The organism is Paenibacillus woosongensis (assembly GCF_009725165.1).
GTDB lineage: Bacteria > Bacillota > Bacilli > Paenibacillales > Paenibacillaceae > Fontibacillus > Fontibacillus woosongensis.
Window position 1 is genome coordinate 518,331 of the sequence record NZ_WNZW01000002.1, and the last position, 461,373, is coordinate 979,703.

Genomic DNA, 461,373 nt, shown 5'->3' on the forward strand with positions numbered 1-461,373 from the left:
CCTTACTGCGTGATAAAATATTTTAAGTTGTGAATCATCTGGGATGATATTTGCTTTACAGGAGGTGAATGCAATGCCAAACATTAAATCCGCTATCAAACGCGTAAAAACTAACGACAAACGCCGTGCTCTGAACGCTTCGCAAAAGTCCGCTTTGCGTACTGCTGTTAAAGCTGCCGACACTGCGCTGGTCAACAATGAAGTAGAAGTAGCTAAAACAGCTTTCGCTGCAGCTGCTAAGAAATTGGACAAAGCCGTTACTAAAGGCTTGATCCACAAGAACGCTGCTGCCCGCAAGAAATCCCGCTTGGCTAAAAAATTGAACGCCCTTACGTCCCAAGCGTAAGCGCCGTTATTTATAAACTTAAGCTCAAGAAGACCTGAACATCACTGTTCAGGTCTTTTTGGTATGCTTTATAAGATAAGATGGTTCCCGACATTTGCTTCATTATGCACCCAGACGCAGCAAAAACAGCTCAATCCCGAGCACCTTGTCGATCCCCCCGCTCTTCATTTGGTGATCCAGCTGCGCTAGCTCGGACAACACCTGGCGCAGCTTGGCCGTCTCAAACCTCCGGGCCTGCTCGCCGGCGATTTTCACCGCATAAGGATGGAGCCCCAGCTGCGAAGCCATTTGCTGCTGGGAATAACTCTGCCGCCCGAGTTCTTTTACCTGCAGCATAATCCGAAATTGACGGGCAATGAGCGCCGCGATTTTGATCGGTTCCTCGCGCTGCTTCAGCAGCTCATAAAAGATGTCCAGCGCCTGCTCGAGCTTAAGGCCCGCAATGCATTCCACCATGGCGAATACGTTTTGCTCCGTCGTACGCGCTACCAGCTGCGCTATGGCGGACTCATCGATAACGCCGCCATTCCCCGCATACAGACACAGCTTGTCCAGCTCTACGGCCAATGCAGCCATTTGCACGCCGCTGGCGGCGATTAGCGCATCAGCCGCCTCCCGGCTCATGGTGCAGCCTCGTTTCTCCGCCTGCTTGACCGCCCATGCCGCCAGTTCTCCGCTGCCCATTGGCATAAACGAGAGCACCGTACCCGCCGTCTTGATCGCCTTGACGATCTTCTTGCGCTCATCGAGCTTCTCGCCTTGAACGACGAAGACAAGTACGCTGTGCTCGGCTGGATTCGCCATGTATGCCGTTAAAGAATCCAGCCTGTGCTCCACCTTGCCCCCGTCCTTACCCGCCGTGAACACAGAAGCGTCCTTGACCACGATCAGCTTCCTCGGTACCAGAAACGGCAAAGTCTCCGCCTCCTCAATGACCGCTTCAATCGGCGTTTCGCTCAAATCAAAAGCAGCCATAGCAAAATCGCGCTGCTCCTTATCGACGACATGCTTCTCAAGCAAAGCGATGAATTCGTTGATTTGGTATTTTTCCGTCCCATAACATACATATAAAGGGGAGACTCGCCCCTGTTTTATATCCTTGATCGCCGTTTTGATATCCACTCGGCTTCCCCTCTCATCTCACCAATAGTCCCTGGCAGGCAGTACTTCTATATTCGCTCCTGCCATTTATGCACCGTAATACTATGATACTGTGAAATCCAGGTTTCGTCCAAACGCATTTGCCGAACCCCGGACATACAGCGGCGCTTCCGCCGGCACAGACAAACAAAGGGACCTCCGCCGCAGGCGAACAGGTCCCTTTGTCCCGAAGCATCTATATAAACGCGGGCTGAAAAGCTCTAGAAACTTTCCCGCCGGCGGTCATACGACGTTCAGGCTGATTCTCTTTATGTCTCTTATATTTATAACCTATTCCATATCTCTTCAAATCGTGCTGCTCTTATTTATTTTGAGAAGAATTTTCCGCATCCGCCGCCGCTTTAACCTGTACGGTATGCTTTACAACGCTGCCGTCCACATCCGTCTCATAGGTAAACTTCGTGCCATCGCTGGACCATTGGCCTTTAAGCCATGTACCGCTAACCTGTTCTTCCTTAACGAGAACGTACTCCTCAGCATTAACCTGGTAAATGGACAGATGATTCCCCATTAGGACAGCCTGGTATGCTCCATCCGGAGAACCCCATTCTTCCGGAATAGCAGCAATGCCGTATGGAATAGCCGGAGCTTCTGGCGAAGATCCCTGCATGTCAGGTGCCATTGGAGTCATTTCCATGCGCTGATCAGCCACATCCCCATGGTTCGCAGGACTGCCCGCAGCCGGCGCTCCTTCGTCCGGATTCTCCTCGGCTGCTCCGTTATGTTGTACTGAGCGACTGTCAGCGCCACCCGAATAATCAGCTGTCGGAAGACCCGCCCCTCCCCCGAATCCCATATTTGCATCTGCGTTGCTTCCGGAGGATGCATCCTTATTTTCCCCATCGTGCTTCAAATTGGCTCTCTTCTCTGGAGCAGAAGCTCCTGGCGAAGGGGACTGACCGTTGCCGGTAAGAGAGTCCGCGTCTCCTGCACTGTCCGGGCTTGCTTTTTGAGCTGCATCTGGATTCTCGGTCTTTTCTGGAGAAGCTTGGTTCTCGGCTTCCTCCGAGCTCTGCGCCGCAAACGGATCGCCTGAAAACAGTTGATTCAAAGATTCCGCGCTATCGTTAGCCGTCGATAATTCCGCGTTGGGAATCGTCCGCGGCTCATATTGCGTAATGAAAATACCCAATATGACCGCCGCTGCAACCGTGCCGAAAATTCCCGTCCGGAATCTGCGGCTGCGCTGCGCCGCCTTGCTATCGCTTCTGCTGCGCAAGCTGCTCGGACTGGCCGCTGCCGACGCGGCTACCGATCCCAGGATGCCATCGTCCTCCACTGCACTCCCCTCTTCAAGGCGGGCCCGGTCAATCTCATCCAATTGCGGCATGATCCGGTCAACAAGGCTAAAGCGCGGGGCTACATCCGGAAGCTCGCTGAGTTTTGCCGACAACTCGTTCAGAAGCTCAAATTCCTTGGCACAATCACTGCATTCACGAATATGCTCGAATAGCAAAGAGGTTTCCTCGTCATTTAAATCATGGTCGATATACCGGTGCATCCATTCCACCACCTCCGCGCACTTCATCCTGATACACCACCTTTCTGATAATCTTGGAGTAAATGCTGAAGCTGCTGCCTTGCCCTGAATAAATACGATTTCACCGTATTCAATGGCAAATTCAAACTATCAGCGATTTCGTTATACGAAAAGTCCTGCAAATACCGCAGCACCACAACGGAGCGATGATGTTCGGGAAGCTGATCGATCGCTTTGCGGATATCCTGCGCAATATAACCGGACATCACTTCACGCTCGACATTATCCTTGCCTTCGAACACGATCTCGTGCTCTTCAATCGATACCGTTGGTTTTTTTCTGCGAAACTTGTCGATGCAGATATTTGTCACAATCCGCTGCACCCAGGTTTTGAATTGGGCCTTTTCCTCATAAGTGTCGATTTTCGTATAAATCCGGATCAGCGCTTCCTGGGCTGCGTCATGCGCATCCTGTTCATCATTTAAAATATAATAGGCCGTGCGATATACTTGATTTTCTATTTCTCGCAATAGGGTGATTAGAGCGTCGCGATCGCCCGTTTGAGCGGCTCTGATGAGTTCCTGCTCCACCACAAAGGCTCCCCCTTCCTTGCAACCTTACAGACGATATCGACAGGCGATATGTTGCAATGTTGTTACTATTTTTTGTTAGAAATTTTTAGTAGTAAAGTCTTACGTTATCCTATAAAGCCTGAATCTCACCTAAGAATACCAGAAAAAGCGAAGCCCGTCACCACGGGGAAATCAACTTGTACCGCACGCGAATACGGCCGTTTTCCACTTCCATTTGCACCTCGCCCTGTTGATCCGTGCGGTAAATCCGGCTGCCCGAAGAGGAGATCCGTTCTACGACGGACGGATGCGGGTGGCCGTAGCTGTTGGAGGCTCCAGCGGAGATAACGACCGAGGCAGGACGCCAGTATTCGAGCCATTCTGCGGATGTCGATGTTTTACTGCCGTGATGGGCGATTTTCATTACATCTATAAATGTGGAAGGTATACTGTTTGCTAGAATGCTAGTTCGGGTCTCCCCGGCAAGCTCCTCCAGAACCCGATACTCCGCCGCTTCGTCCATGTCTCCCGTAAACAGAAACGTCGCGCCAGTCATCTGCAGTACAAAGACGATCGATTCGTGATTCTGCTTCTTACTGTAAAGAATCTGCCCCTGAGGCGATGCATCCGGTTCGGGTGACAAAATCCGCAGCTCGGTCGCTGCATCAAGCTTTAGGCCCATTCCTTGCCTGGCGGCATAAATCGGTATTCCCTTATGAAGCGCCGTATCCATCAGCTTGGCGATCGTGCTTGAATCGCTAAGCGATCCATTGATCAGCAGCGCATCCACCGGAAACTGTTCGAGCACCGCCTGCAAGCCTCCAGCATGATCCTGATCGCCATGCGTTAGAATGACCGCATCCAGCCGGTTGATCCCGCGTTTTTTCAACAAAGGAACAACGGTCTTGGTCCCTACTTCAAAGGGCTCGCGACGATTTCGCCAAGCCTCCTCTGGTTTGCGGAACGAAACGGTGCCTCCTCCGTCCACAAGAATATTCCGGCCTTCCGGCGTAGTAATCAAAGCGCAATCCCCTTGTCCCACATCGATAAACTGGACATGTCCTTTGCCCTTCATATTCATAGGCTGATATCCTAAATATAATTGGACGAGCAGCAAGCCAGCAAGCCCTCCTTGCAGCAGCTGTTCAGGGCGGAGCTTGGCCACGTTTAGCCACTTACCGCCGCGGCGGCCTTTCCAAGCCCGCTGCTTCGCTAGTGGATCGAGCGGCTGCGTGTCATCGCTTCCTTCCAAGTCAGCCTGACGAACAATGCGGCTTCGGTGCCTAAAGTACAGCAGCAAATAACAAGCGGCATAGAATATGGCAATCCACATTAACGAAGGAGATTTCCAGTAAGTCATGAATCCGCTGCGCGCATTCAGCCATTCTGTCACGATGAACGTTGCCGTGTTCAGGAGTCTGACCGGATAAGCGATCCATTCCCCAAGAGGCAGCCACAATGCGCTTAACAGCAGGGCCGCCGTGCCGCCGGGCAGAGCGATCATCCCGATGATCGGGACAAGCAGCATATTAGCTGCCAAAGATAGAAGCGAAAATTGGTTGAAATAATAAATAGTCAGCGGAAAGGAAACGATTTGCGCAGCGACCGTTATCGCGGCGGCTCCGGCGGCCTTGGCGGGCAGCCACCGCAGATAGGGCATGAGCATGGGAACGAATGCGATCAACCCCGCCGTCACGATAAAAGAGAGCTGAAAGCTCACGTTCAGCATGTAGTAAGGTTCCCATAGCAGCATCAATAGGGCGGCCGCGGACAGGACGTTCAGTCCGTCCTTCAGGAAGCCGCGCCGCAATAAATAGATCCCGATCATCGTCATTAATCCCGAGCGGATCACGGAGGGGGAAAACCCCGTAATCAGCACATACACGGGGATGAATAAGAACACGATACGGTAGGCACTTTCTCTGGTTACCCGGCACAGGCGGAGCACTCCGAAAATCAAGCTTACATTAATCGCGACATGACTGCCGGATATAGCCAGAATGTGCGTCAGGCCAAGCTGGGAGAACTGCGCGTATTTCTCGGGCTCCAGCTCGCTGGCCAGGCCGATCAATAGTCCTTTCATATAACCCGCCTGCCAGTCCGGGAACAGTCGCTCGATGCGTTCGCCAAGCATCCCTCGGGCAGCGTCAACCTTCCCGAGCAGCATAGGCGGGCTGATCTTGGCGTCCGCTTCTACCTTCACGGAGGAAATGCCAGCCGCTTTGAGAAGCCAATGGACCCTTTGCGTCCGCAAATACTCGCGATAGTCGAAACCGCCAAAATTACGGGCCTCATTCGGCCTCTCCAATGTGCCTTCCAGCTCAAGCCGCTGGCCTCTTCGCCACCCGCTTGCGGCCGCAGCTTCCTCTATGGATGCCAGGCGCAGCTGCACGATCAGCTTCTCTCCGCCCGCCTCCTCAGGTCTCTCGCCTGATTGCTGACCCGTAAAGGATACCGAATCCATGCGAAGCGTAAAATCCGCGCGATCGCCATCCACTTCCACCGGAGTCAGAAGCACTCCCTGAACCAGCACCTGTGTTTGTCCTGATTCAGAGACAGCAGCCGTACCCAAGCTGCTCGCGGCCAACCATTCGGACAGCCTGCTCACATTTCTCCCGTCATGGTACGACCAATAAGCAGCCCCAAGCGAGAACATCAGTCCGTAAATAAGCAGCTTCTTCCACGGGCAGCGGAAAATCAAGCCCAGCAAGGGCAAGACAAGCCATGTCCCCAACCAAAACAGCCAAAAGGCAGAACCTTCGTGCAAATAAGCCAGAGCGCTGCCGGCAATCCAACTGCATACCGCCATTACTAAAGGCCTGTGGCGCATCAACCGAACTCCTCTCTAAAGAAGATTTAATCCGAGCTTTGCAGCTTCCTCAGCACAAAAAAAGAACCCCATCTGCCGCAGCAGACGAGGTTCTTCCTTCATCTCTTATGCTCTTATGCCCTTATGCTCTTATATCCTAATCCTCAACCCGTCCATCCGTTTCCTTCGGAGGCTGATACGATTCCAAGCGCCGGAAGATAATCCCCTTCTGGGCCATCATCGCCGAAACCTTGCCCGTGTCCTTCGGATAAGGACGGTGATAAATAATTTCCGTGATCCCGCTGTTCGCCAGCATGTTGGCGCACGTCCAGCACGGCTCGTCGGTCACATAGACGCTGGAGCCCTCCCGGTCGATCCGGTCCGTGAACAGCAGCAAGTTCTGTTCCGCATGGATCGTGCGGACGCAGCGCTGCTTCTTGACCATCTGTTCCTGACCGTCCACCGTCACCATTTCGTATTCCTCGGCGATCATGCAGCCCGCTTCCGAGCAGTCAGGCACTCCCGATGGGGCGCCGTTATAGGCCGTTCCGAGCAGCTTCTTCCCCTGGACAAGCACGGCGCCCACATGCCGCCGGTTGCAGCGCGATCTCGTGGATACCATATATGCGATATCCATAAAGTACGTATCCCAATCTTTGCGTGTATCTGGACTCATCCTTTAATTCTCCTCTTACAGTTTGATATAAGGCTTCAATTTCTGGAACACTTTCTCCCCGATGCCCTTCACCTTCTTCAAATCACTCAAGGAATTAAAAGAGCCGTGTTGATTCCGGTAGTCTATGATCGCCTGCGCCTTCTTCTCGCCAATGCCCGGAACGGTTTGAAGCTGCGAACTGTTCGCCGTATTTATGCTCACCAGCCCGTCCTGCGGCGAAGGCTCGGCAGACGGCTGCAGCGGCACCGCCCCTGCCGTGCTGCTGCCAGATGCTAGCGGTACGGCAGGGGCGGTGCTTTGCTCCAGCACGCCCGCCTGCCCGGCTCCATCCAGGCCAGGATTCAGGCTATCCGCCGAATCCCGCACGGCAACACTTCTGCCCGCAGCCAGGTTGCCCTGGACTGCTGCGGCCTGAGCCGGGGCTGCTTCTGCTTGTGCCGCAGCCGCCGAAGCTCCCCCTTGCCCGCTATCGCCGGCCATTGCGGCAGCAACCTCGCGGTTTACCGGTGCCCAGCCTTCAATGCCGGCAGGACGGCTCCCGCCAACGGCAAACAGCATCAGACCAGCCCCGAGCACAGCTGATACAACCGCTGTCATTACGTACTCCCGTTTCAATTTCATCGCTCCAATCTCAAAAGAATCTGTCCAAAATGTCATGAAGATCCCATCAAGATGCATACATATATAAACGACGAATATTTTTGTGCTTAAGCACGAAAGGGGGAAACAGGATGAAAGTCGCTTTCATCGGAACGGGATCGATGGGAAGCCTGCTCATTGAGGCTTTCCTTCGTTCCGGTGCACTGTACCCGCATAACCTGCATGTCAGCAACCGCAGCAAGACCAAAGCGGAAATGCTGGCTTTGCGGCATCCCGGCCTTAACGTCGCGGCCAGCAATGCCGAGGCTGCCCTAGGAAGCGATATCGTATTTATTTGCGTAAAGCCCCATCACTTCCCGGAGGTTATCGCGGAAATTCGCAGTGTACTTCTCGAGACGCAACTGCTCATCTCCATTACAAGCCCTGTGCTTATCTCCATGCTGGAAGAGCAGGTCCCTGCCAAAATCGCCAAAATCATCCCCAGCATAACTCATTCCGTACATAGCGGCGCCTCGCTCTGCATTTATGGGGAGCGGGTTCAGCCGGAAGATCGGCTGCTGCTGGAGCAGCTCATGTCCTCGATTAGCAGGCCGACCCCAATTAAAGAGTCGGAGACGAGAATCGCCTCCGACATATCAAGCTGCGGTCCTGCCTTCGTAAGCTTCATCGTACAGCAATGGGCCAAAGCCGCAGCGCAAATGACCGGTATCAACATGCCGGAAGCGCTAAGGCTCAGCGCGGAAATGCTGCTCGGTACAGGCCGGCTCTTAACGGAAGGCGGCCTGACGGCAGAGCAACTGCAGCGCCGCGTTGCCGTTCCCGGCGGCGTGACGGCCGAAGGACTGGCTATATTGGAGGAGCGCCTTCAGGGCGTATTCCTAAGTCTGATTGAGGCGACGCAGCGGAAGCACGAGGCCGATCTGGCCAAGCTGGCCGCTCTTTTCGACGCCGTCAAACCTGCTGCAAACAGTTCTGTCAGCCCTGACCATGGCGATTTAGAGTCAGACAGACCTGAAATACTCTAGCCGACAACGATATTGACGAGCTTGCCCGGAACTGCGATAACTTTGCGAACAGCCTTTCCTTCAATAGCCTGTTTCACGTTCGGCAAAGCCATGCTGTGTTCCTGCATCGCTGCCTGATCAAGATCCTTGGCTACTTTGGTGCGGTCCACGATTTTGCCGTTCACCTGCACGACGATTTCCACTTGGGAATCGACCGTCCAAGCCTCGTCATATACCGGCCAAGGCTCATAAGTGACGCTCTCGTTATGGCCAAGGCGCTCCCACAGCTCTTCCGCCAAATGCGGAGCCAGCGGGGACAGCATTTGCACGAAATTCGCCGCGGCGACTTTCGGAATAACATCGGTTTTATAGGCCTCATTTACGAAGATCATCAGCTGGCTGATCGCCGTATTGAAGCGCAGTGCCTCGAAATCTTCAGTCACTTTCTTGATCGTCTTATGCCAAGTGCGTTTGAAATCATCCGTGCCTTCGCCATCGTTGATTTTCGCGTTCAGGCTGCCATCCTCGGCGACGAACAGGCGCCAGATCCGGGACAGGAACCGATGCGTTCCTTCTACTCCGCTTGTATTCCATGGCTTGGTCGCCTCCAGCGGACCCATGAACATCTCATAGACGCGCAGCGTATCGGCACCGTATTCGTTCACGATCACGTCCGGGTTGATGACGTTGCCGCGGGACTTACTCATCTTCTCGTTGTTCGTACCGAGGATCATTCCTTGGTTAACCAGCTTGTGGAACGGCTCTTTCGTAGACACAACACCCAGGTCATATAAAACCTTGTGCCAGAAACGGGCGTAGAGCAAATGAAGCACCGCGTGCTCGGCTCCCCCGATGTACAGATCAACTGGCAGCCACTCTTCCTGCTTCTCCTTGGAGCACAGCTCCTTATCATTGTGCGGATCAATGTACCGCAAATAATACCAGCAGCTACCTGCCCATTGCGGCATCGTATTTGTCTCGCGGCGCGCCGGAAGGCCCGTCTCTGGATCTGTTGTATTTACCCACTCTGTCACGTTAGCAAGCGGTGACTCTCCCGTACCGGAAGGCTCAATATGATCAACCTCCGGCAGAAGCACCGGCAGTTGATCTTCCGGCACCGGCTTCATCGTGCCGTCCTCGAGATGCAGGATCGGGATCGGCTCCCCCCAATAACGCTGGCGGCTGAACAGCCAATCGCGCAGGCGGTAGCTTACTTTCCCGCGGCCTTTACCGTTCTCCTCCAGCCAAGCGATCATCTTCTTAATCGCTTCTTCGTTGCGCAGACCGTTCAGGAAATCGGAATTGACATGCGCGCCATCCCCTGTATAGGCTCCTTCCGCAATATTTCCGCCCTCCACAACCTCGATAATCGGCAGACCGAACTGCTTTGCGAATTCATAGTCGCGCTCGTCGTGTCCAGGAACGGCCATAATCGCGCCTGTTCCATAACCGGCCAGCACATAATCCGCAATCCATACCGGCAGTTTCTCGCCGCTCACCGGATTGATCGCATAGGCTCCGGTAAAGACGCCGGTTTTTTCTTTCGCCAAATCCGTACGCTCCAGATCGCTCTTGCGGGCAGCCTGCTCCCGGTAGTCATTCACTGCAGCACGCTGGGCTTCTGTCGTAATTTTCTCCACCAGCTCATGCTCTGGCGCTAGCACGGCATAGCTCGCTCCAAACAAAGTGTCTGGACGTGTCGTGAACACCGTCAGCGTCTCTTCGCTTCCCTCGATTTGGAATACGACCTCAGCCCCTTCGGACTTGCCGATCCAGTTGCGCTGCATATCCTTGATGCTCTCCGACCAATCGAGCTCCTCCAGATCTTCTAGCAGGCGCTCGGCGTATTCGGTAATCTTCAGTACCCATTGCCGCATCGGCTTGCGGATAACAGGGTGCCCCCCGCGTTCGCTCTTGCCGTCGATAACCTCTTCATTAGCCAGGACGGTTCCGAGCGCCGGACACCAGTTAACAGGCACCTCAGCCACGTAGGCGAGACCTTTCTTATAGAGCTGGATAAAAATCCATTGCGTCCATTTATAATATTCCGGATCCGTCGTACTGATCTCCCGATCCCAGTCGTAGGAAAAGCCAAGCGACTTAATCTGGCGCCGGAAGTTGTTGATGTTCTTGACCGTAATGTCGCGCGGATGCTCGCCCGTATCAAGGGCATGCTGCTCCGCAGGCAGACCGAATGCGTCCCAGCCCATCGGGTGAAGCACGTTATATCCGCGCATCCGCTTGTACCGCGAGACGATATCCGTCGCCGTATATCCCTCAGGATGGCCTACGTGAAGGCCTGCCCCTGATGGATAGGGAAACATATCCAGCGCATAAAATTTCGGTTTGCCCGGCTCCTCTGTTGTTTTGAATGTTTGGTGCTCATCCCAGTATGCCTGCCATTTCGGCTCAATCGCCTGGGCACGGTATACATCGTGAGATTGATTGTTATTGCTCATGATCTTAAACTCCCTTCAGTGAATAAAAAACGCCGATTGACGTATTTTCCAATAGCAGATAGGCCATCAAAAGAAAAACCTCCCGACCCATAGCGTATCATCGCTAGGGACGAGAGGAGTATTCCCGTGGTACCACCCTAGTTAGCTTCCGGCATGCTTTGCCATCCGCTCCCTTTGCACCCTTAACGCGGGCAAGACGATGATGTTTCCGGAATAGCAAGCACCAGCCAAACGAGGCGCAGAATCCCATTGCATCATAACTCCGAGGCGAGTTCATTTGCATTCTCCAACCGGCTTGCACCATGCACCGGCTCTCTGGGTGGCAGAATTTCAAACTATTATTCCTCTTCAAAGTTCTTGAATATCCATTTTGATTACCAATCATTATATAAAAATGAAACAGCCTCGTCAATGATAATTGAGGCGCGTCCTTCTGTTTACAGCGCACTGTATTGATAATGATCGTAACAGACAGGCTGGCCGTCAATCAACGCTTCGTAACCTGCTCCTTCCTTTATATATAAACTCAGCCCTTTGCCGCAGATCATCCCCGTGTATTCGACCTGGAAATCTCTATCCATCTTAAATCGGGGTTGAATCTGAGACATCACGCTGGCGAATTTCCCAAGATCAAAGATTCCGCGTTCATTTGCCGCCGCAGCGCCCACCGCTTCAACCACGACTCCGCTCCTGCGTCCGCGGCATACGACAAGCTGATAACCGTCCTGCCGGCGTATTTCATACGGCCCGCTCAAGTATACGGCGAAATAAGTGTCTTCCACTTGACCATACAATGCATCTGGCTCCTGCAGCCACTCCCCTTCGGGAATAACGCCGATCACTTCGTCGCGAACCGATTCCGGCAGCGGATATAGCGCCATAACCACATTTTGATAATAGAGCACCTCCGTCCACTCGCTTTGATGGCGGGGATCGCGGCCGGATTCATCATATCCTTCCCCAGGATGGAAAAAGTACAGCTGATTGCCTAAGCCGCCGAGGCGCACCGGCAAACTAAACAGCCAGCGCAGCTGCTCGTTGTCGAATTCCTTGACCCTCTCCCATAACCCTCCTGCCGCGAACTGTTCAGTAATATAAGCATAAGAATGCAGCACTCGCCTCTGACCCTCGACCGTTTTTATGATCGAACGGCACACTTCGGAAGGCTGCTTGCGATTCAGCGCAATACGCAGGGCGCTCTCCGGAGCCGCACGGAACAGAAGACCGGCATATTCCGTTCGCGGCATCTTTTCCGGGAGCGTGAAATTGCCGAACTGCACATAATCATGCAGAACGTTCGCATCCTTTGGCGCGTCATGCGGCCAGCCGCGGGAATGTGCGCCGACCCAGGCGCCTTTTAAATATAAACTCGCCCTTACTTCCCATAGATGATCCAGCATTTCTGCCAGCTCCGCCTTAATTTCCTCATCCTCCATTAGCTCGAAAGCACATGTGAACGCCTGTACCCAATGCCAAAACCACGGCAGCGAGCCGTATTCTGCCATCCCTTCTCGCTGTATAAGCTCAAAAGTACGCTGCAGACAGTTTCTCCCGTCTTCAACTAAAGCCTGATCATTGTACCTTTGGCCAAAAATCAGCTTGGCCGCAGTGAATTTCGCTTCATGATGACCGTAATGTTCAAGCGGCTTACGATAAAAATTGCTCTCATATACATTTCTTAATGCTGCTTCAAAGCTCTCCGCCAGCTTGCTGCTCATATGCCGGGCGTAGTTATGATAGAAATAAACCATCAGGCTTCCCATCAATTCAACGGGCAGCTCGTGAGGCGCAGCTTGCTCGGGAACCGGATGCAGATTAAGCGGCCAATGCCCGTACATCGGGCTGTCCGGATCATTCTGCTGCAGTTCGAGCACCCGGTGCAGCACTTTTTCAGCCAGCTGCTTGCCCTCCGAACGATCGAACCCCGGCTCCTCCTTCGGGCTAACGGCAGCCGCGAATAGATAAGATGCGTAATAATAATTATCCCGAATATCGCCATGAAACCATAAACCGCTACTTAATAGCGGCTGGTTCCACGCTTTGGCCGCCGCCTTCCGTACGATTTCGTTCATTCTTTGTTCATGCTGATTCATAAGTTGACTTCCTCCTGATCACTAGTTTACCTGAATTACTTTGTTTCTTCTCTTTAGGCAAATGATCCAAACAGCTTGCAAATTAAACACAAACGGATTAATATGAACCTATATGAACATTTTAAACTAAAGTGAACCAAAAGAGGAGGCTTTTTTAAAATGGAAAGACGTTATGCATCTCATCCCAATGAAGTAAAGCAGTTCGACACGGATCGGCTTCGGGAGGAATTCCACATCCCGACCCTATTTACGGCCGACAAGCTGGAGCTTGTCCTGACTCATGAGGATCGCCTGATTATCGGCGGCGCTTATCCTGTGAAACAAGATGTGAAGCTGGAGACCGACCTGAAGGAGCTGGGCGTGTCCTTCTTCCTGGAACGCCGCGAGCTTGGCGCCATCAACGTAGGCGGCCCTGGGACAATTATCGTCGACGGCACAGAGTATGATCTCAATACAAAAGACTGCTTATATGTTGGAATGGGCTCGAAAGAAGTTATTTTCCGCAGTAAAGATGCCAGCAAACCGGCCAAATTCTATTTGAATTCAGCGCCTGCGCATAAAGAGTTCCCAACCGCGAAGACGACGCTCGGCGAAGCCGACTCCAGCGCGCTTGGCTCAATTCAGAACTCCAACGACCGGACGATCCATCGTTTTATCCATGCGGACGGTATTCAAAGCTCCCAGCTGGTTATGGGTATGACGCAGCTTAAAACAGGGAATATGTGGAACACAATGCCAGCGCACGTTCACCCGCGCCGGATGGAAGCTTATATGTACTTCGATCTTCCTGAAGATGCGGTCGTCATCCATCTGATGGGCGAACCGACAGAAACCCGTCATATCGTGATGAGAAACGAAGAGGCAGTTATCTCTCCTAGCTGGTCCATTCATAGCGGTGTGGGAACGAGCAATTATACGTTCATCTGGGGCATGGCCGGCGACAACAAAATCTACAGTGATATGGACGCCGTAGCCATGAAGGATTTAAGATAGAGAGATAAATATTTACGGAAGAGTTGAGATAGTATGAGTCCGATTAGACGGCATGAGAGAATCATGGAAGTTCTGCTGACGAACAAAGAGGTGACGGTTGCGGAGTTAAGCGACAAGCTGGGGGTAACTGGCAAGACGATTCGCGAGGATTTGACCCGGCTCGAGGAGCAGGGTTTGATCGTTCGCGTTCATGGCGGCGCCATTCTGGCGCAAAGCGATCAATTCGGCATCCTCCCTTCCAAGGAACCGCTCGCGAAGCATGCGGATGAGAAGGCCGATATTGCCCTTAGAGCGTTGCAGCACATCAAGCCTAACGACATCATTGCGCTGGACGGGGGGAGCACGACACTGGAGATTGCCCGCCGTCTTAGCAATGAGCCGTTAACCGTCATTACGAATGATGTCTATATCATCAGCGAACTGGCCGCGAAGGACAATATACGTCTCGTCGTCCCCGGCGGCTACCGGGTTCGCAACATGCTGGCCGGGCCGGAAGCGACTTCGTATATTCAGCAGTTGAACATTCAAAAAGCTTTTATTTCGGCGACAGGCATTCACCCGGAACATGGGTTATCGATTTATACCGGAGATCTGATCGGCTTCAAACGGGCTTTAATCGAAACCGCCCGCGAAGTCATCGCCGTCATTAACCATCATAAATTCGGGCAAACCGCGCTGCGGACGTTCGCCTCCATCAATGAGCTGACCTGCATCATTACCGACAGCGGACTGCCGGCCGAGGTTGCCCGCCAGTATAGCAGCGCGGGAGTATCGATCGAGTGCGGAAACAATAAGAACTTCTAATCATTTATGAAGGAGAGTCCAACCCATGAAATTGTTCGATTTAACAGGCAAAACCGCTCTGGTAACAGGTACTACCGGCGGATTGGGACAGGGTATCGCCATCGGGCTTGCCGAAGCTGGAGCGGATGTCGTCTGTGTATCCCTTGGCCGCAGTGAAGAGACCGTGTATCAAATTAAAGGCCTTGGAAAAAAAGCGACCGTTGTTCAAGTCGATTTAAGCGATCACAGCAAATTGGAAGCAACCTTTAACGAGGCGCTCAAGCTGACGGGCCAGATCGATATCCTGGTGAACAACGCCGGTATTATACGCCGTACACCGGCCAAAGACCATAGCGCTAAGGATTGGTCCGATGTCCTTGACCTGAACCTCAGTACGGTATTCCTGTTGTCCCAGCTTGCAGGGCGCCATATGCTCGAGAGAGGCAGCGGCAAAATCATCAACATCTGCTCGATGCTCTCCTATCAAGGCGGCATCAACGTTCCAGGGTATACAGCCAGCAAGCATGCCGTTGCCGGCCTGACCAAAGCCTTTGCCAATGAATGGGCAAGCGGCGGCGTGCAGGTTAACGGCATCGCTCCGGGTTATATGGTTACGGATAATACCGCGCAAATTCGCGCGGATGAGAACCGCTACGCTTCGATTACGGACCGGATTCCTGCCGGACGCTGGGGAACGCCGGAAGACCTTAAAGGTTCGGCGGTATTCCTCGCCTCCTCGGCATCCGACTATTTGAACGGCCATATTCTCTGCGTAGACGGAGGCTGGATGGCCAGATAATTCATTTCGGCCCAACAGGCTTTACTAAAAAAAGAGACATAAAGACGTTTATCCAAGTCTTTATGTCTCTTTTTTTCCATCTCATTGTTCAGCCAAAAACTTAATGTTGCGGGCATGCTCATTGATATGAAAATGCCCCTCTTCCGCCTGAAGTATCGTCCGCCCGTTGATTTGTAATCGAATGAATGTGACTCCATCGACAACTCTGTCTTGATCGAATCCGTAAATCCGGTTCGGCTTGACGTTATCCCCTGTATAGCTGACATTGCGAAATGTAATATTCTCAATGCGTGTGCCAGGCTCAGGGTTATAATCGGGATTATGCACCACGCGAATATCCATCAATTGTCCCAATTCAAAAGGCTCCACGCGAATATCATCATATCGAACATTGCGGACAGTATTCTTATCGCCCGCATTGATCGCCATCGCTCCCCAATAGTTCTCTTGAGGCTCGTGGTGTTCAAGAATATCCAAATTTTCGAACACGATATCTTCGATCGTATCCCCGTCCTTATTGTAATCGCCATGTGTGCCAATCATTAACGGGTGCGCGACATCAGCCCATAATACTGAATTGCGGACCTTTACGCGGCTTGTGCCTCCACGATAATCCCAGCGGGTTCCGTAGATGGCAATACAATCATCCGAGGTACGAAGGAACACATCATCGATCTCAATATCCGAACTGGCCATCATGTCGATGCCATCCGACCAGCCTCTTGTGCTGAATGATTTAAAATTTCGGATCCGGATCTGGCTCGACTTCCCGATATAAATACTGTAGTGAGGAGGGTCTATGAGAATTAATCCCTCAACCTCGATATTGTGCGAGAACCCGATGCGGATGCCGCGGAAGGCAGAGTATCTATGATACTCGGATAAATACAGAACGCCTCTTCCTTTAATAGTTACATCCTGTACATGTTCGCAAACCAGCGAGCCCACAACGATAGCACCGCCTGCAATATAGACCGTTTTCCCGGACGGAATCCGTAGTATCGTCTCTTCGATATAATGCAGCCCTGGAGCAAAATATAGGGTATCCGGCTCCTGCCCCGAGCTGTCTAGCGGCGTCTTAAGCAATCTCAAAATATCCGCGGCACGATGAATGGCCGTTTTTCCCGGCCGCTCTAATACGACTACGCCGGGATCGTCCGGCTGGGGAGCGTCCTGTTCCGGTTCTCCAGCAAACAGATGCAGGTTGCGGAACCGCTCGCCATTGATTTCCACCGATAATTTCACGGGCCGATCGATCACAAAACGGAGGATCCCGCCCTCATGGCCTGCCCTTATTTGCGTAGAGAGCGGACGAATGACCACGGAATTGATTTTGGCAAACAAACATTCAATCTCGACTTCAACGATGCCTTCGCGATCAAAATAAGCCATCGATGCCTGGCGAACGTGATGCATGTCCACTTTTACCTCATAAAGAAACAGCTCCTGCCAATCTCCATCCTTAGCCCGCACACGAACGCGATAATCCTTCGAACCAACGGCTCCCTCTGGAGCTGAATATATGATGGTTTTATTCATTTGTATCCCCCAATAATTTATAATTATTTACATACTTAAGAAATACAGCCGGAGAAGAAATCCCCCGGCTGTATATAAACGATGATTCTATGATTCCCGCCCCTATCCTTTTGTTGCCCCTGCGGCAATGCCTTTGACGAAATACTTTTGCAGAAAAATAAACGCAAGGAGCACCGGCACAACCGACATCGTCGTCCCCGCAAAAATCATATCCCAACGGGAGGAGAATTCACCGATATAACGATAGATTTCCACAACCATCGTCTTCGGCTGGCCGGACGGAAGCACCAGCATCGGCATGAGGAAGTCATTCCATATTCCGAGTCCGTTCAGCACAATCATGCTCGCCGTAACGGGCCCCAGAAGCGGGAATACAATCATCCAGAACGTCCTTACTTTGGAGCAGCCATCGATTTCAGCCGCTTCTTCGATTTCGAGCGGAATGCCTTTGACGAAGCTGGAGTACAAGAGGCTGCCGAAGCCGACCGCCCCGGCGATGTATATCATGATGGGGCCTGCCAAGCTGCCGTACAGGCCGAGCATTTTCAGTTCCTTGAACAAAGGGATCATATAAGCCTGGAACGGAATCATCATCCCAGCCAGGAAGTAGACGAACATAAATCTAGTCCATCTCGTATTTCTGCGCTGGATCGCGTAGCCTGCCATAGGGATAATGATCACCTGGAACAGGATGGAAACGACGGTCAGAATCAAGCTGTTTACGATCGCTAAAGGATAGTTCGTTTCCGTCAGCAAATATTTAAAGCTGTCCAAGTATAACGACTGCGGAAAGGAGATCGCGTCGCGCATAATTTCGGCGTTGCTCTTAAAGGCCGACATAATATTAAAGAAGATCGGAAAGAAGAAAATGACGGCGATCACCAGCGTGATCAGGAATATGCTAAGATTTATGAGTGTTTTTCGTGTTTTCAGTGTCATCTTACATTTCAACCTCCCTCTTCTGGAGGACTTTCACCTGGAACACGGTAATGATCAATATGATGAAGAACAGTACCAGCGCCAGTGCGGTGCCGAATCCTTGCCGCAATTCGCCGAAGCCTACTTTATAGATAAGATACGTCAATGTTTCGGTCTCAAAACCAGGACCGCCGTCAGTCATGACTGCGATTTGGTCGAATATTTTCAGGGCGCTAATCATAGCTAGAACCATACATACCGTAACCGATCCGGCCAGGAGCGGGAAGGTGATATGACGGAATTGCTGCCAGCCGTTGGCTCCATCGATGCTTGCCGCTTCATTGAGCTCTTGCGGGATGCCCTGCAGCCCTGCGAGATAAATAATCATATAATAGCCTGCGCCCTTCCAAACGGTAGACAAAATGACGGCCAGCATGGCATATTTGGGATCGCCCAGCCAATCTACGGCGAATGCGCCCAATCCGAGTTTGTCCAACAATTGATTCACGACACCGAAGTTGTAGTTGAGCATCATGGCCCAGACGAACCCCATGACGATGCCGCTCAGCAAGGTCGGAAAATAAAATATACTTCTGAAAATTTTGCTCAGCCAACGTACTTTATCGACGAGAACCGCCAAGAGAATGGCGACGATATTTTCAAGAATAACGAGACTGATCGTTAATACCATCGTATTTTTCAAGGCATTATGAACCCTGGGACTGTTCCAAATTTCTACGAAGTTGGCTAATCCGATGAATCGAACATCAGAGCTGATGCCATCCCAAGAGGTGAAGCTGTAATATACACTTCCTAGCGTCGGAACAATCACGAAGAGGGTGTACAATATAAATGATGGCAGGATGAAATACAATGCGTAAGGCTGCCACATTTTCTTTTTTTTAATGGTAGGTGTAGCCATAGTTCCTCTCCCTCCCTCAATCGCTCGTATGAAAAGAGAGGGAACCCCCGAAGAGGTTCCGCTCCTCAGCATGCTTGCTTTTACATGGCGTTCGCTTTCACTTGATTGTCATATTCCGTATCTGCTTGCTTCATGTAGTCCGCAACGTCTCCGTCCTTCACAACAAGCTCCTGGAGCAGCTTATAGTACCAATTGCGGAATTGCGGAGGTATTAAATTGTCGCCCCACCAATTGTTGATCGCCAAAGATTTATTTACAGTCGGATCAGCAATCAGATCGAGCGCAACCTGCATTTGCTCGCTGGTCTCATAAGTGACTTCTGCTTTAGTTGAGGGAATCGCGTTAATGCTTGCCAAATAGTTCGAGTAATTCTCCGGCTCAAAGAAGAATCGGATGAATTCCTTAATCGCTTCAACCTTATCCGCATCCTTGGATGCTTCCGTCGAAATGGACCAGCCGGCAGGAGATGGCAGCCCAATCACATTGATTTTGCCTTCGCGGTCAGGAACAGCATAGAACCCGAATTCAAAATTAGGATCCGCTTCTGCAATTTGCGTGAACATCCAGGTTCCCGAGTACAGCTGCGCCGCTTTGCCGCTAACGAGGATCGAAGCTGTCTGGTTATCTCCCGTGCTCAACCAGCCTTTGTCGACGTACTTTTGGAACAGATCTTTAAAGTCCGTCATAGCTTGAACCACTTTGTCCTCAGTAAAGCTGGCCTGCTGCGCCGTACGCTTGGAGTTCCAATCTGGGTCTTCGGCGTACACTGCATCGATGAGGAACTTATTGACCCAGAAGCCCATATGGAAAATATCTTTGCCACCTACGACGATCGGAGAAATTCCGGTCGCTTTCAGCTTTTCCTGGATTTCGATAAACTCGTCATAGGTTTTTGGCAATTCAGTCACGCCGGCATCGGCATAAGCTTTCTTGCTGTAAATGATTCCTTGCGGCGCATTGACCTGCATCGGAGCATTCCACACCTTGCCATCCACTTCAGGCGGTGCCTCGAACAGATCAAGCAAATTTGCCGGCAGTTCTACAATTTTTCCCGCATCCGCGAACACCTCCGTGTCCCGCATTTCTACAAGATCCGGGAATTCGCCGACGGCATCTTTAGTCTTCAGCCAATCCAGGTAAGCCGATGACGTTGTTTCGCTCAAATCTTTTATTTTGATATGAGGATTCACTTCCATAAACTTCTTGACGGTATCGGCAATCGCTTTTTTTGTCGCCGGGTCGCCGGAAGCATAACCTATCGTAAATGCAACCTCTTTCTTCGCATCCTCTGCTGCGCCATTCCCTGGCGTGTTAGCGGGATTGCCGCCTGCATTGTTGCCGCCGCAAGCGGTCAGCATCGTTGTCGCCACCAATAATAGTACGGATAGTTTCAGCAATGTTTTTCTAAACATAGTTTGAGATAACCTCCCTTTTGCCTCTAGACGGAAACGGGTGACGGATGTGCGCATCATCTGTAAGCGTTTCCCTTGATAACAGCATAGCATCCCCATTTTTGGATTAGAATGAACTTTTTTAAGCGCCATATGCTCAATTTTAAGAAGAGAAAACAAAAGCGAACGAGAGGGTTATCCTCTCATTCGCCAAAGACGCTAGACTGTTTCCTCGGTAATCGGAAAAGTAAGAAGCACGGATGTTCCTACATGCTCCCTGCTGTTAATCGTCAGGCCGTATTGCTCGCCGAATACCGATTTGATCCGTTCATGCACATTTTTGAGCCCGACGTTTTTCCCCGGTGCTTCAGGATCGTTTTGCGCCATATGGATACTGTCCAACTTATCCTGCTCCATCCCAATTCCGTCGTCATACACAGTGACGATAAGCGTGTCGCCATTCTTCTCCACGGTCAGCCCTACCGTGCCTTTGCCTTTTTGCTTAAGCCCATGCTGAATGGCATTCTCCACAAGAGGCTGAAGGGACAGCTTCAAGATTTGCCAGTTCAAATCCACCTCCGGCTCTATGCTGCAATGAAGCTCGAAGCGCTTGTCGTAACGAACCGAAATAATGTAGAAATAATCTTTCAAATGCTCCAGTTCGCTATGAAGGCTAACCTTCTCTTCGCCGTAATCGATCACGTATTTCAATTGATTGGAGAGAGAGAGGATCATATCCGCCACCTCATCCTGATCCTTGTCCACGGCATTCATTCGGATGACCTCAAGCGTGTTATACAGGTAATGCGGACGAATCTGGCTCTTCAGCGCATTCAGCTCGGTCTGCTTCTGCTTGATCTGGGCGACATAAGCCTCATCGATATACGCCTTCAGGCGCTCGACCATTCGATTAAAGCTATAGCTGAGTCTGCCAAACTCGTCATTGCTCTGAATTTCGACCTGAGTATTCAGGTTTCCGGACTCGACCTTGCTCATTTGCCTCATCAGAGTAAGAATCGGAGCCGACAGCCGCCTGGAGAACCAGGTTCCCATAATAATGAGGGCTATGGAGCACAGAGCGATAGCGATAAAGATCGTCATGCGCACAGAAAATAGCTGCTCAAACAGCGACTCGCGATGAATACGGGCCGTCAAGCTGCCGTCAAGAAACGGGATCGGCTCCGACATGACCATCATCCCTTGATCCGACCCGGACACTAGCCGCTCTCCATCCGCAGAAGAGGACTCATTATTGCTGAAATATACTTTGCCTTCTCCATCCAGCAAATACAATTCGTCCTTCTCCCCTAGATTCAGTTCCTTCAAGAACTGATCGAAAATAACCGTGTCTACATCAATGAATAAAGTGCCTACGACTTTGGGTTCTGCCGTAACACGCCCGGAAATATCGATTAAATTGCGGCCGATCGTAAATACCTTCCGGTCAGAGGTCGGAAAGTAGTCGTCAGAATGCGTAGGAAATATCGCCAATTTGGAAGGATTACCGCTCATTTGCTGGCGCCACTCTTCATATGGAAGCAGCTCCGCAGCCAGTCCCTTGTTCTCCTTCTCTTGGTAATAGAGCTTCCCGTCGCTCTCGCGGACAAAATAAACACTGCTAATATAAGTATCGCTATACAACACCGTCTTCAAGAATGAATCGACCGGGATGCTGTTGATTTGCTCCAATTCATTGACATTGTAAGTCTGGTTTTGACTCGAACTCTCGACATACCCCTCATACCTTCCGGTGTACATCAGCTTGGATACCTCGTTGTATTGGTTAAATGCCGAATTCAGATTGTAGCTCATATACAATACCATCTGCTGCAAATTGCCGGTCGTATAGCGCTCTACATATCCGGTAAATGTATTCACCGAAAACAAGCTCAGGGCAAACAGCGGGATAAGCCCGACTAAAATAAAGGACGCTGAAAATTTAACGAAAATGCTAGTAAACTTGCGGCCCCATAAACGCATATGCAGTTCTCCTATTCGACTTTTGCGGATTGCTTGTACTCCTGCGGCAGCTTGCCGTACATTTTCTTGAACATGTCGCTGAAATGTCTGGCATTGTTATAACCTACACAATCGGAGATTTCGTAAATCATCATATCGGTCTCAAGCAGCAGGCGAACTGCATGCTTCATGCGCACCTCCGTCAAATACTGCTTGAAATTCTGCCCCGTATGCTTCTTGAAGAAGCTGCTGAAATAGTAAGGGTTCATATAAATCATCGAGGCCATAGAGTCCAGTGTAATGTTCTCCTTGTAATGCTCCTCGATATAAGCTTTAATCTCTCCTAGCTGGACGGCTTCCTTATTCGTCAGTTTATGGGTGATTTGCTCATAAATCTGCTGCACGAGGGCTTCGACTTCCCTCTCCAGGCCCTCATACGTGCAGTGGGCGGATAGCCGATCAAGCAGCGACGAGGACTCCTGATGACTTTGATCTATTAAAACCCCGATATGGGACATCTCCTGTTCCAGCACCAGAATCATGTTATAAACATTTGAAACCGCCACGTTCTTGCTTCCATCGGCCTGCTGCTTGATTAAGCTGAGTAATTGTTGCGTTAGTACGCAAATCTGCTCTCTCTGCTGCGAGGTCAAAGCCTTGACCAACGACGCTTGCAGTTCGATTAAGGTATGGCCAAGAGATCCAGGAGATTCAGGAGATTCGAAATCCCATCTATTATTTTCAATGACCTGATTCAAGCCGACGAAATACTTTCTTCTAAGCGCTTTCAATGCGGTGCGGTACGAATACTCTGCTTCTTCGGTGTCGGAGACCGCGCTGCCGATGCCGATAGATACCTTCAGCTTCAAATAGCTATTGATCTTCTCATGCAAATCCTCCGCAAGCTGAACCGGCTCCCTCGGCGTTTCATGCTGAACCAAAATGCCAAATTTCCCTTCTTTATGAAACATAAGCGCATTTCCAGCAGTTTCTATCGTTTCCTTAATAATATTGTTCAGTGCAAAATGAACCAGCTTGCGCTCCCGTTCCTCCCAGTGCGAAGCCCCGCTCAGATCCGCATCCGTCTCCAGTAGACATACCGTTGTGTACTTGCTGACGGCGATAGCGCCCAAATGAATCAGCTCGGCGGCGGCTTTCCGATTTCCATCTGTCAAGCTATCGAGCAGCTCCTCGATCGTTACGGTGCGATTCTTCCGTTCATAATGATCAAGCATTTCCTTTGCCCGCTCGCCCTCCGTCTCCTCACGAATTAATGCTACTGCTCTCATAACGACATCTTCCAAGTGAGACTTAATCACCGGCTTGACCAAATATTCGAGCGCCCCGTATTGAATCGCCTGCTTGGCATAGGCAAACTCTTGATAAGCGCTAATAAACACGACTTTGACCTGCAGATTCTTTTCGTGGATTTCCCGAATGATATCGATCCCGCTGCAGCCGGGCATACTAATATCGCTAATGATTAAATCTGGGTTACATGTCTGAATGAGCTGTCTCAGCTCGTTTCCGTCATTGGCCTCCCCAACGATCATCAGTCCAAGCTCTTCCCATGAAATCAGCTTCTTCAATCCCCGCAAAATGACCGGCTCATCATCAGCCAACAACACCCTTATGTTCATTGCCATCTTCCTCCTTCTGCGCGGGCTATGAGGTTGCTAAAACACACTTTAATTATATAACAACGAGTTCTTCCGGCGTGCCATAAATAACGATAATTACAATGCTATTTCAACGTACAATTTCAGGAATGGGATACGCCCGAACCTCATTAAATCCACTTTAGCATGATGGTTCACAGCCGGAATGCAGTTTTTTAAGACCAATGTGCAGTTTCTTTAGCTTGACCTGTATATCATTGCGGCTTTCCGCTTCTCGGCGTCCCTCCGGTCAGCTTGCGGTAGGCCTTGAAGAAGCTCGAATAGCCGTTAAATCCAGACATGAAGCAGGCCTGAGTGGGCGTAAAGCCCTGCATCATGAGTTGATCCGCCAAATGGATTCTTTTATAAGTGATATATTGTTTAATCGTAAATCCGGTCGTTTCCTTGAAAATACGGCATAAATGATATTTCGTGACGAAAAATCTCTCCGACAGCGCATCCAGCGTAAGCTGCTCCTCCAAATTCGCATTAATATATTCCAACACAGCCCTGACCTTGTCATCCCCCAGCTTGCTGCTGCTTGGCAAATCCGCTTTAGCCAAATCATTGATTGCCGATAAAATCTGCACAATGATGCATTTCGCGACCATCTCATGCTCGGTGCTCCTCTGCTCCAATGCCTGCCGCAGCTTACCGAACAATTCAAGCAGCCCGCTTGCTCTAACAATCTCTGCACTTAACTGATTATCCTCCCCCAGCTTACGGAATTTGATCGTACGGAAGAAATCGATACCGCCAGCCATAAAGGGGGGCAGGAAATTGGCATCCATGCTTAAAACGATCCGCTCATACGGCAGATTTTCAGCAATATTCACGACATGAAGCTCATTCGAATTCATCATCAGAATCGAGTATGGCTCCAAGTCGTATTTGCTGCCCTCAATCGTAAAGCTGCCTGCTCCGTTGATAAACATAAATATTTCGTAGCCCTTCTCATAATGGAGCTTATAATCCAGCGGATTGGGCTGCTCATCTCTAGCATGGTGATAAAAAAAAGAGCTGTCCACAGCCGCATAATGAAATTTCCGTTGCCGACCTGCTTCCATCGAAATCACCTCACCCTAAACATATAGCAAGATTCGCATAGTTTCAAACAATTATCGGGAAGAACTTAGAAAATATTAATGATAAATTGAAGTAGAAATCTCCAAGAAGAGGTGATATCAGAATGGCCAATTTTATGATTTCAGGCTTTGCTGATGAAATTGATGCGGATTTTGAGACGCAATTGAAGGGATTACAAGCACTCGGCATCGATTTTATCGAGGTAAGAGGCGTGAACGGAAAGAACATCTCCATCCTGTCACACGAAGAAATTGCAGAGGTCAAACATAGGCTTGCCCATTACGGGATCAAGGTTTCCTCCATCGGTTCACCGATCGGCAAGATCAGTATTTCGGACGACTTTGGGTCTCATCTAGATATGGCCAAAAGAGTTTTTGAAACCGCTAACACATTGAATAGTCCATTTGTGCGCATTTTCAGCTTCTATATGCCGGAGGGAGGCGATCCTCCCCTATACCGGAACGAAGTCATCGAGCGAGTCGGCGCTATTCTGGAGGCCGCAGAGGGCAGCGGATTAACGATCCTCCATGAGAATGAAAAGGACATCTTCGGTGACAGTCCCGAGCGCTGCCTTGATCTGATGGAGGCCTACCGGTCGCCGCATTTCGCCAGCGCCTTCGATCCAGCCAACTTTGTGCAATGCGGCTGCGAGGTATACCCGGCAGCCTTCGAGCTTCTGGAGCCCTATATCCGGTATGTGCATATTAAAGATGCTCTAGAAGACGGCAGCAATGTTCCGGCAGGAATGGGCGACGGGCGGATCAAGGAGGTGCTGAGAAGCTTAAAGGCTCGCGGGTATGATGGCTTCCTGTCGCTGGAGCCGCATCTGGGCAGTTTTCAAGGCTTGGCCGAGCTGGAGCAAGCTCCGCTGGCCGATACGCTTGAAGCTGGCGGGCTTCACACCTTCAGATTAGCGCATTCATCCTTAATATCGATTCTGAACAATATTTAAAGGAGGATATCCTCATGGAAAATGTACGCCTCGGCATCATCGGCATCGGCAATATGGGCATGTCCCACAGCTTGCGGATTCATCAGGAGCATAAGGTACCGGGCATGACGCTTGGCGCAGTATGTGACACTAGCTCAGAGCGCAGGACATGGGCGCAGGAGAATCTGCCGGGAGTGGCCGTCTTCGAACATGCAACAGAAATGTACGAAAGCGGTCTGATCGATGCCGTCTTAATCGCCGTCCCTCATTATGATCATCCTTCGCTTGCGATTGAAGCCTTCGCCTGCGGCCTGCATGTGCTCATCGAGAAGCCAGCCGGCGTATACACGAAGCAGGTGCTGGAGATGAACGCGGCCGCGAAGCAGTCGGACAAAGTTTTTGGCATCATGTATAATCAGCGGACAAATCCCGTGTACCAGAGAGTCAGAGAACTCGTGCAAAGCGGCGAATTGGGCGAGCTTAAGCGAGTCGTCTGGATCATTACGGACTGGTACCGTCCACAGGCCTATCATGATTCCGGCTCCTGGCGCTCCACTTGGGAAGGCGAGGGCGGCGGCACGCTGATCAACCAAAACCCGCATAACCTGGATTTGCTCCAATGGATGCTCGGCATGCCCCGCAGAATCCGCTCCTTCTGCAGCTTCGGCAAATATTACGACATCGAGGTGGAGGATGATGTGACCGCTTATCTGGAATATTCAAACGGTGCAACAGGCGTCTATATCACGTCAACGGGCGAGGCGCCAGGCACAAATCGGCTGGAGATTTCCGGAGATATGGGCAAAATCGTCGTCGAGAACAATCGCATCACGTTTGACCGGAACCGCATTTCGGAACGGGAGCACAATCGGCTGAACGTAGACCCGTTCCGGAAGCCGGAATGCTGGCGCTGCGAAATTCCCGTCTCGGGGGACGGTGGTGAACAGCACATCGGCATATTTAAAAACTTCGCAAAGGCGATTCTACAGGGTGAAAAGCTGCTGGCACCAGGGGAGGATGGCATTCACGGCCTGCTCATTTCGAATGCGATCCATTATTCAACCTGGACGGATGACTGGGCAGAGCTTGACCGCTTTGATCACGAGCATTTCTATGAGCTGCTGCAGGAGAGAATTAAAAGCTCCACGGTAAAGAAGAACGTCGTCCAAAAGGTCGTCGACGTGTCGGGAACGCATTAGTCGGGATAGGAAACTGAAGGCAGCACATTAAAGGAGGTTTCGTAAATGACGAAAATTCTAGGCGCGCAATTATATACAGTTCGGAATTTTGCCGGAACGCCAAATGAGCTTGATGAGACACTGCGAAAAATTAAAGAAATGGGATATACGACGATTCAGTTATCCGCGATTTGGCATATCCCTGTCGATGAGCTGGCGGCGATCGCCCGCGCCCATGGTTTGAAAGTTGTGGTCACCCATATCCCTTATGACCGATTTATCAAAGATCTGGACGGCGTGATCCGTGATCATCATACGCTGGGCTGCGGGCTGGCGGGGCTGGGCGGATTGCCTGCCGAGTATCATAGCGCCGAGGGCTACATCGCCTTCGCCAAGAAATTCTCGGCGATCGCCGATGAATTGGCGCAAAACGGACTAAAGTTCAGCTATCATAACCATCATTGGGAATTTCAAAGCTACAACGGAAAGCTCGGCATGGATGTGCTCATTGAACAGACAAGTCCGGAGAACTTCCTATTTACACTGGACACCTACTGGGTACAGGTAGGCGGCGGCGACCCCAGCGCCTGGATTCGCAGGCTGGAGAACAGAGTCGAGGCCATCCACCTGAAGGATTTGACGATCATCGATTCGCAGCAGATCATGACCGAAATTATGGAGGGCAATCTCCATTGGCCGGAAATTCTGCAAGCTTGCGAGGAGGCAGGAGTCAAATGGTATTTAATCGAACGGGATGACGGGCCGACAGACGCGTTCGATAGCTTGAAAATCAGCTATAACAATTTGCACAAGTTCGGATTCTCCTAAGATGAACCAGTTGAATGCCGTCATTGTCGGCTGTGGCGCAATCGGCCCCATTCATGCCGCAGCCATCAGGCAATCGGAGGCCTCCGAGCTATTCGGCGCATGCGATATTGTGAAGGAGCGCGCCGAGACGCTGGCTGGCAAGGGGGATTGCCGGGTATACACCGATTTTAAGCAGGTCTTGTCCGATCCGGCGGTTCACAGCCTACATATATGCACCCCGCATCATTTGCATGCAGAAATGGCCATTCAGGCCGCCGAGGCCGGGAAGCATATCGTGCTGGAAAAGCCCATAGCCATGAACGTCGCTGAAGCACGCAAGGTAGCGGATGCAGTGAAAGCTTCTGGCGTGGCCTGCTGCGCGATTTTGCAAAATCGATTGAACCCGTCCATTGAAAAAGCGAAGGAACTGATTGCGGAGGGAACGCTTGGACGAATGCTCGGCATTAAAGGGTTCCTGACCTGGAGGCGAACGGCGGACTACTACCGATCCGACTCCTGGCGCGGCAAATGGGCAACCGAAGGCGGCGGCCTCTTAATCAATCAAGCCGTGCATATGCTGGATTTGCTTTACTATCTCGGAGGGGAGATTGAAGCAGTTCAAGGAAATATCGACACGCGGGTGTTGCAGGACATCATTGAGGTCGAGGATACCGCCGAAGCCACTTTATATTACAAGGACGGCAAGGCCGGAATGTTCTATGCTACGAACGGGCATTCCGAGAACAGTCCCTTTTTTATTGAAATGCATATGGAGAAAGGCTTGTTGCGCTACATGGATAACCAGCTTATGCTGGTCAGCGGCAGGGATGTTCAATGGCTGGAAAGCGATGTGCTCAGCGCAAATCAACAGCCAGCCGTCGGCAAATCCTATTGGGGGCAAGGCCATGCCAGGCTGATTGACCAATTCTATCGGAAGCTTGCCTACGGTGATGGCAGCTACGTCCCGCTGCAGGAAACCGCCTATTCCATGGGCTTGCTTGATGCGATTTATGCTTCTTCTAAGCGTCGTTGCAGGCAAACCGTAGAGCTGTTTTAGCACGAAAAAGCTGCTCCTCGTCTATAGAGTTTGTATAGACTTGGGGCAGCTTTTTACTTTAGCATCCTATTCTTTGTCGGACTCGGATAATGCAAATAAAGCCAGCTTGGCGTAGAAATCCTCCAATGTAAACCGGGCATCGATGCTGCGATATACGCGAATCGTTCGCCCCTCTTGACCGGGGACATATCTCATCTGCGAATCGATCCTTGGTGCAGCAACGTTATCGTACTCGAACATATGCTCATCCAGCAGAAGCGCAACCGCGGGAGAATCGCCCAGCACCCACATTTCGCCTTTTGGCCAATGCGCCTGATGTCCGTGATCCATGTTGTGCTGAATTAACTGCTCGTACAGATACTTTCCGATCTCCCCCTGCGGCCTCACTCTTACCGCAAGCTCGGCCAGGCTGACACGCACCATGTCGTATACGTTTTTGGGCACCTGCCAGAGCGGAATGGGGGATTGAAACACAACGTTAGCGGCATCGATATCGTTGCTAAGGTTGAACTCCCGGCTTCCTTCGGGATAGGCGCCGCCGCCAATCCAAATCGCGGTAAGACGGCCAGCGATGGCCGGCTCCATTAAATAAGCCGAAGCTAAATCCGTTAAAGGGCCAAGGAAAATGACATATAACGGCGGCTCATCCTCTTTCATCGCCTCGCGAATAATGATCTCCGCCCCCTCGGAAGGTACAGGCGTGCTTGTGTCCGGAATTTTTACCGGGGCTCCTTTATATACCTCGAACTGGTCTTGCAATCCCATGAGACTCAGTACATGACGAATTTCTGCATAAGATTCCTCCATCGTCGTCTCTCTGCGGGTGCCGAAGTGGGCGCCAATGATTCCTTTGATTTTAAATCTTGGCGTCAGCACCGCATGCACGATAGCATACTGGTCATCAGCTTCACATTTGGTATCGGTGTTTATGATCAATCTAATCTTTTTCTGTTCTGGCACATCATAAGGCATGCTCATGTCCATCTCATCTCCCTAACCTGGATTTTGATTTCATGCTAGCCTTGTTTATCCATAACCACTTGCCCTCGGCGGACTACTCCTTGCCCGTATAGCGCAAGTAATCGAAGTCTGCATGCAGCCGCGTTCCCGACAAATCCTGAGCACATAATCCGATGAAGGTACCCGTGAACCCAAGCTTTCCCTCATATTCATCGGCCAATTGCCCCAGATCCTGCGGGCTGCCGACATAGATCCAATTTATGCCGTCAGGGGAACAACTGAACTGAATCGCATCATATTCGATATCTGCTCTCAAATATACCCGATCCCAGCCCTCCACAGAGACGACAGCCCCTTCCGGCTCATCATAATTGCCTTGATCTGATAATGTCAGCGCCACATGCTTGCCGATCGCTTCATCATGGCTGACCCGCAAATAGAAATGATCGCGGTCATCGTAGTATAAGGTTAATCCGGCCATCTGATTGAAATGCTCCGGTTCGAACTCGACGCAGGTCTCCACCTCGCATACGAAATGCTCCAGCCGTCTTGCCACCATACTCTGCCTGAACCAGGAAAACAGCGATTCACGGCCGCGCATCCGCAAATACCCTGGACGCTCCGTGAGACTAAGCCATTCTTCATCCGCCGGAACTCTGAGCGTATGGTACTGAATGCCGAGCTCAGATGCCTCGAAATGATCCGTCTCGGGAAGCGGAGGGAATGGATGAAGCGGAAGATCAGGGAGCTCTACCTCGAGCTGCGGCAAACGTCCGCCTCCGGCGATCCGCAGCCAGCCGTCCTCCGTCCATTCCAGCTTCTGCATGCCTGTCTCCCGGCCAAGCGGGCACAGCCTGCGTCCCGGCAGGGTGCGTGCGCAAATGAAGGACATATACCATTCCCCATTCTGCGTCTCCACAATCGCGGCATGCCCGGCCTTTTGCAGCGGATAATCCGGATCGTTCACCGTTGTGATGAGCGGATATTCTGGATCATACTCGTAAGGCCCTTCGATACGGCGGGAACGAGCCAGGGTCGCTGCGTGGTTCCAGCCTGTGCCTCCTTCGGCAAGCAGAAGGTAATACCAGCCGTCTCGTTTAAACATATTCGGCCCCTCGCTGACACCGATATCCGTCCCCGTCGCGATCGTACGAACCGGGCCGACAAGGCGCTCTTCTTCAGGCGAATACTCCTGCATGACTACGCCGGCAAACCGATCCTTTCCCTTGCGAAAATCCCATTTCATATTCAGCAGCCACTTCCGCCCGTCATCATCGTGGAATAAATACGGATCAAATCCGCTGCTATTTAAATATATCGGCTCTGACCAAGGGCCCGTAATATCTGTAGCCGTCAACAAATAATTATGAAGATCCTTAAATACGCCCTTACGGCTTTTTACGTCCGTAATCATTAAATAATACGTTCCTTGATCATAAGTGAGCGCTGGCGCCCAGATTCCTCCAGAACTTGGTGCTCCAAGCAGATCCAATTGAGACACGCGGCTTAGCGGACGCGTCAAAGGCCGCCAATGCGCCAGATCTTTGGAATGATGAATTTGCACACCCGGAAACCACTCGAAGGTAGAGGTGGCAAGATAGTAATCCTCCCCCACGCGAATCATCGATGCGTCCGGATTAAATCCCCGGATCACAGGATTGATAATGCTTGTCATTTGCTTGCTCCTCTCAGTGAAAACTTTGAAACATGAAGCCACTCTTCATGTCACTTGGTTTCACTGTATCATGGAGCAATGAGCGGAGGTATGCTGCTTTTTAAGAGCATGGTATGCTTTTTTTAGAACCGGCTTCAGAAGCTTCGGCGAAAGGCGAATGGTCAACTGCGGCACTGTCTTGTAGCACAACTCCCACCGCCCTCTTCCATCCCTCGTAATTTTGTGCCCGGTGCGTCTGATCCATTAAAGGCATGTAAATCTCGTATTTCCGCATTTGCTTGGCAATTTCACTGAGCGAATCCCAGATTCCAATGCCAAGCCCGCCCATATAAGCCGAGCCCAAAGCCGATAGTTCAGCAACATCCGACTTGGATACCCCGCAGCCCAGCATGTCCGCCTGGAATTGCATGAGAGTGGCGTTGTCGGAAGCTCCCCCGTCGGTGCGGAGCATCTTAAGAGGTATTCCCGTCCCCTCTTCAATAAGCTCAATGGCGTCCCGAACCTGGTAAGCAATGCTCTCTATCGCGGCCCGAATAATATGGGGTCTGCCCGTCCCCCGGCTCATCCCGGATATCATCGCCCTGGCCTGCGGCTCCCAGTATGGCGCGCCCAGCCCGACAAAGGCCGGAACAAGGTAAACGCCTTCATTATGATGCGTCTGAAGCAGCAGTTCCTCCAGCTCGGCAAAAGTATGGAACAAGCCCAAGTTATCGCGAACCCACTTGATCGTGTCCCCCGATGTACGAATGACGGCTTCCAGGGCGTAGGTTACTTTCCCGCCGATGCTCCAGCCGATCGCGAGCACCAGGCCATTCTCTGCGGCGACTGGCTTCTCGCCGATATTCATCAGCACGGATGTCCCCGTGCCATAGGTCGCTTTGGCCATGCCTGTCTCGAAGCAGTGCTGTCCGAACAAAGCGGCCTGCGAATCGCCGATAATCCCGGCAATCGGTATCGGGTAGGACAACAGCTGTGAATCCTTCGCATTGGTTACCCCGAATACCGCATCGGATGACTTCACTTCAGGCAAAAGCTCGATCGGCACGCCGAACAGCTCGCACAGCTCAGTGTCCCAGCGCAGCTCATGGATGTTGAACAGCGACGTTCGGCTCGCATTCGTGTAATCCGTGGCATGAACCGCTCCACCGCTAAGCTTCCATAGCAGCCAGCTGTCCATCGTGCCTGCCAGCAAACGTCCCTCTTCCAGCAGGCGGTCGATATAAGGCACCTGCTCCAGCATCCAGCGCCATTTTGCCGCCGAGAAATAAGGATCAAGCATCAGCCCTGTCTTCGCTCTTACGATTTCTTCATAACCCGCTGCCTTTAACGTCTCACAGCGTTCTGCCGTGCGCTGGCATTGCCAGACAATGGCATTGCATACCGGAAGCCCCGTAGCCCGGTCCCACATCACCGCCGTTTCACGTTGATTCGTCAGGGTGAGTGCTGCAAGCCGGCTCGGTTCGATGCCAGCCTGCTGAAGCACGGCCTCGGAAGCGCGCAGCACATTTTCGTAAATTTCCATAGGATCATGCTCCACCCACCCCGGGGAGGGGTAATACTGCTTATGCTCCACCGAGCTTTTGGCAATAATTGCCCCCGCCGAGTCAATGATGAGCGCCTTCGTTCCCGATGTACTCTGATCTATAGTAAGCAAATATCCTTGTTTGTTCGTCATCGCCCCTGGCTCCTATTGTCCCAGCATATCCAGCGCCAAGTTCTTGATGTTCTCCGCACTGATCCCGTAATGTTCGAATACTTCCTTCGTTTTCCCGGCAATCGCCGGTTCATCCGGAATGCCCAGCAGACGAAGCGGCACCGGATGATGCTGCACGACGACCTCCGCTACTGCAGCCCCAAGGCCGCCGTGTACGCTATGCTCTTCCACCGTAATAATACGGCCCGTCTCCCTCGCTGCCTTAATGATCGCCTCTTCATCCAGCGGCTTGATCGTATGCATATTGATTACCCGGCAGGAAACTCCGGCTTCCTTCAGCTTCGCTTCGGCATCCAGCGCAACCCGTACCGTCTCTCCCGCCGCGATCAGCGTAATGTCCGAGCCGTCGCGCATCGTAACGGCTTTGCCGATGACGAAATCATAATCAGCGGATTCGTAAACATCCTCTACCGGGTTTCGCCCGATGCGAACATAGACGCCGCCCTCATAATTCACGAGCGCCTCGGTCATCCGTTTCGTCTCATGACGATCCGCCGGAAGAATGACCGCAAGGCCGGGGATCGCTCTCGTTACCGCCAAATCCTGCACGGAATGGTGGGACATCCCGAGCGCCCCGTAGCTAATCCCGCCGCTGATTCCGATCAGCTTCACATTCGTTGCTGAATAAGCCACGTCCACTTTAATCTGCTCGATGCTTCGCATCGAGAGGAAGCAGGCGGGCGAAGTAACGAACGGCTTTTTCCCACTGTGCGCCAGCCCCGCCGATATGCCGACGATGTTCTGCTCCGCGATGCCGACCTCTACGAATTGCTCTGGATAGGCCTGCGCGAACGGTCCCATTGCCGCCGAGCCTCGGGAATCGCTGGCCAGCACCAAAATGTCCCGATCGCTTTGCGCCAGCTCCAGCAGCGTATCGCAAATGACTTGACGATTAGCAATTTTATTCCCCATTGTTATCGAACCTGCCCTTCCTGTTGATAGCCGGCCAAAACCGCGGACAACTCGGCCAAGGCCTTCGCAAGCTCCTCGTCGCTTGGCACGTGGTGATGCCAATGCGGCACATTTTCGGCAAAGGAAATGCCTTTGGCCTTCACGGTATTGGCAATGATGAGCGTTGGCTTTCCTGGAACGGTCGGAGCTGCCTCCAATGTATCCACGAGCTGCTCCATATCATTTCCGTCGATTGAGATGACGTGCCAGCCAAAGGCCGCCCATTTCTCGTCCAGCGGATCGAGGCCCATAACCTCTTCCGTGGAGCCGCTGATTTGCAGCCCATTCCGGTCAATGATGCCAACCAAATTATCGAGCTTGTAATGAGCTCCCGCCATTGCCGCTTCCCAGACGGAGCCTTCCGCTTGCTCCCCATCGCCCATCAGGCAGAATACCCGGTAGCCGCGTCCGTCCCGCTTAGAGGCCAGCGCCATGCCCACCGAGATCGCCAGGCCATGCCCCAGGGCTCCCGTATTCATCTCAATCCCGGGCACTTTATTGTTCGGGTGACCAATTAACCGCGTTCCAAACTGTGAGAATGTCTCTAATTCTTCTTTTGGGAAAAATCCTCTATCCGCCAAAATACACCACAAGGATTCCACCGCATGACCTTTGCTCGCTATAAAACGATCGCGATCCTCCCATTTCGGACGAGCCGGGTCGAGGTTCATGACTCGATAATAAAGTGCCGTCAAAATATCAGCGTTGCTTAGCGATCCGCCGGTATGTCCCGCCTTGGCTCTATGAATCATCTGGAGCAGATCCATGCGTATTTGCGCCGCCTTCGCTTTCAATTCAATAATTTCCATCTTCACCGCCGCCTCCTTGTTCATGATGTTTTATAAATTCGAACCGCGCAGCCAGGCTTGGATTTGCTGTTCTGTCGGATCGACGGGATCCGCCGTCAAGCCGGGAATATAGTTGCATGCCTCATATAAAGCCGGGATAACGTTGGCATGTATACCTACCGAATGATGCACATAAGGGCCTTTGACCAGCTTTTCTTCCCATAACGGCCAATCGTTCACTTCCACCCAAACGTAAGAACCGCGCGTATACGGCCCTTGAATGCCGCGAGCCTTGCCGAGGAACAATTGATATTCCCCGTGATCCCCATCGAATCTGGCCAGCGTCATGCCGCCGCCTTTGATTTCGCCTTCATGCGTCCCCGGGGCATGATCGTCAAACAGAAAATGCCGGGATAGCTTCGGCCGCTCCTCCACAGACAGCGATACCGGAAAATTGCCGCAATGGAACAATAGCTCCCCGTTTTCATTCTCTGGATGACGAACCGTCAGGTCGGCAAAAAACGTCGGCAGCTGATTCATCGTCGCAGCCTGCACCATCACCGAGGTGATCGCCCCGTGGATATCGGTCTCGCACGTCACCGGAATTTGCTCATCGGTCAGAATCGCATTGGCAAGGCACGGCATGATGCCCATCGCCTCCTGCAAGGCCGACCAGCATTGGATGGCAATAGCTGAGCATCCGTTCTGCACGGCGTACTGCTTCATCGCTACCTTCAAAGCGGCAATGCGCCGAACATCTTCCTCGGTGACCTCCGACCAATCCAGCTTTGCTTTAATATAATCGATCGCCTCTGCCAGCTCGGAGCTGCTGCCTTTCTCGATCTGCTTTGAAGCTCTTTGAATGTCGATCAAAGTGATCGGATGAAGCTCAATGCCGAACCGTTCCAGCAATTCGCCTTCATTGCACATCATCGTCCAGAACGATGTCGGTCTAGGGCCAATCTGTAAAATTCGCAGACTGCGGAACTGCTTCACCACGTTCGCCGCGGCTACGAAATTCGTAAATCCCCGCTCAAATACCGGAGAATCTACCCGGCTGTTCGTCACATACGTAAACGGCACATTAAAACGACGCAGAACCTTTCCTGTCGCAAACAGCCCGCACTGCGTATCACGCAGGCGCATGCCGTCCTCCAGCGGCGCTTCATCGCGCGGCCCCCACAGCAGCACTGGCTTGCCCAGCGCTTTGCCTACCCTCGCCACCGTATCCTCTGTCCCGAAATTACAATGTGGAAAAAAGACGGCATCGACATTTTCGCGTTTGAACCGCTCTACAATTCTGTCCGCAGCGATATGATCGTCGTACAACAACCCTTCCTCATTGATTCCTTCAAGATCTACGAGCTCGAAGTCCATTCCAAAGCTTTGGATTTTCTCCTTAATCATTACTTTGTACTTGAACGCATCCTCCGCACTGAACGTAAAACGACGTGTAGGGGCATATCCCAATTTCAATTTCTTCATCCGGCACACTCCTCAGGTATTATCGAACTAAACAAACTAAACAGATTTAAGATTATTAACTAAACAAAATAGATAAAGTTTAGTCAATTCCATCGTCATGAGTTAAAATTACCACCAGTTTAGGAATTAGTCAACGATATTCATTGAAATTTAGTTAATTTTAAGTTTAGTTAACTAAATATTTAAGTTAACTTCCATCCTGTCCTTGATAATTTTTTTAGAGATGTGTAAACTAAACCTACTAAACAATTGAATGGGAATGGAGAGATTCTGAACTGTGAGAATGGAGGATATCGCCAAAATTGCCGGGGTTTCCAAAGCGGCTGTATCATTTGCGCTAAGCGGAAAGCAGGGCATCAGCGCGGAAACACGCGAGCGGATATTGCAAATCGCCAAAGAGCACGGATATTCCCCTAAATCCAAGTCGGCAGCGCCCGAGCAGGCGCTCAAAACATTACTCTTTTTGGCATTCGCCAATTCCGGCATCGTGCTTGAACAATATTATCAACAGCCTTTTTTTCGCGAGCTGATTCAATACATCGAGGAACGATGCCGGAGCTACGGTTATTCGCTCATGTTCTCTTCGGTAGAGCCGGAGCATTATGTGGAGGAAATTAAAACCATCGTGGAGGAAAAAAGAAGCGACGGCGTCATCCTGCTTGGAACGAATCTGAGTCAAGCACAAATAGCAGCAATCGCGAATGAGTTGACCGCTCCGCTCGTCGTACTCGATACCTGCTACGAGACGCTTCCGGTTCACTTCATCGAAATCAATAATATCATGGGCGCTTATCAGGCAGGCGCTCACCTGGCGGAGTTAGGACATCGCAATATCGGCTACATTGCCTCCAACGTGAGAATCCATAATTTCGAAGATCGCAAGCGGGGTTTCCTCGCCGCTCTTCAGGATCACCAGCTGGAGGTGGCCGGGGACGGCTTCTTTGCCGTAGCCCCCACGATCCTATCCTCCCAGGATGAATTAAAAAGTCAGCTCTCTGCCTACCTGGCCTCTGGCAAACCTATGCCGACAGCCTTGTTCTGCGAGTGCGACTACATTGCCATCAGCGCCATCAAGACATTAGGCGAGCTCAACTATCGGATTCCGGAGGATGTTTCGGTCGTCGGATTCGATAATATCTCGGAAGCGCGGATCGTTTCGCCCGAGCTGTCAACCGTCCATGTCGAGAAGGAACGGATGGCTCAACTCGCCGTCGACCTGATGATTCAATCGATCGAGTCCCCCCAGCCGGTGAAGACGAAAGTAAAAGTGGATACCCAATTTATTCCGCGCGGCTCATCGAGCGGCATCAAATAGCATCGGATAGCGGGGCGGGGCTTTTTCCCAAATCTCCTTTGAGCTCCCGAATAAAAACTCGAAGGCAAAACGACAGAATGGGGCTGTTTATTGGTGGTAGGGGCCGCGAGGTTGTAGGGTTACGGGGTTGCGGGGTCGCGAGACTGTGTGGTCGCGAAACTGTGAGACTGTGGGGCTGCGAGGCGAGCCCCCGCGCGCCAAAGTCGCGGAGCGGCAGAAGTCGGTATCTCATACTACCTTTAGGCATTGCTTTATTTCAAGAGCTCGACAGTATGTTGGATTATGATTGAAGCATCGCCTTGGACTTAGGTGACAGTAACGGAAATCAGCAGCCTTATTTCAATGATTTTTGGCTATAATGTGCTCCTTACGGAACTCAGTGACGTTATTTGCCTATTTTGGTGGCAAAACTTCGCGAATGGCAGTCATTAACGGCTTACAGTTCCGGTAGCCTTCAAAAATGCCATATTTCGATGAATAACGTCGCTCAGTTCCGCAAGCAAGTCTCCGCCCCTCCTTCCCCTCCACTCCTTGCTTCTTCTGAACTTTGCATCATCCTCTCCATACCTCCTCCACCTAAATTTTTCAAGTTGCTGCCAATATTCAATTGTTTGGAATCGCAGTATTAGCCCACAATCTACTGAAAATAGCAGGCATACGTCTAGCTACTTTCCTTCGAAAATAAATGCGTAAAATAAAGCCGGACGGAAAACATCGCATTTCCCATCTGGCTTTCATTTTAGGTACTTATTCAACAGCCCTTTCCTTTTAGGCTTATTAGTCCAGTTACCGTTTCAACCCTGTCGCTGCCGATAATCACTTGGCATAGCTTCAACATTTTATCTACCACAAATAAAGATCGTTGCCCTTGAGCTTAAATATGGCTTCCATGAAGTAAAAATCACCGTAAATGATCGCATGATGATGTGTATCGCTATGATAGGCTCCGGTACCGTTTAGCAGGAAGTGGTCGGTATCGGCCGACCAATCGATCCGCGATTCGTCGAGCGTTCGCAGCAGCTTCAGCGCCGCCGCCACAAAGGAGCGGCTTTCATGCCCGCCGACGGCCTTGGCGATCTCGATGAATCCGCATGCCGCAATGGCTGCTGCCGTATCGTCCATCAGCCTTGGCTCCTCCGGCTGTCTGAAATCGACCGGGATGATGCCATCCTCTGGAATATTAGCCATAAAATAATGCGCAACCCGCTTGGCCGTCTGCAAATACTCGTCCTTTCCGGTATGAATATAACTCATCATGAAGCCGTACAAAGCCCAGGTCTGCCCGCGCGTCCAGGAAGAACCTTCCCCGTAGCCTTGACCGCCATGCGTCCTTACCACCCCTCCATTAAAAGGATCGAATTCGACAATGTGATTGACGGAACCGTCAGGGCGAACGAAGGCCTGCATGGACGTATCCGCGTGCCTCATTGCAATTTGCCTGAAACGTGGATCCCCCGTCTCTTCAGTGGCCCAATACAGGAGGGGTATATTGAGCATGCAATCGATAATTGCCCAGCCCCTCGTATCGCCTTCCTCCAGGTCATTCCATGCGCGGATGAAGCCCCCTGCCAAATTGAAGCGGCCTGCCAGCAGATTCGCAGCATGGAGCGCCCGCTTCCGAGATTCCGCGTTTCCCGTCACTTTGTAATTCGCTACGCTGGTTGGCAGCCACATAAATCCAACGTCATGATGCAGACCGTAAAATTCTTGAAAGCACCGATCCAGCTTGGCTTCGGAGATTTGTCCGATCTCCTTGTACTTCTCGTTGCCGGTTTCGTGGTGCATAAGCCACAGCATGCCTCCCCAGAAACCGTTGGTCCACCAGCAAATGCCGTCTGTGTCATCGCCCGAAGGATTATGGGCGCTCCGATCGTCGTGCACACCGTTAATCGTCGTATAAGGAATCTTGTTTCGCGAACGCTCGCTGACCACGTCCATTTTCTGTGTCAGTTTCCTAATGACGCCATCCAGCCATTGCCGTTCCGTATCATTCAACATGGGATTGTCCCTGCCTTTCGTCATGGACTCGTTTCTAAACGGTATCCGTTTTCAACAACTTGTTCCAAGCGTACCATCGCGGCTTCATGAATTGAATGAAGTTTTTTAAGCCGCTTATGCAGGTATTTTAGAAACACGCCCATGCTTCTCACATTACTCGTACCAATATCCCGGGATGATCTCCTTTTCCAACTCCAGCAGCTCTTTAATCATCAAATCTGCATCATGTATGGAATTTGCGAGCGGATCGGTCAGCATCGCTCTTCTCAATTTCGTGAAGCTTCGTTCCACAACAGCCTCCGCCGTCAGCTCGTGCGTATCCAGCACGAGCTCCTGCATGCCCCGGATTCCCCGCGGCATCTCACCCACATGAAGGGGTTGAACACCGTTCATATCCACTTCGCATAGCAATTCAAGGAATGCGTCGTCATTCATGTTCGTTACGGCCCCGTTATTGAGCGTATTAATAAAGAACCGCTTGCCCAAATTGCCCACCATATTTTCGATAATATCCGTGGCGTGGTCGGGCCCGAATGATGTCATGTAGTCGGCAATAGGACGTTTACCGGAAAGGAAATCATCCACTTGCCCCCACATCTCCTCATGGCGTTGATACCGGTCTTCCGTTTCCCAAATCGATAAAGGCGGAATGGTGTCTTCCGTCTTGCCCAGTCCCTGCCAATAGCGGACGTATTCCTTCGTGTGGGCCGTACATGTTGGAATATACCCGAAAATGTTAAAGAGTTCATACGTGATGGCATCGTTATACAGCGCCTTTGCGCCTGTATCCCCGCCATCGTTTTCCGTTCCCGCCGATATTCTCATCGACTCAGCTATCTTAGGCATGACATCCTTTCCATCATAGTCAGCCTTAAGCAGCCAGGTGAAATGATTGACGCCAGCTATGCGGAAATCAAATTTCCGGTCGATTTTCTCATTGAACTCGCTAATATCCTCAATGATGCCTGCCCGAATGGCATAGTAAGCTTTCTTATGCGGCATATGGTGGCTGTCGCAAAGGGCGAAGGTTTTCAGCTGCGGCGCATATCGGCTTAAAGCGATGCCATGGACGGCAGATGGATTGATATAATTAATGACCCACGCATCGGGACAAAGCTCCTCGATGTCTTTAGCGCAATCCATTATGACTGGCAGTTCTCTCATGGCTCTGAAGATCCCGCCTGGGCCGATCGTATCCCCGGAGCACATTCGAATTCCGTATTTTAAAGCAACCTGGCAATCGATGCCGCGATATTTTACAGTATCCTTAGCAAAGCTGAGGACGACGAAATCAGCGCCCTTCAGTACCTCTCTCCGATTCGTCGAGCCCTCCACTTTAAGGGACACTTTGTTCTCCTTGGCAACCATTTCAGCAAGCCTGACCATCTTGGACAGCCTTTCTTCATCCGTATCTACCAAAGCAAGTGTTCCTTGATTCAAGTATTTAGAGTCGACCATCTGCCAAATCGATTGACGGCCGAAGAATAAACTTCCCGCCCCGATAACAACAATCTTCGGATGTGATACTTTAGAATCTATCATGACAAACCCTCCTTATGGGTAATGACCCCATTATAGGAGACTGATTTCGAAAGTAGAATATGAGATAGTTTTACGTTTATGTCAAATAGTATGATTATTTATGAGCGGCACTTCAATGCTATAATATGATCATTTGAAATATGTCTTATGGTAGAGGGATGATAATGAATACGAAAATGAAGGACATGGGAATTCTCAATGAGTTGTCGGAATTGATCTCGCTGCGAATGAAGTCTGTTTTTGAGCTTACCCATGACGGGAAGTGGGTCGAGCATAAGGCACATATCGACTACGATCTTTGGTTCATACAATCCGGAAACGTTACGATTCGTATCGATGGAATCGAACATCAGGCCAGGGCGGGAGATGTGGTCTTTTTTTATCCGGGAATTCCTTATATGGCTTCTACTACCGATCAGGGGTGCCGGTTTATTTACGTGCATTTCGACTTCGAAATTGGCAAGCAGCAGCGAATTCTGAGCGACTTTCCGCTCTCGGGCATTATACCGGAAGAGCTGATTCGGGAGGAAACCATCTTGTTCGGCAAAGCCTTTATGCAATCGAATCAGTTAGACAGCATGCCGGGGAACCGTCTATATTTAAAAGCTTGTCTAACGGCTGTCATCGCCAAAATCATTGAACTCTATGGACAAGAACGGTATACCGGCACATTTCTGAATGGGAGAAAGCCGAGAACAGCCGAGCGGAATTTGGACGTGCTGCAGCCGGTATTCGGTTATATTCACAGCCACCTGCACAAATCGATTAAAATGAGTGAGCTCGCCCAGCTTGTCGGCATATCCGAAAAATACTTCATCACTTATTTCAAAAAGACATTGGGCATTACCCCGGGACAATATATTTACCAAATTAAGATGAACCGGGCGAGAGACTATCTAAACTTAAAGAAATATACGATTCAGGAAATCGCCAGCCTCCTCGGCTACCCCGATCCGTTTACGTTTTCGAAGGCTTTTAAAAAGTACTATAACGTTCCCCCATCCAAATTTGATTAAAAAAGCTGTCAGAGGACATACATGTCTTCTGACAGCTTTGCTGCATTTCAGAGCCTTTTCGGCGGTCTATTCATCCCGGCCTTCATACCGGAAATAATGAAAATCGGCATAACTGCCTTTAAACTGATTCATGTCGTGGACGGCGATGCCGATGAAATTACCGGTAAATCCGCCGGACAGGAAGCTGATATTCTGCGGCTGGCCAACCGGCTGCCATTCTGCTGCTCCTTCCCCGCGATAAAAATACTGACCGTTGACTCCAGATACTTCCACGGCCAAATGAACAGGCCCTTCCTTTAAATCGATCATGACAGGCTCAAGGGTAAATTCATCCCGCTCGCAGCGCAGCAGTCTCAGAACCCTGCCTCGTCCTTCTTCATGGCTCACATAGGCATACCAATAATTGTCCTCATTCAGATACAGCATCAATCCCGCCATTTGCAGATACAGAGTTGGCTCATGATCCAATGCCGTCTCGGCACGAAAGGACTTATCCGTCTGCCGGATGGCCACGATATGGTGGCTGAACAAGCTCTGAGCAGATTCACCTGCATAAATTCGCAAGCGGCCCGAGCGCTCGGAAAGCGAACACCAGCTTTCATCAGCCATCATGCGAAGCGTGTTCCAGCGTGGATGCAGTTTAGGACCGTTGAAATCATCCACAAATTCTGCCCGAATCCCGCCCTTGATGACTGCTCCTTTAGGCAGCGGCACTTCCATTTGCGGCGTGTTGCCGCCGCTAGTTAACCGAAGCCATCCTTCCTCATCCCAATACACCCTCTGTAGAGCGGTCTCTCTCCCGAGGATCGCATACTGGCCTTCCAGCGGACGGGTGCACAGGTGAGCCATGTACCACTCGCCTTCAGGCGTCTCAACCAGGCTGCCGTGGCCGGCGCATTGCAGCTCTGCTTCAGGCTTCCCGCTAGAGGTCAGCATCGGATTAAGCGGATCGACCTCGTACGGCCCGAGCAGCTCCTTGGATCGTGCTACGGTCACCGCATGGCCGCTGCCTGTGCCTCCTTCCGCAGTAATGAGGTAGTAATAGCCGTTACGCTTATAAATATGCGGGGCCTCCGTCTTTTTCAGCGGGGTGCAGTCAAACAGCTTCTGCGGTGCTCCAATCAGCTTCCGCTGCTTCGGATCGTACTCTTGAATGACGATGCCGCTCGATTTATTGCCTTCAGTAATGCGGTAATCCCATAGGGCGTTTAACAGCCACTTGCGGCCGTCTTCGTCATGGTACAGGGATGGATCGAAGCCGCTGCTGTTCAGATAAACCGGCTCCGACCAAGGCCCATGGATGGAGGGAGCGGTAATTAAATAGTTATGGCAATCCTTAAAAGGACGCTTGGTGCTCTTAACATCCGTATACATGAGATAGAACAAACCATCATAATAGCTGAGCTGCGGCGCCCAGATGCTGCAATTCTTCGGATTTCCCTGCAGCTGGACCTGATTCGTCAAAATATCCGTGCAATGCTCCCATTCCGCCAGGTTGGCCGACTCGTACACTCTGACGCCTGGCAGCCATTCAAACGAGGAAACGGCAATATAATAAGTGTCTCCGGCCCGTACAATGCAGGGATCCGGGTTAAAGCCCGGCAGTACCGGGTTGCGGATTACTCCTGTGTTTCTGTTATCCGAAATCAAGATGGCTCCCCTCCATAAACCTATTTTGATTTAACATCCATGGCCCGATCTCATAAATCTTCATCAAAGCCTTACTTCAGGTCAATCTCCGGTTCCTCCCAAGCTCTCCTCGGGAGGCAACGTGACCTGCTCCAGCAGCTGCCCTGCTTGCTTCGTATTCCGGGATTCGCAATTAACCACAGTGACCCGTTCGCCATTTTCGACATAAAAGGCCGGCCCTACATGGTTCTCCACGGTTACGTTCCGGAAGCGGATATCTCGTACGTTGCCGAGGAAGAAGCCCCGGTTGCTCATATCCTTAATGCCCGCCATCATCGCCGGCTGTCCGGGCGTAGCGTTCTCAGCCATCGAAATATCGATCTGATCAAAGGTCACTTCCGCAACATACTGCTCAGCCAGTCCATACAGGAACCCGGCGGCGGCATGCACCCTTCGGGCGGTAATGTTGGCGAAATGGATCCGGCGAAAGCGCGGCGTCTCCTCCGTAACCGGATATGGATGCTTGTCCCATACGTATTTGTCTTTGCCTCGCGGCCCGCAAAAATAATACAGGTTCAGGATGAATGGGCAAATGACGTCCTCCATAACGATATTGCTTACCCGAATATCCTCAACGATCCCACCCCGTCCGCGCCTGGATTTCAAGCGAATACCGCGATCGGTTTGCTTGAACACGCAATTCGAAATGACGACATTCCGCACGCCGCCGCTCATTTCGCTGCCAATGACAACACCTCCGTGTCCGTGAATCATCGTACAGTTGGTAATCGCGATATTCTCGCAAAGAACCCGGGCCTCCGTATCCTCGGTCCCTGCTTTAATGGCGATGCAGTCGTCTCCCACGTCAATTTGGCAGTTGCTGATGCGAACGTTCGTGCAGGATTCCGGGTCGATGCCGTCCGTGTTCGGCGAGTCTGCGGGATTGAAGATCGACAGATTATCGATCGTCACATCCTGGCAGCGAACTGGATGAACCGTCCAGCTCGGCGAATTCGCGAGTGACACATCCCGCAGCGTTACCCGGCGGCAGCCGTCGAAGCTGATCAGCTTTGGGCGGGGATACGCAAGCTCCCCGCGGCGGTTCCTATGCTTGTCCCACCAGGCCTGCCCGTTTCCCTCCAGCCTGCCCGAGCCAGTTACGGACACATTCTCTAGATCCTGGCCGAAAATGCATGAGGCGTATACCTCCTGCTTCACGCCCTCCCAGCAGGAGGTCACAACCGGATAGTCATCCGGGTGATCACTGAAAGACAGTGTAGCTCCCGGACTGATATGAAGCTCAATGTTGCTCTTCATGATAATCGCTCCAGTGCGGTAACAGCCCGGCGGTACGCATACCTTGCCGCCTCCCGCCTCTTCCGCAGCGGCGATGGCAGCCGCAATCGCTGCCGTCGACAGCTTGGAGCTATTTTTGCGCGCACCATAATCATCTATGTTAAAAACAAGCATGTCCTCTGTCTCCTTCGTCAGATTATCGATGCGCCGCGCGCCTTTCAACCTCCAAATACTCGTATTCTGTACAAGCCAGCAGGAAGGCGCCAAGCCCCTTCTGATCATTCGTAATGATCGGCTCACTGATGTAATACGCATAAGTTCCGTCGCGGCGGTCTTCTCCGCCCAAGCCGGCTACCTGGCAGGTCTTGTTCAAATTGACCCAGCCTTCCTTTGTCTCCAGCACGAATTCTGCAATCAGGCCAGCGTAGGCATGATCCAGCGAACTGATCCATTCGGAGCCAAGCAGTCCGAGACGGAGGCCTTTAGCTATGGCATACGTGATCATGCTGGAGGCGGAAGCCTCCAAATAATTTCCTTTGCGGCCCCCGGCATCGACGACTTGATACCAGACGCCGGAATCGGCATCCTGATAGTTCCTTAGCGCGCTTAACGTATCGTTCAGAATCCGCCTTAGCTCATTGAAGTCGCCGTGCTCCGGCGGCAGCAGTTCAAGGACGTCAACGAGCGCCATCACAAACCAGCCGAGTGACCTTCCCCAGAAATTCGGCGACTGCCCTGTCTGCGGGTTACACCAAGGCTGCACGCGCTGCTCGTCCCAGGCGTGATAGAGGAGTCCCGTTTTTTCGTCCTTCGTATGCCTTTCGCAAAGGATGAATTGCCTGGTTACATCGGCGAGATCGCCCTCCTGCTCGAAGTTCAGCAGATATTCCAAATAAAAAGGGGCTCCCATATACAAACCGTCCAGCCAAATCTGGTAAGGATAAATCCGCTTATGCCAAAAAGCCCCTTCCGACGTGCGCGGATGCGTCTTCAACTGCTCCCGGAGCAATGCCGCAGCGCGTGCGTATTTCTCTTCGCCAGTCTCCTTATGCAGTACGAACAGCAGCTTGCCGTTATTCAGGTGGTCGATGTTATGCTCATCCTGCCGGTAGCCCTTCACCGAGCCGTCCTCCTGAATGAAGTAATCCATATTATCGCGAATATACCCGAAATATTTCTCGTCCCCAGTCATCTTCCACAACCGTTCGAATCCCTTTAGGATCACCCCGTAATCATAGGACCATTTCCCGTTATAGCCCTGGCCCTCATACAGCTTCGGCGTACGTTCCATGATGGAATCCGCGGTTCGTATCGCCCAATGCATCTTTGCCATGCCGATCATCCTCCTGTTGGAAAATAGACCGTTCCGCCGCAGCAGCAGCTGCGGACGGAACAGCCAAAGCTTAGGGCGCATATGCCCGTAAGGCGAACCGTTTACTTGCCATACACTGCTTTATATGCAGCTTCGTATTCGGCGATGATTTTATCGCCTCCTGCTTTTCTCCAGTTTTGCACGGCCTGCTGGAATCCGTTCAGATCGGTTTTGCCGAGAATATATTTGTACGTAGCGTCCGTAATCATCTTCTGCAGCTCGGAGCCTTGTTCGGAATTCGTCGGCGATTCCAGGGAATACAGTGGATTAAGCACCGCAAAGCTCTCATTCTCCTCGATCAGACGGTTGGCCTCTTTTCTCAACGGATCCGAGTCATGAATTTCAAAGCCGCTCTCCTTCGGGCGGGAGCCCGCAAACGGCTGCACCTCCTGCTGCCACAGGCTCGTATCCTTAATGGTTACCGCTTTGTTCTCATCGATTGTATAATGGACGTCCTCAAGGCCATATGTCATCAGCGTGTATACTTCCTCCGACATCAAATCGTTCACGAATTTCAGCACACGCTTCAGCTCCTCTTCATCCTTCACCTCCGATTTAGGGAAGGCGAGCAGGCCTCCGACGCCGTTGGACGTCGACCAGATGGCTCTGTCGCTTTCATTGCCGGTAGACGTAATGCCGTTAATCATCACGAGCTCCATATCGTCCTGAATGCCCTTGGCCAAATTGAGCAGGTTTTTGCTGTCGAAGAGGGCCCCTACGTAAATCCCCGCTTTGCCTTGCGCGAAGTTCTGCTGCTGATCGGTCTTCGCCGTAACGGCAAAATCCTGATTGATATACCCGTTGTCGTATAGCTCCTTCATATAATCCATCGCTTTGATATAGCCTTCCGACTCAAATTCAGGCGTGACTTGCCCGTCCTCGCTTACGCTCCAGACGCTGGGCGTGCCGAAATAGGAGCTGAGCGTCTTGAACGCGCCGAAGACGAGATCGCTGCGGTCCATAAATCCAGTCGTATCCTTGACGCCGTTACCATCCGGATCCTGCTCCGTAAATGCTTTGGCTACCTGCATCAGCTCATCCGTCGTGTTCGGCACCGGCAGCCCGAGCTTGTCCAGCCAGTCCTTCCGGACGATAACCCCATTCCTCGCCACCTGCTTCTGCAGCGGTACGCCATACAGCTTGCCCTCGATAGAGGCCGATCTGCGCATATCCTGCGAAATGGCCGCCAGGTTGGGGTATTCGTCCAGGTAAGGAGCGACATCCCAGAATACGCCGGCTTTCAAAGCGTTGCGAACCGATGAGTTGTCCAGTATCGTCAGGGTGACGATATCCGCCAGAGAGCCCGAAGCGAGCGATGTGTTGAGGCGTTCCTCTTTGGAGGCATCCGGAATCCACGAAAATTTGATGTCCGTATTCGTTGCCTCTTCAATTTTGCTTAACACGGTATCTGTCGGCGGCGATGGCGTCTGCAAAATATTCAGCCAGCTAATCGATGCCTTTCCGTCGGCGCTGGCGCCGCTGGAAGGATTGGCGCCTGATTTTGTTCCCCCGCATGCGCTAAGCAGCAGGCTGCAGCACAGCGTAAGCGCTGCCAATTTTGCGATTTTCCGTTTCATGTGCTTTTCCCCTTTTTCATTGTTTTTTGTAAGTTTGATTTATCTTCCTCTTCCCAAGCGGAAGCAAGAATTCACATAAAACTGTCAATAGACCCCGTCTTCACCGAACTTCTTGGCCAGTCTATTCGCAAAGATGACCAATATTAATCCGACGACGCCCTTGAACAGGCCTACTGTCGTGCTGAAGCTGAGCTGTCCGTTCTTCAAGCCTGCCGTGAAAATATACGTATCAAAAATTTCCCCGATCTCCCGGTTCAACGAGTTGAGGAGCAAATACATATGCTCGAAGCCAAGCTCAAGCGTATTGCCGATTTTGAGGATCAGCAAGGTAATGATCACCGGGCGGATCGCAGGCAGCGTAACATGCCATATTTTTCGCAACCGGCTGGCGCCGTCCATTTCGGCCGCTTCATACAGCTGTGGATCTACAACGGTAATCGCCGCTAAATATATGATGGTGGACCATCCGGCTTCTTTCCATATGATCTGCAGGATGTACATGGGACGAAGCCATTCCGTGGATGTCAGAAAGCTGATTTTGCTTCCCCCGAAGGCGGCGATGATCTCATTGACGACGCCCCCGTCTACATTGAGGAATACATATGTGATCGAAACGATGATGACCCAGGACATGAAGTGGGGGATATATACCATCGTCTGAATCGAGTTTCTGAACATTTTATGCCTGACTTCATTTAGCATTAGTGCAAGAATAATGGGAATCGGAAAGAACATGGCCAATTCGAGCGCAAACAGAATCAGCGTATTGCGCAGCAGCATCGCAAAGGTCGGTTCGGTAAACAAACGTACAAAATGCTTGAACCCGACCCAAGGACTTCCCTGGATGCCCAAATACGGCTGATAATCCTGAAAGGATATGATCAGGCCTCCCATCGGAAAATACTTAAAAATGACAAAGTACACGAATCCGGGGAGAATCATCAAATACAACAGTTTATTCCTGCTTAGGCTTTTAAAATGACGAAGCATTTCAATTCTCCTGGACCCGGTTCCCTTATGCGGTTTGCCTTGTAACGGAATTGCTGAGGAATCTGCTTCTTTCACCGGCTGTCGACCTCCTTGATCAGTTAACATGTGTTCGAGCCAAGCATATCCGGTAATCGTCATTCCGTATATAATCATTAGCTATCGCAGACTCCCGAAATCCCATTAGCACCAGGCAAATTGTAGCTTCGGATCAGGATTCATGATCGGGATACCTCCCGGATTGTAGCTGATGATCATGAGTGGAGATCAGGATTATTGCCTTGATCCAGCCTGAAGTTCCATGCCTGGATCCCGCCGTTAAAGTCATAGGACATGATTATATACGGAATATTTACAGCTTGTTATGGTGGATATAAGACTACTATCAAGGAGGATTCATACTGCTATGTCCAAATCTGCATTTAAGAAGCCATCGCTGGGAAGCCGGATTTTCAACTTTGTGAACTATGCGCTCCTGCTTCTGTTCGCGCTTGCCTGCCTCCTGCCGTTCGTGAATGTTGTGGCAAGCTCCTTTGCCTCGACGCAGGAAATCGTGTCAAAGAAATTCGTCCTGTTCCCGACGACCTTCTCGCTTGACGCTTACCGGTTCATCTTCTCAACGCCGACCATCTTTAAAGGCCTCGGCGTATCGATTGGCACTACGCTGGCAGGCACGGCCGTCAGTATGACACTGACGGCCCTGATGGCATACGGATTATCCCGCAAATATTTATCAGGGAGGATTGTCATTAACTTTATTATCGTTTTCTCGATGCTGTTCAGCGGCGGAATGATTCCGACCTTCCTCGTCGTCAAATCGGCGGGTTTGATCGATTCGTACTGGTCGCTGATCATTCCGACGGCGATCAACGCCTTCAACCTGATCATTATGAGGAACTTCTTTCAGGCTCTGCCGGAAAGCCTCGAAGAGTCGGCTAAGATCGATGGCGCCAACGACTTCCGTATCTTGTGGAGAATCATGCTGCCGCTAGCCCTGCCTTCGATCGCAACACTTTCGTTGTTCTACGGCGTCAACTACTGGAACACATATATGAATGCAATTCTGTACCTTAACGATTCCGAGAAATGGCCGCTGCAGGTGCTGCTGCGCCAAATCGTCATCGTGTCCAGCGGAATGGAGGGCGATAATTCCTCCGTGGACATCGTTCCTCCTGCACAAACGATCAAAATGGCAGTTATCGTCGTCGCTACCGTTCCGATGCTGATCGCCTATCCGTTCGTACAGAAGCACTTCACGAAAGGCGCACTGCTCGGAGCGGTCAAAGGCTAGGCCAATATATTCTATGAGCGGTCGCCTCAAATCAAAGAAGTTCTGGATCACGCATGAATCATGCGAAGCCAGAACTTCTTCTTGTGTTTAGCGCCCTGCGGCTCAGCGCTCCAATTTCATCTTGCGGTAGGCTCCCGGCGTGACATGCTCCTTCTTGCGGAAAGAACGGATGAAGTTTTGCGAGTTTTGATAGCATAGCTTCTCCGCCATATCCTTGACCGTCATATCCGTATCCACCAGCCACTTCTTGGCGATTTCCAGCCGGTAATGCATCAGATATTCGCTAAAGGTAGTTCCGTACTCCTTGCGGAATATGCTGCTTAAATAATTGGGGCTGTAATGAAGACGCTCGCTGATCGCCTCCAGCGACAGCTCCTGATCGTATTCAGAGCGGATGATCGCGGCGATCTTATCCGCAATCGAGCGGAATTGCTGGTTCGTCTTCTCTTTGACGCTTCTGACCATCGGGTAGATGACCTCGTGCACAAGCATGCGCTCGATCTCCTCGGGATTCCTTGTATCCAGCAGCCGGTGGTATAGGTTAGCGTTGCTTGGCGTAAGCAGCACCTCCACACCGATAAGCTGCTCGAGCTGAATGAGATTGTTAACGAAGCGGATCAGCGTCACTTCAAGATTCATCGGATTCAAGCTATGCTTCATCATATCCGCCAGCAGCGGATATAAGGAGCGGGCCACCTCCTGCTCGTCTCCAAGGCGAATGGAGTCAAACAGCCGCGCCTCCAGCTCCGTCGGATAATGCAGCAGAATCGGCCCGGATATCCCCGTGGAGATGTCCTCGTAAAAGATAATTGACTCCTTGCCGAGATTCAGCCGCTGATAAAGTGCCTCCAGGCTCATCTCGCAAGCCTCCCTGCTTCTCAGCGCATCCTCATAGGGCACGCTGATTCCTATGCTGACGGAGGTGCTTAAATACTCCCGGGCAGACCTGATGATTCTCTTGGCATGCTGCAGAATCTGCTTGCGCAGGTCTGAGGCGTCCTCCTTTTCAAAGAGAAGCACCGTGGCCTGCGTCCGCTCATTAAGTACGACGGGCAGCATTCTTCCCAGTTCGGGAACGATCTCCTGCACAAGATTGTTTACGGCCAGCAGCAGCACGTCCTTGCTAGGCGGCTGCCCCTCGCCATAGCTGTCCAGCTGGATGAGCATCGTGACGAAAAGCGTGCTGTCTGTTACCGGATATCCGAATCGTTCCAGCCCTTTCTCCGCTTCCTCCCGGGTTAACCGGTTCTGAAGGAGATTGAGCACGAACTGCGTCTCCAGCTTGGGCTTCTCCAGCTCGATCAGATGCTCCAGACTCTCCTTCTCGGATACAATGGAATCGATCGAGCGGATGATCCAGTCCACCTCGTCCCTCAGCATTGGCTCCGGGCTCATGGCTAAGCTGCTTTGGATCTTCCGGAAGGGCCGCGTCAGATACACCGACAGCACGTACGCCAGCATAACCATCAGCAGCGTGATCACGATCCCCATAATGATGAGACCGTAGCGCGTGGCAGCCAGCGCCTTGCTCACTTCCTTCTGATCGAGCAGGGTCACATAGGTCCAATTGTTATAATCGGATTTGGCGTATAAGGCCATGATAGAGCTGCCCGCCCTGCCTTCAATCGTCGCTTTGCCCGTCTGTGTCCCGCTTTCAGCCTGCTCGCTAATGAGCCGGAGCTGCTGCGGGGACAGCATTTCGGATGCCGTCTCGGCGGCGTATAGCAGTTCTCCCTCTTTATTCAATATATAAACGGAAGTATCCGGCTTCGTCTGCAGCGTATGATTCAGCGTCTGCAGGGATATGTCCGACAGCGCGACCGCCTGCTTGTCTTTGGAGGACACGGGCAGCGTGTGCACAAAGCGGATGCCGTCATCCGTTTTAACCCAGTACAGTCCCCTGCTCGCTTTATCGATGTACTGCTCGTACAACTCCTCCCTATCCTCGCTCGACAGCTGGGACAGCGAGCCATTCGAAATTCTCCAATTCTGCTTCAGGCTGATTAAGGAATATTGAACCCCCTCCAGCCCCATTGTGGCGATATAGTTCAGCTGGGTATTCAGTTCCCGGTACGCTTCGAAATCCCGTTCCGTCAGCGGACTGTTGATCACTTCGTGAAAGGATTTCGTCGTACTGTAAGTATAGAATGCATATTCAATCGTCTGGATTTTCTGTTCCAATGTATTGCGGATTTGCGTGATCAAGCTTTGGCGGCTCTCCCCGACGCGCTCGGCGACCGAGCGTGTGGTTGACATATAAATGTAGCTCCCAAAGCCGACCACGAGTCCGATGCTTAAGACAAGGATAGAAATGAACACGTTGTAGAACGTCTTGCTCTTTCTCATTGCTCTCTCCTTAGGCAAAAATATGATTGAATCTGATTTGCCGATTATTCAGATAGATACTATTATAGCGCTTACATTGTTTTCGGGACATAGGGATTTCTATCGATCCGGCACTTACTCCGGGCCATTGCCAGCAGAGTGCGGTGATGGAGGGAAGCAGCGGACTTTCCTAATTGGGCGGTATCTACTACAATAGAACTAGACATGTTTAAATAACATAATCATTAATCGCATAACATATGTATAAATAAAAATGATGGAGGCTGTATTATCAAATGAAGCTAAATCTTACGGCACAATCGCTGCCTGTATATGAAGCATTATCCAGCGCAGTCCGGCTGAACATCATGAACCTGCTGGCTGAGCGGCCGATGAATATTAAGGAGCTTGCTGAAGCCCTCGGGTTAAGCAGCGCCATCATGACGATGCACGTACGCAAGCTTGAAGGCGCGGGGCTGGTTTCCAGCGAAATGGCTCCCGGGCGGAACGGTTTGCAGAAAATTTGCTCGCTTGCCGTCGACAGCATCGAAATCGTCATCCCCCGTAAGAAGAAAGACGAATTAAAATGCCACCGTACGGAAATTCCGGTTGGACATTACTCGGACTTCATGATCGAGCCGACATGCGGCCTCGCTACGGTTGATCATATTATCGGCAGCTTTGATGACCCAAGGCATTTCTGGGATCAGGAACGGATCAATGCCGGCGTGCTCTGGTTCGGCAAAGGCTTTATCGAATATAAAATCCCGAATTTCCTGCTGTCGAGCCAACGGCCGGAAGAGCTGGTCATTACGATGGAAATTGCCTCCGAAGCGCCGGATACGAACAATAACTGGCCTTCCGACATTACCTTCACCTTAAACGGAGTCAATCTGGGCTACTGGACAAGCCCCGGCGATTATGGCGACAGCCGCGGCAAATATACGCCGAGCTGGTGGCATAACAAAACGAATCAATACGGCCTGCTAAAAAAACTGCGCATTACCCGTGAGGGTACGTTCATGGACGGCCTCAAATTGTCCGATATTACTTTGGATGATGTCGGTATTCTGGGCAAGCAGTGGACCTTCAAATTATCCGTGGAGGACGACGCCTTCCACGTCGGAGGCCTTACTTTATTCGGCAAAGGTTTCGGCAACTACAACGATCATTTACTGTTCGAGCTCTATTACAGCTGATATACAGAAAATTTCTAAAACGACGTCTGCCGCAAACCAATGACAAAAGAAGCCTGAAATATCTTCAGGCTTCTTTTGTCATTTATTATAAATACATTGTTTCCTCATGATAGGCTCCCCACCGGCTTTGACCCGGCAAGGCGCATTCCCGCTCCTTCAGCTTGGCTACAACGGGAATGATACAGCCGCAGACAAGGCAGGTCGTTCCGTCCTGCAGCTTGGGGCAGGAGCGGCACAGCTCCAGCCGCTGCTCATAAATTTCATCCGGAACGCAGCGTTCCGGTGCAAAAGCGGAGGAGGCCAGAATGCGCTGAATCTGCTCCCCCGTTACTTTATACTCCTCCCGGCAGCCTTTACAGGATGACGTCGCCATATCGCTTAAGCCTTAGGAGTCAATGCCAGCACGGCAACGGACATCGGCGGCAGCTCGGCTGTCACCACTCCGCCCTCTACCGTAAAGCTATGGAATGCCTGCGGTGCTACCGTATCCGGGGCTGCGAACGTATTGTGAGCGTCTATCGTATCCCCCGTCAGCACCGTTCCCGTTACCTCAAAGGATTGCCCGCCCCAGCCCCGTACATCTACCGGAACAACCGCCTTCTCGGCATGGTTCGTGTTGCAAAGGCTGATATGAACCACTCCGTTGGCATTGATCGAGGCCGAGCCAGTCACGGCCGGAATCTCCCGTCCGTCGTAGCTGTATGCTCCGCCATCCACCTCCAGCTCGATCCGTTCAGCATCCTGGTGAACCTTGAACATATCAAACACATGATATGTAGGCGTGAGCACCATTTTCTCCCCTTCAGTCAGGATTACCGACTGGAGCACGTTCACTGTCTGGGCGATATTTGCCATGTGAACGCGTTCGTTATGTTTATGGAAAATATTGAACGTCAAACCGGCTACCAGCGCATCACGAATCGTATTTTGCTGATACAGGAAGCCTGGATTCGTACCCGGCTCAACGTTGTACCAGGTTCCCCATTCGTCGACGATCAGCCCTACGCGCTTCTCAGGATCATATTTATCCATGATGACGCTATGCTTCGTAATGAGTTCATCCATCCGCAGCGCCTTCTCCAGTGTCTTGAACCACTCGCTCGTCTCAAAGCCCGTAGCTGGTCCTTTATCTTCCCAGGTATCCCCAGGCACCGTATAGTAGTGCAGCGTGAGTGAGTCCATGAACCGCGAAGCTTCCCGCATCAGAACCTCTGTCCAGTTATAATCGTCTACGTTTGGCCCGCAGGCGATCCGGTGGATTTTATTATCGTCATAGTTACGGACGTATGTCTGATAACGGCGATAGAGATCCGCGTAGTATTCCGGACGCATATTTCCGCCGCAGCCCCAGTTCTCGTTGCCGACGCCGAAGTACGTTACCTTCCAAGGCTCCTGGCGGCCGTTGGCCTGACGCAGTTCGGACATTGGCGATACGCCGCCAAAAGTCAAATACTCCACCCATTCGGACATCTCCTGGACGGTGCCGCTTCCCACATTTCCGTTGATATAAGGCTCGCATCCGAGCATATCGCACAGCATCATGAACTCATGAGTACCGAAATGGTTGTTCTCGACCACACCGCCCCAGTGCGTGTTGACCATTCTTTTGCGTTCTTTTCTAGGGCCGATGCCGTCCTTCCAGTGATATTCATCGGCAAAACAGCCGCCCGGCCAGCGGAGCACCGGAATGTTAATCTGCTTAAGCGCTTGCACGACATCGTTTCTAATACCGTTCGTATTCGGAATCGGGGAATCCTCGCCCACCCAAATCCCTTCATAGATGCAACGGCCTAAATGCTCGGAGAAATGGCCATAAATATTACGGTTAATAGTGCCTCTACGGAGGTCGACATTCAGAATTGCCCGGTTTGCCATGGAAACAACCGCCTTTCAATTAATGATTGTATTAATCAATTAATACTTACACAAACATTATAGGCATGTTCTGATTCGTTCGTCAACCGGTTGTGTATATCAAAATCGGCAGACGGGCCCGCTCGCGCTGTATCCACCTGAACTAACTGGATTTCATGCATTTAGTACACCGGTACACGGCCCCTAATAAAAGTGTAGTCCTGTCCCCTTAAATTTTACTGGTTTATGAGCCAAGTGGTGAGGGTCAGATAACTGAATGTATTTCATGCAGTTAGTTCATTGGTTTTGGCCGTGTTAGCGGGAACTAACTGCATAACCTACATTTAGTTTTAGGCTATTTCGACAATTTAGCTTCACTCAGGTAAACTAAGTGCATGTTTTGCACTTAGCGAATGCTTTTCTTAATAAAAGAGCTTATCTAACTGTATAAAATACATCTGGCTTTTACAGACAACGGCCCAATTTGTGAGGATTTATTTGGCGGTATGTGCCATGGTTGGGGCAGACCTCATATTTAAGGGGCCGAGCCATTTACACATAGCAATGCCGCCTTCCACCTTCCCAGCCCTTAATTTTGATTCTAATCCAGTTAATTGGTCATCCCGCGCCCCGCCCGCGTCAGACTCCCCTAATTTAAGTCCAGCAAACAAGCTAAGCTAGTTTAGTCAGCAAATACTAAACGGCTCAAAATGGCTAGTTATCCGTTACCTCCGTTAATGTCCTTCTCACCATATAAAAAAAGCGATTTTAGGGCCGGGCTGATCTCAGCTCCCTAAAATCGCTTAAAGCTTAACTATTCATCTTCGATCGGTCTCATCGTCCGAAGCACGCCATATATTCCGTTCAAATCGCCTTCGGGAACGAACTTGAATTCTATCTCCCGCTGTCCCTGAACAAGCTCGGACGGGATCGGATACTGCTTCGTGAAAAATTCCCGTTTGCGCTCTAGCGGCGTTCTCTCTTTGGCCAGCAGCGTACCGTTAGCGTAAATATTCATGACCCGGTTATGGTTGATGGAGAAATACGTGACCTGGAGCAGGTTGCCGGCTTTCGGATCAACGGCAAGCTTATAGCTGAACCATCCGCCCCCCGCATGCGCTAGCCGTCCGTTGAGGCCGTCCCATGCGCCGCCAAAGGTCTCCTCTCCCTTAATCCCATGCTCCAGCTCGTATTGATCGTTACCGACCTGCACGCTGTCGATGGTCGCTTCTTTGATCAGCTGCTCCCGGCGGCCCCGCTCTAAATGCTGCTTCAATTCGTCCGAATCTGCAGCTACGATGTTCCAGTAGATGCCGTATCGTTCGCGGTGCTGCCTGTAATGCGGCGTAAATACAAGGCGCTCGTCTTCATCCGTGTTCCGCAGCTCGAATGCGAGCTCATCACCCCGCCTTACCAGATGGTGCTCGATATCGACCAGCCACTGCTCCGGCGACGTCCCCTGAGGAATAATGAAGTCCTTCACGAGCATTTTGCGGGTTGGCACGCTCACCATGATCCCGGTTGCCGCCTGCGTCATATCCTCCGTACCCAGCCCTGCGCTCAGTACGACAGGACCGTACTGGAAGCCGACAACATTCTCGTTGTCCGGTAGTCTGGAGACAAGGATCTTCATAGGCAGCGTCAGCGTCAGCACGTCGCCATGGCTCCACTCCCGGTCGATGACGATATACTGCTGCTCAGAATTCCACTGCACCGCTAACCCATTCAGCTTCACCTCCATTTGGCCCGATACCCAATACGGAATCCGCAAACGCAAATCCAGCCGCTTCCTGCGGCCATTCTCGATCTCAAAGGCGAACGAAACCTCCTCAGACTCCGGGAGTTCCGCATGCTGGATCAGTCTGATCCCTTGCTCGGCCCAATCCAGCGCAGAGCTGAAATATTGATTGACATACAGCGTGCTTCCGCTATGAAAATAAATGCTGTCGTTCAGCTTCGTGAAGCTCTCCATCCCCGTGCCCGTACAGCACCAGAAATGCTCGAAGGGAGAGCTGTATATTTTGAAATATCCGGTCGCCATCGGCTGAAAATACATCGTCATTCCCGTCTCTGGATTTTGCGAGGACAAAATCGCATTCACATAGTTTCGCTCGTAGAAATCGCTGTATTTCACATCGCCTGTCAGCTTGAACAGCTCGCGCGTCAGCTTGAGCATGTTATAGCTGTTGCAGGTCTCGCAGGTAACATCGGAACGCTTGCTGTTCAGAATGTCCGGCTCGCTGAAGTGCTCGCACTCGCTGTTGCCGCCGGTTATATAGCTGTGATGATACACCACCATGTCCCAGAAATTCCGAGCAGCCTCCAGGTAGAAGCGCTCGCTTTCGCCCAGAACGAGATACCGTTTCAACGCACCGAGAAACTTCGGAATCGTCGTATTGGCATGCTTACCGCGCAGAATGTCCCGTCCCTGCTGGATCGCTTCGAATAGCGGAAGCTCGTCAAATTTATGGGCTGCCTCCAGATGCCTCTTTTCACCGGAAATTGTATAGAGATCGTATAAACAATCGTTCATGCCCCCGTATTCTACGGCAAGCACAGTAGCCTGGAGTTCTTCGGTCCAGCGGGACGTTCGCGAGGCCACCCAGTCCCCCAGCCTGACTACCGTATCGTAAGCGATCCTTGAACCGGTAGCGCGATATCCAGCGATCAGTCCAGCGATGATTTTATGCATCGTATACCAGGGAACCCAGGCGGGCTGCCGCTGCTCGATATTGTCGATCAACTGCTCGGGGAACGCCGACAAGTAGCCGCTCTCGAATTGACATTCCGCTAGTTCAGCCATCATATAATCCAGCTTCCGCTGGAGGGCCGGGTCCTTCGTATTCTCGTAGGCTTGCGAGCAGGCCGTCAGAAAATGGCCCAGCGTATGGCCGCGAATCTCGGTGTCTTCCCAGCCAGGATATATCTTCGCCTTCGGCTGCAGGCCCCGGTTCTCACGGAAGCCGGCCAGCAGCCGGTCTACGTCATAGCTGTGCAAATATTGCAGCTCTTTTGCGAAGGCATTAGCATGATAGTCCCCAGTCAATACAACCTGCTCCAAACGAAAATCCTGCAGTGCACTGCTCCGTACGATGGTCTTCATCTTCATCTTTCAACCCTCTTTCACCTCAAAATAACCGCTAATTTCAGATTAGCGATTGAGGATGGGCTGGAAAATAGCGAAACGTTCGAATCCGTGTAAAAAGGTCAGGTTTTTATTTTTGCTGTAGGAATACTCCATGAGAAATGATATCGTTAAAATAGTTGATTATCATCATCTAATCATTCAAATTCGCTTGGCAACAGCTGACGTTAAGTGTTAAAAGGTCAGAAATAGAGGAGGAACTCCCGCATGAATGGCTATCTGTTTCATGTAGATCAACCGCTGCATATGACGATGACAGGCAAGTTCGCTTCCCCTTCGCCGGATTGGATACATTTGAGCAGGGTACTGATGGATTATGAATTGTTCGTGCAGACAAAGGGAGTGTTATATATCGCGGATGAGAAGGAGCAGTACGTGCTGGAGGGGGGCGACTTCCTGCTGATGCCACCCCGCGCCAGGCAGTATGGATACCGGGCTTCAGATTGCAGCTTCTATTGGCTGCATTTTATTCCATCTGGCGGTGGAGCCGACGTCCAGGTCATGGATACGGCCCAGCATGTACACCAGGCCGGAAGCATCGTTATTCCCCGCAAAGGAACACTGCGCAGCGCAGATAAAATGATCGTCCTGATGAAACAACTGCAGGATGCCGTCCGCAACTACCGCGAACAGACGCTGAGCAACTACATGACGACGACAATTCTCTGCGAGCTGTACAACCTGTTGTTCCGCCCGAATCGCAAAATAAAGCAGCATCAGCTCTATAACGACATCGTTGATTATATTCAGTGGCATCGTTACGAGCCGCTTAAAGTATCGCAAATCGCCGATCACTTCGGATACAATGTGAAATATTTGTCACACCTGTTCTCTAGCATCGCAGGGGTGTCATTGAAGCAATTTATTTTACAGCAAAAAATCGCAGCCGCCTCCTTCCTGCTTACGGACACGAATCAAACGATCAACGAAATTGCGATGCAGCTCAGCTATCACGACAGCCATCACTTTATGAAATCCTTTAAGCAAATGACAGGCCTAACCCCGACGGAATACCGGAATGCGTACGCGAACCGGCTGTTGTTTTATGAGTGAGGGATAAGACAAAGCCGGCTAGCAGAATCTCTGCTTAGCCGGCTTTTATGTAGCTACTAACTTTTGAATTAGCTCAGTATCCACCGCCGTGCTCTAAGCCTTTCACGGTATTCGTATGGCCTAAACTGCCTCCTACAAGGCCAGACCCTAAAGAAATAACGATAACCAGTGCCAAAATCCATTTACGCATCTTTTATCACCCCTTCCAGTAAAGTTTCATATTCCTTTAATTGTCCTTCTGTTGCAAATGATCTATAGCGTTCAAATAAAGGAATTAGCTTCATAAAATAGTTATAATTTTTGAGGGATATAGCAATTTTTAGCGTAATTAATATTTTCGATATCCCTTCCTCAAATTCCTTTTTTCTCAAATAATATACAGATAAATGATAGAATAATCTTAAGTATCGATCCTTACTTACCTCTAACCTATAGTAATTATCAGCTCTATCGTATAATCCCGTATCAATGTTAAATTGTTCGAGTATATCATCTATAAAAAAATTATGAATATTTGATGCCTCAACAATAACCCTTAGGCTAGGCAATATCTCGGGTGGATGCTTCTTTACCGATTCAATATATTCCGGAATGATAGATTGATCACCAAGTAATACCTTTAGATTATAAGTGTTCAATTTGGCAAACAACTTGAATTTCTCAACCTCTTCCTTTCCAGATTCATTCAATCCAACAAACCAGCTTAAATCTGCATAACCTGCTATGTATTCAGGTATCTCTTCGTATCTTCGTTGAAATTGTAATGCAATACCTTTTAGCACGTAACCTTGACCATAATATACAACTAAGTTTCGTTCAGCTCTAAACTGAAATGCTTTACCTTGAAGATATGCTCTCTCATAATTTTTATAAACCATTTTAGCGAGATTTCTGAGCTCATCAGAATATATTTCGGTTTGCACCCATTTTTGCAAAGTTAAATAGGCATTGGCTAAATGTAATAACCCGTCCAATTGATAATCCTCAGGCAAACGATACAAGTAAAGCTCAAATCGCGTAGCCGCAATCAGATTAGCTTCTGCGTCATCCCCCAAAGATAACCGAAACAACCTGTAATGGCTGATGGCAAGCCGTTCGGAATGCTGATACTTCTCACTCTCAATCACAACATTGTAAAATAAGCGGGATTCCTCACGCAGCCCTTTCTCGTAAAGCTCCTCGCCAATTTCGAAAATCATGGGAATGTAGCTCAAATTTTCTACGATGCGATCAAGCACCTCTTGAATGCATTCGGTCTGTCCCACTTCGGCGCACCGGAGCAGAAAGGCCTTTACCCTTCTGCGGTTCGGTTGATCCGAATCCACGCATTCATTGACGTATAACGGATAAAAGTGCCCTTCCGGCTGTTCCAGGGCTTCCGTCATTAAATCCAATTGCCGAATGGCAATGGGTTTGGGAGGGTTTCCGTTGAGAATGGCGCTGAGTGTCCCGCGATTAATTCCCGAGCGGCTGGCAAACCTGCTCAAAGAGTAGCCTCTGCGCTCAAGCTCCTGTTCTATGATAGAACGGATCGTGGGTTCATTCGTCACTCTGGCTCCTCCTTCCTATGCATCAGCGTAAAATTCCAAAATATTTAGCTAAGTGATTTAATCTCCTATATTTTTACACATTATACGAAAATATGAACTGGTGGTCAATTAATTTTTTTATTTGTTTCATATTTTATTGAAATTCCCCTAAATTGAAAAAAGGCTGTCCCGGCAATCATCTGCCTGATCATTGCCGGAACAGCCTTATATGTTGTTGTGGTTACGCTCTCTGCCTTTTACTCCAGACCGTAATATCCGCACACGACTTCGCCCACGGACTTGGCGGCGACGAGCAGCGCATCTTCGTCGATATCGAACTTCGGATGGTGGTTGAAATAGACCTCGTCCGTATTTTTAGGCTTACAGCCAATGTAGAAGAAGCAGCCCGGGATTTTCTCCAGATAATAAGCAAAGTCTTCCGATCCTGACAGCATATCCGCCTCCGAAACAGCTGTCAGATAATCGCCTATGCCCCGGTTTAGATACTTGACTACATTGGCGGTAATTTCAGGATCATTATAGAGCGGAGGATAATCCGCCGTATAAATCAGTTCGGCCGTTATGCCGAACATGGCCTCGATCCCCTTCACGATCCGGTGAACTTCCTTGTCGATTAGCTGCTGTGTTTCTTTGGTCATATAACGGACATCGCCTTCCAGTACAACCGAATCCTTAATAACATTAAAGCTCCCTTTGCCGTCAAAAGAGCCAATCGTGACCACACCGGTCTCGAACGGGTTTAACCGGCGACTCACAATCGTCTGAACAGCAGTCACAAAATAACTTGCTGCGACAATAGCGTCATTCGCCAAATGCGGAGAAGATCCGTGCCCCCCTTTGCCATGAATAATCAGTTTGAAGTAGCTTCTTCCCGCCATCGCATAACCGCTGCGATAACTTACTGTTCCGGCTGGCGAGGTTGGAAACAAGTGTATCCCGAAAATTTGATCCACATCGTCCAGCAGTCCCGATTCAACAATCGACTTGGCTCCTCCTGGAGGAGTCTCTTCCGCATGCTGGTGAATAATCTTGATCGTTCCCGGGATATCCTTCTTCAACTGAATCAGACAATCGGCGAGCACCAGCAAATAAGCGGTATGACCGTCATGGCCGCAGGCATGCATCACACCCGGATTCTTGGAAGCAAACGGCAGCCCCGTCTGTTCCGGAATCGGCAGAGCATCGAAGTCGGCGCGAAGCGCAATCGTCTTGCCGGGCTTCCCCCCGCGAATCGTTACGATCATTCCGTACCCTTCCCATCCCTTCTGAACCTCCACATCTTTGCCTTGATAAAAGTCGGCAATATATTGCGATGTCTCTTTTTCATGAAAAGACAGCTCAGGATGCGCATGCAAATGTCTCCGTATTTCAATCATTTCTGCCTTTCGGGCTTCAAGCATGCTTAGTAACTGTTTTCGCACATATTTCCCCCCGTTCACTTATTTCAACCTGGATGATTCCATAAGTTAAGCTTTTTGAAGTTTAGGGATTCTCCGTTTTTCAGCCTTCCTGTCGCTAGGAACCATAAATAGGATCGCGAGTATGGACAGCACACAGAAAGCGACATTGACCAGCAAACCTGTGGAGGCGGCCAGTTCTACGTTGCCCGAAGCTGCGATTGTTCCGTATACGGCTGCTGAACTCGCCACACCGAAGGAACCGCCCAGGGAGCTGGCCATCTTATAGATACCCGATGCAACCCCAACCTTGTCGGAAGGCGCATTGGTTACGGCTGTGTCGGTCGAAGGCGTAGCATACATGCCAAGGCCGATTCCAAACAGCATGAAACCGACAAATACCACGATGGAATAGAGGAAGCCCTGAATAAAGGTACAGGCGGCCAATGCAATTCCGATCCCCGTAATCACGGTGCCAACCAGCATCGGTTTGCGGGCGCCAATTTTCTGCATAATCTTCTCCCCAACCCGAATCATCGCAAGCACGCTGACCAAATATCCAAGGGATAACATCCCCGTTGCAAAAGACGTAAAACCTCGGCCCACCTGAATATAAGTATTCGTAACAACAAGCGTACCGGCAACCGCATTCAACAGGAAATTGGAAATCGTTGCACCGGAATACGCTCTATTCTTGAATAGGGAGAAATCGATAAAGCCTGTCCCCGCTTTATGCGTTTCTACTCTAAAGAAAATAATGACAAACAGCAGGAAGCAAACCATTAAGGATATTGTAATCATGCTAGTCCATCCGAACGAAGCACCCTGCGTAATAAGCAAATTCAGAGAGACCATGGCCACGACGAAGGCCAGCAGGCCACTGGTGTCGAATTTGGAGCTGACGCCTTGTTCGACCTTGCTTTCAGGAGTCCCCTTAATGAGAAAAATCCCAAGCACCGCAATAACAATCGAGAAAATGAAAATCCAGCGCCATCCCATATAAGTAGCTATTGCTCCCCCGGCAAACGAGCATACGCCCGATCCGCCCCAAGAGCCGATCGACCAATAGCTTAGCGCCCGCTGACGCTCTGCACCGTCATAGTAGGTTTTAACTAGAGCCATCGTCGCTGGCATGATACATGCCCCAGACAGCCCTTGAACAATGCGCCCAATAATCAGCAGAACAGACCCTTGCGCAAGTACAAGACATAAAGAGCCAACAATGCTAAGCAGCATCCCGATATAAGTCAGCTTCATGCGTCCATACTTGTCCGCCAATCCTCCGGCAACGACGATAAAAATTCCGGAGAACAATGCGGTCAAACTGATCGCAATGTTGATAATATCAAGGGAAATCCCCAGATCGGCCTGTACAGCAGGCACAATATTCACCATCGATTGAGCAAACAGCCAAAATGTAATTACCCCGAATACAATTCCCAGGATTAACTTGTTTGTGCCATGGTATGGAGTGTCCATTTATTTGTCTTCCTCTCTTAGGTAGTCTATAACTACAGCGCCCATCGCTTCGGCGGCAATAAGCATACAGTCCTCGTTAATATCGAATTTAGGATGGTGATGCGGATAATATTTGCCATCCGCCGGCATCGCCCCTACATAGAAAAACACGCTCGGACGTTCTTTGGCATAATATGCGAAGTCCTCCGACGGCGGCTGCGGCTCACAGCGTTCAACGCCCGTCACTCCAGGTATCGCACTGCTTTTTAACGACGCCGCTACAAATTCCGTCAACGCTGGATCATTGTAAAGCACCGGATAATCATTCAGGTAATCCAGTTCATACGTAATTCCAAACGTTTCCTGCAATCCCTCCAGCTTACGGCGAATTTCCCGTTCAACCAGTTCTCTGGTTTCTTCCGTTATCACCCGAACATCGCCTTCCAGCTCAACGGAATCTTTAATGACGTTAAAGCTCCCCTTGCCGTCGAAGGAGCCGATCGTAACCGAGGCTACATCAAACGGATTCAATCGGCGGCTTATAATCGTCTGTACAGCCTGAACAAAATAGCTGCCGGCAACGATCGCATCATTGGCTAGGTGAGGCGAGGATCCGTGTCCGCCTTTGCCTTTTATTTTTACTTTGAAGTAAGCTCGTCCGGTTTGTATATTCCCTTCGCGATAATAGATTTTGCCCGACTCCATCGTAGACATGACATGGATGCCGAACACATGATCGACGCCATCCAGGCAGCCATCCTTGATCATTTGAACAGCTCCGCCTGGAGGTTTCTCTTCCGCATGCTGATGCAGAATAACCACCTTCCCCCAAAGCCGATCCTTCATTTCGATCAAAGTTTCGCCCAGAATCAGCATGTAGGCGGTATGTCCATCATGGCCGCAGGCATGCATAACTCCCGGGTTCTCCGAGGCGAACGGAAGGCCTGTCTCCTCCATAATCGGAAGCGCATCAAAATCAGCGCGAATAGCTACGGTCTTCCCAGGCTTCCCGCTATCGATTGTAACGACGACGCCATTTCCACCTACATTGTTACGCACATCACAATCCTTATCGGCATAAAAATCAGCGATATACTTAGCTGTATTCTCTTCGTGAAAAGACAGTTCAGGATGGGCATGCAAATAACGCCTGATCTCGATGATCCGCCCTTCCTTTTCGCGCAATCTTTGAAACAGTTGCTCCTTCAATTTAAATGCCTCCTTAATTCACCTTGTCAGGAAGTGTAGACATGTTTATATTTCCTGATTGTTGTTATATTCATACACATACCGTATAACGACAAACAGAGCCTTCCCCGGCGGGAAGACTCTGTGTATGAAATAAAGTTATACTTCTAGAATAGAAGGCATGATATGTGGAGCGCGGCCTACTTCCTTCATGAAAAATCTGCGCATGATCCGGTGCGTCGACCGAACCCAGTCAGAGCGATTATACGCCTGGCGCTCTCCCTGCTTTGACAGGTTCCGCTTGAGCGACATTTCCGCACGCCGCAGCAGCGGACGGGCATCCTGCATGTAGACGAAGCCGCGGGTCACGATATCGGGTCCCGCAAGAATTTGCCCCGTCTCGGCGTCAATGGTCATAACAACGATGACGATGCCCTCTCTAGCCAATTCGCCCCGCTCTTCCACGAGCTCGTCCTCATAGGTTCTCATCTCTCCGTTGCTAATAAAGACGTCACCCGACGGAATAGACCGGCCTTTCTTGGCGCGGTTGCGATAGACGGACAGCGTATCTCCCACATTCATTACGAAGATGCGGTCTTCCGGCAGCCCCGTCTGCATTGCCAGCTTGCGATGAGCGAGCAGCATGCGGTATTCCCCGTGAATCGGAATAAAATACTTCGGGCGGATCATGCTGAGCATAAGCTTTAAATCCTCCCGGTTGCCGTGGCCCGAAGTATGAATATCGATAATGGAGCCGTAAATAACATTGGCACCTGCCCGCATGAGCATATCAATGCTGCGGTTAATATTCTGCTCATTGCCCGGGATTGGCGAAGAGGAGAAAATAACCGAATCCCCCGGGTAAATCTGTACGGAGCGGTGCGCCCCGGAAGCGATCCGGCTCAGCGCGGCGTTAGGTTCGCCCTGGCTGCCTGTACAAACGATTAATACCCGGTTATCCTCATAACGGTCAATATGCTTCACGTCGATAAGCATGCCGTCGGGCACGCGGATATATCCGAGCTCCTGCCCGATTGTAAATACCTTCTCCATGCTGCGGCCAATAACGGCGATTTTGCGGTCGCACTGCATCGCGGCCTCCACCACCTGCTGCAGGCGGTGCACGTTGGAAGCAAACGTTGCGAACAAGATGCGTCCCTCGCATTGCTTGAACGATTCAAGAATCGCATTGCCAACTTTGCGCTCTGATGGAGTAAAGCCTTCCCGTTCGCTATTCGTGCTGTCAGCCAGCAGCGCCAGAACGCCCTCGCTCCCGACGCTCGCCATCTTGGACAGATCGGCAGGCTTGTCCTCCGGCGTAAAATCAAATTTGAAATCCCCGGTATGTACGACCGGGCCGTACGGCGTGTCAACAACGACCCCGAAGGCGTCGGGAATGCTGTGCGTCGTTCTGAAGAAATGAACGGCGAGATGCTGGAACGCATACCTGTCAGTCTCATGGAACACATGCAGCTCGGCTTGCCCGAGCAGACGGTATTCCTCCAGCTTGGCCCGAACGAGGCCAATCGTCAGCGGACCGCCGTAAATCGGGATTTGCAGCTGCCGGAGCAGAAACGGTATGGCTCCAATATGATCCTCATGACCATGTGTAATAAACAGGCCTTTGATTTTGTGCTTGTTCGCAACCAGATAACTCATGTCAGGAATGATATAATCAATTCCAGATAGGCGCGAGTCGGGGAACTTCAAACCCGCATCAATAATAATGAGTTCATTTTTGTATTCCACGGCGTACATATTTTTACCGATCTCACCAAGGCCGCCTAGCGCGAAAATTCGAACCGGCGGGGGAGACGATTTAGGACGGCGCTGTGCCTTCGCTGTCTTTGCAGTCTTCGCGGTTTTGCTAGCTTCTTCATTCATTATGTGCTTAATTCCTCTCTTGCAAAATACCGGTCACCAGAAGGGCCGGACTTTTTATGATAGTATTGTATGGCTCTCTATGTTTCGATGCTCTCTATAACTTTTCACCATGCTTCAACCGTTCAATCAGATCAAACAGATCGCTCCTCTTGACCCTCCAATGTCTGCCGATTTTAAAAGCCGGAATGACTCCCTCGTTCACCATCTTATAGGTTGTAACTTCACTAAGCTGCAAATAATTCGCAACCTGAGCTATCGTCATGATCTCGATTTCCGAATCCATAGAAATAATCTCCTCTATAGAACATTGGTTTGTATTCAATTATACTCAATTATACTCATAATAACTAATTATTTTTCCAAAACGCAAAGCTGGCGCAGTTCAATCCTGCGCCAGCTTTGCGTTCAACCGCTTTATTCCATTGGTTTAACCTGATATATCAGTTCCGGCCCGCACCCGTAATGATTTGCCTAATTTGCTCCAGCGGGGCCTTGGGCTGCCTATTGTACGTCAGAAGCCCGTTGATCTCCTGCTCTACGTCCGTAAGCTGTGTATAACAGAATCCTTGTACGACCGGGGAGGCGTACATCGGATCGACGACGTCCTTCAGCCGCTGTAAATAATCCTCTTCATTATCCGCGCCGGAATACCCCCAGCCTTCCCACTCGCTCGCCTTGAAGGCAATTCCGCCGAACTCCGTCACGAGGATGGGCTGGCCGGCATAAGCTGCTCCGCCGACGAAGATACGGCGATTCGCGGGCATGGCTTCTATTGTGGATTCTATTGTTTCGTATCGGGCCTCCAGCACTTCGCGGCGGCTCTCATAATCGTGAATGGTCACGAGATCCGTTGTCATATGCTCCCATCCGTCGTTATATACGACAGGACGTGTCTGATCGAGCGATTTCGTCAAATGGTACATGGCCAGACCGTGCTGCTGCTGCTTGGCATCAATCTGCACGTTCGGAACTCCCCAGCTCTCATTTAGCGGCACCCATGTCACAATGCAGGGGTGATTGTAATCCCGCTGAATCACCTCCTGCCACTCGCTGGTAAACTGCCGCACGTAATTTTCAGAGTAGGCGTAAGCATTCGCGGCCTCACCCCAGACGAGCATGCCGATCCGGTCACACCAGTACAGGAAGCGCGGATCCTCCATCTTCTGATGCTTGCGCACGCCGTTGAAGCCCATCTCTTTGGCCAGCTCCACATCCCGCTTCAAATCCTCATCACTCGGAGCCGTAAGGATACCCTCCTCAAAATATCCCTGATCAAGCACGAGCCGCTGATAATACGGACGGTTGTTCAGGCACAGGCGTCCATTTTCAATAGATACCTTGCGCATCCCGAAGTAGCTGTCCACCTCATCCAGCAAACGGCCATCGCCGACCAGCTTGAAGGAAATATCGTACAGGTTCGGATGCTCCGGAGACCACAGGCGGCCCAGTCCATGCTCGGCAAAATCATGGAGATGGATGCTGCGGTGCTCCTCCGGGCGAAGCACCCGGTATCGGTCGGCAGCAACCCGCTCTCCTTGAAAAGACACCGTTACTTCAAGCTCCAGGTCTTTGATGCCGCCCTGCACGCCTTCCACGAAAGTATGCAGCCGAATTTCATTCCGGTCGATATCGGGAGTCATGGCTACCCGCTTTAGATAGGCCTGATCCACCGGCTCGAGCCACACCGTCTGCCAAATTCCCGTGGTCCGCGTATAGAAAATGCTCGCCGAATTTTCCAGCCAGTATTGCTTGCCCCGCGGCAGGGTAATGTCCCGGCTGAAATCTTCTGCGCGGACCGTGATTGTCTGGCCTTCCGGAACAAGCAAATCCGTGATATCGGCCTGAAACGGCGTGTGCCCGCCTTCATGGATAGCGGCCAGCTGCCCGTTAATCCATACTTTGGCCAGGTAATCGACCGCGCCGAAATGAAGCACGATCCGCTTTCCGTTCCACGCCTCCGGCAGATCGAAGCTTTTGCGGTACCATACCACATCGTGGAACTCCGGGTTGCCGATGCCGCTCAGCTTGCTCTGAAATACAAAGGGAACTGCAATCGAATGCGGGTATGGAGCCGGGTCAGCATTCCCGTACCATTTCTCCTTCTCCCCGATTCGGTCATCATCGAAGGCGAACTCCCACTCCCCGTTCAAATTGAGCCAATCCGCACGAACAAATTGCGGTCTTGGATATTCCTCTCGCGGAATCGATTTATTGTTCTGGATGTTAGTCACTGATCTTTACCTCCTGTTTGTGTCAAGTCATATTCATCGCATTACGCCTGGCCGCCGCTAGAATGCTCCGGCTCTTTGCGAAACTCGCTGCGGTAATCCTTCGGGGAGAGCTTCGCCTCCCGTTTGAACACGCGGTAAAAATGGCGCAAATTCGGAAACCCGGTTTCCTCGGCAATCGCCGCGATTTTATCATCGCTGTCCATCAGCCGCCGCTTGGCCTCTTCTATGCGAATCGCTGTCAGCCGCTCCACGAAGGTGGTACCGGTGCGCTGCTTGAACAGCGAGCTGAAATAAGCCGGGTTCAGATGCACCTGCCCCGCCACCTCGTTCAAAGTAATCTGCTTATGGAAATTGGATTCGAGGTACTGCAGCGCCTGCTCCACTGGGTCGTGGCAGATTTCCAGCCTGGAATCGGCGATGCAGCGGGACAGGGCCGCCAGGAGCGTCCGGCATTCCATGATGAACTCTTCGCTCGACGTAATCGAGCATATATCGAATATGAGGCTGCGAATATCCCGCTCGCCCAGCCATGCCTCGGTTAAATTCAGCTTCTCGGCCGATTCATAGAAATGAATCAGAAGCTTGCATATTTTCTGGTAGACAAGCTCGGGGCTCCTCGCTTGCCGGCACAACTTGGCGATCTCTGCTTCCGCCCGGCTGGCCGCTTCTTCTGCCCGCCCTTCCAGAACGGCGCGCTCCATCGCTCCCCAGGATTCGGGATCGACCTCAAGGCATAAATCATGATCCCGGCGGATCGTATCATATTGCAGCACCTTGTCGCCGCCGACGATCAGCCGGTAAAGCAGGCTGATTTCAGCATCACGGTAAGAATTCGAGATGGAATCGACCCCTTCAGCGACCCGGCCGACGCCGATCGTTACGGTGAGATTCGATAAAGAGGTGATCTGCCTGCGGATCGACTCGGCCAGCTCGATCAAGCCGCGTCTGTCCTTGCTGCTCAAATTGACAATGGCTGCGACCTCAGAATCAGAAAGCACGAGACTATAGCCTTTCATCATCCGCTTGTTGACTATTTCCTGCACGAATTGACGGATATAGAGCTGGAACAGCGAGGGATCGGCTTTGAAATACCGTTCTGAGCCTATCGAACCCTTATCGAGCTTGATCAGAAAGCAGCAATAATAAGGCTGATCAAAATCAACGCCAATTTTACGCAGCAGATCCACATGATGCTGCTGCACCATGCCGCGCATTAACCCCGCAATAACAGACTCGCTTACATGGCGGCGGATAAGCTCGTTCTCCTCTTGATCAAATTTCGGAGCCGCTGCCTTCCCCCGTTTTGCCGTCTCTTCCTTCAGCTTGCCGAGAATCCGTCCGAGCTCGCTTCGCTCCACCGGCTTCATTAAATAATCCTTGGCGCCATATCTCATCGATTGAAGCGCGTAAGTAAAATCTTCGTAGCCGCTGACCACGACGCATTCCGTTTGCGGAAACCGCTCCTTCACGACGCGCTGCAAGGCGATGCCATCCATCCGCGGCATGCGGATATCGGTTAAAATGACATCGGGATGCAGCACCTCCGCGCGGTCCAGGGCCTCATATCCGTCCGATGCATCGCCGACGACCTCCCATTCCGGATCCAAGGACGTAATCATGGCCCGCAGCCCCTTGCGAAATATCTTCTCATCATCGACGATCAGAATTTTTGGCATAAGATCTCCTCCTTGGTTAAGTCATGATGTGGAGTGGAACACAACCGGTTTGCGATCCTCCTCACGGGTCGGCATATGCTTAGCGGGAACCGTCAAGGTGACGCGTACCCCGCGGTAAGGCATGCTATCGATCGAAAGGCCATATCTCTCGCCGTAACTAAGCACAAGGCGCCGATGCACATTAAGAAGTCCGTTGCCCGTGGCTCCGCCAAGATTTCGAGAATAGGCCAGCTTGTGCCGAATCTGCTCAAGCTGCGCGGTAGTTAGACCGATTCCGTCGTCCTCCACGGTTAGCCGCAGCAGGCCGCCCTGAATGCCCCCGGTCAGGGAGATCCGTCCCTCGCCTACACCCTTGTCAAGTCCATGCTTAAAGGAATTTTCGACGATCGGCTGGATCATGAGGGGAATGGCTTCACAGTCCATCGCCGCCTCCTCGATATCCAGAGTGAAATGCAGCCGCTCATCGTAACGCAGTTTCTGAATCGCCATATACCGGCGGATATGCTCGATCTCATCCTTGAGAACGACCCCTGACTGGTGGGCATTCAAGGAATACCTCAGTATGCGGCTCAGATTGTTTGTCATCGTCGTAATTTCCTTGCTGCCTTCCAGCTCTGCGTACATACTGATCGATCCAAGCGTATTGTACAGAAAATGAGGATTGATCTTGCTCTGCAGCGCAGCAATTTGCGCGTCCTTCTCCCGAATCTCGGTTTCATAGAGCAAATAGCCGAGCTCGCTTAGGCGGGAGACCATTTTATTAAAAGCGCTGCCTAGCTGGCCTACCTCATCCCACTGATTCACGGGAAACGCTACTTCAAGCTGGCCCTTCTCCACCTTTTTCATCAGGCGGCTCAGTTTGCGGATGGGGAGCGTAATCCGGTACGCCGTAAATACGGAGAACAGCATCGCCGAACCGACGCAGATGATCCCCATAATCGTGATGGAATTGCGAACCTGCAAGCTGTCCTGCATCAATTCCGAAACAGGAACTGCCCCGACGGTGGTCCACTGCGTCAGTTCAGACGTAGCATAAGAGACTAGCATCCGTTCACCGCCCGATTCCAGATGGGTCACACCTTCTCCGCGGAACGAAGCCGCGGCTCCGTCAGCTCCTGGAATGACAGAGCCTTTGCGAATGACGAGATCGCCCTTGGCATTCGTAATATATAGAGATTCTCTTTGCCCAAGCTGTACCTGTGCCAAAATTTTCTCCACTATTGCCGGATCGACGTCAAGCACGATGTAGCCGAGCGTCCGCCCGCTGTCGAAGCTGCGCAGCTCCCTCACAATGGAGAACACCTCGTAGATCGAACCACTCGTCGGCTTAAGCTCGTGCGTCGTCAGAAAGATCGGCTCTCCAAAATGGCCCTGAGCCTCCTTCAGCCACTCGGCATCTTCATCCAGCTTATAGCTTGTGACATACTGGCTTTCCGGCATGACGACGTATGACGCCCCCTTGGAGCCATAGAGCGACACGCCCATAATATCGATTCGTCCATTCAGGAACACCTTGGACACGAAATTGTTCAGCAGACTGATTTCTTCCAGGCTTAAGGATGCCCCCGGCTTTCTTTCCGAGGCCAAATAATCGAGGATATCCTGGTACTGGTAGGGCATCAGCGAGAGCCGGTTCAACTCCTCCATATAAGTGTCGATGTTGAGCGTGATCTGCTTCATCGTCTGCAGTTGAGACTCGCCGACATTCGCTTCCATCGTTCCCCGAAAGCTAGTGAACGCATAGACGCCAAGCGCCCCGAGCGGGATTACGATCAGAACGGAGTTAATGAGGATTAATTTCTGCGCCAGCTTCAAATTTCTGAGCCATTGTATTCCTCGTCGCAATTTCGTCATCATAGCTGTCCCTCACTTGCGCAAATCCGCATTGATTTTCTTCACAGCCGCGTCCAGTGCTTCCTCCGGCGTCTGATAACCATAAATCATTCTTTCGAACTCATTAATGATCCGTTCATTAATGCTCCATTGTTTGGCGTTTCTCGGCCAGTAAGCGACGTAGTTGGCCGTAGCGGCATAATCGCTCCGGTATTCGAGCTGGTTGAATACCTCTGAACTTGTAAGCTCGGTCATGCTGGGAACATGCCCGGCCTTCGCCCACATATCCCCATGGCTCACGATCCAGCTCGCGAAGGTCAGTATCGCCTCCCTTTTCTCCTCCGTCATCCCCCGCTTCTTGGGTATGGACAGATTGTGGGAGTCGCCCCAGACTGCGGGACGATCATACAATGTGGGCATGGGGACAACCCCGAAATGAAGTCCCGTCGCCTTCTCGAAGGCGCCTGTTCCCCACATCCCCGTAATCAGTACCGCTGCTTTGCCGTCATAGAACAACTGGAAAGCATCGTTGATGTTGGGCGGGATCAGCTTATCCTTATATAGGCTGTTCACGAAGCTAAGCGCTTCCAATGAAGCGGTATTGTTGAATGTGGCCTCCATGCCATCTTCGCTGTAGAACTGTCCGGCGTCCATCATTTGGTTGTAGAGGCTCCACCATAGCCAAACAGAATCAATTCGCGTGCTGGGCTGAGCCAGCGGAGCGATATCGGGCGGAACCGTCCGCCGAATTTGCTCCAGGAAGCTCTTGAACCCATCCGCTCCCTTCGGGATAACAGGCCTTCCCGCCTCATCCAGTACGCCGGCCTTGGACAGCCAGTCCTTGTTGTAGTACATCACCAGGGCATGTGTGTCGAGCGGTATCCCGTAGTATTCTTCTTCATATAATACCGAACGGAGTATATTCGGATTAAAGCGTTTCCAATCGATGCCGATGTTTTTGGCCTCCGCTGTCAGCTTCTCCACGTAACCGTTCTGAACGAACTGGGGCATGATCGTCGAATGGACGATAGCCACGTCTGGTGCATTACCTGACAATACGGCTGTTTTCAGGCGAGAATAATAATCGTCTAGACGCGAATTTTTCTGGACAACCTGGATTTCCGGGTGTTCCTCGTTGAACTGCTCCACCATCTCGGTCATGAATTGGTTATCCCCGCCGCTAAAGGGGGTCCAGTATTCCAGGCGCACGACATGAGGCGGTTTCGAAATCTGTGCTGCTCCCGAGTTCTGTCCCGTGCATCCGGGCAGCAGGAGCAAAAATGCGGCTAATGACATGAATCCGATCGTCGCTCTGCTGCGGTATTGATTCCAGCGATGTCTCTTCATATTCTCGTCTCCTAACGACACAGAAAGTTACAATCTAGTCAGCGATAATATCCATATAATCAAGGCTCAGGTCTCCTGAAGCCCCTTTAATCATAATTTCATTATCACCTCTCTGCAGCTTTCCTTCAAACACAACTTCTGTAAAAACATTGCGTCCCGTTGCGGGAACAGCCAGCCTTGCACCTTTGTTTCCATTGATCTTCAGCTCAAAGCTTCTTTCCTCGTCGCCCGGGTTGGAAACACCGAGAATTAAGCGATATTCGCCCGCTTTAGGGACATGTACCGACCGGAATACCGCTGAGGAGTCTGCCTCATTCGTCAGCTTCATTACGCCTTCGCCGGAGGCCGACAGATCGGCGCCTACTGTCTCTTCAAGAGCAGAGGATGCCGTCTCCGCCTCATATCTTGGTATTTCTATCGCTTGAATTCCGCCGAGAATGTCGGTCGAAGCACCGTCTTCACCCATCCGCAGATCCAGCTCGCCGCCTCCCGTTCCCAGCCGAACGCGCCCGTAAGCATAACCAGCCTCATTCTGCGCAGTAGCTGGCAATTGTATTGATCCCGCTTTGGTGTCATTCACCCACACCTCAAGCGTTCGGGTGGCGCCCGTCTCATTCATATAGTGGACTAACAACGGCATCTCCGCTGGAACGGCTGCCGTAAATTTTCCGAAGCTGAGGCGGTCTCCGTCTCTATGGGCATGCTTGGCCATATAAACGCCCGACCCCGATGGCAGCGGAATCGCCGTCTCCAAGGACAGCGGCTTTCCGAACTCCGGCAGCCCCTGCTCGTTCCATGTAATGCGCTGCGCCCGGGCTTTGCGGTTGTTCCAGCCGTCGGTAGGACTGGTCGTGCCGTGATAGACAATCCAATCCTCCGTGCCGTCCGGAGATTTAACGAAGGAATTATGCCCGGGGCCATACACGCCGGCTTCCTCGTCCATCGTCATGAGCGGCCCGGCCGCTCTCTCCCAATCCTCCGGCTGAAGCGGGTCGCCGCCCTCCTTGAGCGCCAGCAGGCCAAGGCTGTAGAACGGCGTCCAGCTCCCTGCCCCGGAATAGACGATAAATACGCGGCCATCCCGGTATAGAATTGCTTGGCCTTCCTGAATATATGGCGGTCCGCCAGCCATTTCCCATTCCTGGTCCGGCGAAGACAACATTACCCTCGGTCCGCTGATCGTCAAAGGATCGCTCATCGGAGCAATATAGGTGTTCTGCCGGATGTTTACGTCTCCTTCCCAGCCGGACCAGACGAAATACAGCTGCCCTTCATGCTCCATCGCCAGGCCGTCGATCGCCCATTTATGCGTCTCGTCCGTAATTTGCCCTTTGAACTCGTACTCGCCAAGCGGGTCGTTACCGGCCGCTTCCAGCGCGTACATCCGGTGATTCTCGTTCTGTCCGTCATCCGCCGCGAAATAGATATACCATTTACCGCGAATATATTGAATTTCCGGAGCCCAAAGGTTGGCTGAGTACATCGTATCAATCGGCGGGTACCAGACCACCTTCTTCTCGGCCTGCTTGAAATCAATCGTCCGGGATTTCATAACCATGATGTCTGTTCCATGATGAGTGAACGTCATGTAGTAATATCCGTCTTTGTATACAACGCTCGGATCGGGGGTATCCATATCGATCAACGGATTTTTGAATGTGCCTCCATGGCCGTTGTATTGCCCGTCAGCTTTGCTGCTATCCGTCTGTCTCATCGTAATCACTCCTACTATAACGATGACGGCGATGCCTAAGAGCAAGGCTGCCGCATACATCAGCCTGCGTTTGCGCAATATTCGCCTGTCTCTCACAAGCCTCACCTCATGACTAGCTTTGATCATGCTATTAATATTGTTGATTTGATCACTTGATTGCAGATTGCGTAATGGCCTTAACAAAGGAACGCTGACCGATAATGAAAATCACGACCACCGGAATGGCCGCTGCTGCCGTCATTGCCATCAGCTTGCCGTAGGATTGGGTATAGCTGCCCTGGGCCATCATAGCGATCCCTGCCGTAATGGTGCGCATCTCCGGTGAAGTAGTAGCATAAAGCGGCCATACGAAATCATTGTAAATTCCCATAAATGTAAAAATAAGCAGCGTAACCATAATCGATACCGAGGACGGCAGCATGATGCTGGTATACAGCTTCCATTTGTTCGCCCCGTCGATCCGGGCGGCTTCCTCTATGTCCTTCGGGAAGGAAATAAAGAACTGATACAATAAAAACACACTGAAAGCTCCCGCGGTATAAGGAAGGATAAGCGCAGCGTACGTATTGATCAGCCCAAGCGCGTTAAATTCCATATACATCGGCAAAAACGTCAGCACGCCAGGAATCATCAGCGAAGCGATGAACATCGACAGCAGCGTTCTGCGCAGCGGCAGGTCCTTCAACCTGGCCAAGGCGAACGCCGCCATGGAAGCGATGAGCAGAACGATCGCTGTTCCCGCGATGCCTACCATCAGCGAGTTCGTAATCCATTGCAGGATCGGAACGTTCATCAATTCTCCGCTAAACCCTTTAATATAGTTGTCGAAAGTCGGCTTCAGCGGAATGAAGTTCATTTTGCCGGACAACGCTTCAAAATCGTTCTTAAAGGACGTCGATATCATCCATACGAGCGGCAGCAGGAAAACGACGGCAACCACCGAAGCGAGAAGAACAAGCAGCAGCGTTTTGATCCGTTTCATGCTCATGACTCTTCCCCCTTATTTCCGTAAGTCAGTTTAAATTGCACAACCGATATGATCATGATAAGCAGCGCCATCAAAATCGCCATCGCCGAGGCGGAGCCGATCTCCTTGCGGATGAACGCCTGATCGAGTACGTTGATAAGCAGCACCTTCGTGCTGTCCCCCGGGCCCCCGCGGGTAAGCAGAAACGGCTGGGCGAAGACGTTAAACGAAGCGATCGTGGATGTGATCATTACGAACAGCATGACCGGTTTGATGGATGGAAGCGTAATGTGGATAAATTTATCCCAGGCATTCGCTCCGTCCAGCGAGGCGGCCTCGTAGAAATCTTCCGGCACCTGATTCAGAGCATTGATGAAAATAATCATGTTGAAGCCGATCGTCCACCACAAGGTCGTCGTAATGAGTGACACCCAGGCCCACGGCTGGTCGGTCAGCCAGGGAATAGCCGGGATGTTCAGCTTCATCAGCAGACTGTTCAGAAATCCGGAATTCGTGTCGAAAATCATCAGCCAGATCACGGACATGACCGATGCGGATAACGCATACGGTAAAAAGTAGAACGTGCGGAACATGCCGCGGATTTTACTTGGGAGATGCTGGATGAGCATCGCAAGCGCGAGCCCGACCACAATCAGCAGCGGCACGGAATAGATGACGAACTGGATCGTGTTCCACAGCCCGTTAAAGAACAGACTGTTCAAATAGGTGCCCGGCGTAAAAATCGTTATATAATGCTTTAAACCTACAAAATCATGATCTGGCGATAGAAGCTCAAAGTTATGCAGGCTGATATACACGCCGTAAAGTATTGGAAACAATAAGAAAGCGGCAAAACAAATGAAATAAGGCAGCACGAACAAAGATGACGTTAATTTGGAGTGCCAGCTTTTCACCATAGATTTATCCCTCCCGCCCTGGGGGCTTTGCTTCATTGCCTGGAAAACCGAAGGAGACGAGAGAGCAGCTGCCGCCTATTTCCCGTCTCCTTCAGCATTCAATTACTTCGGGCCGTTAATTTTTCATCGCCTGCCGCGATTTCGCGACAGCATCGTCCATTGCTTTTTGCGGATCCTTCTTGCCTAACAGCGCGTTGTTCAGCTCGCCCCAAATCGGCTCGGAGATCGTTCCCCAGTTGAGTACGTTTGGTGCGAATTGCACATCCGCGAAGCCGGCAGCAATGCTGCTCTGAATCTCCAGCTGCTTGAACTCCTCGCTCTCGATCATTTTCTTCGAGGCCAGCGCTTGACCGGACTCCGCCCATTCCATCGAGTGCTCCGCCATGTATTTCAGGAAATCGCCGATACCGGCCAGCTTAGCTTCGTCAGTCATTGCCTTTGGAATTACGAAGCCATGGGAGCCGGCAAAGGCGGCACGTTTCTCTTTACCGATTTGCGGAATCGGAGCCACGCCATAATTTAAGCCTGCTTCATCGAACTGCGACTTCATCCAAGGGCCGTTGAATTGAATCGCGTTCTTGCCTTGCAGGAACAACGTATTCTCTCCGTCCTGCTGAACATTGCCCGGGGAATAACCTTGATCGACCAGGCTGCGCATCCAGGATACCATTTCTACCGCTTCAGGAGAGTTGTAGGCTACATCGCTGCCATCCCAGAGCTCGCCCCCATTTTGCCAGACCAAGGATGGGAAAATAAACTGCTGCGGCCACAACGTTGGAAGCACGTAACCATAAACGCCTTTGTCCTTATCGGTCAATTTGGCAACAGCATCCTCAAACTCAGCACGGTTGGTCGGCGGATCGCTTACACCTGCTTGCTCGAACAAATCTTTGTTGTAGTACATGACAACCGGATGGATATCAAGCGGAATGGAATACCATTTGCCGTCGATCGTTGAATATTCGACCGGAGCTTCGGCGTAATCGTCTTTGCTGATTCCGGATGCCGAAGCGATATCATCCAGCGGCTGTAATTGATCTTTGTTTACATACGTCGGCACATTATCCACGTGCATGATCATCAGGTCCGGACGCTCTTTGGATGTGCTGAGCGCAACGTCAAGCTGCTTGTAGTACTCTCCGTTCGGCTGAATGACGAAATTGACCTTGTATTGATCTTGGGAAGAATTATATTTGTCTACAATCTTCTTCATGAACGGGCCATCCGCACCGGAAAATGGGCTCCAGAACAAAATACTGGTCGTCTCCTGCTTCTTCCCGCCGGAAGACTCCCCGCCGCCGTTCACCGCAGCAGAGTTGCCTCCGCCGCTCGAATCCTTGCCGCCGCAAGCCGCCAGCCCGATGACCAGAAATAGTGACAATAGCAGTGCAGCCGGTTTTCTAAAATTTTTCCCCATCTTCTTTTTAACCCCCTAAATGTCTTAGTTGCCTGTTTCTTTGCGATGCCTTGTAGTGGTGCTCCTGGTGCTTGGTGATCTTGATGCGAAAGTTCAATCTCTTGCTTGATCTCATCTTATCGGGGATCGAAATCCAAAAACATGTCATATCTTTAGGTCGTAGGGTCAATTTTTTGGGGGATGAAAAAACGCCTCTAAATCTCAATAGTTTATTGATCTAGTAGCGCTTTCTATATTAGTTATTGAATTAAGGCACAATTCTATAGCACAATACACGCCATTATGAGGATCATCAGTAAACTTAACAGTACTAGCGAACATCAACTGTACACAATGGCTGCTTATGCTAAGAGCAACAAAAGACACGCATTTAGATGCTTACGGACACACGATCCGTTATTTCGATAAAATGGACCTCATTGGCATATGTAATGGACTCAGAAGGCGTTATTGCCTCAAAAATCAGTCTTAAATCTCCTGAAACAGAGAATAGCGGCCTCTAGGTCCGTAAAGAGTCGGAAAAGGTCATTTTCGTGTAAATAAGGGATTTACGGTCCGCTAGTAAACACGAACTAACTCAAGCGGGCTAGGATTACGATTTCGCAGCATATGCAAAATGGCCCAGCAGCCCGTTAACGGGACCCTCAGGACACTGTGCTTAATGCAATCCAGGCTTTTCCCTAGAAGAACATATAACTGAACAGGCAAACTAAAACAGGCCACCCCAAAGGGTGGCCCGTGACCTGTATATCAACTATTAATGATGCTACAGCTATGAGCTGTTAACGCTTCATTCCACTACTTCACGGCAACATAGAATAAGCGGGCAGCATCATCAACCGCCTCAACCCATTCGAAGTCTGCATAGATCGCAACCTCCCGGAAGCCGCAGCGAAGCAATTCGCTCTTCATCCATGCCGGGTCGTAGGCCCGCTGAATATGCGTCTCTTCAAACCGGCGGTACATATCGGGCCCGCTGCCTTCTTCCCGGGCAAAAATGGATAAATAATGCTGTATTTCATCCCTTGCCGCATCGCGTTCGCAGGTCCATATGTATGATACCGATCGCTCATCGCAAACAAAGGGCTGTTCTTCGTCATACCGCTTCAGCGTATTGGGATGATGAACGTCAAACAGGAAAGTTCCTCCTGGCTTCAGCCCGTTATACGTTCTTTGGAATGTGCGAACGATATCGTCTTCCTCCAGCAAATAATTAAGACAATCACAGAAGGAAATGACGGAGTCTACCGGATCCGGAACCTCCCAGTCTCTCATATCCTGCTGTACCCAGCGGACGCTGCCTTCGCGGAACAGCCGTACGCCCTGTGTGCTTCGTTCCATTTTGCGCCGGGCTACGGCAAGCATGTCCGCGGACAGGTCAATCCCCGTTACTTCGAAGCCGGAATTGACCAAAGGAATCGTGATGCTTCCCGTGCCGCAGCCAAGCTCAACGACCGTCCGCGGCATCCCGTGCCGCTCCCAAGCGGTTCGCGCAAAACGGAGCCAATCCGGATAAGGCATATCTTCCATTAATTCGTCGTATACATAGGCAAATTTACGATAAGCTGCCATGCTGTCACCTGACTTTCTGCAATCCAATCCATCGCTGCTCCATGTTCCATACATGCCAGCGATTATCTTACCGGTCTATTCATTCCGTGCACCCGCACGCTTCACATTACTCATTCTATTCCCCAGGATAAATTCCTGGGGCATTTAACCATTCGTCGAATCCGGGCCCTGAGCACCCGGCTCACGAGCTTCCCCAGCACCCGGTTCCACCAGATACGTCCAGTTCTCCTTCTGCGTAACCTTGCCTTCCTTCATCAGTTTGCCGAGCGCCCGCTTGAATGCCGATTTGCTGATGCCGAACCGCTGCTTGATTAGATCGGGCGCTGTCGAATCCGAGTAAGGCATGCCTCCGCCGGGACGCTCCTGAAGGTACTCCAGAATGCGTTCCGAATCCTCTTTGCGTCCGATCTCTTTGCGTTGAGCCATCGACAGGTTAACCCGCCCGTCCTCGCGGATATGGGTAATGCGCACCTTGACGCGCTCCCCAAGCCGGAGCAGCCGGCTCCGCTCGGAGGAGTGGATCATGCCGATTGCGCCGAAGCCAAGCACGCCGCCGTCAACGACAACAAAAGTGCCCATTTGCAGTGGCTTGTACACAATAGCTTCAGCCCACTCGTTTTTCCAAGACGTAGGTGCGTGAAAGGTCTTCGGCGCCAAATCCTGTTCACCGGCAAGTTTGGCCTTCAAGCGGCCCTGCTTGTCATGCTCCATAATCACGTAGACGCTGTCGCCGACCTGGGGATGGAGCTCCCGCAGCTCGGGCAGCTCGCGAATCGGCAGCAGGAGCTGGCGCCCCAGCCCCATTTCCAGGAAGCAGCCAAGACGGGGATGTACGTCCGCTACCTCGAGGAGAGCAAGCTCGCCCAGCGTCAAGTATGGCTTCTTCATCGTTGCGGCAAGACGGTCCTCTGTATCATAGAACAGGAATACCTCCACCGTCTCCCCCGGCTTCACTTCACGAGTCAGCTCGGAATAGTGCAGCAGGACGTCCTGCATGCCATTGGTCAGAAAATAGCCGTATGGCGAAACCTCGCGGTCGATCGGAAGCGATACGATAGTGCCAGCAATCAGGCTCATACGGTCTCCACGACTTTGGCGTCGGACCAAAGCCGCTCGATATTGTAAAATTCGCGTTCATCCCGGTGGAAGATATGCACGATCACGTCTCCCAGATCCATCAGCACCCAGCGGGCCGAATCCATACCTTCGATGCCCCGGATATTCACGCCGGCTTGCTGAGCCTTATTACGAACCTCCGTCGCGATGGATTGAACCTGAACATCCGAGTTTCCGTGACAAATGACAAAATAGTCGGCGATGAGCGAAATTCCCTGCAAGTCCAGCGCCACGATGTCCATTGCTTTTTTCTCATCCACGGCCTTAATGGCCAGGTCTAACAATTGTTTAGGTGAAATCGGCATTCATACGAACCTCCTGAATCGTTATTGTATAGTTTACTTGCTTCTTATTTGCAGAATCAAATCATTACGCGCCAATACAGTCGTTGGAAAAATGCGCTTTTGCTTCTCGATCAGGAAGGATATCGTCGAATCCAGTCCAGCGACAAGCGCTTCCTCCAAGCTATGCTCGGCCAGCTCGCGAATCCGGTCTACGCCGGGAAAGTCCCGCCCTGGCTCGATATAATCGGCCAGGCAAATGATTTTGTCCAGCTTGGTCATGCCGACGCGCCCCGACGTATGATACCGGATCGCCTCGATCACGCCTGTATCCTCTACCCCGTAATCCTGTTGGGCGACATAAGCTCCGACCTCGGCATGCAGCAGCTGTTTATCGTAATCGAGCAGCTCCATATTGAGCTCATGATCGCGAATGACTGCCTCCTGCTGCTCGATCGGCCAATACTTGGCCACGTCATGCAGCAAGGCGGCTAAATCGGCCCTCTGCGGATCTTCGCCGTACCGGTGCGCAAGCGCGACCGCGGATTCCATGACGCCTAGCGTGTGCCCCCATCGCCGCTCGGGCATTTGGCCGGAAACGATGTCCATTAATTCCTCACGGGTGTAATCCATACAAACCGCTCCTTGTCATATAATCATGGACAGAGTCCGGTACCATATACCGTATGGAATGGCCCGCAGCTATCCTGCTCCTTATCATGCTGGACGATATGTCGACCAGAGGCATTTCCGCCAAATGGACAGCATCCTGGATGAACGGAGGCAAGGCGTCAAGCTCAAGGAAGCTCCCCGGACGCTGAAGGCCGATAAATCTTAGCATTTGCGCCAACTCCTCAATGCCTTCCCATTTTGGAAGGTAGTTGACCATATCTGCGCCAATGATGAAATAGAATTCTATGTCGGGATACATTTGCCGCAGCTCCTTGACCGTCTCGACGGTATAGGATACGCCTCCCCGGCGCAGCTCGATATCCAGCGGCTTGAACGCCGGATTGCTGCGGATCGCCTCCTCCACCATGGCCAGGCGCTGTTCCCCGCTGACACCGGATTGGTGCTTGTGGGGAGGCGTATGCGAAGGCATGAACCAAACTTCATCGAGCTTGAACTGTTCGCGGGCTCTTTCCGCGGCCAGCAGATGGCCGTGATGAATCGGATCGAATGCTCCTCCCATAATGCCGACTTTTGACATCCCTATCCCTCCCGGCCCGGTTTAAGGCAGCTCGATTTGTTTATAATCCCGCGATTCCTTATACAGGACGATTGTTCTGCCGATAAGCTGCACCAGCTCTGCGCCGGCTCCCTCGGCCAGTTCGGAAGCGATCTCCTGCGGATCGTCCAGGTTGTTGTTCAGAATCGACACCTTGATTAATTCACGGCGCTCCAGCGCTTCTGAAATGTGCCGAATCACCTGTTCATTGGTTCCGCCCTTCCCGACCTGGAAGATCGGCTGCAGGTGATGCGCCAGGCTGCGCAAGTAACGTTTTTGTTTTCCTGTAAGCATGTAATACAAAACCCCTTAACATTCAAATGTACTGCTTGTGGTATAGCTCCTTTTCAGGCTGTAATGCAATCTATAGTTTAGAAGATTTATGCCTGCAAACTGCTCAGGACAGCGGCGCGCATCGCTTCGACCGGCGCTGGGCGGCGTGTCCAATATTCGAAGGCATAAGCGCCCTGATATACGAACATGCCGAGCCCATTATGAATGCGGCAGCCGATGGACTCCGCCCGAACCAGCAGCTCGGTCTTCAGCGGATTATAGATCAGATCGCTAACGACCATATGGGGAGACAGAAGCTCCGCCGGAATCGGCAGTTCGCCGATGTTAGGATACATCCCAACGGACGTCGTATTAATGACAATATCAATTTGGTTCTCTTGGAGAATCCGATCCAGCTCCCCTACGCCGCAGGCGCTGATGGGTCCCAAATGTGCCCATTCGTCTGCAAGCTCCTGGGCTTTGGCTGCCGTCCGGTTAGCGATCACAACGCTCCCCGGCTTCTCCTGCAGCAGCGCATACACGATGCCGCGCGCCGCTCCGCCGCAGCCGATGACCAGCACATGCTTGCCGGACAAATCAGGAACGGCCTCTTCCTTGAGAGACCGAATATAGCCTATTCCATCCGTGTTGTAGCCGGTCAGAAGCCCGCCCTCATTCAGGATGGTATTGACGGCTCCTATTTGCTTCGCTGCCTCATCTATCACGTCTACATATTTCATGACGTCCACTTTATGAGGCACGGTTATGTTGACTCCGCGATAGCCAAGAGCGACGATCCCCTTTATGGCATCCTTTAACTGCTCCTGCCTGACATGCAGCGGCACGTAGGTACCCGCAAGGCCCGCAGCCGCAAGCGCTGCACTATGCATCGCCGGCGACTTCGTCTGGGAGATTGGATCCCCCATTACGCCAAACAGCAATGGCAAGCCATGATTCCCCTGTAATTGATTACCCATTTTCGTTCCTGAGCCTCCCTCTCCATCATCATACCGCGAAACGCAGCTTCGTCAGATTAACGAAGGGCGAACCATAACTTTAATCCCCTTCGGCACATGGGCAGCAACGACGGAACCATTCTCGCCGTTAATTTTGATCCAGCCCAATCCTGAAATGAAGACGTCCATACGGCTGCCTCTTGGAATGCGGAATTCATGCCGCGTGAAGTCCGGCAGCTTCTGCAGGCTCTCGCGGGAAGGAGGGGACAAGAGCTCTCCGCCATGCACCTCGAACAGCTCGTCCGCTTTCTCCAGCTTCGTCCGATGAATCGGAACCCGTCCGCTGATGAAGCACGTGAACGATTGCCGTTCCCCTTGAATAAAGTCAAAACGGCCGAACCCGCCGAAGAACAGTGTCTGCCCTTCGTTGAGCTGGTACACGGCCGGCTTAATAGGCTTGTCCGGCAAAATGGCGCCCAAATCCTCCGGGCTGACCAATTCGCTGTAACGGGACGGGTACACGATTCCCGGAGTATCGATGATGGCGCGGCCGTCATCCAATGGAATATGAACCATGTCTAGCGTTGTTCCCGGATAACGGGAAACCGTCAGCTCCTGATCCAAATCGCTGTAATCGCGAATTAGCCGGTTGATCAGCGTAGATTTGCCCACATTGGTCGCGCCGACGACGTACACGTCGCGTTTGCCGCGATGCTCGGCCACGGCATCCAGCAGGCGGTCGAAACCGCTGCTCTGCTTCGCGCTGCACAGGACGATGTCCTCGACTTTCAGCCCGGCTTCCTTCGCTTCCTTCTGCACCCAATTGCGGACTTTATTCCAATTGGTTACCTTGGGCAGCAAGTCGGTTTTATTGACCGCCAGCAATACGGGATTGTTGCCGATGAACCGCTGCAGACCCGATATAATGCTCCCCTGGAAATCAAAAATGTCTACGATATGGATGACCAGCGCCTCTTTGCCGCCAATCTGGCTCAGCAATCTTAGAAACTCATCCTGCTCGACAGTAATCGAAGACGATTCATTATAGTTCTTAATCCGAAAACAGCGCTGGCAAATAATGATCTCCTTCTCTATAGCCTGCGCCGGCACGTACCCCGGTTGATCCTTATGCTCGCTCTGCAGCTTAATGCCGCAGCCGCCGCAGCGTCCGGCGTTCCGTTCGCCATGTTCCTCTCTCACTTATTTTCCTCCTCCAGCCATAATCCGCTCTTATGAAGCCTACGCTTGACGATTCGTTCCAGCCGGCGGTTAAACCTGGTCCCAAAGCCTTCATCGGCAACGGCAATCGGCAGCACCAGTACAGTAAATAGCCCCAAACGGTTTCCGCCGTACACATCGGTCATCAGTTGGTCCCCGACCACGATGGTATTCTTGGGGGCCAGTCCCATTATGCTGAGCGCTCTATGGAAGGCAGAGCCGAGCGGCTTCCTCGCCGCATGCACAAATTCGATATTTAAAGGGGTAGCGAATTTCGACACCCTGTCCAGATTATTGTTTGACACAATGACAAGTTTAAACCCGAATTTCTTTACTTTTTCAAACCATTCGACGAGTTCAGGCGTAGCTAACGGCGCCTTTGCCCCGACTAGGGTATTGTCCAAGTCCGTAATGATTCCCCGGTACCCTTGCGCATAAAGGCTTTCCAAGTCGATATCAAATACGCTGTTCACTCTCAGCTTCGGCAAAAATCTCTCAAACAAATACGTTCACCTCGGTTTCATACGACAAACTATACCACAATCTTACCGCGACTTCCTTATATTTTAAAAAAGAAAACGCCCCCGTTGCAAGCGCACCGAGGACATTTGGGAAATTGAATCCCGTCTCTGTTTGTTATGCGGAATTGTTTCTCCCTTTAACCGCCTTGCTCAGCTTGCGCGAGAGCTCCTTCACTTCCAGCAAGTGCTCCGGCAGCACGGTATCCGGGCTATAGTTCGCTTTCTCAAAGCTGATCAATAAAGGGTGAAGCAGCTGTGCCAGCTCCGGCTGATCCAGCTCCCAGCGGACAATGGATTCCCGCATCGTTTCATGCTCTTCCCGGTACAGCCCCTGCCGCCGCAAACGCCGGACCACTCGGAGCACCTCAAAGGATATTTTCTCTGCCAAAGTCAGGCTGCGTCCAAGCCTTATTCTTACTAACGCCAAATATAACTCGGATCGGAACATATACATGAGCGATGAAACGAGTGTAGTCAACGAGATTCCGAATACCCAGCGCAGCACCTTTGGATCCATGCCATCGAGCAAATTGGACATCTCCTCGCTGCTTGCGTCATCCTCCGCCAAATCCTCGCTCCACGTATCTACGCTTTCCTCTTCCGGGGTCAGCAGCGTTGTATCGAAGCCGGGAGTTGCTTCAAACGGGATCCAGCCATATTCTTCCCCGAAGTACAGCTCAGCCCAGGAATGAGCGTCTGAATTGCTTACACTGTAGCCGGTCTCCATTTCCGGGAAGCGCTGCATCATTTCCATGGTGGGCATGCTCCCCGGTGCATAGCCTTTGACCCATCTCGCCGGAATTTGCAGTGATCGGGCCATCATCACCATAGACGTCGAGTAATAATCGCAATAACCCTGCTTGATTTCGAACAGGAAGCTGTCGACGAAGTCCTCGCTTTGCTTCCTGGTCAGATCGGGCTTGTTCGTATATTCATAATTTTGCCGGAGGTACGCTTGCAGCAGTTCCATTTTCTCATAGGGTGTAGCGCCCTCTGCCGTAACTTCCTCTGCCAGCTCACGTACCCTCTGCGGAAAATTAGCCGGAATCTGCAAATATTGGCCGTTCACGTTCCGGGACGAATAAAGCGCGTCATAGCTTGCCTGCCTTAGTTCCTCCACCGGAATGACCGGGATCTCCGCAGTCACCTTATACCGCTTCGGATAAGCATAACCGGGATCAGCTCCGCTAAACCCGCTCCAACGCAGCTCCGCCTCCTTGCCGGCCCAATGCATCCGGGGCCGGGCTTCCGGTTCCTCATCCAGTACTTCCACGCTGCTGATTGCGTAACCCCCGAATAACACTGGATAATCTTTATCCGTCTGCATCGTAACAATTTGCTCCACCTTACGGGTCTCTATCCGGCCCGCATCGCGATTAACAAGAGGTTGGCTGTTGTCGCCGCCACCTGCATAGAAATGCGTGTCCCGCCCTTCTTTGTCCAGATCAGCCCAGCCGGCGCCGGTGTATATCCGGCGGGTCTCTCCCCGCCAATACGAACGGACATCGGAAATCACATTCATGACCGGGCTGTAGCTGAATTCGAAGCCGTCTCCCAGTCGGGTGTCGTCTCGGCTATAGCCCGACAATACTTCCTCCGGGTAATTCGGCGACGGAATAATGCTCGTTTCGCTGGACGGTACGGCACCCGGACCGGGCGCCTGTACAGCGGCGCCTCTTTTCTTCCAGGCCGTGTACGGGTCGGTCAAAATAGGCGAAACCGCAGGCATGCTTACCCCGATCAAAAGTACCGAAGCGAAAATAACGACGATGTTCAGCGTAATTTTCAGCGGTTCTTTGCGCAGCTTCACCCATCCTTGCGGGTATTTAAGCTGAAATTTGCGGAAATGCAGGCATACTAGCCATCCCAGACCAGCGAACACTAGCCAAGCGACATTTCCCCACAAATAATAGGAAGTAAAGGAATCCAATATGGTCAAGGCAAGCAAATTGCAGCTTAAGAACATGATGACCTTGGCGCGATCTGTCAGCAAACGGATCAGCAAATCGAACAATCCCCAAGCGGCTAGGGCAAACCAGATATAAGGGGACGAGTGCGCTAGCAGTTGGCGAGCCTGATCCGGAAAGACCGGGCCGCTCGGATAATAAATATAAATGCCCAAAATGATTCGGAGTATCACAATAAGTGCAAAAGATTTCAACGTCCAGTTAAGCCATGGGCGAGAATGCAGCAATGCTTCACATAAAGCGACGGCAAAGAGCGTTGCTGTAACGAGAGCCGTCGTCTCCTGATACCAAATCGGTTCTGTATAATCGATCCACTGCATGCCGATAATCATCATCCAGACAATGACAAAGAGCCTATACCATGCCGGCTCGGGGGATTTTACCGCATTGTTCATGTAAGTCCCCCTCCCATCGCGGAGGGAAGTTCCTGCAGAGAGGAGACTTGGATTCCCCGGATTTCCCGGTGATGAAGAGCCGTTTGCCAGGAAGAACGCGCTCCTCCCCCTTGTCCTGGGACGGACACCTGAATATGATAGGGCGTCATCCGTCTCATTTTGGCCCAGCCAAAGACACTGGCCGCCGTTTTATCCGCCAGCGGACTAATCCAAATGAAGAAAGAGCTCTCCGGGAAAAAGTCCCGGATCTCGTCCAGGCGTTCTTGGTGGCTCCCGCTTCCGTCCGCATTGATATCGACTAGATGCTGGATCATTTGCTGACGCTCGATATATCCTTCGGCTGGGGCAAATCTGCGAAGCTCCTGACCTAGCGTACAAAGTCCCATGCTGATCCTTTCCCGCAAACCGTATTCGAGCAAAGATGCGCAGACGGACACTGCCAGTTCAAACTGCTGCGAAGTCTTATAGCTGCTTGCATTTGCATCCAGGACCAGGATGGTCTTCGGAAGAGATTCATGCTCGAATTCCTTGGATTTCCAAGTTCCCGTCTTCGCCGTTGCGCCCCAGTGTATTCTGGAAATCCGGTCCCCGTAGACATAATCGCGAACCCCGTTGATTTGCGTCGTCTCGCGGCGGGAATTGGATACGGCCGTCTCCGGTCCGGGAAGCCTCGAATTCCGGCTATATAACTGCCAATGGGGAATGAACACCGTTCTTGGAAGCACGCGGAATTGGGCAGCGGCCTGAAAAGTCCCCTTATGCTCCATAAGACCAAAAATATCCTCGGACTTGCATTCTGTACCTGCAAATTCATATTGTCCCCGTTCCAGCGGCGGCGTATTATATACGAGCTCGGCCTCGCCGCGGTTTTGGGGAATAACGCTATCCTCAAACGCCCACGAATCGCCATTATGGCGCTTCATGACCTCTCGGACGATGATATACGGCAGCGGCAGCAATCTGGGGAGCTGAAGCTGCAGCCTAATTTGAGCCTGGTCCCCGGCCTGGAGCAAAAATTGCTCTCCATGTACGGACAGCATCGTCCGGTGGCCCTTAATCTGGCGGATTCCCCACAGACTGCTGAGAAGCCAGTAGCATACGAGCAAGGTAACCATCGCAAAGAGCATAAATGAAGTTTTGCCGCCCTGAAATAACAAATAGAGCAGACAAATCAGCCATAAGGAGGCGACTCTCCAAAATTTCAACGAGCGTACGCCTGATTTCCATGTATTCAGCAGGGCTCGCATCTTCTCAACCTACCGAAGAGATGGGCACTTGCGCCTGTTTAATGATTTGCTGAAGCACCTGCTGTGCGCTCATGCTGCCAAGCCGGGCTTCCGGGCGAAGCAGAATTCGGTGGCCAAGCACATAAGACGCAAGCGTCTTGATATCGTCGGGAATCACGTAGTCCCGCTCCTGAAGAAAGGCGTACGCTTTTACCGCCATAACGAAAGCAAGCGAAGCCCGAGGACTTGCCCCAAGAAGGACAGACTCATGCTCTCGGGTACGGCGGACGATGCCGAGCAAGTAATCGCCCAGAGCATCACTCAAATAAACGTCGCGGATCTCTTCTTGGATCTTGGCAATTTCGTCCATCGTAGTCACGGCCTGAAGCTGATCGGCAGGCTGGCCCTTGGCATGAAACAGCAGCATGGTTTTCTCTGTTGCCGCATCAGGGTAGCCCATCGCTATTTTCATCATGAAACGATCCAGCTGAGCTTCCGGCAGCATATAGGTACCCTCAAAATCGATCGGGTTCTGCGTAGCGCAAAGCATGAAAGGATGCGGCAGTTCATATGTATGGCCATCGGCCGTCACACTGCGTTCCTCCATAACTTCCAGCAGGGCCGACTGGGTCTTCGTCGTCGCGCGGTTAATCTCGTCGGCAAGCAGAATATTCGTCATGACCGGACCCGGCCGAAATACGAAGCGTTCTTCATGCGGATGAAAAACCGATACGCCAGTTATATCGCTCGGCAAAATGTCGGGATTGCATTGGATGCGGCGGTATTCTCCGCTCATGGACTTGGCCATAGCTTTGATGAGCTGGGTTTTTCCCGTTCCGGGCACATCCTCGATCAATACGTGACCTCCGGCAAGGAGAGCAGTGAGAAGAAGGGTGATCTCAAATTCTTTTCCCAATATGCAGGATTCCAGGTTTGCTCGGACAGCAGACATCGTTTGTATCGATTGCTCTCTTACGGGCATCAAATATTCCCTCCTCAGACATCATTCGTCACACTTATACTTATTGTACATGAAGCAGGGAGGGGAAGTACACATGCATAATAAATCCCCGCAAAGCGTTACACGCTCTAACGGGGATTCATACTCGCTTATCCTCTTGGCCGAACGACAAGGGCAGCCAGGAAGGAGAAAATAATCGCCGCTGAAATGCCGGCGCTGGTTACTTCAAAGATGCCGGTGATGACGCCGATCCAGCCATCCTTCTGCAGCTCTGTTAATGCGCCGTGTACCAGCGAGTTGCCAAAGCTTGTAATTGGCACCGAGGCGCCAGCCCCTGCGAATTTAATCAGCGGATCATACCAGCCGAACGCATCCATCACGGCGCCGATTACGACAAGCGTGCTCATCGTGTGAGCCGGAGTCAGCTTTATGACGTCAAACATCAACTGTCCGACGACGCAGAACAACCCACCAACGATAAAAGCCCACAGAAAAATCATTGCCCACCATCCTCCATTTCCAAAACTACCGCATAAGCGATGCAGGGTATGCTCTCATGCTTTGCCAAATATTATTTACCGCTTCGCCGCTTGTTATGTTTGGTAAATCATCCATAATGGCAGCTGCCGCGAGATCTATGCATAAAAAAAGCGCATCTCCTAAGCTGTTTCGCCAAGGAGACTGCGCTTCTGCCGTTCTTTTCTTATGACGCATGTTGACCCGTCTTATCTTGTCTACAAATATTGAAGCACGATAACGAGCAAAATGAACAACAAACAGATCAGCAGCCAGTCCCTCGAATACCGTTCCATCGCCATTGTCATTGCCTCCCTATGACTCCCAGCATGCTCTTCTGCAATTATATGCAAGATCTTGGTTTGACGTGAATGGACAATCCGGAAAAGCTGGTTCATACTAAAATAGATGGAAGGAGAGACATTTCATGAATGAAGAAACACGTTCATTATTCAAGCAATTAACCGAGTTTCCAGCAGCTCCGGGCTTCGAAAGAGATCTTCGGGCACTGCTAAAAGAGAAGCTGTCGGCATATACGGAAGAATTTGTGCAGGACCGCCTGGGCAGCCTGTTCGGCGTCATCCGCGGCGATGAGCAAGGCCCTAAAGTAATGGTTGCCGGGCATATGGACGAAGTAGGCTTCATGGTTACGGGAATTACGGAAACGGGCATGGTCACGTTCCAGCCGCTCGGCGGCTGGTGGAGCCAGGCAGTATTGGCCCAGCGCCTGCAGATTATTACGCCGGAAAGGACCATTATCGGCGTCGTCGGCTCTACGCCGCCGCATTTGCTTGACGATGCGGCCCGCAGCAAGCCCGTGGATATTAAGGCGATGTATCTGGACGTCGGAGCGGATGACCGCGCCGAAGCGGAAGCCTTCGGTATTCGCCCCGGGCAGCAGATTGTACCGATTTGCGAATTTACTCCGCTGGCCAACCCCAAGAAAATTATGGCCAAGGCCTGGGACAACCGCTACGGCGTCGGGCTTGCCATCGAGCTGATGCAGGCGGTGCATGGCAGGCAGCTCCCGAACACACTGTATTGCGGAGCGAACGTTCAGGAAGAGCTTGGCCTGCGGGGCGCAAGAACGGCAGCGAACCTGATTCAGCCGGATATCTTCTTCGCCCTGGATGCCAGTGCCGCCAACGATATGGCCGGAGACAAACGGGCGTTCGGCAGGCTCGGCGAAGGAACCTTGCTGCGGATTTACGATCCGAGCATGCTGACACACCGCGGCCTCCTGGAATACGTGCAGGATACGGCCGATACGCATCGCATCAAGTATCAATACTTTGTCTCTCCGGGAGGAACTGACGCAGGCCAAGTCCATTTAAGCGGCATCGGCGTTCCGTCGGCTGTCATCGGCATATGCTCCCGTTATATTCATACATCCTCTTCGATTATCCACACCGATGATTATGCAGCGGCTAAGGAGCTGCTGATCAAGCTCGTCGAAGGGCTGGACCGCACTACGTTGAACACGATTCTCGAGAATAGCTGACGATAAATGTTTAAGGCGCCTGCTCATGCAGGCGCCTTTCGCAGTGTTATCCTATAATATTTTACTTCAGCGCGCTCTCCAGAATCATGACGCCGCGGCCAGGCACCGTAACCGAGCCTTTAACCGTCTCGTTCGTAAGAAGATCCTTCTGCTCTCCGTCGCCGATCCGCACCTCTGCCGGAGCAGCATTATGGTTAAGCAGGAACAGATAGGCGTTGCCGTTCTTCACGCGCCGGGCCGATTCCACGCCCTCTCCCGCGGACACTAGCGGCTCGATCCCTTTCTCTGCGCATAGATTGGCTAAGAAGCCTTTCAGGAAGGAAGCATCGGGACTGCTGGCTACATAATAGGCTTGACCGGAGCCAAACCGATTTCTTGTGATAACCGGCATGCCCTGGTAGAAATCATCGCCATACTCAGCCAGAACTTCCGCTCCTTCGGAATGGATCAAATCGCAGAGCAGACCGCAGTCATATTCGCCCTGCAGCTCTCCCCATGGCTGCTTCATGACGATTCTGTTCTTCTGATCCGGGAACAGCGCATCGATCTCCTCAGCCCAGATACCGAGCAGGGAGCGGAGCTCTCCCGGATATCCTCCCAGCGTGACAATGTCATTCTCATTGACGATTCCGCTAAAGAAGGTTGTCACAAACGTGCCGCCGCCAGCTGTGAATTCCTCCGATTTCTTAGCAAAACCCGGTTTTACCATATACATTACCGGAGCGATGACGATATCGTATTTGCTGAAGTCCTCCTCCACACTCACCATGTCTGCCTCGATGTTCATTTGGAAGAGGGCATCGTAAAATTTATGCACTTCATTCACATAGTTCAAGGCGACCGTCGGCCCGCTCGACAATTCGATGGCCCAGCGGTTCTCCCAGTCGTAAACGATGGCAATTCTCGCCTGCGTTCTCGCGTCGATCAGCTTGTCGGACAACTGCTGCAATTCGCGACCAAGCTCGGCGCACTCCCGGAATACACGCGTATGCTCATGCCCGACATGTTCGATGACGGCGCCATGGTATTTCTCGCAAGCCCCGATTGAGCGCCGCAATTGGAAGAACATGACCGTATCCGCGCCTCTGGCAACGGCCTGATAGCTCCATAGACGCATAACGCCCGGCCGTTTCAGAGAGTTGTAAGCCTGCCAGTTCTGCTGGCTCGGCGTCTGCTCCATGAGCATGAACGGCTGGCCGCTTCTAAGCCCGCGCATTAAATCATGGCTCATTGCCGTAAAGCTGACCGGCGTGTCCAGGGAAGGATAGTTGTCCCAGGAAACGACGTCCATTTCTTTGCCCCATTTGAAGTAATCCAGCTCAGGGTAAGTCCCCATCAGGTTAGTCGTGATCGGTATATTCGGCGTATGCTGCCTGATTTCATCATGCTCCAGCTTGTAGCATTCCAGCAAGCTGTCCGACATGAATCTGCGGTAATCGAGGGAAATTCCCTGGAAGTTCGTGCGGTTGCCGTTCCACTCTTCGCTCAGCTCGCTCGGCTGTACGATTTCATCCCATTCATAGAACGTGTGTCCCCAGAATCTCGTATTCCAGGCCTTGTTCACGTTCTCGATTGTGCCGTAACGCTTCTTAAGCCATACGCGGAAAGCTTTGGCACAGTTGTCGCAATAGCAGTAGCCGCCGTATTCGTTCGAAACGTGCCAGATCAGCAGTGCGGGATGGTCCTTATACCGCTCGGCCAGCTTTCCGGCAATACGGGCGGAATATTTGCGGTAAGTCGGGCTGTTAGGACAGGAATTGTGCCGCCCGCCGAATTTGCGTTTTCTGCCTTGTACATCCACCCGCGTTACGTCAGGATATTTCTTGGCCATCCAGGCCGGGTGAGCCGCCGTGCTTGTTCCCAGGCAAACATACACTCCATTGTTATATAAACGATCTATCGTGGCATCCAGGGCCGAAAAATCATAGGTCTCTTCATCGGGCTGAAGAACAGCCCAGGCAAAAACGTTTATCGTCGCCACATCGATGCCCGCCAGCTTGAACATGCGATCATCCTCGCTCCAAACCTCTGGTCCCCATTGCTCCGGGTTATAGTCGCCTCCATACCAAATCTTCGGCAGCTTATCATTAATCAATGCGATACACATCCTTTAATGAAATATAATTATATTATCATTGTAATTGCTTAATTTACTGCTATATATATAATAATATTGATTGAGGATATAATAATATGGAACTCTATCAGGCAGGTGATTCTGATGATCGCAAAAGCGATGCGCCGCTTCGTATTCTCACCGTCCGGCGCCTCTGGGCTGCCGGTTAGCGTAGAGAGCATCGGCTATAATCCTGAGCAGGAGCCCATCTCCCGCCCGGAAGGGTATCCTAAATATCACTGGATTCAAACCGAAGAAGGCGAGGGGATCCTGCATTTTGCCAATGAAACGGTCAGGCTGACCGAAGGAACAGGCGTGCTATTGCCCCCTGGACTGCCCCATCGTTACGAAGCTAATCCCGCCGGAATATGGCGCACTTATTATTTGACTTTCGGAGGCGAGGCTGCCGCGCACATTCTGGCATCCTTTGGCGTGCTGACTTCATCGCTGTACCGCCTGGACACCGACTCTCCGTTTGTTCCTTTGCTGAGCCACATGCTGGCCAGACTCGACACGGACACCGATATGTTCGGGCTCGAGACGTCCACGGATGCCTACCGCTTTCTTGGCCTGCTTAGCAAATACGGCCAAGTCAGCCAGATGTCCGCCTCCCGGAACATCGAAAGGCTGATTCCCGTATTGAAATGGATGGAGCAGAATTTTAATGACAGCGATGTCGGTCTTGATGATCTCGCCGAAACCGCCCAAATGTCGGGACGGCAGCTGAGCAAGCTGTTTCAGCGGGCCTTCAGCCTGTCCCCGTACGCCTACTTCGTGCAGATGCGCATACATAAGGCGAAGGAACTGCTGGCCGGCCGCTCCGATTTAACGGTGGCGGCGATAGCGGAGCATACCGGGTTTCGCGACCCAAGCCATTTCGTTGCGACGTTCCGCAGAAATACTGGCATGACCCCGCAGCAGTTCCGCAAAGTATATTCATAATAACTTTTAGCTAGAATAACAAGTCAAACTGGGGCTAGAAGACGAAATGCCCAGAAGACGGAGGCATCCATCTTCTGGGCAGTCTTGCAAATTCATTTAGGATCATCTGATTTATTTTTACTTGATGGATTTTTTGATTAACAGTTTGCCTTGCGCACATTTTGTACGATTTTCCTACAGTAAGAACAATGGCGCTTTCCATAAACGGTATTTGAATAAGGTTAATTCAACTTGTCTAAAAGACGAATAATGAGCGTAACAGCCTCCTCGCGCGAAGCTGGATCAGCAGGAGCGAATCGGCTTTCTCCCTTGCCCGACACGATTCCAGCCGCAGCAAACGCATGAATTGCATCCGCAGCCCAACTAGATTCAATATCAGTGAATGGAGACAACTCTACCGGGACATAGTTCGTCAATCGAGCAAGAACAGCTACCATTTCCTCGCGAGTAACTTGCTGATTAGGGCGGAATGTACCGTCGCTATATCCCGAAATGATGCCCAACTCCTTCAATGCCGCAATCTCTTTCGCCGCCCAATGCTGCCGTATATCCGAGAAAAACGCATTGCCTGCGGATGTCGGTCCAAATGCTTTAGCAACCATCATTGCAAACTCTGCTCTGGTAATACTGGCATTGGGTCTGAACGTACCATCCTCAAAACCCAATACAAAGCCCATGCGAGCTGCCCGCCCAATTGCTGATGCGCTCCATGCTGACGGGGACACGTCTTGGAAGCGCGCAGCGGGCGCATTTTGCCCATGTTTAATCATTGCCCGGAGGACAGCTAGATCAACTTTATCGTTGAACACAGGCTTTGCTGGCGTCGGCTGAGCTGGCTCTGTTGGGCCGGGTTCAGGTTCAGTTGGATCTGATTCCGCTGGAGCAGATTGTAGCGGTTCCGTTGGAGCAGCAGACCCTGCCGGCTCCGTTGGACGTGATGTGTTCCCATTCCCTGCGTTCCCACTCCCCGTATTGCCGCTGCTGCTGGGTGTCGTTATCTTCACCCTTACCATAACGTTCTCGTTCTCATATGTCGCAGTAATGACCGATATGCCTTCAGCTACGGCTGATACTACGCCAGCTTTATTGACCGTCGCTACGGACTCGTTGCTTGTGGTGTAGCTTGCGAATGCGGTTATGTCCGCTTGTGTTTTGTCGGAGTAATTGGCTTTTACGCTCAATGCTTGCGTAGTTCCAATCTTTAGCGAAACGGTCTCTGGCGCTATCGTCAAACTTTCCAATGTTACTGGCTCTGGCTCTGGACCTGGCTCCAGTACTAATTTTACCGCCACGCCTACCATTGCGCTCTCGCCTTCATATGTCGCCGTAATCACCGATATGCCTTCGGCTACGGCTGACACAACGCCAGCTTCATTGACCATCGCCACGGACTCGTTGCTTGTGCTGTAGCTTGCGAATGCAGTTACATCTGCTTGCGTTTCGTCCGAATAGTTAGCTGTTACGCTCAACGCTTGCGTACTTCCACCCCCTAACGAAACGGAATCTGGCGCTATCGTCAAATTCTCCAATGTTACCGGCTCCGCCTTGTGTAAGCGCAGCTCTGCCATATTGCCATACCATGTACCGGAGTTATATATCCGAATGTAACGGTACGGTGCACTCTCGCTGATAGAAAGTGTTTGCCATTCCATGGTTGAGGCCGCTGGAACCGTTAAATTTGTCCATGTCATATTATCGTTTGAACCCTGGACTATCGTTCCTTTTATTCTCGTATAATACTGATCCTGCCTGGCCAGCAATTCAACCGTGGATAGCTGAACAGCATGGCCTTCTTTGAAGTCAAAAATGATATAGCTGCCGCTGCCTGAACTGCTGCCTGCACGGAAATCCGAATTCGTGCTTGCATTACTATCAAACAAATTGTTTACTTGCTTCAGTGTGTCCGCTGCTGTTCTGCCTGCTGTAGAATCGATTAATTCACTAATGCTTGTCACATTCTCAATGACATGCGTCTCGTCGACAAGGATTAATGTAGAGAAATCCGTTGTGGACGTAATTTGGAAACCGTCGCTTCCATCCTGCAGCTTATAGTTAATGGTGAAGTTGACCAGCCCTGTTGACACTCCTTCCTCTATGACTGCAGCTGCTATAAAGTTCACATCGTCCTCTGTGCTGACCACTGCCTCCTGCCCTTGAATCATGACTCGAACATCGTTGATGGCTTCTTTCGCCTGAATCGACAATTTAACGGTATCCCCCGAAACAATTCTGTTTCGTATGGCTTGCTCCGAGCTGATCGAAACCGATTCAAGCTTGCTAACAGATGTAACAGAACCATAAAACTTAACTTCAGCCATATTACCGAACCAGGCGCTGGAATTGTATAGACGAATATATCTGTAAGGGCCTGGATCCGTAATCTTCAATTGCTGCCACTCTTCCATGGAGGACGCTGCGCTGCTTATTGTCGTCCACGTTACATTATCGTTAGAGCCTTGCACTACCGTACCTCGTATTCTCGTATAGTACTGATCCTGCCTGGCAAGAAGATCTACGCTGCTAAGCTCAACCCTGTTCCCTTCTTTAAAATCGAAGGAAATATAGCCTCCTGCTCCGCCCCCATTAAAGCGATAGTCAGAGAAGGTGGTAATGTCGTTGTCAAATAAGTAGCCTGTCTGCTTCAAAGTGTCCGCTGCGGATCTGCCCGTAGTAGAGTCGATAAGACAAGCCATTTCCAGTACATCGCCGATCAAATTCGACTCGTCTGCAAGAAACAGCTTGGAGCCATCGGTAGTAAAATATGCCGTGTCTCCCGCTGTTCCATCATAGGTTAAGTAATCGATGGAGAATGCGATCGTCCCGGTTTCCGCCTCATCTCCCATTGCTGCAACGGCGGTAAAACTCATATGATCCGTGGTCTGAACATCCGCTTCCTGCCCCTGAATCACAACTCGGACATCACTGATTTCTTCTTTCGCTTCAAACGTTAGCTTGACGCTATCGCCTTTTACAATTCTGCCTTTCATACTTTGGTCTGAGCCAATGGAAATAGATTCTAACCTGTTGCTAGCCTCATGGCGCTGCCCGAAAATTCTAAACTCGCTTAACTCCAGCATGTTGGAAATCTTCCCGTGCAAAACATCCGGCTGCGGATCAATCATTTGGATTTTGAACAATCGAAATTGCGAATTTTGATATTCATCTGCCACCTCGATCATTGACATTTCACTAGTAAATTCCGTTTGCCCTGGTGTAATTCTTGTCCAGTTAACTCCATCATTAGAGGCATAAACCGTCGTTCCAGCCATTCGATCGTCAAAATTCATCCTGCCTTCAAAACCAAAAGCTTCTGCGGAAACCTTATAGTCGGAACCAAAATCTACAATATGATAAAGATCCGGCGCCAACGAGTAGACAGGAAACGAATTATCATTGTCATCCACGAGAAGAGAGATAGAGTCTCCAAAGGTAGAGTTGACAATATGGCTATAATCCATGCTGCCATCCTTCAACAGCGGAGTAAGCCATTGAAGATTTTCGGCCGCTGCCTTCAAGGACTTCAACTGCTCTACAAATTGTTCATCATTAGCAGTCTCCAGCAGTTTTTCCGTCTCGGATAATACCTGATTATAATAGTTAAGCGATGCTGTCTCATAGAGCGTATTCGGATCATACAGAGAGCGGACCGCCTCGACTGCAGCAGCTCGATCGACAGCTACCGCTATCGTTACCTTCTTGGTCTCCAGGGTAGTTCCATCTGATGCTTCTACTACAAAAGAATAGATCCCTGATTGCAGCGGCTGCCATAAAAATTCTCCAGTATCTGCATTTAATGAAGCTCCGTTCGGAAGTTCAGCTATGTTATACGTCAAAACATCTGAAGAACTGAAATCCGTCGCAGAGAAGTCCAACTGCAATGGCGCACCGACAAATACATCGATGGCTAAATCCGACTTCCCAGTATTAAAAACGGGCGGAGTCAGCTGTTCCCCTGCCTTGACATTGAAGTGATCCATTCCCACTGTCGTGCCTTCGCCTTTGACATTCATGTAAACCAAGCTGAAATCTCCATGCAGTTGGCCATATGAAACATTATTGATCCCCATATCAAAAGTTATATATCTCCACTCATTGCGTGTATCTGGCAAGGTTAACGTATGATACGGCTCAGCATCGAAGCCAGTGCTCAGCTCCAATACGGCCGGACCGTTGCTGCGAAACTTCACCCCGACAAGGCTTGAAGTGCTGCGATTTCCAAAAGCAAGATTATGAACCGCAATTTTGCTTCCCTCGGATGCCGGATTGAATTCCACATATGAAACTCCTTCATCCACCGCAGCCCGTGTGGTCTGATCAAAAGCAGTATACCTTTCTTCAAGCTCTACAAATGCTGCATGCTGCTCTTTAGGAAGATATAGCGTTCCTTCCACCTCGGCTTCCTGCGGAATATAAAGCCAGAAGTCGCCTCCGCCGTCCACGCTTTCCCAAGCCTGTGTAAAGTTGCCCTGATAGTAGTAATTGGATGGACTCCGCTTCACAAATGCTTCATAAAAATACGGCGCCTCTTCCGCCACATCCATATCCCTGACATACTTGTAGTAGTAATACATATCCCAGAACAGAGCCGTATTTGTTCTGCCCTTGTATAAATCGGAAATTTTATAATAGATGCCTTTAACCTCTCCATCAGGAAATATCGAATGCGCCACAGGTGTCCACGGCGTGTCATACCCAAGCATAAACTGCCAAAAGTAATCGGCTGCCTTCAGCACGCGATCATCTAAAAATTCATAGTAGCCTACGGCATGATCTTCCTCGGATGCTACACCTTCTGTCGGATCTACTTTCGTTCCCTGAGCATAAAACATTCGGGCCAAAATCGCTGCATTCGTTAAATCACCTGCACCATGAGCCTGATCCCGTCCCATCTCCACATGCTGGACTCGCCGTGAATCCAATACATCTCCAGTTGCCTCATTGGTTTCTACTAAACGGAATAAACGCTTAATCGATCCGTTGAAGCCTTGGTTAAGAGCCGTTTTATTGACAGTAGCCCACTCTACAGCTTCATTGTATCTTTCTCTATTGTCTGTAAAAATATAGCCTGCCATTGCACCGAGAAGCGATATAGATGCTGATTCATAAAATGGTTGTTATCGTGCTGAAAGGTTTCAATCACCGGGTTAATTAGATGATTGGTAAAATTGGCGGTATCCTCTTCTGTCCATGCCAGCGATACATCTTGGTAACTGGCAGATCTTAAAATTTCTGCTGCAGTAACCATTCGATTCAGCGGAATACCGGTATGGATATGAGCATCATTAAAATACGCATACTGATCCGGATCCATCTGAGACCAAATACGAATGATGTCCATTGCATTTTTACGATAAACTTCTTCACCCGTAACAACATACATCAGCGTTTGTGTATAAGCTTTCAATCCATCCTGGATAAACTTTGAATTGATGCCCTGGCTATTGAACGCATAGGATGCCGGCTTCGCAGGATCGCTAGAGCTGGCATGGCTTGAAGTCACCGACTTTGAAGCCGCAGAGGATACGGTCATAGCCTGGTAATAGGAATACCACGGCTCCTTCTTCGCTAATACCTGCGTTCTCATGTTTTCCAGGACAGATTTAGTTACACCGACGCCAGGATGAGTAAAGCCATTACTCTCACTTTCTATAATTTCAACCTCATAACCACTGCCAGACGAAGCCGAAACGGATGCCGGTGTTATTATAGCGCTAGAAGCAAGCATTAGTGCGGCAAGGGAAGCCGAGAGAAAGCGCTTCCAAACCACCTTGAAATTAAGCGTTCTTTTCATACTGCACCTCCATATAACTTTAACTAGTCCAATCCTCAACAACCTATCCTCTCAAAAAATCCAGCCCTTTGCAGGAATTGAAGAGACAACTTTTCGTTTTCATGCTTAAGCTTGAACTGGCCTCCTTCCTTATATTTTTACATAGCTTCCAATTCCCCGTTTCATAATGTCTATAGCTGTTGTTTGCTCGTTCTAAGATTAACATCGCCTTATGTGATGATGAATGAAGTTTTTAAAGACTTATATGCAGGTTATTTAAGCTGCATCGCAATAACAAGGTTCGACCCTTTCGCCCTTAGAACTTTTTTGCAGCACAAAAAAAGCGGCAGCTTATATAGCCCCGCCCGCTTTAAATTAAACTATCTAGCAAAAAAAGACAGCTGCCAACTGCTATTCCACATCAAAATCAAAATACTTCTTTGGATAGGGCTCGTAGTTCAATGTATAATGCCACCATTCCTTGTTGTACGGTTTGAAACCGGCAGCCATCATCATTTCTTTGAGCAGCAATCGGTTCTTAGCCTGTGCTTCAGTCAAGCCTGCTGCATCATGTGCTGAAATCTCGCCCAGAAAATCATGTATACCGCCCATGTCAAGCGGCTCTCCCGTTACTTGATCAGCCAAGGTTAAATCTACAGTACTTCCGCGTGAATGGCCTGACCGCTGCGAAAGGTAGCCAAGCTTGAACACATTTTTCTTGTCAATGTCTGGATAGAACTCCTCCTTCATCTTGACATCCTGCTCATCTGCTGCCCATTTCTTGAAATGCTCCACCGCCTTTTGCGGACGATAGGCATCATAAATGAGCAAGGAATAGCCCAGCGGCTCCAACTCTTGTTCTGCTTTTTTTAGCGCCTTTGCTGCTTGTACGCTTAAAATAGCAAACGGCGCATGATAGCCGTCGATTTGTTCTCCAACAAAGTTGTATTCACTATAATAGCGAATGTCATAGAAAGCATGCTCGAGCACCTCGTCTGCATAAACAAACCCTTCAGGCAGCTCTCGCTTCTTCGCAATCCCGACAATCGGCTGATCCCCTGCTTGATCCGCCTCAGCTTCTAGCTGAGCTTCTTCCCCTTCCTGCGCGGAATTCTGCCCCATCTCCGCTTGATCGCTCTCCAAGCCTGGTTCAGCTCCAAGCTCTTCTTGTTCAGAGCTCTGCCCTGCTTGTGCTTGCTCAGCCTCTCCAGAAAGGTTTTGTCTCTCAGCGTGCTCGCTCGCTTGCGCTTCCTCAGACATAGTTTGACTGGATAAGTTCTTTTCATGTGCCGGCAAGGAAGTGGAGGAGCATCCTGCTAGTAATACTGCCAGTAATGCTGCTAAGCCTAAGCCTGTCGTTAACCGTTTTCTATTCATCAAGTCTCCCCCTTCAGCCCTAAGAAACAAAGAACCACCAAGATCAGTAAATGCACAGAGAATATGCTCCTCTTACATTTAAGGATTTTGGCGGTGCATGATTGCATCATCATATTATCTCTTTCAACCGTTGTCAACAACAGGCACACTCTAATGGCTTGACTGGCAAACGGCCATAACCATTTAACTCCAAAGTACGTAACCCTTAGTTTCGCAGTTGAATAAAGTACGTCTCGCCCGATTCCGCCCAGAACCGTTCCCCTGTATTGACGATGCTTCCGTCAGACGACTGAACGAATAGCGGCTCCGCATACTGAACTGAGCACCATCCTGTCAAAGTGGGGGTCAATTCAGCTGAACGAAGGCGGCCGTTCTCCCAAGCGGCGCTAACCGTAAAGCCGCCCCTGGCTTTCAGCCCGCTGAACCGGCCGTTTTTCCATGCCTCCGGCAGTGCCGGGAGCAGCTCAATCGTCTCTTCATGGCTCTGCAGCAGCATCTCGGCGATGCCCGCCGTGCCGCCGAAATTGCCGTCGATCTGAAACGGCGGATGGTCGTCGAACAAATTGGGATACGTCGAGCGGGACAGCAGAGTATTCACGAAACGATGCGCCGTATTCCCGTCTTTCAGCCGCGCATACAGGTTGATCAGCCAGGCGCAGCTCCAGCCGGTATGTCCGCCCCCTTGAGCAATCCGGCTCTCCAGCGTCTTTCTGGCTGCCTCAGCAAAGTCCGGCGTGCGGGAAGGCGTGATGGCATTGCCGGGATAGAGCCCGTATAGATGCGACACATGGCGATGACCAGGCTCGGCTTCCGGGTAATCCCCGCTCCACTCCTGCAGTCGGCCGTCCGTCCCTATTGCCGGCTTGGCCATGCGATCCAAGGCCTCCGCGAGCTGATGGGCAAACTCCCCGTCGACGTCCAAAAGCTCAGCCGCCTGCAGGCAATGACCGAATAATTCCCTGATAAGGTACAAATCCATCGTGGAGGCAGCTGAGACGCTGCAGGGCTCCCCTTCCTCCGTCAGAAACTTATTCTCCGGCGAGGTTGACGGTGCGGTAACCAGCTCGCCGCCCGGTGCAGGCACAAGCCAATCCAGACAGAACTCCGCAGCGCCTTTCATTAACGGATAAGCCGTCTCCGCCAGAAACTGCCGATCCCGAGTAAAGGTATAATGCTCCCACAAATGCCGGCTTAGCCATACTCCGCCCATCGGCCAGAACGCCCAGCTCGGCTCTCCGTCCGACGGCCCAGCGGATCTCCATAAGTCTACGTTATGGTGCGCCGTCCAGCCCCGGCAGCCGTAATGGATCCGCGCCGTCCGCGCCCCCGTCTCGCTCAAATCCTGAATCATGCGGAACAGCGGCTCATGCAGCTCGCTTAAATTGCAGATTTCCGCCGGCCAGTAATTCATCTCGGTATTGATGTTCGTCGTGTAGTTGCTATTCCAGGGCGGCTGCATATGCGGATTCCATATTCCCTGCAGATGCGCCGGCTGCGTGCCGGGCCGCGAGCTAGCCATTAACAGATAGCGGCCATATTGAAAATAGAGCGCCTCAAGCATCGGATCCGGCGTGCCCCCCCGATAGGTCTTGAGTCGTTCGTCTGTCGGCAAGGAGCTGCCTTCCGCGGATAACTGCGGATCCAGTTCCAGCTCCAGCTCCACCCGGCGGAACAATGCCCGGTGATCCTCAATATGGCGGCTGAGCAGCCGGTCATAGCCGTATCGAGCCGCGGCTTCGAGCGGCTGCCTGCATTTCTTGGCTGTGCTAATCCCTGTATCCGTCCCCGGCATGACCCGGTAACCGGCATAATCAGTCGCAGCCGCCAGCAGCAGCGTCACCGAGCTAGCGCCGGCTATCTCAAGCCGGCCGCTCCGCACAGCCAGATTCCCCCCGTCGTGCAGCACGCGCATATGCGCTTCATACGACAATCCCAGCCCGTCTTCATAAAGGATGGACTGCGGGTGATCGCCCCGATGATTATTGGCAATATGGCTCGGTGCCCGCCCCCGCATGACTAGGCCGGTCCCTTGCTCGCATGCCCCAACGCTGTGTTGAAGCGGAGAGTCCAAGGCGACAGACAGATGGATGGTTCCCTGCTCTTCCGCCTCCAGACGAACGACCAGCACCTGATCGACCGCGCTGACGAACGCCCGCCTCGTAAGCCTGCCCCCGCCGGCACAATAGGTCACTGCCGCAATGCCTGTGTCTAAATCCAGCTCCCGGTAATAATCCGTAATCTCGCCTGTCCCCAAATCCTCCAATTTCAAATTACCCAGCGGCTGGTACGATTCCGTACGCTTGCCCAGCATGTTCGCCTCAATTAGCCGCTCCGCTTTCTTGTACTCCCCCGCAAATATGAGCTCTCGCGACCGTTTCAAGTGACGAAGCGCATCATAATTTTGCGTGTCACGAGGAAAACCGGACCATAGCGTATCTTCATTAAGCGCGATCAGCTCGCTGCGGTGTCCCCCGAATACCATGCCGCCCAGCCTGCCATTTCCGATAGGAAGTGCTTCTTCCCAGCGGGATGCGGGACATCTGTACCATAGCTTGGTGTCCTCGCTTCCGATACAGTGCTCTTTACTCATTTTCTCCCCTCCGATTGTAAAAAACTTAGAGAAAAAGGCCCGAGTATTTACGGGCCTTTTCTTGATTCATGCTATCCAGTTGTAGCAAATCCGCTCAGCGCTGAATTATTTAATGTCTTTGCCTGTGAATAGAGATACTCTTGCTTTCACGAGCTCCGTATATTCGGCTTCCATTTTTTCTGCGCCTGCTTTATCAAGCTCAGCAAGGAAATCATCATAGATTTTGTCAAATTGATCCGGCTTGGACAGCACAGCCTCTGGAATGCGTTTCCACACGATATCTTTCGTCTTCTGGAAAATGACTTGATAATCACCGTCCGTTGGAACCGGCATGTTGTACAGTGCACCCCATTCCTTCGCTTTAAATTCGCTCTCTTGCGGGAACAGGTCCTTCCAGGTCGTTGCGCCGTAAGCTGCTAACGATTCTTTTTCCGCATCGGAATAGAGCTCCACGATTTGTTCCGGGAAATTAATCGTGTAATAGTTTCCTGTAGAATCTTTAACTCCATCGCCATAGCGGGCACTCATCGTTATATATAATCCGCCTGGATTTCCGAGACCTGTTTCCTTCGTGAAATTCGCCGTATCATTCATTCTTCTATTCGTTATCTCGGCTGGGATGGTGCGCTTCCCGTTCTCATCTACCGTGTAATGCTTGCCTTCAATCCCCCAGTTTCTGAGGATTTGACCTTCATCGGACGCGAGCCAGTCAAGGAATTTGATCGCACGAACCGGATCCTTACATGCGGTCGTAATTGCAATGCCGTAACCGTCGACTCCGGCAGGCTGGAAGGAATGGTCTACATACTCCTCACTCAGCGTGACAGGGAAGTGTGAATAAGTGTACTCGTCTTTGCCTGAGGTTTTCAAAGCATTCTCGGCATCCATATAGCCCCACTCCTGGTCAATCAGACCAAGCACGCGGCCGCTGGCAATTTTCGCTTTGTATTGGTCTTCCTTCTGAACGAATGCATCCTTGTCAAGCAAGCCTTCATTGTACATACGGTTCAGCCAGCGGAAATATTCTCTTTCTTCCGGCCGCTTGTAATGGAGCTTGGCTTCGTAAGTTTCCGGATCCACGTAATATTCGCCGTCATCCGGAGCACCGGTCGTGATAAAGGCCGGATTAGTCACCGTGATCATGATTCTCCAGTCATCCGCACTCAAGGTTAGCGGAATCGTCGGCTGTCCGTCGGTAGTCGGATGCTTCGCATAGTATTCTTTTAATACGTTTTCAAAATCTTCAAGGGTCCGGACTTTGGGATAACCCAATTCCTTCAATACGCGATGCTGGATTTCAAAACCACCTGTTGCATCGAAATATTGATTATCGACTCCCATGTTTGTCACAATAGAGTAGATGGCCGGGTCATCATTGCTGTATTTCAAACGGTTCATGTTATCGCCAAAGATTTTTTTAATATTCGGTGCATGCTCTTCAATCAAATCGGTCAAGTCAAGGATAAGTCCTGCATCCACTAGTTTGGACAACTCGCCTTTGGCGAAAATCAGATCCGGCACATCTCCGCTCGCTGCCATCAGGGCAATTTTACTCTCGCCTCCTCCCGCGCCTACATCGAATTCCGCATCCAGGGTAACCCCGGTTTTCTCAGTAATGGCTTTGCCTACTTCATCCTGCATGTTGTTCCAGTTCGGGCTAGCATCCGCTCCGAAGAACGAAAAGGTCACAGGGCTATTCTCCGATCCTGCTTCACTGCTTTGATTCGTATTGGCGTTGCCAGCATTTTTGCCATCGCCGCCGGAACCGCCGCAGGCGCTGAGCAGCATCGAGCTTGCCAGCAGAAGAGCGGCAATCGTCTTAGGAGTTCTCCATTTCATTTCTACTTTCCCCCTCATGTCAAATTAACTGCTATATTTGTATAACAGGCTGTCCCTGTATATACCAAGGTCAAGGCTTGATCGGCACAAGCAGGCTGATAACGATTCAACTCAGGACGGATTGGAAATTAAGTAAGTGCTTGCATTTGGAGCCCTGAAGATTTACGCCTTGACGGCTCCCAGCGTCATCCCTGACACAAAGTAACGCTGCAGAAAAGGATATACAAACAGGATCGGAACCGTTACGACAATGGTAATCGCCATTTTGATCGATTCCGGCGATACCTGGGCCATTTGATTGGCGAGATCATTGGCATTGGCCATCCCCGCTCCTTGGTTCGTGCTTGCCAGCACCTTCATCAATTCATACTGCAGCGTGGTCAGACGGGGCTTATTCCCGTTATACAGATAAGTATCGAACCAGGCATTCCATTGACCTACCGCCAGAAACAGCGCGATAGTGGCCAGAACCGGCTTGCAGAGCGGCAGTATGATTTTGTAATAAATCTTGAAATCATTCGCGCCGTCAAGCGTTGCCGATTCCTGCAAAGCATATGGCAATCCGTCAATAAAGGAGCGAATTACGAATACGTTAAAGGCGCTGACAAGGCCTGGCAATACATAAATCCAAAACGTGCCGATCAGATCCAGATGACGCATCAGCATGTACGTCGGCACCAATCCGCCGGAGAAATACATGGTTAGGGCGAGGAATGTCGAGACGAATTTCCGCGAGGCGAAGTCCTGGCGGCTCAGCACGTATGCCAGCATGGATGAACTGATCAGCCCGAGTATTGTGCCGACAAGCGTCCGCAGAATTGTAATCTTAAAGCCTTGAATCAATCCGGTATAACTAAAGATCGTCTTGTAGTTTTCCCAAGTAAATTCGCGCGGCCAGATATAGATGCCGCCCCGCACCGTATCCGTCGAATCGTTGAGCGAAATCGCGAGCACGTTCAGGAAGGGGTACAATGTAACGGTCAGAATCACAGCCATGATCACCATGTTGCAAATATCAAAGATCTTATCCGCCTTGGTTGCGTTAAATGCTTTTGACGTCGCCATTTTGCTCCCTCCCCTACATGATGCTTTCTTTTGTTGTTTTCTTCATAATGCCGTTCGCCGTGAGCAACAGAATGATACTGACGACGGAGGTGAACATACTGATAGCGGTGCCATAAGAGAAACGGCCAATATTGATCCCGTAATTAAGCGCATACATATCCAGCACCTCGGAGTAGTCCGTTACGAGCGAGTTGCTAAGCTGGAACTGCTTCTCGAAGCCGATTCCGATTAAATGTCCAATCGACATAATCAGCAGCACCGCAATGGTCGTTCTTATTCCCGGCAGCGTAATATTCCACATTTGCCGGAAGCGGCCCGCGCCGTCCACTTTGGCTGCTTCATACAGCTCTCCGTCAATTCCGGCGATAGCCGCCAAATAAATGATCGCATTCCAGCCGGTCTCCTTCCACACATCGGAAACGGTTACAATTCCCCAAAACCATTTGCCCTGCGCCATAAACTGGATGGGTTCATCTATAATATGAAGTGCAAGCAATAGCTCGTTCACAATCCCTCCGTCCCGGGAGAGCATCTTGGTAATAATCCCCGCCACAACGACCCAAGAGACGAAATGGGGCAGATAGGATACCGTTTGTACGGTTCTCTTGAAAAACTTTCCCCTGAGTTCATTCAGGAATATTGCAAAAGCGATGGGGATAATGAAGCCTGCGATCAATCCCATAACGCTCATCGCCAGCGTGTTTCTGAGTACGAGATAGAACCTTTCGTCCTGGAACAGGTCCACGAAGTTCTTGAAACCGACCCATTTCTGATCGAAAAACGGCTTGGACGGCTTATAGTTCTGGAACGCCATCGTCCAGCCCCATATCGGCAAATAGTTGAAAACGAACAACCAAATTACGAATGGCAAGGACATCATATAAAGATATTTTTGCCGTACTACCGTTCGCCAAAATCCTTTCTTCCGCTTCTTCGACGGATCAGGGGTTACGCTTACATTTCTAGTATCGGCTTGCGCTGAGAGCGTCTTCATTTGTCTGTCCAATCCCCCTTTCTGACTATATATTTAAGATAAACCAGAAGGAGAGTGGGGAATACCCGACAGATTTCAGAGAAAACCATATAGAAATTAGACATTCATCAGCCAAACCGTTAGACCTGTTCCCGGCGAAGCGGAATCGTAAAGGAAATCTCTGTTCCTTTGCCATATTCGCTTGAAATTTTAAGACCGTGCTGCTCGCCGAAGGTCATGACCAGCCTCTGCTGAACATTGCCCAGGCCAATGCGGTTATCTACAGCGGCATGAGCTCCGACCATTGATCGTCTGACCTCTTCAAGCCGCTCCAGGGTCATGCCCATGCCATCATCCTGAATCGATATTTCCGCAAAGTCGTTCGCGGCCTGAATGAGCAGTTTAACATGGACTCCGCCTTCCTTATTCTCCACGCCATGCACGACAGCATTCTCCACAAGCGGCTGAATGATCAGAGGGGGCATGAAAATGCCTTCTAGCTTGCGGTCGATGACTAACTCGTACTCCAGCCGATCTTCATAGCGGAATTTTTGGATTTCCAAATAGGACCGAACCATTTCCAGTTCTTCCTTCAGCATAATTTGATCTCTGCCTACCTCCAGATTTTTGCGCATCAATTTCCCCAGCAGCCGGACGACGTTCGCAATCTCCTTCTCCCCCTTCAAATGAGCGTTCATCCGAATTGACTCCAGGGAATTGAACAGAAAATGCGGGTTGATCTGGCTGGCCAGCATCTTTAGCTTGATCTCCCTTTGAGCGATCTCCAGCGCATTGTTCTGCTCCGTCTTCTCAACGACCTGGTTCATAAGCAGGTTAATACTCTCCACCATATAATTGAACTGCCGCGACAGCTGCCCGATCTCATCATTCCCGTCGACGGAGGACACTACAGCAAGGTCGCCAAGCGCCAGCCGATTGAAGTGGCGGCTGAGACGCAGCAGCCGGTTCGTCATTAGGAACGAGACGATATACACAAACAACAGCGCAATGAACAGCACGAGCAATATAAAGAGCAGGCCAAGAAGGCTAACCTGATTGGCATCCTTGACAATAGCCTTCGTCGCAAAAACGGAAACGATTTTCAATCCGTTCATGCTCGACTCCGGAATCAAATCCTCGACGACCACGTAGGAGGGCTCGCCTTGCATTTCCATTTTGTGCGCACCGCTTGGCTGCTGGTGCAGGTCAATCCCGTAATCGAGCTGATGGATCGTTTTGCCAACCAGATTTGGATTTTTGCCTGCCACGATATATCCCTGCTCATCGAAGATCAGCGTCTCGAACTGTTCCTGGCCCAGCATCCGGTTCAATTCCTCCTGGTTCAGCACGATCATAAGCACCCCGCTGGAACGATGCTCGGGAAAAGGAATTTGCCGGACCAAACTCAGTTTCCGGGCGGGAAAATCATCGCCATCCGCAACATAGAACCAGCCTATGCTTTTTGTTTCCATCGCTCTCTGATACCACAACGCGGAGCGGGTCGCCTCCTCCAGCGGAATCAGCTCCAAATTGTTAATGAGTGTCGGGTTGTCATAATAGAATCGAATGGCAGAAATCCCGCGGTACAGCTGAACATATTCCTTGAAATCATCGTAGCTCAAATAAGCCTTGGTCAGCTCGAACACGCTTGGATACTGGACAGTCGCCATTCTCTCCAGCGTTTTATCAAACATGAAGGTGTTGGACAGGTCTGTGGGCACGCGAAGCATATTTTCCAGCTGGGTTTTGATTTTTTTTACGTCGTTCGTAGTTTGCTCAATCGCGCGTTCCATCGCCTGCTGGCGAAAATGACCCGTTATCGCCCCGCCCACAATCAGGACGGGCAGCATAACGACCACGATATAAGTAATCAGCAGCTTGTGCTTCAGCTTGAGATCATTCAACAAACGCACCATTTTAGTTCGCAAAAAAACACCCCCCGATGTTTAACCGTTTACTCTGCTACTCTACTATCCTTCGATGGACTTGTCCCTTCCGCGTCTCTATTATGACAAAACCGGGCTGCGGCTAAAAGAGGGGCAATCAGGCAATATATTAAGAACGTAAAAATGAAGATGGAACTGTTCCATCGACATGAGAATGTTGCAAAAACCTCACGGCTCCTTGCAAGAACCTCACAGCCCATTGATTGGACTGGAAGTCTTTCTCTCCAGTAAATTAAACTAAGGATTTATGGCTGTTATCTAGATGGTCAGGATCAGGTACTAAATGTAATTCATGCAACTAGTTCATCGGTTTTGGCCGGATTAGAGGAAACTAACTGCAAAACCTACATTTAGATTTAAGCTATTTCGACGAATTCGCTCCATTCAGGCAAACTAACTGCATGTTTTACATTTAGCACATGTATTTTTTATAGAACGAGCTTAACTAGATGTATAAAATACATTTCGCTAGACTCCCACATTGCTACTTACTGTGGTGTGATCATACATGACTCCACCTAGGTGTATTTAACATGACTTCTCGATATTGATTTGATCCCCAATGAACGGTTACTTGAGCTTCTGGAAGGCGAAAAAAAGTATACGACGGGTACTAGCTACTCCAGTATCGTAACGAAAACACCCAATAAAAGCGGAAAATATCCCCTATGCGATGCAGGGGATATTTCCACTTGAATCAAACTTGCTTATTTAAGTGTAACTTGAATTTCCGCTTTACCGCTGAATGTGCCTACTGCGATGCTGCCATCGGCATTCAGTTGGCCGCCTTGCACCGATGCTGCCTGGCCGAAGCCGTGCAGACTGATGTTAAACGGCTTGCCTGCGCCTTCACCCGTGATGCGCAGCGTAGAGCCTTCGCGCGATACCGCGATTTCCAGCTCGGTTTCGCCCTTCACGTTGCGAACCTTCCGGGATACCTGCGCACCGTCTTCGATTTGATACAATCTGACATCTGCGTCCTGAGCGTAGTCATAATCCGGTTTGACATCGTTCGCGCCCATAACGAGGATGGAGTTCGGACGAACGAAGAGCGGCAGGCTGAAGAAATCGTAATTCTCTTTGCGCCATTTTCCGCCTTCGATCGTTTCACCTGTCAATAGATGGGTCCATTTGCCTTCCGGCAGATAGTAGGCTACGTTGCCTTCCTTGCTGAATACCGGTGCCACCAGCACAGAGTCGCCCAGCATATATTGACGGTCGAGCATTTCACTTGCCGGATCTTCCGGGAACTCCAGGAACATCGCGCGCATCGTCGGCACGCCCTGCTCAGTCGCTTCAACCGCTGTGTCGAACAAGTACGGCATCAGACGGCATTTCAGCTTCGTGTAGAAGCGCGTTACGTCTACCGCCTCATCGTCGTATGCCCATGGAACCCGGTAAGAGCTGCTTCCATGGAGACGGCTGTGGCTGGACAGGAGCCCGAATGCCAGCCAGCGCTTGAACACGTCGGCAGGCGCCGTATTCTCAAATCCGCCAATATCGTGGCTCCAGAAGCCAAAGCCGGATACGCCAAGGGACAATCCGCCTCTCAAGCTCTCAGCCATCGACTCGTAGTCCGCGTAGCAGTCGCCGCCCCAGTGAACCGGGAACTTCTGACCGCCCGCAGTAGCCGAACGGGCAAACAATGCCGCTTCATTTTTGCCAAGCTTCTCTTCCAGCACTTCAAACACAACTTTATTATACAATTGAGTATAGTAGTTGTGCATTTTCACCGGGTCGGAGCCGTCATGGTAGACGACATCTGTTGGAATCCGCTCGCCGAAGTCGGTCTTGAAGCTGTCCACGCCCATATCTACGAGATCACGCAGATAGCCCGCGAACCATTCGCATGCATCAGGATTCGTGAAATCAACAAGCGCCATTCCCGGCTGCCACAAATTCCACTGCCATACGTCACCATTAGGTCTTTTCACAAGATAGCCATGCTTCTTGCCCTCTTCAAACAGAGCGGAGCGCTGAGCGATATATGGATTGATCCATACGCAAATTTTAAGCCCCTTCTCTTTAAGACGCTTCAGCATTCCTTCCGGATCCGGGAAAGTGCGCTCGTCCCATTTGAAATCCGTCCAGTGGAATTCACGCATCCAGAAGCAGTCGAAGTGGAAGACATGCAGCGGCAAATCTCTTTCCGCCATGCCGTCAACAAAAGAATTGACCGTCGCTTCATCATAGTTCGTTGTAAACGACGTCGTCAGCCACAGCCCGAACGTCCATGCCGGAGGCAGGGAAGGCTTACCTGTCAGCGCAGTATATTTGTTCAGAACCTCTTTCGGCTCAGGACCGTCGATGACGAAATACTCAAGCGATTCCCCAGGAACGCTGAATTGTACTTTCTTGACCTTCTCGGAAGCTACTTCAAAGGAAACAGCACCCGGATCATTGACAAATACCCCGTATCCTTTGTTCGTAATATAAAAAGGAATGTTCTTGTAAGCTTGTTCGGAGCTTGTGCCGCCATCTTTATTCCAGATATCCACGACTTGACCGTTCTTGACGAAGGAAGTAAAGCGTTCTCCAAGCCCGTATACCCATTCGCCTACCGTAAGATCCAGTTCTTCGCGCATATATACCGCGCCGCCGTTCTCCTCGACATGAGCCATGGATTTGAACGCGCTGCCCGTAATGCGCTCCGAACCGCGGTAGAAATCAACAGACCATTGCGGCCCCTTGTTCACTCTGACGCTCAAATTACCGCTCTTCAGCTCGGCGTAATCGTCGTTCTCCGTAATTTGAACGTGATCGCCGCTGCCGCCTGCGAGTTCGAAATGAGGACCGTGATCCACCGTACCGGCAAAATGCACCAGCTTCACGCCAATGACGCCTGGAAGCGGGGAGTGGAATTGAATCGTCAGCAGTTGGCCGTTGATCGTATTGGCACGACCTTGAATCGGTCTTGTTGAAGCATAGGCTGTCAGCTTATTATCCGCAATCGTAAAATCGTGGGCCTGCACCGCTGTCGACAGTGTAAATCCTTCACGAATCAACCAGTTGCCGTCTGTAAATTTCATCGTTTAGAACCGCCTTTCTGATATCGTTGTAATCTTGCAATAAACCGTCTATACTTGCATTATACTGATAAAAAATAACCCATTCTAACATAATTTAATGAATTTATAACACAATATTGATGAGGTGAGCTTAAATGGATCAAGCATTGCGACGCTCTCTGAAGGAGAGCAAGACTCACGGCGACGAAAGATTGCCATTTGGCACCTACTGGTACCAGTTCGGCCCAGGCGAGCACGTCGTGGACTGCCATTGGCACGAAGAAGCCGAATTCTTCTACTGCCTGGAGGGAGAGACGCTGTTCCAGGTAGACACCGATTATTTCGTCGTGCGGGCCGGGGAAGCCGTATTTATCGATGGCGGTGATATTCACGCCGCGCATGCCCATGGAGAACAGGGCTGCTCTTTTTTTACACTCGTATTTGGAACGAATATGCTGTCCAGCGCTTATTATGACGCTGTTCAGGAGAATTTAATTCTCCCGCTGCAGGAAAGAAAAGCCACGTTCCCCCGTCATATATCCGGGAAGCATGATTATGGACAACCCTTGTTGCAGCACCTGGCAGCTATCATGGACAGCTGTGAGGCGAGAACTCCCGGATATGAGGGTTCTGTCAAAGGGCATCTCTATCTTATGCTCTCGGAATTAGCGGTACGTGGCCAGCTGTGCAACCGTGCGGCAACTACCGGTAATGACTCCTTCAAAATCGAGCGGCTGAAAAAGGTCATCCATTACATTCAGCAGAACTATGACCAGCAAATCCGGCTCTCCGAATTAGCCGCGCTTATTCCGATGAGCGAAGGACAGCTGTGCCGCTTCTTCAAATCCATGACCCGGCAGACCCCGATGGATTACATTAATTCCTACCGAATCCGGCAAGCCGTCGAGCTGCTTCGGGAGCCTGACCGCAAAATATCTGACATCGCTCTTGAAGTAGGCTATGACAATATCAGCTACTTCATCCGGGTATTCCGGAAGGCGATGAATTGCTCGCCTTCGGAATTCCGCAAAAAATGGTTCGAATCCATCGAAGCTTAAATCAAACGATCCGGAACCAGCTGAGCCGTACCTCGCCCTTCAGCCTCAAATACAGCTGCTGGCGGCCAGAAACCGCTTCGACCGGAACAGATATCGTCGTCCATGCCTGGGGTCCGCCGGTCGGCAGCACCCGGCACTGGGCTGCGGCAGGCCCGTCCGCGGCATCCAGCGCGATTTCGATCTCACCGCCCTGGATAGCTCCCGATACTCTCGCTTCAAACCGCTGAGCCTCGCTTCCGAACTCCACGTCATGGAACGCGATCCAGCCTGCTTCCCGCTTACAGGCCACGCTCTCGCCGCCCTCGCGGCATTCGTCGATGAAGACGCCCTCGTAGTCATCGTAGTTTACTGCACGCACCGGAGCTGCGGCCAACCGCGGCGGAATCTGTTCTCCTTCAACCTCCAGGGACGTTTCGAGCAAGATATCCCCGGACGAACGACCGACCATCAGCGTATATGTTCCACGCTCAACACAGTAACGATCACGGGTCACGTCCCAGAAGGCCAGGTCGGCGCTGTGCAGCTCGAACGTTACTGCAGCCGATTCTCCGGCGGCCAGATGGATGCGCCGGAACCCGCTTAACGTCTTCAATGGGCGTACAACCCGGGACTGGTTCGCACGGACATACAGCTGAACGACCTCGTCACCGTCCAGTTGCCCAGTGTTGCGCACATTCACGGATACGGTGACGGACTCATTTTCGGATACTTTAACGGCGCTTAATGTCAAATCACTGTATGCGAACTCGGTATAACTGAGTCCATGACCAAAAGGAAACAGCGCTTCGCCCTCGAAGTATTGGTAGGTTCTTTTGCCCTTGATGATGTCATAATCCATCATGTCCGGCAGCTCGGAGGCCGACTTGTACCAGGTCATGTTCAAACGTCCAGCCGGATTGTAATCTCCGAACAGCACGTCGCCCACCGCATGTCCAAGCTCCTGTCCCCCATGCGATGTAAAGATAATAGAAGGAACATGCTCCTTCTCCCAATTGACCGCAAACGGGTAACTGCCGACAATAACGACAACGGTATTTGGATTGGCAGCATGTACGGCCTGAATCATGGCCTGCTGTGATGGCGGCAGCGTAATGTCGGCGCGATCCGTCGTTTCCTTCCCGTTGATGAACGGACTATTGCCGACAAACACAATGGCCGTATCGGCAGATTTCGCCGTATCGACAGCATCCTTCAGCCCGTCCTGCACAACCTCTACATAAAATCCGCTTACAGCAGCAGCCTGCTCTACTTCGGCGACGACCAACCGCTTGTTCTCATCCTCGATGATTGCCTTGGCTTCCCAGGATTTCATGACGAGCGCGTCCTTCTCGCCTTTGGCGAAGCTGAACACCTCTTTAACGAACCAGCCGCTGGCCTCCTCCGAAACAGCGGCAATGCCTCCGCCCTGTTCGCAGTCGCGTTCTGTGATAAATTTGCCGTTGCCCAGCGCCCGCAGCGTAAGACTGTTCCAGCCCCAGTCCGTGCATTCGAATATTTCGGCTTGCTCTGCAGATGCAGCGTCCGCTCTGAGCTGCCCGTCTTCGGGAGCAACGGAAATATAATTTCCGCTCTCGGCGGAACGAAGACGAACCCGGTTATTTCCCGTAGAGAAATGGACCCGGCTCGTTCCTAACCGCTCCATTACTCCCTGAAGCGGTGTAATTTTGTATGCCGGCGTGCCGCTATACCAGTCGGTATAGGCCTCGTTTGCAAGCGGTCCGATCACGGCAACGGAGCCCTGCTCCTTCGGCAGCGGCAGCAGTCCCTCGTTCTTCAGCAGCACGATCGATTCCTGAGCCGCTCTCCGCGACAGGGCCGAGTGCTCCGGCGCGCAAAGCTTCGACTCCGGCACATGGCTGTAAGGATTGCGGTCATCCGGATCGAATTCTCCAAGACGGAAGCGAACCCGAAAGGTGTTGCGCAGCGCATGATCTAAATCGCTCTCTGTCAGAATGCCTTGCTCCAGCGCATCGCGCAGCGCCTGAAATGAAATGTCCTGGTCATCGGTGATGCTGTCGATTCCCGCCTTCACCGAGCCTGCAACCGCCTCGGCATAAGACTGGACGTAACCGTGATCCATGACCGTTCCCAGCACGTCCCCGGCATCGCCGACGACAAAGCCGTCCATGCCCCATTCGCCTTTGACGATTTCGTTGACTTCATTATTCAAATTGCATGGGGTCCCGTTGATGCCGTTATATGCGGTCATCATCGAGCCAGCGCGACCTTCGCGGAATGGCGCTTCAAACGCCTTCAAATAGTACTCGCGCTTATTCCGGGGATCGATGCTGACCGAAGCGCTGCCGCGGTCGATCTCGTTATTGTTTCCGTAGAAATGCTTCAAGGTGGCTACCGTCTTATAGTAGAAAGGATGGTCTCCCTGCATTCCCTTAACTAGCTCGCTCGTCAAGCGTCCGGTCAAGCACGGATCTTCCCCATACGCCTCCTCGGTCCGGCCCCAGCGGGGATCGCGCTCCATATCGACCGTCGGCGCCCAAATCGTCAGGCCGTTGATGGCCGGATCACGCTGGTAATACACCCGGGCTTCATCGGCAATGACCGCTCCTATTTCATGCATCAGCTCGGGATTCCACGTGCAGGCAAGGCCCGTATTTTGCGGAAACACAGTCGCTTCGCCAAGCCAGGCCACGCCATGCGCTCCTTCGGTGCCATGCTTGTATTTTTTTACACCCAGCCGAGGAATCTCCGCCTGGTATTGACACATTAATTGAATTTTCTCTTCCGTCGTAAATCTGGAGATCAGGTCGTTCACCCGCTCGTTCAGCGGCAATTCAGGATTCTGAAATGGAAATTGGTAATGGTTCTCCACGTAAAATGACCTCATTTCTGTATGAATTTCAAGTTTGAAAGCGCTTTTAAATGCCGCGCTGCTTACAGCTGTCTGCCCATACTGTCATGATAGCTCGCGTGAAATAGACTTCATACAGGGAAGATTAGTCATGTTTTCATATAATAATCTAAGTTCTTCGTACTACTGAGCAGGCTTTCCGCTCTACCGAATGGATTAATGGGTTAGTGAATTAATGGATTAGTGGATTAGTCGATTGAATGGATTTCATGCATCTAATTACTGTTCAAAAAGCCGTTTCGCAAGATAGCTGTATTTAAAGTAACTAAAACACAGTTTTTCAACCTATCGGGACATTTTTAAATTCTTACTGCTAGAAATCCAGTTAATGGCGCATTCAGCGATGGACCGCATCTTTTTACTACAGCAAATACAGTTAGCTGCGTGCTAAGAAATAGGGACAAAAAAATCTTTCCAGGATAATGCCTGGAAAGATCGGATGTGCAGCCTAAGCTCGCATTTTTGCGCTTGGCTTGAAGCAAGTTAACGAAAAGCTTGCTGTTTCGTTCTGATCACTCACTGCTCGCATGCCGGCGATAAGCGGACGGAGAAGTGCCTACGTACTTTTTGAATTTGGAGTGAAAATAATCGACGTTCGTGTAGCCGACCTTCTCCGCTACCTGATACACCTTAAAACCGGCCTCAAGATAAGATTTCGCCTTCTCGATCCGAACCTTGTCAAGATAGGTATTGAAGTATTCCCCCGTCTCATTCTTGAACAGCTTGCCTAAGTAGGCGCTATTGTAGTTCAGGACGCCCGACAGCGTCTCCAGCTTCAGGTTGTCGCTGAAATTCCGTTCGATCAGGTCGAGCATGATTTTGACCTCGCGGTGCTTGTCTTTTTCTCCCAGGCTGTTCATCAACTGCTGGAAGAAGTAATCAATCTTGTCATACAGTGTATAGATGCTGCGCATATGATATATTTCGGTCAGCATATCCGAGAAGGGCTTGCTATGCTGCTGAAGCCCAGGATGCTGCTGCAGCCCTTTGCCCATAACGGCGGTTAAAATCTCCACGAAGCGGCGTTTGATATCCGTCTCGGTATATCCTTCCGCAATCAAGCTGCGCCCTGTCTGCCTAACCAGTGATTTCACGGCTTTCATATTGCCGATATCGACGGCGTAATAAATTTGATCCGTTAGAGTTTCGGATGGGAGAACCTCGGAGCAACCCTCTTCATACTCACTATGCGCATCGTTCTGGCATAGCAGCTTCCCATCATCAAGAAAAAAATGCAGCTTGATCAGTTCGCGCGCAGCGCTGTAGGAACCGGCTATTTCATCCAACGAACCTGCCTTGGAGCCAAGCGCCACCGTGAATTCCACGCCTGTCTCACCTATGGCAGTCCGGATGGAACGGTATACGCCTTCTCTCTCTATAGCAAGGAGCGGTTCCTTCAGCAGTACGCCGACTTGCCCGTAAAGCTCGAAAACAAGGCCTCGGTCATCATGCTCGAAGGTCTCGGCCATAGCCTTTTTCAGCAGATAAAGCACCGATTCCGTCAATTCGTCATGCAAAGCGACCAGCAGCACCTGGTAGCAATTCCATATTAGCCCCAGCTCCTCGGCCCGATCCTTCAGCTGGCTGCGGTCATCCGACGTATGCTGCGTATCCGTCAGCAGCATATGAATCAAAGCTTCCCTTGTCCACTCCTTCGTGGCATGCTGCCATTCTTCCGACGCCCGTTCCTCTTCGATCGCTGCCTTGATCCCCCGGAGGTACTCCATCAACTCGTCTTCGTCGACCGGTTTAAGCAGATAACCGTCGGCCCGATGAGCGATGGCTTTCTTGGCATAGTCAAAATCCGCATATCCGCTTAGAATCAGGATATGAAGCAAGGGATCCTGCTCACGAAGGCGCTGAATAAGCTGGAGCCCGTCCATGCCCGGCATTCTAATATCAGCAATAACGAGCCCCGGCCGGCAAACTGCGTACTTCTCCAGCGCTTCGTTTCCATTGGCCGCCGTATCCGCTACCCGGTAACCAAGAGCTTCCCAATCGATAAACGCGCGAAGTCCTTCTCTCAGCTTCGGCTCATCATCCACAATCAGGACGTCAATCATCCAGAACTCCTCCTCCGGATTTATTTATAAACGGCATTCGCGCCAAATCTTCGACTTACCTCCGGCCTATTTCCAATACAAATAAACTGTCATCTCATATCACAGTTAGAGTTAAGCGCTTTCATTTATCATATACCCGACTCCCGGTTCTTGGCCTACATAATCCTGTGCATTTGTTGCACTATTTTGACATTGTGCTGAGGAGAAAATAAGGGTTCCAGGCTGTGGATTGCCTGCGGCATGGAACCCTTTCCGAACAAACAGCGCCTTGCAGTTAGATCGTTTCCCGAACCCATACGCTCATTTCGCCTTCACCGCGATTGGCCCAGGCGTAATAAGGTATAAATGTCACTTTCGCTTCTTGCAGAGCTGGCACGGCCTCCGAGCTGTACAACCCGCCCGGCCACTTAGCGGCATCCTGCCGCAGGCCTTGGGCCGTGATCGCTACGACGTCCCCCAGCAAGCCGTTTTCAAATTTCGCCTCAAGCTTGGCGTTGGCCGGCAGTACGATTTCATGCAGGTTCTCGCCGTTATCCGCCTGCTCCAGACAATACACAAGCGGCCCGCGCTGCAGCGCGACTTTGCCCGCATTTCCGCGAACCAGGGGATGGCTGCGCATACGCTCCACCGGCATATCCAGTACCAGCTCTACGAAGTCGCCCTGCTGCCAATTCCGGGAGATATGAACGTAGCCATCCTGAATAACTTGGCCGTCCACCGGATATGGGTCGTTGTTGACGGACAGGCGGGCATGTCTGCACCAGCCAGGAATACGCAGCGCGAGAGCGAATTCACCAGGCTCCTGCGGGTTAATTTCGAACCGAATCCGTCCATCCCATGGATAATTGGAGGTTTGCTTCACCTGTACCTCGCTGCCTCCAACGTTCAACTTGGCTTCCCCGCCAATATAGAGATGGGCATAGATGGTGCCTCCCTGAACCATATAAATATACTCCCCTAATGAAGCGAGCAGGCGGGCTACGTTTGGCGGACAGCAGGCGCAGCCGAACCATTCCTGGCGCACCGGCTTGATATGGTCGAATTTGTGATTTGCCCCGCGGCAGGCTTTAGGATCAACCTCCAACGGGTTAACGTAGAAGAAATGCTTACCGTCCCGCGACATGCCGGCGACAACCGTATTGTACAGCGCCCGCTCCAGCACATCGGCATACTCCGCCTGGGGAGCAATCCTTAGCATCCGGTGCGCAAAGAAGATCAGCCCGATGGAAGCGCACGTCTCAGCGTATACGGTATCGTTCGGAAGGTCGTAGTCGAACGAGAACGCCTCGCCCTGCGGCATGGAGCCGATCGCTCCGGTAATGTACATCTGCCGGGACACGATGTTGTCCCACAGACGCCGGCAAGCTGCGAGAAGCGATTCGTCCTTTGTCTCGGCCGCCACATCCGCCATGCCCGTCAGCATATAGACCTCGCGGACAGCATGGCCGATTGCTTTCTCCTGCTCCCTGACGGGCGCGTGCGACTGAGTATATTCCAAATCGATCGCATGATTAATTCCCGTCCAGTGACTCTCGCCTCCGCGTTCCTTCAGCTGTATTTCATAGAAATTCGGCTTCTGGCCCCGCTGCTCTACAAAATATTGGGCAAGGCGCAAATAGCGCTCATTTCCGGTTGCGTGATAAAGCTTAACGAGGGCCAGCTTGATTTCCTGATGTCCATCATAGCCCCGAAGCTTGCCCGGCTCTGTGCCGAATACGGAGTCGATATGATCCGCAAAGCGGGATACGACGTCGAGCAGCACTCTTTTTCCCGTCGCCCGATAATAAGCCACACCCGCCTCAATCATATGGCCCGCGCAATAGAGCTCATGGCATTCGGCTAAATTGCTCCATCTTCTCCCTGGCTCTTTAAGCGTATAGTAAGTATTGAGGTAACCATCTTCCTGCTGAGCCTTAGCGATGATCTCGATCACTTCGTCCGCCGTTCTCTCCAGCTCGGGATCCGGCTGCGATTCCAGCAAATAGGATACAGCCTCCAGCCATTTGGCCACATCGCTGTCCTGAAATACCATGCCGTAAAATTCGCCCTCCTCCAGCCCGGCAGCAATCTTGAAATTACGGATAGCCCCGCTTGGCTCGGCGGCTTCGATCCGGTCATTCAGCGCATCCCATTGGTAAGGAACTACGACGCTGCGCACCAAATCGATATAATAGCTCCAAAAATCGTCTTGGATGTTCACGTGATTAAGCGGCACTCTGTCAACATGCTGAAACGGTATAGATTTACTCATGCTGGAGCCCTCCCTTTTTCGAAATATCATACTGACAATTCTGATTCTATCCGATATATTTAATAATTAATATCAATAGCACCAACCTATTATTTATAATATTTCACACTCATATCACACAAATAGACTAGGAGGGTTCCTATGATCAGAGCCACAGAAATCGTCCATTTTCCGGCTCCGCCCGCTCCGTATTACCTGGAATGCGGCTATACCTCATACGCGCCGGGAGAAGCGCACCCGAACCGGCGGAACATGGGGAAATTCGATCTCATCCTTATGAAGTCCGGGACGCTGTTCATCGGTGAAAAGCACCGGAAATGGGGCTTGACGGCCGGGCAATCGCTGCTGCTGCTTCCTGATCGTTATCATTATGCAGTTCAGCCCTGTGAGCAGGATACGACATTCTACTGGGTTCATTTTCACTCTGTATGCAAGTGGGCCGAATTTCCTGCCGACCAGCAGATCGCTCTCCAGTCGGAGCAGCATTATCATGAATTTCTGACTTCTCCCTATGACATCCAGCTGCCAAAAATGTGGGACATGCCTTACCCGGAGAGAGCTTACCAGCTTATGGAGACACTGCTGCAAACGCCCGGCACGCGCCAATCCAGCGCCTTCTGGACACAGCAGCAGGCGTTCGAGGAACTGCTGCGCATGATGGATTTACGGCAGCTCGAACAGTATACGTCCCCCGCCGTCGCTGTTGCCGAGAAGACCGAGGCCTTCATCCGAAACAACTACCGCACCGAGCTGACGAGCGGGGATATGTCTGCGGCGCTGCATTACCATTACAACTACATTACGCGCTGCATGAAGCAGGTCTACGGGATGACGCCAAACGATTATTTGCAGCATTACCGTCTGGAGCAGTCCAAGCTGCTTCTGCTGAAAACGGAGTGGAAAATCGCGGAAATCGCCAATTACGTCGGCTTTAGGAATACTCCGTATTTTTCCAATCGGTTCGCCGGCAAATACGGCTGTTCCCCGCAGCAGTTCCGCAGGCAATTCTCCCATACTCCCAATAGAAGCAAGAGCTGACCGCATATATCTGCGAATCAGCTCTTTGCACGCTTTAATTGAATTTATTTATGAGCCAGAGCCGCTACTTCATCCGCCGTAATGACCCCCTTGTAAATATGCAGCTCATCGATCATGCCCTTGAACGGCGCATCCCACCAGTTCACGCCCAGGCTAAAGGTGCCTTGGTCATCCAGGAACACATCCGGGAAGCCGGTGCCTGTAAATTTCTCTTCTCCGTTCACGTACACGGTGACATGGCCCTTGTTGACGGTGAAAGCAAAATGCGTCCATTCTCTCGGAACTGTATTCACGCCGGTTCCAGCATCATACCAGTTCGATCCCGCCCATAACATCGCACTGTTTCCTACGCCGTCGTGGCCCTTCGGCTGAAAACTAATCCAGCTGTCACTAGTCTGTGCTCCAAAAAAAACTGGCGTATAAGGTGCAAGCTCCTCCGCATAGACCCACATCGTCACTGAGTAGCTATCGCCGGAAATCAATCCCTCCGGCAGCAGGACGCCTGACGCGCCGTCGAATACGGCCGCTTTGCCGGTTACGCCCGGCTCATAGGAAATGGTTCCGCCGGACGGTGAACTGATCATATCCCCAATGACCGTCCCTGCTCCAAAACTGCCCGCTGTATCAAGCAATTGATCCTCAAAGGAAAATTGAGCTGTTAATTCTGCAGCGTTCTCCACCGGATCCGGAGCATATTCCTGCGACAGCTTTGCCACCAATTCAGCGGTAATCGGCACGTCATAAATCCGCACCTCATCCATCATGCCCTTAAACGGCGTATCCCACCAGTTCACACCCAAGCCGAAGGTGCCGTGTTCGTCCGTAAACACATTCGGGAAGCCGGTGCCTGAAAATTTCTGTACACCGTCGACAAAGACTTTTACCGTTCCGCGATCAACCGTAAAGGCCACATGATGCCATTCATTGGCGCGGATTCTGGAGCCGGTCGTCGCATCGTACCAAGACTCGCCCGACCATAGCATCGTGTTGTTATCCCAGGATTGCGGCACCAGGCTGATCCAGCTGTTATTCGCCTTTGCGCCGAAGAAGCTCGTCGCAAATTGCGTGTGCTGCTCTACATTCAGCCACATGGCGACAGAATATCGGTCGCTGGCAATCAGTCCATCCGGTAGTTTAATGCCGGAATTCCCGTCAAATACCGCGGCTTTGCCTTTTACCCCTTCATGATAGGTTATTGTGCCGCCAGTGTTGTCGATCCGGTTGCCTGTAACTGTACCTGCGCCGAAATTGCCGGCGGTGTTGCGCAAATCCCCCTCAAAAGAATACTGTGCCACCAGGCCGTATGCAGGATCGATCGGCACAACCACGATCTCGAATGTCTTGGTGGCGGTCGCCGTTCCTTTCGTCATGGTCGCCGTAAGTGTCGCCGTCAAATTCGCTTCGCCAACCTCCGGCGGTGAAATAATCCCCTTGTCGGTGATGACCGTTTCATCTGAGGTTTGCCAGGAAATAACCGTACCGCGGGCACCAGTCGTTGGCAGTGTTAAATGGGTCATGACCCGGCTCGTATCGCCAAGCTCCAGAGCGCTCTTCACATCGCCCACGATCTGTTCGTCCGATTTGTCCGGCTGCCGGATACCCCAAACGGTCTCTCCAGAGGAGGAGATCGCGGTAAATGTCATCGTCTCCCGTTCGAGCGCCGTATCCCACTGGCGGACGAATACTCCGTCATAGGTTACACCATCTACCGTAATTACGGCTTGATGCCCATTCCGCAGCTCCCATGATCCTGTGACATCGCCTGTTATCGTCTTATTCTCGTTCAGACGGACGTTCACCGCAGGCGTAATATTGCCAGAATAAGCCAGTCCATGGTTTACAAATTTATAATCGCCAGCAATGTCGCCGGCATTCGCCGTTTGAATCCTCTCCCCGGCATAGCGCTCCGGCGCGACCACGAGCCAGCCGTCTTTATTCAAGAACATCTGATGGACGCGAAGTTCATGCGCCTCGCCCCTTTGCGGAAAACGTGTATGGAACAGCAGGAAGTACTTCCCTGTCTCTTCCTCAAAATATACGGAGTTATGGCCAGGCGACGCATAGCCATAGCCTATGCCCGTCCCCGGCTCTCCGACCTGCCGCTCAAACAGGAAGTTGCCGATCATCTTGATGCCGTAGGGCGAATTGTCGGTATTGCCCGGCAGAACCGCATTATTCCCCGCCGCATCCACGTAAGGGCCGTCCGGCTCGGTCGCCCGGAACAATCTCATGTTGTAGCCGCCGTCCGCCCCCAGCCATCCATAGGTCACATTCAAGAAATAGTAGCCGGTAGCCTTATCATAAATAATGTACGGGCCTTCTCCCGATTTTGTATATCCGCCGGCAATTTTGGTACCGAAATAGCGATCGATGATTCGGCCATCCGCCGTAACTCCATCCTGACCCGGATACATCGCCCGGCCTGTCTGCGGATCGAGCTCAAGGACGAAAATTCCGCCAGACCAGGAGCCATAAGTCATCCACAGTCTTCCGCTGCTATCCGTAAACAAAGTTGCATCAATAGCGTTCGGATACATGCTGTTGTTATAGGAGCCATTGCTGTTGAACCAATTCGGGTTGCTTCCGGCCAATATACCGTTATCGATCAGCGCCTGAAGATTTGTATTTGTCCATTTCTTGTTGACCTGGCTATCGGCATCGTAAGCGTCGTTTCTAGTAAAACCCGAGTACACGATCGTATCCACATATTGATAAGGACCTTCGATGTTTTTGGATACCGCATAACCGATCGCCGACCGGATATAGGTGGAGGATGCGCTGTAATACATCATATAAGCGCCCGTAGTTCCATCCTCATTCACGTAATGCTCGTTCCAGACGACGTCCGGCGCCCAGACGGAGAAGCCGCCTTTACTGTCGGAGTCATTCTCTCCAGCCCAGGCAAACGAACCCGCCAAATTCGCGGATAAATCGCCAAAGATCACATTGCCCGGCGTCTCGTACCCATTCGTGAACCGGGTCCAGTTCATCAGATCAGCCGACTTGGCCGCCTCGATATGAGAGCCAAATACGTAATATGTGCCGCCATCTTTGATAATGGACGGGTCATGCACCGACACCTCGGTAAATGTCGGCTTGCCCCCCGGCTGCGGATTCGGCTGCGGATTCGGGTTTGGCGATGGTCTGGAAGTGGACGGCGAGCTTGAACTCGAACCTCCGGGCGTATTTGTACTTCCATTGCCAGGAACCGAAGCTCCCTCGTCTTCACGGACGAGTCTTGTATCGTTTGAATGAATCACTCCTTTGCCTCTCACCGGAATCGTCTTATTTACATGAATGAAGACCTCCTCGATTACACTGCCTTCGTGAACATTCAGGGCCGCCTGCTGACGAAGAACGAGCTTCTTTATCAATCCCTGCAGCAAACTAAGCTCAGGATGAGACAAGGAACGAACCTCGACCTCAGCGAATTCTCCTGACAGCTGCACCTTGGAGTGCTTCGGCAAAGCCTCGTCCAATATCACTTGCATGAAGCCTTCGGCCCCGTCCGCCAGCGCCTTTTCCTCCAATTTGGCGCTGGATTGGACAATGATTTGCTGGACACTTGTATGGCCTTTGGCCGCCAGTCTAATTTGCCCGTTCCGCTTATTTACAACGATTTCACGAATTTCAGAATCGGCCAAGATGACCGTGTTCTCTCCGCCCCCGTTCGCGTACACCTTGCCCTGTACCTTGACGTTGTAGAGCGTCACATCTCCCTCAGCAATCCCTTCTGTCAAATACAGATTGCCTTGAATCGTTGCATTCTTCAGGACAATACCGCCGCGATGGATGACCGCATTCCGGTACGAGCCGCCCGAATGTGTACCTTCCTGATTAAAAATTTCGCCGGACAGCTTGCCGAGCAGAACGAGCGCCTCGGCTCTCGTTACGGGGTTACCGCCTCTAAAAGTATGATCGGGGTATCCGCTCGCATAGCCGCCTATCAGCAGCGCAGCTACCGCCGGGGCACTCCAGGAAGGAAGCTCCTCTCCATCCTGAAGCTGCACCGCCGTGCCCGATGAGCCGGAGGGCTGCAATGCAAACACCTTCGCCAGTACGACGGCCGCTTCCTGCCGCGTAATCACTGCGCCAGGGCGTACAGTCCCATCCTCATATCCGCTTAAATAACCGGCTGTAATCGCTTTCTTAATTTCTGAATAATAAGCATCCTCAGCATGCATATCTTTAAAAGAAATTTCATTCATTGGCGAGAAATTAAATACTTTATTGACTAAGGTCACAAATTCAGCTCTCGTTATCGCCTGATTTGGCTTAAACGATCCATCGCCATAACCGTGAATCAGCCCCTTCTGAACCCAGTCGGCAAACGGCTTCTCCGCCCAGTGACCCTTTATGTCAGTGTCGGTTATGTCGGTTGTGTTACTTACGTCACTTACATTACTTACGGCATTTACGCCGCTTATACCACTTTTGTCACTAACGCCGCCTATGCTATTTCCGCCGCTGCCCGAACCGGCAAAACCGCCATACTCGGCAAAAGCCGCGGCAGGCATCAGCATGGCCAATGTCAATATGACAGCCAGCAGTTTATCCCATATACGCTTCACATTCATTTCCCCCTATGGATTCATATAAATAAAAGAACCGGCAGCGTACTGGATTAACTAATGGCTCCATCTCGCTGTCGGTCCTTGTTCTTGTATGAGCTGTTACTCTACGGCAATCGTGACGACGGACATGGCCGGCAGCTTGATCGCCAGCTTATTGCCCTGCACGGCAGCCCCAGTGAATTCCACCGGCTTGACGGCATCCGGCTGCTCAAAGTTATTATGGGCATTCATCTTGTCAGCCGTGAGAATCGTTCCCGATACCTTCGCACCGGCAGCATCGAGACCGCGAAGCTCAAGGTCGAGCACGGCATCCTGCAGATGATCGATATTGCACAGGCTGATATGGACTTTGCCTGAAGCATTTCTGGAAGCGGAGACCGTCACCTGCGGCAGTTTCTCGCCATTATATTCGTACTCACCGAAGGTGGAATCAACGGCCAGCAGCTCGGCATCCTGATGAACCTTGTACATGTCGAACACATGATAGGTCGGCGTCAGGATCATTTTCTCGCCTTCCGTCAGAATCATCGCCTGCAGCACGTTGACGGTCTGAGCAATGTTCGTCATTTGCACGCGGTCGCAGTGATTGTGGAAAATGTTGAAGTGCAAGCCGGCCACCAGTGCGTCCCGAATCGTGTTCTGCTGATACAGGAATCCTGGATTCGTTCCCGGCTCCACGTCGAACCACGTGCCCCATTCATCGATGATCATGCCTACGCGTTTGTCGGGATCGTATTTATCCATAATCGTGCTGTGCTTGCGGATCAATTCGTCCATATGAAGAGCTTTCTTCATCGTAATAAACCACTCGTCCTCCGGAAAGTCGAGGGCCGATCCTTTGCCCAGCCAGAAGTCCCCCGGAATCGTGTAATAGTGCAGGCTTAATCCGTCCATAAGCCAGCCTGCATTCTTCATTAACACTTCCGTCCAATTATAATCGTCCACATTCGCCCCGCCGGCGATTTTATAAATTTTGTTGTCCCCGTAATTACGCACATAAGTCTGATAGCGGCGGTACAAATCAGCGTAATATTCCGGACGCATATTTCCGCCGCAGCCCCAATTCTCATTCCCCACGCCAAAATATTTCAGCTTCCACGGCTCTTCCCGGCCATTCTCTCGTCTCCAGTTCGCCATGGGGGATTCGCCGTCAAAGGTCATATATTCGACCCATTCCGACATTTCCTGTACCGTTCCGCTGCCCACGTTGCCGCAAATATACGGCTCGCATTCCAGCAGCTCGCAGAGCAGCATGAACTCATGGGTTCCGAAATGATTGTTCTCAACCACACCGCCCCAATGCGTGTTGACCATGCGTTTGCGGCTTTCCCTAGGCCCCACGCCGTCCTTCCAATGATATTCGTCGGCAAAACAGCCTCCCGGCCAGCGCAGCACTGGAACCTTGATCTGCTTCAGCGCCTGAAGAACGTCATTGCGAATTCCTTTCGTATTGGGGATCGGGGAGTCCTCGCCAACCCAAATCCCCTCGTAAATGCAGCGGCCCAAATGCTCCGAGAAATGGCCGTAAATATTCTTATTAATAGTTCCTTTGCGGATGTCCGCGTTAACGATCACGATATTTTTCAAAATGATGCCCTCCAGATGAAAAATAATATTTTCCCATTACAAGACAAGCAGCAAATTACCGAGTTCGTTGCGCATCCGGCAGAGGTTCCCCGAAGTTCGGCGTTCCGTCCTCATTCCAATGGAAGATTTGGGCGCGCGTATGCCGGTTTGGATCATACAGCGGATCCCCTGTAATCTCTTTGTAATTTCGGGCATGATAGACAATGACGTCCCGGCCGTCCTCTGTAACCGTAAAGCTGTTATGTCCCGGACCATATTGCCCGTTCTCCTCATTCGTCACGAAGACGGGAACCGGAGATTTGGACCAGGCTTGCGGATCAAGCAGATCGGCAGTTTCGTCTGCATACAAGAGTCCCATGCAATAATTATGATCCGTGGCGCTGGCCGAGTAGCTTATGAATATTTTACCGTTGCGCTTTAAGACCGCTGCTCCTTCATTCACCTTGAAGCCAATGATTTCCCAGTCATATTCTGGGGTTGAGATCATCGTCTGCTCTCCTGTCAGCGTCCACGGATTACTCATTTTGGAAATATACATATTCGAGTTGCCGTCAATTTCAGGATCCTTCTGCGCCCAGACATAGTACAGATCCCCCCGGTGCTCGAACACGGTTGCGTCCAGGGCAAAAGATTCCCAGCGTGTGCGAACCTGCCCCTTCTCTGCCCAAGTTCCTTCAAGCGGGTTAACTGCACTGTTCTCCAGAACGTACATCCGGTGATCAAACAAGCCGTCCTTCGTCTCCGTTGTTCGTGCAGCGGCGAAGTAGATATACCATTTACCCTGAATATAATGAATTTCCGGAGCCCAAATGTTGGCGCTAAGCGGCCCGGTGTCATACTTTCTCCAAGCCACAACGGGCTGTGCCTCGCCAAGCCCTTGAATCGTTCGAGCTCTGCGCACCTCGATCCGATCGTACTCTGGAACAGAAGCCGTAAAGTAATAATAGCCGTCACTATGCCGGTAAACCCAAGGATCTGCCCGTTGCTCAATAATTGGATTTTTGAATTCATGGTTTGTTATCATTCTGGTTTCTCCTTTGTGAAATCATTTTGTATAAATCCAGGGCAGGCTCAGCTCTCTGGTTGGGCCTTTTGCTTGCCCCAGATTGAAACTCCACGCTCATCCAATCCGGTAAATATGAGGGTTTGCCCCCCTTTTTCCCAATCCCATGAAGGAAGCAGCTGCACGTTCGCGCTGTTCCCCTCGCCTTCGGCAACATCGTTCCATGTCAAAGTCACCGTTCTCCGTCCATCGAATTTCCAGGTCCCTTGTCCCCGGCTGCCTTCCAGCTTCCCTTTGGGGTGAAGGATAAGCTGATCGGACTCGATCATTCCGTCGATAAACGGATCGATTTCAATCCGTTCCCACTCCCCGGCGATCAGCGCCTCCGGTATGTCCTGTTCCTTCTCTCCGGCATATCTCTCTGGTGATACGACAGGCCATCCGTCCTCCGTCCACAGAATTTTGCGGATATGCAGATATGACCAGTGTTTATCCGCCTCTCCGCGGGCATGGTGAACGATGTAATACTCGTCTCCATCCTTGAGAACGGAATTGTGGCCCGGCGCTATCCAGCCCTCTTCTTCACCGAACTTATAGCCGCCGAGAATTTTAGTGCCAACCTCATACTGCGGCTCAAATCCGGTATCGGTCATTTCCCGTCCGTTATAGTCCACATAAGGCCCGGTAATCGTATCTGAACGAGCCACCCGCACGTTATAATCCTCGAATAAGGAATCATAGGATACGAACAAATAATATTTGTTGAATTTCTCGTTATAGATGATATAAGGCCCTTCAACTGCCCCGTCCTCCAAAATAGGATCACGTGCGGCTATTCTAGTGCCGAATCCTTCCTCGCCAGGCTTCCCTGTCTCCGGATCAAGTTCAATGATGTGAATTCCGCCAAAAAAAGAACCGTACACCATCCACATCCGCCCATCGGTATCCGTAATAATGTTAGGATCGATGGCATTCAGCACATCCTCGCTTCTCGTCTTAAGCACAGCCCCTTGATCTTTCCACGGACCTTCGATGGACTTGGAAGTTGCCATGCCGATCATAGACTGCCTGCTGCCAAACGTGGACGCCGAATAATAGAGCCGGTACTCATCTCCATGCTTCACGACATCGGGAGCCCACAAATTGACTGCCCCGCTCCAAGCCCCAGCCTCTTCCGGAATACCCGGCAGCGCATAGCCGACCCATTGCCAGCGGATAAGATCCTTGGATTTGCGCACCATGACCCCCGGCTGCGGATCTCCTCCGACTTTGACGTCCGTGGAAAAGATATAATAGCCGTCTTCCGTCTTGATAATGCCAGGATCGTGGGCATTATTGACCGTCCACTTCTCTTCTGCATGAAGAATTGACGTATCGTACATCGCCATCTCACCTGGCGAATCGGGAAATATCGGTTGGGGCGCTCCTTTTCCCGTGCAGCCAACCGCCCCGAGAATCATCAATAGAGACATGCCTGACAGCACCGCCTTTTTAGATAAATTCATCGCTGCTCACCGCCCTGCAGACTCGCTTATCCTTTCACTCCAGAAATCGCGACCGACTCGATAATTTGCTTCTGGAACACAAGGAAAATGATCAGCACCGGTAGAAGAGCAATAACAGAAGCCGCCATAATCAGCGGGTAGTCCGTCTGGATCGCATACGTCGCATTAAAGTTCGCTATAACGAGCTGGAGCGTCATTTTTTCCGGCGAATTCAAATAAATGATCGGTGCCAGATAATCGTTCCATATGCCCATGAACCATAAGATCAGCTGAGCGGCTACAGCAGGTTTGATTAATGGAAACGTAATGACCGAGAAGAGCCGGAAATAAGAGCTCCCATCAATTTTTGCCGCCTCAATGACCTCGTTCGGAATGCTGATCAAATACTGCCGCAGGAAGAAAATCATAATAATATTGCCGAATAAGCCAGGAACGATGAGCGGCAGCAGCGTATCGATCCAGCCCATTTTAGAGAACATCATAAATTGCGGAATCATGACTGCGGGATAAGGGATCATCATCGCCGACAGCAGCATGAGAAAAATTTGATTTTTGCCGGGAAATCTGAGCTTCGCGAACGAAAATGCGGCCAGGCTGGAGGTAAACGTACCTACGACTGTAACTGATACCGCGATAATGACGCTGTTCTGGATCCCGCTAAGCAGCGGACCGGCTTCCCATATTTCCAAGTACTTGCTCCATTGCGGATTGCTAGGGATCCACACCGGAGGCAATGCAAATACGTCCAGTTTTTGTTTGATAGAAGTAGATAGCATCCATAGCAGGGGCGCAATCATAAAAACGGCCCCGATCGACAATATGATGAAGATGATCGTATTCGTCAGCTTGATTCTAGTCGAATGAGACATATTCATATTCTCTCCTTTCCCTCATACTCAAATATCAAAGGATGATTTCTCGTTCATTTTGAATTGAATCAGGGTCACAATAAATATGAATATGCCCAGAACGACTGCCATGGCGGAGGCATAACCCATTTGCAGGTTGTTAAAAGCCTTCTGCCAAATATAGAACACGACGGAAGCCGATGAATATTCCGGTCCCCCCGTAGAGGTCATAATGTTGATTTCCGTAAAAATTTGCGACCCGCCGATAATGTTCGTCACGACGATAAAGAAGGTCACCGGCTTAACCATCGGCCAGGTGATATGGCGGAAGGCCGCGAAGCCGTTGGCTCCGTCCAGTTCAGCCGCTTCATAATAGGAGCGGGGAACGCTTTGGAGAGCCGCTAAATACAGGAGCATGGTGTAACCAAGGCCTTTCCAAACGGTCATCATGATTAGGGCTGGTTTGACCGTATGCTTGTTCATCAGCCAGTTGGGCCCTTTAATGCCGAACAGTTCGAGGAATTGATTCACTAGGCCGTAATCGCCGTTAAAGGCCCAGCTCCACATAATCGAAATGGCGGCAAGCGAAGAAATAACCGGAACATAATAAATGACGCGAAATGTCGTCGTTCCCGGTATGCCCCGATTCAATCCGAGGGCGATCAGCAGGGCGAGCACGATGCCGATCGGAATTCCGATCATCATGTAGATGGTATTGAAGCTTGCCTTGTGGAAGAGTTCATCCGTAAACAAATCCTTGAAATTGCTCAGGCCGATGAAATCCATCTGCCCCAGGCCATCCCAGTCCGTAAACGAACCGTAGAACGAATACGCCACAGGGAACAAGGTAAATAGCAAAAAGCCCAGAACCGGGGGAGTTACATAAAGCAGCCCGTACATTTTTTCTTTTCGATAGAGATTCGATTTGGTTTTCATGCGGTTCACCTCTATTTCGGATGCCAGAATGAAAATGATGCTAGCCCCTTTGTATGATAACCTCAGTGACTAACATCATTTTGCATACTGGATTATTACAATTGCTAATGTTGCAGAACGGTTATTTTTTCTTCGATTTTTGCTCCTGTTCAATGGCTTTATCCAACAGCTTTTGCATCTTCGGCTGTTCCTGCTTCACATATTCCGCAGCCGTAATTTTGCCATCCAGGACTGGCTGGATATCCGTAAAGAACAGGTTGTACCATTCGGCATTGTAAGTGTAGTGGCCTGGCAGCACTCTGCCGTAATCTCCTACGATGTCCAGGAACTCCTGCTTGTTGGCTGGTCTCGTCGACGTATCGGCAGCCCATTCCTCCGCCATATCGATCAGGTTCGGAATTTGCACCTTGGCGTTAACCAGCATTTCCATGCCATCCTTCGATGCGGTCAAATAGTTGACCAGGGCGACCGCCTCTTCCGGATATTTGGTCTTCTCGGAAACTCCGATTCCAAGCGAGCCTATCCAAGTAGCGGACTTACCTGTCGAACCTGCAGGGTAAGGCATCAGATCATATTCGAATGGGAGCCCTTCATAAGTACTCATATCCCAAGGTCCTACCGGGAAGAAGGCCAGCTCTCCTTTCATCCAGCGCTGGTAGGTATCCAATGTTTGCGCATCTTCGGCGGAAGGCGTAATTTTATGGACGTTCTGCATGTCTGCAAAGAACTGAAGCGCTTCCGCGAATTTCGGATCATCGATCGTGACTTTCGTCTTTGTCTCGTCAATCCAGTCTGCCCCATTACTCCAGACTAGCGACTGCAATACCCAGTTCACGTTAAAGCCTGTCCCGTATTGATCGATCTTTCCGTCTCCGTTCGTATCCTTGGTCAGCTTTTTGTTCACTTCAATAAATTCATCCCAGGTCATCGGGACGTCATTGTCCGGCAGCGGGATGCCTTCCTTCTCGAACATCGTCTTGTTATATCCTAAAGCGAACGGTCCAACGTCCTTCGGCATGCCGTAGATATCGCCTTGTCCGGCCATCTCGCCGTCATAGCGGTATAAATCAACGCCGTATTTCCAAATGTTATCAAGATTAATATCGTCGTTATAATTCAGGTAAGGCGTAAGGTTCATCAAAATTCCGCTGTTCACGTAAGCTTTCAAATCGCCGGATTCAAAGTAGAACACGTCAGGCACTTTATTTCCCGTGATGGCCGCTTTCAGTTTCGTGGCATACTGATCCGCTGCTGTAACGACCATTTTCACTTTTACGCCGGGATGATCCGCTTCAAATTTCTTGACGACTTCCGTATAAGCCTTCTGCTCATCGGTACCTCCGCGGTACATAAATGTCAGCTCTTTAGTCTCTGAAGATTTGCCGGCATTCCCGTTGCCATTGCCGGCTCCTGCCTCACCGTTCCCTTTGCCTCCGCAGCCTGCCAGCACGGTTGAGAGGATGAGAATGAGCGAAACGAGCGTAAACCAACTTTTTTTCTTGACCACCATAAACCCTCCTAATGAATATTGATTTAACATTGCGTAAAATAGAAATGTTAAGCCTACGTATTCTTCAACCATATGTAAAACTATTTTTAAATAATTGAATGAATCCGCTTGCAAATATAAAATAACATATAGAACGTAGATTGTAAATAATAAAACTTAAAACTTTTTATAATTATTTAAAATTAAATGGTGAATCACGTTAAAAGGGGGGATAAAAATCAAATTAGCGCTTATTTAGGGTAATTAATTTTATATAAATATATAATATAAAGATTATATCATCCTTATTTCTATTTATATATTGGCTTTTCAATCAAATTTTAGGATGTTTTATGGGTAATAAAAAGCGTTTATTTAGGCTTCATTAAAATAAAATGGGCTTCCCATGACCTTGTCCAACCGTAAATGAAGAAAAAAGCACCTGCAGGTGCCTCATCAATTAGGTGGTCAGTTGCTATCTCCTATGGTTTAGGGGCGGCTAGCTAACCTTTTACCGCCCCGGCCGTCATGCCATCGATGAAATATTTTTGGAAGGCCACAAATAAAATAAAAATGGGAAGAATCGAAAAAAACGAGCCTACAATCAATAAATCATAGTTGTTTCCGTATGGTGTGAGCAGCGTCTTGAGGCCAATCGGGAGCGTGTACTTCCCGGCATCGCTCAGCACCATAAACGGCCACAGGAAGTTATTCCAGCTGTTCATGCCGTTCAGAATCGCCATCGCCGCAAAAGACGGCTTCATGACAGGCAGGATCAATCTTACGTAAACCCCATATTCGGTAGCCCCGTCAACCCGGCCCGCAGCAATAATCTCCTTCGGCACGCCTCTTAAGTATTGCCGGAAGAAGAAGATCGTCGCGGCGCTGGCGATCCCCGGAAGCACGATGGCCGAATAGGAGTTCATGAGACCGATATTATGGGTCAGCGTATACAAGGGCAGCAGCAGAATTTCAAACGGCACCATCATGATCAGCAGCACGCAGATAAACAGGAAGTTCTTACCCTTGAATTCGTAGGCCGAAAACCCGTAAGCCACCGTCGCACTAACCAGCAAAGTTAGCACCACCTGGACAATCGTCAGCAGCAGCGAGTTGAAAAACCAGGTGAAATACGCATGGTTCCCGGAGAACAAATAAACGAAGTTATCAAAATTCATGACCGAGAGGTCGAAACTCAAATTCAGCCCGTAGCGGATCAAATCCTCCCCCGGCTTGAAGGAGGCGATGGTTACGGCATAAAACGGAATGAGAATTAGCGCACACAGGATGGCGAAAAAGGCAAAAAGGATGATTTTAACAGTCATATCCCTGCTCATTCGTCACTCCTCCTTCTTGAACATCCCGGAAAAGGCCAGCTGCGTCAGATTGATGATCATCGTGATCGCCAAAAGCACAATGCCGACGGCTGCCGCATATCCGAGATTGTTCTTCTCGATTCCTTGCCGGTACAAATAACCGACGATCGTGAGGCCGATGTTCTTGGGCGAGTTATTCCCGTTCCACAGCATCATGCTCTCGATGAACATCGCGAGACCCGCATAAATGCTGATCGTCAATACATAGATCGTGGTCGGTTTTAATAAAGGCATCGTAATCCTTGTGAATTTCTGCAAGGACGACGCTCCGTCGATCGAGGCGGCTTCATAGTATTCGTCCGGGATATTTTTGAGGCCTGCCAAAAAATAAAGCATATTGACCCCTGTCCATCTCCAGGTCGCCAGCGACACCAAAGCTACAAGTCCGGTAACCTGCCCCTTCAGAAATTTGACCGGTCCAATCCCGAACCAGGCCAGCACGCTGTTGATCATCGAGCCTTCCATTTCTCCAAACATCAGCCGAAAGATCGTCCCGGCCACGACCACGGAGGTCAATGCCGGAAAGAAGAAGGAGGATTTAAAGAAATCTCTCCCCCACATGAATTTATTGTTGATGAGTACGGCAAACAGCATCGGAAATGGAATCAGTACAGCTAGGGTAAGCACCATATAAACGGCGCTGTTCGTTACGGCTTTGAGGAATACGCCGTCGCCCATCAGCTTCTCGTAATTGCTGAAGCCGACCCAACTGGCTTCCTGCCCGAGCTGTATTTTCTGAAAACTCATGCCAAAGGAGCTGCCTAGCGGATAGACCCAGAAGAATAAAAACACGAGGATAAAAGGCAGCACAAAAACGTAGGGAGCGACTTTTTGCGAGTAGAGAAATTTTTTGATCATTGCACTACTCCTTTATGAAATTGAGTCGGAGCTGCCCTTGGGAAGAGCAGCCTCCTGAATTGATGAATAAGCGATTGCCAATACGGTTGCTATTTCAATTCTTGTTCAATTTGCGCTTGAGCTGCGTCTAGTGCTTCCTTTATATCTCTGCCGTCTTCAAATATTTCGTTCAAGGTAACTGTGCAAAGGACATTGTTGATCGTTGGCGTCGCGGAGGTCGATTTGATCAGCTGAATTTCGCCCTTGAGCTCATTCAGAACATCGAAAGGGTTGTTCTGGAAATATTGCACGAACTGGTTGTCTGGGTTGTGAGTAACGTCCTTCATCTCCCAGACGTCCATGTTGACCGGATCAAAGCCCAGCGTATTCCATATTTCCTTATTCGCATCCAGCGATAATTTGGCGAAGGCCAGGAAGTCCTTGGCCAGCTGAATATCCTTGGCCGTCTTCGTCACGACGGTGCCCGTGCCTCCCCCGCCAACAGAGCGCGGCATCCCTTTCTCGATGACGGGGATTGGCGCGATTGCGATTTTACCGGATAAATCCTTCATATAGTTCGTATACCTCGACATTTGCCAAAGTGGCATGAAAGCGGTGGCGTAATTGCCCGCATTGAATTCGCCATAGGCTTCCTCGGTATCCGGCTGCCCTCCGGCAATCGTCGATAGAACATTGCTGTCCTGCAAATCCTTCAGAATGGTCAGGCCTTTGACCATTTGTTCCGAGTTTACAACGGGCTTGCCAGCCTCATCCGTGAAATCGCTGCCCTGCTGCGCAAGCAGCATCGAGGTCTGCCAGGTTGCGCTGGTATCGGCGGTAGCCATGTATTTGCCGGTGGCTTCGTAAACTTTGATTCCAGCCTGCTTGAAGTCTTCCCAGGTCTCGATCGTCTTGTAGTCAACGTCAGCCTGCTCTAGAATTTCCGTATTATAGAACGCAACCGATGCGCCTACATGGGTAGGCACGCCGTAATTTTGGCCGTCCTTGCTGTACAGGTCGACCCTCGATTTCACGATCGTGTCGCGATACGGGTCAATCACGTCATTCAAAGGCACCAATTGGGGAGTCCCTGCCAGGAAGTCCGGGAACTTGCCCAGCTCAATATCCGCGATATCGGGAGCCCCAACCCCTGTTTGCACGGCGATCGATAGTTTATTATGCATGTCATCGTAAGGCATTACTGTCACATTCAACTTGATTTGCCGATCCTGGTTGGCCTCGTTCCATTTGCCAAGCATCTTCTCAAAATGTTGACCGTGTAGCTCCACGAATGTCCAATAGGACAATTCCGTTGCGCCTTCACCTGCTCCTCCGTCGAGAACCGAGGTCTCCCCTCCCGTGCTCTTAGTCGACTGCCCGCAACCGAACAATGCGAGCGTCATTGACATTGCGACAAACACAATAAACCATCTTTGCTTCATTGTTGACCTCCTTAAAATTTTCTTTTAAGTGCAGATCATAGAAGTTAAAATTGTGCATACCGGTTAAATCCGGCGGCTGTACGCTGCTGTGTCTTGGACTAGTTGTTCAGTTTAGGTAATGTTTAACTTAGCCCTATGAAAAGTTATGTGCTCATTTAGCTATGCGCTGTTCTTAGCTATGGACAGCTATGTGCTGGTATGTCTAGGCTGTAATTGGGTGATTGGCGCTGCTATGCCTTCTTTAGCCGGATGACGTTCCAGGAGGCTTTGGAGAGACGAGTATTCACATAGCCATTCTCACAGGCGGCATCGCCATGCGAATGCGGCTTCACTTTCTCCTCATTAGCCGTATTTGCCGCCTTGAGATCGTCATGCTCAAGCACGATATGCTCGATCACCCGGTAATTCTCGAAGCCCCGCACATCACATTTCAGCTCCAGCGCTTCCTCCAAGTGACGGTTCACCGCGAAGATGGTCAATTCTTCTTCGGCTTCATTGTATACGACAGCGCTGTCCAAATAAGGAACATCGGTGTAATCCTGCGCGTCATAGACCGGAGATTCGACGACCGGCTGCAGCGATACGCCGCGGCCATAAATCGATGCGTGCATGTAAGGGTAGAATATCGTCTGCTTCCAGGCCCTTCCGCCATTCTCGGTCATAATCGGCGCGATGACGTTGACCAGCTGTGCCATGCAGGCCATTTTTACCCGATCCGCATGCCGCAGAAGCGTAATCAGCATGCTGCCGACAAGCAAGGCATCCTCGAAATTATAGACGTCCTCCAGTTGCGGCGGCCCCACGCTCCATGGCTCGATCTCTCTATCCGCTTGGTTGGAGTGGTACCAGACATTCCATTCATCAAAGCTGAGATACATCGTCTTCTTGCTGCGCTTCTTCGCCTTAATGTAGTCGCAGGTCGCGATGACAGTGCGGATAAAATGCTCCATATCCATGGAGCGCGCCAGATAGTTGGCAGTGTCATCGTCCCGGTTGCCATAGTATTGATGCAGTGAAACGAAGTCAGCCACATCGTAGGTGTGATCCAGCGTAACCGCTTCCCATTCCGGGAATGTCGGCATCGCCGTGCTGGAGCTCCCGCAGGATACGAGCTCAATGTCGGGATCGACGAGTCGCATCGCTTTAGCTGTCTCGTAAGCCAAACGCCCATACTCAACGGGAGTTTTCTGGCCGATTTGCCAAGGGCCGTCCATCTCGTTGCCCAGGCACCAGGTCTTGATTTTGTGTGGCTGCTCATAGCCGTGGCTGCGGCGCAAGTCGCTCCAATAGCTTCCTCCCGGGTGATTGCAGTATTCGAGCAAATTTCTCGCCGCGTCGACGCCCCGGGTACCAAGGTTCACGGCCATCATGACCTCGGAGCCAACCTCCTTGGCCCAGTTCATGAACTCATTCGTGCCCACCTCGTTCGGCTCCAGCGCACGCCAGGCGAGATCCAGCCTTTTCGGCCTCTGTTCCACTGGCCCTACCCCGTCTTCCCAGTTGTAGCCGGAAACGAAGTTCCCGCCGGGATAGCGAATAATCGGCACGTTCAGCTGCCGGACAAGGTCTTTCACATCATTGCGAAAGCCCAAATTGTCCGCTCCAGGATGGGATGGCTCATAAATCCCCCCATACACCGCTCGTCCTAAATGCTCAATAAAGGATCCGTAAATACGTTTGTCTACTTCCGCGATCTTGAACGCTTTGTCTACGACCATCCGTGCTTTCTGCGTTGAAGCTGACTTTGACGTTGTGGACAAAATATTCACCTTCCGTTTCAATTAAACATAAAATGATTTTGTTGTACTTGAATGAATCCGCTTGCAAATATAAAATAACATAGAGGATATAGATTGTAAACGATTAAATCTAAACCTTTTTATAATAATATGAAACTATCTCTCGCTTCTATGCTTATTTGGGGCAATTTTAGTTCTTTTGCGGCCTTTGGACATCTATTAAATTTATATAAATATATAATATATATGCTGATATATTCATGTTTTTAATCATTTAAGGGCGCTTCTGTAAAAATCCAGGCGAATTATCACCGGTTGGAAATTATTGGTTTAAATTTATTTGAACTAAAAGAGTGATGGCGGGATTAATTGGCGGTCTGAGGATAGTCGGTAACCTGGGGGCAGCGGCGGGCATGGCTGGTTGAGCTGGGCCCGGCTAGTAACTTGCATGCAGCGGGCTCGTGTGCCTATATCCGAACGCAGCGGGTCTGGCTTGACCTGTACTCGAATGCAGTGGGCAGGACGTGGCTTATACTCGAATGCAGTCGGTTGGGCGTAGCTTATACTCGAATGCAGTCGGTTGGACGAAGGCTAACGGACACAGAAGACGCTATTTCTCGCTTTTCGGCTAATTTGGCGGCCTAACGGACACAGGATAACTTATTTACTCAAAACCTATATTCTTTTAAGTCATTTTGGCACAATAGCGGAACCACGGTCCGTTAGCATACGGATTTGCGGCATTTTAGCAAAATAGCGGATCTAGGGACCGTTACGTTTGCAGCAAAGCTTTACTTCATTCGAGCATAATGTGACTGAGGCGCAGCAGCCATCGACTGGCATGTAGGCTCGATGATGTGCTAGGTATCTTGTGAAACCCAAGTAGCCGACTTGCTCCAAAGCTCGTAAGTGCACCAACTAATGTGCCTTTCCAACTAATGTACCTGTACCAACTGATGTGCTTGCTTGTACCAACTGATGTGCTTGCTTGTACCAACTGATGTGCTTGCTTGTACCAACTGATGTGCTTGCCGCCCACAAAACAAAAAGCCCTTGACCATTATGGTCAAGGGCTAGCAGCTTTACAAGCAACTAACGCGTTCGGTACAGCTCAGCTCGAACAATTCACAATAGCTCAATCGGCTCGAACGGTCATTTTCACTCCTTCGCTGTAATACGACTGCCCCACACCGCCTCACCTGCGCTGGATAAAGCAGTGAAGACCATGACGTGCTGCAGCGATCCACCGTCCCATTGGCGCAAGAAAACGCCGCGGTATACGCTGCCCGAAAGGGTCAGTTCAAGCTCATGGTCGCCGGTAAAGCGCCATGTGCCTTCCTCGCTGCCGGTCACCTTGCCGTTGTCGTCCAGGCGGATGAGCGAAGATTCCTTGACCTCGGGCGTAATGTCCTTGCCGTGGCGGACGAACTTGTAATCGCCGGCAAGCTCCGCCGCATCATACGATCCGATCGTCTCGCCGCTATAGCGGTGAGGCGCCACGACTGGCCAGCCCTGCTCGTTCATAAACATCTGATGCACGCGCACCTCATGCCTCTCCTCCAGATTCGGAAACCGGGTATGAAAAATCAAAAAATACCTGCCTGTCGCTTCATCATAATAAGCGGAATTGTGTCCAGGCGACACATAAGCCGTACCCGCTGCCGGCGTCTCTCCCCCGGCAGAGCCAAATTCCACATTGCCCATCAGCTTCACGCCATAAGGGGCAATCGCCTCATCATCAAAGAATGTGCCCGCAGGGCCGCCTACACGGGTCATGTCATTACCCTCGGCATCTTCAAACGGACCGTCCGGCGTTTTCGACCGTACTACGCGAATGTTGTAGCCCCCGGTAGCGTCAAGCCCGCCGTATGACAGAAACAAGTAATAATAATCCGTATCCGGGCTGTACAGCATATAAGGGCCTTCGATGCGGCTATGGTTAGCCCCGAGGAGCTTCTTCCCGTAGCCCTGATCCGGATAAGGGAATCCGGTCTCCGGATCCATCTGCAGAATATAGATGCCCCCGGAATAAGAGCCGTACACCATCCACAGCTTCTCCTCTTTATCGAAAAAAACATGCGGATCCACGACGTTCGGATGGACTGTGGCATCGTATATCGTACCATCCTCGCTCGGCTGCCCCCACATCCCTGACTTCAGTATAATGCCCAGGTTCTTGTACGGCCCCTCGACCTGATCCGCCACCGCCACGCCCATAGCCGATAAAGGGGAATCCCCCTTGCAGGCGTTGTAGTACATGTAAAAACGTCCATCCGGCAATTGAATGACATCCGGCGCCCAAAGCGTATTACTCTGCGCCCATTCCAGCGTTTCCGCCAGCTCGCTTGTCACGTTCGGAATCAATGGATTTCCGTCATGCACCCCTGAAGCGATCTCCGTCCAATTCATGAAATCCGTTGTCTTTGCCGCAGCCAAATGGGAACCAAAGACATAATAAGTATCGTCCACCTTGATGACGGATGGATCATGAACGGATGCATTTTTGAATTTCGGCACCTCTTCTGCCGCAGCTTGCTTTCCCGTCTCCGCCTGCACTTTTCCGCCTCCCTCAGCAGCCCCCCTGGGCAAACCGGTCGCAGCCTGCCCGCTGCAAGAAGCCAGCAGCAGCATGACTGTCCATCCGATGGCTATTTTAAGCTTCAATGGTAACCCTCCCATAGATTGTAACACGATTTATTCGCCAGATCTCCGCTATGATTGTACTCACATATCTCCTCCAGCTTCACATCTCGTTTCAAATAAACATAAACTCATTTTGCCATTTTTAAATGAATTCGCTTACAGCTATAAAATAGCATACAGTTTCCCTACAGTAAACATATCTATATAAATCTTTTTATGTTTTATTGAATTGTATCTCTTTATTTTTAATATAAGCTTATCAATATAAAGAATCATTCGAAAATCGCTTTGTTGCTTACTGCATATCCTTTATATAAGTATAAAATGATGATAATTTAAATTGGAAGCAATTGTTTTATATTACATTAATATTACATTATTTAATTAATTGCTTTCATTTTCAGTTTTGTTGGTTTATAATTATTTGAAACAAACGAAAATGAAATCAACTTTTTTCGGAGGCTGGTACGGTAGATGATCTACATTAAAGATCTAATGAGCGGGATTGACATTTTCAAGGCTCTAGGCTCAGAGATTCGAATTCAAATTCTGGAGCTGCTGGCAAACAATCAATCCTTGAACCTGAATGATCTGGCTAACAAGCTCAATCTAAGCAATGGCGCCATCACGATGCATATTCGGAAGCTCGAGGAAAGCGGGCTTATTGAAATCAATACGACGGTAGGCAAGCACGGAATCCAGAAAATTTGTTACTTGAACAAAGACAAATTAATGGTCGATCTTCGCAGCAAGGATGTGGAAAATTTATATGAGGTGGAAATCCAAGTAGGACATTACAGCGACTACCAGGCGGTTCCTACCTGTGGACTGGCGACGAAGGACAGCATTATCGGCGATTTTGACGACCCGCGCTATTTCGCGGATCCGCAGCGGATCGACTCGGAAATTATTTGGCTCGCCGACGGATTCCTGGAATACCGGATTCCTAACTATTTGAAGCCGAACCAGACGTTCCGCGAAATCCAGTTCTCCATGGAGCTGAGCTCGGAGGCGCCCGGCTTCAATGACAACTATCCGTCCGACATTTACTTCTATATCAATGGCATCGAAATCGGCTACTGGACGAGTCCGGGAGATTTCGGCGATGCCCGGGGAACCTTCAACCCCGACTGGTGGCCGCCTCATTTGAACCAGTACGGCATGCTTAAACTCATCCGCATCAACCACGAAGGCAGCTTCATAGACGGATGCCGGATTTCGGATGTCACCATCGATCAGATCAAACTGGACTACAAGAGCGAGCTGACCTTCAGAATCGCGGTTACCGATAAACCCGTGAACAAAAGAGGCTTAACGATCTACGGCAAGCATTTCGGCAACTATAGCCAAGACCTGCTCGCCCGGGTGCTCTATGATGTTCATGAGGTCCATGAGGCCGAGGATAAAGCATCCTCAAGACCCAGCAAGGATAGCAAGCACACCAACCCGACGGTGCAGGCTGCAGCTCAGGAATAAGCAAGTAAGCTCATCGGATCGGCCACAATAGGATACAGTAATCAGCCGAAGGCTGTCTTTAGGTGCGGAAGCAATGTTCTGCATAAGAGACGGCCTTTTGCCCGTTCAGGTCTTTAAGGCCAGATGCTGCTCGGGAAAAGGATATATTTCAGCAGCGATTCATAGTATGATGTGTCCAAGCTCTGTCTTTGAAAGGGGTTTCAATATGAAAAAGATATGGATCGTCTATTTGCTCCTGATCGGCTTTTTTCTGCTGTACGTACTGGACTACAGATCCCAAAGCCACTTGAACGAACAGTGGAAAAGCGCAGGATTGCGGGGCGAAATCGATGAAAAATACGTGATGGTCACCTTTCAAATGGGGATCGATTACTGGAAAAGCAGCCTAAAGGGCTTCGAGGACGCTGCCCAGGCGCTGAATGTATCCGTCGAATACCGCGGCTCCACGCAGCGCGATGTCCATGAGCAGATTACGGTGCTGGAGCAAATTATCGCCAAGAAGCCGGCGGGCATTGCGATTTCGGCCATTCATCCCGCTGATTTGACGGAGACGATAGGCAAAGCAGTGGACGCGGGAATTCCCGTCGTCCTGTTCGACTCCGATGCGCCCGGAAGCAAAGCCTATTCCTTCCTCGGCACGAATAATTATTCCGCAGGCATTAAAGCTGCCCATCAAATGGCGGAGCTGACGAACGGCCGCGGCCAAGTCGCGGTCGTCACCACGCCCAACCAGCAGAACCATCAGGATAGGACCGACGGATTCCTGGCTACAATCCAGAACGATTATCCCGAAATGAAGGTCGTCGCTGTGAAAAACGGCAAAGGGGATCAGATTTACTCCCGGCAGTCGGCCGAGGAAATATTGCGGGATTACCCGGATATCGCCGGTATTTTTGCGACGGAAGCGAACGGCGGCATCGGAGTTGCGGAGGCGGTACGGGAAATCGGCGGGAGCCAGCGGCCGAAAATTATCAGCTTCGATACCGACAAGGGCACGCTGGATCTCGTTAAAAGCGGGGATATCTCCGCAACGATGGCCCAGGGCACCTGGAATATGGGCTATTGGTCGCTGCAATTCCTTTTCTCGCTCGGACATGATCTGAACACCGCGCAAATTCCGGGTACGCCGCCCGTTCCCGAGCAGGTGGATACCGGAATCACGGTAGTGACGCGGCAAAACGTGGATGATTACTATGCGAAATAAGTTTACGTCGGCGGGGGTGCGTCATTTGTCATTCAACAATTTACCGATCCGCTACAAGCTGATTATCCACTTTCTGCTCATCAGCATCCTTCCGTCTATTGGGCTCGGTTTCCTGATTCACTGGACCGTCGACCGCGTTCTGGATCGCCAGGTTACGAATAACACCCTGCAGCTGATCGGCAAGGTGAATGAATCTCTGGAGACATATGTAGAAAATTTGCAGAATATGACCTTCCTGATCGCTTTTAATCCGGATGTTCAGCGTTTCCTGGAGCCTGATAGCAAGAGCGAACCAGCGCCGGCGCCCGCCTCCGAGGAGGATCAGTACGATATCCGCAAATTTCTGCAAGGCTTTACGACTCTCCATTCAGAGGTAGCCGGCATTATGATCGTGAACAGCAGCGGCGAATATATCAGCAACGAAATGTATGCGCGGACGGAGAGCGACTTAACCCGTGAATCGTGGTATCAGGAGGCCGTGCGCAATAAGGGGATATTCAAAATTGTCGGTCATCCGAATGAGCGCAATGTCACCAATCATGTCAATTACAAAAACAGTGAAGTGGTGTCGGCTGTCCGAGCCATTCTCGATCCCGATACGCAGCAGGTGAAAGGCGTCGTCCTCATCGATTTGAAGCTGAGAGTCATCGCAGAGACGGCGCAGGACGTCCGGCTCGGCAAAACCGGTTACCTCACGGTGATCGATAGCAGCGGCGATCTCATCTATGCTCCTCCCGATCCGTACATTGAGCATATCCCGCTAGATTGGCTGAATAAGGACGGCTCGGGGACGTATTCCCATCAAGCCGACGGACGGAAGCTGCAGTTGATCTACCGCGTATCCCCGTTTACCAACTGGACGACGGTCGGCGTCTTCAGCACCGAGGATTCCATCTCGGAAATGCGGGAAATCCGCTTCTATGTCGTCAGCTTCGTATTCGTGGTCTGTCTGCTTGGCATGACGGCCTCCTTCTACCTGGCCCATTCCATCTCCAGGCCGATCGGGCAGCTGATGTCCTTCATGCAGAAGGCTCAATCCGGCGACTTGACGATCCGCTACTGGGGCGATCGCTCGGATGAGGTCGGGCTCCTCGGCCGCCGCTTCAACGAAATGCTGCTGCAAATCAACCGGCTCATTTCCTTGACGGAACGGCAGGAGCGGCAGAAGCGCGAGGCCGAGCTCAGCAGCCTGCAGGCCCATATTAAGCCGCATTTTCTATACAACACGCTGGACACCATCCACTGGATGGCCCGCCGCAAGGATGCCGTGGATATCGCCGAAATGGCGGAATCGCTGTCGAAGCTGTTCCGGATCGGGCTGAGCAAAGGCAATGTTATTATTCCGTTATCCGATGAAATCGAGCATATTCGCAGCTATTTGCAAATCCAGCATGTCCGTTATCAGAACAAGCTGGATTATGAGCTGAAGGTCGATCCGGCCGTGCAGGATTTCAGTGTGTTGAAGCTCATTCTTCAACCCATCGTAGAGAATGCGATTTATCACGGGATCAAAGAGCGCCGGGGTCCGGGACATATTGAGGTGGAAGCGATGGAACGAGAAGGAAACCTGGTAATTACGATTCGCGACAATGGCAAGGGAATGTCGGAACGGCAGCTGTTGGAGCTCCGCCGGGCGATTGAACAAGCAGCAAGCGCAGAGGAGGAGCCTGGCTCCGATCAGGCTTCCATCGGGAACTGGGCCAACGCGCCAGCTGGAGAAGCCGCAAAAACGGCTGGAGAAACGAAGGGTTACGGCATTTTGAACGTACAAGCCCGGCTGCGGCTTACCTTCGGCGAAAAATACGGCCTTCACCTGGACAGCGTTCTGGGCGAAGGAACAACGGTAACGGTAATGCACCCGCTGCTGCGGGACAATGATTTTCACAATGGAGTTGATCGCTGATGTTAAATCAATTTTCGCCTGCTTCCGCTCACCGCTGGAAGGTGCTTATTGCCGACGATGAATTCATCATTCGCGAAGGCATCCGGGAAAGCGTCGATTGGGAGAAGCTGCGGCTGCAGGTCGCCGCGGAAGCCGAGGATGGCGAAGAAGCGCTTGAGCTCGCCCTTCGGCATGGGATCGACATTTTGCTCGTCGATCTCAATATGCCCATCATGGACGGAATCGAACTGATGAAGCACGTCCGCGAGGAGCTGCCGGACTGTAAAATCGTCATCATCACAGGCCATGATGAATTCACTTATGCCCAGACGGCGATCCGCCTTCAGGTGAAGGATTACATCCTGAAGCCGGCCAATCCGGCGCAGCTGGAGAAGGTGCTGCGCCAGGTCAGGGATGAGCTGGAGGCCGAGGCCATCCAGCAGGAGCATCTGCAGACCGCTTCACGGCAAATTACGAAGAGCTACCCTCTGCTGCGGGAACGCTTCTGCCAGGAATGGATGGACGGGAGCATGACCGGGGAGGAAATCGTGGAGCAGCTGTCTTTTCTCCAACTGCCCGTGACTGCTCCCGCCCTGCTTGGCATGATCCGCCTGCGCGAGGCAGCCGCGCCGCAGCCGCTGATGAGAGAGAGCGAGCGTCAGCTCTATTTGTTCGCGATCGAGAATATTGCCGCCGAACTGCTCGCACCATACCCGAAGGTCATCTTCCGCGATCCCTTCGGCGTTATCGTGGTGCTGCTCTGGAGCTTCTCGGCCGATGCCGATTTCCATCAGATCGAATCGTCCGTGCGGACTTACTTGAAGGTCGCCGTAGATGTCCATTTGACCGAGGGGGATAACGACGTCGCAGCTATGCCTGCCGTCTTCCGCAAGTGTAAATCCGCCGTTTTGAAGGAGACCGCTGTCTCCCCGTTAGTGCGCAGAGCGAAGCAGTATATGCTGGAGCATTACGGCGACTGTACGCTGACACTAGAGTCCATGGCCCAGCAGCTCCAGTCCTCTCCGGTGTATCTAAGCCGGATGATCAAGCAGGAGCTGGATACCTCGTTCAACAGCTATTTATCACAAGTCCGCATTCGCCGGGCGTCACAGCTGCTTAACGGCACCGACCTCACCATCGCCGAAATCGCCAGACAGGTCGGCTATGAAACCCAGCATTATTTCAGCACGGCGTTTAAACGCACCACCGGAATCTCCCCCCTGCAATATCGCAAAGGAGGCGCTGCTCAAGATGAGTAGCGTCTTGTTTTTTGTCGAAAAGATTTAGCTTCTAGTATATTCCAATAATATTATATTTTTGGTATATTTATATTAGTATCCTATATTATGGGAAATTTATAGTTTTGAAAGGAGGGGATGTCGCCGGGATTGCCTCCGCTGCTAGACATTGAATAAGGTATTTTCCTACTTAGAAGAAAGCGGGATAAGCAGAAGATCTACTATACTCATGATCATTCTCGGGAATCAGTTTTACTGCAGTAATCCTGGCAAGTTTACTGGGGTTCAGCTTGTTTCTCAACTACCTATTTCAATTAAAAAGGAGACATTCACATGTTCAAAAAAATCGTCGCCGTTTCGTTAGTAGCAGCCACTCTTATGATCCCTTCCTACGGAGTCTTTGCCGCGGATAGCAGCAGTTACGTCAGCACCACTACTCTAAGCTCGAAAGAGGTTTTGGCAGGATTAACGCCTGTGAAATCGTCCGGAAAAATTACAACGATGTCTGCAACATACAAAATCACAGGAGACGGTGTAAGACTGAGAAAAACTCCTTCGACATCCGGTACAGTACTCGGCTTGCTTAACAAGGGCGATATGGTTAACGCCCAACATGGCGGCACCGATGTGGTTGCCGACGGATATGTCTGGAAGCAGGTTTATAGCTACAATCACGAGGCATGGGGATGGGTTGCCGTTGATTACCTGGAGGAAATAGGCTAATCACAGCCTCCTATATAGTAAACCCCCTCGCCATGGGAGATTCCCACGGTGAGGGGGTTATTTAAATCTAAGCACCTATTCAGTTCGCTCACTAGTTGATTCCGAAGTATTCCTTAATCGCATCCACAATGCCTTGGGCTACCCTGTTCTGAAAATCTTCCGTGAAAAGCAGCGCTTCCTCTTCTGCATTGGACAAAAAGCCTACCTCCAGCAAGGTAGCTGGCATGTTGCTCCTTCTTAACACCTCATAGTTATTGTATTTGACTTTACGATCCTTAAGCCGGGTCGCTTGAATCAGGTGCTTATGCATCACATCAGCCAACGGCTTGCTGGCTTCGCTGTAATAATAGGTTTCGGTACCGCTTGCCGTCGGTATATTCAGCACCGAATTGGCATGAATAGAGATAAACGCATCCGCGTTAAGATCGTTTGCGAGTTTGGCGCGATCGGGTCTTGTGACGTAGGTGTCATCATGCCTGGTAAGCACCACATCGATCAACGGCTCCTGCCCAAGCAGCGCTTCTACTTTTAAAGCCATCGTCAAGTTGAAATCCTTCTCTACTCTGCCAGACACTCCGGTAGTACCATTATCGTGAGCTCCATGTCCCGCATCTATCACGACTAACCTATTCCCGGTAACCGGTACCGTCGTCGTTGTTGTCGGCGGTGTAGATATGTCTGGAATGGTGTCAGGAGACGCAGCTGGTACGGTTGGCGAAGTTGGATCGAATAAATCCAGCACAATTCCTTCCGAATTCCCCGCAGCATTGGAAAGCTGATAACTTGCCTTGGAGTTCAAATCCAGGACAACGCGAATGGTCGAAGGATCCGATTTGAACAAGGAATAACGGATTTTGCTTACAAAAGATTGTTCTTCCTCAATATTAATCTGGTAGCTCCCCGCTCCCGCCATATTTTGCAAAGTAAAAGCATCCGCTAAAGCAGCCCCCGGCAAATCAAGAACGATCCGCTCCGGCCCGCTCATAGTGAAAATTTCCGGCTGCACGCTTTGATCCATGTTAATCGTCAGACGATTGTCCGCGAATTGGATATTCTCTATTAATCCCTTATTAGCAGAGGTTGTATCGAGCGAATCAGGTGTGCTCTCCAAAGCTTCCGAGGATAAATACACCGATTTGGTGCCGTTATCCCAGTTGACCTCCAGGCCGAATTCTTCCCCGATAAACCGCAAGGGCACAAAAGAAGTCCCCCCTTTCAACAAGGGTGGCGACGTAAGCGAAACGACCCGCTCATCGACATAGGCACTGGATTTATTAATGGCCATCGCAACCGTTTTGGAGTTGTTTTGAATTTTCACCGTCTGATCCGTCTTATTCCAATTTACAACGTAACCCAGCTCCTCCACCACGCGGATCGGAACCATTACTTTGCTGTTGACGATTTCAACTTGAGACAAATTAGCTGCGCTGAGCTGCGCCCCATTCAAATATATCGAAGCGGTATTGGCAAATACCGGCGAATTAAAACTAAGCAGGAACAGGCTAACTGCAAACAAAACGATGACTCCGAACCTTTTCAATCTATCCACGCATCCTTTTAATAATAATAGAGACAACTAAATATATCCAAAATTCCAACATCACCCATTTTAACGCTAAAACACACCAAAAGTTGCTATTTTTCTATAATATTTTTGAATAAGAATCTACAATTCTATCAAAGGTCCTAAAACATGCGCAAAAAAAACCACTTCTATTGAAGTGGTCTTAGATTTTTCTAGTAGTTGACTTGAAACTGCGCCGACTCCACCCAGCTGCCCGTTGCAAAATCCCGGCCTCTGACCAGAACCTTGTCTGCATAGATTTCAACGTAAAAGCCTTGGCTCCCGGTAAGATGAACATCCTCGTCTGTCCATAAATAGGCTACGGAAGCCGCGTTGAACATCGTTGCCGTTTCTCCCTTGCCATCGAACATCGTATGCTCGGCCTCTAACTGCCAATGGGTATGCCCGGTAAACATGATCGCTTGCGGATGCTTGCTCAGCACCTGCTTCAGCTCCTTATCCTGCTCCACGCCGTACCAGTTCTGAGCTTGGAGTGAACCCGCCACCGTATCCATCAGCGGTTGATGCAAAAATACGAAAACCGGTTTATCGGCGGAAGCCTTCTCCCCAAGCTTCTGATCCAGCCATTCCAGCTGCTGCTTCGTCAAATGGCAGAATCTTTCCAGTCCCTGTTCCGTACCGAGAAAAATAAAATGATACCCGTCAATCCAATGGTCGTGATAAACTCCCTGCATGCCAGTCTGGGCGGTATAGTTCCCCAATCTAGAGCTCCAATTTCCAGAGGCGACATCATGATTGCCCAAGGTAAAAAGAATAGGAGGAAGACCTTCCCGGTTAGCCTCGATAATACGCTTTAATTCCCCGTACTCCTCGATAAAGCCGTGATCCGTAATATCGCCTACATGCATAATTCCGCTGCTTCCGGCCGCATTGGAAATAATGTCCTTTAGGGCTCTGTCGAAGTTCTGATTATATTCATGATCGGCATTCCCGGTCACATGGGTATCCGTAATGACCTGGAAGGCAGCCAGCGGCTGTTCATTTGCTTGGGCATGATCGATATGATCGATATGATCGTATTGTCTCATGGAAATCTCCACTCCCTTTCTTTTACCATTTACAAAGATGATTAATGGGCTTTCGAGCTCATATTCAATCCAATTACGCCAATGACGATGATCGCCATCCACATGATCGAGGACAGGGGAAGCCGTTCACCGAACAGCCGCACGCCCGCCAGCGTAATCAAGACAATGCCGATACCTGACCAGGTAGCGTAAGCGATGCTCATGTCCATATAACGCAGGGCATAGTTAAGGAATGTAAAAGCAGCACCATAGGACGCGAACATCGCTACGGAGGGCCATAATCGCGTGAAGCCCTCGGACATTTTCATAGATACCGTGCCCGACAGCTCAAGCGCGATGGCCAGGGCGAGAAATAACCAGCCGATTCCATCCGCAGCCTTCATCCTGCCGCTCCTTTCAGCCGGAGCTCATCATAAGCTCCAATAATATAATCGGCATCGGGCAAAAGCTCCGCCGCCCCGGCCTGCCTCGAATGCAAGCCGATGCAAAGCCTTGCTCCGGCCGCCTGGCCCATGATCATATCTCCGTTCGTGTCGCCGATCACCGCTGCTCCCTGTACATCTATGGACAGCTTACCGCAGGCCAGCTCCAGCATATCGGGAAACGGCTTTCCCCGCCCAACCTGATCGGTACCAACTACAGCGCCGAAGAAATGGCGAATACCTAGCCATTCCAGATGCTTCTCGGCCGCTAATGTATCATCGGCAGTTACGACTCCAAGCGGGATATGCTGTGCATGGCACGCTTCTAGAAAAGCGAGGACACCAGCGATCAGACGGACGGGACGAGCCCGCTCCAGCTCCGCATCGGCTAACCTGCCGCTTAGCTCCGCCAACTGCTTGGCTTTTGCCCAGGATAATCCCGCTCGATACCCCCGCCAAGTCAGCAGGGTAAACAGCTCTTCCATCGTCCCCATCGCCAGCGGTCCATTGCGATCATAATCGATCACCGCGCCATCCGGTCCATGAACCGTCCCCCACAAGTGTGACTCTGTGAAGAGCAGCTCCTGCCCCGGCTCCAGTCCAGATTCTAGCACTCTCGTCCGTCCAGACAGCTCCAGCTCCGCTAGCTGGCTTCCAAAGTGCCGCAGCATATGCTCGCTCCAGCTCCCCCACATGGACACAAAGTCCAGCAGGGTGCCGTCCTTATCCAATAAAATGCCGTTAATCGCATAGCTGTGATTACTTACAATGAGTTCAGGCATTCCTAGTGTCACTCCTATTTCATGCTATCCAGCGCCTTTTGAGCCACTGCCTTCGCTTCCTTCAGCGCTTCTTCAGCCGGAATATTCTCGATTTGCACTTTATCGGCTGCGATTTTCAGCGCGTCGTTAATTCTGCCGCCGGTTGGATCCTGGAATGGAGCGGAAGCATGCGCTGCCTGCATGAGCGGGATTTTACTCTGCGGGTTTTGTTCGCTGTAGGCAACAAAGTCCGGATCATCCAGCGCAGATTGACGAACAGCAATATAGCCGGTATTCATCGACCAGGCTGCCGTGTTTTTGGAATTATTGAAAAAAGAAAACCATTTGAACGCCGCCTGCTGCTGCTCGGGACTTGCTTTGGCCGGAATACCCGCCATGATCGCACTCGCGACCGGCTTGCCTTCGCCAACTCCTGCCCAGCCCGGCTGCTCCATCGCTCCAAGCTGTGTGAAATCAAGATCGCCCTGGTCACCGCTCGAGCCAGTATAACCTGCCGCTTGGCCTTTCATCACGTCGTCGATCGTTTTGTACCAATATTCCCAGCCTTGTCCGCCATAGTGAATGCGCATAATGCCATCTTCATGAATCCATTTGCGGAACAGCGACCACGTTTCCACCCATTCCGGGGAATCGATCATGACTGTCTTTCCATCCTCGCTAAGAATACGTCCGCCTTTACTTAGTACGGCATCAATCATATTCTCGCTGCCCCACATCGGCTCCCAGCCGTACACCTTCGTTTTGCCGCCTTCCCGTTCCGTCATTGCCGCGGCCGCCGCCGCCAAATCCTCCCATGTCTTGATATCCTCCGCCTTGATGCCCGCCTGCGCAAATTTGTCCTTACGGTAGTACATCACCTGGGTTGTGCCATACATCGGCAGGAAGTATTGCTTGCCATCCACCTGTCCCTGAGACAGAAATGTCTGTACAAAATCATCTTTATTAAAGTCCGGGCTTTGGGCGATCATTTCGTCCAGCTCGGCAAAATAACCTTTTCGAGCCCAATCCACATTCGCCGCTAGAACAGCCGCAGGCACATCACCCGAAGCGATCGCCGCCTGAAGCTTCTTCTCCGTCTCCGAATAATCGGCCTGGACGATCCCTTTGACAATAACCTCCTGCTGGGAGGCATTGAATTCCTCGATGAGCGCCTTCATTTGCTCGCCCAGCTTGCCGCCAAGCCCGTACCAAAATTCAATCGTCACTGGCTCCTGCGCTCCATTTACTGCGGCGCCAGCCTGCCCCCCCGTGCTGCTTCCGCTGCCGTTCGTACCGCAGCCCATGATCAGCACGAAGCTTAGAATCAAGGTGAAAATCAAACCCTTTTTCAATAAATTCATGTATAGCTCCTCCACTCCACTTTATGAATTGTATAGTTTATCCCTTGTTAACTCCCGCAGATAAATTCACGCTCTGCATAATTGTCCTCTGCGTCAGCAGAAACAGCAGCAATAATGGCATAATCGTGAATGAACTGGCAGCCATGATCAGCGGCCATTTCAAGCCGTAAGCACCCCCCTCCACAAAAAAACTGCGCAGACCCGCCGAAACCAGCTGCAGATCAGGACTTTTGGTGATCAACATAGGCCAGAAATAATTGTTGTATTGCTCTATGAACGTAATGAGCACGAGGACGGCAAAGGACGAGCGGGTTAACGGTACAAGAATTGACCCCAGAATGCGCCCATGCGATGCCCCATCGATATGCCCGGCCTCCACCAGTTCATGGGATACCTGCAAAAAAGCTTGCCTGATGAGAAAAATCGAAAATACGCTGACACAGTTAGATAGAATCATGCCGGCGTAACTATCCAGCAAGTGAAGCTTGGATAACACGATATAACTCGGTAAATAAACTGCGGTGTTCGGCACCATATAACCCAGCAGGATCAATGCGGTCAGCAGGCTCTTCTGCCGGAATTTCATGTGAGTCAACGCGTAGGCCATCATCGCGGAATTGATTACCTGAATGATGGCAATCGCGCTAGCTACGCCGATGCTATTTGCCATATAGCGCCAAAATGGCGCCGCCTCCCAGGCTTCGAGAAAATTACCCCACTGGGGAGATTCTGGCCAAAAGGTTGGTGGAAACTGCCAGATTTCATCATTGGTTTTGAGACCGCTGGTCACCATCCAATAGAACGGGAAGGCCATTAGGAGGCCGATTAGTACCAACGGCAGATGCCTTGTGAGAACCGGGCTTATCTTTGTCTCAGTCATGAATTGCTCTCCTGTTCCTATCGATCTTGATTTAGTGGTAGTGTACGCTGCTCCTGCTTACTGCAAATGAAACCATGGAGAGCAGCACGCAGCCAATGACCAGCACGACTGCCACGGTCGATGCTTCTCCAATATTGAAGGCCTCAAACGCAGATTGATAATACATGTACAGCAGCGTTCTCGTAGATCCCGACGGCCCGCCTTGCGTCATCACGTTAATCTGATCGTAGGCCTGCAGGGACTGAATAATTAGCACAATCGTCAGAAAGAATGTAGTCGGAGATATGAGCGGAACCGTGACATACGTGAACCTACGCAAGCTTCCGGCTCCATCGATTGCGGCCGCTTCCAACAAATCGCGCGGCACATTGCGCAGAGCTACCAGGTAGAAGACCATCGCCCAGCCGACGGATTTCCAGCACGTTACAATCAAGATGCCGATAAGTGCCCAGCTTGGATCACCCAGCCAGCCTACTCCCTCCGAGCCGAAGAAGCGCAGCACGTTATTGGCCAGCCCTACCTCCGGTTCAAAAATCCAAGACCATACGATGGCCACGGCGACGGTTGGTGTTACCCAAGGTGAAAAAATAAGCGTGCGATATATTCCAGAAAATCTAAGCTTGCTGTTCAGCAGCAGGGCGAAGCCGAGCCCGCCGATCAGCGTAGGAAGGACGCTTCCCGCCGTAAACAGCAGTGTAATGCGCAGCGCCTTGTAAAACGCGGGGTTGTCCGCCAATTCAGCATAGTTGGCCATGCCGACGAACAGCTTGTCCGGACTCATGAAATCCCATTCCGTAAAACTCAAATAAAAAGCATATCCTAGCGGGATGAGCCAAAACATCGTGAGCGGAATCATCGCCGGCAGCGTGAACAGCAGCGCCTTGACATCGGCCGCCAGTTTGGATGGTTTCAAGTTGCCCCTCCTCTTTTGTTCAAAATATTTTTAACTTATATCAATAGGAACTTTTTTGATTTCCGAAAGCCTATTGAACACTCGCTCGATTTATGATTTGACGCTATGTTATAATCGCTTTAAATTCCGTCCTCCTTGTCTGTATGAAAATCTAGTTAACTTCGTTCGTTCAAAAAATATTGTACACTCGAAATTAAGGGGTATGGTTTTCTCCATGTAAATTGGAATAGGAAGTTATGTAAAAGACAACCGTGAATAATTTTGATGCGATAGCGGGTGAAATTATGAAACAATCCAATCGGGATGAGGAGCAGCGCAAGGTCAAACATGAGGAGCTTCGCCGAAAAGTAGTTAAGGCCATTGCCGATACGATGGATTTGTACGGGGCAACCCATTCCTTTGGCGAGTTATATGGCATTATGTATTTTGAGGACAAGCCGATGACGCTGGAAGAGATGAAGAACCGCATGAATATGAGCAAAAGCAATATGAGCTATGCCGTTCGTTCGCTCATGACTTCCCAAATGGTCTATAAGCTGCCGGAAAAGGAGCAGCGTAAAGACCTCTATCAGGCGGAGACGAACTTTTTTCTGGCTTTTCAGAATTTTTTTACGATAAAGCTGCAGCGTGAAATAGATGTGATGACGGAGGCCATTAACGAAGTCCTGCCCGAACTTACAGAAATCATTCTCGACCTTGGCACACCGGAAGAAGAGCGCCAGCTATGCTTGCAAGATCTTCACAAGCTGCGGCATGCCCTAAGCTATTACACATGGCTCCAGCAGTTCGTTTACGATCTCCGGGAGGGGCGTTATTTTGATGAAAGCGTGAAAATCGAGCCGGAGAATAGGCCCGAGCCTAACTCTGCGGAATAAAAAATAGCGAAGCAGGTGAACCCATGAAATCCTTAATGATTCTCGGAACCAGTTCCTCCTGCGGCAAGAGCTTCATCACGGCGGCTCTGCTGCGCGTGCTGCGGAATAAAGGTATTGCTGCCGCCCCCTTTAAGGCGCAAAATATTTCCTCCAAGTCCTTCACGACCGAAGATGACTGCGAAATCGCTTATTCTACCTATATTCAGGCCTTAAGCGCAGGCGTGGCTCCGGAAGCGGATATGAATCCCGTTTTGATTAAGCCTGCCTATGACCAGACGCAAATCATTTTAAACGGCAAGTTATTATATACAGGCAGTTATACGAGATACGAGAATTTTCTGCCGGAAATCAGAGCTGGCATTGAAAGCTCTTTTCATCGGCTGGCCGCCAAATACGACATTCTCATCATTGAAGGCGCGGGATCAACCGCGGAGATTAATTTGGCCAATCAGGACGTAGCTAATATTTATACGGCAAAAATAACGAACTCCCCGCTGCTGCTCGTCTCGGACATTCATTATGGCGGCGTCTTTGCAGCGATTCACGGCACGATTGATTTATTGGATAAGTCCATCAAGAATCAACTGGGAGGATTCATTATCAATCGCTATCAAGGGCTCAAGGACATTTTGCAGCCAGGCATAGATGTCCTTGAAAATAAGCATGGCGTCCCCTGTGCCGGAATTTTGCCCTACCAGCATGACCTCATCGTGCCGGACGAGCAGAGCTTTGACCGTATGGCCGAGTTGTTCGAAGCCAACATCGATCTTGGACGGATCAGCCGTTTGCTGGATGTTGCGTTGTGATTGAAAATAGTGGAAAATTATTGTAATTACTACTGCCAGAGGAGAGAATAAGATGACCCGATCGATACTCACCCTATATGTTTTTGCTTTAACCCTGGTCTTTAGTTCCATTCAAGCATATGCATCATCGTCCCCTGTCTTATTTCAGGATAAGATTCTTGTCGTTGACAATGTAAAAACTGAGATAAGTCTGGCATTAGGAGATAAAATCTCCTCTGAAATCGTTGTTACTGGCCAAGATGTCGGTGTTCGTGATTTTTTCAAATTGTTCACAGATGAGGTAGCCTGGGACAATCAAAACAAGGAAGTCATTGTGAAAAACAAGGGGAAACAACTGGTTATATCACTGTCTGGTAAGGTAACAACACAGGATAATCAGATCATTTTGCCTGATGGCTGGGCCTACCTCGAGGATGGTAAGGCATATTTAAAATTCCCTTACCTGGCCTACCTATTTGACCGCTATGGAGAATTTGAGTCTGATTCCGAAGAATACCAATGGAAAGAGATGCTTAGCTTCTTAAATATTGAATATATCGATACCAATAACTCCTCGCCAAAAGACCGCATGGTTCATTCGTTTGTTATGATTAAAGCTAAATGACACTAAAAGTGTACATCTTATTCAGAGGAACTAAAGATGGATGCAATCCGCCTGCGCGTTGGTGAAAATTGGGTTGTATGTAACAAAGTGGTTACTACGCATGTCTGAAGCGGCAGTCGAAGTTGCCTTTGATCGCCATAAAAATGCACCCCCTAGAAAATTCATCGGTTAAACCAAGGAGGTTTCCAATGTATTCTAAGGGGTGCACTTCAGCCCTAATATTACTTCTTCGTTGTGTTGATCGTATTCAAGTTTTTGTCGAATCTCATACCAGGCTTGCCGATGAACACTTCTACCCCGCCGGCCATTGTGAGTGTCCGTTTGTATTCTCTAATCAGAATCGATCGGCCATCCAGCGTGAACACCTTGTCCACGTATTGCGAGACATCTTGTCCGTTATAGCCGTCATCCAATATTTTAAACAGGTTCTCCCCCTTGTTGGGCAGGAAAAATTTAAACAGCTCTCGCGCCACATAGGGAATTTTATCGGACTCCGGGTCATCCTCGCCTCCGCTCCAATATTTAAAGTAAATACTGGCTAGTACCGCGGGCTTGGTTCCTGTATTAACTCGAATAGCATATGATTCAGCTCTCTGTCCAGATGGATTGCCGTAAGGAATAAAAAACATTTGATGGAAGTATAGCTCTTCCTGGAGAATCTTTAGGTTCTTGTTCATGTCGTTAGTAGCCTTGGATTTAATCTTTGGCGGCATCCAGCCGTAAGGAGGCTTATAGGGCAGATCGTATGCCGGCTTGCTTGCCGGGATTTTACCGACGTAAATGATTTGCTTTTGAGCTTCCTTGCGAACCTCCACGGGATATTTTGAGATACTCTGGTAGAAATCATACGGTACATACATATTGTTATTGATTTGCAGCACCGGGGCTGATATGGGCTGTCCATCCTCGGCTTTTTTCTGGGCAGTATAAATAGCTGTGGGTTTGCCGGAAACCTTGATGACAGAATCGTTCAACCTCGATTCTATGACCTGCTCGTTTGCAAGCCGGAACCGGCTCAAAGAAGAGTCCCAATTCCGAATATCTTCCACTGTGTATCCCTGCTCCATTTTTCCGCCCATTTCCCATACAGGAGTAGCGATCGGAACGTACAGAATGCCATCAACCTCATAGACGGAGCCTTGGCGAGGAAGCTCCACCCCATTCACCCGAACAACCGCCTTGCTCTCTAAGGATACAAGCTTAGACGTATCGATCGTGTTCGCCGCCTTTGGAACATCCCCTATCGTAACAACCTTATGGGTACCCTCCTCAGTAACCTGGATCGGGATATCCAATGCAGTGGAAAAGAAATCATACGGTACGTAAAACTCGCCCCGTTGACCGCCTATAGGGGTAACGGGATGCCCGCTAGCTGATTTTTGACCGGTAATCGCCAGGATGCTCTGGTCGCTTGCAACTGCAAACGCCCTGGCAGCAGCCGTTTGTATCTCCTGTTTACCAGGCATAAGAATCCTCGCTTGGCTGCCGTTATCCAGATATTCGACTTTCCCGCCGAGCCGTTCGGCGATGAACGATAGTGGAGCATACCATACGCCATCGCTCTGAAGCATCGATCCTTTCAACGGATTTCCAGCCTGATCATAAACGAGAAAACGATACGGATCGATGTGCTTGACAGCCTCTTCCTTTGCCGCTGCATGCGATGAATCGACCGCGGAGGCGATTGGAGTAAGTAGAAGGATTGACGCGATAACCATTAGAAGCACTTTTACCCTTAACTTCAAAGTTCTTAACCTCCATGTCTGCTATGTACTTTTATTTTGTCATCTGGACGAAAGACGGCCTAGATGACTAATTTATTTTATAGGAGATTTGTCCTATTTGACAACATATTCCTCATAATAAAAGTGAACCCTCCTTCTGCCGAGGAACACAAGTGCCACCACAAATAAGTTTGATTTTTATAAAAAGAGTAGGTTTATTGTAAATACGAAAGCCGCCTCTCCTTGTTATACTCTCTTCTGAAAGCGGATTCATAGAGGACTTCAATTTATAAACAGGGGGTAAGCGGGCATGAAAAAAACGACATTATTGCTGCTGACGTTCGTACTGGCATTAACTTTGACGGCTTGCGGAAGCAAGGATAACAGCGGCGGATCGACGAAAGGCGAGAAAGGCACAGTCGGAATTGCGATGCCGACGAAATCATCGGAGCGCTGGGTGAACGACGGCAACAACATGGTGAAGGAGTTCCAACAGCAGGGTTACGGCACGGATCTGCAATACGGCGAGGACGTCGTAGAGAATCAGGTATCCCAAATCGAGAACATGATCACCAAAGGCGTGGATCTGCTCGTCATCGCGTCGATCGACGGCGCGGCCATTACCGAGGTGCTGCAAAAAGCGCATGATCAAGGCATCAAGGTCATCGCCTATGACCGCCTGATCATGAACAGCGAATATGTAGATTACTACGCCACCTTCGACAACTTCAAGGTCGGCGTGCAGCAGGCCTCTTATATCGAGGAGAAGCTTGGCCTGAAGGAAGGCAAAGGGCCGTTCAATATCGAGCTGTTCGGCGGCTCGCCGGACGATAACAACGCTTATTTCTTCTATAACGGCGCGATGTCCATTCTTCAGCCGTACATCGATTCCGGCAAGCTGGTCGTGCGCAGCAATCAGACAAAAATGGAGCAAATCGCCACCCTGCGCTGGGACGGGGCTACCGCTCAGGCGCGCATGGATAATCTGCTGAGCGCTCACTATGCGACAGAGAACGTCGATGCGGTTCTCTCCCCTTATGACGGCATCAGCATCGGAATCCTCTCTTCCCTGAAAGGCGTCGGATACGGCTCCGGCAATAAGCCAATGCCGATCGTTACCGGACAGGATGCCGAGCTGGCTTCAATCAAATCAATTCTGGCCGGCGAGCAGACGCAAACGGTCTTCAAGGATACGCGCGAGCTGGCAAAGAAAGCCGTGGGCATGGCCCTCAGCATTCTCGAAGGCACGGAAGCCGAGGTCAACGATACGGAAACCTATGACAACGGCGTGAAAGTCGTTCCTTCCTACCTGCTGGAGCCAAAATCGGTAGACAAGGACAACATTGAGCAGGAATTAGTAGAGACCGGCTACTATACCAAAGAGGAATTGGGACTGTAAGTTGGTGAACGCAAACGGCATATACGGCGGTGGCCTTTCCGGCCTCCGCTGTCCTTTGTACTCGAATGGAGACGAAAGGCTTGGTGAGAACTGTGAGTGACTTCATTTTGGAGATGAGAGGAATTACAAAGACATTTCCGGGCGTCAAGGCCTTGGAAAATGTGAATTTGAAGGTCAAGGAAGGCGAAGTCCACGCCCTCTGCGGGGAGAACGGCGCCGGCAAATCCACGCTGATGAAGGTGCTGAGCGGCGTCTATCCGCATGGCTCGTATGAGGGCGATATTTTGTTCCGAGGTAAGGTATGCGAATTCAAGGATATTAAGCAGAGCGAGAGCCTGGGCATCGTCATCATTCACCAGGAGCTGGCTTTGATCCCCTATCTATCCATCGCGGAAAATATTTTTCTCGGCAACGAGCAAACCAAGCGGGGCGTCATCAACTGGAACGAAACCACCGTCAAAACAAAGGAGCTGCTGGCCACGGTGGGGCTTGAAGAATCCCCCAACACCCATGTGGTCCAGATCGGAGTCGGCAAGCAGCAGCTTGTGGAAATTGCCAAGGCGCTCTCCAAGAAGGTGAAGCTGCTCATTCTGGATGAGCCGACGGCCGCTCTCAACGAGGATGACAGCGAAAATCTGCTGAACCTGATCCTGGAGCTCAAAAAGCAGGGCATTTCCTCGATCATCATTTCCCACAAGCTGAATGAAATCGAGAAGGTCGCGGATTCGATTACGATTCTGCGGGACGGCAAGACCATTCAGACGCTGGACATGCGCAAGGATCAGGTGACGGAGGATGTCATCATCAAAGGAATGGTCGGCCGGGATCTCACAAACCGTTATCCGGAGCGTGTACCGAACATCGGGGAAAAACTGTTTGAAGTGCAGAACTGGCAGGTCGATCATCCTCAGCAGGAAGGCCGCAAAATGCTGGACGACATCAACATCCATATCCGGCGCGGCGAAATTGTCGGCGTGGCCGGACTGATGGGGGCAGGAAGAACGGAGCTCGCAATGAGTATTTTCGGCAAGTCCTATGGGAAGAACATCCAGGGCAAGCTGCTGCTGCACGGGAAGGAGATCCGGCTGAACGATATCAGCACCGCGATCCAGCATGGCATCGCCTACGTGACGGAAGATCGCAAGGACTACGGTCTCGTGTTGATCGACGATATCAAGCGGAATATTTCTCTCGCCAATTTGAGCAAGCTGTCCCGCCGCGGTGTGATTAATGAGAGCGAAGAAGTGCTGGTCGCCGAGGAGTATCGGCAGAAATTAAAGATCAAGACGCCAAGCATTCTGCAGAAAACGGTCAATTTAAGCGGAGGCAACCAACAGAAGGTCGTCCTCAGCAAATGGATCTACGCGCAGCCGGAAATTCTCATTTTGGACGAACCCACCCGCGGCATTGACGTCGGCGCCAAATACGAAATCTATTCCATCGTCAATCAGCTGGCGGATGAAGGCAAAGGCATTCTGTTCATATCCTCGGAGCTTCCCGAACTGCTCGGCATGTGCGACCGTATCTATGTCATGAGCGAAGGACGCATTACCGGTGAAGTCCAGCGCGAGGACGCCACCCAGGAAGTACTGATGAAATCCATGACTCGAGGCAGGGGGTAAGGAGATGCAAATGATTAGCGAGCTTTTCAAAAAAAATATCCGCCAGTACGGCATGATTATCGCTCTTGTATTCATCACGGTCTTATTTCAAATTCTAACCGACGGCATTCTGCTGAAGCCGCTTAACGTAACCAACCTGATATTGCAAAACAGTTACATTCTCGTGCTGGCCATCGGGATGGTGCTGGTCATCATTACGGGACATATCGACCTGTCGGTCGGCTCCATCGCGGCGTTTATCGGGGCGCTGGCGGCCATCATGATGGTCGACATGCAGCTGCCTCCCTTTCTCGCCGTTATTATATCGCTGGGCGTCGGGGCGCTAATCGGCGCGTGGCAGGGCTTCTGGATTGCTTATGTAAGGATTCCCGCTTTTATCGTCACCTTGGCCGGGATGCTGCTGTTCCGCGGTCTAACCATGATTATTCTGAACGGCCAATCGATCTCGCCGTTTCCGAAGTCGTTCCAGAAGATCAGCTCCGGATTTCTGCCGGACTGGTTCGGAGGCGAGAGCATTCACATCCTGACGATCGTCCTTGGCGCCATCCTCTCCCTGCTCGTCATTTGGCAGGAATGGAAGGAGCGCCAGACACAGATCAAATACAATTTCGAGACCGCACCGCTGTGGATTTTCCTAGCCAAAGTGATCTCCCTTGTCGCGATCGTCAACGTCTTTACCTATGTGCTCGCTACCTATAACGGGATTCCGAACATTCTCGTCATCCTGTTCGTACTCATCGTCATCTACTCCTTCGTCATGAACCGGATGATCGCCGGACGCCATATTTACGCGCTGGGCGGCAATGAGAAAGCCGCCAAGCTGTCCGGGGTCAAGACGAAGAAAGTGACCTTCTGGGTTTTCGTCAATATGGGCGCGATGGCGGCGTTATCCGGACTCATCTTCGCCGCACGCCTCAACTCGGCAACGCCTAAAGCGGGCACGAACTTCGAGCTGGATGCGATCGCAGCCTGCTTCATCGGCGGCGCTTCTGCTTCCGGCGGCATCGGCACCGTCATCGGTGCAATTATCGGCGGCCTGGTAATGGGCGTCATGAACAACGGCATGTCCCTGATCGGCCTTGGGGTGGATTGGCAGCAAGGCATCAAAGGGCTTGTCCTGCTCCTGGCCGTGGCCTTTGACATCTATAACAAATCGAAAACGAATTAAGTGCGATTTGCAGCCTGCAGGTGTGCAGTCCTCTGAAAAAGCTTCACTCTTTGTTAAAGAGTGGGGCCTTTTTTTTATGCTACAATTGGGTATATATGGATAACTATTAGGGATAGCGGGGGATTCTTTTGTCGAACTCGACCATTACGAAGGGAGCCTTGGCCCATGCTTTGAAGCAAACCATGCAGGAGCTTCCCTTAAACAAGATCACTGTAAAGCAGCTCGTAAGCCGCTGCGGGGTGAATCGGCAAACGTTTTACTACCATTTTCAAGATATCTACGATTTGCTCGGTTGGATTTATGAGACGGAGGCCGTGGGCAACCTCGCCGAATATCGCAGTTACGATACGTGGACGCACGGGTTATATACGATTTTCACCTATATTGAGAGCAATAAATCCTTCTGCCTGAACACCCTTCATTCCCTGGCTCGAAGTCAACTGGACTCCTACTTGTATGCTGTCACCTATGACCTGATGATGGGCGTCGTGGAGGAGGTAAGCCGCGGCATGCATGTTGCCGAAGAGAATAAGAAATTTCTCGCCAACTTCTATACGCTGGCCTTTACCGGGCTTGTCACTCAATGGATGCAGCAGGGAATGAAGGAAGAGCCGGCTTTGATCGTGGAACAGTTAAGTGAACTGATGCAGGGTAATTTTGAACGGGCCTTGCAGCGTTATAGGCAGAAAATCTAGACATTACCATGCACATGTTCAAAAATGATACAGCACCCGCCAATTGTCAATTTTCTATAAAAAGGAAATCCTGTACATTTAAATTGTCTTACTCTAGATGTGCTGAGGTTGTTATCAAAATCTACGAGGGCGGGGATGAATAGTATGGGCACTTCCAGTAACCAGGTGTATTTTGTCGGAGGAGGAATCGCGTCATTAGCTGGGGCGGCATTTCTGATCAGGGATTGCGGTTTTCCAGGACGGCAGATTCATATTATCGAAGAGCATAAGGTACTCGGAGGAAGCAACGACGGCGCCGGGGACCATGAGCATGGCTATGTCATCCGGGGCGGCAGAATGCTGAACGATGAGACATATGAGAATTTATGGGACTTGCTGAGCTCGATCCCCTCTCTCGATGATCCGAGCCAATCAGTAAGGGATGAGATTATGGCCTTTGATATGGCGCATCCTACGCATTCCCGGGCCAGGCTTGTGAACAAAGATGGTGAAGTGGAGGATGCGGCCTTTATGGGATTTGACATGGGAGATCGTATAGCCATGGCCAAGCTCATCATCACACCGGAGAAGCAGCTAGGCCGGCTGCGGATTAACGAATGGTTTGGGGCTCATTTTTTCCAGACGAATTTCTGGTATATGTGGGCGACAACCTTCGCCTTTCAGCCCTGGCACAGCGCAGTCGAGCTCAAAAGGTACATGATCCGCTTCATGCACGAATTTCCGAGGATTCATACGCTTGAAGGCGTCACGCGTACGCCTTATAACCAGTACGACTCGATCATTCTTCCGCTGCAACGGTATTTGCAGGAGCATGGTGTTGATTTTGAAATGAATTGCACGGTGACGGATTTGGATTTCCAAGCGGGGGATGGCATTACGGTGACACGCATGCACTATGTAAAGGATGGAGCGGAGCGTGCGCTCGATTTGACGGAGGAGGATTTGGTCATTGTCACGAACGGCTCGATGACGGAAAGTTCCAGTCTTGGGTCGATGACAGCCCCTCCACAGCTAAACGGCAAGGGCAGCTCATGGCAGCTATGGGATCGGATCGCGGCGAAGAAGCCAGGGCTGCTCGGTAATCCCGCTTCCTTTGATGATCACATCGATGAATCCAAATGGGAATCGTTTACCGTTACCTGCCAGAGCTCCCGCTTCTTCGATCGGATGGAGAAGTTTTCGCGGAATAAAGCCGGAAGCGGAGCTTTGGTGACCTTTAAAGATTCCAGCTGGCTCATGTCCATCGTGCTGGCTCATCAACCGCACTTCCGCAACCAGCCTAAGGATGTAAAAGTGTTCTGGGGTTATGGCTTGTACCCGGATCAAGTGGGGGACTATGTGAAAAAAAGAATGTGTGACTGCACCGGAGAAGAAATTTTCACGGAGCTGCTGCATCATTTGAAATTCGAAAATGAGTTGGATGAGCTTATCCGCTCCGCAAACTGTATTCCCTGCATGATGCCGTATATTACCGCGCAATTCATGCCCAGAACGCCCGGCGACCGCCCTCAGGTCGTTCCTCAAGGCTCAACGAACCTGGCTTTGATCGGTCAATTCTGTGAAATTCCCGATGACGTTGTTTTTACAGAGGAGTACTCCGTCAGGACAGCTAGAATCGCTATCTATCAACTGCTGGGAGTGGACAAACCAATCCAGCCGATCAACCGGTATCAATATGATATACGGACTCTACTTCAGAGCGCCGCAGCCTCTTTCCGTTAGATTTCACAGGAAGGCTGAGACAAATCTCAAGAAGCCGATTGCTTCAGGCAATCGGCTCTTTTCTCCGCAAATAATCATACATGACTTCGTTATAGCGATTGATCAGCCGGTCAAGTTCCATAGACTGCCTCAGCACCCGCGTATCCCGCAGGCCGTATTGCTCCGCAAGCTGCCCAAGCTGACGCCGTTCTTCTTCAATTCTATGTTTAATATAATTGGATTTTAATTTCTGCACAAAAAACACCACCTAATGAATATATTAGTATAGGTTGACAAATATACCCATTATACGTTTTTCGATAACTTTTATTTGATGTATAAAGAGCCCGAAGCCTGCAAGGCCCCGGACTCTCTTTATGTTCCATTTTCAAACCATATGTATAGACAACTTAATTTTATTAACTTTGAAGCTTAGGATTGGAACCATATTTATTGTCGCCTGGCTCGCTATCTTGGCACATGAACACAATTAGAACAATCGCACCAATTAGAGGAATAAAGCTTAGCAGAATCATCCAGCCGCTTCTTCCCGTATCATGCAATCTCCGCATAGCAACCGCGAGACTTGGCAATAGAACAGCCAGTGAATAAACGTAGGACAGAATTGTATCCAAGCCTATTAACCCACCGATAAAGCCAAGAACTAACGAAGCAATCATGTTGAATAGAATAAACATCCAGTATTCTTTACGGCGCGCGCTCCCTTCAAATCCGACATAGTTTTTGAGAACCTTTAAATACCACTCCACTAACGTCACCTCATAAAAATAGTTTTGTTGCGACAATTCGCACAAGGATATATCGGTTTAATAGATTCATTTCTTTATAGAAAACATACTGTTTTTTGCAAAATCAATAAAAAAATCATGAAAGGATTGCCTGGGTTAAATCCCAAGCAATCCTTCGCCACCACCTATGATAAAGAATAAGCTAAATCATGCCTCATTCAACGCTCGCAGCAAGGTGTGCCGGTTATAGCGAACCAGATGCGCCTCGCGAAGACTCTCCGTAAATAAATCTTCATCGACGCCAAGCTCCTCCAGCGTAGAAGGACCCCCAGCAAGAACGAGCAATTCCCGGATCCTCGATGCGGGCGGCACCTCGGCCAGCCATTCCCGAATCTGGTCACCGTGCTCAAGCAGCGCCTTCGGCTGCCGTCCCGGGAATTTGCCTTCGTCCACGGCCGCGTGATACAAGCGGGAAATTTCGGCACACGCGACGCCAACCTTAGCCCCGTGAAGCAGTGCCCGATTTCCGCGGCGCAAATAGGCCATCTCCCAATGATGAGATAAATGGTGCTCTGCACCGGAAGCCGGATGAGACTGCCCGAACAGCAGCATCGCAATGCCTGATTCGATCAAGGCCGTCATCAGGATGCGAATCCCTTCCTCTGTCCGCTCTCCGATCTCCGCAGCATGCTGGATGCAGGAATTAAGCGCCTGCTCTGTAATGACTGCAGCCTGTTCGCTGTAAGGCTCTCCCCCCGTAAGGCGGGATACCTTCCAATCAAACAGAGAGGTATATTTGCCCAGCATATCCCCGAAACCAGCCGCTACCAGCGGCTGCGGCGCCTTCATAAGAACGTGCACATCGGCAAATATGGCTATCGGCGGAACAGCCGCCACTGTTTTCTTCATCCCGCGAATAATCAGCGGCGCGCCCGCTGAGGTAAAGCCGTCCACGGACGGAGCCGTCGGAATTGATACAAACGGAATTCCCGTCTTATGACTCGCGAAACGTACGATATCATGGATCGTTCCGGCACCGACCGCAATAAGCCCATCCGTGGTGCCAGGATCTACTTCAAGCAGCAGCTGCACAACAGCTTGCTCGTCGGCGACGACATCGCCGGCCGCATTCGGCTCCAGAAGACATAGCTTTGTCTTCAAGCCCTGGGATTGGAGACTCTCTTCCAAGGCTTTCCCTGCCGCATCATAAGTATTCTGGTCGGCTACGATCACTAAGCGGTGCAGAATACGATCTCTTAGAAAAGGAACTGCCTTATAGATCGCGCCGGTCTCCAGAACGATTTTCTCCAAATGGTCTATTTCCCGGGAATTATCCATGCCGAATTTACCTCCAGTCTGACGGCATTACTCCGTAGATTTCTTGATGCTCTTGAGCCGCTTCATTACGTCGTTCTCGCCGCGGCCGAAATAATCGTGCAGCTTGCTGTATTCCTGGTATAGACGGTCATAGATTTCCACGTTCTCTGGAATCGGCTTGAACGTCTCTTCCTTCACCCGGGCCATACGCTCTGCCGCATCAAGAATCGTGTCATAACCGCCAGCCTCTTTCCCGGCAGCTACCGCCGCAAACATCGCTGCGCCAAGTGCCGGCGTTTGCTTGGAATCGGCAACGAAAATTTCGCGATTCGTAACATCCGCGTAAATCTGCATCAGCAGACGGTTCTTCTGCGGCAATCCGCCGCAAGCGTACAAGGCATCAACCGCAACTCCATTGTTATGGAAAGCGTCGACGATTTTACGGGTACCGAAGGCCGTAGCTTCGAGCAGGGTACGGTAAATTTCCTGCGGCTTGGTAAGCAGCGTCATCCCCAGAATCAGGCCGGTCAAATCTGTATCGACGAGAACAGACCGGTTGCCGTTCCACCAATCCAGAGCCAGTAATCCGGTTTGTCCCGGCTTATAGGCTGCAGCTTCCTTCTCAAGCCATTGATGGACGCCGATGCCTTCCTTAGCCGCCGCTTCTTTGACATAACCCGGAACCGCCTCTTCTACGTACCATTCAAAAATATCGCCTACGGCCGACTGTCCCGCCTCATATCCATACAGCCCGGGGATGATGCCATCCTCAACGACGCCGCACATGCCTTCGACCTGCTTCTCTTCCGTGCCTAGCAGCATATGGCAAATCGAGGTGCCCATCGCCATCACAAGCTTGCCCGGTGTTACAACGCCAACAGCCGGTACGGCGGCATGAGCGTCTACGTTCCCGACGGCAACTGCAATGCCCGGCTTGAGGCCCATTATTTGCGCCATATGCTCAGTCAACCCGCCCGCATTTGTGCCGAGCGGAATGACTTCACCGCGAAGCTTTGTCTCTGTAAGGTTTTCCAGCCTTGGATCCAGCGCTTTGAAATATTCCTTGCTTGGGTAGCCGTCCTGCTTATGCCAGATCGCTTTGTAACCGGCCGTACAGCTGTTGCGGACAATAGTGCCCGTCATTTGCGAGATGACCCAATCTGTCGCCTCCAGAAACATATCTGTGCGCTCATAGATTTCAGGGGCTTCATCAAGGATTTGCCATACTTTGGCGATCATCCATTCGGATGAAATTTTGCCGCCGTAACGCGGGAGAAACGCTTCTCCGCGCTCCGCTGCGATCTCGTTGATCTTATCCGCTTCCGGCTGAGCGGCGTGATGCTTCCATAGCTTCACCCAGCTGTGCGGATTATCGATGTATTGCGTATCGAAGCAGAGCGGCTGGCCCTGCCCGTCGATCGGCAGCATCGTGCATGCCGTGAAATCGATCCCGATTCCGATTACATCAGCCGGATCGATGCCAGACTCCCGGATAACCGCTGGCACGGATTTCCGCAGCACCTCCAGATAATCGTCAGGATGCTGCAGCGCCCAGTCATGCTCAAGTTTGATACCGGAGCCCGGCAGTTGTTCGTCGATAACGTGATGCGGATAAGCGGTCACGTGATCCGCCACTTCACGTCCGTTCGCTAAGTCGACCAGTACCGCGCGGCCCGATTGCGTACCGTAATCTACCCCGATGGTATACTTGTTAGCCATATGAAAAACCTCCCGTTCAATAGCGCATTATTTTTGTCCGTAATATGCCTTGGCTCCATGCTTGCGCAGGAAATGACGGTCCAGCAGCGTCTGATCCATTGGTGCAGCCTCCGGATTAAGCATCAGCATGCGTGCCGCAATCTTCGCTACTTCCTCAAGAACAACCGCGTTATGAACCGCATTATGGGCATCTTTTCCCCATACGAAAGGTGCATGGGCATGCACCAATACACCTGGCACCTGGGTCGGGTCGATGTCCGCAAACCGCTCGACAATCACGTTCCCCGTCTCCAGTTCATAAGCCCCTTCGATTTCTTCCCGGGTCATCGGCCGGGTCACAGGAATTTCTCCGTAGAAATAATCGGCATGTGTCGTGCCATAAGCTGGCAGCGCCTTTCCGGCCTGCGCCCAGCTTGTTCCCCAAGGAGAGTGAGTGTGCACAACCCCGCCGATATCCGGAAAAGACCGGTACAGCACCATATGGGTCGGAGTATCGGAGGATGGACGCAGTTTGCCCTCGACCACATTGCCCTCCAGATCCACGACGACCATATCTTCCGCTTTCAATTCCTCGTACGGCACACCGCTTGGCTTAATGACGAACAGTCCGCTTTCACGATCAATCCCGCTGACATTTCCCCATGTAAATGTAACCAGTCCGTGCTTCGGCAGCTCCAAATTAGCCTCCAGAACCTGCTGTTTAAGCGCCTCCAACATATGCGGCCACTCCTTTCCTCTCATCGTAATTCTTTACGTTGCATATCTATTACAGATACCCTGTCCTGATTAGAAGGCAGATGCAGATCTACAACTAGATCTATAAACAAGACAAGTATCCAATCCGATCAAACTGCAAACATCTAGTGTTAGATCAAACTACAAGATCAGTCAAATCAAGTTGTAAATATAGATCTAAGATGAATTCGACTGAAAATTTGGGATGCAGTCAAGGAAACACATCCCATGAACCTGTATCATCCAAGGAATTTAGGAGGTACAGCTTCGTAGGAACAGTTTACGTACTTACTCACAACATTTTTATCATTCAACTTAATAATAAATGGATTTATAGCCGTTAGTTTCTACGGTAAGAAAGGGAACATAAATTTAAATGGATTTCATGTAGTTATAAGAAGGAACATCGCCAATGATCGGACTAGATCCTTGATCTTAGTGTATAAATCCATCTAATTCCCTAAAACAATGGTTTAGAGCCTAATTAGATACCTTCATTCCATTTAATACAGCACAGTTTGGTTGGTATATGCATATAAACATACAAGCTAAATCAAAACGTATTGTACGTACAAGTTATAGGCTAGAGCCCTGGGAAACGGACCCTAGCTTTGCAATTCCACTTCTTGATTCGCCTGTTCTCTGTTATGCACGGATTCCCGCTCTACGATCTCCGGTTTAAAGACCGTGTCTTCAACCACCAGTCCCTGCTCAATCATCCCGATGAGCTGCCGGGCTGCCAGCTCGCCCATCTCCGTTTTCGGATGCGTCAGCGTCGTCAGCTTCGTCCCGGAAGCGAGCGCAAGAGATGAATCGTCAAAACCGACGACCGAAACGTCCTCCGGAACACGCAGGCTGCACTGTTGAATAGCCTCCATCAGAACGACCGCCAATTGATCGTTGTAGCACACAAAGGCGGTCGGCCGGCCTTCCTCATCCTGCTGTAGCAGCTGCACCGCTTGAGTGTACGGGACTCCGTCCTTCTCCTCCGTCGTGTAAGTTACTACTCGTTGGGGAGATACACTGATCCCGAACTCCCGATGCGCCGCGAGAAAACCTTTAAGGCGATTAACCCCTTGCAGGTCATCCCGTTTAAAGAACCCGACGATAGAGGTGTGTCCCTTCTCCAGCAGATGTCGTGCAGCCAAATAGCCGCCAAGCTCGTCATCCACCTTCAGGCAAGGACATTCCAGCTCGCGATACTTCTCATTGATCATCAGGTACGGAATGCCCTTCTCCTGCAGCGACAGAAAGTAGCTTAAGTTCGGATTGCCTTCCGCGCTCTTGGTGGGCTCGATGATGAGCCCGCTCAGCGGCTGGCTGGTCATCAGCTGCAGGCTTTCCATTTCCTTCTCTTTATTGTTATCCGTGCTCGATAGAAGAAGCCGGTATCCTTTGCTTCGCAGCTCCGCCTCGGCGCCGCGGACGATATGCGGAAAGATATAGTCCGAAATGTATGTCGTGATGATCCCAATCGTCTTGACCTGCTCACCCTCTCGGCGCAATGGGTTTCTCGCGAAGGTGCCTTTGCCTTGAATCCGCTCCAGCCACCCTTCCTTCTCCAATTCACCGAACGTCTGGCGCACCGTTTGCCGGCTAATGCCGAACTGTTCAGAAATCTCGTTCTCCGATGGGACCTGTTGTCCGGGCTGCAGCTTTCCCGTTTCAAACCATGACAACAGTTCATTTTTGAGCTGCATATATTTAGGAATCCGCCGATTACTCATCATTCACCTCAGCCAAATGCTCTTATTCTACCCGCTATTGTATCATAGGCCGGGGAACGCGCGGAAACAGGATCTCTCAGGCTCAGACCATTAGCGCAAGCGGTATGCCATGTCGCTCCAGCGAAGCTCGTTCTTGAACCGGCGCAGCGACGTATCCTTGTCAATGATAACAGCCTCGATACCAGCCATTTCCGCCCAATCCGACAGATTCTCGGCCGTAATGTTATAGGACAGCACCGTATGGTGAGCCCCGCCTGCCAAAATCCATGCTTCTGCAGCTTCTCTCAGCGACGGCTGCGGCTTCCAGAGTACGCGGGCAACCGGCAGCTTCGGCATCGGCTTCTCTACCTTTACCCCGTCAACAACGTTAACGATCAGGCGGAAACGGTTGCCCAAGTCTACGAGGGAAGCGTTGACCGCCGGGCCGTCTTGACCATCGAAGACGATGCGCGCCGGATCTTCCTTGCCCCCGATGCCTAGCGGGTGAACCTCGATCGACGGCTTCGTCGCAGCTATCGTCGGGCAAACCTCAAGCATATGTGCGCCAAGGATCATATGGTTGCCCGGCTCGAAATGATACGTGTAGTCCTCCATGAAGGAAGTATTCTTGTTGTCGGCAAGCACTTTGAGCACACGGGTCAATGCGGCGGTCTTCCAGTCGCCTTCGCCGCCGAAGCCGTAGCCCGCTTCCATCAGACGCTGTACAGCCAGACCCGGGAGCTGCTTCAGACCATGCAAGTCTTCAAATGTCGTAGTGAACGCACCAAAATTACCAGCTTCAAGGAACTGTTTCATCGCGATTTCGAGACGCGCCTGATAAGCGATCGAATCGCGAACCGAACCAGGACTCAGACCTTCTTTGGTAATCGTGTATTTCTCAGCATATTCATCGAGAAGATGCTTCACTTCTGCATCGCTTACTTCGTTTACCAGCTGTACGAGATCGCCGATACCATACCCGTTCACCGACCAGCCAAGCTGGATTTGCGCTTCAACTTTATCGCCCTCAGTTACCGCTACCTCGCGCATGTTATCCCCAAAGCGCGCTACCTTTAGGCTGCGGCTCTCTGCATACGAAACGGCTGTCCGCATCCACCCGGCGATATCCTGGCGAACCTCGGCGTCCTCCCAATGACCGACAACGATTTTACGGGCAATGCCAAGACGGGCCCCGATATGGCCGTATTCCCGGTCGCCATGCGCAGACTGGTTCAGGTTCATAAAGTCCATATCGATCGTTTCCCAAGGAATGTCGCGGTTAAATTGCGTATGGAAATGAAGCAGCGGTTTCTGCAATTGGGACAAGCCGCGAATCCACATTTTGGCCGGCGAGAACGTGTGCATCCATGTAATGATCCCGGCGCAGGATGAATCACTGTTCGCTTCGACAATTAATTTATAAATTTCATCTGGTGTGGTTACAATTGGCTTAAATACGATGGATTGTGCAAACGCAGGATCTTTGTCCAGCTGCTCGGCAATGATGCGGGAATGCCCAGCTACCTCTTCCAACGTCTCAGGCCCGTACAAATGCTGACTTCCTGTTACAAACCAAAATGAATACGGTTTCAAATTCATTGCGTTAACGCCTCCCAGAGTGATTGATTTCTAAAGTAAAAATGCAATAGTTCTGCCAACTTGTATATACAATATTGTTATATTTAAACCCCTTATGTTAATTGTACGTACAAGTTCTTACCTAGATTCTATAGCTGCTCCTCTGAAAAGGCAAGTATTTTTTTATCCCCATCGGTTCAAATTCCTATGTAATCTTCAGTCATTCGTCCAATAATCGATATCGCTTCGCAATCCCCGCCGCGGCCTAGCCTTAGCTTGTTCCTCCGTCCCTGCAACATTTAACAGCCTTAGGGTGGCTAGATTAGATTTGTCCGGCCAATTCAGATATCCGTCTCTCTCCATCCGTCCCAGAGCTGCCAGGATATCCCGCTCCATTCTGCCAGTTGTACGTTCAAGTTCCTTCATGCTCGGAATACGGCGGCGCTGAGACCAAAAATTATAAATAATCCGCAACAGCTTGCGTTCCAAATCAGGAAGCATAGTAGCTGCCTCCTTTCGTAATTTGCTGCTTAAGTGGTTGTGCGGTTGGTTGTACAGTTGGTTTTGCAGGTTGTTTCATAAATGGCTTCACGGGTTGTTTTATGGATGGCATTATGGATTGTTTTGTAGATTGTTTTGCAGATTGCTTCACGGGATGAAGTGCGAGAATTTGCTCAGCTCTAAAGGCTCTTGGTGCTCCCGTTTGCAGACATGTTGCCCGAACCAGCCCATTGCGAATGGCATGAATGTGAATGGACCGTTGTGTAATTCTGCCGCTGCGATCCATGTATATGATCTCGACCACCTGGTTAATGTATTTTTTCACCAATATCATCTCCGATAAGAACATTTGTTTGTATTATATACGAACTTATGTTCTTTAACAAGTAGCAAATGGCGCCTGGCTGCCCACATTTTTCCTTAAGATGACTCGTTTAGATTTTGTCAGGCAATGTTAAGGAAGAGTAAGAGGGTGGGAGGAGAAGCATCGGGTATTAAAGGAAATTTCGATCATGTGAAATGAAAGGAGACTGCATTATGTGGAAGCTTGGTGAAAGATATCGAGGCAAAGGGAAGGGGATTCTGTGGATTATTGCGTTTTGCATACTGATGGGGTGTGCGTATGTGGCATACATTCTGTTTAGCGTGTACTGGTCATAAAGAAACTTGCAGGGAGTCTGCATCTTGAGACCAAATGGGGTTGTTAATCCCCTTGTTCCTTTAGATTCAGGCTTAACCATCGGTAATAACCATTGCGACTCGCCTGCAAGCTGGTTGTCTAGTATGGAGGGCGTCCGCTAGATGTATTTTCTACATTTACTTTAGGCGAATAAGGGTAAGTTTTGCGAAGTAAATGTAATTCCTACATCTAGTTTACGGCATTTTACCTGACTAGCCTCCATATCTCTTTTCTAACTGTAAGAAATGCAGCTAGTTTGTGTTGTCATCGATAAACGGCAGTTTTTAAATGTAACAAATGCAGTTAGCTCGAGCTAACTAGCTAAATACGAGTGGCTGATAGCGATTGTAGATTAAGAGATTAGAGATTAAAGATTAAAGATTAACGAATAATGGACAGCAAATAGCGGAAGGTGATTGGTGAACTTAACAATTAGATAGCATAAAGCGGGACAACTAGTAGACAGGCATCGAGGAAACAAGTAGACAAGTATCAACTGCAAAATAACAAGTCTTAAAATATAGCAGCAAATACGCAGAGTAAACTCCCAGGCGCCATGGGAATTTACTTCTGCAATCTGCTGAGAATCGTGCCAAGCGTTCCAATATCGATTGGATCGGTTGCCTTCCAGTCCGGACTGATCCCCGCGTTCGCAATGAGCCATTCGCGGCCGCTTTCTTTCCAATTCTGTGTTTTTTCAGGTTCAACCGTCTCTGACTGTTTGCCTCCTTTATGCTTCAAGCTCAAAAATTGGGCAATACCGTTCACATGCCCTTTGGCAATGGCTTCAATTATCTTCTGCTGCTTCAGTTTGTTCGCATCGCCAGTTACATCAATGAACAAATTCTCTGTCAGCACCGCGGGCATTTTGCTTTCCCTAAGCATATGAAGATTTTTGGCCTTCTTGCCCCTGTCAGTGACGTTATAAGGCTTGAGCTCCGCCATAATTGCGTTATGCAGCATATCTTGTAGAGATTTAGAAGCCGCCGATGCCGAGGTATATCGGTAAGACTCGAATCCTCCGGCACCGCCCCCGGCGTTGCAATGAACGGAGATAAGAATATCAGCGCCCGCTTGATTGGCTTTGCTGGTACGCTCTTTTAAGGTGATATCAGCATCTGTCGTGCGTGAGAGCACTACCTTTACATCCGCATACTGAGCTTCAAGTTGTTGCTTCATGGCAAGTGAAATACGGAGGGTAATGTCTTTCTCCTTCAATCCATTTCCGGTTGCTCCCGGATCTTTCCCTCCATGTCCCGCGTCGATCCATACCGTTTTCATTGATCATCCGCCCCTTTCAATGCTTGCTTCACGAACTGATTGCCGTATACCGCAAACGCTCCGGTAAGAATGCCCTGAATCAGCGAATCCGGCCCCCATCCAAGCAGCCAAATGGTTAGCAGAACTGCAGCGACGGTAACGATATATATAATGCTCCAATCGGGAATCTTGGGCGTTTTTTTGAGAATATAGCCGATCACCCAGCATACTGCCACAACTCCGATTAAATACGGATGTATGAGTTCAAAAATAACGTTCCAGTCCATCACTATCTTCCTTTCCAACTTTTAATATAGTTTATTCCTCCAGGCGGTCCAGCCGCTTGTGCGCTTGCTTAGTCGATTCTTCCACCCGCGTTACACGTTCGGATATTCCATCCAAGCGCTGGCTTTGAATACGCACGTCCACCCTGATATCATCGACGCCGCGTTTGATATATTCCACGTCTGTCTGCAGGGTCGCTCCGGCCTCCGCATCTTTCGCTGCATCCTGGCGTATGGTCCGTGTGCGTCCCAACCAGCCTAGCAAAATTCCACTAACGGCCGTCGCAATGGAGATGAGTATCGTAATTTCCATCCTGCTCCCTCCGTTTCAAAAAGAATAGCCCCCGGGATCGGGGGCAAAAATTAAAACCTTTATTTGGCGTCCAGCATTTGCTGGACTTGATCTTTCCACCGAATTGGTACATCGTCCAGCGTCTTAAGGCTAGCCTTGATCAGATCGAAATAGATTTTAGCCAACGATCTCACCTCCGGTTACGATTTCAGCAAGCTCAGCAAGAGCTAACTGCATCTTGATCTTATCGTTCTCCTGAACCTCAGCCAACTCAGCAAGAGCTATCTTTAACCCGTTGTTTTCCGCTCGGAGATGTTCGAGCTCGCTTGGCTCTTGTGTTTTTGCAGACTAGTGAGTTCGTCGACCTCTTCCAATGTCAACCCCTCGCCCCACATGTTGGGTTGTTCCAGAACGGTATAAACCGGTGGCTCCCCTCGTTCTTCTTCAGGTAGAGCGACCCATTCGGAGTAGACTCTTTGATATTCATCTTCTGTCGCCGTTACTTCGTCTTGGTACGCTTCCCACGCTGCCAAATCAAAACGCGGCCAAAACAATCCAGGGGACACCGGCACACCCACGATGTAACCGACCGGCTGCGGTTTCTTTTCGGAGAATTCGCCGTCCAGTTCCACTGGCTCCGTCTTAGGCGGTACAGCATAAAAAGGAACGACACCAGTAAAGGTATCGTCTACAAGTTCGTCTTCGATATAAAGGCCGTCAAGCCCAACTTTAGGTACTGCTTTCAAGTAGACCCCTCCTTATTGCTCTGCCTCGATAATTATCCCATCGAGAAATACTGTTCCATTTGGGCCAACGTCAACCGTAAACTCTCCTGAAGGATAAATTGTTATTCTTCCCTGTGCGTAAACTTGGCTAGTATTACGTGATAATACTCCAATACTTCTATTTGCTTTCGGCCGATAGCCCTGAGGGAGTATGAAGGCAGAAAGAGCACCTACTGATCCTCCCTCTATAGTTCCTTTAAATAATAAGAGGCTACCTATTTTTTTGTACCCCATACCATGATTGCTAGTCCACCCGTTCAACAGCGTTGGCGTGATCCATTGCAGGCTTGGAGCATCCTTCTCCGTCTTCTTCTGTTCAATGACGCTTACCCGATGCAGCGCTTCGGCCACACCTGTTGTCAAGTTGTTAATCTGCGCCTTTTCGTTTGCAGCTAGGCTGCCGCTAATCGGCTGAATCGGAAACGTGTCCAGTTTGGTATAGGTGACGGAATAGGCTGCGGATTGATCATAATTCGCGCTAAAAATGTAAGCTTGCTCCGTTCCCCAAGCGCCAGTTACCGATTCTTTAATCCATTTATGATCACGACCAGAATCCCGATATATCGCTATTATTTCTGCTGCCTTGCTGGACAAAGACGTCCCAACCCCAGTATTGTTAATTATCCAATTGGTGTTGGTATGCTGCTTCGGCTTTACACTTTCCCGCAACACTATCCCTGTACCTACATCAACCAAATTATCGCCTTCTGCCAGCGTTAGGCAACCTTCCACCGTGACTGGTTCGACGATTTCTTTTGCAAGACGGTATAGGAGCTGATAAGATGTCCTGTTAGGAGCTTGGGTTGTTGGCAAGGTAGATGTATCCGCTACGCCAGGTTTATTTATGGTTTTCCAATATTTTGTGCCCGTCCCCACATAAGGTACTGAGCCGTTTTGGTTACACATTGTCCAACCCCAAAAATACGCTTTTATCTCGTCGACCGAAGGAGTGTAGCTGCTTCCCCACCCGCTTTCTTCGATAGATATAGTCAAACTAAATAAGTTCTCAGATAGTAATTGCATATCTGCCTTATCCCATATACCACCTGCCGCCATACGTCTCTCCAAAAGCACTCCATTGAATTTAGTAACGCTAGCAGAGTCTTTAAGTTGACCCGATATTGGTAGGTTAACGGATTTATACTGACCATTCGAATAGTTATTCCCAAATGTCCAATCCATCGACCCATTTAGTACAATCTTTTTCCACTTCATCAGCTTAAAATACTGACCATCCCACTCAAAAAGTACGTCTGGATCGCTTAAGTCCGTTGGGTTAGCATGTAGCTCCGTTTGAAAGGCGAGAATTGATCTGCGTTGAGACTCAAACAGTTTGGCTTCGCTAAACGTAAGCATTGGATTCTTTAACTTAATAGTGCCTCCGCCAGGCTCATACCAAGCTACCGTAATTTTCGAGGTATTTTGCGGCGTAATAAATGTCCCTTTATTGGGTATATTGGCCGCAGTAATCTGCACTCCACTGCGATCTATAAAACCCACCCAAAGTGTCCCTCTATCGTTTACATCCCATGAAAGTGCATATTCCTGCTCAGGAATTGCCGATACTATGGATTGGAATGCAGTTCCTGCTGACGAAGCTCTAAACGTCGCCTCAACCTCATAGGGTTCCTTTATGTTTAAACTGGTTATCCCTGCGCCTGCCGTCCACTCATAAAACGGTGGCAGCAAATTACCAGACGTTGCAATCGCATAGGGATTTTCCACGCCTACAATACCTGAAGAAACGAACGGGTATTTATCAGCAATTTCCTCACTGGTCATCCCATCGAGTGCCGCGTACTCGGCCTCTGAAAGCTTATAGATGCTCACTTCGTCGATATTACAACCTTCGGCTCCGGTTCCTGTAAAGTTTTCATTTCCATTTTGATCAACAAGAGCAATTCTCGGAACTACATAACGAGCGCCAGGAGGAACTTTTGCCTTAACATACCCATATGTAAACTTCGTAGGGTTATCATAAATAACGCTTCCTCCAATTATTCCACTTACATTCTCGGTACCTGTCTCGTTCCAAAAAAATAAGGTCATGTGTGCACCAGCAGATTGTGGCTTTATCCATGCTCCAAAAAGAATATATTCTCCTTCTGAAACCCTGTAGCAGTCTTCTACTACACTTCCTGCGAATCTATAATAATGAGTAGTATCAGTTGAAGTATCCGCTACAACCTTTAAAGAAGCACTTCCAGACTTTTTGATAGTTGTGTCTATACTAGCATTTACTCTATTGTAAAAATATCGAGGGTTTAGACTTTCACATCCTCCCCAGCTACCGAGTATATTAATAAGCGTTCGTCCCCGTACTTCGCCAAGCTTAAAGCGTGCGTCGCGCTTAGCGTTGATCGTTTGTAATCCTGGCTGCAGTGTAATAAACTCGGTGCTGGATCTATTTAGACGATTTTGGACATTACCAACGGCCTCGTCAATCTTATCCCAGTTCTCATTCAGCATCGTCTCAATATTAAAATACTCATTCCCATCGGCTACCGGATCCTTCTTCAACAAGTTCAAGTGTTCTGTGTTACTTGCCAACTGAACCACCTCCTGCAAATTTTGATAGCGGCACCTGCTCCAATTCGCCAAGCGTCATGACGGCATGGATGTCTTGAATCAGCAAATAGCTGAATTCGTACTCGACCGCCAAGTGCGCCGGTTTAAGCTCCTCAATGACAGCTTTCAGATCATCCAAATTCGGTGGAACGCCAATTGTATCAATAAACTTCACCGTGAAGCTCCATTCATCCGGCTGAAAAGATACATCGACCGTACCGCCGTCGTATGCTTCGGCTACATTTTTGACCAATCGGCCGGTAAATTGCCCGGCACCCCTCAGCTTTGACTCCACAACGGCGCGCCGCTGTTCCAGTGGCTTGGCCAGGTCTGTTTCAATCCCCAGTTCCTGCTCCCAGCGGTTCAGCCCCCAGGTAGCCGTCTTTACGAAAAATTGCTCCAATGTATCATCGAGCGCCTGGTACAGCAGATCCAGTTCTGCACCTTTAGCATTCATATCCCCTCGCATCACGCGAGAAGTTTCATAATAACCCGGCAGATATGAAAAAAGCTCGCGCCCTCTCGGGCTTGTCATCATTTGAACACTCATAGACGACCACCATTTCCAGCACTCATTATCGCTTTATAATTCATGATCTCAGGCATCATCCTCAACAACAATCGCCGACTCGTGCTTGCACCAGCCCACGAACACTCCATCACCACATTACGCATTCACTACCACCGTCCCCAACACGGCGACCTGACCGGGCTGAATCTGAATGTTCGTATCCGCGTTACCATTCACCGTTAGATCGGAGTAATCGATAATCGGTGGAATATCCAGCAGAACTGAAGCAATACGCGTTACCCGCACGAGCGGATCGGCAAAAGCCAGCTGCTTCAAATATGCCTGCACTCCCTTTTCGATCAGCGCCTTCACTTCGGCCAAGGTAGCGCCATCCGCCAAGGTCAGCTTAACGCTGATATGAATCGGCACTTCCTCAGCCGCCATCACGGTCACGACCGGCCCCGCCGGAGCCATGCCCTCTCCTTGCCCGTCCTGCGTCGGGTCGATATATTGCTGGGCTGCCGCAACGATATCCTCGTTGGCCGCGCGTTTGTCCGCATCAAGCAAATAAATGCCGACCGTTCCCGCTCCGTTCCATAACGGATGAACCTGTACGCCGCCAACGCCCGGCACCTCTCCGGCCCATTTCATATACTGGGCTTTGTTTCCGCTTGTCCCTTGGCTCCGCACCTGATTTAGAAAACGTTCCAACAACGATTCATCCGACTCTACATCCGTGCCGCCCCGCGTCTCCTCCAGGTTCGTCACAGACACAATCCCGTTCACCGAAGCAGACATCACCGTAATCACTCCTGCAGACACCGTGCCATTGCGGCCTGATTCTACGGCTCGAACGCCTACTAATGCCACACCTGTGTCATCCAGCGTCACAGCTGCCGTCGTCGCGTATTCAATAGAAGCTTCCCCCGTAATTTCATCGGCCGGAGTAGCTACCAGTGTGCCCGCAGGCACCGCTGTGCCTGGCGTTCCGGTAAACTGAACCTGTCCGGTTGCCGCCGTCGCCGCACGCCGCGCAACGCCATGCTCTGCCGCCCGCATATCCAGGTATGGCCCATAGGACGAGCTGGCAAAACCCCATTCCAGCACCTGCCTGGCCCAAAGCGCGGCCTCCGACAGCATAAAAGCCACAGGAGCCTGCGCATCCCAAATAAACGAGCCCTCTGATTTGTCGATATCATCAGGCACCCGGCTTAGCATTCGCTGCATAATCTGTTCTTCCGTCTGTTCTTGCAAATATACTGGCAATCCTGCCATTACACGGTCACACTCCCTTCCAAAACTGCAGTCTCATCTCTTACATTCATCACGCGGCAGGAGAACAAGCAGGCATCCCCAGACCAGCGAAAAGAAAACTGATCCACCCGCGCCGTACGCGGATCTATCATCAATGCCTCCGTCGTCATGCGCTGAATTTCCGATTCCAGCGCCCCGCGGCTCATCCCCCGGCCAATCAGGCCTTCGTATTCCTGCCCGTAATCGCGGGAATAAATCAAGTGATGATACCTTGCCGTTCGCACGGCTTTTTCACACCACATCATCCAGGCTGCGGTCTCGTCGGCGGACGCTATTTTTCGCGTAGGGGTCATCCGGAACTCGCCTGCCTCAAAATCAAACAGCCAGCTCCGCCCAAACATTCCTCCAGTTGCCGCACTCTGCTCCCCCAGTACGTTCAGCTCATCCGACCCAGCCGCGCCCGAACCAGCGCCCCATTCCTGCTCCTCAGGAAATAAATTAGCCACCTTGGCTCACCACCCTGCATAGGACGACCACCTCATGGCCGCCATTCAAATTAGCGGCAACGACGCGATCCCCCGGCTGAAGACCGTCGGCCAGATTAACGCGAACGTCCTTGATCTCGGCCGCCTCAAATTCAAAACGCGTTCGCGGACCCGGTACTCCAAGCGGGTATCCCTCCTGATCGACGGGCGACATCATCGTTCCTATCATATGAAAAGCCGGAATTTCCAAAGTGACCGGAAAATCCGCAACCCAATAATTTTTAATTTCGTGTTTGAAATGATCCAGCTTCAGCCCCGATGCAGTTATCGTTCCGAGCTCCGTGGACATGCCGGACAGCATATCTTTGGCATACCCCGCCATCTGCTCCCGGAAAACGGCCGCCAATGATTTATAAGGATCAGCCATGGTTGAGATAATACCTCCTTTTCACATAGTCGTATGACCCCAGCTCCAGCGACATCCGTCCCGGATCGCCCAGCTCATGCGATATTGACATGACGATCAGTTCCAGGCCGTTTAGCTCCACCTTATCACCAGCCCGCAGCGTGTTAATGTCGAGCCCGTTGACGGTGAAGGTCTCCTGAAGGCTAGTCAGCATGCTTTTGGCCAATTTTTTGGCATCCGCCGGCGTCTTCACATCCTCGTCCTGAACAATCCGCTGCAAAGTCCCGAATGTACTGACTTCTCCCGTCTCTACCGCCAAAAATTGCGATGGGGGATCGGCTTTGTTCTTATCGCTGCCGGTTCTCGGACTCGCTGGTTTGCTGCTATCGGTGCTGCCAATCACTTTGACCTTAGTGATCGTTCCCTCCAAGGTCCGATGCTGGTCGATGCCCTCCAGAGCTTCAAGCTTCCATACGGTTTTGTTGCTGCCGATTTTGAACAGCTCGAGACCCGCAGGCGTCATCCGCGGCATGTACGCATCCCCGCCGAGCTTCACGGTCTCCCTTAAGTCCGTTACGATCATGTTATAGATCGCTTGAGAGCGGTAAGTCGCCTTACTTAGGGCCTTTTCCGTGTCCGGAATGGAGGCCAGATTGATTTGCCAATCCTGCGCGTATTTCTTGAGCCGCTGGCTTGCTGTTCCTCCCGAAGAGAACAAGTACTCATCCTCCGATTTCGCGAGGTAAATGGTCCGGTCGTACACCACAAGGCTGAGGCTCTTGCTGCCGCGATTGCTGCTGATACATTCCCACACCACGCCGGGATTCAGCAGATAGACCATTTCCTTGCCTCCAAAGGGTACTCCGCTTACGCGAATCGTCTGCCCCGGAGCAATGGCCAGTCCAGATTCAGGCACCCGCAGATTGATGCGGGCCTCATACGAAATTTGATCCAGCGAATCGGTTAAGGAGACACTCTCGATCAATTCCCGCAAATAATGCTTATCCTCCAGAACCACCTCATAACTCATGACGGCATCACCAGCTTCTGCCCTGGTTTGATCAAATTGGGATTAGGGCCGATCGTTTTTTTGTTCAAATTGTAAATAGCCGACCATTTGGAGCTGTCGCCGAGCTCCAGCTTGGCAATTTTGGAGAGGCTGTCGCCGGACTTGACGGTGTAGGCTTTTGGCTTTTTTTTCAAATCAGGACGATTCGATCCACCACCGCTATTCCCGCTGCCTGCAGCACTCCCCGCCTTCGTATGAACCTTTGGCTGCCTCCACATCCGGGCCGTCAGATCGAAGTAAATGTCGTCGGGCTCCCCGCCCTTAAACGTAGTGTCATGTACCGTGATAAAAACGAGCAGGTTCACCAAATTCTCAATAATCAGTCGAACGGGGCGCTTGCTGTTCATCATCTCCGTCAGCAGGTGCATGGCTTCCTTTGGCGCAGGCTGCATCTCGTGGTCTCCCCACCATGCGGGAAAAAAAGAAGAGAAGGTGATCTCCCTCACCCTCTCTGCCGTTGCCATATCAAATTCCCCGTAAGATAGCATATTCAAGGTCTCGTAGCCTTTGCCCCGAGTGATTCTCACCTCTTCCGGATTGACGGGGAACACGAAATCGGTGCCTGCCGCTTCATCTATTAACCTGATTTCCACTCTTTGCTCCCCCCTTATTTGGTCATATTTATAAGTACTCTGCTTATATTATGAGTCACATGCCATCCAACCTGCTTGGAAATACTATCAATATCGATTTCCTGTTGCTGCTGATGAATTTGGACCATCCCCGGAGGCATATTTACTATAATCTCAGGGGCTGGCTGAGGTGCAGCCGCCTGGGGAACAGGGGGATTTGGAGCAGGGAGCGGTCCATTTAATGATTTGAAATACTCAGCTGCACTCAAAATCTCTTCATCCGTTAACGGGGTCCCAGAAGGCTTATTGCCAGTACCGAAAATAATCTCGTGCTTGAGTTGTTCTATATCGGTAGTTGGGTGCGATTTCCTTCCGCCGCCACTTAAGTAGGCATCAGCTATAGTCGTTCCCGGAGGGTAAGGTGGGTCATGGAATGTGCGTTTTCCTTTTTCACTAAATAAGTCATATATGCCTACCCCGATTTTTTCACCAATCATATCACTTACTGTATTTCCAACTACTGTTGCTATATAGTTTTTAGTAAAGAAGCCAGTTACTGCCGTTCCAATCAAGCCGCCCACAAAGCCCCCTATTTTCCCTGCTCTCTCCCTATCAGTCTTGGCAGTAAATATCTCATGGGCTGATTGGATTTGTGAAATACCCGGTATTTTTATTATCTTTTTACCCTTGCCTATAAACTCCGTTACCTTCTTCACCCAAGGTTTATCCATAAAGCCCTTTATTTTACTGTTATTCCATAAGTCTTTGGCCTTGGGAATCCACTCGTTCTTTACCTTGCTGTTGTCCCACGCTTGTTTTACTTTGCTATTCTGCCAGGAATCCTTGATCTTCGGAAGCCATTTATTACTCCACTGATCTTTAAGCTCCTTTTGCGCTCCGTCGACTATATCAGATTTTATTGACTCTATTAATTTATTTCCGAATTCCTTCAAAGCGTTCCCGGCATCGGAAATCATCGTATCCCACGGAATATTCGAGAACTTCTCAACAATACGTTGAGGATCAATGAGCTCCAGGAATGCCTCAAAGAATATCTGACCGAGCGTCTTACCCGCTGCTTTGCATAGCGGCTCGCTTTCTGGAGGGTTGCATCCTGAGGATTCTCCGCATTTGCACTCTCCTGCCGCCTCAGCCGGACAATCAACAACTTCCAGCGCGTCAAAAATACACTCTAAAGCTTCCTGGAAAGTCACCGAGATCCGCTGTAATAAACTTTCTCCTTCAGCACAGATCTGTTCAGCTACAGAGCCGCCAATCGCAGCTCCAAAGCCTCCCATTTCCACCTCGACCCGCCACCGGGTACGGCTCAACTCCTGCAGCGCGCCCCTGATCTCGGCGATCTTCGGCGTCGCCAGGTCGATCAGTTCGGCCACCGGACGGGCCGCGGCCTGATTAAGCCGCTTCATCGTTGCGCTAAGCCGGATGGCCGTTTCCGTGAAACGGTCCTCTAACGTAATGCTCGGCCGCATTCTCGTGTTACCTAGTGCGAGGGCGCGCCGCCGGGTTTGCAGCAGCATGTGGTCCAGGCCTCGCAGCTTCCTCTCCGCGGCATCGAGATCCCGGGAATCGATAATGATGTCCATTGAACGCAGTTCTTGATTCGCCACGTTTTACCTCCTTTCTGCCGTAAATCAGCCATCGCGGACTCATCCAGACGGCTTCCGCCCGAAGCCGGACGGCGAGGCTGAAGATGACATCATCTCCAGCTCCATCTCCGTAAAAGCCCGCAGCAGCATGCGCTCTCCCTTCGGGAGAGACCAGAACTCTCCGGGGCGCAGACTATGCCTGCTCCACATATGGAACAAGAGCGTCGTCATGCCGCCGGAGTTCGCTAGTTTTTTAGGTCGGCAATGTCCACCCCGAAGCCGGACAGCTCCAGCACCTTATCGCCTACAGCATCAAGCTCCCCGGCGAGAAGCATACGGCGCACTGCTTCATCTCCGCCCGACAGCCGGAGCCGGCTCGTAATGCGCTCGTCGCCCCAGCCGCTCAGCTTCACGCTTTGCTCCTGGCCGTCGCCCTGCTTGCGCACGACCTCCAGAGCAGAGGTCGCCTCCTTAATCAGCGTCGCATTAAACAGCTCGCTGTCGATCTTTTCCGAGACGTGGCCTTTCGTCGTTTTGCGGACCGTGCAGCGCTCGCGGATTGAATCGACCTTGCTGGAGGTCAGGCCGCGCAGCGTTACGCGCAGGCTTAGCCGGGAAATAAAAACGGTCTCTTCCGGCAGATTCGCTGCCGTCTCGAAGAGACCGTCGAGAATATCCTGTTCGTTCCACTCTTTTACATCGCTCATGTTCGTTTTCTCCTTTCAATTTCGGGAAAGTTTAAGGTCCTGTGATCGGATCAAGCAGATCATAGCCCTCGAAGGTGAACGGCGTTTCTTCAACAACCTCTTCCCCCGCCGTCCAATTAGCCAGCTGGATTCTATCGACCATACAGTTCTTCAGCTCAATGCGTTCAAAGCCGTACGCCTCTGGGTCATCCAGCTTCTGAATAATATTGAACTTCTGAAAGCCCCTCTGGATCATGTCGGAGGTCACTTTGTAGCCGCTCATCGTACCGGTGCCTTTTTTGCGGCCCAGCTTGAAGACGGTGTATTCCGTGCCCACCAGATTGAGTTCTCTTTTATCCGCCTCTACGTTGGCCTCCAAGTGATTCAAGTTCGACTGCCATACGCCATCGATAAAAATCTGCCCGAACGTCCCCATAATGACGCGGCTTGGATCGAGATATTGTGCCATCTTATCAATTCCCCCTCAAAATTATTGCACGTAGAACGTGCCGAAAATTTGTTCCATCACATCAGTGTCGTCCGCCTGCCAGGTCAGGAATACCTGATCATCCTCTGGCCGCATGACTGCGCCGTCCCCGTAAAATCTCGGATCCAGCGTCACGTCGTAGCCCGTAGCTTCGATGACACCCTCCGAAGCCAAAGACTGCAAATAATGCTTGCCAGCGCTAATCAGCGCCTGACGGCCTTCCTCTGTATTATTGACCTTGCCGATGTAATGATCCTCCGCCTGACGCTGCAAATCAGCATTAATCTGGTCAATAACGCGGATTTTGCGGATTTTCTTCCAGCCCTTGTTCTGGCCCTGCTGCAAGGTAATCAAGCTGTTCACCCCGCGCAGCACCTTGACCCGGCGGCCGTCATGCACTAGCAGGAATACGCCGTTGTGCGCCGCCTGCTCCTGTTCCGAGCGCGTCCAGCGGCGGGTCACGTCCTCAAACGGCGACGCGGCATACGTCGTGGACTCTTTCAATGCCTGTCCAGCAATCAATCCGGCGACCCAAGAAGCGACCTGTGCGGAGGAATACGATTTTCCGTTCAATACAGCCCCCGTCCCTACGTTGATGACTCCTTCAAAATCCGCTGCGACACTGCGAGCAATTGCTTTATTCACGGCATCTGCGCCCGTATCCTCTGCGAATGTTCCGCCGAGTGCGGCCATAATGCCTTTGCCCTCGCTGCGCACCCGTTTGATCCAGGCGACAAGGCTCGTACGCAGCGCCGCGTCCGTAACCCCGTCGAGCGTTAACACATGAAAATCCTGCGTCTCAAAAGCTTCCGTAGCCGCGATATAATCCGCGTTCGTAATCCCTGAAATTCCGCTGGCCCCCCCTTCAAAAGTCACGCCGGACACATTGGCGAGGTCGCTGCTAAACAGCTTCTCCGCCACGATCCACTTATTTCCCGCATCCTCATTGATTGCGGCAACAGCAGTATCCACATCGCCAGTACCCAGCGTGATCGTGCGGAGCAGCGCGTTGCCTTCATAGAGCTTGAGCTCCTTCACGTCCGGCACGGCCAGGCTCGATTGAATTGTCACCTTAAAAGCATTGCCGCGTTCGCCGCTGTATTTGGCGCTTAGCTTCAATACATCCTCAGGACTCGCTTCACTGTTCTTCAGTACAAGCTCGGCCGGCGCAGCAGAGCTGTCCGCAATCCGGTAGGCCAGCAGCTTCTTTGCGCCGCCAAGCAGGGAGAAGTACAGCGTCGTATAAGCCGTTGCCCCGCCGGATTCGTCGGTTGAAAACAGCTCTTTGATGGCATTTTCGCTCGTTACCTCCACAAATTGGCCGATCGGCCCCCAATGCGCCTTGACCGGAGCGACCACCACGCCCCGCGCGCCCGGCGCGATCGCTGATCCCGCCGCACTTACAAAGTTCATGAACAGCCCCGGCAATACCGGCTGACTCGTCAAATTCCAATTTCCTGCTGCCATATTTACTTCACCTTCCTATTCAAAAATAGTTGTACCTGCTTCTTTGCTTCCTGAACTGTCAAGCTGCCGCCAGGCAGCGAATGATATGCGCCCGCCAATACCTCTGGCTTCACACCCATCAACGCTTCCGACTGCTGCATAATTTCATCAAGCGGATACATTGGCTCGGCAGCCTCAGATGCATTGACAGCTTTCGCTGCTTTGTTTGCTTTACTCGCATTACCTGCCTCGGCTTGAACCGCTTGAGTGGCTTTAATTGCTTCAGCTGCCGTTTGAGCTGCTTTCTTTTTTTGTGCCATTGCTTTTCACCTCAAATTGATGTTCGTTTGTGTTGAATAAACTGCATCCGTGCCCCCTCGTCCACAGCGCTCGTGATGCGCCGGCTGAACGTCACCGACAGCAGTCCCTCCGTTACTCCGTTTGCATTCCAATTTACCTTAGGCTCTAGGACGGTCAAATACGTCTTAGTGCCAGGTTGCAGCGGAATCTTCACTGCTTTTCCCAGGCCTTCAATCAGGGCAAGAACCGCCAGATGCTCTTGATCTGCATCCGTCCCGGCGATAAAGGCGGTGAACTTTTTCCGCAGCTCCCAAGAAGTTTTTCCATGCGGTGTCGATTCCATGTCGACAATCCGCCACATGACTGCGGGCGGTTCATAACCTAACGGCCAGCTGCCGTTATATACTTGCCAATCCGGGCCCAGCACACGCTGCGTCCATGTCTGGGTCGCATTAAGCCATGGGTCACTGCTGATTTGTACCGTTCGGCTTAGTGGTTGCGGCACCATCAAGGCGAACCGCAGGCCTCGTTTCACGGCATCCCTGGCTTCATCCGGCGTATCCGGCCCGATGTTTCCCTCGAAAACACAAAGGAATCTCTCCCCTGTCCCAGCCCTCAGCAGCTGCTTGTCCAGCGCTTTAACCGTTTCCTCACTCAACCCATCCAATCCGGCCGGACTTAAGCGGGGCACGTAAAGCCACAGCTCGATGATTTGCCTCAACCCGGACCAGGCGCCGTTTGCTTCCACCTCTCCCTGCAAATACAACGCGCAAGGCAGTAAAGCTTCTTCCCCAAACCCGCTAGAAGAGTTATAGACCGCATTCAGTCCGGGCACCGCATCCAGCAGCTTGGCTGTCACCGCACTTCTCATAAAGCACACCATTCCTGCATCACTAATTTATCTGCTCCGACATTGCACAATGGTATCACCTCCCCTTAGGGCTGCCGCCTCGCTTTCGTGGACTCTCCCAAAGAACGGCAAAAACCGCTGATTCGTCAGCGGCTTTCGTCCCTCTCTATTCATTTCCACAATACAAATTTAACACGTTTAAAGTACAGCGAACGGACATCCCCTGGTCATAAACCGGACATCGGGCGGACAGACTTTAATAACTCAACATTTATCGATAAACGAAAAAAGCCTGCCTCGTCCATCCCAGAACAAGACAAGCCATCTATAAATGTCTTCTCCCCATAACATTCCCCCCATCGGCAGCACATCGCACATTAGACTGTTTAGTGCTAACTTCCCGTAAGGGATTTAGCTAATTTCTCCAAATAGCTATACTCTATTGATTCAAGATCCATAATCATTGATTTTACCTTGGATGTGTCTGAGCTGTCCCCTTTAATTATTTGCTTAATCATGTAATTTCGAATAACTATGGCCTTTTCTTCAACTTCTTTAAACAACTTAATGTATAACTCATCATCTATTAAGTTCAGTCCTCCAAGAAACTCAATCCTTCTTGTCATTAATCGCTTATGTTCAAATAAAAGATGAAGGGCTCTTAAAAATTTAAAATTAGCCCCGGCCATATTACACAGCTCGTTATAGATTTTAATGCCGAAGGTAGGTTTCAAACTCCCATGCAGCTCTGGCCTTTCTTTTGGGACGCCTTCCAAAAAGCTATATTTATGTGAAGTATTCGTTGAATTTAAATAATCATAAAGGGTTTGAATAAAATATTCTAAATTAAAATCATATTTTTTCCATTGATTGATTCCTATTAGTTGGATACCAAAAATATTATCCCATGAATCTGTACTATAATCATTTTTCAAGTCAACTGCTTTTTCTATTTCTTCAAAACTTGCCGTACTAAGCATATGAAAATTTTGAAAGTAATCTGCAACATAAAAAATATTCCTCTGTTTATTGTAACCGTAAACAAACAAATCATGAGGTGAACTTTTTCTAGTCTTGTAAGCTGAAATATGCTGTTTATCAATAAGAGTATATATGTAGTTATTGGAATCCAAGATTTGCATAAAAAAATCACAAATATTTATATTCAAATTTGACAGCATAAGCTTACTTATGCTGTGAATGTTCAAAAGGGGATGATACTCCCTCATAAGGGGCTGATAAAATTCAAGAAAATAGTCCGTTTCAAATTCGTTATTATAAATATCGAACCTTAACTGCATATGATTGGTAAAAATCCAATTATTATAAGATGGATGCTGTACCAATATTGAGGAAATATTCGCATGAATTGGATAACCTGTTATCAATGGTTGTCCCATAAATAATTTTTTTTCCAAAAGTTAACCCCCTACAGAACGAATTAATTTTCAATAGTCATACCATTTTTTCACTGCCTTTAAACTACTTTAAACCTTTTTACATAATACTAAATTAAACGATTTAACTTTTCAACCATTTATTAACTTAATAAGGTAAAGATTTATATAAAACCTAATAAATTTAGCGTAATCTCGATTTCATTATTAAAAAAAAGCCGGCTTCAGCCGACTCAATGCACAGATAAGGTTGCTCTCCTCTCCCCTGGTTCCACAAATACTTCAAGCTTCATAGCTATGGCGAGCAGCTTGAGCGCGCTGGCTTTGATGCGCCGGTATGTCCGGTCGCTAATGCCCATTTCCCCGCAGCTGATGAAGTCGTATTCGCGCTCGCCCGCCAAATAACTGCGTTCAATAACTTCGCGCTGCATAACGGTAAGCCCGCCCATGGCCTGATCCAGCAGCTCCGATTTTCTCCGCAGCTCAGCCTCCCGGTCGATATTGCGCAGCGCAACCTGCTCGGTCGGCTTGTGAACGGCATGTGTAGCCCCGTGATATCTCTGTGAATAGCTGTGCGTCACACTCGCCAGTTCGCGGATGTAGCCAATCTGCCGATACTGCCGCACCTCTTCAAGAAACCCAATAACCGCTGCTCGGGTTGCGGACTCATCCACCGGCAAACTATGAAAAATCGTAAATGAATTCAATTGTCGCTTGCTCATTGTAAATCCCTCCATGAAATTCATTATTCTGCGTTTCCATTGCCAATACGGCAATAAAAACACTGTACACTTACAAAGCAACAGCCTTTGTTTTCTTAAACAAATTACGTTTAAAGTGTTGATTTGCCCCTTCATTCAAGGTAAAATACATATATAACGTTTTAATCCATTCACTAAATTACCAATTCGGTAACGATAATCCGATTATATATTACCATTATGGTAATGTCAACATCTTACATCGTTAATTTCATTCAAATATTTCTATGCCATTATGGTAATGGCGAGTTATTAGTATAGTTCAAACAAAAGAGGGAGTGTCTATGCATACACTGGGCGATCGGATCAAACATCTTCGAGAACTGAGAAACTTAACCCAAAAAGACCTCGCATCTAGAGCAGGCTTAACGACTGTTCAGTTGTCGAGATATGAGACGAACGACCGGAAGCCAGACCCCGAATCGTTAAGAAGGATTGTCGATGCGCTGGATACCAACGGGGATTATTTGCTGGGGCGGACTTCCGATCCTTCGCCAACGGAGGAAATACAGGCGAGCATGTCCTTTTACGGCGGACCGGAGGCTTACACGGCGGATGAAATCGCTATGATGGAGGCCGCATTGAAGGCTTACCGCGAGCAGAAGAAAAAGCTTCTGGACAACCAATCCAATAATTAACTATAATGAAGGCATTACCCTGCAATCTCATTTATTCTCATTCGGGTCCTTAACCAGGACCTTTATTTGCACCTTTATACCGAACATACATTCCCATAAGGGGTGATCTCCATGTTATTTTGTTATTATCAAGAGACCCATCTGGAGCAGTGGATTAATGCAAAATACCGAAGCAGCGGCCTGCTTGATGCCGAGCAGCATGATATCGAGCGGATTGCGGAAGCTTTTGACATAGAACTCATATATGCAGACTGCCCGTCTTTTTCAGATAACGAGGAACGGGTCATATTCCTGAATAAACATACCCACGATGTGATGGCCCGGGTCATTTTCTTCCATGAATTATGCCATGTCCTGAGGCATGCAGGTGATCAGCGCGTCATGCCCAGCCTGTTCAAGGATGCCCAGGAAGCGGAGGCGGATCAATTTGTCCTGTATGCAGCCGTCCCTTTCTACATGTTCGAGAAATTGCCCATTCCGGATCAGCGGAGCGAAGCCATCCCTTTCATCTCTGAAGTATTCCATATTCCGCTTGAACTGGCCGAGCAGCGGCTCGATCAAATTCAGCGGCGCGTCCTGCACGGCAGTCTGATGGCAGCGGCCCAGGAGGCTGAAAGAAGACAGAAGGAGACCGTGGTCAAATGGTCGCCCGAAACACAGCGGATTCTTTCCCAACTGGAGAAGCAGCTTTGGGAGAAGGGGTGAATATATGCGGATAAGAGCATTTTGCGATTTCTATAACGAAGCCTATAGGCCTTTGCAGCTTGTGATCAAATGTGAGCCGGGCGAGCTGGACTGGTCACAGACATTATACATATCCCTGCCTTCTCCCCTCGAGCCGCTGGAGGCCGAGGATTACGGCGATGAACGAGGCGTGTCCGTGTTAATGGACGATCTGGTGAGCCAGGCAGATGACGACAGCCTCCTTGGTATTTTGCTCCCGCAAATCTACGGGCGCCACGGAGAGACTTTTGAACTGCTCCTTGTCCAAATGGATGACGTCGAGGAAATCCTTCAATTGGACAGGTATTACTGAACAGAGTTTTATGACAAAGCTGCTAAAAGAGCTCCGGTTCACCGGAGCTCCTTAGCAATACATTCTAGAAGGGTTAATAATCGCCCTTTTCTTATTTAACCTGCTCCATTTCAAACCTATATGACCCGGAGCCCACGGTAACCCAAATTCCCTGCTTTGCTGCTTCGATCTTCTCGATGCCTCCCGTTTCGCCCAGCGGTTTTCCGTTTTCCGTAACCTGGGTCTTGCTGGACGCTGCAGGCAGAAGAATTTCGGCCGTAGTGTTGACCGGCACTGTAACATCAAAGCGAAGTTTGCCGTCATCCAGCTTATGCCATGCGCTGCGGATCATGCCGTACATGCTCTCCAAGCGGCCGTCCGCCCAATGCAGGCCCTCACCCGGCTGCGGCTTAATTACAATCCGCTTGTAGGCCGGAACCGTCTCATCCAGGTCGATGCCCGCTACGACCCGGTACAGCCAATCGCCGATCGCCCCGTAAGCATAATGATTGAAGGAGTTCATATCATCGCTCCAGAAGGTACCATCCTCTTTGATGCCGTCCCAGTGCTCCCAGATTGTCGTAGCGCCCTTCGTAATCTGGTATAGCCAGGATGGATAGTCCTGCTGGAACAACAGCTTATATGCGATATCATTATAGCCGTTGTCGCTTAGTACGAAGTTCAAATACGGCGTGCCGACAAAGCCGGTCGTCAAATGATAGTCGCTCTCCTTCAGCAGTTCTATCAGCTTCCGGATAGTACGTTCCTTCGCCGGGCCCTCTACAAGCCCGAACATTAGAGCCAGTACCTGCGCGGTCTGCGTACCTATAGCCAGCCTTCCCGACGGGGTAACGAATTCATCCTGGAACGCCTTCCGCACATTGCAATACAACTCCGCATATTTCACAGCGTCGTCCGCCTTGTTCAACACTTCTGCCGCCTTCAATACTAAGGATACCGAGTACGCATAGAAGGCCGTAGCGATATAATCGCGGTCGGTGGCGCCGACATAACTGTTTTCCTTCGCATCCAGCGCCAGCCAATCCCCGAAATGGAAGCCGGTATTCCACAGAAATTCGTTCTCTCCCTGGCTGCGGATATACTCCACCCAGGCTTTCATGCTGTCGTACTGCTCGGCCAAGAGACGTTTGTCTCCATAAACTAAATAGATCGTCCATGGGTTAATGACCGCTGCATCTCCCCAAGCCGCCGAGCTGTGCTGGTCTTTGAACTCCTCGCCGCCTTTCTTGCCGAGCACGTTCGGAATGACAAATGGGACGCCGCCGTTATCAAGCTGATCCGCAGCTAGGTCGCGGAGCCATTTTGTAAAAAAGTCAGCGGTACCGTGCAAATATGCCGCCGTTCGGATGAACATTTGCGCATCCCCCGTCCAGCCGAGCCGTTCATCGCGCTGCGGACAATCGGTTGGGACATCCAGGAAATTGCCTTTGAGACCCCACTCGATATTATGCTGCAGCTGATTTATGAGCGGGTCCGAACACTCGAAGTAACCCGTCCGCTCCATGTCCGAATGCAATACCATTCCCTTGAATTGCTCAAGCCGTACCTTGCTTTCGTCAAAACCGGTCAGCTTCACATAACGGAAGCCCTGGAATGTAAAATGGGGTTCGTAGGCTTCAAGGCCATTTCCCTTCATGATATAACGTACCGTTTGCTTCGCTTTACGCAAATTGCCAATGTAGAAATTGCCCTCGCGGTCGAGCACCTCGGCATGCTCCAGCATCACTTCATTCCCGGCTTCGCCCTCTACCTCGAAGCGCACCCAGCCGACCATGTTCTGCCCCATATCGATGACAAGTTCGCCTTTAGGCGTCTTTATAAGTTCCACAGGCTTAAGCTCATTAACGATGCGTACAGGATCGCTCTCCTGAGCAACGAGAATGTCCTTGGAGTGAGCTAGAATCTTCACCTGATGCCATCTATCCTGATCATGGAAGCCTGCTTCCATCCAGCCCGACTGCTCCAGCCTGGCATCATAGGTTTCTCCATGATAGATTTCCGACATTAGGATCGGACTGCCCGCTGCCTTCCACTCGCCGTCGGACACGATCGTCAGCTGCTCTCCATTTTCCAGCTCAACATGCATTTGCAGCAGCAAAGCCAACTGGTCACCGTAAATGGAATGCAGTCCTTCCCATGCGAGATGGCCTTTGTACCATCCTGTTCCTAAAAATGCCCCAATGACGTTCTCTCCGGTTTGCAGCAGGTTCGTAACGTCATAGGTTTGATATTGCAGCCGCTCATGATAACTCGTCCAGCCCGGATTAAAGTAGCTGTCGCCCACTTTCCGGCCATTCAGCTTCAATTCATACAGTCCCAGCGCCGTCGCATAAATCCGCGCCGATTTCACCTTGCCCTCAATCCGGAAGCTTCTGCGCAGCATAGGGCATTGCTCGGCACCAACCCCTGCAATGCCTCCTGGAGCTTGAATCCACTCCCCCTCCCACTCCTGCGGAGATAACAGCCCCATTTCCCAATAAGCTGTTTCCGACCAATCGGTGCACTCCTCCTGCTCATTCCAGGCCCGGACACGGTAATAATAACGCTTGCCGGACTCACATGCTATACTGTTCAGCTCGATCTGGATTGATGCGTCCGACATGATTTTGCCGGAATCCCAGAGCACCTCGTTCCCCGGCTCATCTGCCGATACGACGATTTGATAAGCCAGCTGCCTTACTCCCCGCTGATCCGATTCCAGCTTCCAGCTAATCCGCGGATGCGGTATACCCAGACCGATCGGATTGACCTTATATTCACACCTGACGTCCGTGATCTTAAACATAGCCATCCTCCTCATGGATAAGTTTTATCGCATTTATGTTGGGGGATTCCCCCTATTTATAACTTGATTACCCTTTAACCGCGCCAGCCGTCATTCCCGCTACGATCCGTTTATTAAAAATGAGAAACAAGATCAGGGGCGGGACGGTCAACAGAACGACGTCGGCAAACAGGAGATTGTATGACGTGTTGTACAGGCTCATGAAGTTGTACAGAGTCAGCTGTGCCGTTGCGTTCTCCGCACCCGGCAGGAAATACAGCGGATTGACAAAATCATTGAAGACGTTAACCGAAGTCAGCACAATAATCGTGGACGTGACCGGTTTAAGCAGCGGCATAATCATACGGAAGAAAAAATTGAGGCTTCCTGCGCCGTCAACGAGTGCCGCTTCATCGATTTCCCGTGGAATGGTAGCCACAAAGCCGGAATACAATATGATCGCAAACGGGATATTGATCGCAACCTCAATCAGGATGAGCCCGGCCATCGTTTTGAACATGCCGATCCCGTTCAAGACCCAAATCGTTGGCACAACTGCCGGCGGAATCATGAGTCCGGCCAGGAATAGAAAATGAACGATGGTCAGCGGCTTGCTCTTCCTGCGCTGCATAATAAATCCCGCCATCGCGCAGACGAAAACTAGAATGATGATCGAAGCGACCGTAATGAATGCGCTGTTGAAAAAAGCGCGAACCAACATATAATCCTGGGCCTGAATCACTTCGCGGTAATTGTCAAGGATTTGGAATGCGTTCGGCCATTGCAGATTCATCTTGGAAGCTTCCCTGCTGTTCTTGAAGGAATTGATCAGAATGAAATAAAACGGAATAATGAACAAGATCACTGTTAGCAAAATAGCGAAAAGCTCCGCTATGATTTTTCCGGATTTGCGCATTACAGATCGACCTCCCTTTTCGTGAGAAATCTGTAGAGCGGGAAGGCCAGCACAGCGACGATCACGAATAGAATGACGTTGCCTGCCGTGGATAATCCGTAAAATCCGCCTTGATATTGCTTGTATATGATCGATGCGATCAGGTCAGAACTGAAGCCGGGTCCCCCCTTGGTCATGGTCCAGACCAAATCGAATGTCCGCAGTCCGCCGATAAACGATAAGATAATAACGGAATTCATCGCCGGCCGGATTAGCGGCAGCGTAATATGCCAAAATTTACGAAAGGCATTCCCGCCGTCGATATCGACCGCCTCGTAATAATCGGCCGGAATGGACATCATGCCCGCAATATAGATGACGGTAGCAAAACCGACGCCTTTCCAAATATCCACGAGTCCGACCGAATAAATCGCGAGCGCCGGGTCGCCAAGCCAGTTCGGCCCCTGAATGCCGAGCGCCGCCAATGCCGTATTAATCAAGCCGCGGGACGGATGCATCAAGTAGCTAAATGTAATCCCGACTGCAATCGTACTGATCAAAGTTGGAAAAAAAACGACCGATCTCAGAAAATCCTTCGATCTGATGCCAGAGGTCAGCAGCACCGCCAGCAGCAGGCCGAGCACTACCTTCGTTCCGCTAGTCATCACGGCGTAAATGAACGTATTGCGAAATCCGATGTTCAGCGAAGACTCCTTGAAGAACATGATAAAATTATCAAGGCCGATGAATTCCCAGTCCGTGAGCGTCCAGCGCGTCATACTGAAGAAGAAGGACACGATCGTCGGCAGCAGAAAAAAAATAAAGAAGATGATGCCCGCGGGAAGCAAAAATCCATAGCTGTACAAAGATTTCGTTGATTTCATTCAGGCTTCACTCCTTCCTCGGAATTGCCGGCCCCGCAGCCGCTGCCGCAGGGCCAATTGTTACCAAATAGCCGTTACCAGCCCTCAAGACCGAGTTGGAGCGCCTGCTTCTCGACATCACTGTCATATTTGGCCGCGCCTTCCGCCGCGGAGGATATTCCCGTTGCTACTTCAACGGTAATCTGCTCCAGGGAAGGGCCTTTGATTGGAGAATAGAATTCCAGCGCCGGAGCCGTTTTGCCGGATTCGAAATAAGGCAGCATCTCTTTTACGGCAGCGTAAGTATCATCAGGCAGCTCCACGCCCTTGATCGGCATCGGCCCTTCCGGTTTCATAGCCGTCAAGTATGCTTTAACGCCTTCTGGAGAGACGAAGAACTCCATCCACTTTTTGGCAGCGTCTATTTTAGAGCCCTCTTTATTTGCATAAATACCGCCCGGCATCCAAATCGTCAAGCCGTTGACATCGGCCGTATCACTCGGCTGGGCGAACGCGCCGATATCATCCATCATTTCAGGGTAATTCGCATTAATATTCGTCAAAACTAAAGTCAGAATTGGATAATGGGCCGCTTTCCCCTCGGCCAGCATGGCCAGCGCATCCTCCAGCTTCGTTGCCGTAGCGTCATCATTGAAATGCTTCTTGTCGCGTAGCGATTGCAGCTTCTCGAAGCTGCGCAGCGCTTCTGGCGTCGTGGCGTATTTTGCTTTGTTATAGGTATAATCCTCCGCAAAATTCGGAGCCAGGGAATGCACGTTATAATAATCAGCCAGTACGACAAGCTGGGAGGTCCAGGAATCGCTAAAGGAACCGATGACCGGGGTATATCCGGCTTCTTTAATTTTATCGTTGTTCGCCAACAGTTCATCCCACGTCTTTGGCACCGACAGCCCCAGCTCGCTATAAATTTTCTTGTTGTACAGCCAGGCTCCGCCCACTGTTGATCCGCCTGGAATGCCATATACCTTGCCATCTACCGAGACCGTATCTTTAAAGGAATCCAGCACATTGTCCATAAACGGTTCGTTCGTCAGATCCACGAAATACTCCTGCGGATTCAAGGCTTTGAACAGGGAACCCGAGTTGTAGAACATTAAATCCGCCATATCGCTTGTCGCCAGGCGCGTCTTTACGACGTTATCTCCCTCTGTACCGCCAGGGCGGAGTTCGATCTTGGTCTCAATGTTCAGTTCCCGCTTGATTTCATCTGCTACCGCCTGAATGCCGTCAATCGCGGTCTGGTTGTCGATAAGCAGCGTGAGCGTCGTTTTCTCGGTATCCGCAGCCTCCTTCGCAGATTCATTGCCGGAAGTTCCGGCAATGTTCCCGCCTTTGCCGCAAGCGGACAATACAATCAGCAGTAAAGCCAGTGTCAGACTTAACCAGGTTGCTCTTCTTCTGAACGTCATAAATGAATCCTCCTTTTGGACATGTGCCCCCATCTTATTTGCATTCCATTACCGCCAAAAGGGCCCGGGTTCCCTTAAGCGAAGCGTCCGTTAAACGCTTACATATATAGTTTAATTTTAAAATGAACGGAACACAGCGGGGGATTTTTCGTATTTAGGGGGAGAGATTTTCCTTTAAGCCAAAAGCCAGGCAAACAGATGCCCGGCTTTATTGAGCTTGCAGCTTCTTCTGATATTCTGTCGGCGTAATGCCCACAATTCGTTTAAACAGATGGCTGAAATATTTGACGTCCTCGTAACCGACCATCTGGCAGACATCCTGAATCCGCTCAATTCCGCCAGCCAAAAATTCCTTCGCTTTCTCCATCCGGTAGCTTGCCAAATATTCCGAGAAAGACTGCCCGGTCTGGGTTTTGAACAGCCGCGACAGATATCCCAGACTGACATGATGTTCGCTAGCGAACTGCTGCAAAAAAATGTTCTGGTGATAATTCTGATGGATCCATTTCAGGAGCACGGGGATCAACTCTTTAGGCAGCGTATCCGACGAGACCGTCTGGGCACAGATGCTTAATGCGAAATGCTCCAAATGACGCCCGAGCTCCTCGTATGTCGCTACTCCCTCGAAATTCCCTTGCACTTCGGAATCCGTCTGCCGCCAATCCACCGCCCCCTGCTGCAATTTATATCGAAGCGAGTAGGCCATGTCATTCAAGAAAATCATCAGCTGGTGCCGGGCCACCCGCTTGTTGGCAATCTTGGCGACCACCGTAGCGACGGTTTCTTTAATTTTGGTCATCTGGCCTTTCTTGATGAAGGCTTCCAGCACCCTGATATCGTCCCATAGATCGCTGAGATTCACCTCGGAGACCGCTTCATTCCGGCCAATCCAAGTAGATTGGGCAAATCTCCGGTTCGTTTCCACTCTTTCGTCCAATCCTCTGTAGACGGCATGTAGAGAGGCCTTCGCCTGCTTCAGGTCCCAGCCGACATGTATTGGCCCATCCTGCTTCGCTTCCAGGAACCATTCGTGCAAGTCATTTTCGTATCGTTTGATCTGCCCCTGGTCGTTGAAAGGGAGAAGCAATATCTTTCGCTGCGCGTCCAGCTCCACCATGTAGCTGCCGCCGGCCGCATGATTTACAAATTCACGAAACCCTTCTTCTGCAGCAGACGGCATATGGGCCAAACCTTGCTCTGCCATAGCCAGAACTATGAAATAGGGCTGCTCGTAGATCTCATCAAAAAGCGGAGAATCGACAGGCTCCGAATGAAGCAGCATTTGCGACAGAAGCCATTTATTCTTGGCGCTCCTTAACTTCATATCGCTTTGAATGCGCTCGATGGCATGATCGATCGTGTCGTAAAGTGCCTCTTTTTTGACGGGCTTCAGCAAATAATCGATAACGCCAAGCTTCAAGCCTTGTTGGGCATAAGAGAACTGATCGTGCACGCTCAAAATGACCGCCCTGATTGTTGAATCCAATTCAGCAAGCCTTTCGACTAATTCCAAACCGCTAATGCCCGGCATTGTGATATCCGTGACGACCAGCTCCGGCCTGATTCTCACCGCTGCTTCAAGCGCGTCATCCCCATTGTCATAGCTGTAAACCCGGTGCCGCGGTTCATATGCCTTAAACAATTCCACGAGTTCTGCAAGCGCCCAGCGCTCATCCTCCACTAAAAAGATATTCATTGCGTCGTCTCCTCTGCCGGCATTGGTGTAAAAACCTTGTAAGGAAAAATCAACGTCACCGTTGTTCCTGCTCCCTGTGAGCCCGCTATCTTAACGCCGTACCCTTCACCGTACAGCAATTGAATGCGCTGATGGATGTTGCTGAGTCCAATCCCTTCGCCATCCTCCTGAACATCATACTTACTGCGTTTACTGTACTCGGCAAGGCGCTGCTCCAGCTTTTTGATCGCTTGCTCCTCCATACCCATTCCGTTGTCGCTGACCGAGATCAGCAGCAGCTCCCCTTCCGTGCATACTTTGATATTTATAAAAGCATCCGCTTTCTTCCGGCTGAAGCCATGGATGATTGCGTTCTCTATTAGCGGCTGTACCGTAAGCTTGAGGACGGAGGCGTTCATCAGTTGCTCAGGGACTTCCATTCTTAACTCAAAGCGGTCGCCAAAGCGATGCTTCTGAATGTTCATATAATTATCCACATGCTCCAGCTCCTGCCGAAGCGAAACGGGAAGCTGCAAATTCTTCATGGTGTATTTGAATAAGTCAGCCAGCGATTCGGACATTTCTGCCACCTCTTCAACACCCTTTAAGCGGCTGATGGACTTCATAATATTCAGCGTATTGTAAAGAAAATGCGGATTGATTTGCGCTTGCAGCGCGGATAGCCTGGCATCGTTCTCGGCCAGCTTGGATTCGTAAACCTCCGTGATTAGGCGCGATATACTGTTGAGCATGTTGTTATACACACGGCTTAGCACCCCGAGCTCGCCCCTGTTTTTAATATCCATCCTCCCACTTAAGTCACCCCGTTCGACCCGGTTCATCTCGGTAATCAGCTCCCTTAAAGGCTTGGTCACATGGCGGGCAATCAGGTAGGCGACTATGGATGCAAGTACGGCTGCGATAAATCCGACAATGACAAGAATGATCTGTGCCTCCTGCTGTTTGGCGACCAGGAAATCGTTAGACAGCAGAATCAGAATGTTCCAGCCAGTGTAATCGGATTTCTCGGAAGTGTACAAATACTTTTTATCCATCCAAACGATTTCCCCGGAATTTTTCCTCTCGTCTGTGCTTAGCGCATGAGCGAAGGCTGCAACGCGCTGTCCCGTATAGGCATCCTCATTGTCATATATGACAGCGCCTTCATCCGTAACGATGAATACACGCATTTGCTCGCCAAGCGGGTCGGAGCCAGAGTATACGAGCAAGCGTCCCATTTCATGGGCGTTGATATCAATCTTGAGCGAGCCAATTTTATCCCTTCTGGGAATCCGGTAGATATGGCGCACAAGGGAAAGGTTTTTCTCCCTGTAGCCTTCTTCATTGGAGGAGGACGGCGGGAGCAGCAAATAACCGCTTTTGGACATCGCATCCAACTGGGTCTGCCAAAACTCTTCCTGAAATACTTCGGCATTTACGGTTGATCCTGCCTCGTAATGATAGGAAATATGATCCGTCGTTAATAGGCGGATTCCGGCAATTTCCGGACGAGGATGGGCATAGTTGAAGAGCAAGGCAAAGAGCTCGTTCCTTACCTTCAAGCCTTCCTTAGGACCGATTTGGGCATGATTGGCCAGAATACCCTGTATGGCGGGGTCGCTGAAGATCGATAGAGAGATTTTCTCAATGTCATCCATAAAAAAATCGACGGTTTTGCTATACTGCCCGCTGAGCGTATTTAACATCGAGTAGGTATGCGTCTTCGTATCTCGCATATTCCCATAGTAGAAAATAAGGCAGGTTAAACCGATCACGACAAATAGAACGAGAATAAATGCGATCAGAATTTTCGTTTGCAGCATCAGATTGCGCCAGGTTCTCAAGGGTATCATCTCTTTTCCTCGATGTCCGATAGATTACATGTCACTTTGCATCTAATTATAACCATGAGCACTTTTATAACAACCTAGTTTTCAAAATAGAATATATCCATATTTTTACTATATTTAACAAAATAGACACTATAGTCATTCTAAAATAATAATTTTTCCATTTATAATATATTTTGAGAATTATCTATAAATAGGGGGGCAGGCGGATGTATTTCAAATTTAAGCCGGAGGTCATCTTCACGAAGCGCAGAGACGGCTCTATACTAAGCAACGTGATGACAGGCCGTAAAATCTATCTTGATGCGGAGGATACCCGCAGAGCAGAAATATTGCATGATCACTGCCAGCCGGGCCCCGTCTCGCCAGGCGCGGGGAATTTGGCGGCTTACTTGGCGGAGCAGGGTTTCGGACATTTACACAAACGGAACATTCGTGTGGAAAGCAGCAGTCACCTGATGCATGCTAGACAGATTGATATAAAAGCGAAAATAGGCCGTTAGGCATCAAAAGCCTGACCCCGGTATTCTTCCGGGTTCAGGCCTTTAAATTTAGCCATGCCTCTATCCTTTTACAGCGGAGCCCATAGTCATCGCCCTTTCAACCTGTTCACTGAAGAACAGATAGATGATCACCATCGGAAGGCTGGCAATCGTCATCACTGCCCCCATTCCGCCCCAGTCGGTGCTATATTGACCCTGAAAGAACAGTAGTCCCAGGGGTAGTGTTTTCATCGATTCATCAGAAATAAGTATGTTCGCCAGCATGAACTCATTCCAATTGTTTAAGAATTGAAATATGACTACCGTCGCAATCGCCGGTACAACTACGGGTACTATTATTTTAGTGAACAGCCGATAGACACTTGCTCCGTCCATGCATGCCGCTTCTTCAATCTCGGAAGGAATATCGCGCATAAACCCATAGAAAATAAGCGATGAAAATGGCAACCCAATCACGATATAAGGAATAATGAGCGCCCCATACGTATTCGCCAAGTGAAAGTCTTTTACAAGAATAGCAAGAGGTATCATAATGACCTGCAATGGCATGAACATGCCCACCAGCATATAGAGCCGTACCGCTTCCCGAAACCTCCAGCGCAGCCGGGCGATAGCGAACGAGAACATTAACGCTAAAATGACGATAAATAACGTTGCCGCCGTAGAAACGACCACACTGTTCATAAAATACTGCGGGAGATTAAATTGAGTCCAAGCATTCATGTAGTTTTCATATCGAAATTGGGTCGGCAGCCCAAATGGATTGGTAACGAATATTTCATTGTTGTCCTTGAGTGAATAGGAAATCATCCAGAACAGCGGATAAACAGAAATAATAAAATACAGCCATAAAGGAACCTGGATGAGGAATGATTTAACCCGTTGCATAACGATCTCTCCTTCTAAGATGCATGTTAATCATCTTTACGATCAAACACCTTGTTGATAATCATCGTCGCTACCAGTGAAATGGCGACCAATAATACAGATATGGCTGAGGCGTATCCATACTTATTCTCCAGGAAGGCATACCGGTAAATCATGAAGGTTAAAGTATAATTGCTCGTGCCTGGCCCGCCATTCGTCATAATAAGCATTTGTACAAAAGCGCCGATTCCTGATGTGATCGCAATGATAAAGCAAAACTTAAAGGTTTCTTTCATCAAAGGGAGCGTTACTTTACGGTGAGCCATCCATTTGCTGCAGCCGTCGATGGTTGCCGCTTCATAGTATTGCTCGGGGATCGATTTCACTCCTGCATACAGGAGGCTGAATTGGTAGCCCATGAACTGCCAGGCGTTAACAAAAGCAATGGCAACAATCGATACCGTCGGCGAAGTCAGCCAGTTTTGCTGATAGGAGATTCCCATGATCTGAAAAAGCTTATTGATCAAACCATTCGTCGGATCATACATTGCAATCCAAAGCTGGCATACTACCGTCACAGACAAAATCACCGGCACAAAATAAGCCGTTTTCAGCAATTTTCTAAACTTGACTCGCGGATCGGCACAAGCCAGCGCTAGAATCGTTCCGAGGCCAATTTGAAAAACGACCAGGACAACGGAAAAAATAAAGCCATTCCGCAAGGATGTCATGAGAAGAGGATCCTGGAACATTTCCTTATAATTATCGAGACCATTAAACACAGCCGTACCTAATCCGTCCCATTCAAAAAAGCTGCGATACATGGTTTGCAGCACCGGTGAAATGAGAACGACTGTATAGGCTAGCAATGCCGGAAGCAGAAAAATCAGTATTGCCTTCTTGTTGCTTAAATATCTATCCATGGTGTAACCCCACTCCTTTCCTGGAAGCAATCCCCCCTGATTTAACACATACATCAAGGGGGACGGCTGGGTCTCTATGTCTTACTTGTTCTCTTTAGCCAATACGGAATTTAGATTTTTAATGAACTGCTCCGTGGAGAAGCCGTCGATCAGCATACTTTGCGTATTGTCATCCAGCACATTCTTGATCGAAACATTGTTCAGGGCGACCGCATAATCGGTAGCATTTGGAAGTATTTCATCTGCAATGCGCTGCATCATCGGCGGGATTTCCGCCGTAATTTCTTTATCCACTTTTACGGATACGATCGGACTGCCAAGCTGAGCGTATTTATACTCGGCAGCCTTTTGAGCTAGGAAGCTGGCTACCTTCACCGTCAGCTCCGGATCTTTTGTCGATTGAGATACAGCAAAACCGCCAGGGGATGGAGAACCGTTAACTGCATATTTAGTTTTTTCATAGGTTTCTTCATCTTTTGCCGGCCAGTACATCCAATCCACTTTATCGCCAAGTTTTTCTTGAGAGCTGTAAATTTCCCATTGTCCGTTCACGAACATTGCAGCCTTACCCGTGTAGAACAAGGATGAAGCCTGATCATAGTTCGTATTTGTAGCGTTTACATCAAACAGCCCTGCTTCTTGCAATGTTCTCAGTTGATGAGCTGCAGTGATGAAGGACTCGGGCAGTTCAGTGACACCGGCTTCATCCAGCTTTCCGTAGCCCATGGCTTCCTCGCGCGTAACAAAGCCTTGATAAAGCGCTGTAGGAATCCACTTCTCTTTAGCGAAAATGGAAAGCGGAACATACCCTTTTTCCTTCAGCTTTTTCGCAGCCTCTGCTAACTGATCTACGGTCTTGATCGGAACTTCAATACCAGCCTCTTCAAATATTTCTTTGTTGTAATAGAGGATCTGGAATTCGATGCCGGTAAATGGAAAAGCATAAATATGACCGTCTGGTGCAATTAACCGTCCTTCAACCCCAGGATTCAATTTATTCTTAAAAGCTGTCGTTTCTTCAAATTCATCTAATAAAAGAACGTTTTTAGATTTGGCAAACGTTTGCAAAGTTACCCAGTCTGTTTCGAATATATCCGGCATATTCCCGGTAGCGGCATAAGTTTTTAGCTTCTGGTATCCATCCTGTACCGCAGGATCCAGCACGATTTCAACATGCGGCATTTCCTTCTTCAGTTCTTCTACCGCATAGTCAAACGGTTTGGAGGTGTCGTCATCAAAATGCTGAGCATACACCTTTAGCTTAACCTTCTCTTCTCCTGAATTACCGCTTGAGCCTGTCGAACCCTGACTCGAATCCCCCCCTGAACAAGCAGCTAGCAACAAAGATAACATGGCGATGGTGACTAGAGCTGTTAAAGACTTAAACCAAACTTTTTTCATGCTGTTACCCCTCTTTTCTGGATTTAACGTGCTGTTCACCTTCTTCTGGCAACGCTTTCAAGGTGTATGTTTATTATAAAATTGTTCATCGTTTTGATTAATGTAATAATCGAGCATCATAAGGAATAAACAGGACAAAAAAGACGAATCTACTCAGGATTCGCCTTATTTGCATGGAGCTGCTCGAATTCGGAAGGGGTTAGACCAAATCTTTTTTTAAAGCATTTGGAGAAATAATTCGGGTCATTATACCCTACCTTTTCTGCCACAGCCGACAGCTTCATTGGTCTGGTTAGCAGGATGTCCTTCGCTTCCTTCATGCGAATGTAGGTGATATAATCTACGACTGAAACGCTAGCTTCCTTCCTAAACACTTTGCGCAAATAACTGGCATCGACATATAGGGCTTGTGCCACACCTTCGACAGTCAATTCTGAATCTGAATAGTTTTGTTGGATATATGCTTTGGCAGCCGTAAATAATTGATACGATTTCGAAGGCCTAAAAGATTCCCTATAGTTAACCGCTCTGCTGAACAGCTCGGCGATCCATCCCAGGGCCTCTTCCCAGGAGGGCAGCGCTTGTCGCTGCTGCTCTAGCGCGCTGCCCGTTCCCCACACTTCCTCCGGGTTCAGTTCGGACTCCATGATATAAGCACGACAAAGGTTGATTAAGGCCTCCAGATAGCTCTGTCCCCTAGCGCTCGAAATGGAAATATCCATCTTGTGAATAACCTGCCAAATTCGGCTCATCTCTTCGTGGACGGCATCCATCTCCCTCATCCTGAGCGTCAAAATCAGCGTCTCCTGCACATCAAATGGGAGAACTCCAAGGTTTGCCGCTTTCTGAGGGGGGATTTGCTCCTGAAAAGAAGGCCGGGAGCGTTCATCTAAGGCACGTTTTACCCGCTGAAGCGTTGTCGCAAATTCAACTTTATTGAACGGTTTAAGCAAATAATCCTGTGCCCCCAGCCGAACCGCCTGCCTCGCATAATCAAATTCACTGTGACCTGTCACAAATACGACGGAGATATCAGGCTGTGTCTGCTTTAGCAATTTCGTCAATTCCAGCCCGTCGATAAACGGCATGGATATATCAATGAATGCGAGATCCGGTCGATTCTCCTTGGCTTCCTCCAGCGCTTCTCTTCCATTAGCCGCCTCGCAGCAAATATGAAATCCGTGGCTAGCCCAGTCTAGTTTGCTTCGCATATAGTCTCTGAATAATGGTTCATCATCAACAATCATAACTTTATACATTCTGTTCACCTTTGCTGTAGTTATTGGGAAGAACCAGTTTAACCGTTGTTCCTTGGCCCTCTCTGCTCTCAATATGAATACCATAGATGTCACCGAAATACAGCTTCAGTCTTTCATGCACGCTAAATATGCCAATCGATGTTCTCTTAGCCGAATCCTCTTTGAAATCAGCAATACGGGATATAAGCTGAGGGGACATTCCTACGCCGTTATCCTCCACTTTAATGATTACATGCTCGCTGTCTGCATGCGCACAAATCCGAATAAAGCCGCTGCTGTCCTTCGTCTTCAGTCCATGATAAATCGCATTTTCGGCCAGGGGCTGCAGCGACAGCTTGGGAATATGGATTCCCTTGAGTTCGTCAGGAATAGCAATATCATATTGTAAAATATGAGGATAACGAACCTGCATAATCGTTAAATAGTCATTAACGATTTTCACCTCTTCTTCCAGCGTAATAATTTCATAGCCTTTGCTCAGAATGACACGATAGAAATCCGCAAGAGCTTTGGTTGTATCTCTGGCCTCTTCCGTTCTCTCCATGTCAGCAAGTACATAAATCGTATCTAAGGTATTGTAGAGGAAATGCGGCTTTATCTGAGCATGCATCAGCGCCAGCTCATATTCCCGCTTACGGAGCTGCTCATTCTCTACGGTGGCGATAAGCTGCTTTATGCGGTCGATCATGAGATTGAATACGGTAGCCAGCAGTCCGGTCTCATCCTGCGCGCGAATAGCCGCTGTAACGTTCAAATCGCCTTCCTTGACTCTGCGCATCGATTTAGCAAGCTGAAGCAGGGGATTTACTAGGATCTTGGATAATAGAGCTATGCCTAGGAATGCAAGCAATAAACAAACCATCCCGATCACAACGGTCATCCAGACATTGTGACTGATCATGCTTTTTAGCGCAGTCATCGGGTTCATATTCACCAGGCTCCAGTTCATCCTGTTGTAAGGATATACGCTGATGAATTCCTGCCCTTGGTCACGATCGACAATTTCTGAATAGGGTTCATTAAGAAACGTCAAGGGCCGCTTCATCTTTAAGTGATCGAACGGCTCTAGAACATATTCCGGATTCGAACTGGAAATAATCCTCTGAGCCGTATCCACCAGCAAATAAGTCTTGGAAATGCCCTGATTATTCTCAGTGCCGAGAAATGAAGAGAATGTCGTCTCCTTCACATTGATAAATAAGGTGCCTAATTTATTGCCGCTATCTACATCGATTACGACCTTGCCGAGAGTAAGAACGGGAACCGCCGGGTCACTGACCAGAAAATTACGCTGCTCCATCGAAAACCAGCGATTGCTTCCATAGCTTCCCATCCGAGTCATCTGTTCGATCATTCCGCTATCAATTACCTGATGTTCATCCTCGTTTATGCGAGAGTATGAAGTATGAATGTGGTTGCTCCTATCGATAAAAATGGCAGAATCAACATCGGGAAACAGAATAAGATCCGTGGATAGTTTGCTTTGGATCTGCCGTCTGAACTTCAGCTCTTGTACCGAATTACGCTGCTCAGGGGAGCTGGCAATGATGCGATTAATATCAGTAGCAATAAAATTAGCGCTGTTCTCTGCATTGCTAATAATAGAATCGATTTGAGATACTATTAATTTTGACTCATCCAGGGCACTTTGCTCCATATTTTGGATGGTAGATTGGCTGAAATTGTAGCTAGAGAGATAGCCCGAAATAAAGAGCGGAATAAAAATCAATGGAAGGAATATAAGAATAATCTTGTGCATGATTTGTAATCGTCCAAACCATTGGAACATGGTCCTCCATCTACTCACAACATGACCTCCAGTGATTTCATAGCTGCTATTATTTATCCATTCTAAAATTCAAATCCTAATTTGTATAGGATGTTTCAAAAACATCTGTCTTTACAAAAGAAAACGGGGTTGTTATCTATTTTCGCTAATTATGGATATTTTGGATCAGATTGATATATTGTGATTCCAATCACCTAGTCGCCTTTCCTCCTGCGTTATGCTTCTGATGGATAGATGATGTAAATGATGCTCAGATCGTTTTCACAAATAAAAATGAGGAGGTCGCATAGATGAATCAAGCTGCGTTAAATCATCATGATGAGCGGATGCCGATGTTTTGTTTTCAGTGTCAAGAGGCATCTAAAGGTGTCGGCTGCACCATCGTAGGCGTATGCGGGAAGACGCCTGAGGTCGCCAACCTGCAGGATTTGCTCATATTTATTTTGAAAGGCATTTCCTTTTTCAGCGTGGATACGGAGCTGCCAGAATCGCTGCAACGCCGGACATCCGTCTTTATGATGGACTCATTGTTCGCTACAATCACAAATGCCAATTTTGACCGGGACGTGTTCGTCGTTAAAATTCGGGAGGCGCTCGCTCTTCGTGATGAAGTACGTAAGCATTGGGAGCATCAGCATCCAGCCAGCCAGACGTTATTGCCGGATGCTGCGGCTTGGCATGGCTACGATGAGGAGGCATTGGATGCCAAAGCCAAGGAAGTTGGCGTACTTGCCACCGAAGATGCGGATATCCGCTCCCTGCGGGAGCTGCTTACCTATGGGCTTAAAGGAATGGCGGCATATCAGTATCATGCCTATCAACTAAATTATACGAACTGCGAAGTGGAGCAGTTTATGCAGCGAGCGCTTGCCGCTACTTTAGATGATACATTAACCGTGGATCAAATGGTCGCACTCGTGATGGAGACGGGCAAATTCGGCGTGGACGCCATGGCCTTGCTGGACCAGGCCAATACCGGCGTTTATGGTCATCCCGAGGTGACGAAAGTCAACATCGGAGTGCGTAATCGCCCGGGCATCTTAGTCAGCGGCCATGACCTGAAGGATCTGGAAGAGCTGCTGCAGCAAACTGAGGGAACTGGCGTGGATGTGTACACCCATAGCGAAATGCTGCCAGCCCACTACTATCCGACCTTTAAGAAATACGAGCATTTTGTCGGGAATTACGGCAATGCCTGGTGGAAGCAAGCCAGTGAATTCGAAGACTTTAACGGCCCGATCCTAATGACGACCAACTGCATCGTTCCGCCAAAGCCTAGCTATGTGAAACGCATCTTTACGACGGGAAACACCGGCTATCCTGGCTTGCGGCATATTCCGGAGGGTGTAGACGGTCAGCCTAAAGATTTTTCCGAGTTGATTGCCCTAGCCAAGCAGTGCCCGCCCCCTACCGAGCTGGAGACCGGGGAAATCGTCGGCGGCTTTGCCCATAACACCGTGACGAGCATTGCCGACCAAGTAGTCGATGCCGTGAAAACTGGAGATATTCGGCGTTTCTTTGTCATGGCCGGATGCGATGGCCGGATGAAATCGCGCAATTACTACACCGAGTTTGCCCAGCAGCTTCCACGCGATACAGTCATTCTCACCGCGGGCTGTGCGAAATACAAATACAACAAGCTAGATCTCGGCGAGATCGGAGGCATCCCGCGCGTCCTGGATGCGGGGCAATGCAACGACTCCTACTCGCTCGCCATGATTGCGCTGAAGCTGAAAGAGATATTGGGACTTGATGACATCAACGAGCTGCCGATTTCATATAATATCGCCTGGTATGAGCAAAAAGCAGTCATCGTGCTGCTGGCCCTGCTCTATCTTGGGGTCAAAAACATCCATCTCGGGCCGACGCTGCCTGCCTTCCTCTCTCCGAACGTGGCCAATGTACTGGTGGAGCAGTTCGGCATCGGCGGGATTACAAATGTTGAGGATGACATGAAGATGTTCCTTGGGGCTTAGTTTTTATTGCGATAGGGGGAAGCGGAGTTCCCGGTGTCTATACTTTCTTATATCTTATGAAAATAGGCTGCGCCCTTCCTTGGTTAGAAGTAAGCGCAGCCTATCATTATGGAAAATTATTTGTTATGGCGGTATTGACGTGACGGAACAAGCTGCTATTTCAACACCAATGACTTGAAATCCAGCTTTCCCGATCCCTCAAAGGTAAAATAGAGCGCCTGCTTCCCATTTTCGATGTTAATTTTCGCCCCATAATAAGTAAAATCACTGCTTGGCGAGATTGATATCCTTGCGATCGGCTTTGCATGTGAACCATTCGCAACCAGCATGAACCCCGTAGCACGACCCCGAACACATACAGCGATTTCCGACACATCCTGCATCAGAAAATATTTGAAGCCCGCCACGGCTCCATTTCTCATATTTGCAATATATTGATAAGGATTATTCTCCCTGTCTTTCCCGCTTTGCGTGAAATATGGATGCTTTCGGAAGGTTATATTACCGAAATAAACCCCATACCGGCCTGCGCCTTCCGCTGACATCAAATGACAAGCTATACGCGCCTCATACTCTCCTCTGCCGTTTAAGGGACCGTTATTTAGTCCACAACTCGTCAGCTCTACCTGCTGAATCGTCCCATCTTCCTTGATCTCGATCGGCTCGGCTAGTCCCTGTCTGGAATAATGATGCCGGTTCGTGTGCCTGTGATGGAACACATACCATTGATCTCTAACCTGAACGATCCCGCCATGATTGTTGCCAATATAGTTATAGGCCTTTTGATCCGAGTCGTGCCCGTTCATATAAAGGTCGCCATTGCTTATGATCGTTCCGCCGAATTTAAAGCCGCCTGTCGGGCTTTTGCTTGTGGCATAGCATAGTTCATGGCCGTTGATCGACGAGTAGATCAAGTAATAGGTATCTTTTATTTTACGGATCGAGCTTGCCTCAAAAAATTCATGCCCCTCGAATCCAGTGCCGTCTGCCTCCCCCGCTTTGGGAAGGATAAGCCTCGGTTCACCGGTCACCGTTTTCATATCCGGCTGTAACTGAATTACGTATCCGCCTTTACAAGTTCGTTTCTTCCATCCTGTCACAAAAAAAGGAACATCTTTTATTGGTGCAAAGCCTGAATACAGATAAACGCATCCATCATCATCAACTAGAACGCCGGGATCGAATAAAATAGGATCTCCGCTGTGATCCCACAGCCTATCTCCGTTCGGATGGCTTACATAACCGTAAAACTCATACTCGCCTGCCGGTGAATCACATACAGCTACGGCCATAACGCTGCGAAAGGCCAATGTATAGTACAGGTAATATCGCCCGTCTGGCCCTTTTGCCACATCGGGTGCATACATCTGATACAAGCCTAATTTGTTCATAGGATCTTGCGTTTTCCTATAGATGACCCCTTCGTATCTCCAATCACTTAGATCATCAATGGGGGCAGACCAGCAAACATAATCATTCATACAAAAAAGCTTACCGTTAAATCTGTCATGCGAACCAAATACATATAATCTATCTCCGAATACATAGGGTTCACCATCGGGGATGTATTCGTAGCTAGGCAAGTATGGGTTCAAAGCCTGGCTTGGCATCATCGCGTTCATCTCCCTTTGCTGCTTTACAACAGTGTAAAGGATTAAATGATTCCAGCATATCAACCAAAAGTTGCCGGAGAAAACTCATGGGTGCAACTAAATATTCCTTCTATAATATAACGGCACATTGCCCGTAACCTCCTTGAACACCCGGCCGAAATGCGTTACACTTCCAAAACCTACCCTTCTGGCGACTAAGTGCACCTTCATAGAAGAGTGCTCCAGCAGCTTCTTGGCTTCCTTAATCCGCACGCTGTTCACGTACTCTACATATGTGAAACCCGTCGCTTTTTTAAAGTACCGGCTTAAATAATAGGGGCTGATATAGAACTTATCCGCCAGCAAATGCAGCGATAAATCCTCTGTGTAATGTTCATTAATATAGCGGACGATCTCCGATATTCTTTCATGCATGGGACTTGGCGAGGCTAGCGCCTCCATGGCGTTCTGCTTGAAGTGCCTGCAGCAAATGATAAGCAGTTGCACGGCGAGCGTCCGCGCATATAATTCGAAGCCGCTCTCCTGTTCCTTCATTTCCTCTATAATAGCCCGGGACAGCGGCTCGATCGACAGTTGGCTGCGCAAGGAACCGTTCACGATCAAATAATCCCGTTCCAGCAAAGGCCGAAGCGCTTCCTTATGGGAACCATCCGGCGCAAAATACTGCTCGTGTATATTAATGATAAGCCGTTCATGCTTCGGCTGGGCCGCATTGATCGTACGATGCAGAATATTCGGCGCAATAATGACCACATCGCCCTCGTTGACCGCTATCGTTCGGTCCTGAATAAAGATATTCCGCTGGCCGGACATCAAATAGTAGATTTCGTACGTGCTGTGAAAATGGCTGACCGGCATATGGTGGCTTAACGCTTTCCGGTGGGACACCAGGAAATTCCCTGTGCGATTCTCAAAATAAAGATCTCCCAAACTGTTTCGCTCTCCTTCTCAAGCCGTTGTTGACGATATAGTTCTTAGTATTTCATTATATCGCAAGAAATAAGAAGAAAGAGAATAAATATGCAAAACATGTACATTTTACGATGCTAGAATAGCAGTATAAACAAGAAGGAGGAAGGATATCAATGCCATCATCCACATCCCTTAAGAACCCAATTCAATGGGCGCAAACCGCCTGCGAAGCAATTATGGCCAAATTCGAGCCGGAGGATCTTCCGCCGGACCGGTTCCACTACCATCAGGGGGTCTTTCTGTCCGGCATGGAGAAATGCTGGCAGCAGACCGGAGAGCAGAAGCTGTACGATTATATGAAACGGTGGGTGGACAGCCAAGTACTTGAGGACGGCAGCATCAAGAAGTTTAAGTCTGACGAGCTTGACGACATTCAGCCCGGCGTGCTTCTCTTCACTCTCTATGAACAGACAGGAGACGAGCGATACAAAAAAGCGCTGCATACGCTAGTGCCTCTGCTGAAGTCATGGCAGACGAATCCGTCGGGCGGATTCTGGCACAAGGGGCATTATCCGAATCAAATGTGGCTGGACGGCTTGTATATGGCCGGCCCGATTGCTGTACAATTTGCCAAGACTTTCGGCGACAGCGAATATTTCTCCATGATGACCTTCCAGGCTCTCCTCATGGCGAAGCATACGAAGGATCCGGCCACCGGGCTGTTGTACCACGGCTGGGACGAGACTAAAGAGGCTAAATGGGCCGACCCCGTTACAGGTGTCGCGCCGGAATTCTGGGGCCGCGCTATTGGCTGGTATCCCGTTGCTTTACTGGAAATGTTCGAATACTTGCCGGAGGATCACCCGGATAAAGCCAAGCTCGTGACCATTCTGCAGGATCTGCTTATCGCTCTGACGAACTATCAGGATCCCGCCACTGGACTGTGGTATCAAGTCATCGACAAAGGAGACAGCCCGGATAATTGGCTGGAAAATTCCTGTTCAGCGCTATTTGTTCATGCCATTGCCAAGGCGGTCCGGTTCGGCTATTTGGACCCCAAATACATGGACTATGCCTGGAAAGGCTATCAAGGCGTAATCGATACGCTAAAGTTCGACGAGAACGGCAACGTCGTGATCGGCAACATTTGCATCGGCACCGGAATCGGCGATTACGCCCACTACATTGCCCGCCCAACCAGTGAAAACGATCTGCACGGCGCTGGCGCCTTCATTCTCATGTGCGTAGAGATGAATCTGGCGGAAACATAATGCGGAAATCTGCAAATAACAATAGAGAGCCGGCATCGCCGGCTCTCTATTGTGCTAAAACCTTTTATATGTAAGAAGAAGTTTATTTAAAAAATTTACTTCCATTAAATATACTTTTTCAAGAGTATTCAGTATTTTTATTATATTTTTTTTGTCTTTTGTTAAGTTAAATTTGATATTTAAATTCATTGCGATCTGTAAATCTCTTAGAATTACATTGATACATTCTAATAATTCTGTATTTTTAATACCCATTTTTTTAAAAGTAAATTCTGTACGATCTTTCATTAGTTTTTTATGTTCGATTAAAATATAAAAATTCTTTGTTAATAAATTGATTTTTTCGTCATATAAAGCTAATCTATAGTGCTTAATTAACACTTTATATATTGATATGCCAAAAAAAGTATTACAATTTGTGTAGTAATCTTTAGCATAATTTTTAATGGTGTTCGCCGAATGCTTATACTCAGTAATTAAACAAACTAACAAATCTTTATTTAAATTACTTTCTACAAATTTAGGCTTCAACATAAATATTTTTTTTAGATAGTCATCGTTATTTATTTTGAAATATTCAGGTAATTTTTCATATGATTTCCTTAATTCAGAGTAGCCTACCAAGTTAAACGAAAATTTATTATTAATATCATAACCCACTACATTAAAAGTCTTGTTCTCTTCATTATAACCATATATCATTATCCCATGCCCTAAATTATAATTTCTATAAGCCCTAGAAAATGGCAGGAAATACTCATCAACATGTAAAAAAATATAGTATTCTTTTTCAATATGCTCTACTAAAAATTTAATAATATCAACATCAATTTCTCTTCTAGTTAGTAAATAACTGTCATCTTTAAACTGTGAATAAGATAAAAAGTCATCTTCACAATAATCAAGCACTGCGACTTCATTTTTATATTCATCTACTTTAAACTGTATGTATTTATCAAATATTAGGTGATCAATTTGATGATTAACCTCTAATATTGACATAATGTATGAATGTTGAGGTAGCGAATCTATTGTTGGATATACAAGAGGAAGAACCTTCATATAAAAACCTCCGTAAATCTAATTTAAGCCCCTACACCGATGTAATTTATAACCTCCTTTTCTTGTATAAATATCTATTTATCTGCTTTATTCAAAAATCTCTAAGTATCATCATCTTTTTCTTCGCTATAGTTCTCAAAGGATCTGTTGATTTCGTTGACTTGCTTTTTCATCCCCCCCCATTTCATATAAGAATTGTTCTTATCAATAGGGATATTTTTCTTTTAAAGCTAAAATAGCTTTCTTCACATGTGCGCCTTTAGGAATTGTTTCAATATCACCTTATTAGAAGTCTTTTGGTTTTCAGATAATTTATAATTTTAGCTACAGAATCTTCAAGGTCCTGATGGTCAGTTTCAATAATAAGCTCGGGACAAATCGGCTCTTCATACGGGTCGGTTATGCCAGTAAAATTCTTAATTTCACCCTTTCTTGCCTTTTCATAAAAGCCCTTTGGATCCCTTCGCGCACATTCTTCCAGGGAGCACTTTACATATATCTCAATAAAGCTGTCCCCAGTAAATAATGCTCGAACCGCTTCCCTGTCTTCTCGATACGGCGAAATAAAAGCAGCTAATACAATTAATCCTGAATCAACAAATAATTTTGCTACCTCTCCTATGCGACGTATATTCTCTTTTCGATCTTCAGGAGAGAACCCCAAATCTTTATTAAGACCTTGTCGAATATTATCTCCATCTAGAATATATGACCTAATATTAGAATGATACAGTGCTTCTTCGACAGCTACAGATAGTGTTGACTTGCCTGCTCCCGATAATCCAGTAAACCACAGTACACAACTTTTATGTTGATTTAAAAGATAACGATCTTCTCTAGTTATTAAAGCTTGATTCCAACCGATATTTTTCTGGCTCTGTAGCACTATTTTTCACCTCTATTGCTAGTACATTTCAATCTGCTATCCAACTATGAAACCTAATCTTGACATTAGCCCCGACTCAACTGTTAATATCATCTAGAAATTACGAGAAGATGTAAAATACCTATATCGTCAGCACATTAAACAGAATTCACTTCTTATCTTCAGTTTATCAATGCCCTCTCAAGCCCTACACTCAACTAATATTCATTCTGATAACCGTGTGGCAAAATGTAATTGTTTGAACATAGATCTCTTAGTTTTATGTGAGTATCTAATACAATAGGCAGGATCTGATCATAAATATCCCCAGTCCAAGATTCTGCATTATAACTCGGTATACTTTGAAGATATATGGAACCATCCTCTGTCCTATTGCCAATTGTTATTTTCTTTCCAGAGGCATTATTAACTGCAAGATAATTGTAGTTAAGTTCTAATTGATCCAATCCTTTTTGTATTAAATCATTCTTAAATCTTTCTAGTGTCACAACAGGATTAGAGCACAATTCATCATAACTTAAGATGACTCTATTTTTCTGCGGTATAAATTTTGCATTAGAATAAAATTTACTCCACAAATTAGCTCTTTCTATCCAATTAGCCCCTGCCCATTTATAACCGATGTGATACGATTTTTCCAAACTCTGGATTACACCCGAAAAATGTCGTATAACTAATATGATTATTGCATTGGGATATTTATATAAAAGATCATTAATAATTAACATGTTCCACGGAGTTGAGTCACAGAAAAATTGTTTATTTTTTTTTAGTGTTATACTAGTAGCAAATACAGAAGAGAATTCCTGTAATTCCCTTATATATTTTTTTTTGTATGGAGAAGGAACCCCATAAAACTCTCTTGGGGCAATATAATAACTAAAGAAAAAGCCTGAAAACTCCTCCATATTACAAACAGAATTAGTATTGCCAATAACATTCCCTATAAGAGTCGTCCCAGAGCGAGGAGAACCTACCACAAAAATTGGAACCACTTTTTTGTCATTCAATATCTTTTTCCTTCTTTCTATTTAGCGAAATTAATATGCAACTAGAATAAAAGTGGACACCTCATAAGTGAAGCCAATAATATGATGAAAGAAGAGTTGTCCGAGATCAAATGTGCAACGGTCACACTGAAAAAATAAAATCAAGTCATAAGGTATACTGCTAACAACCAAATGAAGATTTACTACCGTTCGGGCATTTACTTCACCAGGTTTTTATCAATTAATGAAATGATTTTTTCAATTCTATCGAAATTTTCCATTAACAAATCATCATCAGCAATCGTTATGCCGATTTTTTCTTCGAGTTGAACGATAAATTGAATTGTCTTGATTGAATCTAATCCTTGGTCAACCAGATTTTCGTCAGGATTAAGAGAATTTTGACTTTCTAAAACTTTTTCTATCAATTCGAGCACAATCCGTCTCATATCCAATCTAGGTCACTCCTTTTGATAATAATTTATTTTAAAGATTGTATTTTACAGTAAACTTTCTCTTCCTGATTTATGATATCATTTAGTTTATTCATTATCCTGGTTAGAATCTCAGTCTTATTTTTGCTGTATCTCCCTTTTATTAACATCCCCCTTAGTATCCTCCATTCCCTTCCTAAATTAGAAATACTCTTAGCTGGGCTTAAAAGCGAAGTCCAGCCCGAATGATCAGCAAGGTAGTTCAATGAAATGGCGTACTTGATATGGCCCAATCCAACTGAAACAAATTTGTCAAGTATTTGATCTGCAGCTTCAATGTAATTATTACTTATAATCCCCTCAAATATCTGTCCTTCTTCAAGTTCAGTTTGCAATTTTTTCATCATTAGAGTATTGACATTTAATATTGATTCCGTTAGCAACTGCCTAGGATCTATCCGTAAATTAGGAACAGAATTAAATTGAAAGGTATTACAAATATTACAACCATCAAAGAATTCATCGAAGGGAATCTCTTGCCATTGAATATCACTTGCAAAGTGAGTAATCTTATATCCATAAAAAACTTTTTCCTCAACACTAAAACCAAATAATAGTAGGACATAGTCATCTGATTTTGTAGAATAGCTTTCTTTGCCTACAGTTAATGGTCGTCCAGCACTCAATTCTCCCCTAGCAAGTTCGAGAATTGTACCTTTTGACAGGTTCGAGTGATACGTTGTTTTTATACCGTGATATTTCTCCAGTAAATGGAATTTATCATCATCAGGCAATTCAATTCGTTGGCTAATATCCCATACGTTGGGAAGACCAACCCCTTCATACGAAAATCTCCAAGATTTTAAGTACATGTATTCATAATCCATTTTTCTCCAAGTGGCTATTGTCGCAACTGCATTTTCCATACAATCAAAAGCTTCATATATAAAGGGCTTAATGGTATTTAAGTTGGGCAATAAAAACACCTCATATAAAATAAATAAATTTAGAATACGGTACTCCTGCCGCTTTGCTGTATAAGTATCAAATGGTATAATGCATGTAATTTATAATGTAGGAGAATCATTTCTACCTTCTAACATTTTTAAATCTGTAGTTAAATAGTTCATCATTCGTGACTTCTACCTTAACGGGAATTTTATAAGGCTCTAATTTTTCTGCACAAAATCTCCTAATCCGATCTTTAACCGACATAGCGCTTTCTGAATTAATAACGTTTACTTTCGCTGTTACTACTTCCCCAAGAAGAGGATTGGGGGCACCTATAACTACGACATTTTTAATATTTGGGACTTGCATAATGATGTTTTCAATCTCGACGGGATAAACTTTTTCCCCGCCGACATTAATAATTTCAGATTTTCTGCCAAGTATTTTTACATATTCCCCCTTTACAAGCACTTGATCTTGCGTGTTAAACCATCCCTCTTCGTCAAAAGGATTGGGGGCGTTAAGATAGCCCAGAATGGCAGATTCGGCTTTAATGTATAAGATTCCATCTACCACCTTAGTTTGATATCCCTCCCCCCCTATTTTTACCCATAGCGAATCGGAGCTTTCAGACCTTGTTCTCAGAATTCCTACCTCAGAGAGCCCATATGTTTGTTTAAATTTAACGTTGGGCAGAAGTTCGACAAGCCTTTTAAGTGTTGTCTCAGGCATCACTTCTGTCCCGTAGGTAATAATTTTCAATGAAGAAAGATCATAATGTCTGAAGCTTTCGGAAACAAGCAGTAAATTCAAAAAAGTAGGTGAGGTCGGCAAAATCTCTACTTTATGTTCCTGAATGATTTGGCACACATCCTCAGGTCGTCTGCTTTTGCAAGTTATTACAGTGCCACAAGAAGCTAATGTATGAAGTATAGTGTTTATCCCACCTACATGATCCAAATGTAAAAACGCAAGAATTCGATTTGGGCCTTTTGTCGTTTTATATTTTTGTAATAGTTTAGTAAGGTCGTGTACACCTCCCTTCTGTTTACCAGTGGAACCTGAGGTAAACAAGACAAGCCCAGGCTTCCCCTCCTCAATAAGTTTTTCTAAAAGTATATTTGTGACAACATAATTGTGATTCTCTAACGTAAGAGATTCGTTTTTAACGATCAGTCTTTTAGAACAACCGGCAAGTTGCATGAGCTCTTCCTTCTGTCCCTCTGATGACTTACTGCTAAGCAGAACAATAATGTTACGGTTTGCTATTAATGCAAAAATAGCCGCGCAAATGATTGGTGAATAATCGCAATCTATCGCCACCGCTTCACCTGGCCGGAGATCCGCTTTCTTAAAATAGTCCAAACTGTATTCGTACATATTTAAAATTTCAGAGTAGTTATACACTCGATCTTCAAATATGATCGCTTCTGTATCAGGCCGGTTGCGAAAATTATTAATCAACCAATTGATTATCAATACGTATTCCTCCCATTTGCAAATAATATCACTTAACATTCAGTCTCTATTAAATAAAGTTTATAGATATAATCAGCCAACGTACTCACGGTCATAAATGGGCTGTTTGGGGCTGAAAAAACCTTTTCATCCAATAGAGTATGCGGAATACTTCCAAATTGATCGATAATTCGTTCCTCTACACATAAAATGAAACTAACAAATCCAATAGAATCCAATACGGTTCCTTTTCCCGACAAAGGGGTCCGTTCACTTTTTACCAGATAATATCCATCTTGTTGATAGTGGTTCGCCTCATCCATTGCGTCATATATTAAATTTAATGCAGTTTCGTAAAGAATCATTGGCTTTACTCACCACCTTATTTGGCCTTTAGTCTTAAACGGTTTTCTATTTCCTCAAATAAGAGCTCATGGTACTTTACTTCATATTCGTAAATCGGGGTTAATTTGTTAATGGATGCGATTAGAGCTTTTTTGTTATAAATTGAAGTATGTTTATATCGTCCTAACACTGCCCTTATATAGATATAGCGATTAATAATGGACTCTAGTAAGGTAATTTCTTCACTATCTTGGTTTAAGAGTTTTAACATTCGGTATTTGTCAGTCAATTTATCAAACATAATATCGTGGATAGTGTCATATAATTCTTCTATATTTTCCGAAAGTAACCCCTCATCGGATACAATTCGGCTATAGTCCAGTATAAACGCTTTCAAATACTCTAACCCTTTTACGATAAACTCTTTTTCCTGAATCATTTTTATCATAAAGTTATGAATATAATGATCCGCGGTTCCGGAAAAACGCTCAATTAGGATGTCCTTCTCATCTTCTATAGCAAAATACTCAAAATAAGTCTCTTTACCCAGTTCACTATAATTCTCAACATACCCGTTATAAGTATCCATCAAACCTACATATGATATCGTTTTTCTTTCATAACCGTTCGGATAAGGATTTTCAACAACATCCAATATTTCAAATGTATGCTCCGTATCGTTGAATCCATATACCAAAAAACAGTGAATTATATGGCGTAATTGATATTTTGCATTTCCTGGCATATAATAAGGATCTGCATACACAATTACGTATCGATCTTCCATAATTGCTCTTTTAATATCATCAATTATGTTAGCACTTCTTCCCTTTTTGTATACTTGAACGGAAAGATCCTTCATTAATTGACTTAACTCTCTAATTTGATTGATTTCCACATACAGTTTTATGTTCTCTTTAAACTCGCTTAACCCATATTTGAAGGTATAGTTAAAAAGAAAGGGCTCAATTGGCCGTTGATATTGATTCATTATGCTGAAAATTCCATGAAGTAAACAACTTTTTAAATTTGCTTCCCCAAAAGGTTCGATTCTGAGTACTTTTTGTTTCATAGTTCCAATTCCTCCCTAATCCAAATTTATTAGAAAAATTTTACTTGTAAGAAATATAAGCTTCGGCATACGGGTAATCAATTTCATTGCCGCGATCCTTCATTGTTTGTTTAATATGAGAGCGGTAATCAAATAACTTAAGCTGGGAGGCATAAAAGCCTACTGTTTCCAGCTTTGAAGTGAATTCTTCTTCAGTTAAGGGGACGTAAAGAGTAGGGCTTTCAATTTTCGACCAAATTTCATACCCTAAGTAGAAGGCGTCGCGGTACTTGGACTGGACTGTAAGGATGATATCAGAGACAACCTTATGATCAGGATGATCATCCAAATGATGTGGAAATAGGACAAGTTCAGACTCATAAACCAAAATTCTATCTTCAATCTCTTTTTGAATCTGTAACCGGTGTTCACTTAACTCTCCGTCTGGAAAATCTAAAAAATCTAAATCTGTAATACCGAGTGTTTGAAGGGCGGAAGCAGCTTCTCTTTTCCTGATTAATGCAAGTTCAGGGTCTGGCTCAGCTCCCGGTACACCTTTCTCTCCGTTAGAGATAAAAACTATCTTTATTTGTTTATCCAGTTGTTTTGTTAACTTATAAATCAATCCCCAAGAACCAAAGATTTCATCATCTTGGTGCGGTGCGAATACGGTCACTCTTTTTAATCTCAAGATGCTTTCAAGTTTCATATAACAACTTACTCCTTTCTAACTGCTTGCTGAAGAATAATGTTTAATCGCAAAAAGCCATGCGACCCTAGATAAGAATATAAATATTCCTCCTAATATGACCGCTAAAACAAAATCTTTCCATTCCATTTTTCCTAGTAAGAATCCTGCTGGGATATAAGAAACAAATGCTAGAGGAAGTACATACGTAAAAACTATCCTGATATATTTGGGGTAAATAGATATTGGATATCGAGTAATGCTTAAAGATGTATCAACCGCTACAATAGCATTATCTATAACAATCGCTTTAAAAACTATCAATAAAATGGTAAACCATACACTATAGAAAATAGCAGAACCTATTATTAAATATAGTAAGCAAAGAAGCGCATTCGTTAGGGTAATCGTAACCCCAGAAAACGCAATAATGATTATTCCTTGAATAAATTGAGTAATTGAAAAAAAATTATAAGTCGCAAAAGAGACCATAAATTGGGAATCGACAGGTTTGGTTAGAACAAAATCCAACTCGCCTTTTCGAATCAGCCCGGTCATATAAGACAAATTAGGAGTTATAAACAATCGAACAATAGAGATTGATATTGTGGAGAGTCCAAATAACAATAAAATTTCTTGCATCGACCAACCTTTAATAGATGTTACATTTCCAAAAATACTTTGAATAAACAAAACATACAGTATAATTTCTAGACCAGACGCAATAAATGCAGAGATGAACTGTGCCCTGTATTGTAAACTATGCAAAAATGAAGTTTTAATTAAAATTCCCAAAATCTTAATCATCTTATGAAATGAATACAAAAAAAGTCACCCCCCAACAGCCTCGTACCTGCGTAGCCCTAAAGACCAAAACAATCGTGCTGCAACCAATAGCCCGACCATCCACAAAATTTCAATCATTAAGTTGAAGTAACACTCTTCAACTGATAGTATCCCAAGCAACATATATACCGGAAAAGTAATTAACATTTTAAAAGGTAAGTAGTTAGCAATTAACTGAAAGTTCTCAGGTAATAATACAAGCGGAATTAAAGAACCTGCCAGGATCTGTGCAATAAGTTTGTAGGCTGAGAAGATCCCCCAACTATCAACCAACCAAAACGCCAATGTACCCAGGATCATTTTTAATCCACAATTCATAAAATATGTAACAACTAGTGTAAATAAAAATAGCGGTATTCTCTCAACAATAATATTTCCGTCTGAAATATAAGGATGAAAGTATATCAATGCGATACCTAAAATAGGAAGATAAATTAATACTGTGATGATATTAGAAGCTGCGGTTCCCCAAACAGCCCTCCAAAAAAAATCAATAGGTCTGGTCAAGTGAAAAGAAAGTTGCCCACTTTTAATCATATTTAAAATCGGCCACTCCATATTTGGAGTTGTTGCGACCATTACGAAATTTGCAACTAGATAGTAAGTCACCATACTACCCGCTGAGAATGTTTGTACCTTATCATTTGTTTGAAAGACAGCAATCCAAACAAATATCATAATAAACGGAACAATAACATCCACAAGCATCCAAATAGCCATATTAAATCTATAAATAAAGGTTTCTTTGAAGTCAAATACAACATAAGCTAAATATTTCTTAAATAAGTTAGGATTATCCGACATTTGTTTTTTTGCCCTCCAGATAAAAATTGGATATTATATCATCCATATCTAATTCTTCAATTGAAATGTCAATTATGGGGAGGGCTCTAAATACTTTCGAAATAACCTCAGTAGCTTCTACATTGTCAACTAATAAATCAATAATTTGGTCCTGATTGTTCTTTATAACAGCAATACGACTGGATATACTCTCTAAAATTTCAGCATAATTCGAAACTTTCCTATCTAATGAAATTGAAATTTTTCTCTGACGATTATACTTTTTCTCTAGCTCGCTCAATAAACCATCGAATATCTTATGCCCTTGATTAATAACGATAACCCGATTGCACAGTTCCTTTATATCCTTCATATAATGACTTGTTAAAATGATGGTAGTTCCACTTTTTTTGTTATATTCCTTTATCATTTCCCTAAAGTTTCGTTGAGAAACTACATCCAGTCCTAACGTCGGTTCATCTAAAAAAAGAATTTTAGGATTATGCAACAGAGCAGCAACCAACTCGCTCTTCATTCTTTCACCTAAAGACATCTGTCGTACCGGTCGATGAAGCAAGTCAGTTATTTCAAAGCTTTTCGATAAGTATTTTAGCTGTTTTTCAAAGAAATCGTTATTGAGACCATACACATTTTTAAGCAGGTGATAGGAGTCTATTGCTGGAAGATCCCACGATAGTTGGGATTTGTTCCCGGCTATGATGGAAATTTGTCTCAAGAAATCAGCTTGCCTTTTAAAAGGATTATATCCAAGAACTTCAATACTCCCCTCTGATGGGTGCAATATACCACTTAATAGCTTTATAGTTGTAGTCTTCCCTGCTCCGTTAGGCCCAATAAACCCTACGAGTTCCCCTTGGTTTATTTCCATGGAGATATCGGTTAGCGCATGTTTAACTCTATATTGAGGATTAATATATGATTTTAAAGATGCAATAACCCCTTCCTTTCTCTCTCTATACTTGAACTTTTTTCCTAAATTTTCAACACTAATTACTTTCTCCACATCTATCTCTCCCTCTCGAGATCATAGAAATTCCTTTAACCGTTAAACGAACTAAAATAAATATCCTCGCTTGAATTGATTGTATTTGAGTGACCCCCGAATAATTCTTCAAGCCCTTGCAAAGAAAGTTCCCCGACTAAAAAATTATAGATTTTCAAGATACGGACATCTTGTTGAATTTCCGAGAATAAGCTTGCACTATATTTAAAATGTTCTTTGTAGAACGATGTGTTTCTTTGATGTGCAAGATGATAATTTACCCCATTCGCTGCAAATCTAAAAGGATGACCAGCGTGAAAGAGTCGATATCCTAATTCAAAATGTTCAAATCCCCACTCTTTAAACTTTGGGTTAAACATTCCCGCACTGCGCAGATCATCCCGCCTAACGGAAGAGTTTCCGGAAAAAAAGCCCATCCAGGGAATGACGCTATCTGTCCCCCCTTCTTCTTTGAATAGGTGGCTGATAACTGTAGAATATAGATACTTTCGTGCGAATCTTGTAATTTTTCCGCTTTTAATATAACTGAGTATTTCATTTACTCTACACTCTAAGTTCGAAATATATAGTTCTTTTGGATTTCCTATCACAACACAATTCCCATTCTTTTTATGAGAGGCCAGATGTATCTCAATGAATTCGCTACAAGGAATACGATCTGCATCATTGAAAATGATTAGCTCACCGTCCGATGACTCTATTCCAGTATTTCTAGCTATGGCTCTTCCTAAATTTTGTTGTCTAATGACCTTAATTTGCAGACGTTCTTTCCATTCGTCCAGTTCTAACGGATCGTCCGAGCCGTCATCTACAACTATTATTTCAAATATATTTCGATTTATGGTCTGATTGCAGTAACCTTCAAGAGTCAATTTCAGCGGGGTACTTTGATTATAGACTGGAATCACAACACTAATTTCCATCGGTGACTATCCTTTCAAGATATCTTTTAGCTTTTAATAGCCCAGCAAAGGCCGCCTGTTCGCTTTTTGTCCACTGTTTGCTCTCATTTTCAATAACGATCACCCCCGTATACTGTTGTTCTTGAAGAACTTCCCATACCCTCCGCCAATCAACATCTCCTTCACCCGGTAGACTATAATCGTTCAGTTCAGTTCCTTTTGTCTTATCCTTGGCATGAACGTTATGTATGTACTTCCCATACTTACGAATTAAATCAAGATAATTATCTCCCATGGTAATGCAATGGGATAAATCCAAAGTTATTCCAATTACTGGGGACCCTTCAAGCAATAAGTCCCATAGCCGACTATGTGCCCCTAGATTTGTTATACGATTACTATAGATTCCTGGACAATTTTCTATTAAAATTTTAATTTTATTTTCTGCTGAATATTCATAAATATCCTGCATATCCCTATGAAATTCACAAATACTATCTTGCTCTTGTTGACTTTCATCATATCCGACATAAGTACCAACATTCCTAACACCTAACTGTTTAGCTAAGTCTATTGTATTGTATAAATATTTTTTGTTTCTTTTCTTAAAGTTTCTATCAAGGTTATTTAGATTGCAGGTTAATGTACTAATCCCTAAATTATATCGATCTAGGATCTCTTTTATTTCATCCACTTTTTGAAGAATGGTTAAATTATTGAAATTACCTAATATAACGTCATTTTGGGTTATAGAAGGCATGCAGCTAACTTCTAGCAACCTCACATTTTGCTTGGAACACCATTCTGCAATCTTTTTGAATTCTAATCCCCATAAACAATGAATGGCAATTCCTAAGTTAAGGACAGACATCCAACCACTCCCTTACTTTCAAGACAACTTCACTCTGAGCTTTCGGGTGAGTGAACAATGGATCAGAATCAATACAGCACAAACGACCGTTTTTTGACCTTTTCACGAGTTCTGATACAGTTTGAATAGCTTGCTCATTAACCACACTAAGAACCACTAACCAATTACAAACTTCACTAGTTAAAAAATAGTCTCTTAAATTTGCGTGTTTTATTTCCTGAAGTAGCCTTTTAGATATTTGGCTTCCCAGTACATTCCAGTACAAAGAACCTGAATAGTGTAGCTTTTCAAGCCATTCCTCTACAATTGCATTACGGTTAAGATCAAGCGTTCCCGTTTGTTCCAGCATAAACCTGGCTGATTCCGTCAAACCTAATTCATAATCAAAAACTGGTTCGAATGTAGGGTTAATTAGTATGATGTCATTAATACCTGCATCAATTGCCAACTTGGTGGCCACTAAACAACCAAACCCAACCCCCAACAAAATTATCTTCGAAGGCTTATAGTTTTCAGAAACATAATTAATAATCAATGCACCATCTTCAAAAAAGTCTCTTAAACTCAGGTCCATTAAATCTCCCGTGCTGTCACCACTACCTCTAAAATCAAATCGGCAAACGCTCACGTCTAATTCTCTTGCCATACGTGCCAGCTTAGAAAGTAGAAACCAGCTCTCACATTTATCTTGAAAAAGTCCATGAATCCCAATAATCCAAGTATTATTACATTTAGAATTCTCCAACAAACAAAATAAAGATTCTTGTGCATTGTGATTCTCTATATACACCTGTTCAACATTCAGACGAATCACCCTTATAGAATATATTTGCTTTCAAGCCAACTTATAGATGAAGCGATTACTTGTTCCGTCCACTCATTGGACAAAAAATGATGATCGCATTCCGCAATTTCTACCTTACTAATCTTGAAATGATCTATCTGCCGAATCCCCCGAGCAACTTCTTCATCCTTACCGCCATAAATAAATAAACAATCTCGATCAAGTTTACCGAAATTTAGTTCTTTTAGAATGCCATTGCGTTCTTGAAAATATTCGTGGTGTACCCAATGTCCAAGCACCGGCCAAACCATACGAGATCCGACCCTATGAAGCCTCTGATTAAGAGAATCTCTTGGAGTATCTTCGCTTGCAATTTTAAAAGTAGGACTCCAGAATATTAAACCTTTGATATAAGATTGTTGAAGTGCAACCTGATATGCGATAAAAGCCCCGTCACTAAAACCAAGCAAGTGTATTTGATCAGCGCCAAAATTCTGCTGGACATAGCGAATTGACTGATCAATATCTTTTACTGATTGTGATATAGTAAATTCATAAAATTCGCCCTGACTTATTCCCGATCCCGTTAAATCGATTCTCAAGCAGGAATAACCATTTTGAACCAAAGCCCTGGCAAACCGGAGACATATCCGGTGTACATCAGTACGAGTACCACCAAGACCATGACAGATAATTACGGTCGCTTTCGGTTTGGAACACGTATGATAAACTCCGAATAGTTCTTTCCCATCATTTAAAATAGTCACTGGTAGTTCCATATCATTCTCCTATGCAATTCGACAGCTATAAAATAAATTTTAGTTCACTGTTCTTGACATTTTGTTTCATGAATTGTTTAATTTCGTTACTAACCTGATGCTTCTCAGCATTCTTTTCCAATTCATTTACCAGTGAAAGATACAATTTCTCATCCCATTGGTTCGAATTTGTAGAAACCATTTCAAGACACTGGTCGAAAAACTTGTTTACATGACTCCCAAATTCTTCTGACATTACATGCAGACGGCTTTTAAATTCACTTACCTCTTTCCACTCAACATAATTTTTTTGAATTCTGGCCAGTAAACCCATCCCGTATTCCAATGTAACTGCCAAATTGGATGCGTTGCTTATATAACGTGCATTATTTAACGATTCAGCTAGAAGGCCAACTTTTTTATTAACAAACCGATATTTTAGCGGTGCTTTATAGTTAAAATCCTCAGTCAATAATCCATCCTCTTTAATTTTTGCTGCTAGTTTTACACCTTCAAAAATCTTCAATGTACGGCAAAATGAAATAAACGAGTAGGATTTGTTAATCTTATTTAGAAATTGACGATTCTTTTCCAAAGTTTCAACGCTAGAGTATGGATTAAACATAATAAATCCTGGAAGAACATTTACATCATATTTATTAAAAAATTCATAAGCTCTTAAATTATCTTCGACCTTTGCACGTTTATTGAACAGATCCAAGTCGTCCTGGCTTCCTGATTCAAATCCAATGAGAACAGTTGATAAACCGGCAAGACTAAGTTCTTTGATTAAACGTTCATCTTCTTCGGATGTATAAGACTCTGCTCTTGTCAAACAGTTAAAATAAAATTTAGATTGCTTCTCGTTGATCGCGTTCACAAAATCAAATAGTCGTTTCTTCCCAAGCAGCCCGGGGTCTTCAAAACTATTATCAATAATGTTAAATTGCTTCACTTCGAAATTCCGGTTAAGATGCTCCATTTCATTGACCACATCTTGAATTGCTCTACCTCTCCACTTCTTTTCATATCCAATATCAATACAAAATGTACACCTCGCCTGACATCCTCGTGAGGTACGTATTTTTGCTTTTCTCTGACTCCGCAAAATAGAAGCATCACGAACTGGCCAAGGTGAATTATTAAAATTATCCGTAAGAGGTTCTGACTTATAAATATGTTCACCTTGCTTATATGCAATCCCGTAGCATTTATCTGTAGGTTGCCCAGATTCCAGGGTTTTTACAAGATTAACCGCACTATCTTCCGAGTCTCCTATTATCAAATAATCTATAGCAGAACAGTCATTTAGTAACGCTTCGTAATTGATACTTCCCCGATGTCCGGTCAAGCAAACTACAAGGGCGGGCTTTACGGATTTCGCAAAGGCAGCAATACGATAAATACAATCGATTAAATCATCTTCTGCATAAAAATCGAAAGTGAGGAATAAATAACTTGCATTTTCAACAAGTTTCTCAATCTCTTCTTCTAAATTATCTTTTAGCAATTGAAACTTATAATTGTGGACTCGTGAATCAAATCCATTGGAGATAAAACAAGATGCAAGCGTTTGCATATCTAGATTTTCTCTTTCCTCCCACTGTCCATCGTATACAATTTGGAGCAACTCAATATTCATCTTGAAACGTTGTCACCCCTTTCAAGAAGGCTTTTTATCGTATTGGAAACTACCTCAATAGTTCTCAAATTATCGACGACCAGCTCTTCATCGCTGAATTCAACATTAAATTCTTCTTCCAGATAAACGACCAACTCCAATATCTTTATGGAATCGAGGCCTAGATCATCCATCAAATTCATGTCATACTTCACTTCTTGTTTCGAAATGGATACAGCAAAATTATTATAAATAACGTCTACTACCCTTTCTAAAAGTTGTTGCTCAAAATTTGTTTTCATTTATATTACCTCCGAAATTGGTTATTGCATAACGATAAACATGCAGTGTTTTTAATGCCATGGCTCGTACAGAATAATCCTCATTAACTTTTCTTAAATTAGTAATCCTGATATCGTTCAACTGATTGACAGGTGTTGCAACGGCTCTTTTAAGTACCATCGAGAGCTCGCTTCCGTCAATATAATATCTATTGTGCGAATCTAACTTTAAATCAAACAAAAAGCCATTTTCTTTATCAACGATAATTTGCTTTAAGCCGCCTATATTAGAAGCTATTGGCACGGCCCCCACCACCATAGCTTCAAGTGCCACAATACCAAATTGTTCGTCTAGTGACGGAATGACGATATAGTCAGTTGCTGCGAGTTTCTGGTAAACTTGCTGTCGATCTATATAACCAGAGAATTGGATTTTTTTATCATATTTTTGTCTAAGTTCAGTCTCCAGCGAACCTGTACCAATAACCTCAAAATCAACTTCATTTTTGATAAGGTCAGTTGAAATACATTCACACAGCTGTTGAATTCCCTTTTCTTTCTCCAACCTCCCAACAAACACCATATTTTTTTTTGTTCCAGGCTTCTCCTTTCTATTGATAGGATAAACATCTGTAACCCCTTCAGTGACAATACCATGAGGTACTATAAAAGAATGCTTGTAATTCGTCCCATAGACTTCTTCCAACAACTTTTGCCCGTAATCACTTACACAAATTAATGCATCTGAACGGGAAACCATGATTTGTTCTCTTTGCAGAATAATACTCATGTCGTTTGGATGCGGATGCCCTCCGGCATTTTCGTACTGTTTCTCCATAAAATGAATCGTACTTACAACCGGAACCGAGTAGGTATCAGATAATTTCAAGGCTGTCTCAATCATCATCCAACCATGACAATGTATCACCTCCGGAATAAAATTTATTCTGGAGAGCCTTTGGGATACAGTTTCGCTTAGGTGATCAAGACAGGATTCATCCGAAGGCAGGCTTGTACAGCGATTAGAAACAATGTTACTTTCAATTCTCCCTAAACATTCATTAAAAATAATATTATTGTTGTTCTCAAGTAAACCGTACCGGTTAACAGTTACTACTTTAACCTGGTGCCCTAACGCTTTCAGTTCCTCGGTCAACTCGAAAACATGTTGTCCCATACCCCAGATAGGCTTAGGTACAAAATCGTAAGTTACCATTAAGATATTCAATTCTATCACCTTATTGCTTGACTTTTTTGCAACCACAATTCCCTCAGCTTATACCGTTGGATTTTACCAACTGGACTTTTGGGGATACTTTCCGTAAATTCAATTTGATCTGGAGAGATAACATTGTGTTTCTTGCAAGCTTTTGCGATTATTTGCTTCGCGTTGTCCGTGTTACTAACGGCGTGGGAAGCCAATACAATAAAAGCCACAATTTTATTTGAGTAGAAATAATCCTCGATCCCTATAACTGCTACCTCTTTTACAAAATAAAGGCTCCTTATTGCATCCTCGATTGAAGATGGCCAAACATTCAATCCTCCCCTTACTATCATCTCGTCTTTACGCCCACGGAGGTAGAAAAAACCATCCTCATCACGATAACCAAGGTCACCAGTTAAAAGTATCCCCTCTGAAAGTACACGACTAGTCAATTCCGGCCTTCGATAATAACCTTTCATTACGTTTTTTCCTTGAACAGCCAGTTCCCCAATAGTGTGAGAACTCTCGATTCTTTCACCATTTTCGTTAATTAAAATAACGGAAACACCAGAAATAGGTTTTCCAATAGAACCCGCTTTATTGATGAACAGATTCGGGTCTAGGTAAGTGACTCGAGGAGATGCTTCCGATAAACCGTAACAATGATAAATGTCACAATTAAACATTTTATGCATGTCAACAGCAAGCTTCACATCCAAATACGCTCCAGAAATCGATACTGCTCGCAGTCCCCCTTTATATTTCGCAGAAAACCTTACAAGCGAAGCTATCATTGTAGGAACCGCACCCAAAATTGTAATTGGATTTTGATTGCAAATCTGAAGAATGCGTAATGGATTAAAGCCTTCTGAATAAATAAACAAGGTTGCTCCGCATAATATCCCTGCAATCAATTCTGCGGTCAGAGTTGAAGAGTGATATAATGGTTTAACAATTAAGATCGTATCTTTAGAGGAATAGCTGATATAATCGGTTACCGCCAAAACATTCGTTACGATATTTTCGTAAGTTAACATGACACCTTTGGGCTTACCCGTCGTACCCGAAGTAAATAATATCGTAGAAACATCACATAGCTGTTCATCAAGACTTTCCCGATTCACGATATGAATTCCACATAATTCTACATCTGGAACCTCAATTGCCGAAATAGATAGATTGAATTCTACTTCTGAGTCGCTAATGATGGCATTTATGCCATAGTCAGTACAGAATTGAATTAGTTCTTCGCTGGTGTGCTGATTGTTCAGAACAAAAACCTTCTTATCACAAAAAAAACAGGACAAATAAAAAATACACCAATCAATAGAGTTGCGACAGCTGATTACCACGCTTTGGATTCCATGCTGCTCCAATATGCTTACAGTACTGTTTATTCTTACATAGATATCCCTATAGCTAAGATGGCGTTTCCCATCGGTTAGGGCAGTCTTACTGCTATCGAAAGATACACTTTTCCCATTTACTACAAATTCCATCGAATCAATCCTTATTCTATAAAATTAAGGAACGATGTTAACTCCATTGAACCTAGGTAATATTTGGCAATCCCTGATATCATTATGATTAAACAGCCAGAGAATGAACCGCTCAATTCCTATACCGAAGCCCGACGTTTTCATAGGATATTTTGTTTTGATTGTACAGTACCACTCGTATTCAGATGGGGGTACCCCATGCTTTTTCAAAGCCTCCAAGACCTCTTCAGCATTTCTATGCCGTTCCCCCGATCCGACTACTTCTCCAATACCCATCAACAAGTCAGCATTAAGTGCCTTACTAGTGTCCTCTTTGGAAACGCTCTGATAAAATGGTACCGATAAATGGTCGAAATGAGTCAGCCAGACTATACCGAATTGTTCCATTAATTTCTTTTCTCCTAGATTGTTGACCGCTCTAAAACCAGCCGGGTGCTCATCATAGTATCTGGAATCACCTAACAATTTGATAGCCTCATCGGTTGTAATTCGTTCAATCGGACCACTCAGGTTGGCAACTTTCTCAATGTGGGAATTGTCTCCATTAATCGAAAGCAAGGTGTCTGCATAGTCTTCAAGCAGCCTTGCCGACATATATGAGATGTAGTCTTCAACTAATTTCATGACATCATCAAGTGTCCCAGGAATCTCGGCTTCGCTATGGAAAAATTGGCACAAGTGCCGTTCATCCGCCGACTCCCCCCTAAAAGAAGGCATAATATAGTAACAGCCTTGTTCAAAAATTCGGCACCCGTATTCCAACATAAATTGCATGGAATCCGCCAGGTATGTTTCAACGCCACAAATTTCGACTTTAACAGGTAATGAATCGCTGCCAAGTCCCATTGGACTGGATATTGAACCTGTAGTGATTGGAAAGTTCAGCGTTTTTATATCTCGTTGTTTGTAGAAATCCACCGTGTAAATTGTTATTAAATTCTGAACTTCAGCGATAGCACGATACCAAGGATCTTCTAATAATTTGATATAATGAGTCCCTACATCCATCCATAATTTTCTTGGCCTTATCAAATTTCCAACTGGCATTACATGGCCTCCTAGTCATTTTTATTCAAAGCTTATTACTAGCTTGGAAAAATTCACTTATCTCACTTAATAGTTTTTTTGAAACATAATGGTAATTTCGTTTATTGATAGTGATTCCGACACTGAAGCCACCTGCATTATCTCTACCTCCCCCTTTTTTATAAATACAAAAGGGCAAAACAGGGATAACATTTTCAGGTAAGTTTTGAAGACTGCTGAAAAGCAGATTTGATTCACCCTCAGTCAAAAGCAGTATAGCACTGCAGTTTGGGGATATGGATTCTAAATATCGCATTCCCAGCTTCATGTACAGTATTTGCGGAGAATAAGCAATCGCAATCAGATGCCCGCAGATTTCGACTTCTTTTCTAGTCTTCTCAACTACGTGATACGCCTGCTCAATGCAAAGTTGAATCTCTTGCTCTCTTCTTTGGTATTTCTCGCTTAATTGTCCGTTTGACATCCATATCCCTTGCGCAATATCTTGGACGAACAGTAACTTATCCGAATCCTGCATACCATTTATCAGCTTCATAATCCGCTCTCCGATCGCAAAGTATTCATTTCGTATATTGAAATCAAATGAGTGTGCAATCTTTGAAAGAGCAAGCGATTCATCATCTGAAAACGAAAATGCTCGAAAGATCAATTCTGAAGCTGATACTCCGCCTTGTCTGACAAATTGGAAACAGAGCCGATTTAAAAGCTTTTCTCTGTCAGTAGAAAGATAGTGATGGTCAAAATAGTACAGCCTGGCTTTCTCCGAAAGACTGATAAGTTGTTCGTCACTAAGCGCTTGTTCTACTAATGGCAAGTCGGAAATAAAAATTTTTTCAAAACCGTCAAATATACTATTGTTAAAAAAAACAGCTAGTTGAGAATAATCCAACAGTCTGCATTCCAAGTCCATTGCCTCTGAGGGTGAAGTCAAGCGCAGGTGCTTGATGATTAGCGCCTGGGATATTATACCATCCGGATCCTTCGAATGACTGATAAGCAGGACTTTTTCTTTCATTCTACTCGCCCCTATTTCCTATTCCGCATTTATGATATCTTGGACGATGTAAATAACTCACTATCCACTTTATAGTTCTCTTTGCGGAGGAGCATAAGACTATACCCCATGATGCTCAGGTTATCTCGAAATAACAACATGTACTCCCTGTATTTTTTTGAAAGAATCTCATATGATTCCGAACATAGGCTTTTCAGATGATCCCTTTCCAATATCTCATCGACAAAGGCGTTAACCGTATCCGTTTCGATATAGTCGAAAGAATAATCTTCATACCAGTACTTATTCAGTAGATCATGAGTGAAAAAGTCATACCAATATTTTGATTCCCAAGGAATAATTTCAACCTGTATCGCATCTGACACCTTCTTAAGCAACTCATCCGAAGGCTGTTGAACATAGTACATTGGTGCAGCAGCAATAAATCCTCCATTTTTCAATACACGTACGTATTCGGCAAATGCTTTTTCACGGTTTGGAATAAGGGATGTAACATTTCCGCAAAAAACCATGTCGAAGGATTCCTCAAGGTAATCCGTTTGGGATGCGTCCATTAATTCAAACTCGATTAAGTGACCCACTCCTTCCTGCATCGCGCGTTTTCTTGCTTCCTCCAAACTGACAGGGTTGATGTCAATTGCCTTGATTTTGCAACCAACTAATTTAGCAAGTTCCACAGCGGTTATACCTGTACTTGTTCCGATTTCCAGCACCCGACTGTCTGGTTTAAGGAAGGCCCTTTGGGCTAGTTGGAAGATCGTATTATAACCACCAGGTGGACGGTTGGTTTCGCGCACAAGACCAATCATCTGGTTGTAGTCCATTTTCAAAATATCGGATGGCGTATACTCGTTTAAACTAACTTCATTTGTAGTATTTAACATTAAAATTCTCCTTGTCCTTTTATATTTCTTATTACCAGTACAGAGCAGTTTCTGGCCCAATTTCGATAGAGGAATCCTCCATTTCGATTTCAAGTTCCTCCGGGTTCATAGTTTCATTAGAGCGATTTTGATTTTTGCTGTCTTCTTGACTACACATGATCATTTCCTCCTTACAAAGTATTTGATAGCCTTACTTTTCTAGTTCACGGTTATACAACTGTTTGTAAAAATTGCGTGCCCTCTCCCCGATACATTGCATACGGAAGGAATAACGCTCGACGCCTGGAACCAGAACTTTAATGACTGGAAACTCCAAAAGAGGGTTTGTCAAATCAACCAATAAAATCTTGTCAAACCCTGCTGTTTTAATGTTATTAGCCATATACGTAAAGTCTTCTAATGCACTTGAAAAATGAAAAGAAGGGATTTCAGAATAATGCAGTTGTTTTTCTTGAGAGAACCAATACTTGTATTTTTGTTTATAGTCGCTGTATGGCATTTTTTGTTTCTTATCCTGAAATTTTTTCAAATCTTCTCTGGCTCCACTGATTGTGCTAACCCTGGAGAGAGCAGCTTCATTTAGGGCTGTCATTAAGGCTACATCCTTATTAGGATGAGCTCCGTATCCACCACTGACGTACATAGGGTCTAATAAATCCAAATCCTCGATTAAAACAGAGAACACAGGAACTTTGATATCAGGTGCCGAAATATATCGAATAATGAGATTCAAATTACTATACGCAGATTTAATTTTTCTGATCTGATCAGCTAGTGCCGAATGTGTGATGCTTTCCAATGGGACAGTCGGGTAATTTCTCAGCAATAAATTTAAAGCTGCTGAATCCCGTTCGATCACTTCAGCTAGCCCGTGAGACATGCACTCGATAATGGTGTTACCAGCGGCTAATCCTGTAGTAAAATAACGAAATAACATTCTGCCCTTTTCCGGCTTGTAAGGATAAAAAACGGTATTAGCAGGTATATAGTATGATTCCCCAGTAAACAAATTTACGGCTTTCGTCCATTCTAATATCTCATCCTCCAGAAATCCCGCTTCTTTAGGCATGTTAAATTCCTGTGGATGGACAACCTTACAGCGTTTCTTTAATTGAATATAGCTATCAGCTATAATCCTTTCAGACGAGTAATTCTTTCTTTCAGCACAAAAACGTTCAATTCCCTCTACGATTGCGGAGACCTTACATTGCTCTTTCGTACTGCCCTTTCCTGAAAATACAGTAAAAGTTTCCTCTTCCTCCTCGGCATCCGGCCTTACACATTGATAAGCGGTTATACCTATAGAGTCTAATCCGGTAATATCCGGGACACGGGTTATTCCCGCGAGATGCTGAATTGGTTCAACCCGACTTAGGGTCACTTCTGGACTAACAGTCCGTTGCTGACTCAAAGACATTTTTTTTCCCGGGTTATTTTCAAGAAAGGGATTAGTACTAAGAAAATAAGATGGTGAAAAGAGAAACTCCCTCTCCAACAACGACCGATGTGTGTTAACCAATTCCAAGAATGTTGCCCGATTCCCCCAAGGAGCTGAATCTTCTATATTCTCGATAGAATTGAACAAAATGTACTTCAACACATCAAAATTGCTTAGTATCGCATAAAAATGAATAATCGATCGTTCTTCGGGAAGTAAATGAGAATACATTTCAATAAATGGATAATAATATTCCATTCCGTAAGAATGCCCAACGAATTCCCCGATGGCGAGCAATGCATCTCCGCCCCAAAATGCATCAAGGTCTAATACAAGCAACTTATCAGAATCGGTCACTAAAAAATTGGATAAATTGAGATCAATAGGAATCAATGTCGGCTTAACACCTTGAAAGTATGTTTGGTTGCTTTCAAGATAATTACTTAAGAAATCATGTATTTCTTTCATTTTTTTCAAAGAGCTTGTTGGTTGTAGGGTATTAAGCTGGCTCAAAGCATCTCTTAAATACGCTTGCAAAAATTTGTACCAACTGTCGAAATTACCTTTCAAACCGGAATGTAGCGGCCCGAATCCTTCTACTTGAATTTCCCTGCAATCCTCTAAATACATATAAATATCTTCCATGTACTTTTGAATATCCACATCCTGCTTAAGGAGTTCTATTAGTGTACAGCCCTCCACATATTCAGTGATTACATATTGAACATCTTCATCTTCCGACGACTTTCCTACACAGTTACGTATAAAAGCAGAATGAGACAAATACTTATAAATAGCGCTTTCATTGTTATTAATTAACGAAGACTGCAACGATAATAATTTAAATAAATAAACTTTTTTTTCAGCTTTAACTTTATAAACTCTATTTTTCGTTTCTGAAATCAGTTCAATTTCTTGAACAGAACCCAACTTCTGTCGAATAAATGAAATTTCGTCATTTATATTATTCATCATTGATTTCCCTTCAACCTATTGTATGTAATAAATTGCCTTTCTTAGCGTCAAAATTTTATCGTTCATTATGATAAGGGCGTTCATATGGTAACATCCCTGAACCATATCATGAGGTAACTCCAATGATGGTAGCGCAATGTGATGGGAATCCCCTTTATGCAATGTACCCTCGATAAAAGAAGCTGGCATTTTCATAGGGTTTCGCTTGTCAAATGGCTCCATTATCACACCAGCCAAATAATAGCACGGCATTACCTGCGAAGATTGAATGTGAATCACTATATTTTGATGATCTCCTACCTTCCAATAAGTTTCACAATCAATTTGACCTGTCAGGAAATCATCTAAGCCATCAAATATAGTTGCGCAATTCAAGCATTCTATTAACCTTCTTCTGATACCTATTGCTTCTACTGTTTTTATCTCCACTCTGACCGGAGCGCCACAATAGGGGCACCATTGACAGTTACTCTCCTTATCCCGTTCTGATAAGGAAAAATAACGGTCAACTTGAAAACGAGTATACCCCCCCAAATTAAAAACCATTGTTTGGTAAAATTGAAACCAAGCTTTTTGAAACTCCCGGTAATGTCGCCGGAGTTTTTTATAAAAATCCGGCCACTCCATTTGAAAATGATCATTTTGTTTCAATCGATTGAAGTATAGCAGTATAGTTATCCATAATGACTCGGTTTTATCGCTTAAGACTTGCAACTGATCACTAAAATAAGGTTTCCCCAACAACCTTGACCCGTTAATAATCATGCGGGAATATTCAATTCCTTTTGTTAACGATGGATTCCATTCGACATATTCAGTTTGCGTTCTCGTATTAACTTCCGAAGAATTGGTGATGAAATATTTAAAGAATGAATTAAAATCCTTATATTGCTCGAAGGCTTTTTGAAACTGAAGCGGCCTTTTTCCACTATTCTTAAATTCCGGGTCTCCGAAGATAACTATGATATTTCGGCTGTCATTATAAAGTTTGAAATGGTTTGTATTGAAATATTCAACTGCACTGCCAATGGTTTCTCCTTTTGAATACTTCTCAGCGATAATTGGACCGGCAGTACGATCGAGTAGGGACATGGAGTATGTAGTTAGCAAAACGGCTGAGTATGGAGATTGGGCAAACTGAAATGCAAGCGAAGATCTTTCATCGTATACACTCTGTTTTAACAAAACTCCCCAGCATGTATATAAAAAAACAAGCGCGCTCCTCAAATCTAATGCGGATATCAATTCATTCTCTTCCGTTTTTCGACTACATGTGGTGCTAAAGAAACAGGGCATCAATTTATTTATTGCTTCGTTATCGTTCGAAAAGTCCCTTTGCGCACAGAGAACCGCGTCTCCGATAGACATATCAACACCATTAGAGTGCGGTGTAGCAAAGAAGAATGTAGCCTTTTCATTAATCAATGATTTAGGACTCGCCGAACTTCCTTTACCCAGAACCACCTTAAATTGATCGAATTCAAAAGTATGCGATTCTTTTTCCAGTGGATAAAAAAAATGATATGGAAAATCTAAAGGGATTTCTAAATTTATATAAATATATGTTTTTAGGACAAAAAATTCTCTAGTTTCTGAATCGAATGGATAGAAAAAGCCAAGAGGTGTATTGTTTCTGGCATTTTCTTTTGATGTAAATATTTTATTCATATTTGTCACGGAAAATTGCTCTGGAACACAAAAGACATAAGACTTGGCGCTCGATGTCTTCTCAAAAAACTCTACAGTTAATTCTTCATACTCCGCGAATACCACTGTTCGGCCACTTAATATACCGTAAAGTAGGGACTGATCATAACTTTGATCCGTTACACAAACGATGACTTGTAAATCTGTCAGCTCATTTGAAGAGACTGCTAATACTGAATTTATACAATACCCCAAGCTGTTGTACGCCTCTCTTAGAGCTTCAGTTCCGCTATATGTACTTAGCCTTGTGATTTGTTCGCAAAGCTCATTTTCTTTCGAATCATTTAACAATCCTTCTATAAACTCATTTATTTCACACAAGTTATAAGAGGCATCCAGGTAATTAAGCGCTTTCATAATCTTCTTAGTTGTTTTTTTATTTGGTGACGGAACAATCAACAATTCCCTGTTACATTTTCTATAGTATCCAGCAATCAAGTACGCAGAAGGCAACATGGAGTGATCATATGTTTCCAATATTAAAGCCTGACTTTTTTTGTTATCGAAATCAGAAACCCTTTCGGTCAGCAGCTGCGAAATCACATTCATCACCTCAACCTCCAGCAATCACACTGCTGATGTATAGGGTGTCATTTTTTTGTAATACTGTATCAATTCCCTGCCTTAACCGAATATCATCATCATTTATAAAAATGATAATATTACTCTTTAATTTACCGTCATTAGCATATATTGATGTTTTTACAGAGGGGTAATTGGTTATTAACTGATGCAAGATATCTCTAACCGTAGCCCCGTCCTGGACCTGAAGAGCCTTCTGACCATCGATTAATGACATCATCGTAGTCGAAACGACTAATTTCGCCATATTTTCACCTCGTACATATGATAAAAAGTAAGGGGTGGTAGCGGTGATTGGAGTCGAACCAATACCTTCCGGGAATGCACCGGACGCTCTTATCTCCTGAGCTACACCGCTTTAAGTGAATTTAACGCCTTTTAAGGAGTTTTATTCTTTTTATATTATATATTTACAGAAAAGCATATTTCAATAAATCTGTAAATAATTAACTCCTTTAAATTATCAAATACAATATTACAAAATTAGACGGAAGTTTCCCTCCGCCTCTGACTGCTATCGACAAAATATTCTCGACATATTAATTTATTGCCTTCTGCCTTCTTAGTTAATCTTACTTTTTTGGGTACTTATGCTCTTTTTATATTCCGCAGGTGTCATCATCGTGTATCTTTTAAACAAAGCACTGAATTGTGAAGTTGAGGTGTATCCAACTAAACTCGCTATTTTCGTTACTGGTAGCTGAGTCGTACGCAACATTTCCTTACCGTAATTGATACGCAGTTGATTGAGATAATAGATGGGGGAAATTCCAAATACCTTGGAAAATGTATTACTCAAATAAGTAGGATGGCTTCCAACGAGATCGCCCAAGGTTTGCAAAGTAATTGGGGTATTATAATGAGAACGAATATGACGATGAACTTTGATAAGTCTGGTATCTATTTTATTTAAGCAGTTTGAATCTTCGTCAACTTCATTCATTTGTTGTACGATTTCGTTGATAACAAGAGACAAACCCTGTAAACTCACTTCATTCCCTTCTAAGATATTACTTCCAAAATAAAGTAACTCATTAAAATAGATACACTCGTTTAATCGAATGATCGCCTCTTTTGTATTCTTTAACGAACTGTTACTAAACGTAAATCCTTGTACCTGCATCCGATAGGTTGAATGACTTTGAATTTTAATAATATGATTTGATTTTTTTAAAATGATAACGCTCTCATCATGTAGTTCAAGCTGCTTTTTATTATCAATCAAAATTGCCCTGCCTTGAACTTCAAGATATACGGGACAGTTTTTCGGTATATACCATAATTCTGTCTCGCCTGGCATAATATAATTTTTTTTGCGAATGGTTATCAAGCGTGACAAGATATCCCCCCCAAAAAAAAATGTTAAGAACTCATTCTGTTTGTCCGCTTACTAATATATCGTGTTCAGATATTCTATTAGTTTAAGGGCATCCTTTTGTTTCAAATCTAATTCTTTACGGTTTTCCATTACAAACTGTTTGAATGGTTCTAATTCTCGATCATTTTCCTCAAAACAATTAAACAAGTAATAATATGTCAAATCGTAAAAATAAGTGTCCTTTGCTGTCTGTATAATTTTTTCCGCGATTTCTGGCTGGATGATTTGTTTCTCTAATGCTCTTAATACACTATAGCGAATATTTACAAGTGGTTCTGTAACTGCCCTTAAAGAGTCTGGGTCAAAAGTAAGAGCCACTTCTGCATCTGACTCGATGATTTTGTCCTTATACATCCTGTACACATCACCAATTCCAACCATACCATATACATCCAGTTCTGCGGCACGGAGCGCCCCCATACTTGAACTTCCAATCACCTTCACGCCTCGTTTAAGAACACTTAACACTTCTCTTGGCGTGACAGATAAGTTCATATGGAAGACGCCGTCCACAATTGCGACTATTTTCGCATCATCAGGAATATTTTGTAAATCTCCTCGTTTAATAGGCCCCCGTAAGTCAGCTTTAACTTTTAGAAACTGACAAACTTGATTATGACTCATACTAGGACCAATATAAATGATAGGTAGCGTCTCCTTAATTAGAATTTTCCCCCTTTAATTTACAGTTTTGGATTTTGCCATTTGGCAATTAACTCGTCTTCTTTTTCTTTAGTAATTCGGTCAAATAGAACATGTGCTTTGTTTACATTTATCGAACGCAAAGAGAAATCTTCAGGCCATTGTAAAACTTCATCGAAATTCATTTGACTGGTAATGCCACGTGAAATGCTTGGGAAGAAGGGGGAACCTAATTGCGTAATCCATCTAATCGCTTCAACAATATGCAAGAAAATTTCAGCCATTCTCTTTTTATGATCATCCTGTTTTGCTAATTGCCAAGGCGCTGTTTTCTCTAAATAGGCGTTTAAGTGGTTCGAAAATATCATAATCGCATTAATTGCGGCAGAAGGACTATTTTCATTCATAGATTTCTCCACAATCTGTCTGGTTAGGAAAGCTTGTTCCCGGATCTCTATATCTAGCTGGTCGATGGTGCCTATCCCCTGAACTTCAATTCGACCATCAAAGTATTTGAAAATCATCTGGATAGTTCGGTTCACCAAATTCCCCAAATTATTCGCTAAGCCACTATTTATACTGGAGATCAAATTCTGGTAATCCAAGTCTCCATCACGCCCTACAGTGAGCTCCTTCAACAAATAATATTTCAAAGCGTCGGGGGTTATATCCTCCGCAAGCATAGTCGGATCGATTTTAGTAGCTGGGTCGGATTTGGATATCTTTTTGCTGGAAATCGTCCACCATCCGTGAACGATCAAGGATTTAGGCAAACTGACTCCAGCTGACATCAGTATACACGGCCAATAAATGGCGTGAAATTTTAAAATATCTTTGCCAATAATATGAATCGTATTACCCCAATATTGATTAAATAGCTCACTGTCGAATCCACCCAGATTAGAAATATAATTCGTTAATGCATCTATCCAGACGTACATAATGTGCGACTCGTTACCAGGCACCTGAATCCCCCATCGAAAGGACGTTCTTGATATAGAAAGATCCTGCAGCGGATTATGCTTTAAAAACCCCAGTACTTCATTTCTTCTAGTTTCCGGGTAAATGAATTCAGGATGTTGTTCAATATGACCCAACAGCCGATCATAATATTTGGACATCCGAAAAAAATAGGTCTCTTCACGCATAAAATCTACGGTCCGGTTATGTATCGGGCAAAGCTTACCTTCCAACAGTTCAGACTCCGGGTAATATTGTTCACAATCTACGCAATACAAGCCCTCATAGTGACCCAAGTAGATATCGCCATTTTCCTCCATTCTCTTCCATATCTCTTGGGCGACTTGACGGTGTCTCGGTTCTGTCGTTCGAATAAAGTCGTCATATGCAATACCCAGTTTGCCCCACGTTTCTATGAATTTCTCCGCTAAATCATCGACAAATTTCTGGGGTTCACAATTGTTTTTCTGCGCAGCTCGTTCGATTTTCAAACCATATTCATCCGTACCTGTTGTTAAACGTGACCGGTAGCCTCTTAATTTGTAATATCGATTATAACAATCCGCAAGAATCGTTGAGTATGCATGTCCTAAATGCGGCGTTCCGCTGGCATAATAAATGGGCGTAGTGATATAAGTATACTTCATCTTCTTCACCTCAGTAATTTTCTTTAGTAATGGTCTTTTTAATCGTAAAGCGAGCCAATCAAACGAACACTAGCTGTTTCTAAGGCATTCACTAATATCTTTCCACCAATGGGGAGTGTATATATTGGATCAACATGAGAAAAATTCACATTTGCAATAATCGGAAAATCATAACCCTTCAAACTATCCTTGAGTAGTTCTTGTAGCTTGGAGGTATCAGAAAAATAAGAATTTCTAGGGAACATGCCTATCATAAGTCCTTGTATACACTCAAATATACCAAGTTGTTTGAGTTGTGTTATTGAACGAAGAAACTTATTTGGAGGTTCGTTAAAACCTGATTCTATAAGTAAAACCGAATTTTCCATTGAAGGGAAATAGGGCGTTCCTGCCAATGCGAGTAACGTATCTAGATTTCCTCCCAATAGTTTCCCAGTACATTCACCACTTTGAAGTATTTCCCACCCTGGGTGAGGATATACTTCTCTTGGACCGAGTGACTCCTTTAGGTACCATAAATCATCCGCACAATAATCTGATGCTGAAAGTTCAATATCATGTTCTCCATTAATTAATCGGAGGAAACTTTCCATCGAAATTGGAAATAAGTTAGGATCGCAAAAAGCTGAAAATGACATTCCGTGAAGCGTTTTACAACCGGTCATATGGTGTATTCCGTTTAGCAATCCCGTCGTGTCGCTATAACCGATTATGAGTTTTCCAGATTCTTTAATGAGATCATAGTCCAAAACATCAAGGAGTTGGTTGGAATTGTATCCGCCAAAAGCCGCCATAATCATTGTAGTATCAGGAGAAGAAAGTGCGGAATGAAAATCATCTATCCTTTGCTCTAATGAGCTGACACCAAGTTCCCCTTGCTCATTTATGTACCTTCCAAATTTCACCCGGTATCCAAACTTCTCCAACCTATTAATTCCGATTCTAATCATTTTTTCTGACATGACCGACATTGAATTAGAGGGAGTCAGAATAAAGATTCCATCACCCTTCTGCATGTTCCTTAGCTTACCACACATTCAATTGTCCTCCATGTTTCTGCAGAAAACTTAAGATTACAGCCCTCCAGCCGGTCCAGGTCATCCACTGAACTAAAAGTTACATCTTCAAAAATGTTATAGCTCTCAATTATGGTTGGAACAAAGGGCTTTATGAGTATGATGACCCCTGCCATCATTTTGCATATCAATTCTAAATCCGCCAAGGATGGATTTTTGTAAAGCTCGCGAGTGGAAATTATATTTCCACATTGCTTAATATATCGTAGAACCTCAGTCAAAGCCTGATTGGGATTCAATTTTTCGAAATGTCCCCTAACGAGCACTATAGTTTCGTATATGAGTTCATGTAACACTCCTTGTTTAGGAACAGTAGACACATTATTGTTTTGGAGAATAGTCCTGCACCGTTTTAAAAAACCTCCAACCTGTCGACAAAGTACACTGTTAATAACTTGAACAAACTCAGCTTCTTTGAAATAAAAATCATTCATCGTGTCCGGGGTTCGGTATGCACAATAAAATCGGATATAATCTACGGGAAACTTATGAGTCAGCTCGAATATGTCCAAGGGAATATCAGTAGCTGACAGATCTAAGAACCCCCTCGCTGATATTTGGAAATCAACAGTATAACTATGTGTCGCTTCTCTTAGAAGGATTGGCCATACAATCCCATGGTAATAAACAATATTTTTCCCTAAAAAGTGCCGAAAAGATATATTTCCACCCAAGTCATTGGCTAAAAAAAGATAACCAATCAACGACTCATACCACAAGTAAATATACTGATCTTCATCATTAAACGGAATAGTAATTCCGTAATAGTTGTCTCGCGTGAAATCCCATTCTGATAAACCATCACACAACAAGGAATTTAAATAGTTTTTGACATGAATTTGCATCTGACGGTCTATGCCATCCTCAATTATTGATTTCCCTTTTTGGATGTCTAGGAACCAATGATTTACGATGCTTTCAATAATTTGATCGCTTCCGCAAAAAGCGCACATATAGTTATTTTCTGAATCGCTCAGTTTTATTTTTCCTGTCTTTGTCACTACATCGCTGGATCCAATACGAAAACGTTTGGGCAAATACTCCAGGCATTCTCCACATGAATAAATAATTGTCTCCTTTTGCACAATATAACCTTTTTCTCTTAAGTTGTATAACGACTCGTATACAAGATCACGAAGAGCGGAGTCATCAGTACGTTCATATGTATCAAAACGTATATCCAAACAATCAAAAATTTTCTTGTATCTCTCATGATAGTTACTTTTTAAAACCTCTGCCTCGATATTTGTATCTTGGAGTTCCTTTTTAACCCAAAGCCCGTGGACATCGGTTGCGGAAACTAGCACACTGTCGTAACCCAGAATAGCAGCCATACGATTTATGATATCAGCAGGTAAATAAGTACTAGCAATATGTGCAATGTGGATATCGGAAGGAATAAAAGGGAAGGCGGCGGTTATAACCAGACGATTCATCTCCGGTATGCACTCCTGTCAGTAAGAAATTTCACAATTCAAAGTTATCGACTATATCTTTCAAAGCAGATACTAAATAACGAACATCTTCATCTGTATTAAAAGTACCAAAGCTAACCCGAAGCGATCCACCGGGAAAAGTCCCTGCAGTTTGATGAGCGATGGGCGTACAATGATATCCAGCTCTAACTGCAATGCCGTAGTGTTCATCTAATAAAACACCCAATTCAATTGGATCAATACCTTCCACATTAAAGGACACTACGCCGGTGCGGTAACGCAGATCGGATGGCCCATAGATTCGTACTAATTCGATAGAGTTCAATTCCTCCAATAACTTTGCCGTTAATTTCATTTCCTCTTCATAGATACGCTCTACGGTTTGTTCTAACACGAACTCTACACCCGCAAGCAGTCCACCGATCCCCGGCGTGTTTGGAGTGCCGCTTTCATAACGATAAGGCAATTTTAAGGGCTGTTCGCTATCTTCAGAATAGTTTCCCGTCCCCCCCATAATAAGAGGTTCCAATCTCAACTGCTGATTGATATAAAGCCCCCCCGTACCTTGAGGGCCATATAATCCTTTATGTCCAGGAAAGGCAAGCATATCCACATTCATTGCAACCACATCAATGGGCAATACACCAGCCGACTGCGAGGCATCCACCAACAAAGCGATTCCCCGTTCTTTAGCCAATCTCCCTATTTCTTCTATAGGTGTAATTGCACCCGTTAAGTTGGAGACATGAGATACTACAATCAACTTTGTATTCTTTTGAATCTGTCTTTCGAAACTGACAATGTCCCAGGACCAGTCCTTCCTAGGTGATATGTAGGTAACTTCTACGGCTTTATGGTTTTTAAGATACTCTAAGGGACGTCTAACCGAGTTATGCTCAATCGTAGTTGTAATTACATGATCATGCGGTTGTAAAAAACCAATGATAGCTTGATTTAATGCATGAGTTGCACTCGAGGTAAATATGATAGATTGTGGATCATTGCAATTAAACAACCTTGCCAACTGAACTCTAGCATTAAACAGGACAGAACGTACATCTTCTGCCAAGCGATAATTACCTCTTCCAGGATTCGCTCCCAGTGTTATTAAATCTTGCATTCTTACGGAAACGCTTTCTGGTTTAGGCCAAGACGTGGCCGCATTGTCCAGATAAACCACTTTCATCTCATGGAACCCCTTTCATAAAGTTGCACGAGTAAAAATTATTTAGTTTGTATTGACTCTTTAGCCGCCTATAGATTACCATAAAAAAAAGTTTATTACAATTATTTTTGAAAGGAGCCTGCAGTGAATGGATCGTTACTCACGACAAATTTTATTTCCTCCAATTGGTAGAAAGGGCCAACAAAAAATAATGAATAGCCGTGTTGCCATCGTAGGATTAGGAGCATTGGGATCAGTCTTGGCTAATCATATGGTCCGAGCGGGGGTCGGTTTCTTACGCATCATAGATCGTGATTTTGTTGAGGAAAGCAATTTGCAAAGGCAAATGCTCTACGATGAATCAGATGTAAGAGGACTGCTTCCAAAAGCTGTTGCTGCCTTTGACAAATTAAGTTTAATAAACTCACAAGTAGAAATTGACCATGTGGTAGCGGATATTAACAATACGAATGCTGAAGAATTATTGAGTGGATTTAATCTTGTATTGGACGGTACGGATAACTTTTTAACCCGTTTTATTATCAACGATGTTTGTGTTAAGCATGGAATTCCTTGGATTTATGGAGGTGCCGTAAGTTCAAATGGAATGTACTCCGTTATTCGTCCGGGTGAAACGGCTTGTTTCCGATGCCTGTTTGAGACACCGCCGGAAACCATCGTCGGCGAAACTTGCGATACTGCTGGCGTGATCGGACCATTAATCCATATTGTTGCTTCATTTCAAGCGGTTGAGGCACTAAAAATACTTACCGACAATATGGAGCAACTCAATCCCTTTACGGAAAATTTCGATATTTGGTTCAATGAACAGAGACACTTAAAATTTAAGAATAGTAAAAGACCGAATTGTCAGGCCTGCGCTAACCATAATTTTGAATTTTTAGACCCCTCTATTACTCACGAAAGCATTACATCACTTTGCGGCCGCAATACAATCCAATTTACTCCGACCGTTTCGAAACAAATAGACTTGACCGAATTGTCTCGGCGGATTAGTCATCTAGGAATAGTGAACAGCAACAAATTTTTGGTTAGGCTCCATATTAATCCTTATACCTTGGTCTATTTCAGTGATGGCCGCGTTTTGATTCAAGGTACCGATGACATAAGTACTGCAAGATCGCTTTATTCCAAATATGTCGGTGCATAATGCTGGCATGAATTCCGCTTAAATTCGCTTTTGGAAATTTTATCTTACAAATAAAAAATTGTAGATTCAACCGCATTAAAACGCAGAATTATTATGTTTTATGGCTGTTTAACAGTACTATATACCTGGTACATTCTCGTATCGTAAATTTAGCTATAATCACAACATAATGATTTATGGTTTTGATAGAGATAAAACGTCTTATATTTCCAATGATTTTAATGAAAAATATCTGTTTAGTGAATGTTACTTTTCCCAATTCGTAGATTCATACTATCAATTAAAAATACTCCTATTTAAGAAAAAAATATACATACTAATTTGACCCTTCGACTTGTAGATAATCTAATAGTTATTCGACAGGTTCTATCCTGTTATGCGTTCATCATATTTGCATCAATATTTTCAAGGACGGGTAAAATGAACCATAAACTTAGATGGAACCTTGTATAGAAACAAATAATGATTTCTTTGGCGCAGATTCTTATAGAGCATTCTACGCCTAAGAAATCCATTAGCACTTCTTCTTATAAAACTCATAAAACTCATCGCGCTTTCACGCTAAGCCCACTCCTTGCCGCTATGCTCGATACCGGAGCCTTCCTTAAAAATTACTGTCCCTAGACCTCAGGAATACTTTGACAAATTTGACTTTCTCCATTTTCAGCTGAACTCGGCCGGCCGCATCATAGGCTTCCGATCCACATATTATGAACGCAATTTCATAGCCCTCTTTATCCGTCCCCATTGGATCGTACATCGACACGTCCTTACGCGTTTTCTTCAGTCCAGATCCTCACCCGTATTATCGAATTTCTTAAGATTATGAACACGTTACTTTGGATTTTCCGTGCAGCTCATTCAGCACTTGCTCCAGCACCTGCGATTCCTTAACCGCAAGCATTTGGATCTTTGCGATAGCCTCTTCCAGCAAGCTCGTATCTTCCTTTAAGAAGAAGGCGTACTTGTAAAATAGCTTCCGGATCAAAAAGGCCTCTCGTTCAATCTCTTGATACTGGGCTGTCAATTTTTCAGAGGGACTCCAATAGCCGTTCTGTTTCATATACTCCAACCGGTCGGCCATCATTTTCTTGTGCTCCCACAGAAGGTGAATCGGGATAATGTTACGGTATAATGTGGAATCGGATTGGAGCAAACGCAAATATTTGACGATTTCGTCGTAAACCTTAAGCCCGTACACATGATGATTGGGACTGGCGATCGCCCTGTATCTCTCTGAACTGTTGCGGGACAACACATAATCCTCCAGGCTTTCGATCACCAGCTGAGTATCAAATGGATAGGTCCGATCTTTATTTAGGCTATACAGTATAATCTCCTTCGTATAATACGCCTTACTGCGATCGGCCTGTCGATAGCTTTCTAGAAACGGCTCATATCCGATATCCGTCTGTCCGTACTCATAATTGTGATTAAAACCGAGCGTATGAAATACTTGCTCTTCATCATCATAACCGAACAATAAAGTGTCATGCGCAAAATGATGCTGCCTGTACATGGCCTTCCCCGGCAAATAAAATTCATCCAGAAATAAATAGACGTAGTCTCCCTGATCGATGCTTCGCTTGAAAAAAGCGATCAAATCCGTTCCCGTCTCCATCCGGCTGAGCAGATCTGCCGTAATGATTTTGAGATGAAGCAGCTCATTGTAATGATGTGTATGCATGGGCTGATAGTAGTTAACAAAGATATGTTCATCCAGATGATTAAAAAACTCAGGGTCCGCGCTCCATTGAATGTAATGGCTGTGAAGCCAGGGGAGAAAGTGCGGATGCTCCGGCATAACGGATAATGGATACGCATGGTGCAAATAGCTGTACAGCGCAGGCTGCATATGAACAGGGAGCTGTTTATGCATTAATGTATTCCCCCTCCACCCGCAGCAACCGCCAGCTTCTCTTCGATAAACGCCGCCATTTTACGGATCGTATTGCACTCCTGAAGATCGAAATGGTCGATGTCAAAATGCTTCTGCAGTTCTACCTCAAGCTTGAGCGCAAGTAACGAATGCCCGCCAAGCTCCACAAAATCGTCATCGATACCGATATTGACGTTTTCGAGCACATCCGACCATACGGTGGCCAGCTTTTTCTCCAGCTCCGTTTGCGGTTCGGCGTATTCCGTCCCAGTATAGTGAGCTCTCTCGCTCGGCTCGGGCAGGGCTTTACGATCTATTTTTCCGTTGGGGCTTAACGGCATTTCATGAAGTTGAACGAACCGCGTTGGGATCATAAACCTAGGCAGGGACTGTGACAAAATATCCCGCAGTTCGCCAGCCCCAAATGTCCTGTCTGCCACGTAGTATCCGCAAAGCTGTTTCTCGCCGGCTTCGTCCTCCCGCACGACAACAACACTTTGCTTGATGGAAGGAACCTTAGCGAGCTGAGCATTGATTTCGCCGAGTTCAATACGAAAACCGCGTATTTTAACCTGATGATCCATTCGCCCGACATACTCGATCGTTCCGTCAGGCAGCCATTTGGCGAGATCGCCTGTTCTGTAAATTAGTTCTCCCTCCGCGAAAGGATGATTTACAAATACCTCGTTCGTCAAATCATCTTGATTTAAATACCCCCGGGAAAGACCGGCTCCCCCGATACACAGTTCCCCTGGAACACCGATCGGCTGAAGCTGACGATCTCCATTGACGATATACATTTGGGTATTGCCGATCGGTGAGCCAATCGGCAGGGTTGCCGCTTCAGGATCAATGCTGTTAACTTTCCAGTACGCCGCATACACCGTACACTCGGTCGGGCCATATATATGATATAAGCGGCCAGCACCTAACATATCCAGCGCTTTTCTTACATGGGATACCGATGCCTGCTCTCCCCCAAAAAAGATCGCCTTCATATTTTTCAAGCTTGACAGGTCACAATCGATGAACAAATTAAATAAGGCTGTCGTCATAAAAGAAACCGTGATTTGCTCATTTTTGATCAGATCCGTAATTTCGGCAATGTCTCTCATCGTTTCCTTTGGAACGAGGATCAGTGCCGCCCCCCGCAGCAGGGCGTTGTAGATATCAAATGTGGATCCGTCGAACGCATAACTGGACAATTGTAGAACCCGGTCCTGTTCTGTAATTTGAAACTCGCTTGCACCCTGGATCAGACTGGTTACATTGCGATGCGTGATAAGAACCCCTTTTGGAGCGCCTGTTGTCCCCGAAGTATACATCATGTACATCAAATCTCCCGGTTGATTCACATCCGGTAAATTGGATCTGTCTTCACAATAGGAGAGCTCTTCGTCCAACACAACATGATGCTCCACACCCGCAGCCTTGGCTGAAAGATGCTTTTGCAGCAGCATCAGCTTTATCCCGGAATCGCCGATCATGTAATTCATCCGCTCCTGCGGGTATTCCGGGTCGAATGGAACATATGCGCCTCCCGCTTTCAGGATCGCGAGAAGACCTGTAATCATCTCCATAGATCTTTCCGCGAGAATGCCAACAGGCTGCCCCGCCCTGACCCCTTTGTTTCGCAAGGTCCGCGCCAGTTGATTGGCCCGTTCATTTAATTGGCGGTAAGACATCGACTGGCCTTGGAATGCCACCGCAGTCCGATCCGGGAACCGGTTTGCCTGCTCCTCGAACCATCGATGAACCGTAATGTCTCTGACGGGAAACGAGGTGTTATTGAATTCCGCCAGAAGCTTGTTTTTCTCTTCCATAGTCACGATGTCAAAATCCTTCAGCCTTTGCCCCGGAGATTTCATTCCCTGCTCCATAATCAACATCAGCCGATCGCAAATTTGCCGTATTTCCTCTTCCGTAAACAAGCCGGTTCTGTAATCTATTTTAAGCAGCAGACTGCCGGGCATATTATGCAAATGAAATACAGCGTCCAAAGTCAGATCCTCGCAGCCGTAATCTTCACTATTCCCTAATTGCGAGCCAGCTTCTTCCGCCTGCCCCATATCCAAATAATCCATGCTTAGCTGAAATAAACGGTTCACATGGGGATGACTTTTCCTGATTTCGGACAGCAAAAGGTCATATGGATACTTATGATGCCGCAGCGCAGACAATTGTTCCTGACCCGCCTGTGAAACAAGTTCCTTGAATATCATCTCCGGTTCAAGCGTTATTCTTAATGGCGTAGTGCTGACAAACATGCCGAGCGCATGTTTATCATTGAAATTGGTCCGGTTCAAATAATTGGTACCGACGACAATATCCTGGTTGGATGTTAATTTGAACAGAAGTATAGAGAGGGCGCTTAGGAGCAAGCTCGAAGGGCTCACATGATGCTCTTGACAATAGTGATTGATTTGCTCGGACAGCGGCTGTGGCAGAGAATACGAAAACCTTGCAGCATGTGTATCTATGGCAGGTACCAGGTTCGCCTTGATCGTAGAGGATTCCGGAACAGTTTGAAATTTTTCGAGCCAATATTTACGGTCTTTCGCAAACCTGCCCGACTGAAGATACTTTTTCTCTTCTTCTATATAAGCTTGATAGGAATATGGCAGAGGGATTTGAGGAGTTTCACCATGAAGCAGCTCTTGATATAGTCTGTAAACTTCCAGTCCGCATTTACTCAGGGAGAATCCATCCTGAATGATATGATGGGATTTCATGTATAACCATGTTTCGTCCTCGCCTTTTAAAATGATGCAAAAATAATACAATTCCGAACCGATGAGCTGAAACGGAATTTTTCCTTGTTCCCGAATCCACTCGTCAATGACGGATTGCTCCGTATCCTGGCTGAATGGAACGACATCAACGGGTTTTAGCTCAGGCTGCTGCATAAACGATTGGTATACTTCCCCCGAAGCTCTGACATGCAGGCGCAGCTGAAAAATATCATAGGATGCAATCAACGCTTGAACAGCCTTCTCCAGCACGGTTACATCCAGCCTTTGCTCAAACTTCAAGGCCGCATTCAAATTTCCAATCGAGGTGCCCGGATAGGTTGCTTCCATCATCCAGATTCTTTGCTGCGGGTGTGTTAATTCATGCTCTCCGTTTGTATCCAATTCATTGCTAAGCATCTCTCCACTCCTGTTCTCTATATATTTCCATCTAATTTCCATGCGGAGAAATTATAGCATGTCGGAGTAGTGTTTTATACTTCATTATTTTACATTTATTGTTTAAATTCTTTGGATTGGAAATGGTCATTTATTCTACACTTTTTAACGATTCAATCATATTGATTCGGGACACCTTTCTCCGAAGCAGCAAGTTAGAGAGTGTGGTGAGCAGGAAGGCAAGAATGACGGATACGAGCAGAACAAACATATTGATTTGATCTGGTATTTGCTGATGGGTGCTCGACAGCGCCTCTATAATAATGGAATACATGTAGCCGCTGATCGGCAGTGCGATAATGACTGCAAAGGTAGTGAGTATTATGTTCTCAAAGAAGATAAGCCGGTTTATTTTGCTTTTTTGATAACCCAGTACCTTAAGCGTAGCCAGCTCGCGATTCCTTTCATAAATATTGATGGAGGATATCGTGTAGATGGCACCAAACGAAAGAATGACGGCACTAATAATAAACATAATGAAGATAAAACTGTTTTGCTTCAGAATATATTGTGCGGATTCTTTCAAATCATCCTTATCCGCGATGGTATCTACCTGATGGTCTTGTTCGAAGAACTGGCGAACGTTAGTAAGGTCTGCGGCACTGCTGGCTTTCACTAGAAGCGAGGTTGGGTTGTAGTCGATGCCAAAGCTATGGAGATACGCTGCCGTGCAATAGAACGACGGATTCGAATACTGATTGGATATTTGCGCAACCTTCATTTCGACCGCTTTATTCGCAAACGACGGATCGGTGAATTGGATGCGGATCGTATCCCCTACCGCAACCTTATAGTAATCCGCATACGATTTGGGTACCAGCACGCCGCTGTCCATAAGCGTAATCGGATTGTCGTTCTCGTCGAAAAATTGAATGAGAGTGTTGTCCTGCTCCGTAACGATCAACGTGGCGTTTTCATGATCATCGCCTTTGACGAATTCCACGGGAAAGGCCGATAGATAGTAGCTGCTCTCAATCCCGGCGGGCAGCTGCACCTTCTGAAGCTCTGCTTCCCTCGCATATTCGACCTTCAGATCATAGGTATTTACCTCTTCGATCTGGTCAGCCACCCTTTGCAAGGACGTTTGAGTCCCGAAAGCCGTGATCAATAATACCGTGCTCACCACAACGCCAATGGAGCTCGCTATCGCCTTGTGCTTATTAAGAAAAATGTTTCTCAAAATAAGCTTATAGCTATAGGAAATCCGTCTCCAGATTCCCGGAAACCGTTCGATGAGCAGCTTCCTCATCTTCTTCGGCGGTTTAGGCCTCATCGCCTGCGCTGCCCGCTCTCGCAGAATGCCTCTGCCGCTCAGGTAACAAGCCAGCATGCCGAATGCGCTTGAGAACAGGATCGGCGGAATGACCGAGAAGGAGGATAGGGAGAAGGTGATACCTGGTAGCGAGTAGGATCTGGCATTCGACGCCTCAATCATGGGAACGAATAGGATCGCCGAAACGACGCAGCCAAGAATGGAACCGATGATGCCGACAAGCACCGGGAATCCCATGTAATGGAGCATGATGCTGCTGTTCTTCACTCCTAACGCTTTCATAATGCCTACTTGGTTCCTTTGCGAATCGATGATTCGAGACATGATAAGGAAGAGAATGATCGCCTCAATCATAAAGAGAACCAACGGAATAACCTTGCTCATCAATTTATTGTTATGGACCGTTTGCTGAAGCTGCGAATAACTGAATGTCCGTTCTTTGCTGATTTGGCTTACATAGGAAAGATTTTTGGATTGTGCTTCAATGTTTTGGCTTAACTGGTTTACATCGTACCCTTCTTCCGCATCGATCAACACTTCATTATAGAAAAGGCTGCCGGCGATTCGAGGAACTCCCGCTTCAGCCACATATGCGAATCCAGATGTTTTATGGTTCTGGGTTTCATTCTTTTTCGCATATTCCACATTCTCGCCCAAGGCGCTAATGGTGAACGCCACATTCTGATCGTTGACGCTTAACTGTATTTGATCCCCGACTTTGTACTGATGTTCCCTAGCGTAATGGGAATCCAGCAAGATTTGATCCTTGCGAGACGGTATGCTCCCCTCAATGATCGCAGGCGTATTAATGATATTGTTGGCAGGGATCGAATGGATCTTTAAGGCCGCTTTCGTATTGTCAAAAGATTGCGTCGCATCAAAGGTGTACCGTCCTTCAATTTTGTTTATCCCTTCGATTTTCCCTAATTCCGCTATATCCTGCTTGGAAATTCGGTCGTAGTAGACGTTCAAGTCGCTTAAATTATGCGCTTGAAAGTAGTCCTTCGAATAAGCGCTAAGATTATCGCTTAACGTTACTAGCCCCGTATAGAAAAAAGAACCTACGGTGATCACCAACACAAAAGCAAGAAATTGGCCGATCGATTGCTTTATGTCCCTTAACAATTTCTTAAATAATTTCATCACCATTCAATCCCTTCAACGCTTTGTTTGTGCTCATTGACCGTTACGCTTTCGATTTTTCCGCTTTTCACGCGAATGATTTTATCCGCCATCGGGGCGATCGCGGAGTTATGCGTAACCAGAACAACGCACTTTTTCGTTTCTCGGTTCAGATCCTGAAGAAGCTTCAATACGGACTTGCCGGTCACATAATCCAACGCGCCGGTTGGTTCATCGCAGAGCAAGAGCGAAGGGTTTTTGGCAACGGCGCGAGCTATGGCGACTCGCTGCTGTTCTCCTCCGGAGAGCTGGGACGGAAAGTTCTTCATCCGGTTCTTTAACCCGACTTTATTTAATATCTCTTGGGCATTCAAATGGTTTTTACATACTTCAGCAGCGAATTCAACGTTTTCTAAAGCGTTCAAATTGGGGATTAAGTTATAGAATTGAAAGACAAAGCCTACCTTCTCGGCGCGATATTCCGTGAGCTTCTTTTCGTGGAAGCTAGTTATATCCTCACAGCCAACAGTCACTTTACCCGAGGAAGCCGTATCCATGCCGCCAAGTATATTCAGAATCGTGCTTTTGCCGGCGCCGCTTGCGCCCAGAATAACAACGAACTCGCCCTCGTTGATGGAAAAGTCAACGCCGTTCAGCGCCTTGATTGACACTTCGCCTATTTTGTATTCTTTCGTTACGTTTTTGAATTCGATTAATGTTTTCATAAATCTTATCTCCCCGTTATATATTTTCTACACTTTTAAAGCTCTCCCCTTAGCCATGAGCCTTGTATATTTCATTGCATGTCGGTATACTACTCATGTAGCATACTATAATACAACAATTTCATTGTCAATAACTGGGGCAAGTGTAAGAAAGGATCCTTTTCTCTCTTCAGGGGATTTGCTATTGACATCTGTTTACGCGTAAGTTATGGTTTGCTGCTAGATAGGTAACAAACTACGATGCTGAGTGGTGAGGCAATGAACGTAACTTTTGACGATAAACAGCCAATTTTTCAACAAGTAGCTCATATCATTGAGGACGATATCCTGAACGGAACCTACCGGGAGGATGAACAGATTCTTTCCGTGGCTCAGTTTTCTCAGCTGTTTCAAATCAATCCGGCTACCGTAGTGAAGGGGATCGGCCTGCTCGTAAATGAAGGTATTTTGTATAAAAAAAGAGGGCTCGGCATGTATGTCTCCATGGATGCTAAACAAAAGATTCAGAATCAGCGAAGAGATCGTTTCTACAATGAGCTGCTGTCTGATCTGCTTTGCGAGGCCGATAAACTCGAGCTGACGACCGAAGATATCATTAACATGATCAAACAATTACGGAAGGAATGAATCTATTGTGAGCATCGTATTGAGCTGCGATAAATTAAACAAAAAATACGGCCCTACCTACGCATTGCGGGATCTGGATATGCAGCTGGAAGAAAACGTGATTTACGGCTTGCTTGGGCGAAACGGCGCCGGCAAAACGACCTTGCTTAACATCATCGCAGGCGGAATCTTGGCGGACGACGGCTCCATTGAGATCAGAGGGAACAAGCTTGAAAAAGGAGAACTTCCTGAGGATTTCTGTTTCGTTCGGGAGAATAGCAAGCACTTCGGAGGAGCACGAGTGATCGAGGCTCTGCAGCTTGCTTCGAATTTCCATCCCCGTTGGGACTGGACGTTTGCTCATAAGCTGCTTCAGACGTTTCGGCTTGATCCAAACCAAAAAATCAAACAGCTCTCAAGAGGGACGGAATCGCTCGTAGGAATCATCATCGGTCTGGCTAGCAGGGCAGCGTTGACATTATTCGACGAACCGGTGCTTGGACTTGATGTTTTGATGCGGGAGAAGTTTTATAAGGAGCTGTTAGAGGATTACGCCAATTCCCCCCGTACGATTTTGCTTTCTACGCATTTGATTGACGAAATCGTCCCAGTCGCAGAGCGGGTTTATATCATGGATCAGGGCTCCCTCCTGCTTCATGACGAGATTCATCGGATACGCATGGCAGCTTATTTGATTCGCGGAAATTCGGATGCTGTGGCTTCATTTACAGAAGGGAAGCGAGTATTACATACGGAATCTTATGGCCACGGGAAGCTTGCCGCCATTTTCGAAATATTGAACGATGGGGACAGGCTGCTGGCACGCCAACTAGACATTACGATTGAACATTTGACGCTTCAAAAGTTATTCTCGTATTTGATCGAAGGGGGTCACTAAATTGAGTGCATTAGCCGTTCATTTAAAGGCGACCTATTTGCAATTGCGGATTTACATTTGGATGGTCATTATTTTCATTCTCCTTGGCAGGTTGGCGGAATTCATTGTTGGTCTCTTTACAGATACCAGCCAAAGCGCAGTACTTGCAGGTGGAAACCTGCTGCTTCTCATTTTGCTCCTTATTGCCATCATGCTCCCGCTTAGTTATTACAAACGCATCGTACATTTAGGCGCAAGCCGAAAGCAATATTTCGTGGGGCTTCAAGTCGTTTATGCCGTGTGGGCAGCAGCCATCGCCTTATTCAATTGTTTATGGCCTCTGGTTGAAGTGAATGTGCTCCATAAGAACACTGTTAATCTTGTCGAAGCGTTTCGTTGGAATGAATTTGGCCTGGCAGGTTCTTTTCTCTACCAAACTATTTTTTATTTGATGGTTATGGCGCTCCTAAGCATGCTGGTCTCCGGTTACTACCGCTTTGCCGGCTGGCTGGTATGGGCGCTGTTCATTGTGGCGATCCCAACCGGAACGGCGATTCCTTCGCTACGCGTTCATGTTGCCTCTTTTTTCGAAGCATTATTATTTAACACTTCCCTGCTCGCGGGCGTTGGATTTAATCTTATGCTTTTCTTCCTATTCGTAGCCGGCGGTTGGTTTTTTACCATGAGAAGAACACACTAAATATACTTCTATATAAGAACTAAATAATGTGTCTTCTTGAAAAATCATTTCGTAAACATCTGGTTTGTCGTTTGTGGTTCATTTACGTTATTCGAGATTAAAATAGGTAATCAGGGCGAATAAAGTATGCCTGGCCGCGGATAGCATAACAGATGGACAAGAGTCTTTACTTCTAACGGTTACCATTGCCGTTAATCCGCCCATTTTTCACTTTTTGAGATTCTAACGGTTATATATACGGCTATTCAATTTTGGTTAATATATTGCGACGAATTCTGTACAAATAACGTAGATTACAACCGTTAGAACATCGAAGTGCTCATTTTCGGCTGATTAACGGTGTGGCAATCGTTAGAGGTTTGGAAGGGGGACAGAGGCTTTTCGTTTTTGAGTCTCATCCCCATTTAGTGAACTGTTTTTGAAATTTGCAGGAGGCTGTACTCAAAATGCCCTTCATTCTAGCTCTCAGAGCTTGTTGAAGGGCATTTGTGTTACCGGGCCACTTGATGATATAGCACAACCCCACGTCACCTCTGAGCTAGTTCGCACGTAATAGCATACTGGTATGTGTCAGGGGGAATCGGGTAACTATCGATTAATAAACCTTTTTCAATATTTCTATCACTTCATCTAAGGTAAGACCAAAGGACTTGTAATAGGACACCTCGCCAGCCATTTGTTTCATAACCATTTCGTTGCGCATTCGCAGCATTTCTTCGGGGGAGTACTCCGCCACAAAGCATCCTTTTCCTGTGACCGTATTGATCAAACCACACCGTTCGAGTTCTTCCCACGCCTTCTTGACGGTGATGACACTAACACGCAGCTGGTGGGCAGCTTGCCTGATGGGCGGCAGACAATAACCGCTCCCCAGCTCGCCTTTCAGAATTTGAGCGCTGATTTGCTCAAAAAGCTGCTGATAGATCGGTTTCTCAGAGGTGTTCGAAATAGCTACGTTCATTGGATCTCCACTTGAAGGAATCGTTTGACCCCAATTCGATAAGCAATGGCGGTAAGTGCTATAAATATCACGATCCCCGCGATCAGGATATAGGCTTGAAGCGCCCTGCTGTAGGCATCCGTGTTATAGAAAATATCAGACATCATCGGACTCTGGAACCCGAGCCACTGAGCGATCCCAGCGAACAGCATGGCAGCCGTTATGGAGTAGAGCAGGGCCGCGCCGATTTTGTACGCCGTCTTGTAATATATGGGGATAAAAACAAGGTTAAAGATCGCCAGCATGGCAAAACACAAACCCCAGAAACCCAAATTTGGCGGGAAGAAAATGTAGTTCATATTCGGATATAAGCGCAACGTGATCATACCAAAGACCATGGCAATCACAATATGCAACAACTCCAAGCCGACGACCACAACTATTCTTGCTTTCACGATATCCCTTTTGGTAACGGGCATCATCGAAGTAAACATCAAATCGTTCTGCGATCGAAATTGGTTAAACATATTCGGTACCGTGATCCAGACAAAATACAGAAGAACGATGAAATAGATCCAGCCGGGAATGAGCATTAAAGCGCCGGTCATAAAAGGCATGATAAAAAACATAGGATGTACACCTAATTTAATATCCTTCATTACCAAGTTAACCATGGGTATCCCCCTTCTTCGTGAAATATATCAAGATATCCTCAAGGCTTGGCGTGGCAGTTTTTATGCCATAGGATGGATTGAAATCACCCACATGAATTAATCCCGTAAAACCGAACGAATTCGTTTTATAGGATATCATCTGATCCTTCACCTGCAGCAATTGGCTCTCGGTACCGTTCAGCAGGAGGAAAGATTCTTTGAATTCCTCCTTCTCGCAGCTAAGAATAATTTGCCCATCCGAGATAAAAGTAATGAAATCCGCACACTTCTCCAAGTCGGAGGTAATATGGGTCGAGAACAGAATGCTGACTTCGCCGCCTACGATAAGCTCTTGGAAAATATCCAGCAGATCGTCTCTCGAGGCCGGATCAAGCCCGCTTGTCGGTTCATCGAGGATGAGAAGCTTCGCCCCATGGGATAAGGCAAGGGCAAGGCTGTATTTCACCTTCATTCCCGTCGACAGGTCGGCGATTTTTTTGTTTTCATCCAATTTGAACCTTCGCAGGTAGTTGTAGTAGGTCTCATCGTCCCAATTCTGATAGAACTTTTTAATCGTTTCCGTCAACGTCTTCATTTTGCTCCGCCTATAAAAATCGGTGCCTCCGAAAGCGAATCCGATGTCCTGCTTCAACTCAAGTTCGTGTTCGGCCATGTTTCTGCCCAGAATATGAACCTCGCCGCTATCGATATGAGTCATATTCAAAATCGATTTGATCGTGGTTGTTTTACCTGCACCGTTAACACCGATAAAGCCCATAATGTAACCCTTCTCCAGTTGGAACGAAACATCTTTGAGCGCAAATTTCGGGTATTTCTTATTTATATTTCGAATATCTAGCGCCAGCATTCTGTACCTCCTCACAAATTGTGTATACCGAGCATACACAATATATCACCAAAAGTTAGGATCGTCAACGACCCCAAGCCTTAGGGGTAAAAAATTATTTAAAACACCCGCCAGACTTTAAAGTCGGCGGGCGTATTAGGCATCTAGTAACCTCTATTTCATTATTTCTTCTTATAAACTATAAACTCATGATACAGTTTCACCGATTAATATTGTGCATAATTGCATCGTAAAGAAAACCTGCTAAATCCTCACTGCTATATTGATTAAAGTAGTTTTTGAATCTTACATCGAATTTGTAGGTATGGGCAATGCAAGCCAGCAGCTCTGTATCATCTGACGTGAAATGAATTATATTTCTTTTCCACTCCTCAATTAACCGCTGCACTTCATCCGAGGAAGGCCCCTGATGAATACAAGACGCGATTTGTTTAAATATTTCCTCCATGGATGAAAATCGTTCCTCTTTTTCATCTGGTGATAATTTTTCCATCGTTTCATTATACGCTTGATACGCCTCTGTTTCGCCATAAAAGAAACTCGCCTCATTAGCATATTGTTCTTTCAATGGCAGAACGGAAGTACTGTTGAAGATTTGCAAATTACTAATATCATTTCCCGAAACGTATTCTTCGAGAGCTACCATGATTGTTTCTAGTCTTTCTTTTCTCGATAATAAGGTTTGTCTATGTTTCATTAATATTTGTTTCTGTTCTTGCTTTGTCAGCTTTAGAATTTCCGCAATCTCTTTCAAGGAAAAATCCATTTCCTTTAAAAACAAGATGGTTTGAAGTTTTTCCAAACTGCTTCGATCATACAGGCGATACCCTTTTTCCGTCAGATGTGTCGGTTTAAACAAATGAATTCTATCGTAATAATGCAGAGTCCGAGCTGTAATGCCTGTAATTCGAACAATATCTTTAACCGCTAATAATCGTTTTTTCATCCCAAAATCCTTTGACTTCGTCTAATATTTGAGCAGCAGGCGTTATTGTTGCCTCAAAGATCGTTCTTCCTGTTTTTCTTAAATAATACTGGATTAAATAATATCCGCAGGCATAGCCAGCGCTATAAGGCATATTGACCGGTTTAAAGTTTTGAAGTTTGGCGATCTCGTCACCGTAAAGATACGGAGCAAATTGATCAAACCCCGTTAATTGCAATTTCTCTCTAAGCACAGGTTTTATGTGCCTGTTCAGTGTTTCTGCGTTTGTTTTCGAGACCCAAGGGCCGAGTAATTTTTCTCCAAATAGGAACGTAGCATAATTCTCTGCTAATCCTTCACTTACAATGAGCTCGCCCAAATTAACGGTATGATCCCATTGAATATATTGATATCGCACATTATGGTTGCATTCATGCGCCAACGCAGCCTTCATTCGAGGAATCGTGTACGCATTGGGCAGGATTGTACCCCAGATAAACCCGGGAATGCCCCCAAAGCCGCTATATCCTTCGTTGATGACTAAGGCACGGTTGTCCGGATTCCCTAATTGAATGGTAAACAAATAGTCGGATACGGAGAGGCTTATTTCATGTTCGATAAATAGATCGAGGCTCTTCCTTACGGCGTGCTCACACTCTGACCAAAAGGATTCCGACGAAATCTGCCCGATCTCTTGTGAAATCTGCGGTGTAATCTGCTCAGGGGCTCGATGCATCATGCTATTAAACGTAATCACGTCAAAACCATTCGCCTCTTCCGCTCGAAAAGGGATCTGTTGAATTTCCCATTGTTTCATGAAGGGAGCCATCATTTCATTTCTGAAAAGTTCAAGCTTTTCCTCGGGCGAAGCTTGGGCAACTTTTTGATAAATATGATCTGAACGCAGTGATTTTATATTCATAATTCTCACTCCTAGTCATTTATAGTGAGAATTATGCACTATGACCTTACGTCATAGTCAAGCGCTTTAAATCAAATACTTTAATTGAGTGTTTCATACATTTTCATTTGATCTGGGACTTGCTGCAAGAGGATATCGTGGCATTGGACGAGATTTACTTCCTATACTAGAAAGAGAGTAAACCCCGTTACTGGTGCTGTAGCGGGGGATGTTCAGGGTAATAGAGTACGGTTGGAATTATTATGAAAGTCCCTCTTAATGGCCGAACCGTACCGCTGATGAAGATATATCGCTTAAAAAAACGAAGCGAACGATGACACTCCGTTAAAGCTCTTGGATGAAGCCCCCGCAAGATTCGCGGAAGATGAACGGCGTCTCGAACACGACCGCTTTCGGCTTCGTCGAGGGATCAAGAATCCTTCCCATTACCAAACGGATACATGCCGCGGCCATCTCTTCAACGGGCAGCTTGACCGTTGAAAGGGACGGGACGCTGTATTTCTCGGCATCATGGTCGCCATACGTCAAGATCTCCATCGCGTCGGGAATTTTGATATTTGCGCGATGGAACACAGGAAGGGCTGCGACTGCCATAATTCCCAGCGGGAAGAACATGGCTGTTGGCAGCTCGCCGCCTCCCTCCACGATTCTCCTGGCCGCCGCATTTCCGCCCTCCATCGTCATCGGAGCGGCTTGGATATGCCGCTCCTCCAGTTCGAGTCCGTACTTGCCGCACGACTCGACGAACCCCTTGAAACGCAAATTATTCTCCGACCTCACGAGATGGTCTGGCACAATCGTGCCAACCTTCTTGTGCCCGCGGAGCGCAAACAATTCAGCCGATTTTCGGCCAATCTCGTAAGTATCGACATGGACGCAGCTATAGATGCTGCTCTTGCGATTGAACAGCACGGTCGGTACGTTTAGCGGATTGTCTTCCAGATAACGTTGGTCCTCTGCGGAGATGCCCGTTAGAATCACGCCATGATACATCCCGCTGTCGCATATTTCCTTTATTCTATGGATGTGCTTCCGCTTGAAAGGCTGGATCGTCATCTCGAACGCATACTCTTGTTCCAGAATCGAGCTCTGGGCCCCCATGAAAAAGCGCCCCAACAAGTCGGAAGAGAGGTCGGACGGCCAGAACGTGGCGATGACCGGAAGGTTTCGACCACCGGATTGTCTTAATCGTCTTGCCGACATATTGGGTACATAGCCAACTCCTTGCGCAGCCTCCAGAATTAGCTGTTGCGTTTTTTTTGAAATGCGCATTTCGTCGCCGCGGCCGTTGAGTACGATTGAAACCGTCCCGACGGAAAGCTTCGTTTTCTCAGCGATTTCTTTAATCGTAGACATACCTATCCGTCCACTCCCCGTTCGTAATACTCTATTAATACGGAAAAGTACCCGGAAAGTCAAACCAGCGGCTTTGATCGTCGGCATGAATTTATGAACTATATTGACTTTAGACATCATTCCCCTTACGATTTAGTTGCTAAAACGTAAATGCAACTGTGCCTGTATATCCCTCAGGAGGTCAGAACATGACGATACCCCCCGAACGTGCAATCGGCGAACCATTAATGAGTTCGAGCATTTGGACGGCAGATTTTATTAAACTGACGATCGTGACAACGCTGCTTCGAATCTGTACGCAGGTTCATATTACGTCCATGCCGCTGTTCTTCCTTCACTTGGGAGGCAGCCATGCGCTGGCCGGGCTGTCCATGACCTTCTTTACATTGGCAGCGCTTCTGACGCGACCGCTTATCGGCATAACACTCGATACATACGGGCGGAAGCCCATCCTTCTGTGGGGTGTTGCCTTGTATACGATCACGACTATGCTGTACGGCTTTGTTGCCTTCATACCTGCGCTGATCTTCCTGCGAATGATGCACGGCATTTCATTCTCCGCAAGTTCGACGGCAACCAGTACAATGGCCTCTGATGTCTTGCCAGAAAACAAGATGACCCAGGGAATCTCATATTTCGGACTCTTCGGAACGCTGGCCGTAGCAATTGCGCCGTCTACTACACTATACCTATTGGAAGTTTCCGATTATGCCGTACTCTTTTACTTGACCGGAGCCGTCTCCTTGATCGCCCTCCTGATCAGCTTGCGTATCGAAACCGAGAACAAACATCGCAAGGATTTGGCGGCGGACACCCCGTCCCCCCCATCCAAGCGGCATTCACTTGACGCGGCAGGACTTTGGTATAAACTCGTGGAACCTCGTGCTATTCCGCCTTCGGTTATCGTCCTGTTCGTATCTTTGGCAACCAGCACGGTCATGGTATTCCTCCCGTCATTCGCGATCGGCAACGGCATCAGCCATATCGGTGTAGTTTTCGCCGTTCAAGCCGCTGCATTAGCTCTTTCCCGCTTCATCGTCGGACCGTGGACCGCAAGAATGGGTCCCCGCTTCGTCATGTCCGTCAATCTCCTTGCGCTCGGGATTGCGCTCGCCGGAATCAGCTTTTCAAGTACATTGTGGGAACTAGTCATTTACGCCGTCTTGTTCGGCTTCACGAGCGGATGTCTAATCCCTCATCTCAATGCGATGGCCATTACGAACACGGATCAAGCAAACCGCGGAAAGGCGAACGCCACATTCTACATCGCGCTGGACTTCGGGATCGGCGCCGGGGCCGCAGGATGGGGGCTCTTGTCCGACTTCTTGGAGATGCGGTGGATCTTCCTGCTTGCCAGCTTCATCATGATTTTCGCCTTATCGGCGTTCTTCTATATGGAAAGTTCACGGCGGACGAATGCGGGCATTTAGATTTAACGTTTTAGCAACGCCTGCAGCCCGGATTTAATATTGACTTTTTGTACAAATCGAGTTACGATTCACGCATAAGTCAAAAATGCTAAAACGAAAATGCAACTTTTTATGAAAGGATGTGGATGCGGAATATCAAGAAGCAGCGAGAGCGACCCGGCATAACAGAAACACGAACTCCGAAAAGAAAAAGGAGGAGATTTTTTTGAAGACGGGAACGAAGCCGTTAGTGCAGCCCATCATGAAGGTCTTAGTCATTGTATCTTTGTTATCTGTATGTTTTCTCGGTCCATTGCATGACGTCTCCGGCGCGGCTGCTGCCAAAGGCAAACCTGCATTTGAACAGAAGGGCGCTATTGATCTGCTGGTCGGCGAATCCTTTACATTGGAGATCATTAATAAGCCTCCCGGTGCGAGCTATTCTTGGAGCAGCGACAAAATCTCAGTAGCAGCGGTCGATCAGAACGGGCTCGTTAAAGCATCTTCAGTCGGCTCTGCAACCATCACTTGTAAAATAACGGTTAACAAGAAAGCGGAAATTCTCTCCCTGAAAGTCATTGTCAAGGAGGCTCATGTGAAACTAACACCGGAACCAGCAAAAGTGCCTGTCGATAAGAACGGATTCGACTCCAGCGGAAGAATGGTTGCTTATTTCGGATCGCCGGTCATAGACGGTAATAAGGATCCTGTATGGAATAAAGCGGAAGCGGTTTCACCTAAATATGTATCAAGCAATATCAACACAACCGCCACGTTTAAGGCATTGTGGGATGACCGCGCGCTTTACATTCTTGCAGAGGTTAAAGATTCAAACTTATCTGTACAATCCGAAACGCCTTACATGCAAGATTCCGTGGAGTTATTTCTGGATGAGCACAATAACAAAACGCAGGAATACGGCGTAGACGATTTGCATTTTCGCGTGAATTATGAAAATATGCAATCCGTGGACAACGGAAATACCGAGCGATTCTACACATCTTCAAGAAAAACGGAAGACGGATATATCATTGAAGCAAGAATCGCTTTGAATACGAAACCGGAAAACGGAAAGGTGCTTGGCATCGAATTGCAGGTGAACGACGCGAAAGGATCGGAGCGAGTCGGTACTATCAACTTATTCGATTCGACCGGCAGCGCCTGGAACGATACGACAAAGTTCGGCGAAATCCTGCTTACCGGCAAGAAAAAGGGCGATGTCAGCGGACTGAATTCCTACGATCTCATCAATTTGATCAAAAGTACACTGAAGCTTGATCTCAAGCTTTATAAAAATGCAAATATTGTTACGGATGCGATTGCCAATGCTTTCGCCGAAAATGTTCTCAAAGACCAAAAAGTCACCCAGCAACAAATCGATAAACAATATGCCGCCATCAAGGATGCGGTCGGCAAGCTGGAAATGACGGAAGAGGCGGCGAACGAGAAATATTTCAAGCCGGTTCCAGATGAATATCGCCTGGAAAACAGCAGATCGGGGACAATTGAAAGCTTATCGTACAAAGCGGCTAACTTAAAAGGCGGTACGGACGACAAGAAATTAAATGTTTATCTTCCTTACGGTTATGACGCTTCCAATCCAAATAAGAATTACAATGTCCTCTATTTGATGCATGGCGGGGGCGAGAATGAGAATCTCATTTTTGGCGGACCCGGCCAGAGCAAAGAAATGAAGAAAATACTGGACAATATGATTGCAAATGGTGACATTGAGCCACTTATTGTGGTGACACCTACGTTTTACGGCGGTAAGGATGATGTCGCCCTCTTCCATGAGGAACTGATCAATACAATTGTTCCGTTGGTGGAAACCAAGTACAATACCTATGCCAAATCCGGAAGCTTGGACGATTTGAAAGCATCCCGGGCGCATCGGGCATTCGGCGGCTTCTCCATGGGTTCAGTCACAACTTGGTATACCTTTATCCATAATCTGGACTATTTCAAATACTATTTGCCATTGAGCGGTGACAGCTGGATCCTTGAGCAGAGAGGCGGCGGCCTCAAGCCAAACGAAACGGCAAAGTACCTCGCCGACGTTGCAAGAGCATCCGGATATAAGCCGCAGGATTACTATATATTCAGCGCCACAGGCACCTTGGATATTGCATATCCGAACTTGAAACCTCAGATCGACGCGATGAAGCAGTTCACCGATGTCTTTGTTTATTCATCGGATACGAAGAAAGGGAACTTCTACTTTATCGCTGCCGATGGCGGTACGCATGCTTGGAATTGGGTGAACCAGTATATTTACGACATATTGCCGGACCTCTTTCGCAACTAAAGAGCCGAATTAGATCACCAGAATGGCCGAGCGGCTCACAGAGCCCTCGGCCTTTCCTTACTTCTCCTTATAAAACTCATGATAAAACTCCATCAGCGCCCTTTTCTCAATCCGAGACACATAGCTCCGGCTGATGCCGAGCTCTTTGGCGACTTCACGCTGCGTCGGCATTTATTGTATAAATATTACATTGACATGTTATTATGGAATGTGAAGGGTTTCTGTATCACACTGATAATAAGACTTTCAGAAGGGGATTGAATTAGTGAAATTACAAATTGGAGAACCAATGATCTATTCTTATCCTGTACATTTAAACCACTTGTCTATTATCTCAATAAATTCAGACTACGAACCATGGTTTTATAGTAACTATATTCAATTATCTTGTCCTCCAGAGTTCCCTAATGATCGGACTAAAATTGTTAACTTTTTTAATTATGATGATTTAAACCCCTTTTATGGTTATTCCCCTTTTACCAAAGAACATAAAACTTCTCGTTTAGAGAAACCGGAACAGATTATTCCCCATTATAAAGGGTTACTAAAAGATCAAAAATATATAAATATTTTCGTTGATGACTTTTACCTTGCCTTTAGGCCAGCGTATAAATTATGCCATACCCCTCACGAACTTTTTCTTTTTGGATATGATAATACTGCTGAGCACTTCCATGTTCTAGGCTACGATACTTCAGGAAAACCGAAGGAGTATACTGTTTTTTTTAGTGAGCTAGTAGCAGCATATATGAGCGCCTCAAATTTGCTAGAAAATTATACAGCGTCTACATGGATGCACTTTGATTATCAATTTGAATATAACAAAAACCAATATGGAATAAATTTATCAAATATTATTAGTCTGCTCGAATCTTACATTAACTCAACAGAGTTTGAGTTAATGCCAGGAACTGTTTGTGGGGTCTCTATTTATAAATTAATAAAAGAGTATTATTATAATTATTATTATTCATTAACATCTGTTGATGTACGTCCCTTCCACTTACTATGGGAACACAAGAATTTAATGTATATAAGAATGAAGTACTTACAGAATTATTTTTCACTAGATCTGAGTAACTATATATCTTCTCTGTTTGATCTTCAACAAAATTATATGATTTTAAGAAATAAACTAATTAAATGCGAGATTTCTAAAAATAGAATTCAAACAGATTTATTTTACAAAACAATTGATTCGTTAGTATATAATGAAACTCAGTTATACTCCAAATTAATAAAAGAACTAAAAAAATTACTATAACTTATGATCTTACCGAAGGCAAAAGACTGGAACAGGCGGCAGTTAAGTATTTATGCACCGCACGTCCATTGTACGTTGCTCAGCAAACGACAAGTGAAAGTAAGCCAAGTGTGCCAAGCATTCGCTTACGGTTGTAATATTTAACGCATGGTAAGCCTGTTCCTTAGTCTTAAATCGAGTATAGCGCCTATTCCCTTCCCTCACTTCTTCTTATAAAACTCATGATACAGCTTCATCAGCGCCCTTTTCTCAATCCGCGACACATAGCTCCGGCTAATCCCCAGCTCCTTGGCGATTTCACGCTGCGTCCGCTCCTCGCCTCCATGCTCGAGACCAAAGCGACCCTTAATGACCTCCTGCTCCCTGGCCTCGAGAATATCGAGGTTTTGATAGATTTTGCTCTTCTCCATCTTCAGCTGAACCCGGTCCACCACATCGTCGGCTTCCGTTCCCAAAATATCTATGAGCGTGATTTCATTACCCTCTTTATCCGTTCCAATCGGATCATGCAGCGACACATCTTTACGCGTCTTCTTCAGGGACCGGAGATGCATCAGTATCTCGTTCTCAATACAGCGCGCCGCAAACGTCGCCAGCTTGGTCCCTTTGTTCGGCCGGAAGCTCTCAATGGCTTTAATCAAACCGATCGTCCCGATCGAGATCAGATCCTCCAGATCCTCGCCGGTATTATCGAATTTCTTGACGATATGAGCCACCAGCCGCAGATTATGCTCAATCAGCATATTTCGGGATACAGCATCTCCTTCAGCCATGAGCTGAAGATGCTTCGCTTCCTCCTCCTCCGTCAATGGCTGGGGAAACGCATTGTTTTTCACATAAGACACAAGCAAAGTCAGCTGCTTCACGAACAAGGCAATCGCAGAAAACAATTCCATGAACAAAGCACCCCCACGTCGATTGGCCGAAGGGGAACGCCCCGCTCCAGCTCACAATGAAGTTCAGTTCTACATTGTATGTAGGCGCTGGCCTAGATGTGCATGTACGCGGGAAAGTAACTTTGATTGGCGATGCCTGATTTTAGTTTCCTGAACTATTACTTCTTCGTGCCAATCGTATCGCTCAATTTCGCTAACAAAGTATCCACACTTGCTTTTCCCAAGGTCAAATCCAAGAATTCGATTCGAACCTGAACTCCATCCCCGCTATCATAAACTACAGGCTGTGTAATATCCGAAAGGCGCGGGTTCCAAGGATAGAGAAGATAGACCTCACTGGCGCTATATTTTTTGCCGTAAGCGTATGCTTGATACATGTCTGCTTGCGATATGCCGTAGTCTGGACTTGGTGAGAGCAGCTTCCATTTGGTATCCAGCACGATTACCCCGCCTGGCCCTTGTACGACGATATCTGGTTTCAACTGAAACCTGGCGGGATTTTGGAATAAACGGTGAGTACGATCCTGGGTCTTAACTTGAACCGGCGATTGCCCAAGCCCTTTCTTCAGCAAGCCCGCAACGTATCGTTCAAATATTTTGTCCATTGGAAATAACAGCGCGTACGCAGCACTTTGTCCCCTAAACGGAGTAAAGCTTTGGCCTGACAGGAACAAGCGGCACCATGCTAAAATGGCCTGATACTCCTTCATTGTCCGATCCGTTGTTACACTGGCCCAATCCTTCTCTAATTGCATGGATGTGTCGATATTGTCAAATGCCGTCAGCAGCGCGTAAAGATCTTTCTGATTTCTTGTATTACGGCTCACCTTCATCAACAACCCGATCGTTGCCTTGATCAGACGATTCTCTGCTCGATTCATATTATACTCGTCATATTCGACAAAGAAACGTTCTTTGTGTCCCGCATTGTGTTTAATATGCTGGGCAAACTGGAGCTTCCCTTTAAAGAAAGGCTCATTGTCCCGATGTTCCCGGTAATCCGATTTTAATCCGTGTTTGACCAGGGCAACAGCCTCTTCAATGAACATGCGGATGAAGATGTCTAGCAGATGGTGGTTCGCTGTACCAAGCCCCGCCATATTGAATGGTTTATTGGGAATGTCCCGGATCGACTTTAGCATATGGAGGAAGATACTTTTGGTCTGTACAATGGAACTTTCCTCATCGCGTGCGTACACTTTCGGCAGGATTTCAATTTGCGTGCCATCCGCCATAGAGATTACGCCAACATAGTTTTTGGCGCTAATGGTTTTGCCGACCCCTTTCCGGCTTGCCAATGTCATTAGCTCAAGGGCATCCGTCAGATGGCCAGGTCCCTTATGCTCCAATACAAATCGTTCCAGCCGGTCGAAGGCAAGCTCAGGCATGCAGTGGTAGCCAAGTGAAACTCCATTCGGATTTTTGCATAACGTACCGTACTCTTTTAATGTAATATAAGTGCCTCCACGACGGTTGTTGAACGCGTTAATACTTAGATCCATATTCGCAGCCCTATTCATGTCCGTTATAATCGTAAATTTTGCGGTAAGAGGCAATTTGGCCAAATGCAGCACGGTTGATTTTATAGGTGACGCTATCCTCCAGCTCCACTTCGCCTAGATTGCCGAACAAATCGTTCGCATTTATTTTTTTTACAACGATAAACTGCTCCTTCTCCGGCTTATTATTGTCGCCTAGAACGAGACGAATTTTCTCATAGTTATCATAGAAATACTCCTGGAGCAGCGGGATAATCGTATGCTCGAACAGATGTCCTAGCTTGTCCAGCGTGGGTTCCCTGTTCAAGTCCAAAAAATAGGCATGTCCAATCGTATGTTCCCGGTCATACAATGCCTCGATTCTACGGTTCATTATCTCCAGCATCTTAGATAGGTTCAACAATTCCCCATTCACAACCAGAGAAGAAAGACAGCCTGGATCTGGCATCATTTCGGCAAAAGAAAAACGCCGGCGCAGCGCTGTGTCCAACCGTGCGATGGAGCGGTCTGCCGTGTTCATCGTGGCCAGCAGATAGACGTTATTCGGAACGCCAAACGGCTCCTGAGAATACGGAAGCTTAAGCACCAATTCCTCCGGCATTCCAAGTCGTTTGGCCGGTTCGATCAGCGTAATCAGCTCTCCGAATATTTTAGAAATATTGCCTCTGTTAATTTCATCTATGATGAAGACGTAATTGTTTTTATTTTGCTGAAGGACGGAATTAAGCTGCGCATTCTCATGCTTTTGTAACATAGAAAGTACATCTGACAACGTAATTCGATTCAGCCGGTAAACAGACCCTAGCGTCATAACGACGTCCCCATTTAACTCCAAAATATTCTCCCGGATATCTTTGACTAGCCAATTCACTTTTCGAGAACGCTTGTAATTCTCCATCTGTTCCAGCCATTCATAATCTCCAGTAACTACGCCAATTCCGTCTATCGTTTCTTCATCATATAGAATAAGGACGATATCCCCCTTACGCATTTCATTCATAAATCGGGAGAGGATCATTTTGCCTCCATGCTGGCTGTAATCCGTTTCTTCATTTACACTTTCACCATAGGAATCCCATCCGATGCGGATCCTATTATGATTGAAGCAGTCCCGCTTAACCGGGTTCTCTTTAGAACCTCCCAATGATACCTTCCAAATCGTAGGCTCCTTGCGAATTCCGAAATGATTGCTGTCTTGTACAATCGGTTTAAGAGCGGTATCACAGAATCGTTTAAAAATTCCGGGGGAAATTTCGTATCCTACTTCTCCTGTTTCAATTCCGTTTTCTTCCCCGGATAGCATTTTCGGCTTGATGCCTTCAATAAACTCCTCATAACCGTAGGATTGGTGGAATGTCGTAAATGCAATTTGGCCATTCGCCTTATAGGCTTCGAACCGCTCCTTAATTGGATGGTATCCCTCTGCCTCAGCTTCTGCGAGAATAGTGTCTATAGGTTTATTTTCAATGATAGAGACCGCATAAAGAACCGTATGATAGGTTTTCCCTGTCCCGGGAGGGCCGTGCATAATAATATTTTTATCCAGCAGTCCGTGATGTCCCGAATCTATATTCACACTCGGATGTTGTGAAGCAGATTCTGAAATTGATCCGCTCTCCAGCTCCTTCAGAAAATCCTCGTAGTAGGCAAGGCTATACTGAAATGCCTTGTTGCCGGCCTTTACATTTACTTCATCAAAGTTCTGCGCCTGCTCCATCATTTTTCTCATGCTTCGATATAAGCTAGAGTCGCTAATTTCAAATACGTTTGCAGTCTCCAGCTTAATTCCGTCCAACCGGGATGGGGCTGTTGTCAGGGCAGAGACATAAGAACTTATCGTATTTTCTGAATAAGGCAGTCCATTCGATTTTTTTTGACGCCTTAACCAATCGGTATATTCCTTTTTACGCCATCTGGCTTGTTCGTCCATTTAAATACTCCTCCCAAAAACATAATCTCTATTAGAATAAGTAATCAAAATTTTCGGATTAATAGGATGTTCGACACAGCAACTCGTTGTTCCTCCGAATCACTCCAAACAAACATCACTGCAGAGCCAGACCAAATCGGATATAATGGATAATCCAGCATGCATTCCGCTATCGGAGGAATGAAGCAATATATCATCTTGTGGAGGCTTTTACGAAACTATGCAAACTGCAAATTCTACTCATGTCAAAATCATCACGGCTGATCCCAGCGGAATCGGCCTATTTGGACTGGCGATCGTCACCCTAGTCGCTTCCTCGCAAAAGCTGGGACTGACGGACGGCTTAAGCTATGTCCTTCCGTGGGCGATATTTCTCGGGGCGTTCGCCCAGTTGTTCGCCTGCATCCAGGATGCGAAGCATAACAACACCTTTGGGATGACCGCCTTTGGCGCCTATGCCTTCTTCTGGTTCTCCATGGGCGTCAGCTGGCTGATCAAGCTCGGCGCATTCGGGCCGGAGCTGGCTGCTGGTGTAGACGGCAGGCAGCTTGGCTTTGCATTCGCCGGATACCTCATTTTTACTATATTTATGACCATTGGTGCTATGGAGACACATAAAGTGCTCTTCTTCATATTTGTCCTGATTGATCTTCTTTTTCTAGGTCTAGCTATGGATGCATTTGGCATTGCCCCGGAAGTGTTCCACACCCTGGCTGCTTACGCGGAAATGGGCATTGCCCTGCTCTCGCTGTATGGTGCCGGAGCGGCGGTGCTGAATGTGCATTTCGGCCGGGTATTTCTGCCCGTAGGGCGCCCGTTTGGCATCTTCAAACCCAGGGCCTGACCCGCTGCTAACTACAAAAACAAAGCCGCCCTTTGCGCTCCGATACGCGATAGGCGGCTTTTTCATATGGTGTGACTTTATCACCGGGCTTTCCAGGCACGTCGGCGGGACATCGCTTCCGTCGCCAGAAACAGGACTCCCCCGACAAGGGATGCAATGCTTGCAAACAAATACATGCTTGCTCCCCCGTACAGATCGGATAGTCTCCCGCCCACGACTCCGCCCGTCATGCCGGCCAGGCCAAGGTACACCATGCTCAGTAGCGAAAAACCTGTAGCTCCTAGCTGCGGCGGAAGAATCCGTGCGACATAATGCATGGCCACGATCCAAAACACTGCAAAAGTAATAGCAGCCCCTGCTTGGAGCGCCAATAGAACCCACGGATCATCCGACACATAATACATGAACCAGCGAATCGTGTATAACAGGCCGACGATGCCGATCAACACGTATTCATGGATCCGGTTTAGATACCTCCCGAGCAAAGCGAAGACGGGAATTTCCATGGCAGCGGCCAGAGCCCAGGCCCATCCCACCATGGCATCGGTGGCGCCCAGCTCCTTCATGTACAAGCCAAGCATAACATCATTCATCCGATGAGGAACTGAAATGACGAATACTAGAAACAGAAACCACAGGAATGATTTGTTCGTGAACAGTTCTTTTAAGGTGGTCAGAGTCATGCCTTCTCCTTCGGCAGGCTCGTCGCGCAGGAAGATCAGCAGCAGTAACGGCACGACCCAAGCGGCCCACAGCAAATACGGCAGACCGGTAATCCCGCCCAATACAGCCAGCAGCAGCCCTCCCGACAGGGATACTACGGTGTAGCCCAAAGAACCGAACAACCGCAGCGAACCGTAGGATTTCCCTCTGCGCGCCGCCGATTGGACGGAAATGCTGTCCAGCAACGGCATCGTCGGCTGATAGAAGAAGTACAACGATAATACGAAACATAGCGTCAGTACATAGCTCTCCCCAGAGTTGAACAATGCGACACTGCTGACAATCGCCAACATCCACAGCCAAAAAATCATCATTTTTACCGTCTGCAGCCGATCGCTTAAATACCCCCAGAACGGCTGAATCATGCTTGCCACAAACGGGCCAATCATCATAAGAAAACCGACTTGCGAGGACGAATACCCCAAGTTCGCAAAATACAACGGCAAAAATGGCGCAAGCACCGCTAAAATAGCGTACTGCCAGAAGTTTATTCCACGAAGGATCAGCATCTGTCTGTCTTCTCGTGCTGCAGCTCTTTTGTTCATGGTTGTCAAAGTTGATCTCTCCGCTTCATGATGCTATACATGCCTTAATTGTAATAGTCATAATTATTCGGTACTTAAGCCCGTGACTATGATATAACACAGTTGTATACCGTCTTCAAGACATCTTTGTCCAGTTTGGGCTGCATATTTGAATAAATCAGCACATCTACCCCTGCCGCGAATGAAAGTGCAATAAATTGCTGATAAACATCTGAAATTTTACAATTCAAAAAATGGGAGTTTGCCCCAAAAGCCCTATTTGCAGTATGATGATTTTATTCACGGATATATGAACTTTTATACGGCTACGATTATTAAAATCAATGAAATGGGGGATCGGTATGGGAGATTTTCGGCATCTAGACGCAATGCTGGACGGCTTTACGAAGAAGAATCTTGCTGGCTGTGCCTGCGCTGTAGCAAGACATGGGGAAATTTTGTACGAAGGCTATCACGGTTACGCTAATGTAAGCAAGGGAATCCCGGTATCTGACGAAACCGTGTTCCGGTTGTTCTCCATGACGAAAGTCATCGTATGTACCGCAGCCATGATGCTCTTCGAAAGAGGTCATTTTCTGCTGAATGAGCCGCTGCATGAATACATTCCCGAATATAAAAATCCGCAGGTCGTCAAGGCCAAACCAAACGGCGAAATCTATATGGAAGCCGCCAAAAATCCAATTCAAATTAAAGACGCGTTCTGCATGACCGCTGGAATTCCTTATCCCTTCGGGGAATCTGAACCGGCCCGGCAGCTAAGAGCTCTGCAGCAGAAGCTAAAGGACGAGCATGGAAAATACAGCCTGCTCACCGAAGTCAAAGCCGCAGCTCAGGTTCCGCTGGCCTTTGAACCGGGCACGCAGTGGCTTTACGGGTACGGGCACGACTTGGTCGGCGCTTTGATCGAGGTCATTTCCGGCAAATCGCTGGGCCAGTTTTTGCAGGAGGAGCTGTTCAGCCCGCTGGGAATGACCAGCACAGGATACCGTTATCGCGATAATATCGAGGAGCGGATGGCTTCCTGTTATAGCCCTGCCGCAGATGGCACTCTGCAGGAGGTTCCCGGCTGGCTTGATGAGCATCATCAGGCAGACTCTATTTATGAGAGCGGCGGTGTCGGACTCTACTCCACCTTGAAGGATTATCTGGCCTTCACGCAAATGCTGGCCAACGGCGGAGTTTGGAAGGGTGAGCGAATCATCGGCCGCAAGACGATCGATCTAATGCGAACTAATCATTTAAATGATAGACAGTTGGCCGACTTCCACAATTCCTACCTTGCTGGTTACGGCTATGGGCTTGGCGTCAGAACGATGATGGATCCGGCGGCCGGCCACTCCAATAGCTCCATCGGTGAATTCGGCTGGACCGGCGCCGCGGGCACCTGGGCTTCCATCGATCCAAGCGAAGGCTTCTCGGTAGTGTACATGCATCAGCTATTCCCGAACATGGAGGAGTATCACCATCTTCGCGTCCGTGCAGCGGCTTATGGCAGCTTGTAAATGGTAACCGATACCGTAGCGGAATAGAGCGTAATATAGGATATCCAATGCATATAGCCAATCTACAGGCTGAGAAGTCTGTAGATTGGCTTTTCTCCAGCAGTTTCCCCATGGAATCTTCGGAAGAATTCCAGAAAGGCAGCAATGACTACTGGCCCGCTTGAATCTTCAGTTGAACGCTGTAACCATTGTAAATCGCCTGAACTTTATAACCGCTAGGCAATCCGGCGGTCTCTACCGATCCAAATTCTCCATTTTTATCCGGGCTGCCGTCCGTAATGATTGTGATGACACCTTTAGGAACATAATCATCTGCAAAATTAACGCGCAGTTTCCCTCCATAAGACGCACTTCCCATAATCCGAAGCCCGTCATTTGGGCCTCCGAGGCGAAGCTCCAGCGTTCCTTGCTCAGACTGCTTGAAGCTTCCTCCGATCGTCAGCTTGCCGGAAGCATTGGCAACCACGAGAGTGCCTCCCTGATTGGATACGTCCCCAAGGCCGAACGCCGTTTCCGATTCGCCAACAAGCGTCCCTCCGTCGATCCGTGTTCCACCGGAATACATATTGCTGCCTGCCAGCTTTAATGTGCCTGTCCCTTTCCTGATCAGTCTGCCAGTGCCGGAGATGTCATTACGCCAGCGATCCTCTGCATGGAAGCCGCCTTGCGTAGAATCCATTGTTGCCGTAACATCGCCTGCAAATGCGCCGTATCCATCCGCTGCTGCAAAGAGATTGAGACGCCCCCAGCCTTCCTCGTCATCCAGCACGGGATACCCGGAAGGGAGAGCCGTCGTAGCCAGCACCCAGCGGCGCTGCGTATCGTCGAGGTATGGCAATCGCGTCTCCAGCAGCACCTCCGCTCCTTTCGGCACGACGGCCGGCTTACCCGTTGGCCCTGCCTGTGGAAAATCATAAGTCAACCGCTTCGTAAAATTCTGCTTGTTCGCAGCATAATTGCTGAAATGATCTGCCGCTGCCCCCGTATGAGCAAGCAATATATTGTGCGCCTCCTCGTAGGCCGCCTTCTTCAGACTGCTGTTGGCCGGATCATTCAGGATTGCCGCAGCTAGCGCTGTCGCCATGACCCGCCCTCCCATGACATCAAATGGCGAGTGCATGCCTGCAACAATCCGATTGTGCCCGAGCTCCGAAGCACGGGTGAGCAGTTCCTGGTAACGCTCCGGGATGGCATAAGCCATCGCATAGGCCGTCAAATATGCCGCATTCGTGTGACCGCTGGGATAACCTCCATCATTGCTTGGATCTGGGTTTTGAGCTGGAACAAGAGTCGGCAGGACGGCTACATGGTCATTCCAGCGGAATGGGCGGGCGTAGCTGTAATAGCTCTTCGCAGGATTCGTCGAAGAATAGCTGCCGCGCAGCGTATCGACTAAGCTGACAATGCTGCCTAGCGATGATTCGGGAATGCCCGAATTCGTCCCCTCATCGTCATATTTTTTACGGGTAGCGTCGGCCGGAATGCTTTTGATCGTCGTCCTAGCTCCTGCTTTGACGCGATAGATATCGGTAAGGGGGCCCAATCCTTCAATGACACTGTAGCTTTGCTTGCGGCGGTCATCGTAATAGGCGGCTTCCGCCTCTTCAGCCGTCCGGTTGGCAGTGATTTCCACGACCTTCTGGATATTGGCGTCCAGCAGCGCATCGTTCAATTTGCTTCCCGTATCCCAGCTGCCCCCGGGAGTCCAGAGCTTGTGATATTCCGATAGAACTCCAATCGCGGGATTGGAGACGGCCGATAAATGATCTTTATCATTATTTTTGTAATGGTCCACAAAGTAACCCCATGACGGCTTCGGCGGAGCTACCGATTCGGGGATTGCCACGGCGCTTGCCCCTGCTCCTCCGCCAAGGCCCCCTGACAGCAAACATACCGCTAAGGATACAACGATTCGTTTTTCGTTCGACGGCTTCAACTTAAACATAATTCTCCTCCTGCTGGCATGAATTCAGATTTATACAAAAATATGTATATATCCACCGTAACTTACGATTGTCATGGTAGAGTCCGGGACATGTTATTAAATTATTAAATTTCTGGACATGACATAACAGGCAATCAGGCAAAACAGCTCATTCCGAAATCCATACAGCATTCCTGTTTAAACATCCTCTTCTTTCCTTTAATATAAAAGGTGGGCCTGCTGCATCACCTGATTTAGCAGCTCCCGTCTTAAACTAAACATTCCACTCTACTAGCTAATGAAAAGGACGTAATCAACCATGCTGCAATCCATGAACCGCCTGCTGAACCGCTTGATGCCTATAATTACTCCGGTGAGCATCGTCATTGGTCTCCTTTGCGGCAGCCGCCTGTCTTCATTTACTTATTTGTCCCCATGGCTGTTCGCATTCATGACCTTTGCCGGAAGCATCAGCCTCGGTTTTAAAGATTTTGTGAATGTGCTCAAGAGGCCCTTGCCCCTGATCATCTGCCTGTTCATTCTGCATCTGGCGATGCCTCTCATTGCGATGGGCTTCGGCCATCTTGTCTATCCGGGAGATATGTATATGATCACTGGGCTAATCCTCGCTGCCAGCATACCGACGGGGGTCAGCACCTTTGTATGGGTCAGCATGTACAAAGGTAACATCGCCCTGACGCTATCGATTATTCTGATTGACACGATGCTGGCTCCCTTCCTTGTTCCCGGCATTCTATCCTTGCTCGTCGGCACCGATGTGCAATTGGATGTATACGACATGATGAGCAGCCTGTTCTGGATGATCGTCGTGCCCTCCCTGATCGGCATGATTTTGAATGAATGGAGCAAAGGAGGTATCGCACCCATTTGGGGTCCGCGGCTCAACCCGTTTTCTAAGCTCGCGATGGCCGCCATCGTGGCCATTAACGGCTCGGTCGTCGCCCCCTATCTTACGGATTTCAGTCTGCATTTGGCAGGTCTGGCCGTCGTCATCGTGGTCATAGCTTCTACGGGCTACTTGCTCGGCCTGGCCTTCTCCAAGCTCATGGGGTGGAGTTATCCCGACAGAGTCGCGCTCATCTTCAATGGCGGCATGCGGAACATTAGCGCGGGGGCGGTGCTGGCCGTTACTTATTTTCCCGCTCCTGTTGCCGTTCCGGTCGTACTCGGCATGGTATTTCAGCAAATGATCGCCTCCCTTGTCGGTTATTTACTCGGCCGCAGTGTTCGGGCAGATAAGGGGCAATCGAAAAATGCTGTGGGACTTTAAGCCGTTTATCATACTCATCGTTGAAATAGCAGGCCATTTATTACAAGCTCCCAGCCCATTCACTTCCTGGGTAAAAGCTAACTGACTCCATTAAAAAAACAAATTCTCTTTTCCGATATACAAAATAGGGATGATCATTCCTACATTTAAAGAAAGAGGGATAACAGCATGAACAAACAAAACTTCAAACAAAAAATGGCCATCTTTAGTACAGGCTTCGTGGCTGCGGCCGTACTGACGACAGCTACCTCTGCATGGGCGGCCCCGCTTCAAAAGCAAATTACTGCCTTCTTTAATGGCACGAAAATTTACGTCGACGGCAGGCTCGTCCAATCAACTGATGCCAAGGGCAACAAAATCGAACCGCTCGTTTATGAAGGAACCACGTATCTTCCCGTCCGGGCAGTAGCGGAAGCCTTCAACAGCAAAGTAACATGGGACGCTCCGGGCAACAGCATTTATATAGGCAAAGTCAATGCAACCGATCACGATGTTTCCTTGTCTTCACTCGACTTTCTTAGCGAAAGTCAAAGTATCAAATGGGGACATTTGGATTGGCAGAGCCACAGCAGCAACAAAGTAACTGCCTGGAGCCCGGAAGACGATAAGGATAACACCGGGACCAATTATAATGATGGCCTGAAATTCGAGCTTGTCGGCTCCGGCACGGGGGCTACGCATGGTCTGGCTATGGAGAGAGAATACCTGCTGAACCAGAAATACAAATCTTTTAGCGGCAGCTTTGTCCTCCACTATGACAGCCGTTCCTCGGAGGAGGCTCACGCTACGCTTAAAGTTTACGGAGACGATCAACTCCTCTATACTTCCGACAAACTGGAGAAGGGCGTGCTTCCGATTGATTTCGATGTTAACGTCTCAAATATCAGTAAACTAAAAATCGTCATTACCAACACCGACTCCGACATGGATTACAAAGATAAGCTCTACTTCGGAATCGTTAATGCCGGGTTCAAGAAGTAGTTCTCTTATTCATAAGGGCCTTGCCGCATCCGCGGCAAGGCCCCTTTCTTTATTTCCCTTTTCAAATCTTCACACTAGCAATATGCAGGCACTACCGTACCGATGTCTGCACAGGTTACAAGTGTATCCCCTGTCCAGGTCTTTCGTTCATTCCCTTTAATTTCAAGCGTATAAATCCGGCCTTCGAACTCTATCTCGCCTTGTACCGGCGCATACGTCATCCCGACCATTTCCCGCAGTTGTCCATTGCGGTCCGTTACTGCCCTGGTGCCGTAAGGAAAACGCATATAAACCTCGCCGTTCCGGTGCACTGTGGCGCCCGCTCGGGTATTCACCAATTCATACAGCACGCCATCGATGAAGCGGGAATACGCTGTTTCTCCGGCCACCTCTTCCCCATGATCCATCGGATACGGCAGCAGCCCTGTGAACCATAGCTCTCCTTCAGGCGTAGGCATAATCCCGCACATCCGCTCTACGAAATCCAGCACGCATAAAAGCGATGGTGAATAAGTATCCGTGTATCCTTCTTCTCCCGTCCATGGGCTTAATGTTTGCGAAAAACGAGTCATACGCGACATTGCACTTAATATCGGCTGCATCACCCAGGTCAACTCCACGTATCGGCCGTGATGCTCAAAAGCATGCGGCGTTCGAATCAAAGTCAGGAAATTCGTGGGCCCAGCCCAGCTATTATACGCCGAGGACGGATCAAAGCGCGGATCATCCATCGCTACTGAGGTTAAAGGATATTTAGCAAAAAACTTGCTCGTATTCAACAAGTAACGTCTCAGCGCCTTGTCGAATAATGCACGGTCCCCTGTCTCACAGGCTAATACCCTCAGCAATACATCGGACTGGACGCGGACGAACTCCCCGTTCCGATCCACATCATAGAAGAACTCGTCGGTTTCGTCGAAGCAGTGCCTGAACAAGCTCTGCTCGCTCTGCTTGGCCTTCAGCTCCCATTCCGCCCCTTCCGCCTCTGCTCCCAATTCACGCGCCATCCTGGCCAAATATTGGCGCTGGCAATATACGTTAGCTGTCAAATCAGGCGCCAGAAATGGAAGTATGGGCGAATCCGGGTTATACTTCCGGGCATCGTCCAAATGGGCGGTATCAGGAACATGCCAAAAGCGCGGCGACAGATCATGGCCGGTATCGAATGTGCAGAATGCTTCTACGCAGCCGGTGCCCCGAGTGTTCCGATACCGGGCGAGCCATTCGTCAAACCGGGCCATGGCGGTGTACATTACCCTCAGGAAGACCTGATCACTTGTACCGCTTACGTTCAGCATATAGTGATTCCATACACTTCTGGCCAGCGGAGTTACCATCTGGATTTGCCTGTAGCCCGGCCCCTGGGCCGTTACTTTATAGGGCATCTGGCCGTCGTCCCTTTGATAATCGGCGAACAGGCGGAACGTAGCCTCCGCCACGCCGGGTATGAATCGTGACAGCAGCTCGGCATTGATCGTCCCCGTGCTCTCCAGCCAGGTGCCCGGATAAGCTCCGCCTTCATGCAGGACGTGAGCACCTCCTCGGGACATAACGATGCAATCCAGCAGCTTGCGCCCCGCGGAGTAATAGACGCCCTCGAACCGTTCCGCCGAGGATACAAACTTAACGCCTGAACGCTGCCATTCCTCAAGTACTGATCCGTGAGAACTTTGCTTCTCCTCCCCAATCAGCGCTACCGCGTCCAGACCCCGCAGCTTTGTCAATAAGCTCTCATTCAATCTCATCAGCCTCTTTACAATGTAATCATCGATGCTCTTCTTTTCACCGCTTACGCCCACGGTCCATCATGCTCGTAGCAAAAGCCTTGAAAATCGGCTCTGCCGCCTTTCTCACCGATCGTATAACTAAACAGTCCGACTCTCGCTCCCTTCCAGAAGCCTGCGCTCATGCGGCACTCGCCGCCTAACGGGATAAAGATTACCCCATCCAGGCTGAAGAAGAAGCTGGTCTCGCCCGATAAATCGATATGACTCTTCAGCCAGACCGATTCGCCGGCAAGCTTCGGACCGTAGAATACCGTTCCACCTGTAACGGCTTGAAGATAATTGCCGCCTTCCTCTGTCACAACGCCGATCCAGTTCTCTTCCCGGGCGCAGAGGAAGGCCAAGCCGGCCCGCTGTCCCGGATTCATATGCAGGACGCTGAGCTCAGTACATACGATGCCTTTGCTTCCGATCAGCTTCTGGGTCAAAGTGTTTCTCGCCTGCAGAAGCTCCGGCGCCGGCATTGCCTTCAGCCGCAAATATCCCGGCCTTTCGCGCAAAGACCAGCCGTCATTGACCGGATTATGGTTCCACTGCCACTGCAGTCCGAGCTCCGGCCCCTCAAACGTATCCGAGGTCTGCGGCAGCCGCACCGGATGACGCCCGGCGACGGACGGCTTCCCATACACGGCCACGGGCTCTCCAGCCGCGCCAATGACGGGCCAATCGTCCACCCACTCCACTGGCTGCAGGTGACACACCCTTCCGATCGCACCCGCGCTCTGGAAATGCATGAACCACGTCTCCCCGCTGTCCAGCTCCACCAAGGCTCCCTGGTGCGGTCCGTTGATATCGGTCGCTCCCTTCTGCAGGACGACCCGGCGTTCATACGGGCCATAAATATCCCTGGCGCGAAGCACAGTTTGCCAGCCCGTCTCTACGCCGCCCTCGGGAATTACCAAATAATAATATCCGTTTCTCTTGTATATTTTCGTTCCTTCGGCAATTTTTCCGACATAGACGATTACGCCGTCATCCAGCAGCGTCCTGCCGTCCGCGCTCATGCGATGAATAATAATCGGGCCGGCGCCAACGGTGCTGTGACCCAGATAGGCATGGCCGTCGTCGTCCCAGAATGGGCAGGGGTCCTCCCAGCCGGCAACGCGCTTCACTTCATGAAGCGCACTCCAGGGACCGGCAGGGTCCTGAGCCGTGCTCATGTACAGCCCTTCATCCGGCGTGCAGAAATACACATAGAACAGCCCATTGTGATAGCAGAGCGCAGGCGCCCAGCTCCCTTTGGCATAAGCCCGCATGTCGTCATACGCCGGATCGATATCCAGCCGTTCGTATACTTTGCCGATAATCGACCAGTTGACCAGATCCTTCGAATGCAGGACCGGCATGCCCATGAAATGAAAATCCGAGCACACCATATAGAAATCATCGCCCACGCGGATGACGTCCGGATCGGAGAAATCCGCGTTCAGCACAGGATTGCGATAATAGCCGTTGCCGAGATCCCCCCACGCAGGCATTGTCATCGTTCGGTTCATATCCACTCTTTTTCCACTCCTTTATTCTAAAAAAGCTTACCCTTATCCCTTCACGCTTCCAAACACGAGCCCCTTCATGAAATATTTCTGCAGGAACGGATAAATGATCAGTACCGGGAAGGCGGCCAAGAATACCTGGGCCGATTTAAACGTCCGGTTTGAAATCTCCGACATATCCAGCAGCTCATTGGAGCTGACGATGCTCGGATCAGCCTCGATAATGATCGTCTGCAAGTAGCTCTGCAGCGGATAGTTGGCCGGCGAGTTCATGTAGATCAAGCCGTCAAACCAGGAGTTCCAGTGCCCCACGAGAACAAACAGCGAGATCGTCGCCAAGGCTGGCTTCGAAAGCGGACAGTAGATGCTCCATAGCACGCGCCAATGTCCAGCCCCGTCGATATAAGCAGCTTCCTCGATTTCTTTGGGCAGGTTGCGGAAGAAATTCATCAGCAGGATGACATTGAATACGGGTACGGCGCCAGGCAGTACTAGCGCCCAGATCGTATCCAGCAGCCCCAAGGACTTGATCGTCATATAGGTCGGAATCAGCCCGCCATGGAACAGCATCGTAATGATGAAGAACCAGGCATACACGTTCCGCATCCCGAGCGCCTTTTTCTCCTTAGATAGCGGATAGGCGATCGAAATGGTAATAAGCATGTTGATGATGTAGCCGAGCAGCACTCGTTTGCCTGAAACGAAAAATCCGGTCAAAAATTCATTTTTGGTCAGCGCGTATTTATATGAGGCAACCGTAAAATCAACGGGCCAGAGCTTAACATACCCGGCAGCAGCCGCGCTGCTGGAGCTGAAGGAAATGGCGAGCACGTTGATTAATGGCAGAATGCATACAACGGCCGTAACGGTTAGCAGAATATAGTTGAACGTCAGAAATATTTTTCGGCTGATTGATGTTTTATGCATGCCTTCTCCCTCCTAGAAAACCCTGTATCCGGCGTATTTGTTAGCCAGTTTGTTCGACAGGACGATCAAGACGAACGAGATCAGCGATTTGAACAAGCCAACCGCCGTCGCCACGCCGTATTGCGCGTCCACGAGACCGATCCGGTACACTAGCGTATCGATAATGTCCCCCGTGCTGTAGACCATAGGGCTGTACAGGTTGAACACCTGCTCAAAGCCCGCATTAAGCACATTCCCCAAGCTGAGCACGGTCATCAGGGTAATGATCGGCAGCATGCCGGGCAGCGTGATGTGAATCGTCTGCTTCCAGCGGTTCGCCCCGTCCATGGTAGCCGCTTCATACAGGCTCTGATCGATCCCCGTCAAGGCGGCTAAATATACGATCGTGCCGTAGCCGAAGGTTTTCCAGGTATCCGTCAGGACGAGCGTATAAGGGAACCATTTATCATCCCCCAGGAAAAAGATCGGCTTGATGCCGAATACGCCCAGAAATTGATTCACGATCCCGCTCGAAGGAGACAATATGTCGATCAGTATCCCGCCCAGGATAACCCAGGACAAGAAGTAAGGAAAATAAATAATCGTTTGAATCGTGCGTTTGAAAAAGGCTCCTGCCAGCTCATTGAGCAGCAGCGCAAATATAATCGGAACAACCAGTCCCGCGATAATTTTCAAAATGGCGATAAATACGGTATTCCACAGTACACTCGTAAAGTTCGGCATATCCAGCATGTAGCGAAAGTTGTCCAGACCAATCCATTTCGAATTGAAAATCCCTTTGGAAGGAACGAACTTCTGAAAAGCGATCACCGTCCCCAAAATCGGGACATAGCTAAAAATTACAGTTAAAATAATGCCGGGTAAAATCATCAGATGCAGAGGAATTTCCTGCAGTTTCTTCTTCATCCCCATCGCGGCTCCTCCATTCATAACCATGCTGACAATAAAAAGGGAAAATAGAGTTGCCCCTTTCTTCCCTTTTCATCGTCATCTTATCCAATCTGTGCCCAACTTTTATTTGTTCTTCTCAGCCCATTCGTTGACTTCCTTCGTAATTTGCTCTCCGCCAAGCTTCTTCCAGTCCTCCACGAACTTGTCGAAGTTGTCCAGCGACTGCCCCATGATGATTTTGGTGAATACTTCCTCCTCCATCTTCTCCAGGGTGGCGAGCTTCTCCACCATCGTCGGCGTTGGCGCCCCGTAGAAGGCATCAAAAATATAGTTGTCCTCTTGGACGTAATGATCGATCACGTCGAAGCTGCTTGGCGAACCGAATACGCGTTCTGTTCCCCAGTTCGCTCTGTTACCGCCCCGGTAGTCGACGATTCTGTCATAGTAACCCTTTTCCTCAACAGACAGCTGGGATGGGTCATTCGTTTCCAGAGCCTGCATCGTATTCAAGTGCGCGTTCAGGTTTTTCTTGGCCGGGTCGGCGCTGATCAAACTGTACAGATAGACCGGAATGTTCGTATCGGTAATCCCGAATTTGCTGTTCTCTTGAGCGACTTCCGGATCATAGCCCTGCATGCTGAAGTTCAACAGCTTGATGATCGCTTCCGGATGCTTGCTGTCCTTGCTCACCCCGTAATATCTCGTAATCGGCATTTTGCCGATCGGGGTTGCCTTCTTGTCGTCCATGGATACAAGCGGCAAAGCCTTCCACTCGGCGTTCGGGTCATTGTCGACATTCTGCTGGATGATGGACAGCGGAGCAGACATAGAGCCATAGAACATGCCTACCTTGCCGCTCGCCACCGATTCGGTCACCTTGGCGCGGTCCTTCACGCCAAACTCCCGATCCAGTATGCCTTTAGCGTACAGATCCTGCAGCTGCTGGAGCGCGTCCTTCACGCCGGGCTGAATGCTGCCGTACACGAGCTGACCGGATTCATCTTTAACCCATTTGCCCGGATTCACATGATAACCGGAGAAATATCCGGACGTACCGAAATGAGCATCCGTCAAAAATGTTTTGGTGAACGCCAGACCAAATGTATCGTCTTTGCTGTTGCCGTCCGGATCATTTTTCGTAAACGCTTCCGCAACAGCGAGAACATCCTGCATTGTTTGCGGCTCAGGGAGTCCGAGCTTCTCCAGCCAGTCCGTCCGGACATACAATATCGGCAGCCCGTCGACCGCAGAGGACGTATGCGGAATCGCCATTAATCTCCCGCCGATCTTCGCCGTGTTGAAGCTGGCCTCATCCTGCAGCATGATTTCCTTCGTAATTGGCGATGCGTATTTCTCGAACAAATCCGTCAAATCATACAGCATGTCGTTCTCCGCCAGGTCGGTCAACTGCTTATTCTTCAGCCACATAATATCGGGCAAATCGCCGGAGGCGATCGACACGTTCATTTTCTGATCGAACTGCTCTACAGGAACCGTCCAGACATACTTCAAATTGATGCCGAGATCGCTTGAATAAGTGCGGGTATAAATATTGTCCTCGATCGTATCGTTGTTTTCGTATTTGTAAGTGGATTCCGTATAACGCCATGCCGTAATGTCCACGGGCGGATCATACTTCGCCATCAAATCCACATCGGCCTTGGCCGGATCTGGAGCGGCTGCGGGCGAATTCGCTTCCTTTGCGCCTCCGCAGGCTGTAAGCAGCATGAAACCTGCCAAGCATACAATTGCCGATTTCTTCATTGTTCTTCTCTTTTTCATATGAACCTCCCTGAAAGCTGTAAGTGGTATAGGGCCCTTATATGTTTAATGTTAGATTTGAAACCGCTCTCATTCAATATTCATCTCTTGACATTTGAATCAGCTGTTTACCTGTTGAATATGGTGGCCCGATACTCCTGGGGCGTCATATGGGTCGCCTTGCGGAAGGAGCGCGTGAAGTTCGTAGCCGTTCCGTATCCGACAAGCTCCGCCACATCCTGGATCTTGACGTCTGGATTTTCCAGCAGCCGCTTGGCCCTCGTCATTCGGCACGCCGAGATGTATTCGGATAAATTCGTGCCGGTCACCTGCTTGAATAGCCGGGATAGGTAAGACGGGTTAAAAAAGACCAGCTCTGCCAGCCGGACCAGCGATATCTCGTCGGGATCATGCAGATGGTCCTGGACGTGCTTCTGAATGACGGTGATAACGTCCCTTGCCCGCCTCTCCTCCTCCTGACTCTGAAGGCTGAACAGCATATCCCCGACATGGAGCAAATAGTCGAATGCTTGCTGCCAGGACTCATGCTCCCCCGGCTGCATCAGCTTGTGCAGGCCGATCCGGGTCGCCGCCGTCTCGACCAGGTTCCAGCGATTCATGTAAGACAGGAATACCAGCCCGATGGAGTAATACAGCTCCTGGGCCGGGACATGATGCATGCTGTCGATGCCGGCCAGCGCTGCCGCGCAATCGAGCAGAATAGCTCTGAATTCGGCCCGCTGTCCATGCTCCAATTGATCAGCAAGCACGGCCGGTTTGGCATGGCGCAGAAGCGGCTTCCCGCGCTGTTCCTCCCCTGGCGGCTGAAGCTGCTTCTCGATCATTTGCTTAGCGAGAAGCAGCATGCCGCAGCCCTGCCCGATCCGGTAATTCATCAGCATGTTCACCGTGGAGAAGCGTTCCGCTGCGTCCTTCCACATCACCGGGCTATCGTCGAGCACGAACGACAGCACTTCGCCGAGGGACTCGCGGCACGCCGACTGGATCAGCTCCAGATTTCCCTTCATGAACGTCATGGCCCGCTCCCAACTCTCGGCTTCGCTGCTTTCCTGCAGCGGCTGAATCAGCCAAACCGGGTCCATGCTCTCATTGACGACGTCAACGAACGAGACGCGAGCGGATAAATACTGGTTGGCTATAAGCCTGATTCTGTAGAGCTGCCTGGACTTCGTCGCATAGGTGAGCGCGCTGGCAAAGCTGTTGACCCTGCCCAGCATGATGAGCACAGGACGGTCCGCGCGCAGTGGAATCGCCAGTTCATCGAACTGCTTCTGATGGATTTCCTGCACGCCGAGCTGCTCGTTCAAAATTCCTTTGACGTAGTCTTTTTGCAGCAATTCCCTTGTCGCGTCAAGCTGCTCCTGGGCCTTCTGGAGCAACGCCTCCGCCTTCAGCTCCGTCTCGATATCCATGGCCGCCTGCTCGACCATTTGAATCACTTTCTCATACCCTTCGGTCTTCAATAAATAGCTCACGCCCTCATACTGGAAGGCCGAGTAAATATAGGAAAATTCATTATGTCCCGTCAGAAAAATGACCCTGCAGCTAGGCCATCTCTCCCTGATTTTGTCCAGCAGCTCAAGTCCGTTCAGGCCGGGCATCCGGATATCCGTAAGCACGATATCGAAGCGCGTCCGGTCGAACAGCCGCACCGCCTCATCACCGGAATAGGCCTTGTAAACATCCAGCTCCAGCTGGGGCAGATTCGACAGCACCTCATATAACCCGTCCGCTATAATCATTTCGTCATCGACGACCAAAAGTCTGTACATCCTACATTCCTCCATCCGAAATGACGATCCTTATTGTCGCTTTTAATCCGCCTAACTCGCTTCGCTCCATATATAGTCCGCTGTTCTGTCCAAACTTCAGGCGGATTCTCTGATGAATATTGAGAAGCCCCGTCGTCTCCGCCTCATCCGGACGCGCGAGGCTCTCGTTCAGAGCACGGATCTGCTCATCCGTCAGCTCCTCGCCGTTATCCTCCACGATCAGCAGCAGCTCGTTTTCCGTTCGGGCAAAATGCACATTTAAAATGCCGTTGGCGCTTTTTTTCTCCAGTCCGTACTTGAATGCGTTCTCAATAATCGGCTGAACAATCAGTCTTGGCACCATAATATGACCCACATTTTCCGGCAATTCGCCGAACTCGATCCGGTTGCGCTTCGCGAATCGCATCGCCTGGATTTCGGAGTACACCTTGGCATGATTGATTTCCCTCCCCAGCAGCACCTCGTCGGAATCGCCCCGCGTAATGAATTGAAAATACTCCCCAAGCTGATTCGTGAACCGCTCTAGGTTGTCGTAATCGCCCAAGCGCGTCATTGTGTTAAGAATGAAAAAGCTGTTGTACAGGAAATGCGGGTTGATCTGGGATTGCAGCTGCTTCAGCTCGGCCTTATGCGTCAATAGCTGCTGCTTGTACACCTGGTCGATCAAGGACTTCAGATTTTCCAGCATGGCGTTAAAACGCGTATAAATATACTGAAACTCATCATTGAAATCATGGTCGATCTGCTCGTTGAAATCGCCGTGCTCGACTTTGCGGAAAGCCTTCACCAGCTTGTACAGCGGCTTGTGAATATACTTATAGACATAAAGGGAATACACGACAATGATGGCAAAGGATACGAGCAGCAGCAGAACGAACCAGTTCCGGTACTTCTCAAGCGGCTGGAATACGGCATGAACCGGAACGTATTTGCTGAGCACCGCCCCGAAGAAATGCGAGTAGCTGTACACGGCTAAATACTGCTTGTTCGTAATCGTCACGGTCTGCGCCGTATTGGGGTCGACATCGCTTAACATTTGCGAAGCGGCCGCAAGATCGAAGTGGGCGTCATGGCTGGTCGTGATCTCAAACTGCGAGCTTTTAAATACTAATCCCTCCCCCGGGGAGTTAACCATTTTCTTCATATTTTCTTTGAGCTTGTCTTTGGAAATTTCGATGACCACGATAAAAAGCGGCCACTTCTTGCTCTCCGGCGTCACAAAAGGATACGAGGCGCTCAAATAGGTTTTGCCGTTCATATTGATCAGCTTCGAATCCAGAGATAGCGGAATATTCTTGAAATCATCATATTCCTCCGGATTAAACGAGGAAATCGTTAGAGCGGATACGTTTTTTTGGATCGCCGGAATATGGGCGTACACATCGACGATATAAGCGCTGCTGTTCCGTATGGCGTTAAGCCGCTGCTGCAAGCGCAGAATGCTCTGCATTTTCTCAATATCATTCATCGATTCCGGAATCGCGCCCAGCGCGTTTAAATTATCATCGCTCAAGACATCATACTGCAGCGTTTGAATTCGTTTGAACTCCTCCTCCAGGCCGCTGTAATATTGCGATACCTGTGAAATCATCGATTTGGAGATTTCGTCCTCCAAGGTGCGGACTCCCCAGTTATAAATGAGCATGCTGAGGATATAGAGAGGAAGAAGAATGCAAATAAACGAGAGGATCAGTCTTTTGAGCACGTTTTTTTTCCATGGATGATTCAGGTTCATGTTCTCCCTCCCCCACTAGAATAGAAAAGAGCCTTCGCTGTAGGCAGTGTTCCTACCGAAGGCCGATGAACTTGTAACGGCAATCCTTACGCCTGCTTCTCCGCCGCGTCCTCTTCCAGCCACAATATGGCCGTTACGCCCCGCGGATAATATTTGCTGCCCGTGATTTGCCCCGAGATGATCTGATCGCTCCAGCTCCAGACCGAGAGCTCCGGATGCGTCAGCCATTCCACATGGGCCCTGTCGGCATGGCGGCCCTGTTCATCCCAGGTTAGCCCAAGAATTTGCCGGGCGATGAACTGGCAGAGGTAGATTTTGCTGAGCCAGCTGTTGTTGCTCGTCGAGGACAGCTTCCAGCCCCCGTCTTCGAACAGGCAGATGCCATCCTGCAGCACGCTGCGCAGGTGCCGATCCAGCACATCGATATATGCCCCGAAGCGGCCGCTGCGCTCCAATGCATCACGGCAGCCCGTCACATACGGGAATATCAGCCCTTCAATGGCTGGTATGATTTTAGAATCATTGCCTTCCCCGATGACGGCCGGAATATAGCCTTGCTCTGTAACGCTGGACACGAGCGTTGCTGCGCATTTGACAGCCTGCTCCCCTGCGGTCTGAGCCTGCTCAGCCATCCCAAACTCGGCAAACAGCTTCTCCATCGCCACATAAGCCGCCCAGCATTTGCCCGCCAGATAAATATTGTTGCGCGCTTGGCCAAGAGAGACATCCAGGCTGTCGTATGTGGTAATTTCCGCGCCACCCTTCGTGCGGGTGCTGTCCAGACCCATGATACCGTTTCGCCGGGCCGGGTCGGGATGATCCCGGTTCAGCATGCTGTCGAGACATCGTGCCATCATGCCGATATTTTGCGTCATCCAGTCGGAGTCGTTCGTCTTGTCGTAATACGCTGCCGCGCAAAGTATCCAGTTTACCAGCTGCTCATGGGTCATATGCGAGAAGCAGCCGTCGAGGCCGTATATTTCATAGGAGGAATGGCCTGGGCGGGATAAGGAATTGTTGACTCCCATGTCGTGCGTAAAGCTGATGCCTCCCGGATACTCGGTGCGATCCCCCGGGAACGTAACTGTATCCTCATAGCTGTAGCGCTTCACGAACATGTCCAGCTCATTGCGCACTGTCCACGGGTTCATCCGCAGCTCATAATACAGCTGATCCACCGTCAGATCGAAGGTGTTCATCATCCGGTATTCGCCTTCATTGACCACCCAGAAGGGCTCACCGTTATAATCCAGCAGCTGTGTGGAGCCGTAATAGCTGCGAATGGCATGGGCCAGCATGAATGCCTGATCCTCGTTCAAAGGGGATTTATCGATTAAATCATTCGCCCGTTCTGCCTCCTCCTTCAGAGCATCAAACCTGGATAAGGCATATTCAGCGACCGACTCAATATTCGGAAAGAAGCGGTTATAGTAATAGCTCGCATCGATTCCGGTAGTTACATATCCGGCTCGGTGGAAGCAAACGGCAAAACGATAGGTCTGTTTCGTTCCGGCCGGAACATCCATCAGCATCGCCCCGGACGAGCCGAGCCCGAAGCCCCAGTTCTCTTCATGCGCCGGTCTGAGAATTTCCTCTATATTGAAATATAGCCCGGATTGCGCCGTCCCGCGCTCGGCCGCAATCGCGATGAAACGGCCCTGCCCGATTCCGGACAGCCGATCCGACACATCGTCCAGCCTGCGCATGGAGCCTGCAGGGTCGTTCTTGCGAAAGCCAAAGAAGGCTCGTCTTGACCGGCTGCATCCCGTATTATCCACTTCCATCTCGATCAGAACCGCGGGGACCAGTACATCCTTCAATTCCTGCTCGGAAGCGGTCCTCGGATCGGGAACGGAGCGCACCTGCGAAATGATGCGGAAGGTCAGGCCGCTTGCGTTCCAGCTGTCGGTCGCCAGCCGGAAATCTCGTTTAATCTCTTCCCGGGGAATATGATGGATGATTCTCCGCTTCTTTTTAACAGCAGGATTGTCTTCCTTCTCTACGTCATAGCGCTTGCGGTCATCCTCTCCCGTCATTTCATGGAACGGCAGTGAATCGTATCCGCTGCCATCCTCCCGTTCAAGGCCGATATACACATTTTGCATAGGCGACTGGCCCAGCTCCAAATCGAATCCCCCGCCTGCCTCGGGAAAACCTAATGTAAAACTGGCAAATGCCCCGATCGGGGAATGATGGGCGTTAAAAAACTGGTTTTTCGGCGTCATGCCTCGGACACTCCTTTAATGCAATTCTCCTAAAATCCATAGGGTTAAAATCTATGGTAAGGCTTACATTCGAGGAGGAACAGGGTCAAACCTTACGACAAAATGGGCAAAACGGACGCCCGCCGTCCAGATTGCCCTGGTGCTGTATGATATAATAAAGCTACCAATTTACAGTAGATGAGGTTCCGATCGTGATGGATTATACCGGCACACCTAACACCATGGACAGCATCATGTCTCCGGATATTCAGGCCGCCTTCCGCATTTATGCCACCCACTGGCGCAAGGTCAACGCCGCCTGGCGTTATCCTGTGCATCAGCACCGCGCGTTTGAAATCAACATCGTGCTGGAGGGCGAGCAGCATATGACTGTTGCCGGCCGCCCCTTCCTGCAGCATACCGGGGAGATCCTGTTCATCCGCCCCGGCGTGGAGCATTCCAGCCAAGGCTCCGGCGGGCCGGGGGGAATGACGTATTACGCCCTTAATTTTGATATCGATGATTCATCCCTAAGACGCTCCCTCATGATGGCCGATTCGGTCATTCTTACGGGCGATACCGCGGAAATAGCGGATGTTCGGCAGGCGCTGGACGATTTCATCTGTTCTACGATTTCCGGTGAATCGGATACGCATCGCCAGCGCCTAAATGCGCTTCGCGCCTCGCTTCGGCTGCTCACCGCTCTTAGCGGCTGGGCATTATCGGAGCTGTCCGATAACCCGCCAGCGTACGAGCCAAGCCCGCCTGAGAACGCGATTCTGCTCGCCAATGCCATTGAAAAGCACCTTGAGGAGCTTGTCTACGCTTCAGCAGCTGGCGGTGAAGGGAGAGCCGGCATCGAGGACATTGCCGCTAAGCTGGGGTACAGCCCCGCCCACTGCAACCGCGTGTTCCGCCAGGTTTACGGTAAATCGCCGCGCCAGTATCTGTCGGGGCTGATTATCCGCCAGGCCAAGCTGCTGCTGCTGAATTACAGCCTGTCCGTAGAGGTAATCGCCCTGCGCCTCGGCTACCGGGACGCCTCCCATTTCAGCAAACAGTTTAAACGCTGGACAGGCCTTTCTCCGCAGGGCTATCGCAAGCTCAACCACCCCGACCGCCGGGAGATTGATGCCGAGCAGCATTATCGCGACAATCCGTTTATATAATGTGGGAAAATAATAACGATCTACGGGCCGCTGTTATCCGCCATTTGTCTTGATTAGATTTTGATGTGACAAATGGCTCCTAAAGGCGGATGTAAACTCCCTACGATTCGTTATTATTTTCCTGGGGGTAGGAAGGAATTAAGTCTTTCAGCACCAATGGATGCTTCCGATGTGTGTTTTTTCAAAACGCCTTAGGTTGGATGAAGCTAGAGGCTGAGGAGCGGAGCTGCACGTTTTCGAAGAAAACGACTCCGAAAGCATATGCTTGGAGAAACCTACGTGAGCACCTGTAATGTTTCTGTAGGAAACATGCTTCGTAAGCATAAGCTCGTCTCGGCTGAATTCAAGATTCGATGTCGAGTACACTCCCTGTTTTACTTCGTGATCAAAGATTGACTTTTTGACAACCTCTAATTAGGGGAAAATAATAACGATCTACGGGCCGCTGCTATCCGCCATTTGTCTCGATTTGATTTTGATGTAACAAATGGCTCCTAATGGCGGACGTAAACTCCCTGCGATTCGTTATTCTTTTCCTGGGGCAGGAAGAAAGTAAGGGGCTGTCCCGAAAGTGATCATAGATGGCTGAGACCCCCCATTCTTTCAAAAAGCTCTCTGTTCTTCAGAATCAATTTTCTCCCTTACCTGCACCCCATTCTTTAAGTCCTCTTATATAAACTGTTGGTTATACTAGCCTGTCATACAGGTCATACAATAAATGGATTTCATGTATCTAATTATGCTCTAAACGAATGCTTAAGGGGATTAGATGGATTTTATGCAGCTATAATCAAGAATCCATTCCATGATTGGCAATTTTTCTTATTCTAACGACATGAAATCCATTTAAATTTACATTTCCTTCTTGACCGCAGAAACTAACTACTATAAATCCATTTAGACAAGGGTTGAACTATTAAAAGGGGGTATTCGCCGCTATAAAAGCGTCAAATCGAGGATTTCGGCGCTCCCTGCTACTCGGCCTGCCCAAAGTAAACCTAAAGGTTGGGCGGCCTTCACTTGCCCATCAATAATATGCTCACATGGGCCAACATGAAGCAAAAAGCGCAAATTCCGGGACTAATATAGCCCGAGAACTTGCGCTTTTATCGTAATAGGGAAATCGTGCTGCTCGTCTCATCTGTTACTGCTTTGGAAAAACTACCTTCGGGACAACCCCTTACATCTACCTTACTAAATTAATCGATTTTGATGATGATTTTTACGACATCGTTTTTCCGGTTGATATTGACGTCAAACGCCTCGGCAATTTCATCGAAGCTGTACTCGTGGGTCACAATGCCGGACACGTCGATGAGCCCTTCGGCCATCGCCTTGATCGCCTGCGGGTAGATGTCCCGGTAGCGGAACACAGTTTTGATCTCCGCCTCTTTGCCCAGCAGCTTGGCAAAGTTGTATTCAATAATATCTTGCGGCGCCATGCCGACCAGCACGACTGTCCCGCCCCGCTTGACCATGTACGCTGTCTGCTGTACCGTCTTTACCGCTCCTGCAGTCTCCATAACAACATCCACGCCTTCGCCGTCCGTCAGCTCGTAAATCAGCTTGACCGCGTCCATCTCGGCCGCGTTGATGACTCGCGTTGCGCCAAGCTCCAGCGCTTTATCCAGCCGCTTCGGAATGACATCCACAACGGTAATGTCGATAGCGCCAAACGCTTTGGAAGCCAGCAATGTCGTCAGGCCGATGCAGCCTGCCCCAAGAATGACCACGGAACTGCCGAGCGTGACGCCGCCCTGCTTGGCGGCATGCATTCCGACCGAAAGCGGCTCGACCAGCGCTCCCTCTCTACTCGAAATATGATTAGGAAGCTTGAACGCCATGTTCTCCGGAAATGCAATGTAGTTTTCAAAGCAGCCATGGTAGGGCGGCGTAGCGAGAAATTCCACATCGGGACACAGATTGTAGCGTCCGCTTTTGCAAAACTCGCATTGTCCGCAGGTCACGCCCGGCTCCAGAGCTACGCGGTCTCCTACCTGCAGCTGCCTGACGCCCTTCCCGATAGCGACAACCGTGCCCGCGCACTCGTGCCCGAGGATAAAATCGCCGTTAACAATAAAGTCGCCGATTTTGCCATGCTCGTAATAATGCACGTCCGATCCGCAGATGCCTACGTATTCAAGCTTGACGAGCACCTCCTGTTCTTTCGGCTCGGGCACCGGAATTTCGCGGATTTCCATTTGCTTCAGGCCAGTCATAAATGCTGCGCGATTGTTCAACAGAAACGCCTCCATCTTGCGTTATTATTTCAATTCATCAGTCCTCGATGCGAGGAATCCGGTCAATGCGGGGATCGGCAAAAATGTCATATTCGTCAAGGCTCCTAGTGCTGAATTCAGATACGACCGCGCCTGCCGGGCCTGCCTGGAACCAGTGCTTCGTATTCGGATAAATCGTATATTGCTCGCCCTCTTTCAGCACGATTTCATGGAATACGGAGTAATGCTCTTTGCCGCTCTCCGGGAGAACACCGCGAATATTCGAGCTGGGCTCGCCTTCCACATACAGGTACACTGTACCGTAGCGGCAGCGGAAGGTCTCTTCCTTGCCAGGGTAATTCAGCTTGGGAATCGCCGGATGTCTATGCTCGGGACAGGTCTGTCTAGGCAAAAGCACCATCTCCTTCGCACAGCAGCGGTCGGTATTGATCAAGGTGACAATGGATAGTCCCACCTGCGCGAATTGATCCAGCCCGAAGTCGGCGATCTCCAGATTTTCCTTCTCCTGTTCGGTCAGCACGATATGGGCCTTGTCGAAATAATCCAGAATCATCGGCTTAAACTGCTGATACACTGATTTTTTCATAACGGCCGCATCCTCCTTGTATTCTATTTAGTTGGAAATCTCGCATTCTATTTAGTTGGAAATTTAGTAATTTATTAATGCTTATCTGACCGAAGCAAACTTGAGCGATTCGCTGCCTGCGGAATAGACGGTAATCGTCTTCACCTCACCCGGCAGCAGATCAAAGTAGAGGTCGGAACAGTCATAACCGCCCGCAACGTATACGCCATGCGCAAAGCCTTTGCTGGTCAGCGTAATTTTGCGATCCGTTCCGACCTGCTCATCGCTGACGATTTCAACCGGCGATGGATCGAATACCATCGTTTTCATATCGCCTGTCCGCAGGGATATCGAGCTCACCGTATCGGAATCAGGAATCAGCATGATGCTGCCCTTGGTGTAATCCTGCTCCGGCAATTTTTCCGTAAGCAGGTAAACCCGGCTATGCGGCTCAAGGGAAATTTCCAGCGTTCTCGTCTGCCGAACTGTTCCGTCGAACGAAACATAACCGTATTCCGCCTGAAAACTCACCTTTTCTGCCGTATCATTCATCCCCTGCACAACGACGTTTCCGTCCACCACGCGCATCGACAGCTTCGTATGGGCCAGAGCGCGTTTTACGCCGTAGTACGGGATTTTGCGGCTCAGATAATAATCGATGATCGTCCAGCCGACCTCGCCCCAGGCATCGTTGTACATCCAGAACAGCGCGCCGCCGCAATCTTCCTTGAACCGGATCGCTTCCAGCGAATACTCAAGCATGAGCGAGTGCACCATGCCGCCGTAAAGCAGATAGTCCTCGATGGACAAATTATCGGTGCGGTCAAGGTAGTTTTTAGCGATACCTGTAACGACAGTGCCTTTTTCAAACACATTGCAGTGCATTTGCCACACTTCGCTGTCGAAATCGATCTCTTCCCCGCCCAAATATTTCTTTGTGCTCTCCAGAGAGCAAGGGCCGACGAAGCCGTATTCGCTCACGAATTTGGAGTTCACTGTATCGAAGTCCATCGGCTCGATGCGCTCGTCCATATTGAGGCTCATGAAGGCGTTATGCCAGCGATGGACATCGCCGACCGTATCGTCGTTCGGAAGCGCCCCGCCGTAAGGCGAGCTGTTCCAGTAAGGAATATGGGAGCAGTTGTTGTACATGATCTCTTTGGCGAGAATGTTCGCGATGTACATGCCGTACTGCTTCTCATGCTTGAACTCGATCTGCCATCTCGGATTGTCATATTTGTTGAAGATCCAGTGGACTTCGTTGGTTCCACAGAACAAGGCAATGGATGCCCGGTTGCGCAGGCGCTTGGTCTGATAATCCATCTCGGCCCGCATCTCATCGCGGAATTCACGTTTGTGGTCAGGATAGGTAGAGCAGGCCATCATGAAATCCTGCCACACCAACAGGCCGTTCCGGTCGCACAGATCGTAGAAAATATCCCGTTCAAACAGTCCGCCGCCCCAAACGCGCAGCATGTTGAAGTTCGCTTCCACCGCCTCGCGGATCAAGGTCTCATACTTCTCGTCGGTAACACGCGCATGGATGAAATCAGCTGGAACCCAGTTGCCCCCTTTGCTGAAAATAGGAACGCCGTTGACGATCAGCCGGAAATTGCGCTCTTCGCCGCGCAGGATGGACGTGTCCAGCTCGACCGTCCGGATGCCGAATTGGAATGCGGGATATTCAGTTTTGGCGTTCGCGCTCACCGCAGATACCTGCACATCGTACAGCGGATGATCGCCATGCCCCGCAGGCCACCAGAGCCGGGCATTTTCTACCTCGAGATCCACGTCAAAGTAGTTCGTACCGGAGGTCAGAAGCAGGTTCTCGAGCTTCTTCGTCACACAGGATTGCCCGTCATAGGAAATGTCGATCTGCAGATCGCAGTTCATCGTCCCGATGATGTCCAGGTTCTCGATGTTAACGGTCGCTTTAAGCCGGGCTGTCTGGTCAGCGCTCACGGTAACAAGCTTTACCTCGCGTACCGCGATCTCTTTCTCGCAGCGCAGGTATGCATTTCCGCCAAGCCCGCAGGTAACGACGCGCGGTCCCCAGTCCCAGCCCACCGTATATTGCGGACGTCTTACGTAGGAACGGCGATAGTCGCCGCGGTCTTTGCCGCCGTTGTCGTATTCGCGGCAGGTCGCCCAGTTGAGCTCTGCCAGGTCGCTGTCGGTAACGTCCTCCAGCCCGGTAGTGACGCGCACCGTAAGCGTGTTTTTCCCGGCGGTCAGAATGTCCTTGATATTGCGGACGAACGGATAATGCACATTGCGATGGCTGCCGATATATTGATCGTTTACGAAAATATCGCTGTTTGTGTCAATCGTTTCGATCACAAGCTCGATAATGTCACTATCAAAATCGATACCCGCGCCATCGAACTCCTTGATGTACCACCAGGAACGTTGTTCGATCCATTCGCTGGCGAGCGCATGATCGGACTCAAGCGGCTCCTGAATAATGCCATGCTCGATGAGAGGAATACGAACATCCGTCGGAAGCGTACAGGAATACCAGCCTTCCTTCAAAGCCTTCACAGCCGCCAGGCTGTCTCTGCCCCAGTGCAGCGGCGCCTCATGAAGAAGCCATGCGTCGTTTAAGTCAAATCTTTTCATAAGTCTCCCCATCCTTGATGTGTAATTGTTGTATTTCTTATTTCATTAATGTGAATCAACCCTTGACCGAACCGGCGACCATCCCCTTGATGATCTGCTTGGAGAACGCGAAATATAGTGCCATGGCGGGAAAAATAGCGATCAGCATCGAGGCCATCATTTTCGGATAATCAGTAACGAACTGTCCTTTGAACAAGGTAATGCCGACAGGCACGGTCATCAGGGTCTCCTTGCTGATCAAGATCAGCGCAAACGTAAATTCATTCCATACGATAAAAAATTGAATGATGCCGACGGTAACGAGGATCGGCTGGCACATCGGAAGCACGATGCTGAACAGAGTACGATGGAAGCTGCAGCCATCAATGTTGGCGGCTTCCTCCACTTCAATAGGAATGCTTCGCACATAGCTCTCTACCAGGAAAATCGCAATCGGCAAACCGAAGGCCGCATACGGCAAAATCAGCGTGTACCATTGGTCGCCCATCCCGGTTTTCGTAAACAGCACGTACATCGGAACCATTAGGGCATGAATCGGAACCAGCATCCCGAGCAGGTAGTAGTTATAAAGCGCATTTTTCCCTTTAAATCGGAATCGGGAAAGAAAGTAACCGATAATAAAGCCAAGAATCAGGATGATCGCCAGCGACAGCACGCTGTTCCGGATGGTGTTGCCCATCCACAGTAGAATTTTGCTTTTGGTCAGAATCGCAATGTATTGCTGAAAATTTGGGTTATGCGGCAATGAAATCGGATTGGCATAAAACTCGGCCTTCCCTTTAAGCGAAGAGTAGAATAACCATATCGCCGGAAAAATGCAGGTAATGGAGAAAACGGCCAAAACCAAATTTGGGACCAGCCCGGATAAAAAACGGCGTTTACTGCTCTCCCCCATCACTCACACCTCCTTGTCCTTCGTAAAGCTCAGCAGCAGCCATCTCGTTCCGGCGATAAATATCAGGCTCAGAATCAGGATGCCGATCGACATCGCGCTGCCGTAACCCATCTTATAGCTGAGGAAGGACGTCTTATATGCGTTTAGCGCCATCACGTTGCTTGAGGTTCCCGGCCCTCCGCCGGTCATCACATAGATGTGGTCGAAGACCTTCATCGTCCCCGCGATACAGAGCGTCACGCAGACGATCAGCGTATTCTTTACGAGAGGCAAAGTGATATGGATCGCCTTTTTCCAGCCGTTCGCCCCGTCGATCTCCGCCATCTCCAGCACCTGCGGGTCAATGGAAGCTAGAGCGGAGAGGATGATGATCATGTAGTATCCGATATATTGCCAAATCAGGGGAATCGCAACCAGTGTCAGCGCAAGACTCTCGTTGTTCAGCCAAGGCTGTATCCATTCCGCTTTTCCGATTTGCTTGAGAAAAATATTGATCAGACCGTAGTTGTAGTCATAGAGCATCGTCCAAATAAAGCCGATCACGACCGCCGATAATACCGACGGAAAATAAGACATCGTTCTGTGAAAAGCCTTGAATCTGACGCCTCTTGTATTCAGCAGTATGGCGAACAAGAAGGCGAAGCCGATTTGTCCGACAATGCACAGCACCGTAAGATAGATGTTGTTGACAAAAGATTGGATGAAAATGTCGTCCTTAGCCAGTGCTATAAAATTATCCAAACCGATGAAATTCATCTTCGTCCCGCCCGACCAGTCAAAGAACCCGTAATAAAAGGCCAGGACGATCGGAACAAATACGATAAAGGTGTACAGGATAAAGCCCGGCAGCATGTACAATATGAAAGCCTTTCTTGACGGACGAATTGCCTGGTTCATGTAGCTGCTTCCTCCTTCATTAGCGCATGGATGCAAGCTGCCGGCACGCCGGTGGCGCCAGCAGCTTGAACCATCGCGGCGGTTACAGGCTGTCCTGCCCGGATTGAAGCTGCGCGGCCAGCTCTTGGCCTGTTTTCGTACCGTTCAGCACTTCCTGCAGACCCGTATTCATGCTTTCGATAATCGAGCCTTCCATCAGCATGTCGTAGATCGGCGTAAACGTCAGGGAGCCGGTCAATGCGGCAAAATCCTGCGTCAACTGCGGGAACTGCGTCAAATCGGTGCCTTCAATCAGGCTTGGACCGGTCATGCCATATTTTTCAGCATAAACTCTGGAAAAGTCATAACCCGCCGTACTGAACAAAAAGTCCATAGCTGCATCAAGCTTCGCGCCCTCCAGATTTTTGTTGAGCGCCACATACCAGCCGGCTCCGCCGGAGATCGTATTGTTATCGCCCTTTCCACCATCCACGGGCGGCAGGATCGCAACCTTGGTCTGGCTTAGCACTTCCTCCGAGGCATTGGACAGCAGGTAGCTAAGCGCCCAGTGACCGTCAATGGTAGCTGCCGCCTTGCCCTGTGCGTAATATTCCTCGGCCTGCGCATTGGAGATGATATTGAAATCAGGGTTAAACACTTTGTTGGCGGCAATATTCTGCATCTGATCAAGGGCGCTTACAAACTCAGGGTCAGTAAACTTCGCGCTGCCGTCGCGGGCTATAATCGAATTCGTCCAATCGGTGCCTGTGAAACGGTCGCCCATGGTCGAAAGGATGCTGGATTCGGCCGGCCATTTGTCCTTGTTGCCAAGTGCGATAGCGGAGATTCCCTTTTCATTAAATTTCTCAGCGGCCTTGTAAATGTCTTCCCAATTGTCCGGAAAACGGTCATAGCCGATTTCTTTCCACATTTGTTCGTTATAAAAAACAACCGAGGTGATCGAGAGCTGATTCGGAATACCGTAAATGTTGCCGTCCCGCGTAGCCGCATCAAACACGCCTTTGCGGAACTGATCCTTGTGCTCATATTGGTCCAAATAGTCGTTGATCGGCATCAGCAGGTCGTTATTTGCAAAGTTGCTCACCCAGGAACCTTTTAAGAAGAAGATGTCCGGGATTTCGTTGACGGCGGCCTGCGCCTGGATTTTTGTCGAATAATCTGCCTGCGACATGACTGACTGTACCAGGTTGACATTCGGGTTGTTCGCCTCCCACTCTTCAACCAGTGTCATATAGCTGTCCATTTCTGCGCTTGTGGGACGCTCCTCCTCCAAATAATAGTGCGAGAAGGTCAATTGAATCTGTTCTCCTTTTGCCCCGGCCGCACCGGAGTTTCCGGGGGTCGTGCTGCCATTGCCGCTTCCATTGCTGCCGCCGCCACAGGCAGAAAGGATTAGCGAGAGAGCTGCCAGAAATGAGATGATTTGAATGATCTTTTTCTTTTTCATGTTGCCCCTCCAAAATGTATATTTGATTTCATAACCTAACTATAGAAGACGTGAGATTCATTTTGTATCCGCTTTCTTGTCTTCATTATCCTCGTATTTTGTCATAATCAAAAGAAAAATCGAAGCAAGCTCTGCTCTTGTTGCAAACTATATCCTTAAAATTTGATATTTATCGCAAAAAATGACCTTCTCATTAAATTAGCATAGGACAATTGACACCTGTCCGGCGCAATGACAGAATAAATTCATAACATCAAGGGGGAGTGTATGCCCTGTGACTATGCGTAAAAAGCTTATGCTGTTCTTCATCTGCCTCGTGATGATCCCGATTCTTACGATTTATTCCGTAGCAATCAACATCTTTTATGAGAGCACCAAAAAAGATTTGCAAGCGCTTTTTTCGAACCATATCCATGGAATCGGCAAAAGCGCGGATCAATATTTTACCGATGCGCTGGATCTTACGACTTATCCATTAATGGAAACGAATCTGAAAGCCTTCTTAAGCAAGCCGAAGGATGATGAGAATTATTTCGCGCTGACCAGCAACGCCAATAGCATCCTGCTCTCTATGCCCTACGGTTTCTCCAACGGCATTCGCGGCATTTCTCTTCTTTCGCGGGATCAAGCCTCTATTAATGTAGGCATTTCGTTAAAAATATCGAAGGAAGATCTGGAAGCTGCGCGAGCCGGGGCATCGAGACCTTATTGGGATTATCGCGACGTGTCCAGTCTGCAGGATACGCCAAAAGAGGCATACAGCCATATTACTCTAACCCGATTGCTGAGGAATCCGAGCAATTTGTCCGAGGAACTCGGCTTTATCAAGATCGCCATGAGCCGGAAGCAGCTTATCGATACCCTGATGTCGGACCGGATCAACCACGAGGTTTCCTATTTTATCATTGATGAAAATAACAAGCTTCTTGTAGATACGAGTTCCGGCCAAAGCTACGCCAGTCTGAAGGGGGATATTTCCTATCCGCATCTTCTCCAGTTGGCTTCCAGCTCAGCCAATACGCAGATCAACGGGCAATACTTCATTTCCGCCCATAAAATAGAACGAACCCCATTCGTTTTATACAGCATTGTAAAACCGAATATTCTAACCATTATTAAGGAAACGCTTCTTAAGGGTTTGTCGCTGACCGTGGTGCTTGTGCTCCTGTTTACGCTGCTATTGTCCTTCACTTTTTCCCAGATTATCACGGCTCCGCTCGTCAAGCTGGGCAAGCGCATGAAGTCGATCTCCAACGAGGATTTCTCCGTGAGGATCGATGTGAAGAGAAATGATGAAATTTCGGTGCTGGCCAACAATTTCAACCGTATGGCGCAGCGGCTGGACTTTCTGTATAAGGAAGTCTACATGGGGAATTTGAAATTACAGCAAGCGCAGCTAAGCGCCCTGCAAACACAGATCAACCCCCATTTTTTATATAACACGTTGGACACGATCTACTGGATGTCGGAGATGGGCGACACCAAAAATGTCAGCTCCATGGTTTCAAATATGTCGAAAATGATGCGCATGACGCTCTCCCCTAACAATAGTGACATGGTGACGCTGGCGGAAGAACTGGAGCATCTAAGCTGCTACATCCATATCCAACGAATCCGCTACGGCGACCAGTTCGTGTTCGAAATCGATTGTCCGGAGCATTTGAAGTCTTGTTACGTTCTGCGCCTTCTGCTGCAGCCGCTGGTCGAAAACGCACTGCTCCACGGTCTGAAGAACAGCACCCATGGCATCGTAAAAGTGCGAATTTACGAAAACAAAAATACGCTCGTTTACGAGGTGATGAATAATGGCACACCGGTGGACGTCACTGAAATTAACCGCCTGCTGGAGGTAGAGGACAGCGGCATGCGGGGATTTGCTTTACGGAACATTAAGGAGCGGATCGCTCTGAAGAATGGAAAGGGCTTTCATCTTGGTTGTTTTTTGCGTGACGGATTCAGCGTCTTTCAAATTACGCAAAAGCTGAGGGATGAAGATACCGATTCCCGTGAAATCACGCTTTCGGACTACAACAGTGAACAAACAAAGGGGCTGAAAACATGATAAAAATCCTGCTCGTTGACGACGAAGCATTTATCCGTCAGGGAATTCGCTATACGATTCCGTGGGAAGAGCATGGGATGGAAATTGTCGGAGAAGCGGCTAACGGAGAAGATGGCTTGAAGCTGGCCATTCAGCTCTCCCCCGATATCGTCTTTGCTGACATCCAGATGCCGATCATGAGCGGAATTGAGCTGGCCAGAAAATTAAATGAGTATTTGCCGCGGACGAAGGTGATTATCCTCTCCGCATATGGCAATACCGAAAACTTTACCCGTGCGATTGAAGTAAAGGTAAGCTCCTTCGTCCTGAAAAATGCCGATTCCGGCAAAATACTGGAGGCGGCCCTCCGGGCAAAGGACGCTATTTCGGAAGAAAATGCCGCCTTTGGACGCCAGGCGCTGATGCAGACGATCTATAAGGAAAACCAGCATTTGATTAAATCCGCCTTGTTTGCGAAATTTTTAAAAAACGAAATCCCGTTGAACACGTTCCAGAAGAAGGCGGAAAAACTGGATATGCCGCTGCCCGGTCCCTGCTATTCAGTGCTGCTCTCCCGCTGTGTTGCGAATGACGACTGGCTGGTGTACAACCATTTTGTACAGGCTTTTCAGGAGTTCGAGCCCTTCGTATTCTTCATGGACGACGGCAAGCTCGTAACGGTATTGAATGTCGGTGCGCAGGGTGTTTCGGAGGAGGTTATGGAGAAGACGCTCGCCAATCTCAAGCCTTATATTTTTGGCAACAGTATGGTGTTAATGAACCGGATCAAGTCGCTGGAGAAGCTCTCCTGCGCTTATGCGCTGCTGGATAATGCGCTGGATGCCTGCTTCTGGAACACGGAGCGGGAATATACGGAGGTTGCGCCAACAGATTTGTTTCCTAGCGTAGGGCTAAGTGAGATACGGAATAGCGAGAGCAAGGTCATCTCCGCGGTGTTGTCCAAAAATGCTGCCCATATTGAAAGCGCTATCCAGGAATACGCTGAGTTTATGCGTCAAAATGCCGTCTCGCGGTCGCGCTTTCTGGAATCGGTGAACCGGATCATCGTGCTGATGGAGGCTGTGATGGAAAGACACAACGATGCCCGCAAAACCGCGGAAATTGTTGCCGAAACGGAAACGCCCGAGGAAGTGATTGAGCTGTTGCTGAGCCTGGCCAAGCCAAACATGGAGACGGATTATAAAAATGTGCAGTTTGCGGCCGCACTGGATTATATCAGCCAAAATTATAACAAGGATCTCAAGCTGACCGATGTCGCCAGGGCCGTTTACATTTCCACCGGTTATTTGAGCAGAATCTTCAAAAGCGAAACCGGCTATTCCTTTAAAGAGTGGGTGAATCGCATTCGCATCGAAAAAGCGAAGGAACTCATTCTAAACAGTGATTTGAAATACTATGAAATCGCCGAATTGGTAGGGTACAAGGATTACAAGTATTTCTCCGCCTACTTCAGTAAATTATGCGGAGTCAGCGCGAAGGAATATAAAGTGCTGAACAGCCCGATGCTTCATCGTTAGAGTCATGTTCTTGAAAAAACAGGACTTCCCGCAGTCGTTTACGACGGATGGGGAAGCCCTGTTTTTTTGATTTGAGGATCAACAAATCCCTTTTGTTTTTTCTTTGTCCGCTATTTCACTGAACCCAGCATACCCTGCACAAACTGCTTCTGGAGCAGGAAGAAAATCAGCACCGTCGGCAGCGTCGTAATCACGATGGCCACCATAATAATTCCATAATCTGGATTATAGGAGGAGGCCAGCGACGATACGATCAGCGGCAGCGTCTTCTTATCCTGCGTCTGTAAAGCGATCAAAGGCCACAGGAAGCTGTTCCAGTAGTTCATGAACGTAATGATCGCTGCGGCCGCATAGGTCGGCTTCATCGTTGGAACGTAGACCTGGGCGAACAAGCGCCACTCGCCTAATCCGTCAACTCGCCCGGCCTGCAGCAGTTCCCGCGGAAACGACTTCGTATTCTGCATGAAGAAGAAGATCATAAATGCCGTCGTAATCGAAGGCAGGATGACCGCCGTCGGCGTATTCAGCATGCCCATGTTGCTGAACATGCGGAACAGCGGAATCATGACTGCCGCAAATGGCATCATCATGGAGAGCATGAGCAGGCCGAACAGCCTGTCCTTGCCCTTGGAACGGTAAATTTCAAAGCCGTATCCAGCCATGGAGCTCAAGATCAGCGTTCCAACCGTGCCGACGATCGCGATCAGCGCGGAGTTTCCAAAGGCAGCCCCAAGGTTGGTCATATCTAGCAATTTTGTAATATTGCTCTGCAGCATCGAACCGAAGCTGAACTTACCCTTCACGATATCCGAGGATGTGTTGGTCATCCCGATCAGCATCCAGACGAAGGGAAACAGAGAAACGACGGATGCGATAATCAGGAACAAATGAATACCCAGCGAGCTTAATTTTCTCATTGTTTCTCACCTCCGACCTTGAGCTGAAGGAAGGCCAGCACAGCCACCATCACTACGATCGCATAGGACACTGTCGCCGCATAACCGAAGTTAGGCGTATAGACGAAGGACAAGTTATAGATATACTGGGAAATCGTCATCGTCGAGTTGCCCGGACCGCCGTTCGTAATGTTGACGACCTCATCAAACAACTGCAAGGTCCCGTTCGTCGAAATAATCGCCGTGAATAAGATGATCGGCTTTAGCATCGGAACGGTAATGCTGAAAAATTGCCGTGTCTTCGATGCGCCATCAATCGAAGCCGCCTCATAGACGCTTGGATCAATATTCTGCATCGCCGACAGATAGAAAATCATATTGTAACCGGTCCAGCGCCAGGTAATCGCCGCAATGATGACAATCTTAGCCCATACCGGATCCATGAGCCAGGCAACCGGCTCTTGGATCAGGTGGATGGACATCAGCATCTTGTTCAGAATGCCGTCGACGGCAAAAATACTCTTGAACAGCACCGCATAAGATACGAGCGATGTTACGCAGGGCAGAAATATGGCCGTACGATAAAACCCTTTGAAGCGAAGTTTCGGCATGTTCAGAAAATAAGCGATCACCAGCCCGAGCATCAGCATGATCGGTACCTGGACAATCAGGTATAACAGCGTATTAAGGACCGCTTGCTTGAACATCGGATCTGAGAACAAGCGTCCATAATTGGCCAGTCCTACATATTGATACACCGTCCCTTTGCCGGACTGAAACGACAAGAGCAAAGATTGCAGCATGGGATAGAAGCTGAACAAAAGAATAAGCGCTGAAGGCAACAGCACGAACTGCCATCCCATCAAAGAAGATTTATTCCATTTACTGCCCATAGGTTACCACCCGCTAACTTAGTATTTATTGCACCTGCTGTCCAAAATGTTTCTGAATGTTAGCCAAGCTCTGAGTCAGGTCCGCACCGTTCAAAATGTTAGGCAGCTCGTTCTTGAGAGCGTCCTTGGCCTCTTGCGTGTACATTCCCAAAGAAATACCCGGAACCTCGGTAGACCATCTTGTGAAATCGCTGTAAATCGCCTGACCTCCGAAGAATTCTGGTTGCTGATTGTATACTTCGCTGGAGAAGGCTGGGATAAAGGAGCCGACTCCTCCGTTTTCCGTCAGAAAGCGCTCATAGAATTCCGTGCTGCTGCCCATCGTGGAAGCGAGGAAGTCAATCGCCAGATCTTTATTCGCGGATTCCTCAAGCACAAACCAGCTGGAGCCGCCCTCGTTGGAAGCATTGACGCCGCCTTCTACATTCAATCTCGGAATTGGTGCTACACGCCATTTGCCGCTTTGATCCTGGGCATCCATGATCGAAGCGATTTGCCATACTCCGGATACGACCGTAGCTACGTCGCCGGCGTTAAAGCTGCCTACAAATTCGCTCCAGCCCGTTACCGGCTTGGCAATTCCTGAATCAGCGATCGCTTTGTACACGCGAAGCGTCTCGGTCATGGCCGGATTGTCTACGAAGTTACCTTTGTTATCCGGCGTAATGTACCAGGATCCAGCAGATTGAAGCAGGATTGAAGTCAAGGCTTCATCGTTCGGATTGATGGTCGCCATGTATTTGCCTGTCTTTTCTTTGACGACTTTACCGATTTCAATATATTCATCCCAAGTAATGTTCTCGAGATCCTCCGCTTTATAGCCGGCTTCCTCCAAATAATCGACACGGTAGAACATGCCCGTTACGCCGATGTCAAACGGAACGCCGTAAATCTTATCTTCGATCCGCAGCGCATCTACCTTATATGGAGAAAATTGCGTAAAGTCTACCTTTTCTTTAAAGTCAGCAAACGTTCCCGGATAAGCGGTTACGTATTTTTGAATGTTCGGATCGTTCACCAGAATGATATCCGGCAGCCCGTCTTTGACGCCTGCAGCCAGGTTCGTGTTCAGCTTTTGCTCCAGATCCGTTTTCGCCATATCGATAACTTCCAGCTGGAAATCTGGATGATCTTTCTTGTACAGATCCTCGGCAATTTTCAGCGCAGCTCCAGGAAGGATCCCACGCCCAGGCAACGACTTTCTTTGTTCCGCCGCTCCCGGCTTCATTGCCGCCCTTCTCCGCAGAGCCCGAATTCGAAGAACCGCACGCCGCAAGCAGTGACGCTGTCATAGAAACCAGCAGCAACATGGATAACCATTTTTTCACTCTTTACAACCCCTTTTGATATGTTTTGTAAGCGTTTCATGTAATTCGTTATCTATTTTAGAAAATTAAAAATGCGAAGTATAATCAAAATTAGCTCTATATTAGCAGTAATTATTGCTCTCTATCTGGTTCCCAGTAATTTCCTAGTAATAATTATGGGTGATAGCAGTTATTTTGTATTTTCAGGATTTCCCCTGTCCAATCATACCTTTATCACAGGGATTGGTATATGATTAGGACAAAAGACTTTGCAGGAGAGGTGTAATCATGGAAGAACGCTCCGCAAACTATCGGGTCATGATCGTGGATGATGAAGCGATCCTGCGCACAGGCATGCTGCATCTATGCAATTGGAGCGAATATGGAATCGAAATTGTTGCCCAAGCTTCAAATGGTTTGGAGGCGCTGCAATATATAGAAGAGGTTCATCCCCATGTGGTGATTACCGATATAGTCATGCCGATCATGGACGGAGTCGAGTTTGCCAAAATCATGGGCAAGGAGCACCCTGAAATTAAAATCGTGGTGCTGAGCAGCTACAGCGAATTCAATTACGTGCGCGAGGTATTCAAATATGGAGTTACTGACTATTTGCTTAAGCCTAAAGTCTCTGCTGCCGAGCTGATATCGCTGATTCAATCGTTGTGCAGCGGGATGGATTTAAGCGAACAGAACCAGCCTTCTGTGAAAAATGATCCTGCCCTGCTGCTCGGACAATGGCTTGGCAGCAGCCATATTGAGGAAGATAAGCATAATGAAGCTCTGCTTCAGGAGCTTGGCCGGCGCTTCGATTCCGAGCTCTTCATCATAGCCAAAGCTAGTACAAGCCTGCTGCTTTTAAGAACCACTTATACGCAGAGCCAACTGGAACAGCTCCTCCTCGAACTGGCAGCGAAGCAGTTACACGGACTGAGTTATGCTCTCGTATTTTTGAAAAACGAATGTCTATTGCTCGTCAACTATGAGTCTGATCGGTCCGTTGAGATGTTATCCGCCCTGAAGCGGTTTGCAGACTCGGCCTCGGAAGCCCTATCCTACATGTCATTCGTTCTTTCAAATCCCTTTCAAGACCTACAGCAAATGAAATCAGAGCATGTCAGGCTGACTCCCTATCTTGGGAAGCTGCTATATTTTACGGGGCAAGCGCTCGTTACCGAGGATGATATCACAGTACAAAGCGAGAAGGCGGAGTTTAATCAGGAGCATTTTACGGCAGCGCTGCGCAGCTTCTCCATCGATGAGGCTGGCGCGCAATTGGAAACGCTTTTCTCGGAAAATACAGACAGCATGGCCTATGATGAATACAGCCTGAAGCGCCTATGCCAGAATCTCATTTATACGGCAATGAGCACGCTGGAGCAAATGAAGCAGCCCGTAGCCGAGCTAGGCTCGTCTAAGCTGAAGCTGTTCAAAAGAATAGATCTAGCTTATGACATCGAAGAGCTTAGAGGCATCATGCTGCAATTCCTGCAGAATCTGAAGGAGATCCTTCCAGCGACGGAGCAGCAGCAATCGCCGATTCTCCAGCAAATTTACGCATACGTCCATAAGAACTATGCCAACGAAATATCGCTATCGGAAATGGCCGACAGTCTGCATTTGAATTATAGCTATCTGTCCTCCTATTTCAAACAGCGCACGGGCGAGAATCTGACTTCGTACATCAACCGGGTGCGGACGGACAAGGCCAAGGAGCTGCTCATGGATCATAAGCTGTCGGTGTCGGAAATCAGCCGGTTGACGGGATTTTCGGATCACAACTATTTCTCCAAAGTATTCAAGAAAATAACCGGGATGACTCCCGTGGAATATCGCAATCAAATCCCATCATAAAGACAGGTGTTTAATGTGCTGCGCAAGAACAGCATCTTTATTAAAATTCTCGTCCTGATGCTCTCGGGCATCCTGGTTATTTCATTGCTGCTAACGCTGGCGTCCTCTACGATCTCGGAACGGATTCTGCTGAACCAGGTCGTCAAGAACGCCTCCGCCAACATGAATCACGTGAAGGGCGAGCTGCTGAATTATAATGATCAAGTCGTCAATACGATGCTGCAGATTAGCAGCAGCAGCGAGTTCAGGAACTATATTACGAAGCCGGCCAATACGCCGCAGGAGCAAATCAATCTGGTGATGTCCCTGGGCAAATATATCGATTTGTACAAGGACTATTTAAGCCCGGAGAAATCGCATATTATCGTGTCGGCGCTGCCTGGGCTGGGCGGCCGCCACTACTCGAGCAACGCTCTGAAGTGGGACAAAATCCCCCAGGATATCGTCTCGACCTATATGACCGAGGACGGCAAAATTCCTAACCGTATCCGCTACAACAGCAGCCCGGATTTATTCGTAGAGACCGTGCCTTACGACAACTATATTTTTGCGACCAAGCCCCTTGTGCACAGCAGCACAGGCTGGATGTACGGGTATGCTGCCGTCGTGATGGATGAGCAGAACATTTATCGCAAATACAGTCCCTACATTTCCGAAGGCATTCATATTTCCCTGATCTCCTCGGATGGCACGATACTGTCCAGCAGCCGGAAGGATTCGATTAGCAAAAAAGACACGACCCTGCTGTCTTTGGCCGGCCATGTGTCCGAGCAGGGGGGCGTATGGTCGGACTCGGAAGACAAGCAGACCTATATTTCCTACTATCTGCCGGAATTCAACGCCTATTTGCTTGAAGAGATCGATCAGTTAACGGCCTTCGCGCCCTTATACCGCATTTCCACCGAGATCCTTACAGTCATCAGCGTTGTACTGCTTGTCACCATGCCGTTCGTCTACTCCTTAAGCCGGCGGATTACCCGCCCCCTCAGCCAGCTCGTGAAGACGATGCAGACGAGCAAGGGGGATAATCTGAAATTTCATCCCCTGAAGGAAGGCGACAGCTATGAGACGAATGTGTTGACCAAAGCGTACAATCGGATGATCCGCGAAATCGATCAATATACGGATAAGCTCGTGTACGAGCAGCAGGAACGCAGAAAGGCCGACCTCAATGCGCTGCAGATGCAAATTAACCCGCATTTTCTTTACAACACGCTAAGCTCGATTAAATATTTGGCAAAAATGCATCGTACGGACGAGGTGGACCAAACGATCGACAGCCTGATCTCCATGCTGCAGAGCACCTTGGGTTCCACCGAGGATATGGTTACGGTAGAAACAGAAATCGAGACGCTAAAGCACTATGTATTCATTAACCAAATCAGATACGGCGAGCAGATCGGGGTTCATTACGAGATTGCAGAGGACTGCTCTCAACTGCTCGTTCCTAAGCTCATCATCCAACCCTTTGTGGAGAACGCCTTCTTCCATGCCTTTCCTGGAATCGCGAGCGGGAATATTCACATATTTATCCGCAGGCTGGAGGAGAGGCTCATGATCGAGATTATGGATGACGGGGTCGGCATGTCTTCAACGGTGGAGCAGATCAATGAGAAGAAAAAACACCACTTGTCCGGGATCGGGGTCAACAATGTACATGCGAGGATTCAATTGTTGTTCGGCGCCGATTATGGCGTCCAAATCGAAAGCGAAGCAGGCTACGGAACGGCAATCAAAATTACGCTGCCGGTTACGCAATCTGTAGAGCGGATGAATAATTAAAGACGAACAGAAAAACAAAGCTAGCGGCATAAAAGCCGCCGCTATATAAGATGAACTGTTGAAATGAATGCGGGCAAGCATGAAATGTTCCTATCATCGTACTGCTCCCAGATTTTTTGGATGATATTTCGTTCATAACAGACAAAATCCTATCACAAAGGCGACTACAAGCTTATGCTCCCGAAGCAGCTTTCTGAGAAGAAAGCTGCTTCGTTTTTGCGGATTCATTGTTCTCACTTGCCTGCAATTGATTCTTTAGTTCATCGTTTATAAGCTGCCCGCCACTAAGTTGTGTTGTACATTAAACTGCACACTAAGATCTATACACTAGCTGTATCGTGCATTAAGACGCACACCTAAGAGATCTATACACTAGGCTGTGTCGTACACTAAATGGAATTCATGTATCTAATTATGCTCTAAACGAACATTTCAAGGGACTAAATGGATTTAATGCAACTAAAATCAAGAATCGAGCATGTAATAGGCAATCCCCCTTCTTTTAATGACATGAAATACATTTAAACCCGCCCCCTCTTTCTTACCACAAAAATTAACTACTAAAAATCCAATTTATATAAGTCGAACTATTGAAATTGTTTAGTCATTTTATAGCTTCTTTAGCGTGGTTATAGGTTAACACGTTCAAATATCCATTGCGGGCAAGTGCAGAAATTAAATCGACTGAAAATTCGTTTGTTTTAGTTTTTTATAAAACAAAGCTCTCTCACACCCAGACAATACGCGATGGATAAACCTATGCCTTAATACGTCGGCCAGCCGCTGGAATCCCAGTTCAAATCACTGATAAGCAGCTTCGGGTTGCCGTTGTCGTTCCGGTCATAGGCATGTCTTGCGATGACGTTGTTGTACACATGCTGTCCGCCTGGGCCGGCCCAACGTGTATTACCTGCATCGAATACCGTTCCCCCGCCGTTCATCATGTCCACCCCGCTCTTATCCTTATAAGGCCCGGTGATACTCGCCGATCTTCCGACCACGATTTTATAGTTGCTGTTCGATCCCTGGCAGCAATTATCAATGGAAGCGAACATGTAATAATAGCCGTTGCGGTAAACGATGGACACGCCCTCAATGCCATTGCTTCGCTTAGCGATCGAATAGAGACTGCCTGTCGGCTTCATCGTCGTTTTGTCCAGCTTCGTGATTTTGATGCCGCTGAACCAGGAGCCAAAGGCCAGCCAAGGATTGCCGGAGGCGTCAATGACGAGATTCGGGTCAATCGCGTTATAGTCCACCGAAGGATCCGATTTAATGACCAGCCCGTCATCCCGCCAGCTGCCTGCCCCTACGCTCGTCGCCGAAGCCAGGCCGATCGCTGAGGTATTTTTACCGAAGGTAGAGATCGAATAATATAACCAAACCCGGCCATTGTACAGCTGAACATCCGGTGCCCACACATCGTTTGTGGTCATATTCGGCACATAAGTTTTCCACCAGGAAGGCGGGCTCAGGAAAATTTGGGGAACACGGTACCAATTGGTGCCGTTATCCGACCTCAGTACTTGGATGCCCTGCCCCGTCGAGAACGTATACCAGGCCGATCCTTCCTTGATGATGGATGGATCATGAACAGCGACATCGCCGGTCAAATTCCAATGTGCCGCCAGGGCTGTTCCGACGGCTGATCCCAGGATAGCGACACTGCAGATGACCGATAAAAGCAATTTCCGATAACGCATTTGACATTCCTCCAGTTTATTGAATTTGAAGAGAAAAATGATAGCGCTTTCTCTCAACTACAATATACTAGAAAAGTAAATATTTTGGAATATTAAATTTAAAACAATATATATTTTTATAAAATGATTTTCGTAAAAAAGCAGCTATCCCTGATAACCTCGGGGGATAACTGCTTCCTTACCATTTAAACTTTTCATTACGTGTTCTACCATTCACCAGGAAACTACTTCAACCTAACTTTCCAAGTCCAAACAAATGGCCCCTTGCTCCCGGACATTGATAATAAATGTCGAGGTGCCGATCGTGTCCTTGATGAACTCGGCGTACTTGGGCGCCTCTTCATTTGGAAGAATCGCCAGGATCACTCCGGCGAATCCGCCGCCATGGACCCGGCAGGCTCCTTTGCCGATCGATTTCAAATACGATTCCGTCAGCGCCAGCGCAACCGTAATCCCTTGATGGCGAACGTCTGTCTCCTGGTAGCAGTTCTGCAGCCATTTCCAGGAGGAGTTCCCTGAATCCGTGATCAGCTCCAGAAATCTGTCCAATTGTCCGGCCTGCAAGGCTTCTACCTGGGCATCTACCCGGTCGTTCTCCGTAAAAAAGTGCAGCGCCCGCAGCACCGCCCGATCCCCGCATTGTTCACGGAGGGAATTCAGATTGCGGTAAATGTCCTCCGGTGCCAATTCACGGCAGACCTCGGCGCCTAGCGCCTTGGCTACGGCCCGCATCTCATTTGGCACCGCGGCGTAATCCTCTGTCAAATCAGCATGGTTGCCGCCGGTATTGACGATAACCAGAGAGTAGCCGCTGTTTTGGAAATCATAGTTTACAGGCTGAACGACAGGCTGCTCCGGGTCGGCGAAATCGATCGTGATTAAACCGCCAAACGCGCAGGCCATTTGATCCAGCAGGCCGGACGGCTTGTTCCAGTACTTGTTCTCGGCGTATTTGCCGATTTTGGACAAAGCCACGGCATCCAATTTGGATTCATTATAGAACGTATTCAGAATGCCGCCGATCAGCATCTCGAACGAAGCCGAGGAGCTTAGGCCGGACGCGGGAATGACCGTTGTCGAAATATAGGCTTTAAAACCCCCGACCTCACAGCCCATCTCTTGGAAGCCCGCTACGATACCGCGAACCAGCGACAAGGTTGAGGCCTCGTCCGCAACCGGTTCCAGCTCCGTCAAATCAACTTCAAACGTCCCTTCATAACCTTCTGAAATGAATGTAATAATCGGCTCGTCTACCTTCACGGCAGCGGCAATCGTATCGAGATTAATGCTGCCTGCCAGCACCTTTCCATGGTTATGATCCGTATGATTCCCGCCAATTTCGCAGCGGCCGGGCGCGCTAAACAAAGCCAGCTCGCCGTCTCCGAAGTGCTCCTTATAGGTTTGCACCAAAGAGCGGTAACGGGCAATCTGATCTGCTAGCTGTCCTTCGCCGTACATTTTGGACAGTAATGCTTTCCCCTTGCTGCTCTGCAATTTCTCCATCGTTTGCTCTGCGTTTTGCATCTTAGAATCCTCCTGTCTCTTACAACTCTTACAGCTCTTTTATTCTGCTAGTTACCGCAACGTGGTACACGACCTCAGCCGATACCTCGTGAAATTCCGCCGTCTGCTCTCCCTCGAACAGCTGCTCCACCGCCATGGCAGCGTCTTGTGCCACATTCATGACGCCTTTGCGCAGCGGCGTCGTTTCCAATACAATTTCCCCGCCTTGAATGGCTTCCTGGAATCGCGACAAGCCAATCTCCCACGGGGCGCCATTATAGAAATGGTCGTGGAACAGCCTGCCCTCAGAAAAAGCATAGCCGACATTCCCCGTATAATCGATCTTAAGAAGAACATCCTGGGCATCCTCCAGTATGCGTTGGTCTAGAGAAATCAGCACCTTATGACTATGAATGCGCTTCACTTCCATTGTAATGGGTTTGGCCGGGATCTGTATATGACAGTTTTCAAACCAGCCATCCCGCTCGGCCGCAATCCGGCAGCCCTCTCCATCGGCCTGCCATTCCTGATTGCTCCTTTCATCCGTATATTCCCGGAATGAAAATTCATTTGCACCATAACTGAAAAACTCTAATCCGTATGCGGTTCCGGCAAGCGGGGTATCCGAGAACAGAATGCGTCTTCTGCCTCTACCTGCTGTCGAGGCCAAGGCTGAGACCGATTCATCTTCGACTCCTCCCATTTCCGTTTCCACTTCCCACAGCATAGAAGCTTCCTTGGATGACATCGCATAAATGCGGGTCTCACTGCCGTCCGTCCGGTAAATACGAATCATTGCCGGTACGTGATGAGGCACGACGATGCAGTAGCTTCCGTCTTTTTCCCGCCGAACCGTTCCTGCATCCGTCTCGGCGCTCATTATCCCGTCCGCCGCCAGCATGAATTCTCCGTCGATGCCTTCCGGCATAGCGAAGAAGTAAGTGCTGAACTTCCCGGAACCCGTCACCGTTATAGGCTGTGCCGTGGCGTAACGCAATAGCAAGCCGGATAAGTCGAACTGGAAAGGCAGCATGAACGAAGCGTTTTTGCGAATCGTCAACGTATTATTCTGTGGCAAGCGAATGCTGCCTTCCCCCAGTTGAATGTCAAATTGAACACCCCGATGCTCCTTCATTTCGACATGGTCCTGGTAGTTGTTCACGAAAACAAATCCCGAGCTTCCATCGGTACGCAGAGCATACCGGAGCGTCTCCGTATTATCCGGCGCAAGTCCGGCCGCCCCTTCCGGCAAAACCGTGGACATCGGCGCCAATCGATCCCCGAAGGCTCTCAGGAAATAATGCAGCAGGCGAAGCCGATGGTTCGATTCCCGGATTTGGCCGAACTCCCCGATCGGGGCCTGGAAATCATAAGTAATCCGCGGAGTCGTGCTCTCGTTCAAATAACCGCTCTGTCCCACGGGATTTGTTCCGCCATGAAACATGTAATACCCGATAAAGTTGCAGCCGCCCGCAATTTTCATCAGGCTCATAGCCGATACGCTCTCCGGCTCCACCTGAAAGCGGGACAAATACCAGGTCTGCATGCCCCCGCCCATTTCGCAGCAGGCGAACGGATATTTCTCCTTCGGATACGGCGGTGCAAAATCTCCGGCTACCCCATCGTCATGATAACTGTCAAATATATACTCGCGCGTCGGCTGCTGCAGCGAATTTTGCTCGCTAATGCTCCAAGGCGTATAGGCGTAGCCTCCATAAAGCGGCAGCACCTCATCCTCCAGCACCGGGGCCCCGCCCCAGCCTGTGCTCGTATAAACCGGCGTATCAAGCCCGGCTTCGATCGCGAGCTCTTTCAGGTGCCGCATATGCCTTACCCCTTCGCTTCCCCTACTGCCTCCGCTCAAATACTCGTCTCCCTGTTTTGCCGTCATCTCCCATAACGCCGCGGCGGCGTTAAGCTCGTTCTCCAGCTGAATGCCAACGACGGGGCCGCCGTCCTTGAACATAAGCCCGGACGCCTCACGGCCGATCTCCGCGTATAAGCGCCGGACATAATGCAGATAACCCTCATCATTCGAGCGGACATCGAACGCACGGCCAAACAGCCAGTCCGGCAGTCCACCATTGCGGACCTCCCCATGACAGAACGGCCCGATGCGTAAAATGACGTAAAGGCCGCTGCGCTGGCACAGCTCAATGAACTTCCGCAAATTGCGGTTCCCCCGCCAGTCGTATAGCCCTTCGATTTCCTCATGGTGATTCCAAAAAATATAAGTCGCGAGAATGTTGATGCCCGATGCTTTCATCTTGTTGATTTCTGCTTCCCAATTCGCTTCCGGGTAGCGGGAGTAGTGAAATTCACCGCAGATGGCAAAATACGGCTTTCCATTGAACTCCATATAGTAGTTCGTAAAGCTGATTTCGTCTCCAGCCGGATTTCGTCCGCCCAGCCTCAAGGTTGAAGGGGTTACTTTTTTGGGCATAATATTGGCTTGAATGGAATATAGCATCGTCAAAACTCCTCTCAATGGGCAATTTGGGCAAATCGGATTAGAGAAGACAAGCCGGGCATTCGCTCCGGCTTGTTGTTAGGCTAACATGCAAATTTCAAATATTATTGGCAGGTTTGCGGCTTAAGCCGGACGTTTCAATACGACTACTCCGTGAACAGGCAAGGTAAGTTTTCCGCTCAACGCTTCGCCTGTTTCCATATTCACATATTGACGATCATCCAGTTGTACATGCTGCTCCTGTCCGCTGAAGTTCATCACGAACACATAATCGAATTCCCCATCCGTCCGGACCTGAGCGGTCACGCCGGCAGGCAGTTCAGTATGAATAACCCGGTCAACGCCTGCGACATCAACGATCTGCTTGTAGAACTCGCCCAGGAAATCGTCCTTCAGGCGCGTCGCCATATGGTAAGCGCGGCCTTGCCCGAAGCGGTTCACCGTAAGTGCCGGTCGGCCCGCATAGAAGCTGTCCGTATAGGTTCCCAGTACCTCAGCGCCTTCTGTATGAATCAGCTCGCAAATTTCATGGGACTCGAAGCTGCCCGCGAAACCCAGCTCATTGCCCTCGGCCATCGCTATGCCGTTCCGGTCATGATCGTACAATCCTTCAATTTCCTCCGCCCAGATGCCAAGCGTCTTGCGCAGCGGTCCCGGGAAGCCGCCAAGATGGCACAGATCATGCTCATCAACGATACCGGACCAGTAGGTCGTAACCAGAGTTCCGCCATGCTCGACGAACTTCTCCAGCTTACGGCCCGTCTCTTCGCGGCATAGGTACAGCATCGGAGCAACGATCAGCTTATATCCGCTAAAGTCATCCTCCGAGCCGATGATATCCGTCGGTACGCCCTGCTCCCAAATCGCCCGGTGATGCGCGATAACCGTCTCCTCGTAATGGATGCCTGAATTGCGCGGTCCTTGCGCATCCTGTACGGCCCAGCGATTATCCCAATCGAAAAGAATCGCTGTCTTCGCCGGAGTCGGCGTGCCCGCAATCTCCGAAATATCGGCAAGCGTACGTCCCAAATCGGCGACATCCTTGAACACTCGTGTATGCTCATGTCCAACGTGATCCACGACCGCCCCGTGGAATTTCTCGCTGGAGCCTCTGCTCTTGCGCCACTGGAAATATTGCACGGAATCCGAGCCGTGAGCGACCGCCTGCAGGGAGGACAGCTTATGCATGCCCGGTTGCTTCAGCTTGCTGACCGGCTGCCAGTTCGTCAGGCTCGGAGTACTCTCCATCAATAAGAATGGCTTCTGTTGGAGCGAGCGGTACAGATCATGCCAGAACGAGATCGAGGCGCCCAGTTCGATATCATTTTTATAATCATGCCAGGTCGGATACACATCCCAGGAAATCACGTCGAGAATTTTAGCTAATTTCCGATAATCTAGCCCTTCGATCATGTGCATATTCGTCGTTGCAGGCAAGTCAGGATTCGCCGTTTTTACAGATTTAATTTCGTGATCACAGTAATCCGTCATTTGATCCGTCACGAAACGGCGCCAATCCAAGTTCTGGCCATGAACCATACTCTCACCATGAGGAGCAGGCGACTCGATTTGGCTCCAGTCCGTGTACTTATGCGCCCAGAAGGAAGTCCACCATGCAAAGTTAAGCTCCTCGAGCGTACCGTATTTCTCCTTCAACCATGCCCGGAATGCATCTTGACAGTAATCGCAGTGACAATCCCCGCCAAGCTCGTTTGAAATATGCCAGCCGATGACGGCGGGATGATTCCCGTAGCGCTCAGCCAATTTGCCATTAATAATAGCCGTTTTCTCCCGGTAGACCGGCGATGTATAACAGTGGTTATGCCTCATCCCGTGCAAATTACGGACGCGGTTCGCTTCCACGCGAAGCACCTCAGGATATCTCGCAGACATCCAGGCCGGACGCGCACCGCTCGGAGTGGACAACCAGGCATAGATCCCGTTCTCGGCGAATGAATCCAACACCTTATCCAGCCATTCGAACGTAAAAACCCCTTCCGTCGGTTCAAGAGCAGCCCAGGAGAACATGCCAAGCGCCATTACGTTGCAGTTGGCGAGCTTCATCATGCGAATATCCTCTTCCAGCACTTTTGGATCATGCAGCCATTGATCCGGGTTATAGTCGGCCCCGTGCATTAGCACAGGAAGTTTATCACTAATCGGCGGAAATTTCTTAGTCATCGCTGTATCTCTCCTTATAAATCGTCATATTCACTTATCTACCTTTGATAATAGACCAAAAACCGCTTATACTCATAGAACATATCCATCTAAAAGTCGTCTGATCTTAACATTGAACCATTTTCCCAGCATTAACCTTATGAATGCACATACCTATTTCCTGATTATGGAGGTCGAATTCACGATGATGCCTTTTCTACTAGCCGAATTCACGAATTTGGAAGAAATACTCCCTCTCTATGTTTACTGCGTCGGCAGCCATGAACAAAAACACCTAGAGCGCCCCGAGGGCTATCCTGCGCATCAGCTGTTTTTGTCCAGAAGCGGCCAAGGAATCTTTCGCATTCAAGGTCATGCCGATATCCTATTGACTCCCGGTTCGGCCTTGCTCCTTCCCGCCAACCAGCCACACGCCTACTTTCCTTATGAATCAACGGAAAATTGGGATCTAGGCTTTGTCGCCTTTGACGGCAAGGCGGCAAAATCCCTTTTAGAGCAAATGAACAAGCTCGTACTAACCGTTCTGCAGGTGCCCAACTTTGAACTGCTCTGGAGCCAACTGGAATCACTGTGGCAGCTGATCAGCCTCAACGGGGAACAAGCATACTGGGAAGCCTCCAAGCGCATCTACGGCATGACGATCTCCCTGCTCGAAGGGCAAGCCAGCGATAAGAAAATCCTAAAAGGCGTCACTTCTTCGGGAAGCCCACAACCTGCCCTGCAAGCGGCAGTTAAGCTAATTCATGATCATTATAATGAAAGACTGCTATTAACGAATGTAGCCCGAGCCGCCGGATATTCTCCGCAGCATTTTCACCGTTTGTTCGTATCCAGCTACGGCATGACACCGCAGCAGTACATTTTGCAATTGCGAATGCGGAGAGCGACCCAACTGCTTCAGGAGAATCCTTCTATTACGGTCGAGAGCGTGGCCGAGAAGCTCGGCATGGAAACGAGCTACTTTATCCGCATGTTCAAACGTACCTACGGCCTGACACCCAAAAAATACAAAGACCAATCGTAAAATTCATTTAAAAAGCTGTCCCAAACAGGCGTTTGGGACAGCCTTGAGCCTTTTATTTCTGCGCTGCCAGGAATGCATCAACCTGGCTTTGCATCTCGGCGCCTACTTTATCGATGCCTGCCGCCTGCAGCTGCTTGATCAGATCGGCTTGGCCTTTTTCGATATCCTGGATTAGGCCGTATTCCAATGGAATCGCATAGCGCAGCATCACGTTCCCCAGGTTGGATACTTCGTTCTTCACCTTGCTGTCGTCAAACACGAAAGTTTCAAGAGGGTAATGGTATACATGCTCCTGCCACTGATTGAGCATTTCGTCAGCTTCCTTCGGATACGTCGTATCCGTACGGTTCAGCAGGGAGTTCCATCCCCAGTTCGAGAAGCCGGTGTAGTTCGTAGAGCTCGGACCCGGCGTAAATTGGTCATCGCCCACTGGCTCATAGTGCTTGCCGACAATGCCGTACATCGTCAAATCGTGAATTTCCTTGTCGTTTTGCAGTAAATCGATCAGCATCAGTGCACGCTCCGGGTTTTTGGAGGTAGCATGAATCGCCATGCCGTTCTGAGTCGAGACCGCCGCGGATTTCATCTTGTCCGGCGTCAAATCTACGATTGCCATTTCATACTCCGGCTTATCCCGGCGAGCTTCCGACATGTTGATTGCAACCGTACCCAGGTTATGTGCATAAGATGCGATCTTGCCAGCTTTCATATCCTGCCATATATCGTTTTTGTAGCTAATGATATTTTTCGACCATGCGCCGTTATCCACTAGATCTTTATAATATTTCAATAATTCCGTAAATTCAGGCGTATCGTAAACGTTAAATACTTTTCCGGCTGGATCGTCCATTTGGAACGCAAACGGTACATTCGGATCTACGACCTTCCAGTTATTCTGCTGCTCAAGCAACACCTCGTCCAGTTCATGCCATTTCCAACCGTCGCCCGGTTTGGCGCCAAAAGCACCTACACCTTTTTCATTGGCGGCAATCGTCTTCAGGTAAGCCGCGTATGTCTCGGGGCTGTTCACCGGATCAAGATTGTATTTCTGGCGCAAATCCTCGCGAATTAGCACTACTTTATCAACGACTTCATTGCTGTTCTGCGGTACCATGTATACTTTGCCGGATACCTTCGCCTGCTCCCACGCTGCCTTAGGCAATGCCTCCCACGTTTTCGGCGTGTACTTCGCCAGCATATCCTCCGTCAGCTCCAGGAAGCCGCCGCGGATTGCTTGATCATTGTAAAATGCCCAGTTTGCCGTATAGACAATGTCAAAGTCCTCGTTAGCCGCAAATTTCAACGGATATTTCTGCGTCCAATCCGACCAGTCAAGGAATTCCGCTTCGACGGTGGCATTGATTTTATCCTTCAACAGCTTGTTCAACTCGCCAAATACTTCATCATAATCCACCGGCTTGCCCCCGACGAGAAGCATCTTCAATTTGATTTCCTTGGATATATCAATCTCATCTGTAGCCCCTGCGCTGTTTGCTCCGCTATTTTCTTTGCCTGCGTTAGAAGCGCCGCTGTTCTCTGCCGCATTCTTCCCTCCGCCGCAAGCGCTGAGCAGCGTCGCCAGCATCAGAAAAACAGCCAATAGAAGTGTTACCGTTTTTTTAGTCTGTTTCATGGCATTTTCCCCCAATCAAATAATGTTTTCAAGAGTACAGCTATATATTGATAACCAGGTTTCCCTGTGGTCACCCTTTGACGGCACCGATCGTCAGCCCTTGAACAAAGAAGCGCTGGATGAACGGATAAGCGATTAGAATAGGCCCCGTAGCCACGATGGTCATCGCCATCTTCAAGCTTTCCGTCGGAATATCGAGGTTCATGGCCACCCCAGACTGCATCATCGCCTTCCGCATTCCGTCCATATTGCCTAACAGCCGGTAGAGATAGTACTGCAAAGGCATCAGCTCGGATTTTGAAATAAAGAGCAGGGCATGATACCAATCGTTCCAGTAAGCCAGTGCGATAAACAGGCCGATCGTCGCCAGCGCCGGCTTGGACAGCGGAATGATCAGCTTCAGGAAAATCAGGAAATCGCTGGCCCCATCGATTTTGGCTGACTCGGTAATCGCTTCCGGAATGCTGCTCATGAACGATTTCATTACAATAATGTAGAACACATTCATTAGCATCGGTACAATCAACACGACCAAGGTATCCTTCAAATCTAAATAGTTGACGATCAATAAATACCACGGAACGAGCCCGCCGCTGAATAAGGTCGTAAAAAAGAAGAAGAAGGAAAAGTGATTGCGCCACTTAAAATCCTTTCTGGATAGAACATAAGCCGTCATCGAAGTCAGGAATAATCCGACAGCCGTGCCGATCAAAGTCACACTGATCGTAACCCCGTAAGCTTTGAGCATATCCGCAGGATACTTGAACAATATGCTGTAGGCTTCCAAGGAAAATTGGGTCGGGATGATTTTGAACCCATGCTCGATAATCGAGCTTTCCTCAGTGAATGAGGAAGAGATAATCAGTATAAACGGAAAGATACAAAATAGCGCTAAAATAGTGAGTAACGTATATCCGATAACCGCAAGCAGCATACGATCCGATGATTTCCCCTTACCTTTATTCGCACGGATTTCCGGATCGAAACGGCCGGGATTTGCTGTTGTCGCACTCATAGCCTCAGTCCTCCCTTTCTAGAACAAGGCGCGATCCTTGTCGTATTTGCGCACTGCATAGTTGGCTAACAGAATCGTCGCGAATCCCAGGATAGATTGATAGAACCCTGCCGCCGCAGACATGCCGATTTCATTGGATGTCGTTAACGAACGGAACACATAGGTGTCGATGACGTCCGTGGACGAGAAGAGAAGTCCGTTATTGCCCACCATATTGTAGAACATGCCGAAGTCTCCGCGGAAAATATTGCCGATGGCCAGCAGGAACAAGATAATGACGGTAGGCATGAGATTCGGTACGGTTATTTTCAAAATTCGCTGAAAAATATTCGCCCCGTCAATTTCCGCCGCCTCGTACATCTCCGTATCGATGCTCGTAATCGCCGCCAGATACATAATGGAGCCGTAGCCCAGTGCCTTCCATGCCGACACTACGATAAGAATCAGCGGCCAATAAGCAGCTGTGTTATAAATGTCGATAGGCCCGAGACCAATTGATCTTAGCATTACGTTCAATGTACCTACGTCGTAGTTAAACAAGTTGTAAGCAATAGCCCCAACCACAACCCAGGAAATGAAGTACGGCAGGAACAGCACCGTCTGGGTAACCTTACGGAACCATTTGCCCGCAACCTCGAACAGCAGAATCGCTGTAACGATCTGCAGCAGATTGTTAATGATGATAAACGCGATGTTATATAATGCCGTATTGCGGGTTACACGCCAAGCGTCGCCCGATTCCATGAAAAATCGAAAGTTCTCCAATCCGTTCCATGGGCTTCCGAATATGCCCCCTTGATAGTTGAACTGCTTAAAGGCAAGAACGATGCCGGCCATAGGTACATAGGCAAACAGCAGGAAAAACAATACAGCGGGGGCGAGCATCAGCAGCAGTGCTCTGTATTTCTTTAGATCGCTGAAAAAGCCCTGATTTTTCATGTCTACTCCCCTCTCGAAATCTCGTTATTCTCTCTAGTGTCCTTACTTTTCATTATAAGGAGGCGGTTCCCGCATGAGGATTCAGGCAAACAACAAAAACTAATACTAATTCACCGATTCACTGAAAATACAAAAATTCTGTCATCTTAAAAAGCCCCCGGCCAATTGCCGAGGGCAGCTTGCATTCATCTATTCGCTTTCTTTCCAAAGCTAGATCTTGTTCTTTTTTCTATACTCCCCGGGCGTCATTCCCATGCTCGCTTTAAATTGCCGGTTGAAATAAATAATGTTTTTGTAGCCCATCAATTCGGCCACCTCGTACACCTTAAGGGTCGGATCGCGTAAAAGCTGGCAGACCCGGTTCATCTTGCATTCGTTCAAATATTCGCTAAACAGCATGCCTGTCTCTTCCTTAAACAGATGACCCAGGTAGTTCGGCGTGAAATCAAATTGCGCCGCCACTTCCTTCAAAGTGATCTTCTTCTCCAAATGTTCCTCGACGTAGCCCATAATTTCGTCGATCAGCTTGCGCTTCTGCCGCTGCCGCTTCACGTACAGCTTCTCCGACAGCTCGAAGAACCTCCGTCTCAGCCATGATACAACGTCATGCACCGTCTCGAACTGAAACAGCACATCGGGCTGATGGGATTCCCACTCCAAGAGCTCGTACAAATTCTCGCTGCGCTGCAGCAATTCGGCATGCAGGCTTGATGTGATGCGGATAATGAGCTCGTACACATCCTTCTTGCTGGCCAGCGGCATGTCCTTGTAGAGCAAATCAAGCAAACAGTCATCGATAACGACCAGATCGTAGTCCATAATGGCATTCAGCATGGCGGAAATGGTGCCGTCAATCGGCGTGCCGGGAGCTCCCTGCCTCGCCGGCTCTGTCGGATCGCGCAGAAGACGGTTCTTGCCGAGCAGCCATTTTGCGCTTAGCGAGGCTTGGGCCTGCTGAAAGGATTCATGCAGGCCTTGGGCATCATTTGTATATTTCCCTACGCCTACAGTAACTGTATAAGAAGTCGTCTGTGCGACTTCATGAATAAGCTCGTTGAGCCGTTTTACGAACAGGTCCTCGGGTAATGCCGACAAAACAATCAGCCTAGTCTGTCTAGCTATTGCTAGGGCGCCAAGCTCCGTACCCATCGCCAGCGATTTAATCCGCTGAATAATGGTGCGCGTCTCCACCCGGCGAGCATCCTCGGATAAATCCCGCAGCTTCCATTCCAAGTCATCGATTTCGATGAACGCGGCGGCGCAGCCAGATGACAGGAGCGGGTGGAGAATGCTCTGCAGATGCGGCTCGGGAAAACCGGGATCATCGTGTTCCAGCCACCTCAGCAGCAGCTCCTCGCTAACCAGCGATAACGTCTCGGAGAAAGAGCGCGCCTGTTCCTTCTCCTCCTCCACCTCTTTGCAAAGCTTGCTAAGCAGATCATACAGCTCCTTGTCTTCCACCGGCTTCAACAAATAATCACACGCGTTGATTTCTATTGCTTCCCGGGCATAATTGAAATCCTCGTGGCCGCTAATGAACACGACCTTAACCTCGGGATTGATCACTTTGGCTTTACGTGCAAACTGTGTTCCCGACATGATCGGCATCCTGATATCCGACAGGATCAGGTCGATCCGCTGCTCCTCCATCACTTTTAGAGCCAGAAAACCGCTGTTGGCCGTGCCTGCTACATGGATGTCCAGTCCGCTTGCCAGCACTCTGCGGCGCAGCCACTCCAAATCGACGGCCTCATCGTCTACCAGCAATACATTTACGCTCATCTTTTTGCCACTCCTCTCTAAGAAGCATTATCGTTAATACGGCAGCTTTGGGAATTCGGGCGTATCGGCAGCATCACCGTGACCTGCCGGCAGGAGAAGCCGCACCGTCGTGCCCCCGCCGTAAATACTAGCGATTTGAACACCATAGGCATCACCGTACCTGAGCTTGATTCGTTCATCCACATTTCTTACCCCATAGCCCCCAGTTTGGCTAGGCCCCGTCATAAGCAGCCTAACCTGCTCGGGACGCATACCTACCCCGTTGTCGATGATCTTCAGTTCGACGTCATTGTTCATGCGACGGCCCGTAATCCGAATCGCGATCGTTTCTCCGAACCAGGCATGCTTAAATACGTTCTCGACGAAGGGCTGTAAAATCAGCTTAATGACCTGATAGTCCAGTATCTCAGATTCAACATCGACCTGCACAGTAAATGCGTCGGCGTACTTGACGCGCTGAATTTCCAGGTACGTCTCGACCTGCTCCAGCTCTTTTCCCAAATGGATATGTACATTTCCTTGATTCAGTGTTAACCGGTAAAAGCGGGAGAGACCCTGAACCATCTCCGTGACTTTGCCGATCTCTCCCAGGTTCGCCAAACTATTGATCGTTGACAGCGTGTTATAGAGGAAATGGGGATTGATCTGCGCTTGCAGCGCTTCCAGTTCGGCCTGCTTCTTCTGAATCCCTTGCAAATACACACTATCGATCAGCTCCTGGATGTTCATGGCCATCATGTTGAAAGCTTCGGCAATCCGCACGAACTCGTCATTTCCCGAAAAGCGGATGCGCTTCTGAAAATTTCCTTCCTGAAAAGAACGGACAAGCATGACGATCCGGGTCATTTTTCGTCCGTTGAGCCTGGCTACCATGAATCCAATAAAGGTCATCCCGATAAAGCTGATTGCACACACCCCAAGAATCACCCGCTGCAGCTTCCCGGCATCTTTCGTCAAATATGCCTTCGGAACGAGCGTTTCGATAGCAAAATCGGTCCCAGAGATAGGCTCATGAAGACGGAGATAGGCATCGCTGCCTCCTGTCTGTTCCCCCAGTTCAGCTTGTTCGGCTAATTCCGCAGGGCCGCGCTGGTACACCCGCTCGCCCGTCAACTGATGGATTAACCGGACTGTGATCCCTTCTTCTACCGGAAAGGTGGCTAAATTTCCGAACAAAGCGTCGAGAGGCACAGTAATTCGCACATAACCGATGATCGCCCCGTAATCGCTGTACGATACGAGCTTGCGGATGTGGGAAATATGATCCAGTTTTTTATCCGTATCGATTTGGACCCAAAGATTGTTGCGCTCCGAATTTTTGTGCAGCTGATACCAGTCAGTTGACTCGATGTCCCGCAAAGGAAGGATGTAATAATCACTTTGCTTAATCGGTTCTTCCAAATTATCGCCATTGATTATGATCATATCGCTATTGGGCGTATAGAGCATGAAGCGGATGTTGTTGCCGAACAACTGCAGCGGCGACACGATTTGCGGGATGATCTCATCCTTCATCGTCAAATAAATGTCCAGCGGCTCTCCCTTTTTCTGCAGCGCTCTTTGAAAAGCCACGCTGCCGAACAGCGTATCCGACATGCGCTGGATTTCATCCATTTGGTACTGAATATTGTTCCTGGCCTGCTCCATGCCGGTACGGATATTCGTCTCCGCCATTTCCGTCCGCGACTGCGTCAGCATCGTATAAGAGATATATCCAATGAGCACATCCGTCAGCAGCACTAGGAGCAAGTAAGGGATCATCATTTTATATGTAAAAGGCACGTAACGCTTTTTCAAGTTAGGCATCGCTATGACTCCCCTTTTAAACGATGATGTTGGATATTTATCTTATCGTAACAGATCGCCCAGATATGTATATCAATCTTTGTATATTTACTGGATGGGCCAGGATTCTTCCTGTTATTAATCGTAAATCGCACGCCAGCCAAACTATCAATAAAAAAGCAGCAGGGACAGGCTTGGCCGGTGCCTTGCTGTCCATGCTGCCTCAACTAATATCTTCATCAGCTGCGATGTTATCTTTCTAGGACTAGTATGGAAAGTCACGGCCAGTGGCTTCTCCACGCGCTCGGCAAGATCCAGCACATATCCTCCGGCTTCTCCGCCGAATATCCCGAACTCATGCTGGAGCGATACCACGGCCACCCCGATGCGGTTCAGCCGGTCGGCCGCCCGGATATAAGCAGCCCGGTCATGCTTGTCGAGCTCCCAAATGCCCGGAGCCGTCTCCAGTCCCGAAGCCTCGCTCGTCCGCAGAGCAATAACCGGATCGATGCCCCGCCATCCTCTCGCCCCCCGGATGCTCTGGCGCAGATGATGCGTATATGTGGCAATGCCGCAGCGCTGGGGGATATAAGTACCGATAAAAGCGATTTTCGTCATATGGATACCGCCTCCCTCATCCGATTTACAAAGGCTTCATAAAGCGCATAATTCGGGCCAGCCTCCGCGCCCGTGCCGAAGACGCATTGATGAAGCTGCGCTCCGGACTCGACGCGGCAGCCTTCCCATAGAATGGTTTCGGACAGCTCCGTCACCCTTCCTTGATCGATATTAAAAAAAGCTGAATTATGGCGGTCGATTTTTCAACGATCATGTTGCCATAATAGTGAAAATACACCTCATCTTCAGCTTTGTTGCTTTGTTGTCTTCGGCTTGTCCTCAAGCCGCAGCAATCGTTTTATGCTTCTTCTCAGGCGTTTGGCCTGATTTCCCGTTCGAATAGCCATCTGCTTGATTCCCATATTCCAGGACAGCATCGTATGTTCCGCCTGCAATATAGCGATGGCTCCGCCTGCCGCATAGCCCTCCGGCAGCTGCGGGCAGCTTTGCGGGCTTGCCCCTTTTGTCAGCCACATACGTATCCTCCTTTCGATATTAGCACTCAATGAAGTCGACTGCTAATAATATTATAAAAAGAAGACCCGCTTCAATTTCAACCGGCGGATTTGGGCAAAAACTCCCCTCTTGGCCGATTTAACCGAAAAATGCAGGTCCAACTCCTATCTTTTGATGCGATATTTCTTAAATTCTTTTGTATACACTCTAAAAAGGGCTTTTTCCGCTCAGCCATCACCGTTTCATTTCTACCCATACCGCCTCGGGACCGGTCTGCACCCTGCTGCCGCCCTTCGGCTCCAGGCTAATGATCAGCCGCTCGGCTTCCTCTGCCCCGTATCCGTGGTAATAGGTTTTCCCCTGAGGATGCTGCACCGGAAGAATTCCCGGGCTGCTCGCCTCGTCCTCCATCTGCAGCCAAATCTGATAATCCTTCTCCACCACCGAGTGGAGCCCGTCCACAACGATCAGCATTTCGCCGGATTTCCGCTTCAGCCAGACCGTGCCTTCCCCGTAATAAGGAGGGTGAGGCTCAATCGCATACCGTTCCGTATCAGCGCTCTGGATCAGATGGATTTGATGTGAAATATCCCGTTCAATCCGGCTTTGCTGCTCGCCGGGCCAGTTCTGCGGACGAAGGGCAAACAAGCCGCCGAGCAGGAGGATCATCGCCAGCCCGCCTATGGCGCCGAAGGTATATCGGCTTCGATCCGCTGCCCATTTGCGGCGAAATGAACGCAGCCGGAATGAGAGGGTCAGCCTGCGGCGCAGCCTGCGCGGTGGCTGTCGCAATGAGTACATCGATGCATTCGGGTGCAAAAACGCCTGCCGGTTCGCAGAAGGCTCTCCGCCGCCCTCCGAATCGTTAAGGACCGGTCCGATGCCGATGGCGGCCTGACCCAGCAGCCCCGTCCATTCATGAATCATCGCATCGCAGGACCGGCACTGCCGCCGGTGCTCCTCCATCCTGGCCTTCTCTCCGTCCGGCAGCCGTCCCATTGCGAAATCGGCCAGCTGCTCCTCCGCAAACAAGCCGCAGGGCTCAGCCCGGTCATGAAGCGGATACATCGGATTATTTATGCAATTTATCCTGCGCATACGGCTCCACTCCCCCTCCCAGCTTGCCCAGGTTCATCTCGTCCAGCCGGCGCCGCAAATTGCGGATGCCATAACGGATTAACGACTTGACCGTTCCAACGGGCCTCTTCATATGCTCGGCGATTTCGCGATGCGACAGCTGCTCAATATAGCTTCCATGAAGCGCCATCCGCTGCATCGGCGGGATAGCCTGCATCGCCTGCTTCAGCTGCTCCTGCTCCCATTTGCGCAGCGCCTCATACTCAGCGGATTCCATCCCCCTGCTCCAGAGGATATCCGCTTCCTGATCCATGCTCCATTCCTCCGCCACAGACCATCGCTGCTGCTTCCGCAGCCGATCCAGGGCCCGGCTGCGCGTGCGTACCGCAAGCCAGGCCTCCACACTGCCCCGAGCCGGATTATAGCTGCCTGCCTTATCCATAATTTCAATGAATACGTCGTGACACACGTCCTCCGCCTCGGCTGCATTCTTTATGCACTGCTCTGCCAACCTGTACACCATCGGAGCATAGGCATCGTAGAAACGGCCGAACGCCGTTACCGATCCCTCCGCAATCTCCGCCAGCCATAATTCGGGGCTCTCCTTCATCCCCCGTCCCTCCTTGACCATAACCTGTAACTTAGGATCATATTGGGCCTACTTTAGGGCCAGTTATTTTACGCATATTGTAGCAAATTTCATCCGGCTTTTTGCCAGCTTGATCATTTTTTAGCTGCTTTTAAGCAAATATTTAGCTAATTTTAAGCTTTCGATAAATCCAAATCGGCAGCTTCCTACGTACTTCTTATGAACAAAAATATTAAGGAGGGTTCATACGATGAAATCGCGGGGAAGGAAAATGAAACTGGTGAGCATGCTGCTCCTGCTCGTTCTCGGAGCCGGCCTGCTCGGGGGAATGCCAGCATCTGCTGCCGGAGGAGTCACGCTGTATTCGGCGTACACTTCGATTTCCGTCCCACCCGGCGAAGCTTTGGATTACAGCGTCGAGGTCATCAATAACACGTCCGACGTCGTAATGGTTCCGCTGGAGCTTAACAATCTGCCCAAGGACTGGACAGCCGAGTTGAACAGCGGCGGCTGGCGGGTGAAGGAAGTGTCCGTCAAGCCCGGAGAATCCAGCACCGTCTCGCTGAACGTGACGGTTCCTCTACAAATAGACAAAGGAATCTATCGTTTCGAGCTGACGGCCGGCTCGGCGGCGCGCCTGCCCTTTACGGTAGAAATTACGGAGAAAGGAATCTACCAGACTGAGCTGACCACCGATCAGGCCAATCTGCAGGGACCTTCTGATTCCAGCTTTACCTACTCGCTCAAGCTGCAGAACCGGACGGCGGAGAAGCAAAACTACGCTCTACAGGCCCAGGCGGATCCGGGGTGGAATGTGACCTTTACCTCCGGAGACAATCAGGTCTCCTCCGTCGAGGTAGAGCCTGGCGCCAGTCAGTCGATCTCGGTCAAGGTACAGCCGCCGGAGCAGGTCAAGGAAGGCAGCTACATCATTCCTGTCAGCGCCTCCAACCAGTCGACCTCCTCGGAGCTGAAGCTGGAGGCTGTTATCACCGGCACTTATGGCCTGGAGCTGACGACGCCAAACGGCTTGCTGAGTGCCGATGTGACCGCAGGCGGCAGCAAAACGGTTGATCTGCTGGTCAAGAATACCGGAACAGCCGATCTCACGGACATTAATCTCAGCTCCAACGCCCCGGCCGATTGGGAGGTCAGCTTCAATCCGAAAACGGTCGACAAGCTGGCCGCCGGCCAATCCACCACGGTAGAAGCCAAAATTACCGCCAGCAAAAAGGCGATAGCCGGAGACTATGTCACGGGCATGACTGCATCCTCCCCGGAGTCCAGCTCCTCGGCGCAATTTCGGATCGCTGTTAAGGGCTCCATGCTGTGGGGCTGGATCGGAGTACTGGTCATCGCTGCGATTCTCGGCGGCATCTACTATCTGATTCGCAAATACGGGAGGCGATAACCGTGGCAGAGACGGTCATCGACATTCAAGCGTTGACGAAAAGCTATAACGGCGCAAAAGCCGTAGACCAGCTGTCCCTGCAGATCAAACGCGGCGAAATCTTCGGCCTGCTCGGGCCGAACGGAGCCGGCAAATCGACGACGATTCTCATGCTGCTCGGGCTTAGCGAACCTGACGGGGGCAGCATCAACGTCCTCGGCCTCGATCCGACCAGGGAGCCTATTCCCGTCAAACGCAAGGTCGGATATTTGCCCGACGATGTCGGCTTTTATGAGGACCGGACCGGCCTGGAAAATCTGGTGCTGTCGGCGAGGCTGAACCAGGTGCCGGAAGCGGAGGCGAAGGAGCGAGCCTACCAGCTGCTGGAGAGCGTGGGCCTGCAGCATGCCGCCCATAAAAAAACGGGGGCATACTCCCGCGGTATGCGGCAGCGGCTCGGATTGGCCGACGTCCTGATCAAGGCGCCGGAAATCATCATTCTTGATGAACCGACGCTCGGGATTGACCCTAAGGGAATGGATGAGCTGCTGGCGCTGATCCGCAGCCTGAGCGAGGATCAGGGCTTGACCGTGCTCCTGTCCTCCCATCAGCTGCATCAAGTGCAGCAAATCTGCGACCGGGTCGGATTATTCGTTCGCGGCCGGCTGCTTGCCGAAGGCAATATCGCCAGCCTGTCCCGGTCGCTGTTCGCCGACGATCCACTGCAGATTACCGTGGAGAGCGGTCCGCTGAATAACGGATTGCTGGAGCGAATCCGCGCCATCCCGGGCGTGCGGCACGCGGAGCTTGAAGACGGGGACGGAACGGACCATGCTGCCGCTTCGGCTGGAGCAGAGTCCGCCGGGCGCAGCCGGATGATCGTCGGCTCGGATACCGACTGCAGCGATGCGATCGCCCGGATGATCATCGAAGACGGCGTAGCCTTGTTCGGCTTGCAGCGGAAGGAATACGGGCTCGACGAGATCTATCACCGTTATTTTGAAGGAGGTGAACAGCATGAACAAGGAAGCAGCCGACCTGAAACACAGCAGGCCTGACCTGAAGGGCAGCCTGCGCCGCCTGGCGAATAACGTCCGGGAATGGCTCCGGCGCCAGCCGCTGTTCCGCAGAAGCGAAGGCGAAGGCCGCGGCTCCGTCTTCGAGCGAAGCAAGGACGGCGGGGGCTGGAGAACCTCGCCCTTTGGCGTATTGGTGCGTAAAGAGATCTCCGACCATATCCGCAGCTGGCGGTTCATGCTGCTGCTCGGCATTATTCTGCTTACCTGCATCGCCTCCCTGTATACGGCCATGAACAGTATACAAGAGGCCATTCAGTCGGATAGCTCGGCGAGTGAATTCGTAATCCTGAAGCTGTTCACGCTGTCGGACGGAACCCTGCCGTCCTTCATCAGCTTCATCGGATTCCTTGGCCCGCTCCTTGGAATTGGCCTCGGCTTCGACGCCGTCAACAGCGAGCGCAACAAAGGGACCTTAAGCCGGATCATGGCCCAGCCGCTGCACCGCGACGCGCTGCTTAACGCGAAGTTCGTCGCCTCGCTTAGCGTCGTCAGCATGATGTTCCTGATGCTCGGCTTCCTGATCATGGCTCTGGGGACGATCATTCTAGGCATTCCCCCGACCTTGGAGGAGTTCTTAAGAATGATCAGCTTCATTTTCATCATTATTTTCTACATCGGGTTCTGGCTTAATTTGTCCATCCTATTCTCCGTGCGCTTCCGCCAGCCGGCTACCTCCGCGCTGTCGGGAATTTCCGTCTGGCTGTTCTTCAGCTTCTTCTACGACATGATCCTGAATATCGTGTCCAAAGGAATCGCGCCGAACGCCGGAACGGCCACGGTCGAGGACATCGTCAGCTTCCAGAACCAGATGCTGTGGCTAAGCAGAATATCGCCTTACACGCTGTTTAATGAGGCAACCACCACACTGCTTATGCCCTCGGTCCGCAACCTGGGGCCGCTGACGACCGAGCAGGTTTATGGCGCCATTGCCAGCCCACTGCCCTTTGGTCAAAGCCTCTTGCTCGTCTGGCCGCAGGTTACTGGCCTCATCGCGCTGACCTTGATCTGCTTCGCCCTTTCCTATGTCCTGTTTCTCCGCCAGGAAATCCGCGGCCGTTCCTGACGGGCCGGCCGGAGCACTGGACAGAACGAATTGGCATACCGGGAAACGGCAAAGGGGCTGTCCCTCGTCATCGTAGATGACCGCGGGGCGCCCCTATCTTTTTTAGAATGATGCTATCCGTCTGCCAGAATACGTTTCTGTGGAATCAATTTCTGCAGAATCAATTATTGCGGAATCCATTTCTCCCTTGCCTGCATCCCATTCTTTGACTTATCTTATACAGGCTGTCGACTCGAACACTAACCCCCATTCTTTAGCCCATCTTATATAAGCAATCGAACTCAAATACTAAAACCCCATTCTTTGCTTCATCTTATATAAGCTAACGAACGCGAACATAAGCTATCGAACTGAGTATAGCTGCCGAACTCGAACATGGCCATCGAACTCTAACATAGCTGCCGAACACGGACATAACCATCGAACTCTAACACTAAATGGAATTCATGTATCTAATTATGCTCTAAACGAATGGTTCAATGGATTAGATGGATTTTACGCACCTAAAATCAAGAATCCCGCCCATGATGGCGATCTCCCTTCTTCTAACGATATGAAATCCATTTAAATCTACTTTTCTTTCTTTGCCGCAGAATTTAACTACTATAAATCCATTTAGACCGAAGATTCGCTACTTTCATGCTCGCTAGTTCCACGATTTATGCTCACTATATCCACGATTCATACTCACTAGATCCACTATCTCGCTAGACCACGATTCATACTCGCTAAATCCACGATTCATGCTCGCTAGTTCCGTGATTCATGCTCACACGTAAAGAGCGGTGGAGGACGTGTTTAGTCAAATCAAGGGCAAACGGTCGTAAAGATATTTTGGGGACAGCCGTTTCACGTTGGACAGCTGTTTCACGCTAGACAGCTGTTTCACGTTATAGCACCGGTTGGCCCCTTCCGGCCCGTCTGTGACTGCATCATTTCGGTCCGTATGGGGACGGACGGAAACAAGGCCTCGCGCGCGGGGCATGGCTCCCGGTCCAGATAATCCCTCAAGGCCGCAGGCATATCGCTGTAGATATCTCGCAGCGAAGCGCCTGCATGAATATTGCCAATGACGACGGGATAGCACAGCTCCGAAATAAGAATGTCGCCGTTGCCATGCAGGTGAAGCTGCTTCTTCCCTTCTATGCAGTGCGGAAAATATATGCCAGGCTGCTCCTGGAATCCAAGCTCCTCCATAAACCGGTCCATGCAGGTGAAATACAGCGTCATGTCGTTTTTTCTACGGGCAATAAGCTCGTTGACTGCCTGCTTTAACGCATCCCGGGCCGCAATAGCCTTCCATCCGCTGTGATTCATAATGATGCTGTTCTGTATCTCATGCGTACGAACCCCCATGTCATAAACATGATCGTGAATTTCCTTCATATGATGCTCGGTTTCGCTGAATAGCAGCGTCTCCAGCACGGTATCCACTCTGGTAGAAGCGAACATGGCGATGTTATCTCTGATTTTGCGATATACGCTAGGGTGAAGGTGATAATACCGGGAGAACTCCTCCGCCGTCGTAAAATTGAAGGAAATATGGATCGTTGTCAATCCCGCGTCGGCCAGCCGCCGAATCCGCTCCTCATTCAGCAGGCTGCCGTTGGAATTAAGCTGAGTCTGAATGCCGCGGGCCGAGCAATAGCTTACGACCTCGACGCAATCCTCATACTTCAGGGTGACCTCCCCGCCGGACAGCCTAACCCGCTTTAGGGATGGCAGTTGCTCCAGCAGAGGGATCACCTCCTTGGCGCCAATGCTGTTCCCATCGTTTCTCTGATAGGCGCAGCAATAGTCACAGCGAAAGTTGCAGTTGGAGGCCATGCCGATTTCCAGCCCTTCCAATTCGTAGCTCAGGGGCTTCTCCAGCTCCAAAGATTTATATTTCATGCTTTGACTCCTTTAATGGAAAATTAGGCCAGCTTACATCTTAAAATAATTGCTGCGCATCGTCTGTGACGCTTCTTACTGTATAAAGCGAAGATCAGCGGATCAAACCAGACAAGAAAAGCGCGTGCCCCTGCCGGGACACGCGTCCTAAATCCCACCCTTTTACTTTCCAACGTTAATCTTTCCTACGCCTGCGTTGGCAATCACATGATTCTTCACCGTATTAACCGCATCCAGCGTATAGCTGTACGGAGGCGTGTAGCTGGTCGTCGAAGTCGTCGGCATACTGCCGGTGCTGTTCACGAACAGGTTATTTTTCACATCCCAATAACCTTGCTCCTTACTGTACAATGTAACAATCGGATCCTTGGAATTTTCAAAGACATTATGCTCGATGCGGAGCTTGGCCCCCATTCTGGAGTTGATGCCCGTATCGATAATATTGTTGTAATAGTTGTTGAATAAATGGCCCTGACCGAAGCGAAACAGCGGACCGCGGGAATTAATATTTTCAAAGCGGTTATGGTGATACGTGATTTTCCGGTCGTAATTGTCGCTGTCGGATGAGCCGATGAGCGAGGTTTTCCAGCTGTCATGGATATAGTTGTAGGAGATCGTAATATATTGGGCGTTTTTCTTCACATCGATCATACCGTCATAATAATCCTTGTCGGAATTGAGAGTAGCGTATAATTCGTTGTGGTCAACCCAGACATTATTTGCCGGGCCTTCGATGCTGATGGCGTCCTTGTCGCCAATATTGACATGGTGGATTTTCAGATTGCGAATAATGATATTGTTCGCACGGGTCACTTTAATGCCAATGCCCTCGAATTCAGCACCAGCGCCCGTGCCAAGTATAGAGACGTCATTAACGTCTTTGATGCTGATTTTGTTATCCGAGGAATTGGCCGGCGTAATTTTGCCCGACACATAAATGGTCAGCGGCTGGCTGCCTTTATTCTTGAGTGCGGTTTGAAGCGCGGCCCCTGTGGTTACCGTGACAGAGGTACCGCCTGCTCCGCCGGTCGTTCCGCCGTTCATGGTTGCAAATCCAACGTATCCGGGATCGGCTGCCTGGGAAGATGGAAGAGAGAACATGCTTATCATTACTGTTAGTACCAACAATAAAGCTAATCTTTGTTTCATACTATTCACGTCCTTTATAGGTTATAGTAAGCACAAAAACTAGTAAGCGCTTTCAATTTCCGGGCCGATAGATTGGCCTTGCAACCTCCTTTCTTCCTTTTTATTATCCTCCTGATCACCTCCTGTTTATCAATTTTACCATAATTTTAATATTTTGCTATAATTTATTTAAATTATTCCGAAAAAACGGGACTATTCTACAAACTGAGCCATCTGCAGAAATAGTCCCTGTCGATTTCATGTTACTCTTTAGAATCTAGCGTTTAGATAGCGGCCCCTCTCACCGAATTGAATTGCTCCGTGAAATGATGGGTCGTCTGGATGTAACTGATCGTTCTATTCTCGGAACCCATAATAACGGAATGTGTCTCGGCTTTATGCTTCGGCAAGTAGCGCACCCCGTGCAGGAAGTCGCCTGATGTCACGCCGGTAGCCACAAACAAGACGTTGTCATGACCGATCATGTCCTCCATCCGGAGCAGCTGATCTGGCTTGGAGAGCCCCATACGAACGCAGCGGTTGTATTCCTCAAGCCCGTTAGGCAGCAATCTCCCCTGCATTTCCCCGCCAAGGCATTTCAACGCCGCTGCTGCAAGCACTCCTTCCGGCGCTCCGCCGGAGCCTACATACATATCGACTTCCTTCTCCATTGCGGCCTCAATGGCACCCATCACATCGCCATGGCTCAGCAGCTTGATCCGGACTCCGGATTTGCGCAGCGCGTCGATCAGTACCGAATGCCGCTCCCGGTCCAGGATCGATACCGTCATATCCGCCAGTGGCTTATCCAGTATGCGGGAGGCTTTGGCGAGCGTCGTCTCGATCGGATCATCCAGCGAGAGCTGCCCGGCAAGCGCTGGGCCGACTGCCAGCTTCTCCATGTAAATATCGGGAGCATGAAGCAGGCTGCCCTCGGGAGCTGCGGCGATGACGGAGATAGCGTTATTCAGCCCGTTGGCAACCGTCTCCGTTCCCTCCAAAGGATCGACGGCAATGTCGACTCTCGGCCCGCGGCGGTTGCCGATTCTTTCACCGATGTATAGCATCGGCGCTTCGTCCATCTCCCCTTCGCCAATAACTACCGTCCCGTCAATAGCAACGGAATTGAATTTGCTGCGTATTGCCATCGTCGCCGCCTCATCTGCGCTATTCTTATCGCCCCGACCTGTCCAGCGCGCCGCCTCAAGGGCAGCCGCTTCCGTAATGCGTGCTAATTCCAGTGCTATGTGACGCTCCATTGTTTCTCCCTCCACCTAATTTTTTAAAGGTAGTTTAAAAATTCCTCTTTTGATCACGATGTTTCTCTATAAACTTATAAGTGCTTCATGATGAGCCCTGCCGTCTCTTCGATCGCCTTGTCGGTGACGTCAATCACCTGGCAGCCCAGCGAGGCAAACAGCGACTGGGCATATTTCAATTCGTACTGCACACGCTCAAAGGAGGCATATTCGGCATCATCCGGCAGACCCAGCGCCTTTAGCCGTTCCGAGCGGATTTTGACCAAATGCTTCGCGTCAATCGTTAATCCGATAATTTTATCGCTGCTGACCTCCTTCAGCTGGCTCGGGGGGGTTAATTCAGGTACGACGGGGTAGTTGACGACTTTTTTCCCCTTATGCGCCAAAAACATGGACAGCGGCGTCTTGGAAATGCGCGAAACGCCAAGAATGACGATATCCGCTTTAAGTATGGCGCCCACATCTTTGCCGTCGTCGTTATTCACAGCAAATTCGATAGCGTCCACTCGCTGGTAATAATCCTCATCGAGCTTATGGCCGGGCGTACGCTTGGGCGTGTCATTAAATGTATCCACAAAAGCCTGCATCATCGGCCCCATAATATCCACAGCACGAACGTTTAAGCGGACGGCTTCTTCCCTCATCGCCTCCCGCAGCTCAGGCTGCACTAAAGTATATACGACAAAACCTCCACGTTCAGATACTTCCTCCATCAACCGACTTAACTCTTCTTCATTGCGAACGTTCATGAATCTCTTGATCTCGGTGTTGGGTAATTCGAATTGCTCAAGAGTGGCCCGGACAACCGCTTCCGCAGTCTCTCCGATGGAATCTGAACAGATTGCTATAAAATGAGCTGGAGACTGATTCATCCCATTCCTCCCACTAATCCTCAGCTATCGTGTCTAGCAGCATTTTTATAATATTTGTCTTAGAAATTCGCCCTACCACTTTTACGTCTCCCTCTTCGCCGGTCTCCGCCGGCACGACTACAGGCAAGCTGTCAATTTGATGAGCGATAATTTTCCTCGCCGCCTCAAGCACCGAATCCTCCGGTGAGACGGTGATGATATTAGGCCGCCGAGTCATGATGAAACTTACGGGCATTGAGGATGCAGTGGCGTTGCCTAGCGTAACCTTGAGTAAATCCTTGCGGGATACGATCCCTGCCAATCTTCCTTGCTCATCCGTAACAATCAAATGGCCTACATTCTCTAGAAAAAGCGAGACGACCGCCTCTTGAATCGTCGTCGTTTCACGAACAATCACAGGTACGCCGTGAAGATCCCCGACCTTCATATCAAGCAGCCGAAGCTTGCTCTCTTCTTCCGGCGTTCTTCTCTTGCCCAAAAAATATCCTACCTTCGGTTTTGCATCGATATAATCGAGCATGACGAGAATGGACAAATCTGAACGGATTGTCGGGCGAGTCAAATTCAGCATTTCCGCTATGAGATCTCCGGTAATCGGAGCATGCTTTTTCACAATGTCAATGATTTCCAATTGACGGGATGTTAGTTTGATAATAAATCCCTCCGCTTCAGATAGGTTCGCTCCTAGTATAACATTCCTTCGTCATTCATTAGAATGTCATATTGGCGAATTTTGATTCCTCCTTCCTGTAAGAAAAGTTTTATTGTGTATATAATACGTCATATTTAATTATTGTTCAATATATAATACGCACTATTTATTAATTTGAAACGATTAATGTGTAAATTGGTATGTTCTCATGCAAAATAAGCCGGCGCCTTGAAAGCCCGGCCATGTTCATTTATTACCAAAATAAGCTTCAATTCTGCGGCTGCCAAGCCGATGGTTGAGCAAGCAATCGCTTCAAATATACAGCTACCTGCTCAATATGCTCGTGCAGATAAAAATGCCCTCCAGGGAACTGCTGCTGCCAAAACTCCCCCTCACAGTAACGTCCCCATCCCTCCATCTCCATTAAATCGACAAGGGTATCCTCCATACCATTGAGCACACAAATACTTGTATGCAGCTTAGGCCTTCCGGCCTCCAGTCGGTACGTCTCCACCAGCTTGAAATCGGAACGGGCAATCGGCATAAAATATTCGGCAAAAGACGGATCTTCCAGCAATTCTGGAGGCGTCCCGCCCATGGAAGCGAGCTCCTGGCGAAATTCCGTGTCAGGCATTAAATGACGCTTGTTTCGCAAGTGCAGGTGGGGCGGATTTTTACCGGATAGAATCAATATAGTGGGCCCCGGCAGCTGGGCCTGCTGTAGCGCATAAGCAAGCTCGTAAGCGACCAGCGCCCCGAGGCTATGCCCGAATAGGACGTACGGAATGCGATCAGCCAGCTGTGGCTTCAGCATATGGATTAGATCTGCCACAGTCTCGTCCATATTTTCATATAAAGGCTCGTTCGATCTGATTCCGCGACCTGCATACTCAAGAGGAACCAGCTTAAGACTTGAATCAAAACGACTGCTCCAGCGTAAATAAGATGACGCACTGCCTCCGGCATGCGCAAGGCAGATCAATTTTCCGATAGACATACGTACTCCTTCCTCTTCCGATCCTGGGAAACACTCCGGGATAACCTATAATTTTCCTTTTATAGATTTATTATACTTCAACCTTACCAAAGAGTGATAGAGCAATCCCCATTAGACATTAATTGTACTTCCCGATATGATGAAAGTGTGTAATGTTCATAGCACGGGAGTGAGAGCATGAAATCTTTCTATCAGAATTGGATACTGGATTACGAATTGCCGCTAGTTATCCACCACGGGCATAACCTGACGTTCTACGCACATTATCATTCTGAGATTGAATTCATCTATGTCGAGTCGGGAAGTATCCTTGTCGGAGTCAATGAGGAAAAGCGTCTGCTCACGCAAGGCGATATGGTCATTTGCTGCAATAACGACATTCATTATTTTGAGAGCAAAGAAGACTCGCAGGTTATCATTCTCATATTTAAGCCGGAAATGATCAGCCTATCCGTGAACTGGCCAAATGATTTCAGCTTTGTTTCCCCTTTTATGCCGGGGGGAGACCCTGCATTCAAGCATATCAGGCAGCTGTTGTACGACATTATGGAGGAAAAAGAAAACGCCAAACCGGGTCATCAAATGTTCATCAAAGCCCGTCTGCTCGAATTATGCGGAACGCTGCAGAGAGTCTGGCCGTCCCACAGGCTGAGCCGCAGTTCACGAAGCAAGCTCGAATCGAAGCGGGCGAGAATCCAGCAAATTTTGTCGTTCATTGAAGAAAATTATCAGGATGATTTATCCGTGCAATTGATCTCGACCCATTTTCAAATGGAGCCGTCTTATTTTTGCCGCACGTTCAAAAGCGCTGTGGGTATTAATTTTCGGACCTACTTAAATACGATCCGCGTGCTCAAGGCGGAACACAAGCTGATCAGCAGCGATGCCAGCATTATGGATATTGCGCTGGAATGCGGCTTTAACAGCATCCGTACGTTCAATCGGGTATATAAAGAACTGAAGGGATGCGTCCCTTCCAGCTCGCGTGACGGTGTTTCTTAATGTGCCGCACTGCCTGTTCATCAAATCTAATTTCAATCTGGAATGCACTTTATGTTTAAAGTGCATTTTTTGTCTATGAATAAGCATAAACTGGCGAGAGATTCATCCGGGTAATTTCTATAATAATATTGAATTCAATTTTATTATCGATGGAGGGATACAATGAAGCAGCTGCGCGTCGGAATGATTGGCTACAAATTTATGGGAAAAGCACACAGCAACGCTTACCGGACTCTGCCGATGTTTTTTCCTGAGGCTATGAAGCCTGAAATGACCGCCCTGTGCGGAAGAAACAAGGAAGCCGTAACCGAGGCTGCCGCACAATTAGGCTGGTCTGATGTCGTAACGGACTGGAAGGATCTGATCGCGCGTGACGACATTGACTTGATCGATATCAATGCCCCTAGCGATGTCCATAAAGAAATTGCGCTCGCTGCCGCCAAAGCCGGAAAGCATATTTTCTGCGAAAAACCGCTCGCGCTGACATTAAGCGACGCCCGCGAGATGCTGCAGGCGGCGGAGGAAGCCAAAGTAGCCCATATGATCGGCTTCAACTATCGCTTTTCACCGGCGGTCAAGCTGGCCAAAAAGCTCGTAGAAAGCGGCAGGCTCGGCAAAATTTATCATTTCAGAGCCTGGTTCCTGCAGGATTGGGTCATGGACCCCGAATTCCCGCTTGTCTGGCGGCTGCAGAAGGAGATTGCTGGCTCGGGCTCGCATGGCGATCTTGGCGCCCATTTGATCGATCTGGCCCACTACTTGGTCGGAGACATTCATGAGGTCATTGGAATGAGCGAGACCTTCATTAAAGAACGCCCGATCGCCGAGGAGATGACGGGACTAAGCGCCAAGGGCAGCAAAGATGCTCCACGGGGACCGGTCACCGTCGACGATGCAACGCTCTTCCTGGCGCGGTTCGCCAACGGCGCGCTCGGCAGCTTCGAAGCGACCCGCTTCGCGGCAGGACACCGGTCGACTAATTCCTTTGAAATTAACGGGAGCTTGGGCAGCGTAAAATTTGACTTTGAACGGATGAACGAGCTGGAAGTGTATTTTAACTCGGATGAAGAGGATGTCCAAGGCTTTCGGAGAGTGCTGGCTACGGATCCGGCTCATGAATATGCGGAAGCCTGGTGGCCGCCAGGACATACAATCGGCTTCGAGCATACGTTCATTCATGAAATATTGGAACTAACCAATGCTCTTCGGGAAGAGAGGCTGCCACAGCCGAATTTCCGTGACGGCGTGAAATGCCAGGCTGTCCTGGAGGCCGTAGAGCGCTCCATCGACGAGCGCCGCTGGGTCGAAATCTCGGAAATGTAAAGGAGACAAAGAGATATGAAAAAGGCATTAATTGTCTGGGGCGGCTGGGACGGACACGAGCCGGAGCAAGTCGCAGCCATCTTCGCAAATATATTGCGAAACCATCAATTCGACGTGGAAGTTGCAGATACATTGGAAGCGTATGCAGATGCAGAGAAGCTGATGGGTCTTGATCTGATCGTGCCCGTCTGGACGATGGGGGAAATCCCGCAAGCATACGTCAACAACGTATCGGCAGCGGTTCAGAACGGTACTGGGCTCGCCGGGTGCCACGGCGGCATGTGCGACTCCTTCCGCCATAATGTAGACTGGCAGTTTATGACCGGAGGCCAATGGGTAGCCCACCCGGGTAATGACGGCATAGAATACATGGTAGAAATCAAGCAATCCTCCAGCCCGCTTGTCGCCGGAATGGAAGACTTTAAGGTAGTGAGTGAGCAATACTACCTGCATGTGGACCCGGCAGTCGAGGTGCTGGCGACCACCCGTTTTCCCGTAGCCGACGGCCCTCACCGATTGAACAAAGCCGTCGATATGCCGGTTGTTTGGACGAAGCGCTGGGGAATCGGACGCGTGTATTATAATTCCCTCGGACATCATGCAGATATCGTTGCGATGCCGGAGGTCACCGAGCTGATGACCCGTGGCCTCCTCTGGGCAGCGGAAGGCAAGCAGCTCGCTAAAGAGATGTATGGCAATCAGACGCTTAAGCAGCAAAATCACTATACCGGCATGGGCGATAGCCAATAAACCGCCAGCTGCACATAAGAGGAGAGGCGTATCATGGACAAAATGAAGGTTGGCATTATCGGCTGCGGGAAAATCAGCAGCATTTATATGGAGAACTGCAAGAAATTTAGCGTCCTAGAGCTTGCGGCCTGCGCTGATCTGGATGTAAGCCGTGCCCGGGAACAAGCGGAGAAATACGGCATTCCTCGCGCCTGTACTACGGACGAACTGCTCGCAGACCCGGATATCGACATCGTCATCAACCTGACGATTCCGGCCGTGCATGCCGAAGTAAGCCTTAAAGCACTGGAAGCCGGCAAACATGTGTATGTGGAAAAGCCGCTTACCGCTACGCTGGAGGAGGGCAGGCTCGTGCTGGATACAGCGAAGAGGCTCGGCCTCATCGTTGGCAGCGCCCCGGAGACCTTCCTCGGCGCGGGCATTCAAACCGCTCTCAAATTGATCGAGGACGGCGTGATCGGCCGCCCGGTGTCGGCGACAGCCTTCATGATGAGCCGCGGGCACGAGTTCTGGCATCCGGATCCAGAGTTTTACTATGCGCAAGGCGGGGGGCCAATGTTCGATATGGGGCCTTATTATTTGACCGCCCTGGTGCAATTGCTCGGCCCGATTCATTCCATTGCCGGGATGACAGGCAAGGCCATGGAAGAGCGAATCATTACGAGCGACAAAAAATACGGCAAAACGATTCCAGTCAACATTCCCACCCATGTTGCCGGTACGCTCCGGTTCGAGAACGGTGCGATCGCTACCCTGATTACGAGCTTTGATATCTTCGGCGGCAGCAGCCTGCCGCCGATCGAAATCCATGGGACGGAAGGAACGCTGCTTGTGCCTGATCCGAACACGTTCGGCGGACCGGTGAAATACCGTAAAATCGGCGAAGCCGAATGGACGGAGCAGCCGCTTCTTCCAGGCTATACAGAGAACAGCCGTGGAATTGGCCCGGCAGACATGGCCTATTCACTGCTTCGCGGCCGTCCGCACCGGGCAAGCGGGGAGCTTGCTTACCATGTGCTGGAAGCGATGTGGGCATTCCATGAATCATCCGACTCAGGCCGATATTACGAGATGCACAGCCGCTGCGAGCGCCCTGCCGCTCTTCCAGCCGATCTTGCGCCTTATACACTGGATTAGATTCTAAAATTTTAAATAGATACACGACATATAAAAACCGGGCAGGGGATGCGATATCCCCTGCCCGGTTTATTAGTTGCTGTTTATTATTATGATGCAGAATGCTTATGCACGGATTTCGCGGAACTTGGCCACGTATTTAGCGGCAAGCTCAGCGATCAGATCATAACGCCCTTCCTTGGCCGGTGCCGTCAGGTTTCCGCCGATCCCTACCGCAATGCATCCGCTGCGAACCCACTGCTCCATATTGTCGAGATCAACGCCGCCGGTTGGCATGATGTTCACATGCGGCATCGGGCCTTTGACAGCCTTGATATAACCCGGATTAAAGTTATTGCCCGGGAACAGCTTCAGCACGTCCACGCCGAGCTTCAACGCTTCTTTCATCTCATTAAGCGTCATGCAGCCAGGCATGTAAGGTATGCTGTACAGATTGCACAGCCTGCCTGTCTCCTCATCAAAGGAAGGACTCACGACGAATTCGGCTCCTGCCAAAATGGCGATTCTCGCGGTGATCGGATCCAGCACCGTTCCCGCACCAATCACAGCCTGCCCTCCGTACTCTTTAATCAGACGTTTGATAACCTCGTCGGCGTCAGGCGTCGTAAACGTAACCTCAATATTGTTCAAACCGCCTTCGATGCAAGCCTTGGACATTTGATAGGCGGACTCCGCATCATCTCCGCGGATTACCGCGACGACGCCCAACTCTGTAATATTTTGCAGCACTTTTATTTTCTTCATCGCCATCTCCCTTTCAACTAAACTTTTTTATGTTATTTACCTTACTATTTATGATTATCTACATCATATTAAACAACAACTCGGCTGTAAATGCACTATATTTCTTGAATAATTATCGTTTTTTCGCTAAATTTCACGTATTCTTATGGAAGTTCTGTGTCAAACCACGTTTCTTCAATTCCTTTATTGTACAAAACCGATTTATGTGTTAATTTCAAGATAACCGATTATTTTGAATAGGCCAAATTAGTTCATCATCTCACAATTAGATTTAGGAGGAAGCATAAATGAACAAAAAGCTTGACGTAGTCACTTTCGGCGAACCGATGGCGATGTTTTACGCTAATGACCCCGGGGAATTGCATAAAGCACTTTCTTTCTCCAAAGGGATGGCCGGCGCTGAATGCAACGTCTCCGTCGGATTATCCCGTTTGGGCCACTCCGTCGGTCTGGTCACCAAACTCGGGGAGGACAACTTCGGCCGTTTTATTACCGATACCCTGAATAAGGAGAACATCGACACCTCCAACGTAAAATTTACGAATGAATATAGAACGGGTATGCTGGTCAAATCGAAAGTACTGACAGGAGATCCTGTCGTAGAATATTTCCGCAAAAATTCAGCCGCCTCCACAATCAGCTTATCCGATTTTGACGGCGATTATTTCGCATCCGCGAAGCATATGCATGTAACTGGCATTTTCCCGGCAGTTTCGAAAACCTGTCATGAATTTGCTCTTCACGCTGTCGATTTCATGCGGTCCCAGGGAAAAACCGTATCCTTCGATCCAAACCTGCGCCCTTCCCTATGGCCGGATACAGATACGATGGTGAAAGCGATTAATGACCTGGCCGCCCGCTCCAACTGGGTATTCCCGGGAATTAGCGAAGGCAAGCTGCTTACGGGGCATGATAAGCCGGAGGACATCGCCGATTTCTACCTGGCGCGCGGCGTTTCGCTCGTAGTGATCAAGCTTGGACCGGACGGCGCTTATTTCAAATCATCTGACGGAGAAGGATATGTTCCGGGTTTCAAGGTCGATGAAGTAGTGGACACCGTTGGAGCAGGAGACGGCTTTGCCGTAGGCGTCATCAGCGGGTTGCTGGAACAGCTGCCGCTGCAGGAGGCTGTCCGGCGCGGCAATGCGATCGGTGCCATCAATGTCATGTCCCCAGGTGATATGGACGGTTTGCCTGACCGGGTGAAGCTGCAGAAATTTATGGAGCAATAAATCTGGATATGATAGAAAAAGAACATGCCCCTCGTTAACGGGAGCATGTTCTTTTTTTATATTGTCCGTACGGATTGCCCTTGCTGCAGCATCGGCGGGAAACGGTATGTAATCGGCAGCTCCGTCCCCTTCTGTTCAATCGAAGAGAGCAAAATTTTCGCAGCCTGTGTCCCCATGTCGTAAGCAGGCTGGGATATCGTCGTAATGACCGGATTATAGATATGCGCAAACTCGGCATCATCGATGCCAATTACGGACAACTGATCGGGAATCCGCAGGCCTGTCTGATTGGCGTACTTCAAAATTTCCGCCAGCACAATATCATTGCCTGCCAGCAGCGCTGTTGGCGGTTCGGGCAGTGCCAGCAGCCCTTCCAGCACCTCGGCTATATTTTCTTTCGGTGCATGGCAAACATAGGCTTCGTCGGTCGGAAGGCTGAGCTCCTCCATCGCTTTTTTATACCCGCTGATCCGCTCCTTGCGAGGTGTAATGGCGTAATCGCCAAGCGGAAGCGACAGAATCGCAATCCGTTCATGTCCATGCTCGGCCAGCTCCTGAATCGCAATTTTCGCCGCAGCTTCGTTATCAAGCAGCAAGCTTTGCGTCGTTACACCCTCAACGAGCCGATCCAGAAATACAAGCGGGAGCTTCATCTCCATCACCCTGCGATAGGAACTGTTACCGTTCCCGGACGGGAATACGATCAGGCCGTCGACCTGGCGAGCTGCCAGCATTTCGATATATTCGCGTTCCTTCTCCGGACTCTCATCAGCGTTGCATATAATCACCTGCGTTTTATGCTGCTGCAGCTCGTTTTCGATGGCGCGTATGCATTTGATCGATAACGAGTAATCGATATTGGCCACAATGATGCCAACCATGAAGGTTCGATTCTGCTTCAGGCTGCGGGCAAGTCCGTTCGGCTGATATTTGAGGTCCTCGATAACCTCGCTGATCCGCCTTCTTGTATCCTCGCTCATATATTGATATCGTTCGTTTAAATACTGGGAGACCGTGCTTTTGGAAACCCCGGCTCTTTTGGCCACATCTTCGATTGTCGGTTTTTTCATCAACCTTCTCCGCTCCTTGTCCAACCCGCTGAGGGACAATACTATTCGGATATCGTCACTCAATTCATCTGTATTACTAAAAAAGTATACCTATCTTTTAGTAAATAATCTATAGCTACGCTTCACTTGCATCTAGTTACAGGCTGCAAATTTTCTGTTTGGCCATTATCGCTCTGAGTGGTTCGGCAAGGTGATGAGCGACCCATAAGCCCATTTCTATAGAGAGCTCGTGGTAATTGCCCGCTCTGTGTATCCCCCTCAATTCTAAAGTCTGTTGACTATACGGCTGATTCGATGTAATTCCAAGCAAAAGAGACATCTGCCTCCGTACTAAAATTGCAGGCTGCAACCCGCGATTTTCATACAAAGGAGATGTCCCTCTGATCCTATCCTTATACCCAACATCCCAAATTTACGGTTAATTCAAACTGCCAACAGCGATCCATGTGACGAATCCATAATTTCTAGAGCTGGGCTTCATTCTCGAAATTTCAAGAATTGCTGAGTCAGGCGCCTGCGATTTCAACGAGACGTAATACCCCGGATTGTTCGCCATGGCTACGATGACATAATGCGCATGGGCAAAGGGCTCCTCAAGCAATACCATCACTTCTGTTGATTCCTCGTGATTCTGAAGAAGAAATGCTGCCATTCCAAACTGCTGCATCGTTGGTTGATCCCGTATGGCAGTCACTGGGGTTACTGACAAATGCTCCAATTGAACCGCACCCCGCTTGATATGCGGGCTCTCGATCGCACCGGCGGCCAAATGTTGGCTTTGTATGACTGCATCCGCCAAATGATCGCCCTGAACAGCCCCTGCCTGCAGATGTGCCGCCCCCACGGATTCTTCCTGCAGTACGGCTCCGTCTACTGCGCTGAGCTGCAAGTGAGCACGGCTGACCGAGCCTGCTGCCAGATCGCTTCCCTTCACACCGCCCTCTGGCAGCAATCCTTCCTGCCGAAGATCGGCAGATAAGTGTTCAGTGTTCACCGTGCCGACACCGATATGACGGGAGTTCACCGCGCCTGCCGCAATATGGCTTTCTGACACGATGCCTTCGCTCAGATGGCGGGATTCCACTTGACCAGCTGCCAGATGATGGCTTTGGATCAGATCATCCGCCAGGTGATAGCTCTGAATCGACTCTGCCTGCAAATGTGACGTGCCCACGGACTCTTCTTGAAGCACTGCGCTGTCTACCGCGCCAGGGTGCAGATGAGCGCGGCTGACCGAACCTGCTGCCAGATCGCTTCCCTTCACACCGCCCTCTGGCAGCAATCCTTCCTGCCGCAGCCCGGCAGATAAATGCTCAGCCTTCAACGTGCCGGCACCGATATGACGGGAACTCACTGCACCTGCCGCAATATGGCCCTCTAAGATAATGCCTTCGCTCAAATGATGGGATTCCACTTGACCAGTTGCCAGATGATGGCTTTGGATCAGATCATCCGCCAGGTGATAGCTCTGAATTGCCTCAGCCTGCAGATGTGACGTGCCTACGGACTCTTCTTGAAGCACTGCGCTGTCCACCGCATCCGGCCGCAGATGCGCACGGCTGACCGAGCCTGCTGCCAAATCGCTTCCCTTCACACCGCCCTCTGGCAGCAATCCTTCCTGCCGAAGATCGGCAGACAAGTGCTCAGCCTTCAACGTGCCGGTACCGATATGACGGGAGCTCACTGCGCCTGCTGCAATATGGCTGGCTGATACAATGCCTTCGCTCAGATGGCGGGATTCCACTTGACCCGTAGCCAGATGTTGGCTTTGAATTAGGTCATCCGCCAGATGATAGCTCTGGATTGCTCCTGCTTGCAGATGTGCCGACCCTACGGACTCTTCTTGAAGCACAACGCTGTCTACCGCGCCAGGGTGCAGATGAGCGCGGCTGACCGAGCCTGCTGCCAGATCGCTTCCCTTCACACCGCCCTCTGGCAGCAATCCTTCCTGCCGCAGCCCGGCAGATAAATGCTCAGCCTTCAACGTGCCGGCACCGATATGACGGGAACTCACTGCACCTGCCGCAATATGGCCTTCTAAGATAATGCCTTCGCTCAAATGATGGGATTCCACTTGACCAGCTGCCAGATGTTGGCTTTGGATTAGATCATCCGTCAGATGATAGCTCTGAATTGCCTCAGCCTGCAGATGTGACGTGCCCACGGACTCTTCTTGAAGCACTGCGCTGTCCACCGCGTCCGGCTGCAGATGCGCACGGCTGACCGAGCCTGCTGCCAAATCGCTTCCCTTCACACCGCCCTCTGGCAGCAATCCTTCCTGCCGCAGCTCAGCGGATAAATGCTCAGCCTTCAACGTGCCGGCACTGATATGACGGGAGCTCACCGCGCCTTCCGCAATATGGCTCTCTAAGATAATGCCTTCGCTCAAATGATGGGATTCCACTTGACCCGTAGCCAGATGATGGCTTTGGATCAGATCATCCGCCAGATGATAGCTCTGAATTGCCTCAGCCTGCAGATGTGACGTGCCCACGGACTCTTCTTGAAGCACTGCGCTGTCCACCGCGTCCGACTGCAGATGCGCACGGCTGACCGAGCCTGCTGCCAAATCGCTTCCCTTCACACCGCCCTCTGGCAGCAATCCTTCCTGCCGCAGCTCAGTGGATAAATGCTCAGCCTTCAACGTGCCGGCACCGATATGACGGGAGCTCACCGCGCCTTCCGCAATATGGCTCTCTAAGATAATGCCTTCGCTCAAATGATGGGATTTCACTTGACCTGCCGCCAGATGTTGGCTTTGGATCAATTCATCCGCCAGATGATAGCTCTGAATCGCCTCTGCCTGCAGATGTGACGAGCCCACGGAATTTTCCCGGAGCACCTCGCCATCTACCACGCCTGGCTGCAAATGCGTACGGCTGACCGAGCCTGCTGCCAGATCGCTTCCCTTCACACCGCCCTCTGGCAGCAATCCTTCCTGCCGCAGCTCAGTGGATAAATGCTCAGCCTTCAACGTGCCAGCATTGATATGACGGGAGCTCACCACTTTTTCGGCAATATGGCTGGCTGATACGATGCCTTCGCTCAAATGGCGGGATTCCACTTGACCCGTAGCCAGATGTTGGCTTTGAATCAGTTGTTCTGCCAGGTGATAACTCTGAACGGCTCCTGCCTGAAGATGCGCTGCCCCGACGGACTCCTCTTGGAGCACAACACTGTCTACCGAACCAGGGTGCAGATGAGCGCGGCTGACCGAGCCTGCTGCCAAATCGCTTCCCCTTACGCCGGCCTCCGGCAGCAGTCCATTCCGCTGCAGATCAATAGATAAATGCTTTACCTGAACGGCTTGAGGAGAAATCTGCCTTGATTCGACGGAGGAATCCGCGAGGTGAATGCCGTTCACGCTATTTTCACATAGATGCTCCATCTTCACCGAACCAGGCGATAAATGGCGGCTCTGCACCGCTCCCTCTGCCAAGTGATGGCCCAGCACAGCCTCGTTCTGAATATGTGAAGAATTTACGCTCTCCCCTAGCAGAACATCTCCATCCACAACGCCTGACTGTAAATGAATGCGCCCAATCACACCTGCTGCTACATCTTTGCTGACAATGCCTCCCTCTGGAAGCAATCCCTCGCGCTGCAAATCAGACGACAAATGCTCTAATTGCACTGCATGTGGGCGAATATGCCGGGCATCAACCGAAGAGTCGGCAAGATGCTTCTCCTCCACGCTGCCTTCTGTTAAGTGTCGGGCTTCAATTGCGGCTTCCGTCAAATGCTGTCCGTTGACCGACTCATCGCTTAAATGATGAGGCAGCACCGAACGCGGCTGCAGCTTCGACGAGCCTACAGATTCCCGTTGCAGTATATCGCTGTCTACCGCCCCTTCCTGCAAATGAATCCGGCTGACCGCGCCCTGCATAATATCCTTTCCCGCAATTCCTGTCTGCGGAAGCAGCCCTTCCTGCCGCAGCTCGGCAGACAAGTGCTCAACCTCCACCGCCTTCGGCTGAAGATGGCGGGATCCCAGCGAAGCATCGGCGATATGCTTGCCATCTACGGAGCCCGAAGATATGTGCTGCCCCTCTACCGCGCCATTCGCGAGATGCCCGCTATGAACGGATTGCTGCGCCAAATGCCTGCTCTGCACCGCATCAGCCTGCAAATGAACCGATTGTACGGCATCGTTCTGTAAGACATCGGCATCCACAATGCCTGCCTGCAGGTGTATTCGTTCAATCGCTCCTGGCGCAATATCGGCTCCAGCGACTCCATCCTCCGGCAGAAGCCCCCGCTGCTGCAGCTCGGCGGACAAATTCCCCTTCTGCACAGCTTGCTGCCGGATATGCCATGCCTCGATCGCTTCGGCAGCAATATGCTGTCCGCCAACAGCCCCTTCCGATACGTGGCGGGATTGTATTACGCTGTCGGTCAAATGCTGACTAAGCACAGATTCTACACTAATATGTTGCCGTTGTATGGAATCTGGCATCATATGCAGGGAACCGACTACACCGGTTTGCAGTACGGCTCCATCGACGGACCGAGGCTGTAGATGTTCTCGGCCTACTGAGCCCGGCATCAAATCATCTCCGCTGACTCCGCCCTCGGGAAGCAATCCCTCACGGCATAATTCCGGTGCTAAATGAGCAGCCGTAATGGATTCAGGGCTTATATGCCGCGATTCTAGCACCGCATTTCCGATATGCCGGCCCTTAATGACTTCCTCGCCCAAATGCCGATCCTGTACAGCGTTCTCTCTTAGCTTGGCAGCCGTAACCGATCCATCATTCAACGCTTTTTCCGGCACTGAGCCATCTGAGAAATGGTGGCCCTTCAATACGCCCGTAACGAGGTGCCTACTAGTTACAGCTTCCGTTGCAATATGCTCGGACAATACGGCTCCCGGAGCCAGCGCGTCGCTTTGGACGGCCTCTTTCGATATATGCCGGGTCAGGATAGAAGCAGGAGCAAGCTTGGAGGAGACTACGCTTCCTTCAGCAAGCTTGGATACCGTTACGGCTAAATCATTAATTTTGTCGCTTGTAACGCATTCGGGAGACAGTTTCAGCGAAGTGATAGAATGATCCTGTAAATGGTGGGTAAATACGGCTCCATGACCAATATGCTCTTCTTCAACGGCTCCTGGCTGCAGTTGAATCCCCCCTACGCTCTCCGGTGCTAATTGAGGGGCATGAACAGATCCTTGAGCCAGATGGTAAGAATGGATCGCCCCGGCATCGATAGCCTTGGCCGTAACCGCTCCGTCAGCAATTTTGCTTCCGGTGATGCTCCCATCCTTCAGTTTCTCGGAGATAATTGCCCCCTTCTGAATATGGGGTGTTGAAACGGAGTTTTGCGCCAAATGCCGATCCCCAACTTCACCTTCGCCAATTTTATCTCCGGTCACGGCATCTTCTGCGATATGCCACTCCTCAATGGCATAGGACATGATATGCCCTCCCTGTACGGATTCAGCCGCGATATTCGGAGACTTCACCGCGCCGGGGGCAAGCTGTGCTGATTGAATCGAACCGGGGGCAAGATGCCTGGTCAATACAGCTTCATCCGCTATTTTTTGCGGTAAAATGCTTTGGTCGGCGATTTTGGATGAGGTGACCGCCTGCTCGACGATTTGCATCGTGCCCACCGATTGATCTGACAGCTTCGTCGAAAGAATGCTGCGATCGGCCAGATGCTTGCCTTTGATTTGCCCTGCCCCGATATGCTCTTCGCCAATGCTGCTTGCACGAATATGAACCCGGTCAATCGAATCCGGCGCGAGATGCTCCGACTGGACGGCGTTCTCCTTAATATGCTGCGATGAGATGATCTTGTTCTCCAATTGCTCTGTTCCGACGCTAGAGTAGGCCAGCTGTTCCTTCCCAATCAATCCGGGAGCCAAATTGCGCACATTAATCGCATCCTCGGCTAAATGGCGGCTTTGAATAGCACCGTCTTGAATTTTCCCCCCAGTAACAGCGCCGTCGCGAAGCTTGGAAGATGTGATGGACTGGTCGGCAAGCTTGGAGTTATCGATGACACCGTTGGCCAAATTGATCGTTTGAATACTGCCGCTCATTATTTTATCCGAGGTCACGGCTTGATCCTGCAGTAAATCCGTGGTCACAATCCAATCGCTCAGGTGGCGGCTCTGAATCGAATGATCGGCCAGTTTGTCAGCTACGATGATGCCGTCAGCCAGCTTATCTGAAGTAATGCTGCCTTCCTGAAGCTTCTCCCCCCCAATGGAACGATTCCTGATCGTTCTTCCTTCGATGGAGCCCTCAACCAGATGCTCACCTGTAATCGATTCAGGTGCAATTTTGGATGAGGTTACCGCCCCATCGGCAATCTTGATGCCTTGAACGGCATAATCAGCCAGCCAGGCCGTACCGATCGTCCCATACTTGATCCTCGATGCATCGATCGTATAAGGAGCGATTTTTGGCCCTGTTACGGCGGCATCCCTCAAATCGTTCGTATAGACGATCCCTTCGTCAGCAAGGGGTGTCTTCTTCTCCGCCAGATGCGCCGCCAAATTCAGGTTGGATAACGGTGCTTCATCATCGGTATGCTCGGCGTTTGCCGTCACTGTTGACTCAGCCGCCTCCTCTGTATCGGCTAACTCATCCTCCTCGATAAAAAAATCGTCCGCCATCAAATCATCATCAGGTGAAAATATTGCAGGCGCAGCAGACTGATGGATCCTCATATCCTTCGGCTCGGTTCGCCGCTCGCTTATTTCCGTCTCCAGCAGTTTAAGCTCATTAATATCCGGATTATCCACGTAATAAAGCGACTTTTTCTTCTTACTGCTTCTCGGGGGTTTGTTCTTCTTCAAGCCGTTCTCTCCTTTGCCCAGTAATTAATCGTCTGTGGCATCATATGCGAACGGCTAGGCACTTGTCACAGCTGCATTCTCTGCAGCCGACCGATTCAACGCAACACAATGCAAATAGCCCTAGCAAGATCTTCTCGCTAAGGCTATTTCCGTTTCAATTATTGAGTTACGATAGAATTCAAGGAAGCATAGGCTAGAGGCACAAAGCCTTCCGATGGCTCGCCTTGCGGGATATTCACTTCGAATGCATACCCCTGTCCGCCAATTTCCTTGACAATATATTGCTGGCTCAGATCATTTCCGGCAGCCTGCAAAAACACGGAAGTATCCGGCATAAACCTGTTCATGACTTCGCCTGTAACTTCTTCGACATTGCCTGTCTTTGACAACCTTTCCTTCGCTTCACTCAGCAGATCATCCGCGTTGTAATCGGAAGGGAGCTTAATAATTTTCACCTTGTAATTTGAATCGTATTTCATGCTTAATGTATCCGATTGCGAATCAAAGTTAAAAATATCAAACACATAGAGCGCATATCCCTGGCCCTCAGCCAGATTGGCAGTCCGTTCTTCCTTCATTCCTTCAAGCTCAACCTCAAGCTCCTTGGTCGCGGGCAGCTCTCCTGATGCCCGGGGCGCCTCAGCCTTCTCCAGTCGTGTAAGAACCAGCTGTTTCAGCGGATCATCCCCGGGGACCGCCTTTTCTACGTATTCGAATTCGACCGGGTCACCGGGTAACAATCCCTCAGCGATGGCGGAAATCGAGGCATCCATCTGAAATGGCGTCGGTTCCCCGTTTACCTCTATTTCTAGCGAATGATTATCCATCAATCCTATAAACCGGCCTGTTCCCTGTTTTGTTACCTCATTTCCGGCATCTTCGGGAGGTTTGATCTCATCTTGTATCTGGCCATTCCCGTTATTCGAGTTTCCCGGTGTTCCCGGCTGGTTCGTTCCCGTCTTGCTGCACGCGGTTAGCGACAAAGACAACGTTAGCACCACTGCTGCCAATAATGTTAATACTTTTCTGCTCTTATTCATTATGCACCTCCACCTACGATAACGTTTCAAGCTCTAGAAATGTTGCACTATTTATTACCCGAATTCGCCGTCTGCAGCTAGTCGATAAGCCATCCCGCCTTCGTTCAAGCAAAAAGGCGCCCTTAGCCATTTTATGGCTGAGGGCGCCTGGTTAAAGCTTATTCATTGTTTGAGGCCGTTCTGGCGAGGAACAGACATACGGTAATTAATAAAAATGCAATTAATGCCATAAAAGGAATCGTGATGAATCCCCACCAATTCAAATAATCGGTATTACACGGAATCCCTACTTTGCAGGGCAGCAGCTCCGCCAAACCGGGAATTTTCTGCTGGGCGTAATGATAGATCGAGATAGATCCTCCGATGATGCTGAGCGGAAGGGCATATCCAATCATTCTGCGGTCGTTGCGAAACGCGGCCATGCCGAGCATAATCACGAGCGGATACATGAATATGCGCTGAAACCAGCACAGCTTGCAGGGCTCATAGTACAGCACTTCACTTAAATACAGGCTTCCTGCGGCAGCTACCATCGATACGAGCCAAGCAAGATAAATGCCATATTCCCTAAAAAAAGAGCGTACCGGGCCTTGGACCATCCTACTCACCCTTCAATTCGTTTTCTATCGCTTTCTTGATCTCGGTGTAGTCTCCAAAGTTTCCGTTATACTGCTTGCCGTTAATGAATATCGTAGGTGTTCCTTGAACTCTGAGCTGATTCGCTTTGTTTCGGTGCTCGTCCACTTCGTTCTGGTACGTCTTCTCTTCGATATCCTTGCGGAGAAGATCGTAGTCGATGCCAATATTCTCCTTCTGCGCCAGCTCGACCAGAAAATCGACCGTCGCCCACTGCTCGTTCTCGTTCCCTTGATTTGTGTACAAGGCATCAAAATAAGTCCAGAATGCTTCGTTGCTTTGATGGTATACAGCCTGCGCTGCCAATGCAGCCGTATCTGAATCAGGTCCTAGAAAAGGATAGTTCATAAAATAAAAGGCAGCCTTGCCCTGATCTACATAATCGCTTTGGATTTGCGGCTTGACAAGTTCATTGAAAATGCTGCATGCCGGGCATTTATAATCTCCAAATTCCACAATTTTAATAGGAGCGTTCGGATCTCCCAATACCGGAAGGCCAGCATATTCAAACGCCCCTGCTTTGGGTTTCGTCGGGATCAGTAAAACAATAATACAGAGCGCCAACAGCACCCCCACCGTGGAAAACCAAATCACCCGTCTTGTCTTCTGTTTTTGCTGCTGCTTCATCTGTTCCGATTTGCGCTGCGCCAACGCATTAGTCTGCTTTTTCGGCGGCATGTCATCCCCTCTTTCTTTAAATTTGCATATTCACATTATACAGTGTAACCAACCTTGTTACAAAGGAATGTTTTCGCTTTGTTATATTGGAATTATAATACATAACATGAATATATTATACTATCATTATAAAAAAACATCTAACGACATAATGCTAGATTCGATAAATTTAAATTTAAGACAAAACCTAAAAAAAGACGGCCCGATAGACCGCCCTTCCTGTACGCAGACAAACTGGAAATTATTCTTTTTCTCCGCCGCCTTCAGCAGCCTCCGGTTCCGCTCCAGCGTCGCCTTCCGCCTCTGCCTCGGGCTCTGCCACGCGCGGGAGCACGACAGAAGCCAGCAGTTCATCCTCCAGGGCAATCAATGAGATGCCTTCTGGCAGCTGAACGCCAGCGGCAACCAGCTTGTCTCCGGTGCCAAGCGGACTCACATCCACCTCGAGCCCGGACGGCAGGTCATCCGGCAAACCTTCGATTTCAAGCTCCGTCGCTTGAATTTGCAGAATTCCGCCGACCTTAGTTCCTTCGGCCGTCCCATTGTAAATCAGCGGCACCTTAACGCGAATCGGTTTATTTTTCGATACCTTCTGGAAATCGACATGAAGTACTTTGCCGCCTCGCTGCTGAACATCCTTTATCAATACCGGTATGCCCTGAGCCCCGTCAATCCGCAGCTCAAAAAATTCGGTACGTCCCGTACGAGCCACTCTGGCCAGTTGCTTCTCATCCACGTAAATAGACTGGGCTTCCGTTCCGCCTCCGTACACGCTAGCGGGAATGCCCCCATTTTTCCTTAATCGATGAAGTGAAGAGCGGGTAAACTCCGTCCTCTTTGAGACGTCTAAGTACTGGGTTCGCTGATTCGTACTCGCAGTCATACGTAACACCCTCCTCATTGTAATGCCATGGCTGAAACCACATTGTTATTTTACCCAAATCTCCGCTATTCCTAACGGTGCTAACCTGATAATTCATTAATTGCTAAATGCGCTAAATACGCAGATATGAAAAAAACCGGCGCATCCGCGCCGGCTGGAAAGAAACCCAAATATCTTGTTGGAAAAGCTGAAACCTGATAAGTAATACCTGATAAGCTTAGAATAGCGCGCTTTATTGTTGGATGCCTCTGACAAGCTCCACGACTTCCTCGGCTGTGCTTAGCTGCAGCGCTTTGGCCGCCAGCTCCTGCATTTCTGCCTTGGAGAGCTTGGCGATTTGCGAACGCGCAGGCAGAATCGAAGTGGCGCTCATGCTGAACTCATCCAATCCAAGCCCAAGCAGCAGCGGAATTGCCGTGGAATCTCCCGCCATCTCTCCGCACATACCTGCCCAGCGCCCTTCTTTATGAGCGGCATCAATAACCATTTTCACCAGGCGCAATATCGCCGGATTGTATGGCTGATACAAATAGGAAACGCGCTCGTTCATCCGGTCGGCAGCCATCGTATATTGGATAAGATCATTCGTGCCGATGCTGAAGAAGTCAACCTCTTTGGCAAACTGATCAGCCAGCACCGCTGTTGCCGGAATTTCCACCATAATCCCGATCTGGATGTCCTCCGATACGGATACGCCTTCAGCCGCTAGTTTATCCTTCTCCTCCAGCAGCAGGGCTTTTGCTTGGCGGAACTCATCCAGCGTAGCGATCATCGGGAACATGATCCGCAGATTCCCATAAGTGCTCGCCCGCAGTAAAGCGCGAAGCTGTGTCCGGAAAATATCCGTCCGCTCCAGACAGAGACGTACGGCCCGAAAACCAAGGAATGGATTCATTTCCTTCGGCAAGTCCAGATATGGCAGCTCTTTGTCGCCGCCGATATCCAGCGTCCTTACGACTACCGGCTTGCCTTCCATTTTCTCAAGCACCGTTTTGTAGGCGTTGAATTGCACTTCCTCCGAAGGAAGCTCCGTCCGGCCCATATATAGGAATTCGGTACGGTACAGCCCTACGCCCTCGCCGCCGTTCTCCAGTACGCCAGCCACATCGTTTGGCGTTCCAATGTTGGCCGCCAGCTCCACATGAATTCCGTCGCGGGAAGCTGTCGGAACCTCACGCAGCTTCTTCCACTCTTCGATTTGCTGCAAATGCTGGTCACGCTTCGCGGTATACTGTTCAACAACCTCAGGCGAAGGATTTACGATAACGGCTCCGTCCAGTCCATCGACGATCAGCAGATCGCCGTTGTTCACCTGGCTCAGCACGTCCTTTGTTCCAACGACCGCCGGAATTTCCAGGGAACGCGCCATAATGGCCGAATGCGAAGTACGGCCGCCGATATTCGTCGTAAAGCCTTTTACATATTTGCGGTTAAGCTGCGCCGTATCCGAAGGCGTCAGGTCTTCCGCTACAACGATAACCTCTTCGCTGATCTCAGCGGGATTTACGTAATTCAGACCAAGCAGATGAGTCAGCACGCGCTTCGTAACGTCCCTCATATCTGCCGCACGCTCCTTGAGATAGTCGCTCTTCATGTTCTCAAACATGGAGATGAACTGCTGCGCGGTTTCGTTCAGTGCAAATTCAGCGCTGACTTTCTCCGTATTGATTTTGTCCCGTACAGGGGTAAGCAGCTCAGGGTCGTTCAGAATGAGCAGATGCGATTCAAAAATCTCCGCCTTCTTCTCCCCCAGCTCTTGATGCGTGCGTGCTTTAATCGCCTCAAGCTCCTGCTGCGACTTCGATAAAGCTTCGTCCAGGCGAGCGTTCTCTGCCGCAGGATCCTCGATCTCCCGGCGCTTTACCGTATAATCAGGGTGCTCCAGCTTGAAAACCGGAGCAATCGCTACACCTGCCGATGCAGCAATCCCATTGATGTTAAGCATTTACTTCGCCTAACCCTTCATTAACCATTACGTCAGTGAGCGCTTGAAGCGCTTCTGCGGCATTGTCTCCATCGACAGTCAACGTAATGAGATCGCCTTTTTCAAGCCCTAGGGAAAGTACGCCAAGAATGGACTTCAAAGTCACTTTTTTGCCGTTAGCTTCCGCGAATACTTCAGCTCCGCTGAATTTGTTTGCTGTATTTACCAGCGCTGTGGCTGGGCGTGCATGAATACCGTCTTCATCCGTAATTCTGAATACTTTTTCCATAATAAGTACACTCACTTTCTGTTAAAATTTTGTTTATTTGAATCCCTCATCTCCGGATGAGGGATGTTGTAACCCCAGGCCGTGCTTATTTTATCGTAATAATGCTGCCTTCTCCAGCTTTCAGCTTGCCCGTCTTGTTCAGTTCCACCGTAGAGCCTTCTGGAAGGTTGGAGAAAATAATCGGCGAAATCAATGACTTCGCATTCTCTTTCACATAAGCGATATCCACTTCCATAATCGGCTGCCCTGCAGCTACAAGGTCGCCCTCCTCAACAAGCACTTTGAAACCTTGGCCCTTCAGCTTCACGGTGTTAACGCCGATATGCACCAGCACTTCCTTGCCGCCATCGGACAGGATGCCGATCGCATGCTTGCTAGGGAATACATTGAACACTTTACCATAAACCGGGGAACAAATCGTCCCTTCCTCTGGCAGCACCGCAAATCCGTCACCCGTCATTTTTTCGGAAAAGACTGGATCAGGAACGTTCGTAATATCCATCAATTCGCCACTAGCTGGCATTACGATATCCTCGTCGATAATCGCTTTCCCGTCCTGAGCTGCTTGCTGCTCTACCTCGGCCGGCTTCTCCGCCGCAGCAGCAGGCGATATAACTGGGGTCTTACCACTCATTATATCCCCAATTTGGGTCTTAATCGTATCAGATCTTGTGCCAAAAATGGCTTGAATGTTGTTGCCAACTTCCAGAACTCCAGAAGCCCCAAGCGCTTTAAGGCGGTTTTTGTCTACATCTGCTTTCTCTTTCACTTCAACGCGAAGCCGGGTAATGCAGGCATCGAGATGGACGATGTTGCCCTGGCCGCCCAATGCGGTAAGAATGTTCTGCGGCAGCTCATCCTGTGTGGTCTGCCCTCTTTGTTCCCCGCCGTCTTCTTGAGCGGATTCATCCTCGCGGCCTGGCGTCTTCAGGTTGAATTTGCGGATGACGAAGCGGAAGCCAAAATAGTAAATGACGGCCAGAATCAAGCCGACGATAATGACGTTCCACCAAGGCGTACGCCCCGGAATTACTCCAAAAATCAGGAAGTCGATCAATCCGCCGGAGAATGTCATCCCGATTTTGACATCGAGCAGATGCATCGTCATGAACGACAAGCCCGCAAATACGCAGTGTACGACAAACAGCAGCGGTGCCACGAACAGGAACGAGAATTCAAGCGGTTCTGTAATCCCCGTCAAAAAAGAAGTCAGCGCGGCCGAACCCATAATCCCGGCAACATACTTTCTGTGTTGCGGCTTGGATTCGTGATAGATCGCCAGCGCGGCAGCCGGCAAACCGAACATCATGAACGGGAATTTACCGGTCATGAACGTACCTGCAGTAAACCCTACACCATCGCGAAGCTGCGCCATAAAGATCTTCTGGTCTCCGCGAACGATTTGTCCCGCATTATTTACGTATTCCCCGAACTCGAACCAGAACGGCGAATAGAAAATATGATGAAGACCAAATGGAATAAGTCCCCGCTCGATGACGCCGAATATAAAGGCAGAAAGCGTACGGTTCTGCTCCAGCATAAAGTGGGATACGGTGTTAAGCCCCCCCTGAATCGGCGGCCAAATGATAACCATAGCCAAGCCTAGCAGCAAAGATGTTGCAGCAGTCATAATGGGCACAAAACGTTTACCTGCAAAGAAACCAAGATAGGACGGCAGCTCGATTTTAAAGAATCGCTTGTACATCGAGGCTGCGAGAACCCCTACAATAATCCCCCCGAATACGCCTGTCCCTAATGTCGGGATACCCAGCACGCTAGCATAGGCAGGATCTTCTCCGATCATTGAAGGCGTAACCCCGATCACCGTTCCCATGGTCACGTTCATGACCAAATAACCGATGATCGCGGCAAGTCCCGCAACTCCGTCCCCGCCAGCAAGCCCTACCGCCACCCCGACGGCAAACAGCAGTGCCAGATTCGTAAAGACAATATCGCCAGCATTCATCATCACCGTAGCGATTGCATTTACAGTGGCGTTATCCAGAGCCGGCACGAGGTTCAAGAAATCCGGATTGACCAGCATGTTTCCAATACCAAGCAGCAATCCAGCCGCAGGCAGCAGCGCTACAGGCAGCATCAAGGCCTTACCTACCCGCTGCAGCACGCCAAAAAAGCGTTTAAACATATCCATCCTCCTGTAAGCTTTTCTCTATATAACTGCCCAACAACAGCAAAAAAGGCATAAGCTAATAAAAGGTACTTCTGGCTCACATCTCCTACGGTTATAATACCCCGCATTATAGAAATGCAATCAAAGTACTTTAATCAACTCATGCCTGATCGAATCAGTAACACATTGTCATATGCTATTGTTGTTTATCGACTAGAGTATAGCAAGAAGGTCAATTCAGTGTCAAGCCTCTATCGATGATGGACGGTCAGACGATGCAGATGCATGGTCAGATAGCTGATTTCAGCCTGGTATACCGGCTTGTTCAGCCTGGCCTCCATCACTTTCGTCAATTTCCCGGCCAGCTTGTACAGCTCCGGATATTCCTGACTTAGCAGCGCTTCCAACTTCTCGACGACGGCCACTTTCTCGCCACGCTTTACGCGCTCAATCGCGAACCTTAAATGAGTCAAGAGGCGTGAGTAATCCAAGGAATGGCGCAATATTCTCATCCTCAGCTCCTCCTCTACCATATTCACAAGGTCTGCGATCAGCTGCGTGTGCTCGCGTACCTCGCTGACATGCCGATTGGTCATCGCGCTGTTGATGTGGAGGGCGACAAAGCCGATCTCGTCCTGGCCTAAATCTACGCCCAATCTTTCATGAATAAGCTCGATTGCATACTCAGCCAGCTCGTATTCCATAGGATAGATCTCTCTGGTCTCGAACAGAAAGGGGTTATGGATGGCCATATCCTGCTCCGCCCGTTTGATTGCAAACGAAAGATGGTCAGTCAATGCAATGTGAATATGTTCATTCAACTCTTGATTCGTCTTCTGGGATATATACATAATGATTTCCCCAATGACTTCGATCAGATGTTCATCGACCTGGGGAACAAGCTGTTTATACTGCTCCTGCTCCTGCTGGTTCTTCAGAATGAACATCTTCTCTACCGCATCCAGTGGAATCAAGTCGCCCTGCCTGCGGTTAAATCCGATGCCCTTGCCAATGACAACGACCTCGCCATGTCCAGGATGATTCGCAATGATTACATTGTTATTCAGCGCTTTGGCTACATGCAGCCTGCTCACAGTTGCACCTCACTTGCCTCCAAAATACAAAATTCCATGCTTACGAATATTAAATTCTACCATAGTACGGCGCAATATAAAAGCGCCTCGCCTTTCGGCGAGACGCTTTACAACGAGCTTATGCACAAATGTCAATAATTACTTCCTGTTATCAAGCAAATCACGCCATGAAATCAGGAATCCTGCTCCGAGGAAGCTGCGCTTTCCTGTACGACAGGCGGTTTGACTGATTCTGTCTGCAGCGGAGAAGGCGAGTTATGAGCCGCCCCTGCGGAGGCTGCAGCCGGAACCTGGGCAGAAGAAGCTGCCGGCAGGGCTTTGCCTTGGGTCAGGCCTTTAATCAAACGATCCAGCTCGATGCCGGATACGCTTTTGAGCATTTCCGGCGCCGTAGCCATGAGCTCGGTCACGTAATTGCTCACCCGGGCAGCGCCTTCGCCTTTGCCGGTGTCCACAACGGTGAGCTTATCGATGGACGAGATTGGACCAGCGATTTTCTCCGCAAGCTCAGGCAGCATTTTCACCACGATATCCAGAATCGCGGCCTCGCCGAACTTCTGGAACGCTTCGGCCAGCTTCTCCTTCGCTTCGGCTTCAGCAAGCCCCCGCAGCCGGATAATCTCGGCGTCGGCCGTCCCCTTTGCCCTTTCAGCATCCGCGATCGCAAGACCTTCGAGGCGTTTCTGCTCAGCAGAAGCCTTAGCCTGGGTCTCGATGGAGTATTGCAGCGCGTCGGCCTCCCGCATCTTTCGGGCCTTCTCAGCTTCCGCTGCCTGCTCTACCGCATAACGGTCGGCGTCGGCTTTCTTCTTCACTTCGGCGTCATATTGCTTCTGCCGTACCATAATTTCCTTATCCTGCAGGTCAATTTCCCGTTCTTTGCGCACGAGCTCGACCTTCATTTGCTCTTCCACCATCGTCTGCTTTGCACGCGCTTCCTGGATATGATAAGCCTGGTCAGCTTCTGCTTTCGCCGTGTCTTGCTCCTTTTTAAATGAAGCGACCTTCAGTTCCTTCTCTTTGGAGGCCTCGGCGATATTCGTATCGCGGAGCAGTTCGGCCTTCTGACCGGACTCCTCAGCGAGCGCCTTTTGAATCCGCGAATCCCGCACCGCCTCGGCTTCAGCAATCTCGGCGTCACGTTTTACCGCGGCAATACGCGGCTTACCAAGCGCCTCTAGATAGCCGTGCTTATCACGTACGTCTTTAATCGTAAAAGAGACAATCTGCAGCCCCATCTTTTTGAGATCCCGGGCAGCGACGCCTTGAACCTCCTGGGCGAATTTGTCCCGGTTCCGGTATACTTCCTCTACGGTCATCGATCCGAGAATTGAGCGAAGATGGCCCTCGAGAACTTCTTGGGCTTCTCCTTTAAGCGATTCAATCGGCTTGCCCATAAACTGCTCTGCTGCCGTAGCCACGTCTTCAACCGAGCTGCCCACCTTGATAATGGCAACCCCGTCAGCCGATACCGGCACGCCTTGCTCGGTATAGACCTCCGGAGTCATCACGTCCAGCTTATGCGACAGCAAGGACATGAACTCCGCCTTTTGGAATATGGGCCAAATGAAAGCCCCGCCGCCGCGGACGATTTTGATTTTGCGGCCCGTTTCATCATCAGAAATATTTTTGCTGCCTAGGAAGGAACCCGTAACAATCATCGCCTCATCCGGACTTACCGTCTTATACCGAGCCCAAAACGCTAAGCCAAGCACAACGATGACCGCAATAATGATCAACGGAATTAACAAAAAATCAGGCATCCCTTCAAAAAACATCACACCATCTCCCTTTCCTGTCCATTCTCATAAAGCCGCGATACCTGCACGACGCCGTCCTTGGAATCAATAACGACGACAAGCGTGCCTGCCGGAATTTCCGTGTTGTCCCAGCTTGATGCAATATGTAGCGTGTTGCCAGCCACAAAATTGACCATGATCTCCCCGAACCCCGCCTTTGGGATCGGCACGGTCACTTCACCCAGCTTGCCAGGAAGCTCGGCTGCAGAGAAGCCTGTCGAGTTCTCGCTGTTCTCCATCGGCTTAACGTAAGCAAAATAAATGATCACCGACATCAATAACGCGATTAGAATCGAAAATACAATGACGGCCGCAATACTAAGACTGGTGTAGCGGACGAGCAATACGCCGGCCCCCCCAAACGTAGTCACCGCGGAAGCCAGAATAATCGGCTTTAGAAAATCGACGTTTAAAATGTCCAATATCCCGTCCAGCCAGCTGCCTACGATATCTCCCACAATGACGCTTAGCAAAGCGAATACGGCTCCGCCGAGCAGACAGCTCCAGAACATAGCCTCCATCTGCAGCCCCTCCTTTCTGGATGTGTATATATTTAGTAATACGTTACAGGAAGTGGTTTCGTTTCGTTCATTTAGCAGGCTTCGCGGTGAACCGCAAAAGCCGAGCAAGGCACCCGCGGGTACCTGCTCGGCTTAAACATCTTATTTTTTGACCGCATCTTATGTTTATGCAGCGGCCAGCGCGCTATAGCACACTTGCATCGTTACGTTACAGGGAACGGCGGTAAATGGCCAGAACATCCTCTTTTTCAAGCTTCGCGAAATTGCCGAAAGGTCCGAACCGCATCGCTTTATCGGCCATCAGCTCCAGCTTGCTGTCATCGATATCGTAGTCGGCAAGCCTGCTTGGCGCGCCGATCGAGTTCCAGAACGCGCGCAGGGCGGCGATTCCTTCCTCGGCCACCTGCTGGTCGCTTTTGCCGCTTGGATCGATCCGGAACACTTTCTCCGCGAGACGCTTGAAGCGGGCTACGTCATGAGGCAGATTATGACTCATCCAGTTCGGGAACAGAATCGCCAGGCCGCCTCCATGCGGAATATCATACACGGCGGATACGGCATGCTCGATATTGTGGGTTGCCCAGTCACCGGAAAGTCCCATATTCAGCACTCCGTTCAGAGCCATCGTGCCGCAGAGGAGAATCGTCTCCCGATGGTCGAAGCTCTCTAAATCCTCGATCAGCTTGGGTGCCGTCTCAATTACGGTACGAAGCAGCGCCTCGCAGAATTCATCCTGCAGCAAGGTATTGGTTTCCTTGTGAAAATAATGCTCAAATACATGCGACATAATGTCAACAATGCCGTACACCGTCTGGTCTTTCGGCAAAGTAAAGGTATTCTCCGGATCCAAGATCGAGAAAACAGGATACACGAGCGGGCTGCCCCAGCCCAGCTTCTCCTCGGTTGCTTCGTTGGATATAACCGAATTACCGTTCATTTCCGAGCCAGTAGCGGCCATCGTCAGCACGGTTCCTAGCGGAAGCGCCGCCTTCGGAACCGCCTTGTGCTCGGCAAAATCCCACATATCCCCGTCGTATTTGGCTCCTGCCGCAATCGCTTTAGCGCAGTCCAGCACACTGCCTCCGCCTACTGCTAGAACCAGTTCGATCTCCTTTGTCTTGCATAGATCCACTCCGCGGTGAACGGTGGACAAGCGAGGATTCGGCTCCACACCGGCCAGCTCGGTCACTTCTGCCCCGATTTCTGTAAGCTGGGCAATAACCTGATCATACAGCCCGCTCCGCTTAATACTCCCTCCGCCGTATACCATCAGCACTTTTTTACCGTATTTAGGAACCTCCGTCTTCAGTGCTGTAATTTGCCCTTTGCCAAAAATGAGCCTCGTCGGGTTATGAAATTGAAAAGAGTTCATGCAACATGCCTCCCTTAGTTTATCCCTTAAATTATGTACTGCACTCTAAATTATACTCTTCCCCCTTTTAGGAAACAATCCGCATACTTAAAGTGAGCGGAGCGGCTTCGAGTGACATTTCCCTTGGTGAGTAACGCCATGCTTTCTTATGAAAAAAGACTGCCTTCCATTCATCGAATGAAAGACAGTCTTAACCTAAATCATGTTACGCTTCGCGATACCCAGCGGCGCTTACGAATCTGCGGAAGGCCTCGCGTCCGGCAGGCGTAGTCTTGAACACGCCGGCATGCTCCAGAATAGCGGAGAATTTCAGCCCTACCTCATCGCGAAGCAGCGCCTCGGCTTCTTCCGGGCTCATACCGTGCCCATGCGCGGCAACAAGCTCCCGGACCCATTCAGCGTGAACTGCAAGCGCAGCATCACGCCCTGCAAGAACTTCTTCATACAAACCTTGGTTCCCGCTTAGGATTTCCGCGATGCGGCCAAGCTCCTCCTTTAGCCGTCCAGGAAGAATCGCCAGTCCCATCACCTCGATCAGACCGATGTTCTCCTTCTTGATGTGGTGCATTTCCCGGTGCGGATGGAATATCCCTTCCGGATACTGCTCATTTGTCCGGTTATTGCGCAGCACGATATCCATTTCATAGCTGCCGTCCGCGCCGCGGCGTACGATCGGCGTAACCGTGTTATGCGGGACGGCTTGCCCGTTCTCTTCGGTGAATGCCAGCACCTCGGCTTCCGGATCGCTATAGCATTTCCATTTTTCATACAAATCATCGGCAGCGTCCAGCAGCACGTCCGGCTGGTGGCTGTTCAATCTCAGCACGGTCATCGGCCATCTCACGATAGAAACCGTGACACCCTCGAATGCTTCATGCCGGAACGCCGCTTCGGCCGGAGCCTTCTCCAGCGGGAACGTATGCCTGCCCCCCTGGAAATGGTCATGCGTCAGAATCGATCCGCCGACGATCGGCAAATCTGCATTGGAGCCGATGAAATAATGAGGAAATTCCGCCGTGAAATCCAGCAGGCGCTTGAAGGTATCCCGCGTCAGCTTCATCGGCACATGATCATGATGGAAGACGATGCAGTGCTCGTTGTAGTATACGTAAGGCGAATACTGGAACAGCCACGGCTCATCGTTCAGCTCAAGCGGAATGACCCGCAGGTTTTGCCTTGCCGGATGATTGACCCGCCCGGCATATCCCACATTCTCACGGCACAGCTGGCATTTCGGATAGACCGGAGGAGGCAGCAGCTTGGCCATGGCAATCTCCTTCGGGCTTTTCTCCGGCTTCGATAAGTTGATCGTAATTTCCATCTCGCCGTAAGGCGTGGCCTGATTCCAGTAAATATTGTTCGCAACCCGGTCCATGCGAATATAGTTGCTGTCCACTGCAAGAGCATAGAAATCGCGGGTTGCCGCCTCGATGCCTTCCTCGCGCGCGGTCTTCTTGAACGCAGCGATCGTCTCTGAAGGCCGTGCCATCAGCTGACCCATGATTTTAGCGTCGAGCAGGTCGCGATACGTATCGGAATTATCCGGAATTAGGCCAGTCGCATAGCCATAATCGATTAAAATATCCAGCGGCTCGCGAAGCTCGCTGCCAGCAGACTCCTCCAATTCCGTTATCCATGGCTCATCCAGCCAGAACAGCTCTAGCAAGCGGTTGCGCGTATAATCCAGATCCCAATCATCAAACAATCGATGCCCGAGCCCATATTGCAGCAGCCGTTCTATCGCTTGCTGCGCTTCTTGCATAGTTCTTTCTTTAGCTGCCACAGTCCATCCACTCCTTTACTTGAAATCGTCATAACCGCCTGGATGCGCGCTATGCCAAGCCCAAGCGCTGCGAATGATGTTGTCCAGGCTGCTTCGCGTCGGCTGCCATTTCAGAACGGATCTCGCCTTATCTGATGAAGCGATCAGCACGCCTGGATCTCCGGCGCGGCGCGGGCTCATGACGACCTCGAAGTCGCGGCCGGTCACTTCACGCACCTGTTCGATTACTTCCTTAACCGAGAAACCTTGTCCATTCCCCAGGTTGAAAATGTTGCTGTCTCCGCCTGCGATCAGATGTTCTACCGCAAGCAAATGCGCGTCCGCCAGATCGCTGACATGGATATAATCCCGGACGCATGTGCCGTCCGGCGTATTGTAATCGTCGCCGAAGACGGAAATCGAAGGCCGCTGTCCAAGCGCAGTCTGCAAAATCAGCGGGATGAGATGACTCTCCGGTCTGTGGTCTTCCCCGATTCGTCCGCTATCGTGCGCGCCCGCCGCGTTGAAATAACGAAGGGACACGTATTTGATGCCAAGCACCTTATCGAACCAGTCGATCATCCGCTCCATCATCAGCTTCGTTTCTCCGTAAACGTTCGTCGGTTGCGTTAAGTCCGACTCCTCGATGGGTACCTTTTCAGGCTCCCCGTAAGTAGCGGCCGTGGAAGAGAATACGATGCGCCGTACATTGGCTGCATCCATAGCTTCCAGCAGGCAAAGCGTGCCGTATACGTTGTTGTCATAATATTTCACAGGCTGCTGCATGCTCTCTCCGACCAGCGAGTTAGCCGCGAAGTGAATGACCGCTTCAATTTCGTTCTCGGCGAATAGCTTAGCCAGCAGCGCCTTGTCCCGCAAATCCCCTTCATAAAGCTTGCCGCCAAGCAGCGCTTCGCGGTGGCCCGATTGCAAATTGTCGAGGACGACGACATCTTTTCCACGGTCCAGCAATTCCGCCACAGTATGTGATCCGATATACCCTGCTCCACCAGTAACCAAAATAGCCATTTTAGTTCTCCTCCTTCATTTCATGTACTCCCTGCCCTACTCCACAAACATAAAATTCAGCTTCTAGACCGGTACGGCGCTGATAAGCCTCGCCAACCTGCTTGACGTAGCCATCTACGGCATCTTCATGTACGAGGGATACCGTACAGCCGCCGAAGCCCGCTCCAGTCATCCGCGACCCCAATGTCCCCTCAATGCGAAGCGCTTCCTCTACCAGGACATCCAGCTCCATGCAGCTCACCTCATACAAATCACGCAGAGAATCATGCGACGCATTCATCAGCTTGCCGAAATGCTGGAGATCGTTGTTGGTCAGCGCTTCTACGGATTCCAGCACGCGAGCGTTCTCCAGCACGACGTGCTTGGCACGGTCCAGCAGCACCTGGTCCGTAAAAATGGTCTCCAGCTCCCCCAGGCGCTCCGGCTTCAAATGCGCCAGGTATTTCAGCCCCGGCTCATGAGCCTGCAGCTGACGCAGCGCTTCATCGCACTGCGAGCGGCGTTCATTGTATTTGGAGTCAACTAGACCCCTTCGTTTGTTCGTGTTGCCGATCACCAGCTTGTAGGCTCCAGTACGGAACGGTACCCGCTGATATTCCAGCGTATCACACATGAGCAGAATCGCATGATCCTTGGCGCCGTTTGCTACGGCAAACTGATCCATGATGCCGCTGTTTACGCCGACATATAGATTTTCCGCGCGTTGGGACAGGCGGGCAATTTCCACAGTATCTGTCTCTCTGCCCTCCATCGTCAGCAGCGCAAACGCAGTGACTACTTCGATTGAAGCGGAAGAGGACAGACCCGCGCCGTTCGGTATTTCTCCATGGAACAGCAGGTCATAACCGCTAGTCAGTGTAGTGCCCAGCTTGTTCAGCTCCACTATGACTCCGATCGGGTAGTCGACCCATTCCCCTGTTTTGGATTGCCCTAGCTCATTCGCTTCGAACTCCGCGGCATAAGGGAAGTTTGCGGAGGCAAAGGTTACTTTTTGGTCAGGACGGCGGCGGATCGCCAGCGTTGTTCCGAATTCCAGCGCTGCCGGCAGAACATAACCCCCGTTATAATCGATATGCTCGCCGATCAGGTTCACGCGTCCCGGCGCATTGAATACAAATATGCTCTCTTGGCTGCTCCCATTGCGGGAGAGGAACAGTTGCTCCATTTCCTGTTTGTTCAACATGCACACCCCATCTTCATGGAATATTCGGTTCTTGCTCTCAGTATAAAGACTTCACGCCATTTTGATAATGTATGTATGCGAGGTTTGTATGGATAAATATGACCTTCCCAAGTAGAATATAAATAGAATGAATTGATCCGCCAAGCACGAAGGAGGCTCCCCAATGCTGCTAGAAACCTACAGCGCTGCCGCTAACCCCGAAGTATTTGATGAGAGCGACCTGCACATTTTGTTTGCTGGCGAGAGCCAGACCAGACCGGATCACCGCGTCGGGCCGAAAGTTTATGACTACTATCTGCTCCATTTTGTTGAAGAGGGCAACGGAACCTTCCAAACGGAGTATTCCATATACGAGCTGCAGCCCGGAGACGGCTTTCTCATTCATCCGAATCAGTTGGTTAGCTATTCATCCGATTCCGTGACACCATGGCGTTACCGCTGGATCGCTTTTACGGGGGCAAAGGTACCCTCGCTCCTGGAGCGTGCGGGTTTAACGCCCAAGCATCCCGTCATTCACGCCCCTACAGACAGCCGTATTCCCGAGCTGCTGACATCCGTGCTGCAGGAATTCCGCAGCAAGAAGCCAAGCTCGCACTTGCACTCTCTCGGCTGCCTGTATTTGATCATGGCCGAGGCGGAGGACTCTTATCTTAAAGAATCAACGCTTCCCTCCGGCGAGTCGGCCGTGCAAAAAATCGTCAAACAGATGATTTACTATATTTCAAGCCAATATGCCCATCATGTATCCATTGAAGAAATGTGCGCAAGCCTGGGATATAACCGCGCTTATCTCTCCCGCGTTTTCAAGAAGGAGACCGGGCTGACCCCCGTTACCTATTTGCTGAAGCTCAGAATCGACAAATCGCGGCAGTTGCTGCGCGAGCGGCCTGAGCTGTCCATCGAACAGATTTCTTCCTCTGTCGGCCTTAACGATGCGCTCTACTTCTCGCGGCAGTTCCGCCGGTTTTACGGACAATCGCCAAGCGAGTACCGAAGAAACGCCTCTGGAAAATAACCGGAGCCCGCTTCCCTATGCAAGGAAACGGGCTCTTCTATGCGTACGGACAACATTAATGCTCGCCATGGTTATGGAGGATCGTTTCGATCCGGTTCAATTCCTCGTCGGTGAACTCAAGCTTGCTTAGCGCCTGAACGTTCTCTTCAATTTGACTCACCCGGCTTGCGCCGATCAGCGCAGACGTGACCTTGCCTCCGCGGAGCACCCATGCGAGCGCAAATTGGGCAAGGCTCTGCCCCCGTGCTGCGGCCATCTGGTTCAGTGCGCGTACTTTACGCAGCATCTCAGGCGTGATTTGCGACTCCTGCAGAGCGCCGGTCGGGTTCTTCGCACGGGAATCCTCCGGAATGCCGTTCAAATATTTGTTTGTGAGCAGTCCCTGAGCCAATGGACAGAAGGCGATGCTGCCAACCCCATTCTCCTCCAGGACGTCCTGAAGGCCATTCTCGATCCAGCGATCCAGCAGCGAGTAATTCGGCTGATGGATGAGCAGCGGCGTGCCCAGCTGCTTGAGGATGGAGACCGCTTCCTTCGTCTGCTCCGCTGAATAGCTCGATATGCCTACGTACAGCGCCTTACCGGAGCGAACGATGTGATCCAGCGCCATCATCGTCTCCTCTAGCGGGGTCTCCGGATCAAAGCGGTGGGAATAGAAAATATCTACATAATCAAGGCCCATCCGCTTCAGGCTTTGATCGAGGCTGGAAATCAAGTATTTGCGGGATCCCCACTCGCCATAAGGACCTGGCCACATATAGTAGCCGGCTTTGGAGGAGATCACCAATTCATCCCGGTAGGGTGTCAGGTCTTTTTTGAGCACGGTACCGAACATTTCTTCCGCCGAACCCGGAGGCGGGCCGTAATTGTTGGCCAAATCAAAATGGGTAATGCCCAAATCAAAAGCTCTGCGAATCATCTCGCGTCCGTTCTCAAACGTATCTACACCACCGAAGTTATGCCATAATCCAAGCGATATGGCCGGAAGCTTAAGGCCCGAACGACCCACACGGTTATATATCATCGACTCGTACCGGTCTTCACTAGCAATATATGCCATTTAGTTCCCTACCTTCCTGCTGTAATTTTCTTTCGAAAAATATCATATCTCGTTCAAAAACCTTTGGCAAGAAGGAAGAAACCGTTTTCGGCATCATGGCGAACCCTTCAGCTCCCGGCTTTAAGCAGCGATTCCACCTGCCCGAGCACCGCGCCAATCGGCTCGGCAATCAGCAAATCGGCCTGGTTATCGTAAGCTGTCGGCGATGCATTCAACAGCACTGTCCGCTGTCCCCGAAAATACGTGACCAGGTGAGCCGCCGGCTGAACGGTCAGAGAAGTCCCGCCGATCAGCAGCAGATCCGCTTCGCTAATTGCCTCAACCGTCCTTTCGATCACCTGCGTATCCAGGTTCTCCCCGTACAATACAACATCGGGTTTGACAGTTCCCCCGCAAGTCTGGCATTTTGGCACAGGATCGCCCGTACTCATCACTTCCTCCAGGCTATGGAACCTCCCGCAGCCCATGCAATAGTTCCGGTGTATGGAACCGTGCAGCTCCAGCACGCTGCGGCTGCCTGCCTTCTGATGCAGGCCGTCGATATTTTGAGTAATAACCGCATCCAGCTTGCCTTCGTCCTCCAGCCAAGCCAGGCAACGATGAGCCGGATTCGGCTCGGCATGCAGATGGATCATCTTCGTTTTGTAAAAATCATAGAATACCTCCGGATGGCGGTCAAAAAACGGCCGGCTCAAAATTTCCTCCGGGGAATACGGCGAAGCTTTTTCCTGCTGATAAATGCCCGCTGCGGAACGAAAATCGGGTATTCCGCTTTCTGTAGAAATGCCCGCCCCGCCAAAAAATACGGTTCTGCGCCCCTCCTTCACCCAGGACGCGAGCTGTTCGATTTTGCTTAATGTCACTGCTTTCATGCCTCCTCCAGTACTTTCATTTCCCTAAAGCTGCGAATAACCGCATCCGCATCCAGCAGGTACGATTCTCCTCCGCCGTCCGGAGCTAGTCCAACCGTCATCCGCACCCCCGCCTGCTTGCCCATCTGCATATCCCCGTTGCTGTCCCCTACGACAATCGCATGCTCAGGGGATACGCCAAGCTCGCGGCAAGCAAGCACAGCCATTTCGGGAAAAGGCTTGCCAAGGCTCACCCGATCCCTGCCGACGACAACGTCGAAATAGCGCTCGATTCCCATCCAGCTCAAATGCTCGCTCGCTGCCTCCGTCGTATCCGACGTGACAACAGCAAGTCGTATTCCCTGCGATTGGCTAGCCTCAAGTAAAGCTGCGAGCCCTGGCATCGGTCTGGCGTTTCTGCGCTTTCTCAGCTCAATCATCGCCGACGAGCTGAACTGCCTAACCTGAATCAGCGCTTCGTTCCAAGGAACTCCCGCCGCATACAGCTGCCAGGCGAGCAGCGCGGTGACCTCTTCCTCGCTCCCCATTGCTAGCGGCCCGGTCTTATCATAATCCTCGATCTGCTGCCGCTCATCCAGCTTGAGCCCCAGCAGTGCTGCTCTGCTGTCGATCCGCCGCGCCCCCAGCAATTCCAAATGGCTGTCCAGCAAATCCAGCAGCGTCATCGCCCATTCTCCCCAGAGGGCCATGAAATCCAGCAAGGTTCCGTCCTTATCGAATAATATCGCCTGGCATGGCACACTGCGGTCGCCTGCCTGAACAATCGCCATAGTCATTCCTCCCGGTTTCATCGTTCGCTTTATACAGCCCTCGTACAGCTTACTCACATTACCGCTATTGTATATGATTCAATACTTTGCCACAAATGAGCGGACTGACAGCGTTTTCTATTGTGATAATTATCACGTGTACTGATCTTCAAAAAGAGTACCTTTATTACAGAGACCGTATACTTAAAATTTGAATGATTGAAAGGCTTGAGGAGGCTGTCAGCATGAAGACGAACATCATCCCATCGAATCCGCGCGGAGAGGCATTTTTTCTCAACCTGCGCTTTTTACTGATCATTTGCGTCTTCATCGGCAATGCCATCGAGCCGCTGATCCAAGACATAGACGCCATGCATGCTCTATATGTATGGATTTTTACTTTTCATATGCCGCTGTTCGTATTCGTCACCGGGTACTTCGCCAAAACCAATCTGCTCGGCCTGCCCGGCCGGAAGCTGATGCTGCAAATCAGCCTCCAGTACGTTATCTTTCAAAGCCTGTATTCAATACTGGACGTTACCGTATTTAAGGTACAGAACATCCACCATTCCTTCTTTGCTCCGTACCTGCTGCTCTGGTTCCTTGCCAGCCATCTGTGCTGGCGCGTACTGCTGACCGTCATGAACAAATGGACGCCCCTCCAGCAGCTGGCGGTATCGCTTGCTCTGGGCGTGCTCGTCGGATATTTGCAAGTAGATGGAGTCTGGCTCAGCTTGTCGCGGACCTTTGTGTATTTGCCTTTCTTTATTGCCGGTTATCATTTTTCATTTGCCTATTTGGAGAAAATTTTCACTCCTTTGGCCCGTGCGCTTACTATGTCGCTTGCCGGTGTTATGCTGGTCGCCGCCGTTTTATGGGGGCAGCTTATCGATGTCGGATGGCTGTACGGCAGCATGACGTACGGGCAGCTCGGTCATAACGAATGGTATGCCGGAGCCTACCGGCTGGCTCTTTACGCCCCGCAGCTGCTGGCAGGAATCGCTTTTCTGTCTTTCGTGCCCTTGCGGGAGAGCAAGCTGACCGATCTGGGACGGCGCACCTTGTATGTGTTCCTCCTGCATGGACTCATTATCCGCTTTGCGGCCGCCTCCCCTTTATATGATCGCGTTACGAATACGGCAGCTTCCGCCATGCTTATTGTCGGGGCTATTGCCCTGACTCTTGTGCTCAGCCATCCCCTTGTACGCAAATGGACGTCGCCGGTCATTGAACCGCCGGTGCAATGGCTGCAGAAGCTGGAACGCCGGGCCTTCCACCCCTTCCGTACAGTCAGCAAGCATTGACCAGCCGAGTCAGCAATATTGAAGAATATTGCCAATTTTAGAGCCATTTGGATCTTTTTTTGTTTTCTGGCGTTTCAAACTAACTGGCTGTGGTAAATAAATCATACGCAAAACAATATTTTTCGCATAAGGAGTTGATTGGAAATGGCACGCGGAAACGGCAAAATGAGCCGTCAAGAAGCCGGTCGCTTGGGAGGACAGGCCACCTCCAAAAACCACGGCAAAGAGTTCTACCAGGAAATCGGGCAAAAAGGCGGAGAAGCTACTTCCAGAAGCCACAGCAAGGAATTCTATCAAGAGATCGGCCAAAAGGGCGGAGAAGCCACCTCCGAGAAGCACGATAAGGAGTTCTACCGCCGTATAGGACGCATGGGCGGGGAAGCCCGCAACAACAATAATAATAAATAAGGATGGAAAACCATCCGTTTGCAAGGATGAGTTCCAGATTAGACTGGGGCTCTTTTTTAATCAAAAACCTTTCTTCCAATCCTTATCAAGCGCTAGAAAAAGCCGAATACATATGATAGACTTTAGAGAAAACCTTTAGCGGTGTAAAGTTCCAAAATCACAATATACATTTTATGGGGGGATAGGCAACCATGACTGCCAAGAAAATGCGTTCAGATATGATCAAAAAAGGCTTCGACCGCGCGCCTCACCGCAGTTTGCTGCGGGCTGCAGGCGTGAAGGACGAGGATTTCGGTAAGCCGTTCATCGCCGTTTGTAACTCCTATATTGATATCGTTCCTGGCCACGTGCATTTGCAGGAATTCGGTAAAATCGTCAAAGAAGCGATCCGCGAAGCCGGCGGCGTACCTTTTGAATTCAACACCATCGGCGTCGATGATGGTATTGCGATGGGGCACATCGGGATGCGTTATTCCCTGCCAAGCCGGGAAATCATTGCCGATTCCCTGGAAACCGTTGTTTCCGCCCACTGGTTCGACGGAATGGTCTGCATCCCGAACTGTGACAAGATCACGCCAGGGATGATGATGGGTGCGCTTCGCGTGAACATCCCGACTGTATTCGTCAGCGGCGGACCGATGAAAGCCGGCGTAGACAGCAAAGGACGCAAACTGTCCTTGACTTCTGTCTTCGAAGGCGTAGGCGCTTATCAAGCGGGCAAGATCGACGATGCTGACCTGCTTGAGCTTGAACAATACGGCTGTCCGACTTGCGGCTCCTGCTCCGGTATGTTCACGGCCAACTCTATGAACTGTCTCGCCGAAGCGCTGGGACTGGCCATGCCGGGCAACGGTACGATTCTCGCGGTCGACGAAGCGCGGAAGGATTTCGTAAGACAATCCGCCCGTCAATTGATGGAGCTGATCAAGCTTGATCTTAAACCGCGTGATATCGTAACAAAAGAATCGATCGACAACGCCTTCGCGCTTGATATGGCTATGGGTGGATCAACCAATACAGTGCTGCACACCTTGGCTTTGGCTCAGGAAGCAGGCATCGATTACCCGCTGGAGCGTATCAACGAGGTGGCCAACCGTGTCCCTCATATTTCGAAGCTGGCTCCGGCATCCGACCATTTCATCGAAGACGTTCACCGGGCTGGCGGCGTAAGTGCCGTAATCAACGAGCTGTTGAAGAAGCCTGGAGCGATCCATGGCGGCCAAATGACCGTAACAGGCAAGACGCTTGCCGAGAACGTGGCCGGCAGCGAGGTCCATGACCGTGAAGTTATCCGTTCCATCGACAACCCGCATTCCGAGAAAGGCGGCCTCGCCATTCTGTACGGCAACCTTGCACCTGAAGGTTCCGTAATCAAGGTTGGTGCGGTTGATCCTTCGGTTGGCGGGTACCATAAAGGCCCTGCCATCTGCTTCGACTCGCAGGAGCAAGCGCTGGAAGGCATCGCAAACGGCAAGGTCAAGGAAGGCCATGTTGTCGTCATTCGCTATGAAGGGCCAAAAGGCGGACCAGGTATGCCAGAAATGCTCGCTCCAACGTCGCAAATTGTCGGTATGGGCCTTGGCGCGAAAGTCGGCCTCATCACGGACGGTCGCTTCTCTGGAGCTTCCCGCGGCATCAGTATCGGCCATATTTCTCCGGAAGCAGCCGAGGGTGGACCTATCGCCTTCGTAGAAGATGGAGATATCATCGAGCTGGATCTGAATAACCGCAAAATCGAGCTTCATGTTTCCGATGAGGAAATGGCCCGTCGCCGTGCGAACTGGAAAGGCTTCGAGCCAAAGGTGAAGACCGGTTACCTTGCCCGCTATTCCAAGCTCGTCACCAACGCAAGCAACGGCGGAGTTATGAAAATTTAATTGAAATCATCTTCAAATGCATAGAAAGGGGCGGTTCCACATCTTCATGTGGAACCGCCCCTTTAGTTTAAGGACTAACACGGCTGCGTTGCGCTTAAAGCAGTTTCCTCGGCCTCCGCGCTCTCCTGGTCGGAGGCAATCTCACCGCTCTCTTTGCCAGAGAAACGGCGATGCGACCCGTCTTCAGAGTATTTATCAAGCAAGAGTTCCATTGGCATCACGATAAGCTTAGGTATCAGTTCATGGGAGGAACGCTGCTTGAGACGGTCCCCGCCGGAAGGATGAATGACGCTCATCAGAAATTTCAAGTACAGGCGCGTCGAGCGGGCGAAGAAGCTGTCCGGCAGATCGGTTACCGTAAACCCGAACTGCTCCGGTCCGCGGTTGATCATGCTTACGCCATACAATGCCTTGACATCCATTAATTCCGGATGGGTCTGAACATATTGCGCAAGCTCGGGAAGCGTCTTTTCGACGCCGCGGATCATTTGGATGGCGACTTGTACGGACGTTCTTGAGCGAGAGCCGATTTCGAACAGCCGCTTATTGTCGAAATGAAGCTCCAATACCCGATCGCCGTTTGCGAGCTCTATATCGCCGTTCATCATCACAGGCTCTCCCCGGTACGGACGAATGCGGAAATGAAAGATCGGTTCTTCCTTATTTGTTGTTCTCAACTGGAAGACAAAATGAAAAAGTCTCTCCCACAGCAGCCATAACGAGACAACAATACGTTTACCGAAGGAAAGGCTTGCCTTCTGCTTGGAAGTTTCTTTTGGCGCTGCCGGCATGCTTTTTTGACCGTGGGACTCGCGTTTGACCGCTTCGCTCCGCTGGATCATATCGTCAATCCGGATCGTGCCGATTCCCTGCTTCTCGGCGACCTGCAGTACTCTTTCCAGCGCTTTCAGCATTTCCATAGGGGCTTGCGCATTCGCTCCAAGCGTATTACCGCAATCATGCAGCAGGAATACTTCGCCGCCCCTCAGCTTCTTCAGCATGCGCTCTGTTAATCGATCTGCACCCAGGCGCTGGCGCCAATCGCCAAACATCGACGACCAGAGCACAATCTGCGTCTCGTTGCGTCTGGCGAAGTCGAACAAATTGACGATTCCCCAAGGCGGACGATAGTAATGCGTATTACTGCCGATAATGTCATGGATGATTTTATTTGTTCGTTGAATCTGCTTCTTAACCGCTGCCGGTCCCATTAGCCAGTTCGTCTTATGAACATAATTATGAATGCCAATCAAATGGCCTTCTTCATGCATTCGCTTGATCAAATGCGGGTACTTCTCCGCATTCGAGCCGACAACAAAAAAAGTGGCTTTTGCTCCGTATTTCTTTAGCAAATCAAGCAGCTGCGACGTATATACCGGGTCCGGACCGTCATCGAAGGTTAGAGCAAACTCATCCATCCCGATCCCTCGCCTGAATACGCGAAAGCCGAACAATCGCGTAATCAAACCGGGTATAAAAGCGTATAGTGTTGAAATATAAAATAACCACAGCAGCAAAGTCTCCATGTTTTTTCCCCACTTTTCTATCTCATTCACTGACTTTGGCGGGCCCTAAGGCTTTTAGTGTATCCCTTTTATTTTATCATATTAACTCCAAATTTAGGGTCTTAAATTTCATGAATTCTTGCTGCCAGTAGATCCATCACTCTACGGAACAGTTCAGTAGCTTGATGTGGCGCGCCTGGGCTCCGATTCTCTACAAGAACGGCCACTGCGTAACGGGGCTGCTCGACTGGCCCGTATCCGATAAACCACTGATGATTGGCCGGCCTCCCGGCCGAGACAACCTGGGAAGTTCCTGACTTGCCGGCCAGATGCCACTGTGCATTCTGTAAAGCTTGCCCGGTTCCATGACTTACGACTTCCTTCATCCAGCCGCGCAGTACTCTTGCGGTAGACGGGGAAATAGCTCCGTAATTGGATGGAGCGGACTGGGGAGGGAGTTCCAGCATTCGGACGCCATTTTTAAAATAAATATCCTGGACTAGCCGCGGCGCCGCTACTTTCCCATCTTGGAGCAAGGTTACCACCAGGTTGGCAGCCTGCAAAGGAGACACCAACACATCGCGTTGACCTAAAGCCGTTTGTGCCCTCGCTCCTCCATCAGGGCTAGCCGCTTTGGCGAACACGGCTCCAGCCTCCTCTTGATCGAACTGCCTTAACGCCAGCCCTCCGCGAAAAGAGGGGTTCTGCCAACCGACCATGCGTCCGAGCCCCAATTTGTCCGCGGTACGTTCAATGCTGTCGGCCGTCAATCTCTCGCCTAACTCGGCAAACACGACATTGCAAGATTGGGCAAAAGCTTCCTTGAGCGTAATCTTGCCATGTCCTCCTTCCTTCCAGCAAGAAAGACCGTATTTACCGTAATGTCCCGTACAATGAAACTTTTCTCTCGGGGAAGCTGCCCCCTCCTCAAGGGCCGCAGCAGCGATTATCGTCTTAAAGATCGAACCCGGTACCGCAGCCTTCACCGCATGGTTGCTCCAATTGCCCTGCTTCAAATCGATTTGCCCGGGGTTAAAAAAGGGACGTGATACCATAGCCACAACATCTCCCTGCGCCGCATCCAGGACAACGATTGCTCCATCACGGATTCCCATCTGCTCGGTCAAATCTTCTAACTGCTGCTGAATCGTCCGATCCACGGTCGTTCGGACAGATAGCGGATAATAACGGTCATTAGCCGTTGTCAAACGCAACCCCAGACCGGATATCGGCCTTTTCTGTCCATCTACGGTATAGGCGGCCCGGGTAGATCCGACTCCGCGCAGAAACTGGTCAAAGGTGCGTTCCAGTCCCGACGCTCCAACCTGCAGCGATAAAGGAAGCGCTCGGCTATTCGTTTGCCCGTAAAGACTGCGGATATAATCCGGTCGCTGCGCTACATACCCGAGCCATTGTTTTCCCGATTTATCTTCCAAATAGCGCTGCATGTACGGGAGAATCCTAAATCCGCTAACCTGGCTCCATCGCTCCGCCTCATGGTCAGCCAGCACAAGCGGCGCCTGCCCTTCCGAGTTTCTCCATATATGCGGATATTGAAGCCTGCTCCATTTCCCTTCCAATTCAGCCGCCGTAACCCCAAGCAAATCAGCCACATCATGGATTTCGCTGGTATCTGGTAAGTGTTTGAGCGGAAATAAGACGGGAACCCAAACCGTCTTCCCTGTCAGTGGTTCGCCATACCGATCCAAGAAATGTCCTCTTCCTGGATCCAGTTCTATTCCTTCCTCCCGCTGGCGAACGGCTAATTCATTTATCGTCATCCCAGACGCGCTAATGGCCTTATTGGCCGAAGCGATCTGAATCCAGACCATGCGAACTGCATACAAGCAAAGCATCAGCATAAAACCTATTAGAATATAAAATATGCGTTTTTTACGAAGTAATGTCATCGTCCTCCACCTTTCCGTCTTCTTATTATTTCCTGGGAAAAGCAGATTCACACTATCAGGGTAATCTGGCTTGGTGAGCTAGTAGAAATTTCGCCATGAAATGAAAAAAAACGCCATGCGGCGTTATAAACGGATAACTAAAAACCCAACTGAGTCAAAGAGTTCAGTCGGGCTTGTTCACGTTAGTTATTCAAAAAATATTTCGACGATTTCAATCTCTCTCTCCCGTGCCAAGTCTCTGAAGAAATCATCCACCTTAACAAGAGGTTTAAAAATATCCGTGGGGTTATTGTACACGATCGTTGCATTCTCCCCATTGCTTAATTGCACCCGCTTGCCAATAAAGTTTGGCAGAAGGTTTTGAGTCAGGGCTTGGACTGCCCTTTCGTTTAGCTTTCCGAATCCAAGCTCATACACTTTACGCAGCACGGTGATTAAACTATCATGCGGTTGCCGCCTAGGCGAAGTCGTCATTTCGACATATGCGTTGGCAACGGCTACAATTTGTGAATAGGGATGTATTTCAGTTCTTCCGATTCCCATTGGGTATCCGGAGCCGTCTTCATATTCATGATGCTGGAGAGCGGCAAGTGCGATCGTCTTATTGTCCTTGATCGATTCCCGGATAATTTCGTAGCCATAATGGGTATGGCGCCTCATTTCCTCCAGTTCTTCGTCTTGCAACTCGGTTTTGTTTTTTATAGATTGGCGCACACGGCTTTTGCCGATATCGTGCAAATATCCTGCTTTACTGATCTCATGACACTCTTCTCTGGAGTATCCGAGCCAGGTAGCTATGTAATAAGACAGCAGTCCAACCTGCAGGGAATGATTATAAATGTTCACGTCGTCATTGCTGAGCATGTACAGCAGAGTTGTAATATTTTTGCGGTCATCCAGCGCCTCCAAAGTCGGCAGCAGGTGTTCGTCAACCATGGACTGATTGAATTTGCCCGTCGTTAACGCTTCAAGAAAAATGGCCTGAAAAGCTTGAATCGTCTTATCGAAGTTTCTTCGCAATTCCTGGCTGAATCCCAAACTGTCTGGGACATTTGAAGAATAAGCCTCTTCGCTCCCCCCGTCACGCGGATCGATGTCGACATAATCGATGCTCTGACGAATTAATAAGGCAATTTCCTCGGTTTGAATAACCGTACCTTTAGGCAATATGTGAAGTCCAGCACCATTAAAAGTATCTTCCCTTAATCTGTCTCCGGCCTTAAGCTCCATAACATGAGTTTTCATAGAAAAGACCCTCCCTTCGTATATATTCTGTTGCACCTTATTTATAATATCGAAAGCTAAAGTCATAAATTAAATAGTGCTAAGGACTATATCAAGAAGCAATTGTTATAATACTATAGCCCAGACTTAACTAGGCCTTTTAGATCATTCTCTAAATTTTAAAATAAAAAAGAGGCGGAGATTTCTCTCCACCTCAATCTTGAAACACGATCCGTTAATCCCGGCTCGCCAGTTTTGCCAACAGGCGAACGATCTCGAGATAAAGCCATACTAAGGTAACCATTAATCCGAACGCACCGTACCATTCCATATATTTTGGAGCGCCTTGGTTAGCGCCATTCTCAATGAAATCGAAATCAAGTACGAGATTCAGAGCGGCCACGATTACGATGACGACGGATATTCCGATACCGATCCAATTGCTCTCATGCAGATAAGGAATCGATATTCCAAAGAACCCTAGCACAAAGCTCAGCAAATATACAAGCGCAATGCCGCCTGTAGCCGCAAACACGCCCAGCTTGAAGTTCTCCGTCGCTTTAATCAGCCTTGATTTGTAAGCGAGCAGCAAAGCGACAAAGACACCCATCGTCAGCAGTGCGGCCTGCAACGTGATCCCGCGCTGCACATTTTCGAAAATCGCAGAGATCGCGCCTAGAAACAACCCTTCAAGAACCCCATAAATCGGTACGAGAAACGGAGCTGTCGTCGGCTTGAAGCTAATGATAAGAGCCAGAATGAGGCCGCCTATCGCCCCGCCGATGGCGTAAGGAATTACGTTCTGCCCGTTGAAATACATGGACCAGGATGCAAATGCGCCACCTAAGAGTACCGCAAGTGTAATAAATACTTTGTTGACCGTACCTTCAATCGTCATTGCATCCTGTCCGGAATGATATCCGATTTGATCGAATGTTTTGTCATTCAATGTCGGATTGCCGCTGCGACCTATCAACCTACAATCACCTCAGATAAGATTTTATAAACATACTAACATATACTCTAAGTTTGTCCATATTAGTACGCCTATATTTTTGTCTAGGTTACACTGTGAACTTGGACAAAGACTCCTTCAGGCCATTGGATACATTCTCCAGTTTGCTGGATAGGTTGACAAGCTGGTCTCCGACGTTTTGCTGCTCGCTGCTTAGGGAAGCTACCTCCTCCGAGGTCGCGGACGACTGCTGCGCTACCGCGCTGACGTTGCTCATCGCTTCAGACAATACGGATTGCGATTGGTTCAGCTCGTCGATCGATGCTGTTACCGAATCCAGATGCTGCACGAAACCTTCCATTTGCTCCTGAACAGATACAAAGATTTGACTTGTTTCCTTCACAGATTTGATTTGATCCTGGAATAGCGGGCTTGCTTCCGACAAGGCCTCGACAGTCTCATTCATTTCCTTCTGGATATTGTCCGTGATTTCCCCTACCATCGTGATGGATTGTCTGGACTGATCGGCCAGCTGGCGGATTTCGTCTGCTACGACCATAAATCCGCGCCCTGCAGCTCCGGCCCGAGCCGCTTCAATCGTAGCGTTCAGCGACAGGATGTTCGTTTGCTGCGTAATGTTCTGCATAACGTCGAGTACCTTCATAACGGAGGATGTGCTGGATTTCAGCGCTTCTACCTTCTCAGTTAGCGCATTGACCATTTCTCCCGTAACACTTGTCTTTTGCAGCAGCTCGTTCAAGTACTCCGTACCCTGCTGGCTGGATCTTTCCACCTGACGTGCGGATGTTTCCATCTCTTTATTCGCGGAGATGACATGCTCCATTTGCCGCGAAATGTTCTCCGTCAGCTCATTGCCCCGCTCTGCTTCATTGGCCAAGCTTGTTGCTCCATTAGCAATTTCCTCTGTCGCGATTGCAATTTCCTTGGCAGAAATAGCTGTTTTATTGGAAGCCTGTGTCAGTTCAGCCGCCGTATCCAGCACATCTTGCGCGGAATTGTTCGTTTGCTTGACCAGCTGTGTAATCTGCTCCATCATGACATTGAAGCTCGCGGTAAGCATTCCGATTTCATCCTTGGATTTCGGCTTCATCCGGACATTAAGGTTGCCCTTCGCGCCTTCCTCCATCAAATTCTTAAGCGCAACCAGCGGACGTCCGATCATTCTGACTATCCACATGCCGATCAGGATGGCAATAACAGCTACGACAGCCAGCGAGACGAACGTAGTCACCAGGATACCTCTGGCATCCTTGGTCAATTGATCCGTAGGCAGTACGCCCATCAGCGTCCAGCCTGAATTTTGCTGTGTATTGTACACCGCCAGCACCGTTCTGCCCTGCGCATTTTTGATGCGTGTGCTTCCTGGGGCTCCGTCTTCCTTCTTCTGAATAGTAAATTCAGATTGCTGTCCGTTCTCTCCTTCAACCGAAGAACCAACGATCATATTATCAGCCGTGAGCATTTGGACTTTAGAGCCATTACCAAGGTTAAGCTCCTGCAAATATCCGTTTAGAATTTCCAGGTTAATATCAGCCACGAGAATGAAACGTTTCATACTGCTTACGCTCTGCACAGATCTGACCAATCTGAAGATCTGCGTTCCGCTTGCATTCTCATTGGAAGCCGTTATCCATTTCACCTGAGACGTATTCGCCATGTCCTCGAACCAGGATTCGCTGCGAATATTGTTGATGAAATTATTGTCTGCACTTCCCGACGTTACCGGGCCGATCAGATCCTCTTCCCCTGGAACCATGTATACCGCAACAACGCCTTTGCTTGAGAACGTCATCGAGTTCAGACGGTTTCTCATTTGGTTAGATGTTGTGAAGCGGTCATAATCTGATGTAGTAGTAAGAGAGGCGTCCCGAATTGCTTTCTGCATTTCATCGTCAAGGAATACCTGCTGCAAAGTTTCTTCATATTTCTGGAAAATGATATCCAGCTTCTGCGAAGTTTGCACGATGGTTTGTTGGCTTGCTGTTTCAGCATTCTTCTCAATCGTGTTTTTGGCCATTGTATAGGATAGAATTCCTATCGCAAGTACAAAGGACATAATCGCAATGAAGAAAATAAGAAACAAACGGATGCCTACCGATCTTGACGGATTGAAGTCTTTTGGAAGGCTCTCGATCGCAGAATTAAATTTCTCCTTCCAGCCTCCGCCTGCTTTATTTTTAGGCTGTATTGCATCCGTACCTTTCTTTGTCTTTTTCTTGTTGTCTTTAGCTTGGTTCTCCTTCTTTGGAACCAATTTCATGTTGATCACCCACCGCTCATAATAATTAACCCCACGAAAGTAGGACTCGAGGTCATGCTACAAACCTCATAAATTTTTCCTCTGTTGCTTGTTAATATTCGACAAAAAACCACCTTTTCCTTTTTATTATCGGTAAAAATCTCCTATGAGTTTAACGTTCTGCCAAAAAAGTTAAAATGACAGTAAGGAAAACTTCTTGGCGGGGTCTTGCCCAAAGGGACCAGACTGCGGCTGTTTGCAGCTTTTCTTGCATTTTCAGGTTCTGGAGCCACTGAAATCTATGTTTCTGAACATCAAAAAAAGAGTCTTTAGTCCTACTCGGACAAAGGCTCTTTTTTTGATGTTTTATCCCATTATTTCTTTTTTCTCATCATATCAAAATAGGCTACGGGATGATCTACTTTCATTTTGATTCTTTGCAGCGGGTGGCGTGCCGCATCCAGCTCGTTGCCTTCCTCGTCCCAGATCGTTCCAACGGTTTGCTTGAAGAAGGTTCCGTTCGGACCGAAGAATTCGACTTCCTGGCCTGGCTTGAAGTAGTTGCGCTGCTGGATAACTGCCGTGCCTTCAGCCGGATCATATTCCATGACAAGTCCGGCGAAGTCGTACGGCACCGCCTTCTCCTCCGGCTCATAAATATGATCCTCGTGATCCGGCGTATCGTAGAAGAAGCCCGTATTCAGCGGACGATTCGCCGCTTTATTGATTTCCTCCAGCCATTCCGGTTTTAATACATAGTTATCCGGGTCGGCCATATACGAATCGATCGCCTGGCGATAGACGTTGACTACGGTAGCCACGTAATGGATCGACTTCATTCGCCCTTCAATCTTAAAGCTGTCAATGCCGACATCGATCAGGTCAGGAATGTGGGCAATCATGCACATATCTTTGGAGCCCATCGTAAACGGGTTATCCTCCTCCTGGAACAGCGGGAGCGGGGTAATCCCAGTTTTCGGCGACCGCCCTGCCTGTGCCATAGCCAATTCCTCTTCAGATACCCAGGCTTCCTCGCCCGGTCCATCTTCGAACAAATCGTATTTCCAGCGGCAGGACTGGCAGCAGCCCCCGCGGTTGGAGTCCCGGTCCGTGAAATGATTAGACAATACGCACCGTCCGGAAAAGGATGAACACATGGCCCCATGGATGAAAGATTCTATCTCGATGTCCACATGCTTCTTGATTTCCTGGATTTCTTCCATACTGGTTTCCCGGCCCAGTACGACCCGCGGTAACCCCTCTTCTTTCCAGAATTTCACCGCCTGCCAGTTGATCGTGGATTGCTGGGTGCTAAGATGCACCTCAAGCCCTGGCGCTACGCGGCGAGCCGTATCGATAATGATCGGATCCGCCGCAATGATCGCGCTGATTCCTGCAGCTTCCAGGTTGCGTAAATATTCTTCGATTCCCTCTATATCCTCATTATGCGCATAAATATTCGTAGCCACGAATACCTTAGCTCCGTATTTTTTTGCGAACTCCACGCCCTCGCGCATCTCTTCAAAACTGAAATTATCCGCATTCGAACGAAGACCATATTTCTGTCCCCCGATATATACTGCGTCCGCCCCATAATGAATGGCAAATTTCAGCTTCTCCAAATTTCCCGCCGGAGCCAGCAGCTCAGGCTTGTCCAAGCGATAGCGTTTCCCGGTATATTTCGGCTGATGTTTCTGTGCCGTTTGCATCCTCGTTCACCTCTTGCCTTTATTAATATACTTGCTCTTTATAGAAGAAGCCAAATGAAAGCTCACGCTCGGGATCCTGAACTTCCCGAATTGCATCCAGCCAATCTTCATTGAATTCATAGTCGTCCGGATTGCTAAAATAGCTGTCGACCGCTTTCCGGTAAGCCCTAATAGCCGTCGTATTGTAATTCACGTCTTTCAGTAAAGTTTCGATTTTGAAGCTGTTCACACCCGCAGCCATCAGATGATGCAGGTCCTCCAATATGCAAATATCATCCGAGCTCATAATATGCGTGCCATTCGTATCCTCAAAAATCGGAAATTTCTCTCCAGGACGCTCCGCTTCGACAAGGAACAATCCCCGCTCTTTGCCCAATTCGTCTTTGCCATACTCCAGCGTTCTTCCCTGATGCTTCAAATAACTGTCCACCAGACGGCGTTTGGAATGATAAATATTCGTCATGCCGTGAACCTGTACCTCAGAATCAAGTTTGAGGTGAGGCTGCATTTCCGTGATTTCATCCATATTGAGCTCGCGGGCCAGCACGACGCGCGATGCCCCTTTGCTCCCCCAATAATTCGCCGTTGCATAGTTCGTGGAGGTCATTTCTGCATTCCAGTGGAGCTTTAAATTCAACCCCATGGATCTTACTGCCTGCAGAACCGCAGGATCCCCGAATTGGATGCCATCGACGCCGGCCTGCTCCAGCTGCTGCAAATAGAGCGGAAGCTCCGCCAGCAGCTCATTGCTAATAATATTTATTACGCTGACGTAAATTTTAGCGCTGCGGGCGTGAGCCAGCTTCACGGCCTCTGCGATTTCATCTACGGCCATACTGCCGGGCAGCCTCATTCCGTATTTCTCTTCCCCGATTAACGCAGCGTTGGCTCCGGCTTCCAAATAGCCTTCCAGCTCCGCCAAAGAACCTGCCGGGACAAGCAGCTCCGGTTTGTTTCCCATATTCAACCACCTTCGTTATTTAGCTGTTTCTTTGCTTTTTTTGATATTCTGCAGATGCTCCGCGTACGTCTTCGCAAATAAATGCTCGCCGCTGCCGTCTTTTTTGGTGACATAAAATAAATAATCCGACTTCTCCGGCTCCAGCGCGGCTTCGATCGATTTCAAGCTGGGTGCCGCGATCGGCCCCGGAGGAAGCCCCTTGTACATATAGGTGTTATAAGGGCTGTCCACGCTCTGTAAATCCTTGTACAGCAAACGTTCCTTCGGCTTATCAAGCAAATACTGAACCGTTGCATCGATTTCCAGCTTCATATCCCTGGCGATGCGGTTATAAATTACGCCTGCCACCAGGGCCCGCTCACTGTCCGCAACGACCTCTCGCTCCACCAGGGAAGCGACCGTCATCAACTGATTGAAATCCAGTCCCCGCGCCTTCAGCTTCTGGTCAAAATCAGGAATGCTCTTGATTCGTTTATCCGTTTCCTGCAGCATCCTGGCAATGATATCCGCCTCTGTGCTTCCTTTTTCCAATTCGTAGGTTTCTGGAAACAAATATCCCTCCAAGCGATAATTCAGCACCGCCGTTGCCGGAACATCGGCAAGAACGGCACCATCGATTCCCCGAGGCTCTTTGGTCAGCTGCAAGAACGCTTCTTTATCCACATAACCTGCATCGGCGAGCTTGTCGGCCATTTGCCTAACGGTGTAACCCTCAGGTATGGTAAAGCGAATCATCTCGGCCTTGACCACGTCCCCACTGTTTAACTTTTGGATGATTTCGTCATACGTCACGCCCGGCTGCATTTCATATATGCCTGCCTGGAAGCGGCTGCCCTGCGAATTCCATTTCAAATAGGTTTTGAACATAAATGAGTTTTTGATCAGACCCTGATCTTCCAAAATCTTCGCAATCGAAGCCGTTCCCGTTCCCGGTGCGATCGTAATCTGGACGGGCTGCTCCGACCGGTTCACGGGCTGCATTTCCATATAGCCGTACGCAGCCAGCGCGCCTGCGCCGATGAGCATAATAAGCAATAAGGAAAGTAGCCCCTTCCATACCTTCTTCAATCAATCAACTCCCTTAACAGCCAAAAAGGGCGGTATCCGCCCTTCTCAGACTTATCTATAAAAATGACTGGCTTCACAGAAGAGTTGTGCTAGCGCACCGCTCTATTCCGGAAATGTTAATTCATCGTACAATTCGGACACGTTCTCCCATTCATCATCATCATCGATCGTAACGAGCTCCAAGGCTCCGTTCTGGCCACTGATAATTTTGAATATTTCCGGTTCGGCATTTCCGTCGCCCTCTGCTCTAAGCACTGCATAAGAGCTGCCTGCGACATCGAATTCGCTCTCGATCGAATAATCGGAAACCCGTCCCTCTTCATCCTCAAGCTCTACGACGGAACCGAATGCATCCTTCACACGGGAAGTCCATACCACATGACTGGCGGAAAATTCTGGCATCAACCCTGATCCTCCCCGTCAAATTCATCGATCAGCGTATTGAACGTTTCCTCGACGATTTCCCATTCCTCGTCGCTTTCAATCGTATACAGCTTCAGGTCATCGCCGTCTTCCTCGTAACGAAATGCGTATACCTCTTCGGCCTCTTGATCCTCATCGGACTCCACAGGAACGACCATCATATACTTTGCATCCGAACCGTCAACCTCGAACTTCATGATGACTTCAAACTCTTCCTCATTGCCCTCGTCGTCAGGGATGTAAATAATCTCCGGTTCTTCTTCATTGCCGATACGATCATTAGACATGTGCGATCACCCTCACTTTTTACTCTTAGAGTCCAAATAGTTTTGCAAAATCAAAACTGCGGCCATTTTATCCACAATTCCTTTGCGCTTCTTCCGGCTGACATCCGCTTCAATCAGCGTCCGCTGGGCCGAGACGGTGGTCAGCCGCTCATCCCATAAATGAACCGGCAGCTCGATCCTGCTGCGAAGCTCTTCTGCAAAGGCCTTGCATATTTCACCACGGGGACCGACCGATCCGTTCATGTTCTTAGGCAGGCCAACGACAATTTCCTCGATCTCATGCTGACTGGCCAGTTCAGCAATCCGCCCGTACTCGTCGCCCTCCCGCCGGCGTTCGATGACTTCCACGCCTTGGGCGGTCCATCCGAACATATCGCTAACCGCAACGCCGATTCTGCGATCCCCGTAATCCAGACCCATAATTTTCATGCTATTCTCCTAACGGTGACTGGACATGTAAAACCTTACCAGTTCTTCGATCAATTCGTCGCGTTCCTTCTTGCGCACAAGACTTCTGGCATTGTTGTGGCGCGGAATATATGCCGGATCCCCTGACAGCAGATACCCGACAATCTGGTTGATTGGATTGTAATCTTTGTCCTGCAACGCTTCGTATACCGTAAGAAGAATTTCCTGCGCAGACGCCTCCTGCTCATCACCCTTGACATTAAACTTTACAGTTTTATCCATGTAGTCCATGATGACACCTCGCTTCTTAAGACATACGTCTTCTTGATCGCAGTCTGGTTTCCTCTTAGTCTACCCTTACTATATCATATTGTAGGTTCTTAAAGGAAATTTTCGGTTACGGTATCGTATGCCGCACATTTACCCTTGCGCTGCAACTAACTCTTCAGCAAGTTTCAAGGCATCCTCCAGCTTGGAGACATCCTTGCCTCCGGCTTGCGCCATATCTGGGCGGCCGCCTCCGCCCCCGCCGCAGACGGCTGCCACTTCCTTGACAAGCTTGCCGGCATGAATGCCGCGCTTCACCTGCTCCTGAGGTACAGCTACGACAAAGTTCACTTTGTCCTCCATCGCTGCGCCGAGTACAAGGACGGCATCCGGTACTTTGACTTTCAGCTCATCAGCCAAGGTTCTTAGCATATCCATACTTGCGGCTTCTACCCGCGCCGCAAGCAGCTTGGTTCCTCCGGCCTCGACAATGCGGTTCGTCAACTCGCCGGCCTCGATCGCGCTCAGCTTGCCCTGAAGCGACTCGTTCTCGCGCCCAAGGTCCTTCAGCTGCTGATACAGCGCTTCGATCCGTTTCGGCACCTCATTGACGTTCGATTTAAGCAGCGCTGCAGATTGCTTGAGCAGCTCGAGCTGGCCATCCATGTACATGTAAGCCCCGCGGCCAGTGACCGCCTCAATCCGGCGGACACCAGAACCAATGCCGCTCTCGCTGATCAGTTTGAACAGGCCGATCTCTGCCGTATTGTTGACGTGGCAGCCGCCACACAGCTCAAGGCTGTAATCGCCGACCTGAACGACGCGGACGATATCGCCGTACTTCTCGCCGAACAAGGCCATAGCGCCCATCGCCTTGGCTTCGTCAATCGGCTTGTATTCGATCACGACGTCCAACGCATTCCAGATCTGCTCATTGACCTTACGCTCGATCTCCGCCAGCTCCTCAGGGGATATGCTGCCCAGATGCGAGAAGTCAAAGCGCAGGCGCTGCGGCTCGACCAGGGAGCCGGCTTGATTGACATGCTCGCCGAGCACTTCTTTTAGCGCTTTGTGGAGCAGATGTGTTGCGGTATGGTTCTTCAGAATCTCGCTGCGCAGCTTGCGGTCCACCTGGGCCGTCACGGCCGCTCCTACGCGCAGTTCGCCAGAATTCACCGTGACTTGATGTACATGCTGTCCGCGCGGCGCCTTGAACAGTCCGTTCACATCGGCGCTGCCCAGCTCGCTCAGAATTACCCCTTGGTCGCTCACCTGACCGCCACTTTCAGCATAAAAAGGAGTGGACTCCAGAATAACCTGACCGCTTTCGCCCGCCGACAATACATCGGCAAACTCATCGTTCGCAATAATTGCTAAAATTCTGGTGGACGTTTCAAGCTCATTATATCCAACGAAATCCGATTTAGTCGTAAAGTCAGCCAATACGCCGCCCTGTACCGACATACTGCCGCCTTTATGGCTCGCAGCCCGGGCACGCTCCCGTTGTCCTGCCATTTCAGACTCAAAACCCTCGCGGTCTACGGTCAGGCCATGCTCGGCAGCGAAATCCTCGGTCAAATCGAGCGGGAATCCATACGTATCATACAGCTTGAAGGCATCCGCACCGCTGATCACTGTGCGTCCTTCATTCTTGGCTTGCTCGCTGATCTCAGAGAGAATTGCCAATCCATCACTCAGCGTTTCGTGGAACCGCTCTTCCTCCGTGCGGATTACCTTCTCAATGAAATCCCGTTTCGCCACGACATCGCCGTAATAGCTGCCCATGATATCACCAACCGTCTTAACGAGGTTGTACATAAACGGCTTATCGAGACCCAGTGTCTTCCCGTAACGGACAGCCCGGCGCAGCAAGCGGCGGATGACATATCCGCGGCCTTCATTGGACGGAAGCACCCCGTCAGCCACGGCAAAGGCAACCGTGCGGATATGGTCGGCGATCACCTTCATGGCCACATCGCTATCTTCGCCCGCACCGTATTTGACCCCGGAGATTTTCGCGGTCTCCTGGATAATTGGCATGAACAGGTCCGTGTCAAAGTTGGAGTTCACGTTCTGCAGAATGGATGCGAACCGCTCCAGCCCTGCGCCGGTATCAATATTTTTATTGGGCAGCGGCGTATAGCTGCCGTCTTTATTATGATTGAATTGCGAAAAGACGAGGTTCCAGACTTCCAGGAAGCGCTCATTCTCTCCGCCTGGCATGCAGTCCGGGTCGGACAAATCGCCGTATGCATCGCCGCGGTCATAGAAAATTTCCGTACAAGGACCGCATGGTCCTTCGCCGATATCCCAGAAGTTGTCCTCCAGCTTAATGATTCGCTCGGCAGGAAGGCCAATCTTCTCGTTCCACAGCTTAAACGCCTCCTCGTCCTCCGGATAGACCGTTACGGACAAACGCTCAGGGTCAAATCCGATCCATTCCTTGCTCGTCAGAAACTCCCATGCCCAAGTAATTGCTTCTTCTTTAAAATAATCGCCGATCGAGAAGTTGCCCAGCATCTCAAAAAAGGTATGATGCCGCCGCGTCTTTCCGACATTCTCAATATCATTAGTACGGATGCACTTCTGCGAATTGGCCATGCGCGGATTATCCGGTTTTACACGGCCGTCAAAATAAGGCTTCAGCGGAGCCATTCCGGCATTGATCCACAGCAGGGACGGATCATTATGAGGTACGAGAGATGCGCTCGGTTCGATTTTATGTCCTTTGCTGGCGAAGAACTCCAGCCATTTGGAACGAATTTCACTTGATTTCATAAGGGTTCCTCCTAAACAGATCATGTTCGTGAAATCTTGAAAAAAAGAAAAAACGCCCCTGAATATCAGGGACGATTAACTCGCGGTACCACCCTGGTTATCGTATTTCGGAACTTGATCACGCCCGATAGATACGATCGCCTCGAACAGTTCGATAACGGGAACCACCCGGCGAATTTGCTTCGCTCTCTGAAATCAGCTTTCCGTCCGGTCAATGATCGGGTTCTCTCAGCCAACGCGGCGTAAGCGGGACCTCTGGATCGGTCTGCCAGCTTCGCGAAGGAACGCCTTCTCTGAAACCATGAACATGGACGTACTTCATTTCGTCAACGATTTGCAGGTTATACATGTTTGAATAAATCACTAATAAGTATATAAGGCGGAATTCCCGCTGTCAATGCGGTTCTAGACCGTTTTTCGGCGAACATAATACGTATAAAAATGCTGCAGAACCACTTTGCCCACCGCAAATAGAGGAACCGCCAAAATAAGACCGGCCACACCGGCTATTTCCCCGCCGACAAGCAGCGCGAAAATAATGAGCATCGGATGCAAATTCAGCGACCTGCCGACGACCTGCGGGGAGATAATGTTGCTCTCAATAAACTGGCATACCGTATTGACCAAAGCAACCATAAGCACCATGCGCCACGATATCGTAGTAGCCATAACGAGAGCAGGCGCCGCGCCAAGAAAGGGGCCGAGATAAGGGATGACATTGCATACCGCAACCACCCCGGCAAATAGCAGCGCAAAGGGCATGCCAATCAGCATATAACCGAAATAGGCGAGTACCCCGATAATGACGCATACGAGCAGCTGTCCGCGCACATAATTGCCCAGCGCGCCGTCGATATCCTTCAATAGCGCCACGGTGGACTTGCGGCGGGAACGCGGCAAATAATGAAGAATCATTCTTTCAAATGCCTCGAAATCCTTAAGCATATAGAAGATCAGAAAAGGAATGATGAACGCATTGAAGACGACTCCGATCGTCGTACCGATATTGTCTAGAAATTTTGAAATTCCGTCAGCCAGCCGATGCTCGAATTGAAAAAACCAATTGTTCATGCCCATACGGATGCTGCCGGGAAGCAGACTGCTGTCCCACCGGTTGATCATTTGCTGGGTATGCAGGGTCAGCTCTGGCAAATGCTCGCCCAGTTCCTCCAGCTGCTCAATGAACATCGGAATGACATTGATCAGAATCACTGACAGGCTGGTCACAAACACCGCATAAATTAGCAGCACGGCCATCGTCCTCGGCACCTTGCGGCCGCCCAGCATCCGTACCACGGGATTGAGAATATAAGAAATAATCATCGCAATGACAAAAGGAGCCAGTACGGCTTTTAAAAATCCGTAGACATGAGTCAGCATCGGGCGGAGCAGCCAAAGGAAATAAAGGATAACCAAGCCCAGCAGCAGCCATATTCCATTGCGAAACAATTTGTTGTTCTTGAACGGTTCCACGCACGATCCCTCCTTGGCGGCGGACTGGCTATAGGTCAGTATGTGCGTGACGAGGCAAAAATAACCGTACCGAAGACAGTAAAAAGCCCTCCTCCTAGCGGAGAAGGGCTCACCTGCGCCATTATAGAATCGTGCATTCTATATGTAGGCCGGCCATATTAAGTCGATGCATGCATTTGCGAGAAATCCTGCGTCATTTCCTCGCCGAAGAACAAATCATCCAAGGAACTGAGCGTTCCGTCTTCCTCAACCTGGTATACGGACATCTTCTCTCCGTTTACCGTCAATTCAATAAAGCATCCCCAGCAGTAGAATTGATGGGAACCGATCTTCCCAATATCCTTGGAGCTGCAATTTGGACATTTCATCATTCAATCACCTATCCATTGATAGAATTCATGGTCTTCTCCAGCCGTTGCTCACTGTTCGGGGGGACCATGATCGCATTTTCCCCTTTCGTCATCCCTGGCATAAAAGGCAGTACTTTGCGCCCCTCCATCAGATCGGATATGAATCCATCACTGATTTCGATACCAGTAATTGTATTTCCCAAATTCTGCTCAAAATAAACATCCGCAACGGTTCCAATCCGCGTACCGTCCTCCGTGAGAACGGGAAGTTCCTTCAATTTGCCGTTACCCGAAATGAAGGTAAGCTGTATATTCTCGGCTCCGCATTTGCGGACAGCCTGTTGATTGCGAATCATGACGGCATCCTCGCCGTAAGCGACGATATCTTCCCAGAGCACTACTTTGCTGCTTGTGGAGAACATCGTCTTCCCCTCCAGCGTAATCCCTGAAATAGTCCAATCTTCATTCAACATTACATCGAGGACTTTTCCGACCTGCTTGCCGCCCTCCATTTCAAAGACGGCCAAGCCTATCATATCCTGCAGTCTCATAGTTGTTCAGGTCCCTCCTCGCTGGGCTAATTACAGCTTAATGTGAAAAAGCGAACGCATCCTCCTTTCCTTGAAATCTAAAAACACAGCCCATTATATTTTTTTACGAAGACGGGTAAGGATGGTTCCAACTTTTTCGGCAGTGTACTCTATTTCTTCACTAGTATTACCCAAACCAAAGCTGAATCGAATCGCCGAGCGCAAAAGATTTTGCGGAAGATTCATGGCTTCAAGCACATGTGACGGCTCTAGCGATCCCGAGGTGCAGGCAGAGCCGCTGGCTACCGCTATTCCTTCCATATCGAGGTTCATCAGCATCGTCTCCGTCTGCATTTCCGGAAAGCTGATATTCACGATATGCGGCAGATAAAACTCCTGATTTCCGTTAACGCGAAAATGCTCCGATCCGACGGTCCGTTCCAGATTGGACAACAATGCTGACCGCAGCTTCAGATCATGCTCGCGTCTTTCCGACAATCCGGATACAGCGATTTCCGCAGCTTTGGCAAAGCCGACGATCCCGGCCATATTTTCTGTGCCAGCCCGTCTCTTCTTCTCTTGGAGGCCGCCGTGCAGAATCGGCTCGATCATTCGTTGTTTACGGATATACAGCGCACCTACGCCTTGAGGGCCGTTGATTTTATGCGAGGAAAAGCTAATGAGGTCAACTGGAAGTTCATTGCAATGGATAGGAACGGCACCTAGTGCCTGAACCGCATCAACATGAAAGACGATGTCCTTGCCGGTGCTGCGGATCAATTCCCCGATTTCAATGATCGGCTGCAGCGTGCCGACTTCATTGTTGCCAAACATCACGCTGACCAGAACCGTATCGGGCCGCAGCGCCTCAGCAACCTGTTCCGCATGGACGCGCCCCGTGCGATCGACAGGAAGATACGTTACCTCGAAGCCGTCTCGCTCCAGCTGCTGGCACGAATGCAGAACGGCGTGATGCTCAATGGCGGTCGTCACAATATGCTTGCCGCGGGATTTCTGGGCATGCATCGTTCCGAATAAGGCCAGATTATCGCTTTCCGTACCGCCCGCCGTAAATACCAGCTCCTCCGGTTTGCAGCCGAGAGCCGCGGCCAGGCGATCCCTAGCTCCATTTACTACCCGCTTCGCTTCCCTTCCGAAGGAATGTACGCTCGATGCATTCCCGAAATGTTTCTGCATGGCGGAAATCATAGCTTCGGCAACCTCCGGACGGATCGGGGTCGAAGCTGCATGATCCAAATATATTTTTCTCAATTTATGATCACCTGTCTTTTCTTTGCAAGGTTGCGCAAACAACCTGAATTTCATGCGTTTTTATCGTATTCTTCCCCTGAAACATTCCCATCATAACGCCGGGCTAGGCAGGTGTCCAGCAAATGTGCATCATAATCATGATTTTCTCTTTAATTTCTGCGTTAATATTCCGATGATAAAAGTATAAACCGAAGGAGCGTGAGAATGATGCACGAACTAAAAATGGCAGTTACACTAGAGCAAGAAGTCGTCATAATACTGGACTCGGGTGAGACGATGCGCGGCTTACCGAAATGGGGAGCAGACCCGAAGAAAGTGCAGCTTCGCACCGTGGAAGGCGCGTTCTGGTTTCTGCTGGAAGAAATCGTGCACGTCACTCGCATCATCCCGATTGATAAAATCGAAAAGCCCCGCCCGGCACAAACGCAGGCGAAGCGTGATCGTTCTTACTGGATAAAGTAAACTGTCGTATCCTTGCCATAAGCCTAACAAAAGACTCCTCGAGAGGAGTCTTTTTATGTTCGTCGCTATATTTAGATGTAGAACATATAGTTTTGCTCTGCGCCAGCCTCTTCATAATTAATCAGACTGTCTAGCGTCGTCGAGTCCAGCACCTCAGCGATGCTGTCACGGATCCGCAGCCATAAATCCCTTTTGGCCGGATCATCCTCCTCCGTGAAGTCTACCGGGGAGATCGGCCCTTCCAAGACGCGGATAATATCCCCTGCTGTAATCTCTTCAGCAGCGCGCGATAGTATGTAGCCCCCATATGCACCGCGCACGCTTTTCACAAGTCCGGCGTTTCTAAGCGGCGCAATCAGCTGCTCCAAATAATGCTCGGACAATTGGTTTTTCTCAGCGATGCTCTTCAAGGAAGTAGGTCCTTCACCGAACTTCGCAGCAAGTTCCATCATGATCGTTAAGCCATAGCGTCCTTTCGTGGAAATCTTCAAAGAAGCCACCTCTTTCAATTTTCAAGTAATATTTATATAATTGAACATTGATCCATAAAGTAATGATAAGGGGGCTTGTGTCCGTGCCCAAAGGACATACTTGGCCAATAACTCCCTATTCCTATCATTAACCTATGTTTATCGTAACATATCCCGTGTCTTTTGGAAAATAAAACGGCCCCGCTTTCGAGCAATTCGTTTACCGTGAATTAACATTCCGATAATTTCGCCCGAACTGGCTGCTTATGATAAAATATCGACAGGGAAACCGCCAAAGGAGTGATATAGATGTCTGGATCAAACAGCGAAACAAGAATTGTCGTCGGCATGTCCGGAGGCGTCGATTCCTCGGTAACGGCGCTGCTGCTCAAGCAGCAAGGATATGATGTTATCGGCATTTTCATGAAAAACTGGGATGATACCGATGAGTTCGGCCGCTGTACGGCGGAGGAGGACGCCGAGGACGTACGGCGCGTCTGTGAGCAAATCGATATCCCTTACTATACCGTCAATTTCGAGAAGGAATACTATGATAAAGTATTTGCCTATTTTCTCGAAGAATATAAGCGCGGCCGCACGCCAAATCCGGATGTGATGTGCAACCGCGAGATCAAATTCGGGGAGTTCCTGAATAAGGCCATGGATTTGGGCGCCGATTACGTAGCCACAGGACACTATGCCCGTGTTGTGCAAGAACATGACGGACAATATAAATTGCTGCGCGGCGTAGACAGCAACAAGGACCAAACCTATTTCCTTAATGCGCTGAATCAAGCGCAATTGGCCAAAGCGATGTTCCCCATCGGACATCTGCCCAAACCGGAGGTGCGCCGCATTGCTGAGGAGGCGGGACTCTATACTGCCAAGAAAAAAGACAGCACAGGAGTCTGCTTCATCGGCGAACGCAATTTCCGCGAATTTCTAAGCCAGTACCTGCCCGCCCAATCCGGCGATATGGTTGACATTGTAACGGGTGAAGTCAAAGGCCGGCATGACGGCCTAATGTATTACACGCTGGGACAGCGCCAAGGCCTTGGCATCGGCGGATCAGGCAGCGGCGAGCCTTGGTTCGTGGCGGAAAAGGATTTGCAGAACAACATCCTTTACGTCGTGCAAGGGGACAAGCACCCAAGCCTGTATTCGACCGGTCTGGTCGCCTCGGGCGTAAACTGGATCGCAGGCGCGGACAAGCTGCCGGACAAGCCGTTCAAATGCGTGGCCAAGTTCCGGTACCGCCAGCAGGATCAAGGAGTAACCTTGATTCCGCGGGAAGACGGAACGATGTTTGTTGCCTTTGACCAGCCGCAAAAGGCGATTACCCCAGGCCAGGCGGTCGTCTTCTACGACGGCGACGAATGCTTGGGCGGCGGCACGATCGAAGCAGCTGACAAGATGCCTGCTTCCGAACCGGGAGTATCCCTAGGCTAACTGAAGCTTTCGCACAGTGAAAAGGGACTGTCTAATAATCTCCAAAATAAAAAGTTGGGCAAGAAAACGTAAAGTTTTCCGTCCAACTTTTTTGCTCTGTCGCTTTGCAGGAAAGTAGCGAAGCGGATGCCCGCCACCTTAAGCAGGTTGTGGGCCAAAGGCACAAATCCCAAAATCGGTATGAACCCAGCCTTCGCAAAAGAACCGACGGAATGAGCGATTGCCCTCGACGTGCTCCCCTTAGTTTAATGGATTTATAGTAGTTAATTTCTACGACTAAGAAGGAAATGTAGATTTAAATGGATTTCATGTCGTTAGTGGGAAGGAAGAAGATCATCCTAGGCTGGATTCTTGATTTTTGGTGCATCAAATCCATCTAATTCCCTGTACTATTCGTTTCGAGCATGATTAAATACATGATTTCCATGTAGTCTATATCCCTGTTTAGCTTCGTGTCCGACAGTTTTTATAGAGGTGCTAGAGGTGCTAAAGATGGGAGCCACTCAGTCATCTAGGTTCACTTTTGAGACAGTCCCCTCTTCCGTTTCTCTGGCAGCCATTACAGATGGCGCACAAGCTCTTCCACAAATTGCTCCAGCTGCCCGCGGTCCAGCTCATCAAACCGGCTGGTAACCGGGCTGTCGATATCCAGGACGCCAAGCAACTCGCCGTCCTTGATTAACGGTACGACAATTTCCGAACGGGAAGCGGCATCGCAGGCAATATGGCCGGGAAACTGATCGACATCATCCACCAGCACAGTAGTGCGCTGCATGGCCGCCGTTCCGCATACTCCCCTGCCCAGCGGAATCCGGATGCAGGCCGGCAATCCTTGAAACGGCCCCAATACGAGCTCGCCATCTTCATACAAGTAAAAGCCAACCCAGTTGATTTGCTCCAGAAATTGATTCAGAAGCGCCGCCGCATTAGCGAGATTGGCTACTCGGTTAGGCTCTCCTTCCAGCAGCGTCCGCAGCTGCGACTTGACGACGGAGTACTGCTCTTCACGGGTTCCAGCATATTTTTCGGATACGAACATGGCATTTCCACTCCTTTTGTAATCTAATCTCTGTATCGGCTCCTCTTTATTCGTAAATCACGTGGATCCAGATCGATTAACCTAAATCATGTCCGGTTATGATGATATCTATGACGAGGAAAACATTCAAGACTAAAATTGACGGCTGAATAAAACCAGGATATTGCTTTAACCCGGTTCCGTTCGCGATTCCACCCATTTACCTCTTTCCTACTGCATGTCCTTTGATCGGCGGATTTGCTGGTTATGGCGGATTTTGCTCTCATTCCCCTGCTCTGTCGCCTCATAGAACTTCCGCTTCGCCAAATTCGGCGGCAGATAATCCTGCTTCACATAGTGCCCCGGATGATCATGCGGATATTTGTAGCCGACATGTCCCAGCTTTTCGGACCCCTTGTAGTGGGTATCCCGCAAATGCAGAGGCACCTCCGCCGATCTCACATCCTCGATGGCCGTCATCGCTTTGGAGATCGCTGTGGTCACAGCATTGGATTTCGGGCTCTCTACCGCAAATAGAATCGCCTGGGCGATGTTCAGCTTCGCCTCCGGCCAGCCGTTATTCCGATACGCCTCCAGCGCGCTCACTGCCTGAACCATCGCTTGGGGATTCGCCAGGCCGATATCCTCGCTGCTTGCGGCAATCAGCCGCCGGATGAACGTCATCGGGTCCATCCCCAGCTTCTCCACCGCGTACAGGAACCAGAACAGCGCAGCATCGCTGGAGCCGCGAATGCTCTTATGGAACGCCGACAGCACGTCGTATTGCGTAGATTCATCCGCTTTGACGAGCGGGCGCCGGATCGATTCCTCCGCCACCTCCAAAGTAATGTGGACGCAGCCGTCCGGCCGCGGAGGCGTCGTCATCGCCGCCAGCTCCAGCGCATTCAGCGCCCGGCGGATATCCCCGTTCGCCATCGCCGCGATATGCAGCAGCGCCTCCTCGTCTACTTCAAGATGCATGAAGCCTAACCCTTTCTCCTTATCTGTCAAAGCCCGCTTCATCGCAATGAGCGAGTGCTCTTTCGTCAAGGGCTGCAGCTGGAACAAGGTCGAGCGGCTCATCAAAGCCCCGTTCACATAATGGAACGGGTTCTCCGTCGTCGCCCCGATAAAAGTAATCGTTCCCTTCTCCACAGCCGGAAGCAGGGCATCCTGCCGCGAGCTATTGAACCTGTGTACCTCATCAAGGAACAGAATTGTTTTCGTTCCATAGAAGGACTTATCATTTTGCGCCTTCTCGATCACTTCCCGCACATCCTTTACGGAAGCATCTACGGCATTCAGTCTTACAAACTCTCCTTGCGTATGATTGGAAATAATATGAGCAAGCGTTGTCTTCCCGCAGCCGGGGGGGCCATACAGCAGAATCGAGGATACCTGGTCCGCTTCAATCGCCCTGCGCAGCAGCTTGCCGGGCCCCACGATGTCTTCCTGCCCGATATATTCATCCAGCGTCGTCGGCCTCATCCGGTCGGCAAGCAGCCTGCCGGCAGGGCTCGAGCTTTGCTGGTAAGAGAACAAATCCATGGAGTTCACTTCCTTATGACTCATAATGACAGCCTAAACTTAAACACCATTTTACCATATTGGGACATAAAACATGATCGGGTACAAAACATTTAAAATCATTCTTTCGCTTTCTTCCCAAGGCGGAATATGAGTTAATATAGATGTCGGGCCGACGAATCACTGGAAAGGGGGCTGATGAATGTGATTTCAGTGAGTGAGGTGGTTTCCGCGTAAGCGGAAACCTCAAGCAAGGGGGCTGTATAGCCCCCTTATTTTCGTTGCTGTGAAAATATGTTAAGATATAGCCAGTTATTTATGAAATGACAATAACAATAAAATCAATTATTGCGAAAGGGGGATTACGATCATGCAAACTTATTTCGTTCTTGAACTACATCGAGCACATCGAAACAAGGAGGAACATGACCGTGAGCTACAAAAATGGGAAGGATGTGCTTCCCCCCCGATTGCTGAAGGAATTGCAGCGCCATATTCAAGGTGAGCTTCTCTATATCCCCAAACCGGAGCAAAGCCGTGCTTCCTGGGGAGAACTCAGCGGTTCCCGCACATCGATTGCCAATCGGAATGAGGAAATATTTCGGAAGCATCGTTCAGGCCTGTCGGTTAGAGATTTAGCCGAGATGTACTATCTTTCAGACGAGAGCATTCGCAAAATACTGGCCAAGATGCGCACTGCCCAGAAGGAAACATCACCCTCATGCTGACTACTAAATCTCCATATAACGAAATCAGGAGCTGCCCCATTAGAATTTCTAATGAGCAGCTCCTGATGTGTCTTTCCCCTAAGAGACTAGAGTTGATTCATCTCCTTTATGACTTCCAATGGCACTTTTAGCTTCCGCGACTCCGTCAACAGCCCATTCATCTCCTGCTGTACGTCCGTAATCTGTGTATAGCAGTAACCGGCGATATAATCCGTATTCTTAATCGCGTGGTGTATCGCTTTTAGTCTTGCTACGAATGATTCTTCCGAGGACTCCTGATGGCCGTAACCCCAACCCGCCTCATTTTTATAGGCAATGCCGCCGAATTCACTGACTAGGATGGGCTGCCCGCTATAGGCATAACCATCTGCAAAGGCATATTTCCTATTGTTAAAGGCGATTTCGTTTCCTATAATCTTCTCCTTATCCTTATAACGCCGCTGGAACTCTTCCCCTGACTCTACATAATCATGGAGCGTTATGAGATCCGACACCGTATGCTCCCAGCCATCATTGGATATGACAAGCCGGTAAGGATCATAAGCTTTGGTGAGATGATAGATGGCCTCCGTGAAACGCTGCTGCTTCCTGTCCTTGGCAATTTGCATAATCCCCCAGGATTCATTAAATGGAACCCACACAACAATGCACGGATGATTATAATACTGCCGCACTACCTCCATCCATTCGTTGGTAAACCTCTGAATCGCATTGTCGTTAAACTCAAATGTAGCTGCCATCTCCGACCATACGAGCAAACCCTTCACATCGCACCAGTAGAGAAAACGGGCATCCTCTACTTTCATATGCTTCCGTACGCCGTTGTAACCCATCTCCAGAATCGCATCGATATCTTGGATGATGGCTTCCTCCGAAGGCGGAGTAAGATGGCTCTCTGGCCAATAGCCTTGATCCAGAACAAGCCGCTGGTAGATCGGTTCGTTGTTAAGCAATACCTGTCCGGCTTTGGTGGAAATTTTCCGCATGCCAAAATAGGAATAGACATGATCCATCTTCTCCTGGCCGCGGTACAAAATAAATTCAACGTCATACAAATTCGGATTGTCCGGCGTCCAGCAGCTCATCTTCCAGGGGCCGTTCACTTCATGAATCAGGTCAACCTCCAACTGGAGCCAGCTTCGATCCATCGCCAAGCCGACCTTTTTAACCTGCTCCCCCTTCAAGCTAACGATCGTTTCCAGCCACATATCTCCGGCCGGCCAATCGCCGTTCATTTGATATTCGAACCTCACCTTCCAGGCGTCGACGTCCGGGGTTATTTTCACTTGATCAATATACGTAGGCGCTGCATATTCCAGCCATACCGACTGCCAGATTCCCGTCGTCTGCACATAGAAGCACTCGAAGCTGTTCTGTTCCCAACGCTGCTTCCCTCGCGGCTGGGCAGCATCCATGCTATCTTCCACCTTAACCGTCAAGCTATTGGCTTCTCCACAAGTGATATAGGAGGTAATATCGAAGGAAAACGCCGAATAGCCTCCCTGATGCCGTCCAACATACTCCCCATTGACCCAAACCTTGGCGATATAATCAACGGCTTGGAAGTTCAGTATGACTCGCCTGCCGGCTTTCTCGGCCGGAATATCCAGCGTTCGATGATACCACACATTAGAATGGTGCTCCTCTTCGCCAATCCCGCTGGCTTTCGTTTCATAAGTGAAAGGAACAACAATTTGGCGGTTACCGCCGAAATTCTTCGGCCATCCCAAGCGCTCACCCATGTTGTCATCATCGAATCCGAAGCTCCACTCGCCATTCAAATTAACCCAGTCGGTTCTTACGAATTGCGGTCTTGGATAATCTTTGATATACATCTGTGTTACCATTGTCTCTCATCTACCCCTTCATCCTGGTTTTATCTCATGCTATGTCGTCTTAAGCGGCTGATTAAAGCGTCTAACCTACCCTTTAACTCCTGTCATCGATACACCCTGAACGATATGCTTTTGGAGAAAAATATAAACAATCATCGTAGGAATAGCAGCGATCGCACTGGCTGCCATAATCGTGTTCACGTGCAGCACATTATTCGAAAGGAAGGTCGGCAATCCTGTAGACAGCACCATGTTTTCTTCCGAATTAATCGTGATATACGGCCAGATGAAATTATTCCAGGACATAATGAAATAGAAAATACCAATTGCAATCATGGCTGAACGCGTTAGAGGCAAATAAATTGACCACCACAGGCGGAAATCCCGCCCCCCGTCGATTTGCGCTGCTTCCATATAGTCCTTGGGCAGCCCATCCATAAATTGCTTAATCAAGATCAGTCCAAGCGGATTCGTCAGGCTGGGCAAAATAATGCCCCACATATTATCCAGCAAATCAATGCTTAAGACCGTCTCGTATAAAGGAATCAGCATGGCTTCCGTCGGAATCAGCAGCCCGGACACGCATAAGATAAATAAAAAACCCTTGGATCTAAATGTTTTGCGAGAAAAAGCAAATGCCCCTAACGAGCTAATGATCACGGTAATAAGCGTAGTTACGGCTCCGATCACGAAGCTATTCCAGGTCCATCTCAAAATTTGCGATTCGGTTAATACTTTGGCATAGTTTCTAATGGTTAAGTCCGAGAAGTCCGTCCACTCTGCAATCGTAATCGCGGATACGCCTTCGGGCTTGAAAGAAACGACAAACATCCAAACTAGAGGAATTACAAAAATGACTGCCAATATGACGGTTAAACTATATATCGCTGCTCGCGCCACCTCTATTCACTCTCCATTTACGACTCTTTTCTGTTAACAACCATGTATTGAACCGCGGCAATCAACAGCATAAAAATACAAAACAACGTCGATTGCGCGGCTGCAAGCCCGAACATATCCTTCTTGAATCCCGTTACATAGATGTAACGGATGATCGTATTCGTCGTATCCCCGGGTCCGCCATTGGTCATAATTTGAACCTGCCCGAACAGCTTCAAGCCCGCGATGATTTGAAAAAAGATTTGCACCTTCATCACAGAAGATAAACCCGGAAGCGTAATGAACCGGAATTTATGAAACGAAGACGCGCCGTCAATATCAGCAGCCTCATAAAGTTCCTGGGATATTTCCTGCAGCCCTGCCAGGAATAATACCATGACAAAACCGACCGTCCACCACACGGTAGCAATGACAATGGACCACCAAGCCGCATTAGGACTGGTAAGCCAGTGAACTGAGGATAACCCTAGAGTCTCCAGGATGACATTGACGAGTCCATGCTTGGAATCGAACATTCGGAGCCAAATAAAGCTAATGACAGAAACGGAAAGTACGTATGGCAGAAAGTAGATCGATCGGAACATCGTCTGAAACGGAATCTTGCGGTGAATTAACAGAGCCAGTAACAGACCAAGCGAAATAATGATCGGAACGACTAAAATGACAAAATACAGGCTGTTCCATAAATATTTATAAAAATCGCTGTTCGTCAATATTTTTGTATAATTATTGAAGCCCACATACTTCTCCATCCCCAGAATCGTCCAGGAATGAAGACTGATATAAGCGCCTCTAAGCAATGGCCAAATATAGAAAACAAGAAGCGGAATTAAAAATGGGGCTAGAAATGCAATAGCTGAAAACTCATTTTTTAATTGCCTTTTCCACCCGCTTGCTGCTTGCTGAGCCTTCACGGTCATCCTCCTCCAACGCGATGCAGAACTGCCAAACCAAGCCTGCTTTCAAGGTTTAAGGAATGAAACCGCATCATCAGATACGGTTTCATCTCGCTCACCTTACTCTTAATTTTGAAGAATCTCGTTAATATCCTTCTCCATGCCCTTTACCCCATCTTCCGGCGTCATCGTTTTAAAAATAACAGCCTGAAGCACATCCTTCACCACCGTATCGATCGCATTGTACCGATCCGTCTTAGGCGCGTGTTTTACCGTTTTTTGCGAGGCGACAAACTCTTCCCGATACGGAAGGTTCATGTATTCGTCACTGGCAGTAACCGCCTTTGCTGCTGGAACATGACCCGCTTGCGCCCAAATTTTCCCGCCCTCAAGCGTGAAATACTTCATGAATTTCATTGCAGCAACCTGCTTCTCTTCCGTCACATATTCAGGAATAACGAGAGTATGGGAGGCTGCCCAATGCGTCTCGCTGCCAAAGATCGGAGGAATCGAGGTGATGCCGACATTCAGGCCTTCTTCACCGAGATGCCAGCCCGCTTCCCACACGCCGCCAAACCATGTCGCGGATTTGCCGCTATGGAATGTATCCCAAGGCGTCTTGTCGTTAATATCACTAAGACCTTGATCATAAAGATTCAAATAAAATTTCAGTACGTCTATTGCTTTCTCATTGTTGATGTCGGCTTGACTCAGATCATCTGTCAAAATACTGCCGCCAGCCTGATAATATAAATTGTAGAAGGGCTCATGAAAGTACGGCGTATTCACACTAAATGGCGTTATCCCTGGAACTTTGCTTTTGATTTCTGTCAGAAATTGCTTGAAGCCTTCAGGAGATATTTCGCCAAAATTCGGCGTGCCATCCTCATTTAGCAGCCCGGCCTCCCCAAGCAAATCTTTGTTGTAGTAGAACATATGGAAATGGGTATCGATGGGAACAGCATAGGGAATTCCGTCATAGCTGACGCTTTCCACGTTGCTATCCGTAATTTCGCTGAAATCAAAGCCAGCTTTCTCCGTCAGCTCACTCAGCGCACTCAATTGACCCGCCTTGACAAAAGGCGCAAGCCGGTCAGCATGAGCTACCGCTACATCCGGGCCTTTGCCGGAGGCTAGTGCTGTACCGAACTTGGCATAATACTCGCCCGATTCCAGCCGCAGTGTCTTGACCTTAACCTCTTGCTGGGAGCCGTTAAAGCCGTCTACGATCTGATCGACAAAATCGCCTTCCCCGCCCCCAAATAGATTCCAAAACGTAATTTCGACCGGCCCGCTGGTCCCACCGCTGCCTGTGCCGCTATTCGTCTCCGCCGCCTTTCCCGAGTTGGCCGAACTGTTCCCTTTGTTGGAGCAGCCTGCTGCAATCAGCACGATCGCAAGTATCAAGAATAACATTGTCGTGAGCCTGTTCCTTCTAGCCATGGCAATCCCCTTTTCTTGTATAGGTTTAGAACAGCTTCTATTGACCCGCTTGTAATGCAAGCGCATTCATTCTGTTCTTGAATTTCATATTAGAATAAAGCGGCGGTCATTCAAACGGAATAAACCACGCTATCTATCGTAAAAAATAAGGTTTTTACTGCACGATGTTTCATATCTGGTCTTTACGGTGCAATATTTCTCTCTATCCGAGTAAAATTTACAGATTCGTCAAAGCCTGCTTACATGGACTTAACCCCATCCCTATATTCGCTTGGTGTTACACCTGTCATTTTTTTAAACAGTTTGGAGAAATACTTCGAGTCAGATATGCCGATCAATATGCCGACCTCACTGCTCTTAAGATCTGTATTGCGGAGCAGGGCCTTGGCACGCTCAAGACGAACTTTGGTAATATAATCAATGACCCCTTCGCCCATTTCCCGCTTAAACAAATTGGAGAAGTAATTTTTACTAAGATGAACATGCTGGCTTAGCACCTGGAGCGACAGATCTTGATCATAGTTCTGCTCGATGTACTGAATGGCCTTCGCAATGCTTCCTTGATCACTTGAATAGACGGCCCGCATCTTCTGGATCAGTTCTTCATAGATTTGCACGAACCACGCTATAATCTCCTCCAGCGTCTCAAGCTGTTTAATCTGGTCAAATAATTCCTTCTTCCGTTCATACAGCCATTCATGATCATGGGATAATTCCAAATACATATTGGTCAAATTCAGTAGCAGTTCAATGGATATTAGATGCACGGCTTCATAGTCGAGCCTTGCCTTCACATGATCGAAGGTATCCACAAGATACTGCTGCATCGCTTCACGATCCAAGGAATATAAATAATCATTCAGCTTCTTGTTCATCACCGGAACCGGCTTTGCCGCAATGTCAGTTTCATATACGAATTCTTGGCCAATCACGATGCCGCATCCGATAAACAGCTTCAGCCGATAGCGATGCTCTGCCTCTAAATAAGCATTCCGGAGCTCAAGCAAGGTATAGAATGGATTGCTTACTCCAAGGGTTGCCGATAATCCTAATTCGTCAAAGATTCGCGAGATGACCCGTTGCGCCAATTCCTCTGCCGCATCAGCAGAAATACCTTTGCACAGTACAGTCCACAGCCCCGTGCTTCCAGAGATAATTTCGTTATCCTCCGAACCGTTGGAGCATATTTCCCTAGTTGCTTCAATCCCCCTGGTATGGAGCATAATGATCTCATCTTCTGAGTGATGGCTTCTCAGCTTCTCCAAATTATCGATCCCGATATACAGTAAAATTTGAGGAGTCTTGCAGGAAATCAAGCCTGCCGCTTGCAGTTTCTCCTCGGTGACGTGGGCCTCCGAAATCGTGCCGTGTGCCAGACCCATTAGCAATGCTTCTTTGGTAACGCGATCTTTATTCGATTCTTCGTGCGCCTGCTTATTCGGGGAATGACCAGCAGTCGATTGAGCCTCGTCCAGAACGGTCTTCAGATTCATCATCACCTGCTCCAAATCCTTGGGCATAATATCGGACTTGATCAAATAATCCGTTATCCCGAGACGTATGGCCTTCTGGGCATACCCAAAATCGTCAAGGCAAGTCAGCAAAATCAGCTTGACCTGCCGATCCAATGCCCTGACCTGACTGACAAACTCGATTCCATCCATCACAGGCATCTTGATATCGGATATGACGACATCCGGCGCCAGCTCTTCGAAGGCCATCAGCCCTTCCGTGCCGTTGCTTGCTTCACCAACTACATCAAACCCCATACTCTCCCAGTCTATCATTGCTTTAATTCCATACCGGACGAAATGCTCATCATCCACGATCAGTACTTTGTACATATTGTCGTCCCCCTGATTACTCTAGTATTGGCAGCGTAATAACCACAACGGTACCCTTACCAGGCTTGCTGTTTATAGCAAGACCGTACTCGTCCCCGCAAATCAGCTTGATTCGCTCCGCTACATTCGCAAGACCAACCCCTAGGAAAAAAGCTCCTTTCGGCAAATCATCGGGTGCCAGACCGCCGAAATGAACCTCATCCTCAAAGCCGAGGCCATTGTCTATAATTTCGAATAATAGATGCTTCCCCTCCTGCCTGCAGCGAATCGTAATTACAGCCCCCTGCGGCTGATCCGCAAATCCATGCAGCACCGCATTTTCCACAATCGGCTGCAGAATAACTTTAGGCGTTCGATACAACTTCACTTCGTCTTCAATTTCATAATTCACTTCAATCGGAGTAGTGGTGCGCAAATTTTGAATTCCCATATAACACTCGACATGCTCGAGTTCCTCTTGAACAAGAACCGTATCGCTTCCTTTTCCGATACTGATATGCAGCAAGCGGGATAATAACCGGGCCATTTCCGCCGTATTATTTGCTTTCTGAAATAGCGCCGTCCACTTGATCGCGTCCAATGTATTATAGAGAAAATGCGGGTTGATTTGCGCCTCCAGGGCTTTTACCTCGGCAATTCTTTTATTATTCTGCTCCACATACACCGCTTCCACCAATTCTTCAATTCTCCCCACCATATCATTAAAATGATATTGTAGACTGCCGATTTCATCGCTTCTGCCCTCGTTGATGTGAATCCGTGTCGCTAAATTGCCGAGATGAACCTGCTTCATCGCCTTCACCATCGCTTTTAAGGGCTTAGAGACAGACGATGCCATGGCATAGGCCATAATGATCGAGAACAATACGCACAATATCATGATCATAGCGATTACTTTTATCACTTGATTCGAATCCTTGTATAAGCTGGACCGTTCTATAATATGTACAACCTTCCAATCGTTGCTCTTTAGCTGCTGGTAGTTCACCATAACCTCTTTCCCTTTATACCTGGCCACGAAGCTGCCTTCCTTCACCCCGTCCTTAATAGCTGCCCCCGTGTCATTTTGAAAATAGAGGTCCATCGGCGTCATCAGCATGGATTTGTCCGCATGCGATAAGATGATTCCATTCTGATCGATTACGAAGCTTTCTGTAGAAAGCTCACTATCTGTATTTTTACTTAAAATATCGCTAAGCATCTCTTCCCGGATATCGAGCACAACCACCATGCCCATCTGCCGGCCATCATGAATGTTGAATACCTGTTTGGCCAGTGAGAAGACCAGCTCCTCATGATTGTCCGCCGTATCCGAATACTGTCCTAGTCTCGTGGGAAACCAAACATAAGCATTCCGCTCAGCCATCGTCCGCTCATAGAATTCAGCCTGATGAGCTTCAAGATCCTCCCAGCGAAAAATCCCCTTAATATACTGGGCATCCGTAATAAACGAAATCGATTTGAACTCTGGAGAAACCGCCGTGAAGTAGGCCAGCTTGGTAGTCAGCGTGAGATGTTCCACAATGCTCTCATCACGCTGCTGCAGCTTATCCAGCAAAGACATAACTTCCGTGTTCGTGATGACCTGCATCAGCATATCCTTGTACCCGGAGAAGCGGATATCGATATTTTCGCCTGTCTGTCGGATCAGCTGCTTCGAGGACTCTGCCACTTTCTTGTCAATGGCATCTTTAGAAATAGAATAAGAAACCAGCCCCAATATAAACAAAGGGATTAATGTCATCGCCATGAGCAGCAAAATCCATTTGTATTTAATGCTTGTTCGCAAATGCCGCCAGCCCTTGCCTAATCTCATCGTCATCATCTCCACCTGCATAGATACGAACAAAGAAAGACCCAGCCGCATGGCAGGATCCTTCTTCCACTATTTCTGAACTATAGAACTATAATTAAGGATAGACCGCGAAGTTATCAAACGACGTACTCTGATGAGCCGTTCTTAACCCCGCCTTTCCATGGGTAAATGCCGTTTCCGAGTTATCGTTATAATCGATTTTCGGAACGTTCATATCACCTACGTACACCTTAATATTCGTTCCCTGTACAACTACCTTCATTTTATGCCATGTACCTGTGGACAGAGCCAGATTTACTCCCGTTAAAGGGCTCCAGTTATAGTTTTGTTTGCCGAGATACACCCCGTCCGTCTTGATGTAAGCATAATATCCCTGTAGGAAATCGGCATTGCCTTGTCCAAGCTCCAGCCCATTTGCCGGATTGGTTCCACGGATAATAATTCCCGAGTCTCCTCCGCCATCGTTCATGCGAATATCCGCTTCCACGGTGTAATCCGCCCAATGATCATCGCCAATCGTAGTTTTGGCAAATGTGCCGCCTGCGGAATGATACAGCCCATCGCTTACAGACCAGCTTCCTTCCCATTGCTTCCAGTCGCCGCTCTTGCCGCCATCAAAGCTATCGCTAAAATGAGGTACGCTTGCATGATGCTGGAATTCCAGACTGGAGAAGTCGGCCTCGCCCGTCACAAATTCAACCCGTAATTCTCTTAAGCCTTGCGTGAGAGGTATGCCCTTCACCGTGATCGAGCGCCATTCATCCCAGCCGCCAGTATTAGGGATTTGCACAATGCCGGTCAAATCCGTCGTTCCGTCCCACAATCTGATTTGTACGCCGTCCATGGTGGTTGCCATTCGAAACGTAACGTCATAAGCTCCCGTTGAAGCCACATTTACCTTATACTTTAACCATTCCCCGGACTGGTTCCAGCCTACGTTATAGCCGCCTTCCGGATTAACGCGGATATCTACCGCATCCTTTCTATATTCGCCGCCCAGATTATTTGCGGTTGTATCATGATAAGCGATTCCTTCGCCACCGCTCATATAATGTACCGCTTCCACTTTGCCAGGGACGGGCTTATACGCATCCCAAGCGTTACTGCCGTCCACTTTGTTGCTGAATGCGACATAAGCAAAGTCAGCATGCGTATCTTCGGTTAAATAGCCGATCTGACCACCGCCAAGATTGGCATTCTGTACAATCTTCAGCATCTGATCCACGTAGATTCGGAATTCGTTCCCTGATTTCTCGACCCGAATGCTATGCCACTTGCTATAATCAAACCCGGAAGGCAGTGAAGCATAGCCCCATTCTTGAGGCACACCGTTTACTACAAAATTGACTTCCAGGCGGTTATGCAATTCGCTCAGCATCGCCACGCCGTAATTATCTTCATTTACATATGAAAATGTAGCGCCGTAACGCGGGGAGGCGCTTGTGCCTCGATTCATTTGCTTCATATGGAACTCTGCCGTATAATTCGCATCTGTCGCCGCGTTCGTAATTTGTTTATGCGCCGCCGTAGAGCCCAGGCTATCCTGCCACATTAACTCCTGGTTATAGATGCCCCAATGCCCGCCGTTGACATTGTACCAGTTCGAGCCGATAGCCGTTCTGTTAAAACGGTCATGAAAATCCGGCATATCCGGGTCGGGCTGCGGCGTTGCCGTAGGCCCCAGGACGAGCATTTTGTCCCCGTTCCATACGACACGATCCATATTAATACTTCGAATCGGCCAGCCTTCAGGCGTGTAGCCCTTCCAATTATGGTAGAACATATAGAGCGAATCCAGATCCGGGCCGGTAACTAACCCATTATGGCCTAATCCAATCGTTGGCCCCTCGGTCGAGAGGACGACGGGATTCTGCTTGCTGGCAGGCACAAACCCGGTTAAAGGATTACTGCTCACCGCATAATCGATCCGGTAAGCCGGACTATGAACATGGTTTCCGGTGTAAGTCATATAGTATTTTCCGTTCCGCTTAATGACAGTAGCCCCTTCTGTCCAGCCTCCGCTGATCGAAGCGCCAGTTTGATGTCCGGCTCCAAAAGTATAAGGATCACTCATAGGATGAGCGACCATCTGGCCGTGTTCAGCGCGGTAGAAATACCACTGTCCATCGTCATCAATAAACACATGACCGTCAATACTCAATCCTTTATTGGGGGTCTGAACGGTGAAAGGCCCTGTAGGGCTTTCGCTGCGCAGTACGTAATGACCGTTTCCGCCTGGAGAGGTATACATATAGAAGTAGCCATTCCAATAAATAACCTCCGGCGCGTAAGCCCCTTTCGTAACCGGGTCCGTTGCCACAAGTCCGGCATAAGTCCAGTTCACTAAGTCCGGCGAGCTCCAGGCTTTAATACCTGTCTCAGAATCCTTGGTGCTGACGTACAAATAATAATCGCCTTTGAATTTCAAAATATAAGGATCACCGGAACCATATGTTTCCCATTCATTGCTGAGTGTCTGAGGATTCTGGTAGGCCTGCGCCAACGAAGCCGGCAAAATTAGGCATCCAACCATTAGAACAAGCAAAATCTTTAAATATCTTCTCATAGCGTCCTTCCTCCCACAGGCGAATGTAATCGCTTTCTATTTTATCGTCATCTTATCATCACTCCTTGAAGTTTTTTATATCTTATAGAGTATATAATTTGAATGACTGCTCTTTTAATGAAATAGAATAACAGGTATGGCTATCCTTCTGGGGAGGTATGTCCCGTGAATCTGCTCCAGCAGGAGCTCCACAGTAACTTTGCACATTTCCTCGACATTTTGCTTGATGTAGTTCACTTCTGCTAAATCGGACTGGTCAAAACTAATCAGTTCCGGGCGTTGCTCATTGGGCAGATTCATATGTTTTAGCGCCCGAAGCGTCATGTGGGTGAGTTCTGCATTTCCAGTGAAAATCGCCGTTATTTCAGGGTGGTTTCTTAGAAATTCCTGAATCTTGGAGCTTCCTTTTCCCGAAGCCATATCAGCTATGCTCACCACACACCACAAATTTTTGTTGATCGGCAGGTTTCGTTCAAGGAACGCCTTCTCAAATCCTAGCGCCCGGTCCGCCGTTACCGAATTGGTCACTTCCATCGTTACAAAAGCGATTTGCTGATGCCCTCGGCTAATGAGATGCTTAACCGCCTGATAGGAGCCATCCACATTATCTGCGCTTACGCTGTAAGTCTCGATTTCTTTCAGATAACGATCGATCAGGACGAGCGGGAACCGGTTCAATGACAATCTTAAAATATCATTGTTATACATCTCCTGCTCAATCGGAAATATGATGAGTCCCTTTACCCTTAATTGGAGTAGATCCTCGATGGCCTTGCTCTCTTCCAGCGATGATTCCTGAGTAATTTTGATCAGGAGATGATAGCCATTTTTTCGGACGTATTGCTCGATAGCATTGATGATCCGCTGGTCTACCTTTGTCTTCATGCTGGGGAGAATGAGCCCGATTAATCCCTTATGACCGCTCATCGACGGGATATCCTTGGGGATATGATTGACAAATGTCCCTTTTCCCCGGTGTCTGACCAGGATTCCTTCTTCAGCCAAACCATTCAAAGCATTTTTAGTTGTAATCTTGCTTACATGATACTGCTCGGCAAGCTCTGTCTCCGACGGGACACGATCCCCTGGCCTCAGCTGCCCCGTTCGTATGAGATACCGGATGTCCTCTTGAATCAACTTGTATAGCGGTAATGACTTCATAGGCAAGTCACTCCCTCCTGTTCCATGCTGCTTAAGACAGCTCTTCCTATGCATAAATCTATACTCATTTTCACGCGATCTGAATTTACAGAAGAGGACGAGCCATATTCATGACCATCTCTGAATTCTCCGTAATCACATAATCAGGCAACTCCTCTCCATGCAGCAGCCAGAGCTCGTGCAGAGCCCTTGTACAGCCGACATAGAGCAGTTTGGCATCCTCCGGCGAGTAATGCTCCCGGTCGACATCCGTAACGATGACAGCGTCAAATTCAAGCCCTTTGGACAAATAAGCTGGCAGGACGGATATGCCGCCGGCATACTGATCGGTGCTGCCATCGATCAAATGGGCTTCAATTCCCTCCTGAACGAGCCGTTCATGGAGCTCCGAGGCATCCTGCAGCGTCCTCGTCAGCAGCGCCGTCGTCCGGTAGCTTCCCTTGAGCACGGCCTTCAGTGTCTCGCTGATGGCCCCGCTCCGTTGCGTTCCCGCCGCAGGCAATAGCTTGACCGGCTCCCCGCTGCGAAATACGGGAACGGCCAGCAGCTCTGTGCCGACTCCCCTAGCCAATATCTCGTTTCCGAAAGATATGATTTCCATCGTCGAGCGGTAGCTGCGCGTCAAGGCAAAATAAGCCGTATCCTCCGAATGGAACAGCTCCTGCATTTCCCGCCAATCGCGCACCCCTTTATAATAGTGAATACCCTGCGACAAGTCTCCCAGTATCGTGAAAGAATGCCCTTTGACAAAACGGTCCAATACAGCGATTTGGAAGGGAGAGAAATCTTGAGCTTCGTCGATAACAACATGGTCGAAAGTCATCCGGCCCTCGATCTCGTGAATGCACGTATATAAATAGAGCAGTGGCGCGAGGTCCTCCTCTTTAACGATGCCCTGCTTCAGGTTGCCGCGCGTCTCCTGCCAAATGGCCGGGGGAATGTCAGCAGACATGTCGGGAAGGCCTATGCTCCCCTTTTTTTTGAGTTGAAAAAGCTCCTCGTACAGCGAAAGCGGCGTAAGCTCGGGCCACTTCTTGGCATAGGATTTCTCGCGCTGCTGCGCTTTTTTCTTCCATTCCTTGAGCTGTGCCGCAGACGGGGCTTTCTTCAGCTCCATTTCGATCCAGCGGTGAAGCCGGGCAAGAACCCGTTCTTTGCGTCTTGCCGCAGGATAATGCTTGTATTCTCCCTCAAACCAAGCCATGATCTCGGAATAGGGAAGCTTCGTTCCCTCCCAAGGCTCGAAATCGATCTGCGGAACGCATAAGGCTTCCAGGTTAGCGAGAAAAGCATCGATGACCGCCTTGAAGCGCATCGAGCCTTTGAACCGACCCGGCAGCTCGTTCTCCGGCACTAGGTCCGACCGTTCTGCATCGAACCAGCGATGAAGATCTGTTTGGCCTGCAGTCAGTGGATGCTCCAGCTCAAGTATTCCCGCTGCCCAGTCCGGGAACGTGCTTTGCTGGATATCGCCTACGCCGAGCTCTGGCAGCACCTCGGAAATATAGTCGATGAACATATGGTTCGGCGCAAAAATGATCATGCGTTCAGCGGTTATTTGCTTCTTATATTGGTACAGCAAAAAGGCCAAGCGATGCAGCGCTACCGTCGTTTTCCCGCTGCCTGCTACGCCTTGAATGATGAGTGCCGTGTTTTTTGCCGCCCGGATGATTTGATCCTGCTCCGCCTGGATCGTCGATACGATATCGCGCAGCCGATTGTCTTTATTTTCGCCGAGACGATAGACGAGAAATTCATCCGACACCGCGGGACCCTCGTCCTCCCGATTGAACGTATCGACGACGCGCTCCAGAATCTGCTGACGGATTACGATGTTTCTTTTTAAATAGACAAGTCCCTCGATAATGCCCTCCGGCGCTTCATAGGACGCTGAAACCCCGCCTGTAAATGAGTAGAACAAACTCGCTACCGGCGCTCTCCAATCAATGACCATCGGCTGCTGGCCGGAGGGGTCGCTGACGCCGACTTTGCCAATATATAGAGAGGCAGGCTTCCGGCCCTGTTCCTCAAAATCTAGCCGGCCGAAGTAGGGCTCCCGCACTGATTTCTCCAGCTGCTGGCGCTGTTCCTCCCTGCCCGCCTCCAGCACCTGCTCCGTAAAATCATGACCTGTGTACACAGGTATGGCTCGCAAAGCTGACAATTGGCGGTCGATCTCCTGCAAGGTACGGTCCAGCCGCTCCTTCTCTTCTTGATAGGCACTTTGAAAATCAGTCATTTCAGTTACCTCCTAAGGTTTAGTGTTCCAATTGTCCCGGCGAGTGTATTTAATATATCCAAAGTCAAAAGGAGTTACATTATACCACCATGGAAAACAAAAAGCGACTGCCTTCACTTAAAAAGGCAAAATCGCTTTGTCGTTATTATATCTTGATTCCGTTGATTTCAAGCAACTCCCGGACGGCTACGCTGACCATAATAAGGCCGACGACGGGCGGAACAAACGAGTTGCTGGCCGGAGGCTGCTTCGCCTTGCGGATTTTCGCGCCCTCTGGGGCAATTTTCTTGGTTACATCCTCACGAGGTTTAACCGGGTCCTCCGTAGAGAATACAACCTTAACCCCTTTCTTGATGCCGTCTTTGCGGAGCTTCGTGCGAATGACGCGAGCCATCGGATCGACCGAGGTCTTCGAAATGTCCGCTACCTGGAAGCGGGTCGGGTCCATTTTATTCGCGGCGCCCATGCTGGACAGCATCGGAATTTTTCGCTTCAGACACTCTTTGATGAGATGGATTTTGTACATAATCGTATCCGAGGCATCCAATACGTAATCGATGTCGTATTGGAACAGCTGCTCGTAGGTTTCTTCCGTATAAAACATATTTAGCGCAATCGTCTCGCATTCCGGGTTGATTAGCTTGACCCGCTCGCACATCAAATCCGCTTTTTTCTGCCCGATTGTCGTAGTGAGGGCATGGATTTGACGGTTGATATTCGTTATATCGACAACATCTTTATCAATCAGAATGATGCGTCCGACTCCCGTACGGGCTAGCGCCTCTACGGCAATCGAGCCGACTCCGCCGATGCCAAGCACCGCTACCGTACTGTTTTTCAAGGCTTCAAGACCCTCGGCCCCGATTGCCAGCTCTGTCCGTGAAAACTGATGCAGCATACTTCCCGCAATCCTCCTTTATGAAGCAGAAACGGGCTGCGGCTTCCTGTCAGGAGGCAGTACCCGTTTCTAGCGAATGAATTATTGTTTTTTATCTTCAGCCGGCTTCACGGCCAATTTAATATGAAGCTGCTCTAATTGCGGTGCGTCCACTTCAGACGGGGCATTCATGAGCAGATCTGTCGCGCTCGCCGTCTTCGGAAACGCGATCGTTTCACGCAGGTTATTGCGGCCGGCCAGCAGCATGACAAGACGGTCAAAACCGAAGGCTACGCCGCCATGCGGTGGAGTACCATAGTCAAAGGCATCGAGCAGGAAGCCGAATTTCTCCTGGGCTTCTTCAGGGGACAAGCCGATGGCCTTGAACATTTTCTCCTGAACCTCCCGCTTGTAGATCCGCATCGAACCGCCGCCGACTTCGTAGCCGTTCAGTACGAGGTCATAGGCTTGGGCCAGAATTTTGCCCGGATCGGTATCGAACAGGGCGATATCCTCGTCACGAGGGCGCGTGAACGGATGGTGCTCGGCGACATAACGCTTCTGCTCTTCATCCCAGCCAAGCAGCGGGAAGTCGACAACCCAAGCGAATTTGTACACGTTGTCGTCGATCAGGCCAAGCTGGCGGCCAATTTTAAGGCGCAGATTGCCAAGTACGTCGGCAACTACCTTCTTGGTATCGGCGGAGAAGAGCAGTAGATCGCCTTCCTCTGCACCTGTACGCTCTTTCAGCGCCTCGATTTCCTGCTCGGAGAAGAATTTAACGATGGGTCCGCGGAATTCGCCTTCCTTCACTTGAATCCAGGCAAGACCTTTCGCGCCGTAGCGGGCTGCATACGTTCCAAGATCGTCAATTTCCTTGCGGCTCCATGTACCGCAGCCTTTGGCGTTAAGTACTTTAACCTCGCCGCCCTTCTCGATGACGGAGGAGAACACTTTGACCCCGCAGGTCGATACGATATCGTTCACCTCGATCAATTCCAGGCCAAAGCGCAGGTCTGGCTTGTCAGAGCCATACTTGCCCATCGCGTCAGCATAACTCAAACGCTGGAACGGCGTAGGAATGTCGATTCCTTTGGTTTCTTTGAACAGACGTACCACGAGTCTCTCCATCATATCGAGCAGTTCGTCGCGGGACAGGAAGGAGGTCTCGATGTCCACCTGGGTGAATTCCGGCTGCCGGTCGGCGCGCAGGTCCTCGTCGCGGAAGCAGCGGGCGATTTGGTAGTAGCGCTCCACACCGCTGACCATCAACAGCTGCTTGTACAGCTGCGGCGATTGCGGCAGGGCAAAAAATTCGCCGGCATGTACACGGCTCGGTACGAGATAATCACGAGCGCCTTCTGGAGAGCTCTTCGTCAGGATCGGCGTTTCTACCTCGATAAAGCCCTCCCCGTCTAGGAAGTCGCGGAATACCTTCGCCGCTTTGGAACGAAGCATCAATGTCTGCTGCATTTCCGGGCGGCGCAAATCCAGGTAGCGGTATTTCAGGCGGATCGACTCGTCCACTTCGATGCCGTCTTCAATGAAGAACGGAGGCGTTTTAGCCGCGTTCAATACTTCGATTTCGGAAATTTGCACCTCAATTTCGCCAGTCGGCAGGTTCGGATTGACCGTTTCTGGATCCCGCTTGACTACTTTCCCTTTCACGGCAAGGACGTATTCGCTGCGTACTTTATCGGCGATTTCCAGCGCTTCGCCGGAATAGTCCGGGTTGAATACGACCTGCACGATGCCGCTGCGGTCGCGGAGGTCGATGAACAGAACGCCCCCAAGGTCGCGGCGGGTCTGCACCCAGCCGTTCAAAACTACTGTTTCTCCAATATGAGCGGCGCTAAGCGATCCGCAATGATGAGTACGATTCATGGATATGTGGCTCCTTTATAAATAATATTGGGGTCGGGCATGGTATGGTTCTATCAGCCGCTTGCCGCCCTGACGGGCCCGCTTTACGCCTTCGCTCCTGCGATTAGAGCGATAAGCTGCCACGGGGGCGTTGTTTGGTGTTACTACGTGCCTGGTGGCGCTGTCCCCTTCGGGGATTCGCTCACTATTGTGCAGGGCAAGGACTCATGCGGGTTGCGCTCTCTCCTGCGGAGATACGCTTGCTATGATGAGGACGACGGCTGCCTACTTCAGCTCGTTCGCAAGTTCAGCGAGCTTGACGGTGCGCTGCTCGCCGGTCTCCATCGACTTAAGAGCAATTTTGCCGCGCTCCAGTTCGTCGTCACCGAGAATGGCGGTGTAGCGGGCTTTCATCCGGTCGGCGGATTTCATCTGCGCCTTCATTTTGCGGCCCAGGTAATCACGCTCCGCCGAGAAGCCGGCTTGACGCAGCTTGAACAGCTGTGTCGAAATTTCCTTGTCGGCGGCTTCGCCTAGAGCGACCAGATAAACATCGAGCGGCTTCTCCGCAGAGAAGTTGACACCTTGCTTCTCGAGAATGAGCGCGATCCGCTCCAGACCGATCCCGAAGCCGATACCCGGCTGGTCGGGACCGCCGATTTCGGAGACAAGGCCGTTATAACGCCCTCCTCCCCCAATGGTATCGATCGCTCCGATGCCTTGGGCTTTATATTCAAACGCGGTATGCGTGTAATAGTCCAGTCCGCGAACCAGACGGTGGTTGATCGTATACTCTATGCCCATCGCCGTCAGCAGCTCTTGCACTTTGGCGAAATGCGTGGTGCATTCCTCATCCAGGCTGTCCAGAATCGAAGGGGCATCGGCAAATTTCTCCTGATCCACCTTGCAATCGAGCACGCGCATCGGATTGCGCTCGATCCGGGATTGACAATCCTTGCACAGATTGTCCTTCATCGGCATGAGGAAACCGAGCAATTTGTCGCGATAAGCCGCCCGGCTCGACGGATTGCCAACCGAGTTCAGCTCTACCTTGACCTCCTGAAGGCCAAGCTCACGGCAGTACTGATATCCAAGCGCCACAACCTCGGCGTCAATCGCCGGGTCGACAGCGCCGAATACTTCCACCCCGAATTGGTGGAACTGCCGCTGGCGTCCCGCCTGCGGACGCTCATAACGGAACATCGGACCGATGTAATACAGCTTCGTTACGTCCGGCTCTCCATACAGCTTGTTCTCTACATAAGAGCGGACGACTCCCGCCGTTCCTTCAGGCCGAAGCGTCATGCTGCGGTCGCCCTTGTCAATGAACGTGTACATTTCCTTCTCGACAATATCCGTCGTTTCTCCGACACCGCGTTCGAACAATGACGTTTGTTCGAAGATCGGCGTGCGAATTTCCTTGTAATTAAAGCGACGGCATAAATCTCTGGCTCTCTCTTCAATGAATTGCCACTTCTCGACAACGCCAGGCAGTATGTCCTGCGTGCCTGTCGGCTTTTGAAAAGCCATGTCTATCCCTCCATCCAACGATCTTACTGATGCTGTGAAAATAAAAAAACTCCCGTCCTGTTCATGAATCCAAACAGGGACGAGAGATACTTTACCGAATCACCCGTGGTGCCACCCACATTCCGACTGCCTTGACTATAGCCCGGTAACAGGAGTAACCCGTCCCTTCTTGCGCTATGCCTATGGCCTTCGCTTTATGCGGTTAACGCCCGCCTGCGCCGCTCGGCTACTCTGTTACATTTCGCCGCCGGTTCTCAGGGAAGTCTTTCGTTCAATCATCACCGGAATCCTTCCAGCCAGCCATGGGCGGAAACAAGGCTCCAAGCATCGGCTTGAAACAGCATGCATCCCTCACGCCGGGATTCCTCTCTGTGGATGTGGGGTTGAATTACTTTCTCCCGTCATCGAATAAATGTATTAAAGAATTTTGCGTATATTTTTAAATTTTAAGTAACCCTAGGCACAAAGTCAAGCTTTAATCAAGAAAAAGACCTGCTACCAACGGGGTGCAGGTCCAAAAGTATATATTTTAAAAGGGGGTCATGCTGTTATTATAAACAGGCTATGTTAAAAGAACATGAAAGTAATATTACAGTTATATTACATAAACGAAAGCGATTTATTTCAGCGTTATCATTCATCAAGCTGAGCCACAAATGCACCCTGGGAGCGCAATTTATGAACGACAGCGTCGTAATCCTGATCCCGGACTTTAAGGCTCAGCACATATTGCAGGCTGTCGTAATCCTCATCGCCGAAATCATTCAGATCCATCACCGGATCCGCTTCATCATTTTCTTTTCGCGCCATCGCTTCCTCATCATCACGGCCGCTATCAGCGATAGTGCTGTTTGGCATGATGACCGGCACGAAACCTTGCCCGCCGGCAGCCCCCGGATAGCCTACGGCACCGTAAGTTCCTCCTGCTGCACTGTTGCTTACCGGAACGTAGGGAACAAGGATGTCCGCGTCCCTTCCAATCGACTGCTCCAGGCGACCGACCTCAACCTGCTCCGTCTCGAACGATAACAAGCTCGTCCTGGCTCCCTCCGCCTGATCCTCACTTTTAAAATAAGCTTGAATATGTTTGGCCATATCAATCTCTCCTTCGTCACATGAAGTCACTGAACCGGATAAGACTGGTTTACCGCTTACTTCAGCGCCTGCAGTATTTCGCGTACAAAGGCCGGCTCATCTTCAGGCGTACGTGAAGTAATATAATTGCCGTCGACCACGACTTCCTGATCTTTAAACTCGGCTCCCGCATTGATCATATCGTCCTTGAGCGGCGGATAGCACGTTATTGTCCGGCCTTTCAGCAGATTCGCACTGATAAGGATTTGCGGTCCGTGGCAAATCGCAGCAATCGGTTTTTTGGCCTCATTGGCCTCTTTGACAAATTGCAGTATCCCTTCGTTCAAGCGAAGATTTTCCGGAGACGACCCGCCGGGGATGACTACGGCGTCATAATCCGCCACTTTGACGTCAGCAATAGCTTTCTCTGCCTGATATTCGGCTTTGCCTTGCTTTCCCTTCAGTGTCTCCCCTGCTTTGAGGCCAATAATGTCCGCTTCGTGGCCCGCCTTCTTCACCTCGTCGTATGGAACCTGCATCTCCGAATCTTCAAAGCCGTTAGCCAGCAAAAAGGCTACTTTGCTCATGGCTGTCCTCTCCTTCCAAAAAATTTCTCTCTCGGGAAGTTATTACCCGCAACGCGATTTTTTATAACAAAGCAAAATAGAGCCGATTGGCTCTAGCTGCCCGGCCGAGGGATTAACGCCCTTCCCGGTTTGAACTCCAAATGTATCCACTCGTGCTCCTCGGTGCTGGCTGCCCGGGACAGTATGGAGGCTTCGCTCCGGTCCCCTGCAGGAATCAGCGGAGGCTGGCGCCATTGTGCAGCTTTCAGAGACTGTCGCATGAAGTAAACTCCTTTTATAGCGGTTGTGCTTTTTATTTTTGGGTAACAAAAAAATACGATCTCTGCTTTCAGATTGCCCTGAAAGGAGAAATCGTATTCCAAATCTGCGCGCTACGGCGTTTCCGTCTTGGGCGGCTGCTGGCTCTCAAGCATTAATGTTACAGGGCCCCAGTTCGTCAACTGAACGTCCATGTCAGCCCCGAACTCCCCCGTCTCGACCACCAGCCCTTTATCCCGAAGCAAAGCGTTGAACCGCGCATACAGCGGCTCCGCCGTTTCCGGCCTGGCCGCGGCAATGAAGCTCGGGCGTTTGCCTTTGCGGCAATCCCCGTATAGCGTAAACTGGGAGACCGACAAAATGGCTCCGCCAATATCGGTTACGCTCCGATTCATCTTGCCCTCGTCATCTTCAAAAATCCGCAGTCCGGCGATTTTGTCCGCCAGGTACGCCGCCTCCTTCTCCGTGTCCTCATGCGTAATGCCGACCAGCAGCATAAGGCCTTGGCCGATCGAACCAATCACGGTACCGTCTACCGTAACCTTCGCTTCCTTGCAGCGCTGCACAACAACTCTCATCGATTCATGTCTCCTTTAATTCCGTCCCAACTCCGAGATTACTGCATAATGCGGTGCACGGTGTATACATCCTGAACCCGTTTGATCTTCTCCACAACAGAATGGAGATGGTCGGTATTGCGAATCAGGATCGTCATATGAATTAACGCCATCTTATTCTTGTCCGCACGTCCGGAGACCGCGGAAATATTCGTCTTGCTCTCCGAGACCGCTTGAAGCACCTCATTTAAGAAGTTGCGGCGGTCATGTCCGGTAATTTCGATGTCAACGCTGTAATTCGCTTCCACCGCGCTTTCCCATTCCACTTCGATGACGCGCGCCGCCTCTTCCCCATCGCTTGCCGTCGGAATATTCGGACAGTCGCTGCGGTGAACGGAGACGCCGCGCCCCCGGGTAATGTAGCCGATAATATCGTCCCCCGGCACCGGGTTGCAGCATCTGGCAAAGCGCACGAGCAAATTGTCAATGCCTTTGACAACGACGCCGTTCGTTGGACGGGATCTCCGTTCCTCCGGCGCCTTTACTTCCTTGACCTCGGATGTCAGCTCGATCTGCTCGGCCTCTTCTTGCTCTTTGCGCAGCTTCTCTGTTAACTTCGTCACGATCTGGGATGCGGTAATGCCGCCGAATCCGATGGCCGACAGCATATCCTCCACATCGTTGAAGGCGTATTTCTTCGCTGCTTCCAGCAGCTTATCCTCTGTCATCCACTGCGCCGCATCAAGACCCGCGCGCTTCAGCTCTCGCTCGATCGCGTCGCGTCCCTTGTCCACATTCTCTTCCCGCTTCTCTTTCTTGAACCACTGCTTGATTTTACTGCGGGCATGGGAGGACTGAGCGATTTTGAGCCAATCCTGGCTTGGTCCGTAGGAATGCTTTGAGGTCAGAATTTCGACGATATCGCCGGTTTTAAGCTTGTGATCCAGCGGCACGATCCGTCCGTTTACCTTCGCGCCGATCGTCCGGTTGCCTACTTCGGTATGGATACGGTAGGCAAAATCAAGCGGCACCGAGCCGGATGGCAGCTCGATGACTTCGCCCGAAGGGGTAAAGACAAAGACAAGATCGGAAAAGAAGTCCATCTTCAGCGATTCGACGAACTCCGAAGCGTCTTTGGCTTCATGCTGCAGCTCCAGAATCTCGCGGAAGAATGTCATTTTGTTCTCCGGCGTGCCAGCCTCTGTCCCTTCCTTATAAGCCCAGTGGGCGGCAATCCCGAATTCTGCGGTCCGGTGCATTTCTTTGGTGCGGATTTGCACCTCTGTAGGCTCCCCTGTCGGTCCAACAACGGTCGTATGCAGGGATTGGTACATATTTGCCTTAGGCATAGCGATATAATCCTTGAACCGCCCCGGCATCGGCTTCCAAAGGGTATGGATGATCCCTAGGGTTGCATAACAATCCTTAATGTTGTTCACGATGATCCGAATGGCGAGCAGGTCGTAGATTTCATTGAACTGCTTGTTCTTCGTCGTCATCTTCTTATATACGCTGTATATATGCTTCGGCCGGCCGGACAACTCGGCCTCAACGCCCATTTCATCCAGCTTCTCCTGGATTCGGGCGATGACATTTTTGATGAATTCCTCCCGCTCCGCCCGCTTCTTGTGCATCAGATTGGCAATCCGGTAATATTGCTGCGGATTCAAATAGCGCAGGGAGATATCCTCCATCTCCCACTTGATCGCCGAAATCCCCAACCGATGGGCGATGGGACAAAAAATCTCCAGCGTCTCATAAGCAATGCGGCGCTGGCTCTCCTCGGACTGGAACTTCAAGGTCCGCATGTTATGGAGACGATCCGCAAGCTTAATAACGATGACCCGGATGTCCTGAGCCATGGCAATAAACATTTTTCGATAGTTTTCGTTCTGCTGTTCTTCCTTGGATTGAAATTTGATGCGCTCCAGCTTCGTTAGCCCATCTACAAGCATGGCGCAATCGCTGCCGAAGTGATCATGGATTTCCTGCAAGGAAACGGTCGTATCTTCAACGACATCATGAAGCAGGGCTGCAATAATAGAAAGAGCATCCATTTGCATGCCCACGACAATTTCTGCAACCGCCAGCGGATGCAGAATATAAGGTTCACCGGATTTCCTCAGCTGGCCATGATGGGCTTGTTCCGCGAAGTCATATGCTTCCCGAATGCGCTTGAGATCCGGTTCTTTAATGTAGATAGACGCCTTTTCGAGTAATCGCTCTATGCCCATTGAATCCGATTCGTTTCCTTTCTATATAAAATAAGACTGTATAGCAACGTATAAAAGGGCACTTTTCGCCCGATTTTGATTTCCTATAATTATGACTGCTGCGTCCTCTTACGTCAACCATTGGCCTGGATGAACATGCATAAACATCGTTATTTACACTATATAAGATGAACTAAAGAATGGAGTGCTTCTGTTCCTTATGAACCAATATCGTACTAGCCCCGCATTTATTTTTATATTCGCGGCTTATATAAATGGATTATTAGCATTTAGTTTCCTTGGCAAGGAAGGGAAGTTAGATTTAAGTGTATTTCATGTATTTAGATGTAGGGAAATGGCGACTAGGGGCTGGATTCTTGAAATTAGGTGCAGACAATCCATCTAATCCCCTGATACCTTCGTTTTGGGCATATTTAGATACATGAATTCCATTTAATGCATCGGCTTAGCTTATTTCATGGCATCTTAGTGTTCAGCACCGCTTATTGCATGGCAATTAGTGCACGACCTAGCTTAAAATGCATGGCAATCTTAGTGCACGACTCAGCTTAGTTTACGCAATTTAGATAAAGATGAGCTAAAAACGAATGCAGGCGAGGAAAACCGATTCCGAAGAGACGGAAAGCAATGCTACAGAAAGCTGCTTCGGAAGTATAGGCTTATAATCACACTTGTGACCAGATTTCCACCTCTTACAAACCTATATCGTACTTACCCACATTTTTTCATTTCATGATTCAGCTTATATACAAAATAAAAAAATTGTAGATTATACAGGAATTTGTTTCCGAGGCATCGAATATCTTACTTTTAGCTGCATACATATTAATATTTTCAAGGAGGTTTTGCTGTTAATGAACGAGCCCCACATCGACGCTTCATCCACTAATCTCGATCCCAAGGTTGCCGGTCTTCTATGCTATGCGCTAAGCTTCATTACGGGAATCATCTTTCTAGTCTTGGAGAAAAAGAGCAGCTTCGTCAAATTCCACGCCATGCAATCAGTCCTCGTATTCGGCTTGCTGACCGTTGCCAACATCTTTTTTTCCTGGATCCCGTTCATCGGCTGGATCGGAACCCTCATCGTCGGCCTGCTTTCTTTTGTGCTATGGATCGTGCTGATGCTGATGGCGCTGCAGGGAAGATGGTTCAAACTGCCTTTTATCGGCGATTTCGCTGAGCAGCAGGCGAACAATTTCAAGTAGGCTGGCCGCTTAAATGCGAATCCTTCGAATAATCGATATAATCCGCGATTATCCGCGCCTTTGGCAAGACTCAAAGCTCGCTGCTTGGCGAACTTTGGGTCTTTTTCATTAATTTATTTGAAAATTATAATATTTTCTGTTGAAAATTGCGGACATAGTCATTATCCTAGTAAGGATAACTAAATATGAACGTTTAGAGGAGTGACCCTGTTTGCAACGTGAAATTCAAGTTAATGAGAAAGTTCCCTTCGGGCCTGGTGTTCTGCTGAGTATGCAACACCTTTTTGCCATGTTCGGCAGCACAGTGCTTGTACCGAATATTTTCGGCGTCGACCCGGCAATGATCCTGCTCATGAACGGGATCGGTACGCTGCTGTATATCTTGATCTGTAAAGCAAAAATCCCCGCTTATCTCGGATCAAGCTTTGCCTTTATCTCCCCGGTACTCGTAGTTCTGGCTGCTCATCCGGGTACAGGCTATTCTTACGCCCTTGGCGCTTTTATCGTGACAGGCTTAATTTTCATCGCGGTCTCGCTGCTCATTCGGCTAGCTGGTACCGGCTGGATCGATATTGTATTTCCTCCGGCTGCCATGGGGGCGATCGTCGCGCTCATCGGTCTTGAACTGATCCCGGTTGCCGCCGGAATGGCTGGTCTGATTAATTCAGACCCGACCAAGGCCTGGACGCCGAATCCGACAGAAATTATGCTGTCCCTCGTTACACTCGGGGTCACCATGCTGGGAGCCGTCATGTTCCGCGGATTCCCTAAAATCATTCACATCCTCATCGGTATCGTCGTTGGATACGGTCTGGCTTATTTCTTGGGTGCAGTAGACAAGGAGGCCATTGCAGCTGCACCTTGGTTCTCCATGCCGACCGTAACGACGCCAAAATGGAGTGCGTCCGCTATCATTACGATCATTCCGGTAGCACTGGTCGTTATCGTGGAGCATATCGGACACTTGCTGGTAACAAGCAACATCGTGGGCAAAGACTTGTCCAAAGATCCGGGCTTGCACCGCTCCCTGCTCGGTAATGGTATCTCTACCGTATTGTCCGGTTTCGTAGGTTCAACACCGAATACAACCTATGGAGAAAATATCGGCGTCATGGCGCTGACGAGAGTCTACTCGATCTTCGTGATCGGCGGTGCGGCCATCTTCGCGATCCTGCTCTCGTTCTCCGGTAAATTTTCCGCTATCATCGCGTATATTCCAACACCGGTTATGGGCGGAATATCACTTCTGCTGTTCGGGGTCATTGCCGCTTCCGGTCTGCGGATTTTCGTAGAGCAGAAAGTCGATTTCTCCCGGCCGACGAACATGCTGTTAGCCACCATTGTCCTCGTCATCGGTCTGAGCGGAGCAACGCTGAAAATGGGCGATGTCGAACTGAAGGGAATGGCCTTAGCTACCATCGTAGGCATTGTGATGAGTCTGTTTTTCAAGCTTATCGAAGTGCTCGGCCTATCCAATGATAAGGAAGAAGCGCGTTAATACAAGAACAATGCAGAATTGGTACTAAGAAAGGCCGAGCAGGGAGGCGATCCCTGGCTCGGCCTTTCTTTTGCCGTAAGCACACATTTGTGTGGCGTCCTTTTCATTGATTCTTAGTTGGTAAATGTGTAATGCGGCGAATCATATTGCGGCCCCGACTTCTCATAAGTAAACCAGTAATCGATGACGTTTCCGCCCTGCAGTCCACCGATGACCTGCTCCCAGGTGCCGTTATTGTTCGTCATCCGGTAATTCAGCTGCTGCCCGCCAGACACCGTGTAATGAATGTCCACGTAGAGCGCAGGCGTTTTCGGAACGAAGACAATCTTGACTTCCGATCCCGAGGCGCGGTTTACTCTAACCGTATAATCATCCGTGACGATGTCCCCGTTATTGCCGCCTCCGTCTCCGTTGCCCCCTCCATTGTTACCTCCGTTGTTGCCGCCGCCATTGCCGATATTAAAGCTGTTCGGCTGCACCGTCACCTGATGGCCGTCAGAGAATTGAACCGTTTTTACGCTATTCGTCATATTATAGACGACATAGGTCTTGACTCCGTTCTTATTGAATACGGCATAAATTGGATAGTTCGCGGTTACCGATGGATCAGCATGCCCTAACGCATCCAAGCTATAAATCCAATGGTACGCATTTGCTTTGGAGTTGCCGGCCTCCGGAGTCAACTGCGATACGCGAGCATTAAATTTAGCTTTGGCATCCGCAGGATCAGAAATGGCCCGGTACATGTATACGAGATCCTCCCACGGGCTGAAATTGCCGCCGCTTTCCGATAAGAGCGCATTGTAATTTCTCGCCGCATATTGCGGATATTGCGTCAAATATAGCGATGCGGATGTGATGGGAAGCCAGTTAATGCCATGAACCTCAGTCGGGTTGCCTGTCCACCAGGTGGCGTCGCCTACCGTCTTGCCTCCCCAAATCATGCTTGCCGTCTCCTTGGTAAAGCCGGCAGGGAAATTCGTATCATGCACATCGAACCAGTATTCGTTAATGGCATTCATTTCCGTTACATATTGATAAATTCCCGCGTCGCGAATCGTCTTGTTCCCAGTAGCCTCGCCCCACAGTATGAGCCCTGCCCAGGCATTCATCGCCTCTGACGATGACTCGTTGTTGTTGCCGTCCCCGAAGTTGGCATGTCCGGAAGCCCAGGAATGGCCGGCATAAGGGTCAAAGTTGCGCAGATACGGGAACATCGAATCCGAACGGTCAACATTCGCGATGTCGCGAATAAGGAGCTTAATCATTCCGCCCCAATTGGCGTCGCTGGCCCAATCTTTATCCGTCCTGGCAATCTCAGCCGCCGCCTTAATGAAATAACCGTAGTGGAAATGATGGTCATTCAGTTCGTTAGCCGTCCCGTAGCTGTCGGGATAACCGATGACGGTTCCCCAGTTATTGTTGTAATAAAATACATTGGAGGCTTTCAAGTTGCCGGATGCATTACTTGCTTTCAGCCAGTCCTCCAAACGGCTCTTGATTTCCGAGCGGAACTGGCTTGCCGCAGCTGTGTTGCCGACCTGATCGGCGATCGGCGCGAGTACAGCCAGCTTCCCTAAACGTTTGCCTGTCCAATACGTATCCGCGGCACCGGCAAACTGCTCAGCAGCAGCCTCATTTATATACTGGTTGAGAACATTCTTGTCATAAGACCCGAGATCCGGGAGCGAAGGCAGAACGCCGTTAAACTTCATCTTCGTCTGAAAGCCCGTTCCTTCCACCGTCTTCATTTGACCGCGAACGGAAGGGTACGAATATGCCAGAGTAGCCGCAGATGAATTTTTCCATTGATGCGGATACAGCGCGAATATGGTTCCCGATTGATTGCCTTCTTTGGCTGCCGTGCTTGCCGTGAAGGTCGTCGTGACTTCACTGGTCGCTTCATTATAGGTATAGTTCACTTTAGTATCGGTAATATGGGAATAGGCGTATTGCTTGAATTTATTCAAGGTTTGCACAGAATCGTCCGGAAGCACTGCGATCGAAAAATAGTTTTTGCCGTTCAATTGGTTCGCCAGCGTGTTACTCCCGATTCCGCTCCAAGTACTGCCCGTCGGTCCGAATAAGCCGTAATGCGCGCCTTCGATCGTAATCCCGAGAACGGAGCTGCTGCTATCTCCTGACCATACCGTTGGCGGGGTATAAAATTTAAGCTTTGGATCCCCTCCCGCAAAGGTGAAATACGCGTAAGGCGAACCGTGTCCATAGGATACGCTCATCGAATTGTTCCCTTGCTGATACAGCGCCTTCACAAACCAGTCACTGAAGCCATCTACCTTAGCATCAGGAAAGGCGCCGACTGCAGAATGGCTGACCGTGAAATCATGGATATCATTCATCCAGCCCGCGACGAATCCTGGCAATGCGTGAACTCTAGCTCCCGGATAATAAATGCGGATGCCATCCCCCTGATGCTTCATTGCCAACGGATGCGGATACTGAGCTTCAGAATGAGTGCTCCAAGCCAAACTGCTCCACCAATCATTCGTAGGCATTTTTCCGGCCACGTTGGAAGTTTTGTATATACTGGCCGGTGCGTCCGTCGCTCCTGGAGGCAGTACGGTCGAATAAGAGCCCCTACCTACGGGAACCTCCCCTGAAAACGCATTCAAATTTGTCGTCCACATGGACATGCCAACAGCCAATACTAGTACATACGAAAGTAACTTCTTCAATGATATCCTCCTCTGTTAAAATGATGGTCAATCGTCTGCATGCATGACTTATACACCCCTATTGTTAATCCTTGGCAACATCTAGGTCAAGAAAATACTGTTAATTTTTAACTAAATAAGGCGAAACTACTACTAATTGACTCAAAATGTGGTACGAAACGACTTCGGTTAATTTCGTAGAAATTACTTTATTTTCCACAACAAGAATGAAGCATACAAAAAAGACATCCCGCGCAAGAATGTCTTTAATGTCTTTATGCTATGGCTTGCCAATCTTAATACTTTAACAGCGAGAACACGTCGATGCCCGGCAATTTCTCGCGGCCGTTCAACTCGCTAAGCTCAATTAAGAACGCGGTTCCTACCACATTGCCTCCAAGCTCGCGAACGAGCTGCACCGAAGTGGAGATCGTCCCGCCCGTAGCAAGTAAATCATCGGCGATCAATACGTTCTGTCCCGGCTTGACCGCATCGCTGTGCATGGCCAAGCGATCCGAACCATATTCCAGGGCATAACCGACTTCGATCGTCTTATACGGCAGCTTTCCGCTCTTGCGGATCGGAATGAACCCTACGCCGAGGGCATAAGCCAATGGAGCGCCAACCACGAAGCCGCGCGCTTCCGGCCCGGCGATCAGGTCAATCTTTAAATCTGACACCATTTTCTTAAGCTCATTAATCGCTTCGCGGTATTTCTCTCCGTTATTCAGCAAGGTCGTAATATCCTTGAAGCTGATTCCCGGCTGGGGAAAATCGGGTATGACGCGAATGTACTCTTTGAAATCCAATGCAATCTCCTCCTAGTTTTAGCGCATAACAACAGCATATCTATGAAATAAAAAAGGAATAGCTAAGATACGTTTTGCTGATTTGTCATTAGCCACTGCGTAATTTGCGGTATTCCGGCATGATGGAGGATCTGCTCCATTTCAGCCAGCTCTCCAAGCTCCAGATAGCGGCGAGACGTGTCCAGGGCCCGCTTGGCGGGAGCCTGTGCCATCGTTAATGTACCCATATCGCGATGGATGAAGCCCAACTCCTCGAAAACCGCCAGCGTCATCACAAGCATCCGCCGTGACAGGCGGGTGCGCCGCATCAGGCCGGAAATCAGCTCTTCCTCCGGCACCGCAGCCGTAACCTGCTGCTTGAGCAGAGCATAGATCTGTTTGAATTGCTCCCGGGACGGCGGAAGAATCGCCTCTTGCCGATCCCTTGCCGGGTGAAATAGGTACACTCTCTCTACTGAGGAGAATGTCCCCATCATCTTATGCCATATGTCGAAGGACTCGGGCAGTTCAAGAACAAACAATATTTTTATATCCATCCTGTTTTGCCCGTTCAGTTGAGCGGCCGTATTGCCAGGAATTACGCCAACGTCCTTATCATATATCCAACAAGGGGTATCGTTCAATTCATAATTTTTCGTCAATTCCGAGTCATTGCCCGCAACGACGGCGATTACTCGCTGCTCAAGCGATTGCTGCTCTACCAGCTGACTGCGGATTTCATTCATCTTCAATACAGGATGGCTTGCCCCCCGGTAATCAAACACCTGGATATGCGGTACAGCGAGATCCTGAATCATCAGCTGCGGCTTGCGTGATCCGTTCCATTCATTGATGCTGGCTTCGGCCACAACATCTATCCGGGCCTCTTCGGTTAACTGGGATAACAGCTCCCCCTTCCCGAAAGCCACCGCCTCCATCATTGTTCCATCCTGGCTGAGGACAAGCTTCATATGTTTGCCTTCCTTGCCTAGCGAACGGCTTTCCACTAGCTTGGCGCCGCGAATAAGCAATCTTGGGCAGGTATTCCCCATGCCGAACGGAGCAAGATTCTCCAACTGCTCAATGACCGGCAAGGAAATATCCGATAAGCGGCACTCCAAATCCGTATGCATCACCGGGATGAAATGCTCCTCGCAAAGCACGCCGGCAGCGAACTCGTTCAACTGCTCTTCCAGCTTCGCAAGCTGGCTGCGGTGCAAGGTCATTCCCGCTGCTGAGGGATGCCCTCCATAGTGATCCAGCAGGCCTTTGCAGTGAGTTAGAGCCTCATAGATATCCAGCCCCGGGATGGAACGAGCCGAGCCTTTGCATGTTCCGGTCTCCGGGTCTATAGCAAGAACGATGGTTGGCCGATAATAGCGATCCAGTATTTTAGAGGCCACGATTCCGATGACGCCCGGGTTCCAGCCCTCGCCAGCCAACACGATAACACCCGGCAAGGCCCCCTCAGCGTCTTTGCCGGCCAACTGGGCGATCGCTTCCTGAACGATGCTGTCCACCAGCAGTTGGCGTTCCTTATTCAGGATGTCCAAATCCTCAGCAATCTTCTCAGCCTCTTCAATACTTTGCGTCGTTAACAGGGCGACAGCCTGATTCGCATGGCTCATTCTCCCGCTAGCATTGATGCGGGGTGCAAGCCCGAACGCTACGTTGGTCGAGGATACCATTGTCAGCGGTTCGCCTTTTGCGTAACCCGCCACCCCCATTAGAGCCGTGATCCCCGGAAAACTGGAATAAGCCATCGCCTTTAAACCGTTCATAACTAGTATACGATTCTCATCTGTAAGCGGCATCAAATCCGCTATGGTTCCCAGTGTAACCAGCTCTGTCCAGGCAGCAGGGGTCTCATCTGCAAGTAAGGCTGTCGCCAGCTTATAGGCCACCCCGACCCCGGCAAGGCCCTTAAACGGATATTTACAATAAGGCAATTTGGGATTGACCAGCGTATAAGCCTCGGGAAGAACTTCCGGAGGCTCATGATGATCGGTAACGATAACATCCATCCCTGCCGCATTGGCGTACGCGATTTGCTCGACCGCACTGATTCCCGTGTCGACAGTGATCACCAGCGTGAAGCCTCGTTCTACGAATGGCTCTAGAGCAGAGATATGAAGCCCGTACCCCTCTTTGGAGCGGTGAGGAATATAATACTCGAACCGGGCATTCAAATGGCGCATCAAGCAAACCATAAGGGCCGTGGAAGATACGCCGTCCGCATCATAGTCACCATAAATCAAAATTTGTTCGTCCTGCTCTACAGCCCGCCTGATTCGTGCAACTGCCTCTTGCATGCCGCTCAGCAAATAAGGATCATGCAGATCCTCCATGGTCCCCTCCAGAAAATGACGCGCTTCCTGAGCGTCTTGAATTCCACGGCTTACGAACAGGGAAGCCACAATTTTCGGTATGCCGGCCTGCTCAGCCAGCAGTGAAGCGGCTTCCGCGTCACTATGTAGACCAACCCAACGGTACTTCGGATGAAGCAACCTGACAGCACCTTCTTTCCTTCTCTCCTACTTGCGGGCATTTTTCTTTATTGCAGCAGCGTAGGCAGATCATTATTCGATCCTTCGTAGTTACTCTTGTAAGGATAGCCCGGATCATAAGGCATAACTTGTATACTTACGTCACTCACCTGGGAAAAGCGATTCATCAGCAGTATTTTGGCGCGATTCGCAATATGATTGGCTTCCAATACGGAAATCCGCGGATTCACGCTAATAATGACTGCGACGGATATATAATGGCCGCTGCCATGCAATTTTAGTTCGTCTACAGTGATAACCCCATGTACCCTTTGAACGGTTTCAATGAATGCAGACTTGTCCTCTGCCTTCGACTTCCCTTCCTCTTGGCTGTACACGGCTCCTACGATCAGCCGATACCCTTTCCATAGGACAAGGCAAGCCACAACGATAGAGGCAGCCGGGTCGGCATACAACAGCAACGGTATATCCCACGCTTCGCCAGTCATCGCCCCAAAAATTCCGAGAAGAACAATAATGGAAGTATACAGGGAATGCCTGTGCATTTCGATAAAGGATTTCGAGGCATTACCCGGTTTTTTGAGATTTTGGCGGTACTGAAGCTGAAATACGATCTCTCTTAAGGCAATCGAGACGACAATGGCCACCCCAGCCATGAACCCTGGCGCAACAACCTTCCCGGTAACCATAGTAGATACTGAAGCGCCTCCCATTTGCAATACGCCCATAAACAGGAATACAGCGAAAAAAATCGCTGCCAGCGGTTCCGCCTTCATGCGGCCGCCTGCCCCATCCCCAAGTCTCAGCCGTTGTCTGACGCTTTGCGGAAGCTGAACCTTCTCCGCGATGCCCGCTGCCGCATCCGCCGCGGAATATAACGCATCCACAAGCAATGCTCGGCTGTCAAAGAGCAAACCGATCACTCCTTTGAATACAGCCAGGATGACGTTGTTTGCAGTGCCAAGCCAGACGGCAGAATCAGATGGTACAGCTCGTTCGCGAATCATATTAACCCTCCTGAAACACGTTATTACCATGAAGACGGCGAAGCCGCGTCCTTCATTAAGACGCGGCTTCGCTCCTGCCATGCAAACGGCAAACCGTCGTTTAGGACGCTTTGGCCGGTTTGTTTTTTTGCTTGCTCTTAAGCACAAACCACAGCGGGCTGGCAATAAAGATCGAGGAATACGCCCCGAACAGCAACCCTATAACCATGGCCAGCGAGAACATCCTGATCGACGCCCCTCCCAACAGGAGCAGGAATAAAGCGGCAATAAATACGGTTAAAGCGGTATACAGTGACCGCATAACGGTTTGGGATACGCTCTTGTTTACGAGATCGATCAAATCCTGGCGTGTCTTCTGTTTGGCAAACCGCAGGTTTTCCCGAATCCGGTCAAAGATAACGATCGTGTCATTAATCGAATAACCAATGATGGTGAGCACCGCAATAATAAAGGTCAAATCTACCTCTAAGCGGAAGATGGAGAAGATCGTTACCACCATAAAGGCATCATGCAGCAAGGCGACAATGGCAGCGATCGCAAAGCGCCATTCAAACCTGATGCCGACATAGACGATAATCCCGAGGCTCGAGAGCAGTACAGCCCATATCGCATTTGCCGCCAGCTCTTTCGCCATTTCCGGATCAACGGTATTGATTTCCATAGATGCACCGCTGTCGAGCTTCAGTATCTCGCCCTTCAATTGGTGATCCTGATCCTCGTTCAATACCTCATCGAAGCGGATCGACATCCGATCTACGCCCGGAGTGATTTTCGATCCTTCCAGAATACCGATATTCTCTAAGATGGGCTCGATTTGTGCTGAAGTCACGTTCTTCGTGAACGAAATGTCAACATTGGAACCGGCTTTGAAATCGACGCTATAATTGAGGCCGAACACAGCCAATGAGATGACGCCAATTATCGTTAGTATGATGGAAAATGTATAGCAGCGCTTGCTAATGTGCACAAAATTCAAATGCAATAATTTATTTTTAAAGCTCACCAATTTCACTCTCCTTTACACCGAAATATTTCGGCTTCCGCAGCTTGCCCGCTTTAAGCAGCAGGTTCAGCAGGAAACGGATAAAATAAATATTGGTGGCAATGCTGAGCACGATCTCAACGATCAAGACAAGGGCGAAACCTCTGACCGCTCCGGTCCCGAAAATATACATTACGATCGCTACAATAATCGTAGTGATGTTCGAGTCCATTATCGTCCGGAACGAATGCTTGCCCCCTGCCTTCACGGCGGACAATATGCTCTTGCCTTGACGCATTTCCTCCTTGATCCGCTCATTGGTAATAATGTTGGCGTCGACCGCCATGCCGACCCCGAGAACAATAGCCGCAATCCCCGGAAGCGTTAGCGTAAAGTCTGCAAAATTAAAGACCACAATAAGCAGCCAAGTGTGCAGAATCAAGCCAAAGCTGGCCAGAAGACCCGGGACGCGATACAACCAAATCATGAAGACCAATATGAACAAAGAGGCAACCAATCCCGCCTGAATCGTCTGATAAAGAGATTGCTTTCCTAGCGTCGCGCCGACGCTCTGCGAGTATTTCTCCGTTAATTTAAGCGGCAGGGCGCCGCGGTTGATCTCATCCTTTAGATCATTCGCTTCCTCGCGTGTGTAGTTTCCGCTGATTGAAGCCGTTCCGTCTCTTAATACGGCTCGAACAACAGGGGCAGACAGCAAATCATCGTCAAGGAAAATAGCCAGCTCCTTACCCAGCAGCCGCTCGGTAATTTGGGCGAAATTGTCTTTATCCTTCAGCTTGATCGCGATTTCCGGCTGGTTGAGCTGATTGAACTGTACTGATGCCCCGCCTTCGACGAAGTCGGTGCCGACCAATTCAATTTTGTTAAATTGCTCGGGACTCGTCTCCGTTCCATCCTTGCTGCGGAACGTCAAAGTCGATGGCTTCTTCATCAGCTTTCGAACTTCATTCTCGTCGGTGACGCCTGCCAGCTTCAGACGGATCCGGTTCGTTCCTTCCGTTGTGACCTCCGGCTCGCTTGTACCAAGCTGATTAGCGCGTTTCTCTAAGCTTTGGGCCGTTTTGAGCAGTGACTCCTTCGTAACTTTTGCTCCGGCTTCAAATGGCTCGGCTTCGTACAAAATCTCGAATCCGCCCTTCAAATCCAGGCCAAGATGTACATCTCGAAGCAGACCAGGGCTTGTCCAAGCCATAATTGCTGTTGAGACAACCACGACGGTTATGAATACGATGAGTCTTTTCATCCCGTACCTCGTTCCCCTTTCGAATTCTCAATATTCCTATTATAGCGATGCAGGAAAAGAGCGTCAATTTATCAAATATTGTCGGTTTTATTAAAGCTTCCCTAGAGAATAAAAAAAGAAATCCCGATTTCCTAGAAACGGGACCCACGAAATGCAGATAACGTCATATAGTTCATGAACTGGGTAGATTTGAGCGAAAGGATATCGTTCACCAGTTGATGAAGTTCGGGATATCCTTCTTTCTCATATTTATGACTGACGCAGTTCCAAATGTCCGATACGGTTACATGCTCATAACCGATAAGCCGGAATTCCTCCACTTTGCTGCGGCATAGAGCTTCGATCGTTTCATTTAACTGCTTCTCGGCGAATTCCTGTTGATCCATTCATGCTGCCCCTTTCCTGCGAGGTGAGCTGTCATTAAACTAATTCTACCATTCTTCCGTGATTCCTGCTTCCTTGTTCCGGTTGATTGATGACGGTTCTCTTGCGCTTGGCAAAAAAGAGCTGTCATGAATCCGGACAGGTTCTGCATATTCATAAATATATCAGACAAGACGTCATAGTAAAATGCTCATTCCGGGAAAGAGGGAATCATTTTGAATAAACAGACCTTTATCCAAGGGACCATGATCCTGCTTGTCGCGGGTATCGTCAATCGCATTCTCGGCTTCATTCCCCGCATCCTTCTCCCCCGAATCATCGGTGCCGAAGGCGTAGGCCTCTATCAGTTGGGGTACCCGTTCTTCCTCGTTCTGGTGACCATCATTACAGGGGGCATACCTCTAGCCGTCGCTAAGCTGATCGCGGAAGCGGAGTCGTCCGGCCAGCCAGGCCGATCGGCGGCAATACTGCGGACGAGCCTCATTTTTACTGCAGGGGCGGGGTTGCTCTTTACCATCGCCAGCCTGGCGGGCGCACCATGGATCAGCCGCTATGTCCTGCCGGATTCCCGGGTATACCATACCTTTCTCGCCATGAGTCCGATGATCGTAATTGTCGCTGTGTCCTCCGTATTTCGCGGGTATTTCCAAGGCAAGCAAAATATGATTCCTTCCGCGAGCTCATCAATTATGGAAACCATAGGACGGATCATATGCGTGCTGTGGTTCTCTTACCTGATGCTGCCTATGGGCGTTGCATACGGAGCCGCCGGGGCGATGCTCGGCGTAGCCGCCGGAGAAGTGGTCGGCATGGCGGTCATTCTATGGCACTATTGGCGCGCCCGCCGTAAAGAGATAAAGGCGCCGCCTGCAGAAGCAACCGTTGCCCCGGGTAAGGGATCTAGCCTGAATCCGGATCCGGGACGCTGGTCTTTCTCTACTTTGAAGCGCATTCTCCGTATAGCAATACCGGTTACAGGAGGCCGCCTAGTCGGCTCGCTGTCTTATTTGCTGGAATCAATCACCACCGCTCAAAGCCTGGCCATAGCCGGCATTACTACGGCGATTGCCACGGCCCAATATGGGTCACTGCAAGGCATGGTGATCCCTTTGCTGCTGCTGCCAGGAGCGCTCACATCATCGCTCGCTGTTTCCCTCGTTCCTTCCCTGGCTGAGGCCCAGGCAAGAGGGGATATGCGTACGATCCATCTGCGGCTCCATCAATCTCTGCGGCTGGCCCTCGTTACGGGGGGACCCTTCGCCGCGCTGATGTATGTCTTGGCCGAGCCTTTATGCCTGCTTATATATAACAATGCAGATATCGCCGGAATGCTCAAAATCATGGCCCCGTTCGCCCTGTTCCTATACGCCCAATCGCCCCTGCAGGCTGCCCTGCAAGCACTCGACAAGCCCGGACGCGCTCTGCTGAACACCTTAATCGGAGCAATTATCAAAATATCGCTCATCCTTTATCTGGCATCCAATCCAAGCTTGGGCATTTACGGAGCGATTATCGCCATCATCGCCAACTTTGCTGTCGTGACGCTGCTGCACGGCTACAGCGTATCGCGAGAACTGCGCTATCGTATTCCTTATCTCGATGTTATCAAAGTGATTTGCGGAATGATCATCATGGCTGCAGCGGCCGCTTATATTTATTACGAACTGCCGATCAGCCCGCTTTCGGAAATTCAGCTTGTCTTAGCCGCATCCATTTCGGGTCTGCTGTATCTCGTGCTGGCGGGAGTCATGGGACTGATCGATCTTCAGGATCTCCGCCGGCTGCCGCTGCTGCGCAGATGGTTCCGTTAGCTACGGGTCCTGCATCAAATTGATGTACAGCTTCCCTTGATGATCGATGGAACAAAAAAATATTTCCTTGAATTCCTTGACGCCCCTGGCTTGAATTTGATTTTTCAGCCAAAATCGCGTTTTGCCGATCTGCTCCAAATTGCGGTCCTGAACCCTGCCATCCATAATGAGGGACAGAGGAATTTCCTCGTATTTTATTCTAGGAACAACCGGCTTGCTGGCTCGCTCGGCTGCAGCGCTGCCTTGTTCGTAACGTCCGCTCCGGGCTGCCTCTTTTTTGGGCATGACGCTCAATTGGCCGCTAGTTTCGAGTACAGCAAATTCGACATCCGCCACATTATCAATATTATTGGCTCGCAGCTGCATGAGCAGGTCGTCAAGATTATAACGCTGCCTTCTCATCTCCTCCCGGTTGATCCGGCCGTTCTGAATAATTACGCTAGGCTTGCCGTCAAACAGAGATCTCACCCCCCGGCTGTGCAAAGACACTTTGGCAATCGCCATTTGTATTAACAGCAAAGTAAGCATGGGAACAATGCCTTCATACAGGGGGCGTTTCATATCCTCGATCGCGAATACCGCGATTTCGGCAATCATGACTGAAATGACCAAGTCGAAGATGGACAGCTCCCCGATCTCTCTTTTTCCCATAATGCGCATGACAACAAACGCGGTAATATACATGAGCACGGTCCGAAGTATAATCGAAGCGAGATGTACGGTCATCAGGTTCCCTCCATCATATTTAATCAGGTACAGTCAGAACGATTAGTACAAATATTGTGACCTTCTTCCCGCTGACCCATGCGAACCTCAAATCGCTTAATTTGCGGCGGGACATGCATTTTTTGCTATGTCCGCACGCGTTCGCAGCAAGCAAACCTGTACTAAACCAGTAAGCTTGACCATACAATGATGATAATAAATGAATAGGAGGAACGAGTTATGGATTTCTTCCGACGTTTGGGATCAATTCGACTTTCCCATCCCACCTTGTCTGGCATATGGTACGCTTTCCTGTGGATGATGATCGGGGCGCTGATTTTATCTCTGCTGCTGCAATCCGGTTCGCTGGAGGAGCACAATCTTACCTGGCCGATTTACATCGTGCATGCTGCTGCTCTGTTATTTGGGGGACTTACCTCAGGGAAGCGGGCTGGGCAGAAGGGCTGGTATCAGGGGGCTCTTACCGGAATGCTGTACGGCCTTCTAGTATTGTGCATCAGCTTTCTGGCCTTGGATAATTCTCCGGGGCTAAACGATTTCACTTTACTTCTTCCTGCCTTATTGATCGGGGCTCTAGGAGGGATGTTCGGAGTCAATTTGCATAAGAAAAGATAAGATACTGCTCTAAGCAACAAAAAAGAGCCTGTTGCAGGCTCTTTTCTCATTCAGATGGGCTTTTCGTCGTTACTTGGATTCGGAAGCCTTCTCTGTGCTTACGCTATGGCTGATCGCGTTGCGCTCAAACGTCAGCTTCGTCGCATCATTCACGAGAAGTACCACGTTATCATCCGTCAATGAAACGATTGTACCGTGCAGACCGCCGATTGTGACGATCTTGTCCCCTTTCTTGAGCGCTCTCAGCATTTCATTGCGTGATTGCTGCTTCTTCTTCTGAGGACGAATCAACAGAAAATAAAACACGATAAACATGATCGCGAACGGAACAACCAAGGAAATGATTGGATTCGCCGCACCTGATCCTGCCGCTGCTGCATACTGGAACATGGATATCCCCCTTTCGCTGAATAATTGCTTTTCTTAGAATCCCTTATCATTGCCAAACAGACCATACCGCTCGAAGAACTCATCCCGGAAATCGAGCAGCCTGTCTTCCATAATCGCCTGACGAACTTGGCGCATCAGGTTAATTAAGAAATACAGGTTGTGATATGTAGTCAGCCGAAGACCGAATGTCTCATCACTTTTGATCAAGTGCCGCAAGTAAGCCCGGGAGTAATTACGGCAAGTGTAGCAATCGCACTCCGGATCGAGCGGCCCGAAATCTCTTGCATATTGAGCGTTGCGCACCACCAGTCTGCCTTGGCTCGTCATCGTTGTGCCGTTGCGGGCAATCCTGGTCGGCAGCACGCAGTCAAACATATCGATTCCCCGGATGGAGCCTTCAATCAACGCATCCGGCGATCCTACCCCCATCAAATAACGGGGCTTGTCTGCCGGGAGTAAAGGCACCGTATAATCGAGCACCTCATACATCAAGTGCTTAGGCTCACCAACACTCAGTCCACCAATAGCATACCCCGGAAAATCCAGGGAAGTCAAATCCTTCGCGCTCTGTTTGCGCAAGTCTTCGAACATGCCGCCTTGGACGATCCCGAACAAGCCTTGATCATGCGGGCGGGCATGGCTTTTCAGACAGCGCTCGGCCCAGCGGGTCGTGCGTTCGAGTGATTTTTTGACATAATCATGCTCAGCCGGGTAAGGCGCACATTCGTCAAAGGCCATCATGATATCCGAGCCCAACGCGTTTTGGATTTCCATCGCGACTTCAGGAGACAGGAACAGCTTGTCGCCATTCAGGTGCGAGCGGAAATGCACGCCCTCCTCCGTAATCTTCCGCATTTCACTGAGTGAGAACACCTGGAATCCGCCGCTGTCGGTCAGGATCGGACGATCCCAATTCATAAATTTATGCAGTCCGCCCGCTTCACGAATAATGTCATGCCCAGGTCTCAGAAACAAATGATACGTGTTGCTCAAAATAATTTGCGCATCCATTTCCTTAAGTTCTTCCGGGCTCATCGTCTTAACTGTGGCTAGCGTTCCGACCGGCATAAAAATCGGCGTCTCAATCACGCCGTGCGGGGTATGCACCCGACCGAGCCTTGCGCCCGACTGCTTGCACGTCTTAATGTGTTCGTAAGTTATTGCTGCTGCCAATATTATCAACCATCCTCTTAACCTTAATAAATAAACATGGCATCCCCGAAGCTGAAGAAACGGTATTTGTGCTCGACGGCTTCACGGTATGCGTTCAGCAGGCGCTCTCGCCCGGCCAGAGCGCTGACCAGCATGACCAATGTTGACTTGGGCAAGTGAAAATTGGTAAGCAGCGCATCTACCAGTTTAAATTCATAGCCGGGATAAATGAAAATGCCTGTCCAGCCGCTCATCGCGGTGATCGGACCTTCCTGGCCTTTACCCGCCACCGTCTCCAGCGTGCGTGCGGAAGTCGTGCCGACGGCAATGATTCGCCCGCCGCGCTGTCTCGTTGCATTCAGCAGCTCTGCCGTCTCTTCGGACAGAATATAATATTCCTCATGCATGACATGATCCTCTACCCGCTCGACCGACATGGGCCTAAAGGTTCCAAGACCTACATGCAGCGTTATAAAAGCGATGTCAACGCCTTTAGCCTGCACCTGCTCCAGCAGCTCATTCGTGAAATGCAGGCCGGCAGTCGGTGCGGCGGCTGACCCTTCATGCTTAGAATATACAGTCTGGTAACGCTCGCGGTCGTCGAGTTTCTCCTTAATGTAAGGAGGAAGCGGCATCTGTCCTAGCCGGTCCAGGATTTCATTAAAGATGCCCTCATAGGAAAAAGAAAGCACGCGCTCCCCCATATCCCCTTCGCTCTCAATCGTAGCTGTGAGTTCGTCTCCGAAAGTGATTACAGCGCCGGTCTTCAGTTTTTTGCCGGGCTTGACCAAGGCTTCCCACCGGTCGTCCCCTATGTTCTTGAGCAGCAGAACCTCGGCCTTGGCGCCTGTGTCCCGCTTGGCGCCAAAGAGCCTGGCCGGAATTACCCGAGTATCATTCAATACCAGCGTATCTCCTGGCTGCAAATAGTCCAATATCGCCGGAAACATATGGTGCCGCACCTCACCGGTGGCTTTATTTAAAGAAAGCAGCCGGGATGCGGTACGATCGGCGAGCGGTGTCTGTGCGATCAATTCTTCCGGCAATTCAAAATCATATAAGTCGACATTCATAGGATGCAATCATTCCTTAACGATAGTTACGTTCTGATAATAGTGTTGCAAAATGGATATATAATCATACCCTGCATCTGCCATTCCTTTGGCCCCCCATTGGGATAAGCCAAGACCATGGCCATTGCCGCGTCCCACGAAGAGGAAACGGTTCGTCTGATCAACGGCCCGGGCCGCACCGTCCGCTCCCATGATGACCATACTGCCGCCGTTCCAGTTGCTAACGCCCGATGAAGACAGCACTGGCGTGCCGGAGGACGCCGTCCCGGCGGCCATTTCTCCGCCTGCGCTTTGTACAGTATACCTACCGGTAGCCGCAATATCAAACAGTGTGCTTGGGAGCCCGCCAAAAGCAGAGCGGAATAAATCCGGATAACGAACATCGAGGATTTGCCCATTGGCTTTGATCTGCGTTGCGCGTCCGGAAGGCCCGCGCTGTGTAATTTCCAAATTGAGGATCGGGGAAGGAGCTTCGGTCCCCGTTCTGCCCTTCAGCGACTTTAACAGCTCATCCGAGCTATAGGGGCCTCGTATCCACGCATATGAGCTGGATTCCTCAACGAGGCCAAGCACAACCGCCTGATCGCCAGGATTCATTTGCGCCACCGGGCTGACATCCGCTTGGATCAGCGGAATCGGACGGACATTCGTTGCGCTTGACGTTACCGTCATTTGAGTCAGGCCCGCTGCTGTTTTTCCTCCCGTAAGCTTTACGTTATCTTCCCTTACGTATCCCGTTTTACCCGAAGGCAGCAGCACATGATACCATGATTTCAACCCTGCCTGCGCAGCCTTGTCCCCATCGCTCGGCATGCTGCCAAACGTCGCGTTCGGGTTGCTCCATACCTCGGTCGAATCGGCCGTCATGCCCCCGCTATTGGAGGAGAAAATGGCTTCCACAATCCGGCCATTCGATTTTATAACCTCACCGGCTGTGCTGTCCACGGCTTGTTTGATGCTGTCAACTTCCTTATCAACTCCATTGTATACCTGGCTTAAGGTTGTATCCACCAGTCCTGCGACGTTGAACTTATTGCCGGCTGCATGGTACAGCGCATAGCTCCGGGCTGCAACCGCCTGCGCCTTCAAGGACTCCTGCGGCCAGGAGCTAGGCACCTCTGCAGCGACGACCGAATACAAATATTGCTCCAGCGGAACGTCGTTTACCAGGGCAAGCTGGCCGTTTACGCTGCTGATTTCGAAGTCCCCGCGAAATTTACGGGCTGATCTCTCGGCCACTTGAATGACAGAATCTTCGCTATCCCGCACGACCAGCTTCGTATTTGCGCCGCTGACCGCATAATGGTCAACCGTCCTTGGAGAAACCGCTTCCCCGGTAACATCACGGTACGCAATCAGCGCAGGGGCCTGAACATCCACCGGTGATAAATTCAATTGCGGTTGCAGCTGAAGAATCTGTCCCTTCAGCGCGGCCAATGCCGAATCGTTAACGGCTCCGCCGACCCATACCGCATATTGGCTGGCACCCACAACAGCAACCTTGACCTCTATCCCTGGCAGGCTTAACGATTGGCTGTAAGCCTCCGCTTCCACTTTGCTTCCAAATACGCCTGCGGAATAATAGTACCCCCCATGAATGGTCGGCTGTGCTCCTCCCAACTGTCCTGCTAGCGCCTGGGTCACACGGGTTACCGCCCCAGATGCCTCTTCTGCGCTGGCATAAGGCCCCGTATACACTTGATATACCGTTCCGCCCGCTTGCTCGGTGACAACCGCCACCGGCTTGTCCGTTCCGCTCTGCAGCTTCTTGACGGCTGCCGAGACCGTTTGCCAGTCTGCGCTTTCCAACGCTTTGACTTTAATCCCGTCCACGCTGAAGCGTACCGTCTGACCCGGAGTGAAATCAAGCCAGCTCTCAAAGCTGCCGTCTTTTTGCGGCCCTGCCTGCCACGCCGATTCCGCTGCCAGGCTCACCGCCGGCACTATCGATTTATACGTGCTGCCTAAGTCCAGGAACATGGCGACGCGAACTCGCGTATCCGGCATCGCATCCGCACCGGCTGGCGTCTGGAATAGGCCGCTCAGCAATGCTGCGCTCAATAGAGCCGCTGCCCACTTTGAACCCCTGTTTTTTTGTCCTCGTCTCGGTCTAGGAATAATCACGCTCTGTATCCTCCTCATCAACGTGTAATGCAGTTGGCTTCTCTTCTCAAGAATCCGCAGGCATGGGCAGCCCCAGATGCTGATAAGCCGCCGGAGTTGCCACTCTGCCGCGCGGTGTACGCTGCAAATAACCGATTTGGAGCAAGTATGGCTCGTATACGTCCTCAATCGTCTGGCTTTCTTCCCCGATCGTCGCGGCGATCGTATCCAGTCCGACAGGCCCGCCCCGGAAATTCGTAATCATCGCCCGAAGCATCTTATGGTCGATCAAATCAAGACCCATAGGATCAACCTGCAGCCGCTGTAAAGCTTCCTTGGCAATATCGGTAGTAATATGGCCGTCTGCACGCACCTGAGCGAAATCCCGCACCCGCTTGAGGAGCCGGTTGGCAATCCGCGGCGTTCCCCGCGAGCGAAGCGCGATCTCATCGGCTGCGTCCCCGATAATATCGATGCCAAAAATATCAGCGCCCCGGCTTACGATATAGCTGAGCTCCTCCACCGTATAGAACTCCAGACGGTTCACCACGCCAAAACGGTCGCGCAGCGGCGCTGACAGCAGTCCCGCTCTCGTCGTGGCGCCGATCAGCGTAAACGGCGGCAAATCGAGCCTCACGGATCTTGCGCTCGGCCCCTTGCCGATCATTATATCCAGGGCGAAATCCTCCATCGCCGGATATAGCACCTCTTCCACCGTCCGATGCAGCCGGTGGATTTCGTCGATGAAGAGGACGTCCCCTTCCTGCAAGTTCGTCAGCAGAGCGGCTAAATCCCCTGGCCGCTCGATTGCGGGCCCTGACGTCGTCCGCAGGTTGACGCCAAGCTCATTGGCGATAATATTGGCCAGCGTCGTCTTTCCAAGCCCCGGCGGTCCGTACAACAGGACGTGGTCCAGTGCTTCGTTGCGCATTTTTGCGGCTTCGATATATATTTTCAAGTTGTCCTTGATTTGGCTCTGTCCGATATATTCCGCTAAATAACGGGGACGAAGACTAAGCTCCACGGCCTGCTCTTCCATCATCAAATTCGCGGATATAATCCGGTCTTCCATCGCTAACTTGCTCCTTCCCCTCTAGCCCAAGTCAGCCTGCATACAGCAGCTTGAGCGCTTTTTTCATGACCGAATCCACCTCTTCGGCAGGCTTGATCGAATCCTTCAGCTGGTGCCATACCCGGTCAAGCTCGGCGTCGGTATAACCGAGCGCCTTCAATCCTTCCCTGGCCTCCGGCCAGCCCGGATTTAGCCCATCCAGCCCGTCCAACTCAGCCGGCGCCTCATCAAACAGCGAAGGCCCGCCTAGGCCGTCCAGCTTGTCCTTCAGATCAAGGATCATCCGCTGCGCCGTCTTCTTCCCGATTCCCGGCAGCTTGGTCAGAAACGTAATGTTCTCCTGCTGGATCGCAGCTACGACATGCTCCGGTTGTCCCCCGCTTAGAATGCCGAGCGCTACCCGCGGCCCGATCCCGGATACTTCGATCAGCTTGCGGAACAGTTTCTGCTCCTCCCGCGTCGGGAAGCCGTATAGCAGGATAGCATCCTCCCGTACGTGATGATGGGTGTACACCGTCGTCTGTTCGTTTTTGGCAGTAAACACATAGGGATTCGGGCAATAAATACGGTACCCTATTCCCTGAACATCCAACACGACATAGTCGTTTTCCAAATGAGCCACCTGGCCCCTAACAAAATCAATCATGTCCTCAATACCTCGTTCAATTTCGAATTTAGTGTATAAGAATGGGCATGACAAATCGCTACGGCCAGCGCATCCGCCACATCGTCCGGCTTCGGGATCGCCTGCAGCTTCAGGAACATTCTCGTCATTTCCTGCACCTGCTTTTTCTCCGCTTTGCCGTACCCTACCATCGCTTGTTTGATTTGCATTGGCGTATACTCCGATATCGGCAAATTACGCTGTGCCGCAGCTAGTACAAGTACGCCTCGCGCCTGGCTGACCGACATAGCAGTAGTCACGTTCCGGTTGAAGAACAGCTTCTCTAGCGCTACGGCGTCAGGCTGGTATTTGTCGATAAGCTGAACCATGCCTTCATAGACATGAAGCAGCCTTTCTTCCTCTGGCGTATGCGCCTCTGTCTGAATGCAGCCGTATTGTACGGGAACGCATTTGCTGCCTTGTTTATCAATAAAGCCGAAACCGACGATGGCGATGCCCGGGTCAATCCCTAATATTCGCAACCTCTATCTCTCCCCATGTTTGTTTACAGCTCCATATTCCTGAAGGAGCTTCCTTGCGGAAGCGAAGCCTATGTCCAGATAACCGAACATATGTATTCACTTATTATAGCAAAAGAATGAGGACTGTTGAGGAAAATCTTTGTAGAACTTTGTCAGCGGCAACAAAAAAAGAGACGTTTGGACAACGCCTCTTGGCATGATAGTATATACGCTTTATTCATCCTTTTGTTGCATGACCTTCCTGGCCGGCATGGCTGCAAATTCGCTGAATGTTGACAGTACGCTGTTGTACTCGTCCAAATCCTGTATGCGGATGCCCTGATGCAGATGCAGCAGTACGTCAGGGGGCAGAGAGCTTTCCATCGTCTCTACGTCTAATTGGAAAAAGGTTTTAAGCACCTTCTCTTTATCTGGAGGTCCATCGAACAGACTGAGATTCCCCTGCTGGTCGATCCCGAAATATCCGTTGCTTCTGCACGTCTCCGACAGCTCATTGATCTGCTGCTCAAACCAGACGTCTCCTTGGGCATCAATGCTTCCCTGCCAGCCTGGATTAGAACGATATATTTCAATGACTTCATCGGGACTTAAGGTTCCCAGGACGGAACTCTCTTCTCCGCACGCATATATTTTGTTTAAATGAACGGTTCGCCGCTGCCTGCTTTGGTTCAATTGTTCGATCCAGGCTGATTCCAAATCAGTCTCCTTGCCTGCGCCTATGGCCGCTTCCCTGATGATTCCCAGCGTTTCCAGAGCAATCGGCTCCTTGGCCATCAATTGCTCCATTTGATTGGACAACATCAGTCCGAGCCAAGTCATCATGGTGACCAGCCCGCAGCCGCCAATCGTCCAAATAGCGCGTCTCCATCTTCTCCACCGGCGCCTTAGCTGTCTTTTGATACGGAAGATATTCACTGGTATCCCCTTCTATCGGTCGATATTTATTGTTATTGTGACCGGAGGGAGATTGAATTATACAGAATACAAAGAAGCAGCCACTCTAAAGAATGGCTGCTTCTTTGTATATCGGGACGACACGATTCGAACATGCGACCCCCTGGTCCCAAACCAGGTGCTCTACCAAGCTGAGCTACGTCCCGATGACAAGTAGTTCATAAATGATTTCTTGTAGCGACTCCTTTTTGGGTCACTTCTAAGATAATATCACTTGGAATCAAATGTGTCAACACTTTGTTTTTCAGCCATCAATCAAGTCAAGGAAGCTGCTGCTTCATGCAGTCGGCCTCCTTGGATTTTTATGATTACACCTATCCTCTATCCTCATTGTCCTTGTAATACTAGGTTATCTTTATATTGGTCCAAGTCGATGACTTTATTAATATAATCATACTGTTCGGCTTGATGAGAAATTACAATTAATATATGACAAAGCTGCTCGGCATTTAAAATGCCCGCGATCAGGTCTTTCGTATCTATATCCAAATTCGATGTCGCCTCATCGAGAATAATTAAATCCCGGTGAACCAAAACAGCTCTTAAAAACGCGATCACCTGCGTTTGCCCGCCCGATACGCCAAAGCCATTCTGCGAGATTTCCGTATTCAATCCTTTTGGGAGTTTTTCAAGATAACCCATCAAGTTATATTTCTGGGCTGTCGCGATGACATCATCTATTGTTTTTCCTGTTTGTCCAAAAAGGATGTTATCCGCCACCGTTCCTTTGAATAGAAATATGCTTTGGGAGACGATGCCTATCCGTTTCCTTATCGAGTTAATATCTAGCAGCGAATAATCCTGCTCATTCATCATGATTTGCCCCTGAACAGGCTTATACAAGCCAGTAATCAGTTTAATGAGCGTTGTTTTTCCTGAACCGTTCAAGCCGCGAAGAAGCACTCGGTCCCCGGTTTCCAGCTCAAAGTCCATGTTTTGGATAACCCATTCCTTGCCGGCCTCATATTTAAAGCTTACTTCTTTGAAACGAATAGTGCTGATGCTTTCATCAAATCCCCGAGCGCCGGCCATATTTTCGTTTTCCGTTTCCAGGATCCCCTTAATTCTGCTTATGCTGACGCACACCGGCTTTAATGTAACTTCAATGCTGCCAAATGCCTGGGTCGTCGCGAGAAGCTTCGACAAATATAACGAAAAAGATGTATATATCCCTATCGTCAGATCATTGTTCAGAATTAATATTCCGGAGATGAATAAAACAAATGTCGTTACCAGGTTATTGCTTAAAATAATATTTTGAACAAAAAACACGAAATTCAGGCTTTGTTTAAGCAAACTTTTAATCATGCTTTCCAGTTTTCTGTTAAGCTTTTGAATCTGCGTGTCTTTTCCGACCAACAGTTTGATCTCTTCTATGCCATTTAACGTCTCGAAGACCTCTCCATTCAATTGAGCCGATGATTCATAGACTCTAGTGGTGCTTTCAGATATTTTGCGGGATGCCTGCCTGGATATAATAAAATACAGCGGAATGATAATAAGGGTTGTAAAAGTCAGCGTGGAGCTCAATTGGAACATCACAAACAGAGAGAATATAAAATCAAAGATGCCGGTTACCGTCCCCAAAAATGAAGGGGAGAACAATACGCCTAAGCTTGAAGACTCCGAGATTCTACCTAGGGTATATCCCTTGTCATGTTTATTGTGGAAGGCTAGGGGTGCATCTATGACCGATTCTACGGTCGATACTCTAATCTTATTAACAACCTCATATTGAACCTTGGAAAAGATATAGGAGTAACCTATGTTTACCATGTAACCAGCAATATAAATTATTGCCATTAGCAGGGCTATTTTCAATAAATCGAGATAGCCTTTATTCATTAAAATAATATTATCTATGGAGTACCCAATTAAATAAGGGATGGGGGTGATCAGCAATGATGACAGTCCCATGCCTATCATCCCAGTCATAAATTTGTATTTAGATTGCTTTAAGTATGGCCATAAAAATAGGAGATTTCTATATTGGAATTCCTTTTTGCTCATATACTTCACTCCAAGGCCCTTGTAATACTTGCCGTGAACGTTCTAAATCAGCAGCTTTTCCTTGATTAAGGCTGGTATCCTATTCTTAAACCATGTGCAATTGTCCCCCATTTCCTTCGCTTTAATGAGCCCTCTTAACACGCAGGCGCTGCAATAATAAATATTGGAACAGCTCCTGCATTCACTCGAGTCAAGCTGCGGGGAAGGCATATTGAAGAAAGCCAAAATATAGTCTCGATTTTCATGGTAAAGCGTCTTAATATCTTTCTCCAGCACATTGCCAATGCTGCTATCAAAATATTTCAAATTGTCCATTGTGCAAATTTTCACGTCGCCCCGCGACGAAATGACGCAATGAGAGGTCAAAGCACCGCAATTTTTGCTGTCAGAACGATTGCTGTCGATAATCGATATAAAGTTGGCGTATTTATTATTGATGATATTCAGCTTCTCTTCTAGCAAAATCATATCCTCAGAGGTCAAATACAAATCATTGTCCGCCCCCATGGCTCTGCCTAAAGAAAGAACGGGAGAGATGCCAAAATGCTCGATGTTTAAACTATGTACCCAATCTGCGATGTTCTCGATTTCTTGAATATTTCTTCTTGTAATGACTGTTGCAGTTCTCATCTTGACATGGTTTTCCGCGAGTTTCATAATATTGCGCTGAATTCGGCTCAACGTTCTCGGGGCTTTGGTAAACCAATGCAAATAATCATCATCTAGGCTGTGGATATCGATTTGAACAACAAACCGGGATTTATTCTCTATGATAATGTCCATGATCTCTTCGGTTAAAGCAATGCCATTGCTTAAAAAGGAAATTTGGTCATATTTTAAACTCAGCGTATACAATAAAATTTCCTTAAGATCGGGATGAATCGTAATTTCACCCCCCGTTAATTCGATCGTGTGAACCCCCAATTCCTCAAACTGAAACAATATATTTTTGATATCCTCCAGGCTCATATCATGATTCCCGACTTTACCGTAATCGCCATAACAATGCAGGCATTTGATATTACATCGGTCGGTTAACTCTAATGTGACAACTTTAGGATACATCGATTTTTCTTCCACGACCTCATAGGAAATATATTTCGGTACTCTGCTATAAATCACGTCTATACCGTGCAGCTTGGATAGATTCATTATAAATTCTGTGACTAAAGCATCTACTCTGTCATAATTTTCGTTATACTTCTCAGACAATAATGCAATGACCTCATCATAAGTTCTCGTGCCGTTAATGGAACGAATAATTTCTGCACCCGTGGGATTCAAGGAAAATGAATGACATCTTCGTTTTTCCAAATCCTCATAAACTTCCATTACGATAATCTGCTCCGAGTATTTCTTCAGCTTCAAATTCTTACTCCATGAAATATAGCTTTTCATCGCCAGACCTCCCATTCCCCGAATATTAGGAATAATATGACCAGGACCTATCCCTGATTGAAGTAGACGATTATGAACTTAGGGATAAGTCCCCCCAACTTCACATAGATTAGTCAACTGTGTTCAAACCGCTCAGTGCAGACACAAGTGTCAATGCCGTAACCGTACATGCCGCACATGCTAAACATCCCCAGCATGTAATGCCATTTGGTTCAACGCTTGGAGCTACCATATTTATCTACCTCCTTTCTATCTTAAAGATTAAAATTTGATGTAATTTCCTTAAAATGTAATTTCTATCTCGATATTAGTTTACAGCGATTGTAAATTCA

At 49.2% G+C, this 461,373-nt stretch carries 368 protein-coding genes, 2 tRNA genes, 2 pseudogenes and 1 other annotated feature; of the genes and pseudogenes, 73 read left to right on the plus strand and 299 right to left on the minus strand.

Annotated features, from left to right (window positions below):
• Positions 1–73: 73 nt before the first annotated feature.
• Complete coding sequence (gene rpsT, locus GNP95_RS08890) at positions 74–346, plus strand: 30S ribosomal protein S20 (protein WP_155610473.1); 273 nt, start codon at positions 74–76, stop codon at positions 344–346.
• 102 nt (positions 347–448) lie between these two features.
• Here the strand turns inward: rpsT and holA are convergent, their stop codons facing one another.
• From holA to GNP95_RS08920, 6 genes are all read right to left on the minus strand, one after another.
• Positions 449–1,468, minus strand: a complete 1,020-nt coding sequence (holA, locus tag GNP95_RS08895; RefSeq protein ID WP_330163322.1) for a DNA polymerase III subunit delta — start codon at positions 1,466–1,468, stop codon at positions 449–451.
• A gap of 340 nt (positions 1,469–1,808) precedes the next feature.
• Complete coding sequence (locus GNP95_RS08900) at positions 1,809–3,035, minus strand: anti-sigma factor family protein (RefSeq protein WP_155610474.1); 1,227 nt, start codon at positions 3,033–3,035, stop codon at positions 1,809–1,811.
• Complete coding sequence (locus tag GNP95_RS08905) at positions 3,032–3,580, minus strand: sigma-70 family RNA polymerase sigma factor (RefSeq protein WP_330163323.1); 549 nt, start codon at positions 3,578–3,580, stop codon at positions 3,032–3,034. The genes GNP95_RS08900 and GNP95_RS08905 overlap by 4 nt, the downstream gene beginning before the upstream one ends.
• Before the next feature lie 157 nt (positions 3,581–3,737).
• Positions 3,738–6,389 (minus strand): ComEC/Rec2 family competence protein, encoded by a 2,652-nt coding sequence (locus GNP95_RS08910; RefSeq protein WP_155610475.1) that lies wholly within the window; start codon positions 6,387–6,389, stop codon positions 3,738–3,740.
• Between the two features lie 136 nt (positions 6,390–6,525).
• Positions 6,526–7,044 carry a deoxycytidylate deaminase gene (locus GNP95_RS08915; protein WP_155610476.1) on the minus strand — a complete coding sequence of 173 codons (519 nt, stop codon included), beginning with the start codon at positions 7,042–7,044 and terminating at the stop codon, positions 6,526–6,528.
• A 15-nt stretch (positions 7,045–7,059) separates the two neighbouring features.
• Positions 7,060–7,701, minus strand: coding sequence for a ComEA family DNA-binding protein (locus tag GNP95_RS08920; protein ID WP_196427113.1), 642 nt, complete (start codon positions 7,699–7,701; stop codon positions 7,060–7,062).
• Positions 7,702–7,775: 74 nt separating this feature from the next.
• On the opposite strand from GNP95_RS08920, the gene comER reads away from it, so the two are divergent.
• Positions 7,776–8,669 carry a late competence protein ComER gene (gene comER / locus GNP95_RS08925; protein WP_155610478.1) on the plus strand — a complete coding sequence of 298 codons (894 nt, stop codon included), beginning with the start codon at positions 7,776–7,778 and terminating at the stop codon, positions 8,667–8,669.
• On the opposite strand, the gene leuS is transcribed toward comER, so the two are convergent.
• Together leuS and GNP95_RS08935 are read right to left on the minus strand one after the other, a co-directional pair.
• Positions 8,666–11,107: a leucine--tRNA ligase gene (gene leuS, locus GNP95_RS08930; protein WP_155610479.1), complete on the minus strand. Its 2,442-nt coding sequence runs from the start codon at positions 11,105–11,107 to the stop codon at positions 8,666–8,668. The two genes, comER and leuS, sit on opposite strands and share 4 nt — an antisense overlap.
• A gap of 102 nt (positions 11,108–11,209) precedes the next feature.
• Positions 11,210–11,468 (minus strand) — a binding site (T-box leader).
• 76 nt (positions 11,469–11,544) lie between these two features.
• Positions 11,545–13,200, minus strand: coding sequence for a hypothetical protein (locus GNP95_RS08935; RefSeq protein ID WP_155610480.1), 1,656 nt, complete (start codon positions 13,198–13,200; stop codon positions 11,545–11,547).
• Positions 13,201–13,359: 159 nt separating this feature from the next.
• On the opposite strand from GNP95_RS08935, the gene kduI reads away from it, so the two are divergent.
• Genes kduI through kduD form a run of 3 tightly spaced genes read left to right on the plus strand, consistent with a single transcriptional unit; the run spans position 13,360 to position 15,775 of the window.
• Complete coding sequence (gene kduI / locus GNP95_RS08940; RefSeq protein WP_155610481.1) at positions 13,360–14,193, plus strand: 5-dehydro-4-deoxy-D-glucuronate isomerase; 834 nt, start codon at positions 13,360–13,362, stop codon at positions 14,191–14,193.
• A 33-nt stretch (positions 14,194–14,226) separates the two neighbouring features.
• Positions 14,227–14,997, plus strand: a complete 771-nt coding sequence (locus GNP95_RS08945) for a DeoR/GlpR family DNA-binding transcription regulator (RefSeq protein ID WP_155610482.1) — start codon at positions 14,227–14,229, stop codon at positions 14,995–14,997.
• 25 nt (positions 14,998–15,022) lie between these two features.
• Complete coding sequence (gene kduD, locus GNP95_RS08950) at positions 15,023–15,775, plus strand: 2-dehydro-3-deoxy-D-gluconate 5-dehydrogenase KduD (RefSeq protein ID WP_155610483.1); 753 nt, start codon at positions 15,023–15,025, stop codon at positions 15,773–15,775.
• An 81-nt stretch (positions 15,776–15,856) separates the two neighbouring features.
• Here kduD and GNP95_RS08955 read toward each other — a convergent pair whose 3' ends face one another.
• From GNP95_RS08955 to GNP95_RS08985, 7 genes are all read right to left on the minus strand, one after another.
• Positions 15,857–17,314, minus strand: coding sequence for a glycosyl hydrolase family 28 protein (locus GNP95_RS08955; RefSeq protein WP_155610484.1), 1,458 nt, complete (start codon positions 17,312–17,314; stop codon positions 15,857–15,859).
• A 102-nt stretch (positions 17,315–17,416) separates the two neighbouring features.
• Positions 17,417–18,253: a carbohydrate ABC transporter permease gene (locus GNP95_RS08960; protein WP_196427114.1), complete on the minus strand. Its 837-nt coding sequence runs from the start codon at positions 18,251–18,253 to the stop codon at positions 17,417–17,419.
• A 1-nt stretch (position 18,254) separates the two neighbouring features.
• Positions 18,255–19,154, minus strand: coding sequence for a carbohydrate ABC transporter permease (locus tag GNP95_RS08965; protein ID WP_155610485.1), 900 nt, complete (start codon positions 19,152–19,154; stop codon positions 18,255–18,257).
• An 80-nt stretch (positions 19,155–19,234) separates the two neighbouring features.
• Complete coding sequence (locus GNP95_RS08970) at positions 19,235–20,566, minus strand: ABC transporter substrate-binding protein (protein WP_155610486.1); 1,332 nt, start codon at positions 20,564–20,566, stop codon at positions 19,235–19,237.
• Positions 20,567–20,764: 198 nt separating this feature from the next.
• Positions 20,765–22,525, minus strand: a complete 1,761-nt coding sequence (locus GNP95_RS08975) for a cache domain-containing sensor histidine kinase (protein WP_155610487.1) — start codon at positions 22,523–22,525, stop codon at positions 20,765–20,767.
• Between the two features lie 11 nt (positions 22,526–22,536).
• Positions 22,537–24,144: a response regulator gene (locus GNP95_RS08980; RefSeq protein WP_155610488.1), complete on the minus strand. Its 1,608-nt coding sequence runs from the start codon at positions 24,142–24,144 to the stop codon at positions 22,537–22,539.
• Between the two features lie 233 nt (positions 24,145–24,377).
• Entirely contained in the window at positions 24,378–25,229 is an 852-nt protein-coding gene (locus GNP95_RS08985) for an AraC family transcriptional regulator (protein ID WP_155610489.1), read from the minus strand.
• Between the two features lie 122 nt (positions 25,230–25,351).
• On the opposite strand from GNP95_RS08985, the gene GNP95_RS08990 reads away from it, so the two are divergent.
• From GNP95_RS08990 to GNP95_RS09005, 4 genes are read left to right on the plus strand one after another with little or no spacing between them, the layout of a single operon-like run.
• Positions 25,352–26,200, plus strand: a complete 849-nt coding sequence (locus GNP95_RS08990) for a sugar phosphate isomerase/epimerase family protein (protein ID WP_155610490.1) — start codon at positions 25,352–25,354, stop codon at positions 26,198–26,200.
• A gap of 14 nt (positions 26,201–26,214) precedes the next feature.
• Positions 26,215–27,378, plus strand: a complete 1,164-nt coding sequence (locus tag GNP95_RS08995; protein ID WP_155610491.1) for a Gfo/Idh/MocA family protein — start codon at positions 26,215–26,217, stop codon at positions 27,376–27,378.
• A gap of 45 nt (positions 27,379–27,423) precedes the next feature.
• A complete protein-coding gene (locus GNP95_RS09000) occupies positions 27,424–28,185 on the plus strand; it encodes a sugar phosphate isomerase/epimerase family protein (protein WP_155610492.1) in 762 nt (253 codons plus the stop codon).
• 1 nt (position 28,186) lies between these two features.
• A complete protein-coding gene (locus GNP95_RS09005; protein WP_155610493.1) occupies positions 28,187–29,221 on the plus strand; it encodes a Gfo/Idh/MocA family protein in 1,035 nt (344 codons plus the stop codon).
• A gap of 66 nt (positions 29,222–29,287) precedes the next feature.
• Here GNP95_RS09005 and GNP95_RS09010 read toward each other — a convergent pair whose 3' ends face one another.
• The 6 genes from GNP95_RS09010 to GNP95_RS09035 form a co-directional block, all read right to left on the minus strand.
• The gene (locus tag GNP95_RS09010; protein WP_155610494.1) at positions 29,288–30,199 is read right to left on the minus strand and encodes a nucleoside hydrolase; all 912 of its coding nucleotides are present in this window, start codon (positions 30,197–30,199) and stop codon (positions 29,288–29,290) included.
• A 76-nt stretch (positions 30,200–30,275) separates the two neighbouring features.
• Positions 30,276–31,856: a glycoside hydrolase family 43 protein gene (locus GNP95_RS09015; protein WP_155610495.1), complete on the minus strand. Its 1,581-nt coding sequence runs from the start codon at positions 31,854–31,856 to the stop codon at positions 30,276–30,278.
• A 100-nt stretch (positions 31,857–31,956) separates the two neighbouring features.
• Positions 31,957–33,531, minus strand: a complete 1,575-nt coding sequence (gene glpK / locus GNP95_RS09020) for a glycerol kinase GlpK (protein WP_155610496.1) — start codon at positions 33,529–33,531, stop codon at positions 31,957–31,959.
• A 12-nt stretch (positions 33,532–33,543) separates the two neighbouring features.
• The gene (locus GNP95_RS09025; RefSeq protein ID WP_155610497.1) at positions 33,544–34,482 is read right to left on the minus strand and encodes a transketolase family protein; all 939 of its coding nucleotides are present in this window, start codon (positions 34,480–34,482) and stop codon (positions 33,544–33,546) included.
• 2 nt (positions 34,483–34,484) lie between these two features.
• The gene (locus GNP95_RS09030; RefSeq protein WP_330163324.1) at positions 34,485–35,354 is read right to left on the minus strand and encodes a transketolase; all 870 of its coding nucleotides are present in this window, start codon (positions 35,352–35,354) and stop codon (positions 34,485–34,487) included.
• Positions 35,355–35,360: 6 nt separating this feature from the next.
• Positions 35,361–36,794, minus strand: coding sequence for an L-fucose/L-arabinose isomerase family protein (locus tag GNP95_RS09035; RefSeq protein WP_155610498.1), 1,434 nt, complete (start codon positions 36,792–36,794; stop codon positions 35,361–35,363).
• A 277-nt stretch (positions 36,795–37,071) separates the two neighbouring features.
• Between GNP95_RS09035 and GNP95_RS09040 the strand changes: the two genes are divergently transcribed.
• Positions 37,072–38,109 (plus strand): LacI family DNA-binding transcriptional regulator, encoded by a 1,038-nt coding sequence (locus GNP95_RS09040; RefSeq protein ID WP_330163325.1) that lies wholly within the window; start codon positions 37,072–37,074, stop codon positions 38,107–38,109.
• An 843-nt stretch (positions 38,110–38,952) separates the two neighbouring features.
• Here GNP95_RS09040 and GNP95_RS09045 read toward each other — a convergent pair.
• The gene (locus tag GNP95_RS09045; RefSeq protein ID WP_155610499.1) at positions 38,953–40,107 is read right to left on the minus strand and encodes an AGE family epimerase/isomerase; all 1,155 of its coding nucleotides are present in this window, start codon (positions 40,105–40,107) and stop codon (positions 38,953–38,955) included.
• 153 nt (positions 40,108–40,260) lie between these two features.
• On the minus strand, positions 40,261–41,649 hold the full coding sequence (locus tag GNP95_RS09050; protein WP_155610500.1) for a family 4 glycosyl hydrolase: 1,389 nt from the start codon (positions 41,647–41,649) through the stop codon (positions 40,261–40,263).
• Positions 41,650–41,813: 164 nt separating this feature from the next.
• Here GNP95_RS09050 and GNP95_RS09055 point away from each other — a divergent pair, with 164 nt between their 5' ends.
• A complete protein-coding gene (locus tag GNP95_RS09055; RefSeq protein ID WP_155610501.1) occupies positions 41,814–42,665 on the plus strand; it encodes an AraC family transcriptional regulator in 852 nt (283 codons plus the stop codon).
• 66 nt (positions 42,666–42,731) lie between these two features.
• Here the strand turns inward: GNP95_RS09055 and GNP95_RS09060 are convergent, their stop codons facing one another.
• The 5 genes from GNP95_RS09060 to GNP95_RS09080 form a co-directional block, all read right to left on the minus strand.
• Positions 42,732–44,315 (minus strand): glycoside hydrolase family 43 protein, encoded by a 1,584-nt coding sequence (locus GNP95_RS09060; RefSeq protein ID WP_155610502.1) that lies wholly within the window; start codon positions 44,313–44,315, stop codon positions 42,732–42,734.
• 81 nt (positions 44,316–44,396) lie between these two features.
• Entirely contained in the window at positions 44,397–45,764 is a 1,368-nt protein-coding gene (locus tag GNP95_RS09065; protein ID WP_155610503.1) for a glycoside hydrolase family 28 protein, read from the minus strand.
• Between the two features lie 22 nt (positions 45,765–45,786).
• On the minus strand, positions 45,787–46,923 hold the full coding sequence (locus GNP95_RS09070; RefSeq protein WP_155610504.1) for a glycoside hydrolase family 88/105 protein: 1,137 nt from the start codon (positions 46,921–46,923) through the stop codon (positions 45,787–45,789).
• Between the two features lie 101 nt (positions 46,924–47,024).
• Complete coding sequence (locus GNP95_RS09075; RefSeq protein WP_155610505.1) at positions 47,025–48,539, minus strand: extracellular solute-binding protein; 1,515 nt, start codon at positions 48,537–48,539, stop codon at positions 47,025–47,027.
• A gap of 84 nt (positions 48,540–48,623) precedes the next feature.
• Positions 48,624–49,529 (minus strand): ABC transporter permease, encoded by a 906-nt coding sequence (locus GNP95_RS09080; RefSeq protein ID WP_155610506.1) that lies wholly within the window; start codon positions 49,527–49,529, stop codon positions 48,624–48,626.
• Between the two features lie 403 nt (positions 49,530–49,932).
• Between GNP95_RS09080 and GNP95_RS09085 the strand changes: the two genes are divergently transcribed.
• A complete protein-coding gene (locus tag GNP95_RS09085) occupies positions 49,933–50,817 on the plus strand; it encodes a carbohydrate ABC transporter permease (protein ID WP_155610507.1) in 885 nt (294 codons plus the stop codon).
• Between the two features lie 102 nt (positions 50,818–50,919).
• Here GNP95_RS09085 and GNP95_RS09090 read toward each other — a convergent pair whose 3' ends face one another.
• Positions 50,920–53,163, minus strand: coding sequence for a helix-turn-helix domain-containing protein (locus GNP95_RS09090; protein WP_155610508.1), 2,244 nt, complete (start codon positions 53,161–53,163; stop codon positions 50,920–50,922).
• Between the two features lie 275 nt (positions 53,164–53,438).
• On the opposite strand from GNP95_RS09090, the gene GNP95_RS09095 reads away from it, so the two are divergent.
• Positions 53,439–54,341: an ArsR/SmtB family transcription factor gene (locus tag GNP95_RS09095; protein ID WP_155610509.1), complete on the plus strand. Its 903-nt coding sequence runs from the start codon at positions 53,439–53,441 to the stop codon at positions 54,339–54,341.
• A gap of 85 nt (positions 54,342–54,426) precedes the next feature.
• On the opposite strand, the gene GNP95_RS09100 is transcribed toward GNP95_RS09095, so the two are convergent.
• The 3 genes from GNP95_RS09100 to GNP95_RS09110 form a co-directional block, all read right to left on the minus strand.
• Positions 54,427–54,714, minus strand: coding sequence for a DUF6171 family protein (locus GNP95_RS09100; protein ID WP_155610510.1), 288 nt, complete (start codon positions 54,712–54,714; stop codon positions 54,427–54,429).
• A 5-nt stretch (positions 54,715–54,719) separates the two neighbouring features.
• The gene (locus GNP95_RS09105) at positions 54,720–56,216 is read right to left on the minus strand and encodes an alpha-N-arabinofuranosidase (protein ID WP_155610511.1); all 1,497 of its coding nucleotides are present in this window, start codon (positions 56,214–56,216) and stop codon (positions 54,720–54,722) included.
• Positions 56,217–57,009: 793 nt separating this feature from the next.
• Positions 57,010–59,304 carry a glycoside hydrolase family 127 protein gene (locus tag GNP95_RS09110; protein ID WP_155610512.1) on the minus strand — a complete coding sequence of 765 codons (2,295 nt, stop codon included), beginning with the start codon at positions 59,302–59,304 and terminating at the stop codon, positions 57,010–57,012.
• Positions 59,305–59,547: 243 nt separating this feature from the next.
• On the opposite strand from GNP95_RS09110, the gene GNP95_RS09115 reads away from it, so the two are divergent.
• Complete coding sequence (locus GNP95_RS09115; protein WP_155610513.1) at positions 59,548–60,393, plus strand: AraC family transcriptional regulator; 846 nt, start codon at positions 59,548–59,550, stop codon at positions 60,391–60,393.
• Positions 60,394–60,575: 182 nt separating this feature from the next.
• Here GNP95_RS09115 and GNP95_RS09120 read toward each other — a convergent pair whose 3' ends face one another.
• From GNP95_RS09120 to spoVAE, 27 genes are all read right to left on the minus strand, one after another.
• Complete coding sequence (locus GNP95_RS09120; RefSeq protein WP_196427115.1) at positions 60,576–61,943, minus strand: helix-turn-helix domain-containing protein; 1,368 nt, start codon at positions 61,941–61,943, stop codon at positions 60,576–60,578.
• A 236-nt stretch (positions 61,944–62,179) separates the two neighbouring features.
• Positions 62,180–63,364: a M20 family metallopeptidase gene (locus GNP95_RS09125; RefSeq protein WP_330163326.1), complete on the minus strand. Its 1,185-nt coding sequence runs from the start codon at positions 63,362–63,364 to the stop codon at positions 62,180–62,182.
• Between the two features lie 45 nt (positions 63,365–63,409).
• Entirely contained in the window at positions 63,410–64,819 is a 1,410-nt protein-coding gene (locus tag GNP95_RS09130) for an MFS transporter (RefSeq protein ID WP_155610514.1), read from the minus strand.
• Positions 64,820–66,025 (minus strand): M20 family metallopeptidase, encoded by a 1,206-nt coding sequence (locus tag GNP95_RS09135; RefSeq protein WP_330163353.1) that lies wholly within the window; start codon positions 66,023–66,025, stop codon positions 64,820–64,822.
• Positions 66,026–66,145: 120 nt separating this feature from the next.
• Entirely contained in the window at positions 66,146–67,870 is a 1,725-nt protein-coding gene (gene rnjA / locus GNP95_RS09140) for a ribonuclease J1 (RefSeq protein ID WP_155610516.1), read from the minus strand.
• Between the two features lie 94 nt (positions 67,871–67,964).
• The gene (locus tag GNP95_RS09145) at positions 67,965–68,153 is read right to left on the minus strand and encodes a helix-turn-helix domain-containing protein (protein ID WP_110932038.1); all 189 of its coding nucleotides are present in this window, start codon (positions 68,151–68,153) and stop codon (positions 67,965–67,967) included.
• Positions 68,154–68,310: 157 nt separating this feature from the next.
• Positions 68,311–70,101, minus strand: coding sequence for a glycoside hydrolase family 2 protein (locus GNP95_RS09150; protein WP_330163327.1), 1,791 nt, complete (start codon positions 70,099–70,101; stop codon positions 68,311–68,313).
• Between the two features lie 41 nt (positions 70,102–70,142).
• Positions 70,143–71,777 carry a response regulator gene (locus tag GNP95_RS09155; RefSeq protein WP_155610517.1) on the minus strand — a complete coding sequence of 545 codons (1,635 nt, stop codon included), beginning with the start codon at positions 71,775–71,777 and terminating at the stop codon, positions 70,143–70,145.
• Positions 71,778–71,798: 21 nt separating this feature from the next.
• Positions 71,799–73,634: a cache domain-containing sensor histidine kinase gene (locus GNP95_RS09160; protein WP_155610518.1), complete on the minus strand. Its 1,836-nt coding sequence runs from the start codon at positions 73,632–73,634 to the stop codon at positions 71,799–71,801.
• 9 nt (positions 73,635–73,643) lie between these two features.
• Positions 73,644–74,957: an ABC transporter substrate-binding protein gene (locus tag GNP95_RS09165; RefSeq protein WP_155610519.1), complete on the minus strand. Its 1,314-nt coding sequence runs from the start codon at positions 74,955–74,957 to the stop codon at positions 73,644–73,646.
• Between the two features lie 34 nt (positions 74,958–74,991).
• Positions 74,992–76,767: a family 43 glycosylhydrolase gene (locus GNP95_RS09170; protein ID WP_330163328.1), complete on the minus strand. Its 1,776-nt coding sequence runs from the start codon at positions 76,765–76,767 to the stop codon at positions 74,992–74,994.
• A gap of 52 nt (positions 76,768–76,819) precedes the next feature.
• Positions 76,820–77,659, minus strand: a complete 840-nt coding sequence (locus tag GNP95_RS09175) for a carbohydrate ABC transporter permease (RefSeq protein WP_155610520.1) — start codon at positions 77,657–77,659, stop codon at positions 76,820–76,822.
• On the minus strand, positions 77,656–78,555 hold the full coding sequence (locus GNP95_RS09180; RefSeq protein WP_155610521.1) for a carbohydrate ABC transporter permease: 900 nt from the start codon (positions 78,553–78,555) through the stop codon (positions 77,656–77,658). The genes GNP95_RS09175 and GNP95_RS09180 overlap by 4 nt, the downstream gene beginning before the upstream one ends.
• 115 nt (positions 78,556–78,670) lie before the next feature.
• A complete protein-coding gene (locus GNP95_RS09185; protein ID WP_155610522.1) occupies positions 78,671–79,972 on the minus strand; it encodes an ABC transporter substrate-binding protein in 1,302 nt (433 codons plus the stop codon).
• 798 nt (positions 79,973–80,770) lie between these two features.
• Positions 80,771–81,544 carry a class I SAM-dependent DNA methyltransferase gene (locus GNP95_RS09190; RefSeq protein ID WP_155610523.1) on the minus strand — a complete coding sequence of 258 codons (774 nt, stop codon included), beginning with the start codon at positions 81,542–81,544 and terminating at the stop codon, positions 80,771–80,773.
• Between the two features lie 144 nt (positions 81,545–81,688).
• A complete protein-coding gene (locus GNP95_RS09195) occupies positions 81,689–82,621 on the minus strand; it encodes a CvfB family protein (RefSeq protein ID WP_155610524.1) in 933 nt (310 codons plus the stop codon).
• The gene (gene rsfS, locus GNP95_RS09200) at positions 82,618–82,965 is read right to left on the minus strand and encodes a ribosome silencing factor (protein ID WP_155610525.1); all 348 of its coding nucleotides are present in this window, start codon (positions 82,963–82,965) and stop codon (positions 82,618–82,620) included. Before rsfS ends, GNP95_RS09195 begins: the two co-directional genes overlap by 4 nt.
• 33 nt (positions 82,966–82,998) lie before the next feature.
• Positions 82,999–83,574, minus strand: coding sequence for a bis(5'-nucleosyl)-tetraphosphatase (symmetrical) YqeK (yqeK, locus tag GNP95_RS09205; protein WP_155610526.1), 576 nt, complete (start codon positions 83,572–83,574; stop codon positions 82,999–83,001).
• Positions 83,558–84,151: a nicotinate-nucleotide adenylyltransferase gene (locus GNP95_RS09210; protein WP_155610527.1), complete on the minus strand. Its 594-nt coding sequence runs from the start codon at positions 84,149–84,151 to the stop codon at positions 83,558–83,560. Before GNP95_RS09210 ends, yqeK begins: the two co-directional genes overlap by 17 nt.
• A 21-nt stretch (positions 84,152–84,172) precedes the next feature.
• A complete protein-coding gene (gene yhbY, locus GNP95_RS09215) occupies positions 84,173–84,463 on the minus strand; it encodes a ribosome assembly RNA-binding protein YhbY (RefSeq protein ID WP_155610528.1) in 291 nt (96 codons plus the stop codon).
• Between the two features lie 86 nt (positions 84,464–84,549).
• Positions 84,550–85,419 (minus strand): shikimate dehydrogenase, encoded by an 870-nt coding sequence (gene aroE, locus GNP95_RS09220; RefSeq protein WP_155610529.1) that lies wholly within the window; start codon positions 85,417–85,419, stop codon positions 84,550–84,552.
• A gap of 51 nt (positions 85,420–85,470) precedes the next feature.
• The gene (gene yqeH / locus GNP95_RS09225) at positions 85,471–86,598 is read right to left on the minus strand and encodes a ribosome biogenesis GTPase YqeH (RefSeq protein ID WP_330163329.1); all 1,128 of its coding nucleotides are present in this window, start codon (positions 86,596–86,598) and stop codon (positions 85,471–85,473) included.
• Entirely contained in the window at positions 86,595–87,119 is a 525-nt protein-coding gene (locus GNP95_RS09230) for a YqeG family HAD IIIA-type phosphatase (RefSeq protein ID WP_155610530.1), read from the minus strand. The genes yqeH and GNP95_RS09230 overlap by 4 nt, the downstream gene beginning before the upstream one ends.
• Positions 87,120–87,252: 133 nt before the next feature.
• Positions 87,253–89,499 carry a transglutaminase-like domain-containing protein gene (locus GNP95_RS09235; protein WP_155610531.1) on the minus strand — a complete coding sequence of 749 codons (2,247 nt, stop codon included), beginning with the start codon at positions 89,497–89,499 and terminating at the stop codon, positions 87,253–87,255.
• Entirely contained in the window at positions 89,496–90,746 is a 1,251-nt protein-coding gene (locus GNP95_RS09240; RefSeq protein ID WP_155610532.1) for a DUF58 domain-containing protein, read from the minus strand. The genes GNP95_RS09235 and GNP95_RS09240 overlap by 4 nt, the downstream gene beginning before the upstream one ends.
• Positions 90,747–90,750: 4 nt before the next feature.
• A complete protein-coding gene (locus GNP95_RS09245) occupies positions 90,751–91,707 on the minus strand; it encodes an AAA family ATPase (RefSeq protein ID WP_155610533.1) in 957 nt (318 codons plus the stop codon).
• Between the two features lie 128 nt (positions 91,708–91,835).
• On the minus strand, positions 91,836–92,186 hold the full coding sequence (spoVAE, locus tag GNP95_RS09250; protein WP_155610534.1) for a stage V sporulation protein AE: 351 nt from the start codon (positions 92,184–92,186) through the stop codon (positions 91,836–91,838).
• A 443-nt stretch (positions 92,187–92,629) separates the two neighbouring features.
• Between spoVAE and GNP95_RS09255 the strand changes: the two genes are divergently transcribed.
• Positions 92,630–93,703, plus strand: coding sequence for a M42 family metallopeptidase (locus tag GNP95_RS09255; protein WP_155610535.1), 1,074 nt, complete (start codon positions 92,630–92,632; stop codon positions 93,701–93,703).
• A gap of 61 nt (positions 93,704–93,764) precedes the next feature.
• Here GNP95_RS09255 and GNP95_RS09260 read toward each other — a convergent pair whose 3' ends face one another.
• Positions 93,765–95,798 (minus strand): beta-galactosidase, encoded by a 2,034-nt coding sequence (locus tag GNP95_RS09260; protein WP_155610536.1) that lies wholly within the window; start codon positions 95,796–95,798, stop codon positions 93,765–93,767.
• Positions 95,799–95,924: 126 nt separating this feature from the next.
• Between GNP95_RS09260 and GNP95_RS09265 the strand changes: the two genes are divergently transcribed.
• A complete protein-coding gene (locus GNP95_RS09265) occupies positions 95,925–96,761 on the plus strand; it encodes an AraC family transcriptional regulator (RefSeq protein ID WP_155610537.1) in 837 nt (278 codons plus the stop codon).
• Between the two features lie 221 nt (positions 96,762–96,982).
• On the opposite strand, the gene GNP95_RS09270 is transcribed toward GNP95_RS09265, so the two are convergent.
• The 9 genes from GNP95_RS09270 to yicI form a co-directional block, all read right to left on the minus strand.
• Positions 96,983–101,833: an S-layer homology domain-containing protein gene (locus GNP95_RS09270; protein WP_155610538.1), complete on the minus strand. Its 4,851-nt coding sequence runs from the start codon at positions 101,831–101,833 to the stop codon at positions 96,983–96,985.
• A complete protein-coding gene (locus GNP95_RS09275) occupies positions 101,782–102,552 on the minus strand; it encodes a hypothetical protein (RefSeq protein ID WP_155610539.1) in 771 nt (256 codons plus the stop codon). Before GNP95_RS09275 ends, GNP95_RS09270 begins: the two co-directional genes overlap by 52 nt.
• A 390-nt stretch (positions 102,553–102,942) precedes the next feature.
• Positions 102,943–103,908 carry a M15 family metallopeptidase gene (locus GNP95_RS09280; protein WP_196427116.1) on the minus strand — a complete coding sequence of 322 codons (966 nt, stop codon included), beginning with the start codon at positions 103,906–103,908 and terminating at the stop codon, positions 102,943–102,945.
• A gap of 205 nt (positions 103,909–104,113) precedes the next feature.
• On the minus strand, positions 104,114–106,498 hold the full coding sequence (locus tag GNP95_RS09285) for a glycoside hydrolase family 95 protein (protein WP_155610540.1): 2,385 nt from the start codon (positions 106,496–106,498) through the stop codon (positions 104,114–104,116).
• 105 nt (positions 106,499–106,603) lie between these two features.
• The gene (locus GNP95_RS09290; protein ID WP_155610541.1) at positions 106,604–108,337 is read right to left on the minus strand and encodes an ABC transporter substrate-binding protein; all 1,734 of its coding nucleotides are present in this window, start codon (positions 108,335–108,337) and stop codon (positions 106,604–106,606) included.
• A 162-nt stretch (positions 108,338–108,499) separates the two neighbouring features.
• Positions 108,500–109,402: a carbohydrate ABC transporter permease gene (locus GNP95_RS09295; protein WP_155610542.1), complete on the minus strand. Its 903-nt coding sequence runs from the start codon at positions 109,400–109,402 to the stop codon at positions 108,500–108,502.
• Between the two features lie 13 nt (positions 109,403–109,415).
• On the minus strand, positions 109,416–110,396 hold the full coding sequence (locus tag GNP95_RS09300; protein WP_155610543.1) for an ABC transporter permease: 981 nt from the start codon (positions 110,394–110,396) through the stop codon (positions 109,416–109,418).
• A gap of 119 nt (positions 110,397–110,515) precedes the next feature.
• Entirely contained in the window at positions 110,516–112,291 is a 1,776-nt protein-coding gene (locus tag GNP95_RS09305) for a sensor histidine kinase (RefSeq protein WP_196427139.1), read from the minus strand.
• 737 nt (positions 112,292–113,028) lie between these two features.
• Positions 113,029–115,350 (minus strand): alpha-xylosidase, encoded by a 2,322-nt coding sequence (yicI, locus tag GNP95_RS09310; RefSeq protein WP_155610545.1) that lies wholly within the window; start codon positions 115,348–115,350, stop codon positions 113,029–113,031.
• Positions 115,351–115,484: 134 nt separating this feature from the next.
• Here yicI and GNP95_RS09315 point away from each other — a divergent pair, with 134 nt between their 5' ends.
• A complete protein-coding gene (locus GNP95_RS09315; protein WP_155610546.1) occupies positions 115,485–116,387 on the plus strand; it encodes an AraC family transcriptional regulator in 903 nt (300 codons plus the stop codon).
• A gap of 1 nt (position 116,388) precedes the next feature.
• Here the strand turns inward: GNP95_RS09315 and GNP95_RS09320 are convergent, their stop codons facing one another.
• The 3 genes from GNP95_RS09320 to GNP95_RS09330 form a co-directional block, all read right to left on the minus strand.
• Positions 116,389–119,232 carry a glycoside hydrolase family 3 protein gene (locus GNP95_RS09320; RefSeq protein ID WP_155610547.1) on the minus strand — a complete coding sequence of 948 codons (2,844 nt, stop codon included), beginning with the start codon at positions 119,230–119,232 and terminating at the stop codon, positions 116,389–116,391.
• 536 nt (positions 119,233–119,768) lie between these two features.
• A complete protein-coding gene (locus GNP95_RS09325) occupies positions 119,769–121,319 on the minus strand; it encodes a response regulator transcription factor (RefSeq protein ID WP_155610548.1) in 1,551 nt (516 codons plus the stop codon).
• 274 nt (positions 121,320–121,593) lie between these two features.
• On the minus strand, positions 121,594–123,570 hold the full coding sequence (locus tag GNP95_RS09330) for a glycoside hydrolase family 127 protein (RefSeq protein WP_155610549.1): 1,977 nt from the start codon (positions 123,568–123,570) through the stop codon (positions 121,594–121,596).
• A gap of 141 nt (positions 123,571–123,711) precedes the next feature.
• Between GNP95_RS09330 and GNP95_RS09335 the strand changes: the two genes are divergently transcribed.
• Positions 123,712–124,608 (plus strand): helix-turn-helix transcriptional regulator, encoded by an 897-nt coding sequence (locus GNP95_RS09335; protein WP_155610550.1) that lies wholly within the window; start codon positions 123,712–123,714, stop codon positions 124,606–124,608.
• 44 nt (positions 124,609–124,652) lie between these two features.
• Here GNP95_RS09335 and GNP95_RS26590 read toward each other — a convergent pair whose 3' ends face one another.
• From GNP95_RS26590 to GNP95_RS09395, 12 genes are all read right to left on the minus strand, one after another.
• Positions 124,653–129,179 carry a LamG-like jellyroll fold domain-containing protein gene (locus tag GNP95_RS26590; protein WP_196427117.1) on the minus strand — a complete coding sequence of 1,509 codons (4,527 nt, stop codon included), beginning with the start codon at positions 129,177–129,179 and terminating at the stop codon, positions 124,653–124,655.
• A gap of 102 nt (positions 129,180–129,281) precedes the next feature.
• A complete protein-coding gene (locus GNP95_RS09345) occupies positions 129,282–130,769 on the minus strand; it encodes an alpha-N-arabinofuranosidase (protein WP_155610552.1) in 1,488 nt (495 codons plus the stop codon).
• Positions 130,770–130,824: 55 nt separating this feature from the next.
• Positions 130,825–131,793 carry a glycoside hydrolase family 43 protein gene (locus GNP95_RS09350; RefSeq protein ID WP_155610553.1) on the minus strand — a complete coding sequence of 323 codons (969 nt, stop codon included), beginning with the start codon at positions 131,791–131,793 and terminating at the stop codon, positions 130,825–130,827.
• 47 nt (positions 131,794–131,840) lie between these two features.
• Positions 131,841–133,244, minus strand: a complete 1,404-nt coding sequence (locus GNP95_RS09355) for an arabinan endo-1,5-alpha-L-arabinosidase (RefSeq protein WP_155610863.1) — start codon at positions 133,242–133,244, stop codon at positions 131,841–131,843.
• A 59-nt stretch (positions 133,245–133,303) separates the two neighbouring features.
• On the minus strand, positions 133,304–134,146 hold the full coding sequence (locus GNP95_RS09360) for a carbohydrate ABC transporter permease (protein WP_155610554.1): 843 nt from the start codon (positions 134,144–134,146) through the stop codon (positions 133,304–133,306).
• 27 nt (positions 134,147–134,173) lie between these two features.
• Complete coding sequence (locus GNP95_RS09365; protein ID WP_155610555.1) at positions 134,174–135,061, minus strand: carbohydrate ABC transporter permease; 888 nt, start codon at positions 135,059–135,061, stop codon at positions 134,174–134,176.
• A 121-nt stretch (positions 135,062–135,182) separates the two neighbouring features.
• Entirely contained in the window at positions 135,183–136,568 is a 1,386-nt protein-coding gene (locus GNP95_RS09370) for an ABC transporter substrate-binding protein (RefSeq protein ID WP_330163332.1), read from the minus strand.
• A gap of 485 nt (positions 136,569–137,053) precedes the next feature.
• Positions 137,054–137,887 carry a carbohydrate ABC transporter permease gene (locus tag GNP95_RS09375; RefSeq protein ID WP_155610557.1) on the minus strand — a complete coding sequence of 278 codons (834 nt, stop codon included), beginning with the start codon at positions 137,885–137,887 and terminating at the stop codon, positions 137,054–137,056.
• 3 nt (positions 137,888–137,890) lie between these two features.
• A complete protein-coding gene (locus GNP95_RS09380; protein ID WP_155610558.1) occupies positions 137,891–138,784 on the minus strand; it encodes a carbohydrate ABC transporter permease in 894 nt (297 codons plus the stop codon).
• 89 nt (positions 138,785–138,873) lie between these two features.
• A complete protein-coding gene (locus GNP95_RS09385) occupies positions 138,874–140,205 on the minus strand; it encodes an ABC transporter substrate-binding protein (protein ID WP_155610559.1) in 1,332 nt (443 codons plus the stop codon).
• 230 nt (positions 140,206–140,435) lie between these two features.
• The gene (arfA, locus tag GNP95_RS09390) at positions 140,436–141,923 is read right to left on the minus strand and encodes an arabinosylfuranosidase ArfA (protein ID WP_196427140.1); all 1,488 of its coding nucleotides are present in this window, start codon (positions 141,921–141,923) and stop codon (positions 140,436–140,438) included.
• 1,179 nt (positions 141,924–143,102) lie between these two features.
• Positions 143,103–144,623 carry a glycoside hydrolase family 43 protein gene (locus GNP95_RS09395; protein ID WP_413773733.1) on the minus strand — a complete coding sequence of 507 codons (1,521 nt, stop codon included), beginning with the start codon at positions 144,621–144,623 and terminating at the stop codon, positions 143,103–143,105.
• Between the two features lie 438 nt (positions 144,624–145,061).
• Here GNP95_RS09395 and GNP95_RS09400 point away from each other — a divergent pair, with 438 nt between their 5' ends.
• From GNP95_RS09400 to GNP95_RS09420, 5 genes are all read left to right on the plus strand, one after another.
• Positions 145,062–146,063 (plus strand): ArsR/SmtB family transcription factor, encoded by a 1,002-nt coding sequence (locus tag GNP95_RS09400; RefSeq protein ID WP_230873730.1) that lies wholly within the window; start codon positions 145,062–145,064, stop codon positions 146,061–146,063.
• Positions 146,064–146,268: 205 nt separating this feature from the next.
• Positions 146,269–147,267, plus strand: coding sequence for a substrate-binding domain-containing protein (locus GNP95_RS09405; RefSeq protein WP_155610561.1), 999 nt, complete (start codon positions 146,269–146,271; stop codon positions 147,265–147,267).
• Positions 147,257–149,170, plus strand: a complete 1,914-nt coding sequence (locus tag GNP95_RS09410) for a cache domain-containing sensor histidine kinase (protein ID WP_155610865.1) — start codon at positions 147,257–147,259, stop codon at positions 149,168–149,170. The genes GNP95_RS09405 and GNP95_RS09410 overlap by 11 nt, the downstream gene beginning before the upstream one ends.
• Complete coding sequence (locus GNP95_RS09415; protein WP_155610562.1) at positions 149,170–150,408, plus strand: response regulator; 1,239 nt, start codon at positions 149,170–149,172, stop codon at positions 150,406–150,408. Before GNP95_RS09410 ends, GNP95_RS09415 begins: the two co-directional genes overlap by 1 nt.
• A 312-nt stretch (positions 150,409–150,720) precedes the next feature.
• Positions 150,721–151,110, plus strand: a complete 390-nt coding sequence (locus GNP95_RS09420; RefSeq protein ID WP_155610563.1) for an SH3 domain-containing protein — start codon at positions 150,721–150,723, stop codon at positions 151,108–151,110.
• A 91-nt stretch (positions 151,111–151,201) separates the two neighbouring features.
• Here GNP95_RS09420 and GNP95_RS09425 read toward each other — a convergent pair whose 3' ends face one another.
• From GNP95_RS09425 to GNP95_RS09455, 7 genes are all read right to left on the minus strand, one after another.
• Positions 151,202–152,650, minus strand: coding sequence for an N-acetylmuramoyl-L-alanine amidase family protein (locus GNP95_RS09425; protein WP_155610564.1), 1,449 nt, complete (start codon positions 152,648–152,650; stop codon positions 151,202–151,204).
• 197 nt (positions 152,651–152,847) lie between these two features.
• The gene (locus GNP95_RS09430) at positions 152,848–153,723 is read right to left on the minus strand and encodes a metallophosphoesterase family protein (protein WP_155610565.1); all 876 of its coding nucleotides are present in this window, start codon (positions 153,721–153,723) and stop codon (positions 152,848–152,850) included.
• 41 nt (positions 153,724–153,764) lie between these two features.
• A complete protein-coding gene (locus GNP95_RS09435) occupies positions 153,765–154,106 on the minus strand; it encodes a DMT family transporter (protein WP_155610566.1) in 342 nt (113 codons plus the stop codon).
• Positions 154,103–154,927, minus strand: a complete 825-nt coding sequence (locus tag GNP95_RS09440) for an HAD family hydrolase (protein WP_155610567.1) — start codon at positions 154,925–154,927, stop codon at positions 154,103–154,105. Before GNP95_RS09440 ends, GNP95_RS09435 begins: the two co-directional genes overlap by 4 nt.
• Before the next feature lie 14 nt (positions 154,928–154,941).
• On the minus strand, positions 154,942–156,267 hold the full coding sequence (locus tag GNP95_RS09445) for an ABC transporter substrate-binding protein (protein ID WP_155610568.1): 1,326 nt from the start codon (positions 156,265–156,267) through the stop codon (positions 154,942–154,944).
• Positions 156,268–156,304: 37 nt separating this feature from the next.
• Positions 156,305–157,147: a carbohydrate ABC transporter permease gene (locus GNP95_RS09450; protein WP_155610569.1), complete on the minus strand. Its 843-nt coding sequence runs from the start codon at positions 157,145–157,147 to the stop codon at positions 156,305–156,307.
• Positions 157,148–157,178: 31 nt separating this feature from the next.
• Complete coding sequence (locus GNP95_RS09455) at positions 157,179–158,003, minus strand: carbohydrate ABC transporter permease (RefSeq protein WP_155610866.1); 825 nt, start codon at positions 158,001–158,003, stop codon at positions 157,179–157,181.
• A 341-nt stretch (positions 158,004–158,344) separates the two neighbouring features.
• Here GNP95_RS09455 and GNP95_RS09460 point away from each other — a divergent pair, with 341 nt between their 5' ends.
• The 3 genes from GNP95_RS09460 to GNP95_RS09470 are packed head-to-tail and all read left to right on the plus strand — an operon-like array spanning position 158,345 to position 160,345.
• Positions 158,345–158,935 (plus strand): GbsR/MarR family transcriptional regulator, encoded by a 591-nt coding sequence (locus GNP95_RS09460; RefSeq protein WP_155610867.1) that lies wholly within the window; start codon positions 158,345–158,347, stop codon positions 158,933–158,935.
• Positions 158,936–158,958: 23 nt separating this feature from the next.
• Complete coding sequence (locus GNP95_RS09465) at positions 158,959–159,741, plus strand: cobyric acid synthase (protein WP_155610570.1); 783 nt, start codon at positions 158,959–158,961, stop codon at positions 159,739–159,741.
• Between the two features lie 52 nt (positions 159,742–159,793).
• A complete protein-coding gene (locus tag GNP95_RS09470) occupies positions 159,794–160,345 on the plus strand; it encodes a stalk domain-containing protein (protein WP_155610571.1) in 552 nt (183 codons plus the stop codon).
• A gap of 221 nt (positions 160,346–160,566) precedes the next feature.
• On the opposite strand, the gene GNP95_RS09475 is transcribed toward GNP95_RS09470, so the two are convergent.
• Positions 160,567–162,090: a stalk domain-containing protein gene (locus tag GNP95_RS09475; RefSeq protein WP_155610572.1), complete on the minus strand. Its 1,524-nt coding sequence runs from the start codon at positions 162,088–162,090 to the stop codon at positions 160,567–160,569.
• A 289-nt stretch (positions 162,091–162,379) separates the two neighbouring features.
• Between GNP95_RS09475 and chvE the strand changes: the two genes are divergently transcribed.
• The 5 genes from chvE to GNP95_RS09500 all read left to right on the plus strand — a co-directional run bounded on the left by chvE (position 162,380) and on the right by GNP95_RS09500 (position 168,675).
• A complete protein-coding gene (gene chvE / locus GNP95_RS09480; RefSeq protein ID WP_155610573.1) occupies positions 162,380–163,468 on the plus strand; it encodes a multiple monosaccharide ABC transporter substrate-binding protein in 1,089 nt (362 codons plus the stop codon).
• 92 nt (positions 163,469–163,560) lie between these two features.
• Positions 163,561–165,090 (plus strand): multiple monosaccharide ABC transporter ATP-binding protein, encoded by a 1,530-nt coding sequence (gene mmsA, locus GNP95_RS09485; RefSeq protein WP_330163354.1) that lies wholly within the window; start codon positions 163,561–163,563, stop codon positions 165,088–165,090.
• A 4-nt stretch (positions 165,091–165,094) separates the two neighbouring features.
• Positions 165,095–166,258: a multiple monosaccharide ABC transporter permease gene (gene mmsB, locus GNP95_RS09490; RefSeq protein WP_155610575.1), complete on the plus strand. Its 1,164-nt coding sequence runs from the start codon at positions 165,095–165,097 to the stop codon at positions 166,256–166,258.
• A 128-nt stretch (positions 166,259–166,386) separates the two neighbouring features.
• Positions 166,387–166,953, plus strand: coding sequence for a TetR/AcrR family transcriptional regulator (locus tag GNP95_RS09495; RefSeq protein WP_155610576.1), 567 nt, complete (start codon positions 166,387–166,389; stop codon positions 166,951–166,953).
• A 144-nt stretch (positions 166,954–167,097) separates the two neighbouring features.
• Complete coding sequence (locus tag GNP95_RS09500; RefSeq protein WP_155610577.1) at positions 167,098–168,675, plus strand: oleate hydratase; 1,578 nt, start codon at positions 167,098–167,100, stop codon at positions 168,673–168,675.
• Between the two features lie 43 nt (positions 168,676–168,718).
• On the opposite strand, the gene GNP95_RS09505 is transcribed toward GNP95_RS09500, so the two are convergent.
• The 30 genes from GNP95_RS09505 to GNP95_RS09640 all read right to left on the minus strand — a co-directional run bounded on the left by GNP95_RS09505 (position 168,719) and on the right by GNP95_RS09640 (position 194,619).
• Positions 168,719–168,910, minus strand: coding sequence for an aspartyl-phosphate phosphatase Spo0E family protein (locus GNP95_RS09505; RefSeq protein ID WP_230873731.1), 192 nt, complete (start codon positions 168,908–168,910; stop codon positions 168,719–168,721).
• 163 nt (positions 168,911–169,073) lie between these two features.
• The gene (locus GNP95_RS09510; protein ID WP_330163355.1) at positions 169,074–169,424 is read right to left on the minus strand and encodes a DUF805 domain-containing protein; all 351 of its coding nucleotides are present in this window, start codon (positions 169,422–169,424) and stop codon (positions 169,074–169,076) included.
• A 186-nt stretch (positions 169,425–169,610) separates the two neighbouring features.
• On the minus strand, positions 169,611–170,741 hold the full coding sequence (locus tag GNP95_RS09515) for a sn-glycerol-1-phosphate dehydrogenase (RefSeq protein ID WP_155610578.1): 1,131 nt from the start codon (positions 170,739–170,741) through the stop codon (positions 169,611–169,613).
• A 27-nt stretch (positions 170,742–170,768) separates the two neighbouring features.
• Positions 170,769–172,439, minus strand: coding sequence for a ribulokinase (locus tag GNP95_RS09520; RefSeq protein WP_155610579.1), 1,671 nt, complete (start codon positions 172,437–172,439; stop codon positions 170,769–170,771).
• A 27-nt stretch (positions 172,440–172,466) separates the two neighbouring features.
• Positions 172,467–173,156 (minus strand): L-ribulose-5-phosphate 4-epimerase, encoded by a 690-nt coding sequence (gene araD / locus GNP95_RS09525; RefSeq protein WP_155610580.1) that lies wholly within the window; start codon positions 173,154–173,156, stop codon positions 172,467–172,469.
• A 623-nt stretch (positions 173,157–173,779) separates the two neighbouring features.
• Positions 173,780–174,901, minus strand: a complete 1,122-nt coding sequence (locus GNP95_RS09530) for a GntR family transcriptional regulator (protein ID WP_373870961.1) — start codon at positions 174,899–174,901, stop codon at positions 173,780–173,782.
• A gap of 90 nt (positions 174,902–174,991) precedes the next feature.
• Positions 174,992–176,479, minus strand: coding sequence for an L-arabinose isomerase (araA, locus tag GNP95_RS09535; RefSeq protein ID WP_155610582.1), 1,488 nt, complete (start codon positions 176,477–176,479; stop codon positions 174,992–174,994).
• Between the two features lie 195 nt (positions 176,480–176,674).
• On the minus strand, positions 176,675–176,959 hold the full coding sequence (locus tag GNP95_RS09540; protein ID WP_155610583.1) for a hypothetical protein: 285 nt from the start codon (positions 176,957–176,959) through the stop codon (positions 176,675–176,677).
• Positions 176,949–177,284 carry a hypothetical protein gene (locus tag GNP95_RS26725; RefSeq protein WP_413773734.1) on the minus strand — a complete coding sequence of 112 codons (336 nt, stop codon included), beginning with the start codon at positions 177,282–177,284 and terminating at the stop codon, positions 176,949–176,951. Before GNP95_RS26725 ends, GNP95_RS09540 begins: the two co-directional genes overlap by 11 nt.
• A gap of 918 nt (positions 177,285–178,202) precedes the next feature.
• Positions 178,203–178,919, minus strand: a complete 717-nt coding sequence (locus GNP95_RS09550) for an N-acetylmuramoyl-L-alanine amidase (protein WP_155610585.1) — start codon at positions 178,917–178,919, stop codon at positions 178,203–178,205.
• Entirely contained in the window at positions 178,916–179,185 is a 270-nt protein-coding gene (locus GNP95_RS09555) for a phage holin family protein (RefSeq protein WP_155610586.1), read from the minus strand. Before GNP95_RS09555 ends, GNP95_RS09550 begins: the two co-directional genes overlap by 4 nt.
• 31 nt (positions 179,186–179,216) lie before the next feature.
• Complete coding sequence (locus GNP95_RS09560; protein ID WP_055107265.1) at positions 179,217–179,495, minus strand: hypothetical protein; 279 nt, start codon at positions 179,493–179,495, stop codon at positions 179,217–179,219.
• A 59-nt stretch (positions 179,496–179,554) separates the two neighbouring features.
• Positions 179,555–179,659 carry a CD1375 family protein gene (locus tag GNP95_RS26420; protein ID WP_269058951.1) on the minus strand — a complete coding sequence of 35 codons (105 nt, stop codon included), beginning with the start codon at positions 179,657–179,659 and terminating at the stop codon, positions 179,555–179,557.
• Positions 179,660–179,761: 102 nt separating this feature from the next.
• A complete protein-coding gene (locus tag GNP95_RS09565; RefSeq protein ID WP_155610587.1) occupies positions 179,762–180,220 on the minus strand; it encodes a hypothetical protein in 459 nt (152 codons plus the stop codon).
• 12 nt (positions 180,221–180,232) lie between these two features.
• Entirely contained in the window at positions 180,233–182,809 is a 2,577-nt protein-coding gene (locus GNP95_RS09570; protein ID WP_155610588.1) for a hypothetical protein, read from the minus strand.
• A complete protein-coding gene (locus GNP95_RS09575; RefSeq protein ID WP_155610589.1) occupies positions 182,799–183,377 on the minus strand; it encodes a YmfQ family protein in 579 nt (192 codons plus the stop codon). The genes GNP95_RS09570 and GNP95_RS09575 overlap by 11 nt, the downstream gene beginning before the upstream one ends.
• Positions 183,378–183,494: 117 nt before the next feature.
• Positions 183,495–184,613, minus strand: a complete 1,119-nt coding sequence (locus tag GNP95_RS09580) for a baseplate J/gp47 family protein (RefSeq protein ID WP_155610590.1) — start codon at positions 184,611–184,613, stop codon at positions 183,495–183,497.
• Positions 184,613–185,098 carry a DUF2634 domain-containing protein gene (locus GNP95_RS09585; protein WP_413773735.1) on the minus strand — a complete coding sequence of 162 codons (486 nt, stop codon included), beginning with the start codon at positions 185,096–185,098 and terminating at the stop codon, positions 184,613–184,615. Before GNP95_RS09585 ends, GNP95_RS09580 begins: the two co-directional genes overlap by 1 nt.
• Complete coding sequence (locus tag GNP95_RS09590; protein WP_155610591.1) at positions 185,091–185,504, minus strand: hypothetical protein; 414 nt, start codon at positions 185,502–185,504, stop codon at positions 185,091–185,093. Before GNP95_RS09590 ends, GNP95_RS09585 begins: the two co-directional genes overlap by 8 nt.
• Positions 185,497–186,513 (minus strand): XkdQ/YqbQ family protein, encoded by a 1,017-nt coding sequence (locus GNP95_RS09595; protein ID WP_155610592.1) that lies wholly within the window; start codon positions 186,511–186,513, stop codon positions 185,497–185,499. Before GNP95_RS09595 ends, GNP95_RS09590 begins: the two co-directional genes overlap by 8 nt.
• Complete coding sequence (locus GNP95_RS09600) at positions 186,510–187,145, minus strand: LysM peptidoglycan-binding domain-containing protein (RefSeq protein ID WP_330163333.1); 636 nt, start codon at positions 187,143–187,145, stop codon at positions 186,510–186,512. The genes GNP95_RS09595 and GNP95_RS09600 overlap by 4 nt, the downstream gene beginning before the upstream one ends.
• A 14-nt stretch (positions 187,146–187,159) precedes the next feature.
• On the minus strand, positions 187,160–188,728 hold the full coding sequence (locus GNP95_RS09605) for a hypothetical protein (protein WP_155610593.1): 1,569 nt from the start codon (positions 188,726–188,728) through the stop codon (positions 187,160–187,162).
• A gap of 63 nt (positions 188,729–188,791) precedes the next feature.
• Entirely contained in the window at positions 188,792–188,962 is a 171-nt protein-coding gene (locus GNP95_RS25740; RefSeq protein WP_196427118.1) for a cupin domain-containing protein, read from the minus strand.
• A 14-nt stretch (positions 188,963–188,976) separates the two neighbouring features.
• A complete protein-coding gene (locus GNP95_RS09610) occupies positions 188,977–189,438 on the minus strand; it encodes a phage tail assembly chaperone (RefSeq protein ID WP_155610594.1) in 462 nt (153 codons plus the stop codon).
• A 31-nt stretch (positions 189,439–189,469) separates the two neighbouring features.
• Complete coding sequence (locus GNP95_RS09615; RefSeq protein WP_155610595.1) at positions 189,470–189,886, minus strand: phage tail tube protein; 417 nt, start codon at positions 189,884–189,886, stop codon at positions 189,470–189,472.
• Between the two features lie 21 nt (positions 189,887–189,907).
• Positions 189,908–191,371, minus strand: a complete 1,464-nt coding sequence (locus tag GNP95_RS09620) for a phage tail sheath family protein (protein WP_155610596.1) — start codon at positions 191,369–191,371, stop codon at positions 189,908–189,910.
• Positions 191,372–191,373: 2 nt separating this feature from the next.
• Positions 191,374–191,670 (minus strand): hypothetical protein, encoded by a 297-nt coding sequence (locus GNP95_RS09625; RefSeq protein WP_155610597.1) that lies wholly within the window; start codon positions 191,668–191,670, stop codon positions 191,374–191,376.
• Between the two features lie 11 nt (positions 191,671–191,681).
• Positions 191,682–192,521, minus strand: a complete 840-nt coding sequence (locus tag GNP95_RS09630; RefSeq protein WP_155610598.1) for a hypothetical protein — start codon at positions 192,519–192,521, stop codon at positions 191,682–191,684.
• A gap of 371 nt (positions 192,522–192,892) precedes the next feature.
• The gene (locus tag GNP95_RS09635; RefSeq protein WP_155610599.1) at positions 192,893–193,918 is read right to left on the minus strand and encodes a hypothetical protein; all 1,026 of its coding nucleotides are present in this window, start codon (positions 193,916–193,918) and stop codon (positions 192,893–192,895) included.
• A gap of 212 nt (positions 193,919–194,130) precedes the next feature.
• A complete protein-coding gene (locus tag GNP95_RS09640) occupies positions 194,131–194,619 on the minus strand; it encodes an ArpU family phage packaging/lysis transcriptional regulator (RefSeq protein ID WP_155610600.1) in 489 nt (162 codons plus the stop codon).
• 323 nt (positions 194,620–194,942) lie between these two features.
• On the opposite strand from GNP95_RS09640, the gene GNP95_RS09645 reads away from it, so the two are divergent.
• From GNP95_RS09645 to GNP95_RS09655, 3 genes are all read left to right on the plus strand, one after another.
• Positions 194,943–195,296 (plus strand): helix-turn-helix domain-containing protein, encoded by a 354-nt coding sequence (locus GNP95_RS09645; protein ID WP_155610601.1) that lies wholly within the window; start codon positions 194,943–194,945, stop codon positions 195,294–195,296.
• A 111-nt stretch (positions 195,297–195,407) separates the two neighbouring features.
• Positions 195,408–196,001: an ImmA/IrrE family metallo-endopeptidase gene (locus tag GNP95_RS09650; protein WP_155610602.1), complete on the plus strand. Its 594-nt coding sequence runs from the start codon at positions 195,408–195,410 to the stop codon at positions 195,999–196,001.
• Positions 196,002–196,005: 4 nt separating this feature from the next.
• Positions 196,006–196,332, plus strand: a complete 327-nt coding sequence (locus tag GNP95_RS09655) for a hypothetical protein (protein ID WP_155610603.1) — start codon at positions 196,006–196,008, stop codon at positions 196,330–196,332.
• A 91-nt stretch (positions 196,333–196,423) separates the two neighbouring features.
• Here the strand turns inward: GNP95_RS09655 and GNP95_RS09660 are convergent, their stop codons facing one another.
• From GNP95_RS09660 to GNP95_RS09685, 6 genes are all read right to left on the minus strand, one after another.
• On the minus strand, positions 196,424–199,117 hold the full coding sequence (locus GNP95_RS09660) for an alpha-L-rhamnosidase (RefSeq protein WP_155610604.1): 2,694 nt from the start codon (positions 199,115–199,117) through the stop codon (positions 196,424–196,426).
• 67 nt (positions 199,118–199,184) lie between these two features.
• The gene (locus GNP95_RS09665) at positions 199,185–200,012 is read right to left on the minus strand and encodes a carbohydrate ABC transporter permease (protein ID WP_155610605.1); all 828 of its coding nucleotides are present in this window, start codon (positions 200,010–200,012) and stop codon (positions 199,185–199,187) included.
• Positions 200,012–200,875 (minus strand): carbohydrate ABC transporter permease, encoded by an 864-nt coding sequence (locus tag GNP95_RS09670; RefSeq protein ID WP_019636939.1) that lies wholly within the window; start codon positions 200,873–200,875, stop codon positions 200,012–200,014. The genes GNP95_RS09665 and GNP95_RS09670 overlap by 1 nt, the downstream gene beginning before the upstream one ends.
• Positions 200,876–200,949: 74 nt before the next feature.
• The gene (locus GNP95_RS09675; protein WP_155610606.1) at positions 200,950–202,284 is read right to left on the minus strand and encodes an ABC transporter substrate-binding protein; all 1,335 of its coding nucleotides are present in this window, start codon (positions 202,282–202,284) and stop codon (positions 200,950–200,952) included.
• Positions 202,285–202,492: 208 nt separating this feature from the next.
• On the minus strand, positions 202,493–203,980 hold the full coding sequence (locus GNP95_RS09680; protein WP_155610607.1) for a response regulator transcription factor: 1,488 nt from the start codon (positions 203,978–203,980) through the stop codon (positions 202,493–202,495).
• Entirely contained in the window at positions 203,977–205,782 is a 1,806-nt protein-coding gene (locus GNP95_RS09685; RefSeq protein ID WP_230873733.1) for a sensor histidine kinase, read from the minus strand. Before GNP95_RS09685 ends, GNP95_RS09680 begins: the two co-directional genes overlap by 4 nt.
• Before the next feature lie 236 nt (positions 205,783–206,018).
• Between GNP95_RS09685 and GNP95_RS09690 the strand changes: the two genes are divergently transcribed.
• Entirely contained in the window at positions 206,019–206,312 is a 294-nt protein-coding gene (locus GNP95_RS09690; protein WP_155610609.1) for a hypothetical protein, read from the plus strand.
• Between the two features lie 60 nt (positions 206,313–206,372).
• Here GNP95_RS09690 and GNP95_RS09695 read toward each other — a convergent pair whose 3' ends face one another.
• The 5 genes from GNP95_RS09695 to GNP95_RS26595 all read right to left on the minus strand — a co-directional run bounded on the left by GNP95_RS09695 (position 206,373) and on the right by GNP95_RS26595 (position 212,569).
• Positions 206,373–207,200, minus strand: a complete 828-nt coding sequence (locus GNP95_RS09695) for a carbohydrate ABC transporter permease (RefSeq protein ID WP_155610610.1) — start codon at positions 207,198–207,200, stop codon at positions 206,373–206,375.
• A gap of 26 nt (positions 207,201–207,226) precedes the next feature.
• Complete coding sequence (locus GNP95_RS09700; protein ID WP_155610611.1) at positions 207,227–208,102, minus strand: carbohydrate ABC transporter permease; 876 nt, start codon at positions 208,100–208,102, stop codon at positions 207,227–207,229.
• Positions 208,103–208,183: 81 nt separating this feature from the next.
• Positions 208,184–209,503, minus strand: coding sequence for an ABC transporter substrate-binding protein (locus GNP95_RS09705; protein ID WP_155610612.1), 1,320 nt, complete (start codon positions 209,501–209,503; stop codon positions 208,184–208,186).
• A 149-nt stretch (positions 209,504–209,652) separates the two neighbouring features.
• Positions 209,653–210,846: a response regulator transcription factor gene (locus GNP95_RS09710; RefSeq protein ID WP_155610613.1), complete on the minus strand. Its 1,194-nt coding sequence runs from the start codon at positions 210,844–210,846 to the stop codon at positions 209,653–209,655.
• The gene (locus GNP95_RS26595) at positions 210,755–212,569 is read right to left on the minus strand and encodes a cache domain-containing sensor histidine kinase (RefSeq protein ID WP_155610614.1); all 1,815 of its coding nucleotides are present in this window, start codon (positions 212,567–212,569) and stop codon (positions 210,755–210,757) included. Before GNP95_RS26595 ends, GNP95_RS09710 begins: the two co-directional genes overlap by 92 nt.
• A 272-nt stretch (positions 212,570–212,841) precedes the next feature.
• Between GNP95_RS26595 and hcp the strand changes: the two genes are divergently transcribed.
• Positions 212,842–214,527 carry a hydroxylamine reductase gene (gene hcp / locus GNP95_RS09720; RefSeq protein WP_196427121.1) on the plus strand — a complete coding sequence of 562 codons (1,686 nt, stop codon included), beginning with the start codon at positions 212,842–212,844 and terminating at the stop codon, positions 214,525–214,527.
• Between the two features lie 155 nt (positions 214,528–214,682).
• Here the strand turns inward: hcp and GNP95_RS09725 are convergent, their stop codons facing one another.
• Positions 214,683–216,149, minus strand: coding sequence for a family 43 glycosylhydrolase (locus GNP95_RS09725; protein ID WP_330163334.1), 1,467 nt, complete (start codon positions 216,147–216,149; stop codon positions 214,683–214,685).
• Between the two features lie 87 nt (positions 216,150–216,236).
• Positions 216,237–217,070, minus strand: a complete 834-nt coding sequence (locus GNP95_RS09730; protein WP_155610615.1) for an AraC family transcriptional regulator — start codon at positions 217,068–217,070, stop codon at positions 216,237–216,239.
• Positions 217,071–217,225: 155 nt separating this feature from the next.
• Between GNP95_RS09730 and GNP95_RS09735 the strand changes: the two genes are divergently transcribed.
• Positions 217,226–218,323: a glycoside hydrolase family 88/105 protein gene (locus tag GNP95_RS09735; protein WP_155610616.1), complete on the plus strand. Its 1,098-nt coding sequence runs from the start codon at positions 217,226–217,228 to the stop codon at positions 218,321–218,323.
• A gap of 54 nt (positions 218,324–218,377) precedes the next feature.
• On the opposite strand, the gene GNP95_RS09740 is transcribed toward GNP95_RS09735, so the two are convergent.
• The 34 genes from GNP95_RS09740 to GNP95_RS09900 all read right to left on the minus strand — a co-directional run bounded on the left by GNP95_RS09740 (position 218,378) and on the right by GNP95_RS09900 (position 251,736).
• Positions 218,378–219,385, minus strand: coding sequence for a hypothetical protein (locus GNP95_RS09740; protein ID WP_155610617.1), 1,008 nt, complete (start codon positions 219,383–219,385; stop codon positions 218,378–218,380).
• Positions 219,386–219,662: 277 nt separating this feature from the next.
• Complete coding sequence (gene cysC, locus GNP95_RS09745) at positions 219,663–220,274, minus strand: adenylyl-sulfate kinase (RefSeq protein WP_330163356.1); 612 nt, start codon at positions 220,272–220,274, stop codon at positions 219,663–219,665.
• 194 nt (positions 220,275–220,468) lie between these two features.
• The gene (locus GNP95_RS09750) at positions 220,469–221,281 is read right to left on the minus strand and encodes a sulfotransferase family protein (RefSeq protein WP_155610618.1); all 813 of its coding nucleotides are present in this window, start codon (positions 221,279–221,281) and stop codon (positions 220,469–220,471) included.
• Between the two features lie 197 nt (positions 221,282–221,478).
• Complete coding sequence (locus GNP95_RS09755) at positions 221,479–221,709, minus strand: acyl carrier protein (RefSeq protein ID WP_230873758.1); 231 nt, start codon at positions 221,707–221,709, stop codon at positions 221,479–221,481.
• Between the two features lie 32 nt (positions 221,710–221,741).
• Positions 221,742–222,671 (minus strand): hypothetical protein, encoded by a 930-nt coding sequence (locus tag GNP95_RS09760; protein ID WP_155610620.1) that lies wholly within the window; start codon positions 222,669–222,671, stop codon positions 221,742–221,744.
• A gap of 112 nt (positions 222,672–222,783) precedes the next feature.
• Positions 222,784–224,124: a long-chain fatty acid--CoA ligase gene (locus GNP95_RS09765; RefSeq protein ID WP_196427122.1), complete on the minus strand. Its 1,341-nt coding sequence runs from the start codon at positions 224,122–224,124 to the stop codon at positions 222,784–222,786.
• Between the two features lie 32 nt (positions 224,125–224,156).
• Positions 224,157–224,468 (minus strand): hypothetical protein, encoded by a 312-nt coding sequence (locus GNP95_RS09770; RefSeq protein WP_155610622.1) that lies wholly within the window; start codon positions 224,466–224,468, stop codon positions 224,157–224,159.
• 17 nt (positions 224,469–224,485) lie between these two features.
• The gene (locus GNP95_RS09775) at positions 224,486–225,520 is read right to left on the minus strand and encodes a hypothetical protein (protein WP_155610623.1); all 1,035 of its coding nucleotides are present in this window, start codon (positions 225,518–225,520) and stop codon (positions 224,486–224,488) included.
• Between the two features lie 40 nt (positions 225,521–225,560).
• On the minus strand, positions 225,561–226,208 hold the full coding sequence (locus GNP95_RS09780; RefSeq protein ID WP_155610624.1) for a PIG-L deacetylase family protein: 648 nt from the start codon (positions 226,206–226,208) through the stop codon (positions 225,561–225,563).
• Between the two features lie 18 nt (positions 226,209–226,226).
• A complete protein-coding gene (locus GNP95_RS09785; protein ID WP_155610625.1) occupies positions 226,227–226,994 on the minus strand; it encodes an ABC transporter permease in 768 nt (255 codons plus the stop codon).
• Positions 226,995–227,018: 24 nt separating this feature from the next.
• Entirely contained in the window at positions 227,019–227,837 is an 819-nt protein-coding gene (locus GNP95_RS09790) for an ABC transporter permease (protein WP_155610626.1), read from the minus strand.
• Complete coding sequence (locus tag GNP95_RS09795; protein ID WP_155610627.1) at positions 227,827–228,840, minus strand: ABC transporter ATP-binding protein; 1,014 nt, start codon at positions 228,838–228,840, stop codon at positions 227,827–227,829. Before GNP95_RS09795 ends, GNP95_RS09790 begins: the two co-directional genes overlap by 11 nt.
• A 35-nt stretch (positions 228,841–228,875) precedes the next feature.
• Positions 228,876–229,763 carry a glycosyltransferase gene (locus tag GNP95_RS09800; protein WP_155610628.1) on the minus strand — a complete coding sequence of 296 codons (888 nt, stop codon included), beginning with the start codon at positions 229,761–229,763 and terminating at the stop codon, positions 228,876–228,878.
• Positions 229,753–230,613, minus strand: coding sequence for a sugar phosphate isomerase/epimerase family protein (locus tag GNP95_RS09805; RefSeq protein ID WP_155610629.1), 861 nt, complete (start codon positions 230,611–230,613; stop codon positions 229,753–229,755). The genes GNP95_RS09800 and GNP95_RS09805 overlap by 11 nt, the downstream gene beginning before the upstream one ends.
• On the minus strand, positions 230,600–231,427 hold the full coding sequence (locus GNP95_RS09810) for an alpha/beta hydrolase (protein WP_155610630.1): 828 nt from the start codon (positions 231,425–231,427) through the stop codon (positions 230,600–230,602). The genes GNP95_RS09805 and GNP95_RS09810 overlap by 14 nt, the downstream gene beginning before the upstream one ends.
• A gap of 2 nt (positions 231,428–231,429) precedes the next feature.
• On the minus strand, positions 231,430–232,176 hold the full coding sequence (locus GNP95_RS09815) for an alpha/beta hydrolase (RefSeq protein ID WP_155610631.1): 747 nt from the start codon (positions 232,174–232,176) through the stop codon (positions 231,430–231,432).
• A 25-nt stretch (positions 232,177–232,201) separates the two neighbouring features.
• A complete protein-coding gene (locus tag GNP95_RS09820; protein WP_155610632.1) occupies positions 232,202–233,797 on the minus strand; it encodes a B12-binding domain-containing radical SAM protein in 1,596 nt (531 codons plus the stop codon).
• Positions 233,794–234,078 (minus strand): acyl carrier protein, encoded by a 285-nt coding sequence (locus tag GNP95_RS09825; RefSeq protein WP_155610633.1) that lies wholly within the window; start codon positions 234,076–234,078, stop codon positions 233,794–233,796. The genes GNP95_RS09820 and GNP95_RS09825 overlap by 4 nt, the downstream gene beginning before the upstream one ends.
• Entirely contained in the window at positions 234,062–235,285 is a 1,224-nt protein-coding gene (locus GNP95_RS09830) for a glycosyltransferase family 4 protein (RefSeq protein ID WP_155610634.1), read from the minus strand. Before GNP95_RS09830 ends, GNP95_RS09825 begins: the two co-directional genes overlap by 17 nt.
• Positions 235,286–235,290: 5 nt before the next feature.
• Positions 235,291–236,763 carry a class I adenylate-forming enzyme family protein gene (locus GNP95_RS09835; protein WP_155610635.1) on the minus strand — a complete coding sequence of 491 codons (1,473 nt, stop codon included), beginning with the start codon at positions 236,761–236,763 and terminating at the stop codon, positions 235,291–235,293.
• 24 nt (positions 236,764–236,787) lie between these two features.
• Positions 236,788–237,810 carry an asparagine synthetase A gene (locus GNP95_RS09840; RefSeq protein WP_196427123.1) on the minus strand — a complete coding sequence of 341 codons (1,023 nt, stop codon included), beginning with the start codon at positions 237,808–237,810 and terminating at the stop codon, positions 236,788–236,790.
• 25 nt (positions 237,811–237,835) lie between these two features.
• Positions 237,836–238,825, minus strand: coding sequence for a hypothetical protein (locus tag GNP95_RS09845; RefSeq protein ID WP_155610636.1), 990 nt, complete (start codon positions 238,823–238,825; stop codon positions 237,836–237,838).
• Between the two features lie 29 nt (positions 238,826–238,854).
• Positions 238,855–239,709, minus strand: coding sequence for a class I SAM-dependent methyltransferase (locus GNP95_RS09850; protein WP_196427124.1), 855 nt, complete (start codon positions 239,707–239,709; stop codon positions 238,855–238,857).
• A gap of 31 nt (positions 239,710–239,740) precedes the next feature.
• Positions 239,741–239,866 (minus strand): hypothetical protein, encoded by a 126-nt coding sequence (locus GNP95_RS26425; RefSeq protein WP_269058953.1) that lies wholly within the window; start codon positions 239,864–239,866, stop codon positions 239,741–239,743.
• Between the two features lie 33 nt (positions 239,867–239,899).
• A complete protein-coding gene (locus GNP95_RS09855) occupies positions 239,900–242,122 on the minus strand; it encodes a YcaO-like family protein (RefSeq protein WP_155610637.1) in 2,223 nt (740 codons plus the stop codon).
• 15 nt (positions 242,123–242,137) lie between these two features.
• Positions 242,138–244,378: a hypothetical protein gene (locus GNP95_RS09860; RefSeq protein ID WP_155610638.1), complete on the minus strand. Its 2,241-nt coding sequence runs from the start codon at positions 244,376–244,378 to the stop codon at positions 242,138–242,140.
• Between the two features lie 4 nt (positions 244,379–244,382).
• Positions 244,383–244,658, minus strand: a complete 276-nt coding sequence (locus GNP95_RS09865; protein ID WP_155610639.1) for a MoaD/ThiS family protein — start codon at positions 244,656–244,658, stop codon at positions 244,383–244,385.
• Between the two features lie 35 nt (positions 244,659–244,693).
• Positions 244,694–244,769, minus strand: a tRNA-Met gene (locus GNP95_RS09870).
• A 204-nt stretch (positions 244,770–244,973) separates the two neighbouring features.
• Complete coding sequence (locus tag GNP95_RS09875) at positions 244,974–245,750, minus strand: helix-turn-helix domain-containing protein (RefSeq protein WP_155610640.1); 777 nt, start codon at positions 245,748–245,750, stop codon at positions 244,974–244,976.
• A 51-nt stretch (positions 245,751–245,801) separates the two neighbouring features.
• Positions 245,802–246,413: a TfuA-like protein gene (locus GNP95_RS09880; protein WP_155610641.1), complete on the minus strand. Its 612-nt coding sequence runs from the start codon at positions 246,411–246,413 to the stop codon at positions 245,802–245,804.
• A 59-nt stretch (positions 246,414–246,472) separates the two neighbouring features.
• Positions 246,473–248,038, minus strand: coding sequence for a methionine--tRNA ligase (gene metG, locus GNP95_RS09885; protein WP_155610642.1), 1,566 nt, complete (start codon positions 248,036–248,038; stop codon positions 246,473–246,475).
• A 38-nt stretch (positions 248,039–248,076) separates the two neighbouring features.
• On the minus strand, positions 248,077–249,075 hold the full coding sequence (locus GNP95_RS09890; protein WP_155610643.1) for a S66 family peptidase: 999 nt from the start codon (positions 249,073–249,075) through the stop codon (positions 248,077–248,079).
• Positions 249,060–250,550: a class I tRNA ligase family protein gene (locus GNP95_RS09895; RefSeq protein ID WP_155610644.1), complete on the minus strand. Its 1,491-nt coding sequence runs from the start codon at positions 250,548–250,550 to the stop codon at positions 249,060–249,062. The genes GNP95_RS09890 and GNP95_RS09895 overlap by 16 nt, the downstream gene beginning before the upstream one ends.
• Positions 250,551–250,581: 31 nt before the next feature.
• Positions 250,582–251,736, minus strand: a complete 1,155-nt coding sequence (locus GNP95_RS09900; RefSeq protein ID WP_155610645.1) for an aminotransferase class V-fold PLP-dependent enzyme — start codon at positions 251,734–251,736, stop codon at positions 250,582–250,584.
• Positions 251,737–251,863: 127 nt separating this feature from the next.
• Here GNP95_RS09900 and GNP95_RS09905 point away from each other — a divergent pair, with 127 nt between their 5' ends.
• Positions 251,864–252,886, plus strand: coding sequence for a ThiF family adenylyltransferase (locus tag GNP95_RS09905; protein ID WP_155610646.1), 1,023 nt, complete (start codon positions 251,864–251,866; stop codon positions 252,884–252,886).
• A gap of 823 nt (positions 252,887–253,709) precedes the next feature.
• On the opposite strand, the gene GNP95_RS09910 is transcribed toward GNP95_RS09905, so the two are convergent.
• From GNP95_RS09910 to GNP95_RS09925, 4 genes are all read right to left on the minus strand, one after another.
• Positions 253,710–254,765: a cysteine peptidase family C39 domain-containing protein gene (locus GNP95_RS09910; RefSeq protein WP_155610647.1), complete on the minus strand. Its 1,056-nt coding sequence runs from the start codon at positions 254,763–254,765 to the stop codon at positions 253,710–253,712.
• Positions 254,765–257,914: a non-ribosomal peptide synthetase gene (locus tag GNP95_RS09915; protein WP_196427126.1), complete on the minus strand. Its 3,150-nt coding sequence runs from the start codon at positions 257,912–257,914 to the stop codon at positions 254,765–254,767. Before GNP95_RS09915 ends, GNP95_RS09910 begins: the two co-directional genes overlap by 1 nt.
• Before the next feature lie 130 nt (positions 257,915–258,044).
• Positions 258,045–260,369, minus strand: a complete 2,325-nt coding sequence (locus GNP95_RS09920; protein ID WP_155610649.1) for an ABC transporter permease — start codon at positions 260,367–260,369, stop codon at positions 258,045–258,047.
• Positions 260,369–261,073 (minus strand): ABC transporter ATP-binding protein, encoded by a 705-nt coding sequence (locus tag GNP95_RS09925; protein ID WP_155610650.1) that lies wholly within the window; start codon positions 261,071–261,073, stop codon positions 260,369–260,371. Before GNP95_RS09925 ends, GNP95_RS09920 begins: the two co-directional genes overlap by 1 nt.
• 258 nt (positions 261,074–261,331) lie before the next feature.
• Between GNP95_RS09925 and GNP95_RS09930 the strand changes: the two genes are divergently transcribed.
• From GNP95_RS09930 to GNP95_RS09940, 3 genes are read left to right on the plus strand one after another with little or no spacing between them, the layout of a single operon-like run.
• Positions 261,332–261,700, plus strand: a complete 369-nt coding sequence (locus GNP95_RS09930) for a GntR family transcriptional regulator (RefSeq protein WP_230873734.1) — start codon at positions 261,332–261,334, stop codon at positions 261,698–261,700.
• Between the two features lie 7 nt (positions 261,701–261,707).
• Complete coding sequence (locus GNP95_RS09935) at positions 261,708–262,577, plus strand: ABC transporter ATP-binding protein (protein ID WP_330163335.1); 870 nt, start codon at positions 261,708–261,710, stop codon at positions 262,575–262,577.
• Between the two features lies 1 nt (position 262,578).
• Positions 262,579–263,256 carry a hypothetical protein gene (locus GNP95_RS09940; protein ID WP_155610652.1) on the plus strand — a complete coding sequence of 226 codons (678 nt, stop codon included), beginning with the start codon at positions 262,579–262,581 and terminating at the stop codon, positions 263,254–263,256.
• 595 nt (positions 263,257–263,851) lie between these two features.
• On the opposite strand, the gene GNP95_RS09945 is transcribed toward GNP95_RS09940, so the two are convergent.
• From GNP95_RS09945 to GNP95_RS09970, 6 genes are all read right to left on the minus strand, one after another.
• Positions 263,852–264,217 (minus strand): GntR family transcriptional regulator, encoded by a 366-nt coding sequence (locus tag GNP95_RS09945; RefSeq protein ID WP_155610653.1) that lies wholly within the window; start codon positions 264,215–264,217, stop codon positions 263,852–263,854.
• Positions 264,214–264,870 (minus strand): ABC-2 transporter permease, encoded by a 657-nt coding sequence (locus tag GNP95_RS09950; RefSeq protein WP_155610654.1) that lies wholly within the window; start codon positions 264,868–264,870, stop codon positions 264,214–264,216. Before GNP95_RS09950 ends, GNP95_RS09945 begins: the two co-directional genes overlap by 4 nt.
• A complete protein-coding gene (locus GNP95_RS09955) occupies positions 264,863–265,717 on the minus strand; it encodes an ABC transporter ATP-binding protein (protein WP_155610655.1) in 855 nt (284 codons plus the stop codon). The genes GNP95_RS09950 and GNP95_RS09955 overlap by 8 nt, the downstream gene beginning before the upstream one ends.
• A 199-nt stretch (positions 265,718–265,916) precedes the next feature.
• Positions 265,917–266,663, minus strand: a complete 747-nt coding sequence (locus GNP95_RS09960) for a MerR family transcriptional regulator (protein WP_155610656.1) — start codon at positions 266,661–266,663, stop codon at positions 265,917–265,919.
• On the minus strand, positions 266,638–267,564 hold the full coding sequence (locus tag GNP95_RS09965; protein WP_155610657.1) for a DUF2268 domain-containing putative Zn-dependent protease: 927 nt from the start codon (positions 267,562–267,564) through the stop codon (positions 266,638–266,640). Before GNP95_RS09965 ends, GNP95_RS09960 begins: the two co-directional genes overlap by 26 nt.
• A 324-nt stretch (positions 267,565–267,888) precedes the next feature.
• The gene (locus GNP95_RS09970; protein WP_155610658.1) at positions 267,889–268,920 is read right to left on the minus strand and encodes a LacI family DNA-binding transcriptional regulator; all 1,032 of its coding nucleotides are present in this window, start codon (positions 268,918–268,920) and stop codon (positions 267,889–267,891) included.
• A gap of 188 nt (positions 268,921–269,108) precedes the next feature.
• Here GNP95_RS09970 and GNP95_RS09975 point away from each other — a divergent pair, with 188 nt between their 5' ends.
• Positions 269,109–270,350 carry an MFS transporter gene (locus GNP95_RS09975; RefSeq protein WP_155610659.1) on the plus strand — a complete coding sequence of 414 codons (1,242 nt, stop codon included), beginning with the start codon at positions 269,109–269,111 and terminating at the stop codon, positions 270,348–270,350.
• A 205-nt stretch (positions 270,351–270,555) separates the two neighbouring features.
• Positions 270,556–272,637, plus strand: coding sequence for a sugar-binding protein (locus GNP95_RS09980; protein WP_196427127.1), 2,082 nt, complete (start codon positions 270,556–270,558; stop codon positions 272,635–272,637).
• A 57-nt stretch (positions 272,638–272,694) separates the two neighbouring features.
• On the opposite strand, the pseudogene GNP95_RS09985 reads toward GNP95_RS09980, so the two are convergent.
• A pseudogene (locus tag GNP95_RS09985) lies at positions 272,695–272,802 on the minus strand (sigma factor-like helix-turn-helix DNA-binding protein); the annotation flags it as partial.
• Between the two features lie 100 nt (positions 272,803–272,902).
• Between GNP95_RS09985 and GNP95_RS09990 the strand changes: the two are divergent.
• Entirely contained in the window at positions 272,903–273,901 is a 999-nt protein-coding gene (locus GNP95_RS09990; RefSeq protein WP_155610660.1) for a hypothetical protein, read from the plus strand.
• A 200-nt stretch (positions 273,902–274,101) separates the two neighbouring features.
• Here the strand turns inward: GNP95_RS09990 and sigK are convergent, their stop codons facing one another.
• From sigK to GNP95_RS10005, 3 genes are all read right to left on the minus strand, one after another.
• Positions 274,102–274,797, minus strand: a complete 696-nt coding sequence (sigK, locus tag GNP95_RS09995; protein WP_055107206.1) for an RNA polymerase sporulation sigma factor SigK — start codon at positions 274,795–274,797, stop codon at positions 274,102–274,104.
• A gap of 158 nt (positions 274,798–274,955) precedes the next feature.
• Positions 274,956–276,299 carry an McrC family protein gene (locus GNP95_RS10000; RefSeq protein WP_196427128.1) on the minus strand — a complete coding sequence of 448 codons (1,344 nt, stop codon included), beginning with the start codon at positions 276,297–276,299 and terminating at the stop codon, positions 274,956–274,958.
• 10 nt (positions 276,300–276,309) lie between these two features.
• Positions 276,310–278,226, minus strand: coding sequence for an AAA family ATPase (locus tag GNP95_RS10005; RefSeq protein WP_155610662.1), 1,917 nt, complete (start codon positions 278,224–278,226; stop codon positions 276,310–276,312).
• A 220-nt stretch (positions 278,227–278,446) separates the two neighbouring features.
• Between GNP95_RS10005 and GNP95_RS10010 the strand changes: the two genes are divergently transcribed.
• Positions 278,447–279,070 (plus strand): acetate uptake transporter, encoded by a 624-nt coding sequence (locus GNP95_RS10010; RefSeq protein ID WP_155610663.1) that lies wholly within the window; start codon positions 278,447–278,449, stop codon positions 279,068–279,070.
• Between the two features lie 80 nt (positions 279,071–279,150).
• Here GNP95_RS10010 and GNP95_RS10015 read toward each other — a convergent pair whose 3' ends face one another.
• Positions 279,151–280,338 carry an MFS transporter gene (locus GNP95_RS10015; RefSeq protein WP_155610664.1) on the minus strand — a complete coding sequence of 396 codons (1,188 nt, stop codon included), beginning with the start codon at positions 280,336–280,338 and terminating at the stop codon, positions 279,151–279,153.
• A 341-nt stretch (positions 280,339–280,679) separates the two neighbouring features.
• Here GNP95_RS10015 and GNP95_RS10020 point away from each other — a divergent pair, with 341 nt between their 5' ends.
• Positions 280,680–281,840, plus strand: coding sequence for a serine hydrolase domain-containing protein (locus GNP95_RS10020; protein WP_155610665.1), 1,161 nt, complete (start codon positions 280,680–280,682; stop codon positions 281,838–281,840).
• 148 nt (positions 281,841–281,988) lie between these two features.
• Here GNP95_RS10020 and GNP95_RS10025 read toward each other — a convergent pair whose 3' ends face one another.
• Positions 281,989–283,785, minus strand: a complete 1,797-nt coding sequence (locus tag GNP95_RS10025) for an acid phosphatase (protein ID WP_155610666.1) — start codon at positions 283,783–283,785, stop codon at positions 281,989–281,991.
• A gap of 298 nt (positions 283,786–284,083) precedes the next feature.
• Here GNP95_RS10025 and GNP95_RS10030 point away from each other — a divergent pair, with 298 nt between their 5' ends.
• Both GNP95_RS10030 and GNP95_RS10035 read left to right on the plus strand, forming a co-directional pair.
• Entirely contained in the window at positions 284,084–285,055 is a 972-nt protein-coding gene (locus tag GNP95_RS10030) for a bile acid:sodium symporter family protein (protein WP_055107201.1), read from the plus strand.
• Positions 285,056–285,223: 168 nt separating this feature from the next.
• Positions 285,224–286,036: an NPCBM/NEW2 domain-containing protein gene (locus tag GNP95_RS10035; protein WP_055107200.1), complete on the plus strand. Its 813-nt coding sequence runs from the start codon at positions 285,224–285,226 to the stop codon at positions 286,034–286,036.
• 74 nt (positions 286,037–286,110) lie between these two features.
• Here the strand turns inward: GNP95_RS10035 and GNP95_RS10040 are convergent, their stop codons facing one another.
• The 8 genes from GNP95_RS10040 to GNP95_RS10075 form a co-directional block, all read right to left on the minus strand.
• A complete protein-coding gene (locus GNP95_RS10040) occupies positions 286,111–287,781 on the minus strand; it encodes an MGH1-like glycoside hydrolase domain-containing protein (RefSeq protein WP_055109966.1) in 1,671 nt (556 codons plus the stop codon).
• Positions 287,782–287,825: 44 nt separating this feature from the next.
• Positions 287,826–289,316 carry a glycoside hydrolase family 43 protein gene (locus tag GNP95_RS10045; protein ID WP_155610876.1) on the minus strand — a complete coding sequence of 497 codons (1,491 nt, stop codon included), beginning with the start codon at positions 289,314–289,316 and terminating at the stop codon, positions 287,826–287,828.
• Positions 289,317–289,358: 42 nt separating this feature from the next.
• Positions 289,359–290,240: a carbohydrate ABC transporter permease gene (locus GNP95_RS10050; RefSeq protein WP_155610667.1), complete on the minus strand. Its 882-nt coding sequence runs from the start codon at positions 290,238–290,240 to the stop codon at positions 289,359–289,361.
• A gap of 12 nt (positions 290,241–290,252) precedes the next feature.
• A complete protein-coding gene (locus GNP95_RS10055) occupies positions 290,253–291,152 on the minus strand; it encodes an ABC transporter permease (protein ID WP_155610877.1) in 900 nt (299 codons plus the stop codon).
• A gap of 102 nt (positions 291,153–291,254) precedes the next feature.
• Positions 291,255–292,913 (minus strand): extracellular solute-binding protein, encoded by a 1,659-nt coding sequence (locus tag GNP95_RS10060; RefSeq protein ID WP_155610668.1) that lies wholly within the window; start codon positions 292,911–292,913, stop codon positions 291,255–291,257.
• Between the two features lie 107 nt (positions 292,914–293,020).
• Positions 293,021–294,685, minus strand: coding sequence for a response regulator transcription factor (locus GNP95_RS10065; protein WP_155610669.1), 1,665 nt, complete (start codon positions 294,683–294,685; stop codon positions 293,021–293,023).
• Between the two features lies 1 nt (position 294,686).
• Positions 294,687–296,420: a sensor histidine kinase gene (locus GNP95_RS10070; RefSeq protein WP_155610670.1), complete on the minus strand. Its 1,734-nt coding sequence runs from the start codon at positions 296,418–296,420 to the stop codon at positions 294,687–294,689.
• Positions 296,421–296,506: 86 nt separating this feature from the next.
• Complete coding sequence (locus GNP95_RS10075; protein ID WP_155610671.1) at positions 296,507–298,645, minus strand: glycoside hydrolase family 52 protein; 2,139 nt, start codon at positions 298,643–298,645, stop codon at positions 296,507–296,509.
• Positions 298,646–298,839: 194 nt separating this feature from the next.
• Here GNP95_RS10075 and GNP95_RS10080 point away from each other — a divergent pair, with 194 nt between their 5' ends.
• Complete coding sequence (locus GNP95_RS10080) at positions 298,840–299,793, plus strand: helix-turn-helix domain-containing protein (RefSeq protein ID WP_230873762.1); 954 nt, start codon at positions 298,840–298,842, stop codon at positions 299,791–299,793.
• Positions 299,794–300,992: 1,199 nt separating this feature from the next.
• Here GNP95_RS10080 and GNP95_RS10085 read toward each other — a convergent pair.
• The 6 genes from GNP95_RS10085 to GNP95_RS10110 form a co-directional block, all read right to left on the minus strand.
• Positions 300,993–302,033 (minus strand): NAD(P)-dependent alcohol dehydrogenase, encoded by a 1,041-nt coding sequence (locus GNP95_RS10085; protein ID WP_155610673.1) that lies wholly within the window; start codon positions 302,031–302,033, stop codon positions 300,993–300,995.
• A 37-nt stretch (positions 302,034–302,070) separates the two neighbouring features.
• Positions 302,071–302,619: a cupin domain-containing protein gene (locus GNP95_RS10090; RefSeq protein WP_155610674.1), complete on the minus strand. Its 549-nt coding sequence runs from the start codon at positions 302,617–302,619 to the stop codon at positions 302,071–302,073.
• Positions 302,620–302,700: 81 nt separating this feature from the next.
• The gene (locus GNP95_RS10095; RefSeq protein WP_155610675.1) at positions 302,701–305,217 is read right to left on the minus strand and encodes a beta-mannosidase; all 2,517 of its coding nucleotides are present in this window, start codon (positions 305,215–305,217) and stop codon (positions 302,701–302,703) included.
• A 55-nt stretch (positions 305,218–305,272) separates the two neighbouring features.
• Positions 305,273–306,112: a carbohydrate ABC transporter permease gene (locus GNP95_RS10100; protein WP_155610676.1), complete on the minus strand. Its 840-nt coding sequence runs from the start codon at positions 306,110–306,112 to the stop codon at positions 305,273–305,275.
• A gap of 3 nt (positions 306,113–306,115) precedes the next feature.
• Positions 306,116–307,009: a carbohydrate ABC transporter permease gene (locus tag GNP95_RS10105; protein WP_155610677.1), complete on the minus strand. Its 894-nt coding sequence runs from the start codon at positions 307,007–307,009 to the stop codon at positions 306,116–306,118.
• 82 nt (positions 307,010–307,091) lie between these two features.
• The gene (locus tag GNP95_RS10110) at positions 307,092–308,456 is read right to left on the minus strand and encodes an ABC transporter substrate-binding protein (RefSeq protein ID WP_155610678.1); all 1,365 of its coding nucleotides are present in this window, start codon (positions 308,454–308,456) and stop codon (positions 307,092–307,094) included.
• 280 nt (positions 308,457–308,736) lie between these two features.
• Here GNP95_RS10110 and GNP95_RS10115 point away from each other — a divergent pair, with 280 nt between their 5' ends.
• Positions 308,737–310,518, plus strand: coding sequence for a sensor histidine kinase (locus tag GNP95_RS10115; protein ID WP_196427129.1), 1,782 nt, complete (start codon positions 308,737–308,739; stop codon positions 310,516–310,518).
• A complete protein-coding gene (locus tag GNP95_RS10120) occupies positions 310,515–312,035 on the plus strand; it encodes a response regulator (RefSeq protein WP_155610680.1) in 1,521 nt (506 codons plus the stop codon). Before GNP95_RS10115 ends, GNP95_RS10120 begins: the two co-directional genes overlap by 4 nt.
• Positions 312,036–312,145: 110 nt before the next feature.
• Here GNP95_RS10120 and GNP95_RS10125 read toward each other — a convergent pair whose 3' ends face one another.
• Genes GNP95_RS10125 through GNP95_RS10135 form a run of 3 tightly spaced genes read right to left on the minus strand, consistent with a single transcriptional unit; the run spans position 312,146 to position 315,052 of the window.
• Positions 312,146–312,952, minus strand: a complete 807-nt coding sequence (locus GNP95_RS10125; RefSeq protein ID WP_155610681.1) for a carbohydrate ABC transporter permease — start codon at positions 312,950–312,952, stop codon at positions 312,146–312,148.
• On the minus strand, positions 312,949–313,824 hold the full coding sequence (locus GNP95_RS10130; RefSeq protein WP_155610682.1) for a carbohydrate ABC transporter permease: 876 nt from the start codon (positions 313,822–313,824) through the stop codon (positions 312,949–312,951). Before GNP95_RS10130 ends, GNP95_RS10125 begins: the two co-directional genes overlap by 4 nt.
• Positions 313,825–313,849: 25 nt before the next feature.
• Positions 313,850–315,052 carry an ABC transporter substrate-binding protein gene (locus GNP95_RS10135; RefSeq protein ID WP_196427130.1) on the minus strand — a complete coding sequence of 401 codons (1,203 nt, stop codon included), beginning with the start codon at positions 315,050–315,052 and terminating at the stop codon, positions 313,850–313,852.
• Between the two features lie 367 nt (positions 315,053–315,419).
• On the opposite strand from GNP95_RS10135, the gene GNP95_RS10140 reads away from it, so the two are divergent.
• Positions 315,420–316,985 carry a response regulator transcription factor gene (locus GNP95_RS10140; RefSeq protein WP_155610683.1) on the plus strand — a complete coding sequence of 522 codons (1,566 nt, stop codon included), beginning with the start codon at positions 315,420–315,422 and terminating at the stop codon, positions 316,983–316,985.
• Between the two features lie 15 nt (positions 316,986–317,000).
• Positions 317,001–318,767, plus strand: a complete 1,767-nt coding sequence (locus GNP95_RS10145) for a sensor histidine kinase (protein WP_196427131.1) — start codon at positions 317,001–317,003, stop codon at positions 318,765–318,767.
• A gap of 764 nt (positions 318,768–319,531) precedes the next feature.
• Here GNP95_RS10145 and GNP95_RS10150 read toward each other — a convergent pair.
• The 4 genes from GNP95_RS10150 to GNP95_RS10165 form a co-directional block, all read right to left on the minus strand.
• Positions 319,532–320,470, minus strand: a complete 939-nt coding sequence (locus tag GNP95_RS10150) for a glycoside hydrolase family 43 protein (RefSeq protein WP_155610685.1) — start codon at positions 320,468–320,470, stop codon at positions 319,532–319,534.
• A 234-nt stretch (positions 320,471–320,704) separates the two neighbouring features.
• Positions 320,705–321,994: a galactokinase gene (locus tag GNP95_RS10155; RefSeq protein WP_155610686.1), complete on the minus strand. Its 1,290-nt coding sequence runs from the start codon at positions 321,992–321,994 to the stop codon at positions 320,705–320,707.
• A gap of 28 nt (positions 321,995–322,022) precedes the next feature.
• The gene (locus tag GNP95_RS10160; RefSeq protein ID WP_155610687.1) at positions 322,023–324,443 is read right to left on the minus strand and encodes a beta-galactosidase; all 2,421 of its coding nucleotides are present in this window, start codon (positions 324,441–324,443) and stop codon (positions 322,023–322,025) included.
• 123 nt (positions 324,444–324,566) lie between these two features.
• The gene (locus GNP95_RS10165; protein WP_155610688.1) at positions 324,567–326,624 is read right to left on the minus strand and encodes a beta-galactosidase; all 2,058 of its coding nucleotides are present in this window, start codon (positions 326,622–326,624) and stop codon (positions 324,567–324,569) included.
• Positions 326,625–326,763: 139 nt separating this feature from the next.
• Here GNP95_RS10165 and GNP95_RS10170 point away from each other — a divergent pair, with 139 nt between their 5' ends.
• Positions 326,764–327,648, plus strand: coding sequence for an AraC family transcriptional regulator (locus GNP95_RS10170; protein WP_230873735.1), 885 nt, complete (start codon positions 326,764–326,766; stop codon positions 327,646–327,648).
• A gap of 52 nt (positions 327,649–327,700) precedes the next feature.
• On the opposite strand, the gene GNP95_RS10175 is transcribed toward GNP95_RS10170, so the two are convergent.
• The 10 genes from GNP95_RS10175 to GNP95_RS10220 form a co-directional block, all read right to left on the minus strand.
• Positions 327,701–329,281, minus strand: a complete 1,581-nt coding sequence (locus GNP95_RS10175) for an ABC transporter substrate-binding protein (protein WP_155610689.1) — start codon at positions 329,279–329,281, stop codon at positions 327,701–327,703.
• 70 nt (positions 329,282–329,351) lie between these two features.
• Positions 329,352–330,296 carry a carbohydrate ABC transporter permease gene (locus tag GNP95_RS10180; RefSeq protein WP_155610690.1) on the minus strand — a complete coding sequence of 315 codons (945 nt, stop codon included), beginning with the start codon at positions 330,294–330,296 and terminating at the stop codon, positions 329,352–329,354.
• A gap of 18 nt (positions 330,297–330,314) precedes the next feature.
• Positions 330,315–331,235: an ABC transporter permease gene (locus tag GNP95_RS10185; protein WP_155610691.1), complete on the minus strand. Its 921-nt coding sequence runs from the start codon at positions 331,233–331,235 to the stop codon at positions 330,315–330,317.
• A gap of 210 nt (positions 331,236–331,445) precedes the next feature.
• Positions 331,446–333,017 carry a response regulator gene (locus tag GNP95_RS10190; protein ID WP_155610692.1) on the minus strand — a complete coding sequence of 524 codons (1,572 nt, stop codon included), beginning with the start codon at positions 333,015–333,017 and terminating at the stop codon, positions 331,446–331,448.
• A gap of 33 nt (positions 333,018–333,050) precedes the next feature.
• On the minus strand, positions 333,051–334,823 hold the full coding sequence (locus tag GNP95_RS10195) for a sensor histidine kinase (protein ID WP_155610693.1): 1,773 nt from the start codon (positions 334,821–334,823) through the stop codon (positions 333,051–333,053).
• 147 nt (positions 334,824–334,970) lie between these two features.
• Positions 334,971–335,420 (minus strand): glycosyltransferase family protein, encoded by a 450-nt coding sequence (locus GNP95_RS10200; RefSeq protein WP_155610694.1) that lies wholly within the window; start codon positions 335,418–335,420, stop codon positions 334,971–334,973.
• Entirely contained in the window at positions 335,417–335,575 is a 159-nt protein-coding gene (locus GNP95_RS10205) for a hypothetical protein (RefSeq protein WP_155610695.1), read from the minus strand. The genes GNP95_RS10200 and GNP95_RS10205 overlap by 4 nt, the downstream gene beginning before the upstream one ends.
• A gap of 90 nt (positions 335,576–335,665) precedes the next feature.
• A complete protein-coding gene (locus tag GNP95_RS10210; protein ID WP_155610696.1) occupies positions 335,666–335,896 on the minus strand; it encodes a hypothetical protein in 231 nt (76 codons plus the stop codon).
• 214 nt (positions 335,897–336,110) lie between these two features.
• Positions 336,111–336,974 (minus strand): anti-sigma factor, encoded by an 864-nt coding sequence (locus GNP95_RS10215; protein WP_155610697.1) that lies wholly within the window; start codon positions 336,972–336,974, stop codon positions 336,111–336,113.
• Positions 336,949–337,563 (minus strand): RNA polymerase sigma factor, encoded by a 615-nt coding sequence (locus tag GNP95_RS10220; RefSeq protein ID WP_155610698.1) that lies wholly within the window; start codon positions 337,561–337,563, stop codon positions 336,949–336,951. Before GNP95_RS10220 ends, GNP95_RS10215 begins: the two co-directional genes overlap by 26 nt.
• Before the next feature lie 229 nt (positions 337,564–337,792).
• Between GNP95_RS10220 and GNP95_RS10225 the strand changes: the two genes are divergently transcribed.
• Genes GNP95_RS10225 through GNP95_RS10235 form a run of 3 tightly spaced genes read left to right on the plus strand, consistent with a single transcriptional unit; the run spans position 337,793 to position 341,074 of the window.
• The gene (locus GNP95_RS10225; RefSeq protein WP_155610699.1) at positions 337,793–338,953 is read left to right on the plus strand and encodes a COG1470 family protein; all 1,161 of its coding nucleotides are present in this window, start codon (positions 337,793–337,795) and stop codon (positions 338,951–338,953) included.
• Between the two features lie 2 nt (positions 338,954–338,955).
• Positions 338,956–339,990 (plus strand): ABC transporter ATP-binding protein, encoded by a 1,035-nt coding sequence (locus GNP95_RS10230; RefSeq protein ID WP_330163337.1) that lies wholly within the window; start codon positions 338,956–338,958, stop codon positions 339,988–339,990.
• On the plus strand, positions 339,950–341,074 hold the full coding sequence (locus GNP95_RS10235; RefSeq protein WP_155610700.1) for an ABC transporter permease: 1,125 nt from the start codon (positions 339,950–339,952) through the stop codon (positions 341,072–341,074). Before GNP95_RS10230 ends, GNP95_RS10235 begins: the two co-directional genes overlap by 41 nt.
• A gap of 885 nt (positions 341,075–341,959) precedes the next feature.
• Here the strand turns inward: GNP95_RS10235 and GNP95_RS10240 are convergent.
• The 6 genes from GNP95_RS10240 to GNP95_RS10265 form a co-directional block, all read right to left on the minus strand.
• A complete protein-coding gene (locus GNP95_RS10240; RefSeq protein ID WP_155610701.1) occupies positions 341,960–342,967 on the minus strand; it encodes a radical SAM protein in 1,008 nt (335 codons plus the stop codon).
• Positions 342,968–343,129: 162 nt separating this feature from the next.
• Positions 343,130–344,077 (minus strand): pectate lyase family protein, encoded by a 948-nt coding sequence (locus tag GNP95_RS10245; protein ID WP_230873765.1) that lies wholly within the window; start codon positions 344,075–344,077, stop codon positions 343,130–343,132.
• A 302-nt stretch (positions 344,078–344,379) separates the two neighbouring features.
• Positions 344,380–345,354, minus strand: a complete 975-nt coding sequence (glpX, locus tag GNP95_RS10250; protein WP_155610703.1) for a class II fructose-bisphosphatase — start codon at positions 345,352–345,354, stop codon at positions 344,380–344,382.
• Between the two features lie 74 nt (positions 345,355–345,428).
• The gene (locus tag GNP95_RS10255) at positions 345,429–346,226 is read right to left on the minus strand and encodes a pyruvate, water dikinase regulatory protein (RefSeq protein WP_155610704.1); all 798 of its coding nucleotides are present in this window, start codon (positions 346,224–346,226) and stop codon (positions 345,429–345,431) included.
• 13 nt (positions 346,227–346,239) lie between these two features.
• Complete coding sequence (locus GNP95_RS10260; RefSeq protein WP_155610705.1) at positions 346,240–346,857, minus strand: helix-turn-helix transcriptional regulator; 618 nt, start codon at positions 346,855–346,857, stop codon at positions 346,240–346,242.
• Between the two features lie 289 nt (positions 346,858–347,146).
• Positions 347,147–347,875: a thioesterase II family protein gene (locus GNP95_RS10265; protein ID WP_155610706.1), complete on the minus strand. Its 729-nt coding sequence runs from the start codon at positions 347,873–347,875 to the stop codon at positions 347,147–347,149.
• Positions 347,876–348,052: 177 nt separating this feature from the next.
• Between GNP95_RS10265 and GNP95_RS10270 the strand changes: the two genes are divergently transcribed.
• The 4 genes from GNP95_RS10270 to GNP95_RS10285 all read left to right on the plus strand — a co-directional run bounded on the left by GNP95_RS10270 (position 348,053) and on the right by GNP95_RS10285 (position 352,087).
• On the plus strand, positions 348,053–348,877 hold the full coding sequence (locus tag GNP95_RS10270) for an AraC family transcriptional regulator (protein ID WP_155610707.1): 825 nt from the start codon (positions 348,053–348,055) through the stop codon (positions 348,875–348,877).
• Between the two features lie 162 nt (positions 348,878–349,039).
• Positions 349,040–350,200: a Gfo/Idh/MocA family protein gene (locus GNP95_RS10275; protein WP_155610708.1), complete on the plus strand. Its 1,161-nt coding sequence runs from the start codon at positions 349,040–349,042 to the stop codon at positions 350,198–350,200.
• 15 nt (positions 350,201–350,215) lie between these two features.
• The gene (locus GNP95_RS10280; protein ID WP_155610709.1) at positions 350,216–350,950 is read left to right on the plus strand and encodes a ThuA domain-containing protein; all 735 of its coding nucleotides are present in this window, start codon (positions 350,216–350,218) and stop codon (positions 350,948–350,950) included.
• Between the two features lie 33 nt (positions 350,951–350,983).
• Positions 350,984–352,087, plus strand: coding sequence for a Gfo/Idh/MocA family protein (locus GNP95_RS10285; RefSeq protein ID WP_155610710.1), 1,104 nt, complete (start codon positions 350,984–350,986; stop codon positions 352,085–352,087).
• Positions 352,088–352,192: 105 nt separating this feature from the next.
• Here the strand turns inward: GNP95_RS10285 and GNP95_RS10290 are convergent, their stop codons facing one another.
• Positions 352,193–352,831 (minus strand): bifunctional 2-keto-4-hydroxyglutarate aldolase/2-keto-3-deoxy-6-phosphogluconate aldolase, encoded by a 639-nt coding sequence (locus tag GNP95_RS10290; RefSeq protein ID WP_155610711.1) that lies wholly within the window; start codon positions 352,829–352,831, stop codon positions 352,193–352,195.
• Between the two features lie 287 nt (positions 352,832–353,118).
• Here GNP95_RS10290 and GNP95_RS10295 point away from each other — a divergent pair, with 287 nt between their 5' ends.
• Positions 353,119–354,063, plus strand: coding sequence for a sugar kinase (locus GNP95_RS10295; protein WP_155610712.1), 945 nt, complete (start codon positions 353,119–353,121; stop codon positions 354,061–354,063).
• Positions 354,064–354,119: 56 nt separating this feature from the next.
• Here GNP95_RS10295 and GNP95_RS10300 read toward each other — a convergent pair whose 3' ends face one another.
• From GNP95_RS10300 to GNP95_RS10375, 16 genes are all read right to left on the minus strand, one after another.
• Positions 354,120–355,133 (minus strand): LacI family DNA-binding transcriptional regulator, encoded by a 1,014-nt coding sequence (locus GNP95_RS10300; RefSeq protein ID WP_155610713.1) that lies wholly within the window; start codon positions 355,131–355,133, stop codon positions 354,120–354,122.
• A 418-nt stretch (positions 355,134–355,551) separates the two neighbouring features.
• Positions 355,552–361,941: a WIAG-tail domain gene (locus GNP95_RS10305; protein ID WP_155610714.1), complete on the minus strand. Its 6,390-nt coding sequence runs from the start codon at positions 361,939–361,941 to the stop codon at positions 355,552–355,554.
• 158 nt (positions 361,942–362,099) lie between these two features.
• Positions 362,100–362,981, minus strand: a complete 882-nt coding sequence (locus GNP95_RS10310) for a hypothetical protein (protein ID WP_155610715.1) — start codon at positions 362,979–362,981, stop codon at positions 362,100–362,102.
• 158 nt (positions 362,982–363,139) lie between these two features.
• Positions 363,140–363,580 carry a disulfide oxidoreductase gene (locus GNP95_RS10315; RefSeq protein WP_155610880.1) on the minus strand — a complete coding sequence of 147 codons (441 nt, stop codon included), beginning with the start codon at positions 363,578–363,580 and terminating at the stop codon, positions 363,140–363,142.
• A gap of 1 nt (position 363,581) precedes the next feature.
• Positions 363,582–364,295: a DsbA family protein gene (locus tag GNP95_RS10320; RefSeq protein ID WP_155610716.1), complete on the minus strand. Its 714-nt coding sequence runs from the start codon at positions 364,293–364,295 to the stop codon at positions 363,582–363,584.
• A gap of 241 nt (positions 364,296–364,536) precedes the next feature.
• On the minus strand, positions 364,537–365,178 hold the full coding sequence (locus tag GNP95_RS10325) for a 50S ribosomal protein L25 (RefSeq protein WP_155610717.1): 642 nt from the start codon (positions 365,176–365,178) through the stop codon (positions 364,537–364,539).
• A 232-nt stretch (positions 365,179–365,410) separates the two neighbouring features.
• Positions 365,411–367,123 carry a phosphoenolpyruvate--protein phosphotransferase gene (gene ptsP / locus GNP95_RS10330; RefSeq protein WP_155610718.1) on the minus strand — a complete coding sequence of 571 codons (1,713 nt, stop codon included), beginning with the start codon at positions 367,121–367,123 and terminating at the stop codon, positions 365,411–365,413.
• On the minus strand, positions 367,116–367,391 hold the full coding sequence (locus GNP95_RS10335; protein ID WP_155610719.1) for an HPr family phosphocarrier protein: 276 nt from the start codon (positions 367,389–367,391) through the stop codon (positions 367,116–367,118). The genes ptsP and GNP95_RS10335 overlap by 8 nt, the downstream gene beginning before the upstream one ends.
• Before the next feature lie 85 nt (positions 367,392–367,476).
• Positions 367,477–369,537, minus strand: a complete 2,061-nt coding sequence (gene ptsG / locus GNP95_RS10340) for a glucose-specific PTS transporter subunit IIBC (protein WP_155610720.1) — start codon at positions 369,535–369,537, stop codon at positions 367,477–367,479.
• Positions 369,538–369,773: 236 nt separating this feature from the next.
• Positions 369,774–370,616: a glucose PTS transporter transcription antiterminator GlcT gene (glcT, locus tag GNP95_RS10345; protein ID WP_330163338.1), complete on the minus strand. Its 843-nt coding sequence runs from the start codon at positions 370,614–370,616 to the stop codon at positions 369,774–369,776.
• A gap of 173 nt (positions 370,617–370,789) precedes the next feature.
• Positions 370,790–372,379, minus strand: a complete 1,590-nt coding sequence (locus tag GNP95_RS10350; RefSeq protein WP_155610721.1) for a flotillin family protein — start codon at positions 372,377–372,379, stop codon at positions 370,790–370,792.
• Between the two features lie 14 nt (positions 372,380–372,393).
• On the minus strand, positions 372,394–372,936 hold the full coding sequence (locus tag GNP95_RS10355; RefSeq protein WP_155610722.1) for a protease: 543 nt from the start codon (positions 372,934–372,936) through the stop codon (positions 372,394–372,396).
• A gap of 208 nt (positions 372,937–373,144) precedes the next feature.
• Entirely contained in the window at positions 373,145–374,308 is a 1,164-nt protein-coding gene (locus tag GNP95_RS10360; protein WP_155610723.1) for an iron-containing alcohol dehydrogenase, read from the minus strand.
• A 205-nt stretch (positions 374,309–374,513) separates the two neighbouring features.
• On the minus strand, positions 374,514–376,070 hold the full coding sequence (locus tag GNP95_RS10365) for a UDP-glucose--hexose-1-phosphate uridylyltransferase (protein ID WP_155610882.1): 1,557 nt from the start codon (positions 376,068–376,070) through the stop codon (positions 374,514–374,516).
• A 36-nt stretch (positions 376,071–376,106) separates the two neighbouring features.
• Positions 376,107–377,099 (minus strand): UDP-glucose 4-epimerase GalE, encoded by a 993-nt coding sequence (gene galE, locus GNP95_RS10370; RefSeq protein ID WP_155610724.1) that lies wholly within the window; start codon positions 377,097–377,099, stop codon positions 376,107–376,109.
• Between the two features lies 1 nt (position 377,100).
• A complete protein-coding gene (locus tag GNP95_RS10375) occupies positions 377,101–378,264 on the minus strand; it encodes a galactokinase (protein ID WP_413773740.1) in 1,164 nt (387 codons plus the stop codon).
• A gap of 181 nt (positions 378,265–378,445) precedes the next feature.
• On the opposite strand from GNP95_RS10375, the gene GNP95_RS10380 reads away from it, so the two are divergent.
• Entirely contained in the window at positions 378,446–379,297 is an 852-nt protein-coding gene (locus GNP95_RS10380; RefSeq protein WP_155610726.1) for an AraC family transcriptional regulator, read from the plus strand.
• Positions 379,298–379,352: 55 nt separating this feature from the next.
• Here GNP95_RS10380 and mgrA read toward each other — a convergent pair whose 3' ends face one another.
• The 3 genes from mgrA to GNP95_RS10395 all read right to left on the minus strand — a co-directional run bounded on the left by mgrA (position 379,353) and on the right by GNP95_RS10395 (position 381,999).
• Entirely contained in the window at positions 379,353–380,357 is a 1,005-nt protein-coding gene (mgrA, locus tag GNP95_RS10385; protein ID WP_155610727.1) for an L-glyceraldehyde 3-phosphate reductase, read from the minus strand.
• A 107-nt stretch (positions 380,358–380,464) separates the two neighbouring features.
• On the minus strand, positions 380,465–381,220 hold the full coding sequence (locus GNP95_RS10390) for an NAD-dependent protein deacylase (RefSeq protein WP_330163339.1): 756 nt from the start codon (positions 381,218–381,220) through the stop codon (positions 380,465–380,467).
• A gap of 5 nt (positions 381,221–381,225) precedes the next feature.
• Positions 381,226–381,999, minus strand: a complete 774-nt coding sequence (locus GNP95_RS10395; RefSeq protein WP_155610729.1) for an HAD family hydrolase — start codon at positions 381,997–381,999, stop codon at positions 381,226–381,228.
• A 224-nt stretch (positions 382,000–382,223) separates the two neighbouring features.
• Here GNP95_RS10395 and GNP95_RS10400 point away from each other — a divergent pair, with 224 nt between their 5' ends.
• The 3 genes and pseudogenes from GNP95_RS10400 (at position 382,224) to ilvD (ending at position 385,567) form a co-directional block, all read left to right on the plus strand.
• On the plus strand, positions 382,224–383,282 hold the full coding sequence (locus GNP95_RS10400) for an acyltransferase family protein (RefSeq protein ID WP_155610730.1): 1,059 nt from the start codon (positions 382,224–382,226) through the stop codon (positions 383,280–383,282).
• Positions 383,283–383,426: 144 nt separating this feature from the next.
• A pseudogene (locus tag GNP95_RS10405) lies at positions 383,427–383,687 on the plus strand (KGG domain-containing protein); the annotation flags it as partial.
• A gap of 194 nt (positions 383,688–383,881) precedes the next feature.
• Positions 383,882–385,567, plus strand: coding sequence for a dihydroxy-acid dehydratase (gene ilvD, locus GNP95_RS10410; RefSeq protein WP_155610732.1), 1,686 nt, complete (start codon positions 383,882–383,884; stop codon positions 385,565–385,567).
• Between the two features lie 74 nt (positions 385,568–385,641).
• Here the strand turns inward: ilvD and GNP95_RS10415 are convergent, their stop codons facing one another.
• From GNP95_RS10415 to GNP95_RS10500, 18 genes are all read right to left on the minus strand, one after another.
• The gene (locus GNP95_RS10415; RefSeq protein ID WP_155610883.1) at positions 385,642–387,093 is read right to left on the minus strand and encodes a polysaccharide deacetylase family protein; all 1,452 of its coding nucleotides are present in this window, start codon (positions 387,091–387,093) and stop codon (positions 385,642–385,644) included.
• Positions 387,094–387,194: 101 nt separating this feature from the next.
• Complete coding sequence (locus GNP95_RS10420) at positions 387,195–388,982, minus strand: peptidoglycan D,D-transpeptidase FtsI family protein (protein WP_155610733.1); 1,788 nt, start codon at positions 388,980–388,982, stop codon at positions 387,195–387,197.
• A 186-nt stretch (positions 388,983–389,168) separates the two neighbouring features.
• Positions 389,169–390,227: an HD-GYP domain-containing protein gene (locus GNP95_RS10425; protein ID WP_155610734.1), complete on the minus strand. Its 1,059-nt coding sequence runs from the start codon at positions 390,225–390,227 to the stop codon at positions 389,169–389,171.
• A 214-nt stretch (positions 390,228–390,441) separates the two neighbouring features.
• On the minus strand, positions 390,442–391,182 hold the full coding sequence (locus tag GNP95_RS10430; RefSeq protein WP_155610735.1) for a Bax inhibitor-1/YccA family protein: 741 nt from the start codon (positions 391,180–391,182) through the stop codon (positions 390,442–390,444).
• An 88-nt stretch (positions 391,183–391,270) separates the two neighbouring features.
• Positions 391,271–393,442 (minus strand): methyl-accepting chemotaxis protein, encoded by a 2,172-nt coding sequence (locus GNP95_RS10435; protein WP_155610736.1) that lies wholly within the window; start codon positions 393,440–393,442, stop codon positions 391,271–391,273.
• 353 nt (positions 393,443–393,795) lie between these two features.
• Positions 393,796–395,130: a peptidase U32 family protein gene (locus GNP95_RS10440; protein WP_155610737.1), complete on the minus strand. Its 1,335-nt coding sequence runs from the start codon at positions 395,128–395,130 to the stop codon at positions 393,796–393,798.
• Between the two features lie 22 nt (positions 395,131–395,152).
• On the minus strand, positions 395,153–396,091 hold the full coding sequence (locus tag GNP95_RS10445; RefSeq protein ID WP_155610738.1) for a peptidase U32 family protein: 939 nt from the start codon (positions 396,089–396,091) through the stop codon (positions 395,153–395,155).
• 15 nt (positions 396,092–396,106) lie between these two features.
• Positions 396,107–397,159: an endolytic transglycosylase MltG gene (gene mltG, locus GNP95_RS10450; RefSeq protein ID WP_155610739.1), complete on the minus strand. Its 1,053-nt coding sequence runs from the start codon at positions 397,157–397,159 to the stop codon at positions 396,107–396,109.
• A 102-nt stretch (positions 397,160–397,261) separates the two neighbouring features.
• Positions 397,262–397,561: a DUF1292 domain-containing protein gene (locus tag GNP95_RS10455; RefSeq protein ID WP_155610740.1), complete on the minus strand. Its 300-nt coding sequence runs from the start codon at positions 397,559–397,561 to the stop codon at positions 397,262–397,264.
• Positions 397,561–397,869 (minus strand): DUF1292 domain-containing protein, encoded by a 309-nt coding sequence (locus GNP95_RS10460; protein WP_155610741.1) that lies wholly within the window; start codon positions 397,867–397,869, stop codon positions 397,561–397,563. Before GNP95_RS10460 ends, GNP95_RS10455 begins: the two co-directional genes overlap by 1 nt.
• 12 nt (positions 397,870–397,881) lie before the next feature.
• Positions 397,882–398,298: a Holliday junction resolvase RuvX gene (gene ruvX / locus GNP95_RS10465; RefSeq protein WP_155610742.1), complete on the minus strand. Its 417-nt coding sequence runs from the start codon at positions 398,296–398,298 to the stop codon at positions 397,882–397,884.
• Positions 398,299–398,307: 9 nt separating this feature from the next.
• Positions 398,308–398,568, minus strand: coding sequence for an IreB family regulatory phosphoprotein (locus GNP95_RS10470; RefSeq protein ID WP_155610743.1), 261 nt, complete (start codon positions 398,566–398,568; stop codon positions 398,308–398,310).
• A 129-nt stretch (positions 398,569–398,697) separates the two neighbouring features.
• A complete protein-coding gene (gene alaS / locus GNP95_RS10475; RefSeq protein WP_155610744.1) occupies positions 398,698–401,322 on the minus strand; it encodes an alanine--tRNA ligase in 2,625 nt (874 codons plus the stop codon).
• Positions 401,323–401,533: 211 nt separating this feature from the next.
• Positions 401,534–401,686 carry a hypothetical protein gene (locus tag GNP95_RS10480; protein WP_155610745.1) on the minus strand — a complete coding sequence of 51 codons (153 nt, stop codon included), beginning with the start codon at positions 401,684–401,686 and terminating at the stop codon, positions 401,534–401,536.
• A gap of 41 nt (positions 401,687–401,727) precedes the next feature.
• A complete protein-coding gene (locus GNP95_RS10485) occupies positions 401,728–402,795 on the minus strand; it encodes an AI-2E family transporter (protein WP_330163341.1) in 1,068 nt (355 codons plus the stop codon).
• Positions 402,796–402,953: 158 nt separating this feature from the next.
• Positions 402,954–403,163, minus strand: a complete 210-nt coding sequence (locus tag GNP95_RS10490; protein ID WP_196427132.1) for a hypothetical protein — start codon at positions 403,161–403,163, stop codon at positions 402,954–402,956.
• Between the two features lie 11 nt (positions 403,164–403,174).
• A complete protein-coding gene (locus GNP95_RS10495) occupies positions 403,175–403,696 on the minus strand; it encodes a PRC-barrel domain-containing protein (protein WP_155610748.1) in 522 nt (173 codons plus the stop codon).
• 93 nt (positions 403,697–403,789) lie between these two features.
• Complete coding sequence (locus tag GNP95_RS10500) at positions 403,790–404,947, minus strand: cysteine desulfurase family protein (protein ID WP_155610749.1); 1,158 nt, start codon at positions 404,945–404,947, stop codon at positions 403,790–403,792.
• A 222-nt stretch (positions 404,948–405,169) separates the two neighbouring features.
• Here GNP95_RS10500 and GNP95_RS10505 point away from each other — a divergent pair, with 222 nt between their 5' ends.
• Positions 405,170–405,409 carry a hypothetical protein gene (locus GNP95_RS10505; protein ID WP_230873736.1) on the plus strand — a complete coding sequence of 80 codons (240 nt, stop codon included), beginning with the start codon at positions 405,170–405,172 and terminating at the stop codon, positions 405,407–405,409.
• 71 nt (positions 405,410–405,480) lie between these two features.
• Here the strand turns inward: GNP95_RS10505 and cymR are convergent, their stop codons facing one another.
• Positions 405,481–405,900, minus strand: coding sequence for a cysteine metabolism transcriptional regulator CymR (cymR, locus tag GNP95_RS10510; RefSeq protein ID WP_155610751.1), 420 nt, complete (start codon positions 405,898–405,900; stop codon positions 405,481–405,483).
• 288 nt (positions 405,901–406,188) lie between these two features.
• Between cymR and mnmA the strand changes: the two genes are divergently transcribed.
• Entirely contained in the window at positions 406,189–407,328 is a 1,140-nt protein-coding gene (mnmA, locus tag GNP95_RS10515; RefSeq protein WP_155610752.1) for a tRNA 2-thiouridine(34) synthase MnmA, read from the plus strand.
• Positions 407,329–407,887: 559 nt separating this feature from the next.
• On the opposite strand, the gene GNP95_RS10520 is transcribed toward mnmA, so the two are convergent.
• The gene (locus tag GNP95_RS10520) at positions 407,888–408,367 is read right to left on the minus strand and encodes a GAF domain-containing protein (protein WP_155610753.1); all 480 of its coding nucleotides are present in this window, start codon (positions 408,365–408,367) and stop codon (positions 407,888–407,890) included.
• Positions 408,368–408,577: 210 nt separating this feature from the next.
• Positions 408,578–409,894 carry a replication-associated recombination protein A gene (locus GNP95_RS10525; protein WP_155610884.1) on the minus strand — a complete coding sequence of 439 codons (1,317 nt, stop codon included), beginning with the start codon at positions 409,892–409,894 and terminating at the stop codon, positions 408,578–408,580.
• A gap of 410 nt (positions 409,895–410,304) precedes the next feature.
• On the opposite strand from GNP95_RS10525, the gene GNP95_RS10530 reads away from it, so the two are divergent.
• On the plus strand, positions 410,305–410,601 hold the full coding sequence (locus GNP95_RS10530; RefSeq protein ID WP_283925497.1) for a CD3324 family protein: 297 nt from the start codon (positions 410,305–410,307) through the stop codon (positions 410,599–410,601).
• An 86-nt stretch (positions 410,602–410,687) separates the two neighbouring features.
• Here the strand turns inward: GNP95_RS10530 and GNP95_RS10535 are convergent, their stop codons facing one another.
• The 17 genes from GNP95_RS10535 to GNP95_RS10615 all read right to left on the minus strand — a co-directional run bounded on the left by GNP95_RS10535 (position 410,688) and on the right by GNP95_RS10615 (position 434,281).
• Positions 410,688–412,448 carry a glycoside hydrolase family 2 protein gene (locus GNP95_RS10535; RefSeq protein ID WP_155610754.1) on the minus strand — a complete coding sequence of 587 codons (1,761 nt, stop codon included), beginning with the start codon at positions 412,446–412,448 and terminating at the stop codon, positions 410,688–410,690.
• Between the two features lie 75 nt (positions 412,449–412,523).
• A complete protein-coding gene (locus GNP95_RS10540) occupies positions 412,524–413,300 on the minus strand; it encodes a carbohydrate ABC transporter permease (protein WP_230873737.1) in 777 nt (258 codons plus the stop codon).
• A 53-nt stretch (positions 413,301–413,353) separates the two neighbouring features.
• Complete coding sequence (locus GNP95_RS26180; protein WP_187386455.1) at positions 413,354–414,250, minus strand: carbohydrate ABC transporter permease; 897 nt, start codon at positions 414,248–414,250, stop codon at positions 413,354–413,356.
• Between the two features lie 108 nt (positions 414,251–414,358).
• Positions 414,359–415,648: an ABC transporter substrate-binding protein gene (locus GNP95_RS10550; RefSeq protein WP_155610886.1), complete on the minus strand. Its 1,290-nt coding sequence runs from the start codon at positions 415,646–415,648 to the stop codon at positions 414,359–414,361.
• Between the two features lie 266 nt (positions 415,649–415,914).
• Positions 415,915–417,519: a response regulator gene (locus GNP95_RS10555; RefSeq protein ID WP_155610755.1), complete on the minus strand. Its 1,605-nt coding sequence runs from the start codon at positions 417,517–417,519 to the stop codon at positions 415,915–415,917.
• Between the two features lie 16 nt (positions 417,520–417,535).
• The gene (locus GNP95_RS10560; RefSeq protein WP_155610756.1) at positions 417,536–419,386 is read right to left on the minus strand and encodes a cache domain-containing sensor histidine kinase; all 1,851 of its coding nucleotides are present in this window, start codon (positions 419,384–419,386) and stop codon (positions 417,536–417,538) included.
• A 43-nt stretch (positions 419,387–419,429) separates the two neighbouring features.
• On the minus strand, positions 419,430–421,901 hold the full coding sequence (locus GNP95_RS10565; protein WP_155610757.1) for a family 43 glycosylhydrolase: 2,472 nt from the start codon (positions 421,899–421,901) through the stop codon (positions 419,430–419,432).
• A 114-nt stretch (positions 421,902–422,015) separates the two neighbouring features.
• Complete coding sequence (locus GNP95_RS10570) at positions 422,016–423,062, minus strand: GntR family transcriptional regulator (protein WP_155610758.1); 1,047 nt, start codon at positions 423,060–423,062, stop codon at positions 422,016–422,018.
• 85 nt (positions 423,063–423,147) lie between these two features.
• Positions 423,148–425,301: a HelD family protein gene (locus GNP95_RS10575; RefSeq protein WP_155610759.1), complete on the minus strand. Its 2,154-nt coding sequence runs from the start codon at positions 425,299–425,301 to the stop codon at positions 423,148–423,150.
• Between the two features lie 145 nt (positions 425,302–425,446).
• A complete protein-coding gene (locus GNP95_RS10580) occupies positions 425,447–426,199 on the minus strand; it encodes a tRNA threonylcarbamoyladenosine dehydratase (RefSeq protein WP_055105145.1) in 753 nt (250 codons plus the stop codon).
• 81 nt (positions 426,200–426,280) lie between these two features.
• Positions 426,281–428,062: an aspartate--tRNA ligase gene (gene aspS, locus GNP95_RS10585; RefSeq protein WP_155610760.1), complete on the minus strand. Its 1,782-nt coding sequence runs from the start codon at positions 428,060–428,062 to the stop codon at positions 426,281–426,283.
• A 264-nt stretch (positions 428,063–428,326) separates the two neighbouring features.
• Positions 428,327–429,571: a histidine--tRNA ligase gene (hisS, locus tag GNP95_RS10590; protein WP_155610761.1), complete on the minus strand. Its 1,245-nt coding sequence runs from the start codon at positions 429,569–429,571 to the stop codon at positions 428,327–428,329.
• A 633-nt stretch (positions 429,572–430,204) separates the two neighbouring features.
• Positions 430,205–430,666 (minus strand): hypothetical protein, encoded by a 462-nt coding sequence (locus GNP95_RS10595; RefSeq protein WP_155610762.1) that lies wholly within the window; start codon positions 430,664–430,666, stop codon positions 430,205–430,207.
• Between the two features lie 56 nt (positions 430,667–430,722).
• Entirely contained in the window at positions 430,723–431,232 is a 510-nt protein-coding gene (locus GNP95_RS10600) for a type 1 glutamine amidotransferase domain-containing protein (RefSeq protein ID WP_155610763.1), read from the minus strand.
• A gap of 92 nt (positions 431,233–431,324) precedes the next feature.
• Entirely contained in the window at positions 431,325–431,492 is a 168-nt protein-coding gene (locus GNP95_RS10605) for a hypothetical protein (protein WP_155610764.1), read from the minus strand.
• Between the two features lie 111 nt (positions 431,493–431,603).
• Positions 431,604–432,068 carry a D-aminoacyl-tRNA deacylase gene (gene dtd / locus GNP95_RS10610; RefSeq protein ID WP_155610765.1) on the minus strand — a complete coding sequence of 155 codons (465 nt, stop codon included), beginning with the start codon at positions 432,066–432,068 and terminating at the stop codon, positions 431,604–431,606.
• A 38-nt stretch (positions 432,069–432,106) separates the two neighbouring features.
• The gene (locus GNP95_RS10615) at positions 432,107–434,281 is read right to left on the minus strand and encodes a RelA/SpoT family protein (RefSeq protein ID WP_155610766.1); all 2,175 of its coding nucleotides are present in this window, start codon (positions 434,279–434,281) and stop codon (positions 432,107–432,109) included.
• Positions 434,282–435,135: 854 nt separating this feature from the next.
• Between GNP95_RS10615 and GNP95_RS10620 the strand changes: the two genes are divergently transcribed.
• The gene (locus GNP95_RS10620; RefSeq protein WP_155610767.1) at positions 435,136–435,486 is read left to right on the plus strand and encodes a DUF4870 domain-containing protein; all 351 of its coding nucleotides are present in this window, start codon (positions 435,136–435,138) and stop codon (positions 435,484–435,486) included.
• A gap of 211 nt (positions 435,487–435,697) precedes the next feature.
• A complete protein-coding gene (gene uraA, locus GNP95_RS10625; RefSeq protein WP_155610768.1) occupies positions 435,698–436,984 on the plus strand; it encodes a uracil permease in 1,287 nt (428 codons plus the stop codon).
• Between the two features lie 113 nt (positions 436,985–437,097).
• On the opposite strand, the gene GNP95_RS10630 is transcribed toward uraA, so the two are convergent.
• The 7 genes from GNP95_RS10630 to GNP95_RS10660 all read right to left on the minus strand — a co-directional run bounded on the left by GNP95_RS10630 (position 437,098) and on the right by GNP95_RS10660 (position 446,593).
• The gene (locus GNP95_RS10630; RefSeq protein ID WP_413773736.1) at positions 437,098–439,680 is read right to left on the minus strand and encodes a glycosyl hydrolase; all 2,583 of its coding nucleotides are present in this window, start codon (positions 439,678–439,680) and stop codon (positions 437,098–437,100) included.
• Between the two features lie 275 nt (positions 439,681–439,955).
• Positions 439,956–440,468 carry an adenine phosphoribosyltransferase gene (locus GNP95_RS10635; RefSeq protein ID WP_155610769.1) on the minus strand — a complete coding sequence of 171 codons (513 nt, stop codon included), beginning with the start codon at positions 440,466–440,468 and terminating at the stop codon, positions 439,956–439,958.
• A gap of 62 nt (positions 440,469–440,530) precedes the next feature.
• Positions 440,531–442,954: a single-stranded-DNA-specific exonuclease RecJ gene (recJ, locus tag GNP95_RS10640; RefSeq protein WP_155610770.1), complete on the minus strand. Its 2,424-nt coding sequence runs from the start codon at positions 442,952–442,954 to the stop codon at positions 440,531–440,533.
• 47 nt (positions 442,955–443,001) lie between these two features.
• Complete coding sequence (locus GNP95_RS10645; protein WP_155610771.1) at positions 443,002–443,961, minus strand: cation diffusion facilitator family transporter; 960 nt, start codon at positions 443,959–443,961, stop codon at positions 443,002–443,004.
• Between the two features lie 100 nt (positions 443,962–444,061).
• Positions 444,062–444,964 carry a protein translocase subunit SecF gene (secF, locus tag GNP95_RS10650; RefSeq protein WP_330163343.1) on the minus strand — a complete coding sequence of 301 codons (903 nt, stop codon included), beginning with the start codon at positions 444,962–444,964 and terminating at the stop codon, positions 444,062–444,064.
• Positions 444,954–446,207 (minus strand): protein translocase subunit SecD, encoded by a 1,254-nt coding sequence (gene secD, locus GNP95_RS10655; RefSeq protein WP_155610772.1) that lies wholly within the window; start codon positions 446,205–446,207, stop codon positions 444,954–444,956. Before secD ends, secF begins: the two co-directional genes overlap by 11 nt.
• 131 nt (positions 446,208–446,338) lie before the next feature.
• On the minus strand, positions 446,339–446,593 hold the full coding sequence (locus tag GNP95_RS10660) for a post-transcriptional regulator (protein WP_155610773.1): 255 nt from the start codon (positions 446,591–446,593) through the stop codon (positions 446,339–446,341).
• Positions 446,594–446,806: 213 nt separating this feature from the next.
• Here GNP95_RS10660 and spoVB point away from each other — a divergent pair, with 213 nt between their 5' ends.
• The gene (gene spoVB / locus GNP95_RS10665; protein WP_155610774.1) at positions 446,807–448,402 is read left to right on the plus strand and encodes a stage V sporulation protein B; all 1,596 of its coding nucleotides are present in this window, start codon (positions 446,807–446,809) and stop codon (positions 448,400–448,402) included.
• Here the strand turns inward: spoVB and GNP95_RS10670 are convergent, their stop codons facing one another.
• A complete protein-coding gene (locus GNP95_RS10670) occupies positions 448,403–449,128 on the minus strand; it encodes a DUF421 domain-containing protein (RefSeq protein ID WP_155610775.1) in 726 nt (241 codons plus the stop codon).
• A gap of 219 nt (positions 449,129–449,347) precedes the next feature.
• On the opposite strand from GNP95_RS10670, the gene GNP95_RS10675 reads away from it, so the two are divergent.
• Positions 449,348–449,743 carry a TIGR04086 family membrane protein gene (locus tag GNP95_RS10675; protein WP_155610776.1) on the plus strand — a complete coding sequence of 132 codons (396 nt, stop codon included), beginning with the start codon at positions 449,348–449,350 and terminating at the stop codon, positions 449,741–449,743.
• A gap of 69 nt (positions 449,744–449,812) precedes the next feature.
• Here GNP95_RS10675 and yajC read toward each other — a convergent pair whose 3' ends face one another.
• The 11 genes from yajC to GNP95_RS10730 all read right to left on the minus strand — a co-directional run bounded on the left by yajC (position 449,813) and on the right by GNP95_RS10730 (position 461,041).
• Positions 449,813–450,133: a preprotein translocase subunit YajC gene (gene yajC, locus GNP95_RS10680; RefSeq protein WP_155610777.1), complete on the minus strand. Its 321-nt coding sequence runs from the start codon at positions 450,131–450,133 to the stop codon at positions 449,813–449,815.
• 33 nt (positions 450,134–450,166) lie between these two features.
• Complete coding sequence (tgt, locus tag GNP95_RS10685) at positions 450,167–451,306, minus strand: tRNA guanosine(34) transglycosylase Tgt (RefSeq protein ID WP_155610778.1); 1,140 nt, start codon at positions 451,304–451,306, stop codon at positions 450,167–450,169.
• 23 nt (positions 451,307–451,329) lie between these two features.
• The gene (queA, locus tag GNP95_RS10690; protein ID WP_155610779.1) at positions 451,330–452,358 is read right to left on the minus strand and encodes a tRNA preQ1(34) S-adenosylmethionine ribosyltransferase-isomerase QueA; all 1,029 of its coding nucleotides are present in this window, start codon (positions 452,356–452,358) and stop codon (positions 451,330–451,332) included.
• A gap of 9 nt (positions 452,359–452,367) precedes the next feature.
• Complete coding sequence (locus tag GNP95_RS10695) at positions 452,368–454,482, minus strand: SpoIID/LytB domain-containing protein (RefSeq protein WP_330163344.1); 2,115 nt, start codon at positions 454,480–454,482, stop codon at positions 452,368–452,370.
• A 46-nt stretch (positions 454,483–454,528) separates the two neighbouring features.
• Entirely contained in the window at positions 454,529–455,533 is a 1,005-nt protein-coding gene (gene ruvB / locus GNP95_RS10700) for a Holliday junction branch migration DNA helicase RuvB (protein WP_155610781.1), read from the minus strand.
• A 31-nt stretch (positions 455,534–455,564) separates the two neighbouring features.
• Positions 455,565–456,179: a Holliday junction branch migration protein RuvA gene (gene ruvA / locus GNP95_RS10705; protein ID WP_155610782.1), complete on the minus strand. Its 615-nt coding sequence runs from the start codon at positions 456,177–456,179 to the stop codon at positions 455,565–455,567.
• Complete coding sequence (gene ruvC, locus GNP95_RS10710) at positions 456,176–456,679, minus strand: crossover junction endodeoxyribonuclease RuvC (protein ID WP_155610783.1); 504 nt, start codon at positions 456,677–456,679, stop codon at positions 456,176–456,178. The genes ruvA and ruvC overlap by 4 nt, the downstream gene beginning before the upstream one ends.
• A gap of 213 nt (positions 456,680–456,892) precedes the next feature.
• Positions 456,893–457,594 (minus strand): BofC C-terminal domain-containing protein, encoded by a 702-nt coding sequence (locus tag GNP95_RS10715; RefSeq protein ID WP_330163345.1) that lies wholly within the window; start codon positions 457,592–457,594, stop codon positions 456,893–456,895.
• A gap of 111 nt (positions 457,595–457,705) precedes the next feature.
• Positions 457,706–457,779: transfer RNA gene (locus GNP95_RS10720), tRNA-Pro, on the minus strand.
• Positions 457,780–457,960: 181 nt separating this feature from the next.
• Complete coding sequence (locus GNP95_RS10725) at positions 457,961–459,643, minus strand: ABC transporter ATP-binding protein (protein WP_155610784.1); 1,683 nt, start codon at positions 459,641–459,643, stop codon at positions 457,961–457,963.
• Between the two features lie 42 nt (positions 459,644–459,685).
• Positions 459,686–461,041, minus strand: a complete 1,356-nt coding sequence (locus tag GNP95_RS10730; protein ID WP_196427133.1) for a PqqD family peptide modification chaperone — start codon at positions 461,039–461,041, stop codon at positions 459,686–459,688.
• Positions 461,042–461,373: the final 332 nt, after the last annotated feature.

What these genes read in the sequence shown, in the direction of transcription:
- GNP95_RS09360 (WP_155610554.1), bottom strand. Translation starts at nt 134,146, where the DNA reads ATGTCTCATTCGACTAGAATCAAGCTGACGAATACGATCATCTTCATC.
- GNP95_RS09850 (WP_196427124.1), bottom strand. Translation starts at nt 239,709, where the DNA reads ATGTTAAATACTACAAATGAAGTTAGTTTAAACGAGTATACGCCATCC.
- GNP95_RS09785 (WP_155610625.1), bottom strand. Translation starts at nt 226,994, where the DNA reads ATGATTAAGATTTTGGGAATTTTAATTAAAACTTCATTTTTGCATAGT.
- GNP95_RS10265 (WP_155610706.1), bottom strand. Translation starts at nt 347,875, where the DNA reads ATGTCTATCGGAAAATTGATCTGCCTTGCGCATGCCGGAGGCAGTGCG.
- GNP95_RS09930 (WP_230873734.1), top strand. Translation starts at nt 261,332, where the DNA reads ATGAACGTAACTTTTGACGATAAACAGCCAATTTTTCAACAAGTAGCT.
- GNP95_RS09195 (WP_155610524.1), bottom strand. Translation starts at nt 82,621, where the DNA reads ATGAGCCTGATTGCTGGCACTATCGTATCGCTTCCGATCGACCGCGAG.
- GNP95_RS09925 (WP_155610650.1), bottom strand. Translation starts at nt 261,073, where the DNA reads ATGAAAACATTAATCGAATTCAAAAACGTAACGAAAGAATACAAAATA.
- GNP95_RS08985 (WP_155610489.1), bottom strand. Translation starts at nt 25,229, where the DNA reads ATGGAAGCAGGTCGGCAACGGAAATTTCATTATGCGGCTGTGGACAGC.
- glpK (WP_155610496.1), bottom strand. Translation starts at nt 33,531, where the DNA reads ATGACGAACAAACAAGGATATTTGCTTACTATAGATCAGAGTACATCG.
- hcp (WP_196427121.1), top strand. Translation starts at nt 212,842, where the DNA reads ATGAATCAAGCTGCGTTAAATCATCATGATGAGCGGATGCCGATGTTT.
- GNP95_RS09780 (WP_155610624.1), bottom strand. Translation starts at nt 226,208, where the DNA reads ATGAAACTTGAAAGCATCTTGAGATTAAAAAGAGTGACCGTATTCGCA.
- GNP95_RS09610 (WP_155610594.1), bottom strand. Translation starts at nt 189,438, where the DNA reads ATGAGCGATGTAAAAGAGTGGAACGAACAGGATATTCTCGACGGTCTC.
- GNP95_RS10350 (WP_155610721.1), bottom strand. Translation starts at nt 372,379, where the DNA reads ATGCCTGATTTTTTGTTAATTCCGTTGATCATTATTGCGGTCATCGTT.
- GNP95_RS09725 (WP_330163334.1), bottom strand. Translation starts at nt 216,149, where the DNA reads ATGAACGCGATGATGCCAAGCCAGGCTTTGAACCCATACTTGCCTAGC.
- GNP95_RS10210 (WP_155610696.1), bottom strand. Translation starts at nt 335,896, where the DNA reads ATGTGGCTGACAAAAGGGGCAAGCCCGCAAAGCTGCCCGCAGCTGCCG.
- GNP95_RS09975 (WP_155610659.1), top strand. Translation starts at nt 269,109, where the DNA reads ATGACGATACCCCCCGAACGTGCAATCGGCGAACCATTAATGAGTTCG.
- GNP95_RS10335 (WP_155610719.1), bottom strand. Translation starts at nt 367,391, where the DNA reads ATGGAAAAAGTATTCAGAATTACGGATGAAGACGGTATTCATGCACGC.
- GNP95_RS10150 (WP_155610685.1), bottom strand. Translation starts at nt 320,470, where the DNA reads ATGCGTTATCGGAAATTGCTTTTATCGGTCATCTGCAGTGTCGCTATC.
- aroE (WP_155610529.1), bottom strand. Translation starts at nt 85,419, where the DNA reads ATGGGTAATCAATTACAGGGGAATCATGGCTTGCCATTGCTGTTTGGC.
- GNP95_RS10660 (WP_155610773.1), bottom strand. Translation starts at nt 446,593, where the DNA reads ATGGATCAACAGGAATTCGCCGAGAAGCAGTTAAATGAAACGATCGAA.
- ruvB (WP_155610781.1), bottom strand. Translation starts at nt 455,533, where the DNA reads ATGGAAGACCGGATTATATCCGCGAATTTGATGATGGAAGAGCAGGCC.
- GNP95_RS10095 (WP_155610675.1), bottom strand. Translation starts at nt 305,217, where the DNA reads ATGAAAAGATTTGACTTAAACGACGCATGGCTTCTTCATGAGGCGCCG.
- GNP95_RS10470 (WP_155610743.1), bottom strand. Translation starts at nt 398,568, where the DNA reads ATGGACTACATGGATAAAACTGTAAAGTTTAATGTCAAGGGTGATGAG.
- glpX (WP_155610703.1), bottom strand. Translation starts at nt 345,354, where the DNA reads ATGGAGCGTCACATAGCACTGGAATTAGCACGCATTACGGAAGCGGCT.
- GNP95_RS09270 (WP_155610538.1), bottom strand. Translation starts at nt 101,833, where the DNA reads ATGGCAGGCTATATTTTTACAGACAATAGAGAAAGATACAATGAAGCT.
- GNP95_RS10165 (WP_155610688.1), bottom strand. Translation starts at nt 326,624, where the DNA reads ATGACTAAGAAATTTCCGCCGATTAGTGATAAACTTCCTGTGCTAATG.
- GNP95_RS10175 (WP_155610689.1), bottom strand. Translation starts at nt 329,281, where the DNA reads ATGAAACAGACTAAAAAAACGGTAACACTTCTATTGGCTGTTTTTCTG.
- GNP95_RS10325 (WP_155610717.1), bottom strand. Translation starts at nt 365,178, where the DNA reads ATGACTGCGAGTACGAATCAGCGAACCCAGTACTTAGACGTCTCAAAG.
- GNP95_RS25740 (WP_196427118.1), bottom strand. Translation starts at nt 188,962, where the DNA reads ATGACGACGCTCTTGTTCCATATGTGGAGCAGGCATAGTCTGCGCCCC.
- GNP95_RS10010 (WP_155610663.1), top strand. Translation starts at nt 278,447, where the DNA reads ATGCAAACTGCAAATTCTACTCATGTCAAAATCATCACGGCTGATCCC.
- GNP95_RS09895 (WP_155610644.1), bottom strand. Translation starts at nt 250,550, where the DNA reads ATGAATCGTCTGGTTATAACCGCCGCCTTCCCTTTTATTCCTTCCGAT.
- GNP95_RS10495 (WP_155610748.1), bottom strand. Translation starts at nt 403,696, where the DNA reads ATGAGACTGCAGGATATGATAGGCTTGGCCGTCTTTGAAATGGAGGGC.
- GNP95_RS09560 (WP_055107265.1), bottom strand. Translation starts at nt 179,495, where the DNA reads ATGGAAATTACGATACTCATCTCCATTGCGACGGCCGTTAGTGGAATT.
- GNP95_RS09665 (WP_155610605.1), bottom strand. Translation starts at nt 200,012, where the DNA reads ATGCGCAAATCCGGAAAAATCATAGCGGAGCTTTTCGCTATTTTGCTA.
- GNP95_RS09700 (WP_155610611.1), bottom strand. Translation starts at nt 208,102, where the DNA reads ATGGATAGATATTTAAGCAACAAGAAGGCAATACTGATTTTTCTGCTT.
- GNP95_RS09055 (WP_155610501.1), top strand. Translation starts at nt 41,814, where the DNA reads ATGAATACGAAAATGAAGGACATGGGAATTCTCAATGAGTTGTCGGAA.
- GNP95_RS08960 (WP_196427114.1), bottom strand. Translation starts at nt 18,253, where the DNA reads ATGACACTGAAAACACGAAAAACACTCATAAATCTTAGCATATTCCTG.
- rsfS (WP_155610525.1), bottom strand. Translation starts at nt 82,965, where the DNA reads ATGCCGATTTCACCTAAACAATTGTTAGACCTGGCCATTAAGGCCGTG.
- yqeK (WP_155610526.1), bottom strand. Translation starts at nt 83,574, where the DNA reads ATGGATTACACCCGTGAGGAATTAATGGACATCGTTTCCGGCCAAATG.
- GNP95_RS10020 (WP_155610665.1), top strand. Translation starts at nt 280,680, where the DNA reads ATGGGAGATTTTCGGCATCTAGACGCAATGCTGGACGGCTTTACGAAG.
- GNP95_RS09805 (WP_155610629.1), bottom strand. Translation starts at nt 230,613, where the DNA reads ATGTCTGTCCTTAACTTAGGAATTGCCATTCATTGTTTATGGGGATTA.
- spoVAE (WP_155610534.1), bottom strand. Translation starts at nt 92,186, where the DNA reads ATGATTTTTCTGTGGGCTTTTATCGTTGGTGGGTTGTTCTGCGTCGTC.
- GNP95_RS09115 (WP_155610513.1), top strand. Translation starts at nt 59,548, where the DNA reads ATGAATGGCTATCTGTTTCATGTAGATCAACCGCTGCATATGACGATG.
- GNP95_RS09415 (WP_155610562.1), top strand. Translation starts at nt 149,170, where the DNA reads ATGTTAAATCAATTTTCGCCTGCTTCCGCTCACCGCTGGAAGGTGCTT.
- rpsT (WP_155610473.1), top strand. Translation starts at nt 74, where the DNA reads ATGCCAAACATTAAATCCGCTATCAAACGCGTAAAAACTAACGACAAA.
- GNP95_RS09970 (WP_155610658.1), bottom strand. Translation starts at nt 268,920, where the DNA reads ATGTCTACGATTAAAGAAATCGCTGAGAAAACGAAGCTTTCCGTCGGG.
- GNP95_RS10550 (WP_155610886.1), bottom strand. Translation starts at nt 415,648, where the DNA reads ATGTTATTCTTGATACTTGCGATCGTGCTGATTGCAGCAGGCTGCTCC.
- GNP95_RS09790 (WP_155610626.1), bottom strand. Translation starts at nt 227,837, where the DNA reads ATGTCGGATAATCCTAACTTATTTAAGAAATATTTAGCTTATGTTGTA.
- GNP95_RS10105 (WP_155610677.1), bottom strand. Translation starts at nt 307,009, where the DNA reads ATGAACCAGGCAATTCGTCCGTCAAGAAAGGCTTTCATATTGTACATG.
- GNP95_RS10400 (WP_155610730.1), top strand. Translation starts at nt 382,224, where the DNA reads ATGAAGACGAACATCATCCCATCGAATCCGCGCGGAGAGGCATTTTTT.
- GNP95_RS09075 (WP_155610505.1), bottom strand. Translation starts at nt 48,539, where the DNA reads ATGAAACGGAAAATCGCAAAATTGGCAGCGCTTACGCTGTGCTGCAGC.
- GNP95_RS09080 (WP_155610506.1), bottom strand. Translation starts at nt 49,529, where the DNA reads ATGCTTCGTCATTTTAAAAGCCTAAGCAGGAATAAACTGTTGTATTTG.
- GNP95_RS09550 (WP_155610585.1), bottom strand. Translation starts at nt 178,919, where the DNA reads ATGAAAACGGTATGGATCGACGCGGGACATGGAGGGAAAGATCCGGGA.
- GNP95_RS09680 (WP_155610607.1), bottom strand. Translation starts at nt 203,980, where the DNA reads ATGAATATCTTTTTAGTGGAGGATGAGCGCTGGGCGCTTGCAGAACTC.
- GNP95_RS08965 (WP_155610485.1), bottom strand. Translation starts at nt 19,154, where the DNA reads ATGGCTACACCTACCATTAAAAAAAAGAAAATGTGGCAGCCTTACGCA.
- GNP95_RS10255 (WP_155610704.1), bottom strand. Translation starts at nt 346,226, where the DNA reads ATGAATCAGTCTCCAGCTCATTTTATAGCAATCTGTTCAGATTCCATC.
- GNP95_RS10015 (WP_155610664.1), bottom strand. Translation starts at nt 280,338, where the DNA reads ATGAACAAAAGAGCTGCAGCACGAGAAGACAGACAGATGCTGATCCTT.
- GNP95_RS09900 (WP_155610645.1), bottom strand. Translation starts at nt 251,736, where the DNA reads ATGAAAGTGGTTTATCTGGACAATGCGGCCACGTCTTGGCCTAAACCA.
- GNP95_RS10055 (WP_155610877.1), bottom strand. Translation starts at nt 291,152, where the DNA reads ATGGGGATGAAGAAGAAACTGCAGGAAATTCCTCTGCATCTGATGATT.
- GNP95_RS10240 (WP_155610701.1), bottom strand. Translation starts at nt 342,967, where the DNA reads ATGAAATATAAATCTTTGGAGCTGGAGAAGCCCCTGAGCTACGAATTG.
- GNP95_RS09070 (WP_155610504.1), bottom strand. Translation starts at nt 46,923, where the DNA reads ATGGCAAAGATGCATTGGGCGATACGAACCGCGGATTCCATCATGGAA.
- GNP95_RS10570 (WP_155610758.1), bottom strand. Translation starts at nt 423,062, where the DNA reads ATGAAGTCATTACCGCTATACAAGTTGATTCAAGAGGACATCCGGTAT.
- comER (WP_155610478.1), top strand. Translation starts at nt 7,776, where the DNA reads ATGAAAGTCGCTTTCATCGGAACGGGATCGATGGGAAGCCTGCTCATT.
- GNP95_RS10560 (WP_155610756.1), bottom strand. Translation starts at nt 419,386, where the DNA reads ATGCGGCTGGGTCTTTCTTTGTTCGTATCTATGCAGGTGGAGATGATG.
- GNP95_RS09355 (WP_155610863.1), bottom strand. Translation starts at nt 133,244, where the DNA reads ATGTCTCTATTGATGATTCTCGGGGCGGTTGGCTGCACGGGAAAAGGA.
- GNP95_RS10195 (WP_155610693.1), bottom strand. Translation starts at nt 334,823, where the DNA reads ATGCCTAACTTGAAAAAGCGTTACGTGCCTTTTACATATAAAATGATG.
- GNP95_RS10575 (WP_155610759.1), bottom strand. Translation starts at nt 425,301, where the DNA reads ATGACTGATTTTCAAAGTGCCTATCAAGAAGAGAAGGAGCGGCTGGAC.
- GNP95_RS09275 (WP_155610539.1), bottom strand. Translation starts at nt 102,552, where the DNA reads ATGAAAAGAACGCTTAATTTCAAGGTGGTTTGGAAGCGCTTTCTCTCG.
- GNP95_RS09910 (WP_155610647.1), bottom strand. Translation starts at nt 254,765, where the DNA reads ATGCATAAACAGCTCCCTGTTCATATGCAGCCTGCGCTGTACAGCTAT.
- GNP95_RS09010 (WP_155610494.1), bottom strand. Translation starts at nt 30,199, where the DNA reads ATGAGCATGCCTTATGATGTGCCAGAACAGAAAAAGATTAGATTGATC.
- GNP95_RS09920 (WP_155610649.1), bottom strand. Translation starts at nt 260,369, where the DNA reads ATGAAATTATTTAAGAAATTGTTAAGGGACATAAAGCAATCGATCGGC.
- hisS (WP_155610761.1), bottom strand. Translation starts at nt 429,571, where the DNA reads ATGGCTTTTCAAAAGCCGACAGGCACGCAGGACATACTGCCTGGCGTT.
- alaS (WP_155610744.1), bottom strand. Translation starts at nt 401,322, where the DNA reads ATGAAATCAAGTGAAATTCGTTCCAAATGGCTGGAGTTCTTCGCCAGC.
- GNP95_RS10615 (WP_155610766.1), bottom strand. Translation starts at nt 434,281, where the DNA reads ATGGGCATAGAGCGATTACTCGAAAAGGCGTCTATCTACATTAAAGAA.
- GNP95_RS09670 (WP_019636939.1), bottom strand. Translation starts at nt 200,875, where the DNA reads ATGAAATCAACGAAATCTTTGTACAGCTATGGATTTTTGCTTCCCGCG.
- GNP95_RS10455 (WP_155610740.1), bottom strand. Translation starts at nt 397,561, where the DNA reads ATGCCAGAATTTTCCGCCAGTCATGTGGTATGGACTTCCCGTGTGAAG.
- GNP95_RS09305 (WP_196427139.1), bottom strand. Translation starts at nt 112,291, where the DNA reads ATGGTGCGTTTGTTGAATGATCTCAAGCTGAAGCACAAGCTGCTGATT.
- GNP95_RS10100 (WP_155610676.1), bottom strand. Translation starts at nt 306,112, where the DNA reads ATGGGGGAGAGCAGTAAACGCCGTTTTTTATCCGGGCTGGTCCCAAAT.
- GNP95_RS10065 (WP_155610669.1), bottom strand. Translation starts at nt 294,685, where the DNA reads ATGTACAGACTTTTGGTCGTCGATGACGAAATGATTATAGCGGACGGG.
- GNP95_RS10275 (WP_155610708.1), top strand. Translation starts at nt 349,040, where the DNA reads ATGAAGCAGCTGCGCGTCGGAATGATTGGCTACAAATTTATGGGAAAA.
- GNP95_RS09315 (WP_155610546.1), top strand. Translation starts at nt 115,485, where the DNA reads ATGGATCAAGCATTGCGACGCTCTCTGAAGGAGAGCAAGACTCACGGC.
- kduD (WP_155610483.1), top strand. Translation starts at nt 15,023, where the DNA reads ATGAAATTGTTCGATTTAACAGGCAAAACCGCTCTGGTAACAGGTACT.
- GNP95_RS09625 (WP_155610597.1), bottom strand. Translation starts at nt 191,670, where the DNA reads ATGGCACAAAAAAAGAAAGCAGCTCAAACGGCAGCTGAAGCAATTAAA.
- mmsB (WP_155610575.1), top strand. Translation starts at nt 165,095, where the DNA reads ATGCAAATGATTAGCGAGCTTTTCAAAAAAAATATCCGCCAGTACGGC.
- GNP95_RS09090 (WP_155610508.1), bottom strand. Translation starts at nt 53,163, where the DNA reads ATGAGAAAGAGCAAGACGTTCTACAACGTGTTCATTTCTATCCTTGTC.
- GNP95_RS10070 (WP_155610670.1), bottom strand. Translation starts at nt 296,420, where the DNA reads ATGAACCTGAATCATCCATGGAAAAAAAACGTGCTCAAAAGACTGATC.
- GNP95_RS10415 (WP_155610883.1), bottom strand. Translation starts at nt 387,093, where the DNA reads ATGGAGACTTTGCTGCTGTGGTTATTTTATATTTCAACACTATACGCT.
- GNP95_RS09645 (WP_155610601.1), top strand. Translation starts at nt 194,943, where the DNA reads ATGCATACACTGGGCGATCGGATCAAACATCTTCGAGAACTGAGAAAC.
- GNP95_RS10225 (WP_155610699.1), top strand. Translation starts at nt 337,793, where the DNA reads ATGAAATCGCGGGGAAGGAAAATGAAACTGGTGAGCATGCTGCTCCTG.
- GNP95_RS10270 (WP_155610707.1), top strand. Translation starts at nt 348,053, where the DNA reads ATGAAATCTTTCTATCAGAATTGGATACTGGATTACGAATTGCCGCTA.
- GNP95_RS10035 (WP_055107200.1), top strand. Translation starts at nt 285,224, where the DNA reads ATGAACAAACAAAACTTCAAACAAAAAATGGCCATCTTTAGTACAGGC.
- GNP95_RS09435 (WP_155610566.1), bottom strand. Translation starts at nt 154,106, where the DNA reads ATGAAGGCTGCGGATGGAATCGGCTGGTTATTTCTCGCCCTGGCCATC.
- GNP95_RS09685 (WP_230873733.1), bottom strand. Translation starts at nt 205,782, where the DNA reads ATGCTGCAAACGAAAATTCTGATCGCATTTATTCTCGTTCTATTTGTC.
- GNP95_RS09865 (WP_155610639.1), bottom strand. Translation starts at nt 244,658, where the DNA reads ATGGCGAAATTAGTCGTTTCGACTACGATGATGTCATTAATCGATGGT.
- yicI (WP_155610545.1), bottom strand. Translation starts at nt 115,350, where the DNA reads ATGAAATTTACAGACGGCAACTGGTTGATTCGTGAAGGATTTACACTG.
- GNP95_RS09015 (WP_155610495.1), bottom strand. Translation starts at nt 31,856, where the DNA reads ATGACAAGCATTATCAATCCTGTGATCCGGGGATTTAATCCGGACGCA.
- GNP95_RS09255 (WP_155610535.1), top strand. Translation starts at nt 92,630, where the DNA reads ATGAATGAAGAAACACGTTCATTATTCAAGCAATTAACCGAGTTTCCA.
- GNP95_RS08935 (WP_155610480.1), bottom strand. Translation starts at nt 13,200, where the DNA reads ATGAATCAGCATGAACAAAGAATGAACGAAATCGTACGGAAGGCGGCG.
- GNP95_RS09155 (WP_155610517.1), bottom strand. Translation starts at nt 71,777, where the DNA reads ATGCCAAAAATTCTGATCGTCGATGATGAGAAGATATTTCGCAAGGGG.
- GNP95_RS10285 (WP_155610710.1), top strand. Translation starts at nt 350,984, where the DNA reads ATGGACAAAATGAAGGTTGGCATTATCGGCTGCGGGAAAATCAGCAGC.
- GNP95_RS09650 (WP_155610602.1), top strand. Translation starts at nt 195,408, where the DNA reads ATGTTATTTTGTTATTATCAAGAGACCCATCTGGAGCAGTGGATTAAT.
- GNP95_RS09470 (WP_155610571.1), top strand. Translation starts at nt 159,794, where the DNA reads ATGACCCGATCGATACTCACCCTATATGTTTTTGCTTTAACCCTGGTC.
- GNP95_RS09035 (WP_155610498.1), bottom strand. Translation starts at nt 36,794, where the DNA reads ATGAAGAAATTGAAATTGGGATATGCCCCTACACGTCGTTTTACGTTC.
- GNP95_RS09755 (WP_230873758.1), bottom strand. Translation starts at nt 221,709, where the DNA reads ATGAGACGGATTGTGCTCGAATTGATAGAAAAAGTTTTAGAAAGTCAA.
- GNP95_RS09620 (WP_155610596.1), bottom strand. Translation starts at nt 191,371, where the DNA reads ATGGCAGCAGGAAATTGGAATTTGACGAGTCAGCCGGTATTGCCGGGG.
- GNP95_RS10670 (WP_155610775.1), bottom strand. Translation starts at nt 449,128, where the DNA reads ATGACCGTACATCTCGCTTCGATTATACTTCGGACCGTGCTCATGTAT.
- galE (WP_155610724.1), bottom strand. Translation starts at nt 377,099, where the DNA reads ATGGCTATTTTGGTTACTGGTGGAGCAGGGTATATCGGATCACATACT.
- GNP95_RS09350 (WP_155610553.1), bottom strand. Translation starts at nt 131,793, where the DNA reads ATGATAACAAACCATGAATTCAAAAATCCAATTATTGAGCAACGGGCA.
- GNP95_RS09265 (WP_155610537.1), top strand. Translation starts at nt 95,925, where the DNA reads ATGATCGCAAAAGCGATGCGCCGCTTCGTATTCTCACCGTCCGGCGCC.
- GNP95_RS09430 (WP_155610565.1), bottom strand. Translation starts at nt 153,723, where the DNA reads ATGAGACAATACGATCATATCGATCATATCGATCATGCCCAAGCAAAT.
- GNP95_RS10380 (WP_155610726.1), top strand. Translation starts at nt 378,446, where the DNA reads ATGCTGCTAGAAACCTACAGCGCTGCCGCTAACCCCGAAGTATTTGAT.
- GNP95_RS09905 (WP_155610646.1), top strand. Translation starts at nt 251,864, where the DNA reads ATGGATCGTTACTCACGACAAATTTTATTTCCTCCAATTGGTAGAAAG.
- GNP95_RS10440 (WP_155610737.1), bottom strand. Translation starts at nt 395,130, where the DNA reads ATGCAAACGGCACAGAAACATCAGCCGAAATATACCGGGAAACGCTAT.
- GNP95_RS09380 (WP_155610558.1), bottom strand. Translation starts at nt 138,784, where the DNA reads ATGATCAAAAAATTTCTCTACTCGCAAAAAGTCGCTCCCTACGTTTTT.
- GNP95_RS09325 (WP_155610548.1), bottom strand. Translation starts at nt 121,319, where the DNA reads ATGATTGACGTCCTGATTGTGGATGATGAGCCGAAGCTGAGAGAAGGA.
- GNP95_RS09605 (WP_155610593.1), bottom strand. Translation starts at nt 188,728, where the DNA reads ATGGACATCATTATCGATTCCCGGGATCTCGATGCCGCGGAGAGGAAG.
- GNP95_RS09770 (WP_155610622.1), bottom strand. Translation starts at nt 224,468, where the DNA reads ATGATTCTTTACGAAACTGCATTAAATTTAATATATGACGCAATGGAT.
- ptsP (WP_155610718.1), bottom strand. Translation starts at nt 367,123, where the DNA reads ATGCTTAACATCAATGGGATTGCTGCATCGGCAGGTGTAGCGATTGCT.
- GNP95_RS09615 (WP_155610595.1), bottom strand. Translation starts at nt 189,886, where the DNA reads ATGGCACAATATCTCGATCCAAGCCGCGTCATTATGGGGACGTTCGGG.
- GNP95_RS10620 (WP_155610767.1), top strand. Translation starts at nt 435,136, where the DNA reads ATGAACGAGCCCCACATCGACGCTTCATCCACTAATCTCGATCCCAAG.
- GNP95_RS09695 (WP_155610610.1), bottom strand. Translation starts at nt 207,200, where the DNA reads ATGCAACGGGTTAAATCATTCCTCATCCAGGTTCCTTTATGGCTGTAT.
- GNP95_RS09375 (WP_155610557.1), bottom strand. Translation starts at nt 137,887, where the DNA reads ATGAGCAGGGATATGACTGTTAAAATCATCCTTTTTGCCTTTTTCGCC.
- ilvD (WP_155610732.1), top strand. Translation starts at nt 383,882, where the DNA reads ATGACTGCCAAGAAAATGCGTTCAGATATGATCAAAAAAGGCTTCGAC.
- GNP95_RS08945 (WP_155610482.1), top strand. Translation starts at nt 14,227, where the DNA reads ATGAGTCCGATTAGACGGCATGAGAGAATCATGGAAGTTCTGCTGACG.
- GNP95_RS09005 (WP_155610493.1), top strand. Translation starts at nt 28,187, where the DNA reads ATGAACCAGTTGAATGCCGTCATTGTCGGCTGTGGCGCAATCGGCCCC.
- GNP95_RS10320 (WP_155610716.1), bottom strand. Translation starts at nt 364,295, where the DNA reads ATGCCGCCGAAAAAGCAGACTAATGCGTTGGCGCAGCGCAAATCGGAA.
- GNP95_RS09330 (WP_155610549.1), bottom strand. Translation starts at nt 123,570, where the DNA reads ATGAGTAAATCTATACCGTTTCAGCATGTTGACAGAGTGCCGCTTAAT.
- GNP95_RS09445 (WP_155610568.1), bottom strand. Translation starts at nt 156,267, where the DNA reads ATGAATTTATTGAAAAAGGGTTTGATTTTCACCTTGATTCTAAGCTTC.
- GNP95_RS09210 (WP_155610527.1), bottom strand. Translation starts at nt 84,151, where the DNA reads ATGTCAAAAGTCGGCATTATGGGAGGAGCATTCGATCCGATTCATCAC.
- GNP95_RS10365 (WP_155610882.1), bottom strand. Translation starts at nt 376,070, where the DNA reads ATGCAAGAAGCGCAGCAAGCGATAGAACGGCTGCTGCAATATGGGCTC.
- GNP95_RS08970 (WP_155610486.1), bottom strand. Translation starts at nt 20,566, where the DNA reads ATGTTTAGAAAAACATTGCTGAAACTATCCGTACTATTATTGGTGGCG.
- GNP95_RS09295 (WP_155610542.1), bottom strand. Translation starts at nt 109,402, where the DNA reads ATGGCGACGTCAAAAGCATTTAACGCAACCAAGGCGGATAAGATCTTT.
- GNP95_RS09190 (WP_155610523.1), bottom strand. Translation starts at nt 81,544, where the DNA reads ATGGCAGCTTATCGTAAATTTGCCTATGTATACGACGAATTAATGGAA.
- ruvX (WP_155610742.1), bottom strand. Translation starts at nt 398,298, where the DNA reads ATGAAAATTATGGGTCTGGATTACGGGGATCGCAGAATCGGCGTTGCG.
- yajC (WP_155610777.1), bottom strand. Translation starts at nt 450,133, where the DNA reads ATGTTCCAGTATGCAGCAGCGGCAGGATCAGGTGCGGCGAATCCAATC.
- rnjA (WP_155610516.1), bottom strand. Translation starts at nt 67,870, where the DNA reads ATGAATGAAGAAGCTAGCAAAACCGCGAAGACTGCAAAGACAGCGAAG.
- GNP95_RS09945 (WP_155610653.1), bottom strand. Translation starts at nt 264,217, where the DNA reads ATGAACGTAGCTATTTCGAACACCTCTGAGAAACCGATCTATCAGCAG.
- GNP95_RS08920 (WP_196427113.1), bottom strand. Translation starts at nt 7,701, where the DNA reads ATGACATTTTGGACAGATTCTTTTGAGATTGGAGCGATGAAATTGAAA.
- GNP95_RS10120 (WP_155610680.1), top strand. Translation starts at nt 310,515, where the DNA reads ATGATAAAAATCCTGCTCGTTGACGACGAAGCATTTATCCGTCAGGGA.
- dtd (WP_155610765.1), bottom strand. Translation starts at nt 432,068, where the DNA reads ATGAGAGTTGTTGTGCAGCGCTGCAAGGAAGCGAAGGTTACGGTAGAC.
- GNP95_RS09440 (WP_155610567.1), bottom strand. Translation starts at nt 154,927, where the DNA reads ATGCCTGAACTCATTGTAAGTAATCACAGCTATGCGATTAACGGCATT.
- GNP95_RS09455 (WP_155610866.1), bottom strand. Translation starts at nt 158,003, where the DNA reads ATGATTCCGCTCACGATGTTTTGGCTCATCCCGCTAGGATATGCTTTT.
- GNP95_RS09530 (WP_373870961.1), bottom strand. Translation starts at nt 174,901, where the DNA reads ATGAGTAATCGGCGGATTCCTAAATATATGCAGCTCAAAAATGAACTG.
- GNP95_RS09710 (WP_155610613.1), bottom strand. Translation starts at nt 210,846, where the DNA reads ATGGTATTCATATTGAGAGCAGAGAGGGCCAAGGAACAACGGTTAAAC.
- GNP95_RS09820 (WP_155610632.1), bottom strand. Translation starts at nt 233,797, where the DNA reads ATGAATATTGAGTTGCTCCAAATTGTATACGATGGACAGTGGGAGGAA.
- GNP95_RS10360 (WP_155610723.1), bottom strand. Translation starts at nt 374,308, where the DNA reads ATGAACTCTTTTCAATTTCATAACCCGACGAGGCTCATTTTTGGCAAA.
- GNP95_RS10595 (WP_155610762.1), bottom strand. Translation starts at nt 430,666, where the DNA reads ATGGCCAAACATATTCAAGCTTATTTTAAAAGTGAGGATCAGGCGGAG.
- GNP95_RS09400 (WP_230873730.1), top strand. Translation starts at nt 145,062, where the DNA reads ATGATCTACATTAAAGATCTAATGAGCGGGATTGACATTTTCAAGGCT.
- GNP95_RS09515 (WP_155610578.1), bottom strand. Translation starts at nt 170,741, where the DNA reads ATGGATAATTCCCGGGAAATAGACCATTTGGAGAAAATCGTTCTGGAG.
- GNP95_RS10535 (WP_155610754.1), bottom strand. Translation starts at nt 412,448, where the DNA reads ATGGTAACACAGATGTATATCAAAGATTATCCAAGACCGCAATTCGTA.
- GNP95_RS09335 (WP_155610550.1), top strand. Translation starts at nt 123,712, where the DNA reads ATGATCAGAGCCACAGAAATCGTCCATTTTCCGGCTCCGCCCGCTCCG.
- chvE (WP_155610573.1), top strand. Translation starts at nt 162,380, where the DNA reads ATGAAAAAAACGACATTATTGCTGCTGACGTTCGTACTGGCATTAACT.
- GNP95_RS09460 (WP_155610867.1), top strand. Translation starts at nt 158,345, where the DNA reads ATGAAACAATCCAATCGGGATGAGGAGCAGCGCAAGGTCAAACATGAG.
- metG (WP_155610642.1), bottom strand. Translation starts at nt 248,038, where the DNA reads ATGAAGTATACTTATATCACTACGCCCATTTATTATGCCAGCGGAACG.
- GNP95_RS09705 (WP_155610612.1), bottom strand. Translation starts at nt 209,503, where the DNA reads ATGAAAAAAGTTTGGTTTAAGTCTTTAACAGCTCTAGTCACCATCGCC.
- GNP95_RS10075 (WP_155610671.1), bottom strand. Translation starts at nt 298,645, where the DNA reads ATGACGCCGAAAAACCAGTTTTTTAACGCCCATCATTCCCCGATCGGG.
- GNP95_RS09880 (WP_155610641.1), bottom strand. Translation starts at nt 246,413, where the DNA reads ATGAGTCATAATCAAGTTTGTCAGTTTCTAAAAGTTAAAGCTGACTTA.
- GNP95_RS10355 (WP_155610722.1), bottom strand. Translation starts at nt 372,936, where the DNA reads ATGGAGGCTATGTTCTGGAGCTGTCTGCTCGGCGGAGCCGTATTCGCT.
- mnmA (WP_155610752.1), top strand. Translation starts at nt 406,189, where the DNA reads ATGTCTGGATCAAACAGCGAAACAAGAATTGTCGTCGGCATGTCCGGA.
- GNP95_RS10140 (WP_155610683.1), top strand. Translation starts at nt 315,420, where the DNA reads ATGGAAGAACGCTCCGCAAACTATCGGGTCATGATCGTGGATGATGAA.
- GNP95_RS10675 (WP_155610776.1), top strand. Translation starts at nt 449,348, where the DNA reads ATGGATTTCTTCCGACGTTTGGGATCAATTCGACTTTCCCATCCCACC.
- GNP95_RS09590 (WP_155610591.1), bottom strand. Translation starts at nt 185,504, where the DNA reads ATGGCTGATCCTTATAAATCATTGGCGGCCGTTTTCCGGGAGCAGATG.
- GNP95_RS09950 (WP_155610654.1), bottom strand. Translation starts at nt 264,870, where the DNA reads ATGGTTAACTTGGTAATGAAGGATATTAAATTAGGTGTACATCCTATG.
- GNP95_RS10045 (WP_155610876.1), bottom strand. Translation starts at nt 289,316, where the DNA reads ATGAACCGAACGATGACAATGCCTGCGTGGGGGGATCTCGGCAACGGC.
- arfA (WP_196427140.1), bottom strand. Translation starts at nt 141,923, where the DNA reads ATGGTCGTAGACAAAGCGTTCAAGATCGCGGAAGTAGACAAACGTATT.
- GNP95_RS10005 (WP_155610662.1), bottom strand. Translation starts at nt 278,226, where the DNA reads ATGGACGAACAAGCCAGATGGCGTAAAAAGGAATATACCGATTGGTTA.
- GNP95_RS08975 (WP_155610487.1), bottom strand. Translation starts at nt 22,525, where the DNA reads ATGCGTTTATGGGGCCGCAAGTTTACTAGCATTTTCGTTAAATTTTCA.
- GNP95_RS09175 (WP_155610520.1), bottom strand. Translation starts at nt 77,659, where the DNA reads ATGAGCATGAAACGGATCAAAACGCTGCTGCTTGTTCTTCTCGCTTCG.
- GNP95_RS10555 (WP_155610755.1), bottom strand. Translation starts at nt 417,519, where the DNA reads ATGTACAAAGTACTGATCGTGGATGATGAGCATTTCGTCCGGTATGGA.
- GNP95_RS09290 (WP_155610541.1), bottom strand. Translation starts at nt 108,337, where the DNA reads ATGAAATGGAGAACTCCTAAGACGATTGCCGCTCTTCTGCTGGCAAGC.
- GNP95_RS10160 (WP_155610687.1), bottom strand. Translation starts at nt 324,443, where the DNA reads ATGCTATATTCCATTCAAGCCAATATTATGCCCAAAAAAGTAACCCCT.
- GNP95_RS10135 (WP_196427130.1), bottom strand. Translation starts at nt 315,052, where the DNA reads ATGAAGCCGGGAGCGGCGGAACAAAGAAAGTCGTTGCCTGGGCGTGGG.
- GNP95_RS08910 (WP_155610475.1), bottom strand. Translation starts at nt 6,389, where the DNA reads ATGCGCCACAGGCCTTTAGTAATGGCGGTATGCAGTTGGATTGCCGGC.
- GNP95_RS10315 (WP_155610880.1), bottom strand. Translation starts at nt 363,580, where the DNA reads ATGGTCCAAGGCCCGGTACGCTCTTTTTTTAGGGAATATGGCATTTAT.
- GNP95_RS08980 (WP_155610488.1), bottom strand. Translation starts at nt 24,144, where the DNA reads ATGAACATAAGGGTGTTGTTGGCTGATGATGAGCCGGTCATTTTGCGG.
- GNP95_RS09800 (WP_155610628.1), bottom strand. Translation starts at nt 229,763, where the DNA reads ATGGAAATTAGTGTTGTGATTCCAGTCTATAATCAAAGTACCCCGCTG.
- GNP95_RS26425 (WP_269058953.1), bottom strand. Translation starts at nt 239,866, where the DNA reads ATGTGTAGTCAAGAAGACAGCAAAAATCAAAATCGCTCTAATGAAACT.
- GNP95_RS09500 (WP_155610577.1), top strand. Translation starts at nt 167,098, where the DNA reads ATGGGCACTTCCAGTAACCAGGTGTATTTTGTCGGAGGAGGAATCGCG.
- GNP95_RS09280 (WP_196427116.1), bottom strand. Translation starts at nt 103,908, where the DNA reads ATGAATAGAAAACGGTTAACGACAGGCTTAGGCTTAGCAGCATTACTG.
- GNP95_RS09860 (WP_155610638.1), bottom strand. Translation starts at nt 244,378, where the DNA reads ATGAATGTGATTTCGCAGCTGCTGACCGAAAGGGTTTCTGATTTCGAT.
- GNP95_RS10375 (WP_413773740.1), bottom strand. Translation starts at nt 378,264, where the DNA reads ATGGAGCAACTGTTCCTCTCCCGCAATGGGAGCAGCCAAGAGAGCATA.
- GNP95_RS09245 (WP_155610533.1), bottom strand. Translation starts at nt 91,707, where the DNA reads ATGCCCGTAAGAGAGCAATCGATACAAACGATGTCTGCTGTCCGAGCA.
- GNP95_RS09025 (WP_155610497.1), bottom strand. Translation starts at nt 34,482, where the DNA reads ATGGGGAATAAAATTGCTAATCGTCAAGTCATTTGCGATACGCTGCTG.
- GNP95_RS09145 (WP_110932038.1), bottom strand. Translation starts at nt 68,153, where the DNA reads ATGGATTCGGAAATCGAGATCATGACGATAGCTCAGGTTGCGAATTAT.
- GNP95_RS09825 (WP_155610633.1), bottom strand. Translation starts at nt 234,078, where the DNA reads ATGAAAACAAATTTTGAGCAACAACTTTTAGAAAGGGTAGTAGACGTT.
- GNP95_RS10130 (WP_155610682.1), bottom strand. Translation starts at nt 313,824, where the DNA reads ATGGGCAGTAAATGGAATAAATCTTCTTTGATGGGATGGCAGTTCGTG.
- GNP95_RS09775 (WP_155610623.1), bottom strand. Translation starts at nt 225,520, where the DNA reads ATGAAACAAAAAGTACTCAGAATCGAACCTTTTGGGGAAGCAAATTTA.
- GNP95_RS10460 (WP_155610741.1), bottom strand. Translation starts at nt 397,869, where the DNA reads ATGTCTAATGATCGTATCGGCAATGAAGAAGAACCGGAGATTATTTAC.
- GNP95_RS08995 (WP_155610491.1), top strand. Translation starts at nt 26,215, where the DNA reads ATGGAAAATGTACGCCTCGGCATCATCGGCATCGGCAATATGGGCATG.
- GNP95_RS10170 (WP_230873735.1), top strand. Translation starts at nt 326,764, where the DNA reads ATGAATGCACATACCTATTTCCTGATTATGGAGGTCGAATTCACGATG.
- GNP95_RS10395 (WP_155610729.1), bottom strand. Translation starts at nt 381,999, where the DNA reads ATGGCGATTGTTCAGGCAGGCGACCGCAGTGTGCCATGCCAGGCGATA.
- GNP95_RS10525 (WP_155610884.1), bottom strand. Translation starts at nt 409,894, where the DNA reads ATGGATTTGTTCTCTTACCAGCAAAGCTCGAGCCCTGCCGGCAGGCTG.
- GNP95_RS09595 (WP_155610592.1), bottom strand. Translation starts at nt 186,513, where the DNA reads ATGAGTTATGAGGTGGTTCTGGAGGATAAGCATTATTTGCGGGAATTG.
- GNP95_RS09450 (WP_155610569.1), bottom strand. Translation starts at nt 157,147, where the DNA reads ATGACTGAGACAAAGATAAGCCCGGTTCTCACAAGGCATCTGCCGTTG.
- GNP95_RS10155 (WP_155610686.1), bottom strand. Translation starts at nt 321,994, where the DNA reads ATGCAAAACGCAGAGCAAACGATGGAGAAATTGCAGAGCAGCAAGGGG.
- GNP95_RS10580 (WP_055105145.1), bottom strand. Translation starts at nt 426,199, where the DNA reads ATGCTGCATCAGTTTTCACGGACAGAGCTGGCAATCGGGGCCGAGGGT.
- secD (WP_155610772.1), bottom strand. Translation starts at nt 446,207, where the DNA reads ATGAAAAGACTCATCGTATTCATAACCGTCGTGGTTGTCTCAACAGCA.
- GNP95_RS09085 (WP_155610507.1), top strand. Translation starts at nt 49,933, where the DNA reads ATGTCCAAATCTGCATTTAAGAAGCCATCGCTGGGAAGCCGGATTTTC.
- GNP95_RS09580 (WP_155610590.1), bottom strand. Translation starts at nt 184,613, where the DNA reads ATGGCAGGATTGCCAGTATATTTGCAAGAACAGACGGAAGAACAGATT.
- GNP95_RS09690 (WP_155610609.1), top strand. Translation starts at nt 206,019, where the DNA reads ATGTATTTCAAATTTAAGCCGGAGGTCATCTTCACGAAGCGCAGAGAC.
- GNP95_RS09815 (WP_155610631.1), bottom strand. Translation starts at nt 232,176, where the DNA reads ATGGAACTACCAGTGACTATTTTAAATGATGGGAAAGAACTATTCGGA.
- GNP95_RS10080 (WP_230873762.1), top strand. Translation starts at nt 298,840, where the DNA reads ATGGATTATACCGGCACACCTAACACCATGGACAGCATCATGTCTCCG.
- GNP95_RS09065 (WP_155610503.1), bottom strand. Translation starts at nt 45,764, where the DNA reads ATGCTTGTTTTTAACATAGATGATTATGGTGCGCGCAAAAATAGCTCC.
- GNP95_RS10000 (WP_196427128.1), bottom strand. Translation starts at nt 276,299, where the DNA reads ATGGATCTAAGTATTAACGCGTTCAACAACCGTCGTGGAGGCACTTAT.
- GNP95_RS10435 (WP_155610736.1), bottom strand. Translation starts at nt 393,442, where the DNA reads ATGAAATTGGTTCCAAAGAAGGAGAACCAAGCTAAAGACAACAAGAAA.
- GNP95_RS10730 (WP_196427133.1), bottom strand. Translation starts at nt 461,041, where the DNA reads ATGAAAAGCTATATTTCATGGAGTAAGAATTTGAAGCTGAAGAAATAC.
- GNP95_RS10110 (WP_155610678.1), bottom strand. Translation starts at nt 308,456, where the DNA reads ATGAAAAAGAAAAAGATCATTCAAATCATCTCATTTCTGGCAGCTCTC.
- GNP95_RS09630 (WP_155610598.1), bottom strand. Translation starts at nt 192,521, where the DNA reads ATGAGAAGTGCGGTGACAGCCAAGCTGCTGGATGCGGTGCCCGGACTG.
- GNP95_RS10090 (WP_155610674.1), bottom strand. Translation starts at nt 302,619, where the DNA reads ATGAAAAAATCAGTGTATCAGCAGTTTAAGCCGATGATTCTGGATTAT.
- GNP95_RS09675 (WP_155610606.1), bottom strand. Translation starts at nt 202,284, where the DNA reads ATGACGTTCAGAAGAAGAGCAACCTGGTTAAGTCTGACACTGGCTTTA.
- GNP95_RS10280 (WP_155610709.1), top strand. Translation starts at nt 350,216, where the DNA reads ATGAAAAAGGCATTAATTGTCTGGGGCGGCTGGGACGGACACGAGCCG.
- GNP95_RS09110 (WP_155610512.1), bottom strand. Translation starts at nt 59,304, where the DNA reads ATGAAGATGAAGACCATCGTACGGAGCAGTGCACTGCAGGATTTTCGT.
- ptsG (WP_155610720.1), bottom strand. Translation starts at nt 369,537, where the DNA reads ATGTTTAAACGCTTTTTTGGCGTGCTGCAGCGGGTAGGTAAGGCCTTG.
- GNP95_RS08955 (WP_155610484.1), bottom strand. Translation starts at nt 17,314, where the DNA reads ATGAATAAAACCATCATATATTCAGCTCCAGAGGGAGCCGTTGGTTCG.
- GNP95_RS09420 (WP_155610563.1), top strand. Translation starts at nt 150,721, where the DNA reads ATGTTCAAAAAAATCGTCGCCGTTTCGTTAGTAGCAGCCACTCTTATG.
- GNP95_RS10245 (WP_230873765.1), bottom strand. Translation starts at nt 344,077, where the DNA reads ATGATAAGCATGTTCTCTCTTCCATCTTCCCAGGCAGCCGATCCCGGA.
- GNP95_RS10605 (WP_155610764.1), bottom strand. Translation starts at nt 431,492, where the DNA reads ATGCGACAGTCTCTGAAAGCTGCACAATGGCGCCAGCCTCCGCTGATT.
- kduI (WP_155610481.1), top strand. Translation starts at nt 13,360, where the DNA reads ATGGAAAGACGTTATGCATCTCATCCCAATGAAGTAAAGCAGTTCGAC.
- GNP95_RS10050 (WP_155610667.1), bottom strand. Translation starts at nt 290,240, where the DNA reads ATGCATAAAACATCAATCAGCCGAAAAATATTTCTGACGTTCAACTAT.
- GNP95_RS10040 (WP_055109966.1), bottom strand. Translation starts at nt 287,781, where the DNA reads ATGAGATTGAATGAGAGCTTATTGACAAAGCTGCGGGGTCTGGACGCG.
- GNP95_RS09955 (WP_155610655.1), bottom strand. Translation starts at nt 265,717, where the DNA reads ATGCTGGCGCTAGATATTCGAAATATAAATAAGAAATACCCGAAATTT.
- GNP95_RS10300 (WP_155610713.1), bottom strand. Translation starts at nt 355,133, where the DNA reads ATGAAAAAACCGACAATCGAAGATGTGGCCAAAAGAGCCGGGGTTTCC.
- GNP95_RS10565 (WP_155610757.1), bottom strand. Translation starts at nt 421,901, where the DNA reads ATGAGAAGATATTTAAAGATTTTGCTTGTTCTAATGGTTGGATGCCTA.
- mgrA (WP_155610727.1), bottom strand. Translation starts at nt 380,357, where the DNA reads ATGGCATATATTGCTAGTGAAGACCGGTACGAGTCGATGATATATAAC.
- GNP95_RS10215 (WP_155610697.1), bottom strand. Translation starts at nt 336,974, where the DNA reads ATGCGCAGGATAAATTGCATAAATAATCCGATGTATCCGCTTCATGAC.
- GNP95_RS09845 (WP_155610636.1), bottom strand. Translation starts at nt 238,825, where the DNA reads ATGAAAGAAAAAGTCCTGCTTATCAGTCATTCGAAGGATCCGGATGGT.
- sigK (WP_055107206.1), bottom strand. Translation starts at nt 274,797, where the DNA reads ATGGAATTGTTTTCTGCGATTGCCTTGTTCGTGAAGCAGCTGACTTTG.
- GNP95_RS10425 (WP_155610734.1), bottom strand. Translation starts at nt 390,227, where the DNA reads ATGAAAACTCATGTTATGGAGCTTAAGGCCGGAGACAGATTAAGGGAA.
- GNP95_RS10115 (WP_196427129.1), top strand. Translation starts at nt 308,737, where the DNA reads ATGCGTAAAAAGCTTATGCTGTTCTTCATCTGCCTCGTGATGATCCCG.
- GNP95_RS09030 (WP_330163324.1), bottom strand. Translation starts at nt 35,354, where the DNA reads ATGAACAAGGAGGCGGCGGTGAAGATGGAAATTATTGAATTGAAAGCG.
- GNP95_RS10025 (WP_155610666.1), bottom strand. Translation starts at nt 283,785, where the DNA reads ATGTTTAAGTTGAAGCCGTCGAACGAAAAACGAATCGTTGTATCCTTA.
- GNP95_RS10645 (WP_155610771.1), bottom strand. Translation starts at nt 443,961, where the DNA reads ATGATTCGCGAACGAGCTGTACCATCTGATTCTGCCGTCTGGCTTGGC.
- GNP95_RS09185 (WP_155610522.1), bottom strand. Translation starts at nt 79,972, where the DNA reads ATGGGGAAAAATTTTAGAAAACCGGCTGCACTGCTATTGTCACTATTT.
- GNP95_RS10520 (WP_155610753.1), bottom strand. Translation starts at nt 408,367, where the DNA reads ATGTTCGTATCCGAAAAATATGCTGGAACCCGTGAAGAGCAGTACTCC.
- GNP95_RS10200 (WP_155610694.1), bottom strand. Translation starts at nt 335,420, where the DNA reads ATGACGAAAATCGCTTTTATCGGTACTTATATCCCCCAGCGCTGCGGC.
- GNP95_RS09640 (WP_155610600.1), bottom strand. Translation starts at nt 194,619, where the DNA reads ATGAGCAAGCGACAATTGAATTCATTTACGATTTTTCATAGTTTGCCG.
- GNP95_RS09855 (WP_155610637.1), bottom strand. Translation starts at nt 242,122, where the DNA reads ATGATGAATAATATAAATGACGAAATTTCATTTATTCGACAGAAGTTG.
- GNP95_RS10220 (WP_155610698.1), bottom strand. Translation starts at nt 337,563, where the DNA reads ATGAAGGAGAGCCCCGAATTATGGCTGGCGGAGATTGCGGAGGGATCG.
- GNP95_RS09160 (WP_155610518.1), bottom strand. Translation starts at nt 73,634, where the DNA reads ATGATGACGAAATTGCGACGAGGAATACAATGGCTCAGAAATTTGAAG.
- GNP95_RS09915 (WP_196427126.1), bottom strand. Translation starts at nt 257,914, where the DNA reads ATGCTTAGCAATGAATTGGATACAAACGGAGAGCATGAATTAACACAC.
- GNP95_RS09365 (WP_155610555.1), bottom strand. Translation starts at nt 135,061, where the DNA reads ATGAAAACCAAATCGAATCTCTATCGAAAAGAAAAAATGTACGGGCTG.
- GNP95_RS09130 (WP_155610514.1), bottom strand. Translation starts at nt 64,819, where the DNA reads ATGGACACTCCATACCATGGCACAAACAAGTTAATCCTGGGAATTGTA.
- GNP95_RS09285 (WP_155610540.1), bottom strand. Translation starts at nt 106,498, where the DNA reads ATGAGTAAAGAGCACTGTATCGGAAGCGAGGACACCAAGCTATGGTAC.
- GNP95_RS10180 (WP_155610690.1), bottom strand. Translation starts at nt 330,296, where the DNA reads ATGAGTGCGACAACAGCAAATCCCGGCCGTTTCGATCCGGAAATCCGT.
- aspS (WP_155610760.1), bottom strand. Translation starts at nt 428,062, where the DNA reads ATGAATCGTACTCATCATTGCGGATCGCTTAGCGCCGCTCATATTGGA.
- GNP95_RS10505 (WP_230873736.1), top strand. Translation starts at nt 405,170, where the DNA reads ATGGCAGTTACACTAGAGCAAGAAGTCGTCATAATACTGGACTCGGGT.
- GNP95_RS09320 (WP_155610547.1), bottom strand. Translation starts at nt 119,232, where the DNA reads ATGAGGTCATTTTACGTGGAGAACCATTACCAATTTCCATTTCAGAAT.
- GNP95_RS09520 (WP_155610579.1), bottom strand. Translation starts at nt 172,439, where the DNA reads ATGGCTAACAAGTATACCATCGGGGTAGATTACGGTACGCAATCGGGC.
- araA (WP_155610582.1), bottom strand. Translation starts at nt 176,479, where the DNA reads ATGAATTTGAAACCGTATTCATTTTGGTTTGTAACAGGAAGTCAGCAT.
- GNP95_RS09965 (WP_155610657.1), bottom strand. Translation starts at nt 267,564, where the DNA reads ATGAATATAAAATCACTGCGTTCAGATCATATTTATCAAAAAGTTGCC.
- GNP95_RS09045 (WP_155610499.1), bottom strand. Translation starts at nt 40,107, where the DNA reads ATGTTGAATGATACGGAACGGCAATGGCTGGATGGCGTCATTAGGAAA.
- GNP95_RS09540 (WP_155610583.1), bottom strand. Translation starts at nt 176,959, where the DNA reads ATGCTTCCTGATTTGGAACGCAAGCTGTTGCGGATTATTTATAATTTT.
- GNP95_RS09655 (WP_155610603.1), top strand. Translation starts at nt 196,006, where the DNA reads ATGCGGATAAGAGCATTTTGCGATTTCTATAACGAAGCCTATAGGCCT.
- GNP95_RS10125 (WP_155610681.1), bottom strand. Translation starts at nt 312,952, where the DNA reads ATGAGAAAATTAAGCTCGCTGGGTATTCATTTGTTCCTGATTATCGCA.
- GNP95_RS10445 (WP_155610738.1), bottom strand. Translation starts at nt 396,091, where the DNA reads ATGGGAAACAAACCGGAGCTGCTTGTCCCGGCAGGTTCTTTGGCGGAG.
- GNP95_RS10185 (WP_155610691.1), bottom strand. Translation starts at nt 331,235, where the DNA reads ATGAAAAATCAGGGCTTTTTCAGCGATCTAAAGAAATACAGAGCACTG.
- GNP95_RS10295 (WP_155610712.1), top strand. Translation starts at nt 353,119, where the DNA reads ATGAACAAAAAGCTTGACGTAGTCACTTTCGGCGAACCGATGGCGATG.
- GNP95_RS09395 (WP_413773733.1), bottom strand. Translation starts at nt 144,623, where the DNA reads ATGGGAGGGTTACCATTGAAGCTTAAAATAGCCATCGGATGGACAGTC.
- GNP95_RS10190 (WP_155610692.1), bottom strand. Translation starts at nt 333,017, where the DNA reads ATGAGCGTAAATGTATTGCTGGTAGACGATGAGGCCGTCGATTTGGAG.
- GNP95_RS09960 (WP_155610656.1), bottom strand. Translation starts at nt 266,663, where the DNA reads ATGAAAAAACGATTATTAGCGGTTAAAGATATTGTTCGAATTACAGGC.
- GNP95_RS10310 (WP_155610715.1), bottom strand. Translation starts at nt 362,981, where the DNA reads ATGAATAAGAGCAGAAAAGTATTAACATTATTGGCAGCAGTGGTGCTA.
- GNP95_RS09465 (WP_155610570.1), top strand. Translation starts at nt 158,959, where the DNA reads ATGAAATCCTTAATGATTCTCGGAACCAGTTCCTCCTGCGGCAAGAGC.
- GNP95_RS10030 (WP_055107201.1), top strand. Translation starts at nt 284,084, where the DNA reads ATGCTGCAATCCATGAACCGCCTGCTGAACCGCTTGATGCCTATAATT.
- ruvA (WP_155610782.1), bottom strand. Translation starts at nt 456,179, where the DNA reads ATGATTGATTTTGTTAGGGGCCAGGTGGCTCATTTGGAAAACGACTAT.
- GNP95_RS09180 (WP_155610521.1), bottom strand. Translation starts at nt 78,555, where the DNA reads ATGGTGAAAAGCTGGCACTCCAAATTAACGTCATCTTTGTTCGTGCTG.
- GNP95_RS08915 (WP_155610476.1), bottom strand. Translation starts at nt 7,044, where the DNA reads ATGAGTCCAGATACACGCAAAGATTGGGATACGTACTTTATGGATATC.
- leuS (WP_155610479.1), bottom strand. Translation starts at nt 11,107, where the DNA reads ATGAGCAATAACAATCAATCTCACGATGTATACCGTGCCCAGGCGATT.
- GNP95_RS09105 (WP_155610511.1), bottom strand. Translation starts at nt 56,216, where the DNA reads ATGGCAAACCGGGCAATTCTGAATGTCGACCTCCGTAGAGGCACTATT.
- GNP95_RS10235 (WP_155610700.1), top strand. Translation starts at nt 339,950, where the DNA reads ATGAACAAGGAAGCAGCCGACCTGAAACACAGCAGGCCTGACCTGAAG.
- GNP95_RS09235 (WP_155610531.1), bottom strand. Translation starts at nt 89,499, where the DNA reads ATGAACAATGCGGTAAAATCCCCCGAGCCGGCATGGTATAGGCTCTTT.
- GNP95_RS10420 (WP_155610733.1), bottom strand. Translation starts at nt 388,982, where the DNA reads ATGACATTACTTCGTAAAAAACGCATATTTTATATTCTAATAGGTTTT.
- GNP95_RS09165 (WP_155610519.1), bottom strand. Translation starts at nt 74,957, where the DNA reads ATGAAGAGACATCGCTGGAATCAATACCGCAGCAGAGCGACGATCGGA.
- GNP95_RS08900 (WP_155610474.1), bottom strand. Translation starts at nt 3,035, where the DNA reads ATGAAGTGCGCGGAGGTGGTGGAATGGATGCACCGGTATATCGACCAT.
- GNP95_RS09835 (WP_155610635.1), bottom strand. Translation starts at nt 236,763, where the DNA reads ATGGAATTTGTAGTAAATGGGAAAAGTGTATCTTTCGATAGCAGTAAG.
- GNP95_RS09405 (WP_155610561.1), top strand. Translation starts at nt 146,269, where the DNA reads ATGAAAAAGATATGGATCGTCTATTTGCTCCTGATCGGCTTTTTTCTG.
- GNP95_RS09840 (WP_196427123.1), bottom strand. Translation starts at nt 237,810, where the DNA reads ATGCCAGTTGGAAATTTGATAAGGCCAAGAAAATTATGGATGGATGTA.
- queA (WP_155610779.1), bottom strand. Translation starts at nt 452,358, where the DNA reads ATGAATGTCGACTTATATGATTTTGAATTGCCGGAAGAATTGATCGCA.
- GNP95_RS10490 (WP_196427132.1), bottom strand. Translation starts at nt 403,163, where the DNA reads ATGAAATGTCCAAATTGCAGCTCCAAGGATATTGGGAAGATCGGTTCC.
- GNP95_RS08990 (WP_155610490.1), top strand. Translation starts at nt 25,352, where the DNA reads ATGGCCAATTTTATGATTTCAGGCTTTGCTGATGAAATTGATGCGGAT.
- GNP95_RS09410 (WP_155610865.1), top strand. Translation starts at nt 147,257, where the DNA reads ATGCGAAATAAGTTTACGTCGGCGGGGGTGCGTCATTTGTCATTCAAC.
- GNP95_RS09660 (WP_155610604.1), bottom strand. Translation starts at nt 199,117, where the DNA reads ATGTTTAAGATCACGGACGTCAGGTGTGAATATAAGGTCAATCCGATC.
- GNP95_RS09740 (WP_155610617.1), bottom strand. Translation starts at nt 219,385, where the DNA reads ATGAAGGTTCTTCCTCTTGTATATCCAACAATAGATTCGCTACCTCAA.
- yhbY (WP_155610528.1), bottom strand. Translation starts at nt 84,463, where the DNA reads ATGCTTACAGGAAAACAAAAACGTTACTTGCGCAGCCTGGCGCATCAC.
- GNP95_RS10600 (WP_155610763.1), bottom strand. Translation starts at nt 431,232, where the DNA reads ATGAGCAAAGTAGCCTTTTTGCTGGCTAACGGCTTTGAAGATTCGGAG.
- GNP95_RS10060 (WP_155610668.1), bottom strand. Translation starts at nt 292,913, where the DNA reads ATGAAAAAGAGAAGAACAATGAAGAAATCGGCAATTGTATGCTTGGCA.
- GNP95_RS09735 (WP_155610616.1), top strand. Translation starts at nt 217,226, where the DNA reads ATGCCATCATCCACATCCCTTAAGAACCCAATTCAATGGGCGCAAACC.
- GNP95_RS09100 (WP_155610510.1), bottom strand. Translation starts at nt 54,714, where the DNA reads ATGGCGACGTCATCCTGTAAAGGCTGCCGGGAGGAGTATAAAGTAACG.
- GNP95_RS09000 (WP_155610492.1), top strand. Translation starts at nt 27,424, where the DNA reads ATGACGAAAATTCTAGGCGCGCAATTATATACAGTTCGGAATTTTGCC.
- GNP95_RS09050 (WP_155610500.1), bottom strand. Translation starts at nt 41,649, where the DNA reads ATGATAGATTCTAAAGTATCACATCCGAAGATTGTTGTTATCGGGGCG.
- GNP95_RS09300 (WP_155610543.1), bottom strand. Translation starts at nt 110,396, where the DNA reads ATGAAGACGCTCTCAGCGCAAGCCGATACTAGAAATGTAAGCGTAACC.
- GNP95_RS10290 (WP_155610711.1), bottom strand. Translation starts at nt 352,831, where the DNA reads ATGAAGAAAATAAAAGTGCTGCAAAATATTACAGAGTTGGGCGTCGTC.
- GNP95_RS09575 (WP_155610589.1), bottom strand. Translation starts at nt 183,377, where the DNA reads ATGAGTGTTCAAATGATGACAAGCCCGAGAGGGCGCGAGCTTTTTTCA.
- GNP95_RS09240 (WP_155610532.1), bottom strand. Translation starts at nt 90,746, where the DNA reads ATGCGAGCCCTGCTGAATACATGGAAATCAGGCGTACGCTCGTTGAAA.
- GNP95_RS09890 (WP_155610643.1), bottom strand. Translation starts at nt 249,075, where the DNA reads ATGTGTGGTAAGCTAAGGAACATGCAGAAGGGTGATGGAATCTTTATT.
- araD (WP_155610580.1), bottom strand. Translation starts at nt 173,156, where the DNA reads ATGTTGGAGGCGCTTAAACAGCAGGTTCTGGAGGCTAATTTGGAGCTG.
- GNP95_RS09555 (WP_155610586.1), bottom strand. Translation starts at nt 179,185, where the DNA reads ATGGACTGGAACGTTATTTTTGAACTCATACATCCGTATTTAATCGGA.
- GNP95_RS09385 (WP_155610559.1), bottom strand. Translation starts at nt 140,205, where the DNA reads ATGAAGCAAAGATGGTTTATTGTGTTTGTCGCAATGTCAATGACGCTC.
- GNP95_RS09095 (WP_155610509.1), top strand. Translation starts at nt 53,439, where the DNA reads ATGAAGCTAAATCTTACGGCACAATCGCTGCCTGTATATGAAGCATTA.
- GNP95_RS10725 (WP_155610784.1), bottom strand. Translation starts at nt 459,643, where the DNA reads ATGAGCAAAAAGGAATTCCAATATAGAAATCTCCTATTTTTATGGCCA.